Origin of the sequence: Bradyrhizobium sp. TM102 (genome assembly GCF_009176685.1) — a bacterium.
Lineage (GTDB): Bacteria > Pseudomonadota > Alphaproteobacteria > Rhizobiales > Xanthobacteraceae > Bradyrhizobium > Bradyrhizobium ottawaense.
On sequence record NZ_AP021855.1, the window covers coordinates 170,142 to 621,993 of the forward strand.

Below are 451,852 nucleotides of genomic sequence, written 5' to 3' on the forward strand. Positions count from 1 at the left end.
GCTGGTGACGCTGCGGCAATCGCTGCCGAGCCTCAGTTACAGCATGTGCGCCTCATCCAAGGTGATCGCGGAAGCCAAGGAGCAAGTCTCGATCCCGCTGATTGCGGGCGCGAACCTCGTCCCGTTCGGCATCGGACGCGTGGTCGACCTGCAACTCAAAGGCTGGGCCTATATTCATGCGTGAGAAGCCTCGCGCGTTGTCGCGGCGATCGCTCCTGATCGCCGCGCCGGCCTATCTCACTGTCCTGCGCACCGCCGGCGCGCAGGACAGCTGGCCGCCGGTGTTCGAAGCCGGCCGCAGCCAGTTCACAGTGGTGCGGCCGCACGCGTTGATGCCACAACTGCGGCTTCAGGACCCGCACGGCAAGGACGTTGTCGTGGCTGCCAAGCCGGGCAGTATCACCCTGGTGAACTTCTGGGCCACCTGGTGCGCGGCCTGCAAGCTCGACCTGCCCATGCTGGCAAGCCTTGCGGCCTCGCGACCCGAGCGGCTTGACGTGGTCGCGATCTGCACTGACACCAAAGACCTGCGCAAGGCCCGCACATTTCTCGGCGGCCTCTCGTTGCAGAGCCTCGCCTGCTATGTCGATGCTCATGGCGCGGCGGCCCAGGCCTCGACCGAGATGTTCTCGATCGTCGGCATGCCCATCACCTATCTCGTCGGAACGGGCGGGCGCGTCGAAGGCTACATCACCGGTGCGCCGGACTGGCTGTCGCCGGCGGGCACGCGCCTGCTGCAATACTATCGCGAGCAGAGCTAGCGCCGACTCAATTCGGATGCCACCAGCGGCCGCCGATGACGACGCCTTCGGACACGATCTTGCGGTTGCCGATCAGGTGCTCGCCGACGACGTCCTCGTAGTCGAACTGGCCCTGTTTGACCGAGATCAGCGTGGCGTCGCCGACGCAGCCCGGCTTGAGGCTGCCGAGCTCGGGGCGACGCAGCGCCATTGCCGCATTCACCGTCGAGGCCGCGATCACGTCGGACAGCTCCATGCCCATGCACAGGAACTTCGACATGGTCGTGACCTGGTCGAAGGCGGGGCCGTCGATGCAGAGCTGGTGGATGTCGGAGGAGATGGTGTCCGGATAAAAGCCGTTGGCGAGCATCGCGCGCGCGGTCTTGAACGCGAATGAGCCCTTGCCGTGGCCGATATCGAACAGCACGCCGCGCTCGCGCGCGTCCAGCACCGCCTTCTTCACCGTGCCTTGCGCGGTCGCCGGCGTGTTGGGAAAGGGGCGGAACGCATGGGTCAGCACGTCGCCGGGACGCAGACGTGCCAGCACCTCCTCATAGCTCGGCGGCGGATGGTCGATATGCGCCATCAGGGGCATGCCGACCTCGTTGGCAACCTCGAGCGCAATGTCGAGCGGCACCACCCCCGACGTGCCCGAGGAATGCAGGCCGACGCGCACCTTGATGCCGACGATGACATCGCGGTTGGCATCGGCCACCTTGGCCGCCTCGATCGGATTCATCAGCCGCAATTCCTCGCTCTCGCCGACCATGATCCGGTGCGAGAAGCCGAAGATGCCGGCATGCGACACGTGCAGATAAGCAAGGATGCGGACCTCGCTCGGCTCGATCACATGCTTGCGGAAGCCGGCGAAATTGCCGGGTCCGGCGCTGCCAGTGTCGACCGCCGTGGTGACGCCGGAGAGGCGGCAGAACTCCTCGGCATCGATGCCGAGCGAGGTGCCGCCCCAATAGACATGGGTGTGCAGATCAATCAGCCCCGGCGTCACGATGAGCTGCGAGACGTCGCGCACCTCGGTGCCCGGGTCGGCCTTGAGGGCGCCGCCGACCGCCGCCACCTTGCCGCCGGCAAAGGCGACATCGGTCACGGCATCGAGCTTCTGGGAGGGGTCGATCACCCGCCCCCCGCGCAGGATCAAGTCGAAAGGCATCGTCGTCTCCGGATGAGGCAGTGAGGTGCGGCGGCATCGCAGCCGGGCCAGCGAGGAAGGAAGCCGTTCGCTTCTAGCAATATTCACGCCGAATGGCGCGGCAAACCGTAACGGTGGCCCATGAAAAATGGGGATCCCGGGAAGATTCGAACTTCCGACCTACGGTTTAGGAAGCCGTAGGCGGGGGATCACCCCGCCGTCGAGCTTCAGTCGTGGCCTTGTCGGAGGATCCCCCAAAGGATCCTCCGAGGCAGTTTGTCGAGTACCAGCTTGTGCTGGCTGACCCGTCTCCTACGCGAAGTGGAAGTCGTGGCTGTTCAGCTTGTCGAGCTGCGTGTTCTTCAGCGTGAGGGTGTCACTCCCCGTCGCGATCACGACGTCGTGGCCTGACTGGGCCGCGTGGGAGAGAACGCTCGCAAAGCTGTCGAACACGCTCTTGCTGAACTCGATCGTGTCGTGCGTGGGTCCACGGGCAGCGAAGTCCTTGATGACGTCCTGGCCGAAGTTCGACGCAAACGCGAACGTATCCGCACCCGCCTTGCCCACCATGACATCGTTGCCGGTGGTGCCGGTCAGCGTGTTGCTGCGGCCCGAGCCGATGATCGCCTCGCCCGAACTGGTGCCGACCACGTGGCCCGTGGTGTCGACCTGTTCCGCGGTGAAGGCATGGGACTTGCCCGACAGGTCGGAGGTCTGGAAGCTCCACTTGCCGTCGGCTCCCGTGGTCACCGAACCGACCGAGGTCGTGCCGTCATACAGCTTGATCTCGCTGTTGGGATCGGCCGTGCCCTTGATCGTCGCGGTGTGATCCCAGTGCTGGCGCACATTGGTAACCTCGACGGTCGCAGCGTCCTTGGTGCCGCCATGACCAATCGGCGGATCGATCGGCTGCGACAAGGCGCTGGTGTTGCCGGCGGCATCGGTCGCGGTCGCGGTGAAGGTGTGGGACCCGTGCTTGAGATTCGGGGTCGTCACGCTCCAGTCGCCATCACTCGCGACGGTCGCGGTGCCAAGCAGGGTCGTGCCCTCATAGAGCTTGATCGAGCTCCCCGCTTCCGCCGTACCGGATACCGTTGCGCGGTTATGCGTGGTGGGATCGCTCAACAGGATCGGAGCATCGGGGGCAGCGCTATCCACCGTGACATCCAGCGCAGCCGATGCCTTGCTGGTGGCGCCGGAGACCGTGTCGGTCGCGGTGAAGCTGTGCTTGCCGTCAGGCAGTGCGACGGTGGTGTAGTGCCATGCTCCGTTCGCATCCGCCGTGACGGTGCCGAGCTGGGTCGTGCCGTCGAGCACCTTGACCGTGCTGTTGGCAACCGCAGTCCCCGCCAGGGTCACCGTTTTGTCGCTCGTGATGTGATCACCGGCGGTGCCGGTATCGTTGGAGAACGAGGCGATCTTCGGCGCGGCCGGCGCAGTGGTGCCGGTGCCTGATGTGCCCGTGCCGGTGGTACCCGTACCCGAGGTACCCGAACCGGACGTGCCCGAACCGGTGGAGCCCGTCGTCGTTCCAGAACCGACGACCGCATCCACAGCAGCCGACGCAGCACTGACGTTGCCAGCAACGTCGGTCGCCTTTGCCGTCAGGGCGTGCGAACCGGCCGACAGTGCGGACGTCGTGACGCTCCACGCACCGCTCGCGTTGGTCGTCGCGGTGCCGACCTGGGTCGTTCCGTCGAACACCTTGATCGCGCTGTTCACTTCAGCGGTCCCCGACATCACGACCTGATTGGCAGTGTTGACGGTGTCACTCGCGATCGCCGGTGCAGCTGGCGCCTTGGTATCGACGGTGACCGCCACCGCAGTCGATGCCACGCTGGTTTGCCCCGACGAGTTGGTCGCGGTCGCCGTCAGCGTATGCTTCGCATCGGTCAAGACCTTGGTGATGTAGTCCCAGCTTCCGGTCGAAGTCGCGGTCGCCGTGCCGATCTGCGTCGAACCGTCATAGACTTTCACGGTGCTGCCAGCCGCGGCAGTACCGTGCAGGGTGATCTGACTGGCGTCAGTGATGCCATCGCCAGTCTTGCCCGTATCGGGTGACCAGGATGCGATGCTCGGCGCTGCCGGGACATCGGGCGTTGCGGGGGGCGTCGGAGACGACGTCTGCCATCCCGTGCCGAGTTCGTCGTTGTTCGTCAGGACGGGCGTGTTGTTCCTGAAGTAATAGTAACCCCACTTGCCCTCACCAAGTTCGTTGTTGGTGAACGAGACGCCGGAAATCTTGTCGGTGCTGCTGAAGCTGCCATCGGAGTAAAGGGTATAGCCGCCCCCTGCAAGATAGTTGCCGTCCACCTGAATGTTGGAAACCGGACCGAAGTCATTATTGATCATCACGGCCGAGACGTAGCTGTTCTCGTTGATGACGGTGTTGTGCCGAATGATGACGTCTGAAACGCCGCCGTCGATCTCGATGCCATCATAGTGCGGACCACCCAATGACGTGCCGAGACGCACATCGGGCGCATTCATGGCATGGATATAATTGTCCTGGACGAGGCTCGACCCGGTGACAATAATACCATTCTCCACGTCATGGATATCGTTACGCAGGAATGTGCCTGAACCGACGATGCCGTTCGCACCATCCGGGCTGCTTCCAACATTTAAAATCTCGCTGTCCTTGACGACAGTTCCTGTAATGCCATCCTTGATCCAGATCCCTGTCCAATCGCTGGACGTGATGCGACTATTCTGAATCGTGACGTTATCGGCGAGGACCGAAATCGTGCCTTTGACATCGAGAGCGTCGATGACGGTACCTGGTTGAGTGACAGTTATATCGCCCGATGGAGTCAGGATAACGCCATCAGGAAGACCGGTGGTATTCGCGTCTGGAAATCCAGCAATTGCCATGTTTGTTCATCCCCTCTGCAGTGCACGCGCAGACTGAGTCTCTTGCGCATACGGTTCGATATGTCGCGGCTCAGTCCAACTCGACTGCTTCTTTGCCGCCCCATCGGGAGCGTGTTCGAATTCGCACGCGCCTTTTTTGAGACGATTCATTGACCCGAGGATGGAGTTTTTAAATCGCGCAGCCGCAGTTCCCGCCGCCGGCCAAAATTAATATTATCACTGGACTGAGAATTAATGTTCGCAATTTAATTTCGATCGAGCGCGCTATTTAAATCGGCGACGAACCTGTGCGGTCTTCGTCAACACCAATATGTATTGCGCCCTCACGTCGCGTGCCTTCGCTTCGCCAATCATCGACGGCGGGCTGCACACATCAATCGGCGCCGCCGACTCCAGCGACGTCGCGGACGCCTGCCCGAACCTCGTCTCTCGAAACGAGAGTGACTTCCGCGGATTTCCGATCTCTGCCGAGGGGCGTCCGGCCACACGGCCATGGCGTCCTGCGTGCCGCCTCGCGTACACCCGCGACCACACGCCTGCAGTTGGCAGGGAGGCCCCAGGGCTGTAATGACCGGCAAGAGACTATGAAGATTGGCGATCCCGGGAAGACTCGAACTTCCGACCTACGGTTTAGGAAACCGTCGCTCTATCCGGCTGAGCTACGGGACCGCGGAACCCGCAAGTCAGGCGGGTTGCCTGGAGGTGTACATATCAAAGCGGAGACGGGATCGGAAGCCCTCCACGTTGCCCAATACGAAGGCCTGCCGCTCGGCCTCACGCCTTGATATTGTTGTCCTTCACCACCTTGCCCCAATAGGCGACCTGCTTGTCGAAGAAGGTCTTGAAGGCCGCGCCGTCCTGGAGCAGCAGCGTCATGTGCTGGGTGTCCTTGAGCTGGGCGGCGGTCGCGGGCTCGCTGAGGATTTCCTTGGACGCCGTCGCCATGGCTGCGACGATATCGGGCGGCGTGCCTGCGGGCGCGAAGATGCCCCACCAGGCCAGCGTCTCGAAATCGGGAAAGCCCGCCTCGATCGCGGTCAGCGTATCCGGCAGGGCCGGCAGCCGCTCACGGCCGAGCTGCAGGATCGGATGCAGCATGTTGGTGCCGAGCTGGGCGGCGACCAGCGCCGCCGATCCCGCGATGAGATCGACATGGCCGCCGAGCACGTCGTTCATGGCCGGACCGCCGCCGCGATAAGGCACGTGCATGATCTCGACCCCGGCCTTGCTGCCGAGCACGGTCATGGCGAGATGGCCGAGCGTGCCGATGCCGACGGAGGCATATTTCACCGCGCCCGGGGTCGCCTTGCAGGCGGCCACCACGTCGGCAAAGCTCTTGTAGGGGCGGCCGGCGCCGGCCGCGATCACATAGGGTGCGGTGCCGATCAGCAGCACCGGCATCAGCTCACGCTCGACATCGACCGGCGGCTTGTCGAGGATCGACGGAATCACCGCGTGGGAATCGAAGGTGACCAGGAACGAGGTGCCGTCGGCCGGGCTCTTGGCGACTTGCGCCGCGCCGAGCGCGCCGGCGGCGCCGGACTTGTTCTCGACCACGACGATGCGACCGAGCTTGGTTTGCAGGCTGGCCTGCAACAGCCGTGCCATCGCATCGGTCGAGCCGCCCGGCGGAAACGGCACGACCAGCGTGATCTTGCCAGCCTGCGCCGCCGCCGGTGCCATTGCGAGAATGGCCGGTGCAGCCAGCAGCGTACGTCGTGTGATCGTCATGGTCCCCTCCCTTTTTGCTTTCAGCGCCCGGCTTTTGCTCTTTGGCGCTACAGCATGATCCGGAAAAGTGTGCAGCGGTTTTCCGATAAGATCATGCTCAAGAAGATACCCTAAGCGCGAAGCGCTTAGGTCGTCCCGAAGCCCGACCCCGCTTTTCTGTATTCTGGCCGAGGCGGACTGAAGATGTCCAGCACCCGGGCCCCATTGGGGCCGGCGCGCATGGTGTGCGGCACATTGCCCGGCGTGCGCCAGAAATCGCCCTTCTTCACGGCAATCTCCTCATCGCCCTGGACGCGGATGGCCGAGCCGTCGAGCAGCACGCCCCATTGCTCCTCGGGATGATGGTGCAGCGTGCCCTGCGCATGCGGCGCCAGCGTCACCACCGACAGCATCGCCTGCTCGCCGGAGAAGATGCGCGTAGTCACCCCCGCCGCGAGCTCGCGAAACAGCCCGTCGCTGGTGTCGTCGATATTGTGGAATTCTTCCCTCTGACTCACGCCATCCTCCCCTTCGTTCTCGCCTGATCAGGACTTGCCATACGAGCCCTGGTAGCGGCCCTCGCGGATCGCCTTCATGGTCTCCTCCTCGCGCGCGACCTGGGCGCGGACGGCTTCGAGCAGCGCCGCGGCGCTCGCGGCGGGAAACGACACCACACCATCCTCGTCGCCGACCACGATGTCGCCGGGCGAGATCACGCTGCCGCCGATCGTGACAGGCACGTTGATCTCGCCGGGGCCGTTCTTGTAGGGACCGCGATGGATCACGGCACGGGCGTAGCAGGGAAAGTCGTCGGCCGCGAACGCCGCGACATCGCGGATCGCGCCGTCGATCACATAGCCCTCGGCTTTGCGCCACTGCGCGATGTTCTTCATGATCTCGCCGACCAGCGCGCGGGTCTCGTCGCCACCGCCATCGACCACGATGACGTCGCCGGGGCCGACCAGCTCGAGCGCGCGGTGGATGGCGAGATTGTCGCCGGGGCGGGTGCGCACCGTGAAGGCCGTGCCCACCAGCTTAGCCCCGCGGTGATAGGGTTTTAGCCCGACCGCGCCGGGCAGCCGCGCGAGATTGTCCGAGATGACCGAGGTCGGCGCACCGCGAAAGCCCGCGATGATCTCGGCCGGCGGCTTCGGCACGCTGTTCGCAGCGATGTTAATGGTCATGTCCTGGAGTCCTTCCGTCAATCAATCGGCATGCGCCCGCGCCTTTGCCGGCCAAATCCGGAAGGCGCGCCCTTCCTTCATCCACGTTGCGCGCTCGTCGCGCAACAGCGTGCGGCGGACTTTTCCGGAATCATCGCGCGGCGGGGCGCCGACGATCTCGAAGCTTTCCGGATGCTTGTAGCGGCTAAGCCTGTCCTTCAAGAACTCCGCCATGGCGTCGGCGATCGCCTGGCCGTCGGCGTCGCCCTCCGGCTCGATGATGGCATGCACGCGCTGGCCCAATTCCGGATCGGGCAACCCGACCACCACGCAGGAGCGCACGCCGGGAGCCTCGGACACGGCAGCCTCGACCTCGGCCGGATAGATGTTGGCGCCGCCGCGCAGCACCATGTCGGCGAGGCGGTCGCCGAGATAGAGATAGCCTTCCGCATCCAGCCTGCCGATATCGCCGAGCGATTCCCAACCATCGCTGCGGCGCTTCGGCTCGGCGCCGAGATAGTGATAGGTCGCGTCCCTGCCGTCGTTGTTGAGGAAATAAATCTCGCCGGTCTCGCCGGGCGCGACGTCGTTGCCGTCCTCGCCGATGATGCGCAGCTTCGCCATCTCGCCGATCTTGCCGACCGAGCCCTTGTGCGTCAGCCATTCCGTGCCGGAGATGATGCATGAGCCTTGCCGCTCGGTACCGCCGTAGAGCTCCCAGACCCGCTCCGGCCCGAGCCAGGCGATCCAGTTCTCCTTCAGCCAGGGCGGCATCGGAGCTGCCATGTGGAAGACGGTCTGTAGGCTCGACAGATCGTAGGCGTTGCGCACCTGCTCCGGCAGCGCCCAGATCCGGTGCATCATGGTCGGCACGAAATTGACCCATTGCACGCGCTCGCGTTCGATCTGCCGCAGCGTCTCCTCGGCGTCGAATTTGACGAGACCGGTGAGCTGGCCGCCGGTGAACAGCGCGTAGTGCGACACGATGAACGGCGCATTGTGGTAGAGCGGACCCGGATTGAGCAGCGAGACCCCGAAGGGGATATTGAGCGGCGGCGCGGCGACCGTGTCGGTCACGGCCGGCTGATGATCGAGGATCACCTTTGGCCGGCCGGTCGAGCCGCCCGAGGTCATGGCCTTCCAGTAGCGCGCCACCGGCGGATTGAGCGGCTCGTCCGAAAATCCTGCCGGTACGAAATCCGCCGGGAGGCGGTTCGGGGCGTTCCAGTCGGCCTCGCCGCCGACCACCAGCGACGGCCTGAGAATGTCGAGCACGGCCGCGGCCTCGCCGCGCGGCAGCCGCCATGACAGCGAGGTCGGCGTCGCACCACACTTCCACACCGCAAAGGAGGTCTCGAAGAACGTATTGCCGTTGGGCAGTCCGATTGCGACGAAATCGCCGGGCTTGACGCCTTTGGCCATAAATGCCCGCGCGCGCCGGTTGGCGCCGCGCTCGAGCTCGTCCCAGGTCAGCGTGTCCTGCCCGTGACGGACGGCGATCGTGCCATGTGGTTTGCGTTCAGCGTACCAGCGCGGCACGTCGGACAGGGGCAGCAGCATCGGGCGTTTCCATTTCGTTTTCTTGGCGTCTTTTTTGGCGTCGCCTCAGATGAGGCGCTCGCAAGGCGAAGTGTAGCAGCCCGCCGAGGCGGCGCTGTGACTCATGCGCCACGTCAAGCACAAAATGTCAGCATCCCAGCCATGAAATTCCCGAGTTCCATGGGTGACAAGCCGGCGATAAAGAGGCAAAAATCTGGCTCGACTCAGTTCGGGTTGAGTTTTGCAAGGAATGCTCTCGTAGAATGTCGTCCGTGATAGCATTGCGTCGTGCGGCGCTGGTTCTCGTTGCCGCGGCAGGATTTTTCCTGCTGACGCACGCGCATGCCCAGGCGCAATGGTGGAAACGCGCGCCGGTCGATTTCGAGGAATGCGCCGACGCCGCCGAGAAGGCCGCCACCAAGTCCGAGAAGACATCCGCACTTGCCGATTGCAACGCCAAGTTCGCCGGCCGCCGCAAGGCAGGCGGCGGATACTCCTATTACGACTTCCTGCAGGATCGCACCTTCGACATCGCCGGACCCAATCCGACGCCGGAGGAGCAGAAGAAGATCGACGCAGCCTATACCGCCTATCTCGCCAAAGAGCGCCGCAGCAACGAAGCGGCCGAGGCCGCCGCCCGTCAACAGCGCGAGCAGCAGGAACTGCAAGCGCGGCAACTCCAGCAGGTCGCGCTGCGAACCGACGTCGCGCGCGTGCCCGTCCCGGTCGAGCGGCCAAAGGTGCAGCAGACGGTCGGTCAGCGCTCGAAGGGCGCGTGCACCAAAGGCTCATTCTCCTGCGAATGGCCGCGGCTGTCGGAAAGCTTGAACGATCTGAAGAAGCTGTTCAATCCGACCCCGAGCAAGCCGGCGAAGAAGGGCTGAGCTACAGCCGTCATTGCGCGATGATCGTAGGGTGGGCAAAGGCGCAAAGCGCCGTGCCCACCATTCGTTTGTGATTAAGAGAGTTGGTGGGCACGCTCCGCTTTGCCCACCCTGCGACAGCGGGGTGTGGAACGTCAGTTCGGTTGCTTCTTCTTGCCGCGCTTCGATTTGACCGTTGGCACATCCACCGGCGCAGTCGTCGGCGAACTGCCCAACTGCGACCTGCTCTCCTGCAACCGCCTATCATAGCCGGGCGAGTTCACGACCGTCGGCGGTCTCGCAAGAGCGAGCGTCGATGCGCCGCAAAGCGCGGCAAGCGCGAGCCCGATCATCAAGCTACGTTTCATCGATCCCTCCTTGCACTCAAACCACCGCGCGAATCTGCTGCGGCGTCAGACGCGGCGGACCGTTGCCGGCTGCCTCGGCCTGATTGATCAGCGCAACAATGCGGCGCATCAGCGGCACCTCGACATGGTTTTGCTCGGCGAGCGCGATGACGGCGCCCTGGAGATAGTCGATCTCGGTCTTGCGTCCCTGCTTCAAATCCTGCCACATCGAGGAGCGCGCCTCGGGATCGATCTTCATGGTCCGCCCCAGGATCGCGCTGAAGATCGTGTCGGGCAGCCGCAGCAAGGCCGGCGTCCAGTTCATGGGGATCGGCGTTGCCGAGACCGGCGCGATGCCGGCGGCCTTCAGCGCGGCGAGCCCCTCGGCCATCTGGTCGGCGAACAGCCTGCGCCAGTCGCGGTTTGACAGTTGCGCGGCGAGCGGCAAGTCGGACAATGCGCTGAGCGCATTGTTGAGATTGATGATCAGCTTGCCCCATTGCACGCCGGTGATGTCACCGCTCGCGCGCACCGTGAGGCCGAGCACCGAGAGCGCCGCGGCCGTGTTCCCAGCGTCCTCTCCGACATGGATGTCGCCGGAGGTCGAGCGGTGGAAACGGCCCTCGCCCATCGCGATCACATTGAACGGCACCATGCCCGCGAGCACGTGGCGGCCACCGAGGCGGTCGCGCAGCACCGCGATATTGCCGATGCCGTTCTGCAGCGAAACGATGACGGCATCCTCAGGCGCATGCTGCGCGATCTGATCCGCGACATCGGCGGTGTCGGCGCTCTTGACCGTGACCAGCACGATGCCGGCGCTGTGGAAGATCGCGGGGTCCTCCGACAGCGCGAGCTGCCCTGCGCCAAGCTTCGTCTCGGAGCCGTCGAAATCCGTCAATCGCAGGCCGAACCGCTCGATCTCGGTCTTCACCCGCGGCCGCACCAGCAGCGCGACACGGCGGCCCGAGGCCGCCAGCATGCCGCCGACGAAACAGCCGATGGCGCCCGCGCCGGCCACCACGATCGGTCGATCCGTCATCACCTCGCCTTGCTCCCTGAACGACCCGCCCTCGATAGCAGAGGCGAGGCCGGCAACCAATCGCGGCGCATCCGCCTTGTAACCGTCATGAGAGCCCCATATGTTTTCGGCCCGGGGGCAGCCAGCGGCGAGCGCTCGCCGAACGAGACGCCAAAGGAGAGCACCATGGGTCTACTCGACGTCCTCAACGGCATGCAGAACGGCCCCCGCGGCCCCTCCACACCCAGCTCCGAGAAATCCTCCGGCGGCATGTCGCCGATGACCATGGCGATCATTGCCCTGCTTGGGTGGAAGGCCTTCAAGCATTTCACGGCAGGCCAGCCCGGCGCGGCGCCTGCCCCGCAGCAGCGCTCTCCGCTGCCGCCTCCGACGCCCGTGAATACCGGCAGCAGCGGCGGCCTCAGCGATTTGCTCAAGGGCGGGCTCGGCGGCTTGCTCGCCGGCGGCGCGGCCGGAACCGTGCTGAGCGGCGGCCTCGGCGATCTCCTCAACCAGCTCCAGCAGGGCGGCCACGGCGAGGCTGCGAATTCCTGGGTCGGCAAGGGCGAGAACAAGCCGATCGCGCCCGGCGACCTTGCCAGCGCACTCGGCGCCGACCAGATCGAGAGTCTGTCCGCCCAGAGCGGCCTGCCGCGCGACGAATTGCTCAACGGCCTCAGCCAGTATCTGCCGCAGGTGATCGACCATCTGACGCCGGACGGACGGCTGCCGACCGAGACCGAGCTCTCCGGCAAACTTTAATCGGACGTTGATCGACGCGCTTTCGGGAAGGGGAGCACAGTCATGAGCATGGGCGGCCTGTTGTGGATCATCGTCGTCGGCTTCATCGCCGGCCTCATCGCGCGCTGGCTGGCGCCGGGACCGAACAACCCGAGCGGCTTCATCCTCACGACCATCCTCGGCATCGCCGGCGCGTTTCTCGCGACCTTCATCGGTCAGGCCATCGGCCATTACAGCCCCGACCAGGGCGCCGGCTTCATCATGGCCACGCTCGGCGCGGTGGTGGTGCTGTTCATCTGGCACCGGCTGGTGGCGAGCGGCGTGATCAAGGGGTAGGCACTGTCACGAAGCGCTGATCTCGCCCCTCAAACTCCCTGTCGTCCCGGACAAGCGAAGCGCAGATCCGGGACCCATAACCCCAGGGAGTGGTTTGGCGAAGACTCGGAGTGACCAGAGTCGCGCGGCAACTTCTCCCTGTGGTTATGGATCCCCGCGTTCGCGGGGATGACAGCGGAGATTGGAGCGCGATCTCACGTAATCAAATGCATCCCCGCATCCATGCGCACGACCTCGCCGGTCATGTTGCTGGAGGCCGGCATCGCCAGGAAGCAGACGAGCTGCGCGATGTCCTCGGCGGTCGACGCGACCCTGAGCGGCACCTTCGCCACCACGCTGTCGCGCACCTGCTTGGCGCCGGCTTCGCCGCGGCCCTTGGTGAACCAGGGCGTGTCGATATAGCCGGGGCAGACCGTGTTGACGCGGATCAGCGGCGCCAGCGCGCGCGACAGCGAGAGCGTCATGGTGTTGAGCGCGCCCTTGCTCGCGGCGTAGGCGATCGACGAGCCGACGCCGCTGATGCCGGCGACCGAGGACACGTTGACCACGGCGGAGGGCCGCTCCGAGGCCTTGGCGCCGGCTTCGAGCAGGCTGCGCGCGGCACGCACCATCTGGAACGGGCCGATGGTGTTGACACCATACACGCGCTGGAAATCTTCAGCCGACAATCCGTCGAGATCGGCATGGGCGACATGCTTGGTGGTGCCGGCATTGTTGACGAGGATGTCGAGCCGGCCCCAGGCGCCGGCCGCCGCGACGATCTTGCGGCAATCGTCGTCCTTTGAAACGTCGCCCTGCGCGACCAGGACTTCCGGAGAGCCCGCCTTGCGGCAGACGTCCGCGGTGGCCTCGGCTTCTTTCTGGCTAGAGGAATAGTTGATGACGAGCCGCGCCCCGCTTCGCGCGAGGATTTCCGCGGTTGCTGCGCCAAGTCCGGATGCGGACCCCGTCACGATTGCGCACAGACTATCTTTGGCCATCCGGATTTCCCTTCCCCTGTATCTGATGCGAGCCTTAAGTCGCTGGCCTTGTTTAGCGAGTTTGCCGCGCCCTGCAAATCAAGCAAACTCCGCTAAGCGGAATTAGCTTATCCCCCATGCCCGCGCCGCAGGTTGACCTGCGATCAACGCTTGTCAGGGCCATGGCTTTTTCGGATCATCGGGCGCAAGAAGACCTGCGCGGTTCGCTCCACCAGGCGGGACGCGCCAACGGCAAAACACGGGGAACGCTGTGGCGGAGAGTGATAACATCGTCGTCGAGACCGCGGAGAAGATCTTCGCCGATCTTGCCGATCCGCAAACCATCAACAACGACAAGAAGGATTCCTGGCAGGCGCCGCTGTGGCGGGCGCTGAGCGAAGCCGGCCTGCCATTGTCCTGGGTGCCCGATGATCTCGGCGGCTCCGGCGCGAGCCTTGCCGACGGCTTTGCGCTGCTGAACGCCGCCGGCCGTTTCGCCGTCGCGGTGCCGCTGGCCGAGACCATGCTGGCCGGCTGGCTGCTGGCGCAAGCGAAGATCGCATCGCCCGAGGGCGAGATGACGGTGCTGCCGGCCTCGCCGAAGGACCGCATCACCCTCGATGCCGATGGCTCGCTTTCCGGCCGCGCCCGCGGCGTGCCCTTTGCGAAAGCGGCAAAGCATTTTGCGGTGCTGGCGCACGGCAAGGATGGCGTCTCGATCGCGCTGGTCGATGCCGGCAAGGTTCGGATCGAGTCCGGCCTCAATGTCGGCTACGACCACAGCGACACCGTGACGCTCGACAAGGTCCAGCCCGTCGCGCGCAAGGCCGCGCCCAGGGAGTTTGACCAGACCACGATGATGCTGATGGGCGGCGTTGCGCGCAGCCTGCAGATCGCCGGTGCGCTGGAATCGATGCTCGACATCTCCGTGCGCTATTCCAACGAGCGCGTCGCCTTCGAGAAGAAGATCTCGAAATTCCAGGCCGTGCAGCACAATCTGGCGCGTCTCGCCGGCGAATCCGCCGCGGCTCTTGCGGCTGCGACCTCGGCCGCCGACGCCATCGCGAATGCGACGCGCTTCGACGACGAGGTCTATCTCGAAGCTGCCTCGGCAAAGATCCGCTGCGCGGAAGCCGCGGAAAAGGGCGGCGCCATCGCGCATCAAGTGCACGGCGCCATCGGCTTCACCCTCGAGCACATCCTGCACCGCTATTCGCTGCGGGCGCTGGCCTGGCGCGACGACTTCGGCTCGGAGAGCCACTGGGCCGTCGAACTCGGCAAGCTGGTCGCGACCAGAGGCGCCGACGAATTGTGGCCGCTCGTGGCGTCGCGCTGATCAGGGAGAGAAACACATGACCGCTGCACTCCGTTTCGATCCGATCCGCCTGCCCGAGAAGTGCGAGCAGCTGCGCAAGGAAGTGCGCGCCTTCCTCGCCGAAGAGATCGCCGCCGGCACCTTCGATCCGCACAAGCCCAATCGCGAGGACACCGACGCGCCCGAATTTTCCCGACGGGTCGGCGCCAAGGGCTGGCTGGGGATGACCTGGCCGAAGAAATATGGCGGCCAGGAGCGTTCCTTCCTCGAACGCTACGTGGTGACCGAGGAGATGCGCGTCGCCAACGCGCCGACGCGGCGCTTCTTCGTGGCCGACCGCCAGAGCGGACCGGTGCTGCTGAAATACGCGCCCGAGCACATCAAGATGGACATCCTGCCGCGGATCTGTCGCGGCGAGATCTGCTTTGCGATCGGCATGAGCGAGCCGAATTCCGGCTCCGACCTGTTCGCGGCAAAGACGCGCGCGACCAAGACCGATGGCGGCTATCTGATCAACGGCACCAAGATCTGGACCTCGTCGGCGCACATCGCCGACTACATGATCGCGATCTTCCGGACGTCGCAGCCGACCAAGGAAAACCGCCGTCACGGCCTGACGCAATTCCTGGTGAAGATGAAGCAGCCGGGCATCAAGGTGAACCCGATCGGCCAGATCACCGGCCAGTACGAGTTCAACGAGGTCGTCTTCACCGACTTCTTCGTGCCCGATGACCACGTGCTCGGCGAAGTCGACGGCGCCTGGAAGCAGGCGACGAGCGAGCTCGCCTATGAGCGTTCGGGCCCCGAGCGTTTCCTCGAGACCTATTACGTGCTGACCGAGCTCGTTCGCGCGGTCGGCCCGAACCCGGATACGCGCAGCGCCGAAGGCATCGGGCGCCTGGTCGCGCAGCTCCACACCATGCGGCGCATGTCGGTCTCGGTCGCCGGCATGCTGCAGGCCGGCAAGGAGCCGGTGGTCGAGGCCTCCATCGTCAAGGACATCGGCACGGTCTGGGAACAGCAGCTTCCCCACCGCGTGCGCGACCTTGCTGCTTTCGTCGAGGAGACCGCGACCAACCGCGAGACCTTGGAGCGGCAGCTCGACTTCGCCATCAAGACCGCGCCGAAGCTCACCATCCAGGGCGGCACCACCGAGGTGCTGCGCGGCATCATCGCCCGCGGACTTGGTTTGCGCTAATCATCAAAGGATCATCATGACCACATACAAGGACATCGGCGTCGAGAAGGTCGGGCACGTCGGCACCATCGAGATCCGCCGCCCGCCGCTGAACTTCTTCGACATCTCGCTGATCAACCAGATCGCGGATGCGCTCGACGAATTCGACCGCGACATCGAGATCCGCGCCTCGGTGCTCTCGGCCCAGGGCAAGGCGTTCTGCGCCGGCGCCAATTTCGGCGATCCGGCACGGCAGGCGCAGGAGGCGCGCGAGGCAGAGAAGAAGGGCGACCCCGCCGACAATCTCGGGCCGATCAACCATCTCTACATCCAGGCCGTGCGCATCTTCCGCGCCAAGAAGCCGATTGTTGCCGCCGTGCAGGGTGCCGCCATCGGCGGCGGATTGGGCCTCGCGGTCTCCGCCGATTTCCGCGTCACCTGCCCCGAAGCGCGTTTCTCCGCGAATTTTACGAAACTCGGCTTCCATCCCGGCTTCGGCCTGACGACGACGCTGCCGGAGCTGATCGGCAAGAACAATGCCGAGCTGATGTTCTACACCAGCCGCCGCGTCACCGGCGAGGAAGCCGTGAAATGGGGCCTCGCCAACGAGCTGGTGCCGCAGGACCAGGTCAAGGCGGCCGCGATGAAGCTCGCCGGCGAAATCGCCGAATGCTCGCCGCTCGGCCTGCTCTCCACCCGCGCGACGATGCGCGCCGGATTGGCCGATCGCGTCATGGCCGCGACCAATCACGAGCTCGCCGAGCAGACCCGGCTGCGCGCGACGGAGGATTTCAAGGAAGGCGTGAAGGCCACGGAAGAACGTCGCGCGGCGAATTTCAAGGGGCGATGATCACGGCGGCGCTAGCCGTATCACTCCACAGCGACCACAACCTCCCCTGTCATCCCCGCGAACGCGGGGATCCATAACCACAGGGAGAAGTTGTGGCGCAAGCTGGTCACTCCGCGTCTTGGCCAAACCGCTCCCTGTGGCTATGGGTCCCGGATCTGCGCGCGCTTAGGGCGCGCTTGTCCGGGACGACAGCGGCGGCTTTAGCGGCTTACTTCCTTCCCACCACCAGCGCATCGACGATCGTCACGCCCTGCCCCTCGGCGTGCACCAGCACCGGGTTGAGCTCGATCTCCGCGATCTCCTTTCCCTCCCGCGCGGCGAGCGCGGAGATATCGGCGATCAACTGTGCCAGAGCCGCAACGTCCGCCTTCGCCGCCCCGCGAAATCCATTCAGCAGCGGCGCCGCCTTCAGGCTCGCCAGCATCGCGCCCGCCGCCTCCGCGTCGACCGGCACGGGGCGGTAGACGACGTCGCGGAACAGCTCGGTGGTGATGCCGCCGAGACCCACCATCACCATGGGACCGAACGTCTCATCCAGCATCGTGCCGACGATGATCTCGACACCGCGCTTCGCCATCGGGCCCACCAGCACGCCTTGAATGGTCGCCTCAGGCCGGTGCCGGCGCGCATTGTCCAGCAGCGCCTCGAATGCCAGAAACACCTCGCCCTTGGTGGTGATGTTGACGCGCACGCCGCCAACTTCGCTCTTATGGGCGATATCAGGCGACTGGATCTTCATCGCCAGGGGAAAGCCGACGCGGGCGACCGCCTCGTCGAGCTCGCTCTTGTCTCTCACCAGCACCTCATCCGGCAGTGCAATGCCGGCGGTGCGGAGCAACGACTTGCTGTCGGCCTCGGACAGGACCGCCGATTTCAGATGTACAGAAAGGTCGCGTGCCGGCAGCCGCGTTTCGTCCACGGGCTTCGGCAGACTGAACTTGGCGAAGTCGACGAGCCGACGCATCGCGACGCCGACATGGGTGAGGCCCGAGAGTACCACGACGCCGGATTTGGCGAGCTCACGGCGCGCGAAGTCGGACGGCACCGTGTAGGAATAGAACACCACCGGCTTGTGCTGTGCCGATAGCACCGGCGTCAGTTTCTCTTCCTTGAAGGGCCTGCGCACCTCGCTCGACAGCGACAGCACCACCAGGATCGCATCGACCTCGTCCGAGGCGGCGAGGACGTCGACGCTCTTCTGCAAGCCGCCGGAGGTGACGCCTTGCGCGGTGACGTCGATCGGGTTGCGCGCCGTGCCATAGGACGGCATCAACTGCTTGATCCCAACCTGGACCTTTTCGGACAGCTCCGGCACCTGCAAGCCTTGCAGCGCCACCGTATCGGCACCCCAGATGCCGGCACCGCCGGAAACGGTGACGACGGCAACGCGATCGCCCTTCGGCAGCGGATTGCTGGCAAGCACCGCGGCGATCGTCAGCGCTTCGTCCAGGTCGTTGGAGACGATGAAGCCGTATTTCGCGAACACCGCGTCATAGGCGGCCGACCAGCCGGCCATGCTCGCGGTATGCGAGGCCGCCGCGCGCTGGCCTGCGCCGGAGCGTCCAACCTTTGTCACGATCACCGGCTTCTTCATCTCCGCAGCGCGCCGGGCGGCGACCAGAAATTTGTCGACGTCGCGGATGCCTTCGATGAACAGCAGGATCACCTCGGTCGAGGAATCCTGCACCATGTAATCCAGGAACTCGCCGGCGCCGAGATCGGATTCATTGCCGGCGCTGACGACATAGCTGACAGCGATTCCGAGGGCCCGCGCCCGGTGATAATAGGCAAAGCCGATGCCGCCGCTCTGCGCGACGATGCCGATCCGCTTTTTGGTGGCGACAAGCGGCACTACACTTGGCTTGACATCGACCGCCGGACTGAACGTCGCCGCCACGCGCTGCACCTGGCTGAAGAAGCCCTCGGCATTCGGCCCGGATATCCGCATGCCGGTGCGCCTCGCCAGCGCCGCGATCGCATCCTGCATCGCCGCGCTGTCGCCGCCCTCCTCGGCGAAGCCGGAGGAGATGATCACGGCATTCTTGACGCCGGCGGCGGCGCATTGCTCGAGCGCGGACAGGACGGCACGGGCCGGGATGATGATGACGGCGAGGTCGATGGGCGCGCCGATGTCGCCGATCGATCCGTAGCAGGCCAGCCCGTCGATATCCGCGTAGTTCGGGTTCACCGGATAGATCTTTCCGGGATATTCGTTCTTGCGCAGCATGGACAAGAGCCGCCCCGGGATCTTCTCGTGATCGCGCGAGGCGCCGATCAGCGCGATGCTGGCGGGCGCGAAGAAGCTGTCGAGCGGATGTGGCATGGCGGATGTGTCCTTCTTCGCAGAGACGTGCTCTCTCTCGCCGTCATGCTTGAGGTGCGAGGCATGGGATGCAACGCGTCCCATGAGAAGCCTCGAAGGATGAACGGCCCCGCCGGTGGCCGTCGCCCTTCGGGGCTCGCCGAAGAGGCGAGCACCTCAGGGTGGCGGACAACGAGAAGACCATCAACCGACGCGGAACGTCACCCCACCCAACAGGAACTCGCTCCCGGCAACCGCAAGCCCCCTCGCCTTCGCGGCATGCAGCACGCTCGCCCGATCCGCCACCCGAAACTCGAGCGCGCTCATGATCTCGCTGGCGCCTTTCACGAAGCGGAAGGTCGCATTGGGCAGCTTCAGCTCGGCACCTTCAGGCGCAACGCCGATGATCTTGCCCCAGTGCTCGGCCAGGCCTTGCGGATCAGGGCTCTGCATCTCCACGTCCGTCAGCGCCTGCGTCACGTCCTTGCGGATGAACTTTTGCCAGTCCGGTCCTGCCGGCGGATAGGCGCCAAGAATGTCGTCGCTGCCTTCGGTGTGGTTGAACTCGATGAAGGCGGCACGGCAGTCGCGGGGGTGGAGCTGGACGCCATGATAGGGCGCATGATCGATGACGTTGGCGGTGCGCACGCCAAGCGCATTGGCGTTGCGGCCACGCTCGTCGGGATCATTGCAGCAGAAGATCGCCATGTAGCCACCGCGGCCGCCGGTCTTCTCGATGAAGCGGCCGGCCGTAGTACCGCCCTTGAAGGGTGCCACCACCTCCAGCATGATCGTGTCGACCGGGAGCAGCGCATTCTCCAGGCCGTATTTGGCGACATTGCCGTCGCGGTAGCACACGGCGAGGCCCATGATTTCCGCGATATCGGAGATGACGGGCGCGAGCTGCGGCGCAACCAGGCAGATCTGCCGCAACCGCATATAGGGCGCCATGGTCAGGCGCCCCTGAAGGTCGGCTTGCGCTTCTCGACGAAGGCCTTGGCGGCCTCCTTGTGGTCCTCGGTGTCGCCGCAGCGGGTGTGGTGGATCGCCTCGCCGTCGAAGCAATCCTCCAGCGCCAGATGCTCGGCATTGTTGATGTTGCGCTTGATGAAGCCGAGCGCGATCGACGGCCCTTGCGCCAGCGACAGTGCCAGCTCGTGGGCCGCGGCGTCGATCTCGACGTCGGGCATGACCTTCGTCACCATGCCGATCGCATGCGCTTCCTTCGCGGTGAGCACCGGCGACATCAGATAGAGCTCGCGCGCCCGCGCGCTGCCGAGCAGCTGGGTGAGAAAATAGGTGCCGCCGTAATCGCCGGAGAAGCCGACCTTGGCAAAGGCAGTGGTGATCTTGCAGGATTCCGAGGCGATACGGAGATCGCAGGACAGCGCCATCGACAGACCCGCTCCGGCTGCGGCGCCGTCGAGCTGCGCCACCACAGGCTTCGGCATCTGGTGCAGGATGCGCGAGACCTCCATGCCGCGGCGCAGATTCGCAAGCTTCTGCTCGAACGGCAGCGGCGCGCGGCCCGCGGCCATCGACTTGACGTCGCCGCCGACGCAGAACGAGCCACCAGCGCCCTTGAGCAGCACCGCACGCACCTCCGCATCGTCAGCCGCACGGCGTGCCGCTTCGACCAGCCCGGCCACCATCTCGGGGTTGAGCGCGTTCTTCCGCTCCGGGCGGTTCATCGTGATGGTGAGCAGCCCGCCTTCGAGTTTTTGCAGGACCATGTCGTTCATGGGACGTCTCCCTTGTTGTTTCCTTCGTCATTCCGGGGCGCGCGAAGCGCGAGCCCGGAATCCATTTGTCGACGATCACTGCGGCCCGATGGATCCCGGGTTCGCGCTCATGCGCGCCCCGGGATGACGCTTCGCGTCATTTCTTCACCAGCGGGCAGCGCGACTGCTCCAGCGACTGGAACGCCTCGCTGCCGGGCACGGTGGCGAGCAGCTTGTAGTCGTCCCAGCGGGCCTTCGATTCCGACGGCTTCTTCACCTCGAACAGGTACATGTCGTGGATCATGCGGCCGTCCTCGCGGATCTTGCCACCCTTGGCGAAGAAGTCGTTGATCGGCGTCTCCTTCATCACCTTCATGACAGTCGCTGCATCGGTCGTGCCGGCCGCCTTCACCGCCTTCAGGTAATGCGTGACGGAGGAGTAGACGCCGGCCTGTGCCGAGGTCGGCGGCCGCTTCACGCGCTCCTGAAAGCGCTTCGAGAATGCGCGCGTGTCGTCGTTGAGGTCCCAGTAGAAGGCTTCCGCCAGCAGCAGGCCCTGCGCGGTCTCCAGACCGATCGAGTCGATGTCGGTGACGAAGGCGAGCAGCGGCGAGACCTTCTGGCCGCCCTTGGTGATGCCGAACTCGGCCGCCTGCTTGATCGCATTGACGGTGTCGCCGCCGGCATTCGCAAGCCCGATCACCTTGGCCTTGGAGGCCTGGGCCTGGAGCAGGAACGAGGAGAAATCCGACGTGTTGAGCGGGTGGCGCACGCTGCCCAGCACCTTGCCGCCCGTCTTGATGACGACGGCACTGGTGTCCTTCTCCAGGTCCTGGCCGAAGGCGTAATCGGCGGTGAGGAAGAACCAGCTGTCGAGGCCAGACTTCACGGCCGCAAGGCCGGTCACATTGGCCTGGCCGTAGGTGTCGAACACGTAGTGGATGGTATAGGGACCGCAGGCCTCGTTGGTGAGACGGATCGAGCCCGGGCCGTTGAAGATGATGATCTTGTTGCGCGCTTTGGCGATCTCGCCGGCCGCAAGCGCAGTGGCGGAAGCCGCGACGTCGTAGATCATCTCGACGCCCTGGTTGTCGAGCATATCGCGGGCGATGTTGGCGGAAAGATCGGCCTTGTTTTGATGGTCGGCCGCCAGCACCTGGATCTTGCGCCCCAGCACCTCGCCGCCGAAATCCTCCACCGCCATCTTGGCCGCGGTCTCGCTGCCGGGTCCGGTGATGTCGGCATAGAGGCTCGACATGTCGAGGATGCCGCCGATCTTGAGAGGTGGCTTGTCCTGGGCCTGCGCGGTGGCGCTCGCACTGAGGGCAAACGCGGCGGCAAAAATGCCCGACAAAACAGTCTTCATGGAAAACGATCTCCCTTATCGCGCCGTACTCTGATGGCGGCTTGGTTGTTGCTCTTGGCAATCGTTATTGGCAATCGCTGTTGCCGCAATCATGCCGCATGCGCAAGAGCGCAGCAAGCGCGGGTGCGAAGAGGCCGCATGTCGCAGCGCGCGATTTCCGCAAAGCGGAATGGTTAGAAGGCGCAAGATGTTTCCACGCGACGGCGGAAACATAACAATGACGATGTGATGCAATAGCGACGCATCACGCGAACTGCCGTAGGGTGGGCAAAGGCGCGCTCTTCGCGCCGTGCCCACGGCCCGCGCGATCGGCAAAGACGTGGGCACGCTTCGCTTTGCCCACCCTACGAAGGCCCCTTCGTCGTTGGCATCGTTTGAGTTATGATCCAGGCATAACGCAACCTCTCCGGGCAACGTGGCGCAACGGCTTCATCTCACCGTCGCAATTCTTCTCCTCGCGGGTCGCACCGCGTCCGCCGCACCGTGCCAATTCGAATCCCAAGGCGAAGGCCGTGTCGCTGCGGTCGTCGATGCCCGCAGCGTGCGTCTCGATGACGGCCGCGAAATCCGCCTCGCCGGCATCGAGCCCACGGCGACGACGAAGCAGGCGCTGGCTGCGCTGCTCGCCGGCCGCGACGTCACACTCCGCGGTAGCAACGACACGCCCGACCGCTACGGCCGGCAAGGCGCACTGGTGTTCATCGGCGAAAGCGACACCCCGGTGCAGGCCGTGCTGCTCGCCCAGGGCGACGCCATGGTCTCCGCCGAAATCACGGACAAGGACTGCGCGGCGGCACTGATGACGTCGGAGGCCGAGGCGCGGCGCCAAAAAAAGGGCAGCTGGGCTGACCCGTCGGCCATAAAAAACGCGGAAAGTCCGGACGATATTTTGGCGGGGATCGGGCGCTTTGTGGTGGTCGAGGGTAAAGTCCTGTCGGTCCGGCAAGCTGGGGCAATGACCTACCTCAACTTCGGACGGAACTGGACACGTGGCTTTGCCGTGACTATTTCAAAGCGCACGCTGCCGGCGTTCGAAAGCGCTGGAATCACCCTTAAGTCATTGGAAAGTAAGCGTATTCGAGTCCGGGGCTGGATCGAGGGAAGTACGGGGCCGCGGATCGATGTGCGGCTCGTGGGGCAGGTCGAGTTGCTGGGCGCAAACGAGCCGACAGGGGTAAGGCCTTAAATCAGGCCAGGCACGGGTTAAGCGACGTGAATGGGGTGCTAGAACGGCACGTACGGAATGAAGGCCGCCGCCTGCGGGCTGCGCCGGCCGCGCTTTGCCTCGTGCTGGGTACGGCCCTCGCCGGCTGTGGCGACATGGGCCGGTTCCAGGCCGCCGCGACCCCGCCGACCGTTGCGATGCCCAAGCCCAAGCCGGCCGTCGCGCAGACACCCGCCACCGAGAAGGAGCACGAGCGCATCCTGGCGAGCTATGGCGGCACCTATGACGATCCCAGGCTCGAATCACTCGTCAGCAAGACCGTCGACCGGCTGGTCGCTGCGTCCGACCGTCCCGATCAGGGCTACAAGGTCACCATCCTCAATTCCGGCGCCGTGAACGCCTTCGCGCTGCCGAACGGCCAGCTCTATGTCACGCGCGGACTTCTCGCGCTCGCCAGCGACACCTCGGAATTGTCCTCCGTGCTCAGCCACGAGATGGCCCATGTGCTGTCCAAGCACGCCGCGATGCGCGAGGACCAGGCGCGCCAGGCCGCGATCGTCACCCGCGTCGTCACCGACATGAGCAACGACCCCGACCTCACCGCGCTGGCGCTGGCCAAGACCAAGCTCACCATGGCGAGCTTTTCGCGCAAGCAGGAGTTCGAGGCCGACGGCATCGGCGTCGGCATTTCGGCCAAGGCGCATTTCGACCCCTACGGCGCGGCGCGTTTCCTCTCGGCGATGGAACGCAATGCCGAGCTGAAGGCCGGCAAGAGCTCGCTCGATCCGCGCGCGCAGGATTTCACCTCGTCGCATCCGGCGACCCCGGAGCGCGTGCAGAACGCGCAGACCATTGCGCGGCAATATACTGCGCCTGAAGGCGCCGAGCGCGACCGCGAGACCTATCTCGCTGCGATCGACAATCTCGTCTACGGCGAAGACCCCAGCGAAGGTTTCGTCCGCGGCCGCCGCTTCCTGCATCCGAAGCTGGGCTTCACCTTCCAGGCGCCGGACAATTTCACGCTCGACAACACCGCCCAGGCCGTGATCGGCGTGCGCGAGGGCGGCGCACAGGCGATGCGTTTCGACGTGGTGCGGGTGCCGGCCGAGCAGTCGCTCGGCGACTACCTCAATTCCGGCTGGATGGAGGGCGTCGAGAAGGCGTCCACCGAAGACATCACCATCAACGGCTTCCCGGCCGCGTCCGCCGCCGCCAAGGGCGACCAGTGGCAGTTCAAGGTCTATGCGCTGCGCTTCGGCAGCGACGTCTATCGCTTCATCTTCGCGGCCCGGCAGAAGTCGACCGAGAGCGAGCGCAATGCGCGCGAGACCGTCAATTCGTTCCGCCGCCTGACGCTGGACGAGATCCAGGCCGCGCGACCGCTGCGCATCAAGGTCATCACCGTGCAACCCGGCGACACCGTGGAATCGCTCTCCCACCGCATGGCCGGCGTCGATCATCCCGCCGAGCGTTTTCGCGTGCTGAACGGCCTCGATCGCACCGCGCAGGTGAAGGTGCGCGATCGCGTGAAGATCGTGGCGGATTGACGCTGCCGTAGGGTGGGCAAAGCGCAAGCGTGCCCACGCATCTTTTGCGATCGAGAGAGATGGTGGGCACGGCGCTTATGCGCCTTTGCCCACCCTACGACAGCTGTGACGTGGCTGCAGCGTAAGCCTCAGCGCCCCGCGTCCATGTCGCCCGCCTCGCGCTGGCCGCTGAGCCAGAGCGCCAGCAGGGTCCAGAACGCGCCGGACAGCAGATACGCACCCGAGGCGATGACACCGAGATTGGTGGCGAGCAGCAATGCGACCAGCGGCGCGAAGCCGGCGCCGAACAGCCAGGCCATGTCCGAGGTCAGCGCGGACGCCGTGTAGCGGTACGCCTGCTTGAAGTTCGAGGCGATCGCGCCGGAGGACTGGCCGAAGGACAGGCCGAGCAGGATGAAGCCGATCACCATGTAGATGGTCTCGCCGAACGCGCCGGCATCGAGCAGCTGTGGGGCAAAGCCGCTGTAGATCGCGATCGCGATCGCCGATCCCATCAGCAGCGACTTGCGGCCGACGCGGTCGGCGATGACGCCGGACAGCACGATCGCACCGACACCGAACACGGCGGCGACGATCTCGATGATCAGGAAGCGCACCGGGCTTTCGCGGGTGAACAGGAACACCCAGGACAGCGGAAACACCGTGACCATGTGGAACAGCGCGAAGCTCGCCAGCGGCGCGAACGCACCCAACATGATGTTCTGGCCTTCGCTCGCGACGGTGTCGGAGATGCGCGCGGGCTGCAATTCGCGGGTCTCGAACAGCGAGGCATATTCCTCCGTCGTCACCATGCGCAGGCGCGCGAACAGCGCCACGACGTTGATGGCAAACGCGACGAAGAACGGATAGCGCCAGCCCCAGTCGAAGAAATCGTCGGCCGAGAGATTGCCGGCGAAATAGGCGAACAGCGCGCTCGCCACGATCAGCCCGAGCGGGGCGCCGAGCTGCGGCACCATCGCGTACCAGCCGCGCTTGGAGGGCGGCGCGTTCAGCGCGAGCAGCGAAGCCATGCCGTCCCAGGCGCCGCCCCAGGCCAGACCCTGCGCGATGCGCGCCAGCGCCAGCAACCAGATCGCGGCAACGCCGATGTCGTGATAGCCCGGCAGGAACGCCAGCGCGACCGTGGCGGTGCCGAGCAGGAACAGCGCCGAGATCAGCTTTGCGGTCTTGCCGTAGGCACGGTCAACCGTCATGAAAATGACGGTGCCGATCGGCCGGGCCATGAAGGCCAGCGCGAAGATCATGAAAGAATAGAGCGTGCCGGTCAGTTCGCTCGCGAACGGGAACACCAGGCGCGGGAACACGATCACCGAGGCGATCGCGAAGACGAAGAAGTCGAAGAATTCCGAGGTGCGGCCGATGATGACGCCGATGGCGATCTCGCCGGGACTGGCCTGGTCGTGGCCGTGCTCGCCCGTGTGGAGGTCTGCCATTGCGGGGGTCTGTGCCGTCGCCATTCGTGCGCCCTTAACGTCCTGAAACCAAAGCCGACCGCCCGGCGGGCGCCGGGCAATCTGGCCTTCTCTGGCCCAACATTCCGCACTGCAACATTGGACAAATTGTCCAATGTCCGGATTGTTGCGCCGCAGCTACCCGTTGGCCCCGCAAAAGAAACTCATTCTCAAAGGCTCGGCCCGTGTCTCGTCTCAAGATCCTGGCGCTACTACCTCTGGCTGCTGCGCTCAGCGGCTGCGACTACGTCGTGCTGGCGCCAGCCGGCGATATCGCTGCCCAGCAGCGCGACCTCGTCATCATCTCCACCGTCCTGATGCTCCTGATCGTCGTCCCCGTGATGGCGCTGACGGTGCTGTTCGCCTGGCGCTATCGCCAGTCCAACACGGCCGCTCGCTACGAGCCGGAATGGGACCACTCGACCAAGCTCGAGCTGGTGATCTGGTCCGCACCGCTGCTGATCATCGTCTGCCTGGGCGCGCTGACCTGGATGGGCACCCATCTGCTCGACCCCTATCGCACGCTCGGCCGCATCCATGCCGACCGCGCCGTGGACCAGTCCAGGGCTCCGCTCGAGGTCGACGTCGTCGCGCTCGATTGGAAGTGGCTCTTTATCTACCCCGACTACGGCATCGCCACCGTCAACGAGCTCGCAGCTCCGGTCGACCGTCCGATCAAATTCCGCATCACCGCGTCCTCGGTGATGAACTCGTTCTACATCCCCGCGCTCGCCGGCCAGATCTACGCGATGCCGGGCATGGAGACGAAGCTCCACGCCGTCGTCAACCACGCCGGCACGTATAAGGGCTTCTCGGCGAACTACAGCGGCGCCGGCTTCTCCGGCATGCACTTCAACTTTAGGGGACTCGACGACAAGGGTTTTGACGCCTGGATCGCCAGCGCCAAATCCGCCGGCGGCTCGCTCGGCCGCGCCGAATATCTCCAGCTCGAAAAGCCCAGCCAGAACGAGCCGGTGCGCCGCTACGGCACGATCGACTCCGATCTCTACCGTCTGATCCTCAACATGTGCGTCGAGACCGGCAAGATGTGCCAGAGCGAGATGATGGCGATCGACGCCAAGGGCGGCAACGGTCATCAGGGCCTGAACAACACCCTGCCGCTCACTTACGACAAGTACGCCCGCCGCGGCACCCCGCTCGGGCCGGAGCCGACTTTCGTGGCCGGCACCTGCACGCCCGATGCGCCGCAGGGCAAGACCACGGCGTCCATCACGGCTCCCGTCGACACCGCGCCGTTGCTCGGCGCCGGCCTGAAGCGGCCGAGCTTCGCGCCGCTCAAGTCCTCGTCCTTCTTCCTCGGACTGCGTCCGAAGTCAGATTCCTAAAGAGATCCCCGCATGTCTCCTGATCTTCTCAAGCTCATCTTCGGCCGGCTCGGCTTCGAATCGCTGCCGCTGCACGAGCCGATCGTCGTCGGCACCTTCGCGGTGGTCGCGCTCGGCGGCGCCGCACTGCTCGGCGGTCTCACCTATTTCCGCCTCTGGGGTTATCTCTGGCGCGAATGGTTCACCACCGTCGACCACAAGCGCATCGGCATCATGTACATGATCCTCGGCATCGTGATGCTGCTGCGGGGCTTCGCCGATGCGCTGATGATGCGCGGCCAGCAGATGCTCGCCTTTGGCGGCTCCGAAGGCTATCTCAACGCCCATCACTACGATCAGGTCTTCACCGCCCACGGGGTGATCATGATCTTCTTCGTGGCGATGCCGCTGGTGACCGGCCTGATGAACTACGTCGTGCCGCTCCAGATCGGCGCGCGCGACGTGTCGTTCCCGTTCCTGAACAATTTCAGCTTCTGGATGACGGTCGGCGGCGCAGTGCTGGTGATGGCTTCGCTGTTCATCGGCGAGTTCGCCCGCACCGGCTGGCTGGCTTATCCGCCGCTGTCGAACATCGGCTACAGTCCCGATGTCGGCGTCGACTATTACATCTGGGCGCTGCAGGTCGCCGGCGTCGGCACGACGCTGTCAGGCATCAACCTGATCTGCACCATCGTCAAGCTGCGCTGCCCCGGCATGACCATGATGAAGATGCCGGTGTTCACCTGGACCTCGCTCTGCACCAACGTCCTGATCGTCGCCTCCTTCCCGGTCCTGACCGTCGTGCTCGCGCTGCTCTCGCTCGACCGCTACGTCGGCACCAACTTCTTCACGAACGATTTCGGCGGCAGCCCGATGATGTACGTGAACCTGATCTGGATCTGGGGCCATCCCGAGGTCTACATCCTGGTTCTCCCGGCGTTCGGCATCTTCTCGGAGGTGACCTCGACCTTCTCTGGCAAGCGGCTGTTCGGCTACACCTCGATGGTCTACGCCACGGTCGTCATCACCATCCTGTCGTACCTGGTCTGGCTGCACCACTTCTTCACGATGGGCTCGGGCGCCAGCGTCAACTCTTTCTTCGGCATCACCACGATGATCATCTCGATCCCGACGGGCGCGAAGATGTTCAACTGGCTGTTCACGATGTATCGCGGCCGTATCCGCTACGAGCTGCCCATGATGTGGACGATCGCCTTCATGCTGACCTTCGTGATCGGCGGCATGACCGGCGTGCTGCTGGCGGTGCCGCCGGCCGACTTCGTCCTGCACAACAGCCTATTCCTGATCGCACACTTCCACAACGTGATCATCGGCGGCGTGGTGTTCGGCGCCTTCGCCGGCATCTCCTACTGGTTCCCGAAAGCGTTCGGCTTCAAGCTCGATCCGTTCTGGGGCAAGATGTCGTTCTGGTTCTGGGTCACCGGCTTCTACCTCGCCTTCATGCCGCTCTACGTGCTCGGCCTGATGGGCGTGACCCGTCGCCTGCGCGTGTTCGACGATCCGTCCTTGCAGATCTGGTTCGTCATCGCCGCGATCGGGGCCTTCCTCGTCCTCCTCGGTATCCTCAGCATGCTGATGCAGTTCGCGGTCAGCTTCCTCAGGCGCGAGCAGCTCAAGGACGTCACCGGCGATCCCTGGGACGCGCGCACGCTGGAATGGGCGACCTCCTCGCCCCCGCCGGACTACAACTTCGCCTTCACCCCCGTCGTTCACGACAATGACGCGTGGTGGGACATGAAGAAGCGCGGCTACCAGCGGCCGCTCACCGGGTTCAGGCCGATCCACATGCCCAGCAGCACCGGCACCGGCATCATCCTCGCCGGCCTCGCCACCGCGATGGGATTCGGCTTGATCTGGTACATCTGGTGGTTGGCCGCCGTGAGCTTCGCCGCGCTGCTCGTCGTCGGCATCGGCCACACCTTCAACTATCACCGCGACTTCGACATTCCGGCTGAAGACGTCATCCGGACCGAGGACGCGCGCACCAAACTGCTCGCCGGAGCCAAGTAAATGACTGTCGCTGTCAATCCCTCCCAAACCGGCGAGCCGGTCTTCTATCTCGCCGACGAGCATCCGCATCCGGAAGGCTGGAGCACCTCGCTCGGCTTCTGGATCTATCTGATGAGCGACTGTCTCATCTTCGCGATCCTGTTCGCCACCTTCGGCGTGCTCGGCGGCAACTACGCCGCAGGTCCCGCGCCGAAGGACCTGTTCGACCTGAACCTGGTCGCGGTGAACACCTCGATGCTGCTGCTGTCATCGATCACGTATGGTTTTGCCATGCTGACGATGCAGCAGAACCGGGTCGCACAGACGCAGGTCTGGCTGGCGATCACCGGCCTGTTCGGCCTCGCCTTCATCGGCATCGAACTCACCGAGTTCGCCCACATGATCCATGAAGGCGCCACGCCCCAGCGCAGCGCTTTCCTTTCGGCGTTCTTCACCCTGGTCGGCACCCACGGCCTGCACGTTTCCTGCGGCCTGATCTGGCTGGTGACGCTGATGGTGCAGGTCCAGAAGTTCGGCCTGATCGAAGCCAACCGCCGCCGTCTGATGTGCCTCTCGATGTTCTGGCACTTCCTCGACGTGGTCTGGATCGGCGTCTTCACCTTCGTCTATCTCCTGGGAGTTCTGCGATGAACACCGATACTCATGCCGCCAATGCGGGCGATCATCACCACGAAGGCGGCCACGCCCACGGCTCGTTCTCGACCTATATGCTCGGTTTCGTGCTCTCGGTCGTGCTGACCGCGATCCCGTTCTGGCTGGTGATGAGCGGCGCACTGCCGAGCAAGCAGATCACCGCGCTCGTGATCATGGCCTTCGCGGTCGTGCAGATCGTCGTGCACATGATCTACTTCCTGCACATGAACACGACGTCCGAGAACGGCTGGAGCATGATGGCGTTGATCTTCACCATCGTGATGGTGGTGATCGCGCTGTCGGGTTCGCTGTGGGTGATGAGCCACCTCAACAGCAACATGATGCCGATGCACCAGATGAGCGGAATGAAGTGAGCGAGTCAGGGACCGAGACAAGCAGGGCGAACGGAGCGCGCAGCGAGGCTGCGCGGTCCCCGTCCTTGTGGCTCACGGTCCTCTCGCTGACGGCCTTTGTTCTTCTGATCGCACTCGGCGTCTGGCAGATCGAGCGCCGCGCCTGGAAGCTGGCGCTGATCGACCGCGTCGAGCAGCGCGTCCATGCCCCGGCCCAGCCGGTCCCCTCGCCCGATTCATGGCCTGCGGTTTCCACGGCAAATGACGAATACAGGCATGTCAGCGTCGCCGGCCGCTTCCTGCATGACCGCGAGACGCTGGTCCAGGCGGTCACCGAGGAAGGCCCGGGCTATTGGGTGCTGACACCGCTCCAGCGCAGCGACGGCACACAGGTCCTGGTCAATCGCGGCTTCGTGCCGTCCGAGCGGCGCGACGCATCGACGCGCCGGGACGGCAATCCGGACGGCCAGGTCGAGATCACCGGCCTGCTCCGCATCACAGAGCCGAAAGGCGGATTCCTCCGGAACAACGTGCCCCAGCACAACCGCTGGTATTCGCGCGATGTCGCCGCGATTGCGACGGCCCGCGGTCTGCACGATGTCGCGCCGTTCTTCGTCGATGCCGATGCCGGATCACAATCCGGCAGCGGGCCGATCGGCGGATTGACCGTGGTCAGCTTTCCCAATAACCACCTGATCTACGCGCTGACGTGGTTCGCCCTGGCTTTCATGCTGGCGGGTAAACTCTTCGTCACATTCGGCGGCGGGCTGTTCCGCCGCAAACGCTTCGTCCACGAACCGGCCGGCGGCTCCGATGCCGTCGCCCGCAGGACGGGATCAGATGCTGGAACGATCGTCGAACAGGCCTGACGACGGGAAGACGCTTTCCCAACCATTTGCGCATGACGGGCTGGCCGTCACGCTGCAATCGCAGGCCGACGCGCGCAGCGAGCTGATCGGCACGACTCCGACCGACGACGAGACCAACCGCAAGAACATGGCGCTGTTGATCCAGCTGCGCTGGACCGCGGTGGTCGGCCAGATCGTGACCATCGGCGGCGTGCATTTTGGGCTCGGCATTCCCCTGCCGCTGGAGCGGATGGGCGCGGTGATCGGCGCGCTGGTGCTGCTCAACGTCTCCAGCCTCGTCTGGGTGCGCCATCGCGCCGCGATCACCAACAACGAGCTGCTGGTCGCCTTGATGCTGGACGTCGCCGCGCTGACCGCGCAGCTCTACCTCTCCGGCGGCGCCACCAATCCCTTCACCTCGCTGTTCCTGCTCCAGGTGACGCTCGGCGCGGTGCTGCTCGATGCCCGCTCAACCTGGTCGCTGGTCGCGCTGACCTGCGCGAGTTTTGTCTGGCTGACGCTGGCATACCGCCCGCTGGACCTGCCGCCCAACCCATTGAGCGAGACCTACACGCTCACGGTCGCCGGCATGCTGCTGGGCTTCGTGCTCAACGCCGTGCTGCTGGTCGTGTTCGTCACGCGCATCAATCGAAACCTGAGGGAGCGCGACGCGCATCTGGCGGCCTTGCGCCAGCATGCCGCCGAGCAGGATCACATCGTCCGCATGGGCCTGCTCGCCTCCGGCGCGGCCCATGAGCTCGGCACGCCGCTCGCCTCGCTGTCGGTGATCCTCAGCGATTGGCGCCGCATGCCCGATCTTGCCGCCGATCAGGAGCTCGCCGAGGACCTCGCGGAGATGGAGACCTCGCTGCAACGCTGCAAGTCGATCGTGACGGGGATCCTGGTCTCGGCGGGCGAAGCACGCGGCGAAGGCTCATCGCCGACGACGGTGACGGCCTTCGTCACCGCCCTGGTCGACGAATGGCGCGACGCGCGCTCGGCGCGGACGCTCTACTTCGTCAATACGTTCGGCGCAGACGTCGCCATCGTCTCCGACATCGCGTTGAAGCAGGTCATCTTCAACGTGCTCGACAACGCCTACGAGGTCTCGCGGGAATGGGTCGAGCTCGTCGCCGAGCGCGAGGGCGACAATCTCGTGCTGTCGATCAGCGATCGCGGCCCCGGCTTTGCGCCGGAGATGCTGGCGCAGCTCGGAAAGCCCTATCACTCGAGCAAGGGCCGCGCTGGCGGCGGGCTCGGGCTGTTCCTGGTGGTGAACGTCGTGCGCAAGCTCGGAGGCAGCGTGACCGCCGAGAACCACAGGAAGCGCGGCGCCACGGTCCGCCTCACGCTGCCGCTCGCAACGTTGGCGATCGGAGGGAATTTTGACGCCTGACCGTTCGCTCATCGTCGTCGAGGACGATGCCGGCTTTGCGCGCACGCTGAAGCGCTCGTTCGAGCGCCGCGGCTATGATGTCGTGCTCGCCGCCTCGATCGAGGACGTGCGGAACGTGCTGGAGGAACGCTCCTTCGGCCACGCCGTCGTCGACCTCAAGCTCGGCGGCGCCTCCGGCCTTGCCTGCGTCGAGCTCCTGCACACGCATGATCCTGACATGCTGATCGTGGTGCTCACAGGCTTTGCCAGCATTTCGACCGCCGTCGAGGCGATCAAGCTGGGCGCCTGCCACTATCTCGCAAAGCCCTCGAACACCGACGACATCGAAGCCGCCTTCAACAAGGCCGAAGGCAACGCCGAGGTCGCGCTCGATGCACGGCCGACCTCGATCAAGACGCTGGAATGGGAGCGCATCCACCAGACCCTGATCGAGACGGATTTCAACATCTCGGAAGCGGCGCGAAGGCTCGGCATGCACCGGCGCACGCTGGCGCGCAAGCTCGAGAAGCGGCCGGTGAAGTAGGCCTTCACCAAGGTCTCACCGCCGTCATTCCGGGGCGTGCGGAGCACGAGCCCGGAATCCATCAGGCGGCAAAGACGGTGGTTGAATGGATTCCGGGCTCTCGCTTCGCGAGCCCCGGAATGACGGCTACGACCCCAAACAAAAAGCCCGGCGCGAGGCCGGGCTTTTGATTGCTTGCGCAGAACGAAGTTGCTTACGCGGCCTCGTCGGCGACCGTGGTGTCGTCGCCATCGGTATCGTCGGCATCGCCCTCGGCATCCGCCTCGCCCTCGGCGGCTTCCGCCTTGGCGTTGCGGCGCGGGCTCTTGGCAAGCTGGGCCTCGATCTCCTTGACCGCTTCGGTCTCGGTCGAGTGCTGCACCACCGCGATCTCGCGGGACAGACGATCGAGCGCCGCTTCATAGAGCTGGCGTTCGCTGTAGGACTGCTCCGGCTGCGACTCCGAGCGATAGAGGTCGCGCACGACTTCCGCGATCGCGACGATGTCGCCCGAATTGATCTTCGCTTCGTATTCCTGGGCACGGCGCGACCACATGGTGCGCTTGACGCGGGCGCGGCCCTTGAGCGTCTCCAGCGCCTTCTTCACCAGCGCCGGCTCGGACAGCTTGCGCATGCCGACATTGGCGACCTTGGCGGTCGGCACGCGCAGCGTCATCTTGTCCTTGATGAAGTTGATGACGAACAGCTCGAGCTTCGCGCCGGCGATCTCCTGCTCCTCGATGGCCAGGATCTGGCCGACGCCGTGAGCGGGATAGACGACGAATTCATTGGCCTTGAAGCCCTGACGCTGGGTCACGACCTTCTTTTCCTCGACCTTCGGCGCAGCGGCCGCCGGCTTCACGGCGGGCTTGGCGGCAGCAACGGGAGCCTTGGCAGGAGCAGCAACGGGAGCCTTCGACGCGGCGGGCTTGGCAGCGGGAGCCTTGGCGGCAACGGGCTTGACAGCAGGCTTGGCAGCGGTCGCTTTCGCGGCCGGTTTGGCAGTCTTGTTAGGCATTGCGCTTCTTTTGTTCTTCGAGGACTTTGCAGCCGGCGCCTTCGTCGCGGTCCGACCCTTGGATGCGCTACGGCTGGCCGCGGCGACTTTTTTGGCCTCCTTATGGGAAGCCCTCGCTGAAGTACTCTTTTTACGCGTTTTCTGTGACACAGCCTGCGCGCGGAAACTGCCACGCCCCTGTTCGACATTTGGTTTCACGGGAACCCAGCGGGGCCAACGGGGCTGACGGGTTCGGCTTAATGTGCCCAATATAGCACATTTCCCGCAAAAATCAATGATTTAGGGGTCTTGAGGGCTGGTTTTCGGCGGCAGCGCCGCTATTAGGGTTAAGTTTGAGCCCGATTCAGTCGCCGGAGCCGGGGTTCGGAGAAAAATATTTCTCGAACTTGCCTTCCATGCCGTCGAATTCCTTGGCGTCGGCAGGTGATTCTTTCTTCTGGGTGATGTTCGGCCAGCTCTTGGCGTAGTCGGCGTTGACCGAAAGCCACTTTTCCAGGCCCGGTTCCGTGTCCGGCTTGATGGCGTCGGCGGGGCATTCCGGCTCGCACACGCCGCAATCGATGCACTCGTCCGGGTGGATGACGAGCATGTTGTCACCCTCGTAGAAGCAATCGACCGGGCAGACCTCGACGCAGTCGGTGTACTTGCACTTGATGCAGTTTTCAGTGACGACGTAAGTCATCCAACGCTCCGAAAAGCTCTTTTAGAAGTCGCGGCTTGCGTAGCGCGGATGGCCGGGCGCCGCAAGGTCGGGAAGGCCCGATCATGACCGCTTTGTGTGTTTGATCGACCAAGAAGTGAATTCGAAACGCAATTAATTGCGTTTCGCTTCGCTTAGCTCCTCGAAGAGCACCCGCGCCGCGGCAGCATCGCCACGGCGCTCGCTGAAGCCGGTGACCTTCAACACCCGCACGGTGCGATCGAGCGCGACGGTGATGACGTCGCCGATCTTGATCGCATGCCCAGGCGACTTTTCGCGCTCACCATTGACGCGAACGTGGCCCGACCCGACGAGCTCGGCCGCGGAAGTGCGCGCCTTCACCACCCGCGCGTGCCACAACCATTTGTCGAGGCGCTGCCGCTCGGTCGTGGGATTACTCCTTCCGACCAGACAGCTGCTCTTTCAGCGCGGCGAGCTTGGCGAAGGGCGAGTTCGGATCGGCCGGACGATCGCGCTCGCGCGGGTTTGCGCTCGAGGCGTAGGGACGCAGCGACGGTCCGCCCTGGCGGTCGCGGCCCTTGTCGCGATCACGGCCGCGGTTGTCACGGCCCTTGTCGCGATCTCCGCCGAACTTGCCCTTGTCGCGATCGCGTCCCTTGTTGTCGCGATCCTTGCCCTCGAAGCGGCGATTCCTGTCGTCGCGCCCCTCGGGACGCGGCGCGCCTTCGCCACCTTCGCGCGGCTTGCGGAAGTCTCTGCCACCGTCCCTGCGATGGCCGCCATGACGCTGGCCCGGCTTCGCGCCGTCGGCTGCTTCGCCGGGCGCGGCGCTCGCTGCACCGGGGGCAGCGCCAGCTTCAGCACCGGCCGGCGGACGTTGATGGTGGTGACGCTGGTGGCGATGGCGCTCGTGGCGCGGCTTGCGGTCCTCGTGACGGCCGCCGGGACGCCAGACCTCGATCAGCTCGGGCTCGGCGGGCGTCGCCGCAGCTTCAGGCGCGGCGGCGTCGGGTGACGCGGCGGCTTCGGTTGCGGCGGTCTCGGCCGGAGCGGCTTCGAGGCCGGCAGCCTCGACGGGCGCAGCGGGCTCTTCCGCCGGCGGCGCAATGCCGGGGGCGTCTTCGGGCGTGACGGGGGCCTCCGGAGAGGCTTCCAGCACGGGCTCGGCCTCCTGAGCCGGCTCGTCCTGCAGCTCCATCCCGGGCGCATCTTCAACGGTGACCGGCTCGGCGACCGCTTCGGTGGAGGCCTCCGCCGGCAGGCCGGCAACGGCCTCCGCCGCGGTCTCGGTCGAGGAGTCGGCGCTTGCTTCAGCCGGCGGCGTCTCGGCCGCGACCGTTTCCACCAGGGCCGGCTTTTGCGGCAGCGGCGGACGCTTCTCCATGCGATAGCCGAGCGCACGCAGCACCGAGGCGAAATCCTCGCCTGCGGAGCCGGTGAGCGAGGTCATCGCCTGCGTCACCACGAAACCGCGGCCGTCGAAGGCGCCGGCCGGCTTTTCGCCGGACGCGTTCTCGCGCCAGGCCAGCGCCGGGCGGATCAGATCGGCAAGACGCTCCAGGATGTCGACGCGCACGGCGCGTTCGCCGGCCTGCTTGTAGCCGAGCACGCGATAGGCATCGCGCGGCAGCGCCTTGTCGACCGGGAACGAGGTACGGCCCGAGCTCGCCAGATGCTGCGCGCCCGACAGCGAGGACAGATCGACATTGTCCTGCTTCAGCGCCCACAACAGCGCTGCCAGCGCGCGCGCGGCAGGCTTCAAAAGGCCCGGGAAATAGATGTGATAGGCGCCGAAACGGACGCCGTATTTGCGCAGCACCGCGCGCGAGGGCTGGTCGAGATCCTTCAGCTCGTTCGCGATCTTGGGCCGCTCCAGCACGCCGAGCGCCTCGACGAGCTGATAGGCGATGCCGCGGGCGATGCCGGTGACGTCCTCGGCCTTGGAGAGCTCGAACATCGGCCCGAGCAGCTTCTCGACATGCGTCTTGAGCCAGAGCTCGAGCCGGGCCTGCACTTTTTCGCGCGGCGCCCCGGTGAGACGCTCGTCCGAGATGATGCGGATGCGCGGATGCAGCGCCTCCTCTGCGGCAGACAGCCGCGCCACGGCGTCGCCGGTCCAGCGGATGGTGCCTTCCGAGGTCAGCACGAACTGATCGTCCGGCGCGTTGCCGAGCTTTTCGGCGCGCGTGTTGATCTCGCCGGCGAGCACTGCTTGCGCTGCAGCCTGCAAGGCTTTCGCATCCGAACCAGCTTCCGCCGCATCCGGTGCAAAGGTGAAGCCGTCGAGGCGGCCGATGACATGGCCTTCGACGATGACTTCGCCGGTCTTGCCGATTTCAGTATTCAAGCTCGTGTTCTCCCGCAGGCGGCGCATCAATACACTGGTCCGGCGATCAACGAAACGCTCAGTCAAGCGTTCATGGAGCGCATCCGATAATTTATTTTCGACCTCGCGGGCGATCCCCTGCCAGCGTTCGGGATCTTTCAGCCAGTCCGGGCGGTTGGCGACGAAGGTCCAGGTGCGGATCTGCGCGATCCGGGCCGACAGCGTGTCGATGTCGCCGTCGACGCGGTCGGCCTGGGTGATCTGGGCCTCGAACCAGGCGTCGGGGATGCAGCCCTTCCGCATCAGGAAGCCGTACAGCGTGGTCACCAGCTCGGCATGGGCGGCCGGCGACAGTTTCCGGTAATCGGGGACCTGGCAGGCCTCCCACAGCCGCTCCACCGCCGCCTTGCCATGCGCGATATCGCGCACCTCGACGTCGCGGGCGGCATGGTCGAGCACGCGCATGTCCTCGGCGACAGGGGCGCGCGTCAGCGCCTCGTGGCCGGGGGCGAGGTTCAGGGACACCTGGAGCGCGCCGAGCGAGGAGAAATCCAGCCTGGCGTTGCGCCATTGCAGCATCTTCACGGGATCGAAGGTGTGGTTCTGCAGCGCGTTGACGAGCTCGGGCTCGAACGGCGCGCAGCGGCCGGTGGTGCCGAAAGTGCCGTTGCGCGTGGCGCGGCCGGCGCGCCCCGCGATCTGCGCGAATTCGGACGGCGTCAGCCGGCGGAACTGGTAGCCGTCGAACTTGCGGTCGGAGGCGAAGGCGACGTGGTCGACGTCGAGATTGAGGCCCATGCCGACGGCGTCGGTGGCGACGAGATAGTCGACATCGCCGTTCTGGAACATCGCCACCTGCGCATTGCGCGTGCGCGGTGAGAGCGAGCCCAGCACCACGGCGGCGCCGCCATGCTGGCGGCGGATCAGCTCGGCGATGGCGTAGACCTCATCGGCCGAGAACGCGACGATGGCGGTGCGGCGCGGCTGGCGCGTGATCTTGCGATCGCCGGCGAATTCCAGCTGCGACAGGCGCGGCCGCGTGATCATGGAGACGCCCGGCAACAGCCGCTCGATGATCGGGCGCATCGTGGCAGCGCCCAAGAGCAGCGTCTCGTCGCGGCCGCGGCGGTTGAGGATGCGATCGGTGAAGACGTGGCCGCGTTCGAGATCGCTGGCGATCTGGACCTCGTCGACGGCGAGGAAGGAGACGTCGAGGTCGCGCGGCATCGCCTCGACGGTCGACACCCAATAGCGCGGGCTCTTCGGCTTGATCTTCTCCTCGCCGGTGACGAGCGCGACCGCCTCGGCTCCGACCCGCGCGGCGATCTTGTTGTAGACCTCGCGCGCCAAGAGGCGCAGCGGCAGCCCGATCATCCCGGAAGGGTGCGCCAGCATCCGCTCGATGGCGAGATGGGTCTTGCCGGTGTTGGTCGGCCCGAGCACCGCAGTGACGCCGGCGCCAGGCACGCGATCGGACGGCGCGCGCTCGGAAGCGAAGGGGGAGGAGGAAAAGGGCATCTGGGGGATTAGGTAGTGGCGATTTGGGCGAATGTCAGTGCTGTCTGAGGCGGGGGACCTGGCCCCTCATCCTGAGGAGCGCGTCAGCGCGTCTCGAAGGATGAAGGCCCGGCTGGTGCCGTTGAGCAAGCCAAGCCCCTCGCCCTTCGAGACGGCCGCTTGCGCGGCCTCCTCAGGGTGAGGGGCACACTGAGCGTGCTGACACACGCTTCCCAAACCTCGCGCAACTGTCTCACTTTGCGACGCTTTTCCCGTTGGTCTTAAGCTTCGGAACGACTCTAGAACGAATCGCGGCCGAATCGCTGACTCCCCCCGGAGTCATGTTCCGTTCACGCAACATGTCGCGGGAGTCTTGTTGGCTGCAACTAGATGGAGTTTTGGGCTGCCGTACAAGTGACGTTTCGATGGCGCAAAGCCTTAAGTTGGGGACGGCGCGGAGTCGAATCAGAATCGGGGAGGAGTCAAATGGATTCCGGGACCGGAGCCGCCGGGACCAATTTTTGCGAAAACAACCCCATGCACAGTAGGCAAGTGATTGATTTTGCAAAACCTTCACGCAGCCAAAAACTCTGCTCGTCATTCCGGGGCGCGCCTCTTGGCGCGAGCCCGGAATCCATCGTGCAGCGGAGACTGTCTCACGATGGATTCCGGGTTCGCGACTGCGTCGCGCCCCGGAATGACGGCCGAGAGAGAGGGTAGAGAGAGAACGCGCTACGGCAGCCGCCGCTTACTGCGTCTTCGCCACCCTTGGCGGCTGGGCCGTGGTGATGAAGCTGGTCGCTTCCAGCATGGCCGGCCCCAAGGGCGTCGGCACTTTCAGCCAGAACGGGACCAGGACGCGGGTGCCGGCGACCGGGGCAAACGCGATCTCGATGTTGCGCTGGGCGGCGAGGTATTTGATCACGGGGCGGTCGGGGATGTAGCCGGCGACGGGCACGAAATAGAGCGAACAGACCACCACCGGGCCGTGATACCCCTTCTCCGCCTTCACGTTCTCCATGCGCTTGAAATCAAGCTTCAGATCGTAGCGCATGCGGCCGTCGAACACGGGGGCCGAGTTGTGGCAGGCGTCTGGCGAGACTGGGTCGCCATTGCCGGGCACGCGCAGCAGCGAGGCCGTCATGGGATCCCAGACGCCGCGGCGATGCGCGTCGGTGACGACGATACGGTCCGGATCGACCGGCGGCTCCGGCAGAATGGCAAAATCCTTCACATTGCCCTTGTCGAGCGTGATGCGGATCTCTTCGGTCTTCTTTGAGGTGGTGGTGGAGGCCTGATAGCCGGTCGCCACCAGCGCGCCGCCAACGATGCGCCCTTGGCTGGCGCCGGTGCCGGACCCGCCGGTGAACGACTTCAGCAGCCCCGAGGTGCCGCCGGCGGCCGCCGCCGAGAACACGTCGTCCTGGATGTCGATGTTCCATGCGCCCTTGCCGACGGGAATGCCGGCCAGCGAGGCCTCATATTGCGCCTCGAGCTTGCCCTGCGCCGCCGCGGGCACCGCGCCCCACGCCACGGCCAGGCCGCAAAGCGCCGCCAGCCAGCCGGCAAAGCGCGGACGGACTGAGCGCTCTTCTGGCGCAAGAGGGGACATTGCGAGCACGAAACAATCCAATCGGGGCGCGACGGTTGTTACTTAAGCCAAAAACCGCGGCAAACAATGTGTCCGGGCGCATGAGGCCGGGAACTCCACCGGAGTCTTCGGTCGCGAATACGCCCTTTATGTGATGGTAAGGCGCGACAAACATTGCCGTTTTGGTGATCGGCTTCGCCTCTCCCGCTGCCTTTTCCCCCTCGCCCCGCTTGCGGGGAGAGGGTCGGGGTGAGGGGGCTCTCCGCGAGGGCGGTGATAGTTGAGGTCATAGGCGGCCCCTCCCCCGCGGAGACGCCCCCTCACCCGGAATCCGCGCTATTCGCGCGCATTCCGGCCTCTCCCCGCAGGCGGGGAGAGGCGAAAAGACCGTCCAAAACCTTGACTGCCCGCCCCTTCCCCCCTATACGTCCGCCCGCTCCCTGCAAGGACGAAAGAATTAGCCCCCGTGGCGCCCAGAATGGCGGCCGCACTCGTTAGGGGTTCGAAACTTAAGGATTTCTACCATGTCTCGCCGCTGCGAACTGACGGCCAAGGGCCCCCTCGTCGGCCACAAGGTCAGCCACTCCAACATCAAGACCAAGCGCCGCTTCCTGCCGAACCTGGTCAACGTGACCTTCATCAGCGAAGCCCTGGAGCGCAACGTGCGCCTGCGCGTCTCGACCAACGCGGTCAAGAGCGTCGACCACAATGGCGGTCTCGACGCCTTCCTGCTCAAGGCCAAGGCCGACTTGCTGTCGCCGCGCGCCCTCGAGCTGAAGCGCGCCATCCAGAAAAAGGTCGGCCCGACGGCTGCACCGGCCAAGAAGGCCAGCTAGTTTTTCCAGAATTGGGCGGGGGCTAAGTTGCGTCGCGTGGCGTAGGCTTGGCCAGTAGAGTTTGCGTTGCGGCCGGATCGGAAGATCCGGCCGTTTTTGTTTTGTGGGGGGCAACAACCTAAGGTGTCGATCGTTGCCCGCGAATCGCGCAAAGTACTAAGATTGCTTGTAGTCGAAAGGACGTCAGATGGTGGCGCTCCGTGACTCTGTATTTATTAGTCACGCTACTCCCGAAGATAACGCTTTCACTCTTTGGCTCGGAGGACGTCTGACCGCGCTGGGTTATCACGTATTTGCCGACATACTTCGGCTCAAAGGCGGTGACGATTGGGAGCGCATTCTTGAGGACGCTATCCGACAACGCGCAAAGCGCTTTCTGCTCGTTGGGACGCCGGGCGGCATACAAAAGCAAGGAGTTAGGAACGAAATCAATCTCGCGGTCGAAACCGCTAAAAAGATAGGAGATGGCGGCTTCATTGTACCGCTCCGGCTTGCTGCTTATCCGCCACCGCTACAGATTGCGCATACACAGTACATAAACTTCGAAAAGGGTTGGGCTCAAGGTCTCGCTGAACTGTTGCCGCTGCTCGAAGAAGCAAACGTTCCTAAGCACGTTGCTCCAGAGGAGACGAAGGCTTGGCAGAGCCTCCAGCTCAAAGATGCAAGATCCGTAGGTAACGGCCCTGAGCAACTCGTCTCCAATTGGTTAGACGTGACATCCCTGCCGACATCAATTGCATTCTTCGATTTCAAGAGCGGCATTTCTATAGGAGCAGCACAAAAGGCCCGAGCAGATTGCCCAATTCCAATCGCGGTTCATAATCGTGGCTTTCTCAGCTTTGCACCGCTGCACCAGTTGCAAGAGTACTTTGGCCCCAACCTTCCCATCGAAGTTATAGATAGCTGGGTTTGTCAATGTTCCGCCACCCCGCAAGGGCGCCAAAGCCATCGAACCTCAGCACATTCCGTTTCCCGGGTTCTCAGCAGCATTCAATTCGAACTGGCCTCTAAAGCCGAAAACAGTAATCGACACCATCGACTCTGCCACACTTCACGAAGCGCTCAGAATTTCGAACCGGAACGAAGCAATTAAGGCCGCAGTGGATCTGTACGTGAATGCCTTGGTGGCACGATGCGACCGAATTGAAGATGCGCCCAGCTTTTGGTTCGTAATTATTCCCGAAGAAGTCTACGACCTCGGTCGCCCACTTTCTCGCATCCCAACAAACGAAAAGATTCAAGGCAAAACCCGCATGTCGAAAGCGGAGGCATTAAAGCTCGACAAACAGCCGACCTTATTTGGATTGGAGGAGGCCGAAGCCGATGTTTACAGGTACGCGACTCACTTTCGGCGGCAACTGAAAGCTCGACTCCTGTCTCCCAAGATCGTGACCCAAATTGTTCGAGAGACAACTCTTACACCCGACGATTTCTTAAGGAGCGACGGTCAACGGAAGAGACGCATTGAGGACGACGCGACCGTCGCATGGAAATTGACGACGGGATCTTATTACAAGGCCGGCGGTAGACCTTGGCAATTAGCCGGCGTCCGAGAGGGCGTATGCTACGTAGGCTTGGCTTACAAGAGGCGAGAAGCGACAGCAGATGACGGCTTCGCCTGCTGCGCAGCTCAGATGTTCCTCTCGAGCGGCGAGGGCGTTGTCTTCAGAGGCGCGTTGGGCCCGTGGTACAACTCGGACACAAAGCAATTCCACATTGACGAGCCCGCCGCAAAGCGCTTGATCGAAATGGTGGTTCAGGAATATCGCGATCAGCACGACAATAAACCGCCAAAAGAATTATTCCTGCACGCCAAATCCAACTTCTCCGATGAAGAATGGACCGGCTTCGTTAGTGGCGCGCCTCCCGAAACCAATGTCGTCGGCGTACAAATCTCAGACGCACAAGATGCACTAAAGCTATTTAGGCCAGGTAAGTATCCAGTCCTGCGGGGAACGGCGTTACTCCTTTCTGAAAGCGACGCCTACCTTCTAACTTCGCCGGGACGCATATCATGCGAAGAGTATGTGAATGGAATTGAGAGCGCGCTACCGCAGACGATGAGAGCCGTTGAAATTTTCTCGAAGCGGGGCGTACGAAACAAGGATGTAGCAGATCGACTAAACCAAATGTTTCGTCGAAGGGATATTAGAGTGAGGATTTACAAGACCGACGACATCCATGATCGCGTTTGGATCAAGGACTCTCTCGAAGCGTTTTCGATCGGAACGTCTTTCAACGGTCTTGGAAACAAATTCGCCTTCATTCTGCCCTTACCATCAAGCGACGTCAGGTCCTTTTTATCAGAACTACAAATTCGTAGATCGGAACTGTCATTTTCGAAATCGGTGTGAGCTGGCAGGAACCCGACCCCAAAAACCTCGTCATCTGCTGTGACGGCACCGGCAACGAGATCTCGGAGAACATCTCCAACGTCCTGAAGCTCTATCGCTGCCTGCGCAAGACGGACAAGACGCATCCGCGGCAGATGGTGCTCTGCGATCTCGGGGGTCCCCCCGGTGACTGCATCCGTAAACACCCCCCGCGCCCGTTAACCGTTCATTAACCAACGCACCCTAGCCTGCTGTAATCGTCCAGCCATCATTAGCTCGAAATGCCTTCCCGGTTCGCTCCAGGAGAAGCGCCGATGTGCGTTGCGTTGTTGACGTATGCCGATCTCAGTGCCCGCCTCAATATCTCGCGCGAGGCCGCGCGGTCGCTGGCGAGACGACGCCGGCTGCCGCGCTCGCGTTCGGATGACGGCAAGGCCCTGGTGAGCGTTGATCTCGCCGAGCTCCGGTACACGCCCCGCCCGCGAAAGGGCCGCCGGGCAGACCCCATCGCCGCCTCCATCGCAAGGATCGAGGCAATCAAGATCGAGTCCTTCAAGGCGGAGATCGCGCGGCTCGAAGACGTCGCAACCGCCTACAGGGCCGTGTTCGAACGCGAGCGGGAGCGCGCCGATCGCCTCGCCGTCGAGCTGCAGCAGGCGACCGCCGAGACCCTAGCAGCCAATGCGTGGGCGTCGCGACTGGAAGACGAAGTGACGGCGCTGCGGAGCGATCGCCGGGGCGGCTCGATCGCGGGACACGCCGCGCGTCGATTGGGACATCTGGCCGCCGCCATCGTCAAAGCAGATCGCGCGGCTGGAGCGCGATGAGATTGGGATGAACCGTCATCGCGCTCCAGGTTTTTGTTCGAGCATGATCTCCGCGCAAACGCGTTGCGCGTTTGTCGCGAGGGAAAGCCGCTTCGCACTTTGCGCTCACGCGGCCCTTCGGGTCCGGATCATGCTTTTGCAGTTAGCACTCGAAGACTTCACCATCCCCGGCTTGCCGGACCAATCGCGAGGGAAAAATGGCTGGCAATATCGATATTCATGAAATGAAGGCCCGCATCGTCGTGTTCGGTGTCGGCGGCGCAGGCGGCAATGCCGTCAACAACATGATCACCGCCGGGCTGCAAGGGGTCGAGTTCGTGGTCGCCAACACCGACGCGCAGGCGCTGGCCATGTCGAAGGCGAAGCACCTCATCCAGCTCGGCACACATGTCACCGCGGGCCTCGGCGCCGGCTCGCAGCCGGAACTGGGCCGCGCCGCAGCCGAGGAGGCCATCGATGCGATCCGCAATCAGTTGACCGGCGCGCACATGGTGTTCGTGACTTCAGGCATGGGCGGCGGCACCGGCACCGGAGCTGCACCCGTCGTCGCCAGGACCGCGCGCGAGCTCGGCATTCTCACGATCGGCGTGGTCACCAAGCCGTTCTACTTCGAGGGCCAGCGCCGCATGCGCTTTGCCGAGGCCGGCATCGAGGAGCTGCTGAAGACGGTCGACACCCTCCTGATCATCCCGAACCAGAACCTGTTCCGGGTGGCCAGCGACAAGACCACATTCGCCGATGCCTTCGCCCTTGCCGACCAGGTGCTTTATTCGGGCGTGGCCTGCATCAGCGACCTCATCGTCAAGGAAGGCCTGATCAATCTCGATTTTGCCGACGTCCTCTCCGTCATGAAGGAGAAGGGCAAGGCCATGATGGGACGAGGCGAGGCCTCCGGCGAGAAGCGCGTGCTCGCCGCCGCCGTCGCCGCGATCTCCAATCCGTTGATCGAGAACCCCTCGATCAAGCGCGCCAGCGGCCTCATCATCTCCATCACCGGCGGCAAGGATCTCATGCTGTACGAGGTCGACGAAGCGGCCAGCCGCATTCGCGACGAGGCCGACCCGGACGCCAACATCATCGTCGGCGCGTCCTTTGACGAAAGCCTCGAAGGCATCGTCCGCGTCTCGGTGGTGGCGACCGGTATCGACAATCTCGACCCGGCGCAGGCGCTGCCGGTGGAAACCGCCCTCACGCAGCTCGCCGGCAGGCTGCGCAACGACAGCCGCCGCATCGCCGATCGCATCGAGCGCAGCGCACCCATTCCGCAAGCGGGCAGCCCGCCGCTCCGCCCGCAGCCGCACCACCCCGTGGGGCCACCGGCACGGCCGGGCCTGGACCATGCGCGGCAGGCGGCCGACCGGCCGCTCGATCCTTACGGCCGCGCCTCTCTGCGCAATGCGCCCGACGAGGCCGTTCTCGATATCCCGGCCTTCCTGCGCCGCGCCGCCAACTGAGGGGTCGAGAGAGCCGCGGTTGCTTGCATGTCGGCTACGGAGTCCAACAACAGGTCGTCATCCCCGGGGCGCGACGAAGTCGCGAGCCCGGGATCCATAACCACCATCGTGAGTATGGATTCCGGGCTCGCGCCAAGAGGCGCGCCCCGGAATGACGGAGTAAAACAACAACTCTCCCGCTTTGGCGGGCGCCTCACCATGAATGTTTGATATCTCGCCGCGGAAACGAGTCCTCATCCTGAGGAGCCCGCCTCGATCGGCCGTCTCGAAGGATGCGCCGCAACGAAACCAGCCGCCGATGCTTCACGCTGCCGTGCTGCGCGGGCTCTCCGCGGTTTCCTTCTTGTCCGACTCCTTGTCGCGCGACAGCCAGGCCGGAAAACGAAGCAGGCGTTCGTTGGTGTCTTTCGGCAGCTCGATGGGCGGCGCTTCAACGGCCGAACTCGGCAAGTCCAGCGCTGCCTGTCCGGATCGCACCGCATCCGCACGCTGATCCAGTTCGCGCAAGAGGGGATCGAGCACGCTGTCGATCTCGGTCGCCACCGACACGAGGAAACTATTGAGCTCGCGCGCCTCGGGCACGACGGCCGCAGCCTGCTCGATCGCGCTGGAGAGACCGTCGACGACGGGCGCAAACGCGCCGGCGGCCTGCTTGACTCGCGTCTTGATCAATTCGATCTCGCTCAGGACGCGCTCACGCTCCCGCCTTTTCTTCTCTTCAGAAAGGCGGGCTTCGATTTCAGCGATCTGGGCCGTCAGGGTCGTGGCTTCGGATGCGAGCGCATCGCGTCGTCCGCGCGCGCGATCGAGATCGCGGCTGAGATTGTCCACTAAGTCGTCCTTTCCGAACATGGCTTTGCTCCGTAGGACAGGGGCTTTGCCCTGCAGGACGGCCCTGGCGCGAACCGCCAGCCTCGCCACCGACCGGATGGCCGGATCGGCCGAAACAGGCATCAACCTCGGTCGCGTCACATGGGCCGACATGGTGATCCCCCCATCGCCACATTAGGCAACCGCATGGTTAACAAGTGGTTAATATCAACAGATGATGGGGCAATGGGGCCGTCCGTGTCCCCTACCCCCGAAAATCAATGCTCCGCAGCACGATCCCCGGCGGTGTTCCCTCGAACTCCGTCGCCTGATACTTCCGCCCCGCGCAGGCTTCGATGCGCTCGCGCAGGCGGGTGAACTGGGCTTCGCGCTCATTGGGTCTGGCGCGCGGGCCGCGCTCGAGGTCGTCCATGGCGGAGGTCGAGATCGCGCAGGCGAATTCCTTCGCGCCGTCCTGCATCGAGAACTGGACGATGCCGCGGTCCTGGTCGTGGCCGATGAAACGGCCGCTGGTGAGCGTCATGGGGTTACTCCTGTACTGCGCGCGTCCCGGCCTGGTGCGCCATTGCGCGGGGCCGGGACCTGTGACCCGGTCGGCTTGATTCAAGCACGCCGTGGCACGAGCATCTGCAACAACTCAATTCCGTGGCTATGGGTCCTGGATCTGCGCTTCGCTTGTCCGGGACGACACCCGTGGGGCGGCCGCCTTCAGCCGTCGCCGTTGAGCCTTGCGAAATCGTCGAACAGGGCGGCCACCAGCGCGCGGTGGCGGGTGTCCTCGGCGGGCAGGCCGGCGGCATAGAGGTTGAGCAGATAGCGGGCCTTCACCGCGGCTTCCGGCCACGACATCGCCGGCACCGTCAGCATGCGGCTTTCGAGATCGGCCTCGCGCTCGCGCAGCTCGCGGACATTGTTCTCGACCTCGGACAGCGCGCGGCGCAGATCGGTGGCCTTTTGCGCGGCCATGCCGCGGTGCTTGTCGAGCTCGACCGGAACATCAGTCATGGGCGGTCGCATCGATGCGTTGAGCGTCCGCGAGGTCGACCGAGCCGATCGCATGCACTTCCGTGATGTCGCCGCGCGCGCCCTCCTTGGGCACCGTGATCATGGTGGCGACGCGGCGCCAGGCGGCGAACGACAGGCCCTCGATCATCTCCTCGTCGGTGACGACCTCATAGCGGCCCGCCGGCAGTTCGCGCGCGATGCCGCGGATGTGAAACGGATGCTTGAACGTCACGGATTCGTGCCGCGAGCGGATGGTCATGCGCGCCTGCCTTTCAAAAAGAGGGGCCCCACCGGACGCTGGCGAGCGCGAGCATGCGCGCGTTGCGCGGCAATAGCCAGCGTTATTGTCGGCGGCGCGCGCGGCGTTTTAGCCCTCGCTATCGGCGCGGTGCAGGCGTAGAGTCATCGCATCACCGCACATCTCGCAACGGCTTCGACCGGTGACTGAGGGTCACGTGCGCTCCCGCCGCAAGTTCGAGCAGGAGCAAGCATGTCGCAGTTTCGCCTTTCCGAATGGATCGTGCCGCCGGTGGTGGTTCCGCTGTTCCTTCTGCTGCTGGTGTGCGCGGCGGCCATCTTCAATGGCTAGGGCCATTCGCGTGCCCTATCTCGTCAGCGCCACCAACGAATATGGCTGCGCCAATCTCGGCCGCGGCAGCGCCAGCCTTGCGCTGCGGCTGGCGCGAAAATTCCTGCGCGACGGCGCCATCGACGTGAAGGTCTGCACGCCGCGCGGACGCGTGCTGCAATCGGACGAACTGGACGAACTCGCACCCCCAGATAAATCTCAGAAGGAGACCGACATGGCCAAGGGACAGCAACGCGGCAATCGCGAGACCAAGAAGCCGAAGAAGGACAAGGCCAAGGTGATCGCGGCAGCGCCGAGCCGCAAGGATGTGGCCTGGCAGCCGGATTTCGGACCGGGGAAGAAGAAGTAGCGGCTTCCTTCGCCCGCCCCGCCTGCGGGGCGAGGGAGCGTAGCGCCGTCGCGGCTGAGTTCGCCGGCTCCTCGCCGTCGCGCTTTTTTGCTATACTCGTCCCGGTAGCATTACCGGGAGGGGATGACCCGTGGAGCACGACCGCACGACCGCGCCGAAAAACCTCGTCATCTGCTGTGACGGCACCGGCAACGAGATCTCGGAGAACATCTCCAACGTCCTGAAGCTCTATCGCTGCCTGCGCAAGACCGACAGGACGCAGCCGCGGCAGATGGTGTTTTACGATCCGGGCGTCGGCACGGTGACGGAGCCGACGACGTGGCACCGGCTCAAGGCCAATATCAACCTGGTGCTGGGGCTCGCCACCGGCTACGGGCTCGACGACAACGTGCTGTCGGCCTATTGCTTCCTGGTCGAGCATTACGCGCCGGGCGACCGCATCTACCTGTTCGGCTTTTCGCGCGGGGCCTACACGGTTCGCGTGCTGGCGGGGCTGATCCACAAGGTCGGGCTGATCAGGCCGGAGCAGGCGAACCTCGCAGGCTCGGGCCTCGTCGCCTACAAGCAATATTCCGGCACCGGGCGCGGCAACGACCTCGAGGATCTCTCGGGCGTCGCCTTCGACGACCAGGGGCCGCTGCCGAAGGACGAGTTCGATCTCGCCGCCCAGTTCGCGCGCATCACCTCGACGCGCTGGCCGACCATCCATTTCATCGGCGTGTGGGACACCGTGGCGAGCGTGATCGTGCCGCGCGCCGACCGGCTGTTCTGGCCGAGCCTGGAGGAGCTCGCCTTCACGTTGCGCAACCCCAGCGTCAAGATCTTCCGGCAGGCGATCGCGATCGACGAGCGGCGCTGCATGTTCCGCCTCAAGAAGTACTGCGAGCCGCAGGAGTTCTGGAGCAACCGCTATGTCCCCGACGAGAAGAAGGTGCCGCAGGACATTCTGCAGGTGTGGTTCGCCGGCGTGCACAGTGACGTCGGCGGCGGCTATCCGGAGGCGCAAAGCGGGGACTCGAAATATCCGCTGATCTGGATGATCGCGGAGGCGGAGAAGGCGGGGCTGAACTTCAACCCCGCGACCATCAAGCAGCTCGCCTGGGGCATCCAGCGCAAGAACTCACCGTTTCAATACGTCGAGCCGGCCTACACTGGGAAGACGGGCGTGCTGCACGATTCGATGACGCCGGGCTGGCGGGTTCTGGAATATCTGCCGAAGAGCGCGAAGTACCGGGAGTGGCCGGAGCGGAAAGTGTTTCTCGGCTTCTACATCCCCGATTGCGAGCCGCGCCCCATCCCCGAAGGCGCGCATGTGCATGAGAGCGTGTTGAAGCGGATGGCCGTGGAGCCGGACTATCGGCCGGTGAATTTGCCGAAGGAGTACGTGACGGTGCCGATGCCGGTGGGGCCGCAGCATGCGGAGATGGAGACGGCGGAGATGTGAGGAGGGCGGCGCTCTCATTAACGGGTGTGGAGGCAGGTGCGCCAACATCACCGCGGTCGTCCCTGCGAAAGCAGGGACCCATAACCACAGGAAGTGGTTTGGCGAAGACTCGTTGTTCGGGACTGCTTTCGGGCGCAACCGAGACATCACGCGGTATGGGTCCCTGCTTTCGCAGGGACGACGACGGAGTTTGAGGCGGCCCCACCCCGCTACCGCCGCTTTCTTCCTTCGCCGCTACTTTTCATTAAAATTCTCCCGCCCGCCTTAGCCGGATCGCATCAACTCATCCGCATCATCCTGCACAGGATCCGCCGCTAGACCTGCGGAATTGGAGGAGAGTGCCAATGTATCCGCGTAAATATGCCCGCGTGAAGCCTGCGGGGCTGGTGTCGCGCCAGGCCAAGATCATCACCGACCCGCGCGCACCTGTGATCAACTGCACGCTGATCGACTATTCGCCCGGCGGGGCCTGCGTCGATCTCGGCGGCCAAGTGAACATCCCCGACAGATTCGAGCTGCTGCACGTCAACACCAAGAAGCGCTGCCGCATCGCCTGGAAGCGCGGCACGCGGGTGGGCGTGGTGTTCTGAGGGACATCTTGCTTGCCCTCCCCTTGCGGGGGAGGGTCAAGAAGAAGCTACTTCCGCATCCTCGCTTTCGCACCGCCGACGATCTGCATGGCGACGCCGGCGATCCAGCCGAGCAGAGCGAGCCAGGTCCAGGCCATGTGCGGGTCGAGACGGAGCACGATGACGGCGACGGAGGCGAGCGCGGTGAGCGTGGCGCAGAGCGTGCCGGCGGCGCTGAGGAATTCGGCGGCGTCGATCGCGCTATGCGCCTCGTCGAACGGCAATTGCGGCGTGTCGATGCCGAGATAGAAGCCGACGAAGCCCAGCAGCATCATCACCATCAGAAACCCCTGCGTGGTGAGCGCTGATATCGCCGATCCCACATAGGCGCCGACGAACAGCCCGCACGCCGCGCCGGCCATCGCAAGCCCCACGCGCTCGAACACATGGGCGGTTTGGCGAACACGAAAACGCATGGCGGGCCTCCGCGAGGAGTGGGGTCGCGCAAGGTTAGGCCAGTTTTGCGGGGGGTGGAAGCTGGGGGAATTTACGGAGGGGGGTGGGCGAAAGGCCGCGCGACATTCTCCGCTGTCGTCCCTGCGCACGCAGGAACCCATAACCACAGGAAGTGGTGAGGCGAAGACTCTTAGTTAAGTTGTCAACCGGCACCGCGCGCCATCGATGGATCACGCGGTATGGGTCCCTGCATGCGCAGGGACGACAGCAGAGTTTGTGGTGCGGATATCGCGCCACACGTGCAGCACGCACACGCGGCCCCTACCGCGCCCCGAACGTGGTTTTGCCGAACAGCGCCTTCTGCGTCGAGGGCTGCGAGCGCCAGTATTGCGGCGGGGCTTCGACCTCGCCGCCGACATCGGCTGCGGCGTGCCAGGCCCAGCGCGGGTCGTAGAGCATGCCGCGGGCGAGCGCGACCATGTCGGCCTTGCCGGATGCGACGATCTCTTCGGCCTGCCTGCCGTCGGTGATCAGGCCGACGGCGATCGTCGGCAGTCCGGTCTCGCGCTTGATCGCCTCCGCGAACTGCACCTGATAGCCGGGGCCGAGCGGGATCTTCTGCAGCGGCGAGACGCCGCCGGAGGAGGCATCGATCCAGTCGACGCCGCGCGCCTTCAGCGCGTTGGCGAACTCGATCGTCTGCGCCAGATCCCAGCCGCTCTCGACCCAGTCGGTCGACGACACCCGCATGCCGACCGGCTTGTCGTGCGGGAAGACGGCGCGCACCGCATCAAAGATCTCGAGCGGAAAGCGCATGCGGTTCTGCAAAGACCCGCCATATTCGTCGGTGCGCCTGTTGGAGATCGGCGACAGGAACTGATGCAAGAGATAGCCGTGCGCGCCGTGCAGCTCGATGGCGTCGATGCCGATGCGCTCGGCGCGGCGAGCTGCATCGACGAAGGCCTCGCGGATGCGCTTGAGGCCCGCTGCGTCCAGCGCGAGCGGCGCGGCTTCGCCTTCCTTGTGCGGCAGCGCCGATGGCGCCACCGTCTGCCAGCCGCCCTGCTCCACCGGGATCAGCTGGCCGCCGTCCCAGGGCCGCGCGCTCGACGCTTTCCGGCCCGCATGGGCGAGCTGCATCGCGATCGCGGTGGAGGAATGCTTGCGCACCGAGGCGAGCACCTGCTTCAGCGCGGCCTCGGCGGCATCGCTGTAGAGCCCGAGGCAGCCCGGCGTGATGCGGCCGATCGCCTCGACATGGGTCGCCTCGATGCAGAACATCGCCGCGCCCGACAGGCTGAGATTGTTGATGTGGGTGAAGTGCCAATCATTGGCAACGCCGTCGTCGGCCGAATATTGGCACATCGGCGACACCACGATGCGGTTCTTCAACGTCAGGCCGCGCAGCTTGATCGGGGAAAACAGGACGCTCATGCGGGGGAGTTCCGGGGGATGAGAGGGGCAGTGGAAAGAGTGTAGTATGCGGACAGACGATTGCTAGGCGCGCTGGGGAATGGCGGCTCGCCTCGGCGTGCATTCCCGCAATGTGGTCGCGAGATGACGCGGCAAATTCCCCTGTCATCCCGGACAAGCGTCAGCGCAGATCCGGGATCCATAGCCACAGGACAAAGTCGTCGAGCGAACTGCCACTCCGGGTCATCGTCAAATCACGCCCTGTGGGTATGGGTCCCGGGCTCGCGACTTCGTCGCGCCCCGGGACGACAGCAGTGGCCTACTCCGCCAGCGTGAATTGCAGCAGCAAGGTCCGCTGCAGCATCGAGAAATTGTCGTCGGAGATCAGCGTCAGCACGGTCTCGCCGTCGGCCGTGACGTGGGCGTCGATGCCTTCCATGTTGTCGACCTCGTGGCCGAGATCGGCGGCGAACAGCGCGGGGCCGTCGACCAGCGCGCCAGGGGCGATCGACTTCAGCGGGATCGAGCGGATGCGGATGTTGACGCCGGTGAACCAGGAGAATTTGCGCTCGAGGATCAGAAGCTCGCCGGAGGGCAGCAGCACGGCGTCGCTGATGTCGTATTTTTCGGTGCGGCGCACGCTGAACTGGCCGGGCGAGGGACCGCCGATCAGGAAGGCTGTGAGGTTGCCGTCGGCATCCAGCCCGCGCTCGGAGAAGGCGATCAGAGTGCCCGCCAGCGGCATGTTCTGGTCTTTGCCCTTGTCCTTTTCTTTGGGCACGACGACCAGCGCCTCCAGCCCCTTGTTGGAGGGCAGCTTGCGGATCCCCGCCGGCACCGGCACCACCTCGCCGCGCGCGCGCGTGCCGCCCTTGGAGAAGTCGTAGCGCAGGATCTGGTTGACGCGTTCGAGCCCGACATAGACGAAATTGCCGTCGCGCGCGATCGATTCCGAATCCCACCACAGGCGCTTTTCCGTGATCGGCCGCCCCTCGGCGCCGAGCAGCGGCGCGGCCTCGACGTCGTCGAGCCCGGTCATCTTGCCATTGGCGTAGCGGATGCGACCGGTGAACCAGCCGCCCTGGTCGGAGACCGCGAGGAAGCCTTCGCCCTTGGCGTCGAGCCGGATGCCGGACAATCCGCCAAAGCCGCGATAGCGCGAGGTCAGCACCAGGCCGCTGCGATAGTCCAGCGAGCCGAAGCGCGTGCGCGTGCGGTCGCGCGGCTCGAAATTGGGAATGGCGCGCGCGTTGACCTCGACGCTGACAGGCTCGACGACGGCGTTCTCGACCTGAAGCGCGCGCGGCGGCGGCTCGGCCGCGGCTTGCGCCAGCGCGAAGCGAGAGACTGCGAGTGTGGAAAATCCCGCCGCTGCAAAGCCGATAAAGCTGCGGCGGGATCGATGCGTGCTCACGAATGCAATTTGCGTCGCGGGCGACCGGCCGGCTGGGTGGGTGCGGTGTTGGTCTCGCTGAAGAGCTCAGCGAGCTTCTCGGTGATGGCGCCGCCGAGCTCCTCGGCATCCACGATCGTCACCGCGCGGCGGTAGTAGCGCGTCACGTCGTGGCCGATGCCGATCGCGATCAGCTCGACCGGCGAGCGGGTCTCGATCTCCTCGATGATGTGGCGCAGATGCCGCTCGAGATAATTGCCGGGATTGACCGACAGCGTGGAATCGTCGACCGGCGCACCGTCCGAGATCATCATCAGGATCTTGCGCTGCTCGGGCCGGCCCAGGAGGCGCTTGTGCGCCCAGTCCAGCGCCTCGCCGTCGATGTTCTCCTTGAGGAGACCCTCGCGCATCATCAGGCCGAGATTTTTTCGCGCACGACGCCACGGAGCATCCGCCGACTTGTAGATGATGTGGCGGAGATCGTTGAGGCGGCCGGGATTGGCCGGCTTGCCGGCGGCAAGCCACGCTTCGCGGGACTGGCCACCTTTCCAGGCGCGCGTGGTAAATCCCAAAATCTCGACCTTGACGCCGCAACGCTCCAGCGTGCGCGCGAGGATGTCGGCGCAGGTCGCCGCGACCGTAATGGGCCGTCCGCGCATGGAGCCCGAATTGTCGAGCAGCAGCGTCACCACGGTGTCGCGGAACGTCGCCTCCTTCTCGTGCATGAAGGACAGCGGATGATAGGGATCGGTGACGACGCGCGACAGGCGCGCGGGGTCCAGAATGCCCTCTTCGAGATCGAACTCCCAGGCGCGGTTCTGCTGCGCCATCAGGCGGCGCTGCAGGCGGTTCGCGAGGCGGGCGACGATGCCCTGAAGATGCGCGAGCTGCTTGTCGAGATAGGCGCGCAGGCGCTCCAGCTCGTCATGGTCGCAGAGGTCTTCGGCGGCGATGATCTCGTCGAATTTCGGCGCGAAGGCGTGATATTCCGGCCCGCGCGGCTCGTTCTTGCCGTGCGAATTCGGACGCGTCGCCTCGCCCGGCGTCTCGTCGTCACCGAGCTCGCCGTCGTCGAACGTGTCCGAGGTCGAGGCCTGCGCGCTTTCCATCGCGCTCTCGCTCATCTCTTCCGAGCTCGCCTGCGCCTGGTCGGCGCTCATCTCCTGCGCGGCGTCGGAATCGGGCGAGCCTTCGGCGCCGGACTGGTCGTTGTCGCCGTCCTGGTTCTCGTCGTTCTCGTCATTGTCTTCGCTGTCGGCGTTGCGCTCGTCGCCGATATCGAGCGCGGTCAGGAGATCGTGCACGGCGTCGCCGAACCGGGTCTGGTCCTCGACCAGGGTGTCGAGCCGGTCGAGCCGCTTGCCGATCTTGTCTTCGAGAATGGGACGCCAGAGATCGACCATCTTCTTCGCGGCCGTCGGCGGCGCCATGCCGGTCAGGCGCTCGCGCACCAGCATCGCCAGCGCGTCGGCCAGCGGCGCGTCGGCACGGTCGGTGATCTCGTCGAACTTGCCGCGGTGGAAATGGTCGTCGAGCATCGCGGTGAGGTTTTTCGCAACGCCCGCCATGCGCCGCGCGCCGATCGCCTCCACCCTCGCCTGCTCCACCGCCTCGAACACGCCGCGCGCCTGCGGATTGCCGGGCATCAGCTTGCGATGCAGTTTGGCATCGTGACAGGCGATCTTGAGCGCGATGGAATCGGCGTGACCGCGCACGATGGCGGCATCACGCTTGGTCATTTTGCGCGCGGGCTCGGGCAGCCGCGCCTTGCCGGGTGCGAGGCCCGGCCGCTCGGCCGCGAAACTGACGTCCAGCTCCGGCGTCTTGGCGATCGCCTTGAGGCAGGAGGCCACCGAGCGCTTGAACGGCTCGGTCGGCGCTTCCTTGGTGCTGCGGAATTTGGAGTTGGAGGTGGTCATCTGACCCTATCTGTCGTCCCGGCGAACGCCGGGACCCATAACCACCGGCCGCTCTCGTGTCAGGAAACTATCAGCGTCGTTTCAATCGAAACATCACGCGGTATGGGTCCCGGCGTTCGCCGGGACCCACACCGTGAGAGATCAGCTCAGCGCCACATTCACCGCCGATTCCGGCAGCTCTGCGTTGAAGCAGCGCTGGTAGAACTCGGCGACCAGGGGACGTTCGAGCTCGTCGCACTTGTTGAGGAAGGTGACGCGGAACGCGAAGCCGATATCGCCGAAGATGTCGGCGTTCTCCGCCCAGGTGATCACCGTGCGCGGGCTCATCACCGTCGACAGATCGCCATTGGCGAAGGCGTTACGGGTGAGATCGGCGAGGCGCACCATCTTGTTGACGATGTCGCGGCCTTCCTGCGTGCGATAATGCTTGGCCTTGGCCAGCACGATCTCCACTTCCTCGTCATGGCTGAGATAGTTCAGCGTGGTGACGATCGACCAGCGGTCCATCTGGCCCTGGTTGATCTGCTGGGTGCCGTGATAGAGGCCCGAGGTGTCGCCGAGGCCAACCGTATTCGCCGTGGCGAAAAGCCGGAACGCCGGATGCGGCTTGATCACCTTGTTCTGGTCGAGCAGCGTCAGGCGGCCCGAGACTTCCAGCACGCGCTGGATCACGAACATCACGTCGGGGCGGCCGGCGTCGTATTCGTCGAACACCAGCGCGACGTTGTTCTGCAGCGCCCAGGGCAAAATGCCATCGCGGAATTCGGTGACCTGCTTGCCGTCACGGACAACGATCGAGTCCTTGCCGACGAGGTCGATACGGCTGATGTGGCTGTCGAGGTTGACGCGGACGCAGGGCCAGTTCAGCCGTGCCGCGACCTGCTCGATATGGGTGGATTTGCCGGTGCCGTGATAGCCGGTCACCATCACGCGGCGGTTGCGGGCGAAGCCGGCGAGAATGGCGAGCGTGGTGGCGCGGTCGAAGCGATAGTCGGAATCGACTTCGGGCACGTGAGGATCGACTTCGGAATAGGCAGGGACTTCGAGATCGCTGTCGATCCCGAACACCTGCCGCACCGACACCTTCATGTCGGGCAGACCGGAAACTTCCTCAACTTTGGACAGGGCGGCGGTCGTCATCAATCCTCCGAGGTCCCGGGCGGTCCCGAAACCGGTTATTTGCACGTTGGCTGCGGCTGGGTGCTGAAAATCAACCTATCAGAGACCAGTGGCCGGCAGAAGCCCGTGCCACAATCAAAGTTCCATTGTCTTTTCATTTAGATAGGCAAGGAACGCAGTTTTTGGAGGGCTGCCTTGCGAATCACGCTCGAATTTCGCGCCGGGGCGGGCGGTCCTGTCGACGCGAATGGCACTTTCGCCGCACGCCCTTACTTATGTAGGGTCGAACGGCCGTCATTCCGGGGCGCGCACAGCGCGAACCCGGAATCTCGAGATTCCGGGTTCGATGCTTCGCATCGCCCCGGAATGACAGCGCCCTGGAGACGACGTGACATCCTTCCTCGATCCCCTCATCTCGTTCGTCTCGGCCCATCCGTGGCTGGCCTATCTGACCCTGTTCCTGGCCGCCCTGCTCGAAGCGGTCCCGGTGGTGGGGTCGGTGATCCCCGGCTCGACCATCATTCTGGCGCTGAGCGCCCTGGTTCCTGGCGGTGAGCTGAAACTGCAATGGGTGCTGCTCGCGGCGGCGGTCGGCGCCGTGCTCGGTGACGGCTCGGCCTACTGGATCGGGCACCGGCAGCAGCGCGAGATCCTCAACACCTGGCCGCTGACCAATTATCCCCGCGTGGTCGCCGAGAGCGAAAGCTTCTTCCACCGCTTCGGCACCTGGGCCGTGTTCTTCGCCCGTTTCGTGCCGCCGATCCGGGCCTTCGTGCCGGTCACGGCGGGCGCGCTGGGCATGGCGCCGGCAAAATTCTACGCGGTGAACATCCCGGCGATCCTGGTCTGGGCCCCCGCGCACGTGCTGCCGGGCGTGCTGGCGGTGTCGGCCCTGCACGAATATGCCGGGCTGCATCACCACGGGCATGTCGGCAAGCACATCTGGATGCTGACCGTGGTGGCGGTGGCGATCGTGGGCGGTCTTGGCGTGTGGGTCTATCGGAGGCGGAACGGCGGCGGTGTCGTGGAAGCGAAGCCGCGGGTGTAGGAAGTCGCCACACCAAAAGTGTCGTCCCTGCGCACGCAGGGACCCATACCGCGTGATCTATCTATAAGACGGCGGTGCTTGTACCCCGGGAGGACTCTTCCACAACCAGTCTTCGCCAAACTGCTTCCTGGGGTTATGGGTCCCTGCGTTCGCAGGGACGACAGCGGAATATGATGCGCTCGCAGTGCCGCTAACCCGCAGCCCCCACTCTCCGCCCCGGCGCAGGTCCCACATACCTTGCCCTCGGCCTGATCAGCTTGCCGAACTGCAATTGCTCGCTGGCGTGTGCGATCCAGCCGACGCTGCGGGCCATCGCGAACAGAGCGAGCTCGCCGCCGGCGGGCAGGCGCAGCGCGTGCACGAGCACCGCGAGCGCATAGTCGATATTGACGAATTCGCCGGTCGCCTCCGCGATCCGCTCCGGTACCTCGCGCGTGAATTTTCGCGGCGCGCCGGCGCGGGAGAGCGCATTCAGCAGCGATTGCGCGCGGGGATCGCCGCGCTTGTAGACGCCATGGCCGAAGCCGGCAAACCGCTCGCCGAGCGCGACGCGCTCGCGCACCATCGGCGCGACGTCGCGATCGATCAGCGTCTTGACGAGCTGCGAGGCCAGCACGCTCGCGCCGCCGTGCTTCGGCCCCTTCAACGAGGCGAGACCGGCGATCACGGCATCATAGAGGTTGAGGCCGGTCGAGGCCGCGCAGCGCGCCGTGAAGGTCGAAGCATTCAGCTCATGATCGGCGAGCAGAACGAGGGCGCGGCGGATCAGATCGGGCGCGTGCTTGTTGTCCGCCGCCCAGGCTTTTGCGATCTGCTGATGCAGCGGCTCGGCTGAGGGTTCGGCATTGAGCATGGTCGCGACCAGCAGCCGGACGATCCGTCCGCCGACCATGGCACGGCCGTCGGGCGCACGGGTGAACGCACGAGGATCGACGCTCGCGGCCAGCGCGAGCACGGCGATGGCGCGGTCGATCGGCGCGGCCCGGCGTGCAGCTTCTGCGATCGTGCGCATCTCTTCGGAGAGCGCGGGCTGATTGTCCGGAGCGAACGGATCGACCTCGGAGACATCCCACAGCAGCGTCGCGGTGTGCTCCAGCGTGTCGTTCTCGGCGAGATCGACGCAATTGACGCCCCGATAGATCGCGCCCTCTTCGGTGATGGTCGAGATTTCCGTGTCCATGACAGGCAGGTCGGCGTCGAAGCTGCGCAGGCCGCGCGGCTCCGGGGACGGCACCCGGCGCTCCTTCAGTGCGCGAACGTCCTCGGCGCGGTAGCGGTTTTTGCGCGAGTCCGGCGTCGGCTCGGAGCGGATCAGGCCGCGGCTGACATAGGCGTAGAGCGTGGCCGGCGAGATCGCGAGTTCGGCCGCGGCTTCCCGGGCGGAGAGATAGAGCCCCTCGGAATTTTTCATATTGATTTATGTAATCAAGATTGATCAATCTGTCGAGAGGCCCGAATTTCCCTTGGTGCAACGCAAAGGGAGATTTGGGCCATGAACATCCACCTCACCAAAAGCCAGATCGGGCTGGACGGCGTTCCCGCGGCCGAGACCGTGCTGAGCCATGTCGACGGCGAGCGCGGCGAACTGATCATCGCCGGCGAGCATGTCGGTCGACTGGCGAGCCAGTCGAGCTTCGAGGGCGTCACCGCCCGGCTCTGGAACGGCGCCAGCAAGACCACCCTCACCGAAGCCAATGTGCGGGCGAGCCTCGGCCTTGCGCGCGAGCGCGCCTTCGCGCGGCTGCCGGACCTGCTGCCGGCAACGCGCGGCATGGGCGTCATCGACGGGTTTCGCGCGGCGGTCGCAGGACTTCGCGCCGAGCACGGGCTCGAGCACGAAGCGACGATCGTCGGCGCGTTTCCGGTGATCGCAGGCGCGCTGGTCCGGCGCGCAAAAGGACTCGACCCGGTCGCACCCGATCCCAATGTCAGCCATGCCGCCGATACGCTGCGCATGCTGCACGGGCGCGCGCCTGAAACCGGCGAAGTCACCGCGCTCGATGCCTACCTCGTCACCGCCAGCGACCACGGCATGAACGCCTCGACCTTCACCGCGCGCGTGGTGGCCTCGACGCAAGCCGATCTGTTTGCCGCGGTGACTGCGGGCTATTGCGCGCTCACGGGCCCGCTGCATGGCGGCGCGCCGGAGCCGGTGCTGGAGATGCTGGACGCGATCGGCTCGCGCGAACGCATCCAGCCCTGGGTGGATGCGGCGCTGGCCCGCGGCGAGCGGATGATGGGCTTCGGTCACCGCGTCTACCGCGTGCGCGATCCGCGCGCCGACGTGCTCAAGACCGCAGTCGAGGCGCTGGCGTCCAACGGCACCGATTTGCCCTTCGCCGGCGAGGTCGAGGCCTATATCCGCAGCGCGCTGCGCAAGAAAAATCCGGAGCGGCCGCTGGAGACCAATGTCGAGTTCTTCACCGCGATCCTGCTCGATGCGCTGGCGATCCCGAGGCAGGCGTTCACGCCGATCTTCGCGGTCGCGCGCGCCGCAGGCTGGACCGCGCATGCGCTCGAGCAGCGGCGGACCGGGCGGCTGATCAGGCCGAGTTCGTCGTATGTGGGGGCGATGCCGGAGGCGTAGGCGACCAGCGCGCGGAAAGAGGCGCAACAGCGGAGTCAATCACTCCGCTGTCGTCCCTGCGAAAGCAATGCGAAAGCAGGGACCCATACCGCGTGATTTATCGGTGAGAGACAGGTGTGAGGACCACGGGAAGACCATTTCACTATGAGTCTTCGCCAAACGTCTCCCTGGGGTTATGGGTCCCGGATCTGCGCTCCGCTTGTCCGGGACGACACCGAGGGTTTGGCGCCGAGGTGCCTCGCACCTACACAGCGCCCGCGAGGCCCTACGCCTCCCGCACCACGGTCTTCAGATAATTATACGCCTTGATGATCTCGATCAGGCGATCTTCCGTCGAGCGGTCGCCGCCGTTGGCGTCGGGGTGGTGCTGCTTCACCAGGGCCTTGTACTTGGTCTTGACGTCGGCGAGCGTGGAATCGGGGCCGAGCCCCATGACCTGGAGCGCCTTGCGCTCGGCGTTCATCACCTTGCGCGTCTCGGCCTTGGGCGCGGCTTCGGGGCCCTTCCGCCAGCCCGCGCGGCCGTTGATCTCGCTGAACATGCTGAACGGATCGGCCGCCATGTCGATCTCGGCTTCCGCACCCTTCTTGCCGCCATTGGCGCCCATCTTCCAGGTCGGACGGTGGCCGGTCAGCGCATCCTTCTGGTAGCGCGCGACGGCATCGGCATTCATGCCGGAGAAGAAATTGTAGTTCTGGTTGTACTCGCGCACATGGTTCAGGCAGAAGTGCCAGTACTCGCGCTGGTTCTCGCGGCCCTTCGGCGCGCGATGCGCGCCCTTGTTCTGGCACCCGGCCCATTCGCAACCGACCGCGGTGTCGCGCGGCTTCACTTCCGGCTGCTTGCCCCGCGGCTTCACGCGGATGGAGTCGAAGAACTTTGATGAATCGATCGGCATGGCTGACTTTGACTACGCAATGCAAAAACCTTCAAGTCTTGACATTGCAATTAGCTGCGAACCCCGGCAATTGACGGGTGTGATCTCTGCACCCGGATGGCACAACATGGCTATGCGCGACACTATCAGCAACAAGTTGCAGGAAGCTTTCACGCCGGAAAGCCTCGATGTCGTCGACGAGTCACATCTGCATGAAGGCCACGCCGGCCATCGGCCAGGCGGTGAGACGCACTTCCGTGTGTATATCGTGTCTGATGCCTTCAAAGGGAAGAGCCGGGTCGAGCGCCACCGCATGATAAATTCGGCGCTGGCCGCGGAACTCTCCGGCAGCGTGCACGCGCTGGCGATCCAGGCGAAGGCGCCGGGGGAAAACTAGCTTCGTCATTCCGGGGCGGCTCGAAGAGCCGAACCCGGAATCTCGAGATTCTCGGGTGCGCAAGGGCGCACCCTAGTTCGATGCTCCGCATCGCCCCGGAATGACTGGGGGCTTAGAACGACGTCCCCGCCCGTCTCGGCTTCGCCTCTTCCAGCTCCGCCTCGCGCGGCACCGGTGAAATACGGAGCGCGGTGATGCGGTTGCGCTCGCGGCGCAGCACGCGGAAGCGGAAGCCGTGGAACGTAAAACTCTGGCCGCGGTCGGGGATCGAGCGCGCCTCGTGGATGACGAGGCCGGCGACGGTGGTTGCCTCTTCATCGGGCAGGTGCCAGTCCATGGCGCGGTTGAGATCGCGGATCGGCACCGAGCCGTCGACCACGACCGAGCCGTCCGGCTGGGCGCGCACGCCGGCGACCACGACGTCGTGCTCGTCGGAGATGTCGCCGACGATCTCCTCCAAAATGTCTTCCAGCGTCACCAGACCTTCGACTTCGCCATACTCGTCGACGACGAGCGCGAAATGGGTCTTGCGGCGGCGGAAGGCCTTGAGCTGCTCGGCGAGCGGCCGCATCTCCGGCACGAACCAGGGCGGCAGCGCGATGGTGGAGACGTCGATGCGCGAGGTGTCGCCGTCCGCAGCACGGATCGCGCGCAGGAGGTCCTTGGCATGGAGCACGCCGATGATGTTCTCCGGCTTCTCGCGCCAGAGCGGGATGCGGGTGTATTCGGTCGCCAGCACCTCGCGCACCAGCTCCTCCGGCGGCAAATCGGCGTTGATCATCATCATTTCGGTGCGATGGATCATGACGTCGGAGACCTGGAGCTCGCGCAGGTCCAAGAGGCCGCCGAGCATGTCGCGGTCCTGCTTCTCGAACTTGCCCTCGTGGTGCAACAGGTCGACCGCGCCGCGCAGGCGCTCGGTCGGCGACAGGATCGCCTGGTGCTCGCCGGCGAGGCCGAACAGGCGCATGAGCAGGCGCACGATGACCTCGACGATGCGCAGCAGCGGCCCCAGCACGTACATCGTCAGCCGCATCGGGCGCGCGACCGCAAGCGCGACGCGGTCGGGCGCATTGATCGCGATGGTCTTGGGCAGCACCTCCGCGAAGATCACGACCAGCGCGGTCATCACGCCGGTCGCATAGAGCACGCCGACATCGCCGAACCAGGCCGTGAAGATGGCGGTGGCGATCGCCGAGGAGCCGATATTGGCGATGTTGTTGCCGAGCAGCAGCGCCCCGATCAGGCGCTCGCGCATGTCGAGCAGATCGGAGACGACATCGGCGTCGTGATTACCCTGCTTGGAGAGGCGGAGCATGCTGGCGCGCGAGGCGCCGGTCAGCGCGGTCTCGCTCGCGGCGAAGAACGCCGAGACCAGGAGGCAGAGGACGACGATGGTGAATCCGAGCCAGTCCATGCATCACTCGACAGCAAGTATCACGCCCTGAGGGCGAGCTTGTCCTTCAGGAAGTCCCGCACCGGGGCCGGCTCGACATCCTTCGCGATCACCGCGCGCCCGACGGCCTCCAGCAGGATGAAGGTGAGCTTGCCGCGCGTGACCTTCTTGTCCTGCGCCATCAAGGCCATCAGCGCGTCGGCATCGGCAAGCCCTTCCTGCGCAAAGCCCGCGATGTCCTGCAGGCGCGTCGGCAGGCCGGCTTCGATCAGATGCCGCTCGACGCGCGACGCATCGGCTTCGCCGATCATGCCGAGCTTTGCCGAGAACTGCGCCGCCAGCGTCATGCCGATGGCAACGCCTTCGCCGTGGAACAGGCGGTCGGAGAAGCCGGTCGCAGCTTCCAGCGCGTGACCGAAGGTATGGCCGAGATTGAGCAGCGCGCGCTCGCCGGTCTCGCGCTCGTCGCGGGAGACGATTCCGGCCTTGGCGCGGCAGGAGGTCGCGATCGCATGCTCGCGCGCCGAGCCGCCCTTGAAGATGTCGGAATGGTTCTTCTCCAGCCAGGTGAAGAAGGCTTCGTCGCCGAGCACGCCGTATTTGGCGACCTCGGCATAGCCGGCGCGGAACTGCCGCGGCGACAGCGTGTCGAGCACGGCGGTGTCGGCGACCACCAGCACCGGCTGGTGGAACGCGCCGAGCAAATTCTTGCCCTGCGGCGAGTTGATGCCGGTCTTGCCGCCGACGGATGAATCGACCTGCGCCAGCAGCGAGGTCGGCACCTGCACGAAATCGACGCCGCGGCGCAGGATCGCCGCGGCAAAGCCGGCGAGATCGCCGACCACGCCGCCGCCGAGCGCGATGACGAGATCGTTGCGCTCGATCTTGGCGGCGATCAGGGCCTCGCTGACCTTTTCGAGGCCGGCATAGGTCTTGGAGATCTCGCCTTCCTCGACGACGACGCGCGAGGTCGGGATGCCGCTGGCGGCAAGCGAAGCCTCGGTGGGCTCGAGCCAGTGTTTTGCAACGGTTCGATCCGTCACGATCGCCGTGCGCACGCCGGGACGCAAGGCCGCGACCCGTTCGCCGAGCGAGGCCAGCACCCCGCGGCCGATGACGATGTCATAGGCACGGTTCCCGAGCGCGACCTCGACGTTGACGGGATCGGAATGTTTCAACGGCGCAGTCATCGTATGGCACTCGCAACGTCGGCAGGTGGTTGGGTGGCTTGCTCACCACAGAGATGCGCGCGTAGCGCCTCGATGGTCTCCTCGACGATTCTGTCGTGCGGCACGTCGCGCGAGGCGATGGTGAGATCGGCATGGCCGTAGACCGGCTCGCGCTCGGTGAGCAGGCGCGTCACGGTTCCCTCGGGGTCGGCGGTCTGGAGCAGCGGGCGGTCGGCACGGCGCCGCACGCGGCGCATGATGACGTCGTGGTCCGCCTTGAGCCAGATCGACACCGCCTTCGCCGCGATGCGCGCGCGCGTCTCCTCGCGCATGAATGCGCCGCCGCCGGTCGCCAGCACCACCGGCCCGCTGTCGAGCAGCCGCGCGATCACCCTGGCCTCGCCGTCGCGGAAATATTGCTCGCCGTGGCGCTCGAAGATCTCCGGGATGGTCATCTGGGCCGAGGTCTCGATCTCGGTGTCGGCGTCGACGAAGGGAAGCTTCAGCCGGGTCGCCATGCGGCGGCCGATGGTGGATTTGCCCACCCCCATCATGCCGACGAGCACGATCGAGCGCGCCCCGAGCGCCGACAGGATGTCGGCTTCGGGCGAAGCTGGTATCGGCAACGCGGCGTCGGACATGGATATTGCTCTGGATCTCGCTCTGGATCTCGCTCGATCTGCCGCCAAAGGCGGCATGCTTTGGCCACCTATACGACCCCGCAGGGGGCCTCGCCAGTGGACTCTTGCCACGAAACGGCGAACATGTTGGATGATTTCATTGGTTAATTTGCCCGCCAGTCCCCCTGCAGAGACCCCAGAACGATGCCCAGCCTGTTCCGCTTCCTGACGGTCGTCGCCGTGATCGCCGGCATCGTCTATGGCGTGGTCTTCGCACTGGCCAATTTCGTCAGTCCCAAGTCGCGGGAAATGACGGTGACGATCCCGCCGGACAAGTTTCTCAAGAAATAGACGCTGGTTGCACGCGTCAGGCGCCCTGCGAACTTCGCGTCAAAGCGAGGCGCAGCAGGCGCAAGAATAGCTGCGTATCTTCGAGAAGATTCTGGCCCGCGGCCTGCGCCTCCTTGATCCCTTCCATCGCCGCCACGATGATGCCGGCGAGGTCTGTCGGCGAGGCCTTCAAAGCGTCCAGGGTGATCGCATTCCGCGCTTGCGCATCGGCCAGTGCGCGAGCAAGCAAAGCCACCAACCGGGCGCGTGCGGCCAGCGTGATGTCCTTGGCCAGCGTCATATTGGCGTCGAACAGCTCTGCCGCGTCCGCGCTGCCGGCGAACGGCACGATCAAATCGCGCTGGAACGCTGCAATCGCCAGCTCGATCCGGCCGAACACGTCGCCGTCGCCGGCGAGCGCGGCTTCGACGCTGCGCATCGTCTTGGCATGCGCCCGCTCCGACCCGGCCCGAAACAATTCCTCCTTGCTGCCAAAGCTCAAATAGAGCGCCGCGCGCGAGATGCCCGCCGCCCGCGCGATGTCGGCCATCGACGTCTTGCGGAAGCCGTGGCGGACGAACACCGGCAATGCCGCCTCGAGAATTGCTCCGGCCTTGTGATCGCTGTCTTTCATCGAGACATATTGACAGTTCGAGTCCAATTCGTCAAAAGACGATTAGACAACTACAGTCTAATTGTCTAATTCGACTTGACCGGAGCAAGAGCTTGAAAAATCAAATGGATTCTCAACTTCCTCAACCGACCGCCACGGTCCTGGTGACCGGCGTCGGCGGATTTCTCGGCGGCCATGTCGCCAGCCAGCTGCTGGCGAGCGGCTATCGCGTGCGCGGGACCGTCCGCAGTCTGCACGCCTGCAACCGGATCCGGAGCCAGATTTGCGCGACCGCGCCTGCCGCCGGTGCGCTCAGTTTTGCCCGGGCGGATCTTTGCTCCGACGACGGATGGGACGACGCTCTGAAGGGCTGTCGCTATGTCATTCACACGGCCTCGCCATTTCCGGCGGGATTGCCTGACAACGCAGACGAGCTGATCCAGACCGCGCGCGACGGTGCACTCCGCGTGTTGCGCGCGGCCCATGACGCCGGCGTGGCACGCGTGGTGCTGACATCCTCGATCGCCGCCACCAATCACGGTAGCGGCCAGCCTCCCTACACCGAGAACGATTGGACCGATCCGACCAGCGCGCGGGCGACGCCCTATTACAAATCGAAAACGCTGGCCGAGCAGGCCGCGTGGAGCTTTGCGCGGAACAGCGGGCTCGATCTGTGCGTGATCAATCCCGGCATGATCTTCGGACCGCTGCTCGGCCCGCAATACGGCACGTCCGTTGGACTGATCCAGCAAATGATGAGCGGCAAGTTGAAGCGTGTGCCGCGCTTTGGCTTTGCGGTCGCGGACGTGCGCGATGTGGCCGACGCCCATATCCGCGCGATGACCTGTCCTGATGCCACCGGAGAGCGCTTCATCGTCGGCGGAGGTTTTTTCTGGTTGAGGGACTTGGCCGCGGTGCTGGCGACATCGTTTCCGGCTTATGCGGCCCGCTTGCCGCGCGGCGACGTGCCGAACTGGATGGTGAGGGCGCTGGCCCCGTTCAGCGGGCGCTCGCGCATGATCGTGCATGAGCTCGACCGCGACCTCAGCATCAGCGCCGCCAAGGCGCATCGCGTGCTGAACTGGCAACCACGGCCTGATGAGGATTGCATCCGGGCCAGCGCCCAAAGCCTGATCGACCATCGCTTGATCGCCACGCCGTAGACGGCTGGACCCCCTCGCCCACCCTTGCAGAACTGGAGAACCACCAATGACGACGCACGCGACCGACACGGACTCACCGCAAGCCGAGCACATCCGCAACACCGAACGGGCCCGGCTGCGCGCGCTGGTCGAGGGAGACATTGCGCAGGCGGAGCCGCTTCATGCACCGGAGTTTCAGTTGATAACGCCCATCGGCATGCCGCTCTCCAAGGGCGAATATCTGGGTGCGATCCAGAGCGGGCAGATCCAGTACCTGATGTGGGAACCCGGCGCGATCGCAGTCCGCCAGCAGAACGATCACGCCGTGATCCGATATCGCGCCAGGCTGGAGATCGTTTTTGCTGGCCACCGCGTTGCTCCTGCGGACTATTGGCACACCGACACTTACGAGCACCGCGAGGGGCGTTGGATGGTGGTCTGGTCGCAGGCGACGGCGATCAGCGAAATGGCCTAGAATTTCGAAGAGAGCGTTCGGGCCCGCTCGCCATTGCTGGTGAGTTTCTCAAGAAATAGGAGCTAGCCTCCCGGGCATGCGCACCAAGCCCTCAGATGCCAAGCTCACCGGCCTGTTCCTCGACATGCTCGCGGCGGAACAGGGCGCCGGGCCCAACACGCTCGACGCCTATCGCCGCGACCTCACCGATTTCTCGGAATTTTTGGGCCGCGTCGGGCACAGCTTTGCCGACGCCGAGACGCAAAATTTGCGCGACTATCTCGCCGATCTCGATGCCCGCGGCTTCAAATCCACCAGCGTCGCGCGGCGGCTGTCGGCGATGCGGCATCTCTATCGCTTCCTGCTGAACGAACGCATCCGAGCTGAGGATCCCGCCGCGATCCTGTCCGGCCCCAAGCGCGGCCGCGGCCTGCCGAAGGTGCTGTCGATCGCCGATGTCGATCGCATGCTCCGCCGCGCCAAGGAATTGAGCGAGGCGCAAGATGCCTCGCCGTCGAAGCGGCTGCGCGCCTTGCGGCTGTATTGCCTGCTCGAGGTGCTCTACGCCACCGGCCTGCGCGTCTCCGAGCTGGTGGCGCTGCCGCGCTCGGCGGCCAAGCGCGACGCCCGCATGATCGTGGTGCGCGGCAAGGGCAACAAGGAGCGCCTGGTGCCGCTCAACGAGGCCTCGCGCCAGGCGATGGCGGATTATCTCGCGGCGACGGAAGCTGCGAAGACGGAGAAGAAGAAGGACAGCCTCGCCGCCTCCAAGTGGCTGTTCCCCTCGTTCGGCGAGAGCGGACATCTGACGCGCCAGCATTTTGCCCGCGACCTCAAGGAGCTCGCGGTCGCCTCGGGGCTGCAGGCGCGGCTGGTCTCCCCGCACGTGCTGCGCCATGCCTTTGCCAGCCACCTCCTGCACAATGGTGCCGATTTGCGCATCGTGCAGACCCTGCTCGGCCACACCGACATCTCGACGACGCAGATCTACACCCATGTGGTGGAGGAGCGGCTGAAGAGCCTCGTGCGCGACCTGCACCCGCTGGCGGAGAAGTGACTGTCGTCCCTGCGAACGCAGGGACCCATACCGCGTGATCTATCTGTGACAGCCGCTGTGAGTCCCACGGAAGGGCCTCTTCACTGCCAATCTTCGCCAAACTTCTCCCTGTGGTTATGGGTCCCCGCGTGCGCGGGGGACGACGGCGGAGGCCGAAACCGCCTTGACTTCGGCCACATCTCCGCAGAAAGAGCCGAGGCCTTCGCATGATTTGACGGGCCCGCCCGCAGCACACAGGTCAACTCATTGAAGAAGCTACACTTCTTTCCGTAGGTTCGAATCCGCTTCGCCGCCTCGCCCCGTTCTCCCTATATTGAGTTGATGCAAGACCAGATGCGCAGCTATCTCGACTTCGAAAAGCCCGTCGCCGAGCTCGACTCCAAGGTCGACGAGCTCAGGACGCTGGCGGCCTCCGGCACCGACATTTCCGATGAGATCGGGCGGATCGAGGACAAGGCGGCGCAGGCGCTGGCCGACCTCTATCAGAACCTGACGCCGTGGCAGAAGACGCTGGTCGCGCGGCATCCGCAGCGGCCGCATTTCAACGATTTCATCAAGGGCCTGATCACCGAATTCACCCCGCTCGCGGGCGACCGCAAGTTCGGCGAGGACGAGGCGCTGGTCGCCGGCTTCGGCCGTTTCCGCGGCGAAGCGATCTGCGTGATGGGCCAGGAAAAAGGCGATTCCACCGAAAGCCGGATCAAGCACAATTTCGGCATGGCGCGCCCCGAGGGCTACCGCAAATGCGTGCGGCTGATGGAGATGGCCGAGCGGTTCGGCCTGCCGGTGCTGTCGCTCGCCGATTCCGCCGGCGCCTATCCCGGCATCGGCGCCGAGGAGCGCGGCCAGGCCGAAGCGATCGCGCGCTCGACCGATGCCTGCATGGCGCTGACCGTGCCCAACGTCGCCATCATCACCGGCGAGGGCATGTCGGGCGGCGCCATCGCGATCACCACCGCCAACAAGGTGCTGATGCTGGAGCACGCCATCTACAGCGTGATCTCGCCGGAAGCGGCGTCCTCGATCCTCTGGCGCGACGGCACCAAGGCCCAGGAAGCCGCCAACAACATGAAGATCACCGCCCAGGACATGCTCCGCTTCGGGGTGATCGACAGCATTTTGAAGGAACCGGTCGGCGGCGCCCACCGCGACCCCGCCGCCATGATCGCCACCACCGGCGACGCCATCGCCAAGGCCTTCGACGAGCTCCGGGGCCTCGACGGCGACGCCATCCGCAAGCAGCGCCGGCAGAAATTCCTCGATATCGGCCGGAAACTGGGCTGATTCGTCCCGATTCCGGTGCCGCAGGGTGGGCAAAGGCGCGAAGCGCCGTGCCCACGTCTTCGCATCAATGGGGCAGAACGTGGGCACGCTGCGCTTTGCCCACCCTACGAAACCTGTCGGGCCGCCCCGGTAACCCCGCATTAACCCTTTTTTTGCCCAAATCAGCGATCTGAGTCCGGGTCGGGCCGAAAAGCCCAAGTTCGGTCCCAAAGTAAGGCCCAAAGTCGCGTCCATTCAGTCTTCGTTGACCATGCCGATGGGCCAACGGGCTCGTGATCCCCGCTCGGGTTGCGACCACATGCCCCAGAGGTTAGAATTTTAATCAATGGCTTCAGGGCACATGCGCTGGGGCGTGAGCTGAAAAAGCCCGTCACGACGGGTCCGGTTCTCCGGTCGGATCATGCTCCATCAGAATTGGGGTTCGCGCTTTCTGCCCGGCACGGTGTGGGGTCCATCTTGATTTCTCGTTCGCTTGCTCGCGCGCTTTTGGCTTCGGTCGCGCTGATGACGGCCAGCGTCCTGCTGGCCGGCTGCGATACCGACCAGGTCTCGCTCGCGACCAACGCCAAGGCCAACCAGCCGGTGCCGCCAAAGCTTCTCGCCGCGATGGTCGAGAAGGACATGGATCTGCAGTCGCCGATCCTGGTGCGCCTGTTCAAGCAGGAGGCCGAGCTCGAGGTCTGGAAGCAGGCCCGCAACGGCCAGTTCGCGCTGCTCAAGACCTATCCGATCTGCCGCTGGTCCGGCGACCTCGGACCGAAGGTGCGCGAAGGCGACCGCCAGGCGCCGGAGGGATTCTACTCGATCAATCCGAGCCAGATGAATCCGCAATCGGCTTATTACCTCTCGTTCAACACCGGCTATCCGAACGCGTTCGACAAGGCGCTGGGCCGCACCGGCTCGCAGCTGATGGTGCACGGCGACTGTTCTTCGCGCGGCTGTTACGCGATGACGGACGAGCAGATCGCGGAGATCTATTCGCTCGGCCGCGAATCCTTCTTCGGCGGCCAGAAGGCGTTCCAGCTGCAGGCCTATCCGTTCAAGATGACGCCGGTGAACATGGCCAAGCACCGGAACAATCCGAACATGCCGTTCTGGAAGATGATCAAGGAAGGCTATGATCATTTCGAGGTGACGCGGCAGGAGCCGAAGGTCGATTTCTGCGAGAAGAAGTACGTCTTCGACGCGGCGAAGCCCGCGGACGCAAAGCGCGATCCGGTGTTCGACGCCTCGGCAAAGTGCCCGGCCTATGTGATTCCCGAGGACGTCGTCGCCGCCGTGCGGGGCAAACAAGCCAAGGACGAGGCGGAATACGCGAGGCTGGTCGCCAAGGGCACGCCGGTGGCGCGCATGAACACCGGCATCGACGGCGGCATGAACAAGATCTTTGCGGCGAAGATTCCGGAAGGCTCGACCGGCCTGTCCGAGGGCGCCGAAGGCACCACGCTGCAGATGCTGGCGATGGCGAAGGCGCCGGGCACGATCCCCGGCCACGTCAATCCGCCCAAGCCGAACCTCGACAGCGTGGCGTCCGCGCCTGCGCCGCAGGAAGAGCCGGTGGTCGCCGTCAGCGCCCCCGCGACCAGCGCGCGCGTCGCCACCGCCGCGCCGGCTGAAAAGTCCGGCGGCTTCTTCTCCAACCTCGGCCGCAAGATGGGCATGGGCTCATCCGACACCACGGCCACCACCCCGCCGCCGCAAGCCACGGCATCCGTGGCCCCGGCCACCACGACCACGACGCCGCCGACCGCAGCGTCGCGGCTCAAGGCCGCAGTGACCCGGTTCGTGCCGGGGCATGACAAGTCCAAGGACGCGACAAAGGATGCGCCGAAGCCGGCTGCGACCGTGGCCGCCAAGCCCGCCGAACCGGCAAAGCAGCCCGACACCCGCCTCGCCGCAACGCGCCCGGCGCTGAAGCCGTCGGTGAGCGATGGTGCCGGTGAAGCGACGCAGATCATGGGCGCCGCGCCGGTGATCTCGTCGAACTCGTTCGACAGCCGCTTTGGGGCGGTGAAGTAGGCGGGCACACCGCGCACCTGTTCTCGCGATCGACCATGCCTCCCCGTCACCCTGAGGTGGCCGCTTCTTCAGCGGCCCTCGAAGGGCGACGGCCCGGCTGGCAGCTCGCCCGTACATCCTTCGAGGCTCCCGGCGCGATGCTGCGCATCGCGCCACTCGCACCTCAGGATGACGGTGTTGGCAGGATGCGCAGTCCAAATGACGATCCATTCAATCGCCTCTTCGGATTAAATTAATTCTCTTTACCCGAACCGCGACACACCCTATACTCCCTCGCCATCTCATCCCGCCGGAAGGGGCGGGTCGCGATCGTCACGGTTCGTGGGGTGAGTTGCGGTGGACGCGGGCGGTGTTGGCGCCAGGTGCGGTCGCAGGGCGGGGTCTCCCCGTGAGCGATCAGCGGGCGCGGTACGACAGCGCGGCCATGCCCTGCGAAGCCCGAAGGGCGAAGCGGGGCCGCGTACGGCAAAATCGTGTGGTCCTGGCGCCCGCAGGCTGGCGTCAAGTCTCCGCGGTGGTGTGCGTGCCCGACCGGGTAGCGCACATCAGCGATCTCGCGAGGCGACGGGGGCAAGAGTGCATCGCTCCCCGGGGAGAGCGCGACATAAGCCGTCAAACCACTGCGCAGGGAAGGCCGGTTATCGGGCTGCACCTGTGTCTCCCCTGTGAGCGTTGACTTACGCATCATTGCACAGGGGCTCGCGGGTGCCAGCCGGTACCCGGCCTTCCCTGCGCCCTTCCGATTCCGAAGGGCGCCAGAAGCGAAGCAAAACCCGGGCGAAAAGCGCTGCGGGATCGCGATGTCATGTCGGCTGTTTGACACTGGAAGAACCGGAGCGGGTGAGCGCAGCCCGGATGAGCGAGGTGTCAGCCGTAGCTCGGAGAGCGAAGGCGGGAAGCGCTATCCGGCAATTTCGCGAGCGGCCCCCCGCATCGTTCGCCAGCGCCTCTCGCTCGGCCGAAAGTTGCGCGTGCAAACCGCGTTGCCAGGACGTAATCAGATATCTTTCGACTGCCTCCGATAGAGCCCAAGGCATGCTGCAACGCACTTTCCTTCGTACGGTGATTTTTCTTTTCGTTCTGTCGGCGGTCGCAGTCGCGGACCAGCACGCGCTGGCGGGACCACGCGACGATTTCAGGGGCACCGCCGTCGTCGAGCTGATGCAGAAATACGGCCACCCCGATCAGATCGTCCCTTTCGGCCGCAAGGACCAGGACCGCGCCTATCACTGGCGAATGAAGACGACGGCCTCCTTCGAGGCAGCCGACCAAGGCGAGCGGCGCGAGGATTTCCTCTGCGACGTGACCGCCATCGTTGGTCAGAACGGGCGGGTCAAGACCTTCGAGGCCAGGCCCGCGGATGTCGGCGCCGGCGCCCTCGCATCCATCGAAGCCTTCGGGCCGCTGTGCCGCAAGGCATTCGGCTCACGACCGAGCCGGACTCGCGGCGAAAAACTCGCCAGGATGCGGCTTTGAGCGGCCGAGGTTGAACAGAGCGGTCCATGGCATCCTTCTACGCAGAGAACCACCTTCGACACATCGCCGGGCTGGAAAAGCGGCACGGTCCGATCAGCGACGAGGTCGTCACAGCCCTGCGCACGCTGATCAAGCTGATCTGCCGCAGCGAGGACCCGGTCGAGGCCATCCCCTTTCTCGACCGCTGCATCTCGATCCAGGAGAGCCTGCATGGGCCGCAGTCCATCCTGGGCGACCTCGATGAATGGATCCGCCAGGCAGGCCGCGTCGACTTCAAATTGGTCGAGCCGTTTCAGCTGCGGCGGCTGGCTATCAGGACCAGGCTTTCCGGCGAGCACAGTTGGCAGGCCGCCGAGGAATGCGAAGCGATCGCCCGGAAATGGGCCTCCGCCGGGGATTATTCCCGCGCCAGGGCTTTTCTGGAGCGAAGCATCTCGATCCTGGAGAAGGTCCACGGCGCCGTCAGCGTCGAAGTGGCAGCCGCGGTCGACACGCTCGCCGAGATCGGCGCGCGCCTGACGAAATGGGAGGACGCCGAGACGAATCTGCAGCGCAGCCTGCATCTGAAGGAGAAGATATTCGGGAAGAGAAGCGAGGAAGCGGCCCGGACGCTGCTCACCTCCGCCATCGTCCATGCCAATTCCTGCAAACTGCAGCGACACGGGGCCAAATTCGAGAGTCTGCGCAAGGCCGTGACCGCCTTCGCGTCCGGTCTCGACATCATCGAGGAACGATTTGGACCGGACAGCCTGGAGGTTCAGAAGGCTCTCGAAGCCATGATATCGGCCTATCTCGACTGTGGAGAGTTCTGGAAGGCCGAGCCTTTGCTGAAGCGGCTGCTGGAGATCTGCGAGCGGACTTATGGAGACGACGCTGCGGCCCTGCTCTGGATCCTGGCGGAGCTCGCCACGGGCTATGCGCGCGAACGGGTGGAAGATGCGGAGCCGGTCCTGGAGCGGGGCTTCGCGGTGCTGCGGACTTTCCTCGATGCCGGCAAGCCGATCTTTCGTCGCAGCATCCTGGACATGGCCGGCAACCGGAAGGTGCTCTACGGCGGCAGTCAGAAAGGCGTGCTCGAGACGCTGGTCCAGGCGTCGGAGACGTTTCGCGACAATCTGCGAAAGCGATGGGGAGCGTAGGTGGACCTCGGATGACAGATTACGACACCTGGAAGCTGCAATGCCATTGCTGCGGCAAGACCTCCGAGCATTCCGTGCTGATGAGCTCGAACTCGTTCGGCTCTCGCGACCTCGACCAGAGGCCGCCGAAAATGTACCGCTGGACCATCGCAAGCTGGCTTCAGGAATGCCCCTATTGCGGCTACGTCGCCCCGAGCATCGACAAGGGCGACGCGAAGGCGCGGAGCTTCCTCGATACCGCCGAATTCCGCGCCGCCTCGCTCGACCCTGCGCCCGACCCGGTATCGCGCCGCTTCCTGGTGCGCGCCGCGCAGCACGCCTTTGACGGAGAACGCAGATCGGCATTCCTGAGCACCCTGTCGGCGGCATGGGTGGCCGACGACAGCAACCGGCCGTCCGACGCGGCTGCACTCCGCCTCAGAGCCGCCCGTCATCTCGAGGGGCCCCGGATCACCTCGATCGATACCCGCCTGCTGCTCCTCGACGTGCTGCGACGGGCATCGAGCTGGGAAGCCGCCGAGGCGCTGATCGCCGAATTGACGGCCGAGGAGCTGGACTATCCCTTTGCCGAGATCGTTGCCTTCCATCGCGACAAGATCGCGGCCAGGGATGACCAGCGACATACGATCGGCCAGGCGCTCGAGGGCAAGCCGCCGCCGCCGGTCGCGGTCGAGGACCCGGAGCTGCTCGAAGCCATCGCACGGCACATCAAGATCGTTCCGAACCCGCGAAGGACGTGACCATGAAGGCCGCCCTTGCCTTTGCCGTTGCACCTGCCTTGGCTCTCCTTGCTGCTCCTTCTTTCGCTGCGGGAAGCTGGAAGCTGGAATTCGACAATCGCGATCTTCCCTCGCTGAGCTACAGGGATCAGGGCAAGGTGACGTTCATGCTGGGCTGCGGACGCGCTCTGGGCCTGCATGCAAGATATCCCGGAGAGGCCGGCCGCGCCGGAAAGGCAACGATCACGATCGGAAACGGCCGCAAGTCAATCAAGCTCGCTGGCGAATTCGAGGAGATTTCGGCAGACGACGACGCGACCAATTTTGTCCAATGGGATCTGGGCTACTCGAGGCAGGACCCCGAGCTGTTCGGCAAGCGCTGGAAGCGGGCCCAGGCGCGCCTGCTCGGCCTGATGGAGAGAGCGTCGCCGCTGACGATTTCGAGCAGGACGACGAGCTACCAACTTCCCAGGATCGATGCGGCCGGCTGGCGGGCCGCCATCGAAAGGTGCGGCGGCCTTGGGGCGGTGAAGTAACCGCTCGACTTTCGTGCCGGTCCCCCTCGATCGACAATCTCTGATCGTCACCCTGAGGTGGCCGCTTCTTCAGCGGCCCTCGAATGGCGACGGCCCGACTGACAGCTCGGCCGTTCATCCTTCGAGGCTCGCTACGCGATGCTACGCATCGCGCTGCTCGCACCTCGGGATGACGGGACTGAAGGGCGCGTTGCGAGGGGTTTGGAGCTGGTGGCAAGTGACACTCTACGGCGCCAGATATCGCATCAGCTCCGGATTGCCCCGCACCTCGCCCGCCTCGCCTTGCAGCGCGACGCGGCCGCGGTCGAGCACATAGGCGTAGTCGGCGACGCGCAGCGCGAGGTCGAGGTGCTGCTCGACGATGATGACGGCGATGCTCTTGGCGAGCTCGATCAGGCGTTCGGTGATCTCCTCGATCACGCCGATCCAGACGCCTTCGGTCGGCTCGTCCAGCAGCAGCAGTTTTGGATCGCCGAGCATGGCGCGGCCGATCGCGAGCATCTTGCGCTCGCCGCCGGACAGCGTGCCGGCGGGCTGGTCGAGGCGCTGGCCGAGCTTCGGGAAGATGGTCAGCACCTGGTCGACCGCGTCTGCCTTCTTGCTCGCGAGCGAGCCGACGGCGAGATTGTCGCGCACCGACAGGCGCGCGAACACCGAATGCTCCTGCGGCACGTAGCCGATGCCGGCGCGCACCCGCTCCTGGGTGGCGCGGCGACTGATGTCGCGGCCGTCGAAGGCGACCTCGCCCTTCCAGGCCGGCAATTCGCCGACGATGGTCTTCATCAGCGTAGTCTTGCCGGCGCCGTTGCGCCCGAGCACGGCGACGCCGCCGCGCCAGGGAATGCCGAGGGTGACGTCGAACAGCACCTGGCTGCGGCCATAGCCGGCATCGAGATGTTTGATGTCCAAAAATTCAGGCACGGCGCAGATAAATCTCCTGGACGGCTTTGTTGGCCTGGATCTCGGACACGGTACCAGACGCCAGCACCTTGCCCTGGTCGAGCACGGTGAGGCGATCGCAGATGTCGCGGATGAAATCGAGGTCGTGTTCGACGATGACGAGCGAGCAATGCTGCTTGATCGGCTGAAGCAGTTCGCCGGTGACGCGGCGCTCCTCCAGGCTCATGCCGCCGGTCGGCTCGTCGAGCAGCAGCAATTTCGGCTTGCCGGCAAGCGCCATCGCGATCTCCAGCCATTGCTGCTGGCCGTGCGACAGCGCCGCTGCGGCCTCGAAGGCGCGATTCGCGAGGCGGAACTGCGTCAGCATGGTCATGACCTGGTCGTGCAGCGCGGCTCTCGTGCGCGAGAACACGAGGTCGACCAGCGAGGACTGCGCCTGCAGCGCGAGCAGGATGTTGTCGTACAGCGTCAGCGACGGCAGCACGCTGGTGATCTGGAATTTCAGGCTCATGCCGGCGCGGGCGCGCTCGGTCGGCGTGAAGGCGGTGATGTCGGTATTGACGAACGACACCTTGCCCTGCGTCGGCACCTCGGCGCCGGCGATGCACTTCATCAGCGTGCTCTTGCCGGAGCCGTTCGGACCGATCAGGCCGTGGAATTCGTTGGCGCCGACGCTGAGCGCGGCACCGTCGAGCGCGGTGAGCTTGCCGAAGATTTTCGTGATGCCGGCGGCCTCAAGGAGCATCGCGATGCTCCCCGACGTTTTCCTTGGCCTTGGCACCGAAGCTGCCGACTCGCTCGCGCTCCCCGAGCACGAAGCTGATCAGGCCCAGCGGCCGGAACAGGATGACGAGCAGCAGCAGCAAGCCCAGAATGATCGGCCAGATGTCGCGATAATTGTCCGAGAGCCAGAAGCTGACGCCCTCGACGATGACGGCCCCGATGACGGCGCCGATCAGCGTGCCGGAGCCGCCGAAAAGCACGTAGAGCACGACCTGGGTCGAGACGACGACGCCGACCATGTTGGGCCAGACGAAACCCTCGTGGAAGGCGTAGAGGCTGCCGGCAAGCCCGGCAACGCCGCCGCCGATGGTGAAGATGATCGCCTTGAGGTGCTGCGCCTTGTAGCCGAAGAAAGCGATGCGCTGCTCGTTCTCGCGCAGGCCGGCGAGCGCGAGGCCGAATTGCGAACGCACCAGGAAACGGCAGAGCAGGTAGACCACGACCAGGATGCCGAGCACGAGATAATAGAACGCCGGTCCTTCCGTGAACTCGTAAGTCCCGAGCGACATCGGCGCGATCGAGGGGATGCCGTTCTGGCCGCCGAGATAATACCAGCCGCGCGCCAGGCGATCGGCGGCGTAGGAGCCGGTCAGCGTGCCGAGCGAGACGAAGATCACGCTGGAGGGATGCCGCCCGAGCAGCAGGAAGCCGCCAAGCAGCAGCGCGAAGGTGAGGCCGATGATGGTGCCCGCCGGCAGCACCAGGAAGATGTTGGTGATGTCGAGGTCGCGCGCGAGCAGCGCCACGCCATAGCCTGCCGAGCCGAAGAACAGGGCCTGGCCGAAGCTCATGATGCCGGCATAGCCCCAGACCAGATCGAACGACAGCGCGAACAGCGCCAGAATGATCACGCGCGTCGCGAACACCGTGAGATAGTCCTGCAGCAGCAGCGGCGCGAGCAGCGCCGCGACCAGCACGACGCCCTCGACGATCGGCAGCACTTTCCGCGCCGACGCGCGCTTCGCCGTCCGGCCGCTATCCATGGCGACGTCCGCCTCCCCGCCGATCTCGGCGGGGATCGCCTGTTTCACTGCGCCCATCGACTTCAGCATTCCACTTCAGCATTCCTTGGGATCGACGAGGCCGTTGCTGCGCCCGACGATCTCGTAGTTTCCGCCCTTGGCGACCGCGGTGTACATCTTCATCTTGCAGTGCCGCTTGCCCGGCACCATCTCGGCAGGCCCGCCCGGACCTTCGGCGATCTTGGCATGGTCGAGCGCCGCGGCGACAGACTCACGATCGATCTTGCCGGCTTCCTTCACCGCGGCCTCCCACAGCTTCAGGCCGCGATAGGTGCCGGTCGCCGCACTGCCGGCGGCGAACAGGAAGTTGCCGGGAAAATCCTTCTCGTAGGCCGCCTGGATTTTGGCGTCGAACGGGTTCTCCTTGGTCAACACCTTGAAATAGTCGAGGCAGCTGGCGAGTCCCTCGATCTCCGCGGCCTGATTGATGTTGAGCGTGTTCTCGTCATAGTAGACGCAGGCGAGCCGTCCGCCGTTCTTGAGGAAGCCCGCTTCATAGAGCTGCTTGAAGAACGGGCCGACGCCCGGCGGGATGACGGTGTTGAAGACGACGTCGACCTTGTTGGAGATGATGCGGTTGACGGTCGCGGAGAAATCCACCTGGTCGAGCGGGTAGTATTCCTCGAACACGACCTCGCCGCCATTCGCCTCGATCACCTTGCGGGCATAAACGTTGAGCGTGTGCGGCCAGACGTAGTTGGCGCTCGGCAGCGCGAACTTCTTGCCGCCGTTCTTGATCAGCCAGGGGATGAACTCGTCGCATTGCTGCGCCGGCGTCGGCCCGGTGCAGAACAGATAGGGCGTGCACTCCTTGCCCTCGTAGAGCTGCGGATAGATGTAGAGCGTCTTGCCGCGCGCCACGATGGGATCCTTGATCGCGTTGCGCATCGAGGAGGTGATGCCGCCCAAGACCATGTCGACCTTATCGCGCTGGATCAGCTTGCGCACATTGCCGACGGCGACGGATTCGTTGGAGGCGGTGTCCTCGATGTAGAGCTCGACCGGACGGCCGAGCAGACCGCCGGCGGCATTGATCTCCTTGATCACCATTTTGGCGACGTTGGCGTCGGCATTGCCGGCATAGGCGATCGGGCCGGTGAGGTCGGTCGCGATGCCGACCTTGATCGGAGCCTCTGCGGCATTGGCCCAGGGCGCCGGAATCACCCAGCTGCCGACCCCGGTTGCGACCGCGCCGGAGGCAAAGGCAAAATTGGAGAGGAAGCGGCGACGTGAGAGCTGCGTGCGATCGAACATGACTAAACCCCTTTTCCAGCGATGAGGCCCTGCGGGCGGAATTTGATGAAGACAATGGCAAGGACGAAGACGAGCACGTCGGCGACGACGGGCGCCATTACCCAGGGCAGCGCGGCGCTGAGCGTGCCGATGACACCGGCGCCCGCGACCGGCCCGATGAAGGAGCCGACGCCGCCGACCATGACCGCGACGAACCCCTGGATCAGGAAGCGCAGGCCGAGATCGGCGTAGAGGCTGAACACCGGGACGATCAGCGCACCGGCAAGGCCGGCGAGCGCGGAGCCGAACGCGAAGGTGGCGCCGTACATCAGGGGCGTGGAAATGCCCGAGGCCCGCGCCAGCGATGGATTCTCGAGCGTGGCGCGCATGCGCAGACCAAAGTTGGTGCGCGACAGCAGCAGATAGCAGCCGGCCATCACCAGAAGCGTGATGATGATGATGGTGAAGCGCCAGGCCGAGATGTGCATGGCGCCGATGTCGATCGAGCCGCCGATCGGCTCGGGCACGGTGAGATAGAAGCCGCCGATCAGGCCGCGCACGGATTCGCGGATGATCAGGCCGAGCGCATAGGTGCCGAGCATCGCCACGATCGGCGCGGCGTAGAATCTCCGGATGATCAACGCCTCCAGCACGAAGCCGAGCGCGCCGACGACGAAGGGCGCCGCGACCATGCCGGCCCAGATCGGCAGGCCCTTGGCGTAGGCGAGATAGGTGATGTAGGCCCCGAGCAGGACGAACTCGCCCTGCGCGAAGTTGAAGATGCCCATCATGCTGGCGATGATCCCGAGCCCCAGCACGATCAGGACGATGATCGCACCGAAGCTCAGGATCTCGAACGCCGCGACGAACGCGTTAGCCATGCTTTGCTGTTCCGCTCGTCTTCACTGAGGCCCCGCTCACATCTTCTTCCAGTCGCCGATCTGCTCGAAGGCGTGCGCGGCGCGGTAGATGGTGGATTCCTCGAACATCCGGCCGACCAGCATCAGCCCGACCGGCAGGCCATCGACCATGCCGCAGGGCAGCGACATCGCGGGATGATGGGTGATGTCGAACGGCGCGGTGTTGGAGATCATCTCGAGTGCGCGGGCGACGTATTCCTCGCGGCTGGCATTGGGCTCCGGCAGCTTGGTCGCCTTCATCGGCGTGGTCGGCATCAGCAGCAGATCGTAGTCCCCGAACGCCTTGTCGTAGGCCGCGGTCAGCCGCCGCGAGATGTTGAGCGCCTTGCCGTAGAAGCGGGGACCGAAATTGTTGTTGATGTAGGTGCCGAGCATCATGAACAATTTCGTGGTCTCGGACAGCGAGTCGGCCTGGCGGCGCCAGCCGCGATGGAAATCCATCAGCGACGTCGAATAGAGATCGCCGCGGCTGAGGCCGTAGCCGTCGCCGAACATCATGGTCTGGGTCAGGCCTTCGGTGCCGATCGGAGTCCAGATCGCGCCGCCCAGGAGATGCATCGGGATCGACACCGTCTCGACGGTGGCGCCGATATCCTTGAAGCGCTTTGCGGCCTCGCGCACGCTTTCATTCACGGCGGCTTCTGCAACCGGCTGTTCAAAACCTTCCTTGACGATGCCGATCTTCATGCCCTTGACGCCCTGGCCGAGCGCCTTGGTGTACTCCTCGACCTTTGGCGACTTGATGCGCGGATCATAGCCGTCGTCGCCGGCGAGCACTTCGAGCAGCAGCGCGTTGTCGGCGACCGTCGCCGTCATCGGCCCGGTATGGTCGACATAGATCTCGATCGGCATGATGCCGGTATAGGGCACGAGACCCCAGGTCGGCTTCATGCCGTAGATGCCGCAGAACGAGGCCGGCATGCGGATCGAGCCGCCCTGATCGCCGCCGATCGCCATGTCGACCTCGCCGAGCGCGACCACGACGCCCGAGCCCGACGACGATCCGCCGGCCGAGTAGCCCATCTTGTGTGGATTGTGCACTGGCCCGTAGGACCCGGTGTGGCTGCCGCCGGACAGGCAGAAGTGCTCGCAATGCACCTTGCCGGCGATCTCGGCGCCGGCATCCAGCATGCGCGTGACGATGGTGGCGTCGAAATCGGGGACATAGCCTTCCAGCGTCGACGAGCCATTCGTCATGGGAACGCCGGCCAGCATGATGTTGTCTTTCAGCGCGACGGTCTTGCCCTTGAGCTTGCCGCTCGCGGCGCCCTTCACGGTCGACTTGCGATACCAGGCGTTGCGGGGGTTCTCCTCAGCCGAGGGGCGATAGCCCGGGGTGCGCGGATATTTCACCTCGGGCACCTCGTCCGGCATCGCGGCAACGAGATTGTAGGCCTCGATCGAGCCCTGCATCAGGCCGCGGAACGAGGCGACGTCGTCATCGGTGAGCGAAAGGCCGCATTGCTCGGCGACACTGCGCAATTGGGCGGGGGTGGGAAGGACAACTATCACGGCGCTCTCCTCTGAGGCTTCTTGATCCCTGGCGTTGGACGGAGTCTCGCGGTCGCGCTTGCACAAGCGCGGCCCGTTCGGCTTCGCGTCGATATTACAGACGGAAATATTTTCCTTTTCAAGTATTATTTCGCGAAGCCGCTGCGACGTATCAACAGCCGCCCCTCAAAGCGTCTTGATGATCTTGAAGTCGAGACCGTCGGCTTCAGCGAGGTACATCGGCATCTCGGCGCGCCCGTCGCGAAGAACCACGGGACCGCGGCCCGCCGAGTAAACGGTGTTGCGTGCGGCCTTCAGCAGCGGACGAAAGGCCAGCGACCCGGCACGATTGGCCACCGACTCCAGGAACCGCAACCCCTCATAATTCGACTGGCCGACCGAGCCGACCGGCGGCGCGTGCGGGCCGAACATGGCCTGGTAGCCACCGAGGAACTCGTCATTGGCACGCGAGGCCATACAGTTGAAATAGCCGGAGGCGCAGAACAAATTCTCGGTGTTGTCGGCGCCGATGCCGAGCAGCACGGTCTCGTCCATCGCGCCGGCAAGCCGCAGCGTCGAGGTCGCAAGGCCGGCTTCCGCGAAGGCGCGATTGAAGGTGATGCTGTCGGTGCCGATCAGCGAGATCAGCACGACATCCGGCTTGGCGGCGCGGATGCGCGCCAGATGCGGCTCGTGATTGTCCTCGCCGACGGGGACAAATTCCTCGCCGACGACCTGGCCGCCGGCCTCCTTGATGTAGCGCTTCACCGCGCGATGCGACTGCCACGGCCAGACATAGTCGCTGCCGATCAGGTACCAGCGCGCCGCCCTCTTGACGTCCGCCAGCCAGTGGATCGACGGCCGGCTCTGCCAGCGCGGCGTCTCGCCGATCGCCATCACGCCCGGCGTGCGCTCGCCGCCTTCATAGACGGGAGTGTAGATGTAGGGGATGCGGTTGCCGGTGACCTTGCGCAGGGCAACACGGACGGCGCTGATATGCGAGCCCATGATCAGGTCGACCTCGTCGAAGGCGATCGCCTGCTCGGCGCGTTGCACGACGTCTTCGATCGGGCCGCCGGAATCGTAGATCGAGAGCTCGAGCTCGCGCCCCAGGATGCCGCCGCGCTTGTTGATCTCGGCGACCGCGAGCATGGCGCTGTTGGTGGAGGTCGGGCCCCAGATTCCGGGCGAGCCGGTGAAGGTGAGGAAATTGCCGATGCGCAGCTTGTTGCGCGCGCCGCGGCGTTTCATGACATGCGTGTCAAACGGCGACAGGTCGAAATCCGCTGCCGCGGACGACAGATTCCTGAACAGCAAAGACGGTGGCAACGCCGGACCGCCATGAGCCGGGAAGTTTACCGTCGCGCGCACGCCAACTCCTGTCTGGCACCAGACCTGAAAGCACATTGAGCAGGCGGCCGCGGCTTCCGCCCTTTTGTTGTGCAATGATCCTATTTTGAAAATATTGAATATTCAAGAATTGAAGTGCATATAGATGCAGCATCGATTGCAAGACATTCACTCAATTAGGTCAAGACAAAGTCTTAGCCGTGGCAAAACCGTCGAAAGAAAACACCCCGATCACCGAACACCTCGCTTATTTGCTCGCGCAAGCCAACCGGGAGATCAACCGGCAGCTCGAGCTGCGGTTGAGCAAGGAAGGCGTGCCGGTCGAGCAGTGGCGCATCCTGAAGGTGCTGTCCGATGGCAACGGCCATTCGATGGGCGAGCTTGCGGGCGCCGTGCTGCTCAACCATCCGACGCTGACCAAGATGATCGACCGCATGGTCTCCGACACGCTGGTCTATCGCGTGCAGGACCCGGGCGACCGCCGCAAGGTGCTGATGTTCATCTCCGACCGCGGCAAAGTGTTGTGCAAGAAGCTCAACTCGCTCGCGGTCGACCAGGAGGAGCACATCCTGGAGAGCTACGGTGACAAGTCGACGAGCGAGCTCAAGCGGCTGCTGGAGAGCTTGATCGACAGCTCGAATTAGACCTCGTGAATTGGAGCGTGGGGGCCCTGCGAAGCCGACACACTCATCTGCCATTCAATGCATGGAGAGAGGACCTCCATGAAAGCACGCGCGTTGGTCACGCTGGCATTGGTGGCGTTCACAGAGCTCACCAGGCCTTATTCAGTTCTCAAGGCTCGCCCTCGCGTCCAGGCGGAGAATGAGCAGGCGCCGCATAATTGCATCATCGCCAGCACGAGAGGGGATAGCGTTGGCCGTTCCATGTCGTCCAGCCCGCGGACTTGTTGCTGACCGGTTTGGCTAAATACCATTTATTGCCGTCGGCATGGTTGAAGTACACGCCGCCCTGCGTTCCGCTGCGTGGATTTGTTAACTTCACCCATCGCGAGCCATTATCCGAGAAGCTGCCTGCCCAGCGTGCTCCGGAGCTGGTGGTGCAAGTGTCGCCGTTACAGCTTGTCTGACTGTCATCAACGGCGGCCCATTTCATCCGGGCCGACCGGCCGTCTATGTTGCACGACCATGTTCCGCCCCACCATCCGCCCACTTGGCTCGCAGGGGCGGGACCGCAAGCGTAGAAACTCAGGGCAAGAACACACAAGGTGGTTGGCAGCACGCGTTTGGACATTTGTCTGGCTCCCAATTTTTGGCCCCCGTGCGATTCAATCAAAACACGGATTGAGCTCATTAGAGGTGATCCAGATCACAATGAGCAGTGGCAAAATATTGGATGGTCTACCCGAAGGCGATCTCCGAGACACGATGCCGCGCTTTGACCGTCGGCTTTCCAGGCTTCAGCTGCGCAGCCGGACGAGCGAGTGGCCGCCGACAATCTGCTGCAGCGGCACCCGGGAGTGACCAAAGGAACAGGCGCTGCAGGCCACGCGCATGGAACAGGGCGATGCTTCTCACGAGGGTGATGAACGGGCCAAGTACCTGTTCGCTCAACGTCGGGGCTGGTTGCCAGGTGGGCAAAGCGTGCTCAGCCGCGCGTGACGGAAGCCAGCCCCCCTGACAAATGTGAGCCAGCCATCCTCAATGGCGTGTGCCTACCATTCGTGATGCACCTGAAGATCAGCAGGCACCAGATGGATCGGAAGCATTTCAATCCCTCGCGAACTCGAAGGCCAATACAGCACCGCGAGTTCGCTGGGTATTGAGATCATCGATCAGGCATACCGCCCGTGGCAGTGCTTGTACTTCTTGCCTGAGCCGCACGGGCAATCCTCGTTGCGGCCGACCTTGCCCCAGCTTGCCGGGTTCTTCGGATCGCGCAACGCTGCATCGCTGGCCTGAGCGCCGAGCGTGACGCTGGCGAGCGCCATTTCGTCCTCGCCGGTGTTCGGGTCGAACTTGTGCGCCTCCATCGGCGGCAGCACGGGCGCTTCCTGCTCCGGCGGGACGATCTCGACCCGCATCAGCTGCGCCGTGACCGCCTCGCGCAAGTGAGCGCTCATCTCCTGGAAGAGATTGAAGGCTTCGGTCTTGTACTCCTGCAAGGGATCGCGCTGGCCGTAACCGCGCAGCCCGATGACCTGGCGCAGATGGTCGAGCATGATCAGATGCTCGCGCCAGAGATGGTCGAGCGTCTGAAGCAAAATGGTCTTCTCGACGTAACGCATCACGTCGGGACCCCATTGCGCCACCTTGGCCGCCATGTGCTCGTCGGCCTTGGTCTCGATGCGCGTGAGCAGCTCCTCGTCGGCGATGCCTTCTTCCTTGGCCCATTCGTCGACCGGCAGGTCGAGATCGAGCACGCGCTTCAATTCGTCCTTCAGGCCGGCGACGTCCCACTGCTCGGCATAGGCATGCTCCGGCACGTGCTTGGCGACGAGGTCGTCGATGAAGGCGTGACGCATGTCGGTGACGGTCTCGGCGACGCTCTCGTCCTTCATCAGGTCGACGCGCTGGTCGAAGATCACCTTGCGCTGGTCGTTCTGGACGTTGTCGAACTTCAGGAGGTTCTTGCGGATGTCGAAGTTGCGCGCCTCGACCTTCTGCTGCGCCTTCTCCAGCGCCTTGTTGATCCAGGGATGGATGATGGCCTCGCCCTCTTGCAGGCCGAGACGCTGGAGCATGCTGTCGAGGCGATCCGAGCCGAAGATGCGCATCAGATCGTCTTCCAGCGACAGGAAGAATTTCGAGCGGCCGGGATCGCCCTGACGGCCGGAACGGCCGCGCAGCTGATTGTCGATACGGCGGGATTCGTGGCGCTCGGAGCCCATGATGTAGAGGCCGCCGGGCTTGGTCACGGTCTTGGCGGGCTTGTTGCCCTTCGCCGGCTCGATCTCGACGATCTCTTCAGCCTTCAGCACGATGTCGCGGAAGCGCTCGACGTCGGCCTTGATCTGCTCGATCTTCCTGGCTTTCTCGGCCTCGTCCTCGATGCCCGCGGTCTCCTTCGGGATGCGCATCTCGAGCGAGCCGCCGAGCTTGATGTCGGTACCGCGACCGGCCATGTTGGTCGCGATCGTGATCGCGCCGGGCACGCCGGCTTCCGCGACGATATAGGCTTCCTGCTCGTGGAAGCGCGCATTCAGCACCGCGAACAGTTTCGCCGGCTTGCCGGCGCGCGCGGCAGCGTAGAGCTTGTCGAGCGCGTTCTCCTTGCCGAAATCGATCTGCTTGTAGCCGTTCTGCTTGAGAAACTCGGCCAGCACTTCCGACTTCTCGATCGACGCCGTGCCGACCAGCACCGGCTGGAGTCGCGAATTGGCCCGCTCGATCTCGGCGAGGATGGCCGCGTATTTTTCCTTGTGGGTGCGATAAACCTCGTCGTCCTCGTCGAGGCGGCCGATCGGCACGTTGGTCGGGATCTCAACGACTTCGAGCTTGTAGATGTCGAAGAGCTCGTCGGCTTCGGTCAACGCCGTGCCGGTCATGCCGGCGAGCTTCTCGTACATCCGGAAATAGTTCTGGAAAGTGATCGAGGCCAGGGTCTGGTTTTCCGGCTGAACCTGCACGTGCTCCTTGGCTTCCAGCGCCTGGTGCAGACCCTCGGAATAGCGGCGGCCCTGCATCATGCGTCCGGTGAACTCGTCGATGATGACGACCTCGTCGTCGCGGACGATGTAGTCCTTGTCGCGCGTGAACAGCGTGTGCGCGCGCAGCGCCTGGTTGATGTGGTGCACGACGGAGACGTTCTCGACGTCGTAGAGCGACTCGCCCTTGAGCTGGCCGGCATCGCGCAGCAGGGTCTCGATCTTCTCCATGCCGGCTTCGGTCAGCGTCACCGTGCGCTGCTTCTCGTCGACCTCGTAGTCGGTCTTGTCGAGCTTGGGCAGGAAGCCGTCGATGGTGTTGTAGAAATCGGAGCGGTCGTCGAGCGGACCGGAGATGATCAGCGGCGTGCGCGCTTCGTCGATCAGGATGGAATCGACCTCGTCGACGATGGCGAAGAAGTGCGGGCGCTGGACCATGTCCTCGAGCCGGTACTTCATGTTGTCGCGCAGATAGTCGAAGCCGTATTCGTTGTTGGTGCCGTAGGTGATGTCGCAGGCATAGGCCGCCTTGCGCTCGGCATCGTCGAGGCCGTGCACGATCACGCCGGTGGTCATGCCGAGGAAGCCGTAGATCTGGCCCATCCAGCCGGAGTCGCGGCGGGCGAGGTAGTCGTTGACGGTGACGACGTGGACGCCCTTGCCGGCGAGCGCGTTGAGGTAGACCGCGAGGGTTGCGACCAGCGTCTTGCCTTCGCCGGTCTTCATCTCGGCGATATCGCCCTCGTGCAGCACCATGCCGCCGATCAGCTGGACGTCGAAATGGCGCTGGCCGAGCGTGCGCTTGGCGGCCTCGCGCACGGTGGCGAAGGCGGGGACCAGCAGCTCGTCCAGCGTCTTGCCCTCGGCGAGCTGCTTCTTGAAGTCGGCGGTGCGGGCCTTGAGCGCCTCGTCGGAGAGTTGCGAGACCTCTCCTTCCAGCGCGTTGATCGCGTTGACGCGGGACTGATATCCCTTCACCCGCCGGTCGTTGGCGGAGCCGAAAAACTTGCGGGCGAGCGCGCCGATCATGCCTAGTTCCTGTGTTCGCGATTCAAACGCGTTGCAGCCAAGAAGTTGTCACCCGCCTGCCTATCAACTCACCGTGACGCCTGATGGCGTCAGAGCCCGGACTGCGGGGGGGTCATCCGCCATATGGGTGGGAATTGGGCAAGTCTGGGTTCAACGGCCAAAAACGCAGCAAAATAAACGCCATCGCCATGGTCGCGACCGGGCAGAGATATGGCCCGGTCAGGGCCTTGTCAACGGCGGGCGCATTGCGGCTAATTCATCATTTTGACAGACTTTTCGCGTTGCCAAGCCCCCCTGTATTGGGCGAGTGTCCGCCCCGCTCGAGCAGCCCCCTGCTTCAACATAAGGATTTTCCATGACCACCTCGTTCCCGGTAACCAAAACCGGCCTGCGCTTCGGCCTCGCCACCGCCCTCGTGGGCTGCCTTGCGCTGGCGCTGATCGCGGGTCCCGGCCGGGCCGCCGACGATCCGGTGCTGGCGAAGGTCAATGGCGCTGAAATCAAGAAGAGCGACGTCGCCATGGCCGAGGAGGAGCTCGGGCCGAGCCTCGCCCAGATGGACCCGGCGACCAAGGACGAGAACGTCCTGTCCTTCCTGATCGACATGAAAATCGTCAGCAAGGCTGCCGAGGACAAGAAGGTTGCCGATAGCGAGGAATTCAAGAAGCGCCTGGCATTCGCCCGCAACCGGCTTCTGATGGACAGCCTGCTCGCGGGTGAGGGCAAGGCCGCCACCACCCCCGACGCCATGAAGAAGGTCTATGAAGAGGCCTCCAAGCAGATCACCGGCGAGCAGGAAGTGCGCGCCCGCCACATCCTGGTCGAGACCGAGGACGAGGCCAAGGCGGTGAAGGCCGAGCTCGACAAGGGCGCCGATTTCGCCGAGCTCGCCAAGAAGAAGTCCAAGGATCCGGGTTCGGCCGACGGCGGCGATCTCGGCTTCTTCACCAAGGAGCAGATGGTGCCGGAATTCTCGACGATCGCCTTCGCGCTCGAGCCCGGCAAGATCTCCGACCCCGTCAAGTCGCAGTTCGGCTGGCACGTCATCAAGGTCGAGGAAAAGCGCAACCGCAAGGCGCCGGACTTCGAGCAGGTCAAGGCCCAGATCGAGCAGTACGTCACCCGCAAGGCCCAGGCCGACTACGTCGCCAAGCTGCGCGCCGAAGCCAAGGTCGAGCGGCTGGACCAGCCGGCGGCGGACGCCAAGCCGGCGGATGCGGCGAAGCCCTCCGACAGCAAGATGGCGCCGCCTGCAAAGAAGTAAGAATTCGCTGTCACTTCGGTGACGTGAAGAGTATCTAAGCCTTCGTGATGCCCGGCCCCCGCGCCGGGCATCTGCATATTCAGATCCCACCAAGGCGCCCCGCGATGTCCTCCTCCGTCTCCCCGCTCGCCCCGAAAACAGTTCCCGACATGCCCACCATTGCGGGCATCCGTCTCGCGACGGCCGAAGCCGGCATCCGCTACAAGAACCGAACCGACGTGTTGCTGGCGGTGATGGACAAGGGCACCGCGGTCGCCGGCGTCTTCACCAAGTCGAAATGCCCCTCCGCACCGGTGGAATGGTGCCGCGCCAAGCTGAAAGGCGGCAAGGCGCGCGCGCTGGTGGTCAATTCCGGCAACGCCAATGCCTTCACCGGCAAGACCGGCCGCGCCTCCACCGCGCTGACCGCGAAGATCGCGGCCAAGGCGGTCGGATGCAGCGAGGGCGAAATCTTCCTGGCCTCGACCGGCGTGATCGGTGAGCCGCTGGACGCGACCAAGTTCGACGGCGTGCTGGGCCGACTGGCTGAAGCCGCCGAGCCCGGCGACTACCTCGCTGCGGCCAAGGCGATCATGACCACCGACACCTTCCCGAAGGTCGCGACCGCGACCGTCAAGCTCGGCAAGGCCAAGGTCACCATCAACGGCATGGCCAAGGGCGCCGGCATGATCGCCCCCGACATGGCGACGATGCTGTCCTTCATCTTCACCGACGCACCGATCGCGCCCGCGGCCTTGCAGGCGCTGCTCAAGAGCGGCGTCGAGGACACCTTCAACGCGGTGACGATCGACGGCGACACGTCCACGTCGGACACGCTGCTGGCCTTCGCCACCGGCGCTGCCGCCGAGCACGGCGCACCGAAGATCAGCCGCGCCAGCGATCCGCGCCTGAAGGCCTTCGTCAAAGCCTTCAACCAGGTGCTCGCCAATCTTTCTGAACAAGTGGCCCGGGACGGCGAAGGCGCGCGCAAGCTGGTCGAGATCACTGTCGAGGGCGCCAAGACCAAGGCCTCCGCGCGCAAGATCGCGATGTCGATCGCCAACTCGCCGCTGGTCAAGACCGCGATCGCCGGCGAGGACGCCAATTGGGGCCGCGTCGTGATGGCAGTCGGCAAGGCCGGCGAGCCGGCCGATCGCGACAAGCTTTCGATTTCCTTCAACGGCATCCGCGTCGCCAAGAGCGGCGCGCGCGATCCGGATTATGACGAGGCGCAGGTCTCGGAAGCGATGAAGGCCCCGGAGATCGCGATCAAGGTCTCGCTCGGCCTCGGCAAGGGCCGCGACCGCGTGCTGACCTGCGACCTCACCAAGGAATATGTCGCGATCAACGGCGATTACAGGTCGTAGTTTCGCTACTCTCAGACCGTCATCCCCGCGCAATGGCGAAGCCATTGTCGCTGGAGGTGCGAGTGATGGGGCGCGAAGCGCCCCATCGGGAGCCTCGAAGGATGCACGGCCACCGCTACAGCCGCGTGGAGAGAGCCGGGCCGTCGCCCTTCGAGGGCCGCTGAAGGAACGGCCACCTCAGGGTGACGGTAAGAGAGCGCGAGAGCCGTGCTTCAAATCACCCTGAAATCCGCGCGTCCGCGACCGCTTTCTTGAACAGCGCGTTCATGGCGTCCGAGATGCCTTGCGTCGGGCTCACCTCGAAATAGAGCCCGGACGATGCGCAGCTCTGCATGTTCTGCGCGATCTCGCTATTGGGCGACGGCCCGTAGGGGCCGGTATTGAACGGAGCGACCCATTTCATGTACCAGCTGTTGGTGGGCAGCGCGAGGTACGTTGTGTACAGCACGGCAATCTTGACGCCCCGGTCCTTCATCGTCTTGCAGAGCGCAGCATTGAGCGGCGATTGGCACCGCGTGGTGCCGGAGAGCGGTTTCAGGCATCCGGTGTTGCTCTCGTCAGCGACCCCGTCAGAGACGAAGAACAGATATTTGAGCGGGCTGGACGACGTGCCGGTTCCGGGGGAGCTGATCTCGCCGTTGATCGCAGGGAATATCGCGGTGAATGCCGTGTCCTGGTCGTTATTCTCGTTCTGACCGTTCACCGACATCAGGTCGATATTACCCGCCGCCGATTTGGCGCTGGAGAGAGAGCCCGACAACGAAAACAGATTGCGCAGGCCGAGCGTGCTTGCGGAGCCGCCGAAATCGTAGATCGCCATTCTGAACTGGTTTGAATAGGTTTCAGTCGCACTCGCAGTATCCATCAACGACTGCGTTGCGGTCCGCAGCACGTCGATCCGGGTGGTCACGCCAAGCTTTTTGGCAAGGTCGTAGTAATTGTTCTTGTCCTTGAGGTCGTGGCAGGCGAAAGCGCACTTGTCCGATGTGTTGTTGACCATCGTCTGCACGTCGGTCGGCGTGGCGCCGACACCCATCGACGGCGAATTGTCCAGCAGCAGGTAGAAATCGATATAGAGCGGCATGCTGGCCGTCGCTTTCGACGTACCGGTCAGCGTCAGCGCGGTCTTGCCGATCAGGCCGAGAAACATGGTGTTCACGGTGGCGTTGAACGCGACGGTCGAGGTGACGGTCGATCCGGTTTTGACCACGGTCGGCGTGACGCTGTTGAGAGTGTAGCCGGTCTGATTGGCGCGATTGGCGTCGAAGATGTTCTGGGCGTCGGTGACGCCCACGGAGATCGAGCCATCCGACGTCATGGAGCCGGCGGCCTTGAAGGCCGGCGATGCCTTGGCGATCGAGCCGACGCTGGCAGCATCGGCCGCGGCCTGAAGCTTGGCCCGGGTCTGCGTCGCGCGCGAGTAGTCGACCGCGCAGCCGACCGCCGTGATCAACGGGACGCAGGCGAGGGCGAAGATCACCGCGATATTGCCGCGCCGGTCTTGGACGAACCGGCGGATGATGGTGGAAAGCGCAGCGCGCATGGCTTGGGCCCGAGTGGTTTATGCGTTTCCACTCTAGGAACCGTCGATTAAATATGACTTATGGGAACCTCGAAAACATGGGCCGCAATAGGGTTAATAAACCGTTGCGGATGATCTTCAGCGAGCGACATCACGTATGGCCGATCTGAAACTGACACTGGTTGTGGCTTGCGCGCTGATCGACCCCGACAAGCGCGTCCTGATCGCGCAGCGCCCCGCGGGCAAGACGCTGGCCGGCCTCTGGGAGTTTCCCGGCGGCAAGCTCGAGCCAGGCGAGCGGCCGGAGCAGAGCCTGATCCGCGAGCTGCACGAGGAGCTCGGCATCACCGTCGCCGAGCCGTGCCTGGCCCCACTGACCTTCGCGAGCTACGGCTACGAGACCTTCCACCTCCTGATGCCGCTCTATGTCTGCCGGCGCTGGGAGGGACAGGTGACGCCGCGCGAAGGCCAGACCCTGGCCTGGGTCCGTGCCAACAAGCTGCGCGACTACCCGATGCCGCCCGCAGACATTCCGCTGATCCCGCATTTGATTGATCTATTGATGTGAGATGCACTGTGCCCCGGACGCAGCGCGGCGCTCCTTCAGCGATGCGCTGCAGAGCCGGGGCCCACGCTTGCCGCGGAGCTGGGTCCCGGCTCTGCGCAGCAGCGTTTCACGCTGCAGCGCGTCCGGGACACGCATCACTCTTTCCCCGCCTTCTTCACCGCCTCCGCCAGGCTCGCTTTCGCCGATCCCGGCTTCAGCGGCTGCTGCTGGCTCGCATGCGGGGCCCAACCGGCGAGCCAGATGATGTCGAAGGTCGCACGGATGCGGCCGTCGGCATCGGCAAAGCGCTCGGTGTAGATCTCGGCCATCCGCAGCAGCGTCGCGCGCCGGCTCGGTGTTCGCCGCCGCTCGATCAGCACATTGGCAGCGCCCATGCGCCGGAGATCCTGCATCAGCGCGAATGCGTTGGAATAGCGCACCACGACGCGGTCGACGTCGGTCACCGGCAGCGCAAAGCCCGCGCGCTGCAACAGCGCGCCGATGTCGCGCAGGTCAGCAAATGGCGCGACGCGCGGCGAAACGCCGCCCTCGCATTCGGCTTCCGCGGCGGCAAAGGCCTGGCGCAGCTCGGTCAGGCTGTCGCCGCCGATCATCGCCGCGAGCAGCAGGCCGTCGGGCTTGAGCGCGCGGCGGATTTGCGCGAGCACGCCCGGCAGATCGTTGACGAATTGCAGCGCCAGCGCGGAGACGACGAGATCGAGGCTTTCGGGCGCGAAGGGCAGCGTCTCTGAACCCGCAGCATCGAGCGCGATCCGCTGGAGGGAAGGCAGGCGCGTGCGCAACGCCGCCAGCCCCTCACCAGGCGTCCAGAGATCGACCGCCGCGTGAAACTCCCGCATCACCGCAGCCAACCGGTCGGACATGTCCTCGGCGACGCGATCAAGCAGGAAGGTCACCTCGCCCTGTGTCTGCGCACGCCGCTGCCGCGATTGCAGCAAAGCGCGATCGAACAGAGCGGGCGGGGTTTGCGGGGACTGAACCATGCCGCTGGTTACGCCGATCATGCTGGTTCTGGCAATCGCTCCCGTGTCCCGGACGCGCCGCAGCGCTCTTGCGCTGCTGCGCAGAGCCGGGACCCAGACACCAACACCGGACGATGCCGTGAGATGGGCCCCGGCTCTGCAGCGCACCGCACCGGACGATGCTTCGCATCGCCGGGGGCGCTGCACTGCGTCCGGGGCACGAGAGCGTGGCTTGAGCCCGGAGCCTCAGAACGCTAGCCTTCCCGCATGGACGCCGACGCCGCCCCCACCCGTTCCATCGCCGCCCCCTTCCGGGCGGCGTGGACGGCCGGCCGCCACGCGCTGTCGCGCGCGGCACGGCTCGCGCTCGACATCGCGCTGCCGACGCAGTGCGTGTCCTGCCGCGAACCGGTCGATGGCGAGGGCGTTTGCGCTTCGTGCTGGGCGCGGCTGTCATTCATCGAACGTCCCTACTGCCCGCGGCTCGGCATTCCCTTCGTCTATGATCCCGGCCCCGACATGCTGTCGATGGAGGCGATCGCGAGCCCGCCGGCCTACCAGCGCGCCCGCGCGGCCGTGCGCTATGACGACGTCGCGCGCACGCTGGTGCATGCGTTGAAATACCAGGACCGCACCGATTTGGCGCCCGCCATGGGCCGCTGGATGGCGCGCGCGGGCGGCGAGCTGCTGGCCGGGGCCGACATGCTGGTGCCGGTGCCCCTGCATTGGCGGCGGGCCTGGCGCCGCCGCTACAACCAGTCCGGGGCCCTGGCGCAGATCATCGGGCGGCAGAGCGGTGTCAGGGCGAGGGCTGCGGTGCTGCGCCGGGTGCGCGCCACCGAGCAGCAGATCGGCCTGTCGCGGGCCCAGCGCGCCACCAATGTGCAGGGCGCGTTCCAGGTATCTCCCGACCGTCAGGCCGAAATCCAGGGCCGCCGCATTGTCCTGATCGACGACGTCCTGACGTCGGGGGCGACGCTGGATGCCTGCGCGCGGGTCCTGCTCCGGGCCAAGGCCGCCCAGGTCGACGTGCTGGTCTTCGCCCGGGTTGTCGAGAGCGGCCCCCGTCCCATATAATTCAATGACTTCATGAGATGAGAGCGCCGGACGCCATGACTGCTGCTGTCGAGATCTACACCAGGCCGGGCTGCGGCTATTGTTCCGCGGCGAGGTCCCTGCTGACCCGCAAGAAGGCGACCTTTACTGAATTCGACGTCGCCAAGAACCCCTCCTGGCGGGACGAGATGTACGACCGCGCCGGCGAAGGCTCGACCTTCCCGCAGATCTGGATCGGCGGAACCCATGTCGGCGGCTGCGACGATCTCTACGCCCTCGATCGCGAAGGCAAGCTCGACGGCATGCTGGACAGCGTGAAGGCGGTGTCATGAGCGAGAACCGCACCTTCACGGCCGCCATGGTGCAGATGCGCACCGGCCTGATGCCCGGGCCCAGCCTCGAACAGGCCACGAAGCTGATCCGGCAGGCTGCGGCGGGCGGCGCCGACTACGTGCAGACGCCCGAAGTCAGCAACATGATGCAACTGAACCGCAAGGCGCTGTTCGAGCATCTGCAGAGCGAGGAGGACGACACTTCGCTGAAGGCCTACCGGGCGCTCGCGGCGGAACTGAAGATCCATCTCCATGTCGGCTCGCTGGCGCTGCGCTTCTCAGCCGAAAAGGCGGTCAACCGCTCCTTCCTGATCGGGCCCGAGGGCAATGTGCTCGCGAGCTACGACAAGATCCACATGTTCGATATCGAGCTGCCGGACGGCGAGAGCTATCGCGAATCCGCCAATTACCAGCCGGGCGAGACCGCGGTGATCTCCGACCTGCCGTGGGGCCGGGTGGGCTTGACGATCTGCTACGATTTGCGCTTTCCCGCGCTTTACCGCGCCCTCGCCGAGAGCGGTGCATACTTCATCACCGTGCCCTCGGCCTTCACCCGCAAGACTGGCGAAGCGCACTGGCACGTGCTGCTGCGCGCGCGCGCGATCGAGACCGGCTGCTTCATCTTCGCAGCTGCCCAGGCAGGCACCCACGAGAACAAGCGCGAGACCTATGGCCATTCGCTGATCGTCGATCCCTGGGGCGAGATTCTCGCCGAGGGCGATGTCGAGCCCGGCATCATCATGGCCAGGATCGACCCGGCCAAGGTCGAGACTGCCCGCCGCGCGATTCCCTCGCTCCAGCACGGCCGCCGCTTCGGCGTGTCCGATCCCAAGGCTGGGCCGGATCATTTGCACCTCGTGCGGGGATCGGCATGATCCGCTACGCGCTTCGCTGCGACCGCGACCACGGCTTCGAGAGCTGGTTCCAGAGCTCGTCGGCCTATGATTCGCAGGTCAAGCGCAAGCTCGTGACCTGCCCGATCTGCGGCTCCGCCAAGGTCGACAAGGCGATCATGGCCCCGCGCATCGTCGGCAAGAAGGGCCGTGGGCGCGCGGCGCCACCGCCGGAACCGGCGGCTGCCCCCACGCCCGAGGCAACACCATCAGGACCGACCTCGCTGATGCTGGCGCAGGAGAAAGAGCTGCGCACCAAGCTGAAGGAGCTGCGCGATCACATCGTGAAGAACGCCGACAATGTCGGCGAGCGCTTCGCCAATGAAGCCCGCGCGATGCACTACGGCGACAAGGAGCACCGTCCGATCTACGGCGAGGCCTCGCCGGAGGAGGCGAAGTCGCTGATCGATGAGGGCATCGAGGTGTCGCCGCTGCCGACATTGCCGGAAGACCGGAATTAGGCCCCCACCAGCACCGCCACACCGATGATGATCAGCGCGATACCTGCAAGCTCGCGCGGCGCGATCGGCTGCTTGAACGAATAATACGCCACCGCTTGCGCGAACAGCACCTCGATCAGAGCGAGCGTGCGGACATTGGCGGCGGCCGTCAGCGCGAACGCCAGGAACCAGAATTGTGACGCGAAGGCGCCCATGAAGCCGGCCAGCATCGACGGCTTCCACAGGCCGAGGATCGCCTGCAGCACCTTTGGCGCGCGCCAGAGCAGATAGATCGTCAGCACCAGCGTCTGCACGAACAGGCCGAGCACCAGCGTGAACGAGGCCGAGGTCACGAATGAGACGCCGGGAACGTTGATGATCGCACCGCGAAAGCCAACCGCAGACAGCGCGAACGCGGCAGCCGCAACGAGGCCGGTGATGGTCGGCTTCAATTCGGCAAAACTCTTCTCGCCGCCGGGCCTGAGCGCGGTGATGACGACGCCGACGGTCGCGATCACGATCGCCAGCACCTTCAGCCAGGTCAGGTGATCGCCGAGGAAGACGAAACCGAAGATCGCGGTCTGGATCGCCTCGGTCTTCAGGTACGCCGTCGTCACCACGAAGGAGCGATCGTTCATGGCGAGCAGCATCAGGCCGGTGGCGACGATCTGGCTGAGCGCGCCGAGCAAGAGCCACGGCCAGAACACGGTCGGCGGCATGCCCAGACGATCGCCGGTGGCGACCAGCACCACGCCGAGGAACAGCACCGAAAACGGGAAGCCGAACAGGAAGCGGATATTGGTCGCGCCCCAGGTCCCCAGCGGCTTCGTCAACGACCGCTGCATCGCATTGCGCGCGACTTGGCCGAGCGCAGCAACGAGGGTGAAGGGAATCCAGAGGCTGGCGATGGTGAGCATGGGGTGGGCGGGCATTAGCGGGAAATAACTGCGGCCAACCTGCAAGTTGAGGCCAGCGCGGTCAACCACACGGACGTCATGGGAGCGATGCTCTCGCCACAAACTCGGTGTCGTCCCTGCGCACGCAGGGACCCATAACCCCAGGGAGCAGTTTTGCGACGACTGCCAGCCCGCGCATCCAACACCGCGCCCCACCGACAGATCACGCGGTATGGGTCCCTGCGTTCGCAGGGACGACAGCATTTTCTGGGCCGCGTCACACCGTCAAACCAACAGATCACTTGGATCCCGCCACTCGGGATTATCGCGCTCGATCAGCTCGATCTTCCAGTCGCGCTTCCAGCGCTTGAGCTGTTTTTCGCGGGCAATTCCGCTCGCTCGAAGGATTCGGTGTAGACGAGGCGGTGCACGCCATAGCGCTTGACGAACTCCGAGCCCTTGCCGGCGCGGTGCTGCTCCAGGCGTTTCTGGAGAGAGTTGGTTACGCCGATGTAGAGCGTCCCATGATGGCGGCTGGCGAGGATGTAGACGTAGTACATGCTCGGGGCGCCTGATTGGGCTAACTAGACGGGCCTGTGGTTATGGGTCCCTGCGTTCGCAGGGACGACATCGGCAGAGGAGTCGCAACTCGCATCACACTCACACCATCCCTTCCGCCACCACCATGTAGTTCACGTCCATGTCCGACGAGAGCGTCCATTTGTCAGCGAAGGGGCTGTAGACCACGCCGGTCTGCTCGGTGATGACGAGGCGATTGTCGAGCAGGTATTTTGTCAGCTCGTCGGGGGTGACGAACTTGTTCCATTCGTGGGTGCCGCGCGGCAGCCAGCGCAGGACGTATTCGGCGCCGACGATGGCGAGCGCGAAGCTCTTCCAGTTGCGGTTCAGCGTCGAGACCACCATGAGGCCGTTCGGCTTCAGCATCGCGGCGCAGCGCTTCAGGAAGACGCCGACATCGACGACGTGCTCGACCACTTCCATCGCCAGCACGATATCGAAGCGCTCGCGCGGGTCGATCTCCTCCACCGTGGTACAGCGGTAGTCGATCGCAAGATGGCCCTTGTCGGCGTGCAGCTTGGCCGCGGCGATGTTGCTCTGGGAAGGGTCGACGCCGATGACCTGCGCTCCCAGCCGCGACAGCGGCTCGCACAACAGGCCGGCGCCGCAGCCGATGTCGAGCACGCGCAGGCCGCCGAGGCAGTTGAGGCTGCGCACGTTGCGCTCGAACTTGCGGCAGGCGGCGTCGCGGATGTAGCCGAGCCGCAGCGGGTTGATCCGGTGCAGCGGCGCCATCTTGCCGTTGGGGTCCCACCACTCCGCCGAGAGCTTCGAGAATTTTGCGATCTCGGCGGCGTCGACGGTCGAGCCCGGCTGCGGGCTGGCGGAGAGAGAAGTATTTTGCTGCATGCTCATGGTTACGCGCGGTCCTACCGCGTGGTGATCGAACTACGGAAGGCGAGCGGCGAGGCGATGGTCTTGATCGTCTCGATCCCCTCGCCGACGCCGCGAATCGTCACGTCGCCGTAGTTGAGAATACGTCCAAGGATGGTCTGATCGACATCGACGCTCTCGACCTTGTCGAGCGCCATCTCGAAGGTGCGGCGCTTGATGAAGCCGGTCTTGTGCACGACCCTGAGATTGGTGACGTCGGTCTCGGTGGTGAAGCGGTGGAACCAGCCCTTGAGGGTCCAATACACGGCCGCCAGCGCCGCGACACTTGCGGCTCCCAGGCAAAGCAAAACGAGCCAGTCGACGGCCGCCTGCCGCGACAGGATCAGCAGGCCCAAAGCCGCGATCCAGGCCAAAATCGCCGGAAAATAGAAGATCCAATGCGCATTGGTCGAATACAGCACCCGCTCCCCGGGCTGCAGGATTTCGTCAATATAGCGCGCCATAACCTCTGATAACCCATTGCCCGGATTGGCCGCAGCAGGAACCCGCTTGCCCCCGGCCCCGCCCCTCTGTATACGCGCGGTCGGGCCTGCGGCATCGCCTCGCGCGGGTCACCATACTTATCCTTATGAGGGAATGCACGCGTCGTCATGAGCCGCCTCGTGATGAAATTCGGCGGCACATCCGTCGCCAACATCGAACGTATCCGCAACGTCGCACGCCATGTGAAGCGTGAGGTCGACGCCGGCCACGAAGTGGCCGTGGTCGTCTCGGCGATGTCCGGCAAAACCAACGAGCTGGTGGCCTGGTGCACCGAGGCCTCGCCGATGCACGACGCGCGCGAATACGACGCCGTCGTCGCCTCCGGCGAACAGGTGACATCCGGCCTGCTTGCCATCGTGCTTCAGGGCATGGGCATCCAGGCCCGCTCCTGGCAGGGCTGGCAGATCCCGATCAAGACCAGCGACGCCCACGCCTCGGCCCGGATCGAGGACATCGACGGCAGCGAGATCATCAGCCGTTTCAAGGATCGCAAGGAAGTCGCGGTCATCGCCGGCTTCCAGGGCATCGACCCGAAGACCAACCGCATCACCACGCTCGGCCGCGGCGGCTCCGACACCTCGGCCGTGGCGATCGCCGCCGCCGTCAAGGCCGACCGCTGCGACATCTACACCGACGTCGACGGCGTCTACACAACCGACCCGCGAATCGTGCCGAAGGCCAAGAGGCTCGACAAGATCGCATTCGAAGACATGCTGGAACTGGCCTCCCAGGGCGCGAAAGTGCTCCAGGTCCGCTCGGTGGAACTCGGCATGGTCCACAACATGCCGATCTTCGTCCGCTCGAGCTTCGACAAGCCCGAGGATATCGACCCGCATGCCAACCAGCCGCCCGGCACGCTGATCTGCAGCGAGGAGGAGATCATGGAAAGCCACGTCGTCACTGGTATCGCCTTCTCCAAGGACGAGGCCCAGATCTCGGTGCGCCAGATCGAGGACAAGCCGGGCGTTGCGGCCTCGATCTTCGGCCCGCTGGCAGAAGCCAACATCAACGTCGACATGATCGTGCAGAACGTCTCCGAGGACGGCAAGACGACCGACCTCACCTTCACGGTGCCGGCGGCCGACTATACCCGCGCCAAGGACACGATTACCGCCGCCAAGGGCAAGATCGGCTACGCGCGGCTCGATACCGCCACCGACGTCGCCAAGATCTCGGTGATCGGCAGCGGCATGCGCAGCCATGCCGGCGTCGCCGCCCAGGCGTTCTCGGCCCTCGCCGGACGGAATATCAACATCCGGGCCATTACAACCTCCGAGATCAAATTCTCGGTTTTGATCGATACCGCCTATACCGAGCTCGCGGTGCGCACCCTGCACACGCTCTACGGTCTCGATCAGGCCTGAAACGCGACCATCGTCGCGCTTCAGGTTGTTGTTTGAGCATGGTCTTTCCGGAAAACCGTTTCGCACTTTCCGGACCATGCCTGGACTAATTTTCTCTTAGCGGTCGCAGCAAACGCGAAGGTGTACACACCTTCGCGTTTGGCAGGCGTTTTGCTTGGCAAAACAAGCCTCAATTCGCTATACGGCGAACAGGGTGGGCTGCCGCAGACTGTGTCCCAGTTAGGCGGCGCTGATTCGGTGCAAGCGCTAAATCTCCAGTGGATTTTGGGCTTGTGCCGGCGCCGGACAAACAAATTGGTTGTTTTTCTGGAATTTTAGGCCAGCCGCCGGCCGATACGGCCGGGCCGGGCACACGGAGGAGATTGACGGGACATGCGGAGCGCGTCGGGAGGTCCCCGCGTCTTGTTGAGACGGCTCCGCGAAACCATGGCGGAACAGGTCTCGGCCCAGGAGCGGCTGGACAAGATCGTGGTGCTGATCGCCGCCAACATGGTGGCCGAGGTGTGCTCGGTCTATGTGCTGCGCATCGACAACACGCTGGAGCTCTACGCCACCGAAGGCCTCAACCGCGAGGCCGTGCATCACACCGTGCTGAGCGCCCATGAGGGCCTGGTCGGCCTCGTCGCCAGCGAGGCGACGCCGCTCAACCTGAGCGATGCGCAAACCCACCCGGCCTTCTCGTTCCGCCCGGAGACCGGCGAAGAAATCTACCACTCCTTCCTCGGCGTGCCGATCCTGCGGGCCGGCAACACGCTTGGCGTGCTGGTGGTGCAGAACCGCGCCAAGCGCAACTATGTCGAGGAGGAGCTCGAGGCGCTGCAGACCACCGCGATGGTGCTGGCCGAGCTGATCGCCTCCGGCGAGCTGTCCGCGCTGGCCCAGCCGGGGCTGGAGCCTGCCGCGCGCCATTCCGCGCAGAAGGTCGGCGCGATCCTGTCGGAGGGCATCGCGCTCGGCCATGTCGTGCTGCACGAGCCGCGCGTCGTCATCAAGGACTACATCGCCGAGGACCTGCCCAAGGAAATCAAGCGGCTCGACACCGCGCTGGCCAAGCTCCGCGCCGATCTCGACCGCATGCTGGAGCGCGGCGACGTCGCCGAGGGCGGCGAGCATCGCGAGGTGCTGGAAGCCTATCGCATGTTCGCCAACGACCAGGGCTGGTCGCACAAGCTGCACGAGGCGGTCGCCACCGGCCTCACAGCGGAAGCCGCCGTCGAGCGCGTGCAGTCCGACACCCGCGCGCGCATGCTGCGCTCGACCGACCCCTATCTGCGCGACCGGCTGCACGATCTCGAGGATCTCGGCTACCGCCTGATGCGGCAGCTGGTCGGCCAGGACCACGCACCCTCGCGCGAGCAGCTGCCCGACAACGCCATCGTCATCGCCCGCGCGATGGGCCCGGCGGCGCTGCTCGACTACGACCGCAAGCGCCTGCGCGGCATCGTGCTGGAGGAAGGCACCGCCAACTCCCACGTCTCGATCGTGGCGCGCGCGCTCGGCATCCCCGCGGTCGGTGAGGTGCCGAACGCGCCCGGCATTGCCGATCCCGGCGATGCCATCATCGTCGACGGCACCTCCGGTTCGATCTATGTGCGCCCCTCGCAGGAAGTCGAGGCGGCCTTCGCCGAGCGCGTGCGCTTCCGCGCCCGCCGCCAGGCGCAATATCTGGCGCTGCGCGACCTGCCCTGCGTCACCAGGGACGGCCAGAAGGTCGAGCTGATGATCAACGCGGGCCTTGCCATCGACCTGCCGCATATCGAGGACACCGGCAGCGCCGGCATTGGCCTGTTTCGCACCGAGCTGCAATTCATGGTCGGCCAGAGCCTGCCGCGCACCAGCGACCAGCTGGCGCTGTATCGCACCGTGCTGGATGCGGCCGGCACCAAGCCCGTCACCTTCCGCACCCTCGACATCGGCGGCGACAAGGCGCTGCCCTATATGGAAGCCGTGATCGAGGAAAATCCCGCGCTCGGCTGGCGCGCGATCCGGCTCGGGCTCGATCGTCCCGGCCTGCTGCGCGGCCAGATCCGCGCGCTGCTGCGCGCCGGTGGCGGCCGCGCGCTGCGCATCATGTTCCCGATGATCTCGGAGGTCGCCGAATTCGATTCGGCGAAGGCGCTGGTCGAACGCGAGCTCACTTATCTGCGCCAGCACGGCCACACGCTGCCGGAGCGTATCGACATCGGCACCATGGTCGAGGTCCCCGCTTTGCTCTATCAGCTCGACGAGCTCTTGAAGAAGGTCGACTTCATCTCGGTCGGTTCCAACGATCTGTTCCAGTTCCTGTTCGCGGTCGACCGCGGCAATGCCAAGGTCTCCGAGCGCTTCGACACCATGTCGGCGCCGATCCTGCGCGCGCTGCGCGAGATCGCACGCAAGTCACAGGCGGCGAAGAAGTCGCTCTCGCTTTGCGGCGAGATGGCGTCCAAGCCACTTGGCGCGCTGGCGCTGATTGCGCTGGGCTACCGCTCGTTGTCGCTTTCGGCAACCGCGCTCGGTCCGGTCAAGGCCATGGTCATCGATCTCGATGCAAAGAAGGCCGAAGCCGTGCTCGGTCCGCTCCTCGACGCGCCGGCGGGCAGCGTCTCGATCCGGCAGAAACTGACGGAATTCGCCGAGGCCGAAGGCCTGGCGTTGTAGCGGGCCTGTCGCCGCTCCCTGCCGCCTCGCCTCCTTCCGCCATTTGAGACTGAACCGATGTCGTCACTCCCCGAAGCCAAACTGGACGTGCTCCTTGCACATCATGCCTCTCTCGAGGCCGAATCGTTGGGACAGCTCGCCTCCGAGCGCTACGTGCAGATCACGCGCGAGCTCGCCGAGATCACCCCGCTGATCGAAGCGGTGAAGGCATATCGGTCTGCCGTCAAAGAACTCGCCGACACCGAGGCGCTGATCGCCGATCCCGCGACCGATGCCGAGATGCGCGGCATGGCGGAAGCCGAGCGCGACGAGCTCGCGCCGAAAATCGAGGAGCTGGTCCAGAAGATCCGCGTCGCGCTGCTGCCCAAGGACGCCATGGACGACCGCAACGTGGTGCTGGAAATCCGCGCCGGAACCGGCGGCGACGAGGCTTCGCTGTTTGCCGGCGACCTGTTCCGGATGTACGAGCGCTTCGCTGCCTTGCAGGGCTGGAAGGTCGAGGTGATCTCGGCCAGCGAAGGCACCGTCGGCGGCTACAAGGAAATCATCGCGGAGGTGCAGGGCCGCGGCGCGTTCTCCAAGCTGAAGTTCGAGTCCGGCGTGCATCGCGTGCAGCGCGTGCCGGACACCGAGACGCAGGGGCGCATCCACACTTCGGCCGCGACGGTGGCCGTGCTGCCGGAGGTCGAGGACGTCGACGTCGACATCAAGAACGACGATTTGCGCATCGAGACCATGCGCGCGCAAGGCGCCGGCGGCCAGCACGTCAACAAGACCGAATCGGCGATCCGCATCACCCACATCCCGACCGGCATCGTGGTGATGATGCAGGACAGCCGCTCGCAGCACAAGAATCGCGCCTCCGCCATGAACATCCTGCGCTCGCGCATCTACGACGCCGAACGCCAGCGCGTCGATGCGGCACGGTCGGCCGAGCGCAAGGAGAAGGTCGGCTCAGGCGACCGCTCCGAGCGCATCCGCACCTACAATTTTCCGCAAGGCCGCGTCACCGACCACCGCATCAACCTGACGCTCTACAAGCTGCCGCAGGTGATCGCGGGCGAAGCGCTCGGCGAGTTGACCGACGCGCTGACCACCGAACACCAGGCCGCGCAGCTCGCCGCACAAGGCGCGGCAGCCTGATCCCTGCTCAGCGCACCTTTGCCAGGAACGATCGCAGGATCTTGCCCAATGCGGGTGCAGCGGCGCTCAGCTCGTCCAGGTGAATGCGCGAAAGCGAGCGAAGCTTCTGCTCGCCCTTGGCCGTCAGCTTGACCAGGACGCGCCTTGCATCCTCGGGATCGGCCTCCCGGCCGATCAGCTTCAACTTCGCCATGCGGTCCACCAGCTCCACCGCCGTATGGTGCCGGATCAGGAGGAAGCCGGCGATGTCGCCGACGCTGGCGCCGTTGGGGTCGGCCAGTCCCTTGATCGCCAGCAGCGCCTGGTGCTGCTGCGGCGTCAATCCGGCGTTCTGGGCCGCCGCTTCGCTGAAGGCGAGGAAGGTGCGCAGCTGGTAGCGGAATTGGGCGAGCGCGGCGTAGTCGGCCTCGCGCATCGCGCCGCCCCTCGAGGGCGCAGCACGCGCCGTGCGTCCAGTCTTCCGCTTCGAGTCAGCCATTCCGTGCCTTTCGACCTCCGCCCGCCAGCGGAGCGGGCGCTGCCGAGACTAGCAAGGAAGGCGGGGCGGAACCACCGATGGGCCTCGCAGATGCACAAATATAGCGGGCTTTGCAGCCCTCCTATTCGAAGTTGGAGAGCAGGATCTTCACCAGGATGACCTGAAACGCGATCGGAATACGAACGCTCTTCCGCCTGATCGAGCGCTGGAGCGCACTGGCGATCTCGGCGCTGGTCAAGGCGCCTTCGGATGCATTCGTGATCAACTCGCCCCACATCTGCGACAGCGAGCCGCCGGGCGGGATCACCGGCTTGATGGTCACGCCGCAGCCCTGCGCCCAGTCCACGATCTCCCGCATGGTGTGAGGACCGCAATTGCGCGTCGTCGCAAGCCGCTCCGCCGTCAGTGCGAGCAGCAGCTCGCGCGAGGGCGACCAGGTCCCCTTCGGCGGCTGCTCGCCGGTGAGCTCGACCGCGAGCTCCTTCAGGACATTCTGGGCCCGCACGCTCAGTCTCTGCATCGGCACCGGCGTGCGCTTGGCCTGAACGGAGCCGATGGCCGGCCCCCGCTGCCCGGCGGACCGGCCGCGCGACTCCGGCATGCGCGAGGCATCGCCGGACTGCGGCGATGCGCGCTGGTCGCTTCCCTCCCCGGCAGGCCACGCCGCCTCCTGCCGCTCCGCCTCTTGCGGCCAGGACCGTCGCTTCCGGGTACCCGCTACTGTCGTCTGCCGCGGCATCTCTCTCGCCGAACCCGCCAATCTCGTACTCACAAAGACTAATATATATCGTGATCCGATATGTTTTCACGCGATAATTCTCGTCGTTCGACCAAAGGCGAAATTGACAGATGGTGCTCACGAGCAATGTTTAGGTCCAGGAGCTACACGCGGATGTGACGTGCCCGGTGCAGGCAGGCCTTTCGAGGCCGGTTGCCGCCGGACAGGTCGTGTTTTGCCTGCAAACAAGAACGATATCCGGAGGAAACGATCATGACCGACCATCTCATTCGCCGTGGCCTCTCGCGCCGCGGCCTGCTCCAGACCACGGCAGGCCTCATCGGCGGCTCGGTGCTGCCTGCGATGCCGGCCTTCGCCGAGGACAAGCCGGGCGTCGGCTCCTATCCCGCGGGCGTTTCGGGCTCCACCGCCTTCATCGGCATCTCGGTGCCGCGCACCGGCACCTATGCCGTGCAGGGCGAGGACGAGCTCAAGGGCTATCAGCTCGCGATCGAGCACATCAACAGCGGTCACGACCTGATCAAGAAGATCTCGCCGAAGACCAGCAAGGGCGTGCTCGGCAAGGAGCTTAAATTCGGCGTCGCGGATTCCGCGGCCAAGCCGAACGAGGCGGTGCAGGCGCAGCAGCGCTTCATCAGCGAGAACAAGGCGATCATGATCACCGGCGGCACCTCGAGCGCCGTTGCGGTCGCGCTGAACAAGCTCGCCCAGCGCGAGAAGGTGATCTTCGTCTGCGGCATCTCCGGCTCGAACGACACCACCGGCAAGGACTGCGTCCGCTACGGCTTCCGCCAGAACTTCTTCGGCCAGACCGCCGCGGCGGCGATCGGCCCCGTCATGGTCAAGGAGTTCGGCAAGGGCAAGAAGGCTGCGTATCTCACGCCTGATTACACCTACGGTCACACCGTCACCAAGTCGATGCAGGACTTCCTTGCGACCGCCGGCTGGACCACCGTCACCAACCAGGTCGCGCCGCTCGGCGCGCCCGACTATTCCTCGTATCTGCTGAACGTCGCGAATTCCGGCGCCGACGTGCTGATCAACGTCAACTGGGGCCACGACGCGGTGCTGTCGACCCAGCAGGCCAAGCAGTTCGGCGTGCTCGACAAGATGAAGCTGGTCGTCCCCTACCAGGTGCCCTTCATCGCGCGCGAGACCGGCGGGCTGATGCAGGGCGTCTACGCCGCGACCGACTATTGGTGGACGCTCGAGGACAAGTTTCCGCTCGCCAAGATGTTCAACGAGGCCTTCGAGAAGAAGTACGGCTACAAGCCGGAATGGGGCGCGGAGAACGCCTATGTCAGCTTCGCGCACTGGGCCCGCATGTGCGAGCAGGCCGGCAGCTTCAACCCGCCCGACGTGATCAAGGCCTATGAGAAGGGCGAGACGCTGCCGTCCATGGTCGGCGACGTGCATTACCGCCCCGAGGACCATCAGTGCGTCCGCCCCGTGATCATCGTCAAGGGCAAGCAGCAGAAGGACATGAAGACCAAGGAAGACTGGTACGATGTGGTCGAGATCGTGCCCGGCGAAGGCTTGATGCAGAAGCCGGACGCCTTTGGCTGCCATCCCGGCGACTACAGCTGAGCTCGCGCTAACCCCCTGTGACGCCGGAGGTCGCTTCCGGCTCCTGCGGCGTCACCCTTTTTTTGCGCACCGCCGGAACGCGCCACAACCGTGACCATTGCATGATTAGTTGGCCCAACCTCGTCTCGCAGCTCTTCAACGGGCTCGCGCTCGGCGCGCTGCTCGCGCTGATCAGCTCCGGCCTGACCATTATCTACGGCACGCTCGGCGTGCTCAACCTCGCGCATGGCGCGATGTTCATGATCGGCGGCTATGCCGGCTTCGTCGCCTACCAGTACACCGAATCGTTCATCCTCGCGGTGATCGCCGGCTCGCTGTTCGTGATGCTGCTCGGCGTTGCGATGGAACGCGTCATCATTCGCCATTTCTATCATCGGCCGCACGAGGACCAGTTGCTCGTGACCTTCGGGCTCGGCATCTGCTTCGTCGAGATCATCCGGCTGATCTTCTCCAGCCAGTCGCAGCTGGTGCCGCCGCCGGCGATATTCCAGGGCATCACCAATCTCGGCTTCATGTTCTATCCGACCTATCGCCTCGCGGTGGTCGGCATCGTCGCGATCGCACTCGGCGCGCTGTTCATCATCCTCTACCGGACCCGTCTCGGCATGATCGTGCGGGCCGGCATCGAGGATTCCGTGATGGTGGATTCGCTCGGCATCAATGTCTACCGGGTCTTCATGGTGGTGTTCGGCATCGGCGCGATGGCCGCCGGCTTTGCCGGCATCGTCAACGCGCCGGTGGTGTCGCTGACGCCGGGCATCGGTGACGACATCCTGGTCCAGACCTTCGTGGTGGTGGTGATCGGCGGCGTCGGCTCGTTTCCAGGCGCGATCCTGGGCGGCCTGATCGCCGGCGAGATCATCAGCGTCACCTCCATGTTCAACCCCGGCTACGCCTATGTGATGCTGTTTGCGGCGATGACGCTCGTGCTCGTGGTGCGACCGCATGGCCTGCTCGGCGTCCAGGGCCGCGAGTAAGTGATCTCCTGATGCTCAAGCAACGCCCCTTCCTGATCGAGACGCTGACGGCCATCGGCCTGATCGTGGCTCCCTTCGTGCTGCCCCATCTCGGCTTCGCGCCCAACACCGTGAACCGGATCCTGGTCTGGGGCCTGTTCGGCCTCGGCTTCGACATCCTGTTCGGCTTCACGGGCCTGTTGTCGTTCGGCCAGTCCGCCTTCTACGGCACCGGCGGCTTCGTCGCCGCCTACCTCCTGACCCGCGCCGGCTTCGGCAACGTGCTGGGCGCGCTGATCATCGGCATGATCGCGGCGGCTGCGACCGGCTATCTGATCGGCCTGATCGCGCTCCGCCGCACCGGCATCTACTTCGCCATGATCACCGTGGCGATCGCAGAGGTGTTCTTCTTTGTCGAGTTCAATCCGCTCTCCGACTTCACCGGCGGCGAGAACGGCCTGCCGGGCGTGCCAACGCCGAGCTTCAATCTCGGCTTCACCACCGTCCACTTCACCAATGGCTGGTCGCTCTACCAGTTCATCGCGCTGTGCTATTTCATCGGCGTCATCATCGCGCTGAGGATCGTGCGCTCGCCGGTCGGCGCCGTCCTCAGCGCAATCCGCGACAATCCGCTGCGCGCCACCGCGGTCGGCCACAACATCCACGGCTACAAATTGACTGCTTTCGTGATCGCAGCCGCCTACGCCGGTTTCGCCGGCGGCCTGCTCGGCGTGCTCCAGGCCTTCATGCCGCCGGACGCCTTCACTTTCGACACGTCCGGCCAGCTGGTGATGCAGACCGCCATTGGCGGTCGAGGCACGCTGTTCGGGCCGCTGGTCGGCGCGACCGTCTGGCTCTTCCTCCAGGATTTCCTCCAGTCCGCGCTGGGCCTGGGTGCCGCCTGGAAGCTGGTGCTCGGCGTCGTGTTCGTGCTGCTGGTCTGCTTCCTGCGCGGCGGTATCATCGGCGGTCTTGCGGACCTTTATCGCCTTCTCTCCGGCAGGCGTAAGCGGAGCGATATGGAGGCCGAGCCGGACACTGAGACGACACTGCACCTTGCGCCCGCGCCGATGCAGGCCAAGGAGGTCGCGCACCCCGCCTATTCCGGGCCGATCCTGAAAGCCACCGGTCTCACCAAGCGCTATGGCGGCCTCGTCGCCAACAGCGACATCGATTTCAGCGTCAATCAAGGCGAGCTGCGCGGCATCATCGGCCCCAACGGCGCCGGCAAGTCGACCTTCTTCAAGATGCTGACCTGCGAGATCGCGCCGACATCGGGCCAGATCGTGTTCGAGGGACGCGACATCACGGGATTGAAGGTCACCGAGGTGTGCCAGCTCGGGCTCACCAAGAGCTACCAGGTCAACCAGCTCTTCACCGGGCTGACGGTACGGCAGAACCTGACGATTGCCGCGCTCGCCGAGCTGCGCGGCAAGTTCCGCCTCGATCTCTTCCGCAAGCTCTCCAGCGTCAAGGGCCTGGCGGAGCAGGTGGAGCATACGCTCGCTTTGGTCAATCTGACCCGCCGCGCCGACACGCCGGTCGCCGAACTCGCTTATGGCGAGAAGCGCCGGCTCGAGATCGGGCTCGCGCTGGCGACCTCGCCACGCCTGCTGCTGCTCGACGAGCCGCTCGCGGGCATGAGCCCGCGCGAGCGGGTCGAGACCGTCAAGCTGCTCAAATCGATCGCGCGCGGCCGCACCACGATCATCATCGACCACGACATGGATTCGCTGTTCGAGCTGGTCGAGCGCGTGACGGTGCTTCAGGAGGGCAAGGTGCTGCTCGACGGCACGCCGGAGGAAATCAGGACCAACGCCGCGGTGCAGGAGGCCTATCTCGGCGGCGTGCACGGGGAGATCGCCGCATGAGCCTGATCGAGGTCAACGGCCTGAACAGCTATTACGGGGATTCCCACATCCTGTTCGACGTCGCCATGCACGTCGAACGTCACGAGGTGGTGGCGCTGCTCGGCCGCAACGGCGCCGGCAAGAGCACGACGCTGAAGAGCCTGATGGGCGTCGTGACGCCGCGCAGCGGCAGCGTGAAGTTCGACGGCATCAATATCGCCGGACGCAGGAGCCACAGGATCGCGCAGGCGGGCATGCAGCTCGTGCACGAGGAGCGCCGTATCTTCGGCAGCCTGTCGGTGGAGGAGAACATCACCCTTGCCGGGATCACCGCGCCGAAACGCTGGCCGCTCGACCGCGTCTACGAGATGTTTCCGCGGCTGAAGGAGCGACGGAGCAACCGCGGCACCGAGCTCTCCGGCGGCGAGCAGCAGATGCTCGCGATCGCGCGGGCGCTGGTGCGCGATCCCAAGATCGTGCTGCTGGACGAGCCGTTCGAGGGGCTCGCGCCCGTCATCGTCCACGATCTCGTCAAGGCCTGCCGCGAGCTGGCGGCGGCCGGCCAGACCATCGTGCTGGTCGAGCAGAATTTGGCGGCGACGCTGGCGCTGGCAAGCCGGATCTACATCGTCAACAACGGCCACATCGTGCACGAGGGTCCGGCGCAGGAGCTCAAGGCCCAGCCGGAGCTGCTGCAGCGCTATCTCGGCGTCTAGCCACCCGCCGATCTCGGCTGTCAGGCTCAGCCGCCAAGCGCCGCGATCATCCGCTTGGCGTGATCGGCGAGCACGGCCATATCTTCCTTGCGCGTCTGCGCCGGCAAGAGATCGACGCCGGCCCTGACAGGCATGACGTGCATGTGCAGGTGAAGCACCACCTGCCCGCTGGCCGGCTCGCTGAACTGCTGGAGGATGATACCCTCCGCGTCAAACGCCTTCATCGCCGCAATCGCGATTCGCTTGGCCGTCCGGGCGACGGCGGCCAGATCGTCCTCCGCGATATCCAGGATGCCGCGCGCCGGCGCCCGCGGAATCACCAGCGTGTGTCCGGGCGCGCGCGGCATGATGTCGAGGAAGGCCAGACTGCGGTCGTCCCTGAAAACCTCGAAGCAGGGAATCTCGCCGCGCAGGATCTTTGCGAAGACGTTCTGATCGTCATAGGCCGTCATGGACCCCTCCACGCTTGCGAGGCGCGATCAAACGCGCTCCTTTCCGTTGACGCAAGCGAGCCGGCCGATCTATCCACGATGGCAGGCAGGATGGCTCCATTGGCGACAAATATCGATCCCGGACATAATGTCGAGAGTGCGCGGCGCGCGCTCGGGGCACGGCTGCAAGCGGCCGGCATCGAGCAGGCGGCCCTCGATGCGCGCCTGCTCGTCGGGGCCGCGTTGGAGCTCGATCTGACCGGTATGGTGACGCAGGCATCGCGACAACTCACGCCTGAGGAGACCACGCGGCTCGAACGATACGCGCAACGCCGGCTCGCGCATGAGCCGGTCGCCCGCATTCTCGGCGTGCGAGACTTCTGGGGCATGCCGTTGCGGTTGTCGGAGGCGACGCTGGTACCGCGGCCGGACACCGAGACCGTCGTCGAACTGGCGCTCGAGATCTTCTGGGGCCTGTCGATATCGGGGCGGCGCCCGCGAATCGCTGATATCGGCGTCGGATCGGGCGCCATCCTGCTCGCATTGCTGCGGGAGATTCCCGACGCGTTTGGCGTCGGCACCGATGTCAGCCCGACGGCGCTCGATACGGCGCGCGACAATGCGGCCGCCCTCGGCCTCGTCGATCGCGCCGGCTTCGTCGCCTGCTCCTATCTGACGGCGCTGCGCGGCCCGTTTGACCTCATCGTCTCGAACCCGCCCTATATTCCCTCCGCCGAAATTCCGAAACTGAGCATCGAGGTGCGCGAGCACGATCCGCATCTAGCGCTCGACGGCGGCAATGACGGATATGACGCCTATCGCGCCCTGATCCCGCAGGCCGCCGAGCGTCTCGCCCCCGGCGGAGCGCTGATCGTCGAGGCCGGACAGGGGCAGGCCAGAAATATTGAAACCTTGATGATAGCAGGCGCGTTAACGGTGGACAGGCCACCCAAGGCCGACCTGGCGGGCATTCTGCGGGCCGTTTCGGCCCGAAAAATGCCCCCATAAAAGCCGGATTGGCTTGCAAAAAGCTCTTGGAATATCCCTTGGGAACGACTACGTTCCGATCAACACATCGGTGCCGGCCCCGTAGACCTACGGGCGAAAGCCGGGCTCTCGGGCGAGAGCTTTACTGATAAAGGTTCCAAGCCGCAGGTCCTGTGAAGCGCGATAGCCATTGGAGCTGCGCTGCTCTCCGACCGCAAAGTGAACGAAAGCCTGATATTGCGCTTGAAGACTTACGCAACACAGCTGGGCTTGTTTCGGCAGGCAAAATGAATGGGTTCGCTGGCGATCAGTGCTGGCGGGTGGGGAACGCGTCCTTGTTTGAACGCGACGGTCGACGAACATCGGCAGGGTTCGATCCGCTCTTGGGCGCGGTGCGCGCGAGCGATGTGAACCGCTGTCCAGGTCACTCCTAGCAATCAAGTAATGCGTGCAACGTTTAGGGCTGGAATTAAAGGCAGGACATGAGAAACGGTCAGAACAAGCAGCGGATGCGCAACCGCAACAATAACAATAACAACAACAACCGGCGCAGCCAGAACCCGATGACCCGGGTCTACGAGTCCAACGGACCCGACATCAAGATCCGCGGCACCGCCTCGCACATCGCTGAAAAGTATCTCCAGCTCGCGCGCGACGCGCGCTCTTCCGGCGACCCCGTTGCAGCCGAGAACTACTACCAGCACGCCGAGCATTATTTCCGTCTGATCGCCGCGGCCCAGGAACAGTTCCGCCAGAATCAGCAGCCGCGCGGCGACGAGCCGATCAGCAGCAACAGCGACGACGGCGACGACGACGGCGAGAATTTCTCGAATTTCGGCCAGGAGCCGGGCTTCGTCCCGCAGCCGCAACAGCAGCAGCCCTTCGCGCGCGACCGCGACGGCCAGCGCGATCATCACCAGCGTGACCATCAGCAGCGCGAAAACCAGCCCTATCAGCGCGATCAGCAGCAACCGCGCGAGCACCGCGAGCGCGACCATCGCCCGCAGCCGCAATATCAGCCCCAGCCGCAACCGCAGAATCAGCCGCAGCCCGTCGTCACCGACACCGGCAGCGTCGATCGCCTGCCCTCCTTCATCACCGGTGCGCAGCCGCAGGTGAACGGCGGCGCGAATGGCGGCCAGGCCGGTTTCGAGGGCGGTGCCGGCGGTGGCGAACGCTTCCCGCGCCGGCGGCGCCGGCCGCATGGCCCGCGCCCCGAGCGCGAAGCAGCTCCGGCCGCGTCCGGCGATGATCTCGCGCCCAGCGAGTAAGTGAGCTTCTTCTAATCGACTGATCTGGAATCGTCCCGGCCTCGCCGGGACGATTTTGTTTTTGACGACCATCGGTCGCGGCAACGCTTGTGACCTAGCCGCGCGTCACCGTCGTCGAGGATGGCACCAGCACGGGCTTCGCGAGCGAGGGAATGAGCCGCGCCCGCTCGCGCTTGGCGGGGATCGCGCGGTAGACCTGCTTGGTCGCCTCCACGATATGGACGCCGGCAAAGGGCAGCGACAGTGCCGCACCGGCGCGCTCCCACATCTGCGCCGATTTCAGCACCCAGCCGCCGGCATAGGGCGGCATGAACAGCGCCTCTCCCCAGGCGGTCGGCGTGAACCAGGTCTGGCGCAGCAGGTCGGTGATCTGCGAGCGCGAATAGGGCCGGCCGTGACCGAACGGCGTGCTGTCGGTGCGGGTCCACACCCCGCGCCGGTTCGGGATCACCGCGATCACGCGCCCGGACGGCGACAGTACCCGCCAGACCTCGCGCAGCAGCGCGGCCGGATCGTCCGACATCTCCAGCGCGTGAACCAGCAGGATGCGGTCGACCGCGGCGTCGGGAAGCGGCAGCGAGAATTCGTCGACCAGAGAGGCCAGCGCCGGCCGTCCCGTCGGCCATTTCAGGACGCCCTGGGCCGCCGGCATGAAGGCGAGGCAGCGCTCGGCGTCTTCGCGGAACAATCCCAGATAGGGGGTGGGATAGCCGAGGCCGAGCACGCGGTGGCCCTCCGCCCTCGGCCAGCGTTCCCTGATGCCGCGATTGATCATTTGCCGCGCCACGATCCCGAGGCGGCGGGAATAGAACTCGCGGAGGTCGACGACGTCGATGGTCATGACGGCAATGTAACATGCGCAAGACCGCCGCCGCGCGCGGAATATTGCATTGCCTGCGCAACGTTAACGCCATATTTGTCTGGCGGGGCTGAGCCCGATGGAGATGACATGGCCGCCGAAATTCGTACTTTCAGCTGTTTAAACGACAATTTCGGCTATCTGATCCACGATGTGGAAACCAAGGCGACGGCATCGATCGACGCGCCCGAGGCCGGCCCCATCCTGGCAGCGCTGGAGCGCGAGGGCTGGCAGCTCACCGACATCCTGATCACCCATCATCACGGCGATCATGTCGGCGGGGTCGCCGAACTCAAGCAGAAATACAACTGCCGCGTCGTCGCGCCGCACGACAAGACCACGAAAATTGCGGACGTCGATCTGCGTGTTGCCAATGCCGACGTGATCAAGATCGGCAATTTGCTGGCGCGCGTCCTGGAGACACCCGGCCACACGCTCGACCACATCTCCTACGTGTTCGACACCGAGAAGACGGTGTTCGCCGCCGACACGCTGTTCTCGATCGGCTGCGGCCGGGTGTTCGAGGGCACCTATCCGATGATGTGGGATTCGCTTCTGAAGCTGCGTGCCCTGCCCGACGACTTCAAGCTCTATTGCGGCCACGAATACACGGCCTCCAACGTCAAGTTCGCGCTCACCGTCGATCCCGACAATGCGGCGCTCCAGGCGCGCGCGGCGGAGGTGACGAGGCTCCGGGCCGAGAACAAGCCGACCATTCCCACGCTGCTTGGCGACGAGAAGCGGGCCAACGTGTTCCTGCGCGCCGATGAGCCACAGGTCGCGGCAAGGCTGCACATGAAGGGCGCGGATGCCGCCGCAATCTTCGGCGAGCTGCGCGAGCGCAAAAACAAGTCCTGAAGTACAAGTCCTGCAGAAGAAAGTCCTGACTGGATCGATGCCGACTGCAGCCGAGATCATCGCGCGCCTCGAACTCCGTCCGCATCCCGAGGGCGGCCACTATCGCGAGACGTTTCGCGACCAGACCACGGACGCCAACGGGCGTTCGCGCTCGACCCTGATCTACTTCCTGCTGGCACGCGGCGAGCGTTCGCACTGGCATCGCGTCGATGCGGTCGAGACATGGCACTATTACGCCGGTAGTCCCTTGATGCTGCGCATCGCCCACGACGGCTGCTCGCAGCACCAGGTGCGGCTCGGCACTGACCTTGCGAATGGAGACCGGCCGCAGGCGATCGTGCCGGCACAGGCCTGGCAATCGGCGGAGACGACGGGCGAGTGGACGCTGGTCGGCTGCACCGTGGCCCCGGCATTCGAATTCGCAGGCTTCGAGCTCGCACCACAGGGCTGGGAGCCGTAGTCCCGCACCGTCATTCCGGATTCGCCCGGAATGACGATCACCGCTTCCGTAGCACCATATCCTTCGCGGCAATCAAACCGCCGCCGGCAATCAGGATCGCCGCAATCGCGATGTTGGCGCTGGCCTTGGCGAAACCGGCGGCGATGAGGAAGCCGGTCGAGAGCAGCGGCGTCGCGTAGGAGGCAGCGCCGAGCACGCGGATGTCACCGCGCTTCATGCCGATGTCCCAGGCGTAGAACGCGGCACCGACGGGACCGATGCCGAGCGCGATCACCGAGAGCCATTGCAGCGTGGTCTCCGGCCAGACGGTGGTCTCGAGCAGGCCATGCATCAGCGCGGCAAGCACGGCGGTGGCCAGACAGAATCCGGCGACCGCATCGGTCGGAACGGCCTTGAGCCGGCGCGACAGCACCGAATAGGCCGCCCAGACGAACGCGGCGATGAAGGCCGCAGCCAATCCCGGCACCTGCCCCGCCACGAAGCCGGAGGTGTTGCCGGCGAACAGCAGCACGGTGCCGACAAGGCCGAGCATCGCGCCGACGATGTGATGGAGGGCGAGCCGCTCGCCCGGCAGGAAGGACGAGAACAGCACGATCAGCAGCGGCCACAGATAATTCAGCAGGCCGGCTTCGGCCGGCGGCGCAAAGCGCAGCGCGAGAAAATACAGCGCGTGATAGCCGAACAGGCCGCCGACGCCGACAGCCCAGACGACCAGCGGCTGACGCAGGCTCTTCGCCGCCTCGCCGCGGCCGATCCAGGTGAGCAGGCCGACCAGGCCGCCGATCGCGAAGGTCATCGCGGCGAGCTGGAACGCCGGGATCGTTCCGGTCGCCACCGTCATCACCGACAGCAGCGACCACATCAGGATCGCGGTCAATCCGATCAGCGTGGCTGTGCGCGGGGTCATTGACGAAGGCTCTGAGGACAACGATGCCCGGCACGAGGCCGGGCATTGTCGTCTTCACTAACGCCTTGTCGCGCCTGAAGCTACAGGCTTTTGACCTGAAGGCTTGGCGCCATATCAGGCCTGATACTGGCCGCCATTGATGGTCATCGTCGAGCCCGTGATGAAACCGGCTTCGTCGGCCGCCAGGAACACGACCGCCCGCGCGATCTCCTCGGGCTCGCCGAGCCGGCTGACCGGGATCTGCGGGATCACGTTCTTCTCCAGGACGTCCTTCGGCACCGCCTGCACCATTTCGGTGTTGATGTAGCCGGGGCAGATCGCATTGACGGTGATGCCGCCCTTGGCATTCTCCAGCGCGAGTGCCTTGGTGAAGCCGATGTCGCCGGCCTTCGCCGCGGAATAATTGACCTGACCGAACTGCCCCTTCTGGCCGTTGATCGACGAGATCGAGATGATGCGGCCGAACTTGCGCGAACGCATGCCCTCGATGACCTGGCGCGTCATGTTGAAGAGCGAGCCGAGATTGGTGTTGATGACCGCGTTCCACTGCTCCAGCGTCATCTTGTGGAAGGCGGTGTCGCGGGTGATGCCGGCATTGTTGACGAGCACCTCGATCGGTCCGAGTTCGGCCTCGACCTTCTTCACGCCCTCGGCGCAGGCATCGAAACTGCTGACGTCCCATTTGTAGACGGCAATGCCGGTCTCGGCCTTGAACTTCTCCGCCGCCGTATCGTTGCCGGCATAGCTCGCCGCAACCTTGTATCCCGCCGCCTTCAGTGCCTTGCTGATCGCAGCACCGATGCCCCGCGTACCACCCGTGACCAATGCAACACGTGCCATGTCGTATTCCTTCCCTTGGACTCTTCGGACGTTTCTGAAGCGATTGTTTTTTAACGTTGGATTATGCGGTTGGTTTGACGGACATCAAGAACAAAACGCCCGGCGTTGAGCCGGGCGTTTGTATTTAGTCGAGGCCTGCAAGATTGCGAAGAATATTTGATTTGCAACCGCTGCCTTTTTAGTCGCGTGCAACGCACGCATTGACGTGTGCAGCGCACGCGCAAACTGCGCGCAAGCTACGTGTCAGCCATCTTCAGTCGCGCGCGATGCACATCGCGATGCCCATGCCGCCGCCGATGCACAGCGTGGCGAGGCCCTTCTTCGAATCGCGCTTCTGCATCTCGTGCAGCAGCGTCACCAGGACGCGTGCGCCGGACGCGCCGACCGGATGACCGATCGCGATCGCGCCGCCGTTGACATTGACCTTGGAGGTATCCCAGCCGAGATCCTTGTTGACGGCGCAGGCTTGCGCCGCGAAGGCCTCGTTGGCCTCGATCAGGTCGAGATCGCCGACATTCCAGCCGGCCTTCTTCAGCGCGGCGCGCGAGGCCGGGATGGGGCCGGAGCCCATGATCTTCGGATCGACGCCGGCCTGCGCCCAGGACACGATCCGGGCGAGCGGCTTCTTGCCTTCCTTGGCGGCCTGCTTGGCGGTCATCAGCACCACGGCGGCGGCGCCGTCATTGATGCCGGATGCCGAGCCCGCGGTGACCGTGCCGTCCTTCTCGAAGGCGGGCTTGAGCTTGGCCATGCCGTCGAGCGTGGCGCCATGACGCGGATATTCGTCGGCGCTGACGACGATGTCGCCCTTGCGGGTCTTGATGGTGACGGGAACGATCTCGTCGGTGAACTTGCCGGCCTTCTGCGCCGCTTCGGCCTTCTGCTGCGAGGCGACCGCGAACTCGTCCTGCTGGGCGCGGGTGATCTGCCACTGCCGTGCGACGTTCTCGGCGGTGTTGCCCATGTGGTAGCCGTTGAAGGCATCCCACAGGCCGTCCTTGATCATGGTGTCGACGAACTCGACAGGACCCATCTTGACGCCGCCACGCAGATACTGGGCGTGCGGGGCCATGCTCATGGATTCCTGGCCGCCGGCGACCACGATCTCGGAATCGCCGTTGAGCAGCGCCTGGTAACCGAGTGCGACCGTGCGCAGGCCCGAACCGCAAAGCTGGTTGACGCCCCAGGCCGGGCTCTCCACCGGAATACCGGCGGCGATCGAGGCCTGACGGGCCGGGTTCTGGCCCTGGGCGGCGGTCAGGATCTGACCCATGATGACTTCCGAGACCCGACCGGGCTCGATGCCACCGCGCTCCAGCGCGGCCTTAATGGCAATGGCGCCGAGATCGTGGGCGGGAAGTGTCGCGAACGCTCCGTTGAAGCTTCCGACCGGGGTGCGGGCGGCGCTGACGATGACGACATCGTCTGACATGGGCATCTCCTGAGGCTTGAGGTTTCTTGAAAGGGGCAGGCGGGGCTTTGAGAAAACGGCTCGCCAGTCTCGTCAGCCATCCTGTTAACGTCGTTGAGGCATGTCAATCGGCCGGCGACCGAATTCATACCGCAGCGCATTCAAAATAGCGTTCTTGGCGCTTTCGCAAGCAAGATTTTGCTCTGCGATTAACCGTGCCGCACAAAACGGTAGCGTGAGCCCTTTGAAAATGCTTATTTTGTTGCGTTGCGTACTCTTCCCGCCCTGCGGCATAGCCCGCTCGGTTCCCGTTCTCCGCGCTTGCAAGTGAGAGCCCATGGCGAAATCAGACCAACCCACGACAATCAAGAAATACGCGAACCGCCGGCTCTATAACACCGGAACGAGTACCTATGTGACGCTGGAAGACCTCGCCGCGATGGTCAAGGATGGCGAAGATTTCCTGGTCTATGACGCCAAGACCGGCGACGACATCACCCGCTCCGTGCTCGCCCAGATCATCTTCGAGCAGGAGAACAAGGCCGGCCAGAACCTGCTCCCGACCACCTTCCTGCGCCAGCTCATCCGCTTCTACGGCGACAGCATGCAGATGGTGGTGCCGAAATATCTGGAGCAGTCGATTGCGACCCTGACCCAGGAGCAAGAGAAGTTCCGCAAGCAGATCGCCAACACCCTGTCCGGCACTCCTTTTGCTCCTCTGGAAGAACAAGTCCGCCGGAACATGGAGCTGTTCCAGCAGACCTTCTCGATGTTCAAGCCGTTTGCTCCCAATGCGGGCCGTCCGGCGGCCGCCGCCGAGCCGGAGTCCGACGCGAACGCCGAGACGCCGAAGGACAGCAACATCGACGATTTGCGCCAGCAGATGAAGGACATGCAGGAGCGCCTCGAGCGCATGTCGAAGAAGGACGAGTAGGACCTTTCGCGTCGACCAGCGCGTCCGCCCGCGGCGGGCGCGCGATTGGCAATTTCGCGCGCGCCTACCATTTCTTCCTCACCGGCTTTAACCCAGTCATCCTCGCGCAACGGCGAAGCCGTTGTCGCTGGAGGCCTCCGCTCCGGCGCCTCAGGATGACGGGTTGACACGCACGGAGCGCGCGATGCCCGACCGCACCATGCATTGGGACAACGTCTACGCCACCAAGGGCGAGGCCGAGGTCAGCTGGTTTCAGGATAGCCCGACGATCTCGCGCGACATGATCCGCGCTGCCAATCCGGATCGCGACGCGGCGATCATCGATATCGGCGGGGGCGCTTCGCGGCTGGTCGATGCTCTTCTTCAAGACGGATATCGCGATCTCACCGTGCTGGACCTCTCCGCCAACGCGCTCGACGCGGCGAAGACGCGAATCGGTCGGGCCTCTTCCGCGGTCGACTGGATCGTCGCCGACGCCACGGCTTGGCGGCCGGCCAGGACTTACGATGTGTGGCACGACCGCGCGGCGTTTCACTTCCTGACCGACCCGCACGACAGGGACGCCTATGTCCAGCGCCTGCGATCCGCGATTGCGCCTGGCGGCCAGATCATCATCGCGACCTTTGCGCCCGACGGTCCGGAGAAATGCAGCGGCTTGCCGGTGCAACGCCATGACAGCGCCAGCCTTGCTGCGGAGCTCGGGCCGGATTTCGAGCTGGTCGAGACGCGCCGCGAGACGCATCATACGCCTTGGGGCTCGACGCAGGCGTTTCAGTTCAGCCGGTTTCGAAAGCGCAACTAAGATCAGCTGTCATGCCCCGCGAAGGCGAGGCATCCAGTACGCCGAGGCCCATCGGTTCAATCACTGCCGTCTCTGGAATACTGGATGACAGCGGAGTAAATGGCAGCTACGCCGCCAGCTTCACCGCATGCGCGAAGTCCCAATAGAGCTTGCGCGCACGGGTGTAGAACGGGCCCGGCTTCAGCTCACGCTCGTCGATGCGGATCACCGGGGCGACCTTGGCGAAATTGCCGGTGGAGAAGATCTCGTCGGCAGCCAGGAAGTCGGCATAGCGCAGCGTCTTCTCGACCACGGTGACGCCGTCGCCGCGAAGCAGGGTGATGACGCGCTGGCGCGTGATGCCGTTGAGGAAGGTGCCGTTCGGCACCGGCGTATAGACCACGCCGTCCTTGGCCATGAACACGTTGGAATTGCCGAACTCGGCGACGTTGCCGAGCATGTCGAGCATCAACGCGTTCTGGAAGCCGCGCGAGGCGGCTTCCGCGAGCGCACGCGAATTGTTCGGGTAGAGGCAGGCCGCCTTGGCCTCGACCGGGGCGCATTCGGCGGTCGGCCTGCGGAATGGCGACAGGGTGATGGCGTTGCCGACGGGTTTGGGCATCGGCGCCTCGTAGATGCACAGGCACCAATTGGTGGTCTCGGGGTCGAACAGCACGCCGCCGCCCGAGCCGTTCTGCGCCCAATACATCGGACGGACGTAGAGCTCTGCATTGGCCGCAAAGCGGGCAATGCCTTCGGTTGCGAGCGTGAGCCAGGTGCCGGTATCGACTACCGGCTTCAGGCCAAAATTGATCGCGGATTGATTGGCGCGGGCGACGTGACGATCGAGATCGGGCGCAACACCCTCGAACGCGCGTGCACCGTCGAACACGATCGAGCCGAGCCAGGCCGCATGCGTGCGCGGGCCCATGATCGGCACATTGCCGTCGTGCCATTTACCCTCGAAGAAGGTCCAGCTCGGCGAATATTCGATCGGCTTCCTGATCTCGGCCATATCAGGTCTCCCTTGGCATGCTGCCGCAATATAGCGCCACTATTGGACGCAACATCTAAATGATTCCCTGCGCGGAATTGGTGGTTTACCCTCTCCCGCACGGGAAAAAGGAAGCAGCATGTCGCTCGATCCGCTCGCAAAGCGCCTGTTGACCATGATGGCTGCGGCTGGGCCGCGGGCGAGGGGCCGGCCGAGCGTGGAGGCGCGGCGGCAATCGCTGGCGAAGCTGATGCAGTTCGCGCGCACCGATGCGCCGGACGTGACGGTGCGCGACGGTATGATGCCCGGCCGCGCCAGCGAACTGCCCTATCGGCTCTACACGCCTGCAAATGCCGATCAGCGTGCGCCGGGCTTCGTGTTCTTCCATGGCGGCGGCATGGTCGCGGGCGGCATTGCCACGCATGATCGCATCGCGGCGGCGCTGGCGCATGCCACCGGCTGCCGCCTCGTCTCGGTCGACTACCGGCTCGCACCGGAGCACAAATTCCCTGCCGCCGTCGATGACGCGATTGCCGCCACCGAATGGGTCGCGCGCGAGGCCGAATCGCTCGGCATCGATGCGGACCGTCTGGTGGTCGGCGGCGATTCCGCGGGTGCAACGCTCGCTGCGATCGTGTGCCAGGAGGCAGCGCAGACCGCCGGCCTCGCCATCGCCGCTCAATGCCTGATTTGCCCGGTGCTGGATTTCGAGGAAACCTCGCCCTCACGAGAGGCCTTTGCCGAGGGCCATCTGATCGACCGCGTCACGATCGAGGCCGATCTCTCCGACTATCTGCCTGACGGTATCGACACCGCCGATCCCCGCGTTTCTCCCTTGCGGGCAACACGGCTCACGGGTCTGCCGACCGCGATCATCCACACGGCCGAGTACGATCCGATGCGCGATGAAGGCAATGCCTATGCCCGCAAGCTGCTCGCCGCGGGCGTCGCCGTCGAGCATGTCTGCCACGACGGCATGGTTCACAATTTCCACGCCATGGGCGCGATCCTGCCGCAGGCGCAGCTGGTGCTGTCGCAGATCGGCGAGCAGGTGCGACGAGCGGTTGCGAGGTAAGAGCGCGTATCAGGCGCGCGCATCGATAACGGCCCTCGCTGCCACAACATAGTCAGGCCAATGCGCGTCCGCATAACGTTCGGCCTGCCGGGCGCAGGTGACGTCGGGCGCATGCGCAGCGGCGATCAGGCGCGCAAAGCGTTCTTCGGCAACCGTCGCGTCATCGCGCACTGGCGCGGGTGCGGCCGCGACAGCGGTCGGAGCGACGGCGAGCCCCGCCATTCCGGCGAGCAGGATGCGGCGTGACGTGGTCATGGCTGTCGTCCTCCATTGCCCGGCCTGCACTCTGGCCGGCGAAAAGCGTATCGGTGCAATCACGACAGGGTAGCCGCGCCCGTCGATGCCGTCCATCGTTTGCGGATAGCGCTTGACCACGGGAGCGATCACGTTCCATCTAGCACACGATTTCGCCACACAGTCCCCGCGCGTCGGATTGTCACGTGCCCAGTCACTGCCTATCGCATCGTCCGGCTCTGCGCACTGTCGCAATGGGACTGGCCTGTCTGGCGATTTCGACCAGCGCCGCCTGCTCCGCCGAAGCCGAGGAGGACGCACCGGCAAAGCCGGCGGTCCCGAACATCTATCTCGATCTGCGCACGACCTACGCGACGATTCCGGCGGGCACGCTCGGGCTCGGCTTCGGCAACACGTCACTGTCGGCCGCGCTCGAGGCTTTGGCGGTGCGCAGAGGCGCAGCGCCGTCGAACGGCTTGCCGGCCGCGAAATCGATTGCCGTCGACCTGCCGCTGACCGTCGACGTCAACGACCGCGTCTCGCTCTATGGCGGCGTGTCGGGCTCGACGACCGACATCGGCGGCGGCTGGTCGACGTTCGACGTCACAAGCTGGAACATTGGCGTGCAGGCCGACCTCTATCGGCAGAATGGCGGCTCGATCCCGACCATCACTTTGCAATCGACCCTGACGCAATCGGTGCCGAACGATCAGGGCATGACCAATTCGTTCAACAACATCCTGGAATTCGACTACGCCCTCGACGAGGACGAGACGCGCGGCGGGCTGGCCGGCGTGCAGTACACCACCACCACCATCGCCAGTCCGTTCGCCAGCATCCGGCCCAACACGATCCTCTATGCCGGCGGCTATTACCAATGGCCGAGCAACTGGAAGTTCACCGGGCGCCTCGGCATGCAGTCGTTCGGCGGGGCGCAGCTCGCGGGCCGGACGCTGGCGGAGTCCTTCACGCAGCCGATCCTGCGGCTCGACCTCGATCGCATGGACGACAACGACAACCGCCTGTTCGGCATCACCGCGCAGATCGCGTGGATGCCGAAGCCGTCCTACCAGGTGACCTTGCGAACGCCGCTCTATGCGATCCGCAACTGACTGGGGATCATGGTGGATAGGTGGTAAACCGGATCTCCCGAGACCAGCCTGTCTCGTGCAAGGACCGTGGCCGATCGCATCCGCAAACGTGTGATGAGCGCGCAAATCGTCGCCTGCGAAATTCAGTTCGGCCTCACCGTGAGCGTCGGGATCGCCGAGGCCGCAGTCAGCATGTCCGGCATCGACGCGCTGATGGGCGCGGCCGATCATGCGCTCTACCAGGCCAAGGCCGAGGGCCGCAACCGCTGCATCGCCTTCGCGCCCCCGCCGCCTGCAAGCAAGGCGGCGGAGTGATCGAAGGACGCGGCTTTTAGTCCGGCACCGGCACGTCGAACGTGTTGAGCGTGACCGACACCATGCAATAGACGCCGACGAGATAGGACAGTTCGGCCGCGCCGTGCTCGCCGAACTCCTTCACGGCGGCGCGCCAGGTCAATTCCGGCAGCACGCCGCCACTGACCAGCGCGGACGCCACGTCATACGCGATGGCCTCCTGCCTGGTGAGATCCACCGGCCGCTGACCGGCGACGATGGTCGCGAGCTTTTCGTCAGACAGGCCGCGCTGCTCGGCGACCAGCACATGGGCATAGAGCTCGTAACCGGAGCGGAAGTGCGAGCCGGTGACGAGGATGGCGACCTCGCGCACCGGGGCCGGCAGCAGCGGGTTCGACGCGATCGCCTTGACCAGCTCCCACACCGGCTTGCCGAAGCGCGGCTCGCGGACCCAGGGATTCCAGGGCCCGAGCAGCGCCCCGTCGTCGCGCATGTTCACGAAGCCCTTGAAGTGGTCCTTGATGCCGGCTCGCATGTCGTCATAGAGCGGCTTCTGTTCGTCGGTCAGATCCTTCGGATCGAGAATGGGAAGGCGCACGGTGGAGATCTCCTCGTTGAGAATACGAGGCTTGCCCGCAGGTGCGCGCAACGCAAGTGAAGTTGCCGTGACATCGCACGCCAGGCGGGCGTTCCGACAAATTCGATTATGTCGCCTCGGGGCCTCGTGCGCTCTGGGGATTTGCGAAATCGTCGACGGCGAGCGTCAGCGGCTCACCTGTCGCGAGAAACGACGACAAATTGGCCTCGAACGGCGTCGGATCGAGCCCGCGCGCCTTCAGCCAAGCGGGCTCGTAATAGGTCTGCCGATAGCGCTCGCCGGAATCGCAGATCAGCGTCACCAGCGATCCCGTCGCGTTCGACTGGCGCATCTCCGAGGCAAGCCGGCACAGCGCCAGGAAATTTGTGCCGGTGGAGCCGCCCACCGGGCGGCGCAGCCGGCGCGACAACACGTTCATCGCCGCGATCGTGGCCGCATCCGGGATCTTCATCATGCGGTCGACCACACCAGGCACGAAGGACGGCTCGCAGCGCGGACGGCCGACGCCCTCGATCAGCGACGGGCGGTCGCACACACGAGACCGGTCCTGCGAGCGGAAGCAATCGAAGAAGGCGGAATGCTCGACATCGGCAACGCAGAGCCGCGTCGGATATTGGCGATAGCGCAGATAGCGTCCGATGGTGGCCGAGGTGCCGCCGGTGCCCGCGCCCATCACGATCCAGTCCGGCAACGGCCGCGGCTCGCCCTGCAATTGCGTGAAGATCGATTCAGCGATGTTGTTGTTGCCGCGCCAGTCCGTCGCGCGCTCGGCGAAGGTGAACTGGTCCATGTAATGGCCGTTCAGGCGCGCGGCGAGCGCGGCGGCCTCCGCATACAGCGCGCGGCCGTCGTCGATCAGATGGCAATTGCCGCCATAATGCTCGATCGCGGCGATCTTCTCCGCCGAGGTCGTGCGCGGCATCACGGCGTAGAAGGGCACGCCGATCATCTGCGCGAAATAGGCCTCCGACACCGCGGTCGACCCGGACGAGGCCTCGACGACGGGCGTGCCTTCACGGATGTGGCCGTTGCAGAGCGCGTAGAGGAACAGCGAGCGCGCGAGGCGATGCTTCAGGCTGCCGGTCGGATGGGTCGACTCATCCTTCAGATAGATGTCGATGCCTGATAGCGCCGGCACGATCAGCCGGATCAGATGCGTGTCCGCTGTGCGGCACTGGTCGGCCTCGATCGCGGCCACGGCCTCGTCGACCCAGCCGCGCCGATAGGCCGGTCCGGCCGGATTGTGCGGGCGGAAGGGAAATGTCTGCATCGAGCGAATCTCTCACGACACGCATTGCGCATCAAGGGCGCGCTCAAAATTCCAGCGGCGCGTTGTCGACGACTTCCTTCATCACGAAGAAGGTGCGGGTCTGGCGCACGCCGGGCAGTGCGATGAGCTGCTCGCCATGGATGCGGTTGAAATCCTCCATGTCGCCGACGCGGATCTTGAGGAAATAGTCGAAGTCGCCGGCGACGAGGTGGCAGTCGAGCACGAATTTCAGCTTGGCGATCGCCTGCTCGAAGATCGCAAAGCTCTCCGGCGTCGAGCGGTCGAGCACGACACCGACCATCACCAACGTGCCCTTCGCCACCTTCTTCGGCGCGACCATGGCGCGCACAGTGGCGATGAACCCGTCCTCGAACAGGCGCTGGGTGCGGCGATGGCAGGTGGCGGGGCTGATTGCGACGGTTTCGGCCAGCTCGGCATTGCTCAGCCGACCGTTGTTTTGGAGCAATCTCAATATCTTAAGGTCGGTCCGATCGAGCCGCGCAGCCATGAAAGAAGCTCTCATAAACAGGTGATCTTCTGGAAGGATTATTAGCGTTTGCCACTATTTCCGCAAGAAATGGCGCAACATTGGCGCAATATTCGAGAGCACATTTTTCCGACGCGATGCTAGGCAGCTGCCAACACCAACGCCAATCGGGATGACCCATGAAGCTGGACAAATTTCCGCGCTACCCGCTGACCTTCGGCCCCACGCCCATCGAGAAGCTGGAGCGGCTGTCAAAACATCTCGGCGGCAATGTCGAGGTCTACGCCAAGCGCGAGGACTGCAATTCCGGCCTCGCCTATGGCGGCAACAAGCTGCGCAAGCTCGAATACATCATCCCCGACGCGATCGCGTCCAACGCCGACACGCTGGTCTCGATCGGCGGCGTGCAGTCGAACCACACCCGCATGATCGCCGCCGTCGCCGCCAAGATCGGAATGAAGTGCCGCCTGGTGCAGGAAGCCTGGGTGCCGCACGAGGACGCGGTCTATGACCGTGTCGGCAACATCATGCTCTCGCGCATCATGGGCGCCGACGTGCGCCTCGTCGACGACGGCTTCGACATCGGCATCCGCAAGAGCTGGGAGCAGGCGATCGACGAGGTGAAGGCGGCGGGCGGCAAGCCCTACGCGATTCCCGCCGGCGCCTCCGTGCACAAGTTCGGCGGCCTCGGCTATGTCGGCTTCGCCGAAGAGGTGCGCAAGCAGGAAGCCGAGCTTGGCTTCAAGTTCGACTACATCGTCGTCTGCACCGTCACCGGCTCGACCCATGCCGGCATGCTGGTCGGCTTCGCCGCCGACGGCCGCGCCCGCAAGGTGATCGGCATCGATGCGTCCTTCACGCCGGCGCAGACGAAATCGCAGGTGCTGGAGATCGCGCAGAACACCGCAAAGCTGGTCGAGCTCGGCAAGGACCTCGTCACTGAGGACGTCGTGCTGATCGAGGACTACGCCTATCCCGCCTACGGCGTGCCGTCGGAAGAGACCAAGGAAGCGATCCGCCTCACCGCGCGTCTCGAAGGCATGATCACCGACCCCGTCTACGAGGGCAAGTCGATGCAGGGCCTGATCGACCTCGCGCAGAAGGGCTATTTCGAGAAGGGCGCGAAGATTCTGTACGCGCATCTCGGCGGCGCGCCCGCGCTGAACGGGTATGCCTACGCGTTTAGGAATGGGTGAGGCTGCGCCGTACCTCGCGCCTCCACTCGCTGTCGTCCCGGGCAAGCGGAAGCGCAGACCCGGGACCCATAACCCCAGGGAGACGTTTGGCGAAGAACGTCTCCCCGCGTGCCCCAAGATAAATCACGCGGTATGGATCCCGGATCTGCGCTTCCGCTTGTCCGGGATGACGAGAAGCCCTACCGCGTCCTGACGATCTGCAGCAGCTCGTCGCCATAATGCTCGAGCTTCTTGTCGCCGATGCCGGGCACGTTGCGCAGCTCGTCGAGTGTCGTCGGCCAGGCCCGGACGATGCCGTCGATGGTGGCATCGTGCAGCACCACATAGGCCGGCACACCGCGCTCGCGCGCAATGTCCGAACGCCACGAGCGCAGCCGCGCGCGCAGTTCGGGATCGACATCGCCTTGCGGGGCGTTGGCGTCGGGCGCAAGGTCGCCGCGGCGGGATTTGCCGCGGCTTGCGCGAAGGCGCGTGCCGGGCGCTTCCTCGCGCAGCCACACCTCGGTCTCACCGCGCAACACGCCGCGCGCGGTCTCGGTCAACTTCAGCGCGCCATAGGCTTCGCTGTCGCTCTGCAAATGCCCCATCGCCACGAGTTGCCGCAGCACGGTGCGCCACTGCTTTTCGTTGAGCTCGCGTCCGATGCCGAACACGGACAATTTGTCGTGGCCGAACTGCGTCACCTTCTCGGTCAGGCGCCCGACCAGCACGTCGATCAGATGCATCGCGCCGAAACGTTGCCCGGTGCGATAGACGCACGACAGCAGCTTCTGCGCCAGCACCTTGCCGTCGCGCATTTTCGGCGGCGTCAGGCAGTTGTCGCAATTGCCGCAGCTCTCGCCCATCACGATCTCGCCGAAATAGGCGAGCAGCCGCCGACGCCGGCAGTGCGGCGTCTCGGCAAGGCCGACCAGCGCATCGAGCTTGCCGATCGAGACTCGCTTGAATTCGTCGGAGGCGCTGGATTCGTCGATCATGCGACGCTGCTGCACGATGTCGGAGAGGCCGTAGGCCATCCAGGCCGCCGACGGCTTGCCGTCGCGACCGGCGCGCCCGGTCTCCTGGTAATAGGCCTCGATGCTCTTGGGCAGGTCGAGATGGGCGACGAAGCGCACGTCGGGCTTGTCGATGCCCATGCCGAACGCGACGGTCGCGACGATGACGATGCCGTCCTCGTTGAGGAAGCGGTCCTGGTTGCGCGAACGCACCTGGCTGTCGAGCCCGGCGTGATATGGCAGCGCGGCTATGCCGGCCTCGTCGAGCGCGGCGGCGACCTCCTCGACACGGTTGCGGGACAGGCAATAGACCACGCCGGCGTCCCCGGCATGGCGCTCCCGGATGAACTCCTTCAGCTGCGACACCGCACTGCGCTTGTCGACGATCTCGTAGCGGATGTTGGGCCGGTCGAAGCTGGAGACGAACTGCGGCGAGTCCGTGAGCTGAAGCCGCGCAACGATCTCCTTGCGCGTCAACTCGTCGGCGGTCGCGGTCAGCGCGATGCGCGGCACGTCGGGGAACCGTTCGGCGATGATGGAGAGGCCGACATATTCGGGGCGGAAGTCGTGGCCCCATTGCGAGACGCAATGCGCCTCGTCGATCGCGAACAGCGCCACCTTGGCCTGCGCCAGCAGCGACAGGCACCGCGGCGTCACCAGGCGTTCCGGCGCGACATAGAGCAGATCGAGATCGCCCGCGAGCAGGCGCCGCTCGATGTCGGAGGCCTCCTGCAGCGTCAGCGACGAATTCAGCGCGGCGGCGTTGACGCCGGCCTCGAGCAGGCCGGCAACCTGGTCGCGCATCAGGGCGATCAACGGCGACACCACGATGCCGCAGCCTTCGCGCAGCAGGGACGGCAGCTGATAGCACAACGACTTGCCGCCGCCGGTGGGCATCAGCACCAGGCAATTGCCGCCGTCCGTGACGTGCCGGATGATCTCGCCCTGCGAACCGCGAAAGCCCGGCAGGCCGAACACCGAATGCAGCACCGACAGCGCATCGCGGCCGTTGGCCGGCGCAGGTCGCGGGGCGGTGGAAGGGGCATTCATGGGCGTTCGGGGAACAAGGCCAAGAGATTCGTCACAAGGCCAGTCGCATGCTGGCGTCGGCGTGGCAAGAGCGTTTGAGGGTCGAGGCGCGGCTGCTTCCTCCCTCTCCCCATTCCTACGGGGAGAGGTGAATAAGCCCTACGCCCCGATCCTGCGCAGCGCTTCTGCGACCGTCACGATCGGCATGTTGCGCTGTCCGGCGGCTTCCAGCGCATGACGCATCAGGTCCGGCGTGCAGCCATAGGGGCTCGGCGCGTCCGCGACGTCATGGCCGTAGAAGATCAGCCATCCACCGCTCGCCACCGCCTCGTCGAAATAGCGATCGACGCCTGCCTTGTCGATCTCACAATTGACCAAGGGCGACGCACGCAGGAACTGGAGATCGATGACGTCGCTGTTGACGCCGGGAAGGATGCCGCGCGCAGAACGGAAGGCCTTGGCGAGCTGCGGCTTGCGCCAGACCGAGGCAATCCCATAGGGATAGGCGAAGTTCTCCAGATTGATCGAGGAATCGATGCTGCGAAAATAGGTGCGGTTCCGCTCGATCTCCCGAGCCATCGCGGCCTCGTCGAGATTGGCCGAGCTCTGGTGCGAGAAGGTGTGGCAGGCAATCTCGTGACCGGCGCGGTGAAGCCGCACGATCGCATCGTCCGACAGGCCATGCCAATGGTCCGACGGCTGCCCGATCAGGCTGCCGGCGAGATAAAACGTACCGCGGCCGCCATGCTCTTCCAGTAGCGCGGCGCCCTCGCCTGCGGCGCTATCCGGGGCATCGTCGAAGGTGAAGCTCACGATCGGCGCATGCGCGGGCAGCCGGTGCGGCGCGGCGCGGAAATGCCGGGCCAGCCGATTGCTCACGCGTCCCTGGAGTGCCGACCACACGACTGCGTTTCCCGTGATTCCGTATATCTGTACTGAAACATTCGCGCGCTGGTCGAGGCAAGCCTAACGCCTGGGTAATCCTAACGCGGAACCAATATCCTTCGCTAACGCGCAAGGGCCGGCGCTTCGGTTTCCACACTGAGATATTGCAACCAATTGCGGAAAAGCACCGCGGCCGCACTGCCGGCGCCGATATCGGCGCGCAAATTCAGACCGGGCAGTTCGTTGGTGAGCGCCGGATGGCGTTGGTGCGCCGCCTTCTTCTCGAAGCGGACCAATTTCTCTTCCGTCGCTGCGTCAAAATAGCTCACGGGCAGGCGCGGATAGTTCTCGCGCTCCCGCGCAAGGTAGCGGCCGATGTCGCGCAGATATTCGCGCTGGAGCGACAGCGCGTCATATTCCGGATGCCCCTGGAAGAACACGAACCGGCTGGCATATTGGCGAACGAAAACGTCGACGCCGGCCTCCGCCGAGCGTGTCAGCACCTGATAACCGGCCTGCACCAGGTCGCTCTCCGCGAGCTCGTTGAGGCGCGAATGCGACACCTTCAGCGGCGCCGGCGCGGCACGCGTCAGGGCATCGCTCGTCACGGCGTCGCAATCGAAGATGCCGTGACATTTGGCAGGCAGCCGCCGCCGTTCGATGCCGTCGAGATGCAGCACCGCCGCATGCGCGGCAAGGCACGACCAGATCGTCGAGCGCGTGTTGGCCTTGGCCCAGTCAATGAGGTCGGCGAGGTCACGCCAATAAGGCTCCCGGTCGAGCTCGGGCGCAACCGGTTCGGCGCCTGTCACGATCAGCCCGTCGAATTTCTGGCGCTTCAGATCGGAGAGGTCGGAATATTCGCTCTCGACATGCCACTTCGCCTCCGGCGAGCGCTTCACGCTGGGCAGCGAGAAGCAATGGAAGCGGATGCGGCGCGGACCGGCCGCCGCCTGAAGCAGCTTCAAGAACTGACGCTCGGTCGCCTTCAGCGCCGGATCCGGCATGTTGTTGACGAGCCCGATCGTGAGCTCAGCGCCGTGATCGCGCGCGAGATCGCGCTCGGCCGGCACCAGCGCCGGGCTCGATATGACTTGATCCCTGTCGATCAAGATCGTCATTGACGCCGCCGCCTACTCCGCGGCCTCGAGGCGCGCCGAGAGGCAGGCCTTGTCCAGCGCCTGGTCGATGTCCTCGATGATGTCAGAGACATGCTCGATGCCGATCGAGAGCCGGATCGTTTCCGGCAGCACGCCGGCGACGCGCTGCTGCTCTGCCGACATCTGCCGATGGGTGGTCGAGGCCGGATGGCAGGCCAGCGACTTGGCATCGCCGATATTGACGAGGCGCGTGATCAGCTTCAGCGCGTCATAGAAGGACTTGCCGGCCTCCATCCCGCCCTTGATGCCGAAGGTGAACAGTGACGAGGCGTTGCCATCGAGATATTTCTGCACCAGCGGATAATAGGGGCTGTCGGGAAAGCCGGTGTAGTTGACCCAGGCGACGCGTGGATCCTTGCGGAGGAATTCGGCGACCTTGCGCGCGTTCTCGACATGGCGCTCCATGCGCAGCGCCACGGTTTCGATGCCCTGCAGCAGCAGGAAGGCGTTGAACGGCGACAGCACCGAGCCCATGGTGCGCTGATAGACACTGCGCGCGCGCTCGATATAGGCGGTCTTGCCGAAGCGCTCGGCATAGACGAGGCCGTGATAGGAGGCGTCGGGCTTGTTGTAGGCCGGGAAGCGATCGGCGTATTTCGCCCACGGGAAGTTCCCGGAATCGACGATGGCACCGCCGAGCGTGGTGCCGTGGCCTCCCAGAAACTTTGTCAGTGAGTGCACGGCGATGTCGGCGCCGTAGTCGAACGGCTTGAGCAGAATCGGGGTTGCGACGGTGTTGTCGACGATCAGCGGCACGCCATGTGCATGCGCGATGTTGGCCAGCGCCTCGATATCACAGACATTGCCGGCGGGATTGCCGATGGTCTCGGCGAACACCGCGCGGGTGTTCTCGTCGATCAGCTTCGCGACCGCCTCCGGCTTGTCGCTCTCGGCGAAGCGGCCAGTGATGCCCTGCCGCGGCAGGATGTGTGAGAGCAGCGTGTGCGTGGTGCCGTAAAGCTGCGGCACGGAAACGATGTTGCCGCCGTGATCGGCGACGTTGACGAAGGCGAAATGCAGCGCCGCCTGGCCGGTCGCGACCGCGAGTGCACCGACGCCGCCTTCGAGCTGCGCGATGCGCTTCTCCAGCACCGCGCTGGTGGGATTGGCTATGCGGCTGTAGCGAAAACCCTCGGCCTCGAGATTGAAGAGCGCCGCGCCGTGATCGGCGCTGTCGAAAGCGTAGGCCGCGGTCTGGTAGATCGGCACGGCGACCGCGTGCGTGGTCGCTTCGGGCTCGTAGCCGGCGTGAATAGCGATCGTCTCGTTGCGCATCGTGCCACCTCCGCGTGGGGCGGGCCGCACTTATTGGCCTGTATGAGGCATGTGCGTTGTCCGCCGCCCCCGTGTTAGAGGCGGGTGGTAAAGCGGACAATAATTCGCTTAGAGATCGAGGAAGTAACCCTAATGCTTGTCGGCGAATTGGCCGGAATCCGGGTTAAAGCGGATTAACGAAGTGCGACCTGCACGGCAGTGGCGGCGCCATGCCTTCTCCCTGCGGAGAAAGATGGCGCCGCCAATGCGGCGACAATCATGGACTAAACCATGCTCTCCCACAGCCGATGCGCGAGCACGCCGGCGCGCTTCTCGATCGCGGCCGCCGCGTCGAGCGCGAGGTCCTCGCGATAACGCCCGGCAATGAGCTGCACGCCGATCGGCTTGCCGTCGTGCACGGCCACCGGCACCACGGCGCCGGGCAGGCCCAGCACGTTGATCGCCGAGATGAAGCGGATCTCGCCCCAGAAGATCTCGCGTACGCGCTCGGGGCTGACGGTATCCTCGCGCGGGCCCGGCGTCGGCTTCACCGTGGTCGGCGCCAGCACGACCGGGTACTCCTCGAAGAACAATTGCCAGGCGCGGATGTGGCCGTTGCGCGCGGCGGTCGCCTGCATCCAGGCCTTGAGATCGAGCACATTGGCCTTGGCCTTCATGCCGCCCCAGGCCTTGTGGAAGTCCTCGGACGTGACCTTCAGCATGCCGGCCTCCTGCATCACCACGGTCTCGTTGGTGATGATGTCGCACCAGGTCTGCCAGACGCCGTTGATGTCGGGCACCTCGACCTCGCTGACGCGATAGCCGGAACGTTCGAGATGATCGGCGGCCTGGCGCAGTGCGGCGCTTACGGAGGGGTCGACCTCCATGTCCTCGGGGATCTTGGCCAGCGCCACCTTGATCGGCCCCTTCGGCCTCTCGCCGACCAGCGGCGCCGGCACCCACCAGGGATCGCGCGGATCGCGCCGGCTCATCACCTCGAGTGCAAGGCGAACGTCCGCGACATGGCGCGCGAGCGGCCCCTGCGCCGACATCAGATGCGCCAGCATCGGCCGCTCGGCCGTTGCGCTCGCGTTGAACGCGGGGATGCGCCCCTGCGTCGGCTTGATGGTGGCGACACCGTTGCAATGCGCGGGCCAGCGCAGCGAGCCGCCGATGTCATTGCCATGGGCGATGGTGCCGATGCCGGCGGCGACCGCCGAACCCGCACCGCCCGAGGAGCCGCCGCAGGTGATATTGGGATCCCAGGGATTGAGCGTCAGCCCGTGCAGGGGGTTGTCGGTAAAGCCGCGAAAGGAGAATTCCGGCGTGTTGGTGAGCCCGATGACGATCGCACCTGATTTCTTCAGGTTGCGAACAACAGGCGCATCCGACGGCGCGACCAGGTCCTTGTTGGCGGGCACGCCGTTGAAATTCGGCCGCCCCTCGTAATCGACGTTTTCCTTGATGGTGATGGGCACGCCGTGCAGGAGGCCGAGCTCGCCGCCCTTGGCGCGCTGCTTGTCCGCGGCATGCGCCGCCTTCAACGCCTCTTCCGAGAGATCGACGACGACGGCGTTCAGCTTCGGATTGACGGCGCGCATCCGTTCGAGATGGGCTTCGACGGTTTCGACTGCGGAGATTGCGCCGGAGCGGATTGCAGCCGCGGTCTCCACCGCCGACCATTGCCAGGCCGGTCCCTTGGGACGGCGCGATGAAGCCGGCTTGAGCTGCGCGGCCTTCTTCGCCTTCTTTGCAACGACGGCCTTGCGGCTTGCGCTGGTCCTGCTGGAGGTATTCGCCGGTTTCTTCGAAGCTGTCTTCTTCTCGGCAGTCTTCTTGGCCGTCTTCTTCGCCACGTCGCACCTCCTGAAATTGCGCCGAGGAAGTTACGGATGGCGAAAGGATGTGTACAGGTGCGTTTTCTGCATGGGCCAACGGCGCGACGCGGCGAATTGTCCGCGATCGCGCCGCTTGCGCTATTCCGCGGGGCAGGCCGCGACGGCCGCCGGCGCGCGGTCGAGCCGCAGGCTCCACAGCGCCAGCACCAGACCGACAGCGGTGATGCCGGCTGCGACCAGAGGCAGCGCCGAGAGGCCGAGCCCGCGGTCGATGGTGACGCCACCGGCCCAGGCGCCGAGAGCGTTACCGAGATTGAACGCGGCGATGTTGAGGCTTGAGGCGAGCGTCCGGCCGCTGGGGCCGGCCGCTTCCAGCACGCGAAGCTGGAGCGGGGCGACGGTCGCAAAGGCCGCGATACCCAGCAGCAGGATCAGCACGATCGCCGCGATCTTGACCGACAGCACGGCGGCAAGCCCAAGCAGCACGATGGCGAGCGCGGCAAGCGTTCCGATCAGCGCGCCGGCGAGGCCCCGGTCGGCGAGCTTGCCGCCGGCAACGTTGCCGATCGCGAGGCCGACGCCGAACACCAGCAGGATCGGCGACACCGCGCCTTCCGAAAAGCCGGTGAAGCGCGTCAGGATCGGCTGGATGTAGGTGAAGACGACGAACAGGCCGGCAAAGCCGAACACGGTCATGGCAAGGCCGAGCAACACTTGCGGGCGGCCGAGCACCGATACTTCCTCGGCAAGCGAGACCGGCTTGTCGCCGTTGCCGACATGGCCGGGCACGAGGGCCGCAACCACGGCAAAGGCGATCACGCCGATGACCGTCACGGCCCAGAACGCCGCGCGCCAGCCGAGCATCAGACCGAACCAGGCGCCGAAGGGCACGCCCAGCAACGTCGCGACGGTGAGACCGATGAACATGGTGGAAATCGCGGAGGCCCGCTTGTCCTCGGCGACGAGGCTCGTCGCCACCACCGACCCGACACCGAAGAAAGTACCGTGGGCAAGCGAGGTCAGCACCCGCGCGGCCATCAGCAATTCGTAGTTCGGCGCCAGCGCACAGGCCGCATTGCCGAGCGTGAAGATCGCCATCAGCGCGAGCAGCACGGTTTTGCGCGGCATCCGCCGCGTCGCCAGCGTCAGGACGGGCGCACCGACGAACACGCCGAGCGCATAACCGGAGATGAGCAGGCCCGCGACCGGTACCGAGACATGCATGTCGGCGGCGACCTGGAGCAAGAGGCCCATGATGATGAATTCAGTGGTGCCGATGCCGAAGGCACCGGCGGTGAGCGCGAGGACGGCGGGAGGCATGCGTGGGCTCCGATGGATGAGACGAGCCACAGATAGCCGTGCCCGTGCAAAACCATTAGAATGTCCTCAATCCAATCATTTGTGACGTGAATTCAACATGGCCCGCTTCGACACCAACCGCTCCGCCGAGATGGAGGTCTTCGTCCGCGTCGTCGATCTCGGCGGGTTCACCCAGGCCGCGCGAAAGCTGCGGCTGACGCCGTCGGGCGTGAGCAAGCTGATGTCGCGACTGGAGGCCCGCCTCGGCTCGCGCCTCGTCAACCGCACCACGCGCAAGCTGACCCTGACCGAGGAAGGCCAGGCGTTCTATCAGCGGGCCGTGCGGATCCTCGCGGAGATGGAGGAAGCCGAGCGCGAGGCGGCGTCAGGCGCGGCGCCGCGCGGCCGCCTCACGGTCAACTGCAACATCCCGTTCGGCATGCTGCATATGATGCCGTTGATCCCCCGTTTCCTGGAACAGCATCCCGAGGTCACGCTCGATCTCGTGCTGACCGACACGCTGGTCGACCTGATGCAGGAGCGTGCCGACGTTGCGATCCGCGTAGGGCCTCTGAAAGCGTCCCGCCTGATCGCGCGCAAGCTCGGCAGCAGCCGCATGGTGGTCGTCGGCACCCCCAACTATCTGGCGCGCTTTGGCACGCCCAGGACGCCGGCGGATCTCACTGAGCACCGCGGCATCGGCTGGACCTTTCCGCGCATCCGCGGCGGGTGGCCATTCCGGCGCGGCGATCGCACCGAGGAAGCCGTGCCGCCGCCGGTCGCACGCGCCAGCGACGGCGAAGTCGCCCGCCGGCTGGCGCTGGGCGGCGTCGGCCTCGCCCGCCTCGCGCTCTTCCATATCGGCCCCGACATCGAATCCGGCCGCCTCGTGCCGGTGCTGCAGAACTACAATCCCGGCGACCGCGAAGACATCCACGCCGTCTATGTCGGCCACACCGCCCCCCTGCCCGCACGCGTCCGCGCGTTCATCGATTTCCTTGCCGAGCATGTGCGAGTGAGCGATCCCGCGCTGAAGCGGGCGGGGGATGGGAGGTGGAAACTGGCGGGATGAGGCTGATGGCGGAGAGAGCGTCAGTCAATCCAGACTGATGCGATCGTGTTCCGCGTGGCTGGACCGTTGAGGACGCACCGCCGACGCTTGCGCGAGGGTGCCGAAACCGCGAAAGTCCTAACTGTTTCAGAGCTTGTCAGGGGAATTCCACACAAATGCAGTTCGATGACGTCATCCTCGGTCGCCGGAGTATCCGCGGCTACAAACCCGATCCGGTACCCAAGGAGCTGATTGCGGAAATCATTGGTTTGGCGATGCGCGCTCCCTCGTCGATGAACACCCAGCCCTGGAATTTCTATGTCATCACCGGCGAACCGCTGGATCGGATCCGCGCCGGCAACACCGAACGGATGGTGGCGGGCATCCCGCAGTCGCGCGAGTTCCGCACGGGCCAGGCCTTTGCAGGCAAGCACCGTGACAGGCAGGTCGGCGTCGCCAAACAATTATTCTCCGCGATGGGAATCGAGCGCGACAACACGGAAAAGCGCCAGGACTGGGTGCTGCGCGGCTTCCGCCAGTTCGACGCGCCCGTCTGCGTGATCATCACCTATGATCGCGTGCTTGACGGTAGCGACGATACGCCCTTCGACTGCGGCGCCGTGGCGACCGCCCTGGTCAATGCCGCGTGGTCGCGCGGGCTCGGCGCCGTGATCAACAGCCAGGGCATCATGCAGTCCCCCGTGGTGCGCGAGCACGCGGGCATAGCCGACGATCAAGTCATCATGAAAAGCATCGCGCTGGGCTGGCCGGATGAAACTTTTCCGGCGAATGCGGTGGTGTCGGAGCGGAAGTCCGTCGAGGAAGCGACGGTGTTCGTCGGTTTCGAGACGTAGCGGCGTGCGGTCGGAAGGGCTGGAGGCACAGCATTGATCCGCGCCATGGTCCGACGTGTACTTGTGCTGGCGGCGGCTTTTGCCACTGCCTTGACGCCGGTCATTTGTCTTGGCGAAAGCAGCAAGCCGTTGCCAGCCAAGGCAACGAGGGAGCTACCCGCTGAGCTGCTCTCGCTGCTCGAACAGAAGAAGATGCCGAAATATTCACCTATCGTCGTGCGCCTGTTCAAGGAGGAGGCCGAGCTCGAGGTCTGGAAGCAGGACGCGACCGGCCATTTCCAGATCCTCAAGACCTATCCGATCTGTCGGTGGTCGGGCGATCTCGGGCCGAAATTGTACGAGGGCGACCGCCAGGCTCCGGAAGGGTTCTATACGATTACACCCGAGCTGATGAATCCCAACTCCAACTTCCATCTTTCGATCAACCTCGGCTTTCCCAACACGTTCGACAAGGCGAACAAGCGCAACGGCAGCTTCCTCATGATCCACGGCGACTGCTGGTCGAGCGGTTGCTATGCCATGACCGACGAACAGATCAGCGAAATCTATTCGCTGGCACGCGACTCATCCCTCGGCGGCCGGCCGTCGTTCCAGGTCCAGGCCTATCCGTTCCGCCTGACGCCGGCAAACCTGGCGCGGCATCGAAATAGCCCCAACCTGGCCTTCTGGAAGATGCTCAAGATCGGCAACGATCATTTCGAGACGACGCGACTCGAACCAAGGGTGGATGTGTGCGACCGCCGCTATGTGTTCGATGCGCAACCTCCCCCGAATTCGCCGTCGCTTCCAGTGTTCAACCCTACCGAAAAATGTCCCCCCTTCGTCGTCAACCCGGAAATCGCGCGGCGGGCGCTGGAGAAGAGGCGCTCCGACGAGCTCGAATACGCGCGATTGCTTGAAGACAACGTTCCGGCTGCCCCGATATACAGCGGACTGGACGGCGGAATGAACAAGGCATTCCTCACACAATTTCCGGGCAGAGTGACGCTTGCGAAAGTCATGCCGTATGCATCCTACCTGCCGCAATTGCCACCGATCCCCTGGATCGACAATGATGGCTCGTTGACGAGTAGATGGTTCGGCAGCTCGTTGGACAAGCCGCCGGAGTGTAATCCGACGCGCGTCGGCTTCCCGTCAGGTCGGTGCTGAACGCTCGTGCGGCGTCCGCGGTGGATCATCAGAAGAGGATGGCATCGGCATTCCGTCCGGGGAATGCTGGCGGCGTCGGAGCGGAGACCTTGAAAAAAAATTCGTCCCGGCTTGCTGAACCAAAGCAAACGGCAACGAGTCCGCCTCCGCCCCGCGGGCTTCGGCGCGACAGCCTTGCGCAAACTTTGTTTGCGAAGGCTGGCGGAGAGAGTGGGATTCGAACCCACGGTACGGTTTCCCGCACACACGCTTTCCAAGCGTGCGCCTTAAGCCACTCGGCCATCTCTCCGGAGCGCCCTCTCTTGAAGGGGCGCCGATGATTTTGCAAGGGATCGCGGGGAAATCGGGTGAATTTTCCGTAAGATATTGTATTTACGGGATAATATCTGGCGTGGCAGATGCCTTGACCGGCTTGCCGGCTGAACCGGTGACGGGTTTGGCGCGACGATTCACCTGAGAACAGCAGACACGACCGGGGACGCCATGACCATCCGCAGCACCATCGTCGCCCTTGGCCTGATTTCGGCCCTTGGCTCCGCCTTCGCCGTGCCCGCCGCCGCCCAGGTCTGCACCCGGCAGGGGGTCGATGTCAGCTGCAACGACGGCCGGCGCGGGGTGCTGTCGGGCGACGCCATCATCTGGCCGGACGGCACGCGCTCGAACTCGACGCCGCATCCGAGCGTGATCATCGGCAACAAGAGCTCGGTGCATGTCGGGCCCGGCGTGTTCGTCGGCCAGGGCAAGGGCATGGCGCCGATGGACGATCCCAACGCGCCGAACAAGCGGCAATGCGCCATTCTGGATGGGGTGTCGTATTGCTATTGAGGCCGCAGTCGTACGCCGTCATGCCCGGGCTTGTCCCGGGCATCCACGTTCTTAAGGACTTGGGGTGAGACGTGGATGGCCGGGACAAGCCCGGCCATGACGCGGAATCCTATATCAACCTTACGCCTGAGATCGCCGACCTCAACCAGCGCAGTGCCTGCGGCGGCTGCGTGGCGAGCGGGGTGACAGCGGCCTTCTCGGTCCGGCACTTCTCGAGCTCGGCGACGAAATCGGCCGACCATTGCTGGATGGTGTGGCCGCGCAGCTTCTTCATCATCGCGTCCCAGCGCATCTTGCGCTCGGTGAGCGGCATCGCGGCGGCGATCGCGATCGCGCGGGCCATGCCGTCGATGTCGTGCGGATTGACGACCAGCGCGGCATCGAGCTCGTTGGCCGCGCCTGCGAATTTCGACAGCACCAGCACGCCGGGATCGGCCGGGTTTTGCGCGGCGACATATTCCTTGGCGACGAGGTTCATGCCGTCATGCAGCGGCGTCACCACGCCGATCTGCGCGGTCCGGTAGAGCCCTGCGAGCACCGCCTGGCTGAAGCCCTTGTTCAAATAGCGGATCGGCGTCCAGTCGACCTCGCCGTGGCGGCCGTTGACGTCGGTGACGAGGCGCGCGACATCGTTCTGCAGATTGCCATAGGCTTCGATGCCGCCGCGCGAGGGGTTGGCGATCTGCAGCAGCGAGATGCTGCGCAAGAATTGCGGCTGTTCGGTCCAGAGCCGGTCGAACGCGCTGATGCGGTTGACGAGGCCCTTCGAATAGTCGAGCCGGTCGACACCGATCGCGAGGCGCTCGCCATTGAGGCTGCGCCGCAGCCGCGACACGTCGGGATGCGAGGCCGATTTCGCCGCGTATTGCGCAAACTTCTCCGCATCGATTCCGATCGGGAAGACCTCGCAGCGGGTGCGGCCATGCTGCGAAATCGCAACGCCGTCCTCGACGGCGAGGCCAAGCTCGCTCGCGACGTAGCCGAGAAAATTCTGGCAATCCTCCTCGGTCTGGAAGCCGAGCAGATCGTAGGCCAGCATTGCCGTGATCAGCTCGCGATGATTGGGCACGCCCTGCATCACCGCGGCGACCGGCCACGGCGTATGCAGGAAGAAGCCGATCGGATCGTCGACGCCGAGATCACGCAGTTCGGCGCCGAGCGCGAGGAAATGATAATCCTGAACCCAGAACGCGGTCTTGGCTTTTCGGAAGCGCATCAAGGCGCGCGCCATGAAGGCGTTGACCTCGCGATAGCTGACGTAATCGTCGCGCGAGACGCGGATCAAATCGCTGCGCGAATGCAGCGCGGGCCACAGCGCCGAATTGGCAAAGCCTTCGTAATAGCCGCCGTAATGCGCCGCCGGCAGGTCCAACGTCGCAATCGCGCCCGATCCGAGCGCTTCGATCTCCGCGAACGGCTCCTTCTGATGGCCGTCACGCACACGGCCCGAAGAACCCACCCAGATCGCGCCCGAATGTTCCACCACCGGCAACAAGGCCGCCGCGAGGCCGCCCGTCATGGGCTCGTTAGGCTTGCCGCGCGCGACGCGATTCGAAACGACGACTAAATTCACAGGTCGTCCCCTCCTGTTTCATTCCACCCCGTTTAACTGCCGTTCATCAATATGGTTCCTGTCATCGTTTCAACCAATTGAAACCAAAATCGGGCACGCGCGTTGGAACTGGTTTCGCTTCGGGAACTCGAGATTTCGTTGCAAAGTCAGCGCATGCGGCCATGTTGCGCAGCACGCATAGCGGCGCGCGACGGCGCCGTTCCCAAAGCATCATGTCTGCGACGCGGCCTTGCCTTTATTTCACCTCGGGTCGAGCAGGCGGGCAAGGAACGCACGCACATCGTTCGGCGCGTCGAAATGGCCATTCACGCCCATGGCACGGCGACCGACGGAGAAGGCAAGCCCGTCCATGTCGGGCATGATCGCGAACACGGTTTCATCGGTGACGTCATCACCGATGAAGATCGGACGCCGTCCCTTGAACGGCTCCCGCTTCATCAGCTCGCGCACGCCGGTCGCCTTGGTGAATCCGGAATGCTTGATCTCGCAGACGAACTTGCCGGGCAGCACTTCGATCGGCGCATTGGGCAGGTCGGCGCGGATCACCGAGACCGATTCGTAGATCGCTTTCTCCGCGTGCGGGGCGAGGCGGTAATGCAGCGCGAGTGAATACCCCTTGTCCTCGAGCAAAATGCCGGGCGAAAGCTTGGCGATGGCGGCCAGGCGCCGCTTCAGTTCCTTGTCCAGCGGCGGGGCGCGCACGTCATCGGCCTCATTGTCGATCGACCGCCGCATCTCCGCGCCGTGGCCGGCGACGGCGCGGAACACATCGGGTGCGAAGATCAGGTCGATGTCGTTGAGCGAGCGGCCGCTGACCAGCGCCAGCGCGCCGGAGGTGCGCTCGGTCAGCCGATTCAGCGTGTCCGACAGGCCCGGCGGCACCCACACTTCGCGCGGCGTCGGCATCAGGTCGAGCAGCGTGCCGTCGATGTCGAGCAGAATCGCGATCTCGTCGAGATGCGGCACCAGCGCATGCGGCACCGGCACCGCATCGGGTGCTTCGTCGTCCGGCATGGTGCGCTTCTGGTCCAACGCCATTTCTGCAAATTCCGATTTCATCAGTCTACTCCATAAAGGCGAGCGGCCGCGCGATTTGTTCGAGCGATTTGCGCTCCGCAGGGACGGCATAGCGCCACGCCACGATCGCGGCCGCGATCATCAGGGCTGACCCCAGCAGATAGCCGGCGAACACGCTGGTGCGCGATCCCGTGTCGATCAGCACGCCGAACAGCGCCGGCCCGATCACGCCGCCGATGCCGGTGCCGACCGCGTAGAACACCGCGATCGCCAGCGCACGAACTTCGAGCGGAAAGGTCTCGCTGACGGTGAGATAGGCCGCGCTCGCGGCCGGCGAGGCGAAGAAGAAGATCACCATCCAGGCGATGGTCTGCCCCTGCGCCGAGAGGACGCCGATGGAGAACAGATAGCCCGAGATCGCCAGCAACAGGCCCGACACGCCATAGGTGAACATGATCATGATGCGGCGCCCGAGCGTATCGAACAGCCGGCCGAGCAGCAGGGGCCCAAGGAAATTGCCGGCGGCGAAGGGGAGCAGGTACCAGCCGACATGATCGGCGCTGATGCCGTAGAAATCGGTCAGCACCAGCGCGAAAGTGAAGAAGATGGCATTGTAGAAGAAGGCCTGCGCACTCATCAGCACGAGGCCGACCAGCGCGCGCTGGCGATATGCCGAGAATAGCGTGTGCACGACCTCGCGGATCGGCGTGTGATCGCGCATCTTCAGCCGGATCTTTGTGAAGCGTCCGTCGCTCGTATCCTGGTCGTGTCCGATCACCGAGCGTTCGATCTCGTCGACGATTGCGTGGGCCTGATCGGGGCGGCCATGGATCATCAGCCAGCGCGGACTCTCCGGAATCCACATCCGCATCAAGAGCACGACGAGGCCGACGGTCGCGCCGATGAGATAAGCCAGGCGCCAGCCGAGATCGGGGTTGATCACGGCAGGATCCAGCAGCACGATCGACGCCACCGCGCCCATTGCGGCCCCGATCCAGAAACTGCCGTTGATGACGAGATCGGTCCAGCCGCGATAGCGCGCCGGCACCAGCTCCTGGATGGTCGAGTTGATCGCGGTGTATTCGCCGCCGATGCCGGCACCGGTGAGGAAACGAAACAGCGCGTAGCTCGCGACATTCCATGACAGAGCGGTCGCGGCCGTCGCCGAGAGATAGAGTGCCAGCGTGATGAAGAACAGCTTCTTGCGGCCGATGCGGTCGGTCAGCCAGCCGAAGCCGAGCGCACCGAGCACGGCGCCGGCGAGATAGGCGGAATTGGCAATGCCGAGATCGAGATTGGTGAATTGCAGCGACGGGCTCTGCTTCAGCGCACCGGAGAGCGCACCGGCCAGCGTCACCTCGAGTCCGTCGAGGATCCAGGTGATGCCGAGCGCCAGCACGACGCGAGTGTGAAAGCCGCTCCAGGGCAGCGCGTCGAGCCGCGCGGGGATACTGGTCTCGACGATGCGATCGGCCGCGGCTGCCGCGACCACAGGAGCATAGTTCGGCGCTGGGCTTTGCTGCAATTCCATCGGGTTGTTGTGTCTGATCAATGGAAGCGCCCCCGGCTCACATGACGTGGACGGGGTTGATCCGATCATCGGGGTGCGGCATTCCGCCTGCCACCTGCGACAACGTCTGCGGCGAGGCCGGGTTCCCACGGGAACGCCCTTCGTACCGCTCGTTTCCGATGGAGCCGCAAGGAGTTGACGCATGGCTCATGTCAGAAAGACGACACAATCCCGCAAAACAGCCTTGCGCAGGACGACGAGCGCCAAGCGCGGCGCCGTGCGGACGAGTGCGAAGCGCGCTGTCGATGCTGACCTTCTACATCAACCGCGCAAACTCCGCTGTCGTCCCGGACAAGCGGAGCTCTTGGCAACGCGTAGCGTTGCCGGGAGCGGAGCGCTGATCCGGGACCCATAGCCACAGGATCGGGTTTGGTGATAGCTCGAAGTTGTCAGCGTCCGTCCCAACTCCTCGCTGGGAGTATGGGTCCCGGATCGGCGCGCGCTTGAGGCGCGCTTGTCCGGGACGACAGCGGAGTATGAGGCGGCGGCGCGAACTTCAGAGGCCGCGAATTTACGCCGCCCTGATATTCCCCATGAAGCGATCGAGCTCGGCGCGCAGGCGGGTGCTTTCGGATGACAGTGTCTTGGCCGAGTGCAGCACTTCCTCGGAGGCCGAGCCGGTCTCGGCGGCGCCGCGGTTGACCTCGCCGATGTCGGTGGCTGCGGTCTGGGTACCCTGCGCGACGGTCTGGACGCTGCGCGCGATCTCCTGCGTCGCGGCACCCTGCTGCTCGACCGCGCTGGCGATCGAGGTCGAGATCGACGAGATCTGGCCGATGGTCGCACCGATCTCCTTGATCGCGGCTACCGATTCGGCCGTGGCGCCCTGCATGCCCGTGATGTGCGAGGAGATCTCGTCGGTGGCCTTCGCGGTCTGGCTCGCCAGCGACTTCACTTCGCTGGCAACCACGGCGAACCCGCGCCCGGCTTCACCGGCGCGTGCCGCCTCGATGGTGGCGTTGAGCGCGAGAAGGTTGGTCTGCTCGGCAATCGCCGTGATCAGCTTGACCACCTCGCCGATCTGCTGGGCGGCATGCGAGAGCTTGCCGATGCGCCCGTCGGTTTCCTTGGCCTGGACCACGGCAGCTTCCGCAATCCGGCTGGAGTCGCGGACCTGACGGCCGATCTCCTCGACCGAGGCCGAGAGCTCCTCCGTCGCGGTGGCGACCGACTGCATGTTGGAGGACGCCTGCTCGGAGACGCCGGCGACCTGGCTCGACAGGCTCTGGGTGGTCTCGGCGGTGCGGGTCAGCGTGGAGGCCGCCGATTCCAGCTGCACGGCCGAGGCCGAGACGTTGGAGACGATGGCGCCGACCGCGCTCTCGAAATCGTCGGCGAAGCGGATCAGCTCGGAGCGGCGGGCAGCGCTCGCCTCCCTGTTCTGGGCTTCGCTGGCGGCGGCATCGCGCTCGGCTTTTGCCACGGCTTGAACCTTGAACTCCTCGACCGCACCGGCCATCTCGCCGATCTCGTCCTTGCGGCCGAGACCCGGCAGCACCACGTCGAAATTGCCCGAGGCCAGTTCACGCATCGCCTTGCACATCGCGATCATCGGACGCGAGATGCCGTTGCCGAGCCACAGGGCCAGCACGGCACCGATGGCAAGGCCGCCGAGCGCCATCATCAGCATCAATTGCTCGGTCTCTCCGATCGTCGCGTTGGCGCTCGCCTCGATGCGCTGCTGGTCGGCAGTCAAATCCGAACGCAGCTCGGCCGAGAGCTTGAGGATGGTCGCCGCCGTCTTGGTCATCTCACCGTTCGACTTGACGATGATCTTCACGTTCTCGGTCAGCTTTGAGAAGGAGGTGCGGTACTGCTTCAGCAGATTGCCGATCTCGGTGACGCGGTCGGTGATCTTCTGGTCGCTGGCATAGATCGAGACCAGCAGGGTCTCCAGGAATTTGATGCGGGCGATCACGCCGTCGGCGGTCTTCGGCTCCGGCTTGGCGACGAAGGCGCTGACCGAGGTGGAGACAGCCAGATATTGCGAGGTGATGTCCTTGGCCGTGGTCTGGACCGATGCCAGCCCCGCCAGCGCGGCGGTATCGGCGAGGTCGTCGAACTTGAAGCGGATCTTGTTGCCGACGCTGTTGAGCTCATCGGCCGCGATCTTGTTGTTCTCGCGCGTCAGGACGATGATCTCCCCGAACACCTTCGTGAAGCGCTGAAACTCGGCCTCCAGCTTGCCGACCTGCTCGCGGCGGGCGGCGCCTGTCGTGGCGGACATCGACTTGGCGATCGCGCTCTTCAGATTGTCTTCGGCGGCCTTGGCTGCGGTCTCGTCATCCACCGCCCCCGTCAGGGTATAGGCCCGAGCCAGTCCCTGATAGGCGATCAGCTCGCGATCGACCGTCCGGGCGAGGTCGGCTTCCGACACGCTGGTGCGGTAGGAAGCCACGGCGGCCTGGATCCGCTCGAAGCCGAAATAGGCGAAAGCCATGCTGACGGCGAGGATGGCTAGCACCGCCACGAAGCCGAGGATGATTTTTGCGCGAAAACGCAAGCTTGGCAGCTTCGATTGGTTCGACTTCGACTTGACCGACATTCCCCCACCCCATTCCATTCGCGGAAAACCAGGCGCAGCCCGGAAGCAGCCCGCTTCCTGACTCGCCCGCACGGTAATCGGCAAAGGATAAGCTGTGGTAAATTTGTGGCGCCGCAACTCGCGGTTAGGTGACGCGGGGATTTGTTAAAGCGCGCTTTCCCGCGCCGTTACAAATGCCGTCATAAATTAAGTGCGGGCGCCAAATCTCCGTTGTCGTCCCGGACAAGCGGAGCTCTTGGCAACGCGTAGCGTTGCCGGGGAGCGGAGCGCTGATCCGGGACCCATAGCCACAGGGAGTGGTTTGGCGAAGACTCGGAGTTGCCCGCTCGCTCCATATCCGCTCCCTGTGGTTATGGTTCCCCGCTTTCGCGGGGACGAGCGGAGAGTGGGGTGACAGCCGATCGCCTAACTCAGCACGAACCCAAGCAACTTACGCCGCCCTGATATTCCCCATGAAGCGATCGAGCTCGGCGCGCAGGCGGGTGCTTTCGGATGACAGTGTCTTGGCCGAGTGCAGCACTTCCTCGGAGGCCGAGCCGGTCTCGGCGGCGCCGCGGTTGACCTCGCCGATGTCGGTGGCTGCGGTCTGGGTGCCCTGCGCGACGGTCTGGACGCTACGCGCGATCTCCTGCGTCGCGGCACCCTGCTGCTCGACCGCGCTGGCGATCGAGGTCGAGATCGACGAGATCTGTCCGATGGTCGCACCGATCTCCTTGATCGCGGCTACCGATTCGGCCGTGGCGCCCTGCATGCCCGTGATGTGCGAGGAGATCTCATCCGTCGCCTTCGCGGTCTGGCTCGCCAGCGACTTCACTTCGCTGGCAACCACGGCGAACCCGCGGCCGGCTTCACCGGCGCGTGCCGCCTCGATGGTGGCGTTGAGCGCGAGAAGGTTGGTCTGCTCGGCAATCGCGGTGATCAGCTTGACCACCTCGCCGATCTGCTGGGCGGCATGCGAGAGCTTGCCGATGCGCCCGTCGGTTTCCTTGGCCTGGACCACGGCAGCTTCCGCAATCCGGCTGGAGTCGCGGACCTGACGGCCGATCTCCTCGACCGAGGCCGAGAGCTCTTCCGTCGCGGTGGCGACCGACTGCATGTTGGAGGACGCCTGCTCGGAGACGCCGGCGACCTGGCTCGACAGGCTCTGGGTGGTCTCGGCGGTGCGGGTCAGCGTGGAGGCCGCCGATTCCAGCTGCACGGCCGAGGCCGAGACGTTGGAGACGATGGCGCCGACCGCGCTCTCGAAATCGTCGGCAAAGCGGATCAGCTCGGAGCGGCGGGCAGCGCTCGCCTCCCTGTTCTGGGCTTCGCTGGCAGCGGCATCGCGCTCGGCTTTTGCCACGGCTTGAACCTTGAACTCCTCGACCGCACCGGCCATCTCGCCGATCTCGTCCTTGCGGCCGAGACCCGGCAGCACCACGTCGAAATTGCCCGAGGCCAGCTCACGCATCGCCTTGCACATCGCGATCATCGGACGCGAGATGCCGGTGCCGAGCAGGAAGGCGAGGACCGCACCAAGCAGCGTACCGCCGATGGCGAGCATCAGAACCAGTTGCTCGGTCTTCCCGATCGTCGCTTCCGATTCCGAATCCAGCCGCTGCTGCTCGGCGACGAGGTCCGCCTTCATGGCCGTGGCGCCTTGCAGGATCGCACCGGCCGAACCGCTCATCTCGGTGACGAGCCCGTCGACCAACTTGGCGTTGGCGATCAGCTTCTCCAGCGCTTCGCGATAGGCGCCGAGGATGGTCTTGGCCTCCTTCAGTCCGGCGACGATCTTGTCGTCCATCGAATAGACCGCGCCGAGCGAGTTCTCCACGAATTTCAGCCGCGCCAGCGCGCTGGTCGCGATCGCCTGATCGGACGTGAGCACGAAATTGGTGGCTGCAGCACTCGCGGTTTGGAACTGGGCGTTGACCTGCTTGGTACCGAACTCGATCGACTGGGCCTCGGAATCGGAAGCGTTGTTACCGATATCGTCCAGCTTGTACTTCAGGAGATTGGCTTGGCGCTGCAGCTGGTTCTGCACCAGCAACGTGCTGTCACGCTTGGCCTGCAGAACCTTGGCGAAGGTTGCGGAGAAATTCGCAAACTCCTTGGCGAGCTTGTCGAGACTCTCCCCCCGCGCCGGGGTCTTGGCGCTCTTCACGGCCTGGTCGATGGCGTTCTTCAGGCTGGCCTCGGCCTCGAGCGCCGCCTTGGCGTCATCTTCCTTGCCGGTGACGACGAAATATTTGACGGCCGCACGGTAGCCGAGCAGCTCGCGGTCGATGTTGCGGGCGAGGTCGGCCTCCGACACGCTGCTACGGTAGGACCCGACCCCGGCCGAAACCCGCTCGAAGCCGAAATAGCAGAAGGCCATGCTGCCGGCGGAGATCGCCAGCACGACCGCGAAACCCAGGATGATCTTGGCGCGGAACCTCAGGGTGGGAAATATTGTGCGCTTTGACGGCGACGCGATACGCCCGGACATTCCCACCCCCATTACTTATTCCAAACAGCCGCGATCCGAAGGCGCCCCGCCTCCCCGACCGCATGCGCAAAACTAAGGCAGAATCGTCAAGGGGCGGTAAATTCCTCCGGCTCGCAATCCCGGGCTGCGCAAGCACCAGACCGGCGACTTCCGGGCCGGACACCGCGCGACTTGTTGCGGGTAGAATGAAAAAGCCCTACTGTTTTCGGCACTTGGCGGCAGATCTTGGCGACAGACCAAGCCGGTCCTTGAGGAGAGAAACGAAGTGGGGCAGGCCGATCTTCGGTTTGGCGGTTCGTCCAGCGTTGCGGTCGCGAAATCGAAAGCTCCGACCGTCGACGAGGCCGTTGCCGAGCTGGTCGCCCAGCTTCCGTCGGACGAGCTGGCCCTGGTCCTGGTCTTCCTCTCCCCCCGCTACGATCCTCATCGATTCATCGCCGAGATCACGAGACACTTTGCGGACACGCCGGTCTGCGGCTGCACGACGGCAGGCGAGCTGGCGCCGGACGGCTGGGACGAGAACAGCGTTGTCGCGATGACGTTCAGCCAGGCTGACTTCAACGCCGTGGTCCGGCCGATCCTGAATCTCGCCAATTTCCACGTCGAGGACGGCCGCCGGATCGGCAGCGAGCTTCGCCACGAGCTGCTGCGGGCAACCTCGGAGGTCAGCGGCCGCAACCCGTTCGGCCTGGTGCTGATCGACGGCATGTGCCGCCGCGAAGAAGCTGTGATGTCCGCCCTCTATGCCTCGCTCGACAATATCCCGATCGTCGGCGGGTCGGCGGGCGACGGCCTGCGCTTCGAAAGGACCTGGGTGTTCTTCGACGGCAAGGCCCACACCGACGCGGCTCTCCTCATTCTCCTCAACACGTCGCTGCCGTTCCGCGTGTTCAAATGCGACAATTTCGAGCCCACCACACAGAAGATGGTGGTCACCGAGGCCGATATCGAGCAGCGCGTCGTCAAGGAATTGAACGCCGAGCCTGCCGCCGCGGAATATTCCCGTGCCGTCGGAATCATCGACGCCAAGCTCGACCCGTTCTCCTTCGCATCCCATCCGGTGCTGGTCCGGGTTGGCGGGTCCTATTATGCGCGGTCGATCCAGCGCGTCGATCCCGACGGCTCGCTGCGCTTCTTCTGCGCGATCGACGAGGGCATGGTGCTGACGACGGCAACCTCGTGCAGCCTGGTCGGAGCAACCCGCGACGCCTTCGCGGAAACCCGTGACCAGATCGGCGACGTCTCTCTCTATATTGGCTTCGAATGCCTGCTACGCCGGCTGGATGCCGAGCAGCATCAGCTTTCACGCGAAATGTCCGAGCTGTACCGGCAGAACCGCGTCGTCGGGTTCCATACCTACGGCGAACAGTTCGGCTCGATGCACGTGAACCAGACCTTCACCGGCGTCGCCATCGGCAGGCGGCCGACGTAACGGAGCCGACGTGGCAGAGACCTGGCAGGATGCCGAAACGATCGAGCAGCTCCGGCGGGAGTCGGTCAAGCTGAAGAAGATCAATGCGGCGCTGATGTCGCGCGTCGAGCGGTCGATGGACCAGCAGCTCAATGCGTTCTCACTGTTCGAAACCGCAATCGCGCTCGACCATCAAGTTCGCGACCGGACGCATCAGTTGCGGGATGCCCTGCGTTCGGTCGAGCGGGCCAACGAAGGCTTGTACCGCGCCAAGCAGCAGGCGGAAGCTGCAAGCTCGCTGAAATCGTCCGTGCTGATCTCGGTCACCCACGATCTCCTGCAGCCGCTGAACGCGGCACGCCTGACCCTGTCGGCCCTCACCGAGATGATGGAGTCGCAGGAAGCAGGCCTGCTCATCGACCAGGTCGACCGGTCCCTGGTCACGCTGGAAGACCTGCTGCGCTCGCTTCTGGAGATCGCGAAGCTCGATGCGGGCGCGCTCCGGCCCGACGTGCGGCCGATCGCGCTTGGGCCGCTGCTCGACCAGCTCCGCGACGAGTTCGAGCCGATCGCCTGGAGGCAGGGACTGTCCCTGCGCGTCCGCAGCTCGCCGCTCGCGGTCCTGTCCGACCCGATGATGCTCCGGAGGATCCTGCAAAATCTGCTCGCGAATGCGATCCGCTATACCCGCAGCGGCGGCGTCATCCTGGGATGCAGACGGCGTGGCGATCGCATCGCGATCCAGATCTCCGATACCGGGCCCGGAATTGCGCAGGCGCAGCAGGAGGCGATCTTCCGGGAGTTCCAGCGCGGCGACGCGAGCGCGACCGACCAGGCCGGCTTCGGCCTCGGTCTTTCGATCGTGCGCCGCTTCGCGACGGCGCTCGGCCACGAGGTGCGGCTGTCGTCGCATGTCGGCCGCGGATCGACCTTTGTGCTCGAGCTGGAGCAGGCCGATCGCGCCGATGTCAGCGACGACCTGCAGGAGATGAAGCCCGCAGACCTGCACTATGGCGGTCTGGGAGGGGCCAAAATCCTGCTCATCGAGAACGACGCCTCGGGCGCGGAGGCGCTGGCCGCCTTGCTGGAAGGATGGGGCTGCGACGTCGCGACCACGAGATCCGCCGCGGATGCCGCCCAGCGCTTGAGTGAGCTCGGCGGCACGCCGGACGCCATCATCGCCGATCTCCATCTCGATCACGGCGAAAGCGGATTGTCGGCCGTCGAGGGAATCCGGCAGCGGTTGAAGTCGGACGTGCCGGCGATGATCATCACCGCGGATTATTCCGAAAAGGCTGCGGCGGAAGCCAGCCGCTACGGGCTGGAAGTGCTGAAGAAGCCGATCAGGCCGGCGGAAATGCGCGCGCTGCTGTCGTTCCTGCTGAGCTAAAGCATGATGCGGAAAAGTGCGCAGCGTTTTTCCGGAAAGATCATGCTTAAATAACAACCTAAAGCGCGATGACGATTCATCCTGATCGCATATCGCGCTTTAGTTCATCACCTCGCGCCGCATCGGCTGCGAACGAGGTGGCAATCATGCCTGCGGATCGGTCCGGGCGCGGTCGCGCTTCGCGGCCGCTCCCGAGCCCGCCAGCGTCGCAAAATCGATCTTCGACATTTCGACGATCGCCTTGGTGCGGCTCATCACGTTCAGCTTGCGCAGGATATCCGAGACGTGAACCTTCACGGTGGTCTCGGAGATCTTCAGCTCAAAGGCGATCTGCTTGTTCTGCAAGCCGCGCTTGAGCATTTCGAGGACGCGCAATTGCTGGGGCGTCAGATCGTGAAGGCGCTTCAGCAGCTCCTGGGCCGCGATCGGCGAACGCTGCGGGCGGGCCAGCGCGCGAAAAGCGGCCGGCAGACACACCGCGCCGCGCACGACTTCGCCGATCGAATGCGCCAGCTCCTGCTTGGACGAGGATTTGAGGATGTAGCCGGATACGCCGAGCGACAATGCGCCCGAGATGATCTGCGCGTCCTGGTGCCCCGACACGATGACGACGGGAATGCGCGGAAACGCCTTGCGGATGCGGATGATGCCGGACAGTCCGGTCGTCCCGGGTATCGACAGGTCGAGAAGAATGAGGTCGACATCGGGCCTCGACGCCAACAATTCGAGCGCACCGTCGATCGAGGTGGCCTGAAGCATCTCGGCATCCGGCGTCGCCATTTGCAGCGCTCCCTCGAGCGCCTCGCGAAACAGCGGATGATCCTCGACAATCAGAAACCGCATCAGATTTGGGCCGTTCCCAGCTCGTCACCGAAGTCAGCGATCAGACCGGCGAGCATGCCGTCGCCGGAGCAACCCGGCTTGATCCAGATCAAATCGGACCAGCAGCTCATTGCGGCCTCCCGCGATCGATCCTCGGATGGGGCCGCTGCCGCGGATCCGGCAGATCGACCTTGCCGATCTCGACGATCGCCTTGTTGCGGCTGAACAGTCCGAGCTTGCGCAGGATCTCGGTGATGTGCGCCTTCACAGTCGATTCGGCGAGTTGAAGCTCCTGCGCGATCTGCCGGTTCGGATAGCCGCGGCGAAGGAAATCGAGCACGCGAAGCTGCTGCGGCGTCAGTTCGCGAAGCTTGACCCTGAGTGCCTTGCTGCTGTCGGCCCGCTTCCGCTGCGGCTCCGCCACGAAATCCTTCGGCACCGACACCGATCCGCCGAGCACGCCTTCGATCGACTGCGCGAGCTCGCGCTTGGACGTGGATTTCGGCAGATAGCCGGCAGCACCCAGCGCCAGCGCCTCGCGGACCACATGCTGATCCTCCTCGCTCGAGACGATGGCGACCGGCAGGCGCGGATAGGTCTCGCGCAGCCTGAGAAAGCCGGAGAAACCGGTTGCGTCGGGAAGCGAGAGATCGAGCAGCGCAAGGTCGATCCCCCGTTCGACCGAAAGCACCCGCAAGGCGTCCTCGATCGACATCGCTTCGAGAATGCGGGCCTCCGGCAGCGCCAGCCGCACGGCATTGCCGAGCGCCTCGCGAAACAGCGGATGATCGTCGATGATCAGGAAGCTGGTCATGGCACCTTCCCCGGGGTCCATCGCGCGGGCGCATCCATCGGACGTTCGTGCCGATGGATGCGAAACGGACCCTAGAACATCTCCCCGATGCCGTCCGGTCAAGACCATTCAGTCGTTCGATTCGGCCTGAACCGTCAGCAGAAAGGCGTAGATGTTGTCGAACTGGCTGTCGGTGAAGACCTCTTTCCAGGACGGCATGCCCTTGGCCGGACGCCCCTCATGCACCGTGGTCAGGAATTTCTCTCGCATCTCGTCGCCGTAGCGGTGACGTAGCAGCCTCAGATCGATCTTCCGCTCGCTCTGGATCGCGTCGGGACCATGGCAATGCGCACAGGTGCCGTTGAAGATCTCCTTGCCCTGACCGACAGCTTCGGCATTTGACGCCAGCGCGTCGCCCTTGGTCTCGGTCGCGACGACGCTGGCCACATGCGCCGCGCCGGTCCCGGCTCCGGTCGTGGTTCCCGCCGGCGTCTGCACGGCATTGAAGTGGAGAGCCTGACCGGTCGGCAGGCCATACTTCACCTTGAGGTCGGCGATGGTCCGCTCGAGGTCCGGCAAGACCGCATCGATCTGGTCGCGCAGTTCTGTCGAGGCCTTCGCGAAGCCGATCGCCGCGTCCCACGACAAACCTTCGCCTTCGGTGAGCTGAACGCGATACCGATCCTGGTAGACGGTCTTGTTCAGCCAGCCGGCCACGGGTCCCCAGATAAAGGCGACGTCGGCCTTGCCCCGATCGAGCGCCTGCATGCCTTCCTCGGGCGACAGCACCGTCACCTTCTGGATGTCGTCACGCGTCGCCAGGAGGTTCTGTGGCGTGCTGGCGAACTGCACGGCGACCCGCTTGCCCCGGAGCTCGTCGATCCCGGAGACCGTCCGGTCCTTTGCCGTCACGAGGGCGTAACCCTCACGCGCAACCGTGCTCGAGAAGATGACGGCTGGCCCCATGAAATCCTCGGAGCGCGGCAGGCCGATCATGGCGTCGCACTGCTTGCCGAGCAGCGTCACGCGAACGGTGCGCTTGCCGAAATACGATTTGTACCAGTCGTAGGCGATCGGCCGCCCGAGCGCCCGCGCCAGCGCCTGCCCGATCTCGACATAGAGGCCGGGTTGCGAGGGGCTGTTGCTCGAGAACGGAAGATTGGTCGGATCGGCACAGAGCCGGAACGGCTTCACTTCGTCGGCGCGGCTTGTGGCGGCTGGCACGATGAGCGCGGAACCGGCAACACATGCAAGTAAAGCTGCGATGGCGCGACGTCTGCTATTGCCAAGGCCAGAACGATTTGGACGCATCCTCACCTCCCGTGGTTGGGCATCGTTGGCGTCACGTTGCGACAAGGCCCTGCCTCGGCCGCAACGACGCGATCACACTTTGGGAAAAGAGCGCGTGTATCCCGTCACCTCGGGATACACGCGCCAGTGGTCACTGGACGGAGAAGACGAAGAGCGAGCCGCCCTCGGGAGCTGCAGCCGTCATCTTCTTGCCAACCTCGCCCAGGAACGCGGGCAGCGCTGCCGTGCGGCCGACGACGATGGCGACGTATTGCTTGCCGTCGACCATGTAGGTCACAGGACCCGCACCGATGCCGGAGCCGAGATTCTTGCTCCAGAGCATTTTGCCGGATTTCGCATCGATGGCGCGGAAATCGCCATGGATGTTGCCGGCGAACACCAGGCCCCCGCCAGTGGTCAGCGTGCCGCCATTGAAAGGCAGGTCTTCCTTGATGGACCAGACTTTCTTCTGGTTGACGGGATCCCAGGCCACGAGCTCGCCGAGGAAGCCGCCGGGGCCTTCCTTGGTCGGGAATTCGGCGCCGAGATAGAACACGCCGCGCTTGTAGGCGACGTCACTGACCGACCAATCCATGCAGACATTGTTGGAGGGAATGTAGACGAGGCCGGTCTGCGGGTTGAACGACATCGGCTGCCAGTTCTTGCCGCCGATCAGATTGGGGCAGATGTCCTTGGCGGGATGGCCGGGGCCCGGACGCTTGTCGGGATCCTCGACCGCGCGCATGGTGGCGAGATCGAATTTCTGCGCCCAGTTCGAGAAGACGTACTTCTCCGCCGAAAGAACCTTGCCGGTCTCGCGGTTGGCGACGAAGAAGAACCCGTTGCGATCCGCCTTCATCAGCGCCGGAACGTTGCTGCCGCCGATGTTGAGATCGGCGAGCACGGCCTCGTTCACGCCGTCATAGTCCCAGGCGTCGGCGGGCGTGGTCTGGATATGCCACTTGATCTTGCCGGTGTTCGGGTCGAGCGCCAGCGTCGAGGCCGTGTAGAGGTTGGTCAGCTTGCCGAAATCGCCATTGCCGGTCGAGCGCACGGCAGTGTTCCACGGCCCGGGATTGCTGGTGCCCCAATACACAGTATCGGTCTTGGGATCATAGGAGCCGACCAGCCAGGCCGCGCCGCCGCCATGCTGCGCGGAATCGCCCTTCCAGGTATCGCCGCCGGGCTCCTCCGGCGTGGGAACGGTAAAGGTCTGCCAAGCGAGCTTGCCGGTGTTGATGTCGAAGGCCTGAAGCGCGCCGCGCACGCCGTACTCGCCACCGCCGAAGCCGGTGATGACCTTGTCGCGCACGACCAGCGGCGGCGAGGTGATGACCGAGCCCTGCTTGTAATCGACCACCTTCGCCGTCCACAGCGCCTTGCCCGTCGCAGCGTCGAGCGCCGTCAGCTTGCCGTCGAGCCGGCCGACGAAGATCTTGCCGTCAGCGTAGGAGACGCCGCGATTGTTCACGTCGCAGCAGGCGTATTGCAGCACGTCGTCCGGAATCTCCGGCTCGTAGGTCCACTTGCGCGCACCGGTCGCGGCGTCGAGCGCGTAGACGTATTTCGGCCCCCATGACGTCGAGACGTACAACGTGTTGCCGATGACGATCGGCGAGGATTCGTTCGAGCGCAGCGATGCAAGCGAGAACGAATAGGCAAGCGACAGCTTGCCGGCGTTCTCGGCGTTGATCTGGTTGAGCGGGCTGAACCGCGTGTTGGCGTAGTCGTGGCCCGCCACCGCCCATTGATTGGAATCGGATTGCGCTTTGAGCAGTGAATCGTTGGCGCGAACGCCAATCGTGCCGGCGCCCAGCATCGCGATCATCGAAATGCCGGCCAAGAAGCCCCTCGTTCCAAAGGTCATTATTCCCTCCGTGATGTTGCTTTGCGCGCCACGTTGGGCGCCGATGCGCTTTTGCGCTTTCGATACGCAGTTCGCCTGCGAACCATCACGGAAATTACAGCATCGACTTTTCGCGCTTAGTATAGGCGGAAGGTAGTAGTGCAAATCACTGTCAGGCTTGGCCACTCATCTCGTTGTCGGCACTCGCTTCTTGTCGCTCGTTGGCAGCTCGAAACCAGTGATTGGATTGCGGCAACATCGTGCAGCCATCCGCGCGTTCCGTCGAAAGTCGGCATCAGCGACGTCCACAAATCACGACGACGGTTCAACCGCGACGGATGGCCGCTGGGCGTTACGAAATCCGTCAATGTCACGGTGTCGTTGTCGCTCGCTTTGACCGGCCCGCCTTCAGAACGACGGTGGGCGCTCGATTGGCGAAGCCATCTCGAGAGATCGGTTGTCTTCTTCGCGTCCATTGATCGCCAGGGGGTACAGGCGGACTTGGTCAGTCCGCTTCCCGGCAGCCCCCCCGAGCCGGCCCGGCTCGTCGTGGGCGATCAACGCTTCAATGAAATCAATGGCTTACCGCGCCAAATCCTACTACCAAGATCGCGATTACAAAGTTGCCCGGCCGTGCTCCTATTTGCGGAACGACGACAAGAATCCCAAGGGAGAGACAATCGGCGGCGCCAAGGACCGACATCCGCGGGCGAGCAACCCTCGCGCGATGGCAGAGGTGGACGCCGCGGAAGACGAGAGACCATCTCCTTGCAGGTTTCGGACAGGTCGCGCCATGCGCTGGCGGCGGCACGGATCGCTGTTGTCTGATCGCGGCGCCTCGACGACCGTTTCGTGACGCCGGCGACCCAAAATCCCAGTTGCAAAGTTTCATCGCGCTGTTTCTAATTGGAATAACTACAAACATTCTGGGAGGACGACATCGTGTCTACAGTCAAACTGACGGTGAACGGCAAGGCCGTTGCTGTCGACGTCGAGGACCGCACGCTGCTGGTCCAACTGCTGCGCGATCACCTCAATCTCACGGGTACCCATGTCGGCTGCGACACCAGCCAGTGCGGCGCCTGTGTCGTGCACATGGACGGCCGCGCGGTGAAATCCTGCACCATGCTGGCGGGCCAGGCCGACGGGGCCAGCATCACCACCATCGAAGGCATCGCCAAGGGCGACGAGCTGCACCCGATGCAGGCCGCCTTCCGCGACAATCACGGCCTGCAATGCGGCTATTGCACGCCGGGCATGATCATGTCGGCGATCGACATCGTGCATCGTCACGGCGGCCAGCTTGACGAGGCGACCGTCCGAACCGAGCTGGAAGGCAATATCTGCCGCTGCACCGGCTACCACAACATCGTCAAAGCCGTGCTGGATGCAGCCGGGCGCATGAAGGTCTCGCAGGCGGCCGAGTAAAGCGGCACGCCTCGAAAAGAACCACGGCTGCAGCTTTCGAGGGAAAGCGCGGTCAAAGAACTTTCCGGTCGGGAGGACCAGACATGGGTGTAGAAGGCATCGGCGCGCGAGTCGTGCGCAAGGAAGACAAGCGTTTCATTACCGGCAAGGGCCGGTACGTGGACGACATCAAGCTGCTGGGCATGACCCATGCCCATTTCATCCGCAGCCCGCACGCACACGCCAAGGTGAAGGGGATCGATTCCTCCGCCGCGCTGAAGATGCCGGGCGTGGTCGCGGTGCTCACGGGCCAGCAGATTGTCGACGACAAGGTCGGCAACCTCATTTGCGGCTGGGCCATCACCTCCAAGGACGGCAGCCCGATGAAGATGGGCGCATGGCCGGCGATGGCGCCGGAGACCGTGCGCTTCGTCGGTCAGGCCGTCGCGGTCGTGATCGCCGACAGCAAGAATCTGGCGCGCGACGCGGCCGAGGCCGTCGTCGTGAATTATGAAGAGCTCCCGGCGGTCGCCGACGTCCAAGCCGCGATCAAGTCTGGCGCGCCGCAGCTTCACCCCGAAGCTCCCGGCAACCAGGTCTATGACTGGGTGATCGGCGACGAGGGTGCCACCGATGCCGCCTTCGCCAAGGCCGCCAATGTGGTCAAGCTCGACGTCACCAACAACCGCCTCGCCCCGAACGCGATGGAGCCGCGCGCGGCGATCGCCGATTACGACGCGGCGGAAGAGCATTTCACGCTCTACACGACCTCGCAGAACCCGCACGTCGCCCGCCTCGTGCTGTCGGCGTTCTACAACATCGCCCCCGAGCACAAGCTGCGCGTGATCGCCCCCGACGTCGGCGGCGGCTTCGGCTCCAAGATCTTCATCTATCCCGAAGAGATGGTGGCGCTGTGGGCCTCCAAGAAGATCGGCCGTCCCGTGAAATGGACCGGCGACCGCACCGAGGCCTTCCTCACCGACGCGCATGGCCGTGACCACGTCACCCATGCCGAGCTGGCGTTCGACGCCAGCAACAAGATCACCGGCCTCAAGGTAAAGACCTACGCCAATTTCGGCGCCTACATGTCGCTGTTCTCGTCCTCGGTGCCGACCTATCTCTACGCGACGCTGCTGTCGGGCCAGTACAACATCCCGGCGATCCACGCCGAGGTGATCGGGGTCTACACCAACACCACGCCGGTCGACGCCTATCGCGGCGCGGGCCGCCCCGAGGCGAGCTATCTGATCGAGCGGCTGATGGAAACGGCGGCGCGGCAGTTGAAGGTCGATCCGGCCGAGCTGCGCCGGACCAACTTCATCACCCAGTTCCCGCATCAGACGCCTGTCATCATGGCCTATGACACCGGGGACTTTAACGCCTCGCTCGACGCTGCCATGAAGGCGATCGACTATGCCGGCTTCCCCGCCCGCAAGGCCAAGGCGAAAGCCGACGGCAAGCTGCGCGGCATCGGCGTCTCCTGCTACATCGAGGCCTGCGGCATCGCGCCGTCGAAGGCGGTCGGTAGCCTGGGCGCCGGCGTCGGCCTGTGGGAATCGGCCGAGGTGCGCGTCAACCCGGTCGGCACCATCGAGATCCTCACGGGCTCGCACAGCCACGGCCAGGGTCACGAGACCACGTTCTGCCAGCTCGTCGCGGAGCGCCTCGGCGTTCCCATCAGCCAGGTCTCGATCGTCCATGGCGACACCGACAAGGTGCAGTTCGGCATGGGCACCTACGGCTCGCGCTCGGCGGCCGTCGGCCTCACCGCGATCCTGAAGGCGATGGAGAAGATGGAATCGAAGGCCAAGAAGATTGCGGCGCATGCGCTGGAAGCTTCCGAGGCCGACATCGTCATCGAGAACGGCGAGTTCAAGGTCACCGGCACCGACAAGGCGATTGCCCTGCCGATGGTCGCCCTTGCAGCCTATACCGCGCACAATCTGCCTGACGGGATGGAGCCGGGTCTGAAGGAAAGCGCCTTCTACGACCCCACCAACTTCACCTTCCCGGCCGGCACCTATATCTGCGAGCTCGAGGTCGATCCCGGCACCGGCAAGACCTCCTTCGTCAACTTCGTCGCGGCAGATGATTTCGGCCGGCTGATCAATCCGATGATCGTCGAGGGCCAGGTCCATGGCGGCCTTGTTCAAGGCATCGGACAGGCGCTGCTCGAGCATGCGATCTACGATGCCAACGGCCAGCCGGTCACGGCCTCGTTCATGGACTACGCCATGCCGCGCGCCGACGACGTGCCCTCCTTCAACCTCTCCCACACCACGACGCTGTGCCCGGGCAATCCCCTGGGCATCAAGGGCTGCGGTGAGGCCGGCGCGATCGGCGCCTCTGCAGCCGTGATCAACGCGATCACGGATGCGATCGGCAAGAACAACCTGGAAATGCCCGCAACCCCTGACCGGGTGTGGCGCACGATCCACGCGGCTTAAGAGGGAGGAACGAAGATGTACCAGACCACCTATCATCGCGCTTCCTCGGTCGACGAGGCCGCCAGCCTGTTCGCCAAGGGCAGCGAGTCGAAGTTCCTTGCCGGCGGCCAGACGCTGCTGCCGGTGATGAAGCAGCGCCTCGCAAGCCCCTCCGACGTGATCGACCTCGGCAAGATCAAGGAGCTGCAGGGCGTCGAATTGTCGGGCGACACGCTGACCATCAAGGCCGCCACGATCTATTACGACATCATGACCAATGCCGATGTGAAGAAGGCGATTCCCGCGATTGCCTATCTCACCTCGGTGCTCGGCGACCCCGCCGTGCGTTACCGCGGCACGATCGGCGGCTCGATCGCCAACAACGATCCGGCCGCGGATTTCCCGGCCGCTTTGTTGGCCCTTGGCGCCACCGTGAAGACCAACAAGCGGTCGATCTCGGCCGAGGACTTCTTCCAGGGCCTCTTCACCACGGCACTCGAAGACGGCGAGATCATCACCGCCGTGTCGTTCCCGGTGCCGGCAAAAGCCGGCTACGAGAAGATGCGGCATCCGGCCTCGCGCTTTGCGCTGACCGGCGTGTTCGTCGCGCAGACCAAATCGGGCGAGGTTCGGGTCGCCGCGACCGGCGCCTCGCAGAGCGGCGTGATGCGGGTGCCCGCGATTGAGGCGGCGCTGAAGGCGAACTGGTCGCCGTCGGCGATCGACGGCGTGACGATTTCGGCGAATGGATTGCTGGCCGACATCCACGGCACTGCCGAGTACCGCGCCAACCTCATCAAGGTAATGGCACAGCGCGCGGTGGCCGCGGCGCGCTGATAGCGCCTCGACACAAATTTTCCGCGGCGCGCACTTCGGTGCGCGCCGTTTTATTTTGGCCATGCGGCATCAAAAGCGCTTGCCTCGCTGGCATGAAGGCGAGAAAAGTTAATCAGCCGATTAACTCGCTCCAAAGAAGAATGTCAGCGGCGATTGCCGAACCATCGGCATCCGCCCGCGACCCGAGGAAACAACAACGTGCTCGACAAATCAGCGCCCACCTCGACCGTCCGCTCCTCCGGCCCGCTCTCGGGCTTCCGCATCGTCGAATTCGCCGGCATCGGCCCCGGCCCGTTCGCCTGCATGATGCTGGCCGACATGGGTGCCGACGTCGTCACGCTCGACCGGGTCGGCGCGAAGAAGAGCATGAAGTCGGTGGCGGGGCGCGGCCGCAAGGTGATCGAGCTCGACCTCAAGGACAAGGCCGCGATCGCAGAGGTGCTCGACCTGCTTGCCAGCGCCGATGCGCTGGTCGAGGGCTTTCGTCCCGGCGTGATGGAGCGGCTCGGGCTCGGCCCGGACGTCGTGCTCGCGCGCAACCCCAAGCTGGTCTATGGCCGCATGACCGGCTGGGGCCAGGAAGGCCCGCTCGCCAATGCGGCCGGCCACGACATCAATTACATCTCCATCACCGGTGCGCTCGCCGCCATCGGCACGAAGGAAGCACCGGTGCCGCCGCTCAATCTGGTCGGCGATTTCGGCGGCGGCGCGCTCTATCTCGTCGTCGGCGTGCTCGCAGCCCTGCTGGAGGCGCAGCGATCCGGCAAGGGCCAGGTCGTCGATGCCGCGATGTGCGACGGGGCGGCATCGCTGATGTCGTTCTTCTTCGACATGACCACGCTCGGCCGCTGGACCGAGGGCCGCGACCAGAACTTCCTCGACGGCGGCGCGCATTTCTACGGCGTCTATGAATGTGCCTGCGGGCACTTCGTCTCGATCGGCTCGATCGAGCCGCAGTTCTACGCGCTGCTGCGCGAGCATGCGGGCCTGACCGATGCCGATTTCGACGCGCAGATGAACCCCAAGGCCTGGCCGGCGCTCAAGGAGAAGCTGAAGGCCGTGTTCAAGAGCAAGACGCGCGAGGACTGGTGCAAGATCATGGAAGGCACCGACATCTGCTTCGCGCCGGTGTTGACCATGTCGGAAGCAACCCAGCATCCGCACATGGTCGCCCGCAACGTGTTCGTCGAGCGTCATGGCGTCAAGCAGCCCGCGCCGGCGCCGCGGTTCTCGCGGACACCGTCGACGGTGCGTGAGCCGGAGGCAGCGGAGATCGCCGCGGTGACGAAGGCGTGGAAGAGATAGACTCTCCGCTGCCGCCTCAAACTCCGCCGTCGTCCCGAACAAGCGAGCGTAGCGAGTGCAGATCCGGGACCCATAACCACAGGAAGCGGTTTGGCGAAGACTCGGAGTTATCTGCTCGCGCCGCAACTACTCCCTGTAGCAACTAATCCCTGTGGGTATGGGTCCCCGCCTTCGCGGGGACGACACCGACATTGAGGGTGCACCCCGCGTCTAACGCAGGTGCCTACGCCGCATCCACCTTCAGCACTCCGCGCCGAATCTGATCCTCCTCGATCGATTCGAACAGGGCCTTGAAGTTGCCCTCGCCGAATCCGTCGTCGCCCTTGCGCTGGATGAACTCGAAGAAGATCGGGCCGATCGCGTTGGCCGAGAAGATCTGGAGCAGCACCTTGGTCTGGCCGCCCTCGACCACGCCTTCGCCGTCGATCAGGATGCCGTTCTTCCGGAGACGCGCGAGGTCCTCGCCATGCTTGGGCAGGCGCGCGTCGATCCGCTCGAAATAGGTCTCCGGCGGCGACGGCATGAAGGGCAGGCCGGCGACGCGCAGGCCTTCGATGGTGCGGTAGATGTCGCGGCAGCCGCAGGCGATGTGCTGGATGCCCTCGCCGCGATAGGTCTTCAGATATTCCTCGATCTGGCCGGAATCGCCGGCGTCCTCGTTGATCGGAATCCGGATCTTGCCATCTGGGCTGGTCAGTGCGCGCGAGAACAGGCCGGAGGCGCGGCCCTCGATGTCGAAGAAGCGGATCTGGCGGAAGTTGAACAGCTTTTCGTAGAAGCCGGCCCAGACGTCCATGCGGCCGCGATGGACGTTGTGGGTGAGATGGTCGAGATAGAACAGGCCGGCGCCGGCAGGCCGCGGATCGCGCTCGCCAAGCCATTCGAACTCGGCCTCATAGGCCGAGCCCTTGGCACCGTAGCGATCGACGAGATACAGCAGGCTGCCACCGATGCCCTTGATCGCGGGCACATCGAGCGTCTTCTGGGCCGGCGACACATCGGCAGGCTCCGCGCCGAGCGAAATCGCGCGGTCATAGGCCGCCTTCGCGTCGACCACGCGGAACGCCATCGAGGGGGCGCAGGGCCCATGCGTGGCAACGAACTCGTAACCGTGGGTGCCGGGCTCCTCGTTGACGAGATAGTTGATGTCGCCCTGGCGATAGACCGTGATCTTCTTGGTCTTGTGGCGCGCGACCGGCGCATAACCCATCAGCTTGAACAGCGCATGCAGCTCTTGCGGATTGGGATGCGCATATTCGACGAATTCGAACCCGTCGGTGCCCATCGGATTGTCGGCGCTGACAGTGGCCGGCGGTGCATCGTGCGGAAACGGTCCCATAGGCGGCTCTCCCAAATTGCTACTGGGAGGAACTATCCTTCATGGGGCCTGCAATGAGCGTGCAATCGGGACGGTCTTTGGCTATCATATGCACGATCCGTGCATGATATGGGCAAACGACGCATGATTTCGGTTGACGCCTTCGACCTCAGGATCCTGGGCGCGCTCCAGGACGATGGCCGCCTCACCAACCAGGAACTCGCGGACCTCGCGGGACTTTCGGCCTCGCAATGCTCGCGGCGGCGGATGCGGCTGGAGGAGGAGAAGGTGATCGCGGGCTATCACGCCGATCTCTCCAGCGAGGCGCTCGGCTTCGGCGTGATCGCCTTCATCCAGGTGGGCCTTGCGACCCATTCGCCGGACAATTCCAAGCGGTTTCGCGCGCTGGTGAACCGGATCGACGAGATCCAGGAGGCCTATTCGCTCACCGGTGACGCCGACTACGTGCTCAAGGCAGTGCTGCGCGATCTCAAGGGCCTCTCCAACCTCGTCAACGACGTCTTGATGCCGCATCAGAGCGTGGCGCATGTGCGCTCCTCGATCGTGCTCGACAGGCTGAAGGAGAGCTCGCGATTGCCGCTGAGGGAGATCAAGGCCGGCTGAAATCGAGGGAACTACGTCATTCGCGCTCCCCGCGCGATCTGCGATGATCCCAGCCAATCCGGAGATTCAGCCATGGCCCTCCAGCTTCGACCGAACTGCGAATATTGCGACCGCGACCTGCCGCCGGATGCGACGAACGCGCGGATCTGCTCGTACGAATGCACGTTCTGTGCGGACTGCGTCGAGACGAAACTGTCCAACGTCTGCCCGAACTGCGGCGGCGGTTTTGCGCCGCGCCCGATCAGGCCGACGCAGGAATGGCGGCCGGGCGTCTGCACGAGCAAACAGGCGCCGTCGGACAAGCGGGTGCATCTGAAATACAGCGTCGAGGACGTCGCGGCGCATTGCGCGCGGATACGGGACGTGCCGCCGGAGAGCCGGTAGGTCTCTCCACGCCGTCGATGCGTAGGGTGGGTTAGCGCAGCGTAACCCACCACGTCTGCGACCGCGGACACTGAAGAGGTGGGTTACGCTGACGCTAACCCACCCTACAAGACAGGAGCGCGCGGCTACTCCGCCGCCAAAATCGTCCCTTCCACCTCACCGAACCCCACGCGATAGCCGCAGCCCTGGCACCAGCCGCGCATCACGAGGCTATCGCCATCCTCCAGGAATGAGCGCTTGGCGCCACCGGGGAGCTCGATCGGCTCGGTGCCGTTCCAGCTGATCTCGAGCAAGCTGCCGCGCTGGTTCTTCTCCGGACCGGAGATCGTGCCGCTGCCGAGGAGATCGCCGACATTCATGGCGCAGCCGGAGGAGGCATGGTGCATCAGCTGCTGCACCGACGACCAGTACATGTATTTGAAATTGGTGCGGCTGATGCCGGCCGGCGCGTTGGCGCCGGCGGCGCGCAAGGAGACGTCGAGCGCGACATCGTAGTTCTGCGGTTTGCCCTGCTTGAGATAATCCAGCGGCACCGGCTCCTGCTCCGGCCCCTTCTGGCGGAACGGCTCCAGCGCCTCGCGCGTCACCACCCACGGGCTGATCGAGGTCGCGAACGCTTTGGCGAGGAACGGGCCGAGCGGCACATATTCCCATTGCTGAATGTCGCGCGCGCTCCAATCGTTGAGCAGCACGAAGCCGAAGATCATCTCCTCGGCCTGGCTCTCCGTCAGCATGCCGCCCATCGGCGAGGGCTGGCCGATCACGACGCCCATCTCCAGCTCGAAATCGAGCCGCTTGCAGGGCCCGAAGCTCGGCAGCTCGACATTCGGCGGCTTCAGCTGCCCGCGCGGCCGTTTCACCTGGGTGCCGGAGACCACGACCGTGGAGGCGCGACCGTTATAGGCGATCGGCATGTGCAGCCAGTTCGGCTGCAGCGCATTGTCCTTGCCGCGGAACATCACGCCGACATTGGTGGCGTGCTCCTTGGACGAGTAAAAATCGGTGTAGCCGGAGACGGTGAAGGGCAGATGCAGCCTTGCATCGCGCACCGGCACAAGCGCGCGGCTGCGCAGCTCCCCATTGTCGCGCAGCTCCGGATGATCGGCCCGCAGGAGCTCGCTGATCCGCGCCCGCGTCCTGGTCCAGACCTTTGGTCCCAGCGCCATGAAAGGATTGAGCGAGGCGCCGGAGAACACGCCGAGCGGACCGACATCGAGCCGGGAATCCTGCTCGAGCTCCCAGAGATCGAGCACGTAATCGCCGATCGCGACGCCGACGCGCGGCGTCGGATTGGCCGCGGTCGAGAACACGCCGTAGGGCAGGTTCTGGATCGGGAAGTCGGAGGCGGGATCGACGTCGATGAAGGAGCGGAGGCTGGGGTCGTTGGGGTGGGGCATAGGTTTCTCGTGGCACAGCGGTGACGGTGTCACCCTCCCCTGGAGGGGGAGGGTCGGCTCATATTGAGCGCAGCGAAATATGGGACGGGGTGGGGTGATCTCTCAACACGGGCAGCGTTACTCGCGGAGAGACCGTCACCCCACCCCGCTACGCATTCCGCTTCGCTGCATGCGTAACGACCCTCCCCCTCCAGGGGAGGGTAAGAGAGACTACGGCTTGCTCGGATCGAACCGCTTCTCCAGCCCCTTCCAGCAATCCGCGTAATCGTCCTGCAGCGTGGACGCGTTCGCGGCGTGCGCGGTGACGCGCTGCGGGTAGCGGGTCTCGAACATGAAGGCCATGGTCCCCGTCAGCTTCACCGGCTTCAATTCGCCGTTGCTGGCATGCTCGAAAGCGTCGCGATCCGGGCCGTGCGGCAGCATGCAATTGTGCAGGCTCATGCCGCCGGGGACGAAGCCTTGCGGCTTGGCATCGTAGACGCCGTAGATCAGGCCCATGAACTCGCTCATGATGTTCATGTGATACCAGGGCGGACGGAAGGTGTTGTCGGCGACCATCCAGCGCTCGGGGAAGATCACGAAGTCGATATTCGCGGTGCCCGCGGTCTCCGACGGCGAGGTCAGAACCGTGAAGATCGAGGGATCGGGATGATCGAAGCCGATCGCACCAACCGGCGAGAAGGTACGCAAATCGTATTTGTAGGGCGCGTAATTGCCGTGCCAGGCGACGACGTCGATCGGCGAATGCGGCAGAGTGGTCTTGAACAGCGAGCCGCCCCATTTCACGAACAGCTCGGTCGACGTGTCCTTGTCCTCGTAATGCGCGACGGGGGTGAGGAAGTCGCGTGCATTGGCCAGGCAGTTGGCGCCGATCGGCCCGCGCTCCGGCAGCGTGAACGCGCCGCCGTAATTCTCGCAGAGATAGCCGCGCGCCGGCCCGTTCGGAATCTCGACGCGGAACTTGACGCCGCGCGGGATCACCACGATCTCGCCGGGCTCGGCGTCGATGCGGCCGAACTCGGTGACGAGTCGAAGATTGCCCTGCTGCAGCACGAACATCAGCTCGCCATCGGCATTGTAGAAATGCTGATCCACCATCGATTTGGTGATGAGGTAGACATGCGCGGCCATGCCGGCCTGCGTATTGACGTCACCCGCCGTCGTCATGGTCTGCACGCCCTGAACGAAGGTCACATCGTCCTCCGGGAGCGGCGTCGGGTCCCAGCGCATCTGCGCGATCGGCAGATCGTATTCGTGGCATGGCGCCGAACGCCACAGGCCGGCCTCGACTTTCTCGAAGCGGCCGGAATGCTTCACCGACGGACGGATGCGATAGAGCCACGAGCGCTCATTGGTGCCGCGCGGCGCGGTGAAGGGCGAGCCGGACAATTGCTCGGCATAGAGTCCGTAGGCGCAGCGCTGCGGCGAGTTGCGCCCGATCGGCAACGCGCCCGGCAGCGCCTCGGTCTCAAAGCTGTTGCCGAAGCCGGACATGTAGCCCGGGGTGACCTGTGCCGAGCTTCGGACGATCTGATCGGGCGAGATGTTGATGTTCATCGCTATCCTCCTCCTTGCAGGGCTGCCCACATGTCCTGGTCGCGCTTGTCGGTCCAGATCACGGGATCGTCGATCCCCGACGCCTCGTCATAGGCGCGCGACACGTTGAACGGCAGGCAGTGCTCGTAGATGGCGAAGCTGTGGAATTTCGGATCCATCACCTCGCGGGTCGCGGCCATCGATTCCTTCAGCGTGCGCCCCTTCGCCACCGAGATTTCGGCCGCACCATAAAGCGAAGTGACGAAATCGCGGGTCATTGCGATGGCTTCGCGCACCGTGGCCGTGCCGTTGAGCGCATCGCCGCGGCCCGGCGCGATCGCCTTGGGATTGAAGTTGCGGATCTCGTTCAGCGTCATCGGCCATTCGCGCAAATGCGCATCGCCGCAATAACAGGCCGAGTGATATTCGATGAGGTCGCCGGAGAACATCACTTCGGCATCAGGCACCCAGGCGACGATGTCGCCGGAGGTATGGCCGGCGCCAAGCTGCATCAGGCGCACCTCACGCTTGCCGAGATAAATGGACATCTCGCCTTCGAAGGTCAGCGTCGGCCAGGTCAGGCCGGGGATGCTTTGCGCATCCTGGAACAGCCGCGGGAAGCGGCCGTATTCGGAATCCCAATCCTGCTTGCCGCGCTCCTCGATCAGACGATAGGTCTCCTGCGAGGCGACGATGCCTTGCGCCTTGTAGGCGGAGGCGCCGAGCACGCGCACGGCGTGATAGTGCGACAGCACGACATAATTGATCGGCTTGTCGGTCACAGTGCGGACGCGCTCGATCACCTTGTTCGCCATCGCCGGCGTCGCCTGCGCGTCGAACACCAGGCAACCGTCGTCGCCGACGATCACGGCCGTATTCGGATCGCCCTCGGCGGTAAAGGCATAGAGATCGGTGCCGATCTCGGAGAAGGTGATCTTCTTTTCCGAGAGATCGCCGGTGGATGCGAAGTTCTTCGCCATCAATTCGTCCTTTGAGTCTTCTGGGTTATTGTTGTTGCTGTTGTTGCTGCTGACCGTCGATCATGCGGCGCTTGGCAAGCTCGATCGCCTCACGCAGCACATCGATCTCGCCGATATGGTTGGCGAGGATCAGCACCAGCGCCGCATCGAAATCGGCGCTCTGCTCCTCGGTGAGCCCGCGATGCGCCTCGACGATGGCGCGAAAGGCATCGTCCGGCCGCGCAAAGTTGGAGCTGGTGGACAACGGCATGCGAAACCTCAATTGAGACCTTGAGCCTGCGACAACGCAGCCGCGATCGCGGCGCGCGTCGGATGGCGGAAGCGCGCGGCGACATAGCCATCGGGCCTGAGCAGATAGGCAGCACCCGGCGCGGCGTCATAGCGCTTTGCGACGAGGCCCGAGGGATCGGCAAGTCCGCCCTCGCCGCCGATGCGAACATCCTTGACCCCGTCGGGCACATCAATCGCCGCACCATTGCTGAACGAGAGCAGGGTGAAGTCCGTTCCCCCCTTGCGGAAGGCGTCCGTCAGATAGGCCTGCTCGGCAACCGGCGCATCGAGCATGGAGCAGCCGGGAGACGGTCCGCCGCCCCAGACATCTGCATCCGGCGATGACAGCGGCGAGTCATAGCTGCACGGCACCGACAGCCGGCCGCCGTTGACCATGCGCTTGCCGAACTCTGTCTCCTTGGCGAGCGACAGCACCGCCTTGCGCAGCCGCGCTTCCTGATGCGAATTCGGCGCCATGAAATCGGTCGAGCGTGTCGACTCGCGGATGTTCTCGTCGGCCGCCATGCTGCGCTCGGCATGATAGCTCTCGAGCAGGCTTGCGGGCGAAGTGCCGCGCAGCACGCGATCGAGCTTCCAGGAGAGATTTTCGGCGTCCTCGAGCCCGGAATTGGCGCCGCGGGCGCCGAACGGCGAAACCTGATGCGCGGAATCGCCGGCGAAAATCACGCGGCCATGGATGAAGCGGTCCATCCGCCGGCACTGGAATTTGTAGAGCGAGATCCACTCGAACTCGAACTTGTCGTGGCCGAGCATGCGCGCGATCCGCGGCCGCACATTCTCGGGCTTCTTCTCGACCACGGGATCGGCGTAGCGATTGAGCTGGAGGTCGATGCGCCAGACATCGTCGGGCTGCCGGTGCAGCAGCGCGGAACGTCCCGCATGGAACGGCGGATCGAACCAGAACCAGCGCTCGGTCGGGAATTCCGCGGTCATCTTGACGTCGGCGATCAGAAACTGGTCCTCGAACACCTGTCCCGCGAACTCGGCGCCGACCATCTGCCGCAGCGAAGACCGCGCGCCGTCGCAGGCGATCACATATTGCGCGTGCAGGCGGTAGGCGCCCTCCGGCGTCTCGATCGTCAGCGCCACGCCGTCGTTGCGCTGCTCCAGCGCCGTCACCTTGTTGCGCCAGCGCAGGTCGATCTCGGGCAGATCGCTGATGCGATCGACCAGATAGGCCTCGGCGTAGTATTGCTGGAGATTGATGAAGGCGGGCCGCTTGTGGCCGTCCTCAGGCAGGAGGTTGAACTGGTAGAGCAGGGACTCCCCGTGGAAGATCCGGCCGACGCTCCACACCACGCCCTTGGCGACCATGCGGTCGCCGACGCCGAGCCGGTCCCAATATTCCAGCGACCGCTTCGAGAAGCAGATCGCGCGCGAACCTTCGCCAATGCGGTCGGCGTCATCCAGCAGGACGACGCGCTGACCGCGCTGGGCAAGATCGATCGCGAGCGACAGCCCGACCGGGCCGGCGCCGACAACCACGACCGGATGCTCGGCCGGGCCTTGGCCGGCGCGGTCCTGATCGGCATGGCGGCGATAGCCGAACTGGGCTTTGGCCTGATGTGTCTTGCCCTGAAGTGGCTTGGCCTGCGCCATACTCGAACCTCGGCTATGGTCAGGAGAGCACTGATCTGCTAGATAGTCTCACGTGCAACTATTTTGGACCGGAGCCGGCCGGCCGTCAACTGGAATTCGGAGCGCGCCCCTTGGCGAGGACATCTGGCGATATCGCACTGAAGGCACGCCAAGCCGACGAGGCCTCGGCGCGGCCAAAAGCCCGACTCGACCTGTTCAAGTTCGTGCCGTTCCGCCTCAACCGGCTCGCGGCCGAGGTCAGTTCCGCGCTCTCGGTCGAATATCAGGAACGGCATGGCCTCGACATTCCGGCGTGGCGCGTGATCGCCACGCTCGGGTTCCGCAACGATGCCTGTAGCGCGCAGTACATCGCGCAATGCACCCGCACGCACAAATCCACCATCAGCCGCGCGGTGACCACGCTGCTCAGCGAGGACATGATCGAGCGGGTCGAGAACGAAGCCGACCGCCGCGAATTCCGCCTGCAACTGACGAAGAAGGGCCGCGCGCTCTACGAGGAGCTGTTCCCGCAATTGCTGCGGCGGGAGGACGAAATCCTCGCCTGCCTCTCCGCGCAGGAGCGCAAGCAGCTCTCGGCGCTGCTCGGCAAGATCGAGGAGAGCCTCGATCTGATCCAGACCAGCAAGGAAGCGGACGCCAAGCAGGCGTATTAGGGACTCATAGAGGCGCAGACGTCGGCTTTTGGGAGTCCGGTTGGAAAGCTTGGTAGGCCCGTGACGGCAGTGGCGTATATAGCGATGCTACTTGTGGCCTTTGCTGCAGCTCGCGCATACGCGGTTGACATGGGTTATCTGGCTCCCCCCGGAGTCGCTGCAAACGAGTTTCCCTCACCGCAGCGCCCTGTCGCACGAATCGTCAGCCCGCGCCGCTCCGCCGAAGAGCGCCGCGACGCCCTCAATGAGGCCGGTCAAATCGCACGCGTTCTTGAACTGAAACCAGGTATGACAGTCGGCGACATTGGAGCAGGCAGTGGCTACCACACGGTCAGGCTCTCGCACCTCGTCGGACCCGCCGGCTCTGTCGTTGCCCAGGACGTCACGCGGGATTACCTCGTCGAACTCGCCAGGCGAACAAAACTTCTGAAGTTAACGAACGTGCAATTCGCGCTCGGCGAACCCCACGACCCGCGTCTGCCCGCTTCCTCGCTGGACGCCGCAATCCTTGCGCATATGTATCACGAGATAGCCCAACCCTATGCCTTCCTCTACAATCTCGCGCCCGCCTTGAAGCAGGGTGCACGGGTGGGAATTGTCGATCTTGAGCTTCCGACGTCGAAGCACGGCACGCCAATTGAGCTCTTGCGCTGCGAATTAACTGCCGTCGGCTATCGCGAGGTCGCCACATCTAAGCTCGCAGGGGACGGAGGATACTTGGCGATATTCTCTCCGCCGGAGCTAGCGGCTCGAAAATCTCCCCGCGATATCGTTGCTTGTGTGGATCCTGCCGGCACTCGTTGAAACCATATCTGCCGCCCGTCTCGGAGACTGAACGGGTCCGAAGAAGGGGTCAGACCAGAAGTCGCCGGCTGAGACTCAAGCCGGAGATTTTGACCCGTTGCGGACTTAGGGCTCTCCTGTCAATGTTCCTCATATGGCATCCGGCTTGGAAAAGGCTCGACGAATGGATTTGCGGCGCGCGACCGCCACGCGTGCCGATCCGCGTCCTCGGCCCCCTCGTCCAGAGCTATCGTTGCAAGGACGCAACTATCTCATAGCCCATGCCTGTTTCGCGTGCCGAAAATCGTGGAAGGTTCGGGCAAATGCGAGCACTGTTTGCCCGCATTGCGGTTCTTGCCTTCATGAAATGGGCCGCGCGTTCAGGGCTCCGAAGCGGACCGATGCCGAGCAATGGCTGAAGGTGGAGGCCCTCTGGTCAGCGGGCTTCCGCTTCTGGCACTACGCCGGTGCGCAGCCATTGCCAGAACGATTGCGGGATGTTGAGGACTTCATTCGCCGCAATCCGGAGCATCCGGCGCGCATCGCGCGCGTGTGAGCGCATGCCTACGGACCGTAAATATCTTGACCGGATTGCTGATCTAGCGCCTCAATTGAGAGAGTCGCTCGCTACGCTGAAGGCGGAGTGGTCACCTGAGGTGGTGCCAATAACTGTAGCTGGCGGCGGATTGGCACAGGCTCTCATCGAGCATTTTGAGCAGCTGCCAAAAGACACGGTAAGGTCCGTTTTTGAACTCTGCGAGCAGGTGCTAGACAATGGCTCGGCCGAAGAACAGGCCGCCTTGTCGACGGGCTTTCTTGAAACATTGCAGCATGCGGACGGCGAGAGATTATTCGATTTTAAGGCACTGATTAGCTATCTCGGACCAAAGTCCAAAGAGCATTGCTTAGCGATGGACGAGTTCTGGAAAGTTACAACGCGCGGATTGTGGGGGGGTCCGCTTGTGGCCCGGCTCGGACCTCCGACGATGTTCTTTTCGAGCGGCATTCTGAAGCATAGCGGACACGAGGCCTGCCTGAACTGAGCCGCAAGAGCGCTCTCGGCGCTGCTCGGCAAGATCGAGGAGAGTCTCGATCTGATCCAGACCAGCAAGGAAGCGGACGCGAAGCAGGCGTATTGATTGAGTCCGCGCGGGTAGAACCCCCGTCATCCCTGCGGAACCGCGAAGCGGTTGTCGCTGGAGGTGCGAGGCGCGCGATGCGAAGCATCACGCGAGGAGCCTCGAAGGATGAGCGGCCGAGATGCGGCCGCGCGGATCGAGCCGGGCCGTCGCCCTTCGAGGGCCGCTGAAGAAGCGGCCACCTCAGGGTGACGGCGATAGGGTTGCGTCGGTAACGCCGTCACTTCGCAAACGACCGCGTCGGCGGCAGATGCAGCGCCCAGGCATCGACCTTGTCGCTGGCGCGCGGATAGATCTCCGTCACGATCGGATCGTGGCCGGGGATGAACCGATCAGGATGGCCGGCGAGGCGCTCGATCGTTTCCCAGCCGACCGCCATGTCGCCGACATTGTAGACGATCGGGAACGGGCTCTTGCGCTGCAGATTGGCGTAGTAATGCGCGGCATCGGACGCCAGCACCACCGGCCCGCGCGCGGTTTCGACCCTGACCACCTGCAAGCCGTCGGAATGGCCGCCGACACGGTGCACGGTGACGCCGGGCGCGACCTCGCCGTCGCCCGAATAGAAAGTGACGCGCTCGCCGTACACATGTCGCACCATTTGGGTGACGTGCTCGACCGAGAACGGATGTCGCAGCAGGCCGTTGCACATGCAGCGCCCCGTCGCATAAGCCATCTCGCGCTCCTGGAGATGGAAGCGCGCATTCTGGAAGCGATCGAGATTGCCGGCATGGTCGTAATGCAGATGCGTCACGATGACGTCGCGAATGCTCGACGCCGCGACGCCAAAGCGCTCCAGCGCATCGACCGGATTGAGCGTCAGCTTGCGCGCCCGTGCGCTCGCCTCCTCGGCATTGAAGCCGGTGTCGACCAGGATGTCGCGGCCTCCCCCGCGGATCAGCCAGACGAAATAGTCGAGGTCCTGCGCCGCGCTGTCATGCGGATCGGGTTGAAGGAAGTTCATGCTGGGGGTGCGCGGCGACATCGTCGCATAGCGCAGGGCGTAGATTTCGTAGGCGTTTCCCATGATTCCTGCTTTTTGCTTTGCTTTTCTGAGTGGACCTTCCGGGACGATCCTGCGCACCAAGCCATTGTCCGCTGCAAAGGTCAAACGCCCCGCGGCGCGACGGAGGCATGCCCTCAATGTGAGACCAATCACATTTTCGTCGCCATGGCGGCCCTAACGTGCCGCCGGTAAGATCGAGCCGGATCACGTCGAGCACAAACATGACAGCCTGTTTATTCCCCCTGCGGCGCACCCGGGCGTTGCGGTCAATCGTCGCGATAACGCCGAATCTCCAAGTGGTTGACGCCTCCCGTCCCCGGTTTGATAATGCAGGAAGCGTAAGTTAAGGTCGCCGCGGCGCAAGCTGGTAACGGCGCCTTTTTGGCTGGACCGCGCTGATTATGAAAATTCGCTTCTTTCTTCTTCTGCCCTTGCTCATCTCGCTCGTCCCGACTGCCCCATCGCTTGCGGCCGGTGACCGCTTTGCGCTGGTCATCGGCAACGCGAAGTACCCGGATGCGGATGCCCCGCTGAAGGAACCGATCAACGATGCCCGCGACGTCGCCGACGAGCTCAAGCGCGACGGCTTTTCGGTCGAGATCGCCGAGAATCTGACCGGCGACGGCATGCGCCGCGCCTTCGACAAGCTCTACGGCAAGATCAAGCCGGGATCGGTGGCGCTGGTATTCTTCAGCGGCTTCGGCATCCAGTCGGCGCGCCAGAGCTACATGCTGCCGATCGATGCGCAGATCTGGACCGAATCCGACGTGCGCCGTGACGGTTTCAGCCTCGAGACCGTCCTCGGCGAGCTCAACACCCGCGGCGCCGGCGTCAAGATCGCGCTGATCGACGCCTCCCGGCGCAATCCGTTCGAGCGCCGGTTCCGCAGCTTCTCGGCTGGCCTGACCCCGGTCATCGCGCCGAACGGAACGCTGGTGATGTATTCGGCGGCGCTGGCCTCGGTGGTCTCCGACGCCGGCGGCGAGCACAGCCTGTTCGTCCAGGAGCTCCTGAAGGAAATCCGGGTCCCCGACCTGATGGCCGAGGAGACGTTGAATCGCACCAAGATGGGCGTGACCCGCGCGTCGCGCGGCGAGCAGGTGCCTTGGATATCCTCTTCATTGGCCGAAGATTTCTCGTTCAGCCCGGGAGCTGGCGGGTCGCGTCCGGCACCGGCGACGCCGCCCGCGCCTCCCGCGCCGCCGCCGGTCGTCGCCAACAACCCGCCGCCGTCACCGCCCGCGCCGCCGACACCGCCTCCGCCGCCGAAGCCGGCCGACACCGCTGCGGCGCCCGCGCCTGCTTCTCCACCTCCTGCGCCTGCGCCGGCCCCCACGCCGAAGCCGCAGGTCGAGGCCGCCCTGCCCCCGCCGCCACCGCCGGTCAAACCGATTGATCCCGCTCCGGCACCGAGCACCGACAGCGGGCCGAGCGCTGCCGCGCTGGCCGACGATCCAACGATCAAGAGCCTGACCTCCAAGATCGCCGCCAATCCTGATGACGTGAACGCGCTGTACCGGCGTGGCCAGGTCTATGCCAGCAAGGGCGCCTACAACCTTGCCATCAAGGATTTCGACGACACGCTCCGGATCAACACCAAGGATGTCGAGGCGCTGAACAACCGCTGCTGGACCCGCACCGTGGTCGGCGACCTCCAGGGCGCGCTGAAGGATTGCAACGAGGCGTTGCGGCTGCGGCCCAACTTCGTCGATGCGCTGGACAGCCGCGGGCTCGTCAACCTCAAATCGGGCGCGGTCAAGAATGCCATCGCCGATTTCGATGCGGCCCTCAGGATCAACCCGCGCCTGACCTCCTCGCTCTATGGACGCGGCCTCGCCAAGCAGCGCAATGGCTCAACCCAGGAAGGCGCGCTCGATATTGCCAATGCCAAGGCGATGGATCCGAACATCGTTCAGGAATTCGCAAGCTACGGAGTGCGCTAGTATTTTTTTGAATTGAGGCAGGCGGCGCCTCGAACCCCTGGTGGCCCAGGGAAGACTAACGAACGGATGCCGCAGGCAGCCTTCCCCGGGGGGCTCATTGCAGGAATTTTGGCAGGAATTTTGGAACCGCGCGAGCTGGCTGCGCAGGAGGGACTGGTTATGAAATCGGCTGCAAAGGGACTTACCGCGATCCTGTCCATCATCACTCTTGGCATCACTCTTGGCGCCACGCTGTCGCTGCCGGCCTCGCCGGCCTTCGCTGGCGATGACGGCAACAGCAAGAACGTCACCGAGGACGATATCGTCCGCGCGCTGGCGCCGCCGGCCAAGAAGCCCCTGACCCGCGGCCTCTCGATCGCCCCGCAGGCCGATCCCGCGCCGAACGCGGCCGAGACCAAGCTGATCCAGTCGGTGCGCGGCCGCTCGACGCGTTCGCTGTCCTCGACCGAGCGCGAGGAAATCGCGTCGGTCGCCAAGGACAAGCCGAACATCGATCTCGAAATCACGTTCGACTACAACTCCGCCAATATCAGCGCCAAGTCGATGCCGTCCGTGCAGGCGCTCGGTCGCGCGCTGACCAGTCCCGACCTGAAGGGCTCCACCTTCGTGGTCGCCGGTCATACCGATGCCGCCGGCGGCGAAACCTACAACCAGGACCTGTCGGAACGCCGCGCGGATGCGATCAAGCGCTATCTCGTCGACAAGTACAGCATCTCCGCCACCGACCTCGTCACCGTCGGCTACGGCAAGAGCAAGCTGAAGAATCCGAGCCAGCCGATGGCGGAGGCCAACCGCCGCGTCCAGGTCGTCAACATGGAAAACAAGACCACCGCATCGAAGTGAGCACGACGCAATCCTCTGAAGTGACAAGTCGTGATGTGGTGTAAAGTCTCGCCCCCAAAGCGCGTCCCGCGGCCTTGCGGGACGCCGCTTTGTTTCAGGGAAACGTTCTCGATGGGCCTCGCGCGGATGGCCGTGAGCCAGGCCAGGATGATCCGGCGATGAACCTCTCCGAATATCTCAAGCCTGCCGGAACGGTGGTGTTCTTCGTCGCGCTCGGCGTCGGCTATTACCTGTTCGAGCATCGGAAGCGCGCCGAGCCGAAGGAAACGCAGAGCGAGGCGCTCGTCATCGTGACGAAGTCGACCAATGCCTGCTTCTCCGACCTCGTGCGGGTGACCGGCTTCTTCGTGCCGCGCCGCGAGGCCGTGGTCATCGCCGACCAGGAAGGATCCAAGGTCACCGATCTCTTCGTCACCGAAGGCACCGTCGTTGCCGACAACCAGGAGCTGGCGCGCCTGACCGCGCCGCCGCAGATCCCGGGCCAGCCGCAGAGACCCGGTCCGCAAGGCCCGATCTCGCTGAAGGCACCTGCGCCGGGCCTCATCACCGAAGTCCGCACCATTGTCGGCGCGCCCGCTTCACCGCAGGCCGGCCCGATGTTCCGCATCGCCGTCAACAACGAGATCGAGCTCGATGCTCAGGTTCCGGCGGTGCACATGCCCAAGCTCAGTTCGGGCGCCACCGTGCGCATCAGCCGCGACGACGCGCCCGATTTGATCGGCCGGGTCCGGCTGGTTGCGCCCGAAATCGACCGCGCCACGCAGCTCGGCCGCGTCCGCATCAGCGTCACCAACAATCCGTCGCTGAAGGTCGGCGTATTCGCCCGCGCCTCGATCGACGCCAAGCGAAGCTGCGGCGTCTCGATCCCCAAGACCGCGATCGACCATCTCACCATTCAGGTCGTCAAGGGCAACACGATCGAGACGCGCAAGGTGCGGGTCGGGCTCTCGTCCGACAACGCGACGGAAATCCTGGAAGGCCTCGACGTCGGCGAAATCGTCGTGGCCGACGCCGGCTCTTCGCTCCATGACGGCGACCAGATCAAGACCATGTTCGCCGATGAACTCGATCGCACGCGGGTACGCTGATGGCTCTCAATATCTCGGCTTGGTCGATCCGGAATCCGCTGCCGTCGGTCGTCTTCTCGATCATCCTCTTGATTCTCGGCTGGGTGTCTTTCACCAAGCTCGCGGTGACGCGGCTGCCTTCGGCCGACATTCCCGTGATCTCGGTCGTGGTATCGCAGTTCGGCGCGGCGCCCGCCGAGCTCGAATCGCAGGTGACCAAGACGGTCGAAGACGCCGTCTCCGGCGTCGAGGGCGTGCGGCACATTACCTCACAGATCACCGACGGTGTGTCGGTCACCACCATCCAGTTCGCGCTTGAAACCAACACCGACCGCGCGCTCAACGACGTCAAGGACGCGGTGACGCGTGTCCGCTCGAACCTGCCGCAGAACGTCACCGAGCCGCTGATCCAGCGCGTCGACGTCATCGGCCTGCCGATCGTCACCTACGCCGCGATTTCGCCCGGCAAGACGCCCGAGCAGCTCTCCTATTTCGTCGACGACGTGGTTAAGCGCGCGCTGCAAGGCGTGCGCGGCGTCGCCCAGGTCGAGCGCATCGGCGGTGTCGAGCGCGAGATTCTTGTTTCGCTCGATCCCGACCGCCTGCAGGCGATGGGGCTGACCGCGGTCAATGTCAGCCAGAGCCTGCGCGGTACCAATGTCGACGTCGCCGGCGGCCGGGCCGAGATCGGCAAGAACGACCAGGCGATCCGCACGCTCGCCGGCGCAAAGACGCTGAGCGATCTTGCCGGCACCATGATCCCGCTGTTCGGCGGCGGCGAGGTCCGGCTCGACGATCTCGGCACCGTCACCGACACCATCGCAGACCGCCGCACCTTCGCCCGCTTCAACGGCGAGCCGATCGTCGCGCTCGGCATCAAGCGCTCCAAGGGCGCCAGCGACGTCAAGGTGGCCGAGGCCGTGCAGAAGCGCATCGACGTACTCAAGGCCGCCTATCCCGACGTCGACCTGAAGGTGATCGACACCTCGGTCGAATATACCAACGGCAATTACCACGCGGCGATCTCGACCCTGTTCGAAGGCGCCATCCTCGCCGTCGTCATCGTGCTCTTGTTCCTGCGCGACCTGCGCGCCACCATCATCGCCGCGATCTCGCTGCCGTTGTCGATCTTCCCGGCGTTCTGGGCGATGGACCTGCTCGGCTTCTCGCTGAACCTCGTCAGCTTCCTCGCCATTACGCTGTCGACGGGTATTCTGGTCGACGACGCCATCGTCGAGATCGAGAACATCGTCAGGCACATGAACATGGGCAAGTCGCCCTATCGTGCCGCCCTCGAAGCCGCCGACGAGATCGGCCTCGCGGTGATCGCGATCTCGCTCACCATCATCGCGATCTTTGCACCGGCGAGCTTCATGTCGGGTATCGCCGGACAGTTCTTCAAGCAGTTCGGCATCACCGTCTCGGTGCAGGTGTTCTTCTCCCTGCTCGCGGCGCGCTTCGTCACGCCGGTGCTCGCCGCCTACTTCCTCAAGCCTGGCACTCACGAAGAACCGCCGCCCGGCCGCGTGCTGCGGTCCTATCACAGGATCGTGGCCTGGTCGGTAAAACACTATTTCATCACGGTGCTGGTCGGCTTCGGCGTCTTCGCCGCCTCGATCTGGAGCATTACGCTGTTGCCGCAGGGTTTTCTGCCGGCGCAGGACAGTTCGCGCTCGCTGCTTGCCCTCGAGCTGCCGCCGGGCACCCAGCTCGCCTATACCGAAAAGGTCACCGAGGACATCGTCGCGCGCCTGCGCAAGCGGCCCGAGGTGAAGAGCATCTTCGTCGACGGCGGGCGCGTTCCGCCGGGCACCCAGGAAGTCCGGCGCGCCGCGCTGATCATCAATTACACGCCCAAGGATGCCCGCGACATCACCCAGCGCGAGCTCGAATTCTCGATCAGCCAGGAATTGGAGAACATTCCCGACATCCGCTTCTGGTTCCTCGACGAGAACGGCCTGCGCGCTATCTCGCTGGTCGTGACCGGTGTCGACGCCAACATCGTCAACAATTTCGCGAGCGAGCTCGCGACGCAGATGAAGCGGATTCCCACCATCTCCAACGTGATCTCGGAAACCACGCTGGAGCGGCCGGAGCTGCGCGTCGAACCGCGCGCCGATCTCGCCGCGCGGCTCGGGGTCTCGACCGAAAGCCTGTCGCAGACCATCCGCGTCGCCACCATCGGCGATGTCGGACCCGCGCTCGCCAAGTTCGACGTCGGCGACCGCCTGGTGCCGATCCGCGTGCAGCTCGAGGATGCCGCGCGCGGCAATCTGAAGACGCTGGAGCAGTTGCGCGTCCCGCTCGGCGAGCACGGCGAGAAGGGCGGCGTGCCACTCTCGGTCATCGCCGACGTCAAGCTCGACCAGGGTCCGACCAGCATCAACCGCTACGATCGCGAGCGGCAGGCGACCGTCGCCGCCGACCTCGTCGGTTCGGCCGCGCTCGGCGACGCCACCAAGAAGATCTACGACCTGCCGGTGATGAAGAGCCGGCCGAAGGGCGTGAAGGTCTCTCCCTCCGGCGACGCCGAAAGCCTGAACGAACTGTCCGACGGCTTCGCCACCGCGATCACGGCGGGCCTGATGATGGTCTACGCCGTGCTGGTGCTGCTGTTCGGCACCTTCCTGCAGCCGATCACCATCCTGTTCTCGCTGCCGCTCTCGATCGGCGGCGCCATCGCGGCCCTGCTCATCACCGGCAAGCAGCTCACCACGCCGGTGTGGATCGGCATTCTGATGCTGATGGGCATCGTCACCAAGAACGCGATCATGCTGGTGGAGTTCGCGATCGAAGCCATTCACGCCGGCAAGCCGCGCGAAGAGGCGATGATCGACGCCGGCATGAAGCGCGCCCGGCCGATCGTGATGACCACGATCGCGATGGCCGCGGGCATGATGCCGAGCGCGCTCGCGGTCGGCGCCGGCGGCGAGTTCCGCTCGCCGATGGCGCTCGCGGTGATCGGCGGCCTGATCTTCTCGACCATCCTGTCGCTGGTGTTCGTGCCCGCGATGTTCATGGTGATGGACGATCTCGGCGCCCTGATCTGGCGCTTCGCCAAGCGGCTGATCGTCCACAGCGAGGATGCCGAGACGGACGGTCATCACGGAGCGGCACCAGCACCGAAAGACGTCGCCCACCGTGCTGCGGAGTAAAATTTAGGCGAGCGGCCGGAGGGGCGCGTCAACGCAGGGCGCCTTCAAGGCGCTATGTTACCCAATAACTTTCGCGCGGACACGCTCGATCCTGCTGTCTGCACCGGCAAGCCCTGCATTCGTGGGCTGCGTTCGGCTGATCCCTACTCGTTCCGCGCGATCGCGGTCAGCTTGGTCATGTTCCGCAGCAGGATGCGGCCGCGCTGGAGATCGAGGATCGCTTCCTTGCGCCAGGCCTGCAGCTGGCGGTTGACGCTTTCGCGGGCGGCGCCGACGAAGACGCCGAGCTGCTCCTGCGAGATGTGCACCTCGGAACCGAAATCGGCGGCGAGTGCGCAGAGCCGCCGCGCGAGGCGCACCGGCAGCGGCTGCAGCATGGATTCCTCCATGCGCTCGCTCTGCCAGCGGATGCGCTGGCACAGCAGCGCGATGATCTTGATCGCGACCTTCGGCTCGCGTTCGAGGAAGCTGAGAAAATCTTCGCGCCGCAGCACGAACAATTCGCTGGCCTCGCCCGCGGTCGCATCCGCGGTCCGATTCTGGCCGTCCAGCACCGCGACCTCGCCGAACAGGTCGCCCGGGCCCATGAAATTGAGCGTCAGCCGGCTGCCGTCGGAGGCACCTGTCTCGATGCGGACCTGGCCGCGGCGCACGCCGAACAGCGCGTTGCCAGCATCGCCCTTCTGGAACAGCACCTCGCCATTCCCCAGATGCTGGGTGTGACAGAGATTGGACAGCCGCTGGAGCTCGTCTGCACCGAGATCCGCGAACATCGCGTTCATCTTCAAAATGACCGCAAATTCGGCCTGCTTGCTCATTTCAATGTCCTTGTGAAGTCCTGGTCAGTCATCTTGTCAGACGCTTGGCAAATCGCTTGAAACCATCACCATCAGGATCGCGTAAAACCGCGCCGGGGAAGTGTGTCATAAGTCACATAACTTTGCAGCACCCCCTGACTATTTTTACGCGCTTGGAGCCGCTTCCCGTCCGGGGATAAACTCGGCCGTGAAGGATGGATAGCCGGCGGGATTCGACGCCGATCGTCCGTCAGTGGAAAGTCGAGATGAGAGCAGTAAAATTCGCCGGCGCGGCATTGGCCGCCGTCATCGTCGTGATCGCACTCCTGCTGGTGGTCGGAATCCCCTCGGGCTTCCTGACGTCGACGATCGCCTCGCGCGTCGAGAGCGCGACCGGCTATCGTCTCTCGATCGACGGCACCACGAAGATCAGCCTGTGGCCGACGTTGAACGTCACCCTGAACGACCTCTCGCTTGCCGACCCCCGGGATCGCAGCGGCATCACGCGCGTGACGGTCGACAGCGTGCAGGTCGACATGTCGCTCTCCAGCGTGTGGTCGGGCCGCCCTGAGATCCGCGAGCTGATCGTCACCCATCCGGTGTTCTACCAGCCGCTGCTGCGTGAACGCCTGCCGAATCCGAGGGGGTCGTCGAAGCCGCTCGCGCTCGATGTCGGCGGGGCATCCATCGACCGCATCAAGGTCACCGACGGTGAGGTCGCATTCGCGCGCGTGCGCGACCGTGTCGAGGGCCGCATCAGTGCCATCAACGCGGAGGCGACCATCGGCCGCGACCGCAAGGTCAATGTCACCGGCACCGCGCGCGTCGGCGACCACCCGACCAAGTTCGACATCAAGGCGACCACGCCGGCGCCACCGGCCGACCGGCCGACGATCCCGGTGGATTTCGCCATCGACATGCCCGACGTGTTGAAGTCTCAGCTCACCGGCCATGCCGAGATGCGAATGAACGGCGACGTCGTGATGATCAACGGCGTGAATGGCCGGCTCGGCGATGGCACATTCAACGGCTGGGCTTCGGTCGACATTGCGAGCAAGCCGCTGGTCAAGCTCGACCTCGACTTCCAGCGACTGGCGATCCCGCTGGCGAAATCGCCGGAGGGCGCAGCCGGGCAGCCCTGGAGCAATGCGCCGATCGACGTCTCCGGGCTCAATTATGTCGATGCGCAGGTGCGTATCTCGGCGAACGAAGCCGTGATCGGCGATGCCCGCATCGCGCCGCTGGCGCTCGATGCGAAGCTCGCCGGCGGCGTGCTGAAGGCCGGCACCGCCAATCTCGGCGCCTATGGCGGCCAAGTCTCCGGCGAGGTGATCCTCGATGCAACCACCGGTGCGCCGAGCTTTGCGATGCATTCCGATCTCGTCGGCGTGCGTGCGCTGCCGCTGCTTCAGGGCCTTGCCGAATTCGACCGCATCGACGGCAAGCTGCAGGCCAAGCTCGCTCTTCGCAGCGCGGGCACCAGCCAGCGCGCGCTGATGGCCAACATGCAGGGCACGGCCTTCGTCAATTTCCAGGACGGCGCCATCCGCGGCATCAATGTCGCGCAGATGATCCGCTCGCTGACATCGGGCACGCTGTCCGGCTGGCAGGACAACCAGAATGCCGGCCAGGAGCAGAGCACGGATTTGTCGCAGCTCTCGGCCTCCTTCCGCATCGACAAGGGCCAGGCGGTGACGACAGATCTCAACCTGATCGGGCCGCTGGTGCGCGTGACCGGTGCCGGCACCATCGCGCTCGACACCAAGATGATGGGCTTTCGCGTCGAGCCGAAGCTGGTGATGACGACCGAAGGCCAGGGCCGCGCCAATGAGCCGGTCGGCTTCGGCATTCCCGTGATGATCCAGGGCAGCTGGTCGCAGCCCAAGATCTACCCTGATATGGCCGGCATGCTGGACAATCCGGATGCCGCCTATGCCAAGCTGCGCGAGATGGGCAAGGGCCTGTTCGGCCCTGATGGCGCCGGGCTCGGCAACATTCTGGGGAGTTTGGGTCTCGGTGGCACGACTGCACCCGGCGGCAACGCGGCCGGCAACGCCAATCCGCAAGCCCAGCAGCCGGGGCAGAACAATCTGCTCGGCGGCCCCTTGGGCGAGGCCATCGGCAATTTGATTCAGCAGGGACTTTCCAGCGGCGCGGGAAGCAGCACGGGTGCCGCACCAAGCGGCGGCCGCAGCCGCAGCCTGCCGGCAACGCCGTCCACGCCGTCCACGCAGGCCTCGCCCGCGGCTCCAGCCCTTGAGGACCCGCCGGTCGCGCAGCAGGACAGTCAGCCAATGAACGACGTGCTGCGGCAACTCTTTAACCGGTGATTGGCGGGCTGGGCTCCACGGCAATCCCCTTACATCAGCTTCCCCGCCACCGGCTTCCTCCGAACGGATGAGGCTGCGGCAATTCACCGGCCTTCCGCCGGCCCCGGCGTCCACAGGGAGTAACCACGCCGGCCGGTCCCCGGCCCGCGCGGCGGTCCTTTGGCCCAAATTGTGATAGAACGGCCGGGAAGGGCCTGCACGGCCCGTGAGCGCGCAGCGTCGATGGCGGCGCGAGAGGATCGGGATGGCAGGAGCGAACGACAAGACACGGTTTCTGCGCGAGGGCCTGTTCGCCAAATACGTCGTCTCCCTCGTCGGCCTCGTCGTGTTCGTCCTCGCCGTCAACGGCGCGATGGAGACCTGGATCTCCTACCGCGCCACCAAGACCCAGCTGACCGACGGGCTGGAGGACAAGGCGCAAGCCGCCGCCCGGCGGATCGAGCAGTCGATCTCGGAGCTCGATCGCCAGATCAGCTGGGTGACGCGGGCGAGCCAGGACACCCTCGAAAAGCGCCGCGCCGACTACGCGTCGCTGCTGCACCAAGTCTCGGTCGTCAACCAGCTGTTCCAGCTCAACGGCGAAGGCCGCGAGGTGCTGCGCGTCTCCCGCCAATCGACCACGACCGGCAGCAATGCCGACCTCTCCCGCGACATGCGCTTCACCGACACCGTCGCCCGCGGCGTCAGCTATGCGCCGGCCTGGTTCGCCGACCGGACGCCGTTCATGTCGATCTCGGTGGCGCATTCCGGCTTCAATGCCGGCGTCACCGTGGCCGAGATCGATCTCAGCTTTCTCTCCGATTTCCTGTCCGACGCGCAAGTCGGCAAGGCCGCCTTTGCCTATGTCGTCGATCCCCGCGGCCGCGTGCTGGCGACGTCGTCGAAAGGGCCCGATGTCGGCAAGGATTTGTCGAAGCTGCCGCAGGTGGCGGCCGCGATCGCGCCTGGCCATGAGGCCGACAGTTCGGGCACCGACTTCAACGGCCATGCGATGATGAGCGCGGCGAGCACGGTGCCGAAACTCGGCTGGAGCGTGCTGTTCGAGCAGCCGACCACGCAGGCCCTGACGCCGATCCGCGACCAGCTGGTGCGCATCGCGCTCCTGATCGGCATGGGTCTCATGGTCGCGATCCTCGCCGGCACGCTGCTCGCCCGCCGCATGATCATTCCGATCACCGCGCTGCGCGACGGCGCCTACAGGCTCGGCGAGGGCGATTTCAGTCACCGCATCGAAGTGCGCACCGCGGACGAGCTGGAGGACCTCGCCGGTCAGTTCAACCGCATGGCCGGCCAGATCCAGGAGACCTATTCGGACCTGGAGACCAAGGTCGAGGAGCGCACGCGCGATCTGGCGCAGTCGATCAACGAGCTGAAGGTGCTGGAGGAGGTCGGCCGCGCCGTCGCCGCCTCGCTCGATCTCAACGCCGTGCTGCCGACGATCGCCGCGCGCGCGATCGAGATCACCCATGCCGATGCGGTGCTGATCTACGGCTTCGATGCCGAGAGGCGCCGCTTCAACCTGGTCGAGGCCAACGGCATCGACAAATCCCCCGACGGCGCGCATGTCACCATCGACGAAGGCGAGAACATCCTGAGCGATGCCGCCGAAAGCGGCGAGCCGATCGCGATTGCCGAACTTGGCGCGGCCGCCGAGCAGCCGCTGCGCGAGGTCGCCATCGCGGCCGGCTTCCACTCGGTGCTGGTGGTGCCGCTGGTCGACCAGCAGGGCACGCTCGGCTCGCTGGTGGTGCTGCGCCGCGCGAGCGGCGAGTTCGCCGCCAGCATCATCGGCCTGATGCGCACCTTCGCCAACCAGGCCGTGCTGGCGATGCGCAATGCGCGGCTGTTCACCGAGGTCGACCAAAAGAGCCACGCCCTGGAGACGGCGAACGAGACCGTGCGCGCCCAGGCGGACAAGCTGCGCGAGCAGACCGAGCAATTGAAGAACTGGAACAAGTCGCTCGAGGAGCGCGTCAAGACCCAGCTCGGCGAGATCGAGCGCATCCGCAAGCTGGAGCGTTTCCTGGCGCCGCAGGTGGCGCAGCTGATCGCCTCCTCCGACAGCCCGGAAGGGCTGCTCACCAGCCAGCGCCGCGAGGTGACCGTGGTGTTCTGCGATTTGCGCGGCTTCACCGCGTTCACGGAGGCGACCGAGCCGGAAGAGGCGATGAACGTGCTGCGCGAATATCACGCCGCGCTCGGCAAGCTGATCTTCAAGTACGAGGGCACGCTCGACAAATATGCCGGCGATGGCGTGATGATCCTGTTCAACGCGCCGATCCAGTTCGAGGACCACACCAAGCGCGCCGTGAAGATGGCGGTGGAGATGCGCGACACCATCGGCCCGCTGACCGAGCGCTGGCGCAACCGCGGGCACAGCCTCGGCTTCGGCATCGGCATCGCGGTCGGCTATGCCACGCTCGGCCAGGTCGGCTTCGAGCAGCGGCTGGAATATGCCGCGATCGGCAGCGTGACCAACCTCGCCTCGCGCCTGTGCGGCGAGGCCAAGCCCAACCAGATCGTGGTGAGCCGCCGCGTCTACGGCATCGTAGAGCCCTGGGTGGAAGCGCGCGCCCTCGATGATCTCCAGCTCAAGGGTTTCAATCATCCCGTGCTCGCGATGGAGATCTTGAACTGGCGCGAGGAAGTCGAGAACGTGGTGGACGCCTCAGTGGCGCGGCGCCGCGGTTAGCTCTCTCGCTCGCCTCGCATGGTCTGGCATTGCCTGCTATCGCTTACAAACAGCATGTCGCGATCCCGCGGCACATGGCGCCCGGGTTTTTGCTTGGTCTCGGCACCCTTCGAAGTGGAAGGGCGCAGGGAAGACCGGGCACCGGCTGGCACCCGCAAGACCCCTGTGCGTGAGTGCGTGATAGTCGCTCACAGGGGAGAAACAGGTGCGGCCGAATGCCCGGCCTTCCCTGCGCAGTGGTTGAAACGGCTTATGTCGCGCTCTCGCCGGTGAGTCGATCCCTTTGCCACCGTCGCCTTGCAGCTTTCATGGGATGCACAGGTCCGGTCGGACCAGCGCACCGCTGCAAGACTTGACGCCGGATATTCGGGCGTCACGACCACACGATTTTGCCGTACGCGAGCAGCCCCGTCGTACACGCGCCCGCTGATCGCTCACGGGGACACCCCGCCCTGCGACCGCATCTGGCACCAACGCCGCCCGCGTCCACCGCCCCTCACCCCACGAACCCTGACGATCGCGATCCGTCCCTTACCGGGGGATGAGTTGGGAGGGATCATAGGGTGTTTCGTTTTTCGAGTAAAGCGAATTTTGGATTATTCGAATGAGAGATGTGCTTCAGGCCTTCTTAAAACATCGAAAACAACCCCATGCACAGTAGACGGCGACTGACAGATCAATGGGTTGCGAGAGTCGGTCGGAGGCCACAATTCAACGCGGCGGTTTTCGCGCAGACCGCCACGCTGGACCTCGGTCTCGGCAGTGGTCGTGCTTCCACCGGTGGCGGCGATTTCGATTTCGTCGCCCTCCTTGAGAGCGAGCTGGTCGATCAGCTCCTGGGGGAAGAACCACAGCAAGATCGTCATCCCATTTGAAAACCTTCATCGCTGTCTCCGCGGGAGCAGACTATGGCCGGGGCGAGTGCTGCTTCTCTGCGTCGAGGCGCTCAATGTCTTCTCTGAGAAGGGTGTTCACGAGGTCGTTCAGCGAGGTGCCTTGGGTCTCGGCGAGGTCCGAGAGGTAGGCCAGAACCTCGGGTTCCAGGTGCACCGGCGGCACGAGGCGAGCGCCTTTGCGGAAGAACTTGCCGCGCGCGGCGGTCGAGAAATCGTATTCGTCCTTCATCGGATTACCGTTCAACCTTCATAAGACCTGATCTCGCGGCGACTCGGGTAGCGCGCCGAGATGATGCGGATCGCGGCCCGGTCCGCTGTCAGCTCGACATAGGTATGAACGACCAGAAGCAAATTACCAGCCGGGCTCCGGCCCATGGTAACCCATCGCTCCTCCCCTTTGCCAGACTCATTGTCGAGTAGCGACAGGGCCAGCGGATCGCTGAAAACGCCCATCGCCGCCTCGAAGGCGACCCCATGCTTGCGCCGATTGCTCTCCGCCTTGATCGGGTCCCAATCGAACTCGAACTGCATAGTCAGAGTGCCCCGAGAAGACACGGTGCTGGAGGGCGGCGAAGAGGACATCAATCGTTGCCTCCTCACAGAGCGTAGGAATAAGCCTTTCCGTAAGAACTTCCAAGCAGCCAGATCAGATAGGAGGGGTTAAAACCGCCTCAGCGTGCCCTCACCGCTCGTCCCGCCCATACCGCGTGATCTATCGGCGGAGATAGAAGTACCGAACAACTCATCTTCGCCAAACTTCTCCCTGTGGTTATGGGTCCCGGCGTTCGCCGGGACGACAGGGGAGAATGAGGCGACGGCGTTGCCAAAATTCCTCCCCCCCGAACCACATCCCTGCTCCCCGCGACTAACCCTCGCCTCAACGGCGAGGCGCTTCCAATGGAGACTACCAGTGGCGTTTGCCTTGCCTTCGCGTGCTTATGATCTGAAGATGCTGGACCGTCCCGCCGATCGCGCGCGCGACCAGGGTTGGGTCTATGGCCTGCCGCCGGGCATCGGCAGCGAGCAATGGCCGCTTGATCCCGTCACCGGCTATCCGCTGATGCACGGCTTCACGCTGCTGCTGCCGGAAGATTATCGCGTGCATGGCGAGGACATCGTCGCGGTGTCGTTCTTCGCCACTCCGGCTGATCACACTGACGGCGGCGCGACCGATGTCCCCGAGATCCGCGCGGCGGTGATGGCGCAGCCATCGCATCCGCGCCTGTCGCGCATGACCGACATCCTCGACTACGAATATGCCGCGCTGCTGCTGACCAGAAGCGAATACGAAGGCCCGTTCGCGACACCGCCCGCGCCGCTTGCGCTGGCGACGGCCGACCGGCCGCGCTGGCTCGATGTCGGCGGCGCCAGTGCCTTCTTTGAGACGGCCCCGCCCTTTGCGCAGAAGATGTTCGCCGGCCCTCCGCGTGCCGAACTGGCCGAGAACCTCGCGATCGCGTTGACGCCGCGCGCTGATGATCCCAACGCCGGCAAGGCCCCGCAGGACCCGCACATCCCGCGCAACCCGCCGACCGGCTATCAGTCCTATTATTACTTTGAGGGCGGCGTCCCGACCGCCGACAATTACCGCCTGCACGACTGGGCCAAGGACCACGCCCACAACCATCTCGGCGGCACCATGCGGCCGTGCCAGGCGGTGCCGGAGATGAGTCCGTTCTATATCGAGTTCGAGGAATATCTCGGCGGCTACAATTTCGGCACCGGCAACGCGCAGCTCGACTTCAGGGACATGAAATTCGACTGGGCGTGCGGCTGATCGAAGCGGCTTCGGCGGCGTAGGCGGGACAGGCCCCACCGATGGAGATTCCCGAGCTTCCAACGCCAGCCCAAGCTTGCCTGCCAGAAAAATCGATTTTCGATTTTCTATTGACCCCGGGATGCCGCCTTGCAATCATCGCCCGATGGGTCCGCTTCAATTCGATATGTCCGGAAACTCCGGGGATGGTCCGCGCAGCCTGACGTCGGCGCTGCATGAGCGGTTGCGCGCCGATATCCTGGCGGCGCGACTGCTGCCGGCCCAGAAGCTGCACATCGCCGGCCTCGCCAAGCAGTTTTCGGTGAGCCTTGCCGCCGTCCGCGAGGCACTGTCGCGCCTCGTCGCCGACGGCCTGGTGCAGGCCTCGGACCAGCGCGGCTTCCGCGTCAGCCCGGTGTCGCTCGCCGATCTCGCCGACGTGACGCAGACCCGGATCGACATCGAGGGGCTTGCGCTGCGCCGGTCGATCGAGCGGGGCGACGATGCCTGGCTCGAATCGGTGAAGTCGACCTGGTCGGCTCTGAAAGCCGTCCCCTATCACTACCCCGATGATCCCACGGTGCATTACGAGGAATGGGTGATCCGTCACCGCATTTTCCACCGTGCGCTGGTCAACGCCTGCGGCTCGCCATGGCTGCTCGGCTTCCGCGACGTGTTGCACGAGCAAAGCGAGCGATATCGGCGTCTGTCGATCCGTCGCGAGCCCGGCGTCAAGCCGCGCGACGTCGAGGCTGAGCACGAGGCGATCGTCGCGGCCGTGATGAAGCGCGACGCCGATGCGGCGGTTCGCGCTCTGTCAAAGCATTTCGGTATCACCAAGGAATTCGTCGAGCTCGCCGCCTCGCGCATTGCGGAGGTGAGCCGCACGACCTGACGATCCGGACGAATCCGGCACACAAACAAGAAAAGACAGACCGGGAGGAAACAATGAAGATCAATCGCCGTCATGCGCTCCTATCGCTCGTTGCCGCCGCCATCCTGGCCGGCCCCGCGAACGCCGCCGACACCATCCGCGTCGGCCTGCCCACCAAGACATATTGGCCAACGACGATCGCCGAGACGGCGGTGCGGCAAAAGCTGTTCGAGAAGGAAGGCATCCAGGCCGAGCTGACCATCTACCGCAGCGGTGCCGAGACCTTCGAGGGCATGGCCGCAGGCGCGGCCGACATCATCCTCGATCCGCCGTCGCTGGTCTCCGCCGGGCGCAAGAAGGGCGTGATGTCGCGCATCGTCGCCAACGCCGCGATGGGCAATTTCGGCTGGCAGCTGATGGTGCCGACCAAATCCACGCTCGACGTCAAGGACCTCAACGGCAAGAAGGTGGCGATCACCGCGGCCGGCTCGGGCTCGGACCTGCTCGCGCTGTGGACCATTCAGGACAAGAAGATCGACTTCACGCGCGTGCCCGTCGGCGGTGGCGGCCTGGTGCCGAACCTGCTCGCCGGCAATGTCGAGGCCGCCGTGGTCTATTCGCCGCTGAGCTTCCAGATCTCGAAATCCGGCGAAGCCAAGACCATTCTCGACTATTCGACCGCTGTGCCGCCGAACCTCACCGCGGGCTGGATCGTGCTCGACAAGTTTGCCGATGCAAAACCCCAGATGGTGCAGAAGGCGGTGAACGCCCTCTACGGCGCGGTCGCATTCATGCGGGCCAATCGCGACGTCACCGTCAAGCTGATCGCCGAGCTCTACGAAATGCCGCCGGAGATCGCCGGCCTCGAATACGACAACACCATCATGAAGCTGGAGACCAGCGGCGACATGGGCGCGGCCAACGTCAGCGCCGCCGTGCAGCTGTCGCTCGATCTCGCCAAGCTCGGCGGGCTCAAGGACATCGTGCCCGCCGAGGACGTGATCTCGACCAAGTTCAAGCCCGTCCCGACCAAGCCGTAACGATGCAGGGCACGCTCGCCATCAACCTCGCGCGGATCGCGATCATCGTCGCGGTCCTGGCGCTGTGGGAAATGCTGTCGCGCACCGGCATCGTCAATCCGCGGCTGCTGCCGTCGGCCTCCGACACATTCGTGACGCTCGGCGAACTGCTGCAGCGCGCCGCGGTGCAGAAGGATTTGATGGTCACCGCGACCGAGGTGCTGACGGCGTTCGCGCTGGCCGTGCCGTTCGGCGCGCTGATCGGCTTCCTGGTCGCGGAGAACCGCTACTTCGCCGATGTCGCCAAGCCGCTGCTGTTCTTCGCCTTCAGCATCCCGAAGTCGATCTTCCTGCCGATGTTCATCCTGGTGTTCGGCGTCGGCTTTGCCCAGAAGGTCGGCTTCGGCTTCTTCTCCACGATCTTCATCGTGATCATGTCGACCACCACCGCGGTGGAGTCGGTCAAGGTCGAGCATCTGACGGTGGCACGCTCCTATGGCGCCACGCGGATGCAGACCGCGTTCCGGGTCTATCTGCCGAGCATGCTGCCGGTGCTGCTGGAGGCCTTGCGGATCTCCATGATCTTCAACCTCACCGGCGTCATCCTCGCCGAGATGTACGCCTCGCGCGACGGCATCGGCCACCAGATCGCGACCTGGGGCGAGAATTTCCAGATGAAGCAGCTCCTCGCCGGCGTCGTGATGGTCGCCGCGATCGCCATGACCTTCAACGAACTTGTCAGATGGGTGGAAACGCGATGCAGCCATTGGCGAACGTGACCCAATTGAAGCCCGCCCCGCGCGCCGGCGCGATCGAGGTGAAGAATGTCGGCCAGGTGTTCAAGACCCGGTCGCAGGACGTCGTCGCGCTGGAGGACGTCTCCCTCGAGGTCAAGCCCGGCCGCTTCGTGGTGCTGGTCGGACCCAGTGGCTGCGGCAAGTCCACCCTCCTGATGATGATGGCGGGCCTGCGCCAGCAGACCGCGGGCACGATCACCATCAGCGGCGCGCCGATCCTGCAGCCCGACCCCGACAGGGTCGGCGTGGTGTTCCAGGAAGCGAGCCTGTTTCCCTGGCTGACGGCCGAGGACAATGTCGAGTTTCCGCTGGCGCTGCGCGGCGTGCCCAAGGCCGAGCGCCGCGCCAAGGCGCAGGATGCGCTCAAGCTGGTCGGGCTCGAAGGTTTCGGCAGGCGCCATCCGCACGAGCTCTCGGGCGGCATGAAGCAGCGCGTCTCGATCGCGCGCGGGCTGGTGCAGGATCCGCCCGTGCTGCTGATGGACGAGCCGTTCGCAGCGCTCGACGAGCAGACGCGCATGACCATGGGCGACGAGCTGCTGCGCATCTGGGCGGCGACCGGCAAGACGGTCGTCTTCGTCACCCACAGCCTCACCGAAGCCGTCTATCTCGCCGATGAGGTGATCGTGATGTCGGCGCGGCCCGGCCACATCGTCGACCATCTTCAGGTCCAGCTGCCGCGGCCTCGCACCTACGAGATGCTGAGCGGCGATGCGTTCGGGAGCCTGCGCGACCGCATCTGGCGGCATATCCGCAAATCGGCGTGAGGCGACGATGAGCGCCAGGATCAGTGCCAGAATAAGCGCGAGGACGTTGCGATATCTGATCGTGATCGGCCTGATCGCCTTGTGGGAGCTGCTGCCGCGCACCGGGCTCATTGCCGAGCTGTTCCTGCCCTCGCTATCGTCCACCTTGATGGCCGGATGGACCGACGCCGGCGAATATGGTCATGCGCTGGCAGTCACGCTCTACGAGGTCGTGGTCTCCATGGCGTTCGCCTGCGGCGGCGGCATCCTGCTCGGCGCCGTCGTCGGCAGCCTGCCGCGCCCGCGCGTGTTGATCATGCCGATGGTGTCGAGCCTCTACGCGGTGCCGCTGGTGATCCTCTATCCCGTTTTCACCGTGTGGCTCGGCATCGGCTCGGAATCCAAGATCGCGTTCGCCTCGATCTACGGCTTTCTGCCGACGATGCTCGCGACCGCTGCCGGCATCCAGACCATCGATCCGCAGCTCCTGCTCGCGGCCCGCAGCATGGGCGCGACGCTGAGCCAGCGGCTGGTCCGCGTCATCATCCCCGCGGCGATCCCGACCGTCCTGTCCGGCCTTCGTGTCGGCGGCGCGCTGGTGATCGTCGGCGTCGTCGTCTCGGAGATGCTGATCTCCTCGGCCGGCATCGGCTATTTGATCTCGCGCTACCGCACCATCCTCGACAGCCCGCACGTGTTCGCGGGCGTGCTGCTGGTGCTGTTCCTCGCGATCGGCTTCAACGCCGTAATCCGGTGGATCGAGCGCAAGGCGGCGATCTGGCAGACCGGCACCCGCGCCGGCCAGGCCAACGACGACATCGCGACAGGCGCGATGCAGCCGGCGACCTGAGGTAGCTGCGTGTACGATCTGACCCTGACATTCGACAACGGCCCCGATCCCGAGGTGACGCCGCGCGTGCTCGACATTCTCGGGACGCGCGGGATCAAGACCACCTTCTTCGTCATCGGCGAGAAGCTCGCCAACCCCGAGCGGCGCGGCCTTGCGGAGCGCGCGCACCGCGAGGGGCACTGGATCGGCAACCACACCTTCACGCACAGCATCCCGCTTGGCGAGCAATCCGGGCGCGACACCGCGGAGAACGAGATCGGCCGCACGCAGGACGCGATTGGCGATCTCGCCCATCCGCAGCGCTGGTTCCGGCCGTTCGGTGGCGGCGGCAATCTCGACAAGCGGCTGCTCAAGCCGTCCGTGGTCGACTATCTCACACGCAAAAAGCACAGCTGCGTGCTCTGGAATTCGATTCCGCGCGACTGGGACGACCCCGACGGCTGGACCGAGCGCGCGCTCGACCAATGCAGCCGGCAGCCCTGGACACTGATGGTGCTGCACGATCTTCCGACCGGCGCGATGGCGCATCTGGAACGCTTTCTCGACCGCGCCGGTGCGGCCGGCGCCCGCTTCCGCCAGGACTTCCCGCCGGCCTGCGTTCCGATCCGGGGCGGCGAGATCGCGCTTCCGATCAACGACTATGTTTCCTCCATCGAAGAGAGTGTTTGACCCATGAAAGTCGCAAGCTTCACCATCGCCGGCAGTGCGAGCTATGGCATCGTCACCGACAAGGGTGTCATCGATGCCGGCAAGCGCCTGAAGGCCTATCCGACGCTGAAGGCGCTGCTTGCAAAGGGCTCGCTCGACGAGCTGAAGAAGCTCATCGCCGAGAAGCCCGACTACGCATTGCAGGACGTCGCGCTGCTGCCGACGGTCCCCGATCCCGACAAGATCTTCTGCATCGGCGTCAACTACGCCACGCATCTCGCCGAGAGCGGCCACCCGACGCCGGCGCATCCGATGATCTTCACCCGCTTCGCCAACAGCCAGGTCGGCCACGGCCAGCCGATGATCCGGCCGCTGGAATCCGAGCGTTTCGACTATGAGGGCGAAATGGCCGTCATCATCGGCAAGGCCGGCCGCCGCATCGCGCGTGAAGCTGCGCTCAGCCATGTCGCAGGTTATGCCTGCTACAATGACGGCAGCATCCGCGACTGGCAGCGCCACACCTCGCAATTCGCGCCGGGCAAGAATTTTGCCGGGACCGGCGGCTTCGGGCCGTGGATGGTCACGACCGACGAGCTGACCGATGTCACCGCGCAGACGCTGATCACCCGGCTCAACGGCGTCGAGGTGCAGAAGGCGCCGATCTCCGATCTCGTCTTCGACGTGCCGGCCCTGATCGCCTATTGCTCGACCTTCACTGAGCTCGTGCCCGGCGACGTGATCGTGACAGGCACGACCGGCGGCGTCGGCGCCTATCGCACGCCGCCGCTGTGGATGAAGGGCGGTGACGTCGTCGAGATCGAGATCTCCGGCATCGGCATCCTCAGTAATCCCGTCAAGGACGAGGGTTCAGTCGCGGCAACGCGCGCGGCCTGACCAGACGCGCTCACAACAGCGCTCAACAACAATAAGAAGGAGAACCCCATGCCCATGCCAACGCACATCCTGCCGACCACCGTGGTCGGCAGCTATCCGCAGCCGGAATGGCTGGTGAACCGCGCCATGCTGTCGAAGGTGGTGCCGCGCACCCGCCTGCACGACATGTGGCGGCTGCCGGCGGAGCATCTGGAGGAAGCCCAGGACGATGCCACCATCGTCGCGATCCGCGACATGGAACGCGCCGGCATCGACATCGTGACCGACGGCGAGATTCGCCGCGAGAGCTATTCCAACCGTTTCGCCACCGCGCTCGATGGCATCGACGGCGACAATCCCGCGATGATCGTGGCGCGCACCGGCAACACGAAGACGCCGGTGCCGCGCGTCGTCGGTCCCATCAGGCGCAAAGGCCCGGTCGAGCTGCATGACATGCAGTTCCTGCGTGAGAACACCGAGCGTGCGGCGAAGATCACCCTTCCCGGCCCGTTCACGATGAGCCAGCAGGCCAAGAACGAGTTCTACAAGGACGAGGAAGAGCTGGCGATGGCACTGGCCGAGGCCGTCAATGCCGAGGCGCTCGATCTGCAAAAGGCCGGCGCCGACGTGATCCAGCTCGACGAGCCCTGGGTGCGCAACAATCCGGAGCTCGCCAAGCGCTATGCAGTCAAGGCGATCAACCGCGCGCTGCAGGGCATCACAGTGCCGACCGTGGTGCATCTCTGCTTTGGCTATGCGGCCGTCGTGCCGGGTTCGAACAAGCCGGCCGGCTATTCCTACCTGGCCGAGCTCGACGACACCATCGCCGACCAGATCTCGATCGAGGCGGCGCAGCCGAAGCTCGACCTCGGCGTGCTCAAGGATTTGTCGTCGAAGAAGATCATGCTCGGCGTGCTCGACCTCGCGGACCCCGCGATCGAGAGCGTCGATACTGTCGCCGATCGCATCCGCAACGGGCTCAAATACGTGTCGCCCGACCGTCTGATCCCCGCGCCCGATTGCGGCATGAAATACATGCCGCGCGCGACCGCATTCGGGAAGCTGAAGGCCATGTGCGATGCGGCCGCGAAGGTCAGGCGGGAGATTAGCTAACCGATTTCACGGGGAGGCGTCTCGCCGTCGGCCTCACGCCCCCCGCTTCGGCCCGATCGCCTCGAAGCCGGCCTTCTGCTCGTCGGTCAGATCCGCCTCGAAATCGTCGAGCGCATCGGTGACGCCGTTCACCGCTTGCAACATCGTTTGCAGCCGCGCTTTCACGGCGGTGAGGCGGGCCTGCGGTGTCTCGGGCGTCTGTGACGGGCAGGCACTGAGCGTTTCCATGGTGCGCAGCGTGGTGTCCTGGAGCACCTCGAAGCGGGCGCGGGCGGTGTCGTCGAGACGGAGCGTCGAGGCGACATCATCTGCCGGCCATTGCTGCTGCACGAGCTGCTCATACTGACGCTGCAGCTTTTCGTCATAGCGGGGATCGCTGTTCGGGTCGCAGGCGCTCGAGGCCTGCGCATCCTTGCTCGTATCCTTGCTCGTATCCTTGCGCTGCATGGACGCGAGCGCGGCACGACGGTCCTTGGAGAGAGCCTCGAGCTTGGCCTTCTGGCCGTCATCGAGCAGACCTGTGAACTTCGCCAGCGGCGCCTCGATGGCGTCGGCTGCCTTGATCATGGCCTCGATGCGCGCCTGCATCAGCCCCAGCCGTTCCAACGCGCTGGCGGGCGCCTGCGCCGGGCAGGCGGCGCGGATGGTGTCGCGCGCATTGGTCCAGGCGGATGCGAGCTCGTCGAGCGCCACGCGCTGCAATTCGTTCGGCTGCAGGGCGCTGGCGATGCGGTCGACCGGCAGACCGCCGGTGTCGCTGGCCTCGCACAGGGTCTCCGCAGTCGGGACCCGTCGCCCGCGCCGGCCTTGCGGTGCGGTGTAGGCCGCGAGTTCGGTCGCCGCATAGGGCGCGAAGAGCGCGGCATAGATGTCGCCATAGCCGTAAAGCGACAGGCTGGTCGCATCGCCGAAGACCACGGCATTGGTGAGGTCGTCATGCGCGAACGGCCAGAACACCGGGCCGACCCAGCCGTAGCTGCCGTCGGGATGGCGCCACCAACCCTGCGGTCGGCGACCGCCCTGCCAGCCCGACAAGGCTGCTTGCGCCGTGAGTGCCGCACGCAGGACGTAAGGATTGGAATTCTGGCTGCGCTCGGCGCCGCGCGGATCTTGACGTGGATCTTGCGACCTCAACGCGGCGGAGCGGTATCGGCCGCCCCGCACCGCCATGCGGGAATGGCGCAAGCGCGACATGCCGATCACATGGCCAACGGCGAAGCGTGCGACGCCAAGCGGACCGCCGCGCAATCCGAACTGCGCTTCAGCCTTACCGGGCAGCAGCACTGCCGCCATCATGATGGTCGCGCCTGCCAGCGCCAGTCCCATGCGTCCTGACACGACCGCTGACCTGACCAATTCGGCCTCCTCCCAGCTGCCCGCGCGCGCACTGCGGCGCATCGAGATGACGCGCCGGGGAACCAATTGTTCCCCGGGGGACACAGGGCAAAGCGTCGCGGGCGGCGGCTGACTTCATTCCGCCCGCGGGAGAAGGAGGAGAAAGACCGCGCCCTCACTCCGCCTTTTGCGGCATCACAAACGTCTGGCCGGGATAGATCAGATTGGGATTGTGGATCTTGTCGCGGTTGGCCTTGAAGATCACGGCGTAGCGGGCGCCGTCGCCATAAGCCAGCCGACTGAGCGCCCACAGGCTGTCGCCGCGGGAAATCACCCGGCTGCCGGTCTCCGCCGGCGCGGCGCTGAGGCCATCCGCCGGCGAGGCCGATGCAACGGTCGTCGCCGCCGGCGCCCGCGCCATGACGCGAGGTTTCGGCGCGCCGACCAGCTTCGGCCGGGCCGCGAGCCCGTCGGATGCCGCGGCCAGATGCGGCGAGCCCGACTGCAGGGCGGCGACGACATCCGATTTGTCGTCCGGCTTCTCGGCCTGCTTCACGTCTTGCCTGGCGACCGGTGCCGGACGCGCGGGCGGCGGCGCCGCCTCGGCGATGGTCACCGGCATGGTCCGGCTGGACTGCGTGACCGTGCCATCCGGCGCCCTGGCGCGGAGCGTCAATTCATAGGAGCCGGCGGGAAGCTGCGGCGGGGTCATGACGAACTGACCCGAAGCGTCCGCGACCACCGTATCCAGCGGCTTGCCGTCGCGTAGCAGCTCGACCTTGGCACCCGGCGTGGCCTGGCCCGCAATCACCGCCGCCTCGCCGTGATCGTCGACGCGGGCGACGTCGAAACGGGGGCCGGTGTCGGCGACCGCCAGCGGCGGCTTGACCGGTGCAAGATCGGGCAGCGCCGTGACCTGCTTCTGAATCTCGCCCAGCGCGGCCACCTTCGGCTCGGGGGCCGGCGACGGCAACGCCGCGGGCGCAGGCGGCGCGATGGCGGCAAGCTTTGGCTGGTCCGGTTTGGGCTGTTCCAGTTTCGGCTCGGGCTTGAGGTCGACCTTGGCCTCGACCTTTGGTTCGACCTTGGACTCGGGCTTGGCGGCGACGGCGGTCTTGGTCCCGTCCGGCAGCAGGCGGCGCAGCTCGGTCGGGCCGATCACCAGCACCGTGCCGACCAGTGCGAGCAGGCAAAGAGCAATGAAGGCCTTGGATGCGGTCATCATCGGAAAAGAACCTTGGGTGGCAAATCAGCCGAGGGCGGCAGGGTGCGCCGAATTGGCTGCGGCAGCAAGACGGTCGATGGGATGAGACCTCCGTCCCGGCACTCAGGGATGAACCGGCGCCACCCCGCCGGCGTCAAATCACGCGAGGCCGCATCGCGGCATTTTTTGAGGAATTTTCCCGTGACCGCATTTCGCCGTTCCGCCCCAAATCTCACCCTTGGGGTGGCGCTTGCCCTGACGCTTGCCGCTTCCCCCGCGCTTTCAGCCTCCGGCCCGCCGCCGGGGTTTGTCCTCACCGACAATGCCGAGCTGGCCTTCACCTCGCCCGACGGCGCCACCAAGATCGAGCAGTACATGAAGGACAGTGAAGACCTTTTCGGCGTCAAATGGCAGGTCTGGGCGCGGCGCGGGGATCAGATGACGGAGCTGAAGCCCGAGCAGGGCTATGGCGCCGGCTTCCGCTTCACCAGCGACTCGCAATGGCTGGTGCGCATGCAGAAGACTGGCTCGGGCTCGCAGGACCTCTTTCTCTACCATGTCGAGAATGGGAAGTTCGTAAGCGCAACGAAGCAATCACTCAGCGATCTCGCCTGGGCCTATTTCCACAGCCGTCCCGACACCAAGAAGATGAAGCTCGACTACCACATCTCGGCCAATCTCATGAAAGGCACGGAGGATGGGTATCGCTGGCTCGGCGTCGACTGGCCCAACAACCGCTACCTGCTGATCTCGCTGTCGGGCGAAATGGACAAGCATCCGAAGAACGTCGCCGTGAAGGGGCTCGCCGACTGGAAATGCCGCTATGACCTCAAGACCGGCAAGTTCGATGTCCCCGCGATGTTCGCCAAGGGCAATGCGGAAGCGCTTGAGTGGGAGATCAGGCGGTGAGTACACCGCAATCGCCGCGATCGCTGGAACCAACCCTCTGATTTCGTTCCGATTCATAGTTTCCTAACCCTCGCTGGTAACGGGGTCTTGTCGGTTTTGCTGCACCTTGCATCCCACGGGAGGGCTGGATGGGCACATCGATCCGATGGACCGCGCGCATGCGCGCGCTGCTCCGTCGCTGGCGGGGAGCGCCACTGACATGGCTGATCGTCGGCGGCTTCGTGCTGATGGCCGCGACCGCAATCGGCACCGCGCTCACCGTCGACCGCTTCCGGCAGAATGCAATCGAGAGCGGCCGCGACAGCCTTGAAAATTCCGTGCGCCTGCTGGCCCGGCATTTCGACCGCGAGTTCGAGGATTTCGCGGTGCTGCAGAAGAGCATCATCACCGAGCTCGAGAGCCGCGGCATCGAATCCGCCGACATCTTCCGCAGCGAGATGGGCACGCTGGCCATGCACGAGGTGCTGCGTGCGAAAGCCAGCGGCTGGACCGACGTCGCCGGCGCCAATCTGTTCGATTCCAGGGGCATGCTGATCAACTCGTCGCGGCGCTGGCCGGTCCCCGACGTCTCGGTCGCGGACCGCGGCTACTTCAACCGCCTCAAGAACGATCCGACTGCGCAGGAAGACGTGGAGGTGGTGAACGGCCGGCTCGGCAGCGGACCGGCGATCGTGTTCGCGCGGCGCGTGTCCGGCCCGCATGGCGAATTCCTCGGGCTGGTCTCGCGCGCGATCGCGCCCGAGCAGTTCGAATCCTTCTTCGCCTCGACCGGGCTCGGCGAGGAATCCTCGATCGCGATGCACCACCAGAACGGCCAATTGCTGGCGCGCGTTCCGCGTGTCGATGCGATGATCGGGCAGAACTTTCGCAAGGGCACGCCGGAGCAGGTGGCGGTGTTCGACCGCACCTTTGTCACCACGCAGCTCGCCAGCCCGATCGACGGCAAGGACCGCATCGTCGCCTCGCGCCTGCTCGCCGGCGAGCCGCTGGTCGTGGTCGCGACCAAGTCGCTGGATGCGACGCTTGCGACCTGGCGCACGCAGACGAAATTCTTCGTCACCGTCGCCGTGCTGTCGATCGGCCTGCTGGTGCTGACGCTGTTCCTGATCTTCCGCCAGGTGACGAACCGGCTCTCGCTCGAAAAGCAGCGGCTCGACACCGCGATGAACACGATGACGCAAGGGCTCCTGATGTTCGACCAGGACGAGCGGCTGATCGTCTGCAACCGGCGCTACATCGAGATGTACGGCCTGTCCGCCGACGTGGTGAAGCCCGGCACCACTTTCCGCGACGTGATCCGGCACCGCCATGACACCGGCTCGTTCCATGGCGACGTCGGGGCCTATTGCGACGACATTCTGAGCCATGTCGGGCGCACCCAGAGCGCCATCGTGGAGACCGCGGACGGCCGCCTGATCGAGATCAAGAACCAGCCCGGCGCTGCCGGCGGCTGGCTCGCGACCCACGACGATGTCACCGCGCGCATCCGCGCCGACGAGCGCATCGCCCATATGGCGCATTACGACGCGCTGACCGACCTGCCCAACCGCGTGCTGCTGCGCGGCCATCTGGAGCGGCGCGTGGCGGAGCTTACCCAAGGCAAGCCGTTCGCCATCCTCTATATCGACGTCGACGAGTTCAAGGGCGTCAACGATTCGCTGGGACACGAGGTCGGCGACGAATTGCTGCGGCAGGTGGCGATGCGCCTGCGCGCCTGCGTCAGCGGCAACGACCTCGTCGCGCGGCTCGGCGGCGACGAGTTTGCCATCGTCAAGGCCGGCACGAGCGATCCGGCCGAGCTGACGGCGCTCGCCGAGCAGATCCTGACGACGCTGCGCACGCCGGTGGACTGCAAGGGCCAGGAGGTCCCGACCGATGCCAGCATCGGCATCGCGATCGCGCCCGACCATGGCGACAATCTCGACGATTTGCTCAAGCGCGCCGATCTCGCCATGTATGCGGCGAAGTCAGAGGGACGCCGCACCTTCCGCATCTTCGCGCCCGAATACGACGCCAAGGCGCGGCTGCGCCGTCAGCTCGAGCTCGATCTGCGCCAGGCCCTCGCCCGCGGCGAGTTCGAGGTGCACTACCAGCCGCTGGTCGATCTCGCGGCCAATGTCGTGACCGGCTGCGAAGCGCTGCTGCGCTGGCGCCATCCCGAGCGCGGCATGGTCTCGCCGGCGGATTTCATTCCCGTGGCGGAAGATACCGGACTGATCGGCGAGATCGGCGAATGGGTACTGAAGCAGGCCTGCCGTGAGGCCGCCTCCTGGCCCGGCCAGATTCACATCGCCGTCAACGTCTCACCGGTGCAGTTCCGCTCGCGGACGCTGGCGTTGAAGGTCGCTGCCGCGCTCGCGGAGTCCGGACTTGCACCGGGCCGGCTCGAGCTCGAGATCACCGAGACCGTGCTGATCCGCGACGACGAGGAGGCGCTGACGATCCTGCAGCAGCTGCGCGAGCTCGGCGTGCGCATCGCGCTGGACGATTTCGGTACAGGCTATTCCTCGCTGAGCTATCTGCACCGCTTCCCGTTCGACAAGATCAAGATCGACCGCAGCTTCATCAACGACATCGGTCAGTCCGAAGATTCCTCCCCGATCGTGCAGGCCGTGGTGCACATGGCCGCGGCCCGCCACATGGCGACGACCGCCGAAGGCGTCGAGACCGAAGCCCAGCGCGAGGTGCTGCGCCGGCTGGGATGCAGCCAGATGCAGGGCTGGCTGTTCAGCCCGGCCGTGCCGGCTGCGAAGCTGAAGCAGCTGCTGGCGTCGCAGGCGGTTGCGGCTTAGCGGCGCGACGCTGAAAGGAAAACGCTGCGGAGTTTATGCATCTCACAAGTGCGGCCTAACCCGCCGGACAAACTTGGACTGAGAAAGACTTCTACCACATCAATCCCGTCGACTCTGCAATGGGTCACACTCGGCTGTCAGCCACAGCCGGCGATGAGGTCCGCCGTCCATCGGCCAGCCGACGTTGATCCGCCCTACTCGCGCGAGCCATGACGCGCGTACTGCTTCGGGACGGCTCCCTTATCCACGGATCGCGGCATTGGCCTTTTCAGCCGCGGCGATCATTGCATCCTTTGCCGATCTGACTCCGGACACGACTTCATTAACGCCAATCATGAAGACATCCTGGATGGGTCTCGATTGCGGGTGGAAAAGGATTGCCTTGGCGCGATCGACATCGGCCTTTTGCAAGTTGCTCAGTGCTGCCTCGGCTGCTTGCCGGCCGAATGCGTTATTGAAAGCCTCGCTCGACCAGGCCGACAGCCGTGTCGTTGCCAGTCCCGCAGCTGCGGTCCGCAACGAGGTCGGCTTGCTCGTTGCCCATAGCAGGAACAGGAAAGCGGCCTGCTTGTTCTTTGATTTGGAATTGATGCACGCCTGCCAGTGCGACATGAAGGGGACGGGTTCGCGGCCGGGGAGATGCGGAAAGGCTGCAAACCCCGCCTGCTTGGCGACATGGCTCTTCGCTGGATTGGAGATGTCGGTCGCAAAGTTGCTGCTATCGATCGCCATTGCTGTCCTGCCCTGCAGGAAATCGTCCAGCACCTGGTACCATTCATAGCTGCCGACCCCGATAGGCCCGGCCTCGCGGAGCAGCCGTCCGTACATGTCGACGGCCGCGATCGCCTCAGGGCTCGCGAAAGCGGCCCTGTTGTCCTTGATCATGGCGCCACCGTAAGAGAACACGAAAGCCATGGCCGCTGGGGTGGAATTGCCGCCCGCCTGGGCTCGCATCGCGATTCCCGATATCGCATCGGTCTTGACTGCCCTGGCGGTCGCGAGCAGTTCGTCGAAAGTCTGGGGAGCCGGCAAGTCCTTGGCTGCCAACATTTCGCTGTTGAGGAACAGGGTCATCGCCTCGGACGTGATCGTGAAGCCGTATCTCTCGCCGTCCGGCCACAGCGAGAAAGTCCGGGCGGTCTTGAGAAGATCGCGCTCGTCATACCAAACAAGATCGGTCAGCGACTTCTTGGAATAATAAGCGTTCAGCGGCTCGAGCCACCCTCCGGAGATGCCCTGGCCGTACGTGGCGAACATGCAAACGTCAGGTGTACTGCTGCCGCGTGCGAGCCTGATCGGTATCGCGCTCAGGTATGTGGTTTCCGGTGCAAAGTCGGTCACGACGTTGATGCCGGTGAGCTTGGTGAAATCCGGCAACAGCGGCGTGATCGCACTGGACCAGGGATGGATCGCACCTGCGAGCGTGATCGCCTGCCCCGCAAACTGCTTCCAGTCGATTGCGGCGCTGGCATAGGCCTGGTCATCCACGGCCAAGCTCGTGCGCGGTAACATGGTGAAGGCCGGCAAGACTGCTCCCGCAGCGCCCAATCCCTTGACGAAGCTGCGCCGGCTGACGGGCGCGCGACCGCTTGATGAGTTTCCATCCATGATGGTGCTCCCCCAGCTATGGCATTCACAGGATGCGAAGCTGAGCCATATCCGTCAGTTCGCGCCATTGCGAAGCCGGGATGCGCGGCCGGGAATGTTGGGTTCCCGAGTCCCGCGCCAACGCGCATGTGCTATCGTTGCGTGCATGCGCTGCCCGCCATTCTATCACGCGACCGCCGGGCGGTCACCGAAGACACGAAGCCGATGCCAGCTTTTGCTCGGAGCCACTTTTCGCGATGGTTTGCACGACCGCTGATCCCTGTGATTGCAGCGCTTCTGACGTTGTCCGCGGTGACCGGATTGCTCGGTCTCCAAAGCTGGCGTGACGGCGAGGCGATCAATCTCTCGCTCGAGCACAGCGGCCAGGTCATTGACACCCTTGATCGGCTTCGGACGATCATCGTCGACCTGGAGACTGAAAGGAGCGGGTATCTGCTCACCCTCGACCCGGCTTATCTCAAGGCTTACGGCGTCTCGGACGAAAGCGTACGACGGGAGACTGAGGCGCTCCAGACTCTGGTCGCAAACGATCCGTTACAGAGTTTTCGCGCCGGACATCTGGCTCTGATCATTTCAGAAAAGCTGCGTGAGATCGACGACCTCGTCAAAACGGCGGCCCGCGTATCCGGGCAGGCGGCCCAGGCAATGATCCGCGGCATGGACGATATCCGATTGCAAATCGACCTGTTGCAGGACGTTGAGCGTTTTCAGCTCGTAGGTTGGGAGAAGCGCGCCGGGGACCTCGAACGACGCAGGACGCGGCTTGGCCTCGCAGCCGGCGTCATCGGCGCCGTCCTGGTGGGGACCGCGATGGCGCTCGCGCGGATCGAGGCGAAGCGGCGGAGAAAGGCGACCGAGGAGAACGTGCAACTCCACAGCGATCTCCTGGAGCGCGACAGGAAGATTCGACGCCTCGTCGACTCCAACATCATAGGGGTCATGATCTGGAACCTCGAAGGTTGCATACTTGAGGCCAATGACGCGTTTCTGCGTATCGTGGGTTACGACCGCGAGGATCTCGCCGCGAGACGCCTGCACCGTACGATGCTGACGCCGCCGGAATGGCGCGACCTCGACGCACGTAACATTGCGGAGCTGGAGCTGATCGGGACCCTCGCGCCATTCGAGAAGGAGTATTTGCGTAAAGACGGAAGCCGTGTGTCCGTTCTAATCGGCGGGGCGATGTTCGAAGAGGGTACAAATCAAGGCGTTGGCTTCATCCTTGATTTGACCGAGCGCAAGCGGGCGGAAGAGGCGTTGCGCCAGAGTGAGGAGCGCTTTCGCACCCTCGTGCAATTCTCCTTCGACGTGTACTGGGAGACCGACGCGCAGCATCGCTTTACCCGCCAGGAGTTCGCGGAGAGCCTTGTCGACGCGCCGGCGGCGGACTCGGAGATCGGTAAGACGCGCTGGGAAGTGCCTTACCTGGAGCCTGACGCAGAGGCCTGGCGCAAGCACCGGGAAACGCTCGATGCCCATCTGTCGTTCCGTGATTTTGAGCTCGCTAGGCCGGCCCGCGACGGCAGCAAGCGCTATGTGTCCGTCTCGGGGCTGCCGGTGTTCGATAAGACGGGCCGCTTCGTCGGCTACCGCGGCGTCGGGCGGCACATCACCGAACGCAAGCGGGCCGAAGAGGCCTTGCGCTCTGCGCAGGCGGAGCTCGCGCACGCCAATCGCGTCACCATGATGGGGCAGCTCGCGGCCTCGATCGCCCATGAAGTCAGCCAGCCGATCACCGCGATGGTCACCAACGCCGAGGCCGGATTGTCCTGGCTGGCTGCCCAGCCGCCGAATCTGGAGCAGGTCCGGCAGATGTTCGATTGTATCGTCAACGACGGTCTGCGAGCCGGCGATGTAATCGGGCGGATCCGGGCCCTGGTGAAGAAGGCGCCTCAACAGAGGGTAGCGTTGGAGATCAACGCGGTGGTACTTGAGGTCATCGCCCTGACCCGTCTCGAAGCGGCCAAGAATGGCGTCCTGGTGCGGACGCGACTTGCGGAGGACTTTCCACCGATTCAAGCGGATCGGGTCCAGGTTCAACAGGTGATCCTCAACCTGATCATCAATGCAGTCGAGGCGATGGGCGGAACGGGCGATGGGGTGCGGGAGCTGCTGATCAGCACCGGCAGAACTGCCTCGAACGGCGTATTCGTCAGCGTGCGGGATACTGGTCCGGGACTGGACCCGAGGACGATGGACCGCCTCTTCGACCCCTTCTTCACCACAAAATCCAAGGGGATGGGCATGGGTCTGGCCATCTGCCATTCGATCATCGAGGCGCACGGCGGACGGATGTGGGCCGGCGCAAATGAACCTAGGGGCGCCATCTTTCAGTTCACGCTGCCTGTAGAACCAGACGAAACCATTCCCTCCGGACGCGTCGACCCGATGTCGGCGGTATGAGATTGCAGGACCGCGGAGCGAACGACTGTTCTCGGCGGCAGAAGCCCGGCTGTGATCGCCAGCAGCTCAGAACGTCTGCTTCGGGGTCACCTACCGACATCCTGGGAGCAGGGGGCCTCGCCGCGCAGGCTCGCGACGACGGCCGATACGCGAACTCGCCGCTCAAGGGCTGGTTCGCATCATCCGCTGCTTCATGCCGGGCAGCATGATTTGAGCCGCGACGAACTCCACAAGGACAGGATGTTCACACCGACCGTCTGGCGGCCTGCACTTCGACAAACTCGGAATCGGGGTGGCTGACGATGGTGGCAACCATGATGCCGCTGATGATCAGCGACCAGGCGGTGTTCCAATAAATCCAAAACACGAGCCAGCCTCCGTTTTCAATCTCTCAGCCTGCGGGAACGGGTAACGGCAGAGCGATGCCGCGGTTCCCAACACGAGGCGCGGCAGGACCGCGCGGCAAGACACTATTTTGATTTGGTCGGCGGCGATGCCTGATCGGTTTGGCCGGTGTGGCGCTTTGCCACGACGTCCTCATCATGTTCGCCTTGGTGCGGGCGCGGCGGCGACTTGGGCTGACCGGCCTGACCGCCATGCTTGCCGCCCATGTCGGGCTTACCTTCGAGATCGTTTTCACGGGGCATGCCGGTTCAATGCGCTCGCGCGGCATTGGTTCGCCTTGCGCCGGCCGTTTTCGCCTGTGAACGAGTTCATAGGATTGCCGCGGTTTGCAGTGCACGATTCCGGTGCCCGCGGCTTCATGACAGCGACGGATTCGACCAGATGCGGAAACGACTCATCGCCTGGACCATCCTGACGTCCGCTCTGGTGGCGGTCGCCGTCTGGACTGTGCTCGGACCACCCGCTCATCCGTCCAGCCCGCATCTGCCCTCCCGGACCGCGGCGATGCGGTAGCCGCTCTCCGGCGACCGATACAATTTCGGCATCGATCGATCCCAACTGGAATTTGGTGCGGCGGCGCGCCGCCCGCTATCCTCGCCGGCAAAACGACAAGGCCGCGACCGGCCCTCAGGAGGAGCCCATGTTGAGATCGACCCGACGCATCGCATCCAAAGCGCCACGCGCTGCGATCGCCACCACCCTGTTCGCAGCCCTCACTCTCATTTCTGGAGTCCACGCCGGCATGGCCGAGACCTTCGCCTATGTCGGCAACGCCGACAGCAACGACATCAGCGTGTTCAAGATGACCGAGAGCGGCGAGATGACGCCCGTGCAGACGGCCGCCTTCAAGGGCGTCGACAAGCCCGGCTCCTCGACGCCGCTCGCGATCACGCCCGACCACCGCGTGCTGATTGTCGGTGTCCGCTCGCAGCCATTCCAGGCGGTCAGCTTTGCGATCGATCCCAAGACGGGCCAGCTCAGTCCTATCGGCAACGGACCGCTCGCGGACAGCATGGCGAACATCGCCGTCGACCGCAGCGGAAAATTCCTGTTCAGCGCCTCCTATGGCGGCAACAAGGTCGCGCTGAATCCGCTTTCCGCCAACGGCGTCGCCGGCGAGCCGAAGCAGGTGATCCCGACCGGGCTGAACGCGCACGCCTTCCTGCCCTCGCCCGACAACCGCTTCGTGTTCGCAACCAATCTCGGCTCCGATCAGGTGCTGGGCTTCGCGTTCGATGCCACGACCGGCACGCTGACGCCGAACGATCCGCCCGCCCACAAAGTGCCGGAGAAATCCGGGCCGCGGCACTTCGTATTCCACCCCAATGGCAAGTTCGTCTATCTCATCCACGAGCTGAACGGCGACGTCGCCGCATTCACCTACGAGGCCAGGAGCGGCGCCTGGGACGAGATCCAGCGCACCACGGCGCTGCCGGAAGGCTTTTCGGGAAAACCCTGGGCCGCCGACATCCACATCACTCCGGACGGCCGCTTCCTCTACGCCTCCGAGCGCACCACCAACACGCTCACCGCCTACAAGGTCGACGCCGCCAGCGGCAAGCTGACCACGATCGGCAGCGTGCCGACCGAGAAGCAGCCGCGCGGCTTCCACATCGATCCCACGGGGCGCTACCTCGCCGCGGTCGGCGAGCTCTCCGACAGCATGACGGTCTATGCGATCGACCAGGGCAGCGGCGCGCTGGCCAGGCTGAAATCCTACCCCACCGGCAAGAAGCCGAACTGGGTGGAGTTCCTGAACCTGCCGTGAGGGGCGCCGCCGCCGACCTACGTAATCATCCGTAATTTCGGAAGGCGCGCCTTGTCGTCATATCATCGGTCATGGACCGTCAGATCGTCTTCAAATGCCCGCAGACCGGCATGAACGTGCAGCATCGGCTCGGCGACGAGCCCGCCGACCGCACGCATGTGTCGGTGTCCTGTCCGGCCTGCACGCGCCTGCATTTGATCGACCGGGCCAACGGCAAGCTGCTGGGTGAGCGCCGCGGCTGACGGGCCGTTTAGGCCCGCGCCGCGACCTGTGCCGTGACCTGCGCCGTGACGTCCTCGACATGGTGCAGCAGATAGACCAGATGGCCCGTCGTGTCGTGGATCGGCGAGTTGATCGGCTGCCAATGACGCTCGACGAAGGTGCCGCCGGGATCGCGGATGTCGTAACGCTGGATCGCCATGGCATGGGCCCGTCCGGTTTCGCTGACGATCCTCAAGCTGCTGTAGAGATTGCTGACGCCATCGGCGAGCGGATCGTCGGGATTATCGGGGAACATCTCGAACAGCGAGCGGCCGACGATTTCGGCCCGGCTAGTCAAAGTCGCGGCTGCATAGGCATCGTTGACGTCGACGATCACGAGGCCCGGCCCCGGGTCCAGCAGCATATAGGGATGCGGGGAGGCATCGAATTCGGGCTGGAATTGCTGCCGGATCGTGTCGGTGTCGCCGTGCTGCCGCCGGCGCTGTTCGAAGGGCGTCGTATCGGCCCCTGATGCCGCCGAGTTCAGCAGCGCCAACTGGCGCTTGGCCGATGCGAGCAGCGCGCGCACGGTGTTCTGGACCGTCGGGTCGGCCGTTTCATTGAGCAGCCGCTCGAAATGAACGATATTCTGCTCGCAAACGAACCGTTGCATACCGCCTCGACCATGAGCTGTGCGGCCGCCCTGCCGCGTCATCCTGATTCTAGTTCCTTACAGGCGCCCCCGGCAGATGAGAAGACCGTGATCGGCGGCACTTTGGGAGTAGTGCCGACCGCGGCGCGCCCGCCCGGGAAAAGCGAACCTGTTGCCCAATCCAGCGACTAATCAAAGACTTGCTGCGACGGCCCGCGGCGGCGTGGCCACCCTTTTTGGGACAACGCTGCCGTAGTCCGCAGCCCTGCCATCTGCTATCGATTGGAGGCATAGCCCCCGTGGAATTTCCGATGCGTCATTTGCCCCGTGCCGTCGTTCGAAGCCTGTGCCCCGCAGCCGTCGCCGGCATGCTCATCCTCGGTCCCGATCCGGCCGCAGCCGCCGATGACGACGCGCCCAGGGGGCCGGCGGTCACGGTGCTGAAGGTCGCAAAATCCTGCTTCTCCGACATCGTCGAGGCCACCGGCACGATCATCGCGCGGGAGGAAACCTCGGTGCGGCCCGAACGTCCGGGCCTCAAGGTCACGGACGTGCTGGCCGAAGCCGGCGACACCACCACCGCCGGCCAGGTGCTGGCGCGGCTGGCGCTCCCCGAGGGCGGCACGCTGCAGGTCACCGCACCGGTGGCGGGCGTGATCGCGACGTCGACCGCGCAGATCGGCAACTTCGCCTCGGCCAAGGGCGAGGCCTTGTTCACGATCGTGGCGCGCAGCGAATACGATCTCGTCGGTCTGGTGGCAACCACCGACATGCGCAAGCTCGCGGTCAATCAGCCGGCGACCGTGCGGATCGCGGGCGCCGGCGACATCGACGGCAAGGTGCGCCGCATCGGTCCGACCGTGGAGCCGAACATCCAGCAGGGCATGGTCTATATCGGCATCTCCTCGCAGAAGCGGCTGCTGCTGAAGGCGAGCGGACGCGCGCTGATCAAGACCGGGCAGAGCTGCAACGTCGCGGTGCCGCTGACCGCCGTGCAATATTCATCCGCCGGCACCGTGGTGCAGGTGATCCGCCGCAACCGCGTCGAGACCAAGCGTGTCGAGGTCGGATTGATGTCGGGCGGCAATATCGAGGTCCGTGACGGCCTCAACGACGGCGATGTCGTCGTCGCCCGCGCCGGCGCGCTCCTGCGCGAAGGCGATCCGGTGCGCCCGGTGATGGCCGCGGAAGCGGCGAAGTAGGCTTCCTCGTGTCCCGGACGCGCTGCAGGGTGTAACGCTGCTGCGCAGAGCCGGGACCCATCTCGTCACACAGCGACGGTCAAAAAAACTGGGCCCCGGCTCAGCGTCGCATCATTGCATGATGCGCCGCGTCCGGGGCACGAGAGATCGTAAATTTGATAGAAACTAGCCGCCGGCTTCGCCGAAATGGACGTCTTCGAGCAGCGATGAGGAGACGGTCGGGACCTGGTCGCCTTCGCTGGCGCGGGAGATGGCGACGCGGGTCTTGTTGAAGACGCTTTCGGCGCTGCCCTTCGCACTGAGGTTGTTCAGGAACTCGCTGACCAGCACGCTGTGCTCGCCCTTGCCGTCGTCGACGACCTTGCCGGGCGAAGCGGAGGAGAGGATCAGCGCGTTGTCGGACGCGCTGATCGGCGCGAGACCGTGGCTATAGGAGCGGAAGCGGCGCTCGTAAGGGTTACGGCGGGAGGCATCGACGACGACGAGCTTGGCCTTGGCGCCCTGCTCCTTCATCATGTCGATCACGCCGTCGATCGAGACGCCCTGGCGGCGGACGTCGCTTTCCTTCCAGATCACGGCATCGACCGGCAGCATGTAGCTCTCGCGTCCCGCCTGCACGCCGTAGCCGCCGAAGAACAGCATGACGACGGTGTCGCGCTTGATCCGGGACTTCAGGCGGCCCACGGCGCGGACCATGTCGTCCTTGGTCGCGTCTTCGACCATGTCGACGTCAAAACCGTTCTTGCGCAGCGACGAGGACAGCGCGCGGGCGTCGTTGATCGACTGCGTCAGCGGCGCGCTGGCGTCGGGATAATGTCCATTGCCGATGACCAGCGCCAGGCGCGAGGTCTGGCCGATCGAGCCGGTGATCTGGTCGGTGGAGACGGCCTTGGCAGCATCGATCGCGCGCATGTTGAGAGCAGCATGGGCGCCGATCACCAGCGAGACCGTGCCGATCAGGGCGGCGGCCAACGCGATGGTGCGTCGGGAAAGGTCGAGCTGCTTTACATTCATCTCGTTCGTTTCCTGTGCCAAAGACCAGCCACACGCGCGCACACTGTTTGAGTAGCGCGATAGCGTCTTTAGGTTTGAGGGATTGGCCGGGGATGTGCCCCCGAATTGCGCGCAATTTGCGGCGCCGCACCAAACAAACCTTTAACCGCATATAGGGTGCCCGGCAATAGATTGCCCAAAATTTGAGCTAAGCCACTGACGATATTCGTTAATTCTCCTGCGCAGATTTGTTGGTTTTCCCTCCCCGACAGCCTTTTCGAGCCTCGATCATGCAGCCTTCGTGCCGGCTTTTTTCGTGACTTCCATCACATTTGTATTTCCTGCGAATCCGGATAGCCTTTTCAACGACTTGCAGGGGGTGGCGCGTGGCAGGAAGCGCGCTGGCCGGCCCCCGGCCAAAACCCCGCCAAAGGCCCCGCGACCAGGTATTTCATGAACTTTCATTATTTTGCCGGCGCCGCCTGCCGGGCGCTGACCGCGCGGAAGGACGGCCCCTCGCTTTACGACGTCTGCGATCCCGTCTTGTCTGCTGCGGCCAGCGGCGATCCGCATCTGGCCAAATTCTACAAGACCGCGCTCGGCAACCCCGCGCTGCGGGTGCTGCTGCGGCGGGCCGGACTGCCCGAGCTGCGCGACGAGGCCAGGCTGACGGCGCTGCGCGCGGCGCTGGCGCGCGCCCGCGACGAGGCCGAGCCGGACTGGGCGGCGGTCGGCCAGCCGGTCGCCGATCTCGTCGACAGCATCGCGCTCGACCATCCCAGGCCGCCGCCGGCGATGTTCACCGGCTCCGCGCCGCCAGAGGCGCAGATCGACGGCGTGATCCGCGACTGCGCGCAGCATCTGCTCGGCTCGTACCGCCGAAACGGCTTTCTGCCGACCTACGCCGCCTTCAATCTGATCGGCGACCCTGACTTTCGTGGGCGCGAGCTGATCATGGCGCTCACGGGCCTCAACGCACGCGGCTACAAGAATTCCTCGCTGCTGTTCAACCTCGCCCGTGTCTTCATCGCGCGCACGCCGGCGCGCGCCGTCGTCAATCCGCCCTGGACCGGCATCGCGGAGCCGATGTGGGAACCGGTGCAGATCCGCCACCGCTCGGCCTATTACGATGCGTTCTTCATCGAAGCGCTGCTGAGCTATGGCGAGACCGGACTTGCCTCGCCGGCCGACAAGATTGCAGCCGAGCGCGCCATCGCCGACATGGTGGATTTCTGCGTCAACATCAGCCGCGAGGAGGTCGAAGGCATCGACGGTGAGCGCTTCAACGTCGTCACCGCGCTGGCGCCCGCGCCGCATCCGCGCTTTTCCCGTTACTTCGCGCAGATCAAGCAGGATCTCGGCTTCGGCGTTTACGTGCCGGATTGCGACACCACGGCCTGCTCGATCTCCGCTGCGACGCAGGCCGGCTGCCTTGATGAGGTCCTCGATCAGCCGCTGCTGGATTTCTACGCCGGCTATCAGGTGCGCGCCGGCGTCAACGAGCCGCGCGTGACCGTGCCGCTCAACGACAATATCGACTATGAGGGCGGCGTCGCGACCTGGATCGACAACCTCAAGGGCGAGCGTCCCTACGGCAACGATCTCGATCCGACGCTCAATCTCGACATTCTCGAGGTGAGCTTTCGCAACCTGGCGCGCTGGAAAATTCTGGAGACGCCGGCGCGGCTCGCCACGGTGCACCGCATCATCGGCTTCCAGAAGCGGCTGGCGGCGAGCGGCGCCTTCGCCAATCCGCGCTCGCACATCTATTATCTGCCCGAGCTCTACAGTGCCTATTTCGGCCGCTGCTATGCGGCGTTCCTGGCGCTGCCGCTGGCGGCGCAGGCCGCGATCGATCCCGCAGGCGATTTCGACTTCATCCGCCATCGCGTGCTGTCCTACGTCAAGGGCGAGCTGATGGCCGCGGAGATGAACGTGTTCGACGCGGCGCTGGCGCTGATCGCGCTCGGCCATCTCGGCGCCGACCCGCGCGCCTTCGCGCCGGCACTGAACGTGATCGTCGCCGGTCTCGGCGAAGGCGGCCGCCGCGGCCCGTTCCGCGCCTATGAGTGGAACAAGATGAAGACGCCGACGCGGATTTTGGTGGGCGGGCCGGAGGTGACGTCGGCGTTCGTGCTGATGGGGCTCGCGGTAGCGAAGCGGGCGATGACGCGGGGGTGAGGGCGCACTGTACCTGTGCCCCGGACGCAGCGCAGCGCCCCCGGCGATGCGAAGCATCGTCCGGTGCGGTGCGCTGCAGAGCCGGGGCCCATGCCTCCGCGAGATGTGTCTGTGGATTTCTGGGTCCCGGCTCTGCGGAGCGGCGTTACACGCCGCACCGCGTCCGGGACACGAGCCGAGAGACCTCCCGCAATGACGGGAAGTTGAAAGCCTATCTGTTGAGCATAAGCTGGCCCGATGGCCAAAAGCCGACCACAATCGCGCGCTCTATCGACATTTCATCACACGCGGGCCGGCATGTTGCGAAAAGTCCTGATTGCGCTGTCTCTCCTCGCTCTCCCGTCACTGGCACTGGCCACGGACATCACCGGCACGGCAAAGGTGCGCGCCGGCGATGCCGTGGTGATCGGCAACACGCGGATCCGGCTCGGCGGCATCGATGCGCCCGCGGTCGACCAGCTCTGCCTCAACACCAAGAGCGAACGCTGGACCTGCGGCGTCGCGGCGCGGGACGAGCTCGCCAAATACGCCGAGGGCAAGAGCTGGGTCTGCCATACCCGTTCGATCGACCGGCGCGGCCGCACCGTGGCGCGCTGCGAGGTCGGCGGCGAGGACATCCAGAAATGGCTGGTGCGCAGCGGCTGGGCGCTGGCCTACACCCGCATCTCCAAGGACTACGAGCCCGACGAGGCCGCCGCGCGTGAGGCAAAAGCCGGAATGTGGCAGGGCGCCTTCATCGCGCCCTGGGACTGGCGTGAGCGCAACAAGAAGACCGTCATCCTCGGCGCCACCAAGCCGCCCGACGGGGCGCATGCGGTGCTGCTCGCCTCGGCCTCGGGATCGGTGGCGCCCTCCCCGGATTGCACCATCAAGGGCAACGTCAACAGCGCCGGAGAATGCATCTTTCACCAGCCGACCAGCCGCTGGTACACCCAGATCAAGATGAAGATCAGCAAGGGCACCCGCTGGTTCTGCTCGGTCGAAGAGGCGGAAGCCGCCGGCTGCCGCGAGACCAAGAGATGAGAGCCCCAGACCTGCGTTTTGCGTGCTTTTCTTGGCGGTTCACGGCGCGTAAAACCTGATTCAACAAACTCACCAGTCCGTTCTCAAGCAACAAGGATCAAGAGCAATGACCGTTCGCGCGGGCCGGGAATTTCTGGCCATCCCCGGGCCCACCACCATGCCCGACGAGGTGCTGCGGGCGATGCATCGTCCGGCGATCGACATCTACTCCAAGGAGATGCTCGACCTGACCGAGAGCCTGCTCGGCGACATCTCGAAACTGTTCTCGACCAAGGGCAAGTCCTACATCTACATCGCCAACGGCCACGGCGCCTGGGAAGCGGCGCTGAGCAACGTGCTGTCGCGCGGCGACAAGGTGCTGGTGCTGGAGAGTGGCCGTTTCGCGATCGGCTGGGGCAATGCGGCGGCGCTGATGGGTGCCGAGGTCGAGGTGCTCAAGGGCGACTGGCGCCGCGCGGTGCGGCCGCACGAGGTCGAGGAGCGCCTGCGCCGCGACAAGGAGCACACCATCAAGGCCGTCGTCGTCGTCCAGGTCGACACGGCCTCGGGCGTGCAGAACGACATCGAGGCGATCGGCAAGGCGATCAAGGCGAGCGGCCATCCGGCGCTGTACATGGTCGACACCGTCGCTTCGCTCGGCTGCATGCCGTTCGAGATGGACAAATGGGGCATCGATGTTGCGATGTCCGGCTCGCAGAAGGGCCTGATGACGCCCCCCGGCCTCGGCTTCGTCGCCGCCAATGCGCGCGCGCTCGAGGTGCACAAGAAGGCCAACATGTCGACGCCCTATTGGAGCTGGAGCGAGCGCGAGGGCACCGAGAATTATCGCAAATACGCCGGCACCGCGCCGGTGCATCTCTTGTTCGCTTTGCGCAAGGCGATCGACATGCTGCACGAGGAAGGCCTGGAGAACGCCTTCCGCCGCCACAGCCTGCTCGGCGAAGCCGCGCGCCGCGCGGTTGGCGCATGGTCGGAAGGCCAGGTGCTCGGCTTCAACGTGGCGGAGGCCAGCGAGCGCTCCAACACCGTGACCACGGTGACCATGAGCAACGGCCATGATCCGGCGGTGCTGCAACGCTATTGCAAGGACAAGTGCGGCGTGGTGCTCGGCACCGGCATCGGCGACCTCTCGGGCCAGGCCTTCCGCATCGCCCATATGGGCCATGTCAACGCGCCGATGCTGCTCGGCACGCTCGGGGTGATCGAGATCGGCCTGAACGCCCTGAAGATCCCGCACGGCAAGGGCGGACTGGAGGCGGCGGTGGCGTATCTCGGCGACGAGGTGGCGGTGTAGAGGCGCCACATACTCCGCTGTCGTCCCTGCGAACGCAGGGACCCATACCGCGGGATTTATCGATGGGGCGCGGTCGCAATACCGCGCCCAGACTTTTCGCTGCTTGTCTTCGCCAAACTCCTCCTGGGGTTATGGGTCCCTGCGTTCGCAGGGACGACGACTGAGTCTGCCGCGATTACTTCGGCACACGATACGCCTCGACCTGTGACTTCAGCTCATCCAGCGACGCTGTCGGCTGCTTCGGATCGACCCGATATTCCCCATTCGCCAGCCATTGCAGCACCTTCGCATCGATCACCGGCGAATGGTGGATGACGTCGCCGTAATTATCGAGATCGTGCGTCACCGCCTTGATCGCGCGGAAATCGTGCAGACGCACATTGGGAAGCTGCGTGAGGCGCTGCGCGACGACTGCCGTCAGGTCAGTGACGATCTTCAGCGTCTCGGGCGAGGCTTCGCGCATTGCAACGAATTGCAGGACCGAATAGGGCGGGAAGTAGATATCGAAGGTCACGTCGGGGTGGCGCGTGATCAGGCCGACGGCATCGCGCTCGAAATGCCCGGCCATGGCGTCATAACCGTAGCCTTCGCCGAGAAAGCGGCTGCGCACGGGGCTCGTGATGTAGGCGAAGGCGGCGAGCGTCCTCTTCGCATTGTACTCGCGCGCGACGTCGAAATCCCGCGGCAGCGCGTAGATGTCGTCGACATCAGCCAGCGCGAACTTGACGGGAAGAAACGGCGCCGCGCGGGTCAGCGGCCCTTGCAACGGCGGGACCGACCGCAGCAGCGCGAACAGCGCCTCTTTCGCCATCGCGGCGCTGAACAGATAGGACGCGATGCCCTTGGTCGTGCCGCGATAGAGATCGACGGACAGATAGGGATCGGCCTCGATGTCGGCCGCATCGACGAAGATGAAATCGTCCATCGCCCAGATCACGCGCCTCGCGCCGCGGTCGATCGCCTGCTCCAGCACGAAGGCCTGCTGGCGTGAGTTGGAGCCGGTCATCGCCAGCTTGAGCGAGCGAACGCCGAGCGCACGGTCGATGTCGCTCTGGCGGAAATGGATCGCGAGCGAGGTGCCCATGAAGGCGGTGTCGAACGACTGGCTGCGGATCAGCCCGGCATTCTGCACGCGCGTGTCGTCGGAATAGAAGGCGGTGCGCGAGGGGCGGAACAGCTGCAGGGGATCGACGACGTAGGTGAGCACGGCCGCACCGAGCACGAATGCGATGCTCGCGAGCAGAAGACGCTTGAGACTGGTGAACGGCCCGCGCATCAGAACCGGAAATAGATGAATTCGCTGTGGCTCTGGATGCCCAAGATGCCGAACGCAAGCACCAGCGATGCGCCATAGAGAAACAGCGGCCGCATGCGCCCTGCCCGCAAGTTCTCGCCGACCCGGCGGTTAGCGTGATCGTATCCCAAGATGCCTTGCGTGTTCGGCGCCAGCCACACCAGCGCAGCGTAGATGGAGATCAGCACCAGCGCCGCGATCTCCTCACGGCCAAAGACGATGTTCGAGGGATCGGCCATGGCGTGAAGGACGCGCAGCGCCCATGCGACGCTCTCGGCGCGGAAGAACACCCAGGCGACGACGACGGCGAGGAACGTCAGCGCTGCTCCGGCGATGCGAACCGGACGCGCAAGGACCGACGGAATGGTTGGCATCAGGGCGTTGAAAGCGTGATTGACGCAGAGATAGGCCCCGTGCAGCGCGCCCCAAATGACAAAAGTCCAGGCCGCACCGTGCCAGAGCCCGCCCAGCAGCATCGTGATCATCAAATTGAGGTAGCGCAGCACGCGGCCGTGGCGGTTGCCGCCGAGCGGGATATAGAGATAGTCGCGCAAAAATTGCGACAGCGTCATGTGCCAGCGGCGCCAGAACTCGACGATGCTGGACGCCTTGTAGGGCGAGTTGAAATTCACGGGCAGGAAGATGCCGAACATCAGCGAGATCCCGATCGCCATGTCGGAATAGCCGGAGAAATCGAAATAGAGCTGGAACGTGTAGGCAAGTGCGCCGAGCCAGGCCTGGTCGAAGCTCGGCGAGCGCGCCTCGAAGGCGAGTGCGACCAGCGGCTGGATGCCGTCGGCGAGACAGGTCTTCTTGAACAGGCCGATGGCAAAGATGATGACACCGCACAACATGAGATGTCCGTCCGGACGCTTGGTCTCCTTCCGCTCGAATTGCGGGATCATATCCTTGTGGTGGAGGATCGGCCCGGCGATCAAATGCGGGAAATAAGTCACGAACAGCGCGTAGTGCGGCAGCGCATAGGCTGCGACCTGCCCGCGATAGGCGTCCACCAGGAACGCAATCTGCGTGAACGTGTAGAAGGAGATGCCGACCGGCAGCAGGATGTGAACCGCGGCATGCGTGCCGAACAAGGCGTTGAGGTTCTCGGTGAGGAAGCCGGCATATTTGAAGATGCCGAGCACGAGAAGATCGCCGACGACACCGAGCGCGAGCGCCGCCTTGCGGTGCGACGGGCCGAGCTTCGCCACGATGAGGAGATGGCCGACGCCGTAATTGAAGGCGATCAACAGCAGCAACAGCGCCACGAACTGCCAGTTGCCGATGGCGTAAAAGGCGAGCGAGGCCAGCGCCAGCCAGATCACCGGGGTGAGATTGCTGCGCCGCCCGAGCCAGAAATAGCCGGCCAGAACGACGGGCAGGAACAACAGGATGAACGGGTAGGAATTGAACAGCATCAGGCTGGACCGGCGGCGGGGATATTGGTCCGTAAAGCATACAAGGGGCCGGTCAACAACCCGGCAGGCCTGGCGGAGTCGTGCTGGCAATTCGTGGAATCGGGACGATATAAGATGGAACACGTATTGAGATGAGGACCGAGTGACCCAGGCCAAAACCCCTTCCCAGCCCCCCGTCGCCCCGCGCCGGCCGCATTCCTTCACGCGGCACGGGATCACCGTTACCGACGACTATGCCTGGCTGAAGGACGCGAAATGGCAGGAGGTGCTGCGCGATCCCAAGGTGCTGGATCCCGACATCCGCAAATATCTGGATGAGGAGAACGTCTACACCGACAGCCTGCTCGGCCACACCGCCGGCCTGCAGAAGACACTGGTGCGGGAGATGCGCGGGCGGATCAAGGAGGACGATTCCAGCGTGCCGTCGCCGGACGGCCCGTTTGCCTATTTCCGCAGGTTTCGCGGGGGTGGACAGCACGAGCTGTTCGGCCGCATGCCGCGCGACGGCGGCGACGGCGAGATCGTGCTCGACGGCGATGCGCTTGCCAAAGACCACAAATATTTCAGGTTCGGCGGCAGCCGGCACTCGTATGATCACAAGCTGCAGGCCTGGAGCGCCGACACCAAGGGCTCGGAATATTTTTCGATCCGCGTGCGCGACTGGGCTACGGCCAAGGATCTCGACGACGTGGTCGAGGAGACCGATGGCGGCGTGGTCTGGGCCGCGGATTGCAAGAGCTTCTTCTATGTGAAGCTCGACGACAACCATCGGCCGATGCAGGTGTGGCGGCATAGGCTCGGCACCAAACAGGCCGACGACACGCTGATCTATGAAGAGCAGGATGCCGGCTGGTTCACCCATCTGCACGAGAGCACCAGCGGCCGCTTCTGCGTAATCGCCGGCGGCGACCACGAGACCTCGGAGCAGCGGCTGATCGATCTCGCCAACCCCGAGGCGCCGCCGCGCCTCGTCGCGGCGCGCGAGGAAGGCGTGCAATATTCGCTGGCCGATCGCGGCGATCAGCTCTTCATCCTCACCAATGCCGACGATGCCATCGACTTCAAGATCGTCACCGCGCCGCTTTCTTCGCCCGAGCGCAAGAACTGGCGCGATCTGATCCCGTATCGTCCCGGCATCTACCTCATCGACCTCGATCTCTATGCCGGCCATCTGGTGCGGCTGGAGCGCGCCAATGCGCTGCCGGCGATCGTGATCCGCGATCTCGTCTCGAACGAGGAGCATGCCATCGCCTTCGATGAGGCCGCCTATTCGCTGGATACGATGGGCTCCTACGAATTCGAGACGACGAATTTGCGCTTTGCCTATTCGTCGATGACGACGCCGTCGGAAGTCTATGACTACGACATGGTCAAGCGCACGCGCACCTTGCGCAAGCGCCAGGAGATTCCGTCGGGCCATAACGCGGCCGATTACGTCACCACGCGCATCACGGCAAAGGCGCATGACGGCGCCGAGGTGCCGGTGTCGATCCTCTACCGCCGCGGGCTCAAGCTCGATGGCACGGCGCCGCTGCTGCTTTATGGCTACGGCTCCTACGGCATGGCGATGCCGGCCTCGTTCAACGCCAACCGCCTGTCGCTGGTCGACCGCGGCTTCGTCTACGCCATCGCCCATATCCGCGGCGGCGCCGACAAGGGCTGGGGCTGGTATCTCGACGGCAAGCGCGAGAAGAAGACGAATTCGTTCGACGATTTCGCCGCCAGCGCGCAGGCGTTGATCGACGCGAAGTACACGAGCGCAAAGCGCATCGTCGGCCATGGTGGCTCGGCCGGCGGCATGCTGATGGGCGCGGTCGCCAACCGCGCCGGCGAATTGTTCGCAGGGATCGTCGCCGAGGTGCCGTTCGTCGACGTGCTCAACACCATGCTCGACGACACCCTGCCGCTGACGCCGCCGGAATGGCCGGAATGGGGCAACCCGATCGAGAGCGAGCAGGATTTTCGAACGATCCTGTCCTACTCGCCCTACGACAATGTCGCGGCGAAGGCGTACCCGGCGATCCTGGCGATGGGCGGGCTCACGGATCCGCGCGTGACTTATTGGGAGCCGGCGAAATGGATCGCGCGCCTGCGCGCTACCATGAGCGGCGGCGGCCCCGTCCTGCTCCGCACCAACATGGGCGCCGGCCATGGCGGCGCCTCGGGGCGGTTCGACCGGCTCGATGAGGTCGCGATCGTCTATGCGTTCGCGCTGTGGGCGGCGGGGATGGCGGAGGCCGGGGTGTAGCGTTAGCCGCAGCCGTCGCAACACCTTCCGCTGTCGTCCCCGCGAAGGCGGGGACCCATACCGCGTGATGTATCGATGGAGTGCGGGTAGCCGTACCGGAAGACTTTCTAACTGGCGATCTTCGCCAAACTTCTCCCTGTTTCTATGGGTCCCGGATCGGCGCTTCGCTTCGCTGCGCTTGTCCGGGACGACATCGAGTGTGAGCCGCGAGATATCTCACACCGCTCCATGCGCCTCGACATACAGCGCATAGACCGAATGGCTGCTCGCCATGTAGAGCCGGTTGTTCTTCGGGCCGCCGAAGCAGAGATTGGCGCAGCGCTCGGGCAACCTGATGAAGGCGAGCGGCTTGCCGTCCGCGTTGAACACCATGACGCCGTCGAGATCTTCGGGCCTGGCCTTGAGCTGAAACACCTTGCGGCCGCCGACATCGGTCGGCTCGGATTGCAGCGCGCCGTTGGAGCCCCAGCCGCACCAGAGATTGCCGTCGCGGTCGACGCGGAAACCGTCGAGCGAGCCCTGGTCGGCGGCGTCGATCAGCTTGGTCTTGCCGCTGAGCGCGCCGTCGTCGCCGACATTGTAGCTCCAGATGCTGCGGTTGGGCGTGCCCTTCCACTCGACGATGTAGAGCTTCTTCTCGTCCGGCGAGAAGGCAAGGCCGTTGGGATTGACGAGGTCGGTGAGGACGGCACTGATCTTGCCGTCCTTGGCGATGCGGTAGACGTTGGTGGTGGCCTGCTCGGCCTTTTCCTTCTTGCCCTCCCACTCGCCATTGATGCCGAACAGCGGATCGGTGAACCAGATGCTGTCGTCCGATTTCACCACGATGTCGTTCGGCGCGTTCAGCCGCTTGCCCTCGAACTTGTCGGCGAGCACGGTGATCGTGCCGTCCGTCTCGGTGCGGGTGATGCGGCGGGTCACGGAGTGCTCGCAGGTGACGAGACGGCCCTGGCGGTCGCGCGCATTGCCATTGGCGTAATTGGCATTGGCGCGGAACACGCTGGTCTGGCCGGTCTTCTCGTCGAACTTCATGATCCGGTTGTTGGGAATATCCGAGAACAGGAGATAGCCGCCCTCGGGGAAATAGGCCGGGCCTTCGGCCCAGCGCATGCCTGATGCGACCTGCTCGACCGTCGAGGAATAGAGCCGGTATTTTGCGAAGCTGGGATCGAGGATCTGGACGGCGGGGTCGGGGTAGCGCTGGTTCGGCGTGAACGGGAACGACTGGGCGCCGGCGGCGCGGGCGAGAAGCGTCGATGCTGCCGCTGCGCCGGCGGCGGCCATGAGGTTACGTCGCGTGAAATTCATTGAAATCCTCCCTGCTTGCTAAAAGGCCGGCGCTTGATGCGCCGGCTCGTTTCTTGACGTGAGTTCGTTTTGGTTTAGCGGCCGTTCTTCTTCCGCCACTCCGCGAAGTCGGTGAGCGTCTGCGGATCGGTGGCGGGATAGAGACCGAAGATGCCGCGTCCCTTGCCGACTTCCTCGGTGACGAAATCCTCGAACGCCGTCATCTCGATGGTTTCGTTGGCGATCTCGTCGGCGAGATGGGCGGGGATCACGATCACGCCGTCGGCGTCGCCGAGAATGACGTCGCCGGGGAACACCGGCGCATCGCCGCAGCCGATGGGCACGTTGATCTCGATCGCCTGGTGCAGCGTGAGATTGGTCGGCGCCGACGGGCGGTGGTGATAGGCGGGGATGCCGAGCTTGGCGATCTCGGCGGAATCGCGAAAGCCGCCGTCGGTGACGACACCGGCGACACCGCGCTTCATCAAGCGCGTCACCAGGATCGCGCCTGCCGAGGCCGCGCGCGCGTCCTTGCGACTGTCCATCACCAGAACGCTGCCTGCCGGACAATCCTCGACCGCCTTGCGCTGCGGATGGGAGCGATCCTTGAAGACGTCGATGGTGTTGAGATCCTCGCGCGCCGGCATGTAGCGCAGCGTGAAGGCTTCGCCGACCATGGTCGGCTGGTCGGCACCGAGCGGATGCACGTCCTGGATCATCTGGATCCGCAGGCCGCGCTTGAACAAGGCGGTGGCCACCGTGGCCGTGGAGACGGATTTGAGCTTGTTGCGGGTGGCTTCGCTGAGTTTTGTCATTTGGTCGAACTCTCTCTTTCGTCATTCCGGGATGGCCCGCAGGGCCAGGCCCGGAATCCATAACCACGATCGGGAGTATGGATTCCGGGCTCGCGCCAAGGGGCGCGCCCCGGAATGACAGTGGGCTAGTAAATCGACGGCTCGCTGATTGGCGCGCCGAAATCGGTCTCGAGGAAGTCGAAGTCGCAGCCGTCATTGGCCTGCTTGATGTGTTTCGTGAACATCCAGCCATAGCCGCGCTCGAAGCGGCGCTCCGGCTGCTTCCAGGCGGCGCGGCGTTTTGCGAGCTCGGCTTCGGGGACGTCGAGATTGATGGTGCGGGCGGCAACGTCGAGCGTGATGCGGTCGCCGTTCTGCACCAAAGCCAGCGGGCCGCCGATGTAGGATTCCGGCGAGACGTGCAGGATGCAGGCGCCGTAGCTGGTGCCGCTCATGCGCGCATCCGAGAGGCGCACCATGTCGCGCACGCCCTGCTTCACGAGCTTGGTCGGGATCGGCAGCATGCCCCATTCCGGCATGCCCGGCCCGCCCTGCGGCCCCGCATTGCGCAGGATGAGAATGTGGTCTTCGGTGACATCGAGATCGGGATCGTCGACCGCCTTCTTCATCGAGGGATAATCGTCGAACACCAGCGCCGGCCCCGTGTGCTTGAGGAAGCGCGGCGCACAGGCGGAAGGCTTGATGACGCAGCCGTCGGGCGCGAGATTGCCCTTGAGCACGGCGAGCGCGCCTTCCTTGTAGATGGGATTGTCGACCGAGCGGATCACATCGGCATTGTGCACCTCGGCGCCCGCGATGTTCTCAGCCAGTGTCTTGCCGGTGACGGTGATGCAGTCAAGATGCAGATGCGGCTTGATCTGCCCCATCAGCGCCGGCAGGCCGCCGGCATAGAAGAAGTCTTCCATCAGATACGCATCGCCGCTCGGCCGCACGTTGGCGATCACGGGCACCTTGCGGCTCGCGATCTCGAAATCGTCGAGGCCGATGTCCTTGCCGGCGCGGCGAGCCTGCGCGATCAGATGGATGATCGCGTTGGTCGAGCAGCCCATCGCCATCGCCACCGCAATGGCGTTTTCGAATGCCTTGCGCGTCTGGATCACCTTCGGCGTCAGATCCTCCCAAACCATCTCGACGATGCGTCGGCCGCATTCAGAGGCCATGCGGATGTGGTTGGCATCGGCCGCGGGAATCGAGGAGGCGCCGGGCAGCGTCATGCCGATCGCTTCGGCAATCGCCGTCATGGTCGAGGCCGTGCCCATGGTCATGCAGGTGCCGTAGCTGCGGGCGATGCCGGCCTCGATGTCGAGCCAGTCCTTGTCGGAGATTTTTCCGGCGCGGCGCTCGTCCCAGTATTTCCAGCCGTCCGAGCCGGAGCCGAGCGTCTTGCCCTTCCAATTGCCGCGCAGCATCGGGCCGGCCGGCAGATAGATCGCCGGAATGTTCATCGACGTCGCGCCCAGCAGCAGCGCCGGCGTGGTCTTGTCGCAGCCGCCCATCAGCACGACGCCGTCGACGGGATGGCTGCGCAAGAGCTCCTCCGCGTCCATCGCCAACAGATTGCGATAGAGCATGGTGGTCGGCTTCAGCAGCGATTCCGACAGCGACAGCGCCGGCAGCTCCAGCGGCAGCCCGCCGGCCATCAGGATGCCGCGCTTGACGTCGTCGACGCGCGACTTGAAATGCATGTGGCAGGGCTGCGCGTCCGACCAGGTGTTGAGGATCGCGATGATCGGCCGGTCCTTCCACTCCTCGGGCGCGTAGCCCATCTGCATGGTGCGGGAGCGGTGGCCGAACGAGCGGAGATCGTCGGGCGCGAACCAGCGCGCGCTGCGGAGCTGGTCGGGCGTTATTTTCTTCTTGGTCATGATTGGGTGCCCCATTTCTGCACGGTGTTCCGCTCGATGGCGCGGAAGATCAGGTTCTCGACAAAGAGCCCGATGATGATCACCGTCAAGAGGCCCGCGAACACAGCGGGTATGTCGAGCAAATTGCGGTTCTCGAAGATGAACCAGCCGAGCCCGCCCTGCCCGGAGGACACGCCGAACACCAGCTCGGCCGCGATCAGCGTGCGCCAGGCAAAGGCCCAGCCGATCTTGAGGCCGGTAAGGATCGAGCCGAAGGCGGCCGGGATGAGAATTTTGGCGACGTAGGGCAAGCCGCTCAGGCCGTAATTGCGGCCGACCATGCGCAGCGTGTTGGACACGCTCTTGAAGCCGGAATGGGTGTTGAGCGCGACCGGCCACAGCACCGAATGGATCAGCACGAAGACGAGGCTGCCATTGCCGAGGCCGAACCAGATCAGGGCCAGCGGCAGCAGCGCGATCGCCGGCAACGGATTGAACATCGCCGTGACAGTCTCGAGGAAATCGGTGCCGATGCGGGTCGAGATCGCGAGCACGGTGAAGATCGCGGCGAGCGCGATGCCGGCCGAATAGCCCATGAACAGGACTTTCAGCGACGTCCAGGCCCGCATCGGAATGGTGCCGTCCTTGACGCGGTCGAACAACGTGATCGCGGTGTCGTGCAGTGTCGGGAACAGCAGCGGATTGTCGAGGGTGAGGCCGTAGGCTTCCCAGACCGCCGCCAGGAACAGGATGATCACCGACTTGCGGACGAAGCCGTCGTTCCACAACAGCTCAAGCACGCTCAGCTTGCGCTCGACCTCGCCTGCGCCGATGGCAGCAACCGGTTCGGCCCGCAGCAATATCCTGGCTTCGCCCATCAGAGGCTCCTCAATGCGCGGTGGCTTCGCCGGCGAACAGGAGATCGTGGATCTCCTTCTCCAGCCGGCCGGCGCTGCCGTCTTCGTTCGAGACCTTGTCGACGTCGATCACCTCGGCCTTGACCCGGCCGGGATGCGGCGACAGCAGCAGGATGCGGTTGCCGATGCGAATCGCCTCCGCAATCGAATGGGTCACGAACAGCACGGTGAACTTGGTCTCGCTCCAGAGCTGGAGCAGCTCGTCCTGGCAGGTGCGGCGCGTCAACGCATCGAGCGCCGCGAACGGCTCGTCCATCAAGAGGATATCAGGCTCCATCGCCATGCCGCGCGCGATCGCGACGCGCTGCTTCATGCCGCCGGACAGCGTGTGCGGATAGGCATCGACCACGCGGGTGAGGCCGACCTTCTCGATATAGGCCCGTGCCTTGGCCTCGGCGTCCCTGCGCGACAGTTTTCGCGCAGTCAGCAGCGGAAACATGACGTTGGCGAGCACGCTCTTCCACGGCAGGAGCTGGTCGAACTCCTGGAAGATCATCATCCGGTCGGCGCCGGGACCGTGGATCTCGCGATCGCCTATGGTCATGCGGCCCTCGCTCGGGGTCATGTAGCCGCCGACGGCCTTGAGCAGGGTCGACTTGCCGCAGCCGGACGGACCCAGCAGCACGAAGCGGTCGGACTTGTCGACCGTGAAACTCACCCTCTCCGTGGCGGTGACGACTGCGCTGGAGGTCTTGTAGCGCAGCGTCACGGAGCTGACGTCGAGCAGCGCCATCAGTTGCCCTTCAGATCGTGCGCGACGGGGAGATAATAATCCGTCCAGGCCTTGGGCTGGCTCTTCAGCGTGCCGGTCTTGAACAGATGCGCAGCGAATTTCATCGTGCCCTGCGGCTCGAGATTCCACTCCATCATGCCGGGCTCCTTGAGCAGATCGAGCAGCTCCTCGACCGAGGTCTTGTCGCCAGTGATCTCCTTGTAGATCTCGACCGCCTGCTTCGTGTCGCTGCGGATCAGGGCCTGCGCTTCCTTGGTCGCGTCGCGCACGGCCTGGATGATCTTTGGATTGGCCTCGGCGAATTTGGTGGTGGTGAAGAACTGGGCCTGGCTGAGCGGCCCGCCCATCACGTCCGGCGACGACAGCACGATATGCGCGCCCGGCACGTTCTTCAGCTCCAGGAAGGTGAAGGGCGGAATCGAGAAGTGGTTGTGCACCTCGTGCTTGGGATTGGACAGCGCCGCATAGGCGTCGGGATGGCCGAGCTGCACGGTGTTGGCATCCAGCTTCGACCATTGGTCGGCGCCGAAGGCCTCGGCAGCCGCGATCTGCAGCACGATCGCCTGGGTCGACACCTTGACGGTCGGCACCGCGATCTTGTCGGAGGGGCCGAAATCCCTGATCGACTTGATGTTGGCGTCGCGGCTGATCAGCGTCATCGGCTGCGCCGAGGTCGCGACGATGCCCTTCACGCCGCCGCGGGTGCGATCCCACAGCAAGAGAAGATTGCCGGTGCCGGTGTTGAGGATGTCGACGCCGCCCGCGAGCAGCGCATCGGTCTGCGCGCCGCCGCCGGAGAAGGTGATCCATTTGGTGGTGACGCCCGCGAGGCCGAGTGAAGCTGCGTGCTTCTCGATCAGCTTCAGCTTCTCCATGATGTGGCTCGGCATGTAGAAAATGCCGGGCTGGCGCGACAGCGCGATCTCGGATTTCTGCTGCGCACGCGCCGGCGAAGCCGCCAGCACGGTTGCGACGATCAGGGCGATGGCGGCAGCGCCACGCTGGAATGGCTTGATCATAATTGTTCGTTTCCTCCGGCGGCCATTGACGAGCGATCCTGCTGATGCACTAATGCATTAGTGCATCAAAGGCAAGTCCGCCGGAGCCCTCGCCATGGAAACAGCCCATCCCGCGCCCCGCGCGGCCCGCCCCGGCGCGCGGCTCGACCGGGCCCGGCAGGCCGCGCCGCAGGTGTTCGAGCGGCTGCGCAACGCCATTCTCGCGCTCGAACTGCCCCCGGGCTCGCCGCTGTCGCGCACGGATCTCGCCGCGCAATTCGGGGTCAGCTCGACGCCGATCCGCGACGCCCTGATGCGGCTCGAGGAAGAAGGGCTCGTGGACGTGTTTCCGCAGCACGCGACCGTGGTCAGCCGGGTCGATGTCGGCCGCGCCGAGCAGGCGCATTTCCTGCGCCAGGCGCTGGAGCTCGAAATCGTCCGGCTGCTCGCGGAGCAGCATGACCAGGCCCTGGTCCTCCGCCTCGACCATGTGATCGCGCTTCAGCAGCAATTCGCGAAAGCCGGGGACTTCGAGAGCTTCATCGCCGCCGACAATGATTTTCACGCCCAGCTTTATGCCGCGGCCGGCAAGCAGGAGCTCTGGACGCTGGTGCGCAGCCGCAGCGGACATATCGACCGGCTGCGCCGGCTGCATTTGCCCTCACCCGGCAAGGCCCAGAACATCGTCCGTCACCACAAGCTGATCACCCGCGCGATCGAAGCCGGAGATTCCGATGGCGCGCAACAGCATCTGCGCAAGCATTTGTCGGGCACGCTCAGCGAACTCGACAAGATCCGGAGCCATTATCCGGAATATCTGACCGATTAGACAGACCACTAGCCTGACGAACCCTTATGCACGCAACCGTGCATAAGCATGCGTCCCCATTTTCGGCTTAGGCGAGCATTCACCGGACGTTCGCGAAGTGCTTGCAGGCCGGGCTGAATCCGCGCAACAATTTCGTCTTTGATGGTTTGATTTGCGGCCGGTGGGGACGTCCTGTCCGGCCCGGAGGAATTCAGACGTGGCCAACATCCTGATCGTGGATGACGACCCGGCCGTCCAACTCACGATCCGGCTGCTCCTGGAGAGGGCCGGTCATCACGTCACCGTCGCGGGCGATGGCCGCAAGGGACTTGCCCTGTTCGAGGCCAGCCGGTTCGACCTCCTGTTTCTCGACATCTTCATGCCCGGCATGGACGGGCTGGAGACGATGCGTCACATCCGGCTGCTGGCTCCGGCCATTCCGATCATCGTCATTTCCGGCCGTTCGATCACGCCGGATGCCTATGCGGAGCCGGACTTCCTGAAGATGGCGACCAAGCTCGGCGCGGTGGCAAGTTTGCAAAAACCGTTCCGGCCCGACGCCCTGCTCGCCGCGGTCGATGGCTGCCTGAAAGCAGGCGAGCCGGAGGGGTCCGATGTCAGCTCCGGCCACCGGTGACGGGGACGCCGCTGCTCCAGGCCAGACCAGGCGCGGTCATCCGGGAAGCCCTGCGAACATCCGCTTGACCCTCGCAACGCGGCTGGCGATCGCGATGATCCTGCTGGTGGCGGTCACCGTGGCCGCAGTCGGATGGCTCGGCATTCGCAACACCACGCAAGCGGTCATTCCGCGCGTCCTGGAGCGGGTCGAGGCCCAGTCACGCCTGCTCGCGGCCAACCTGGAATCCTATGTTGCCGGAGTCCGCGGCGATTTGATCGGCTATCGCTCTGCCGCGGCCATCAACGGCCTGATCCGCGCCCGTCTCGGCGGAGGAGTTGACCCCCTTGACGGCGTTACAGAGCAGACCTGGCGCGAGCGCATCGCGACGCGGCTCGCAGCCGAGATCGAGGCCAAGCCCAGCTACGGGCAGTTTCGCATCATCGGACTCGACGACGACCAGCGCGAGCTGGTCCGCGTCGACCGCTCCGGCCCGAATGGAGCGGCGCGGATCGTCCCCAACAGCGAGCTGGAGCGCAAGGGCGACCGAGCCTACTTTCAGGACACGATGAGGCTGACGCCGGGCGAGATTTACGTGTCCCCGATCGATCTCGCGACCCGCCAGGGGGGCACCACGGTCTTGCACACTCCGACGCTGCGGGTCGCTACGCCGCTGTTCACGCCGGATGGCAAGCCGTTCGGCATCATCATCGCCAATATCGACATGCGTCCGGCCCTCGACCGCATCCGCTCGACGGCGAGCTCGGGTGGCGAGATCTACGTCGTGAATTCGCACGGCGATTATCTCGTTCATCCCGATCGCGCGCGAGAGTTCGCCTCATTGCACGGCCGCCCCACCAACTGGCGCGACGATTTTCCATTCTTCTCGGCCATGGCCGGCACGTCGGACCTATCCACGCGGCTCATGACCGACGCGTCGGGCCGGCCGACCGGCGCGGCGATCGCACCGGCGCTGCTGGCGGGCAAGGAATGGACCGCAATCATCGTGACCATTCCCCCGTCCGTCTTCGGCCGGGTGCCGGCCGCCATTCAAAAGACGTCCGTGCTGGTCGGCGTGCTCGCCGTCCTCGCCGCAGGGGCGCTCGCGGTGCTGCTGGCGCGCTCATTGACCCGCCCGATCGGCCGCCTGACCGCGGCCGTGGAGGCGATCGGTCGCGGACGGCAGGCGGACATCCCCGTCGATGCCAGCGGCGAGACGGGCGTGCTGGCGCGGGCTTTCGCCCAGATGGTCGAAGAGACGCGGGCGAAGACAGCCGCTCTCGAGCGCGAGATCCGGGAGCATCGCCGCACCGAGGCCGCGCGAAGCCATCATGCGGCACGCGAGCAATTGTTCAGCGCCGCCGTCGAGTCGTCCGACGATGCGATCGTGATGCAGACGCTCGACGCCATCATCACGGGCTGGAATCCGGCCGCCGAGCGGCTCTATGGCTATTCGGCGAGTGAAGCGATCGGGAAATCCACTGCGATCATCGTGCCGCCCGACCGGCGCGAGCATGGCAAGGACTATCTGGCGCGGATCGCGCGGGGCGAGTCGATCGAGCGGTTCGAGACGGTGCGCCTGCGCAAGGACGGCACGCCGGTCGAGATCTCACTCAGCCTCTCGCCGATCAGGGGGCCGTCCGGCGAGATCATCGGCGTCTCCGGGACCGCGCATAGTCTCACCGAGGCGCGGCGGGCCGAGCGGCAGCTGCAGCAGCAGCTCGAAGAGCGCCGGCAGATCTTCGATACCTCGCAGGATCTGATCATGGTCATGGACCCGCGGGGCCATGTCGCGCAGATCAGCCCGAGCAGCGAGACCATTCTCGGCTACCGGCCGGACGAGATGATCGGCCGCAGCGGCGCGGACTTCATTCATCCCGACCATCTGGCGCAATCGCGCGAGGACATGCGCGCGCTGCGGCGCGGCGAGCGCCCCAAGCTCGGCGACACCCGCTGTTTCCACAAGAACGGACACGAGGTCTGGCTGTCCTGGCTCGGCAATTGGTCCGAGCAGGCGCAGCGCTTCTTCTTCGTCGGACGCGACATGACGGAAGCGCGGCTCGCGCAGGAATCGCTGCGCGAGAGCGAGCGACTCGCCCGAAACATCGTCGAGACCTCGCTCGACGCCTTCATCCAGACCGACGAGACCAGCAGCATCCTGAACTGGAATTCGCAGGCCGAGCAGCTGTTCGGCTGGCGCCGCGACGAGGTGCTCGGCAAGAGCACGATCGACCTGATCGTCGCCGAGAGCGAACGCGAGAGGGTCAGGGCCGGCCTGAAGCAATTCCTGAAGAACGAGGACGGCAGGACGCTGAACCGCCGCCGCGAGCTGATGTGCTGCCGCCGCGACGGCAAGGAATTCAAGGCCGAGCTGAGCGTCACCGCGCTGAAGCGCCGCGAAGGCCTGCTGTTCAACGTCTTTTACCGCGACCTCACCGACAAGATCGCCGCCGAGGAGCGCATCCGCCATGCCGAGAAGATGGAGGCGGTCGGCCAGCTCACCGGCGGCGTGGCGCACGATTTCAACAACATCCTCACCGTCATCACCGGGACGATCGAGATTCTCGCGGAGGCCGTCGAAAAGGAGCCGCAGCTTGCGGCCATCACGAAGATGATCGACGAGGCCGCCGCGCGCGGCGCCGATCTGACCCAGCACCTGCTCGCCTTCGCGCGCAAGCAGCCGCTCCAGCCGCGCGAGATCGACATCAACTCGCTGGTGGTCGACACCGCGAAGCTGTTGAGGCCGACGCTGGGCGAGCAGATCCAGATCGAATCGGTGTTCGAGGACGAGAATTGCGTCGCGATCGTCGATCCCAACCAGCTCACCACCGCGATCCTCAATCTCGCGCTCAATGCCCGCGACGCCATGCCCGCCGGCGGCAAGCTGATCGTGGAGACCGGCGCCGCCTATCTCGACGAGGTCTATGCCAGCGGCAACGACGTCCGTCCCGGCCATTACGTGCTGATCGCCGTGAGCGACACCGGCACCGGGATCCCTGCGAACATGCTGCCCAGGGTGTTCGATCCCTTCTTCACCTCGAAGGGACCGGGCAAGGGCACCGGACTCGGGCTGTCGATGGTCTATGGCTTCATCAAGCAGTCTGCGGGTCACATCAAGATCTACAGCGAAGAAGGCCACGGCACCACGATCAAGATGTACCTGCCGCCCGGCAAGACGCCGACAGCCATCGGCGAGGGCGTGACGCCTGCGACGATCGAGGGCGGACACGAGACGATCCTGGTGGTCGAGGACGACCGGCTGGTGCGCGACTACGTGCTGGCGCAGCTGCATGCGCTGGGTTACGTCACCTTGCAGGCCGCGAACGCGGCGGAGGCGCTCGCGATCGTTGCCGCCGGCAGGCCGTTCGACCTGCTGTTCACCGACGTCATCATGCCCGGCAAGATGAACGGACGGCAGCTCGCCGACGAACTGATGAAGACACGCCCCGATCTCAGGGTGGTCTACACGTCAGGCTATACCGAGAATGCGATCATCCATCACGGCCGGCTGGATTCCGGCGTCCTGCTGCTGGCCAAGCCCTATCGCAAATCGGATCTCGCGCGGATCATCCGCAAGGCACTGGGCGGCTGATTGCTCGTGTGTCCCGGACAAGGCGCAGCGTGCAACGCTGCGACGCAGAGCCGGGACCAGAACTGTCAGCGGTGAAATTCGAGAGATGGGCCCCGCTCAGCAGCGCATCATTGCATGATGCGCTGCGTCCGGGGCACGAGTTACGACGCGCGCTGGGCCGCGGTCATCACGATGCGGATCAGATCGGCGGCGTTGCGCGCGCCGAGCTTCTTCATGATGTTGGCGCGGTGATCCTCGATGGTGCGCGGGCTGATGCCGAGGGTGCGGCCGGCTTCCTTGTTGGACGCACCGGAGGCGAACTGCTCGAGCACCTCGCGCTCCCTGCGCGTCAGCGGCTCACGTCCGGGGAAGTGCAGCGAGCCGAATTTCGGCGAGGCGTTCTCCGCCTGCCTGCGCGCATAGGCGCCGATCGCCTCGTCGAGCCGGCCGACGATTTCGCTGCCGCGGAACGGCTTCTCGATGAAGTCCAGCGCGCCGCTCTTGATCGCGCCCACCGCCATCGCGATGTCGCCCTGTCCGGAGATCATGAAGATCGGCGCCGGATAATCCTCGCCGTGCAGTTCCTTCAGAATGTCGAGGCCCGACTTTCCGGGAATGTTCACGTCGAGCAGGATCGCAGCCGGTGTGCGGTTTCGCGCGACGGAGAGCAGCGCTGCGCCGTCCGCAAAACAGATCACCTCATAGCCCGCCGCCTTCAACACCATCGACAGGGTGTCGCGAACGGCAGGGTCGTCGTCGACCACGAAGATTTCACCGCGAGAGCTTTGTTCGGCCATGTGCCACATCCAGTTGGCATGAAGGACTCGCGTCCGCGCCAACTGTTATGGCGTTCGGCGCGGATTCGGCCCACCCGTATTTGTACGGGACATGGACTTAACGCACAAGTAGCGGCAGGGTGCCTAATTGCGGGGTACGGAGAATATCCATGCTAAATTTCGCTGGCACACCCCCGCTCATCGCGATGCTTGAGACTGACAGCCGTCGGTTGATCGCTGCCGATCTTCGCTCCCTGATCACACGGATCGAGAGCAGCATGCGCCTGATCGACGCAGCCATGATGGAAGCTGGCCTGTTGGAAATGGGCCTGGCGCACGACGATCATGGCGATCCGGCCGGTTCCGCCGACATTTTCGTGCTCGACGACGTCACGCCGCGCTATGCGACGGCGAGCGCCGCCCTCAACGCCTGCCGGGCGGGCCTTGGCCACGCCCTGCAATGCCTCTCTGAATCCGGCACCCCGGCATAGATCGCTATCAGCGCGGCGCAGGGCCGCATGCCATCGCATGGCAGCTCCGCAAACCTTACGCGCGGTGGCGTTCCACGATCGCGTCGGTGGCAACACCACCCCAGGTGTGGATCGCCGGAAGGCCCATCGCGGTCTTGCCGAGATTGGCGAGGCTGATGCGCAAGGCCGCTAGGTCGAGCGGCTTCGGCAGGCTCTGGAGCTCGATCCCGACGGACCGGGCGAAGCTGCGGGCGGCGCTGCGGCGCTTGCCGTCCATGCCGCTGATGACGATCACCGCGCCACCGAACTTCGCCGCCGCCATCTCGCGCAGCACGTCGATGCCGTCGCCATCCTCCAGCACGAGATCGAGCGTCACGCAGTCGAAGCGCGCGGCGCGGAGCTTCTCGATCGCATCCGCCACTGACGGCGCCACGGTGACTTCGTGGCCGGCCTGCTTGGCGGCGACCGTGATCAGGCTGCGCTGCGTGGCGTCGTCATCGACCACAAGGAGCTGAAGCGCACGCCGCTCGGCGCCGTCGGGCAGGTTTGAGGGGATGGGGGAAAGAGAACTTCTGGGCATTTCAGTATCCTGAGATTGGGACCAACAATGGATACACGCTTCGCGCTTAGGCCACGTAAAGTTCCTGGCGCCAATTCATTCGGATGTTTTCAGAAAATGTGAAGCAACGGGCCGGAAAAGACGGCGACGGATGCGGGCGGATCACGCCGCTTCGTCGCGGCCGCCGGCTGCGCCGCGCTTCTTCCTGTTCTTGCCGCGCAGGAACTGAATGTCCATCTCGGCGCCGTTGACGCGGACCAGCTCGCAGCGGCGGTAGGCGAGGCCCGTGGACGACAACAGCAGGAAGAACTCCTTCAGGTTCAACCCCTGGATCGAGCCTTCCACCGTGAGGATGGCGTCGGTATCGGAGATCGCGTTGAGCTTGCAGTCGCGGCGCCAGGTGCCGTCGATGGCCATGATGCAGACATCGTAGCCGCGACTGAAAGTCACGCGTTCCGTACCCTTGCCATCCTCGGCCATGTCTATCGTCCTGCCATGGCCGCCAGGCGCGGCGCTGCGCCGGCGAGAGCCGGCTTGGCGGCTGCGGCACGCGGATCGTTCGGCTTGTAGAGGCCGCGCCGCTCCGGAATCGGCCGGAACGTATCGGTCAGGCCGACGACGGTTTCGGCCGCACCCAACACCAGGAAGCCGTCGGGCTCGATCTGGCGCGCCAGCCGGTTGAAGATGTTGATCTTGGTGTCCTGATCGAAATAGATCAGCACGTTGCGGCAGAAGATGACGTCGAAGGTGCCGAGCTGCGCGAAATCGTGCAGCAGGTTGAGCTGCCGGTGCTGGATCATCGCCCGCAGTTCGGGATTGACCTGCCAGGTCTCGCCGGTCTGCTTGAAATATTTCATCAGCATCTGGATCGGCAGGCCGCGCTGCACCTCGAACTGGCTGTAGATTCCGGCCTTGGCCTTCTCCAGCACCTCCTGCGACAGATCGGTCGCGATGATCTCGATGCGCCAGCCGGTAAGGGCCGCGCCCATCTCCTTCAGGCACATCGCCAGCGAATAGGGCTCCTGCCCGGTCGAGCCGGCGGCGCACCAGATCCGTATGCTGCGGCGGGCGGCCCGCGCCTTGATGATCTCGGGCATGATGGTGTCGCGGAAATGATCGAACGGGACCTTGTCGCGGAAGAAGAAGGTCTCGTTGGTGGTCATGGCTTCGACCACGTCGGTGATCACCGTGCGCGAGCCGCCCTGCAGCTTCTGCACGAGTTCGCCGATGCCGGAGAGTCCGGCCTTGCGGGCCAGCGGCAGCAGGCGGCTTTCGATCAGATATTGCTTGTCTGCGGAAAGATCGAGACCGGAATTGTCCTTTAGGAATTTACGCAGATACTCATACTCGGTCGGGGTCACGGATGGCCTCTTCGAAGCTGTACTGGAACACTCTGGCCTAAATACGCGGGCCAGACACACTCAGACCATGGCTTGTCCGACCGGGATCAAACCAACTTCAGCGAACTTGTCGGCGATGATGTCTTTGTCGAAAGGCTTCATGATGTACTCGTTGGCGCCGCCGCTGAGCGCCTGGGCAATATGAGCCACATTGTTCTCGGTGGTGCAGAACACCACCTTGGGCTGGTCGCCGCCGGGCAGGCGGCGCATGTGGCCCATGAACTCGAAGCCGTCCATGACCGGCATATTCCAGTCGAGCAGCACCGCGTCGGGCAGCTGCCGCTGACAGATCTCGAGCGCCTTCGAGCCGTCCTCGGCTTCGGTGACTTGGAATTCCAGGCCTTCCAGGATCCGGCGCGCGATCTTACGAACGACGCTGGAATCATCGACCACCAAACATGTCTTCATTTTGGTTCTCCGGCTTCGATGTTTCGTTGGCTCACGCAGCCATCTGCACTTTGGTTTCGAGCTCGAGGACGCGATCGACGTCGAGGACGACCATGAGCTGGCCGTCGAGGCGATGGACGCCGCCGGCGAGCTTGGCCATGCGGGGGTCGAGGTTGACGGGATTTTCTTCCATGCCGGCTTCGGGCAGGCGCAGCACCTCGCCGATCTGGTCGATCAGGAGGCCATAGGATTCGCCGCGGAGGTCGACGCCGACCGCCATCGGCACCTTGCCGTCCTCGGGCTGCGGCAGGCCGAGGCGGGCGCGCATGTCGACCACGGTGACGATGCGGCCGCGCAGATTGAGCACGCCCGCGATCTCGCGCGAGGACAAGGGCACGCGGGTGACGCGCTCGGGCATGAACACGTCCTGGACCCGGGAGATCGGCAGGCCGAACAGCTGGCCGCCGATCATCGCGGTGACGTATTCGACCATGGCGCCTTCGCCCACTTGCGTCTTCTTGTTCATCTGCTTCTCCTGATCCCTGTCCTGCTCTTACGCCGCTGCCCGGTTCAGCTCGGAGGCGCCGGCGGCACCCGCGGTCTGTTCCTTCAGCGCCGCGATCAGACCGGGACGGTCGAACTTGGCGACATAGTCGTGGAAGCCGGCCTGACGGCCGCGCTCGATCGCCGCCGGCGACACCAGCGCGGACAGGCCGATGATCGGCATCGAGCCCAGATTGTTGTCGGAGCGGATAACTTCCGCGAACTCGAACCCGTTCATGTCGGGCATCTCGATGTCGGTCAGGACCACGTCGAAGCTCTGGGCACGGAGCGCAGCTAAGCCCTCCTGCGCGGTCGGCGCGGTGCGGACGCGGTAGCCGGCGGCCTTGAGCACAGGCGCCAGCATGTTGCGGAAGAAGGCGCTGTCGTCGACCAGCAGCACCGACTGCGAGTGCATCGACGGCTTCATCTCCTTGCGGGTGAACCAGTCGGCGAACGCCATCGGGAGGAAGTGGCCGACGTCGATCACCTCGGTGGCCTGGCCCTTGATCACGGCCGAGCCGAGGATGCCGGAGGCGGAGCCGCCGACCTCGATGTTGAGCCGTTCCTCGACGATGTCGATGATCTCGTCGACGACGAGGCCCATGGAGCGGCCGTCATCGGCGAACACCAGGATCGGCTGGGCGCCCTGGCTGGCAATGGTGACGCCTTCCATGGCAACGAGCGGCATCAGCTGCTCGCGGTACTGCACCATGTAGCGGCCGTTCGAGAACTCGATCTTGTCGGCGGGCAGCTCTTCCAGGCGGGTGACGAGGCCAAGCGGGACCGCCTTGGGCTGCGACGAGCCGGCGCGGAACACCAGCAGCGAAGTGGTCTGCTCGCCCGATCCGATGTGATGCGCGCCGTTCTCGTCGCCCATGTCATGGGCCGAGGAGCCGGCGGCGCCGAGCGCCTTGGCAATGCCGTTGGGGTCGATGATCATGATCACCGCGCCATCGCCCAGGATGGTGTTGCCGGAGAACATGTCGATGTGACGCAGCTTGGTCGACATCGGCTTCACCACGATTTCTTCGGTGTGGAACACGCCGTCGACGACGATGCCGAAGGTCTGGCTGCCGACTTGCGTGACCACGATGAAGCCGTTCTCGGGATCCGAGGCGGCGCCGTCGTCGATCTTGAGCAGCTTCTTCAGATGGATCAGCGGCAGCAGCTTGTTGCGCAAGCGGAGGACCGCGGTGTCCTTGATGCGCTCGATGCGGTGCTCTGAGTTGGCGCGGGCCCGCACCAGCTCGACCACCGAGAGCTGCGGGATCGCAAAGCGGTCGCCGGCGGCTTCGACGATCAGGGCGGAGACGATCGCCAGCGTCAGCGGGATCTTGATGGTGACGGAGCTTCCCTCGCCGGCCACCGACTTGATGTCGATGGTGCCGCCGATCTGGTCGATATTGGTGCGCACCACGTCCATGCCGACGCCGCGGCCGGAGACCGAGGTGATGGCGGCTGCGGTGGAGAAGCCGGGCGCGAAGATGAACTTGTGGATCTGGGCTTCGCTCATCTTCTCGAGCTCGGCCTCGGTGACCAACCCTGAGGAGATCGCCTTGGCCTTGATCTTCTCGGTGTTAAGGCCACGGCCGTTGTCGGCGATGCAGATGATGATGTGGCCGCCCTCGTGATAGGCGGACAGGCGGATGGTGCCCTGCTCGCCCTTGCCGGATGCGAGACGCTCGGCGGGGGTCTCCAGGCCATGATCGGCGGAGTTGCGCACCATGTGGGTGAGCGGGTCCTTGATCAAATCGAGCACCTGGCGGTCGAGCTCGGTGTCGGCGCCGTGCATCTCCAATTCGATCTGCTTGCCGAGTTCGCTCGACAGGTCGCGGACGATGCGGGGCAGCTTCTGCCAGGCATTGCCGATCGGCTGCATGCGCGTCTTCATGACGCCTTCCTGCAGCTCGGCGGTGACGTTGGACAGGCGCTGCAACGGCACCTTGAACTCGGTGTCCTCGTTGCGGCGGGAGATCTCCAGCAGCTGGTTGCGGGTCAGCACCAGCTCGGAAACCATGGTCATCAGATGCTCCAGCGTATCCACGTTGACGCGGATCGACTGGTTGGCGATGCGGTCGCCTTCGCTGGCGCCCTCGTCGGCCATCGACTTCTTCGGCGCGGCCTTCTCCTTGGCGGGTTTTGCGGCTTCCTTGGCAACGGGTGCGGGCGCTTCAGCGGCCGGCGCGGGCTCGGCCTTGGCTTCAGCCTTGGCGACGGGCGCGGGCGTCGGCGCCTCGATCGCGGTCTCGCGGAAGGCGCGCTCGAGCTCGTCGAGCGAGACTTCGCCCGGACGCAGCGGGCGCTCCAGGGTCTGGTCGATCAGCGTGCCCGAGGTCAGGTTTGCCGGCGCAGCAGCGGCAACCGGAGCTTCCGGCACCAGCGGCGGAGCCTCGGCAACGGGAGCGGCGGCAGCGCCCGCGGCCATTGCCGCCATGCCCTGCTCGACCATCGCTTCCAGCTTGTCGATGAGATCGCGGTCGGTCCCCTCGGGCTCGGCTTCGGTCGCCTCGAGGCCGGCGAGGATTTCCTTGATGCGGTCGATCGAGGACAGGATCACCGTCACCGCCTGCCCGGTCACCGGCATGCCGTCACGGAATTTGCCCATCAACGTCTCGCCGGCATGCGCCAGCGCTTCCAGCCGCGGCAATCCGAGGAAGCCGCAGGTGCCCTTGATGGTGTGGACCAGGCGGAAGATGTTATCCAGGATCTTGGCGTTGTTCGGCTCCTGCTCGAACTTCACCAACTGGTTGTCGACGGTGTCCAGGCTCTCGCTGGTCTCCGTCAAAAACTCCCGCAACAGATCATCCATGAGCTACGCCTTACTGACCTGACCCCTGGACTTCGGCGCCTGCGCCACCTTTGGCACGGACGGAAGCCCTATTCTCGATCGTTAGACATCCCTTTTCACAGTCCCGTTAATTTCATCCTCCGTCCTAATACGGATATTGAAGAGAAGTTTGCGGTTCGCCCGCATGCGGCTGCGCCTTTCGGCAAAACCGGCTCCGCGCCGCGACGGTGGGGACGCGTGAGGTAAACGGGCCGATAACAGCGGGCGAAGCGCGCCGGAAAATCCTGCTCATGAAGGACGATAGGGGCGGCCTGCGGGACATCGAACCGCGCCGTCCGCAACCAGAGGCGCAGTCGCGCCCCTCAGTTCGCATTGGCGGCGCGATCTGCGTGGTCCGCGGACGCGGTAAACGAACCGTTACCCCGTGGCCATAGCCGCCCGCGCCGCGCTAACCCAATCGCGCGGCCGAGGCGATGTCGCCGTCGGGACGGTGCTCCGCCAGGCAATCGTTGATGGCGGCGAGCAGCGCGTGCGGCGTGAACGGCTTGCGCAGACAGCGTGCGGCACCGAGCTCGAGCGCCATCCGGAGGAAATCGGGTGCAGGCGAATTCAGATTTGCAAAGGCGTAGCCGGACATCGCGATCAGCGGAATGACCGGCGCCCGCTCGTGAAAGAGCCGGATCGATTCGAAGCCGCGCATGTGCGGCATAAAGATATCGATGATCATCAGATCGAATTGCTGGTGTTCGAGCGCGCGCAGTCCGGCTTCACCTCCTTCGGCAATCGTTACCCGAAAATTGTTGCGCTGGAGATAGACCTCGATGGCCATGCAGACCATCGGGTCGTCGTCGACAACGAGAATATGGCGCAGACCTTCTGTCCCCATTTGAGTTTCCCGTTTTGGCGATTCAATAATTGAACCGTGGGGCACGCCGTTCTCCTTTGCTTTCAATCGAAAAAATGGACGGTCGCGAATGTCATTGGCGACACGGGGAAGATGGACGCGAAATCTGCGGCCACGCGACGCCAGGCTTCATGGCAATATTGGTTGGCTGTAAATGCTGGTCCAGCGGACGACACTGCGCGGGTCGACCGGCCTCTGATCGCAGCGCGGATGCAATGCTTCCGGCTCATGAAAGCCCCCTCGCAGCTTTTTCCTGCGCAACCCCCGCAGGACCGGCGCACAGGCTCATGAGCGAATCAGCGCGCTATTCTTATTTCCGCCGCAAATGCCGCAGCCTGTCTGCCCTCTAACGGGTATATGGACAGCCCCACAACCTTTACAATATGTTTTTGTCACCGTGCAACTGGATGACGAGCGGGCTTTACACCGATCGTACATCGAACACGCCGGATTGACCTTCAATGATTGCGAGCGGCTGCCCGTCCAACCAATTACTGCAAATGCTCGACGCGGCAGATCTCGATCTGCTGCGTCCGCATCTCGCCACAGTCGAAATGGTCAGGAAATCTGTCTTGTGCGAGGCGGGTGCTGCGCTGAGATATGTCTACTTCCCGCATGGCGGATCCGTTTCGATCACGGTGGGCCTGTCCGAAGGACAGATGATCGAGGTGGCGATGCTGGGCCGCGACAGTGTCGTCGGTGGCGGCGCGGCGCTTGCCGGCGGCATCGCGCCGACAGACGCGGTCGTGCTGTTCCCAGGGACCGCTTCCGTGCTGGAAATCGCAGCTTTCCGTACGGTCGCTGCCGCAAGCGCGCCGTTTCGCCAGCTCATGGTCCGCCATGAGCAGGCCTTGCTCGCGCATGCGCAGCAGTCGCTGCTCTGCAATACGCTGCACCCGGTCGAGGCGCGCCTCGCGCGCTGGCTCCTGCGTGCCCGCGATCTCTCGGACAGTGAAATCCTGCCGCTGACCCAGGAGGCGCTGGCGCAGATGTTGGGCGTACGGCGCAATGCCGTCTCGCTGGTCGCGCATGCGCTGCAGCGGGCCGGCATCATTCACTACAGCCGCGGCCAGATTGAAATCCTCGATCTGCGGGCGCTGGAGACGACGTCCTGCGACTGCCATTCGGCCGTGAAAGCCCACCACCTCCGCCTGGTAGGAACCGTGCCGTGACGACAGCTCGGCACAATCGACTGTATGCCGGCATGCACGCAGCGTGGCAGGACCGCTGCCGTGGTCGACAACTTGTCCCAATTGCCAATATATCCCGGCGTGAACATGATGGAACTTACCCGCCGCCGGGCGTGATTTCGTCTATCGCGATTCGATGGCGCGGGAACGGGAGGCAGCTTTTGGAAACGATGGTGCGCTCAGCCAACGGTTTCCTGTCCGCACTGTCGGCAGACGACTATGAATCGATCCGCCCGCACCTGCGAACAGTCGACCTGCCCCATGACGCAGTGCTGGTCGAGACCGGCGAGGCGCTGAAGCGCGCGTATTTTCCCCACCGCGGCGTCATTTCGCTGGTGGTGAAACTCGCCAAGGGCGAGCATGTGCAAGTCGCCATGATCGGCCGAGACAGCCTGCTCGGGACGCTCTCGACCATGGGCGATGCGTCCGCGCTGAACACCGCCATCGTGCTGGTTCCGGGCGTCGCGTCGGTGATGGATCTCGACCGGCTGCGGATCGCCGCCGATCAGAGCAGCACCCTGCGCACGTTGCTGACGCGCCACGGGCTCGCGGTCTACGCCCAGGTCCAGCAGACGGCAGGCTGCAATGCCGCCCATCCGGTGGAGTCGCGGCTGTCGCGCTGCCTGTTGCACACGCATGACCTCTCGGGCGACTACCGGCTGCTGCTGACCCAGGAGGCCATGGCGCAGATGATCGGCGCACGGCGCAACAGCGTGTCGCTGGTCGCCAACACCCTGCAACAAGCCAATTTCATCCATTACAGCCGCGGGCACATCCAGATCACCAACCTCGACGGCCTGCGCCAGACGGCGTGCGAATGCTACGCCACCGTGAAGGCCCAGTACGACCGGCTGCTCGGCGCGCGCTGACCGCCGCACGCGCATGGTAAACTGCCTGCTAATGCCGGCCTGCAAACACCTAGTGTCCTGCTACCGGAACTGAAATTCGAATGCCGTAGACACGGGGCATTCCTCGCGCCGGGACGTGCCGCGCGACAAATGACCCGTGATCAAGGCAGCAGGCCCATGTTTGAAGCCACCGTCGCGCCCGCGCAGAAGGCGCTCGATGCCGAGCCTGCGCGCGAGCCGCGCGCTTACGAAGCGCTGGTGCGCGAGATCGGCGAGGACGGTGCCTGCGAAGTGCGCGATGTATTCTGGAGCGAGACTTCCGCGCGCCTGCAATTGTTTCGCACGCTCCCGCCGGCGCAGCATCACGCCAGGATCGCGCGCGAAGCGCATTCGCTGAAGAGCGCGGCCGGAACGTTCGGCTATGTCAGGCTCGCGGCGCTGGCGCTGCGACTGGAGAAGTCCGCAGAGAGGCTCGGCGATGGCGAATTCCGCGATCTCCTGGACCTGATGGACGCCGCCTACGCCGCCGCGCGCGCGCAGGAGCCGCAGGGCTAACCACACGCGCGTGCATTCCCGCCGTACTTCTACGGCTTGGGATTTTTAGAGATGGCTAATCATAGGTGGCGATAGTCGCCGGAAACCAGGAGGGTTTCCATGTTCACCTACGAGACCGCGGACCAGAAAGAGGTTCGCCGCTTCCGTATTGCTCAGTTCAACGGCCGCATGGCGACGGTGAGGGCTGGCGAGTCCACGGTGACCGGCTTCGTGCGTTCGGTGCTGGAGCATGAATCGAGCATGCCGCCCCGCTGGACCATTACGATCATCCCGAACGGACCGAAGGAAGAGATCAAGCCGCTGCGTCCCGTCTCGCGCGCGCGTCCCTTCGCCGAAGATTATTTCTGAGCGCGATCGGGTTTTTCAGACGTCCCGGAAGATCTCCCGGGGCTTTTCCGCATCGCCCGCCGGCGCTGCAACACACCAGCCTCAGTCGATCGAGTGCAGCAGCGCCGCGCGGACGAGATCCGCGGTGTTGCGCGCACCGAGCTTGCGCATCGCCTCGGCGCGATGGCTCTCGAACGTGCGCGGGCTGATCTGCATTCGAAGCGCACCCTGCTTGTTCGAATAACCTTCGCTGATCAGCCTCAGCACCTCGCGCTCGCGCTTGGTCAGCCGCTTCTGACCCGACAGGCTGAGGAGTTCGGCGCTCGGCACGCGCTGGGCCTGCTGGGCGCGGACGGCCTTCGATTCCGCGTCCTCGGCGCTGGAGGGGATCGACAAGCCACCCTTGTGAGGACCGGCAAGCTGCTTGACCAGGCCGCAAACGCGCTCGGTTTGTGCCAGCGCGTTCTCGACCACGCGCTGCAAATAGGCGCGGTCGCCGGTCACAGGCGCGAGTTGATCGCTGTGATGCTTGATCTCGCCCATGTAGAGCAGCAGGGCAGTCAGGGGGCCGTTGAGCTCGCGGGCGATGGCAGCAGCCATTTCGTCGGCGGCCTTGGCCCGGGCGGCGCTCAGGCGGACGAAATCGAGCTCTTCAGTTGGAGCAGCGCTGCTTTCGTACCATTCCGACGGCCGCGAATCGGTGGCCGTATCATTCTGTGACCCCATGTCACTCGTTTAGCGGAACCGGGGGCGGTCTGTGGTTAACTTTTTGCTCCGTAAGACTACGGTGATTTTGTCGGTTTTGCGTTAAAGTGGTGTCGCCGGCACAATTTGTGCTTGCGTTTGGCGGCGCCGGCCCACGCCAGGGTTGAGTTTTTCGCCCAAAACTTGGGCAGACGGACGAAATCATCCTTAACCGCTGCTTTGGCCCGACGCCGCCCCCCGGGTTTTACGGATTAATTAACGGCGACTTGCTTCTCTGAGGGGAAGTAGAGAGCGCGCAAATGCCTCCACGCATTGGGCCCGCACGCCCGCGGGAAACGCTGCGAAAGATTGCGTGCCATGAACGACATCGATCGGCTGTCGGACTTCCTGCAGAGGCTGACGCCGCTGTCGCGCAGCTGTCTGCTCAGCGAACTCGAACGGCTCGAGCTGTGCGGCATCGACATGCCCGGCTCGTCCGACATCCAGTCGCGCTTGCGCGCCGAGTTTCGCAAGGACGGATCGACCCAGGCGCGCGCCACCAGCCCGTCGCGCTATTTCTTCGCGCCGCTCGAGTTGCTCCTGATCGACGCCGCGCCCGAGCACGCCAATATGGGACGGATCTCGCGCAACACCCTCACCCCGATCTGGGAGTGGATCTGCCGCGACCTGCTGCCGACCATGGCACGCGATTACATCAAGGCGATCAACGACCAGGTCGCCGCCAACAACCCGAAGGAAGTCCTGAAGGTCGCCTCGACCTTCCAGACCAAGGTCGTGAAGGTCCTCGAGAGCACCTTCGCATCAGTGGAGAGCACCGAATTCGCGCGCGGCAAACTCGCGCAATACACGGCCTCACGCACCGCCTTCGACGACGTCAGGAAGATGCAGCACGTGCTGCGTGCGGGCGATGCGCTGCCGAAGTTCAACGAAAAGCTGCCTGAGAAGATCGTGAAATTCGACGACGGCCGGGTTGCCCAGATCACCGCGCAGCTCGACGCCTTCAAGAAGTCTCATCCCGATGCGCTGCCCTTCGCGCTGGCGCTGGTGGCGAGGCGCCTGACGATGCCCTGGCAATTGGCGCGTCTCGCCACCAAGGCCGCTGCGAGCAAGAGCGTCACCGATGTCGCCGCGACGCCCTATGCCTGCGTCATTCCCATGGTACTCGACCGGCTCGACGACAAGCGCCTCGCGCTTCGGATCGCACTCCGGCACAACCGGGTGCTGGTCGCCCGCGACCTGCTCGCCGAGATCTACGACACCGAATATGCACTCAAGGTGCGCATCGACGGCATCGAGGGTTGCGAATGGGGAATCCGGCTCCAGCAATTGATGGACGCGATCGCGGCACTGGTGTCGGCCGAGGTGAGCCGCTTCCCGTCCAATGTCGGCCACATTCTCGGCTCGCGCCGGCTGCGCAGCCACGACACGCTCGGCGGCAAGCTGACCTATCTGGCCTGGAAGGGCCGCGACGTGGTGCAGGACGGCGCGGCGGCGTTTCGCAAATTGATCGGGCAGACCTGATATCGCGCGAGGTGCCTAAAGCATGATCCGGAAAAGTGCGCAGCGGTTTTCCGAAAAGATCACGCTTGAACAATAACCCAAAGCGCGATGATCGCATCGCGCTTTAATGCGCACGCGGCAGGCACAGGAAGCGATCGAGAAATCGCCCTGACATCACGATCCTGAACCACCAATACATCATTCGCCGCATCGTCATTGTCGTAAATCCTCGACAGCCCACCACCGGCTGTGCGGAGCAATAGCGCAGGTGCAGCAATGCGCGTGTGATGCACTTCACATTTGCAGCCGTGGGCCCGGACGCGGTGTCGCAGAACCGTCACGAGCGAAAGCGAAACTTGCGCGCATCGCGCGAATGCAATCCTCCGAACGTCGCCGCCGCACGCTCCCAATCCACCCAAAGCCATCGGGGAGAGCGACCGCCGCAACGCAGCCCGCCCACCGCGGACGACGCGGTCCTGTTCACCGTCTTCGTCGCAACGAGCGGTCGCACACCCCGAAGAAACGCCGGAAATTAATCTCCGCTGGTCGCGTCGTTGCTTCGAAAGGGCACACATCTGCGTCGCTCGCTTCCATCCGTCGGCGAACAGGACGCAGCTCAGATCGCGCGAGAGACATTTCGCGTGCGCTGGCAGGCGTTGCGCGCGTGGTGCTCGGGTATGCGAGTTCTTTGCGAAGAGTCTGTCGACAAATTAGCTCGAATTGCAGGGCTTAACGTTACTCAGATAATTCAAGAACGATGTGAAGCTCTCCTTATTTGAACCCACGCTCGGCGTTTAAGAAACCGTCACGGAACGGGAGTGGTGTTGATGAACGATGGGATGGTTGAACTCGTCGGACGAAGGCCTGTGACCTTCGGACGACGAAAGGTAACGCCGCGCGCCTGCGTGGCCGATAGCAAGCGGCATCTGCGCGCCTTCCTCAGCGAGGTGCTGGAGGATCTCGGCTTCGTCACCAGCGAATGCGCCAGCTCGGACGAGCTGCAAACCGTGCTCGCCACCGAATTGCCGGACCTGATCCTGCTCGGCGTAGCCGCCGACGGCATCGAGCCGGGGAGATTCCTCGAAATACTGGTGCGCGAGGCATTCGCCGGCAAGGTTCTCGCCGTCGGCGCCCGCGAGTCGATCATCGTCAAGGCCGTGCGGCAGGTCGGCGAGGAATATGGCCTTGCCATGCTGCCGCCATTGACCACGCCCTTTGCGGCGGAAACGCTGCGCGAGCGCATCGCCATGCTGCTGCCGGAAGAGCCCGCGCCGAGTCCCGCCGTGCATGTCGGCGAGGCCCTTCATGCCGGCTGGCTCGAGCTCTGGTACCAGCCCAAGATCGACGCGCGCACGCTGATCCGCAGCGGCGCCGAGGCGCTGGTACGGATGCGGCATCCGACCTGGGGCGTGGTGCCGCCGGCTTACTTCATTCCCGAAGAGCGCGATCCGCATCTGCGCGACCTCTCCGAATTCGTGATCGAGCGCGCGATACGGGACTGGCATTATCTGCTGGAGCAGCAGACCCCGGTCGATCTCTCGATCAACCTGCCCGCGTCCTATCTTAAGGAGCCGCAGGCGGTGCGCGATCTCTGCCGCCGCGTGCCGACGCATCCGGCCTTCGGCGGGCTGACGGTCGAGATCGACAGCGAGGAGGCGATCCGCGATCTCGATCTCCTGACCGAGGTCGCGCGCGAGGTCGGGCTACACAATATCGGCCTGTCGATCGACAATCTCGGCGCCAACTGGCCGGCGCTGATGGAGCGGGACAAAGTCCCCTTCGTCAAGCTGAAGGCCGACCGGCAATTCGTCACCGGCAGCGGCAGTGACCGGTTGAAGCGCACGGTGTGCCGACACATCGTCGAGCTCGCGCAGGGCTTTGGCGCGCGCAGCGTGGCCCAGGGGGTCGAAAGCCGCGCCGACCTCGTCGCCGCCAACGAGCTCGGCTTCGATCTCGTGCAGGGCTTCCTGTTCGGCAAGCCGATGCCGCTGAAGAAGTTTGCAAAGGGCGCGCTGACGAAGACGGTGATGGGGCAGGCGTGAGGCACAAGCCTCACGCAAACCGCCGCGCGAAGAACACGCAGGCGACCACGAGGACGGTCGCGACGATCATGCTCCAGGCGACGGGTTCGTGCAGCAGCAGGCCGGCGAGCGCGAGACCGAAGAACGGCTGGAGCTGCTGCAACTGGCCGACACGCGCAATGCCGCCGATCGCAAGGCCGCGGTACCAGAAGATGAAGCCGACGAACATGCTGAAAATCGAGACGTAAGCGAGCCCGATCCAGGCGGGCACGCTGACGCCGCTCCAGCTCGCCGGCCAGGTCAGAACCGCGACCGGCACCATCAGCGGCAGCGCGAGCAAGAGCGCCCAGGAGATCACTTGCCAGCCGCCGAGCCGGCGCGACAATGCGGCGCCTTCGGCATAGCCGAGGCCGCACAGCACGATCGCGACCACCATCAGGAGATCGCCGGTGAGTGAGGCCGAATCGCCGTTCGACAAGGCAAAGCCGGCCACCGTGGCACTTCCGAGGATCGCGAACAGCCAGAACAAGGGCTGCGGCCGCTCGCCGCCGCGCAGCACGGCGAAGACCGCGGTGGAGAGCGGCAACAAGCCGATGAAGACGATCGAACGGGCCGAGGTGATGTGCTGGAGCGCGAGCGCCGTCAGCAGCGGGAAGCCGACCACGACGCCGATGGCGACGATGGTGAGAGAGGCGAAATCCCCCCGCTGCGGCCGGGCCTGCCGCAGCACGCCGAGCACGGCCACACCGATCAGCGCCGCGATGACCGCGCGGGCCGATGTCAGGAACAGCGCGGAGAAGCCGCCGACCGCGACGCGCGTCGCCGGCAGCGAGCCGCTGAAGATGATGACGCCGAGCAGGCCGTTGCCCCAGCCGCTTCCCGCAGATTGCATGTCCGTTCCGCCTTTCCCGAGCCGCGATACTCGGCTGCCGGCGGTGGCACGACCAGTCACAATCCAGTACAATCCGGCAAATCTGTATGGGTATGGAAGGTGATACACCTTGGACATCGGAGCGTCATCGAAGGGACGCGGGGGCACGCGGACCATTGACGTGATGAGCGCGATCCGCGCCAAGGTCGCCGGCCGCGCGCTCAGTGCCGGCGACCGCCTGCCATCGGTCCGCAGCCTGGCCGCCACGATGGGCGTGTCGCCGTCAACCGTCGTCGAAGCCTATGATCGCCTCGCAGCCGAAGGCCTGATCCGCGCCCGTCGCGGCTCCGGCTTTTATGTCTCGCCGACCATCATGCCGCCGCTTGCGCTGACCGAGGCCGGGCCGCGGCGCGACCGGGAGGTCGATCCGTTCTGGGTCTCCAGGCAATCGCTCGATGCCGACGCCGCCGTGTCGAAGCCCGGCTGCGGCTGGCTGCCGGCGGAGTGGATGCCGGAAGCGGCCTTGCGCCGCGCCGTCCGTGCCCTTGCGCGGACCGATGCGGATCTCTTGACGGACTATGGCAGCACGCGCGGCGGCCTTTCGCTGCGCCGGCTGCTGCTCGCGCGCCTTGCCGAGGATTCGATTCCCGCGTCGGTCGATCAGCTCATGCTGACGGGCTCGGGCACGCAAGGCGCCGACCTCGTCTGCCGCTTCCTGCTCCGTCCCGGCGACACGGTGCTGGTCGACGATCCCTGCTACTTCAATTTCCGTGCGCTGCTGCGGGCGCATCAGGCCAGGATCGTCGGCGTGCCCTATACGCCGTCGGGCCCTGATGTCACCCGCTTCGAGCAGATCCTCGGTGCCGAACGTCCCAGGCTCTACGTCACCAATTCAGCGCTGCACAATCCGACCGGCGCGACGATGTCGCTTGCAACCGCGCACCGGCTTCTGACTGTGGCCGCCGCGCACGACCTCACCATCATCGAGGATGACATCTTTGGCGATTTCGAGCCGGAGCGCTCGCCGCGCCTAGCGGCGCTCGACGGGCTCACCCGCGTGATCCGCATCGGCAGCTTCTCCAAGACGCTGTCGGCCTCGGTACGCTCAGGCTACATCGCCGCGCGCGCCGACTGGATCGAGCATCTCGTCGACCTCCAAGTCGCAACCAGCTTTGGCGGCCCGAGCCCGGCCGCGACCGAGATCATCGCAAAGGTGCTGGCCGGCGGCAGCTATCGCAAGCACATGGACGAGCTCCGGCAAAAGCTGACGCGGACGCGCCGCGACGTCGCGCGAAAACTTCAGGCGTTGGGGCTGGAGCCATGGCTGATGCCACGCGGCGGATTCTTCCTCTGGTGCCGGCTCACAGGCGGACAGGACGCCGCGCAGGTCGCGCGCGCCGCGCTTGAGGACGATGTCGTGCTCGCGCCGGGCAACGTGTTCAGCGTGTCGCAGACGTCACATCACTTCATGCGCTTCAACGTGGCGCAAATGAACGATCCCCGCATGTGGGACGTGCTGCGGCGAGCATTGAAAAAACACGCCCGAAACCATGGCGCCTGATACCCGTCGCAACAACGGAATTAGCCAAACTGTGCAAGGCCGATGCTAATTGGACGGAAAGAAGTTGCAGCATAGTTCTGCTGGTTTAAGCTGCGAGTGAAAATTGTTTTGCCGGCCGTCGATCCGGTCACATCATTAGCTGAATGACATTCATGCGCTACTTCATTCTCGCGGCAATTGCAGCTGTTGGAGCCTGCAATTTTCCGGCCCAGGCCGAGACCTTGCAGAAGAAGCACGGTCCCGGGTGGAACTGCAGCTACATCTCCGTCGAATTGCAGGGTCTGTATAAAAAATGCATGGAGTGCGACAGTCTCAAGCAGGACGTCGCTCGAACTGCCTATGATGCCGGACAATGCATTGACAGGGCTTCGTTGAGAGAAAACCTCACGACCCGGCCGGACTACGAGAGTCCCCAGGAGGAGCGGATGCGGCTGAACGGCGCAGCCGCTGTCGCTCGCGAGTTGCAGGAGCTTCAGCGTTGGCGAAATCAGCGCACGCCGCTGGACTCGGACGTTTCAGGTGACGGCGGCGGACGAGTGGCCCCCAGCGCCCGGAGACCAAATTCCTCGCCAAGCGGAAATTCCTTTCCAACCAGAGAGTCGGGCGTCAGCGGCGCCGGCGAGCGAGCTGGATCAGGTTCGAATTCACCCGAAATCGGCTCAAAGCCATCCGGGTCAAACGTCAGCAGTCCAACTCACTCGCCATCCGCGGCACCTGTCGGCGGCGTGCACATCGGAGCGGCTCCGACGGGGAAGGAAAGCGACCTGGGCGAGCTCAGGCGCAAGGTTCTCAATTTGAAGAAGCCGGATACTTAACTTCGAAATTTCTCGAAGCGGGGAAATAGACCTTCATGATGCACAGAGTGCTTGTCAATCGGCGCGGCTTCCTGGCGTCGGGCGTCAGCGCGCTCGTCGCGCAACAGCCCCTGGCTGCGGTGGCGGCTGACAGCGCCTGCAAGGCTCCCCCCGCGACGGCGATCACGGACATGCGGGCGGACGTCGCGGTTTCGCTGCGCGAAGCCTTGAAGCGGGCGAAGTCGGGCGGACCAAAGCGGCTTACCGGATTGACCCGCATCGACGCTGTCTGCCGGGACGACGACAACGATATCCTGCTTTGCGGAGTTGCCGAGAGGGGCCAACCGGATCTCTATCTCGACGATCTCATCGTCGCAATCAGATCGGCCGACAGAAAATACGGGAAGATCGAGCCGGGAATCTCTCTGGACCCGGACAGAAGCCAAACGCCCGGTCTCGACCAGATTGCCGGGCGCGACGCGGCGGCGAAGCAACAATACCTGCGCATGTGCTCGCAACAGCCGCAAATGGTTCGCGTGGACGCCCTGCCCAGGCATTCCCGCGTGACGAAGGTGCTCGTCGAAGCCGATTATCGCATGCAGCAGGTTTCGCAGGGCACGCTTCAATTGCCGGTTGATCCGCCCTTGCCCGGGACGTTCACGCGCCGGCTCAACCAGTCGCGGCAGATGCTTCGGGCTGGCACGTCCACGGGCGATTGGAGCAGCCGGCGCCGGTTCTGGTTTGAACCCGGCAAGTTCGAATATGCGCACGATTATGAAACAGCGTTCCTGCAGTCGGCCCAGGTGATCCTCAGCGACGCGGATGCCGACGCAGATGCAGGGGCCAAGAGCGGGAACGAAGATCCCATCGCAAGGGAGTTCGCCTGTGATTGGACCGCTCGCATGGAGGAGACAATTCGTGCCGAGCCGATCTGGCGCGACATGTACAATATCTACCGGCATTTCGCGATTGCACATATCCTGAAGGAACGGAACCTCTACGCGTATGATCTCACGCGACTGATCGACGCTCATGAGATCGATCACGTTGCATTGCCGGATTCGCTTCCAGGCCTGGGGCGCTGGGAAACCCTCGAAGAAGCGAAGGGCAATCGTCGTCTGACGCTGGTCTCATCGGTCTGTGGTGGGGTTTCGCTCGGGCTCGCATCGCGTTTGACGGCGAACAGAGTCAGTTCTGAAAGCAAGTCGCCGTCGCAAATGGCACTGCTGTCGCGGGCGATCGTTCTTTCAAGACCGGAAAAATCATCGGTGAGCTGGACGGTTCCGCCGACGGCGCTTCAAGCCGCTGCAAAGTGGTATGTGGAACGGGAAGAGCAACGCTTACAAGCGGCGAGGGAGTCCGAGGAGAAGGAGCGCAAGGAGGCTAACGACATCAAGATGGGAATGGCGCTGCTGGGCGGGTTCGTGGTGACCGGAATATTGGCCGGGTGGCTGCTGAATCGTCGAAACGCACCGACCCCGGAATTGGCGGCCGCCGGTCCGGGCGCATCATCAACGTCACTCCTGAAGAGTCCCGGTGAACCAGGGACGTCGGGGGAGCTTGCAGGCTTGCGACGCAACGACCTTTGCCCATGCAATTCAGGAAAGCGCTTCAAGCATTGTCATGGCGCACACGAAGCAACTTAATACAGCGGCTCCTCATAGACCGGCTCGCCGTCGAGCAGCAGCCGCTTGATGGCGGCGCGGCCTGAGGGGAGCACGGCGGCAACGATCCGCAGCTTCTGCTGGTTGCGGGCCTGCTCTAGCTTGCCGCCCTCGCCTTCGGGCACGAAATAGCTTTCGAGACCGTATTTGATCGTCAGCCTGTCGCAGAAGGTGCGGACGTTGGATCCGCAGGAATGGCTGACGCGGCCGCGGATCAGCACCTCGGGCGCCGTGACCGGCACGGACTCGGCATGCACCGAGACGGCGGCGTAGACGCCATCGGCATTGGGCGCGAGCTTGACGAACACGACGGGGTTGCGCGCGTCGGCCGTCTTGCCGGCGAGCGCACCGGCCGGCAGCTGCGAGATGTCGTAGCGCAGCACGACATAGTCGCCGCGCAGGAGATCGCGCGGATCGACCGGCTGCGTCTGCAGAGTGACCTCGGTGCCCTCGCGCAAAATCTGCATGCGGTCGGCGACCATCAGCACCAGCAGAACGCATTGCAGCAGGACGGCGGCTGCGAACAGCACGGCTTTCGGGATGCGCTGCCAGAACTCGGAAACGGGCGTGACCAACCTGTTCATCGCGCAGCCCTCGGCAGCGCGCGATTGAGCGCCGTTGCAAAGACGACAGTGACGATGCCGGCCGCCGCAAGGAACGCCGAGCGACGCAGCAACGAGCCCTTCACCGCCCAGGTGATGCCGGCGATGACGCCGGCGATCCCGAGCCAGCCGGCGACGATGCGCGGACGCACGTCATCGAGCACGCCTGACACGACGAGGCACAGCATGGCGCACAACAGCGCGGCATAAGCGAACCAGGGCTCGCCGGCCGTGGAGACCGGCCAGATCGGCGCGGCGAGCAACACCAGCCCGGTCGCGCAGGCGCCGAGGATCTCACCCGCACGCTTCGTGAACGTGGCGGAGACGAGGGCGAGGATCACCCCTGCGGCCCCGCACAGGATCGCCCACAGCGGCTGGCCGGACGCCGTGCCGGTCCGGAAGCGAATGAAGTCGTCGACCGTCGTCACCTCCAGGACAGCGACAGCGGCGAGCGAGAACGCCCCGTAGATCGACAGGACGGTCCCGAGCCGGAGCGCCCTCGGCGAGGGCCAGGCTGCGAGCGCGAGCCCGGCGCCGAACAGCAGGGCGGCGCCGTTGGCGAGCACGAAGGACGGCTGGGCGCCGTCGAACTCGAAGCGGAGCGACGTCGCGATCCACCACGGCAGCACCGCGAGCGCGACGAGATGGGCGGCGGCGCGCGAATTCCAGGCGAAGGCGAGGCTTGCTGCGATCAGCCAGACCGCCACGAACGGAAGATGCAGGACGTCGGGCGCGTCGTAGATCCGCATGCAGGTCCAGATGCCGGCGGCGACGAGGCCGACCGCGAGCGCACCGCGCGAGCCGGTCAGCAGCGCCGCGGCGAACGCGCCGATCGACCACAGCAGCATGCCGCCGGCAAAGTCGTCGCCGAGATGATACATCTGGCCGACCAGCGCGATGCCCGCGCCAAAGATGATCGCGCCGACGCTGGCGCAGAGATCGGCGAGAACATTGCGGCCGCTCGCCGCGAACCAGGCCCCGAGGCCAGAGGTAGCGATCATGCCGGCGAGCAGGATCGCGAACCGCAACAGCCGCGCGATCTCGGTCCAGTGCGCCGCCACGAAGGCGAGGAATGCAGCCGCGATCAACAGACCGCCGACGATGCCGACGACCACGGCAATGTTGATGCCCGCAGGCAGCGGCGGCAGCGCATTACGGATCGAGGCAGCCGCCGCCGGCGCAATCACGCCATCGGCCTCCCATTGCGCAAGATCAGCCTCGAGGCGGTCGCGGTAGGACTTTTCGAACATTGGGGTGAGGTTACCTTGGGCCCGCATGATGGCGGGGCATTGCTAGGTCGGGTCGTGCGGGTGGTGGGTTCAAGCTGGCACCGCTTTGGTGGGGACATCGGGGTGTCGGTTGCTGCGTAGCAGGTCAACCGGTGAGGCTGCGTTCGCGGATCGCATGCGCGACCGCCAGAATACCGCTCTGGAGCCTGCGCGAGAAATATTCAGCCGGGATCCAACTCGCCTGTCCAGCGATCTCGTCCCCTCCAGAAGGAACACCTTGGGCAAGGCTCGCCCATCGGATAATCAACGCCTTCTTCGTGCGGACATCCAATGATTCCGTCCACCATCGCCACCGAGTGCACGGAGCTTTGACGCAGATGCGCAGCGATCTCCGAGAGAATTATCGGATCGGTTCGCACGTCGCCGGTTTCCGAAAACCAGCGACGCAGATCGGGCTCAGCTCCTTCATACCGGATCACCGACACCGCAACCTTCGAGGCCCGTTGATTGTCGGGACCATAGAAGGCAAGCGTACCGACCGGATAGCCACGCATCCCTTGCTTGGCTTTTTTGTGCAGCCATTTCGCGGGCTGCGGTCCGATCTTCATCGCCATCACTGGATACTTTACTGCTCGCGCTCACAGATTGATGGAGGTCGGGCGCTAATTGGCGGAGAGGGAGGGATTCGAACCCCCGATAGGCTTGCACCTATGCCGCATTTCGAGTGCGGTGCATTCAACCACTCTGCCACCTCTCCTGAAGGCGCCATGGTAGGAGCAGGGCCCCTGTGGTTGGGGGCGTTAATAGGCGAGGATGGCGGGCCAGACAAGGCGCGCGGGGCGAAAATCAGACCGGTTTTCCGGCCGGACCCCACGATGTCGCGGCGGTGGCGGGGCTGACTTGCGGATTTCGGCGGCACTTTGCGGAAATACGGCCGCCGGTCAGCCGACGCGCCGGCTGAAACCGCGCGCGGGTCCCGAATCACGGGTCTGGTAAAAAACGGGGTGGGACCGCCAGACGCGGTAAACACTGGCGGTCCCGTGCCGCTCATTGAAATACTGGCTGGGAAGGGCGGCTTCGCCGGCCAGGGTGAGGCGACCGTTCGACCCTAGCGTGCGGCCCCGGCGCCGCAACGCAATCCGGTCCTTAACCTAACCAGTCAAGGTTACTCCTTGTCGCTTTTGGCGCTGTCCTTGTTGTTTTCCTTGGCCTTTTTCTTGCCGTTCTCCGTAGTGTCCCGGTCCTTTCCGCTGTCCTTGCGGCGGTTGGTGAAGCGCGCATTGCCAAGGCCCGTGCCGATGGTGAGCACGCCCCAGCGCTCGACGTCCTGCATGAACGGCACCTCGGAGAGGCCCTGAACCACGCCGTCATTGTGCATCAGGATCGCGGTGTCGTGCTCGCCGATCTCGGGGATGCCCTCGATCAGGCTCGCCGGCAGGTTGAACTTGCTGCTCTCCCAATTGCCCGGCAGGTTCTGCGCACCCTTCTCGATCGAGCCGTCGTCCTTGATCACGCCGGGACAGGCGATGCCGATGAAAGGCGCGAGCTTGAAGCCTTCGTTCTCGGCTTCCGTGATCAGCCCCTTCAGCATCTTGGTGAGCCGCTTGACCGCGCCTTCGCGCGTCGGCTCATCGTCGGCGTGACGCCACAGCTCGGATTTCACGACCTTGGCCTTCGACAGGTCTTTTGCCTTTTTCCAAGCGGTTTCGACCAGGCCACAGCGGATATTGGTGCCGCCGATGTCGACGGCCAAAATGCTGTCATGGGCCTCGAAGATCCAGGACGGCGCCAGATGCAGCGCGCCGATCAGGCCGGCTTCATCCGGGTGATGGCGGATCGGCATCATGTCGATCTTGAAGTCCTCGGATTTCAGGATGATCTCGGTGCGCGCGATCGCGAGTTCGCCGAGCCGGGAATCGCGGAAGCCGCCGCCGACCACGATGCGCTCGGTCTTGGCCCAGGCCTTGGTCTTGAGGAAACGCCGGGTGACGTAAGCGAGCTCCTGGGCGAAATCCTCGATCGCGCTGTGCACGACCGCGGAAGCCTCGGTGTCGTCGCCGACCAGGATGGCATCCAGCGTCTTCTTGCTGATCTCCTCCGACGGTTCCTTGCCGAACGGGTCCTCCCCGGTCTTGCGCAGCGGCTTGCGCCAGCGGTCGAGGATGTCGCGGAAGGCGCCCTTGCTGGCGCGATCGCCGAGAAAGCCGTCCTCGTCCTTCATCTCGATGTTGAAGCTGTCGATCTCCACCGACGGCAGCCGCTCCGCGCCGTGATGGGCGATGCCCGTCGCCTTGACCAGTTCGTCCGTTGCCATGGGAGCCCTTGCCCGCTTACCTGTTCCGGCGGACTAACTGCGAGGGAACCGGTTTGTTGCAAAGCCGGTCGAGATTCGGCTGAAGACCGCAAGCCGGGCCAAATCCTTCAAATCCGGGCGCTTTTCGCCCGCTTTTCCTTGACTCTTCTCGGCCGGCGGCTATAAGTCCCACAACCGGCGCGGGGCGTTTCTCGCGCCGCTTGTTTTTGCGCGGGTTTTCAAAGGGATAACTCCCGCCCGCACAAAACTCGCATAAACCCATAGCGACTGACAAAAAGCCGACCCCGACGATATCCGTCGCGAGGCCGGGATTGAACACGGAGAAAAAAACGATGTTCGCAGTCATCAAAACCGGCGGCAAGCAATACCGCGTCGTGCCGGATGATGTTCTCGAAGTAGGCAAGATCGAAGGCGAAGTCGGCTCGATCATTCAGCTGAATGAAGTTCTGGTGGTCGGCGGCGACACGCCGGTGCTGGGTATTCCGACGGTCGCAGGCGCGTCCGTTGCGGTCGAGGTGCTCGACCACAAGCGCGGCCCCAAGGTCATCGCGTTCAAGAAGCGCCGCCGCAAGAATTCGCGCCGCAAGCGCGGCTATCGCGACGAGATCACGGTGCTCCGCATCTCCGAGATCCTGACCGATGGCGCCAAGCCCACCAAGGGCCCGCGTCCGAAGCGGGAGAAGGTGGCGAAGGAGCCGGCAGCGGAAGCCGCCGAGTAACGCGAAATCGATCACGCCAATTCACGAATTGATGCGTGAGAAATTTTGAAATGATTCCGTCAAGGAATTGATCTAGAAATACGCAGGATTTCGGAGACGAGCCATGGCTCACAAAAAAGCAGGCGGTTCATCGCGCAACGGTCGCGATTCCAAGGGTAAGCGCCTCGGCATCAAGGCGTTCGGCGGGGAAGTTGTGATTCCCGGCAACATCATTGCGCGTCAGCGCGGCACCACCTGGCACCCGGGCCTTAATGTCGGCATGGGCACGGACCACACTCTGTTCGCCAAGATCGAGGGTCGCGTCACGTTCCAGGCCAAAGCCAACGGCCGCACCTTCGTATCGGTGCTCCCGCTCGCAGAGGCGGCTGAATAGACGGTGGATCAAATTGGAGTCCGCCGGTCCTACCAAACCGGCGGAGTCCAGAGATCGCAAGAGATCGAAGGCTCCAAGGGGGAGGCGGGAAACCGGCCTCCCCTTTTCTTTTGACTTGCTCACTTTGACTTAGTGACTTTCACGGAGCCGGACATGTTGCAGGATTTCTCGAGCGCGACCTTGGCTGAGGCGAGACCTGGTGTCGTCGCCACCGAACGGCTGACCTTGCGGCGGCCGACCCTCGCCGATGTCAGGACCATCGCCCGGCTCGCCAACGACCGCCGTGTCGCCGAAAACACCCGCCGCCTCCCGCATCCCTATTCGCAGGACGACGCCGTCGCCTTCGTTCGCGCCACCGCCGCGCTCGGCAGCGAGACCGTGTTCCTGATCGAGCACGACACCGGGCCGGTCGGCATGGTCGGCATCGACTGCTCCACGCCCGGCAATGCCGAGCTCGGCTATTGGCTCGGCGTCGAGCACTGGGGCCAGGGCTTTGCCACCGAGGCCGCCCGCGGCGCGATCGACTTCTTCTTCGAGGAGTTCGAGGACGAGCACCTCTATGCCGGCGCGCGCGTCACCAATCCGGCCTCGCGCAACGTGCTGGAGAAGTGTGGCTTCCAGTGGAGCGGCGTGCAGCTGCACCGTTTCCTCGCGCTGGGCTCCTCGACGCCGGTCGACTGCTTCCGCCTCTCGCGCGGCGTGTGGGCGTCGCTGAAGAGCTGGAGCAGTGCAAGACGGGTGAGGTAGGGCGCGGGCGCGTCCTCAATCACCGCTGTCGTCCCCGCGAAGGCGGGGACCCATAACCACAGGGAGGAGTGTGGGGCAACGCTCCCACTCCGAGTCTTCGCAAAACGACTTCCTGTGGGTATGGGTCCCTGATCTACGCGCGCTTGAGGCGCGCTTGTCCGGGACGACAGCGTGGGTGGGGCTACGCCGGCGGATTGATCTCTTCACTTGCGCGCCCCAAATCGCGCTCGCGCAGATAAATATAGAACCCCGCCCCGATGATGATCGCGGCGCCGATGAGCGTGGCCATTGACGGGACGTCGCCGAACACAACGAAGCCGAAGATCACGGCCCAGACGATCATGGAATATTGATAGGGCACCACGACGCTGGCCGGCGCCAGCTTGAGCGAGCGGTTGACGCAGAACAGCGCGGTGACCGAGACGCATCCGGCCAGCGCGAAGATCACGAGGCTGCTCGGCGTCGGCGGCACCCAGTGAAACGCCGACAGCACCGCGCCCAGCGAAAACGTGCCGACGAATTGCGAGGATGCCATCACGATGTCGGGCGTCTTGCGCAGGCTGCGCGTGATCAGCATCAAGGTCGCAAACGACAGGCTGCCGCCGAGCGCGATCAGCGCCGGCAGGCTGACGGTCTGCGCCGACGGCCGCAGCGCGATCAGGACGCCGCAAAAGCCGATCAGGATCGCGGTCCAACGCCGCCAGCCGACCTTCTCTCCTAAGAAGATCGCCGACATCGCGGTGACGAAGATGGGACCGGCGAGATAATAGGTGATGACGTCGGCGAGCGGCAGATAGACGGTGGCGAGGAAGAAGGCGGCGACCTCGAGCGTCGACAGCACGACGCGAAACAGCTGGAGCCACGGCCGCTCGAGGCGGACGAAATCGTGGCGCTGCCGCCAGATCAGCGGTGCGAGCAGCAGCAGCGCCGCGCAGGCGCGCAGGAACAAGAGCTGCCCCACCGAATAAGTCCCGACCAGGAACTTGCCCATGGCGTCGCCGAACGAGAACATGAAGATCGACAGCACCATCAGCCCAATGCCGGCGAGGCGCGCGGAGCGATCGTCATAGGCTGAGAGGTTCTTGAACAGGGGCATCGAGCGCCGTTGTAATGGCATGAGCCACAGGGACAAGCCCGCATCCGGCGAATTGAACGGATTGTCGCACTCTTCGCGTCGCGGTAGCGATACGCGCGTCCCGAATGAGAGAGCATGGCATGACCGACTTCGATCCGACCCAGCATCGCATGATCCCCACGCAACGCTGGTTTGAGGATTTCGTCATCGGCGAACGCTTCGTGCTGCCGAGCCGGACCCAGACGCCGGCGATATTCGCCGCGTTCCAGACCGCGAGCGGCGACACCCATCCCGTGCACTATGACGTGGAATATTGCCGCAGCCGCGGCATGCCGCATCTGCTCGCCCACGGTTTCCAGACGCTGATCCACACCGCGCCGGGCGCCGGCCTGTTTCCGTTCATGGTCGAGGACTCCCTGGTCGGCTTCCTCGAGCAATCGAGCCGGTTCCTCAAACCCGTGTTTGCCGATGACACCATCTACCCCGCGCTCGAGGTCACCGAGCTGATGCCGGGCCGCACCACCGGCGCGGTGACGCTTCGCAGCACCGTGTTCAACCAGCGCAAGGAGCTGGTGCTGGAGGGGATGCAGAAATTCCTGATCCGGCGCCGGCCGACTGGTTAAGCAAGGGGCGAAATCGCGAGAAATTCGGCCGATTTGCGGGTCTATCCGGGTTGCCGCGGGAGACCTGCTGGCCTACCTATGGCCCATGAAATTCCTCGACGAAGCAAAGGTCTATATCCGCTCGGGTGACGGCGGGAACGGCTGCGTGGCGTTCCGCCGCGAGAAGTTCATCGAATTCGGCGGTCCCTCCGGTGGCAATGGCGGCCGTGGCGGCAACGTCATCATCGAGGTCGCCGATGGCCTCAACACGCTGATCGACTACCGCTACCAGCAGCACTTCAAGGCGCAGAAGGGCGAGAACGGCTCAGGGTCGGACCGCCACGGCGCCAACGGCAAGAATATCGTGCTGAAGGTGCCGATGGGCACGCAGATCTTCGACGAGGACCGAGAGACGCTGATCCACGACTTCACCAAGGTCGGCGAAAAGTTCGTGCTGGCCGAGGGCGGCAATGGCGGCTTCGGCAACGCGCATTTCAAGACCTCGACCAACCGCGCGCCGCGCAACGCCAATCCCGGCCAGGTGGGCGAAGAGCGCTGGATCTGGCTGCGGCTGAAGCTGATCGCGGATGCCGGCCTCGTCGGCATGCCCAATGCCGGCAAGTCGACCTTCCTCTCCAAGGTCAGCGCGGCGCGGCCGAAGATCGCCGACTATCCCTTCACCACGCTGCATCCGCAGCTCGGCGTCGTGAATGCCGACGGCCGCGAATTCGTGCTCGCGGACATTCCCGGCCTGATCGAAGGCGCGCATGAAGGCACCGGCCTCGGCGACCGCTTCCTCGGCCATGTCGAGCGCTGCCGCGTGCTGCTGCATCTGATCGATGCGACCTGCGAGCACGCCGGCAAGGCCTACAAGACGGTGCGCAAGGAGCTCGACGCCTATGGCGGGCTCTTGACCGACAAGATCGAGATCGTCGCGCTGAACAAGATCGACGCGGTTGAGCCGGACGAATTGAAGAAGCAGAAGGACCGGCTGAAGCGGGCTGCGAAAAAGACGCCGCTGCTGCTCTCCGGCGTCACCGGCGATGGCGTGAAGGAAGCACTGCGCGCGCTGGTCGAGGTGATCGGCGAGGCCCCGGTGTCGGCCAAGGCCAAGAGCGCGGCCGAAGCGGAGCCGTGGTCGGCGTGATTGTCGTCCCTGCGAACGCAGGGACCCACACCGCGTGATCTCTCGACTGCGGATGGTTGCAGTACCGAACATCGAGTCTTCGCCAAACCACGCCCTGTGGTTATGGGTCCCCTGCTTTCGCAGGGACGACGGCGGAGATTGCGGCTGCGGTCACGGCGCATCTCTGGCTTGTCTTCCCTGGCCCAATAGCGCAGCATCGAACAATCAAGAAAATGCAGGGATGACGCATGGCGCGCGCGAAGAACGTTCTCTGGATCATGTGCGACCAGCTTCGCTATGATTATCTCGGCTGCACCGGCCATCCCACGCTGAAGACGCCGAACATCGACGCGATGGCCAAGCGCGGCGTGCTGTTCAGCAAGGCCTATGTGCAATCGCCGATCTGCGGCCCGTCGCGGATGTCGTTCTACACTGGCCGCTACATGCGCTCGCACGGCTCGCACTGGAACGGCTGGCCGCTGCGCGTCGGCGAGCCCACGCTCGGCGATCACCTCAAGAAGATCGGCGTGCGCAACGTGCTGGTCGGCAAGACCCACATGGCGCCCGATCTCGAAGGCATGAAGGCGCTCGGCATTCCCCCGGAATCGATGATCGGCGTGCACGTCGCCGAATGCGGCTTTGAACCGTATGAGCGCGACGACGGTCTGCATCCGACCGGCCGCCCGCGCCCGAAGTACGACGAATATCTGCGCCAACAGGGTTTTGAAGCCAGCAATCCCTGGGAGCATTGGGCGAACTCAGGCGCGGCAGAGGACGGTAGCTTGCAGAACGGCTGGCTGCTGGTGCATGCCGACAAGGCGGCGCGCGTGCCGGATGAGCATTCCGAAACGCCCTACATGACGCGGCGCGCGATGGATTTCATCGGCGAGGCCGAGACCGATGGTCGGCCGTGGTGCCTGCATCTGTCCTACATCAAGCCGCACTGGCCCTATATCGCGCCGGAGCCCTACGCCAGCATGTACTCGACCTCGGACATGATCCCGGTGATCCGCTCCGAGCGCGAGCGGCAGAATCCGCATCCGGTGTTCGGCGCCTATATGGACATGCGTTACTCCCGCAACATGGCGCGCGACGATGCCCGCGAGAAGGTGATCCCGACCTATATGGGCCTGATCACCCAGATCGACGACCAGATGGGCGTGCTGATGAAGTTTCTGGAAGAACGCGATCTGCTGGACACCACCATGATCGTGTTCACCAGTGATCACGGCGATTATCTCGGCGATCACTGGATGGGCGAGAAGGATTTGTTCCACGAGCAGTCGGCGAAGATTCCGTTGATCATCATCGACCCGTCGAAAGAGGCCGACGCCACACGCGGCACGCGCAGCGACGCGCTGGTGGAAGGCATCGACCTCGCGCCGACCTTCGTCGACTATTTCGGCGGCAAGGTGCCGGGTCACATCCTCGAAGGGCGCTCGCTGCTTCCGCTGCTGCGCGGATCGACGCCGCCTGATTGGCGCAAGGTCGCCTTCTCCGAATACGACTATGCCATGCAGGATGTGCGGCTGAAGCTGAACCAGCCGATCGAGCGCTGCCGCCTGTTCATGGTGTTCGACGGCCGCTGGAAATACATTCACGCCTCCGGCTTCCGCCCGATGCTGTATGACCTCGAAACCGATCCGCAAGAATATGTCGATCGCGGCGACGACCCCGAATGCGGCGGCATCATCGCGCGGTTGCGAGCCGAGCTGTTCGACTGGGCGCTGCATCCGAACGACCACATCACCACGCCGCGCGAGAAGATCGCAGCCTATGCCGAGAACCAGCTCCAAGTGAAAGGCGGCTTCCTGATCGGCATCTGGGATGAGAAAGAGCTCGACGCGATCAAGGACGGCATCGCGCAACGCGCGAAGATGTAAGCCAAATCATCGCTCGGTACGTCTTAAGGGCGGTCCACGAGTCGTCCTTCGAACTCCGGTTTGCCCGGAACCAGAAAGAGGCGATACCACTCGACATCTTTTCGCTGGGCGAATTCGACATCAGCGAGGTTCGTGCTCTCGCCGAGGCTCAATTGATCGATTCCGAGATTTTGCGCGGCCGCATAGATCGAATAATCGCCCGGCTCCACGCCTGCGGAATATGCAGGCTCATTGTCGATCACCGACATGACGTGAACGCGTCCGCTCTCGGATCGGAAGTGGACGCAGGTGATCCGCTGCCATTCATCGAAGGAGGGCGGCCGGCTAGCGGCGACCAGCTCGACCCAATGGTCATTAAGATCAGCTTCGGTATTGATCATGCGGAACGTGGGCGCGCCTGCAAAGCCCCGTTTGGCCTTCTCGTCATTCCAATTTTCATCAGCACCAAGCGGTCTGCGCGGATCGTCGCAGACGACGATTTGATAGTGACTCGCAAACAACCGCGCGGCGCCAAGCAGCTGCTGTTCCATTAGCGGAAACCCACTTCACGATTACGGTTCAATTCTCGATCTTGTATCCCGTCGCCTTGACGATCGGCTGCCAGAACGCCGTGTTGGCGGCGAGCTCCTTCGAAAGCCCGTCCGCATTGCTCCCGACCGGAATCAACCCGATCGCGGTGAGCTTCTCCTTCACCTCCGGCTTGGCCAGCATCGCGACCGCGGCTGCGCTGAGCTTTTCGGCAAAATCCGGCGGGCTGCCGGCGGGGAGCCACATGCCGTACCAGCCGTCGGCAACGAGATCGATGCCGCTTTCCTTCAGCGTCGGCACGTCGGGGACGAACGTCGAGCGCTCTGCGCTTGCAATCGCGAGGATCCTCACGCCGTTGGCACGATGCTGCGCGATCGCATCGGATACCGTGGTGATGCCGAACGGCAGATGGCCGGCGATGAGATCATTCATGACCAGCGCACTCCCGCGATAGGGCGCCCGGGTCATTGAAAGATCAAGCATCTGTTCAAGTCGCCATCCGAGGAAGTGCGGGATGTTGCCGCTGCCTGGTGTCCCATAGGCGGCCTTTGCGACATTTGCCCTCAACCAGGTGACGAGTTCACTGAAACTACCCACCCCGATCGCGGGACTTGCAACGACGGCAAACTCGAAGCGAACCAGTTGCGACACGGGGACGAAATCCCTGGCCGCGTCGAAGCTCGGTTGATTCTCCACCATCGGCAGCAGGTACATGGTCGGACCCGTCGTCACCAAGATTGTATTGCCGTCGGAGCTTGCGCCCTTCACGGCCCTGATTCCGATCAACCCGTCACCACCGGTACGATTCTCGACGATCATGGTTCGCCCAAGCGGGGCGCCGAATTGCTCGGCTATGAGACGACACAAGGCATCACCGCTGCCGCCTGCCGCGAACGGGAAGATGATGCGCGTCAGCGGTCCGGATTGAGCATGTGCGCCACTGGCCTGCCCCAGCAAGGGCAGCGAGAGGCCTCCGCCGATGAAGCTGCGTCGGTCCACGTCATCCTCCCTCGTTATTGATTATTCGAGGCATAGACTGCCCGGGCCTCGGCCGACAAGGGCGCCGTTAGGCCTATTTACCGGCTCCGCTGCCTTGCGCCGGCCACCGTCCTGCTGCAAAAGCTAGCCGCATCGGCGCCGCCCCTTTTTGCTCCGCCGGACCAACGACAGAGCAATTTGACGACCGCCATGGCCAGCCCCGAACTCAGTCAATTCCGCCGCATCGTCGTCAAGGTCGGCTCCGCGCTGCTGGTCGATTCCGACAAGGGCGAGGTGCGGGCATCCTGGCTCGCCGCGCTTGCCGACGACATGGCCAAGCTGCACAGGGAGGGGCGCGACGTCCTCGTCGTCTCCTCCGGCTCGATCGCGCTCGGCCGCAGCCGCCTCAAGCTGCCGCGCGGCCCGCTCAAGCTGGAAGAGAGCCAGGCCGCCGCCGCCGTCGGCCAGATCGCGCTGGCGCGGATCTGGTCCGAGGTGCTCGGGGCACACGACATCGGCGCCGGCCAGATCCTGGTGACGCTCCAGGACACCGAGGAACGCCGTCGCTATCTCAATGCACGCTCCACCATCGGCAAGCTGCTGGAGTGGCGCGCGATCCCCGTGATCAATGAGAACGACACGGTCGCCACCAACGAGATCCGCTACGGCGACAATGATCGCCTCGCCGCGCGCGTCGCCACCATGGCGAGCGCCGACTTGCTCGTGCTGCTGTCCGACATCGACGGGCTCTACGACGCTCCACCGAAGAACAATCCGAACGCAAAGCTCATTCCGGTGGTCGAGAGCATCTCCTCGGAGATCGAAGCCGTGGCGGGAGACGCCGAGTCCGAGCTGTCGCGCGGCGGCATGCGCACCAAGGTCGAGGCGGCCAAGATCGCGACCACCGGCGGCACGCATATGCTGATCGCCTCCGGCAAGATCGAGCATCCCTTGCAGGCGATCGCCGACGGCGGCCGCTGCACCTGGTTCCTGACGCCGGCCAATCCCATCACCTCGCGAAAGCGCTGGATCGCGGGCACGCTGGAGCCGAAGGGCACGCTGACCATCGACGCCGGCGCAGTGACGGCGCTGCGTGCCGGCGCCAGCCTGCTGCCGGCCGGCGTGATCAAGGTCGAGGGCCAGTTCGCCCGCGGCGATGCCGTGATCGTGCGCGGCCCCGACACCAGCGAGGTCGGCCGCGGCCTGATCGCCTACGACGCAGAGGTCGCCGAGCGGATCAAGGGCCGCTCGTCCCCTGATGTAATGACCATCCTCGGCATCAGCGGAAGATCGGAGATGATCCACCGCGACGATCTGGTGGTGGGCGGGTAAGGGCCGAAGAGCACCCAAGCCGTCATGCCCGGGCTCGTCCCGGCCATCCACGTCCTTTCGAAGGCCGGGCAAGACGTGGATGGCCGGGTCAAGCCCGGCCATGACGTTGGGGCTAGGCCGGTGGCCGAGCCCAGCAACCGCCCGCCGGGCCCCTGCCATACCCTCCCCGCCCTTCGCAAAAGCGGGATTTCCGTGCTAGGACACCGCCTTAGCAGAAGGTTTTGACCCCCATGGCCGCCCCCCTCAAAGCCGTTGACGGCAATGCCGATCGGACTACCGATCTCTTGGCGCTGATGTCCGATCTCGGAACCCGCGCCCGCGCTGCCGCGCGCGTGCTGGCGCTGGCGCCGCCGGAGCAGAAAAACCGGGCGCTGGAAGCCATGGAGCGGGCGATCCGCGCGAGCTCTGCGGCGATCCTCGCCGCCAATGCCGAGGACGTCGCCGAAGCCCGCGCCTCCGGCAATGCCACCTCCTCCTTCATCGACCGCCTGACGCTGACGCCGGCCCGCATCGAGGGCATGGCCGAGGGCATCGGCATCGTACGCGGCATCGCCGATCCCGTCGGCATCGTCACCGAGAGCTGGCAGCGGCCAAACGGCATGAGGATCGAGCGCGTGCGCGTGCCGCTCGGCGTCGTCGGCGTGATCTTCGAGAGCCGTCCGAACGTTGCGGCCGACGCCGGCGTGCTGTGCCTGAAGTCCGGCAATGCCGTGATCCTGCGCGGCGGCTCGGACAGTTTTCGGTCCTGCCGCGCGATCCATGAATGCCTGGTGCAGGGCCTGCGTGAAGCCGGCCTGCCTGAAGCTGCGATCACGCTGGTCCCAACGCGCGACCGCGCGGCCGTCGGCATGATGCTCTCGGGCCTGAACGGCGCCGTCGACGTGATCGTGCCCCGCGGGGGAAAAAGCCTCGTCGCGCGCGTCGAGCAGGAAGCGCGCGTGCCTGTGTTCGCGCATCTGGAAGGCGTCAACCACGTCTATGTCGATGCCAGCGCCGACCTCGCGATGGCGAAGTCGCTCGTGCTCAACGCAAAAATGCGCCGCACCGGGGTCTGCGGCGCGGCCGAGACGCTGCTGATCGATCGCGCCGCGGCCGGCAAAAATCTGAAGCCGCTGGTCGAGATGCTGATCGAGGCGGGCTGCGAAGTACGCGGCGACGAAACGGTGCAAGGAACGGATGCGCGCGTAAAACCTGCGAGCGAAGACGATTGGGACACCGAATATCTCGACGCGATCATCGCGGCGAAGGTCGTCGACGGCGTCGATGGCGCAATCGCGCACATTCAGAACCATGGCTCGCATCACACCGATGCGATCGTGAGCGCGGATGAGGCGGCTGCGAGGAAATTCCTGAGCGAGGTCGATTCCGCGATCGTGCTGCACAACGCCTCCACGCAGTTCGCCGATGGCGGCGAGTTCGGCTTCGGCGCCGAGATCGGGATTGCGACCGGCCGCTTCCACGCCCGCGGCCCGGTCGGGGCCGAGCAGCTGACGAGCTTCAAATATCGCGTTCACGGCACCGGTCAGACACGGCCGTAAGTAACGTCGCGGGGCGCGGACATTGAGTAACAATTTCGTCGCCCCCCGCTTCTTCGCGCAGGCGATACCGCCCTACACCGAAGGCATGCGCATCGGCCTGCTCGGCGGCTCGTTCAATCCGCCGCACCAGGCGCATCGCGCGATCAGCCAGTTCGCGCTGAAGCGCCTTCAGCTCGACCGCGTGTGGTGGCTGGTGACTCCGGGCAATCCGCTGAAGGAGAACGGCAATCTGCATGAGCTCGGGGAGCGCATGCAGGCCGCGCGCGACGTCGCCGATGATCCCAGGATCGAGGTCAGCTGTCTCGAATCCGTCATCCGCACGCGCTACACTATCGACACGATCAACACCTTGCGCCGCCGCCTCAGCGGCCTGCGCTTTGTCTGGATCATGGGCGCCGACAATCTCGCTCAATTCCATCGTTGGCAGCACTGGCGGCGCATCGCCGGCCAGGTGCCGATGGCAGTCATCGACCGCCCGCCGCAGAGTTTTCGCGCCCTCGCCTCCCCCGCCGCCCAGGCGCTGGCGCGCTATCGCCTCCCCGAGAACAAGGCAGCGCTGCTTGCGGATCAGCCGGCGCCGGCCTGGGTTTTCCTGACCGGAATGAAGCTGAATCTGTCCTCGACCGGCTTACGGAACCCGGACGGGAGCTGGAAAGGTACAATGTGAGGACAAGTGCGCGGATCTCGTGTGGGCTTCAGCCTCTCTGGCATATTGAAACCCTTAACCCCACATGATGTAGTGTAACCGGTGAGCGCCGGATTCGGCGTTCGCGATACAGTGAAAGGAATGGTCCCTGACCACATCTGTATTGTCCAAGTCAGCTTCGACGAAGTCTGTTTTACCCAAGGTTGCCAAGCCGGCGCGTAAAACATCAGCCAAAGCTGCGGCCTTGAAGGCGCAACCCGACGCCGACAAGACGCTGAGCCTGATCCTCTCCCGCCTCGACGACATGAAGGCGGAAGAGACGGTCACCATCGACCTTCGCGGCAAATCGGCGTACTCCGACTACATGATCGTCACCACCGGCCGGGTGAACCGGCACGTTGGCGCGATCGCGGAAAACGTCGCCAAGGGCCTCAAGGAAAACGGCATCAAGAACATCCATGTCGAGGGCTTGCCCAATTGCGACTGGGTGCTGATCGATTCCGGCGACGTGATCGTGCACGTGTTCAGACCCGAGGTCCGCGAGTTCTACAATCTCGAGCGATTGTACACGCAGGGCCCAGGGGCTGCGAAAGCGATCGCGGCGAAGGCGATCTAGGCTGATCGAGCCGATTTCGAATCGGCTGACGCGCATGCTAGCGTCGTGCGCGCGCCATTTGCGCGCGGTCTTGAAAACACGACCCTGAAGATATCAGACCCCTGAAGATATCATGCGCGTTGCTGTCATTGCGGTGGGACGGCTGAAGCAGGGCCCCGAACGGGAGCTTGCCGACCGCTATTTCGAGCGGTTCGACGAGGCCGGCCGCAAGCTCGGATTCCGCGAGCTCCTGGTCCACGAAATCCCCGAGAGCCGCGCGCGCGACACCGCGACGCGGATGACCGAAGAGGCCGCCGCGATCTCCGCGCATATTCCGGACAAATCGATCCTGGTGGCACTGGACGAGCGCGGGCAAAATCTCGACTCCACCGTATTCGCACGGCATCTCGGACGCTGGCGAGACGAGGGAGCCGGACATACTATCTTCGTGATCGGAGGGGCGGACGGACTTTCGCCCGAATTGCGCCGTAAGGCGAAGCTCGCGATCGCGTTCGGCTCTGCGACCTGGCCGCACCAAATGGTCCGCGTCATGCTTCTGGAACAGCTTTATCGGGCCGCCACCATTCTGGCCGGCCACCCCTATCACCGCGCGTGATGCGCGCCACAACGAGCACCTTTGCCGACACGATGCGAGCGCCGCTCCTCAACCTGTTGCTGATCACAAGCGTTGCCGGCGCAAGCCTCGCGCAAGCCCAGACCGCGGCGCCGGCGCCCCAGACCGCCGCCGTCTCGCCCGACGCCATCAAGCAGCGCGAGCAGGAGCTCGAAGCCGCGCGTGCCAGGCAGAAGAGCGCGGAAGAGGCGCAGGCCAAGCTCAAGGCCGAGATCACCTCACTCGGCCAGGACCGTACCCAGCTCAATCAGCAGCTGATCGACACCGCCGCCAATGTGCGCAACGTGGAGACCAAGATCGACGAGACCGAAGCCCGGTTGCGCGCGCTCAACGGACGTGAGCAGGCGATGCGCTCCTCGCTCGATTCGCGCCGTGCCGACATCGTCGAGGTGCTGGCAGCACTGCAGCGGGCCGGACGGCGCACGCCGCCTGCGCTGCTGGTGCGGCCCGAAGATGCGCTGCAATCACTGCGCACGGCGATGCTGCTCGGCGCCGTGGTGCCGGAGCTGCGCGGCCGCGCCGAAAGGATCGCAGGCGAGCTCGGCGAGCTCGTGGCCTTGCGCAAGAATATCGCCACCGAGCGCGACCAGCTCGCCTCCGATCGGGACAAGGTCAGGAGCGACCAGACCCGGCTCACCGCCCTCGTCGACGAGCGGCAGCGCCAGCAGGCGGCACGCGAAAAGGACCTCGATGCCGAGAATTCGCGCGCCATCGCGCTTTCGAGACAGGTCGGCGATCTCCAGGGCCTGATCACCAAGATGGAGCAGGATCTGCAGAGCGCAGCCAAGGCCGCCGAGAAGGCAGCCGAGGCCGCAAGGCAGGCCGAGGCCAAGGCGGCCGCAAGCGCGAGCGTCAAGTCCGGCCCGGGCGTGTTCAAGGACCGGTCCCGGACCACCCCCGCGATCGTCTTTGCCTCCGCCAAGGGTCTCCTGCCTCTTCCGGTTAACGGTAACAAGATCAGGGATTTCGGCGGTTCCGACGGGGCCGGCGGGGTCCAGAAGGGCATTTCCCTGGCGACCAAGCCCGGCTCCCAGGTCACAACGCCGTGTGACGGCTGGGTGGTCTATTCAGGCCCGTTCCGCAGCTATGGACAACTCTTGATCCTCAATGCCGGGGGCGGGTATCATGTCCTGATCGCCGGGATGGAGCGCATTTCGGTCAACATCGGACAGTTTGTGCTCACGGGGGAGCCGGTCGCGACGATGGGATCGACCTCTCAGGTCGCCTCCATTCTCGCGACGAACGCGAGTCAACCTGTGCTGTATGTCGAGTTCCGTAAGGACGGCACTCCAATCGATCCAGGCCCATGGTGGGCCGCAAATGAAGGCGAGAAGGTTCGCGGATGATGCGCAAGACTTCAGTAATCCTCCTCAGCGCGGCCACCGGTGCGGCGCTGATGCTGTTCGTGACCCAGCCGCGTGCGGTGTTCATGGGCTCCAGCGCGCGAGCCGCCACCGCAGACACCTATCGTCAGCTCAATCTGTTCGGCGACGTCTTCGAGCGCGTGCGCTCCGACTATGTCGAGAAGCCCGACGACACCAAGCTGATCGAATCCGCCATCAGCGGCATGCTCACCGGCCTCGATCCGCATTCGAGCTACATGGACGCCAAGAGCTTCCGCGACATGCAGGTGCAGACCCGCGGTGAGTTCGGCGGCCTCGGCATCGAGGTCACGATGGAAGACGGCCTGATCAAGGTGGTCTCGCCGATCGACGACACCCCGGCTTCGCGCGCCGGTGTCATGGCCAACGACATCATCACCAATCTCGACGACGAGGCGGTGCAGGGCCTGACGCTGAACCAGGCGGTCGAGAAGATGCGCGGCCCCGTCAATACCAAGATCAAGCTCAAGATCATCCGCAAGGGTCAGGACAATCCGATCGACGTCACCCTGGTGCGCGACAACATCCGCGTCCGCTCGGTGCGCGCACGCGTCGAGGCCGACGACATCGCCTATATCCGCATCACCACCTTCAACGAGCAGACCACCGAAGGCCTGAAGCGCGAGGTCGCCAACCTCTCGAACCAGATCGGCGACAAGCTGAAGGGCTACATCATCGACCTCCGCAACAATCCGGGCGGCCTGCTCGAGGAAGCAGTCACTGTCTCCGACTCGTTCCTGGAGAAGGGCGAGATCGTGTCGACCCGCGGCCGCAATGCCGAGGAGACCCAGCGTCGCACCGCGCATTCGGGCGATCTGACCAAGGGCAAGCCTGTTATTGTGCTGGTCAATGGCGGCTCGGCCTCGGCCTCGGAGATCGTCGCCGGCGCGCTGCAGGACCACAAGCGCGCGACCATCGTCGGCACGCGCTCGTTCGGCAAGGGCTCGGTGCAGACCATCATTCCGCTCGGAAGCGGCAATGGCGCGCTGCGGCTGACCACGGCGCGCTATTACACGCCGTCGGGCAAGTCGATCCAGGCCAAGGGCATCGTGCCCGACATCGAAGTGCTGCAGGACGTGCCGGACGAGCTGAAGTCGCGCACCGACACCAAGGGCGAGGCTTCGCTGCGCGGCCATCTGAAGAACGACGGCGACGAGAAGACCGGCTCGCAGTCCTACGTCCCGCCGGACGCCAAGGACGACAAGGCGCTCAAGCTCGCCGACGACCTGCTCCACGGCATCAAGAACAGCGCCTCCGCCGCGCCCACCCCCGGCGGCGACAACAAGGCCACGACCGACAAGCCCAAAGCGGCGAACTAAGTCGGCGTATCCGCGCGATCCCACGAAAGGGCGGCTCCTGGGAGCCGCCCTTTTTGCTTGGAACTCCTGGTTGCTGATAACTCCTGGCATCCCCGGCCTATCCCGGCCTGCCGCCGCTTGACCCCGGCGTGGTATCGTCATTGGCAGTGATTCGGGATCGCGCATGACTGAAACGGCCGATGATCTGAGCGCCCCGCTCGGACAGGACAAGCCGCGCCGGAAACGCCGGCTGCGGCTGCCGTTCACGGCCATGCAGGCGCTCGCCGTGCTGCTCGGCCTGTTCCTCCTCACCTTTGCCGGCTTCGCCATCTTCAACAAGGATCCGCTCGGCGGCGAGCCGATGACGCGGATCGCCATCAGCGAGAAGGGCGCCGACAAGGCTGCCGACGAGAAGCCGGCCGCCGGCCAGGACAGCAAGCAAGCTAGCAAGCAGGACGGCAAGCACGACAGCCAGGAGGCGCCGAAGCAGGCCGCTCCCGGCGAGCAGAAGACCGTCACCATGATCGACGGCTCCACCGGCGCCCGCCACGACGTGGTGATCGGCGAGGACGCAGGCGACAAGGCCGGGGCCCCTTCGGCCCCGCCGCCGGTCATGGCCGGGATCAATCCAAAACTGCTCGAGAAGTCACGCTACGGCATGATTCCGGTGGTCGCCGACGGGCTGAAGCCGTTCAACGTCTATGCGGCGGACGCCGATCGCGCCAAGGCCGCCAAGATGCCCGTGGTCGCCATCGTGATCGGCGGCCTCGGCGTCGGCGCCGCCAAGACCGCCGATGCCATCATGAGGCTGCCGGCAGCGGTGACGCTGGCCTTCACGCCCTACGGCACCGATCCCGGCAAGCTCGCCGAACGGGCCCGCGCGCAGCGCCACGAGATCTTCCTCCAGATCCCGATGGAGCCCTACGACTTCCCCGACAATGATCCGGGACCGCAGACGCTGCTGACCTCGCTCAGCGCCGACCAGAACATGGACCGCCTGTACTGGCATTTCAGCCGGATGCAGGGCTATGCCGGCATCACCAATTTCATGGGCGCCCGCTTCGTCGCGACGGAGCCGGCGATGCAGCCGATCATCCGCGAGGCGGCCAAGCGCGGCCTCGGTTTCTTCGACGACGGCTCCTCGCCCCGCAGCATTGCAGCCCAGGCCGCGGCGAACCAGGCCATGCCATTCGGCAAGGGCGACATCGCGATCGACGTGGTGCCGACCCCGACCGAGATCGACCGCGCCCTGAACAAGCTCGAATCGGCGGCACGCGAGCGCGGCGCGGCTGTCGGCACCGCCTCCGCCCTTCCCGTCTCGATCGAGCGCATCGGCGCCTGGACCAAGACATTGGGCGACCGGGGTATCCTTTTGGTGCCATTGACAACCGCGATGCTGAAATCAAAATCCAGCTAAATCAACGGATTGGTACGGCACGGGTCCCGCGGGACCGGTCAAGCCGCAACCAGCAGCATGCGAGAGGTCTGGCGGAATGGCGCGTTACGAGGATCTGCCCTACCGGACCTGCGTCGGTGTGATGCTGATCAACACAGAGGGACGGGTGTTCATCGGCCGCCGCGCCGGCGGCATCGAGCATGTCGACGACACCCATGTCTGGCAGATGCCGCAAGGCGGCGTCGATCCCGGCGAGGACACCTGGGAAGCCGCCAAGCGCGAGCTCTATGAGGAGACCAGCGTGCGCTCGGTCGAGCGGCTCGGCGAGGTCCCGGACTGGCTCACCTACGACATTCCGCGCACGGTCGCCGGGCGCGCCTGGAAGGGCCGCTACCGCGGCCAGCGCCAGAAATGGTTCGCCGTGCGCTTCACCGGCAAGGACAGCGAGATCAATGTCGCCAATCCTGGCGGCGGCGGCCACAAGGCCGAATTCGTGAGCTGGCGCTGGGAACCGATGAAGAATCTGACCGGGCTGATCATTCCCTTCAAGCGCCCGGTCTATGAGCGCGTGGTGCAGGAATTTTCTGCGCTGGCGGACCAATAAATCGAATTGTCGTCCCAGCTTCGGTGCTAATGCATCGCCGGAACGACGACGAGAGATTTGCGCGTGACGAATGAAAAGCCCTACCGCCCCAACGTGGGGATCGCTCTCTTCAACACCGAAGGCCGCGTGCTGATCGGCCATCGCTTCAAGGGCGACGGTCCCGAGATCATCCTGCCCGGCCTCGATTGGCAGATGCCGCAGGGCGGCGTCGACGACGGCGAGAATTTGCGCGATGCCGCGATGCGCGAGCTCTGGGAGGAGACCAGCGTCAAGAGCGCGGACTATCTCGGCGAGACCGATTGGCTCAGCTACGAATTCCCGCCCTATGACGGACCGCAGACGCATCGCCTCGCGAAGTTTCGCGGCCAGCGGCAAAAATGGTTCGCGCTGCGCTTCACCGGCAAGGATGACGAGATCGACCCGCTGACGCCGCGCAACGGCCAGCCCGCGGAGTTCGATGCCTGGCGCTGGGAGCGCCTCGACCGTGTTGCCGATGTCGTGGTGCCGTTCCGGCGTGAGGTTTATCAAGCCGTCGCGCAGCAGTTCGCGGCCTTCGCAAACTGAAACCGCGAAATCAACCCCATGCACAGTAGAAGGCCGCCGCCGGCGCGGTGGGCTGTGGTTGTTGTGAAGCGATTGACACCGCGGAAGAAGTTCACAGCGCTGCGCAATCCGTCACGGGTGTCCAACCTCTCCCGCTTGCGGGGGAGGTCGGCGCGAAGCGCCGGGTGGGGGCTCTCTCCACCCAGGGAGTGTCCCGTTGCGGAGACACCCCCACCCCAGCCCTCCCCCGCAAGCGGGAGAGGGAGCGCATCTCGCGCCCGGCAGCGATCGGGCTCAATCAAAGCACGCGCTAATTAATCGGCCCCACCGTGAACGGGCCGAGCGCGATGACGTGGCAGTCGCTGTCGCGCTTGGCGCAGTCGGCGAGTGCGGAGGTGACGGCGGCCTGCTCGTCGGCTGCCTTGAGGCCGAGGCCTGGCCGGCCCGCGGTGCCGACCGCGACCGCGTTCCAGCCCATGCCGTCACCGAGCTTGCGCACGACCTCGCCGCGCGCATCCGCCATGATCGAGGCGTTGGAGGCGGCATTGAAGAAGCCGGTGATCCTGAACAGCGTCGCGATCGGAACGACGAAATTGTCGTCGATTGCGACCACGAGGCACGCCACGCCGGCAATCGCGCCGCACGATTCCAGCGAACGGCGCGCTGCATCTTCGGCGGACGAGGCGCCGAGCACCATGAAATATTGTCCGCCAGGGCCGAGCGCAACCGAGCGGGATTTCGCCGCCGGCACGAACATATTCTCGAGCCGGACCTTTTGCGGTTCGCGCACCATCGGAAACTCCTTCGATGCGAAGCTCCGCTCGGTCATGGCGTCGCGCCGGAAATAGGGAGACGGCGGCATCGGCGGCTTGCCGTGCGTGTAGACGACGTTGTTGCCGACCGCATAGAGCTCGCAGCGCCGCGGCGATTGCGCGGCATCGGCGCGCTTCTGGCACTGATCGAGCGCGGTGTTGCGCGCGGCCTCCTCGTTCGGCTGATTCAGGGCCGAGCCGGTGAAGCCGCCGACATTGAGCGCGAAGGCCTTGTAGTCGCCGGCGGTGGAATAGTCTCCGGCAAGAAAGGTGCGGACGCGCTCGTTGATGAAGGGCACGCTGTCGGCCGCAAACTTGCCCGCTATCGGCGCGGCCGAGGGTGACGGCGCAGGCATCGGCGCCATCGCAGCGCCAGCATTCTGCGGCGCCATCGGCGACATCGGCGCCTTGGCGAGCTGCGTCGGCGCGGAGCTCGGCTCCGCGCTTGGTGCTGCGGCCGGCGTCGCCGCGACATTCGCCGTCTGCTTGAGCTTGGTGTTGTAGAGGAAGCCGGTGACGCCGATGGCGGCGATCGAGACGACTGCGACCACCAGCGGCCACATCCATACCGGCGCCGTGGCGAGCTTTGAGCCCGCCTTCTTCAGCTGCGGCTTGGTATAGCTGCCGTCCTCGCGCCGCATCGCCACCATGTAGGCATGCACCGGCGTCGGGATGTTCTTGACCTCCTGCGCGCCGATATCGGCGAACTGCACCGAGAGCTTGTTGGCGACCTGCTCATGCACTGCGCGCGAGACGCAGATGCCGCCGACCTCGGCGAGACCCTCCAGCCGCGCCGCGATGTTGACGCCGTCGCCGAGCAGATCGCCGTTGCGCTCGACCACGTCGCCGATGGTGATGCCGATGCGGAACGACATCTGCCGGCTCGGCGGATAGGCCATGTTGCGGGTCCGCAGGGATTCCTGAATGTCGATCGCGCAACGCACCGCATCGACCGCGCTCGGGAATTCCGCGAGCACGGCATCGCCCGCCGTATTGAAGATGCGCCCGCCGGCCCTCGCGATGAAATCGTCGACAACTTCGCGATAGGAGGCCAGACGCCGCAGCGTCTCCTCCTCGTCTTCCGCGACCAGTCTCGAGTAGCCGGCAATATCGGCCGCGAAAATCGCTGCGATCTTGCGTTTCATCCGCCACCGGCCCCCGGACCAAATTCGCACCGGCAGAATGCCGTTATCGGCGGCGGGGTGCAACAAAGTTTCAGCGCCCGCCACGGGTGTGACGAGCGCTGCACTTTGGTCAGGGAATGTCTTGCAGGAATTCTCGTTCGAGCCCCGGAGCGGTGCCCCGGGGCTTAGTGCATAGCCGTCGAGTTGAGCTGCTGCTGGATGCTCTTGAAGTGGTCGAGCCGCTCGATCGCCTGATCGAGCTCGCTGCCTTCGTGCTCCTTCAGCCCCTCTTCCATCTCCGAGACGGTCGCGGCGAACTGGGCGCGGTCGAGCTCGGCCAGCGATGTCGCGACGTCGGCGAGCACGGTCAGGCCCTTTTCGGAGACTTCGGCGAGACCGCCGAGCACGATGACCTTCTCATGGCGGCCAGCGGTGGTGATGGTGAGGATGCCCGGACGGATCGCGGCCACGACCGGCGCATGCCCTGCCAGCACGCCGAAATCACCCTCGACGCCGGGGATGTCGACCTGATCGACCTCGCCCGAGAAGGCGAGCTTTTCCGGAGAGACGAGATCGAAGTGGAAGGTGGCCATAACAAACCTGCGAATGGTGAGTAGCGAATGGCGATTGCTTGAAACAGGGAGCAGCTATTCGCCACTCCCTATTCGCTATTCGCCAGCTTAGGCGGCTTCCGCCGCCAGCTTCTTGCCCTTCTCGACGGCTTCTTCGATCGTGCCGACCATGTAGAAGGCGGCTTCGGGCAGGTGGTCGTACTTGCCTTCCACCAGGCCCTTGAAGCCCTTGATGGTGTCGGCGAGCTCGACGAACTTGCCCGGCGATCCCGTGAAGATTTCGGCGACGTGGAACGGCTGCGACATGAAGCGCTCGACCTTGCGGGCGCGCGCCACCGTCAGCTTGTCTTCTTCCGAAAGCTCGTCCATGCCGAGAATGGCGATGATGTCCTGGAGCGCCTTGTAGCGCTGCAGCACCTGCTGGACCTGACGGGCAACCGCGTAGTGCTCCTCGCCGACGACCAGCGGGGAGAGCATGCGCGAGGTCGAGTCCAGCGGGTCCACCGCCGGATAGATGCCCTTTTCGGCGATCGAGCGCGACAGCGTGGTGGTCGCGTCAAGATGCGCGAACGAGGTCGCGGGCGCCGGGTCGGTCAAGTCGTCGGCCGGAACGTAGATGGCCTGCACCGAGGTGATCGAACCCTTCTGCGTGGTGGTGATGCGCTCCTGCAGCGCGCCCATGTCGGTGGCGAGCGTCGGCTGATAACCCACCGCCGAAGGAATGCGGCCGAGCAGCGCCGACACTTCCGAGCCGGCCTGGGTGAAGCGGAAGATGTTGTCGACGAAGAACAGCACGTCCTGGCCCTTGTCGCGGAAGTCTTCCGCGATGGTGAGACCCGTGAGCGCGACGCGGGCGCGGGCGCCGGGCGGCTCGTTCATCTGGCCGAACACCAGCGCGCACTTCGACTTCACGCTCGGATCCGGATTCTTCGGATCGGCGTTGACCTTGGATTCGATGAACTCGTGGTAGAGGTCGTTGCCCTCGCGGGTACGCTCGCCGACGCCGGCGAACACGGAGTAACCGCCGTGCGCCTTCGCGACGTTGTTGATCAGCTCCTGGATCAGCACGGTCTTGCCGACGCCGGCGCCGCCGAACAGGCCGATCTTGCCGCCCTTCGCATAGGGAGCCAGGAGATCGACGACCTTGATGCCGGTGACCAGAATTTCAGCTTCGGTCGACTGGTCGGTGTAGCTCGGCGCGTCCTGATGGATGGGGCGCAGGCCTTCGGCGTTGACCGGGCCGGCTTCGTCGATCGGCTCGCCGATGACGTTGATGATGCGGCCGAGGGTGCCTTCGCCGACGGGAACGCGGATCGGCTGGCCGGTGTCGGTCACTTCCTGGCCGCGCACCAGACCTTCGGTCACGTCCATCGCGATCGTGCGGACGGTGGACTCACCGAGATGCTGCGCAACTTCCAGCACGAGGCGGATGTTGCCGTTCTTGGTTTCCAGCGAATTGAGAATGGCCGGGAGGTGGCCCTCGAACTGAACGTCGACGACGGCGCCCATGACCTGGGTGACGCGACCGACCGGGTTAGCTGCTGTAGCCATGAAGCTCTCCTTCGAAATTCTGTACTTGAACGACCGTCGTTGAATTCGTGCGTCAGACCGCCTCGGCGCCGGAGATGATCTCGATCAGCTCCTTGGTGATCTGGGCTTGACGGGTTCGGTTGTAGATCTGGGTTTGCTTGCGGATCATTTCGCCGGCGTTGCGGGTGGCGTTGTCCATCGAGCTCATCTGCGCGCCGTAGAACGAAGCGGTGTTCTCCAGCAGCGCGCGGAAGATCTGCACCGCGATGTTGCGTGGCAACAGGCCCGAAAGGAGTTCGTCCTCCTCCGGCTCATATTCGTAGGACGTCGTCGGCGCATTCGCCGCCTTTTCTTCCACGACCAGCGGGATGATCTGCTGCGCGGTCGGGATCTGGGCGATCACCGACTTGAACTGCGCGTAGAACAGCGTGCAGACGTCGAACTCGCCGTTCTCGAAACGGGCCAGCACCTTCCTGGCGATGTCCTCGGCGTTGACGAAACCGAGCTGACGAACGCTGCGCAGGTCGAGATGTTCGACGATCTGCTTGTCGAACTGGCGGCGGAGCTGCTCATAGCCCTTGCGGCCGACACAGAAGAATTTGACTTCCTTGCCCTGCGCCATCAGCGCCTGGGCACGATCGCGCGCGAGACGCACGATCGAGGAGTTGAAGGCGCCGGACAGGCCGCGCTCGCCGGTGCAGACCAGCAGCAGGTGAACCTGGTCCTTGCCGGTGCCGGCAAGCAGCGCCGGCGCGCCGGGCGAACCGGCGGCAGCGCTGGCTATGTTGGAGATCACCGCGCTCATCTTGTCGGCATAGGGGCGCGCAGCTTCGGCCGCCTGTTGGGCGCGGCGCAACCTGGACGCAGCGACCATCTGCATGGCCTTGGTGATCTTTTGCGTCGCCTTGGTGGAGGCGATGCGCACGCGCATGTCTTTAAGTGACGCCATTCTTCGTTCACCCCGGCGGTTCGATCTCTTGGATCAAGCCGCTAGCCTATCCCAGTCGTCATGCCCGGGCTCGTCCCGGGCATCCACGTGCCGTCTCACACGTCGCTAGACGTGGATGGCCGGGACTTCAATTGCGAAGACGCGCTTCGCGCTTTAGCCCGGCCGCGACGGTTCTTTCTTACGCGAAGCTCTTCGCAAAACCTTCGACAACCGACTTCAGCTTGGCAGCCACGTCGTCGGAGAGGTCGCGGGTGTCGCGGATCGAATTGAGGATCTCGACGTTCTTACCGCGCAGCAGCGACAGCAGGCCGTCCTCGAACGCGCGCACCTTGTTGACCGGGAGCGGATCGAGATAGCCGTTGGTGCCGGCCCAGATCACGCAGACCTGCTCTTCCATCTTCAGCGGCGCGAACTGCGGCTGCTTCAGGAGCTCGGTCAGGCGCGAGCCGCGGTTCAGCAGGCGCTGGGTCGAGGCGTCCAAGTCGGAGCCGAACTGCGCGAAAGCCGCCATTTCGCGGTACTGCGCCAGCTCGCCCTTGATCTTGCCGGCGACCTTCTTGGTGGCCTTGGTCTGCGCCGAGGAGCCGACGCGCGACACCGACAGACCGACGTTCACCGCGGGACGGATGCCCTGGAAGAACAGGTCGGTTTCCAGGAAGATCTGGCCGTCGGTGATCGAGATGACGTTGGTCGGAATGTAGGCCGACACGTCGTTGGCCTGGGTTTCGATGACCGGCAGTGCGGTCAGCGAGCCCGAGCCGTGATCCTTGCTGAGCTTGGCCGCGCGCTCGAGCAGACGGGAATGCAGATAGAACACGTCGCCCGGATAGGCTTCGCGGCCCGGCGGGCGGCGCAGCAGCAGCGACATCTGGCGGTAGGCGACGGCCTGCTTGGACAGATCGTCATAGATGATGACCGCGTGCATGCCGTTGTCGCGGAAGAACTCGCCCATGGTGCAGGCGGTGAACGGCGCGATGTACTGCATCGGCGCCGGATCCGACGCGGTGGCGGCGACGACGATCGAATATTCGAGCGCGCCCTGCTCTTCCAGCACCTTCACGAACTGGGCAACCGTCGAGCGCTTCTGGCCGACCGCGACGTAGACGCAGTACAGCTTGATGTTCTCGTCGGGCTGCGCGTTGAGCGGCTTCTGGTTCAGGATGGTGTCGAGCGCGATCGCGGTCTTGCCGGTCTGACGGTCGCCGATGATCAGTTCGCGCTGGCCGCGGCCGATCGGGATCAGGGCGTCGATCGCCTTGAGGCCGGTCGCCATCGGCTCGCTCACCGACTTGCGCGGAATGATGCCGGGCGCCTTGACGTCGACGCGCATGCGCTTGTCGGCCTGGATCGGGCCCTTGCCGTCGATCGGATTGCCGAGTGCGTCAACGACGCGGCCGAGCAGGCCCTTGCCGACCGGCGCGTCCACGATGGCGCGGGTGCGCTTGACGGTCTGGCCTTCCTTGATCTCACGGTCGCCGCCGAAGATCACGACGCCGACGTTGTCGGTTTCGAGGTTCAGCGCCATGCCGCGGGTGCCGTTCTCGAACTCGACCATTTCGCCGGCCTGGACGTTGTCCAGACCGTAGACGCGAGCGATACCGTCGCCGACGGACAGCACCTGTCCGACTTCGGAGACTTCAGCTTCCTGGCCGAAATTCTTGATCTGGTCCTTGAGGATCGCGGAAATTTCCGCGGCGCGGATGTCCATCAGCCTGCCTCTTTCATCGCGTGCTTGATCGAATTGAGTTTGGTGCGAAGCGAACTATCGATCATGCGGCTGCCGAGCTTGACGACGAGGCCACCGATGATCGAGGGATCGACATTCACGTTGAGCGCGACGTCCTTGCCGGTCACCGACTTCAGGGCAACCTTGAGGGCGTCGAGATTCTTGTCCGAAAGCGTTTCCGCCACGGTGACGTCGGCCGTCACCTCGCCCTTGAACCTGGCGACCAGGGCCCGGTAGGCGCGAATGACGTCAGTCACCACGAACAGGCGGCGATTGGCGGTCAGGACTTTCAGGAAATTGGCGGAGATGCCGGCGATGCCGGCCTTGGCCAGCACGGCCGACAGGGCCTTGGACTGGGCATCGGCTGCGAAAACCGGGCTGCGGACGAGGCGCCTCAGATCGGCGCTCTCGTTCAGCATGGCCTCGAATTTCTCGAGATCGGCTTTGACCTCGTCGACCACTTTCTGGTCGCGGGCCAGTTCAAACAAGGCCGTTGCATAACGGCCGGACACACCTGAAACGGACGTATCTTCTGCAGCCACAGACGCGCTCTTTTTGCTGTCAAACTCGCAAGGGAAAAACCGTCGCCACAAAGCGGCGCCAAGCGATCCAAGCCCTTGGAATTCAAGCGGGACTTCGATTTCCGGCCGACACGGGACGTGCCGGATCCGTTAAAATCGCGGCTTTGCTAACATAGCAGGCGCGCAGGTGCAACATGACGCCAAATTAAAGGCACGAGGTTCTGTCGCCAGTTCGTCGCACGCTGGATGCATCGATCACTACCCGATCCGACGACCGCTATCAGGGACTTGAGCAGGGACATGGTGACGAGGTGCCCGTCACGGAATTGTCGCGGGGGTTCTGCCGTGTCTCGCCTTGTTGGTTCCTGCTCTCAGCGCATAGCGGCCATGAACACGGATCGCTGAGGCGTGATTCCCGCCTCGCCGGCTCCACTCGCCGAATACTTACCCAATTCTAAATGCTCAAGGTGATGACTTCGTTTTTACAGTATTTCGAAGTATTAAGTGAATTAACAAATCGTTAAAGGCGAAGATTACGGAACATCCGCTGAATATCTCGTCGCGGTAACAAGATGTTTCATGACGACACAGAATGGATTTACTGCCCAATTCACGCCTCATTAGGAATCGAAACGCCAACCCGCTCACAAACTGATGGGGGCTCCACTAGCCACATATGTGGCAATACTAGCTTAGGGACCACTAAATGCTGTCTTTGAAGACGCTGGGCGTTGTGACCCGGCCGCGTACGGCGATCGCTTTCATTGCCGCAACTCTCCTCATCGGTGGAACTGCCACCGAGGCTTCCGCCAAATCCCGGCATCACCGGCATCATCATCACCGCCACCACGCTCAGACCGATACCAACGCGACCTCCGATTGGCGCAACGCCAATGCGTCGATGACGCCGACCTCGGGCACGGGCCACAGCTTCTCCGGCATGGCCTCCTTTTACGGCAACGAGTCCGGCAGCCGCACCGCCTCGGGCCAGCGCTTCAACCAGAACGCCCTGACCGCGGCGCACCGCTCGCTGCCGTTCGGCACCAAGCTGCGCGTCACCCACCGCGGCCAGAGCGTTGTCGTCACCATCAATGACCGCGGCCCGTTCATTCGCGGCCGGGTTCTCGACCTCTCCACGGGCGCTGCCCGCGCCATCGGCCTCACCGGCGCCGGCGTCGGCCGCGTCACCGCGGAAGTCGTCTCCTAAGGCGCAACAAAGCGTCTCATCGAGCGCGCGCAGTTTTCATCAGTTTGATGCGCGCATGAAACAAGCCCGCGGTCTTGGGGGACCGCGGGCTTTTTGTTGCCTGCGTCATTCCGGGGCGCGACGAAGTCGCGAGCCCGGAATCCATCGGGCGACAGAATTGGCGGATAAATGGATTCCGGGCTCGCGCTTCGCGCGCCCCGGAATGACGACTGAGGATGTGGCCGCGACGGACTCTTACAAAAAGCTCTGCGGGTCGACGTCCACCTCTAGCTTCTGATTGCCCGTCGGCTTCGGGCAGACGGCGAGCCAATTGCGCAAATAGTCCGACAGATCGAAACCGCGCGCCGATTTCACCAGGATGCGGAAGCGGTAGCGGCCCTTGATCACGGCGAGCGGCGCTTCCGCAGGTCCCAGCACCACCACGCGCTCGTCGCGCGGGGCGAGCGCGACGAGGCGGCGGCCGAGACCCTCGGCGCTCGGGCGGTCGCCGGCGGAGATGATCAGGCTGGCGAGCCGGCCGAACGGCGGATACAGCGTGCGTTCGCGCAGATCGATCTCGCTGTCGTAAAAGGCCTCGCGGTCGCAGGCGATCAGCGCCTTCATCACGGGATGATCGGGCTGGTGGGTCTGGAGATAGCCGACGCCGCGGCCCTGCTCGCGCCCGGCGCGGCCGATCACCTGGTTGAGCAATTGCCAGGTGCGTTCCGCCGCACGCGGATCGCCGTTGGAAAGACCAAGATCCGCATCGACCACGCCGACCAGATTGAGCCGCGGGAAATTGTGGCCCTTGGCCACGAGCTGCGTGCCGATGATGATGTCGACGCGGCCCTCCGCGATCTCGGCAAGCTCCGAGCGCATCGTCTCGATCGAGGTGATGAGATCGCTCGACAGCACCATGGTGCGCGCCTGCGGAAACAGCGCCGCCGCCTCCTCCTGCAGGCGCTCGACGCCCGGGCCGACCGCGACCAGCGATTCCTCGGCCGAGCAATTCGGGCAGAGATGCGGACGCGGCATCGAGAAGCCGCAATGATGGCAGACCAGGCGCTGACGGAAACGGTGATCGACCAGCCAGGCATCGCAGATGGTGCAGGCGAAGCGATGGCCGCAGCCGCGGCACAGGGTCAGCGGCGCATAGCCGCGGCGATTGAGGAACAGCAGCGCCTGCTCGCGTTTCTCGATCGCTTTTCTGATCTCCCCGGCGAGCCGCGGCGAGATGAAGCGGCCGCGCGCCGGCGGCTCGCGGCGCATGTCGATGGCCTCGATATGCGGCATGTGCTGGCCACCGAAGCGCGAGGGCAGCGCGATGCGCTGATAGCGGTTCTTGCGCGCATTGACCTCGGACTCGACCGACGGCGTCGCCGAGGCCAGCACGACCGGGATCTTGGCGATATGCGCGCGCACCACCGCCATGTCGCGGGCGTGATAATGCACGCCCTCGTCCTGCTTGTAGGCCTGGTCGTGCTCCTCATCGACGACGATCAGCCCGAGATTGGCGTAGGGGAGAAACAGCGCCGAGCGTGCGCCGACCACGACCGGCGCGCTCCCTCCCGAGATCGCCGCCCAGTTCCGCGCGCGCGTGCGCGGCGTCAGCTCGGAATGCCATTCGATCGGCCGTACGCCGAAACGTTGCGCGAAGCGATCGAGGAACTGGCCGGTGAGCGCGATCTCCGGCATCAGGATCAGCGATTGCCTGCCGCGGCGGATGGCTTCCGCGATCGCCTCGAAATAGACCTCGGTCTTGCCGGAGCCGGTGACGCCGTCGAGCAATGCGACATGGAAGGTGCCGTTGGCGGCGAGCGCGTGCATCGTGTCGACCGCGGCGCGCTGCAGCGGGGTAAAGTCCGGCCGGCCGAAATCCGGATCGGGCACCGGCGGCGGCGGAGGCGGCGGCATCGGCTCGACCGTGAGCGTGCCCTCGTCGACGAGCCCGTCGATCACGCCTGAGGAGACGCCGGCTTCCTTGGCGGCTTCGGACTTGCCGTGGAGCAGCCGGTCCGACAGCACCTCGATCACGCGCTGGCGCGCCGGCGTCAGTCTTTTCGGCGGGTCGCCGACCAGGCGCACGCCGGGGCGCACCCGCTCGGGGCCGAGATTCTCGCCCATCCGCAGGCACATGCGCAGCACCATGCCGCGCGGGCTCAGCGTGTAATTGGCGACCCAGTCGACCACGGACCGCAGCTCGGGCTTGAGCGGCGGGATATCGAGCTTCTCGTTGACCTCCTTGAGACGGTTGTGCAGGCGCGGATCGGGATTGGCGTTCTCTCCCCAGACCACGGCCAGCACCTCGCGCGGCCCGAGCGGCACGGCGACGAGATCGCCCGCCTTCAGCTCCATCCCGCGCGGCACCTTGTAGGAATAGGTCTGGTCGAGCGCGACCGGCACCAGCACGTCGACCATGCCGGTCGCGTTGGTGGGGGCGGTGGTGCTGCGCGAGGTGTGATCCATGAACGAAGAATCGGAACCGGGGGCCTCAAGGCTAGCGCCCTGAGGCGGCCTTAGCGAACGATAAACGGGTGTGATGCGATATACTGGGTGGAATCACCACGTCCAGTGCGCATGAGCAAAGCCGTCGCCCCACAAATCGAGCTCGCCAGCGCCGATCCCTCGATCGCGCAGGAGATGACGCGCTGGCTGTCGCATCTCGGCGCCGAGCGGCGGTTGTCGCCGAAGACGCTGGAAGCCTATGGCCGCGACTTGCGGCAGTGCCTGGATTTCCTCTGCAGCCACTGGGGGGAACGCGTGACGCTTGAGCGCTTCGCCGCGCTGGAAGCCACCGACGTCCGCGCCTTCATGGCAATGCGCCGCGCCGACGACATTGCCGGCCGCAGCTTGATGCGCGCGCTGGCGGGCCTGCGCTCCTTCGGCCGCTTCCTCGAGCGCGAGGGCAAGGGCAAGGTCGGCGCACTCTCGGCGATCCGCGCGCCGAAGGTGGCCAAGACCTTGCCGAAGCCGCTGCCGATGGCATCGGCCAAGCGCCTTGCCGATGCCGACGAGCGGGCCGGCGAGGATCGCGAGACCTGGATTTTGGCGCGCGACGCTGCCGTGATGGCGTTGCTCTACGGCTCCGGCCTGCGCATCTCCGAAGCGCTCGGGCTGAAGCGCCGCGAGGTGCCGCGTCCCGGCGAGGGCGACGTGCTGATCGTGACCGGCAAAGGCAACAAGACCCGCATGGTGCCGGTGCTGCAGAACGTGCTCGAGCTCGTGCAGGAATACGTCGCGATGTGCCCGTATCCGTTGCCCGCCGAGGGCCCCATCTTCGTCGGCGCGCGCGGCGGGCCCTTGAGCCCACGCATCATCCAGCTCGCGATGGAGCGGCTGCGCGGCGCACTCGGCCTGCCCGACAGCGCGACGCCGCACGCGCTCCGGCATTCCTTCGCCACGCATCTGTTGTCACGCGGCGGGGACTTACGCGCCATCCAGGAATTGCTCGGCCATTCCTCGCTCTCGACCACGCAGATCTATACCGGAATCGATTCCGAGCGCCTGCTGGAAGTCTATGCCAGCGCGCATCCAAGGCGCTGAACGCCACTGATTCCTGACATGAAGCTGTCACAGCGAGCGTGCCTCTTGCGCTCGCCGCGCGGTTCGGTCAATCGTTGCGGAACCGAGGCAGGAGAGACTGATGAGCGCACATGAAAGCATGGAGCATGCCGAGCACGCCGAACACGCGTCCGGCTCGAACAAGAAGATCGCGCTCCTGATCGCCGTGCTGGCGCTGTTCCTGGCGATCTCGGAGACGCTCGGCAAGGGCGCCCAGACCGAATCCATCAGCAAGAACGTCGAGGGCGCCAATCTCTGGGCGTTCTTCCAGGCCAAGAGCATCCGCCGTACCGTGGTGGTGACCGCGGCCGAGCAGGGCAAGCTGACGCTGGCCGGCACCACCGACGACGCCATGAAGGCGACGGTGCAGAAGCAGATCGACGACTGGACCAAGACCGCGCAGCGCTACCGCTCCGAGCCCGAGACCGGCGAAGGCACCGAGCAGCTCGCCGAGAAGGCCAAGCATGCCGAGCACGAGCGCGACGAGGCGACCGCGAAATACCATCACTTCGAGCTGGCCTCGGCCGCCTTCCAGATCGGCATCGTGCTGGCCTCGGCCACCATCATCACCGGCATGTTCGCGCTGGCCTATGTCGCCGGCATCCTGACGCTCGGCGGCCTGCTCATGACCGCGCTCGGCCTGTGGTGGCCGCATCTGGTGCATTTGCATTAGTTGGCGCAGGCGGCCGCGCTACGAACTCCGTCATCCTGAGGTGCGAGGCGCGCGAGGCACAGCATCGCGCGGGGAGCCTCGAAGGATGAACGGCCACCGCTATGGCTGCATGGAAACATTCGGGCCGTCGCCCTTCGAGGGCCGCTGAAGAAGCGGCCGCCTCAGGGTGACGGTCAGAGATCACCGCGCCTGGTGCACGCTCTTCCTGAAACGCTGGATCACACGCAGCGTGCGTGACGACCAGCCCTCGCCGTTGCCGGCGATCAGCTCGCGGATACGGCGCTTGATCGGGTCGACCAGCTCGGCGGCCTTGGCGCGGACCTTCATCACCAGATCGTAGATCCGCTCGAACCAGTGCATCTCCAAAAGCTTGTCGCGCGTCACGTCGAACACGAAGGCGGTGACGCCGACGCCGAGCAGCTTCGCGAAAACGATCGTGAAGACCGCACTGGTCCAGTATTCATGCGTGAGCAGCCACAGGCCGACCAGCTTGAGCGGAAACAGCGGGACGATGGGGACCGCGAACACGATCAGCGTCATGGCCGGCGACAGCGCATCGACGCGCTCCGTCAGCCATTGCTTGAAACGTGCGAGCGGGACGGCTGCGACAACCCGCGCAACGATCGGCTCGAGATGGTCCCACAGCCAGGCTTCGATCAGGAAGACGATCGCAAGCAGGACCCAGACCGGTTGAAGAAGGCGGCGCAGCATGTGTTTCCCGCCCGATTCGGCGCTGGGCGCTTGGCTACATATGGATGGCCCGCTTGCCGACTGCAAGCGCGGCTTCCTTGATGGCCTCCGAGCGGGTTGGATGCGCGTGGCAGGTGCGCGCGAGATCCTCCGCACTGCCGCCAAACTCCATGAGAACACAGGCCTCATGGATCATTTCGCCGGCTTCGCGGCCGATAATGTGCACGCCGAGCACGCGATCGGTCTTCGCATCTGCGAGAATCTTCACAAAGCCGTCAGTGGTCTGGTTGACCTTGGAGCGGCCGTTGGCGGTAAAGGGAAATTTCCCGACGGTATAAGCCACGCCCGCCTGCTTCAGTTCCTCCTCGGTCTTGCCGACGGAGGACACTTCCGGCGTGGTATACACGACGCCTGGGATCACATCGTAATTCACGTGGCCGGCCTGGCCGGCGATGATCTCGGCCACCGCCACGCCTTCATCCTCGGCCTTGTGCGCGAGCATCGGGCCTGCGACGACGTCGCCGATGGCATAGACGCCCTTCAGGCTGGTGGCGAAGTGCGGATCGATCTGCACGCGGCCACGATTGTCCAGCGCGACGCCGGCCTCCTTCAGGCCGAGCGCGTCGGTGTAGGGCACGCGGCCGATACAGACCAGAACGACGTCGGCTTCCAGCGTCTCGGCGGCGCCGCCGGCGGCGGGCTCGATGGTCGCCTTCAGCGTCTTGCCTGAGCTGTCGACCGCGGTGACCTTGGCGCCGAGCTTGAACGCAAAGCCCTGCTTTTCCAGGATGCGCTGGAATTGCTTGGCGATCTCGCCGTCCATGCCGGGCAGGATGCGATCCAGGAATTCGACGACGACGACTTCGGCGCCGAGACGGTGCCAGACCGAGCCGAGCTCGAGGCCGATCACGCCGGCGCCGACGATCAAGAGCTTGCCGGGCACCTTGTCGAGCGACAGCGCGCCGGTCGAGGACACGATGCGCTTCTCGTCGATCTCGATGCCCTTGAGGCGCGCGATGTCCGAACCGGTCGCGATCACGATGCTCTTCGTTTCGATCGTCTGCGACTTGCCGTCGGCGGAGACCGCGACCTTGCCGGTCCCCAAGATCTTGCCGGTGCCCTTGAGCACGTCGATCTTGTTCTTCTTCATCAGGAACTCGACGCCCTTGACGTTGCCGTCGATGCCCTGCTGCTTGAAGTTCATCATCGCGGGAAGATCGAGCTTCGGCGAGGAGACCGACACGCCCATCTTGGCGAAGGAGTGCCCGGCTTCCTCGAACATCTCGGACGCGTGCAGCAGCGCCTTCGACGGCATGCAGCCGACATTGAGGCAGGTGCCGCCGAGGGTTGCGTTCTTTTCGACCACGGCGACTTTCATGCCGAGCTGGGCTGCGCGCACCGCGCAGACATAACCGCCCGGTCCGGTGCCGATGACGACGAGATCGTAGGTAGCCATGAGAGAAAGTCCCGTAAGGTTAGGCGTGATGAGGATGTGTCAGCGTCCGCCGGTGCGTCAGCGTCCGCCGGACACATCGAGAATGGCTGAGGTGACATAGGAGGCCTCGTCCGACATCAGCCAGACGATGGCATTGGCGATTTCATCCGATGTGCCGACGCGCTTCATCGGCACCAGATGGGCCAGACGATGGGCGCGATCGGGCTCGCCGCCGGCGGCGTGGATTTCGGTGTCGATCAGGCCGGGGCGGATCGCGGCGACGCGGATGCCTTCGGCTGCGACTTCATGGCCAAGACCGATGGTGAAGGAATCCACCGCGCCCTTGGACGCGGCGTAATCGACATAGGTGTTGGGCGAGCCGAGCTTGGCGGCGACCGACGACAGATTGACGATGACGCCGCCGTTGCCGCCGTGCTTGGTCGACATCCGCTTCACCGCTTCGCGCGCGCAGAGGATCGACCCGGTGACGTTGACCGCCATGACGCGCTGGATGCGCTCGGCCGACATCTCGTCGACCCGCACGCCGCTCTGGCCGACGATGCCGCCATTGTTGACGAGCGCCCCTAACGTGCCGAACTTGTCGGCCGCCTTGAACAGCGCGAGGATGTCGCTTTCCTCGGCCACATCGCATTTCACCGCGATCGCCTTGCCATTGCTGGCCTCGATCAGCGCGACCACCTCGTCGGCGGCCTTCTTGTTGCTGGCGTAACCGACCACGACACGAAAGCCGCGCGCGGCCGCCGCAATCGCAGTCGCCCGCCCGATGCCGCGGCTGCCGCCGGTGATGACAACGACTTTATCCGTCACGCGCGCCTCCATGGTTCGACACGCGCCGTCGCGAATGGCGACGGCGCTCGCAGAGCATCAGGGATCAGAGATCGAGCACCAGGCGCGCCGGATCTTCCAGGCTCTCCTTGACGCGAACCAGGAAGGTGACGGCTTCCTTGCCGTCGATCACGCGGTGATCATAGGACAGTGCCAGATACATCATCGGGCGGACCTCGATCTTGCCGCCGACGACCATCGGCCGCTCCTGGATCTTGTGCATGCCGAGGATGCCGGACTGCGGCGCGTTCAGGATCGGGGTCGACATCAGCGAGCCGTAGATGCCGCCATTGGTGATGGTGAAGGTGCCGCCCTGCATCTCGTCGATCTTGAGCTGACCGTCACGGGCGCGGCGGCCGAAATCGGCGATGCCCTTCTCGATGTCAGCGATCGACTTGTGGTCGCAGTCGCGCACCACGGGCACGACGAGGCCCTTGTCGGTGCCGACGGCGACGCCGATGTGGTAGTAGTTCTTGTAGATCAAATCGGTGCCGTCGATCTCGGCGTTGACGGCCGGGATGTCCTTCAGCGCCTGCACGACGGCCTTGGTGAAGAAGCCCATGAAGCCGAGCTTGGAGCCGTGCTTCTTCTCGAACGCATCCTTGTAGTGGGCGCGCAGCGCCATCACGTTGGTCATGTCGACCTCGTTGAAGGTCGTCAGCATGGCCGCGGTGTTCTGCACGTCCTTGAGGCGGCGCGCGATGGTCTGGCGCAGCCGGGTCATCTTGACGCGCTCTTCGCGGGCGGCATCGTCGGCCGGTGACGGGCTGCGCATCTGCACGGCGGCGGCGGGCTGGTTGACCGGGGTCGGCGCGGAGGCCGCACGCTCGATCGCGGCGAGCATGTCGCCCTTGGTGACGCGGCCGTCCTTGCCGGAGCCCGGAACGGTGGAGGCATCGACGCCGGTCTCAGCCGAGAGCTTGCGCACGGACGGGGCGAGCGGTGCGTCGGCCGGCGGCGCCTTCGCGGCCGGGGCCGGGGCGGAAGCAGCAGCGGCGGCAGGAGCGGCAGCGGCGGGCTTGGCGGGAGCAGCGGCGGGCTTGGCAGCGCCTGCGGCGCCTTCCGTGATCTGGCCGAGCAGCGCGCCGACCGCGACGGTGGCGCCATCGGCGGCGATGATCTCGCTCAGCGTGCCGGCGGAGGGCGCCGGGACCTCGATGGTGACCTTGTCGGTCTCGAGCTCCACCAAGGGCTCGTCGACGGCGACGGGGTCGCCGGCCTTCTTGAACCAGCGGCCGATGGTGGCCTCGGTGACGGATTCGCCGAGCGTCGGCACACGAATTTCAGTCATGGTCTTTTCCTTAAGGGATCGCCGGTGCGGTCATAAGTCGGTCGTCAATGGCCCGCGAAAAGCAAGCCATCCAGCGAGCCGGGACGTTCGCAGTCGCGACCTACTGGATGCCCCGCTCTTCCGAGCGGGGCATGACGCAGTTAAAAAAGTTCAGCTCAGTGCTTCGTCCAGGAACGCCTTCAACTGCGCCTGATGCTTGGACATCAGACCAGTGGCGGTCGCGGCGGAAGCGGCGCGGCCGACATAACGCGGACGCCGGCTCACGCCGTTCACCTGGTTCAGCACCCATTCCAGATAGGGCTCGATGAAGTGCCAGGCACCCATGTTGCGGGGCTCTTCCTGGCACCACACCACTTCGGCCTTCTTGAAGCGCGACAGCTCGGCCACCAGCGCCTTCAGCGGCACCGGATAGAGCTGCTCGACGCGCATCAGATAGATGTCGTCGATGCCGCGCTTCTCGCGCTCCTCGTAGAGGTCGTAATAGACCTTGCCGGAGCACAGCACGATGCGGCGGACCTTCTCGTCCGGAACGAGCTTGACGGCTTCGTTCGGCAGCATCTGGGCGTCATCATAGAGGATGCGGTGGAAGGTCGTGTCCTTCGCAAGTTCCTCGATGCGCGACACTGCCCGCTTGTGACGCAGCAGCGACTTGGGCGTCATCACGATCAGCGGCTTGCGGATTTCGCGATGAAGCTGGCGCCGCAGCACGTGGAAGTAGTTCGCCGGCGTGGTCGGGTAGACCACCTGCATGTTGTCTTCGGCACACATCTGCAGGTAGCGCTCGAGGCGCGCCGAGGAGTGCTCCGGTCCCTGCCCCTCATAGCCGTGCGGCAGGAGGCAGACGAGGCCGGACATGCGCAGCCATTTGCGCTCGCCCGAGGAGATGAACTGGTCGAACACGACCTGCGCGCCGTTGGCGAAGTCGCCGAACTGGGCTTCCCAGAGCGTCAGCGTGTTCGGCTCGGCGAGCGAGTAGCCGTATTCGAAGCCGAGCACGGCTTCCTCCGACAGCAGCGAGTTGATGACCTCGTAATGGCCCTGCTCGTTGCCGAGATGGTTGAACGGCGTGTAGCGGCTCTCGTCCTCCTGGTCGATCAGGACCGAGTGGCGCTGCGAGAAGGTGCCGCGCTCGGAATCCTGTCCGGACAGGCGGACGTGATGGTTTTCCTGCAGCAGCGTGCAGAACGCCAGCGCCTCGCCGGTCGCCCAGTCGATGCCCGCGTTGCCGTCGATCGCCTTGGCGCGGTTTTCCAGGAAGCGCTGGATGGTGCGGTGGACGCGGAAGCCGTCAGGCACCTTGGTGATCTTGCGGCCAATGTCCTTCAGAACAGGCAAATCGACGCCGGTGACGCCGCGGCGGGCGTCCTCTTCCTGGTCGGCGATCTTGAAGCCCGCCCACTTGCCGTCGAGCCAGTCGGCCTTGTTCGGCTTGTAGGAGGTGCCGGCCTCGAACTCGGCATCAAGCCGGGCGCGCCAGTCGGCCTTGGCCTTGTCGACCTCGCCCTGGGTCATCACGCCTTCGCCGATCAGGCGGCGAGCGTAGAGCTCGAGCGTCGAGGGATGCGCGGCGATGCGCTTGTACATCACCGGCTGGGTGAAGGCCGGCTCGTCGCCCTCGTTGTGGCCATGCCTGCGGTAGCAGAACATGTCGATGACGACGGGCTTGTGGAATTTCTGCCGGAACTCGGTCGCGACCTTGGCCGCGAACACGACGGCTTCCGGATCGTCGCCGTTCACGTGGAAGATCGGCGCGTCGATCATCTTCGCCACATCCGACGGATAGGGCGAGGAGCGCGAGTAACGCGGATAGGTGGTGAAGCCGATCTGGTTGTTGACGATGAAGTGCACGGAGCCGCCGGTGCGGTAGCCCTTCAGGTCGGACAGACCGAAGCATTCGGCGACCACGCCCTGGCCGGCGAACGCGGCGTCGCCGTGCATCAGCAGCGGCATGACGGAGATGCGCATGTCCGGCGGATCGCCGTGCTGGTCCTGCTTCGCACGCACCTTGCCGAGCACGACGGGATCGACGATCTCGAGATGCGAGGGATTGGCGGTCAGCGACAGATGGATGCGGTTGCCGTCGAACTCGCGGTCCGAGGATGCGCCGAGGTGATATTTGACGTCGCCCGAGCCTTCGACCGCGTCGGGGTTGGCCGAGCCGCCCTTGAACTCGTGGAACAGGGCGCGGTGCGCCTTGCCCATCACCTGCGTCAGCACGTTGAGGCGGCCGCGATGCGGCATGCCCAGCACGATCTCCTTCACGCCGAGATTGCCACCGCGCTTGATGATCTGCTCGAGCGCCGGGATCAGCGATTCAGCGCCGTCGAGACCGAAGCGCTTGGTGCCGGTGAACTTGGTGTCGCAGAACTTTTCAAAACCTTCGGCTTCGACCAGCTTGGTCAGGATGGCTCTGCGGCCTTCGCGGGTGAACGAGATCTCCTTGTCCGGACCCTCGATGCGCTCCTGGATCCAGGCCTTCTGCGCGGCGTTGCTGATGTGCATGAATTCGACGCCGAGCGTCTGGCAATAGGTGCGCTCGCAGATCGCGGTGATCTCGCGCAGCGTGCCGTATTCGAGACCGAGCACGTGATCGAGGAAGATCTTGCGGTCGAAATCGGCTTCGCTGAAGCCGTAGGTGCGCGGATCGAGCTCTTCGCGGTTGCGCGGAGCTTCGATGCCGAGCGGATCGAGCTTGGCGTGGAAGTGACCGCGCATGCGGTAGGAGCGGATCAGCATCAGGGCGCGGACGGAATCGCGCGTCGCCTGGAGCAGGTCGGCGGAGGAGAGGCCGGCGCCTTTGTCGCCTCCCTTTGCCTGCGCCTTGGCGGCGATCTTGGCACCGACCGCCTTCTCGACTTCGGCCCAGTTGCCGTCGAGGGCGGAGGTGAGATCGTCCTGCGGGGTCAGCGGCCAGTTGGCGCGCTCCCAGGATGGGCCCGCGGCGTTCTTCCGGACGTCGGCGGGCTGGTCGTTCAGGCTCTTGAAGAACTCCTGCCACTCGGCGTCGACCGAGGACGGGTCCTTCTCGTAGCGGGCGTAGATTTCGTCGATGTAGGTGGCGTTGGTGCCCTGCAAAAAGGAGGACAAGGCAAAGGCTGCGTTCGCGTCCTGGCGAGACATACTTGAGTTCCTGGCGATTTCGGTTCGCGCATAACAAACGGCGCTGGCACCGAGCTCCCCGGCAGAGGCTCGGCGCGACAGGCACCCTTTACCCTATTTGCTGCGAAACTTCGCCCGGAAAAGTACGAAGAAGTGAATTAGCCTTTCAACTTTTCGGCAAGCGTATGGCCGAGGCGGGCGGGCGACGGAGACACTGTAATCCCAGCCGATTTCATCGCTTCGGTCTTGGAACCGGCGTCGCCCTTGCCGCCCGAGATGATCGCACCGGCATGGCCCATGCGGCGGCCGGGAGGGGCGGTGACACCGGCGATGAAGCCGACCATCGGCTTCTTGCGGCCGCGCTTGGCCTCGTCCTTGAGGAACTGGGCGGCGTCCTCCTCGGCGGAACCGCCGATCTCGCCGATCATGATGATCGACTCGGTCTTGGGGTCGGCGAGCAGCATTTCCAGGACGTCGATGAACTCGGTTCCCTTGACCGGGTCGCCGCCGATGCCGACCGCAGTGGTCTGGCCGAGACCCTCCTGGGAGGTCTGGAACACGGCTTCATAGGTCAGCGTGCCCGAGCGGGAGACGATGCCGACCGAGCCGGTCTTAAAGATGTTGGCGGGCATGATGCCGATCTTGCACTCGCCGGCGGTCATGACGCCCGGGCAGTTCGGCCCGATCAGGCGCGACTTGGAAGCCGCGAGCGAGCGCTTCACGCGCACCATGTCGATGACAGGAATGCCCTCGGTGATGCAGACGATCAGCGGGATCTCGGCGTCGATGGCTTCGCAGATCGCGTCGGCCGCACCCGGCGGCGGCACGTAGATCACCGATGCATCGGCGCCGGTCTTCTCACGCGCATCGCGCACGGTGTCGAACACCGGCAGGCCCAGATGCGTCGCGCCGCCTTTGCCCGGCGAGGTGCCGCCGACCATCTTGGTGCCATAGGCAATCGCGGCTTCCGAGTGGAAGGTGCCGTTCTTGCCGGTGAAGCCCTGGCAGATGACCTTGGTGTTCTTGTCGATCAGGATGGACATGAGGTCTGCTTTCGCGAAACTAACAGAGTGAGAGGGTCAGTGGATGCGGCGGTAGACGCCGGTGAGCACGTCGGCCCAGCCTTCCGCGTCCGGCGAGAACTGGATCTTCAACGAGTAGGAATCCTCATTGATGATTTCGTAGACGTGGCGCGCATTGCCGCGGAGCGAGCCGCGCACCAGCGTCAGGGTCTTGCCGACCCACCCGCCGGAAGCGGGCGAAGGCGGCGTATAGCCGAGCGAGTCGTACCAGAACAATTTGTAGGTCCGGTCGTCGCGGTCATAGGTGAAAATGCCGTGGGTGGCGAAGATCTGCTGGCCGTCCCGCTTCTGGACACTGTCCTGGATCAGATAAAATCCATTCAGGTCCATGCGCGCGACGACGTGCGAAGTTGCCAGCCCGCCCGCCGTCCAGCGCGACGGGAAGACCACCTCTTCGCCATCCCATTCGCCGGCGAACGCGGCGAGGCGCGCGTGCTCGGGAAGCGGAGATGATGCGGCGAGATGGTCCTGGGCCATGGCCTTAGCCTCCCTTGACGGCCTTCACGATCTTCTGCGCGGCGTCGTCGAGATTGTCGGCCGGCACCACGTTCAGGCCGGATTCCCGGATGATCTTCTTGCCGAGCTCGACATTGGTGCCTTCGAGGCGGACCACCAGCGGCACGCTGAGGCCGACTTCACGAACCGCAGCCGTAACGCCCTCGGCGATCACGTCGCACTTCATGATGCCGCCGAAGATGTTGACCAGGATGCCCTTCACGTTGGGATCGGCGGTGATGATCTTGAACGCGGCCGCGACCTTCTCCTTGCTGGCGCTGCCGCCGACGTCGAGGAAGTTGGCCGGCGCCATGCCGTAGAGCTTGATGATGTCCATCGTCGCCATGGCGAGACCGGCGCCGTTCACCATGCAGCCGATGTTGCCGTCGAGGGTGACGTAGTTGAGGTCGTACTTGGACGCCTCGATTTCCTTGGCGTCTTCCTCGGTCTCGTCGCGCAGCGCGAGCACTTCGGGGTGACGGAACAGCGCGTTGTCGTCGAACGACACCTTGGCGTCGAGCACGCGGAGCTGGCCCTGCTTGGTCACCACCAGCGGGTTGATCTCCAGCATCGACATGTCCTTGGCGACGAAGGCCGCGTAGAGCTGCGCGGTGAGCTTCTCGGCCTGCTTGGCGAGATCACCGGAGAGCTTCAGCGCGTTCGCAACCGTGCGGCCGTGATGGCCCATGATGCCGGTGGCGGGATCGACCGAGAAGGTCACGATCTTCTCGGGGCTGTTGTGCGCGACGTCCTCGATGTTGACGCCGCCTTCGGTCGAGACGACGAAGGAGACGCGCGAGGTCTCGCGGTCGACCAGGATCGAGAGGTAGAATTCCTTGTCGATGTCGGAGCCGTCCTCGATGTAGAGGCGGTTGACCTGCTTGCCGGCGGCGCCGGTCTGGATCGTCACCAGCGTGGCGCCGAGCATCTGCTTGGCGAACTCGGTGACCTCTGCGGCCGACTTGGCGATGCGGACGCCGCCCTTGTCGCCGGCGGAGGCTTCCTTGAACTTGCCCTTGCCGCGGCCGCCGGCGTGGATCTGGCTCTTCACCACATAGACCGGACCTGGCAGCGCCTTCGCGGCAGCTTCGGCGTCGGCGGCTTTAAGGACCGGCACGCCCTTGGAGATCGGCACGCCGAACTCACCCAGCAGCGCTTTGGCCTGATATTCATGGATATTCATATGGTCGCTCCCTGAACCCGCGGGCGGTGACCTCTAGGGCCCACCTCAGTCTTGTGGCTGGCATACCATATACCACAGGAACTGCAACCGGGATTCTTTGACATCGATCTTTGGACTGCCGACCCGGGGCCTGTCCCGACAACCGGGCCCCGGAAATGAAACCGCCGAAGACCGGTTTTCGGGCTTCGGCGGGAAGTGCTTGACCCTTAGCGGCCGAGAAGATCGGGGGCGATCTTCTTGCAGGCGTCGACCAGACCCTGCACCGCGCCGACCGACTTGTCGAAGGCCTCGCGGTCCTTGCCGGCGAGTTCGATCTCGACGACGCGCTCGACGCCCTTGGAGCCGATCACGACGGGCACGCCGACATACATGTCCTTCACGCCGTATTCGCCGTTCAGGTACGCGGCCGAGGGCAGCACGCGCTTCTTGTCCCGCAGATAGCTCTCGGCCATCGCGATCGCCGAGGCGGCCGGCGCATAGAAGGCCGAGCCGGTCTTGAGCAGATTGACGATCTCGGCGCCGCCGTTGCGGGTGCGGTCGACGATCTCGTCGAGGCGCGCCTGCGAGGTCCAGCCCATCTTGACGAGGTCCGGCAGCGGAATGCCGGCGACGGTGGAATACTTCACCAGCGGCACCATGGTGTCGCCATGGCCGCCGAGCACGAAGGCGGTGACGTCCTCGACCGAGACGTTGAACTCGTCGGCCAGGAAGTAGCGGAAGCGCGCCGAATCCAGCACGCCGGCCATGCCGACGACCTTCTTGTGCGGCAGGCCCGAAGCCTTCTGCAGCGCCCAGACCATCGCGTCGAGCGGATTGGTGATGCAGATGACGAAGGCGTCGGGGGCGTACTTCTTGATGCCGGCGCCGACCTGCTCCATGACCTTGAGGTTGATGGAGAGAAGATCGTCGCGGCTCATGCCGGGCTTGCGCGGCACGCCGGCGGTGACGATGCAGACCTTGGCGTTGTCGAGCGCTTCATAGGAGTTCGCGCCGGTGTAGTGGGCATCGAAGCCGTCGACGGGCGAGGACTGCGCGATGTCGAGCGCCTTGCCCTGCGGCACGCCTTCGGCGATGTCGAACATCACCACGTCGCCCAGCTCTTTCAGGCCGATGAGATGAGCCAGCGTTCCGCCGATCTGACCGGAGCCAATCAAAGCAATCTTGTCGCGCGCCATGTGAGCCTGTCCTTTAGACACGTAAGGTGGGGAAAACTGAGAGGGTGGTTATCCCTTTCGCCTCCCCCGTTCAAGTCGCCGGATGCCCAATTGTCGGGCTTGGCGCGATAGCAGCCATAACCGGTCCGTCATTCCGGGATGCGCCGACAGGCGCAGGCCCGGAATCCATCGGGCGGCAGAGCTTTGTGGCGCGATGGATTCCGGGCTCGCGACCTTCGTCGCGCCCCGGAATGACAGCGGTACCTTCGACAGGAATAGGACTTAAGTCTCCACCAGCCCCTTGGTGGAGCCGCTTGCGGTGGAATCCTTGCGGCCGTGAGCCAGCGCCAGATAGGATTCCGAGCTCATCTCGATCAGGCGCGACGCCGTCCGCTTGAACTCCATGGCCTCAACGCCCTCGTGGGCAAGGTAGAGCGAGATCGGGTTGGCGTCGCCCGAGGCCATCAGCTTCACGGCATTGTCATAGAGCGCGTCGATCAGCGTGATGAAGCGCTTGGCGGCGTTGCGCTGGGACTGGTCCATCACTGGAATATGGTCGACCAGGATGGTGTGATAGTCGTGCGCCAGCCTGAGGTAGTCCGATGCCCCCAGCGGCTTCTCGCAGAGATCGGCAAACGAGAACCGCGCCACGCCGTGGGCCGAGCATGGCACGTGCAGGATGCGGCCCTTGATCGAAATGTCGCGCGAGCGGCATTTGGCGCCGCCCGACATCCGCGACCAGGCGCGGTCGAGCGCCGCGTCCGCATCAGCGTCCGCCGGCGTCAGCCACATCGGCACGCCCTGAAGTTTTTCCAACCGGAAATCGGTGCGCGCATCGAGCCGCGCGACGTCCATGTGGTCGGTGATCTGCTTGATGAAGGGCAGGAACAGCGAGCGGTTCAGACCGCCCTTGTAGAGATCGTCAGGTGCGACGTTGGAGGTCGCGACCACGACGGTGCCGAGCTCGAACAACTTCGCGAACAGGCGTCCGAGGATCATCGCATCCGCGATGTCGGTGACGTGGAATTCGTCGAAGCAGAGCAGCCAGCTCTCCTCGAAGATCGCGTTCGCGGTCAGCGCGATGACGTCGCCGTCGGCGATCTCGCCGCGCGCGATGCTCTGGCGATAGTCGTAGATGCGCTCATGCACGTCCGCCATGAATTCGTGGAAATGCGCCCGTCGCTTGTGCTCGACCGAGGCATGCTGGAAGAACAGATCCATCAGCATGGTCTTGCCGCGGCCAACCTCGCCATGGATGTAGAGCCCGCGCGGCGCCTCATCCTTGTCACTGCTGAACAGGCGAGCGAGCAGGCCCTGCTTGCGCGCGGGCTTGTAAGCCGCGAGCCGCTGGTCGAGCGCCGCATAGGCCTCGGCGACCTCGGCCTGCGCGGCATCGGGCTCGATCGCGCCGGACGCGATCTGGGCCTGATACGCTTCGCTGAAGGGGGAACTGGGGGTCGAGAGCATGGCCCTTTACCGCCAGAGACGGACGGAAATTGCAACGGTATATTGGCGCAAGGGGCGTATGCGCTTACCCTCATCTACGCGGGTGCGGGCGGATGATTGAAATATCAGAGAGTTAAGCGGCTATTTTGAGGTTCCTGACATGACTCTTAGTATCGAGGACCCCGAGACTGAGCATCTCGCGTGGAAGCTGACGCAACTCACCGGCGAGACAGTTGTGACCGCAACGAAGCGAGCTATCGAGGAGCGGCTTAGCCGGATCGACAATCAGCGCCGCAAGACTGCTCTCTTGGACGATATGGCCGCGATCCGCCGACGCTGGAGCGAGCTGCCGGTGATAGCCGACCAGACGGCAGACGAAATTGTTGCCTATGACAAACACGGATTGCCATTCTGACGGCGATAGACGCTACGCGTCTACGCGCCATACGGCCCCATCTTCTTGTGCGCCGCTTCTCACTCACACAGCTCGTAGGCGTCCTCGACCACGTACGGACCGCCGCCGGTCGATGCCCGCGACGAGAACAGCACGAAGCGCTCGGCCATGAACGCCTTGCTCGGGAAGTAGCCCCGCAGCGAGAGATAATCGGCGACGTCGCGATCGCTGGCATCGTGCAGACGGGCCAGCGTCACATGCGGGATGTATTTGCGTCCCTCGGGGTTGAGACCGATCCGCTGCATCATCCGTTCGAGCTCGGCCTGCAATTCCATCAGCGGCTTGCTCGGCGCGATCGTCGCAACGACTGCGCGCGGCTTGCGGCCGCCGAAACTCATGAGCCCCTGCACCTTCACCTCGAACGGCTTGCGGTCGACGCGAAACAGCATCGATGCGATCTCGTTGGCGGACATGCCGTCGATATCGCCGATGAAGCGCAGGGTGACGTGATAATTTTCGGGATCGATCCAGCGGGCGCCGGGAAGGCCACCCCGCAAATTGGAAAGCGTCTGGCTGACTTCGGCCGGGATTTCCAGACCAGTGAACAAACGCGGCATCGTTTCGCACTCCCGATGCTTGGGCATGATCCCTGGGAAGGATCATATCCAAATTTTAGAGCCGGTGACGAATCACCGGTACCCTGATTCCTATCGCGTTTGTGTGACTCTGCGAAGCATCGCGCGGCTCACCCCGGTAAAACCCTGGGTATGAGGCTTGGCGCTGCCTGCTTTTCAACGGCGTTGCTCAGTGATCGCGCCAAGGAATGCCTCCGCGGTGGGCATGATGTTGCCGACGATGATGTCGACGCCTTCAGCAGTCGGATGAATGCCGTCGGCCTGGTTGAGCTTGGCGTCGGCCGCAACGCCGTCGAGAAAGAACGGATAGAGCGGCACGTCGAATTTCTTTGCCAGGTCCGGATAAATCGAATTGAAGCGCGCGGCATAATCGGCGCCGTAATTCGGCGGCGCCAGCATGCCGCACAGCATCACCGCGATCTTGCGCGCCTTCAGCCGCTGGACGATGTCGGTCAATGCGGCGCGCGTCAAATCGGGATCGATGCCGCGCAGGGCGTCGTTGGCGCCGAGCTCGACGATGACGCCGTCGGTTCCGTCGGGGACCGACCAGTCGAGCCGGTCGCGGCCACCCGAGGAGGTGTCGCCGGACACGCCGGCATTGGTCATGTCGACGGCTATACCTTTGTCCTGTAAAGACTTTTTGAGCTTGGCCGGGAACGCATCCTGGGCCGAAAGGCCAAGGCCCGCACTCAAGGAATCGCCGAGGACCACGAGCCTGACCGGCTTGGCCGCCGGCTGGGCCTGCAACGACGGCACTGTCGCGATCGTCATCAAACCGAGCATCAACACGGCTATGTGCATGAACAATCCGTAACGCCCCTCGACCGCGCTAGCGGAGTTGCCATATGACCGGACCATGGACACTCGCATCGAACCCTCTTCGCTCACCGCTGCCGCGGACACCATCGCCATCTCCAACGTCAATCTCTCATTGGGCACGGGCGCGGCACGCGTTCACATCCTCAAGGATATCAGCCTGCGGGTCGCCTCGGGCGAGACGATCGGCCTGATCGGCCCGTCAGGCTCGGGCAAATCCACGCTGCTGATGGTGATGGCGGGGCTGGAGCGTCCTGATAGCGGAGAGGTGGTGGTATCGGGCACGCCTTTCAATGCCCTCGACGAGGACGCGCTGGCCCGCTTCCGCGGCCGCCAGGTCGGCATCGTCTTCCAGTCCTTTCATCTGATCCCGACCATGACGGCGCTGGAGAACGTCGCGGTGCCGCTGGAGCTCGCCGGCAATCCCGATGCCGCAAAGCGCGCGGCAGAGGAGCTGCAATCGGTCGGGCTCGGCGACCGCCTGCATCACTATCCGACGCAATTGTCCGGCGGCGAGCAGCAGCGCGTCGCGCTCGCCCGCGCGCTGGCGCCCGATCCCGCCATCCTGGTCGCGGACGAGCCGACCGGCAATCTGGATGAGGCCACGGGAAAGCAGATCGTCGACCTCTTGTTCAGCAAGCACGCCGAGCGCGGCATGACGCTGGTGCTGGTCACGCACGATTCCTCGCTCGCGCATCGCTGCGACCGCGTGATCCGCCTGCGTTCGGGCCGCATCGACACGCAGTCTGCGCCGGCATGAGCGCCTCGGCCGAACCGTTCGCGAAGCCAAACGGCGTCACACTGTCGCTGCGTTACGCGCTGCGCGAATTGCGCGGCGGCCTGCGCGGTTTCTATGTCTTCATCGCCTGCATCGCGCTCGGCGTGATGGCGATCGCCGGCGTCGGCTCGGTGTCGGCGAGCCTCTCCGACGGCTTGGCCCGCGAGGGCCGCACGCTGCTCGGCGGCGACGTCTCCTTCGTGCTGTTCCAGCGCGAGGCGAAACCTGAAGAGGTCGCCTTCTTGCGCTCGCGCGGCACGGTCTCGACCGCCGCGACCTTGCGCGGCATGGCGCGCGCGGCCGATGGCCAGCTCGCACTGGTCGAGATGAAGGCGATCGACGACACCTATCCGATGCTGGGCCAGCTGACGCTGGCGCCACAGCTGGCGATGTCCGACCTGCTCGCAGAGCGCGACGGCGCGTTCGGCGCCGCCGCCGATCCGACGCTGCTGGCGCGGCTCTCGCTCAAGACCGGCGACCGCGTCACCATTGGCTCCGCGAGCTTCCAGATCCGCTCGACCGTCGAAGCCGAGCCCGACAAGCTCGCCGGCGGCATCGGCTTCGGACCGCGCTTCCTGATCAGCGAGGCGGGCCTGCGCGCCACCGGCCTGATCCAGCCCGGCAGCCTGGTGCGCTGGGTCTACCGGGTGAAGTTGCCTGATACGGCGAACAACGAGCGCGCCACCGAAGCCTTCATCGCGGACGCGCGGAGCGCCGCGCCGCAGGCGGGCTGGGAGATCCGCAGCCGCTCCAACGCCTCGCCGCAGCTCGAACGCAACATCAACCGCTTCACGCAGTTCCTGACGCTGGTCGGCCTTGCCGCGCTGCTGGTCGGCGGTGTCGGCGTCGCCAATGCCGTGAAGAGCCATATCGACCGCCGGCTCGAAGTGATCGCGGCCCTCAAGGCCGTGGGCGCCACCGGGCGCGACGTGTTCGGCATCTATCTCGCGCAGGTTCTCCTGCTCGCGGGCATCGGCTCGATCATCGGCCTTGCGCTCGGCGCCGCGATGCCGTTCGCGATCGTCGGCCTGTTCGGCAAGCTGCTGCCGCTGCCGGTGGTGCCGGCCGTGCATGCCGACGAACTCGCGCTGTCCTTCGTTTATGGCCTCCTGACCGCGCTCGCCTTCGGCCTGTGGCCGCTCGGGCGCGTCCACGACGTGCCGGTGGCCGCGCTGTTCCGCGACACCATCAGCTCGGAATGGCATCGGCCGCGCGCGGGCTATCTCGTGTTCATGGCCGTCGTGATCGCGCTGCTGATCGCGGTCGTGATCGGATTGTCGTTCGACAAGCGCATCGCGGCGGTGTTCGTGGCCTCCTCGGTCGTCGTGTTCGCCCTGCTGCGCGGCATCGCCGCCCTGCTGATGGCCATCGCGAGGCGGCTGCCGCGGACGCGGCTGCCGATGCTGCGGCTGGCGATCGCCAACATCCACCGGCCGGGCGCGCTGACGCCCTCGGTGGTGCTGTCGCTGGGGCTCGGGCTCGCCGTGCTCGTCACCATCACCCAGATCGACGGCAATCTGCGCCGGCAGTTCCTGGCAGCACTGCCGGACCGCGCGCCGTCCTTCTTCTTCATCGACATCCCGAGCACGCAGGCCGAGCAGTTCGACGGTTATCTGCGCCGGATCGCGCCGGGCGCAACGGTCGAGGACGTACCGATGCTGCGCGGGCGCATCGTCGCCGCGCGCGGCGTGCGCGCCGAGGAGCTCAAGCCGACCACCGATTCGGAGTGGGTGCTGCAGAGCGACCGCGGCCTGACCTATACCGGCGAGCTGCCGAAAGGCTCCAAGGTGGTCGAGGGCGAATGGTGGAGCGCCGATTATTCCGGCCCGCCGCTGGTCTCGATGGAAAAGAAGATCGCCGACGGGCTCGGCCTCAAGCTCGGCGACGAGGTCGTGGTCAATGTGCTTGGCCGCGACATCCCGGCCAAGATCGGCAATCTGCGCACCATCGACTGGCAGGGGATGGGCATCAACTTCGTTCTGGTGTTCTCGCCGAACGCCTTCAAGGGCGCCCCCCACACCCACATCGCGACGCTGACGGAAACGGGCGGAACTGCGGCAGGCGACGGCAAGATCATCAAGCAGGTCGCCGACGCTTATCCGATGGTGACGAGCGTACGCGTGCGCGAGGTGATGGAGACGGTCGGCTCTGTCGTGACCAATCTGGCGCTGGCGATCCGCGGTGCCAGCGCCGTGACCCTGATCTCGGCGATCCTGGTGCTCGGCGGCGCGCTCGCCGCCGGCCATCGCCACCGGGTCTACGATGCGGTGATCCTGAAGACGCTGGGCGCGACGCGGCTGCGGCTGCTCGGCGCCTATGCGCTCGAATACCTCCTGATCGGGCTCGCGACCGCGGTGTTCGGCGTGATCTCCGGCAGCATCGCGGCCTGGATGATCGTGACGCGGCTGATGACACTGAGTTTCGTCTGGCAGGCCGGCAGCGCGGCCGGCGTGGTCGCGGCCGCGCTCGTCGTTACCGTCGGGCTCGGGCTCGCGGGCACGCTGCTGGCGTTGAACAAAAAGCCCGCCACGGTGCTGCGGAATTTGTGACAAAATGTAGCGGATGGCCGCACGAGAGCGAAATCGCACGATTTCTGCGATTAACCACGACTGCTCGTCAGGTTCGCGTCAGGATTGCCGCCAAGGGCGACATTCAGCCGCGCGTGGAAGGTTGCAGCGAATGTGTTAGTTTCCCACATATCGAATGGGTTCGGAGCCCCGATTGTTAGCCAAAATTTAGTCGGTTGGCGTCGGTATCCGAGATAGAGTTTGACGAACCGGCGGCATGGCGACCCTCGTGCCGGACCGGACCAACCAACGGGAATTCGACCATGTCGGACCTAGACCGTAACTACGCTTCTCCTTTCGGCAGGGCCGCCGGGCGTGTTGACGCCGCGACGGTCGATGCCGGCCTGCGCGCCTATATGCTGCGCATCTACAACTACATGAGCATCGGCCTGGCCATCACTGGCCTTGCCGCGCTCGGCGTCTACATGGCTGCCGTGACTGATGTCCCGACCGCGGACGCCGTCCGCGTCGGCAAGCTGTTCCTGACGCCGTTCGGCTACGCGATGTTCGTCAGCCCGCTGAAATGGCTGTTCATGCTGGCGCCGCTCGCCATGGTGTTCGTGATCTCGGCGGGCATCAACCGTCTCGCTCCCTCGACCGCCCAGATCCTGTTCTGGGTGTTCGCGGCGCTGATGGGTATCTCGCTGTCGTCGATCTTCCTGGTGTTCACGCACACCTCGATCGTGCGGGTGTTCTTCATCACCGCGGCCACATTCGGCGCGCTGAGCCTCTATGGCTACACCACCAAGCGTGACCTGACCGGCATGGGCTCGTTCCTGTTCATGGGCCTGATCGGCATCATCATCGCGAGCCTGGTGAACCTGTTCCTGGCGAGCTCGATGCTGCAGTTCATCGTGTCGGTGGTCGGCGTGCTGGTGTTCGCAGGCCTCACCGCCTGGGACACCCAGCGGCTGAAGAACGACTACATCTACGGCTACGCCTCGGCCGGCGGGGACATCGCAGAGCGTGCGGCCATCACCGGCGCACTGTCGCTGTACCTGAACTTCATCAACCTGTTCACGCTGCTGCTGCAGCTCCTCGGCCAGCGCGACTAAGCGATAGACCAGGACGAACGGACACGAACCCCGGCCGAAAGGCCGGGGTTTTTGTTTGAGCCTTGGCCTCTCCTCGTCATTGCGAGCCCTTGCGACGAAGCAATCCAGAGTCCCTCCGCGGATGCATTTCTGGATTGCTTCGCTGCGCTCGCAATGACGGGTGTGGCAACACAGTTGCCCCTTTCAGCAGAAGCGGGAAGGCTCTAATCTTGCCCCATGTCCGAACCTGAAATCAGGCCTGCAACCGAGGCCGACCTTCCCGCCATCACCGCCATCTACCAGCAGGCCGTCCGCGAGGGCACCGCGACGTTCGAGCTGGAGCCGCCTGACCTCGTGGAGATGACTCGCCGCTATCGCGCACTGGTCGACGGCGGCTATCCCTATTTCGTCGCCATCCTCGACGGCCGCGTGGCCGGCTATGCCTATGCCGGCGCCTACCGCCCGCGCCCGGCCTACCGCTTCACGGTCGAGAACTCGATCTATCTCGATCCCTCTTTCCACCGCCGCGGTGTCGGATCAAAGCTGCTGGAGCGGCTGGTCGCCGAATGCGAGGCGCGCGGCTTCCGCCAGATGATCGCGGTGATCGGCGATTCCGCCAATGCCGGCTCGATCGGCGTGCACACCAGGGGCGGCTTCAAGATGATCGGCACGCATCCCAATGTCGGGCTGAAATTCGGACGCTGGCTCGATACGGTGATGATGCAGCGCGACCTCGGCGAGGGCGCGAAGACGGTGCCGGGGAAGTAGGCCTCGTAGGATGGGCAAAGCGTAAGCGTGCCCACCATCTCCCAGCGATAGAGAAAGATGTGGGCACGGCGCTGCGCGCCTTTGCCCACCCTACGGCACCGTTTGTGCGGCTATACCACCGCGAGCTTCCGATCGATCACCAGCAGCACGCGCTCCAGCTCGTGGCCGCGGCGCAGGATCAGGCCGGTCGCCGAGATCACGCTGTACATGCCCTGCTTGCGCGCCAGCCGCGGATCCTTCTCGATGCGGTAGATCGGCACTTCCGAGGCACGGCGATAGACCGAGAACACGGCGCGATCCCTCAGGAAGTCGATGGCATAATCGCGCCACTCGCCGTCGGCGACCATGCGGCCGTAGAGATTGAGAATACGGTGCAGCTCGAGCCGGTTGAACGTCACCCGGCTCAGTTGCGTCGTCGCCGCGGCGGGGCGCGCCGCCGCGCGCAGCTCGCTCGGATCGGTATCCTCCGACAGACTCATGGAGCGCTTCCTCATCGCACGGCATGACCCGAATCCGCGAAGACCGTCCCCGGAACCTGGATCATGACAGCTGCATGATTGCGCCAACCGGCCAGCGCCGCAAGGGGCTCCTGATTCAACCGGTCGAATCGGTTACGAATCGGAGCACACGCTATGGTGGAACTCCCTCGCGGCAAACCGTCACGGGATCGTTAGCAGGAATCATACTCTCGCCGCTTTTCCGCCTAGCGACTGCCGCCCTGCATTGCGAAAAGACTCACGTGCGTTGACCCGGTCCTTTCGGTTCCGGATTCCTCAGCCCCCAGCCCCCCGGGGTCGAACAGGATCGGGTCTGTACGCGCGACAAGGAGGGCCAACGCAAGTTGGTCCTTTTTTGTTTGTGTCGGGATGTTTCTGACACGACGAAATTCTTCTCTCATCAGCGCCAACAATCTCATCCCTCATCCCGAGAGCCGCGCGTCCTTCGCGCGGCGTCTCGAAGGATCGAGGCCGAGCTGCGTGAGCGGAGCCTGCATTGTTCTCACGGCGATGCGAAGCATCGTCCGGTAGACGCGCGCAAGGGCGCGCGCCTCACCATGAGAGTGGCAGTGAGTACGACGCTGGAGAATTGAAATCAGTGCAGCGACGTGTAGGCCGCGCCCAGCATCGTGCCGGGCTTGTCGCGGCTGCCGTCCTGGACATAGACCACCGCGCCGTCGACGCCGTCGCGTGTGAGGTTCTCGATCGGCACCGTCCAGCTTTCTGAACGCCCGGTCCAGTCGCCAACCTTGAGCAGGTTGCGCACCACGTTGTGATAGGTGACCTGCTGTCCGCGATTCTCGCCGCGAGTGATCGCGATCGGGACCGACTTGGCGATCGAGCAGATCCAGACCTCGCCATGCGAGACGGCCGGCTCGTTGCTCGCCGCCACCGACACGTTGATCTGCTTGCCCGCGAGCGACATCGTCACCGGCACGCTCATCACGCCCGTGCCCTTGTCAGTCTTGCCGATCGCGCTCTCGATGCCGGCACGATCGCTGCCGATGACATGGGTGGAGCCGTTGACTACGACCTGCGGCGTGTAGACCTCGCGGTCGCCGCGCATGCGCGAATAGGCACGCTGCCGTGCAGAGAAGCGCGAATCCGCCAGCGTGTCCTTCCAGCCCAGATAGTCCCAATAGTCGATCGGCATGCTCAGCGCGATGATCGACGGGTCTTTGGAGAGATCGCCGATGATCTGGTCGGCGGGCGGGCAGGAGGAGCAGCCCTGCGAGGTAAACAATTCGACGACGGCGCGGGGATCGGCCTCCGCCGGACGGATGACGGCGACGATCGCACAGATGCCGAGAGCTCCCGACCAGAGGGCACCGGACCAACGTGAAACCAGATGAGAAGCCGTCATTGTTGTCATGTCGAACGCCGCACACCATTGCTCGTGGAAAGGGAGATCTTATCGCCGGATGGTCACCGTAGTCTTACGGGGCGCGACACACTCGACCGTCCAGGCCAACCGTCCGAAAGGAGGTTTTCCGCCGGGCGGGCCCATCTGGAGCATGCCGCAAACGCACGAAGGCGGCCTTGTGATAGGCCGCCTTCGTTTAACCTTCTACTCACGTCGCGGTGAGCCACCGTTCACAAATTCGCGCTTAGGCCGCGAGCTTGCGCAGCACGTAGTGCAGAATACCGCCGTTCCGGTAGTAGTCGAGCTCGTCCAGCGTATCGATGCGGCAGAGCAGCGAAACGCGCTGCAGCGAACCGTCGCCGGAGACGATCTCCGCGGTCAGCTTCTGGCGCGGCTTGAGGTCGCCGACCAGGCCACGCAACGTGACCTTCTCGTCGCCCTTGAGGCCGAGCGACGACCAGGAGGTGCCCTCCTCGAAGGTGAGCGGCAGCACGCCCATGCCGACCAGGTTGGAGCGATGGATGCGCTCGAAGCTCTGGCAGATCACGGCGCGCACGCCGAGCAGGCGGGTGCCCTTGGCCGCCCAGTCGCGCGAGGAGCCATTGCCGTATTCGGCACCGGCGAACACCACCAGCGGCACCTGCTCCTGCTGGTACTTCATCGCGGCGTCGTAGATCGACATCTGCTCGCCGTCGGGCCAGTGCTTGGTGAGACCGCCCTCGGGGATGTTGCCGTCCGCGCCTTTGAGCATGAAGTTCTTGATGCGGATGTTGGCGAAGGTGCCGCGCATCATCACTTCATGGTTGCCGCGACGCGTGCCGTACTGGTTGAAGTCGGCGGGACGCACCTGGTGCTCGCTGAGATATTTTCCAGCCGGAGAGGTGAGCTTGATCGAACCGGCCGGCGAGATGTGGTCGGTGGTGATCTTGTCGCCGAACATGGCGAGGATGCGCGCCTCGACGATGTCGGTGACCGGCTCCGGCTCCTTCTTCATGCCGTCGAAATAAGGCGGGTTCTGCACATAGGTCGAAGACATGTTCCAGCGATAGGTCTCGCTCTCGACGGTCTTGATCTTGCGCCAGTTGGTGTCGCCCTTGAACACGTCGGCGTACTTCTTCTTGAAGATCGACGCGGTCACGAACTTCTTCATGAAGGCGTTGATCTCCTTGGTCGTCGGCCAGATGTCCTTGAGGTACACCGGCTTGCCGTCCTTGCCCTCGCCGAGCGGCTCGACCGCGAGGTTCTTGGTGACGCTGCCCGCGAGCGCGTGGGCGACGACCAGCGGCGGCGAGGCCAGGTAGTTCGCCTGCACGTCCGGCGAGACACGGCCTTCGAAGTTGCGGTTGCCGGAGAGCACGGCCGCGGCGACGATGCCGTTGTCGTTGATCGACTTCGAGATCTCCTCAGGCAGCGGACCTGAATTGCCGATGCAGGTGGTGCAGCCGAAGCCGACCAGGTTGAAGCCGACCTTGTCGAGATCCTTCTGCAGACCGGAATCGGCCAGATAGCCGGCCACGACCTGGCTGCCCGGGGCGAGCGAGGTCTTCACCCACGGCTTGGCCTTGAGGCCCTTCGCAGCGGCGTTGCGCGCCAGGAGGCCCGCGCCGATCAGCACGCTCGGGTTCGAGGTGTTGGTGCAGGAGGTGATGGCGGCGATCACGACGTCGCCGTGGCCGATCTCGAAGTCCTTGCCTTCGACGGCGAAGCGCTTGCTGGGTTCCTCGGCCTTCTTGTACTCGGTGCCGAGCGCAAGCGAGAAGCCTTCGGCGACCGACGGCAGCGCGATGCGGCCTTCGGGACGCTTCGGACCGGCCATCGACGGCACGACGTCGGCGAGATCGAGCGTCAGCGTTTCCGTGAACACCGGATCGGCCGACTTGGCGGTGCGGAACAGCCCTTGCGCCTTGGCGTAGGCCTGCACCAGCGCGACGCGCGGCGCCGCACGGCCGGAGGTCTTGAGATAGTCGATCGCGGCGGCGTCGACCGGGAAGAAGCCGCAGGTCGCGCCGTATTCGGGCGCCATGTTGGCGATGGTCGCCTTGTCGGCGACCGAGAGATTGTCGAGGCCGGGGCCGAAGAACTCGACGAACTTGCCGACCACGCCGAGCTTGCGCAGCATCTGCGTCACGGTGAGCACGAGGTCGGTCGCGGTGACGCCCTCCTTCATCGCGCCCTTCAGCTTGAAGCCGACGACGTTGGGCAGCAGCATCGACAGCGGCTGGCCGAGCATGCAGGCTTCCGCCTCGATGCCGCCGACGCCCCAGCCGAGCACGGCGAGACCATTGACCATGGTGGTGTGGGAGTCGGTGCCGACCAGCGAATCGGGATAGGCGACCTCGAAGGTGCCGGTCTTCTTGCCGACCGTCATCTTCTCCTTCTTGGTCCAGACCGTCTGGGAGAGATATTCGAGATTGACCTGGTGGCAGATGCCGGTGCCGGGCGGCACGACGGAGAAGTTCGAGAACGCCTTCTGGCCCCACTTCAGGAACTCGTAGCGCTCCTGGTTCTGCTTGTATTCCTCGGCGACGTTCTTGCCGAAAGCCTTGTTGTCACCGAAGAAGTTCACGATCACGGAATGGTCGATGACGAGATCGACCGGAACCAGCGGATTGATCTTCTCGGCATCGCCGCCGAGCTTCTGCATCGCGTTGCGCATCGCGGCGAGGTCGACCACCGCGGGCACGCCGGTGAAGTCCTGCATCAGCACGCGCGCCGGGCGGAAGGCGATCTCATGCTCCAGCGACTTCTTGCGCAGCCATTTCGAGACCGCGACGATGTCCTCTTTCTTGACCGAGCGGCCGTCCTCGTTGCGCAGGAGGTTCTCGAGCAGGACCTTCATCGAATAGGGAAGTTTGGAAATTCCCTTCAGACCATTCTTCTCGGCCGTGGGCAGGCTGTAATAGACATAGGTCTTGGCGCCGACCTTGAGGGTCTTTTTGCATTTGAAGCTGTCGAGCGAGGTCATGTAGGAATCCCAATTGTTAGTTATACCCGGCAGGGTATTTTAACACCGTCAGCGTATCAGGCTGGGCCGCTTGCAGGGGCAGGTTGAGTTGCTGCATCAAGTAGTTCCGGGCTTATAGAAGCTTTCTAACCGCGCCGCCACAGCCACAATCGTACCGCAGCATTCGCGAGCCAAAAATTCCCATGCGCTACCCCAAGTTTTCCTGAGGCCCGGCTTTGAGCGGGGTGGTACGAAGCAAGATGCAGCTGTCTGGACGCGGGATCGTTTGCGTGCGCGGCGGCCGCGAGGTGTTTGCCGGGCTCGATTTCGAGGCCGACGCCGGCGAAGCGGTGGCGGTCGTCGGCCGCAACGGGTCAGGCAAGACCTCGCTGCTGCGGCTGATCGCGGGCCTGCTGGTTCCGGCGGGCGGCACGATCGTACTGGACGGCGGCGACGCTGAAATGACGCTGCCGGAGCAGTGCCACTATCTCGGCCATCGCGATGCCCTGAAGCCTGCGCTCAGCGTGGCCGAAAACCTGACATTCTGGGCCGATTTCCTTGGGGGAGAGCGTTTTGACTTCGCCCAGAGCCTCGCCACGGTGGGGCTCGAACATGCCACCCACCTCCCCGCCGGCTTCCTGTCGGCCGGCCAGCGCCGCCGGTTGTCGCTGGCGCGCCTTTTAACCGTGCGCCGCCCGGTCTGGCTGCTGGATGAGCCGACCAATGCGCTGGACGTGACCGGACAGGACATGTTCGGCGGCCTGATGCGCGAGCACCTGTCGCGCGGCGGCCTGATCGTCGCGGCGACCCATGCGCCGCTGGGGATCGATTCGCGGGAGCTGCGGATCGGGGGTGTGGCGTGAGACGACACGACCCTCAGCTTTCCGAGCGGCAAAGTGACCCGCTCGCACGCAAGACGAAGCCGTCGCTGCGGGCTCCCTTGCCTCTCCCGCTTGCGGGAGAGGTCGGCATAGGCGGCCCTTGGCCGCCGTTCCTTGATGCTTTGCATCGGCTATGGCGCCGGGTGAAGGTTCTCTCCTCTGGGGAAGTCTTCGTTGCCGAGGCACCCTCTCCCCAACCCTCCCCCGCAGGCAGGGGAGGGAGCACACCGCCCCTGCGGAACGGTGGGAGCATCCCATGACCGCCCTCTCCGCCCTCGTCCGCCGGGACGTCAGGATCGCGCTCCGCGTCGGCGGCGGGGCGCTGATTGGCGTGCTGTTCTTCCTGACCGTGGTGGTGCTGATGCCGTTCGCGGTGGGGCCGGACCTGGCGCTGCTGTCGCGGCTGGGGCCGGCCATCCTCTGGATCGGCGCGCTGCTGGCGAGCCTGCTCACCCTCGACCGGCTGTTCATGGCCGATCACGAGGACGGCTCGCTCGACCTGATCACGATGAGCCGGACGCCGCTGGAACTCGCCTGCGCCGCCAAGGCGCTGGCGCATTGGCTGGCCGCCGGCCTGCCGCTGATTGTCGCAACCCCCGCGCTCGGCCTGTTGCTCAACCTCGACATGGTCGCGACCGGCGCGGTGGCGTTGACACTGCTGGCGGGCACCCCGGCCCTGACCTTCACCGGCATGATCGGCGCGGCGCTGGCGGTGACCCTGCACCGCGGCGGGCTGCTGATGGCGGTGCTGGTGCTGCCGCTGTCGATTCCCGTGCTGATTTTCGGGGTTGCGGCCTCGCAGGCCGTGATCGTCGGTCCGATGTCGTTCGGCGCACCGTTCTCGATCCTGTGCGCGCTGTCCTTGGTCAGCCTCGTGATTGGCCCCTTCGCAGCCGCAGCGAGCCTGCGGCACGGGCTCGACTGAGATGCGCGGGACTGACCTTGACCCCGATCAACTTTCGTCCCTCGCTTTCGTGCTGATTGCCTGAGCAGCCACCGATGATTATCAGGGTACCATGACGCTGATCGACCTCGCCAACCCCACGCGGTTCCTCGCGCTGACAGCGCGGGTCCTGCCGTGGCTCGCGGCCGCGACCGTGCTCCTTCTTGCAATCGGTCTCTATCAAATCGCGCTTGCGCCCGACGACTATCAGCAAGGCGCGACCGTGAAGATCATGTTCATCCACGTGCCCAATGCCTGGCTGTCGATGTTCGTCTGGGGCGTGATGAGCATCGCTTCGCTCGGCACGCTGGTGTGGCGGCATCCGCTCGCCGACGTCGCCGCCAAGGCCGCAGCGCCGATCGGCGCCGCCTTCACCTTCCTCGCACTGCTGACGGGCTCGCTGTGGGGCCGGCCGATGTGGGGCACCTATTGGGAGTGGGATGCGCGGCTCACTTCGGTGCTGATCCTGTTCCTGATGTATCTCGGCCTGATGGCGCTGTGGCGCGCCGTCGACGATCCCTCGCGCGCCGCACGCGCCGCCGCGGTGCTGACCCTGGTCGGCGCGCTCAACCTGCCGATCATCAAGTTCTCGGTCGACTGGTGGAATACGCTGCACCAGCCGGCCTCGGTGATGCGCATGGGCGGCTCGGCCCTCGACAAATCGTTCCTGATTCCGCTGCTGGTGATGGCGATCGCCTTCACGCTGCTGTTCGTCACGCTGCATCTGGCGGCGATGCGCAATGAAATCCTGCGCCGCCGGGTCCGCTCTCTGCAAATGATGCAGGCGAGCCGGGTCGCATTCTCGAGCGAAATGGGCGCCGGTTCGCGCGGACAAAACGCGTCGAAAGAAATTGGGGCCGCAGGATGATGTCGCTCGGTCCTTATGCATCCTTCATCGTGACGTCCTATGCCGCAGCGGCCCTCGTGGTCGTGATCCTGATCGGCTGGATCGTGCTCGACTATCGCAACCAGACGCAGCGCCTGCGCGAGCTCGACCGCAGCGGCATCACCCGCCGCTCCGGCCGTAGCGCCATGGACGCATCATGAGCGAACGATCGACCTCCGCAGCGCCGCAGCGCCGCACTTTCCTGATGGTGCTGCCGCTGATTGCGTTCATCGCACTGGCGCTGCTGTTCTGGTTCCGGCTCGGCAGCGGCGATCCCTCGCGGATTCCCTCCGCGCTGATCGGTCGTCCCGCGCCGCAGACGGCGCTGCCGCCGCTCGAGGGATTGCAGATCGACAATGCGCAGGTGCCGGGCCTCGATCCCGCCGCGTTCAAGGGCAAGGTCAGCCTGGTCAATGTCTGGGCATCCTGGTGCGTGCCCTGTCATGACGAGGCGCCGCTTTTGACCGAGTTCGCCAAGGACAAGCGCTTCCAGCTCGTCGGCATCAACTACAAGGACGCGTCCGACAATGCGCGGCGCTTCCTCGGGCGCTACGGCAACCCGTTCGGTCGCGTCGGCGTGGATGCCAACGGCCGCGCCTCGATCGAATGGGGCGTCTACGGCGTGCCCGAAACCTTCGTCGTCGGCCGCGAAGGCACCATCGTCTACAAGCTGGTCGGCCCGATCACGCCGGACAATCTGCGCAACGTGTTGTTGCCGCAGATGGAGAAGGCGCTGGGGGCGGGCTCGTAAGGCAGCTCGTGCCCCGGACGCAGCGCAGCGATCCTTCATCGATGCGCTGCAGAGCCGGGGCCCATCTCACCACGGCCGCATTGCCGGAAAGAGCCTGGGTCCCGGCTCGCGCTTCGCGCGTCCGGGACACGAGAGCTTACCCCTTCCTGACATCCCCCGCGTCCGCCTCGCTCGCTTCCAGCGACGCCGGCTCGAGGTGGTAGCGCTTGGTCAGCGGCATCTGGGCGATGGCGAAGACCATGGTCAACGGGGTCACGCCGAACACCTTGAAGTTCACCCAGAAGTCGGTGCTCTGGGTGCGCCAGACGATCTCGTTCAGCACCGCCATGCCGGCAAAGAACAGCGCCCAGCGCAGGGTGAGGATGCGCCAGCCCTGCGGCGTCAGATTGAACATCTGGTCGAACATGACGGCGATGAAGGAGCGGCCGAACAACAGGCCGCCGCCGAGGATCGCAGCGAACAGGCCGTAGATGATGGTCGGCTTGAGCTTGATGAAGGTCTCGTCGTGCAGCACCAGCGTCAGCGTGCCGAACACCAGCACGATCACGCCCGTGACGATCGCCATGATCGGAATGTGGCGCGTCACCACATAGGAGGCGACCATCGCCGCCACGATCGCGACCATGAAGGCGCCGGTCGCCGCGAACAGATTGAACTTCGCGTTCACGAAGAAGAACACGAGCAGCGGCCCGAGCTCGGTCGCCAGCTTGAACAGCGGATGCGGCTGGGTCTTGTCCATTCTTCAGCTTTCGATTCCGGCAATGGCGCGGGCGAAGTCGCGCGCGGTGAACGGCGCGAGATCGTCGACGCCTTCGCCGACGCCGATGAAATGCACCGGCAGTTTGAACTTCTCCGCGAGCGCCACCAGAATGCCGCCGCGCGCGGTGCCGTCGAGCTTCGTCATCACGAGGCCGGTGACCCCGGCGGTGCGATGGAAGGCCTCGACCTGCGACAGCGCGTTCTGACCGACGGTCGCATCGAGCACAAGCAGCACGGCATGCGGCGCAGTGTCATCCACCTTGCGGATCACACGCACGACCTTTTCGAGCTCGTTCATCAGCTCGGCCTTGTTCTGCAGCCGGCCGGCGGTGTCGATCAGGAGCACGTCGATAATCTGCTCCTTCGCCGCCGTCAGCGCGTTGAAGGCAAGGCTCGCCGAATCCGAGCCCTGCGCGCCCGCGATCACGGGCGTCTTCGTCCGCTCGCCCCACACCTTGAGCTGCTCGATCGCCGCAGCGCGAAACGTGTCGCCGGCGGCCAGCATCACCTTGCGGCCTTCGGAGGCGAATTTCTGCGAGAGTTTTCCGATGGTGGTGGTCTTGCCCGAGCCGTTGACCCCGACCACGAGGATCACGAACGGCTTCCTGGCCGTATCGATCTCGAGCGGCTTTGCCACCGGCGCCAGCACCTTCTCGACCTCGGTGGCGACGACGTCCTTGACCTCGTCCGCCGAGATCGCCTTGTCGTAACGTCCGGTGCCGACGGCGTCCGCGATCCTCACCGCGACTGACGTGCCGAGATCAGCGCGCAGCAGCACGTCCTCGATGTCGTCGAGCATGGCGCGGTCGAGCTTGCGCTTGGTGACGAGGTCGGCGACCGCGGTCCCGAGCGAGGACGAGGTGCGCTTCAGCCCGTTGGACAGGCGGCGCCACCAACTCAGCTTGGGGGGATCTGACGTGGTATCGTTCATGGCGGGGGTGTGTTAGCCGTTCCGGCTGCCAAACGAAAGTCTTGACCGAAAGTCTTGCAATTGCTCGATGTTCCCCAATTGACGGCCGATGAAATTCTGGCCCGCGTGCTCCATCGCGACGGGCTGATGCTGATCATCGACAAGCCGGCCGGCCTGCCGGTGCATCGCGGTCCCAAGGGCGGCGCCAATCTGGAGGCCTCGTTCGACGCGCTCTGCTTCGGCCTGCCGCGGCCGCCGGTGCTCGCCCACCGGCTGGACAAGGACACCTCCGGCTGCCTCGTGCTCGGCCGCCACCGCAAGGCAACGGCCTCGCTCGGCCTCCTCTTCAAGCATGGCAAGATCGGCAAGACCTACTGGACCGTGGTCGAGGGCGGCCCCGCCGAGGACGAGGGCACCATCGACATGCCGCTCGGCCGGCTCAACGCCGAACGGGGCTGGTGGCAGAAGCCTGATCCTGAGGGACAGAAGGCGATCACGAACTGGAAAGTAATGGGCCGGGGTGACGGTTTCACCTGGCTGGCCATGGAACCGGTGACCGGGCGGACCCATCAATTGCGGGTGCATTCGGCCGCGACCGGCTGGCCGATCTTCGGCGATAACATTTACGGCAACGGCCCGCGTTTCGGCGAGCCAAAGCTGCACCTGCATTCCCGCGAGATCGTGGTGCCGATCTCCCGGAACAAGGAGCCCGTCCGCGTCGTGGCGCCGGCCCCGCCCCACATGCACGAAAAGCTCCGCGCCTGCGGCTGGAACGGGGAATAATCTTTTAGACCCTCAGGGTGAGCAGGCCGCCAAGAAAGGCCCGCATCTCGCCCGCGGCCATCCTTCGAGACGCCCGCTTTGCGGGCTCCTCAGGATGAGGGTCGGCACTCGCCTTCCGCCCATGGTTTACGAAACGTTCAGCGCTCGGCGCTAATGATGACGGTTGCTTAGAACAAGCTTCTGTAACCGCTCAGGATGAGCAGGCGTGATGTCCAAGGCCGAGCTATCGATCATCGAAGAGGTCGAATCCGCGATTCGCGCAGGCTCGGCGGAAAAGGGCCTGGAAACGGCCCGGCGCGTCACCGACCTGTTCCTCTCCTCTGCCGGCAGTTTCGACGACGAGCAGATCGCGCTGTTCGACGAGGTGCTCGAGCGCCTGATCGGCACCATCGAGCTTCGCGCCCTTGCCGACATGGGCGCACGCATCGCGCTCGCCGAGATCAGCGCGCAGCTGGCGCCGATCGCGCAGGCACCGCCTTCGGTAATCCGCCGCCTCGCCAGCAATAACGAGATCCGCATCGCCGGTCCCGTGCTGCAGGAATCCGCCCGCCTCGACGACGGCGAGCTGGTGAAGATCGCATCATCCAAGGGCGAGCCGCATCTGCTGGCGATCGCCGGCCGCTGGTGGTTAAAGGAAATCGTCACCGACGCACTTCTGGCGCGCCGCTATCCCAGCGTCAACCGGCGGCTCGCTGCCAATCCCGGCGCGCGCGTCTCCGGAAACGGATTCGCCGTCATAATCGGGCAAGCCGAGGCCGATCCCGAACTTGCCGTCAGCGTCGGCGTCCGCGTCGACCTGCCGTCGGAGCTGCGTCGCCGGTTGCTGCGCTCGGCCAGCGATGCCGTGCGCGCCCGCCTACTGTCGCGCGCGCCGCCGCATCTGTTCGAGGAAATCCAGAGCGCGATCGCCGCCGTCACCGTCGGTGTCGATCGCGAGATGTCGGGCGTCCGCGATTTCGAAGGTGCCAAGCGGGCGATTGCAATGCTCAAGGCGACCGGCCAGCTCAGCGAAGCGACGCTGCTCGGTTTCGCCACGCAGCGGCGCTATGAAGAGACCGCCGCAGCGCTGGCCGCATTGTCCGGATCAACCGTCGAGGTGATCCGCCCGCTGATGCAGAGCCTGCGCGACGACGGCTTGCTGGTGCCGTGCAAGGCGGCGCAGCTCAGCTGGGAGACCACGACCGCCGTGCTCGAAAGCCGCTTTGCCACAGGCGCCATGAAGCCGGCCGATCTTGCAAGAGCGCAAGGGCACTTTGCGCGGATGACGCCGGAGAATGCAAAGCGGACGCTGCGCTTCTGGCAGGTCAGGGCGTCGTAGGGCGCGCTCTTTGGGCAGGCATATCCACACCCTCGGTGTCGTCCCTGCGAACGCAGGGACCCATAACCACAGGGAGACGTTTGGCGAAGATTCGGAATTCGGTACTGCGACCATCCGCAACCGATAAATCACGCGGTATGGGTCCCTGCGTTCGCAGGGACGACGCTGGGGATTTAGCGCGTCCAACTCGCCGTAGCCCGACTAAGTAGTCAGTCGCTCACCATCGCCGCCAACGATCCGCAGCGACACCACGCTTCCCACCCGCTCGCCAGCGATCGCCACCGGCAGGTAATGCTCCGTGCGGCCCTGCGCCTCACTCTCGATCAGCACATCGCGCGTGGCACCGATTTCGGCTTGCAGCCGCTTGCGTAGCGCCATCTCGCCAGCTGCCCGCAGCCGCTTCGCGCGTTCCTTGATCGCCGGCCCCGCCACCTGCGGCATCCGTGCGGCCGGCGTGCCGGGGCGAGGCGAATAGGGGAAGACGTGCAGGAATGTCAGGCCGCATTCCTCGACCAGATCGAGCGAGCGCGAAAACATCTCCTCCGTCTCGGTCGGGAAACCCGCGATGATGTCGGCACCGAACAGGACATCGGGGCGCAGGCGGCGCACCTGCTCGCAGAACACGATCGCGTCCTGCCGTGAATGCCGCCGCTTCATCCGCTTCAGGATCATGTCGTCGCCGGATTGCAGCGACAGATGCAGATGCGGCATCAGCCGCGCATCGCCGGCGATGGCGTCAAGCAGATCAGCATCCACCTCGATCGAATCGATCGAGGAGATGCGCAGGCGCCTGAGTTCCGGCACATGCCGCAAGATCTGCTTCGTCAGCATGCCGAGCTTCGGCGCGCCCGGAAGGTCAGTGCCGTAGCTGGTGAGATCGACACCGGTCAGCACGATCTCGGCATGGCCGCGCTCGGCCAGCGTCCGCACCTGCTCGACCACCGCGCCCATCGGTACCGAGCGCGAATTGCCGCGGCCATAGGGGATGATGCAGAAGGTGCAGCGATGGTCGCAGCCGTTCTGCACCTGCACGAACACGCGCGGCAGGCCGCTCGTATAGCCGTCGATGAGATGCGGCGCCATCTCCCTCACGGCCATGATGTCGCTGACGGCGATCTTCTCGCCGGCGCCGAGATCGAAGGCATCGCGGGCCTCGCGCCAGGCTTGGCGGCGCATCTTGTCGTCGTTGCCGACGACGCGATCGACCTCGGTCATGTCGGCGAACATCGCAGCTTGCGTCTGCGCCGCGCAACCGGTGACGACGATGCGCGCCTCGGGCCGTTCGCGCTTCAGTTTGCGGATCGATTGCCGCGCCTGCGCCACCGCCTCGTTGGTGACGGCGCAACTGTTGATGACGATGGTGTCTGAAAGGCCAGCACCCTCGGCCTCGCGGCGGATCACTTCGGCCTCGAAAGCATTGAGGCGGCAGCCGAAGGTGACGACGTCGACGGCCATCAGGCGGCCGGCGCAAACAGCGCCGGATCGAATCTGCCCTCATATTCGAAGGTCGCCGTGCCCGTCATCAGCACGTGATCGTCGCGTTCGCGCCATTCGATGCCGAGCTTGCCGCCGGGCAGCGTGATCTCGACCTTGCGCTCGGCCCGCTTCAGGCGGGCCGCACCGACGGCCGTGGCGCAGGCCGCCGAGCCGCAGGCCCTGGTCAGGCCGGCACCGCGCTCCCAGGTGCGGATCGTGATGTGCTTGTCATCGACGATATGGGCGAGCGTGATGTTGGCGCGCTCCGGGAAGATCGGGTGGTTTTCGAGCAGCGGACCGAAACGCTCGAGATCGTAGGCGTTGACGTCGTCGACCCAGAAAATCGCATGCGGATTGCCCATGCTCAACACGGAGGGCGAATGCAGGATGGGATTGTCGATCGGCCCGATCTGCAATTCGATGTAGCGGGTATCGCGGAACTCTTCCGCCAGCGGAATGTCCTGCCAGCCGAACTTCGGCGCGCCCATATCGACGGTGTAGAGATCGGGCGCCGGGCCCTGCCAGGCATTGAGCAAGCCGGCCGCCGTCTCGAACGTCGCGGCGGTCTGCCCGTTCTTCTCGAAGATGCGCCGCACCACACAGCGCATGCCGTTGCCGCAGGCACCGGCCTCGGAGCCATCGCTGTTGTAGATGCGGATGAAGGCTTCGGTGCCGTCGAGCCGCGGCTTCTGCAGCACCATGAGCTGGTCGTAGGCCACGCCACCGTTCGCGGACGCCACCGCGCGGGCGTCGTCCGGCGTCACCTTTGCTGCGGAATCGCGCATGTCGACAACGACGATCTCGTTGCCGATGCCGTTCATCTTGGCAAATGCGTGGTTGGCCAGCGCGCTCATGAAAATTCCCGAATTTCGCCTGTCTTATATGGCGATCCTTGGCGGCTTGGCCAGTGATTTGCCGCCGGGCGCCAGGAGGACTGCCATGACGCATCTGTCATGGGACGAATTTGGCACCCACGTGTTAGAACGGCGAAAGTTCGTCGCGAACCGGGATGCGCGGCCGGGCTCAAGCCGGATTAGGCCTTGGTGGGCAAGGTCTTGCTGATGAAGGGCCTTGGTTAAGGCCTTGGGGAGAATAAAAATGATGAGGTTTCGTCGTCTTGCTCTGGCCGCGCTGATCCCGGCAGCGGCCTTGTCGCTTGGCCTGCCCGAGGTTCTGGCGCAAACTCCGAGCCCGGCACCGGCGGCCTCGGCAAGTCCCTCGCCGGCCCCATCGGCTTCTCCCGCCCCGGCCGCGAGCGCCTCGCCTGCCCCATCGGCGACGGCCTCACCCGCGCCGTCGCCTGCCGCCAGCGCGTCGCCGGCCCCGACAACGTCGCCCTCGCCCGCAGCCAGTGCCTCACCCAGCCCCACGGCCCCGCCGCCGGCGGCGGCCGCAACACCTGCCCCGGTGCAGACCGCCGATCCGTTCGGCCTGGAAACCACGCTCGAGGGGAAGAAGGTCGTGATGGTCAAGGGCACTGCCAATTGGGACTCGGCCTTCGACACGCTGATCGACGCTTTCAAGGCGCTGAATACGCTCCTGGACAAGCAGGGCATCAAGCATGCCGGCAATGCGATGATCGTCTACACCTCGACCGACGATACCGGCTTCACCTTCCTTGCCGAGATCCCGGTCGAGCAGGATCCCAAGAACCTTGCCAAGGACATGAGCATCGGCAAGTCGCCGGAGGGCAAGGTGCTGAAATTCGTCCATCGCGGTTCCTACGACAACATGGACAACACCTACGAGGCGATCACCAATCACCTCGACGACAAGAGACTGGAAGCCAAGGACACCTTCATCGAGGAATACCTCACCGATCCACTCAAGACGGCAGAGGACAAGCTCGTGATCAACGTTTTCGTGCCACTGAAGTGAGACCGATGAAAAAGACTGCCGTACTTGCTACGTCCCTTGCCGCCGTTTTCGCCGCCACGCTGCTGACAACGCCCGCGCTTGCCGATGATTTTCCATCCGCCATTACGGTGAGCGGCGAAGCCAACATTTCTGCGGCGCCCGATCTCGCGCAGATCGACGCCGGCGTCGCCAACGACGCCAAGACAGCGAAGGAAGCATCCGATGCCAACAACGCCGCGATGGGCAAGGTGCTGCTGGCTTTGAAGGGCGCCGGCATCGCCGAGAAGGATTACCAGACCTCGCGGCTGTCGCTGCAGCCGCAATACGGCCAGAACAAATCCACCGGCGCATCCCCGGTGGTCGGCTTCCGCGCCAGCAACCGTGTCACCGTAAAAATTCGCGACGTGACCAAGGTCGCCACCATCATCGACACGCTGGTCGGCGCCGGCGCCAACGACATCGGCAACATCTCCTTCGAGGTGACGCAGGCCTCGAAGCTGCTCGACGACGCGCGCGAGCAGGCGGTCGTGGACGCGCGCCGCAAGGCCGAGATCTACGCCAAGGCCACCGGCGTCACGCTGGGCGCTCCGCTCAGCGTGTCCGAGGGCGGCGCCCCGGTGCCGCTGTTCAAGTCGCGGATGGCAACAGCGCCGATGGCAGCACCGCAAGCCGCAGTTGCGCCCGGCGAGGAAACGCTGTCGGTGACGGTGAATGTGAGCTGGGCGATCAAAGCGGGGCAGTAGGCCGCAAGAGGCACGCTGCCCGCCCAAACAACGGTGGTCGTCCCCGCGAAGGCGGGGACCCATAACCACAGGGAGGAGTGTGAGGCAACTCTCCCACTCCGAGTCTTCGCCAAACCACTCTTGTGGGTATGGGTCCCGGATCTACGCTCCGCTTCGCTTGTCCGGGACGACAGCGAGACCTAAATCTCCACCACCTGCCCCGGCTGCATCGCCACGAACAGCTCCTGCGGAAGCTTCGCAGCATCCAGGGCTTCGAGCAGCGCCTTGGCCGGCGCGTCGATCGCCTCATCCGTGAGCTGGAACGTGCCGTGATGATGCCCGAGCGCGGCCTCGGCGCCGCAATCGCGTAGCGCCTTCACCGCGTCCTCCGGATTCATGTGCTGGTCGCGCATGAACCAGCGCGGCTCGTAGGCGCCGATGGGGAGAATCGCCAGTCGCAGCTTCCCATGCTTCTCGGCGACACGGCGGAAATGCCGGCCATCGCCATAGCCGGAATCGCAGACGACGTAGATTTTTCCGGCCGGCGTCTCCAGCACGAAACTCGCCCACAGCGCCTTGTTGCGATCGAACATGCCGCGCGCCGTCCAGTGCCGGGTCGGCACCAAGTGCACGGCGATGCCGCCGCCGAGCTCGACGCGGTCATGCCAGTCGAAGGCTTCAACCTTGATCGTGGAATCCCAGCTGCGCATCGTCACGTCGTTGCCGAGCGGGGTCACCACGCGCGGGGCAAAATTCTTGGTGAGCCGCGACAGCGTCGCGATGTCGAGATGATCGTAATGGCCGTGCGAGACCAGCACGACGTCGATCTTCGGCAGCTTCTCGAAGGCGATGCCGGGATCGTTGTGCCGCTTCGGCCCGGCCCAGGCGACCGGCGAGACCCGCGCCGACCAGACGGGGTCGACCAGAATGTTGAGGCCGCCGGTCTGGATCAGCCAGCTGGCATGCCCGACGAAGGAGAGCCGCACCTTGTCGCCGTCGACCCGCGCCGGCGGCGTGTCGGCATGGGGGCTGGGCGCCCAGTCGGGCCAGGTGGCGCGCTGCCGCTTGCCGCCGAGCTGCCAACGCAGCACCTCCCGAAGCGATTTCGGCGGCGCGCCGTCCGGATCGAAGAAGTTCAGACCGTCGAAATGGTCGGAGGCGGGACCGTCGTAGGTTTTCATGCGGGACATCCAAAGGGACGGGACACCGACCAGGGCGCCTGCCCCGGCAAGCAGTCCGAACAGGCGGCGGCAGGTGATCGGCACGGCGGGCTTCAGGACTGGTGGCGGAGGTAAGTCATCACCTTCTATATGGGCAGGCAAAAGGAAAAGGAACCTGCAGTCGAAAGCGACGTATTTTCAAGACGTTACCTTGGCAGAGACATTCCGGCGCCCTAACTTTCCTTGACTTTTGGGCGTGAGCGGCGTTTAACCCCGCCACTTTCTCGGAAAGGCTTTCTTTTCGACCCGCCGACTGGTCCTCGAGGCCGGAGGTCAACGCCCGACAGCGCTGTGCGCCCTCGGGCGTAAAGGTGTTTGGACTTTCTTCTCCCTCGCCCCGCTCTTGCGGGGAGAGGGTCGGGGTGAGGGGCTCTCTCCGCGCATGGTGCGCGTAGACGGTCCCGTACCCCCTCACCCGGATCGCAAGGGCGATCCGACCTCTCCCCGCGAGCGGGGAGAGGTAAAAGAGGACAACGGCATTGTTCGACAATCTGTCGGAACGGCTTGGCGGAATTCTCGATCGTCTGACGGGGCGCGGTGCGCTGACCGAAAAGGACGTCGATGCCGCGATGCGCGAGGTGCGCCGCGCGCTGCTGGAGGCCGACGTCGCGCTCGAGGTGGTTCGCAGCTTCACCGAGCGCGTGCGCGAGCAGGCGATCGGCGCGACCGTCGTCAAGTCGGTCACCCCCGGCCAGATGGTTGTCAAGATCGTCCATGACGAGCTGATCAACACGCTCGGGGCCGAAAGCCAGACCATCGACGTCAACTCCGTGCCGCCGGTGCCGATCATGATGGTCGGTCTGCAAGGCTCCGGTAAAACCACCACCACTGCAAAGCTCGCCCGCCGTCTGGTCCAGCGTGACAAGCGCAAGGTGCTGATGGCCTCGCTCGACGTCTATCGCCCGGCGGCGATGGAGCAGCTGGCCGTGCTCGGCCGCGACCTCGACATTCCGACCCTGCCGATCGTGGCGGGACAGCAGCCGCCGCAGATCGCCAAGCGCGCGCTGGAAGCCGGTAAGCTCGGCGGCTACGACATCGTGCTGCTCGACACCGCCGGCCGCACCACGCTCGACGAAGATATGATGGCGGAAGCCGCCGCGATCAAAGCTGCGGCCAATCCGCATGAAGTGCTGCTGGTCGCCGACAGCCTCACCGGTCAGGACGCCGTGAACCTCGCGCGCGCGTTCGATCAGCGCGTCGGCCTCACCGGCATCGTGCTGACCCGCGTCGACGGCGACGGCCGCGGCGGTGCTGCGCTGTCGATGCGCGCGGTCACCGGCAAGCCGATCAAGCTGATCGGCACCGGTGAAAAGACCGACGCGCTGGAAGATTTCCACCCCGATCGTATTGCCGGCCGCATCCTTGGCATGGGCGACGTGGTGTCGCTGGTCGAGCGCGCTGCCGCCAACATCGACGCCGAAAAGGCCGCGCGCACCGCCGAACGCATGCGCAAGGGTCAGTTCGACCTCAACGACATGCGCGAGCAGCTGCTGCAGATGGCCAATATGGGCGGCATCAGCGGGCTGATGGGCATGATGCCCGGCATCGCCAAGATGAAGAACCAGATTGCGGCCGCCGGCATCGACGACAAGATCCTGAAGCGCCAGGTCGCGGTGATCGATTCCATGACGCGCGACGAGCGCCGTCATCCCGATTTGCTCAAGGCCAGCCGCAAGAAGCGTATCGCTGCAGGGTCCGGCCAGAGCGTCGAGCAGGTCAACAAGCTGCTCAAGATGCACCGGAACATGGCTGACGTGATGAAGGCGATGGGCTCGGGCAAGCGCGGCCCGCTCGCCGGCATCGCGCAGGCCATGGGCTTTGGCGGCGGCATGAAGCCGCCCTCGCCGGAAGAGATGAAGGCGCTGCAGGAGAAGATGCAGAGCGGCGGCGGACAGGGTCTGCCCAATTTGCCGAAGGATCTGCCTGCCGGCTTGCGTCAGGGCCTGCCGAATGTGCCAGGGCTCACGGGCCTCAGCGGCAAGCCGATGCTGCCGGGCCTCGGCGGTTTTCCCGGCAAGAAGAAATGAGGAATTCGTCACGAGGGATCGCACGGTCTCGCGCGGCGCGAAAATACCAATCAACCGAACAAACTGTACTTTGAAGGAGAACTGAATGTCCGTCGTTATCCGCCTCGCCCGCGCAGGCACCAAGAAGCGTCCCGTCTATCACGTCGTCGTCGCCGACTCGCGCTTCCCCCGCGATGGCCGCTTCATCGAGCGTCTCGGCTATTTCAACCCGCTGCTGCCGAAGGACAACGAGACTCGTCTGAAGCTCGACATGGACAAGGTGAAGGCCTGGCTCGCCAAGGGCGCGCAGCCGTCCGACCGCGTGGCGCGTTTCCTCGACGCTGCCGGCGTCAAGAAGCGCGAAGCGCGCAACAACCCCGAGAAGGCCGTGCCGCGCAAGGAGCGCAAGGCGCAGGCCGAAGCCGCCGCGAAGGGCTAAGGCTAGGTCATGTCGGCGCTGGTCTGCGTCGCGCGGATCGGCGCCGCGCATGGTGTGCGCGGTGCGGTCAAATTGTGGACCTTCACCGAGGATCCCTTTGCCGTCAGGCGCTATGGCCCGCTGCTGTCCAAGGACGGCAAGCGCCAGTTCGAGGTCGCAACGGCGCGCGAGGCAAAAGATCATCTGGTCGCGACGTTCAAGGGCGTCACGACCCGCGATGAGGCCGAGCGCCTCAACGGCATCGAGCTCTACGTCGCGCGCGAAAAACTGCCCGCGACGGATGAGGACGAATATTACCACACCGACCTGATCGGGCTCGCCGCCGTCACCACCGACGGCGACGCGCTCGGCCGCGTGCTCGCGATCCACAATTTCGGCGCCGGCGACATCATCGAAATCGCTCCACCCAAGGGCACGACGATGCTGTTGCCGTTCACGAACGCAGTGGTGCCGGAGGTCGATCTCAAAGGCGGCCGCGTCGTGATCGCGCTGCCGCAGGAGATCGAGGGCGATGACAATGATCCCTCCACGAGTCGTCCCCGCGAACGCGGGGACCCATAACCACAGGCCGTGGTTTTTGGCTAAGCTGATGGCTCCAGCCATCGCAAAACTGGCTGCGGTGGTTATGGGTCCCGGATCTGCGCTGCGCTTGTCCGGAACGACGAGAATTGAGATCCGATGACAACCCCCTCACCCTGGCGCGCGACGGTGCTGACGCTGTTTCCGGAGATGTTTCCGGGGCCGCTCGGCGTGAGCCTGGCCGGCCGGGCGCTGGCCTCCGGGCTGTGGGAGATCGAGGCGCGGGACATCCGGGCGTCCGCCACCGACCGCCACCGCAGCGTTGACGACACCCCGGCCGGCGGCGGGCCGGGCATGGTGCTGCGGGCGGATGTTCTGGCGGCGGCCATCGATGCCGCCGAGATCGCCCCCGAGCGGCCGCGGCTGCTGATGAGCCCGAGGGGTCGGCCATTGACCCAGGCCCGCGTCACAGAGCTCGCCCAGGGCCCCGGCCCCCTGATCGTCTGCGGGCGCTTCGAGGGGATCGACCAGCGGGTGATCGACGGGCGGGGCCTGGAAGAGGTCTCGATCGGGGATTACGTGCTGTCCGGGGGCGAAATCGCCGCTTTGGCCCTGATCGACGCCTGCGTGCGGCTGCTGCCGGGCGTGATGGGCAAGGAGGCCTCAGGAACCGAGGAGAGCTTCTCCGACGGCCTGCTCGAATACCCCCAATACACCCGGCCGCAGCTGTTCGAGGGCGCTCCGATCCCTGATATCCTGACCTCGGGCGACCACGCCAAGGTTGCCAGCTGGCGACGGGCGCAATCGGAGGCCCTCACGGCGGCCCGGCGGCCGGATTTATGGGCCCAGATCCCCCCCAAGGCCCCGAATCGGGCGGGACGCCAAAAAACGCCAAAAAACAAGACAGACGGGTGACAAACGCTCCGGCTTGCCTTATAGGAGCGGCCACATCCGCAATAGCTGGATAGACGAATTTCGCGCAGCCCCCGATCTGCGGCTGGGCGCGCCGATGGAGATTTACCCATGAACCTGATCAAGCAGCTCGAGCAAGAGCAATTCGACAAGCTGTCCGCTGGCAAGGACATCCCGGAATTCGGTCCCGGCGACACCGTGATCGTCAACGTGAAGGTCGTCGAAGGCGACCGCACCCGCGTGCAGGCCTATGAAGGCGTCTGCATCGGCCGTTCCGGCGGTGGGCTCAACGAGAGCTTCACCGTCCGCAAGATCTCCTACGGCGAGGGCGTGGAGCGCGTGTTCCCGGTGATGTCGCCGATGATCGACTCGATCAAGGTGGTGCGCCGCGGCAAGGTGCGTCGCGCCAAGCTCTATTACCTCCGCAGCCTTCGCGGCAAGTCGGCCCGCATCGTCGAGAAGCAGGACCGCCAGACCGCGGTCGGCGAGTAAGCTCCGCCCCATCAGGCAAGTTTTCGAAAGCGCGGGGCTCGGCTCCGCGCTTTTTTGTTGCGTCAGCCGTGCGCGTCAAACCACTCGCGCTTCCAATTCGGCCTGCTATATATTCTTGGAATGTTTCCAGATCCGGCCAGCCTCGCCCCCGTCAAGCGCATCGTCATCGACGATCGCTCGCGGTTGCCTGGCCGGTTCTTCGGACGCTTCGCGACCTCGGCAACGTCAGAGCTTACGCGCGCAGCCTAAAAGCTGCGCTGACGATTTTGTTGCCCGCGCGCCGCGCGCGCCTTTCCGCTGACACAACATTCTTTCGGAGCTGACGCTCATGTCCAAGCCGACCACATTGTACGACAAGATCTGGAACGACCATCTGGTGCACGAAGCCGAGGACGGCACCTGCCTGCTTTATATCGATCGCCATCTGGTGCACGAGGTGACCTCGCCGCAGGCGTTCGAAGGCCTGCGCGCGACGGGGCGCAAGGTTCATGCGCCCGAGAAGACGCTCGCCGTCGTCGACCACAACGTGCCGACCACCGATCGCACCAAGCCGAATCCCGATCCTGAAAGCATCGAGCAGATCAAGGCGCTGGCCGAGAACGCCAAGGAATTCGGCATCGAATATTACAACGAGTTCGACAAGCGCCAGGGTGTCGTCCACGTCATCGGTCCCGAGCAGGGCTTTACCCTGCCCGGCACCACCATCGTCTGCGGTGACAGCCACACCTCGACGCATGGCGCGTTCGGCGCGCTCGCGCACGGCATCGGCACGAGCGAGGTCGAGCACGTGCTGGCGACGCAGACGCTGATCCAGAAAAAGGCCAAGAACATGCGCGTCACCGTCGATGGCAAACTGCCCGATGGCGTGACGGGCAAGGACATCATCCTCGCCATCATCGGCGAGATCGGCACCGCGGGCGGCACCGGCTACGTACTGGAATACGCCGGCGACGCCATCAGCGCGCTCAGCATGGAAGGCCGCATGACGGTCTGCAACATGTCGATCGAAGGCGGCGCGCGCGCCGGCCTGGTCGCGCCCGACCAGAAGGCGTTCGACTTCCTGCGTGGCCGCCCGAAGGCGCCGAAGGGCGCGGACTGGGATGCCGCGATGCGCTACTGGGAGAAGTTGCGCTCCGACGAGGGCGCGCATTTCGACAACGAGCTGCGCCTCGATGCCGCCAAGCTGCCGCCGATCGTGACCTGGGGCACCAGCCCTGAGGACGTCATCTCCGTGACCGGCATCGTGCCCGACCCTGACAAGATCGCGGACGAGGCCAAGCGCCTCTCCAAGCACCGCGCGCTGAAGTACATGGGCCTCACCGCGGGCACCAAGATCACCGACATCAAGGTCGACCGCATCTTCATCGGCTCCTGCACCAATGGCCGCATCGAGGACTTGCGCGCGGCGGCGAAGATTGCCGAAGGCAAGACCGTCTCAGCGCATGTCAACGCCATGGTCGTGCCGGGCTCCGGCCTCGTGAAGGAGCAGGCCGAAGCCGAAGGTCTGGATAAGATCTTCATCAAGGCCGGCTTCGAATGGCGCGAGCCCGGTTGCTCGATGTGCCTCGCGATGAACCCGGACAAGCTGGCCCCGGAAGAGCGCTGCGCCTCGACCTCGAACCGCAATTTCGAGGGCCGCCAGGGCTTCAAGGGCCGCACCCATCTGGTGTCGCCGGCGATGGCGGCAGCGGCGGCGATCGCGGGTCATTTCGTCGACGTCAGGGACTGGCGCTAAGCCGGTCCCTGCAATTGTAGCGATCGCGGCAAACCGCCGTTAAACGATCGCCTGACACTCTCGTCCTCGCGAGGTTTTCGCGAGGACGCGCGCCATGGCCAACAAGCCTGAATATGTCGACCTGATCGGCGAGGCCACGCGCCAGCACCGCCGGCGCGCGCCGCGCCTGCACATCGTCGCCAAGCCCGAGATCGAGGAGATCTCGAAGCTCAGCCGCTGGCCGCCCGCGATGTTCAAGCAGTGGAAGGTCGAGACCCTGATGCGGTGGAAAGCTTCGTCGTGGAAGCTGAAGGATTGGCTTTAGCCGCCGGACGAGCAAAGGGCGCCGCTGAGGCGCCCTTTTCACGTCGATCGTGCCTACCAATAGTACCGATACGGATGGTGCCAGCGATGCCAGCGGCAGATGCGGCGCGGGCCGTAATAGGTCCAGATGACCCGGCAGCGGCGCGGATAATGGTAGTAGGGATAATAGCCGCCGACATAATAGCGCCGGTGGAAGTGGCGATGGCCGTAGTGAGGCCGATAGATCCCGTAGCGATGAAATCCGCCGTAGCGGTGAACACCGCCATAGCGATAGCCGCCGCCATGGAAGGCCGGCGCGGCGCGGAAGCGGCCGATATGGCCGCCATGGAATCCACCGCCGCGGAAACCGCCGATATGTCCTCCGCCACCGCGGAAGCCTCCACCACCGTGAAAATGCCCGCCACCGCCATGTCCACCGCCGCCGTGGCGAACCTTCGTGACGAGGTCGTCGGCCGCGGCCTTCGTCGCGGGTGACGTCGCCGGATTGATCAAGGTCAGCGCTTCAGCACGACGCGCGGTTCCGGCCGACAGCATCAGCGTCGCCGCAGCTGCAATCCCGAGCAGGCGCATCGGGCCTGCCCGGAGACCCAAACTCCTCAGCATGGACTTCTCCTTGAATCTGGACAGCGGAGTGGCGATGCTCGTTCCCGGCCCGCGTCATCCCTGTTCAATTGCAGTCGCTCCCGGGGTTAAATTGCGGACAGCGATGTGAACGCGCCATGAATGAACGAGGCGGGCGCCGCGCTGCGGCGCTCTGCCGCTAAGGGAAGGAAGTCTTGAGATGACCGTCTACGCGATTGCGCAATTGAAGATGACCGACCGCGCGGCCTACGATCGCTATCAGGCGCGGTTCTTCGATGTGTTCAAGAAGTACAATGGGCGGCTGCTCGCTGCCGATGAGAGACCGCGCGTGCTCGAAGGGGCGTGGCCGCACGACAAGCTGGTCATGATGTCGTTTCCGGACGAGGCCGCCTTCCTCGCCTTCTCGAACTCACCCGACTACGAGGAGATTTCGCGCGACCGCAAGGCCGGCGCGCAGGCGACCGTATTACTGGTCAAGGGATTTGCGCCCGCCGGCTAGGACGTCACCAGAACGGCCCGTAGCCGAACACGAACGGCGCGGGCACGCGGTAGGGATAAGGACGGTAGTGGACCGGCCGCGCGTAATAGCGGGGATCATGGCGCACGATGGGCCGCGCAATGCCATGGGTTCGTGCGTGTCGTCGCACGTCGAAGACGGCGATCCCGGCCGAGGCCTCCGCCACCCTCGGCGCCGCGGACGCGCGAGGCAGGCCCGCGGCAAGCGCGACGACAACGGCCAATGCAAACCATCTCGCCATGACGACCCCTTGAGGCTCCCGCGCTGCGCGCGAGCGTCGAACCGGCATCAGCCGCGGCGCCAGTAGCAGCTCATCCGCGGCACGATCACCGTGCCGCTCGGCCGGTATTCCTGCACATAGGTCGCGTTGCATTCGCGGACCGCGTCGGGACCGGGATTGTAGCGCGGATAGACGCCGTCAGGACTGTAATAGGGCGTGACGCGCAAGCGCGGCGGCCGCTTGCGCGGCGGCGGGGCATCAGGCGGGGCTGCCTGGGCGAGGCGAATCTCGGAGCCGGCGGTCTGCGCCTCGGCGCCAACGCAAAACGGCGAAAACAACCCCATGCACAGTAGCGTCAGCGCTGTTTTCGCTCGCATTTTTCCGCCCACCTGAAACGTCCCATTCGAGGCCCACGCTCCCCGTTTTGGCGGCGCCCGTCAACCTCGCCGCGCTTTATAAAGCGGGATGCATCAGCGGGAAACCCGCGCTAAGAGAGCCTCATGTGGACGGAATTGAAAGCGCCTTCGCTGGCCGAGATGGAAGCGACGGCACACGACATCTTCGAGCGCCTGCCGGCGGAATTTCGTAGGCTGTGCGAGGGCGTGATCCTCCGCGTCGACGACTTCCCGACCGAGGAGGTCCTGGACGAAATGGAATGCGAGAGCGAGTTCGACCTGCTCGGCCTGTTCCAGGGCGTCGGCCTGCCGCAGCAGAGCCTTGGCGACGTGGCGCGGCTGCCCAACATGGTCTGGCTCTACCGCCGGCCGATCCTTGATTACTGGGCCGAGCACGACGAGAGCCTCGGCCATATCGTCCGCCACGTCCTGATCCACGAGATCGGCCACCATTTTGGCCTGTCGGACGACGATATGGCGGCGATTGAGGCTCAGGCAGAGTAGACCTGCCGAATTCGGCCTAGGATTCCGGCCCCGATCGCGATAAATACCTGTTCCCCTAGGCCCATCCGGGAAAGCGCAACCATGGACAAGTTCACCACGCTGGAAGGCGTCGCGGCGCCGCTGAAGATCATCAATGTCGACACCGACATGATCATTCCGAAGCAGTACCTCAAGACCATCAAGCGCACCGGCCTTGGCAAGGGGCTCTTCTCCGAGCAGCGCTACAAGGACGACGGCAGCGAGAATCCGGATTTCGTCCTCAATCAGCCCGCCTATCGAAATGCGAAGGTGCTGGTCGCCGGCGACAATTTCGGCTGCGGCTCGAGCCGCGAGCACGCGCCCTGGGCGCTGCTCGACTTCGGCATCCGCTGCGTGATCTCGACCTCGTTCGGCGACATCTTCTACAACAACTGCTTCAAGAACGGCATTCTGCCGATCCGCGTCAGCCAGGAAGACCTCGACAAGCTGTTCGACGATGCCGAGCGCGGCGCCAATGCGACGCTGACGATCGACCTGCCGAACCAGGAGATCCGCGGCCCCGACGGCGGCAAGGTCAAGTTCGAGATCGACCCGTTCCGCAAGCACTGCCTGATCAACGGCCTCGACGACATCGGCCTCACGATGGAGAAGAAGGCCTCGATCGACACCTATGAGGACAAGCTCAAGCGCGAACGCGCCTGGGCCTGAGCTTGCGTCTTCATTCAGCCCCGGTGCCGACTGCGCCGGGGCTTTTTCTTTGCCTCGCTTATCCCGTATAGCTCGCCGCATGCTGCCCGACATCGTCACCTTCTGGCATGGCCCGATGGATGCGCTGCGCCAGACCTGTCTGCGCTCGCAGCTGGCGGCCGGCCACAAGGTCACGGTCTATAGTTTCGACACCATTCCCGGCCTGCCCGCCGGCGTCGCAAACGCAGACGCCGAAGCGATCCTGCCGCACGCGTTCTCGGAACGCTTGCGGCCACCGCAACCGGATGGAAGCTGGCGCGACTGGACCACGCTGCAGTTCAGCGATTTCTTCCGCATGAAGCTGATGGCGAAGGATCTCGGCCTCTGGCTCGATGCCGATGTGCTGCTCTTGAAGCCCGTCGAGATCGATCCGGCAAAGCCTTACTTCGCCTGGGAGCGGCCGCGCCAGCTCGGCAATTCCGTGATCTACCTGCCGCCCCGGCACGGCATCGTCGCCGCCTTCGAGGAGCTGATGGAGCAGGAGGAGCTGACGCCGAACTGGCTGTCGGTCCGCCATCGCATCACCTTCATGATGCGCCGCCTGCGCGGCAGCTCGAACCGCCTCTCCGATATCCGCGTCGCGATCTTCGGCCCCGCGGCACTCACCGCGCTCGCGCGCCGCACCGGTGAGCTCGCTTGCGCGCTCCCGAAGCAGTCGTTCTACGCCGTGCATGCGGAACCAAAACTGTTCTTCGATCCCTCGAGCTATCTCGGCCTCGTCACCAGCCCCGAGATTATCGGCCTGCACATCTCGCCCAAGGGCCGCGGCGGCGAAAAGCCGATTCCCGGCAGCCTGTATGCCTGGGCGGCGGAGCGGTTTGCTTAGCTCTCGTGCCCCGGACACTGCGCAGCACCTCTTGGTGATGCGCTGCTGAGCCGGGGCCCAGTAACGTGGCGAGATGGGTCCCGGCTCTGCGGAGCGGCACTTCGCGCCGCACCGCGTCCGGGACACGCGATCAATCTCGCTCGATCGAGTTTGATCCAGCGCAACGCGCCCCTGCATCATTGTGCTTAATTCGCTCCAATTCCGCTGTCCGAAGGGAGCTTTCCATGAGCACCGCAAGCAGGCCATATCCCATCGTCCAGGACCTCATCGACTCCTTTGCGAGCTGGCTGAAGCACCGCCGCGAGCTGAACGAGATGCGGCAGCTCGATCGCGCCGATTTCGACCGGATCGCGAGCGACTTGAGGATCGCGCCTGACGATCTCGAGGAACTGGTCCGCCACGGCAAGCATTCTGCCGACGAGCTGCCAATGATGCTGCAGCAGCTCGGCATCAGCGCCGAAGGCCTCGGCCGCGCGCAGCCGCTGCTGCTCCGCGACATGGAGCGGGTCTGCTCGCTCTGTAACAACAAGGGACAATGCGACCGCGATCTCGCAGAGGGCACCGCCGCGGAGAATTATCACGGCTACTGCGGCAATGCCGCGACGCTGGAATCGCTCGACCGCGCCGATGTCGCGCCGCGGTGAGGCGGCGCAACGCCGGCTCATTCCGCGTCAGAAGTCAACCGACATCGATAGCCACAGCGTCCGCGGCATGCCGCTGATCACATAGCCGGTCGGATTGCCGATCCAGTAGCGATTGTCGAACAGATTGGTGACGGACCCGCGGAACGTGGTCGGCCGCCCAGCCAGGCTGGTAGCATAGCGTGCCCCGAGGTCGAAGGTCATCCACGCGGGGACGCTCTGGATGTTGTCGGTGCTGACATAGGCCCGGCTGGTGTAGATCGTGCGAGCCGTCGCCGTCAGTCCAGGCAGGAAGGGCGCATCCCACTCGATGCCAAGATTGCTCTGCCAGCCCGGAGCACCGACCGCATGATTTCCGTCATGGAGGTGCCCTTCGGTCTTCGTGAGCCGTGCATCGAGATAAGTCACGCCGCCCAGAACCCGGATCCCCGGCGCCACTTCGCCGAAGGTGTTGAGCTCGACGCCGCGGTTTCTCTGTTCGCCGTCGAGGCTGTAGATCTTGGTGGCGGGATCGACGACGCCGCTCGGCAGGCTGATCTGGAACGCCGCCAGGCTCGCGCCGAAGCGACCGAGATCGAGCTTGGTGCCGACCTCGTATTGCCTGGTCTTGAAGGGAGCGAACACCGCGTTGGTGTTGGCTGCGCCGGCCGGCGGCGTGGGACCGGGCGAAAGACCTTCGATGTAGCTGGCGTAAAAGGACACTTCCTTGATCGGTCGCACCAGCAGGGCCACGGAGGGCGACGTCGCGCTCTGGTCATAGTGGGCGGTCTCCAGACCGCTCGCGGGATCAAAGCCGTTCGCAATGACCTGCTGCTGTCTGGCGCCGACGGTCACCTGAAGCATCCCGTTCATCATCGAGAGCGTATCGGCAACGCCGACGCTTCGCAGGCCGAGAAAGTCGGACTTGCCCTCGGCGAGGGACGACACCGGTGTGCCGGGGCCCGCCAGCAGCGTGGGTGTGTAGATGTTGGTGAGATAGTTCCCGTAATTGGTCTGACCGAGCCAGTCGGTTCGGTTCAGGACACTGCCGCTGACCACGACTTCATGCCCGACCGGGCCTGTATCGAACCGCGCCCGAACACCGGCTTCGCCAGACACGGCCTCGGACTTGCCGGTCTGGAAGCGCGACGTTGAAAGTGCGTCGCCCGAGGTCGTGAGGATCGTCGCTCCCGGCGCCTCCCGCTTGTCATAACCGAATTGGTTGGCGCCGATGGCGCCGAACATGGTGACGTTGTTGGACAGGTCGTATTCAGCGCGCGTCAGGCCCGTGAGGCTCTTTGTGCGGGCATAGTCGAAGGGCTGGGCGAGATTGATGCGAGGATCCGGCGCATTGGGCACCGCGATGCCCTTGACCGGCGTATAGCCGCGCGCCGCAGCTTTCATCCAGTCGTCCTGATAGATGACATCGGCCGACCACCGAAAGCGCTCGCCGCGGTAGTCGACACCGAGCGAACCGACACCGTGACGCACCGATTGGCGGTCGATCGTGGTGTCTCCACCATTGAACCCGCCATTGAACCGGACGCCCCATTCCTTCTGATCACCGTAGCGGCGCGCCACGTCGACCTCCGTGCCAAAGCGGGCATTCGACATGTAGCCGACGGTCAGGCGCGTCAGATCTTCGTAAGCACGTTTGGTCACGACATTGACGCTACCGCCGATGCTTCCCTGCGGGGCCATGCCGTTGAGGAACGCGCCCGGGCCCTTGAGCAATTCGATACGCTCGATCGGCGCCGGGTTGACACGATAGGCCGGCACCAGACCGTACAGCCCGTTCAACGCGATCTCGCTGTTCTCGACCCGGAAGCCGCGAATGGTCAGTGCGTCATAGCGGTTGCTGCTGCCGATTGCCGCGCGGACCGACGGATCGGAATTGGTCAGAACCTCGGCGACGCTGGTCGCCTGCTGGTCACGGATGGTCTTCTCCGTATAGCTGGCGAGACTGTATGGCGTATCCATGTAGTCTTTGTTGCCGAGCAGGCCGAGCTGGCCACCTCGCGCGACTTGTCCGCCGACATACGGCACCGGCAATGCGGCACGCTGCGCGCCGACCGTCGCAGGTGCGCTTGCTGCCGGCGCGCTCTGACGCCCAGCGGCCTGGCGCCTTGCGCGCATTGCATTGGACGAATGCTGTCTCCGGACGGGAACAGCGCGGCGCTCCGGCGCAGATACGGCAACCGGAGGAAGCGACTGTCCGGATCCGGTCGACGGTTGAACGTTGGATTGCTGTGCGAATGACGATGTCGTGGTCAGCAGCATCGATACGGACACGAGCCAAAATACGCGCGTGCCGTTCCAATCGTGAATCATAGTACCCCGGAGTCTTTTCTTATTGATGCCCCGTCTCATCACGCCGACGAGACAAAGAGTGCAATAAACAGCCAGGCGAGCATCGCCAAATAGAAGGTATCTGAAATAGAAGGCATCTAATGTATTGAGCGAGATCTCGGCGCGAGACGCAGACGAGAGCGTTGTCGACTGATGCTTTGATTTCACGCGGCGTCCAACGCTGGCAGGCGCGAAACATCAAATTCACGCGTGCATTCGCACGAGGTGCTTCCGCGCAACATCACCTCAAAGCGCGCACCGAGAGGTCGCGGCGCGACGGATGCGGGTGATTGCCACAGTCCGTCGGACGAAGGAGTCGAGACGCGAGATGACGTTGTTGGACGCAAGAAGGACTCGTCGCACGACGGGGTGTCAGCGCGCACAGCCGCAATTGCTGCCCGACAGGGCAGCGGGTCTGCCCGTCGTGCAATCACAAGGGACAGTGCGATCGCGATCTCGCCGACGGCACCGCGCGGAGAACTATCGACGGCTATTGCGCCAACGCCTCGACACTGGAATCGCTCGACCGGGCCGATGTCGCGCCGCGGTGAGCGGCGCAGAAGATTTCACTCGCCGCACACTCATCAATCCCTACCTTGGGATCGGCGCAAGGATTTCCGCTGCACCGCTGATAGCGGGGTATAGCAGATCTCCCCAGAGGTCCGCGCCGGGTCAAGGTTAAACTCGCGCGCTGCTGCAACCATCACTGGTCGATCAGCACGTGGTGCACCTCGCCGAGCGGCAAAAGATCGCGAATAGTATGATGTATGCAAGATCCCGTTTGCGCGAGGAGGATGCCGACAAGGTCTCCGCAATTATCCGTGCTTGATCTCGACGAATGGCTCTGTTTGGATAGTTTCCCTTCGGGCAATTCGTATTTCGGATAATCATGGCAAATGAAGTAGATCGATCCCGTCGTTCATTGGGTGCCCGTTCACAAGAAAGCATCGTGACCGTCCACCGCGCGGGCATCGGGAATCGGCTACTGGCGGCGTTGCCGCCGGCGGATCTCGGCTTGCTCACGCCCTACTTCCAGAAAGTCTCGTTCGAACCCGATGCCATCCTGGTGCGGTCGGGCGATGAGCTCGACCCGGTTTATTTTCCCCATAGCGGCGCAATCGCCTTCATGCTCGATATGCCGGACGGGCAAACGGTCGCAACCACCTTGATGGGACGGGAAGGCGCTTTGGCCTCGTTCTCCGTGCTCGGCCCGTCGCTTTCATCCGTGACCGCGGTTACTCGCATAGCCGGCACAGCATCGCTGATTTCCGCCGCCAAATTTCGCGCCGCCTTTGCGCAAAGCACAGCCATCAGGAACGTCGTGCAAGTCCACGCCCGCGCGGTGTTATTGCAGCTCCAGCACGTAGCCGCTTGCAACGCGCTCCACCGGGTGGATGGCCGCATGGCGCGGTGGCTCCTGCAGCTTCACGACCGCGTGCCCGATGACCGGCTTCCGGTGACGCAGGAGGCGCTTGCGCAGCTGCTTGGGGTGCGACGGACGACAGTAACTCTGACGATGAGCAAGCTACGCGAGGCCGGCGCGGTCCCGTCCGACGGGCGCGGGTTTGTAGAGATCGATCGGGCGCGGCTCGAGAAGGTCGCATGCGATTGTTATGCGCTCATGCAGCGCAACATCGATCGGATGTATTGCGAGGAATTGGCCGCACCATCCTCTGCTCTTGGCGAACAGAAAATGGCCGTTTGTCGCGGAAAAGCGGATATCGCTTTTTCGAGTTGACGCTTCAGCCCTTGCTCATCGCCGCAATGGCATCCGCGATTTCGATCGTGCGCCGGGCCATGTCGGCGTGCAGCCGCTCCACCATCGCGCCGTCCAAGCGGATCGCGCCGCGCGAGACGTTCTCCGGCAGCTCGAACGCCGCGATGATTTTTCGTGCGCGCGCGACTTCCTCTTCGGGCGGCGTGAAGATCGCGTTGCAGGCGTCGATCTGCGAGGGGTGGATCAGCGTCTTGCCGTCGAAGCCGAGATCGCGGCCCTGCGCGCATTCGGTGGCAAAGCCGTCGGAATTGGCGATGTCGCTGTAGGGGCCGTCGAGGATTTCGAGGCCGTGGGCGCGCGTCGCCAGGATGCAGTGCGTGATCATCGGGATCATCGCGGCGCGGCCGGGCAGCATCTTGATGCGCGTTTCGCGTGAGATGTCGTTCGGGCCGAACACGAAGCCGGAGAGGCGCCGCGATTGATCGCGCCCGGCCTCGGCCAGCTCCTCCGCGTGCAGCACGGCGCGCGCGGTCTCGATCATGGCCCAGACCTTCACCGTCGGCGCCGCGCCAAGCTCGGTAAGACGGAGGCCGATCGTATCGAGATCTTCGACACTTGAAACTTTTGGAACCAGGATGCCGTCGGGCGAGGCCTTGGCGGCCATGGCGAGATCGTCGGCCCACCAGGACGTGTCGAGACCGTTGGTCCGGATCAGGATCTCGCGCTTGCCGAACCCCTTGGCCGCGATGGCCGCCGCGATTCCATCGCGCGCCACCGCCTTGGCGTCGGGAGCGACGGAATCTTCCAGATCGAGGATCAGGCCGTCGGCGGCGAGATTGCGCGCCTTTTCCAGCGCGCGGGGGTTGGAGCCGGGCATGAACAGATGGCTGCGGCGCGGGCGGGTCATGCAAGTGTTCCTTCCGGTTTCCTCAGGCGGTTGTAGAGCACGATCCGGAAAACTGTGCGGCGATTTTCCGGCAAGGATCATGCTCAAGCAAACAGCCACAGGCGATAACATCTGGCCTGCCTATTCGAAAGGCTTGTTCGCCTCGGCGGTATATGTTTAGGCATAGGCCATGACCGCATTCCCAGAGCATTTGCTGGAAGGCTACAGGGCCTTCGCCACCCAGCGGCTGCCGACCGAGCAGACCCGCTACCGCGACCTGTCGGTGAAGGGGCAGTCGCCGGAAGTAATGGTGATCGGCTGCTGCGACAGCCGCGTCTCGCCCGAGGTGATCTTCGACGTCGGCCCGGGCGAATTGTTCGTGGTCCGCAACATCGCCAATCTGGTGCCGGTGTATCAGCCCGACGGCAACGCGCATGGCGTCTCGGCCGCGCTGGAATATGCGGTGACGGTGCTGAAGGTGAAGCACATCGTGGTGCTCGGCCACGCGCAATGCGGCGGCATCCGCGCCTTCGTCGACAAGATCGAGCCGCTGACGCCCGGCGACTTCATCGGCAAATGGATGCAGATGTTCATCAAGCCGGGTGAAGTGGTCGAGCAACGTGACCATGAGAGCATGGCGCAATTCGTCGAGCGCATCGAGAAGGCCGCGGTGTTCCGCAGCCTGGAAAACCTGATGACGTTCCCGTTCGTGCAGAAGGCGGTCGACAGCGGCCAGATGCAGACCCACGGCGCCTATTTCGGCGTCGCGGAGGGATCGCTGTTCGTGCTGGACAAGGCGAGCAAGGAATTCAAGAACGCGCGTAGCGTGGCGTAGGGCGAGATTTCGTCAGCTGCCGCGTCAAACGAGATCGTCGTCCCGGACAAGCGCAAGCGCAGATCCGGGACCCATACGCCGCAGCAATAATTTTGCGAAGACCCGGAGTTACCAGCTTCGCGCCAAACCACTTCCTGCGGTTATGGGTCCCGGATCTGCGCGCGCTTGTTGCGCGCTTGTCCGGGACGACAGGAGAGAGTTCGTCAGGCCGCCTTCTTCTTCGCGCTGATCAGCTTGCGGTTGATCAGCACTTCCGCGATCTGGATCGCGTTGAGGGCTGCGCCCTTGCGGAGGTTGTCGGACACGCACCACAGCACGAGGCCGTTCTCCACCGTCGCGTCCTCGCGGATGCGGCTGATGTAAGTCGCGTCCTCGCCGGCCGCTTCGTAAGGCGTGGCGTAGCCGCCGGGCTCCTGCTTGTCGATGACGAGGCAGCCGGGCGCCGTGCGCAGGATGTTGCGCGCTTCGTCCGCGCTGATCGGATTCTCGAACTCGATGTTGACGGCCTCGGAGTGGCCGACGAACACGGGCACGCGCACACAAGTAGCGGAGAGCTTGATCTTGGGATCAAGAATCTTCTTGGTCTCCGCCATCATCTTCCACTCTTCCTTGGTGTAGCCGTCCTCCATGAAGACGTCGATGTGGGGGATGACGTTGAAGGCGATCCGCTTGGGGAATTTCTTCGCGACCAGCTCGTCATTGGTGTAGACGGCCTTGGTCTGCGAGAACAGCTCGTCCATCCCGTCCTTGCCGGCGCCCGACACCGATTGATAGGTCGAGACCACGACGCGCTTGATGGTCGCCTTGTCGTGCAGCGGCTTGAGCGCGACCACGAGCTGCGCGGTCGAGCAGTTCGGGTTGGCGATGATGTTCTTCTTCTTGAAGCCTTCGGTCGCAGCCGCATTCACCTCCGGCACGATCAGCGGCACGTCCGGATCCATGCGCCAGGCCGAGGAATTGTCGATCACGACGGCGCCGGCGGCGCCGATCTTCGGCGACCATTCCTTCGACACCTCGCCGCCCGCCGACATCAGGCAGATGTCGACATCGGAGAAATCAAAGTGCTCGAGCGCCTTGCACTTCAGGGTGCGGTCGCCATAGGAGACCTCGACGCCGATGCTGCGGCGCGACGCCAGCGCCACGACCTCGTCCGCGGGGAATTTGCGCTCATCGAGGATGTTGAGCATTTCCCGTCCGACATTGCCGGTCGCGCCGACGACTGCGACTTTGTAACCCATCGTTCACTCTCCGATGAAAAAGCCCGTTCCTGAAGCTGACGCTTAAACAGGAAGAGCAGCGCTTCTATGCGAGAACCGGCCTCAAGACAACGTTGGACCATGCCTTAGGGACGTGGATGCAGTCGCCTGAGGCCAGCACGGCCGCAATCTCCACCCGGACCCATCTCTATCTGACGCTGGCAGCCTTCGCCGACGAGGTGGTCGGCACGCTGGCGCGCCTGATCGCCTATGTGGGGGCGCTCGCTCTGTTTGCCATCCTCGCCCTCGCGGCGCTGGGTCAGTTGCCCGAGCTGCGCGGCGATGATCCCGCAGACAAGCCGGGCTGGAGCACGGCCGACCGATCGCACCCGGCTTTCGCCCTTAGCCGGATCGATTCATCAGAAAAAACAGCCTCTTACACCATCCTTCGGCATCCCGAAGGCGGCCGCAAAGACGTGATGCGCTGGGCGAGCGCGGCGGACCAGCCGCTGGCCGAGCTCGAAATCTATCGGGAAGGCGGCGAGTTCGATGTGGCCCGTCCTGTAGCGACGGACCTCGCCGTCCAGATGGGTCTCGGGGTGGCCACCCCGCTCGAGCAAGCCGGCCTGATCGAGACGAAATTCGGCCCCGTCGCGCTGTTCCGGCCGATCGGCACGGACAAGGGGACGCTGGCCTGCCTCGGCTACCTCAAGCGCAACGAGGAGCCAGGCTTGCAGATCTCCGGCTTCTCCTGCCAGGGCGACACAATGCCCGCCCGGCGTGCGGCGATCGCCTGCACGCTGAACCGGCTGACGCTGCTGACCTCCGGCAACGAGCCGAAGCTGGCGGAATTGTTCGCCCGTGCCGAGCTGAAGCGCCGTGCTTGCGACCTCGCGGGCTCGCCGGACTGGCTGCTGGGCGCCGCCAACGCGCAATTGCGCGGGGCGCTTTGACCGGCATCAAGCTCAAGTGGCTGGTATTGATGCAACTTTTGCCAGCGCGCACGATTATTCCGAGCTGGTGTGACCCAATAGACCTAGTTGCGCTCACCCCGGCCGGGCTAGTATGGGGTGAAATCGACTGGCGGTGCGCCGCCTGAAGGGGACGTGATGAGCTGGAAATTCTCTGCCAAACTGGCGACCTTGTTTGCGGCGGGCGCTGTGATTGCCCTGTCCCTTGCGACGCCGGCCTCGGCTGACAACAAGACCAAGCGCTATGACGAGCGCGGTCGGCACTATTACGGCCCGAGCGGCCCCAACGCCGTCTACCAGCAGGGCCGCACCCGCATCTATGTCAGCAAGCGCTCCTGGCTTGACGGCGGCACCGAGGTCAATCCGGGCGACCGCAAGTTCTCCGACTACGCCTTCCCGCCGGCGGTTGGCTATCCGTCCTTCGCCCGCGAGAATCTCAACCGCCCGATCGACCGCCAGCCGCTCTCGCCGCCGCAGGACGTCGGCGGCTATCCGCAGAATTTCCCGCTGTACTGAGCGGACAGCGATCCGAATCAAAAGGCCGGGCTTACGCCCGGCCTTTTTGTTTTTGCGAGATGCCGTAGGGTGGATTAGCCGAAGGCGTAATCCACCACTGCTTGTCTCCGCGGAGACAGAAGAGGTGGGTTACGCCAAGCGGTCTGCGCTTCGCGCAGTCCACATGGCTGACCCACCCTACGAGAGCTGTGCCCGCCTTAGGCGTGCAGCTTCTGCAATTCCTTCAGGATCGCTTCGCCCATCTGCGTCGTCGAGGCGGCCGTGGTGCCCTCCGACTTGATGTCGGCGGTGCGCAGGCCACTGGCGAGCACCGCGGCGATCGCGGCGTCGACCTTGTCGGCGAGCGCGCCCATGTCGAAGGAGTAGCGCAGCGCCATGCCGAACGACGAGATCATCGCAATCGGATTGGCGAGGCCCTGGCCTGCGATATCGGGCGCCGAGCCGTGCACGGGCTCGTACAGCGCCTTGCGCTTCTTGCTCTTCACATCGACCTCACCGAGCGAAGCCGAAGGCAGCATGCCGAGCGAGCCCGTCAGCATCGCCGCGATGTCGGACAGCATGTCGCCGAACAGATTGTCGGTGACGATGACGTCGAACTGCTTCGGCCATTTCACCAGCATCATGCCGCCGGAATCGGCGAGCTGGTGCTCGAGCGTGACATCAGGGTATTCGCGCTTGTGGACCTGGGTCATGACCTCGTTCCAGAGCACGCCCGACTTCATGACGTTGCGCTTCTCCATCGACGTCACCTTGTTCTTGCGCTTCCTGGCAAGCTCGAAGGCGACGCGGCCGATGCGCTCGATCTCATAGGTGTCGTAGACCTGGGTATCGACGGCGCGCTTCTGGCCGTTGCCGAGGTCGGTGATGGTCTTGGGCTCGCCGAAATAGACGCCGCCGGTGAGCTCGCGCACGATCATGATGTCGAGGCCTTCGACGGCCTCGCGCTTCAGGCTGGAGGCTTCCGCCAGCGCCGGGTAGCACACGGCGGGACGCAGGTTGGCGAACAAGGCCAGATCCTTGCGCAGGCGCAGCAGGCCGGCTTCCGGGCGCACCTCGTAGGGCACCGCGTCCCACTTCGGACCGCCGACCGCGCCGAAGATGATGGCATCGGCGGCAAGCGCCTTGGCCATGTCGCCCTCGGAGATCGACACCTTGTGCGCGTCATAGGCGGAGCCGCCGACAAGGCCGGTATCCGTCTCGAACTTGGCGATCCCGGCCGAATTGAGCCAGTCGATCAGCCGCTTCACCTCGCCCATCACCTCGGGGCCGATACCGTCGCCGGGAAGCAGCAGCAGTTTGTGGGTCGCCATGGTCGTTTCCTTCTCGATCCTCTCTCGTCATTCCGGGACGCGCCTCTTGGCGCGGGCCCGCTTCGCGTGCGCCCCGGAATGACGGCCGGCCGGAGTGCTAGAGCGGCGTTGCGCGCTTGGCAAGACACCATTGCCGGGGTGCGGCTGTGCAAGGCGGACGGAGCCTGCCACACTGGGTAGGCCGGAGAACCCCTTGCACGCCCCTGACCGCGTCCTGCCCTACGCGCATCCCGCGCGGCTGATCCTGACCCTGTCGCTGGCGGCCACCGTCGGGCTCGGCATCGGCCGCTTTGCCTATGCGCTGGTGCTGCCCGACATGCGGGAGACCCTCGGCTGGTCCTATTCGGCCGCCGGATTCATGAACACCATCAACGCCGTCGGCTATCTCGTGGGCGCGCTGGTGGCGTCGCGCCTCATCCAGCGCGTCGGCTGGGCGGCCGCGATCCGCGGCGGAACCCTGGCCTGCGTCGCCGCGCTCGCCATTTGCGCGCTGACGGGGAATTTCGTCGCGCTGAGCCTGGCGCGCCTCGTGCTGGGTCTCGGCGCCGCGGCCGGCTTCGTCGCCGGCGGCGCGCTCGCTGCGACCATCGCCCAGTCGCGCCCGGAGCGGGCCAATTTCCTGCTCAGCCTGTTCTATGCCGGACCCGGCATCGGCATTCTGTCCTCGGGGCTGATCGCTCCGTTCACGCTGCAATATTTCGGGCCGGGCTCGTGGTGGATGGTGTGGTGGGCGCTGACACTGCTCTCGGCCGCGATGACCGCGCCGCTGTTCCTGATCCGCATCGAAAGCGGGGCGCGTTTCTCGGAAGGCAGCCACGCCGCCTTCGCGATTCGTCCTGTGCTGATCTACCTCGCGGGCTACTTCCTGTTCGGCGCCGGCTACATCGCCTACATGACCTTCATGATCGCCTATGTGCGCGACGGCGGCGGCGGGGCCGCAGCGCAGGCGGCGTTCTGGGGCCTGATCGGCCTGTCCGCCTTCGTCACACCCTGGGCCTGGCGCGGCGTGCTGGCGCTCGACCGCGGCGGATTGGCCACCGCCATCATCCTCGGCACCAACGCGCTGGGTGCGGCCCTGCCGATGCTCGGGCATTCGCCGGCGTGGCTCGCGGTCTCCGCGGTGGTGTTCGGCGTCGCTTTCTTCGCCGTGGTCGGCTCGACCACCGCCTTCGTGCGCTTCAACTATCCGCCGGCGATGTGGCCGACCGCGATCGCGGCGATGACGATCTCGTTCGGCGTCGGGCAAACGCTGGGGCCGATCGTGGTCGGCGCCATCACGGACGCGCTGGGGAGTTTGAGCTACGCGCTGAATGTATCGGCGGCGCTGCTGGCGTTGGGGGCGGCCGCGGCGCTGTGTCAGCGGAAAGTGGGCCAGCCAGGTAGACGGTGCCGTAGGGTGAGCAAAGGCGCAAGAGCGCTGTGCCCACGGTTTTATTCATGATGGATGGAATGGTGGGCACGCTTGCGCTTTGCCCACACTACGGCAGCGCGCCTAGCTCCCACTAAACGAATTATACCCCTGGTCTTCCCAATAGCCGCCCTTGTAGTCGTTGGTGACTTCCATCGAGACCACGTATTTCGGGTTCTTGAAGCCGAGTTTTGTCGGCACGCGGATCTTCATGGGGAAGCCGTAGGCGCGCGGCAGGATTTCATTCGCGTATTTGAACGTCATCTGGGTCTGCGGATGCAGCGCGCTGCGCATGTCCAAGGGCGAATTGTAGCCGTCCTTGTCGGCGCACTGGAACCAGACGTATTTCGCGCTTGTGTCGGCGCCGATCAGCTTGAGGAAATCGCGCAAGGGCGTGCCGGTCCAGCTGCCGATCGCGCTCCAGCCCTCGACGCAGATATGGCGGGTGATTTGCGTGACTTGCGGCAACTTGTAGAGCTCGTCCAGCGTCCACGACTTCTTGTTGTCGACGAGGCCGCGAACCTCGAGCTTCCAGTCGGCGCCAGCGACGTCAGGCGCGTCGTCGAGATCGTAATAGGCGTTGAACGGGAACGGTTTCGTGATCGCGCTCTCGGGGAAGGTCGGCGCCAGTGCGTCGGGGTTGAAGATGAAGGCCTGCACGGCATCGTTGAATTTCGAGACCTGCTTCAGCATCTCCTCGGCCGAGGACGAGTCGATCACATCGCAGCCGGTGAGCAGCGTCAGCGCGCCGAGGCTGGCGCCGGCCGCAATGAAGCGGCGGCGCGTGACGTCGGGCATGGTCTTGATGGAGTCCTTGATCAAGAGCCGCTTGTCGACGCCGGGGATCAGGAATGAACGCTTGGCCATGCTCTCCTCCTCAGCGGCCGATGATCATGGCGCGCAGGCTCTTAGGCACGAGCAGCGCGAGCAGGACGTGAACGACGAGGAACGCGCAGATCGCGGCCATGCAGAAGAAATGGATGTAGCGCGCGGTCGGGTAGTCGCCGAACAGCGCGACGAGATAATAGAGCTGCACGGGCTTCCACATCCCTAAGCCCGTGAGCACGATCAGCACGCCGACCACGATGATGCCGGCATAGAGCAGGCGCTGCACGTAATTGTAGACGGTGAGGTCATCGTGGCCGAGCTTGAAGGTCAGCGCTGCCCTGACGTCATGGAGCACGCCTGACGGGGTGATCGGAAACAGTTTCTTGCGGAAACGGCCGGTGGCAAAGCCCGTGACGAGATAGGCGAGGCCGTTGATCATCAACAGCCACATCGCAGCAAAGTGCCAGAGCAGGCCGCCGCCGAGCCATCCGCCGAGCGTGTACTCGCGCGGAAAGCTGAAGCCGAACAGCGGCGAGGCGTTGTAGATCTGCCAGCCCGACAGGATCATCAGGATCATGGCGAGGGCATTGACCCAGTGCATGATGCGGACCCAGGCCGGCTGGATCACTTTGGCCGGGGCGGCGCTGACCTGCTCGTCGGTGACTGTGAGGCTCGACATGGTGGTTCCGTCCTGAACGTCGTGTGACACCGATTATACGCCGATGCGCCCGCTTTCGTTACGCCCTGTCCGCCATCGAATCGATAGCGTCGGGCTATGGCGGTCACAATAAAGCGAGCCGGGTGCCCCCGGCTCGCCGTTTCGTCGCATCCTGCTTGCGGGATGAAACAGGAGCCCGCGGTGTTACGTCGCCGGCATCAGCACGGTGTCGACCACATGGATGACGCCGTTGGACTGGTTGACGTTGGAGATCGTGACCATCGAGGTGCCGCCCTTGGCATCGACGATCCAGGTCTTGCCGTCCATCTTCTTGACCGTCAGCTCCTCGCCTTCGGCGGTCTTCAGCTTCTTGCCCTCGGTGAGGTCGGAGGCCTCGAGCTTGCCGGGCACGACATGGTAGGTGAGGATCTTGGTCAGCGTCGCCTTGTTCTCGGGCTTGACCAGATTGTCGACGGTGCCGGCCGGCAGCTTGCCGAAGGCGGCGTTGGTCGGGGCAAACACCGTGAACGGACCCTTGCCTTCCAGCGTCGGCACCAGGCCGGCCGCCTTCACCGCCGCGACCAGCGTGGTGTGGTCCTTCGAGTTGACCGCGTTCTGGACGATGTTCTTGGACGGGAACATCGCGGCACCGCCGACCATGACGGTCTTCTCCTCGGCGCGGACAGGCGCGACGACGGTCGCGGTGATGGCCAGGGCGCTGAAGGCGGCGGCGGCGAGATAGGCAATGCGCTTCGACATGGAAAGTCTCCCGATTGAATTGTAACCGGCGATGGCCGGTCTTGCGTTGGGGCAACAACGGCGGCTGCGACCTGTTGGCGTGAAGCAGCAGCGCCGTCGTTGGACCGAACTACGGGAGGGTTGGCGAAGTGGTTTCGGGGAAAAATTCTTTGTGATGCGTGAAACTATGTGGGGGGACGTTCGTGTGATGCACGAACGATCCGCCCACTCCGCTGTCGTCCCGGACAAGCGAAGCGCCGATCCGGGACCCATAGCCACAGGGAGTGGTTTGGCGAAGACTCGGAGTTACCGTCTCGCGCGACGTCTTCTCCCTGTGGTTATGGGTCCCGGGTTCGCGACGTTGTCGCGCCCCGGGACGACAGCGGAGATTGACGCGCGCGCTGCGCCTCAATCCCTGTTGTTCGGCGTCTGGATGAATCCGCGATTATGCGTCGGGCTGATCAGCACCTCGTTGATGCAGACCCTGGCCGGCATGCTCGCGATGAAGGCGATGGTGCGGCCGAGATCTTCGGATTGCAGCATCCTGGCCTGCTCGTCCTCGCTCGGCACCACCGGGCGCAGCTTGAGGATCGGCGTCGCCACCTCGCCCGGCATCAGGCAGCAGGCGCGCAGGCCGTTGACGCATTCGTCCATGTTGAAGGAATGGGTCAGTGCCAGCACCGCATGCTTGGTCGTGGTGTAGGCCGGGCCCGGCATCTTCGAGACGTGGCGGCCGGCCCAGGACGAGACGTTGATGATCGCGCCATCCTGCTGCTTGCGCATCGTCGGCAGCACCGCGCGCATGCAATAGAGCACGCCGTTGAGATTGACCTGGACCAACTTGTCCCAGCCCTCCAGTTCCATGTCCTTCCAGCTGCGCTTGGGAACATTGATGCCGGCGTTATTGACCAGGAGGTCGATGCGGCCGTGCCTGGCGACGATCTGATCGGCGGCTTTCTGGGCTTCCGCAGCGTTGGCCACGTCCAGCGCGATGGCCTCGGCCGCCCCGCCCGCCTTGGCGATTTTGGCAACCACGGTATCCAGGGCGTCCTTGCGCCGGCCCGAGACCACCACGGTCCAACCGTCGGCCGCCAGCGCCTCGGCGCCGGCCTCGCCGATCCCACTGCCGCCGCCCGTGACCCAGGCCACGCGTTTCCCAGCTTTTGTCATGCAAACTGTCTCCGTTGCTTCATTGGGGCGGTTTTTGCTAATCCAGCCCTCGGTTTGACCGGCCTTCGCCGGCGAGGAATGTTGCATGAACCCAGCTGCCAACGCCAACCTGTTCTCCCGCCTGTTCGACGGCCTGGACGATCCGAAGCGCCTCGCGATCGAGACGCATGACGGCGGCCATATCAGCTATGGCGAGCTGATCGCGCGGGCGGGGCAGATGGCGAATGTGCTGGTCGCGCGCGGCGTGAAGCCGGGCGACCGCGTCGCGGTGCAGGTCGAGAAATCCGTCGCCAATATCGTGCTGTATCTCGGCACGGTACGGGCCGGCGCGGTCTATCTTCCGCTCAACACCGCCTATACGCTGAACGAGCTCGACTACTTCATCGGCGATGCCGAGCCGTCGCTGGTGGTCTGCGATCCCTCCAAGGCCGAAGGCCTCGCCCCGATCGCCGCCAAGGTGGAGGCCGGGGTCGAGACGCTCGGAGCTGACGGCAAGGGCTCGCTGACCGAGGCCGCCGACAAGGCGAGCAGCGAATTCACGACTGTCGCGCGGGCGAACGACGATCTCGCCGCCATCCTCTACACCTCGGGCACCACGGGCCGCTCCAAGGGCGCGATGCTGACGCATGATAATCTGGCGTCGAACTCGCTCTCGCTCGTCGGCTACTGGCGCTTCACCGACAAGGACGTGCTGATCCACGCGCTGCCGATCTATCATACGCACGGCCTGTTCGTGGCGACCAACGTGACACTGTTCGCCCGGGCGTCGATGATCTTCCTGCCGAAGCTCGATCCGGATTTGATGATCAAGCTGATGGCGCGCGCCACAGTATTGATGGGCGTGCCGACTTTCTACACGCGCCTCCTGCAGAATTCTGCGCTGTCGCGCGACACCACGAAGCACATGCGGCTGTTCATCTCGGGCTCGGCGCCGCTGCTGGCGGAGACCCATCGCGAATGGTCGGCGCGCACGGGGCACGCCGTGCTCGAGCGCTACGGCATGACCGAGACCAACATGAACACGTCGAACCCCTATGACGGCGAGCGCGTGCCCGGCGCGGTCGGCTTCCCTCTCCCCGGCGTCTCCGTGCGCGTCACCGAACCCGAGACGGGCAAGGAGCTGCCGCGCGAGGAGATCGGCATGATCGAGGTCAAGGGACCGAACGTCTTCAAGGGCTATTGGCGCATGCCGGAGAAGACCAAGTCCGAATTCCGCGACGACGGCTTCTTCATCACCGGCGACCTCGGCAAGATCGACGGCAAGGGCTACGTCCACATCCTCGGCCGCGGCAAGGATCTCGTGATCTCCGGCGGCTTCAACGTCTATCCGAAAGAGATCGAGAGCGAGATCGACGCCATGCCCGGCGTGATCGAATCCGCCGTGATCGGCGTGCCGCATGCCGATTTCGGCGAGGGCGTCACGGCGGTGCTGGTCTGCAACAAGGGCGCCGACGTCACTGAAGCCGCCGTGCTGAACGCGCTGGACGGACGGATCGCAAAGTTCAAGATGCCCAAGCGCGTCTTCGTGGTCGACGAGCTGCCGCGCAACACCATGGGCAAGGTGCAGAAGAACGTCTTGCGGGATACGTACAAGGATATCTACGCGAAGAAATAGGGCTGGCGTTCGCCGTCCTTGCGGATGAAGCCGTAGGGTGGGTTAGCCGAAGGCGTAACCCACCTCTTTGCGTTCCGCGGCGGCAGAAGCGGTGGGTTGCGCTTCGCTAACCCACCCTACGACGCTGCGCTCGAATGACGGTGGACGCGGCGACTACAGCCCGCCCACCAGGCTCAGCACAAACCGGCTGCCGACGATCAACAGATAACACCCGAACGCCACTTCCAGCGTCCGCTTCGACATCGCATGTGCAGCTCTCACGCCGAGCGGCGCGGTGACGAGGCTCATCGGCATCACGAGCACGGCTCCGATCAGCGAGACGTAACCGAGCGCGAACGGGATCTGCAGCGCTGCGACGGCCGGATAGTTCGCCGCCGCCGGCCAGCCCGCATAAATGTAGCCGAGCGCGCCGGGGATCGAGATCAGCACCGCGAGTGCGGATGACGTCGCGACCGCCTGATGGATGGGACGGCCGTAGAACGTCATCAGCAGGTTCGAGAACAGGCCGCCGCCGATGCCCATCAGGGTCGAGAGAATGCCGACGCAGAAGCCGTAGGCGCGCATCAGCGGGCCCTTCGGCAGATCGTCGCCCAACTTCCAGCCTTCGCGCGCGAAGATGAGGCGCGCCGCCGCGGAATAGGCGACGCAGACGAACACGATCTTGAACAGCCGCTCCGGCGCATAGCGCGCGATGACGCTGCCGGCGACGACGCCGACCACGATCGGCAGCCACCAGACCCTGAGGATAGCCATGTCGACGGCGCCGCGCTTGTAATGCGCCTGGAACGAACGGATCGAGGTCGGGATGATCACCGCGAGCGAGGTGCCGATGCAGAGCGGCATGCGCACCTCCAGCGGCACGCCGGCGATACGGAAGCATTCGTAGAACACTGGCACGAGAATCGCGCCGCCGCCGATACCGAACACGCCGGCCAAAAATCCCGAAAGCGCCCCGGTTGCGATCAGCAACAGTGCGAGCTCGACGATGTCCTTGATATCAAGACCTGCAATCACCCCTGACCTGCCCCGGCGACTGGTCGCAACCTCTTCGGACGTCGGTCGGAGACGGCTGCGGTCCCAGCTTTAGGCGATCCGGGTTGCCCGGTCGACGCACCGGACGTCCCGGCTGGGGTGGAATGCGGGCTGCGCATATCCGCGGTTTTCAGCGAAGCTGGGCCAGCGTGCGGCGAGCCGAGTCGCCCTGGGCCCTTGGGAGGCGGCTACGGCCGACACCGACCGATTGGTGCGAGCGGAGAGCAGCGGACGTTGGGCTAGAGGCGTTCCAATAGCGATTTCAATGCGCCTCGCGCAGGCTACGAAGTAATGAATTTGAGTTCTCAGTTTGGTTGGCGGACCGATGCTCTGGTATACCAAGCCCCTGATTGGCCTTGCTTCATCAAGGCTCTAGAGCTGAACCATCGTTCGATTTATGGCAATTTGGAGATTGCACAGGCCAAATCGACTCCGTAAATAGAGCCGACCTTTCCGATCCCCGCGCGCCCCCTGCTGGGCCGCCATAAAACATCAAAGCCCATGACCGCACGGATCGAACGACCCCTCTCGCCGCACATGCAAGTGTACCGCTGGACGCTGACGATGGCTCTGTCCATCATCCATCGCGCCACCGGGATTGCCCTCTATTTCGGAACCCTGCTGCTGGTCTGGTGGCTGGTTGCCGCGGCTTCCGGCCCGGCCGCTTACGCGCACGTCCAGGCCTTCGCCGGCAGCATCATCGGGCGGCTGATCGTGTTCGGATACACTTGGGCGCTGATGCACCATATGCTCAGCGGCATCCGGCATTTCGTGTGGGACCTCGGCTACGGCTTCAAGGCCAATGAGCGGGAAGCGCTGACCTGGGGTGCCCTGATCGGCGGCATCGCGCTGACGGTGCTGATCTGGATCATCGCCTATGCGAACGGAGGTGGACGATGAGCGCATCCGATACGCCGAAGCGCAGCCTGCGGACCCCGCTCGGCCGCGTCCGCAATCTCGGTGCCGCGCATTCCGGCACATCCGATTTCTGGCGACAGCGCGTCACCGGCGTCGCCATGACGCTGCTGATGATCCCGGCGCTGGTGATCATCGTGATGCTGCTCGGCCGCAACCAAGTCTACGCTGCGCAGACCCTGAGCTCCATTCCCGTCGCGGTGATCCTGCTCCTCTTCATCTTCGCCAGCGCCTGGCACATGAAGATCGGCATGCAGGTGGTGATCGAGGACTACGTCCATAACGAGAAGCTGAAGCTCGTCTCGATCATGCTCAACAATTTCTTCTCGGTCGCCGTGGCGCTCGCCTCGACCTACGCGATCCTGAAACTGTCCTCCGGAGTGTAACCCATGGCTACGGGAACATCGGCCACCACAACGAATGGCACGGGCAACGGCGCTCCCGCCACCAACGGCAAAGCCTATCCGATCGAAGACCACACCTATGACGTCGTCGTGGTCGGCGCCGGCGGCGCGGGCCTGCGCGCCGTGGTCGGCTGCAGCGAAGCCGGCCTGCGCACGGCCTGCATCACCAAGGTGTTTCCGACCCGTTCGCACACGGTGGCGGCGCAGGGCGGCATCTCCGCCTCGCTCGGCAACATGCACAAGGACGACTGGCGCTGGCACATGTACGACACCGTGAAGGGGTCGGACTGGCTCGGCGACCAGGACGCGATCGAATACATGGTGCGCAACGCGCCCGAGGCGGTCTACGAACTCGAGCATTGGGGCGTGCCGTTCTCGCGCACCGAGGACGGCAAGATCTACCAGCGTCCGTTCGGCGGCATGACCATGGACTACGGCAAGGGCCAGGCGCAGCGCACCTGCGCCGCCGCCGACCGCACCGGCCACGCCATGCTGCACACGATGTACGGCCAGTCGCTGCGCCACGCGGCCGAGTTCTTCATTGAGTTCTTCGCCATCGACCTGATCATGGACGATCAGGGCACCTGCCGCGGCGTCATCGCGCTCAAGCTCGACGACGGCACGCTGCACCGCTTCCGCGCCCAGACCGTGATCCTCGCGACCGGCGGCTACGGCCGCGCCTATGCCTCCTGCACCTCGGCCCACACCTGCACCGGTGACGGCGGCGGCATGGTGCTGCGCGCCGGCTTGCCGATGCAGGACATGGAGTTCGTGCAGTTCCACCCGACCGGCATCTACGGCTCGGGCTGTCTCGTCACCGAGGGCGCGCGCGGCGAAGGCGGCTATCTCGTCAACTCCGAGGGCGAGCGCTTCATGGAGCGCTACGCGCCGTCGGCCAAGGATCTCGCTTCGCGCGACGTCGTCTCGCGCGCGATGACCATCGAGATCCGCGAGGGCCGCGGCGTCGGCAAGAAGAAGGACCACATCTTCCTGCATCTGGACCATCTCGATCCCGCGGTGCTGGCCGAGCGGCTGCCGGGCATCTCCGAATCCGCAAAGATCTTCGCCAATGTCGACGTGACGCGCGAGCCGATCCCGATCGTGCCGACGGTGCACTACAACATGGGCGGCATCCCCACCAACTATCACGGCGAAGTCCTGACCAAGAAGGACGGCGACGACAACGCCATCATCCCCGGCCTGATGGCGATCGGTGAGGCCGCCTGCGTCTCCGTGCACGGCGCCAACCGCCTCGGCTCCAACTCGCTGATCGACCTCGTCGTGTTCGGCCGCGCCGCAGCGCTCCGCCTCGCCGAGAAGCTGACGCCCAATGCCAAGCAGCCGGAGCTGCCGGCGAACTCGTCCGAGCTCGCGCTCGGCCGCCTCGACCATTACCGCTACGCCTCCGGCGGCACGCCGACCGCAAAGCTGCGCGAAGGCATGCAGCACGTGATGCAGAGCAATTGCGCGGTGTTCCGCACCGGCGAAGTCCTGAGCGAGGGCCAGAACTTGATCGAGAAAGTCCATAGCGGCATCACCGACATCGCCGTGTCCGACCGCTCGCTGGTGTGGAATTCGGACCTCGTCGAGACGCTCGAATTCGACAATCTGATCTCGCAGGCGGTGGTGACGATGAACTCGGCCGCCAATCGCACCGAGAGCCGCGGCGCGCATGCGCGCGAGGACTTCTCCGAGCGCGACGACAAGAACTGGATGAAGCACACGCTGGCCTGGCTGGACGATGCCGGCAAGGTCAAGATCGAGTACCGCCCGGTTCACGACTACACCATGACCAACGACGTGCAGTACATCCCGCCGAAAGCGCGTGTGTACTGAGCGAACATTAGCCGTCATTCCGGGATGGTCCGAAGGACCAGACCCGGAATCTCGAGATTCCGGGTTCGATGCTGCGCATCGCCCCGGAATGACGAAAGGTTAGAGCAATGGTTGAATTCGCACTTCCGAAGAACTCCAAGATTTCCGGCGGCAAGACCTGGCCGAAGCCCGCGGGCGCGACCGAGACCCGCGAGTTTCGCGTGTACCGCTGGAATCCGGACGACGGCAAGAATCCGAGCGTCGACACCTATTACGTCGACACCAATGATTGCGGTCCGATGGTGCTGGACGGCCTGATCTGGATCAAGAATCACATCGACCCGTCGCTGACCTTCCGCCGCTCCTGCCGCGAAGGCGTCTGCGGCTCCTGCGCCATGAACATCGACGGCCAGAACACGCTGGCCTGCACCCGCTCGATGCACGACGTGAAGGACGGCGCGGTGAAGATAAATCCGCTGCCGCACCAGCCGGTGGTGAAGGACCTCGTCCCCGACCTCACCAACTTCTACGCCCAGTACGCATCGGTCGAGCCGTGGCTGAAGACCACCTCGCCGACGCCGCAGAAGGAATGGCGCCAGACCCACGAGGATCGCGAGAAGCTCGACGGCCTCTACGAGTGCATCCTGTGCGCCTGCTGCTCGACCTCGTGCCCGAGCTATTGGTGGAACAGCGAACGTTATCTCGGTCCCGCCGCGCTGCTCCAGGCCAATCGCTGGGTGTCCGATTCGCGCGACGAGGCGACCGGCGAGCGGCTCGACAATCTCGAGGATCCGTTCCGCCTCTACCGCTGCCACACCATCATGAATTGCGCCAAGGCCTGCCCGAAGGGACTGAACCCGGCCGAAGCCATCGCCGAGCTGAAGCTCAAGATGGTCGAGCGCCAGATCTAAAGGCGCGGTTCATGCTTCGTGTCCCGGCCAGTCCGGCCGGGACATTCCGAGATCGCGGTCAATTCGAGTAGAATTTTCTCCGACCCGTTGTGCGCGTAAGTTCCACGCGCACAACCAGCGGTTCCGGCACAAGTTGCTTCCTTCCCCGCGCGAGATTCAGTTAAGCTCCCGTCAGGGACGGAGCGACTGTGCAGAGGGCGCAACGCAATTCGCTGAGGCTGTTGCAGTGGATGATGGCGGCATCCCTGGCGCTGCCGGTTGCGCTGTTCGTCATCACCTCCGCGATCTCCTACACCTCGACCAGGGACATTGCCGACCGGGAGATCGAGCGCACGCTCGACGTCGTACATGAGCACGCGCTCAAGGTGTTCGAGACCATCGATCGCAGCCTGGCCGAGCTCAACGAGGTCGTGCGCGGCCTTCCCGACGACGTCATCCGCGCGCGCGAGCCGGCGCTGCACCGCCGCCTGAGGCGGCTGACCGATTCACTGCCGCAGCTCAAATCGGCCTGGATCTTCGACGCGGACGGCAAAGCGCTGGTCAACAGCCTCGCCTCGCCGCCGCCGGAGCTCCGCTTTGCAGACCGCGACTATTTCTACGCTCACGTCGACCAGACCATCGGCAGCTTCATCGGCACGGCCCTGACGCCCCGTCCGCCCTATCAGGGCGCGCGCTTCTTCGGGGTGAGCCGCCGCCGCGACTCCGACGACGGCAGCTTCATCGGCGTGATCCAGGCCTCCGTCCTGCCCGAATATTTCGAGAATTTTTATGCGCGGATCGGTTCCGATGCCGGCAGCTTCTTCACGATGGGACGCACGGACGGCGTGCTGTTGGCGCATTTCCCGCGGCTCGACCGCGACCTTCGGCTGGATCCGACCGGACCGGTCGGCCGGGAAATCGCGGCCCACCCTGAGCACGGCCTCATCACGGTCGCCTGGCCGTCGGACGGGATCGAGCGCCGCATTGGCTACCGGCGCGTCGCCGAATATCCGATCTATGTCAGCGCCGGGCTCGAGACCTCGGCGATCCGCGCGCGCTGGCTCGCCACAATGGGCCAGCATCTGGTGTTCGGCATTCCCGCCACCGCACTTCTGTTTCTGCTGTTGGCGCTGGCATTGCGGCGCACGCAGCACCTTCAGGCCGAAGCCGCCAAGCGGCGTGAGGCCGAGGAGGCACTCAAGCACAGCCAGCGCCTGGAGGCGCTCGGACAGCTCACCGGCGGCGTCGCGCATGATTTCAACAATCTGCTGACGGTGATCCGCGCCTCGGTCGACCTGTTGAACCGGCCGCAACTGACGGAGGAGCGGCGGCAGCGCTACATCACGGCCATTGCGGACGCAGTGGCGCGCGCGGCCAAGCTGACCTCGCAGCTGCTCGCCTTTGCGCGGCGTCAGACCCTGAAGCCGGAAGTGTTCGACGTCGGCGAGCGGATGCAGGCGCTGCACGACATGCTGGCGCCGCTGCTGGGGCCGGCCATCGAGATCACCATGCGCCTGCCCACCGAGCCCTGCCTCGTCCACGCCGATGCCGGCCAGTTCGAGACGGCGCTGATCAACATGGCGACCAACGCGCGCGATGCCATGCAGGGCAAGGGCAGGATCGTTTTCACGGTCGAGGCCGCGGCGGCCGTTCCGGACACGCTGGCCCATGCCCCGGGCAGCCAGACCTTGGTAAACCAGAACTTGGGAAGCCAGAGCTTGGGAAGCCAGAGCTTGGCAAACCAGAACTTGGCAAACCAGAACTTGGCAAACCGTGGCTTCATCAGCGTGACCGTCAGCGACACCGGAGTCGGCATTCCTGCCGCCCGGCTGGAACGCATCTTCGAGCCGTTCTTCACCACCAAGCAGGTCGGCCACGGCACCGGCCTCGGCCTGTCCCAGGTGTTCGGCTTTGCCCGGCAATCCGGGGGCGAGGTGACGGTTAGGAGCGAGGTCGGTCACGGCAGCACCTTCTCGCTCTACCTGCCGCGCGTGCCGGCGGACCTGCTGCCGCAGCGGCAGGCGCCGAACACGGCGCCGGCGGTGGCCGGCAGCGGCATGTCGGTGCTGCTGGTCGAGGACAATATCGAGCTTGCCAATTTCGCCGCCGACGGCCTCACCGAGCTCGGCTACAGCATCACGCTGGTCGACAACGCCACCGATGCACTCGCCGAGCTCGACATGGACGCGGATCGTTTCGATGTCGTGTTCTCGGACGTCGTCATGCCGGGAATGACCGGGCTCGATCTGGCGCAGGCCATCTGCCAACGGGGCATCGGCGTGCCGGTCGTGCTGACCACGGGCTACAGCCAGGCGCTGGCGCAGGATGGCGCTGCCGGCTTCGATCTGGTGCAAAAGCCGTACTCGATCGAGGAATTGTCGCGAATTCTACATCGGGCGGCCCGGATCCGGCGCGTCCGCGACGGCGCCGCCGAGTAAAGGCGCCTCGGGAACCTCGGGGAACCGGTTGATTTGGCTTGCGTTATCCGATCATGCAAAAGCCGGCTGGAAAACGCGAGCAGGACAGGAAGCCCCCCATCGTCGACATCGCCGGCGAGAACGGCGACAAGGTCGCACCGCCTCCGCCGGAATTGCTCGAGCCTGACCCGGAGCTGTCACCTGAAGAGGTCGAGCAGGCCCGCAAGGATTATCTGCTGACACGGTTCTGGATCAGCGCGCGCGGCTTCTGGGGACAGGGCGGCGATCGCCTCGCTTGGCCGTTCTCGATCGGCCTCGGCCTGCTGATCGTCCTGGCCGTCGCTTTCCAGTACGGCATCAACGTCTGGAATCGCGCGATCTTCGACGCCATCGAGAAGCGCGACGCGGCGAGCGTCTTCCATCTCACCGCAATGTTCTTTCCGCTTGCGATCGGCAGCATCGTGCTCGGCGTCATCCAGGTGTTCGCGCGCATGGGCATCCAGCGGCGTTGGCGGGCCTGGCTCACGGCGAGCGTGCTGACGCGGTGGCTCGCGAACGGGCGCTACTACCAGCTCAACCTCGTCAAGGGTGACCACGAGAATCCGGAATACCGGATTGCCGAGGATCTGCGCATCGCGACCGATTCGCCGGTCGATTTCCTCGCCGGCGTCACCTCGGCGCTGCTGTCGGCCGCGACCTTCATCATCGTGCTCTGGACCATCGGCGGCGCGCTCACCGTCACGTTCGGCGGCTCGACGCTCACCATTCCCGGCTTCCTCGTGATCGCCGCGATGCTCTATGCCGCGATCGCCTCGGGCTCCATCCTGGTGATCGGCCGGCGCTTCGTGCAGGTCTCCGAGGACAAGAACCAGGCCGAAGCCGATTTCCGCTACACGCTGACGCGCGTGCGCGAGAACGGCGAGAGCATCGCACTGCTGGGCGGCGAGGAGGAAGAGCGCGACGGCATCGACCGCAACTTCGCCGGCGTGCTCCGGCAATGGGCGCGGCTCGCCGGTCAGCACATGCGCACCACGTTGGTGTCGCAGGGCTCGAGCCTGGTTGCGCCGGTCGTGCCGCTTTTGCTCTGCGCGCCAAAATTCCTCGACGGCAGCATGACGCTGGGACAGGTGATGCAGGCGGCCTCCGCCTTCACCATCGTGCAGAGCGCGTTCGGCTGGCTGGTCGACAATTATCCGCGGCTTGCCGACTGGAACGCCTGCGCGCGCCGCATCGCCTCGCTGATGATGTCGCTCGACGGACTCGAACGCGCCGAGCAGGGCGACGGTTTTGGCCGCATCAAGCGCGGCGAGACCAGCAACGACGCCATCCTGGAGATGAAGGATCTGTCGGTCTCGCTCGACGACGGCACGGCCGTGGTCGGCGAGACCGAGGTGGTGATCGAGTCGGGCGAACGGCTGCTGGTCGCCGGCGAATCCGGGACCGGCAAGAGTACGCTGGTGCGCGCCATCGCAGGCCTGTGGCCCTGGGGCGGCGGCAGCGTCAATTTTCACAGGGATCGCCGACTGTTCATGCTGCCGCAGCGGCCCTATGTGCCCTCCGGATCACTGCGCCGCGCGGTCGCCTATCCCGGTGCGGCCGAGGACTGGACCCTGGAGGAGATCGGTGACGTCCTGCATAAGGTCGGCCTCGACCATCTCAAGGAAAAGATCGAGGAGGAAAGCCCCTGGGACCAGACGCTATCCGGCGGCGAGAAGCAGCGCCTCGCCTTTGCGCGGCTGTTGCTGCACAAGCCCGACATCATCGTGCTCGACGAGGCGACCTCGGCGCTCGACGAGAAGAGCCAGGACAGGATGATGAAGATGGTCACCGACGCGCTGCCGAAGGCGACCATCGTCAGCGTCGCGCATCGCGCCGAGCTGGAAGCCTTCCACAGCCGCAAGATCGTGCTGGAGCGCCGCAAGGGCGGCGCCAAGCTCGTCAGCGACATCGACCTCATCCCACGCAAGGGCAAGCGCAGGCTGCTCGGGCGATTTCTGCGGCAGCGCAAGGCACCGAAGAAAGCTGCGTGATCTCGTAGCCCGAATGGAGCGCAGCGCAATCCGGGAAGGCCCATCAGCGCGGTGAGAATCCCGGATTTCGCAGCGCTCCATCCGGGCTACGGACCTCTCGTGAAGATTGGAGTCCCACGCAAAACCGGCTATGCATGCGCCGCTTGCAACGAGGACCGCCTGCTTGACGACTGACAACGCCCCTTCGTCCGCGCCGTTCGGCGCGTTTGCGCCCAATGCGGCGCAGGCTGCGATCATTCGCCTCGCACAGCAGTCGGGGCTGAAGCGCGGCGCGTTCCGGCCCTGGATGTCGCGGCTGGTCAACCTGCTGCGCGGTGGCCCGGTCGACGTGCAATATCAGGGCGCATCGTTCCGCTTCTATCACCAGGGCAGCGCGACAGAGCGCGGCGCGCTGTTCAATCCCGATTATAATCTCGACGAGCTCGACTTCCTGCGCCAGCATACCCCGGCGGGCGGCACCTTCCTCGACGTCGGCGCCAATGTCGGCACGTTTGCGCTGGTGATGGCGCGGCAGGTCGGCACCACAGGCAAGGTGGTCGCGATCGAGCCGCATCCCATGACGTTCGCGCGGCTCTCGTTCAACCACGGCGCGTCGAAGACGGCGCAAGTGCGCCTGGTGCAGGCTGCCGCCGGCGACAGCGACGGCGAGCTGATGATCGAGAGCGGCGGCGGTAATCTTGGCGCCACTCACGTCGTCACCGGCACGGCGAGCGCCGAGGCGATCAAGGTGCCGTCGCTGCGGCTGACACGCATTCTCGACGAGGCCGGCGTCACGCAAATTGATTCGCTGAAGATCGACGTCGAGGGTTTTGAGGACCGCGTGCTGATCGGCTTCTTCCGCGATGCGCCGCCCTCGCTATGGCCGCGCGCGGTCGTCATCGAGCATCTGTCACAAAACGAATGGCAGCAGGATTGTATTGCCGACATGGTCGCGCGCGGATTTGCGATCATGCGCAAGACGCGAAGCAATACGTTCCTCTCACGCTGACAAGGACGAAGGAGGTTACGATGATCGACCATCTGGGTTTCTCCGTTTCCGACTATGAGCGCGCCAAGGCGTTCTACGCCAAGGCGCTGGCTCCGCTCGGCTACGGCCTGATCATGGAGGTCACGGCGGAGCAGACCGGCCACGCTGCCGCCGCCGGCTTCGGCGCCAACGGCAAGCCGGATTTCTGGATCGGCGGCGAAGGCGCCATGAACAAGCCAGTGCATGTCGCGATCGCGGCCAGGGACCGCGCCACCGTCGACGCGTTCTACAAGGCGGCCATCGCGGCCGGCGGACGCGACAACGGCCCGCCCGGCATCCGCCCGCATTACCATGCGAATTACTACGGCGCCTTCGTGCTCGACCCTGATGGCCACAACATCGAGGCCGTCTGCCACGCGCCGGAATAAGGCAGATCCAGCGCGGCGCGATGAGGGAACATCGGCGCGGCATCATCGTTGTCCTTCCCCGGACAACTGATCCCGATGATGCCGATGCCGATCGAACCGCCCGAGATTCCGCCGGCAACACCGGGGACTCCAGCCGAACCGCCACCCGGAATTCCGCCGGGCAATCCGCAGCCTGAAATCACGCCGCCGGTGCGCGAGCCCGGCTCGCCACCGCGGCCCGACGAATTGCCGGGCCGCATGCCTGAAGAGATTCCATCGCGCGGGCCGAACGGGCCGCTGACGCCGAATCCTGCGACGGATGCAATTCCGCCGCGGGATCGCGCATGAAGTGGCCGATCACATGTGGGGCAATTGCAACCAGCGTCTGAATGCGCAATGAACGTTGCCGGAGTGACGCGATTTCCGTGCAGAAATAAATCGGGCCGCGACCGCATCGCCCGCCACAATCCGGCCTAACGCGTAGCTGTTCATCCCAACACTTCGTCAAAGAACCTTCCGGGGAAGTTCACCACCATGACCAATCTTCGTTTCGTGCTGCTCGCGACGACGGCTCTGACCGCGATGCAATTCGCAAGCTCCGCATCGCAAGCACAAAGTGCGCCGCCGCTCGTGGTCGCGCAGGCGCAGCCTCAAGATGCGGGCCCTGACGGAAAACCGAAGCAACCGCCGAAGGGACCCGCGGCTGCGCCGCCTGCTGGGCCCGCGCGCCCGGCCGCTCCGCCGCCCGCCGCTGCACCGCCCCACCCGCCCGCTGCGCCGCCGCCGGCCGCCGCACCGCCGCGTCCCGCCGCGCCGCCACCGCCTCCGCCGCCACCTGCGGCCCGTCCGGCCCCCCCGCCGCCACCACCGCCGCCTGCCGCACCGAAGCAGCCCTCGCCGCCGCCTGCCGCGGCGCCGCAGCAGCACGCCCCGACACCGCCGCCTGCGGCACGCCCGGCTCCCACGCCGCCGGCACCGCCGCCTGCTGCAGCTCCGCAGCACGCACCGACGCCGCAGCCTCCCGCAGCACGTCCGGCTCCGACGCCGCCAGCCGCAACTCCTCCGGGCCGCCCCGCCCCGGCACCCGCGGCGACGCCTTCTCCCGCGCCCGCAGCGCCGACGGCGCGACCGGGAGCGCCTGCTCCGACCGCCACACCTGCCCCGACTGCGACACCCGCACCGACGACAACGCCTGCGCCGACCGCAACGCCGGCTCCGGGCAGCACGCCCGGCGCACCGCCGGCCGGCCGCCCCGGCACACCGCCGCCCGGACGTCCCGGCGCACCTCCCTCGGCAGGGTCACCGGCTCCCGGTGCCACGCCCGCTCCGACGGCGACGCCTGCTCCTGGTGGTACGCCGACGCCCCCGCCCGGACGTCCAGGTGCAGCACCGACACCTGCTCCCGGCGCGACCCCAGCTCCGCCTGCGAGACCGACCCCCGGCCAACAGGGCGCAACGCCTCCTGCGAGCGGCCCCGCCGCCGGAGCTCCGCCTGCGTCACCGCAAGCTGGCGCTCCGCCACGGCCGCCGGCGCCTCCCGCCGGCGTCGCGGCACCGAGCACCGTACCGGGCTCGGCGGCCGCCACGCCGCCACCCGACAGGGTGCGGAATGCTCCGCCGACGGTCGCGCCCGCCTTCCGGGCCGCGCCGACGATCGCCGCGCCCTTGCCGCCTCCGCCGCGCCCGCAGCAGCGCGACCTGACCCCGCTCGCGATCGGTGCAGGCGTGGTGGCCGGCGCCGTGGTCGGCGCCACCATTGCCGACATGCACAGCCAGCGACGCGAGGTCGTCGAAGGCGGCCGCACCATCTACACCGAGCCGGACCGCATCATCATCCGCGATCCGGGCGGGCAGGCTTACGTCCGCGGCAACGACCTCTATCGCTTCCGCTATGGCGCCCGTGACATCCGCACCGACACTGTCGGCGGTGAAACCCGCACCGTCGTGGTCCGTCCCGACGGCAGCGAGATCATCACCGTGGTCGGTGCGGACGGTTCGCTGCGGCGGCGAATCCGCAGGGACCCCCGCGGGGGCGAACTCGTCATCATCGACAACACCTACCGCGATCCGCGGGCAGTCGGCGGCTTCTATGTCGACGCGCCGCCGCCGGTCGTGAACATTCCCTATGATCGCTACATCGTCGACGCCCAGGAAGCGTCGCCGGACGTGATCTACCAGACGATGGTTGCACCGCCGGTGCAGCGGATCGATCGGCGTTACTCGCTCGACGAGATCCGCTACAGCCCCAATGTTCGCATGCAGATGCCGAGCATCGACGTCAACACGATCATCTTCGAGACGGGATCGTGGACCATCCCGCCGGACCAGGCGGCCCGGCTGCAGGTGATCGCCGACGGCCTCAACCAGGCGATCCAGCGCAATCCGCGCGAGGTGTTCCTGATCGAGGGACACACCGACGCGGTCGGCAACGAGGTCGACAATCTCTCATTGTCGGACCGCCGTGCGCAGTCCGCGGCCGAATTGCTGACGCAGCAGTTTGGTGTGCCCGCCGAGAACCTGACGTCGCAGGGCTACGGCGAGCAGTACCTGAAGGAGCAGACGCAGGGGCCGAGCGCGATCAACCGTCGGGTAACCATCCGCAACATCACGCCGCTGCTCAACGGCGGCCAAGCCTCGCTGCCGCCGCCTCCGGCCGGCACCGCGCCGCCGCGGTAACGGCAAGCACAAACGCAAATGGCCGGGAGCAATTCCGGCCATTTTTGTTTGGACAGCATCGCCGCTACCGCCGAGCGGCCAGCCCCAACGCGTCGACCATGAGGCGAAAGACTTCGGTATTGTCCATCGAGCCGCGCACACCATCGCTGCCCGGCCCGGTCGCGGTGAGGATGACGTCCTCACCCGAATGCACGCTGGCGCCGATCATTGCCGACAGATTGCCCGGGCGCAGCACCGCGCCTGGGACGTCCTTGTATTTGTCGTTGGCCTTGAAGGTCCCGTCGTCGCCCGCCTTGACGGTGGGCTCGTTGGGATTATCGAGCTTCGGGCGGAACGTCTCGTAGTGGTCCGGCAGGCTGGCCGAGAAGATCGCGAGCCGGCGGCTGACATCGACGCGTGACGGATAGCCATCCGCATCGGGCGCCGGATAATTGGGAAATCCGGCCTGCTCGTAGACGCCGACGCGCTCGCGCAGGGAAACGTTAGGCGTGGCGCTCATGTCGTCGTTGATCGTGCCGACAAGGCCGTTGGGATGATTGTGGTCCGCGAGCACCAGGATGAGGGTATCATCGCCCCGCGCACGCGCCCATTCGCGGGTCTGGCGCACCGCATTGTCGAGCATGATCGTGTCGTAGACGGCCCGTTCCATGTCGAGGACATGCGCATATTTGTCGATCAGTCCGGATTCGACCATCAGGAAGAAGCCGGCCTCGCTCTTCGCAAGGATGTCCAGCGCTGCCTGCACCTGCTCGGTCAAGTCAGGCTGCTCGGGAAACTTCTTCACGCCGCCACCTCTCGGGAATTTGCGGTCAAGCGCACCGTCCATGTTGCCCGTGGCGAACAGGCCGAGCAGCTTGCCCGTCTCCGGCTTTGCGGCAGAAGCGCTGAGCTCGCTCGCGGTGGTCGCCACCTGGTAGCCTGCGTCACGAAACTTCGCGATGTAGTCGGTCTCGTCCTTGCGCTTGGAGCCGGCGGCAGATTTCGGCAGGAAATTCGCGCTGCCGCCGCCCATCACCACATCCGGCCTGGCCGCGAACAACTGCTCGACGATCTCGTCATAGGCCGCGCGCCGGCGCGTATGCGCGACCATCGCCGCCGGCGTTGCGTCTTCGATCTCGGTGTTGGTGACGATGCCGATCGCCATGCCGAGCCGCCTCCTGGCGAGGCTCGTGATGGTTTCGACCCGGGGATCGTCGAACGGGCTTGCAGTGCGGTCCGCATAGACGCCGAGAGCGTTGACGGCACTCTTGTGCCCGGTCGCATAGGCGCTGGCCGAGTTCGCGGAGTCCGTGATGATCGAGTCCGAGCCCGCGGTCGCCACCAGGGCCATATGAGGCATGTCGTCGATGGCGAGCTTCCCGCGGCTCTTGCCCTCCGCAATGCCCTTGGACAGGATTCGGGCCGCGACCCGATGCGCCGGCGACATGCCATCACCGATGAACAGGATGACGTTCTTCGCCTTGCGCGGACCCGTGTCGTAGACCATCCACGTGACGCTGCGCTGGCGCGTGCCGTCGCTCACATCCACGGCAATGCTGCCCGGCGTGGTCAGCGTGACGTCGCGCAGAATCAGCGCCGACTGCTCCTTGCCGTCCTCGCGCTCGATGAAGGTCGCCGAACGGCCGAACGCGGTCGCATAATCCGCGCCGTTCACCGTCACCTTCAACTTGGCCGGATCGATCGGCCCGGGAAACTCGACCTTGAAGTCGAACTGCGCGCCGGTCAGGATCTCGGCACGATCGATCGGATAGATCGTCTGAGCCGACAATGACGATGTCCCAACGAGGACGATGAGAGAGGCGAGTGCCGATCTCTTGACCATACGCGATGCTCCGCGATTCCGTTTCCAACAGGAGCGGAATCGTAACGGTCGAGCATGACATCGTCATTAAGCGCGTAGCTCCATCCGGGCTACGCGCAATCGTCCGGTGGGCAAAGGCGCGTGAGCGCCGTGCCCACCACTATCTCGGTCGCGGAAAGATGGTGGGCACGCTTTCGCTTTGCCCACCCTGCGGCAGCGAGGGCATTAGCCCTTGTCGTTCTCGAGCTTGAATATCTGCGAGCCTTCGCTGCCCGACAGCAAACCGGTCTTCGAATAGAGACCGAGCTTGGTCCGGGTATCGGCGATGTCGAGATTGCGCATGGTCAGCTGGCCGATCCGGTCGGCGGGCGAGAACGCGGCATCCTCGACCTTCTCCATGCTGAGCCTTTCAGGCGCATAAGTGAGGTTCGGGCTCTCGGTGTTGAGGATCGAATAATCGTTGCCGCGGCGCAGCTCCAGCGTCACCTCGCCGGTGACGGCGCGCGCGACCCAGCGCTGCGCGGTCTCACGCAGCATCAACGCTTGCGAGTCGAACCAGCGGCCCTGATAGAGCAGACGACCGAGACGCATGCCGCTGATGCGGTACTGCTCGATGGTGTCCTCGTTGTGGATGCCGGTGACGAGGCGCTCATAGGCGATGTGCAAGAGCGCCATGCCCGGCGCTTCATAGATGCCGCGGCTCTTGGCCTCGATGATGCGGTTCTCGATCTGGTCGCTCATGCCGAGGCCGTGGCGGCCGCCGATGACGTTGGCCTCCAGGAACAGCGCGACGGGATCAGCGAAGGTCTGGCCGTTGAGCGCGGTCGGCTGCCCTTCCTCGAAACGCACCACGACCTTCTCGGCCTTGACGTTGCAGTCGTCGCGCCAGAACGGCACGCCCATGATCGGGTTGACGATCTTGATGCCGCTGTCGAGGCTCTCGAGGTCCTTGGCTTCGTGCGTGGCGCCGAGCAGATTGCTGTCGGTCGAATACGCTTTCTCGGCGCTCATCTTGTAGGCAAAGCCCTGGGCGGTCATGAACGCCGACATCTCGGCGCGACCGCCGAGCTCGTCGATGAACTGCTGGTCGAGCCAGGGCTTGTAGATCTTCAGGCCGGGATTGGTGAGCAGGCCGTAGCGATAGAAGCGCTCGATGTCGTTGCCCTTGAAGGTCGAGCCGTCGCCCCAGATGTTGACGCCGTCTTCCTTCATCGCCGCGACCAGCATCGTGCCGGTGACGGCGCGGCCGAGCGGGGTGGTATTGAAATAGGTGATGCCGCCGGTCGAGATATGGAAGGCGCCCGACTGGATCGCGGCGATACCTTCATGGACCAACTGCGTGCGGCAATCGACGAGCCGGGCCTTCTCGGCACCGAACTCCATCGCCTTGCGCGGGATCTCGTTGTAGTCGGCCTCGTCGGGCTGGCCGAGATTGGCGGTGTAGGCGTAGCAGCGCGCGCCCTTCTGCTTCATCCAGAGCAGCGCCGCAGAGGTATCGAGGCCGCCCGAAAAAGCGATGCCGACTTTCTCACCCTTGGGCAGGCTTTTCAGGATCGTGGTCATGGCGCTTCCAATCGGGTCTCAAGGGGCTGATGTCATGGACGGGTTGACCGCGCGAATATCAAATTTCGCGGGGCTCGGCACCCATTTAATGGCTTAAACCGAGGGTTCGGGACCGGTCTTGCCGCTGAACAGGCGCCGGCGGAGCCGGTAGGCGGGCATGTTCAGCCGGGTCAGGGCGGCGTCGACCGCCTCGTCCGAAAACCGGGTCCGTGGCCAGCGGTAAATCAGCGCGTAGGCAAACCAGATCACGACGAAACTGACGAGACCGGCGATCGCCACATCCGTGAAGAAATGGCCACCAAACGCCATCCGCAACCCGCTGGTGACGGCGCCGAACACCACCGCGCCGGCATAGGCGAGCGGCCGCCATGCCGGCGGCGCCAGCGCGGCCGGCGCCAGCGTCCAGAACGCGGTCGCGCCCTCGCCCGAGAAGAACGAGCAGTTGCGCACGCAATCGCCCCGCGGATCCCACCACGCCACGAACTGCTGGTCGCCGGCAAACTCCGTCACCACCACCGGGCGGGGGCGGCCCCAATAGGTCTTGAAGGTGAGGTTGGTGAGGATGCCGGCCGACATGATGATGGTGACCAGCAGAAATACGATCGCGCGTCCCGACACCATCAAGGGACGGTCGGGCCGGATCATCTTGACAACGAGCGCCACAAGCGACGGCAGCACGAAGGCCCAGGCGACCCACATCGCGGCGTCCCGCGCAAAGCCCGCCCAGTCGTTCAGCTTGAGCGGAAAGGTTTTGGTTTGGGGGTCGAAGAACAGCGACGCGAGCTTGAGATCGAGCTCGGGATAGAGGCCGAAAACAACGCCGATCACGAGCCACAGCGCCAGGGCGATGAAGAGTCCAGTCCGGTTCATGGCGCGCGGTTTAGCGGAGTGGGACGGGGATGGAAACCCCGGAAGCGGCACGACTCATCGCGCGTCCGGCCTTGAATTCGACGGCAGCGGCGGAGGTGGCTGGCGCGGGGGCGGCGGGATGCGCCAGGCGCCGGCGTTGCGGCCGGCGATCAGCCAGTAGACCACGCCGGCGACGATGCCGGCGCCGGTCATGATCTCCAGATGGCGCCGCACGATGCCTTCGAACTGAAATGTGTCGGAGTGAAAGGGAACGAGGCCGAGATAGCAGCCAAGCCCGACGAGGCCGCCGCCAACGGCATAAGCGAGCACGCTGCGGATGTAGAGCGCCTCAGTGATCGCAACGATCACCGCCGCCGGCACCAGCGCAAAGCCGGAGACGAAGATGAAGCCGAAGCCCAGCAAAATGTCGATCGTGCCCTGATCGACGGGGCCGGCACCGAGATCGGCGAACTCCGGAAACAGCAGCGCGACGACGACGATCATGCCGCCGACGAAGCAGGCGGCAAGGAAGCCGATGAAGATGACGATGAGGCGGCCGATCAGGGACATCTGATGGACCTGTTGCGTGTCATCGTCATTCCGGAGCGGTGCGCAGCACCGAATCCGGAATCTCGAGATTCCGGGTTCGCGCTATGCGCGCCCCGGAATGACAGCTCATAAACGCAGATGGCCGGGTCAAGCCCGGCCATGACGAACGTCGAGTACGGTGTCATCCTCAATCCGTCATCGCCATGGCGCGCAGCGCCTGGCGTTCGCGTGCGCTGAGCTTCTCGGTCTCCGACTTCAGCTGGCCGCAGGCGGCGAGGATGTCGCGGCCGCGCGGCGTGCGCACCGGCGAGGAATAGCCGGCGTTGAAGATGTATTCGGAGAATTTTTCGATCTGGTCCCAGTCCGAACACTCGTACGCGGTGCCGGGCCAGGGATTGAACGGGATCAGGTTGATCTTGGCGTGAATGCCCTTGAGCAGCTTCACCAGCAATTTTGCATCGTCGAGCGAGTCGTTGACGCCCTTGAGCATCACATATTCGAAGGTGATGCGGCGCGCATTCGAGGCGCCGGGATAATCGCGACAGGCCTGCAGCAGCTCCTTGATCGGATATTTGCGGTTGAGCGGCACCAGCTCGTTGCGCAGCTCGTCGCGCACCGCGTGCAGCGAGATCGCGAGCATGACACCGATCTCCTCGCCGGCGCGCACGATGTTCGGCACCACGCCCGAGGTCGACAGCGTGATGCGCCGGCGGGAGATGCCGATGCCTTCATTGTCGCCGACGATCAGCAGCGCATCGCGCACCGCGTCGAAATTGTAGAGCGGCTCGCCCATCCCCATCATCACGATGTTGGTGACGCGGCGCGTGCCGTCCTCGCGATCGGCCCAATCATTCAATCGATCCCGCGCCACCATGATCTGTCCGACAATCTCACCCGCGGTGAGATTGCGCACCAGCCGCTGGGTGCCGGTGTGGCAGAACGAGCAGTTCAGCGTGCAGCCGACCTGCGAGGAGACGCAGAGCGTGCCGCGATCGGTCTCGGGAATGTAGACGCACTCGACTTCATGGGCGCGCTCGACATTGTCGCCGCTCGGCAGACGCAGCAGCCATTTCCGGGTGCCGTCGTTGGAGATCTGCTCGGCCACGACTTCGGGCCGGTCGACTGTAAAATGCTGCGCGAGTTCGGCGCGAATGCCCTTCGAGATCGAGGTCATGTCGTCGAAGCTCTGAGCGCCGCGGAAATAGAGCCAGTGCCAGAGCTGCTGCACGCGCATCTTGCGCTGCGCCGGCGTGACGCCGATCTCGCCGAGGCGATCGGCAAGCTCCGTGCGCGACAGACCGATCAGCGAGGGCCTCGCCGGCGGCACATAGGTCTCGAGTGGCGTCTTCTCCACCAGGATTGCGTTATGCGGCTCGGTCGTCGTCGGTTGCATTGAATGGACCTAAAGGTTTTACGTCGTTTCGGAATGGTCCGAAGGGATCGCAAAGCGAACCCTGAGGACCAGACCTCAGGTGCGCACCTGCGCACCGGGGAACCTCGAGATTCCGAGTTCGATGCTGCGCATCGCCCCGGAATGACGGAAGAAATCTGGAACCGGCCCAATATAGCAACCGGAACAGCCGATTGCGACCGTGGCTGTCGCTTAGCCTTAAAGGACTAAGCCGAGAGGCTTACCGCCGGCAATCCTGGGCGATCTTGTCCAGGGCCTGGGCGAGGCCTTTCAGCGAGAACGTGTCGGTCGTCTCGGTGCCCTTGGCCGACACCCCCTTGACGACCAGCTCGGCGGATTTGCGCATGGCTTCGACCATCCGCTCCTCCTCGGCCGCGTTCTTGATCCAGAGGCCGTCGCCCTGCGTGTACATGGCGAAGGCGGCGCCGCCGACCTCGACCGACGATTCCGAGCCCGGCTTCAGCGCATAGCCGATCATGACCGAGACTTCGTTGTTCACCTTCTCGGCCGGACGGGTCGAGACGAAGGCATAAGCGGGATCGCGCGGCCGATTCGGCGGATTGGTCTTCGACGACGAGGGTTTTGCCAGCGCGAAGCAGACCTTCTTGCCGTTGGGCGTCGCCGAATAAGCGCCCCAGGTGCCGAACTGGCCGATCAGGGTCGGCTCCGCGCCACCCGCAACCGCCGGGGGCGGCGCCGCAGGCTTGCTCTCGGGCTTTGCCGCGCTCTTTGCAGTCGTACTGGCCGGCGGAGCCGCCGACTTCGGTGCGGCCTTCGGCGCCGGTTGCGCCGTCTGCGCCCGCGCAAGATCGGCGATCCCGCACGTCATCATGCCGATCATCAAAGCTAAAGATAGCACCCGCCACATGCTGGAGTGGTTCCCTCAATATTGTGACTGGAAGATGGCCCGGCCGCGCTTTGTCCCCCGGCAGGGATAGCCGGGAAAGTCCAATTTGGGAAGGCAGTTAGCGGTATCAGCGGCGCCTTAAGCCTTGGACCGCGCGGCGCGCTGGTCGGCCCATTGCGTCTCGGTCCAACACAACAAATCCTCGGCGCCGGAACTGCGCAGATGCGCGCCACCGTCGATCACCACCATCTCGCCATTGATGTAGCCGGCGCGGTCCGAGACCAGGAAGCTGGCGAGATCGGCAAGCTCGCTGTGCTCCCCGGTCCGGCCGAGCGGATTGCGCGCGGTCCAGCCTTCGTCACGGCCTTCGGGGCGTAGCTGCCCCGACGCGCCCGCGGTCGGGAACGGACCCGGGGCGATGGCGACGGTGCGGATGCCTTTCGGCCCCCATTCCACCGCGAGGCTTCTGGTCATCGCCAGCAGCGCCGACTTTGCCATCGCCGACGGCACGGTGAAGGCGCGGCCGGTGATGGTCGAGGTCGAGAGGATCGAGAGCACGACGCCGCCATGCCTGTCCTCGATCCAGCGCCTTCCGGCAGCGAGCGTGCAATACATCGCGCCATGCAGCGTCGGCGCGAGGATCGCATCGGCTGCTCGGAACGATAGATGCTCGCTCTGTGCGATGAACGTCGCAGCGGCGTTGTTGACGAGGATATCGAGCGGCGCCTCGCGCCAGATCTGCTCCATCATGCAGTCGACGGCGGCGCCGTCGCGGATGTCGCAGGCAATCGTCGTGACCTTGCCACCTGTCTCGTCGCGCATCTCGCTCGCGGTTGCGTCCAGCCGGTCGAGCTTGCGGCCGCAGATCACGAGCTCGGCGCCGAGTGCAAGGAAACGGCGCCCCATCGCGGCGCCGAGGCCCGAGCCGCCGCCGGTGACGAGGATGCGCTTGTCCCTCAGCAGGCCTGTTTCAAACATCGTTTGAATCCTCCCTTTTCTTCTTGCTCCGTCGTTGCGAGCGCAGCGAAGCAATCCGGAATCCGTCCCGCGGAAATAGTCTGGATTGCTTCGCTCCGCTCGCAATGACGAGGATAGGCCGAACATGGCATCCAGCAAAGAAACCGGATTGTCGCCCGTGCCTAAATCCGGCAGAAACGGCCAAACTATAATTCCACTCGAAACGCCCAAGGTGCCGCCATGAAAGCCATCCTCTGCTCGCAATATTGCCAGCCTGACGATCTCGTGCTGGCTGAAGTGCCGGATCCGGTGGCCGGTCCCGGCGAAGCGGTGATCGCGATCAAGGCGGCGGCGCTGAACTTCTTCGACATCCTGATGATTCAGGGCAAGTACCAGATCAAGCCGCCATTCCCGTTCTCGCCGGCCGCGGAAGTCGCGGGCGTGATCGAGAGCATCGGCGCCGGCGTGACCGATCTGAAGGTCGGCGATCGCGTCGTCGCTTCCTGCGGCAACAACGGCGCGCGCGAGAAGATCGCGCTGCCGGCGGCGTCGATCGTGAAGATCCCCGACAATCTCGACTACGACCGCGCGGCCGGCATCATCATCATCTACGGGACGGCGCTGCATGCGCTGGAAGATCGCGCCAGCCCGAAGCCGGGCGAGACGCTTGCCGTGTTAGGCGCCGCCGGCGGCACCGGCCTTGCCGCCTGCGAGCTCGGCAAGCTGATGGGATTGAAGGTGATCGCCTGCGCTTCGTCGGACGAGAAGCTCGAATTCGCGAAGGCGCATGGCGCCGAGCTGACCTTGAACTACGCCAAGGAGGATCTGAAGGAGGGCTTGCGAAAACTCACGGGCGGCAAGGGCGTCGACATCATCTTCGATCCGGTTGGTGGTGCCTATGCCGAGCAGGCGCTGCGCTCGATCGCGTGGGAAGGCCGCTTCCTCGTGATCGGTTTCGCCGCGGGCGACATTCCGAAGATGCCGCTGAACCTCGCGCTCTTGAAGGGCTGCGACATCCGCGGCGTGTTCTGGGGCGCATGGACGCGGCAGAATCCGGAGAAGAACCGCGCCAATCTCGAGAAGCTCGTGAAGTGGACCGCGGAAGGAAAGATCTCGTCGCATGTCGACCGCACTTTCCCGCTGGCGCAGACGGCGGATGCACTAAAGGTGCTCGCGGGACGTCAGGCCATGGGCAAGGTGATTTTGCATCCGTGAGGATGTAGGCATCGCCATCGCCACATACACAACCGTCACCGCTCGAATCGCTGGCGTCGCTGAAGCTGCGCCAGCTTTTTCGTGCGCCGTCGCCTGGTAAAGCTCCCTCAACCATGCCCGCCAAAATTGCGGTGCATTCCCCGGCCTCGCCGCAATCAAACCCAAATCTCTCCCGATTCGCGCAAATCGTCGTCGTTTTTTGGGCTGATTCAGACGGCGATTTACCGGCTCCAGTTTGCGGGGTACTTCTGGACAACAATAAAAAGACTGAAGCCGGGAATGCCCCTGCGTTGCGTTAGTAATGGGGAGCATCACCATGGAGACGACGGCGTACCGCCCGTCGAAGGAGTCGAGTGCGCTCGACTTCCATCGAGCCGCATCACATCCACCGACCGCGTCCTTTGTCCGTGCGCGCGCCGCACGGGCCGATCTTTCGCAGGACGATCCGATTCCGCTGTTCCTGTCCGATCCGCTCGGCGCGCCGGACCCAAGCGAATATACGCCGGTGGAGTTGCGTTCCAGAATTGTGCCGCGTGTTCTCGCCGCTGTTCTGGCAGCGTCCACCCTGGCAGTTCTGGCCGTACTGTATCAATCCGACTTTCGCGGCTTCTTGACCGCCAATGCCGGTAGCTGGGTGGGGGCCGCGCCGGACATGGCCATGGCGCCGGCCATTGCGCCGGCGACACCGCAGACCCCGCTCAAGGATCCGGCCCGCGTGTCCAACACGACGCTGGCGAGCGCCGACTCACGGGACCTCCCAGCACCGCTGGTGCCAAGCCGCGAAGCGATAGCGACCGCCTATCAGGTTGCGCTGCAAGCGCAAGGACCGGTGCAAGCATCAGTGCAGGCACCGGAGCCCGTCGCGGCACAGCCTGCACCGCCTGAGCCGGTCAGGACGCTCGACGCCGACACGCTGGCAGGGTTGATGACGCGCGCGAAGAGTCTGTTGAGGATCGGTGACATCGCCGCAGCGCGGCTGCTGCTCGAACGCGCGGCCAATGCGCAAGATGCAACGGCCGCGCTTCTGCTGGCGCAGACCTATGATCCCACGGTGCTCGGCACCAGCGATGCGCGAAGTGTCATTGCCGACGCATCCGCCGCACGTGACTGGTACCAGCGGGCTGCATCACTCGGATCGGCGGAGGCGCGCCAGCGCCTCGTCCGGTTTCAGAATTAGAACTCTTCAGGGGACATCATGCGTAACGCTTTTGGAATGGCACTTGCCGCCATCATGACGATCTATGCCTCCACCGCCGGCGCCGAGCAGACCGAATACGATCCGGCCAAGGTCTCGGACGGCCTGAAGGCCATCTTCCAGTTCGGCTCGACCTCGACCAAGCAGGCGCTGAATGCCAACACCGTCACGCTGATCACCGGCACGATCGGCGGCACCTACGTGCAGTTCGGCGCCGACCTCGCCTCGGTGCTCGACGACGGCAACAAGATCCGCGTGCTGCCGATCGTCGGCCGCGGCTCGGTGCAGAGCGTTGCCGACATCCTGTTCCTGCAAGGCGTCGATCTCGGCATCGTGCGGGCCGACACGCTCGACTATCTCGAGCGCAAGGGTTTTGCCAAGGACATCAAGAAGCAGTTCACCTATGTGACAAAGCTCTACAACGAAGAGATGCAGGTGATCGCGCCGAAATCGATCGCGACATTGAAAGACCTCGAAGGCAAGAAGGTCAGCGTCGACCTGCCCAATGGCGGCACCTTCGTCACCGCGCTCACGGTGTTCGAGCGGCTCGGGATCAAGGCGAACTTCGTCTATGTCGAGCAGCGCATCGCGATGGAGAAATTGAAGGCTGGCGAGATCGACGCCGTCATCGTGGTCGGCGGCAAGCCGTACAAATCGGTCTCGACCTTCAACAATGACGGCCGCTTCCATCTTGCCAAGGTTGACTATGCAAAGCCGCTCCAGAGCGACTATCTGCCGGCGACGCTGACGACCAAGGACTATCCGAACCTGATCAAGGAGGGCGAGAGCGTGGACACCATCGCGGTGCCGGCGGTGCTCGCGGCCTATAGCTGGGCGCCAAACACCGAGCGCTATCGCAAGCTCGCGCTGTTCGTGGACGCGTTCTTCACGAAATTCCCGGCGCTCCAGAACGCGCCTTTCCATCCCAAATGGAAGGAGGTCTCGCTCGCGGCACCCCTGTCGGGGTGGAACAGATTGCCGGTGGCGCAGCAATGGCTCGACAAGCACGGCGTCGAGCCGTTGACACGGCAACGATTCGAGGCGTTCCTGAAGCAGAGCCCCACGGCCGCAAACGTGTCTGACGCGGACAGGGAAACGCTGTTCAAGCAATTCCAGGCATGGGACGCGGAGAAGGCGCGGGTGGAGGCGGGGAAGAAGTAGCGAGTTTCATCCTCACACTCACTGTCATCGCCCGCCTTGTACGCACTTGCGCGCTGGGGCGGGCGATCCAGTCTTCCAGAGGCAGTCACGATTGAACCGAGGAGCCGCGGCGTACTGGATTCCCCGCCTGCCGCCTTCGCTAAAGCTTCGGCGCCCCTGGACCTCAACCCCGGCGAAGCCTTGGCGTAGCCGGGTCGCGGGGAATGACAGCGTTGGCAGACCGCGCCTACTGCGCAGCGCCTTCTTCCATCTCACCCACCCCGCGCTTCAGCACAGCGCGCGCGGCTTCGCGATGCTCATTCGTGATGTGGCCGGAAACCATGCGGATGGCGGTGGCGAGCACGGCGGCGTCGTCGGCGAAGCCGAGGACCGGCATCACGTCGGCGACGAAATCGAACGGCAGGATGAAATAGGCGATCGCACCTAACAGCGCGGCCTGGACGTGGCGCGGGGTCTGCCGGTCGAACGCGCAGTAATAAGCAGCAAGCAGGTCTTCCGCGAACGGCAGCTGCGCGGCGACACGCTTCAGCTTGCGCCAGAAGCGGCGGCGCACGCTCTCGCGATCTTCCGCGAGCCGATCGGCCGGCTCGAAACCGACGCTGTGTTCGGCAGCCATGTTCGACAAACTCCCGTTCAGCCCGGGCGGCGGACCGCCGCATCCCGACTGATCACAAGATGGGGATGTGGCCGATCACTGCAAGACGTCGGCCGGTCTCAGCCTGCGATCGCGTTCATCGTCTTGGCCAGCGCGATGTCGAGCGCCGTGACGCCGCCGGCGTCGTGGGTCGACAGCACCACCTCCACCGTCTTGTAGACGTTGCGCCATTCGGGGTGGTGATCCATCTTCTCGGCGGCCAGCGCGGCGCGGGTCATGAAGCCGAACGCCTCGTTGAAATCCTTGAAGATAAAGCTTTTACCGATGGCATCCCGGCCCTGAACCTCGCCCCAACCGGGTAGTCCGCCCAGCGCCTGCCTGCGCGCCTCCGCCGAGAGCCGTTCTGCCATGGTCATATCTCCGTCCTTCAGGGGAACTTTACCCTAACACCCCGCTGACGCCCGGGTTCATACGGGATTTCCGCCATCCGCTAACCATGACGGAGATGTAACCCCGCCGGACAAGAAATTTGCTACATTTACGGGCGTAAATCGCCGGCCAAGATGAAACTGAGCCTGAAGCGCCTGTTTGGGAGATCGATGACCGGGGGATTGGACCTGGCCGAAACGCCCTCTCCGCCTTCGCCGCGATCCGCGGCGCGGAAGACCGCGCTCGTGTCTCTTGCGCTCGTGCTTGCCATCATCGGCGCACTCGTCGGCGGCTACTACTTCGCCATGCGGCCCGTCACGTTGAAGATCGCGGTCGGTCCCGCCAACAGCGACGACGTCAAGGTCGTGCAGGCGCTGACGCAGGCCTTCACGCAGAGCAAGGGCCAGGTGCGGCTGCGACCGATCCAGACCGACGGCGCCACCGCCAGCGCCAATGCGCTTGCGGAAGGCAAGGTCGATCTCGCCATCGTGCGCGGCGACCTCGACGTGCCCAAGAACGCGCAAGCGGTCGCGACCCTGCGCAAGAACGTCGTGGTGCTGTGGTCCGTACCGGGCAAAGGCAAGAAGCGGGGTGCGAAGATTACCAAGATCTCGCAGCTCGCCGGCCATCGCGTCGGCGTGGTCGGCCGCACCCAGGCTAACGTCAATCTGCTCAAGGTGATCCTCCAGCAATACAACGTCGATCCCGCCAAGGTCGAGATCGTGCAATTCCCGGCCAACGAGGTCGCCGAAGCGATCAAGGCCCAGAAGGCCGACGTCTATCTCGCGGCCGGCCCGGTCAACAGCAAAATCACGGCAGATGCGATCGCCGCCTCCACCAAGGATTTCGGCGCGCCCAGCTTCCTCGCGATCGAGTCCGCGGATGCGATCGCGCAGAACCACCCGGTCTACGAAGCGTCCGAGATTCCCGCCGGCACCTATGGCGGCTCGCCCGCCCGCCCGGATGACGAGGTCAAGACCATCAGCTTCTCGCACCACGTCGTGGCGCGCAAAGGCGTGTCCGAAACCACCATCGCAGCGTTCACGCGCCAGCTCTTCGCCGTGCGCCAGCAACTGGTGACGGAATTCCCGCTGGCGGCGAAGATCGAAACGCCCGACACCGACAAGGATGCGGTGATCCCGGTGCATCCGGGCGCTGCCGCCTTCGTCGATGGCGAGGAAAAGACCTTCCTCGACAAATACAGCGATTACATCTGGTGGAGCCTGATGGCGTTGTCCGCCATGGGCTCGATCGGCGCCTGGTTCGCCGGCTATCTGAAGAAGGACGAGCGCGACAACAACAACCATCAGCGCGAACGGCTGCTCGACATGATCGCCGCCGCACGCAGATGCGAGACGACCGAAGAGCTCGACCAGATGCAGACCGAGGCCGACGAGATCCTGCGCGACACGCTGCGCTGCTTCGATCACGGCGCGATCGAGGAAGCCGCGCTCACCGCCTTCAACATCGCGCTGGATCAGTTCCACGCCGCCGTCGCCGACCGCAAGGCGGTGCTGTTCAGCCTGCCGCAGAACCTGCAGCGCGCCGGCGCCCAGTTCAGGGCCGCCGGCAACGCGTAACGCTTGCGCGCGTTATCGCTGCGTCACATTGTCTCAATATAGCTCCCACGGTCATTCCGGGATGGTCCGAAGGACCAGGCACGCAATTGCGTACCGGGGATTCTCGAGATTCCGGATTCGCGCTTCGCGCGCTCCGGAATGACAGCGCAAGACAGTAGCCAGCGGACCCGTCCCATGAACATCAAATTCTCCCGCCGCCGCTTCCTTGCCACCGGCGCCGGTGCGCTGGGCACGATGGCGATGCCCTATCTCTCGCGCGCGGCCGATCGGCCGATGGTCACTCATGGCGTGCAGTCGGGCGACGTCACTGTCGACGGCGGCGTGGTGTGGGCGCGCGCCGATCGGCCCGCGCAGATGCTGGTCGAGGTGGCGACGATGGAGTCATTCAGGGATGCCCGCGCGCTACCGCCGATCGCAGCGCTCCCCGAGAGCGACTTCACCGCGAAGATGCTGATCGAGAACCTGCCTGCTAGCCAGGACATCTTTTACCGCGTCCGCTTCCGCGACCTCTCCCACAGCGCCATCGAGGGCGAGCCGGTGGTCGGCCGCTTCCGCACCGCGCCGGCCGACCGCCGCGACGTCAGCTTCGTCTGGGGCGGAGACGTCGCCGGCCAGGGCTGGGGCATCAATCCCGACGACGGCGGCATGTTCACCTTCTTGGCGATGCGCAAGCACCGTCCGGATTTCTTCCTGCACTCGGGCGACACCATCTACGCCGACGGCCCGATTCAATCCGAGGTGAAGCTCGCCGACGGCAAGATCTGGAAGAACGTCACCATCCCCGAGAAGGCCAAGGTCGCCGAGACGCTGGACGAGTACCGCGCCGCGCACAAATACAATTTCACCGACGACAACCTCCGCGCCTTCAATGCCGAGGTGCCGATCTTCGTGCAATGGGACGACCACGAGGTGACCAACAACTGGTCGCTGTCGAAGGAATTGCCGACCGCCTACAAGGAGCGCGACATCGCCTTGCTCGCCGCCCGCGCGGGCCGCGCCTTCCACGAGATGTATCCGATGCGCGAGAGCATCGTTGAGCCGGGCCGGGTCTATCGCCAGATCTCCTACGGCCCGCATCTCGACGTGTTCGTGCTCGACGAGCGCAGCTATCGCGGTCCGAACGGCGCCAATCTGGACACCGCTTACGGCCCCGCCAGCTACTTCCTCGGCCCGGACCAGATCGCTTGGCTCAAGCGCGGCCTGCTCAATTCGCGCGCGACCTGGAAGGTGATCGCCTCCGACATGCCGCTCAGCCTCGTCGTGTCGGACACGCCGAAGGGCGGCTCGGAAGCAATCGCGCAGGGTGACGGCCCGGTCCGCGGCCGCGAGCTCGAGATTGCCGACATCCTGCGTTTCATCAAAATGGCGCCGATCAGCAACACGGTGTGGCTGACTGCGGACGTGCACTACGCTGCCGCGCATTATTACGATCCGAACAAGGCGCAATTCCAGGAGTTCGAGCCGTTCTGGGAATTCGTGTCGGGCCCGCTGCATGCCGGCACGTTCGGTCCGAACACGCTCGACAACACCTTTGGACCCGAGGTGCGCTTCGTCAAGGCGCCGGGCAAGGACAGCCAGAACCTGCCGCCCTCCGCCGGCATGCAGTTCTTCGGTCACGTCAAGATCGACGGCGCCTCGGGCCAAATGACGGTGACCTTGCGCGACCGCGCCGACGTCGCGCTATGGTCGACCACGCTCGATCCGAAGCAGGCCTGATCACTAATCGAGGGTGCGCACCTTCAGCGCCGCCTCCAGCGCGTCGCTCGAGCACGGCTTCTGCAACCGCGGCTGGCCGGAGAATTCAGGCGGAATGCGCGCCTCGGCGCCATAGCCGGTGACGAAGACGAACGGGATCTTTAGCGCGGCCAGCCGCGCGGCGACCGCAAAGCTCGTCTCGCGGATCAACTCGACGTCGAGCAGCGCGAAGTCGGGCGCACGCTTGGCGATGGCGCCGAGCGCCTGCGTCACCGAGCCGACGGTCCGCACGCCCGTCACCCCAAACCCGAGCAGACGGTCCTCGAAATCGATCGCGATGATCGGGTCGTCTTCGACGATCAGAACATCGGCCGGCCAGCTTGAGCCATTGGAAAGTGCGGGTGTCATGATCGCATCTTGTGTGTGGGGGTCGGATCAGGACTGCCGCGACACGATGCCTGCGCACAGCGCATCGGAGAGGTTCCCGGAACGAAACCCACCACATTGTCGTTCTCCAGTCTGTCCACTTGTGCACACAGGGAATGCACGGAACTCGTTAAGGTGGGAGGAGGATGGGAGTTCACGATGGATGCGCGTATCAGCAAGATGACCGAGGTCGAGAGCCGTCCGGCCAACAATTTGTTGCGGCGTTTGAACCAGGCAGACTACGCCCTGCTCGCACCGCACGTGACCGTCGAAAACTCCGCCGCCAGCCAGCTGCTCTACAGCCCCGGTGACGATGTCCAGGTCGTCCACTTCCCCTGCGGACCCGCGCTCGCGACCTTTCTCGTGCCCAACGAGGATGGCCGAGACGTCGAGACCATCCTGGTCGGTCGCGAAGGCGCGGTGGGCGGCATCGTCAGCGAAGGATTCCTGCCGGCCTATACCCGGATCTGCGTGAAATTCGGCGGCCCGTTTGCGCGCATTCATGTCGCCAAGCTGGAAGCGGCCAAGCTGCGCTCGGCGTCGCTGCGCAACATCTTTGCCCGCTACGCCGATTGCATGCTGGCGCAGATCTTCCAGTCGACCGCCTGCAATGCGATCCATTCGATCGAACAGCGGACCGCCAAATGGATCTTGGCGGCGATGGAGCGCACCGGCGACGAGGATAGCGTGCCGCTGACCCACGAACAGCTTGCGACGCTGTTGGGCGTTGGTCGCAGCTATGCCAGCCGCGTGCTTCAATCGTTCAAGGCGGAACGGATTCTCGACACGAGGCGCGGATCGATCCTGGTTCGCAACCGCGACGGCCTGAGGCTTCGCGCCTGCCTGTGCAACGACGCGGTGAAAATGCACTTCGAGGAGGTGCTGCGCGGCGTCTATCCGACCGAGGAGCGGGAGGCCAGCTAGCGATCCGCCTCGCTTCCCCGGCGTGGAGAACGAGCAGGCGCACTATCCCGCACGGCCGGAACCTGGGCTAATATCCCCCGCATGAGCGGGGCTTTCCTACACACCATCTTCGACGTCTTGGCGTGGCTGGCGGCGGCGGCGGCCGTCTACTGGCTGTCGCGGCAGCGCCTGCAGTTTCCGGCGCAATCCTTTGAGCTGCCCTATATCGCCGCGCTGGTGTTCGGCGCGGGCCTCGGGGCCTACCTGTTCGGCTCCGCCAATCTGTGGCTGTCGGGCGAGAGCGGCATTGCGCGCTCGGTGGAGGGCGCGATTGCCGGCGGCATCGTGGCGATCGAGCTCTACAAATGGTCCGCGGGGATCGCCGCGCGGACCGGTGCCCGTTTTGCGCTGCCGCTGGCGCTCGGCATCGCGATCGGCCGGCTCGGCTGCTATTTCGCAGGCCTCGACGACTTCACTTATGGCACGCCGACGGCGCTGCCATGGGCCCATGATTTCGGCGACGGCATGCTGCGCCATCCCGTGCAGCTCTATGAGAGCGCGGCCATGGCCGTATTCGCGCTGCTCTATGTGCTCGCCGTCGTGAACCGGAACGCCTTTGTGATCACCAATGGTTTCTACCTGGTTCTTGCCTATTATGGAGCGCAACGCTTCGCGTGGGAATTCCTCAAGCCCTACGGCACGCTGATCGGCCCCTTCACCCTGTTTCACCTGCTGTCGCTGTCCATTTTGCTCTACGCCGGCGTCATGCTGGCGACGGCGCCCAAAGCGAGACCCATGCATGAACGCGCCGTTGCGTAAGTCGCGTCCCTATATTTTCTGGGGCCAGACCCAATCTCTTTGCGAGACCTGCCTGAAGCTGGTGCCGACCAAGATCCAGATCCTGGACAACGAGGTCTGGTACGAAAAGCGCTGCAGGGAGCACGGCGTCCAGTCGACGCTGGTGTCGACGGATGCCGCCTATTGGCGCCTGTGCAAGGATTTCATCAAGCCAGGTGACCGACCGCTGCAATTCCAGCAGCGCACCGAATTCGGATGTCCCTATGATTGCGGTCTCTGTTCCGACCACGAGCAGCATTCCTGCCTGGCGCTGATCGAGATCACCGAGCACTGCAACCTAACCTGCCCGGTCTGCTTTGCGGAATCCTCGCCGGCACGAACGAAATTCACCCCGCTCGCGACAGTCGAGAAGATGCTGGACGCGCTAGTCGCAAGCGAGGGCGAGCCCGATCTCGTGCAGATCTCCGGCGGCGAACCGACGCTGCATCCTGATTTCTTCGAGATCCTGGACGCGGTGCGCGCGCGCCCGATCCGGCACGTCATGATCAACACCAACGGCCTGCGCATCGCCCGCGAAAAGGATTTCGTGGCGCGGCTCGCCGAGAACAGGCGCGGGCTGGAGGTCTATCTCCAGTTCGATTCGCTGCAGCGCGACGCGCTGATCGACTTGCGCGGCGCGGATTTGCGAAAAATCCGCCAGCAGGCGCTGGAAAATCTCGAGCACTACGGCGTGTCGACCACGCTGGTCGCGACCATCAAGCGCGGCGTCAACGATGCCGAGATCGGCGACATCGTCCGCCACGCGCTGACCTGGACATGCGTGCGCGGCGTCACGCTGCAGCCGGTGCAGGACGCCGGCCGCAACGAGAATTTCGACAAAAATACCGACCGCATCATGCTGTCGGAGATCCGCAAGCGCGTGATCGAGACCGGCGTGTTCGGTGACAAGGACATGATCCCGCTGCCCTGCAATCCCGAAAGCATCTCGATCGGCTATGGCCTGCGCAATGGCGAGAGGGTGCTGCCCCTGACCTCGCTGATTCCGCAGGAGCAGCTTGTCGCCGTGATGCCCAACACCATCAGCCCGGAGAAATATCCGGTGCTGCGGGAGAAATTCGTCGATCTGTTCTCACTGTCATCGGGGCCGCTGAACACGAGCGAGCGTGTCTGCGAATTGCTTTGCTGCCTGCCGAGCTTTCAGGTGCCGGAAGGGCTCTCTTACGAGAACGTGTTCCGCGTCACCATCGTGCAGTTTCTCGATCGCTTCAATTTCTGCGTCGGCAACGTCAAGCGAAGCTGCATCCATTTCGTGACAGAGCAAGGCGCGATCATTCCGTTCGACACCTACAATCTGTTCTACCGGAACGGAAAGATCGACGGCATTCGCGCGGCGCTGCGCGGCGACACTTATCGGGAAGCTACGCAGCGCGAGGAGATGCCTCGTTGAGCGAGACGCCTCCACTTCCACCGTCGCGAAGCGGATGCGTCACCGCGCTCATGGTGATGTTTGGGGTTATCCTGCTGCTGCCCGGCATCTGCGCTTTGATCTTTGCCTTCGACCAGACCCAGTCGTCCCACTTCGACACCCGCTTTACCCCCATCCTCGCCCTCGCACTGCTGGTGGCATTTGCCGGCGTGATGCTGATCAGGGCAGCGAGAAAGAGACCATGAGCGATTCCAGCCCCAGCCCACCGGCAGTGCCTCCGCAGAACCAGCAACAGCGCAGCGGCTGCCTGACCGCGCTGATGGCGATCGCCGGCATCTTCATGCTGCTGCCGGGGCTCTGCGCGCTCTTGTTCGGCGGAATGTCGGTGGTCGAGGGTGGCCAGATCCCCTCCGACATCGCGTCGCTGGTGTTTTTGGGACTAGTCATCGGCATCGGAGGCGTCGTCTTGATCTGGGCGGCCATCATGGGGCGAAAGGCCCCGCCGGCCCGGAACGGCAGCTAAGCCCCGGGAATTCCCGGGCAAAATTCAGTCAACCAAGGCCCAAAGAACGCATTGTTTTTTGGCGGTTTTTGCATATATTGCGCCGCAACGCGTAGGCTGCCCGGTCGATATGGCCGGGCTTCCTTTTTGGGCGGAAAGCGCCCCGTTTCCAGTCTTCCAGCGTTGTTTCGAGAAGAGGTCCCGGTCCGACCGGCGAGATCGCGCTTAACCCATTGTTCGAACCAAAGAAGCTCACTCATGAACCTCCGTAACGTCGCCATCATCGCTCACGTCGACCACGGCAAGACGACCCTGGTCGACAAACTCCTCCAGCAGTCCGGCACGTTCCGCGAGAACCAGAAGGTGACCGATCGCGCCATGGACTCCAACGACCTGGAGCGCGAGCGCGGCATCACCATCCTGGCCAAGGCGGCCTCGGTGCAGTGGAAGGACACCCGCATCAACATCGTCGACACCCCCGGCCACGCCGATTTCGGCGGCGAGGTCGAGCGCATCCTGAACATGGTGGACGGCGCCCTGGTTCTGGTGGACGCCGCTGAAGGCCCGCTGCCGCAGACCAAGTTCGTGGTCTCCAAGGCGCTCAAGGTCGGCCTCAAGCCAATCGTCGTCATCAACAAGGTCGACCGCCCCGACGCGCGCCCGACCGAAGTCATCAACGAGGTGTTCGACCTGTTCGCCGCGCTCGACGCCAGCGAGGAACAGCTCGACTTCCCGATCCTCTACGGGTCGGCCAAGCAGGGCTGGATGGCTGACAGCCCGGAGGGTCCGAAGGACAAGGGCATGGAGCCGCTGTTCGACCTGATCCTGCGTCACGTCGCGCCGCCGAAGGTCGAGGAAGGTCCGTTCCGGATGATCGGCACCATCCTGGAGGCCAACCCCTATCTCGGCCGCATCATCACCGGCCGCATCTCGTCCGGCATCCTCAAGCCGAACCAGCAGGTCAAGGTGCTCAACGCCGAGGGCAAGCTGGTCGAATCCGGGCGCATCACCAAGATCCTGGCGTTCCGCGGTCTCGAGCGCACGCCGCTCGAGGAAGCCGAAGCCGGCGACATCGTCGCCATTGCCGGCCTGACCAAGGGCACCGTCGCCGACACCTTCTGCGATCCGACCGTCGAAGTGCCGCTGCCGGCGCAGCCGATCGATCCGCCGACCGTGTCGATGTCGTTCATCGTCAACAACTCCCCGCTCGCCGGCACTGAAGGCGACAAGGTGACGAGCCGCATGATCCGCGACCGTCTGCTCCGCGAGGCCGAAGGCAACGTCGCGCTGCGCGTCGTCGAAGCCTCCGACAAGGACGCGATGGAAGTCTCGGGCCGCGGCGAATTGCAGCTCGCGATCCTGATCGAGACCATGCGCCGCGAGGGTTTTGAGCTCTCGGTGTCGCGCCCGCGCGTCGTGTTCCAGAAGGACGAAGCCACCGGCGCCACCCTGGAGCCGATCGAGGAAGTCGTGATCGACGTCGACGAGGAGCATTCCGGCGTCGTCGTGCAGAAGATGAGCGAGCGCAAGTCCGAGCTGATCGAGATGAAGCCCTCGGGCGGCAATCGTCAGCGCCTGGTGTTCTACGCGCCGACCCGTGGGTTGATCGGCTACCAGGGCGAGCTGCTCACCGACACCCGCGGCACCGCGATCATGAACCGCCTGTTCCACGGCTACGCCCCGTACAAGGGCGAGATCCAGGGCCGCCGCAACGGCGTCCTGATCTCAAACGACCAGGGCGACGCGGTGGCCTACGCCATGTTCAAGCTGGAAGACCGCGGCCCGATGATGATCGAGCCCGGCTGGAAGGTCTACAAGGGCATGATCGTCGGAGAGCACACCCGCGACAACGATCTCGAGATCAACGTGCTCAAGGGCAAGCAGCTCACCAACATCCGCACGACCTCGAAGGACGAAGCCGTGCGCCTGACCCCGCCGATCCGCATGACGCTGGAAAAGGCGCTCGCCTATATAGAGGACGACGAGCTCGTCGAGGTCACGCCAAAGTCGATCCGCCTGCGCAAGAAGCACCTCGACCCGAACGAGCGCAAGCGCGCGGAGAAGGCCAAGGAAGCGGTGGCGTAAGGCCACCGTTCTCCGTAGTGCCGTAGGGTGGGCAAAGCGCAAGCGTGCCCACCAATGGACGATGGTGGGCACGGCGCAAGAGCGCCTTTGCCCACCCTGCAAAAGCGTTTACCCGTCCGGCTTCAGCACACCCAGCGAACGTGCTAGAGCCCGCCCATGACCTCCCTCCCCTCCTCCGTGGACGTCGCGATCGTTGGCGCCGGTGCCGCCGGCCTCGGCGCTGCACACGCGCTGGCGGGCTCCGGCCTCTCCGCGATCGTACTGGAGGCACGGAACAGGCTCGGCGGCCGCGCCTGGACCGTACAGGCCTCACCTGACGTGACCTTCGACGTCGGCTGCGGCTGGCTGCACTCGGCGGACAAGAACTCCTTCGTTTCGATCGCGCAGCAGCTCGGTTTCGAGCTCAACAAGGACCTGCCGCCCTGGCGCGAGCGCGCCTATGGCAACGCGTTTCCGCAAGGCGAGCGCGACGATTTCATGGGCGCGATGGACGCGTTCTATGAGCGCCTCTGGGAAGCAGCGCAGAAGGGCAAGGATGAGCCTGCGAGCCGGAGCCTCGAGGCGGGCAATCGCTGGAATCCCATGATCGATGCGATCTCGACCTATATCAACGGCTGCGAACTCAAGGACATGTCGACGCTGGACTGGGACGCCTATGAGGATTCTGGTCTCAACTGGCGCGTCCGCCGCGGCTATGGCGCGCTTGTGACGGCCTATGGCGCGCCCTGCCCGGTGGCGTTGAACTGCAACGTCGCGCTGATCGATCATTCCGGCCCGCGGGTCCGCCTCGAGACCTCGCAGGGCACGCTGACTGCGGACAAGGTGATCATCACGGTGCCGACCAACCTGATCGCCGATGAGACGATGCGCTTTTCGCCGCCGTTACCGTCCAAGGTCGACGCAGCGGCCGGCCTCCCGCTCGGCGTCGACGACAAGGTGACGCTCGCGCTCGAGGACGCCGAAGCCTTTCCCAAGGAAGCAAACTTGCGCGGCGCCACCATGCGCACCGCGATGGGCACCTACCACATCCGCCCATTCGGCCAGCCCTGCATCGAAGGCTTCTTCGGCGGCAGCTTCGCCCGCGCGCTGGAGGATTCCGGCGACGGCGCCATCGCCGCGCATAGCATCGACGAGATCGCCGGCTTTCTCGGCAACGACATCCGCCGCAAGCTGAAGCCGCTGTACGAGTCGCGCTGGGCACATGATCCGTTCGCGCGCGGCTCCTATTCGCATGCGCTGCCCGGCCACGCCGGGGATCGCGCCGTGCTGGCCGCGCCGGTCGATGGCCGGCTATTTTTTGCGGGCGAGGCGACGTCGCCAACCTTCTTCACGACTGCGCATGGGGCGCGGGACAGCGGGGAACGGGCGGCGACGGAAGTGCTGGCGGCAATCGGGAAGCGCTAACCTCCCCACCAATGTCGTCCCGGCGAACGCCGGGACCCATACCGCGTGATCTTTCAGTCACGCGTGGTGCGCGTACCGCGGATTGACCCTAACTTCCAGTCTTCGCCAAACTCCGTCCTGTGGTTATGGGTCCCGGCGTTCGCCGGGACGACACCAATCTTGTGGCGCCGCTGTCGCGTCACTCGATCACTCGCGCCCGCAAATCTGCATCAGGCACGAAACACGCGTCATACTTGCCGAAGATGCGATAGCGGTTGCGCGCGATGAGGTTGTACACTGGGTCCCGCAGCGGCTTCGGTACGGCGAACAACATGCGCACCCAACCCCAGCGGGGAAGCAGAGACAATACCGTCAGTGCAGCGTCGGACTTCAGAAACGCCTCGCCGCCATGAACCACGGCATTGGTGTCGGGATCGTCGGGATCGATGCCGAACGCCCGCGCGAGCCGGGCTCCATACTCCGACTGGATCGGCGTGAAGCGAAACCGCTTCGCCATGTCGCGCTGCGCGACGAAGCGGACCCAGCGCGAGCAGAAGACGCAGACGCCGTCGAACAGGATCACGTCGTCATCGGGCCATTTGCTCATCAGCGATTATCCAGCGTCAAGAGCGCCACTAACATCAGCACGATCGCCGGCCCCGTCTTCACCAGCGCGCCGAGGGGCTCGATCCAGAGATCGGGCGTCAGCACCGCCGCACCGAACATATAGCCGAGCGAGGCGACGATGCCAGCAACGAGCCCGGTCGCCGCGGTGCGGCGAAAGGCAATCATCGCGCCAATGCTCATGTCCATCAGGCTGGTGCCGATGGTGATGGGATCGACCAGCGCGGCCGGGAAGTCGTGCGCCGTCAGGATGCCGGCGGCGGCACGGTAGGACACGAACAGCGCGATGAAGCCGGAGACGAGCCAGAACATGACGAGGCTGGCGAAGATCAGCGCCTTGACCAGGAATAGCCGCGCGAACCATTTGTCCTGGACGGTCGCGGGATGACGACCAATCATATCGACCAGCGTCTTCGGTGCGATGCCCGTGGCGGCGATCCATGCCGAGGGATCACCGCTCACGCCGCGGCGCAGCTCGGAGATGGCCGTGGAGCGCATCGGCGGCATCCAGCCGAGATAATTGGCGAGATCGCCGATCTTGGCGCCGAGATCGAGCATGAACGACGGCATCGCGACATGCGGCCACCCGGCCGTGCCGAACGCAAGGCGGAACTGTTTGATGACGCCGGCCATGGTGACCGGCTCGGCCTGCATCAGATCCCAGCTAGCGGCTTTTACAGAGGCATCGTCGATGTCGCGCGCGGTGAGCCAGGCGATGGTGGCCGAAATATCCTCGATGGAAACGGGCTGGAACGACGTCGCCATCTCCTTGTCGGGCAGGTTGAGCGGGAAGGCAGCGAGCGCGCGGAGCATGGCGCTGCCGCCATAGGCGGATGGTGCGATCACGAAGCCGGGCCGCAGGATGGCGTACACAATGCCCGAGGCCGCGATCAGGCGCTCAGCCTCGCGCTTGGTCGTTGCGAAGGCGGTGCGATCGGCTTCGGCCGCTCCGGGGATCGAGATGTGCACCAGCCGGATCGCGCGGCCGCTGTCGGTGATCGCCGCAAGCAGGCGCGCAACGAAATCGCGATGCACGGCATCGGTGTCGCTGCCGGGGCCGTCCTGGAGCACGCCGAGACAGTTTACGACGACATCCACTGCATGCTCGCGCAACAACCGCGTCAGCACCGTCACGTCGAGCGAGAGGATCGGCAGCTCGATGTCGAGCGCGCTCGTCTTCTGCGCCGCCGACAGGCTGCGCGCCACGCCAAGCGCGCGAAAGCCCCGCGCGCGAAGATCGTCAGTAACGAAGCGGCCGATCAGGCCGGAGGCGCCGAGCACCAAGATGGTTCGCTGGTTCATCACGGCTCTCAAAACGGCTTTGCAACCATCAGCCAGAGGATCAGCATCGTCGCGCCGAAGCCGGGGAAGCCGAACGCGAACCAGCGGCGAAACAGGACGAAGTATCGTTGTGGCAGCGCCTTGTGCTGCTCCGCGGCCTTTCGCGCGAGATCGCGCATCTCGATCTGCATCAAGACGACAGGGATCCAGAACAGGCCGGCGACGGCATACAACACGAGCGAGGCGAGCAGCCAGCGCTCGGTGATCGACGTCGCCGAGAGCATCATCAGCAAGCCGCCCGTGATCGGCTGGAGGAGCACGGCCGACAGTGTGAAGATTGCGTCCGCGATGACGACGACCGAAGCGGTGCGCGCGATGAACTCCGCATCGTCGGTGCGATGCGCCATCAGCATGAAGAAGGCGATGCCGGTTCCGGTGCCGAGGATGACGATGGCGCCGAGCACATGGAGAAATTTGACCAGGAAATACAGCGTCATGGCTTCTTGGTCGCGGTTGGCCTGCCCTTATTCAGCGCACCCACGAGCTCCCCGCTCGCGGCTTTGACGCCGGCCTCACTTTCGATCATCCAGTGCCCCTCGCTGCCGGCGGCCGGCAAGGTGTGGAAGTCGACTTTGCCGCCGCTGCCGCGAAATGCGTCGGCCAGGCCCTTTGAAAACGCCGGCGAAAAATAGCTGTCATTGGTTGCAACGAGCCATGTGACAGGAATGCGCGCGCCCTTGCCGAACTCTGCAGCGGCGGCAAGAAGCGTGTGTGGCGCGCAGATCCGGTTCGGCTCATCATTGGCATGGCCGCCGCGCCCTGGCGCAAATACTGTGATCGCGGCGTTCGCCTTCGGATCGGCATTGGCGAGCGCCAGCGCCCCCCAGCCGCCGGCGGAATGGCCGATCACGATGGCGGCGTCCTTGCGGATAAAATCCTGCTTTCGCAAGAACTCCATCGCGAGCCGGATTTCCTCGGCCGTTGCACGGCCCGAACGCGCATAGTCCGCCTCGTCACATCCGCCCTGGTCCTCGACATAGCGGCCGCCGGTCGCGCCATGGCCCAGCCGCTCCGGCACCAGCACGGCAAAACCGTGCCCGACGAGATAGGCGGCGAGCGCACGATATTCCGGCTGCGGCATTTGCGCTCGACGCAAGCCATTCTGCGTCGAGGCGTGTGCGACGACCGCCAGCCGGAACGGACCTGCCCCGGCAGGGCGAAACAGCAGGGCACGCGCAGCAATGTCGGTATCCGGCGACGGCACCCGCCACTCTTGTCGGCGAAACGGTTCGCCCTCCTCGCCCGATGGGCCAAACGTGACCTGAGCGCACAGAGGCGGCGCAGTCAGCAAGGCCAGCAGAGTCATAAGCGCGAAGATGTTGAGAAGCCGCATGAATGGCCGAGGGCGAGCACGAACAGCGACAGCCACACTAGTAGGAACGAATCACTATGGGCGGACTTTCTGCGTGGCCCTCGCCCTTCATTCGTTGCCGCAGAGGGAGTTTTGCACCGACACACGGCACGCCGGTGCCATTCGAGTCGGCGTCCTGTCTTTTTTCGGTACAACATGGTTCAGATACTGATGCACAAAGTCCACACGTTAACCGATAATTAACGATAGGTCTTGCCGCCGGCGCGGCGACTTGGTTTGATTGCGCCCATGAGCACAACCCTGATCGAGGTCCGGCCGGCCAAAGCTGCAGATGCAACTGCGGTGGCGTCTACTCATGACGAAGCCTGGCGCTCCGCCTATCAGGGCATCATTCCCGGCGCCGAGCTGGAAAAGCTCATCAACCGCCGCGGCCCGCAATGGTGGGACAGCGCGATCCGCAAGGGCAGCCGCGTCAGCGTGCTGGTGTTCGGCGACAAGATCGCGGGCTACGCAAATTACGGCCGCAACCGCGCCCGCAGCCTGCATTTCGACGGCGAGATCTACGAGCTGTACCTGCGCCCCGAATTCCAGGGCCTCGGCTTCGGCCGCCGCCTGTTCGCCTCCGCCCGCCGCGACCTGATGCAGAGCGGGCTGAAGAGCATGGTGGTCTGGGCGCTCTCGGACAACGACCCGGCGACCGAGTTCTACCGGGCGCTGGGGGGCCGTATGGTGGCCCGCTCCTCGGAGCGGTTCGGGCCGAAGTCGCTCGACAAGGTTGCCTTCGCTTGGACCAATTGAGCTGCTGAAAGCTCAGCGGCAGCGTTTCCCTTCCGTCGATACCGTTGCCTTTGAGCCGGTGATTTCCGGATTCATTATTTCACAAAAACGCGATGGATCAGCGGGCCAAGCCCGCGTATGACAGCGCCAAATCGCTGCCGGGCGCGATTTATCCTCGGCAATAACGGAGCCTTGAATGCGTATCGATGCGATCTCGATCGGGAAGAACGTACCTCACGAAGTCAACGTCCTCATCGAAGTCCCCGTGGGCGGCGAACCGATCAAATACGAGATGGACAAGGAGGCCGGCACGCTGGTGGTCGACCGCTTCCTCTACACGCCGATGCGTTACCCCGGTAACTACGGCTTCATCCCGCACACCTTGTCGGATGACGGCGACCCCTGCGACGTCCTGATCATCAACACCCGCGCTATCATTCCCGGCGCGGTCATGAGCGTGCGCCCGGTCGGCGTGCTGTTCATGGAAGACGAAGCCGGCGGCGACGAGAAGATTCTGGCGGTGCCGTCGTCGAAGCTGACGCAGCGCTACGACAAGGTGAAGTCGTACTCCGACCTGCCCGACATCACGCTGCAGCAGATCCAGCACTTCTTCGAGCACTACAAGGATCTCGAGAAGGGCAAATGGGTCAAGATCCTGCGCTGGGGCGGTCCGGAGGACGCGCACAAGCTGATCCTCGAAGGCATGGATCGCGAGAAGAAGAAGAAGAAGGGCTGAGCTTTGGTGTCCCGGACGCGATGCGGCATGTCCCGGCGATGCGTAGCATCGTCCGGTGTGACGCGTCGCAGGGCCGGGACCCATGCTGCCGCTAGGCCCCGGCTCTGCAGCGCATCGTTTCACGCTGCGCTGCGTCCGGGGCACGAGAGTTTGGCTACACCGCCGGCTTCGGTAGCTCGGCGATCGCACAGGCCGCGCGCAGCGTGTTGACCAGCAGGCACGCCACCGTCATCTGACCGACGCCGCCCGGCACCGGCGTAATCGCGCCAGCAACACCAAGCGCTTCCTGATAGGCGACGTCGCCGACGAGGCGCGTCTTGCCGTTTTCTTTGGGTATGCGGTTGATGCCAACGTCGATCACGGTCGCACCCGGCTTGAGCCAGTCGCCGCGCACCATCTCAGGTCTTCCGACCGCGGCATAGACGAGATCGGCCTGCTTCACGAGGCCGGGCAGGTCGCGCGAGCGCGAATGCGCGATCGTCACCGTGGCGTTCTCGTTCAGCAGCAATTGCACCAGCGGGCGGCCGACCAGATTGGAGCGGCCGATGACGATGGCGTTCATGCCTTCCAGCGAGGCGTGCACGCTCTTGGTCAGGATGATGCAGCCGAGCGGCGTGCAGGGCGACAGCGCTTCGAAACCACCGGCGAGCCGGCCGGCATTGTTCGGATGCAGCCCGTCGACGTCCTTGGCAGGGTCGATGGCGTTGACGACCGCTTCGGTGTTCAGCCCCTTCGGCAGCGGCAGTTGCACCAGAATGCCGTGCACGGCCGGATCGCGGTTGAGCTTTGCGACCAGCGCCAGAAGCTCCGCCTGCGAGACGTCGGCCGGCAGCTTGTGCTCGAACGAGGCCATGCCAGCGGCCTGGGTCTGGGTGTGCTTGGAGCGGACATAAACCTCGCTGGCGGGGTCGCTGCCGACCAGCACGACCGCCAGTCCCGGCACCAGATTGTGCTCGCGCCTGACGCGGGCGACCTCGTCGGCGACGCGGGCCCGAAGTTCCGCGGCGATGACTTTTCCATCGATAATCTTGGCGGTCATGTCAGTTCCCTCAGTCTTTCGATTGGGCCGAGACGAGCTGGCGCAGGGCTTCGCCGAGCCGTGCCGGATCGCCGTCGACCGCGATCTGCTTCAGCCGCGAGGTAGCTCCGGACAGGAGCTTTACGCCGGCCTTGGGGACGCCCAGCGATTTCGCCAGCAGGACCAAAACGGCCTTGTTGGCCTCGCCGCCATCGGCGATGGCGCGCACCCGCACCTTGAGCACGCTGCGGCCGTCGGCCAGCCGCTCGATTCCGTCGATGCCGTCGCGACCGCCGCGCGGCGTCACCCGCAGCGCGATGCTGATTCCTGCGGCCGAGTAACGCCAGGGTTCCTTACAAGCTTCGTTCGCAACCAAGGGCTACAGCCCGCTCAGATCACGTTCGGGTAGATGTAGTACAGGATCACCCGCTCGATGAACATGATGAGCAGGATCAGGATGATCGGCGAGATGTCGAGACCGCCGAGACTGGGCAGGAAGTTGCGAATCGGCGCCAGCACCGGCTCGGTGATCCGGTACAGGAACTCCGCGACCGCCGACACGAACTGGTTGCGCGTGTTCACGACGTTGAAGGCGATCAGCCAGGACAGGATCGCGGAGGCGATCAGCAGCCAGACGTAGAGGTCGAGCACGATGATGACGATGTCGAGAACGGCACGCATGGCTTTTGAAGCCTCTGGCTTTTGAAAACGTTGGCTGCGGTCGGGATTGACGCCTTTTGCTAGATATCGGTTCCCCCCCGCCCAAACAAGGGAAGTCCGCGCCCCGAATGGCTAAAACCGGGTGACACCCGTCCTTGACTTGACCTTGGCGGGGACTTAAATGGCGCCCGGTTGTCGGTCGCGTTTACCAGAGCGGCCAACAAAGGGGCCATAGCTCAGCTGGGAGAGCGCGTCGTTCGCAATGACGAGGTCGGCGGTTCGATCCCGCCTGGCTCCACCAGCCTTCGCTCGCTTCGCGAGCTACGGCTAGGCAAGCCTTGGGAAGTCTCTCGCAGCGAAGTGAGCGAAGGCTGCCTCGCCGAAGCCCGCAGGGCGAAGGCGCCCTCCGAAATCCCCCTACCTCCCCGTAAACCTCGGCGGCCGCTTCTCCATGAAGCTCGCCACGCCTTCCCGGAAATCGCTGCCGGCGAGCGCCACCATCATCTCCCGGTTGGCTTCGATCGTTGCCTCCGCCAGCGTCTGGAACGGCACCTCGTAGAGCTGGCGCTTGATCACGGCCATCGCGCTCGGCGAGACGAAATCGGCGAGATCGCGCGCATAGGCATAGGTCTCCTCGCGGAGCTTGTCAGGCGGGCAGAGCCGGTTCACCAGGCCGATCCGCAACGCCTCGTCGCTCGGCACGCGCCTCGCCGAGAGCAGCAGATCCATCGCGTTGGCGTGGCCGACGATGCGCGGCAGCATCCAGCTGATGCCGTGCTCGGCAATCAGGCCGCGCCGCGCGAAGGCCGTCGTGAACACCGTGTTGTCGGCGGCAAAGCGCAGGTCGCAATAGAGCGCGTGCACCAGCCCAATGCCGGCCGTGGCGCCGTTGAGCATGGCGATCACAGGCTTCTTGATCGACGGATAGAACCCGTAGCGCGTCTGCCAGTCCGGACGCCGGTTCATGTCGAACGGCGGCAGGTTCGACGCGCGCCGGACGTCATCGGGGTCGAGCCCCTTCAGCGCATCCATGTCGGCGCCGGCGCAGAAGGCGCGGCCCGCGCCGGTCAGCACGATGACGCGGACATCGTCATCGGCGTTTGACGCTTCCATCGCATGGCGCACGTCGCGCTCCATGGTCGGCGTCCACGCATTCATGCGATCGGGACGGTTGAGCGTGATGGTCGCGATCTTGTCGCTCACCTCATAGAGAATGTGCTCGTAGGCCATGACGCTCTCCCTTTGCTTTCCGGCGCGTTCGCGCGCTCGTTGGCGGTGAGCCTAGCATATCCAGGAAAGAGGCAGAGACTTGCGCCAAGGACCTGCGCCAAGAACCTGCGAGAACCTGCGCGAGCACGCGATTACTCGGCGGCTTGCGCCAGCACCGGCCGGCGCGTCAGCCAGCCGTCGATGAAATGGTCGAGCCAGGCACGCTCTGCGACATCGTATACGGCACGATCGGCGAAATGATGATGTCGCTGCCGCGCACCGGGCGCACTGAAGCCGTCATAGCCGCGCGTGGTCCAGCGATGCATCATCGCGTAGGTCACGTCAGGATGAAACTGCACGCCGAAGGCATTGCCGGCGCGGAACGCCTGCACCGGAAAATCGTCGCCTTCTGCGAGCAGCTCGGCGCCGACAGGCAGCTCGAATCCCTCGCGATGCCAGTGATAGACCTGGGCCGGCCAGGCCGGGCAGAGCGCGTGGCCCGCGGCTGTGGGCCGGATCGGGTAGTAGCCGATCTGGGTCAGCGCATCGGCATGCGGCGCAACGCGGGCGCCGAGCTGCATCGCCAGCATCTGGGCACCAAGGCAGATGCCGAGGAACGGCCGCTGCTCGCGGAGCGGAATTTCGATCCAGTCGATCTCGCGGCGAATATAGTCGTCGGAATCATTGGCGCTCATCGGACCGCCAAAGACCACGGCGCCGGCATGCTGATCGAGCGTCTCGGGCAGGGGATCGCCGAAGCGGGGACGGCGGATGTCGAGACGATGGCCAAGCGCACGCAGCGCATTGCCGACACGGCCCGGCGTCGAGGATTCCTGGTGCAGGATGATCAGAACCGGCAATTGGGTTTCGGAGGCGACGGCGCCTGGCGTCCTCCTCGGGAAGGGCACCACCTCTGCGCTACCAAACCTGTCCGTCCGGAACGACATGGCCTTTGCGAATGCTATCGGTTCAGACCGCCAGCATAACTAAGCGATCGTTAATTTCGTGTGAGTTCGCGCACACAACGAAACCGAAGCAAGCTCCGGGCCAATACGGGAGCTCGAGATCTAATGCCTCTGCCTCTGGAATCGGCTGGTGGCGGCCAGGATGAAGCCCCGCGGGAAGAAGCGCAGGGCAAATGGCACAATCTTGATGCCCAGACCAGGCAGCACTGCCCGTTTGTTGGCCATCAGGCCACGATAGGCCTCCTGCGCGACATCGGCGGCTGAAACATTGAGAAGGGCCGTATCATGTCCGGAGCCGACGCCGGCGCGCGCCTGGAATTCGGTGGGCACGGGACCCGGGCAAAGCACGGTGACCCGAACGCCGCGCGGCGCGAGCTCGGCCCGCAGCGCTTCGGTGAAGGAAATCACGTAGGCCTTGGACGCGTAATAGACGGCCATGCCGGGGCCGGGCAGGAAGCCCGCGACCGAGCCGACATTGAGAAGACCGCCCTTGTTCCTGATGAGTTGATCGGCGAAGCGCAGCGACAAATCGGTCAGAGCCCGCACGTTGACATCGACAATCCCGATCTGCTCGTCGCGATCGCGCTCGATGGCGTCGCCGAACACGCCGAAACCAGCATTGTTGACGAGGTGGTCGAGCTCTACGCCTTCAGCGGCCAGCGCCGCCGCGATCGTCTCGCCGGCGTCCAGGTCCTGGAGATCGCAGGCGATCACGATCGGCTTCTTGCCGCCTTTGGCGGCGAGCTCGTTCGCGAGCGCCTCCAATCGATCCGCGCGCCGCGCCGTCAATGCGAGGCGATGTCCATTGGCGGCAAACACGCGCGCCAGCTCCGCACCTATGCCCGCCGAAGCACCGGTGATCAACGTTACCCGCTCAGCCACGATCGAAGTCTCTTGAATTGAAGTTTTTGGCCCCGCAATGACGGAACGAGAGCATAAGCCGTGCGCGACAGGCAAGCGGCGTCGGCCGCATGGCCGCCTGAGCGGGCGTCAAGAGGAGCAGGAAAGCCGGGTTTTTACGGACGAATCCGGCGTCGGACGGCCGGCAGCTACATTAAAGTTTCGTCATGTGATCCGCACAACCGGCCATCCGCCGGTTTGCGCGGATCAGCCGCCGACGGCGCTGTCCGTCACCTGACCACCGGCGCGCTCGGCCACCGTATGCTTCAGGTCGATCCGGTCGCGCTGGGAAATCCCGAGCAGGTCGGAGGCGCGCCAGACGACGTTGTCTTCGAATTCGGAGACCTGGCCGTCGGCATAGACCAGCTCCCACATCATCCGGACGATGCGCTTGCGGCCCTCCTCGTCGAGCGAGCGCATGATGACGCTGGTGAAGTGATAGAGGTCCACCGCCTCGCCCTCGACCTGGGTGGCGTCCGCAATCAGACGATCCGCAGTGCCGCGATCGAGCTTAAAATGGCTTTCGATCAGGCTGTGCAGCTTGCGCTGCTCGGCCGCGCTCGGCTGGCCGTCGAGCGAGATTACGTGGACCAGCAGCGCGGTGGCCGCCAACCGATAATCGCTGTCGCCGAACGTGCGGTTCTGGTCGTTGGGGGCGACAATGTCGGCGATGAATTGGCGCAGGCCGTCGAGCATAAGATCCTACCGAAATCGATACAGCCGCGAGGCGCGGCCGTTACCAGCATTATATGAGCAGGAAACTCAACCGGCGCAACGTGCGTCAGTTCCGCGCGCTGCATTACGTTTCGGCAATCTGTTCACGGTCATTCCGTGTGCGCGCAGAGCACGAACTCTCGAGATTCCGGGTTCGATGCTGCGCATCGCCCCGGAATGACCGCCTGAGGCTCACGGGATCTCGTACACCACCATCTTGTCGGCGATGCCGCGCAGCGCCGCCTGTTTCTGGATCGGCTTGATCGCGCGCTGCTCCAGCACCTCCGCAACTGCGGGCGCATCGAGCACCGGACCGGTGATGTGGATCTCCTGCGCGGTCGACAGGCTCTGCACGCGGGCGGCGATGTTGACCGTTTGGCCAAAATAATCCTGCCGCTCGTTGAGCATCACCGCGAGGCAGGGACCTTCATGGATGCCGATCTTGACGATGAGATCATCAGTGCCGCGCCGCTTGTTGAGCTGGTCCATCGCCGCACGCATCCGCAGGCCCGCGACGATGGCATGCTCGGGGCGGACGAAGGTCGCCATCACGGCATCGCCGATCGTCTTCACCACCGCGCCCTTCTCGGAGGAGATGATCTCGAGCAGCGCATGGAAATGCGCCCGCACCAGATCGAAGGCGGCGAGATCGCCGACGCGCTCGTAGAGCGCGGTCGAGCCCTTCAGATCGGTGAACAGGAAGGTCAGCGACGTGATCTGGAGCCGCTGGTCCAGACTGAGATTGTCCGCCTTGAAGACATCGCGAAAGGTCTGGTTCGACAGCATCCGCTTGGCGGTGAGGAACGGCTTGCGCTTGCCGATCAGATGATGGAGCGCCTCGGCCGCGATGAACACCGACGGCAGCACGCGGACGCCGGCCTGGTTCTCCAGCGACAGCCGCAACGGACCCGGCCGCATGGTCGTGGTCCCCGTCGGGGCCTGCACCTTGTTGTACATGATGGCGAGCTGCTGGCGATCCCTGGTCGGCTCGCCCTGGACGTCGATGAAATGGGCGGCGTGCGTGACCGGCTCGAAGATGATGACGAAGTCACCAGGCAGCTGCAGCGACATGGTCGCCTTCTCGCCGGCCGGCAACTCCATCGTATCCAGCGTCACCTCGTTCGCCAGCGTCGCGAATGAGTCCTTGTTGAAGTCGACTCCGGAGCTCCAGAACACCTGCTTGAAATACTCCCACACCGGCAGCGTGTCGGGGTCGTGCGCCGCGATGCGCCGCACGCGCGGATTCACGGTGAAGGAGACCTCGACCTGATCGTCGACGGAGGCCTTGTAGCCGCAAGCGCAGAGCGCGCAGTGATAGTCGTCGGGCTTGAGCGCCTTCAACGTCGTGTGCGCGCCGAGCACGCCGCCGCAGCCCGGACACAGCACGTTCCAGCCGAGATCGAACAACCCGAGCCGCGCCGCGTGCAGGAAGGCCGAGATCGCGTGCTCTTCGTCGACGGCATGTTGCGAGGCGAAATCGAGGACATTGACGCGGTTGAGCTCGTGATCTTCGCCGTCCTCGATCAGACGCGCAATCGCATCGACCACCTTCGTGTCAGCGGTCTGCTTCAGAACGGAGAACTGGGCCTGGATGTCGCTCATGGCGGGACTCTGCTGGTTGAATCACGCCATCGGCCAGGCAATCGCCTGTCACCGACGGGTGATACGGAACATAGGTGAGTGGTCCGGCTGGGTCGTGACGACGCCGAGCGGGATCACGGGATTCGCCTGATCGGCGAGCTCGACACGGAACGCGCCGATCAGCCGAGCCAGCGCCAGCACGGATTCGGCTTGCGCAAACGGCGCGCCAATGCAGACGCGCGGACCTGCGCCGAACGGCAGATAGGCGAAGCGATCGGGCGCCTCCGTCGACATGAAGCGCTTTGGAATGAACGCGTTCGGCTGATCCCACAGCTTCTCGTGACGGTGCAGAAGCCAGGGCGCGATCATGATGATGTCGCCCTTGCTGATCTCGACGCCTGCCGCATTGTCCTTTTCGCGTGCGGCGCGCGCGACCAGGAAGGCGGGAGGATAGAGCCGCATGGTCTCGTCGATCACCGCGCGGGTGAATTTCTGGCGATCGATGTCGGCCATGCTGTCGAGATGCTCGCCGCTTGTCTCGGACGCCACCTCCTCCTGCGTCTCCGGATCGAGCGCGAGCAGATAGAGCGCCCAGAACAACGCCGTTGCGGTGGTCTCGTGACCCGCCAGGATCATGGTCGCGACCTCGTCGACGAGCTGCTCGTCGGAAAAGCCCTTGCCGGTTTCCGGATCGCGCGCCGCGTCCATGAGATCGAACAGATCGCGCGGCGGCGCGCCGTCCTTCTTGCCGGCAGCGCGCCGCTCGGCGATCAGCATCGCGACGAACTCGGTCCAGCGCTTGCGGAAACGGGCGCGGGCAAAATCCATCGGGCTCGGCCACGACACCGGCAGCAGCATGTCGAGGAAGTAGGGCCGTCCCAGCCGGGACGCATACTCCATGATGAAATTGCGCAGGGTCGCGCCATGCCGGTCCATGCCGAACGAGAACATCGTGCGCCCCGCGATCTCCAGCGTCATGCGCTGCATGATTTCGCGCAGATCGACCGGCGCGCCCGTCTGCGTATCGAGCTTCGCGATGGTCTCGTCGAGCACCGCCGTCATGTGCGGCACGAGGTTGGCGGTGGCGCGCGGCGTGAAGGCCGGCGCGAGCGTCCGGCGCTGGAACGTCCAGGAGTGTCCTTCCGCGATCAGAAGCCCGTCGCCGAGCACCGGCCGCAGCATGCGGATGCCCGCCGGCGTGCGCGTATAGTTCTCGTAATTGTTGAGCAGGACGTGCCGGATCGCATCCGGCTGATTCAGGATGAAGCTGTTGCGAAGGAAGAAGCGGCCCTTGATGACCTCTTCCTCATAAGCGGGCTGCCCCCATGTCGCGATCATGTTGCGCCGGATCACGGCAAGCCGGCCGAAGAACGACATGTCGTCGGGCGCACGCGGGGGAGCCGGGGGGATGATGGGCCTACGCACGCTGGCGATATTCATGGCTCCTCTCCCGAGAGATGTGACGCAGGCAAAATAGCTAATAAGTCAGCTCGGCGACCGCAATCCTGTTCTCCTGGGCCGGCCAGGCGCGCGCCACAATTCGTTCTTCGCCGAACTCGGCCACGATGTTACGCCCAACCTCGCTGGCGGGAAGCCGCAGGGTTGCTGCCGCATCCGTGGGCACGCCCGGCTTGACGTCGGCCGGCTCCTTGCCGTCGAACAGCACCACGTCCCGCGGCAGGCCGAAATAGCCCCTCGGCCGCGACATGATCACGACAGCTCCTGCGTCCTTGTCGGCCGGCCCGAGCGGGCGCGCGGCGCGCAAATGCACGACGTCGGATGAGCGTGGGAACGGCGAGCGGTAGATATGCGTCGTCGGCATCTCGGGCGATGCCAGGACGAATTCGAGCGACCAAGCGGGATCGACCTGCGCCGGCCCCCAGCGGCCGTCGGCGCCGGTCTTCGCGCTGTGCAGCGCACCGCCCTTGCGCTCTCCGGTTTCAGGGTCGACGCGGAAGACATCGACGGTTGCGCCCGCCACCGGGCGATTGGTCGGCACGCCGCCGGGCGTCCCGGTGATGAGGCCGCTGAGCCGAACGCTTGGCTCCGGGACGATCGCAATTCGCGCGGGCTCGCGTCCCGCGATGAATTTGTAGATCTCGCGGAAGGCGCGCGGATGGAACGCCACTTCGCGATGATCGAGTGCGCCGAGCACGAGATTGGTGGCGCCCTTCAGCTCCGGCCCTTCATTGGTGACGCCGGTCGGCGTGCCGGGCTTGCCGATAAAGCGACCGTCGGCCTGGGCGTATTTGTCCATGCCGTCGCTGCGCAAGGTGAGGAAGGCGACACCCGGCGTCACCTCGCTCTCGCCCTCGTTCAGGCCGCGCAGGAATACGCCACGGCCGTTGAACTCGTTGTTGGGCTGGTCGTCGGTCGCGAACACGCCGTGATTGGGTGTGCCGCACAGGACGGCATGGCTGACATCGCTGGCGCCGCCGTTCTTGATGACATTGCGGATCGCATAGCCGCCGCGCGAGCTGCCGACCAGCGCCACGCGCGAGGCGCCCGTGCGGCGCTTCAACTCGGCAATGGCAGCGGCGAGCTCGCGGCGCTGGTCCTCGGTCGAGGAACGGTTCGCCTGCTCAACCGTGTCGTCGCTGCGCGCATTGGGATCGGTGAAGTTGATCGCCATCATGCGATCGCGCGCGATGCCGTTGGATTCCATCCGCCACAAGGTCGTCATCCAGAGCGCGTCGTAGTCGCCATTGCCGTGGACGAACACGATCGGCGGCACCTCGGTGCCAGGCGCCGCGGCGGGCGCGGTCTGGGCCCATGCGCCCGTCCGCAAGCTCGCAACTGCGAAAGGCAAGCTGCCTGCCCCCTGCAGGATCGTCCGTCGCGACAGCTTCATATGTTCCTCCCGGCAACCCAACTCTTTGCACCGCTTATAGCGGCCTAACCACTGGACAGCGAAGGACTTTCGCAGGCATCACTGAATTTGCCGGAATCGCCCAAGATCACTCCAAGACCATTCTGCCAGCACGTTTGGAAGGGGATATGACCGAGCAGACGAACCGCCAGAGAATCGCCGCCGACGGCATCACCGCGCCTCTGCGGTACACCGTGTTCCGGCGCATCTGGCTCGCCAGCCTGCTCTCCAATCTCGGCCTCCTGATCCAGGGCGTGGGTGCAGCCTGGGCGATGACGCAGATGGCGGCCTCGGCGGACAAGGTGGCGCTGGTGCAGACCGCCTTGATGCTGCCGATCATGCTGATCTCGATGCCGGCCGGCGCCATCGCCGACATGTATGACCGCCGCATCGTCACCCTGGTCTCGTTGATGATTGCACTCACCGGCGCAACCGCGCTGACGGTGCTGGCCGGGTTCAATCTCATCAGCCCGGAGACGCTGCTCGCCTTCTGCTTCGTGGTGGGCAGCGGCAACGCGCTGTTCGGCCCGGCGTGGCAGTCTTCGGTCAACGAACAGGTGCCGCCCGATGCGCTGCCTTCGGCCGTCGCGCTGAACGGCATCAGCTACAACATCGCCCGCAGTTTTGGGCCCGCAGTCGGCGGCGTCATCGTCGCGGCGCTCGGCGCGGTAGCGGCGTTTGCCTGCAACGCGATCCTCTATCTGCCGCTGCTGGTGGTGCTGCTGCTGTGGCGGCGCAACACCGAGCCCTCGCGCCTGCCGCGGGAAAAGCTCAACCGCGCCATGGTCTCCGGCTTCCGCTACATCACCAATTCGCCGCCGATCAAGATCGTGCTGTTGCGCACGCTGGTGATGGGCCTGATCGGCGGCGCCATCATGGCGCTGATGCCGCTGGTCGCGCGCGACCTGCTGCATGGCGGTGCGCAGACCTACGGCATCATGCTGGGGGCCTTCGGCATGGGCGCCGTGGTCGGCGCGCTCAACATCCACGAATTGCGCAAGCGCATGAGCGGCGAGGCCGCGATCCGCGCCTGCACCATCTCGATGGCGTTCGCGATGGCTGCCCTTGCCCTGAGCACGGAGCCGGTGCTGACGGCAACTGCGCTGGTGCTGGCCGGCGCGGTCTGGATGGCCGCGATCGCGCTGTTCAATATCGGCGTGCAGCTCTCGGCGCCGCGCTGGGTCGCCGGTCGCTCGCTCGCGGCATTCCAGGCCTCGATCTCCGGCGGCATCGCCATCGGCGCCTGGGGCTGGGGCCATCTCACCGACTATGCCGGCGTCGAGGTCGCATTGTTGACCGCCGCCGGCCTGATGCTGATCTCGCCCCTGCTCGGGATCTGGCTGACGATGCCGCGCGTCGGTGCCCGCAACGAGGATGCCGACGTGCTGGCCGATCCCGAGGTGAAACTGTCCCTGACAGGGCGCAGCGGACCTCTGGTGGTCGAGATCGAATACCGCGTGTCACAGGAGAACGCGCGCGCGTTCCACAACGTGATGCAGGACGTGCAGCTCTCACGGCAACGTAACGGCGCCTATGGCTGGTCGATCGCCCGCGACATCGCCGACCCCGAATTGTGGACCGAGCGCTATCATTGCCCGACCTGGTTCGACTATCTGCGCCAGCGCAACCGCTCGACGCAGTCCGAACGCGCGCTGCATCAGCAGGCGATCGATTTCCATATCGGTCCCGAGCCGGTGCGGATCCGCCGCATGCTGGAGCGTCCGTTCGGCTCGGTGCGCTGGAAGGATGAGACGCCAGATCGTGCGAGCGCCGAGGTGCTGCCGGTGGTCGCGACCGCGGCGGGGAGCAGCACGTAGGTTTCTTCGCTCCATCCGGGCCACGGGAATCACTACTGCCCGTGCTCGGTCAGCACCTTGTCGCAGCCTTTGCTCAGCTTGGTGCGGTTCTGCTTGAGGCAGGCGAGCACAGCGCCATCGCCATTGTTCATCACGGCGCGGCAGAAGCGGGTGACATCGCGCGCGCAGGCATCGTGGCCCGGCTGCTGCTGCGCGGATGCGACCGACGCGCCGAGCAGCAAGAGAAGAATGAAAAGAAATCTGGTCATCGCGTAATGCCTCTTACCCGGAAGAATGTGCGGGCGAAGCTAGTGCGACGATCCCTCAGCCGCAACGGCTTTATTGGCGGCCGCATGACGCCGCCGCGTCGCCCCGGCTAGACGCCGGGGCGTATTCGCGAGGGGAGCTAACCGACGCAACGATGACGGTGTTGCGTGCTCTTACTGCTTGTCCTGGGCGTCAGCGACCTTGCGCGACGCGCCCTTGGCGAGATCCTTGTCCATCACCGCGCGGCAGCCGACGCTCAGGTCCGAGCGATGCTTCATCATACAGGCCGTGATCTTCGGGATGTTGGGGATTTCCGACGAGCACAGGCGGAAGGCGTCGCCGGTGCACTGCTGCTGCGCCTCGGCCGAGAAGGCGAAGCTCGAGGTCGTCGAGACGAGCGAGACAATGGCGGCAAGGCCGAGCGCCAGGCTGATGTCGCGGAGACTGGCAGAGAAGGACTTGGTGTTAAGAGACTTGGTGTTAGGAGATTTGGTCATTTGAAGCTCCCATTGGCGCCGTCGCAACGGTGCCCGTTGTTGATGGGAGCTACGATGCTCCAGCAAAACAGTTTCCACTGTGATGATGGTCACGGGCCGCACCCCGACTGTGACGTCGGTCACTTTGGCGCACCGCCCTGAAATTCCTCCACAACCGCCGTCGTGTTGGTGTCACGTTAACTGTTACTTCGCATTAATGGCTCGTCGCGCGGGAAATTCCGCCGGTTTGGTTGCGTAATTGGAAAGAATAGCGATGCGTAATGCGTTGGGCCTGATGTTGGCCAGTGTAGTTGCGGCGGTCGTGATCGCCGCCGGCGGTTGGTTTTATTATTCCTCGCGCGCCGATCAGGCCGCTCCCAAGACAATTGCCGCCCGTGCCGCCGATCAATTGCCGGCACCGGCGAAGCTCGCCGCCAGGGATGACGTCGAGACCACCGCAACGATCGCCGCCAAGCCGACGACAGTTGCTCAGGCACCCGCGCCCGCCCCGGCCATGCCGGTTCAGCAGAAATCGACCTGCACCAATCCGAACGCGCTGGGCGTCGCCCGCGTGGTCGAGATCGACACCACCGGCGGCCCCGGCTTCGGCTTCGATCATTTCAAGCAATTCGACTTCCTCACCGACAAGGAAGTCGTGCTGACCTTCGACGACGGTCCCTGGCCGGTGAACACGCCGAATGTGCTGAAGGCGCTGGCGGATGAATGCACCAAGGGCCTGTTCTTCTCGGTCGGCAAGCATGCGACCTATCATCCGGAGATCCTGCGCCAGGTGCTGGCCCAGGGCCATACGGTCGGCACGCATACCTGGTCGCACGTCAATCTGAACGGCAAGAAGATGACGGAGCAGATGGCCAAGGACGAGGTCGAAAAGGGCATCAGCGCGGTGAGGTTCGCGCTGGGTGCCAACCCCGCGCCGTTCTTCCGCTTTCCGCAGCTCCAGCATAATCCGGCGATCGTGGGCTATTTCGGCACCCGCAACGTCGCGATGTTCTCGACCGACGTCGACTCCTTCGACTTCCGCAAGGGCGCCACGCCGGAAAAGATCATCGAGACGGTGATGACCCGGCTCGACAAGCTCGGCAAGGGCATCATCCTGATGCACGATTTCCAGAAGAATACCGGACTGGCCCTGCCGACGCTGCTCGCGCGGTTGAAGGCCGGCGGCTACAAGGTCGTGCAGATGAAGGCCAAGACGACGCTGCAGACGCTGCCGGAATATGACGAAGCGATCATGAAGGACATGAAGGTGCCGACCGCGAGCACGAACACGCGTCCGATCGGAAGCGTGGTGCAGACGGTGTCGCAGTAAACGCCAGCGATCCGATCCAAAGTCTAGCGTCATGGCCGGGCTTTTTGCCCGGCCATTTGCTTTTGGCGAACGGCTTACCAATAGATGCCGTGGCGGTGCAGCTCGCTGATGATGCGGCGCTCGGTCCAGCGCCTGGACTTCGGCTGGTCCGCCCTTGCCGTTTTCTTGGTGGCGGGCTTGGTTGTCGCGACCGGCGCCGGGGTGGTCGTGGGCGTGGTCACCGCGGGAGCCGCCGGCGTGACCGTGGCGGCCGGCGCAGAGAGCGACACTGCCGGCGGACGATCGGAATATTTCGGCGCCTCCGCGGCTGGCGCGACTTCGCTCACCTGCGCCGTGGCGGCGGTCGGCGTCGTTTGTGGAGCAGGGGCCTGAGCGCCCGCCGCGGACAGTGACAGGCTGCGGGAGCCGTCTGCCTGGGCAGAGGCAGAAGCCAGGACCATGGCGGCAACCAGAATGATCTTGCGCATGTGAAATCTCCCCGTGTTGGCGTACCCGGGACATTACGGGGAAGGTGTCCTGGGTTAAGTGATTGGCCTCACACAATCGCGGAGCAATTTCGAACCGGCCGGCTGCGATCAACACGCCCGCCGATAGACCCGCAGCGTCACATCCGGAAAGCTCATGCTGTCGAGCAGGCAGACGCCCTTTTCCGCGTCCATGCGGGCGATGAGATCATCGCTGACCCGCGGTCCGACCAGCGTGTGCTGGATCGAGCTCGAGACGACGAGGATGTTCGACTGCAGAAGCGCGTCTGCGGTGGCCGCTGCCGTTCGATGCAGCATCTCGCCACGGACGACGAGATTCATCCGCGCCTGCGCCGCATACCACTGAATGGTCGCGGGCGTGACCGGGTAGGGACTCGAAAAGCCGACGTAAAGCGGCCCCGAGGGCGGCGGTTTGACGTCGCGCAGAAGCGACCAGAGACGATCGGTCGATGCGCGGATGCTGTCCTGCTGCTGTGCGCTCAGCGGCGTTGCCACGCTGAGCTGACCGATCACGACGTGCTTGACGAACAGCGCGAAGGCGATTGCGAGCGCAAGCACCCGGCCCGCCGTCAGCAGATGGCGACGGATGGCTGTCGCAAGGGCCGTGCGCGCAAGCCGCGATTCCATGGACGCCATGATGGCGCAGCCATTGAGGACCATCGCGACGATGAACACGCCGTAGAACATTGCGCCGAAAAAGTAGGTCTTGATCTCGGCAACGGACGGAATGGCGTAGGCAATCAGCACGGTCGCGAGCAGAACGACGGCATCCAGCACCGCAGCCCGGCCCCGGATCGCAGCGAGCACGAAGCGCAGCAGCATCAAGGCCAACCCGATGGCGAGCCAATAGTGCAGGCCGAACTGTCCCTCTCCACCGATGGAGAAACGTAGCAGCCCGGGCCAGAAACCTTCGTCCGTCGTCCAGAGGTCGCGCTGGCCGACGAACACCATAAGAATGTAGGTGACGGTCTCGACCAATGCGGGCCCGATCAGCGCGGCCGTGGTCGCGATCAACGGCAGCACGAACCACACGAGCGCGCCGAGCGCAGTCCTGATCGACAAGCGCAATCCGCCGGCCTGGATGCAATCGACGACCAGCCGGATCGCGAACGCACTGCCGAGCAGAGCGAGCGCAGCCGGGAACGACGTCGGCTTGATGCAGGCGGCGAGTGCACAGGCGACCCCGAGGCCAGCCAGCGACCGGGCGCTGCGCCGGAGCACGCCGCGGTAGACGATGGCACCGGCGGCAAGACCGATGGCAAGTCCCGAGGGCAGATCGGGACGCGCTTCCGTGATCGTGTGCCACAGCACTGGCACGCACACCGCTGCGATCAGACACGATGCGATCTCGAGGACCGGCCGTCGCCGAACCAGCCAGATGATCCCGAGCAGGAAGCCGAAGACGATCACGGCATGAACGAGATAAGGACCGAGATAGCTTCCGGGAAACGACCAAAAACCGGTGGCCGCCACCAGCGTCGAAAACGGCGCATGGTGATGCAGCAAATCCCAGACGCTGCCGGCGACGCCGCGGCTTCCGAAGGCATTCACCCATCTGACCGCGTCGCCGAAATAGGCGACGTCGTCATAGAGCGGCGGAACGGACAACCGGCTGTGCAGCCGCGACGCGTCGAGCGATTTGGAGGCGACGATGGCGGTGATCAACGCCGCAAGGATGACGAGGCCGGGCAGCCGGACCCAGTCGCTCCGATCCGCGGACCCCGTTCCGTTCGCCATGCCCCTGCCTGCCCCATTGCCCACACCCGGCCGGCACGAGGTTGTCACCCATCTCTTAGGTACGATGCGTTACCCATCTCTTCGGGCTGGACAACCTGAGGTGCTGGTGCCGCAAGAGGGATTCGAACCCCCGACCCCGTCATTACGAATGACGTGCTCTACCAACTGAGCTATTGCGGCGAACCCTGCCGGGGCCAAGGCGATGCCGGCCCCGATACGCGCGCTCCTGATATCGGGCATGGCCCGAATTGGCAAGGACAAGCCGGGTTCGAAATGCGGCTCACGCGCCCCAGCGGGACCAGAATCCGCGCCAGCCGCCGGCCTGGGCCTTGGGTGTACCGATTTGTTCCGTAAATTCATCGCTCGGACCCTCGTCATCGATCCCGGGATCGTCGGGGGCCCGGACGATCGGGATGACCGCAGGAATCGGCGCTGGCGCGGGTTTGCCGAGGTCGGCGCGGCTCCGGAACACGGGGGTCGCCGCGGGCGGCGGTGATTCGGCGGGCTCGGGGGCCGGCTGGACCGGTTCGGCGGTCGCAACGGCCGGCTCGTCCTTGCCCATCGGGGGCAAATTGTCCTGCGCGGCCGGCACTGACGCCGGTGCCGATGCTGGTGCCGCCACGGGCGGTTCCGCCGGGCCTTCGCTGGGAGCCACCGTCACCCGCTTCGGCGGCGGGGCCGCCAGCATGGCCTCCTCGAAGGCCGAGGATTCGATCGTGGTCCCCTTGTCCGAAGGCAGGCTCGCGACCGGGGTCTGCCACTGGAACGCATCGAGCCGGCCGGTGACCGGGGAGACCGGGCGCCAACGGTCGCTGACGTAGCCGTCCGCAGTCCAGGCCGGATCGTGACGGGCGCGCACCGCGCGCAGGGTCCAGGCGCGGGCGCGACCGCCATCGCCGTGCTCGGTGCGCTCGATCTCGGCCATCAGCAGCGCGACGCGCTGGGTCGGATCCTTGACATAAGGCGCGAGCACCTCGCGCGCGCGAGCGAACTCGGAGGCATCGATCGCGGCGCGCGCGATCGCGAGCTGGCCCTCGACATGACCGGGCTTGTCGGCCGACGTCTTGGCCGCAAGCGTCTCGACCCGCTGCAAGCGGTGCCACGCGGTATCGCCTAGCTTCACGTGGGCATAGGCATCGGCGAGATCGGGATGCGGATTCGCGATCCAGGCGGCCTCGACCAGCTTCATGGCGCGGCGCACCTGATGCGCCTCGCTCTCGAATTTTGCGGCGAGCACCGCCGCCGGCACCAGCGTCGGCGCCAGCTTGATCGCCTCCATCACGCTCTCGCGCGCGACGTCGCGGTCCATGGTTGCCAATTCCAGCGCGCGTGCAGTGAGCAGGACGCCGCGCTGCCGGCGATAGGTCTGCTTGTCGATCTGCCCCGCAGACAGATTCGAATCGAGGATCGCAAGTGCACCGCTCCAGTCGCCACGCGCGCAGCGGAAGCCGAGCACCGCATGCGAGGCCCAGGTCGAGGACGGCGACAGCTTGATCGCTTCCTCCGCGATCATCACGGCGCCGACCGCATCGTCGGCGCGCTGCGCTTCGATGAACAGGCCGCGCAGGCCAAGCAGGCGCGTGTCCTCGCGCTCGGCCATGGCGCGGAAGACGCGCTGCGCCTCGTCGCGATTGCCTTCGAGCTGCGCTGACTGCGCATGCAGGAGCAGCGCGAGCGGATCATTCGGGGCATGTCGCCGCGCCGTTTCCGCGTGCCGGCGGGCGAGCGCGGTGTCACCATGACCGATCGCAAGCAGGCCGTGGGTGATGGCGTGGCGGCCCCGCGCGTGGCGCTTGTCATGGCGGCGGCGGCGCAGACGCCCCGGCGTGCGCCAGATCGTCGTCACGATGCTCCAGACCAGCACGACGGCCGCGGCAAACAGGCCAAGCAGGAACACGAATTTGGGAAGCGTGGTCGAGGCGCGGAAACTGCCCGCGGTCAGGACGAGATCGCCGGGCTGGTCGGCAACCCAGGCCGCGCCGGCCGCCGCCAGCGCGATCAGGACAAGGAAGAGGACGATGCGAAGCATGGCGATCCCTATACGCGCTGATTGTTGCGCGAAGCTTTATTGAGCAGGCTTGACGAGATCCGCCATGGCATCGTCGGCGAACTTGCGGGAAGCGGCGAGCGCAGCGTCGCGGGCATCGGCCTTGTCGAGCCAGGCCTGCGCCGGCGCACGATCGGCCTCGGCCAGCGTCTTGAGCTCGCGCCGCGCTTCCACGAAATCATTGCGCAGCGCCGCTGCCGTCACCCGTGCGACGATGGCGCCGCGATCGTTGCCGACCCCGTCGGTGCGCTCGATGCGGACGAGCTTTGACGCTCCTGCCTGGAGACGCTCGACGATGCCCGTGCCGCTGGTCTGGGCTTCCGCCGGCGGCGACAGCTTCGGCACGATATTGAGCAGCTCGCGGCTCAGCGCCACCGGCGTCGGGATGCCGGACGCGGCAAAGGTGTCGAGCGGCTTCAGCGCATCGGGCTTTGCCGCCATCGCCCGCGCTGCGGCCAATTGCGACTCGTAAGCATCGCCGTGACGAACGGCGACGTCGAGCAGGGCCGCCGCCACCACATGACGCAGCGGCTTGTCGTCCATCCTCTTCGCATCGGCGATCTTCTCGCCCTGCTGCGCAAGCTCGGCACGTTCGGTCTTGCTGGCGCGCTCGAGCTGGGCGATGCGGTCGCTCAGAGCGGCAAGGTCGGGCGCGGCAGTTTGCGGCGCCGATTTCGCATCGTTCAATGTGCTCGCGGTCCTGTCGGACTGCGCACGCAGATTGGCGACGTCGCTGCGCAAGCCGGTTGCGGATTTCTCCAGCGCGTCGATCCGCGCCGCCATGGCGGGATCGGCGGCGGGCTTGCCGGCCTTGGCTTCGACTGCCGCAACGCGACCGCTCAGCGCATCGACCGTCGCGCTCGTGACTTGCGGGGCGGCCGGCGGCGCCTGTACGGCGGGCCAGCCCAGCAACCAGCCGACCGCGATCACGACCGCCGCTGCGACAGCGCCGGAGAACGGCGCGATGACCCAGGGCGACATCGGCGCGGACGCGACGGAAGGCTGTTCCTCAGCGCGTTCAGACTGCGGCTGGGACTTGGTCTCTTCGGACTCGATCTCTTCGGACTTGGCTTCCTCGACCCTGGTCTGCTCGTGCGCGGCTCGCTCGGGCTCCAGGTGAGCCTCCGGCTCGACCGCCGCCTCCTGCGGCTGGGTCGAGACTTCGGTGGCTTCGAGGTCGATGGTGGGCGGAGTGCGCTTGGCACGGCCGGACTCAGGAGCCAATCCTGCGTCTTCAGGCTTGTGGTCGGCCATCGTGACGGTTCCTCACACTTCCATACGCGGGACGGACCCGATTACGTCGGATTCGGCTCGACCTCTTACGCCAAACGGGTGCGCAACGCACGCTCCAAGGTGGTAAATAAGGCATTTTCGTCCGGTGTCGCAGCCACCAGAACCTGCGACGCGCCGGCATCGCGCAGCACGCTGGCAACAGTCTCGGACAGGCAGCATTGCGGTATAGCCAGCGCCGAGATTTCGACGCCTTCGTCCCTGGCCGCATCCAGGAACGCCCGGGCGCTGCGCCGGGAGTAGTGCAGCACCGCCTCGACGCCGTGAGCGGCAAAGCCCTCGCAGACCTCGCGCGGCAAATGCTTGACCGGCGCCATGCGATAGGTCGTCTGTGTGACCACGCTGAACCCCTCCGCACCGAGCTCGCCGCCGAGGTCGCGCGACAGATCCGCGCCTGCGAGATACAGCAGCGTGCTCTTTTTCTTCAGCACCTTGTCGCGTGCGCTCTGCATCACCTTGTCGCGCAAGGACGCGGCATCGCCGCCGGCGACGATCACCTCGGCAAAGCCGGCGTCGCGCGCCGCAGCAGCCGTGTGCTCGCCGACCGCAAACAACGGCAGCTCCAACAGACCAAGATCCTGCAATTGTGGCGCGACGGCACGGATTGCGTTGGCCGATGTGACGAGGATGGCGCCGTAGGGAGCTTCACTCTCGTCATGGAAGGCGACCGGCTCGAACTTGAGCACCGGCGCAAGCAGCACCGCAAGCCCCCGCGCGCGCAGATTTTCCGCCGTCGCCTCATTGTCGGGATGCGGCCGTGTGACAAGAATGGACATCGCTGGTGTTCCCGAACCACGTGGCGGTGGCGCATGACGGGGACGGCTGCGCGTGACGATTGCGCAATCCGGCCCCGGAATGCTACCGGACGTACCAGAACTCTGCTTTGCGGATGAGCGCAAGGGCGCAAATTGGATAACAATTCGCCAATGCTGGTACTGGGCATCGAAACAACCTGCGACGAGACAGCCGCGGCGCTGGTCGAGCGCGCGCCTGACGGCAGCGGCAGGATCCTCTCCAACATCGTGCGGTCGCAGATCGAGGAGCACGCCCGCTTCGGCGGCGTGGTGCCGGAGATCGCCGCCCGTGCCCATGTCGATCTGCTCGACGGCATCATCGAGCGCGCGATGCAGGAGGCCGGCGTCGGCTTCGCCCAGCTTGGCGGCGTCGCGGCCGCGGCGGGGCCGGGCTTGATCGGCGGCGTCATCGTCGGGCTCACCACCGCAAAGGCGATCGCGATGGTGCACGACACGCCGCTGGTTGCGGTGAACCATCTGGAGGCGCATGCGCTGACGCCGCGCCTCACCGACGGAATCGAATTTCCCTACTGCCTGTTCCTCGCCTCGGGCGGCCATACCCAGATCGTCGCGGTCACCGGCGTCGGCCAGTATGTACGGCTTGGCACCACCGTCGACGACGCGATCGGCGAGGCCTTCGACAAGGTCGCGAAGATGTTGGGCCTGCCCTATCCCGGCGGCCCGCAGGTCGAGCGCGCGGCGGCAGGCGGCGATGCCACGCGATTTGCGTTTCCGCGGCCGATGCAGGGACGCCCCGACGCCAATTTCTCGCTGTCGGGATTGAAGACGGCAGTCCGCACTGAAGCGAGCCGGCTAGCCGAGATCACGCCGCAGGACGTCAGCGATCTCTGCGCGAGCTTTCAGGCCGCCGTGCTGGATTCGACCGCCGACCGGCTGAGCGTCGGCCTCAGACTGTTCCGCGAAAAATTCGGCGCACCGCGTGCCCTGGTCGCGGCCGGCGGCGTCGCGGCCAATCAGGCGATCCGCGGCGCCCTCGATGAGGTCGCACAGCAAGCCGGGACGCAACTGATCATGCCGCCGCCCGCGCTCTGCACCGACAACGGCGCGATGATCGCCTGGGCCGGCGCCGAACGCCTCGCGCTCGGCCTGACCGACACGATGGAAGCGCAGCCCCGCGCGCGCTGGCTGCTCGACGCCAACGCGACGGCGCCGACCGGCTACGGCAAGACCCGGGCGGGATTCTAGCCATGACCACGTTCCAATCTGTCGCGGTGATCGGGGCGGGCGCCTGGGGCACGGCGCTGGCGACCGTGGCGGCGCGGGCGGGACGGAGCGTCACGCTCTGGGCACGCAATGCCGAGCATGCCGCGCGGATCGCCTCGACACGCGATAATCCGCGACTGCCCGGCGTGCAGATCGCGCCGGAGATCGTCGTGACCAGCGATCTGGCGCTCACCGCACGCGCCGACATGTTGCTGATCGCAACACCGGCGCAGCATTTGCGCGGCGCCGTCAACATGCTGGCCTCGCATCTGACAGGGCCGGTGCCGATCGTCGCCTGCGCCAAGGGCATCGAGCACGGCACCCATAAATTCATGACCGACGTGATCGCTGAGGCCGCGCCGCACGCCCAGCCCGCGATCCTGTCGGGTCCGAGCTTTGCCGACGATGTCGCGCGCGGCTTGCCGACGGCGGTGACGCTGGCGGCAAGCGATGAGACGTTGGCGAGCGCGCTGGTGCAGGCCCTGGGCTCACCGACGTTCCGTCCCTATCACTCCACGGACATCCGCGGCGTCGAGATCGGCGGCGCAGCCAAGAACGTGCTGGCGATCGCAGTCGGCATCGCGGTCGGGCGCAAGCTGGGGGCCTCCGCCCAGGCCGCGCTGACGACCCGCGGCTTTGCCGAGCTGACGCGCCTCGGCCGCGCGCTCGGCGCACGCAGCGAAACGATCACCGGCCTGTCCGGCCTCGGCGATTTGATCCTGACCTGCTCGAGCCCGCAATCGCGCAATTTCATCCTTGGCCTTGCTTTGGGCCGCGGCGAGCAGCCGCCTGCGGGCAGGCTTGCCGAGGGCGAGTTCACCGCGCCGGTGCTGATCGAACTCGCAGCTTCGCAAAACGTCGAGATGCCGGTGTCAGAAGCCGTCGCGTCGATCCTGAGCGGCCGGAGCACGATCGACGCCGCGATCTCGGGACTGATGACGCGCCCCTTCAAGGCAGAGGAATGACGTCTTCTCGTCATGCCCGCGCTTGTCGCGGGCATCCACGTCTTGATATTGAATTGATGGCAGAGACGTGGATGGCCGGGACAAGCCCGGCCATGACGAATGGATAGGGCACGCGCGATGAACTACTGGCTGGTGAAATCCGAACCATCGGTGTGGTCCTGGGACCAGCAGGTGGAAAAGGGCGCCAAGGGCGAGGCCTGGACCGGCGTGCGCAATTATACCGCGCGCCAGAACCTCGTCGCCATGAAGAAGGGCGACAAGGCATTCTTCTATCATTCCAACGAGGGCAAGGAGATCGTCGGCATCGCGGAGATCATCAAGGAGGCCTATCCCGATCCGACCGACAAGACCGAGAAATTCGTCTGCGTCGATATCAAGGCCGACAAGCCGTTGAAGACGCCGGTGACGATGGCGACGATCAAGGCCGAGAAGAAACTCGCCGACATGGCGCTGGTGAAATATTCGCGCCTGTCGGTGCAGCCGGTGACGGCCGAGGAGTGGAAGCTCGTCTGCAAGATGGGCGGGGTTTAGCCGCAGGTGCGGCCTTAATTCTCCGCCGTCGTCCCGGACAAGCGCGCTCTTAGGCGCGCGTAGATCCGGGACCCATACTCCGCAGCAATCGTTTTGCGAGGACTCGGGGTTACCAGCGCGTGCTACAATATAATTTGGTGGTTATGGGTCCCGGCCTTCGCCGGGACGACACCGAGAGTTTGGCACGGCCATCGCGCAACGACCTGCAATATCCGCGCTCACATCTCCGGCAGCGCAAACACCTCGCATGGCGCAGCAATGCCGCGCAGCGAATGCGATCCGAGCGCGATCAGCAGCATGTCCGTCTCGGCGGCGAGCGCGCCCGACACCAACACGGTCCGCCCCAGCGACTTGCACAATCCCTCGAGCCGACTGGCGAGATTGACGGCGGGACCGATCGCCGTGAAGTCGAGCCGGTTGGCGGCGCCGATATTGCCCCACAGCATCTCGCCCAGATGAAGTGCGGCACCGAATGCCAGCGGCGACAACCCTTGAGCGCCGCGCTCCTTGTTGAGATAGACCATGCCGGCCTCGGCCGCGCCTGCGGCACGCAGGGCGGCATCGCACGCGCGGCGGGGCGATGCCTCGACCACCGGAAAGATCGCGAGCACGCCGTCGCCGATGAATTTCAGCACCTCGCCGCCAAAGGCGTGGACAGCGCCGGCGATGCGATCGAACCAGGCATCCAGCGCGGCGATGACCTGTGCAGGCGGAGAGGTTTCCGACAACGTCGTGAAGTTGCGGAGGTCGGCATAGAGCAGCGCGGCCTGAATGGTCTCGCCGAGATCGCGGCGCAGAGGTGCCGCCAGCACCCGCTCCGCGCTCCGCTTGCCGAGATAGGCATCTAACGTCGCGCGCAACGTGGCGCGCGCGGCCAGCACGGCGAGGGGCGTCGCGGCAAAACGCGCGGCCTGGCGCAATTGCCCGATGTCGTCCGCGGTGAACGGACGCGGCCCGATCCAGCAAAGCTGCGGCCCATCTGGACGTCCGGCGATGTCTTCGTGGACGTCGCCGCGCGCGATGTCGCGCAGCCAGCGGCGACCGGCATCGTTGGGCGGATCGGGCGCCAATCCGCCCGGCGCGAAGCCGAGTGCTTCGATTACCTGGCCGCTGTCTGCACGCCACAACCAGGTCCGCTTCGCGATCAGCGGATGCGGCACCTCCAGCGTCAGGGCGCCCCCCGCAAGCGGCACGCCGTCGGCGACCAGATGGGCGGCGAGTTCCGCAAGCAGGCGATCAGCTCCGGCGCTATCCGAAGCGGCATCGACAAGCCAGGCGAGGGTCGGGGAGAGCTGCATGGCTCGATCATGGCCAAGGCGGGCCGCCTTTGTCACGGGCAATCCTTGACGCGCCGCTTTGGCGCCGCCATGTGCCAATGGCAGCGAAGGGATGATCGCCGATGACCGAACCGTTCATAGTGCGACGCGAGACCCAGATCGCGGCACCACGTTCCACCGTTTTCGCCTATCTGACCGACCCCGAGAAAATCCTGAGCTGGATGGGCTCCGATGCCACCACGGAGCCGCATCCCGGCGGGCTTTATCTGCTCAAGGGCATCGGCCCCCGCAGCGGCGTCGCCCGCGGCGCCTTCCGCGAGGTCGTGCCGGTGCATCGTCTGGCCTACACGTTCGGATGGGAAGGCGGCCAGGAGGTACCGCCCGGCTCGAGCCTGATCGAGATCGACCTGATCGAGCGCGACGGCGGCACGCTGCTGCGCATGACCCATAGCGGCCTGCCAAGCGAAGCGCAGGCCGCCGCGCACGCGACGGGGTGGGCGCATTATATGGAACGGCTCACGACCGCAGCCGCAGGCGGCGATCCCGGTCCCGACAACGGCGTCTCGCCCAAGTCGTAGCTCTCGTAGGGTGGGCAAAGGCGCACTTGCGCCGTGCCCACCATCTACCCCAACACCGCAACAGAAATGGTGGGCACGCTTCGCTTTGCCCACCATACGGCAGTGTCGTTACACCGCGGCTGTCGCCACCACCTGCGCCAGAAGCTGCTCGCGCCTCGCCTGCGAGCGCTGGCCCTTCATGGTCGCGGCGAAGCGCTCGAGGATGCCGTCCTCGAACGCGGTGACGATGGTGTCGTGGACGTAGCTCTTGCGGCAGATCGCCGGCGTGTTGGAGAGCTTGTCGGCTGCGGCGCGAATCGCGTCCAGCACCTGCTTCTTGCGGCCGCGCTGGCTGGTCGCCGGCGTGATTCGCGACAGCGATTCCACGACGACGGCAGACGCCATCAGCGTACGGAAATCCTTCAGCGAAATCTTGATGCCGGCGATCTCGCGCAAGAACGCGTTCACCTGCGTGGTGTTGACCGCGCGCACGATGCCGTAGGCATCGCGATACTGGAACATGCGCTTGCCGGGGACGCCCTGCAAAATGCCGATGGCGCGCACCAGCTTGGCCGCATCGCACTCCTTGCGCACCGCCTTGCCGCCCTTCGCCTTGAAGGTCAGCACGAAGCTGTCGTCCTCAAGCGTGACGTTCGACTTCAGCAGCGTGGTGGCGCCGCGGGTGCCGTTGAGGCGGGCATAGGATTCATTGCCGGGACGGATCGCAGTGCGCGCGATCAGCTCGATCACGGCCGAGAGCGCGAATTCACGCGTCGGCTCGTCGCCCGACAGGAACGCCGAGACCTTGCGCCGGATCTTTGGCAGCGCGCCGACGAGCTTTTCCAGACGATGCGCCTTGCGGTGCTCGCGGACCTTCTCCCAATCGGCGTGATAGCGATATTGCAGCCGGCCTGCGGCATCGCGGCCCACGGCCTGGAGATGCAAGCTCGGATCGGCGGAGTAGCGCACCTCGCGATAGGCCGGCGGCACCGCCATGGCGTGCAGCCGGCGGATAGTGCGGGCGTCGCGGATATGTGCGCCATTGGGACGCACGAAGGAATAGCCCTTGCCGCGCCGGATGCGGCGGATGGTCAGCTCGTTCTGGTCGCCGAGCCGCAGGCCGAGCTCCTTGGCGAGCGCTTCGACCGTCGCCGCGGGCGCCGTGTCGAAGGCCTTCTTCGGGCTAGGACGCCTGAAAGCGGCGGGTTTCGGCCATTGTCCGAGGGCTTTGGCCAATGCAATGGCCGCAGGATCGGCTGAAGCGGGCCGTATCGTCCCGAGATTCTGCTGATCCATCATAGTCTTATGCCTTAGCACTGTCTGTTACCGGTCAATGCCGCTGTTCTGATTTTTGTTCCGAAGGGTCTCTTCGGGCCCGGGTTGGCCATTTAGGGTGTTCCGAACACTATTGCGAGTCCCGAATCGGTGAGGGTGGTTTCTAAATACCTCCATTAATGCATGGGGCCCCTGCGCCGGCCTGTTCCGCGGAGCTGGGCAAGGCCCCGAAAAGCCGCCCGCCGGCTTGTTTCAGATCTGCGACAGTCACAGCAGGTGGCCTTGATCCTCCGCATGGCCGGCCGCCCGCCGAAGGTCCAGCTTGTGCTCCTTGTCGGGCCCGGTTAGCCCGACGCATAATCAGTCAATGATCAAGTCGGCTCGCCGGTCGCTAGCGTTCGGCCTGCCGTATGTGGAGGGAAGCATGTCCGAGAAGATCTACGACGTCCCGGCGGAGTGGGCGAAGCGCGCCTGGGTCGACCAGGCCAAGTACAAGGAGATGTACGCTCGCTCGATCTCGGACCCGAATGGTTTCTGGGCGGAGCAGGCCAAGCGCATCGACTGGATGCACGCGCCGACGAAAATCGAGAACGTCTCGTTCGCGCCCGGCAACATCTCGATCAAATGGTTCGAGGACGGCATCCTCAACGTCGCCTACAACTGCATCGACCGGCATCTCGCCAAGCGCGGCAACCAGACCGCGATCATCTGGGAAGGCGACGATCCCTCGCAGTCCAAGCATATCACCTACCAGGAGCTGCACGACGAGGTCTGCCGGATGGCCAACATCCTGCGCACCCGCAACGTCAAGAAGGGCGACCGCGTCACCATCTACCTGCCGATGATTCCGGAAGCGGCCTATGCGATGCTCGCCTGCGCGCGCATCGGCGCGATCCACTCCGTGGTGTTCGCGGGGTTCTCGCCGGACAGCCTCGCCCAGCGCATCAATGACTGCAAATCCAAGATCATCATCACCGCGGACGAAGGCCTGCGCGGCGGCAAGAAGGTGCCGCTGAAGGCCAACGTCGACGCCGCGCTCGCCAAGGCCGACGACGTCGACTGGGTCGTGGTGGTCAAGCGCACCGGCGGCAAGATCGACATGAACCCGACGCGCGACCTCTGGTATCACGAGGCGGCGGCGATGGTGACGACGGAATGCCCGGTCGAGCACATGCACGCCGAGGACCCGCTGTTCATCCTCTACACCTCAGGGTCGACCGGCCAGCCCAAGGGCGTGCTGCACACCTCCGCCGGCTATCTCGTGTTCGCCTCGATGACGCATCAATACGTCTTCGATTATCACGACGGCGACATCTACTGGTGCACCGCTGACGTCGGCTGGGTCACCGGCCACAGCTACATTCTCTATGGGCCGCTCGCCAATGGCGCGACGACGCTGATGTTCGAAGGCGTGCCGAATTACCCGGATAATTCCAGGTTCTGGAACGTCATCGACAAGCACAAGGTCAACATCTTCTACACCGCACCGACCGCGATCCGCGCGCTGATGCAGTCGGGCGACGAGCCCGTGAAGAAGACATCGCGCGCCTCGCTCCGCCTGCTCGGCTCGGTCGGCGAGCCCATCAATCCGGAAGCGTGGGAGTGGTATCACCGCGTCGTCGGCGACGACCGCTGCCCGATCGTCGACACCTGGTGGCAGACCGAGACCGGCGGCATCCTGATCACGCCGCTGCCGGGCGCGACCAAGCTCAAGCCGGGCTCGGCGACGCAGCCGTTCTTCGGCGTGCTGCCTGAGATCGTCGACGCCGACGGCAAGGTTCTGGACGGCGAGACCTCGGGCAATCTCTGCCTGACGCGGTCCTGGCCCGGCCAGATGCGCACGGTCTACGGCGACCATGCCCGCTTCGAGCAGACCTATTTCTCGACCTACAAGGGCAAGTACTTCACCGGCGACGGCTGCCGCCGCGATGCCGACGGCTATTACTGGATCACCGGCCGCGTCGACGACGTTATCAACGTCTCCGGCCATCGCATGGGCACTGCGGAAGTCGAGAGCGCGCTGGTGGCGCATGAGAAAGTCTCCGAGGCTGCCGTGGTCGGCTTCCCGCACGACATCAAGGGCCAGGGCATCTACGCCTATGTCACCCTGATGGCCGGCATCGAGCCGACCGAGGACCTGCGCAAGGAGCTCGTCACCTGGGTGCGCAAGGAGATCGGCCCGATCGCATCCCCGGACCAGATCCAGTTTGCGCCGGGCCTGCCCAAGACCCGCTCCGGCAAGATCATGCGCCGCATCCTGCGCAAGATCGCCGAGGATGAGCCGGGCAGCCTGGGGGATACCTCGACGCTGGCCGATCCCGCCGTGGTCGATGATCTCGTCAGGAACCGGCAGAACAAGAAGTCGGCGTAAGCTTGCTCTCCTGCCCCGGACGCAGCGCAGCGCGCACGTCGCGGTGCGCTGCTGAGCCGGGGCCCATCCATCCCAGCGCAAAGAACTGGGTCCCGGCTCTGCGTCGCGGCGCGACGCGCTGCGCCTTGTCCGGGACGCGAGACCGCGTTTGTCGTCGACCCTCCGGTAAGCAACAGCCGTTCACATCCTCACGCACTCGTCAGCGCGCGTGCCGGTGCGGCCGCATCTTTCCCGCCGAGTGTTGTTTTCAGGTCATTTACTTTATTTCGAACATTTCCTTTGTTCCCCCTGCTGGCTGGCCCTTGGCAGCCGTGCTTGGAAACCAACCGGTTAACGGGCGCGGTTAAGAATGTCCCCTGACAAGGACGTGGCAAGCTGGCGATTGCCGGTTCCGCGTAATTTTGGACGATCCGTTCGGGCTTAGGGGAAAATCGATGTCGATTAGGATTGCGGCGGCGCTGGCCGCCACCATCGGGGCAGGGGTCTTGATGTCGACGGCGGCGCAGGCGCGGCCGGAAATGGTGGGGGCGCATCTGGCCGACTATTCGCCGGGCACCATCGTGGTCAAAACCAGCGAGCGGCGGCTCTATCTCATCCTCGATAACGGCCACGCCGTGCGCTATCCGGTCGGTGTCGGCAAGTCCGGCAAGCAATGGGCCGGCACTACCCGCATCGACGGGAAATATCGCAACCCGGCCTGGGCACCGCCGGCCGAGGTCAAGCGTGACAAGCCGAGCATTCCCGACATGATTCCGGGCGGCTCGCCGCGCAACCCGATGGGCGTTGCGGCGATGACGCTGGCCGGCGGTGAATACGCCATCCACGGCACCAACGTGCCGGGCTCGATCGGCGGCTTCGTCTCCTATGGCTGCATCCGCATGCTCAACGACGACATCACCGATCTCTATGGCCGCGTCTCGGTCGGCACCACGGTGGTCGTGACGCGCTGATCGCCAGGATCAAGGCAAGACAGGAAAAGGCCGCGTCCCCGAACGCGGCTTTTTTGTTACCAGAAGCGCCAGCCGCGCGTGCACCAGCCGTCGCGATGGCCGCCAGTGTAGCTTCGCGCAAAACCGCCGGCGAGCAATGCCGCCGCAACGTTCGCAGTCCGCCGGGTCGCGACGTCGGCGAGAACGCGGCCGTATTTGTCGGGGCCGAGATTGGTGATCGTCACGTCGCCCTGACCGAGCAGATCGCGCAACGCGCGGGCCGCGGCTTCGGCCTTGTCCTGCTCCTCCCGGCAAGACGCTTTCATCTCGGGCGCGTCGATGCCGCGCAACCGAACCCGCACGACGAGATCGCGGCCGCCGCGCTGACGAACACGCGCGAGAAAGGTGTCGCCGTCGATGGTGCGAATGACGTCCACCGGCTCGCGAACATCGGGATGGCCCGCCTGCTCGAGAACGATCTCGGCATTCCGCGTGCGGTCGCCATCGGCATCAGGAACAAGCCAGCCCATTCCATGGCGAAAGGTGAGTACGACGGCCAGCGCGATGCCCACCACGAACATCCACGGCAATAATCCGGAGAAGCGCCGACCGAACGGCGAGCCGCCGAACTGCGGCCGATAGGAATTAGGTCGATCCCGGAAAGGCATCAATCACGCTAGGACAGAGACGGGGGAACTCAAAGCACGACCGCGCACATAGCGGAACCGTGCAGGAAAATTCCTTCGTCGAATATGTCGGCCGTAGTTCTACCGGAGATCCGCGAAGATTACCCAAATCTCAATCATTGGTTGCGAATACCTGCTATACAGCAACGCGAGGAGAGAGCGGTGGGATCATTCAGGTTTCGCATTGGAACAAAGCTCGGCATCGTCACCGGCGTGAGCGTTGTGCTGGTCTGCGGCATGCTGACCAACCAGATGCTCGGCAACCGGTCGATTGCCGAATCCAATCGCCTGGTCACGATCAACTACCTCAACAAAGGCAATGCGCAAGCGGCGCAGACGGCGATGGCGCGGGCGCAGCTCGCAGCTCTCGAGATCAGCTCCGCCTCGTCAGCCGGAGAGGTTGACAAGCTCCTCGAGAATCTCCGCGCGCGAGCAGGCGAAGCCGGCGCGGAAATCGATACGGCCACCGACCGGGCGACCCGCAAGGTCACCCAGGACGCCTATCGTGAGACCAAGAAATTCGTCGATGCGTATCTGACCAGCGGCATTGAACTGGCGGGGGCGCAAAAGACCGTCATTGGCGCCCCCTCGGGCGGCGCCAGGACTGCCGCAGAGTCGACGAAGGCCACCATTCTCGCAGAGCGTATGCGTCCGGCCGCCCTGGAAGTCAGCAAACGGATCGACGATCTGGTCGGCGTTGCCAACGAATTCGCCGCGCGCCGCAAGGGCGAGATGCTGGCCGAACTGGACCGCGTCGCCACCTTCGCATTGATCGTCGGCGTCTTCGTCGTTCTGACGTTGATCGGGTCCGCCGTCTTTTCCGTGTCGAACATCGCCCGGCCGATCCGGCGCATCGGCGACGTGCTTCTCCAGCTCGCCGCCGGCAACAAGGCGATCGAGATTCCCTACACGCGCCGCGGCGATGAAGTCGGCGACAACGCTCGCGCGGCTCAGACCTTCAAGGAAAACCTGATCCGTATCGAGCAGATGGAGGTTGAGCAGAAGAATCAGGAAGCCGCTGCGGCCGCTCAGCGCAAGGAAGAGATGACCCAGCTCGCCGGCGTGTTCGAAGCCGCGGTCGGCGGCATCATCGACTCTGTGTCAGCGGCCAGCCAGCAGCTCGAGGCAGCCGCCGGTACGCTGTCGGGAACCGCGGAAGAGACCCAGGAACTCTCCGGAATGGTCGCGGCGGCCTCGGAGGAGGCGTCCACCAATGTCGGAGCGGTCGCGTCCGCCGCCGAGGAAATGAGCACCTCGGTCGTCGAGATCGGACGCCAGGTCCACGATTCCAGCCGCATCGCCAGCGAAGCGGTCAGGCAGGCCGAGCGCACCGATGTCCGGATCAATGAACTGCTCAAGGCGGCGGGCCGAATTGGCGACGTCGTCAAATTGATCACCGCGATTGCCGAACAGACCAACCTCCTGGCGCTGAACGCAACGATCGAGGCGGCGCGCGCCGGCGAATCCGGCCGCGGCTTTGCGGTCGTGGCGAGCGAGGTGAAGGCGCTCGCGGCGCAAACCGCGCGAGCGACCGAGGAAATCAGCGCGCAGATCGCCGGCATGCAATCGGCAACCGAGGACTCCGTCGGAGCGATCAAGGAAATCGGCGCGACCATCGCCCGCATTTCAGACATTTCGTCCACCATTGCAGCGACGATCGAAGAACAGGGTGCAGCGACGGCCGAGATTGCGCGCAACGTCAGCGAAGCCGCCAAGGGAACCGTCGAAGTCGCAGACAAGATCGCCCAGGTCAGTCATGGCGCGAGCGCGACCGGCGCGGCGTCGGGGCAGGTGTTGGCATCGGCGCGCTCGCTGTCGAGTGAAAGCAGCCTCTTGAAGACGGAAGTCGAGAAGTTCCTCAACACCGTGCGCGCGGCATGAAACTGCATAGCGGCGACGAGCACATCTTCAATGCTCGTCGCGTATGGATAGCGCCTCCGGGATTCCCCGGAATTGTCCGGCACCCCTGACAACTGTAGGTTGGAAAAGATCCAACGAGCAATCGCTCGTGGAACTCCCTACAGCGGGTCCTCCGACATGAACATCGACGCAATTTCAGCCGATTCGCTCGAACGAATGGCCGACCTCGTTCGGCAGCAGCACAGTTCCCTCGACACCATGCTGCTGTCCCCAGTGGGCGAATTCCAGAGCAGAGCCGTCACGCTCGCGACGTTGATGCGTGAAGTGACGGACTGCCTCGCCGAGGATTTCCTGCATCGTCCGGCGCAGGACTTTCCGATGCTCTATTTTGCATGCGGCAAGGCCAGAGTCGGCTCGACCGCCCTCAGCAATCTGTTCGGCATGACCGGCATGCCTTCATATTATCAACCGCTGAAGGCGATCCTGCGCGACGCGCTCGTCGGCCGTCCGCTGACGCCCTGGGTCATCCCCTCGGCGAGCGACGAGCCGCACATCTTCAGCAAGGAAACGATCGGGCCCTACGTGCTCGCCGAGAGCTTGTTCAATCCGCTGCAGCTCCTGGTCGAAGCAGGCTATCCGCGGCACCGTCTGCATCTCATCATGCTCGATCGCGAGCCGGCGAGTTCGCTGGCGTCATGGCTCGAGAAGCTGATTTCGCGCGCGCCCGAAGATACATTGCTGCGGCACTATGTCGTCGCCGCACTCAGCGCGGCCCGCGTCGCAGGTTACGCCCAGCAACAAGGCGTTCCCGTCACGCACTACGTCTACGAGGTGAGCAAGGAGGCCCTGTCGTCGGTGCGCGTCTTGTTCGACCGCCTCGGCCTTTCGAGCAGCTTTACCGAGAATGCCGTGACGTCATGGCGGGAACCGGGAAGCGTGCAGGCAAACAACGCGCGCGTCATCTTCCCGAGCGAAGCGACGATCTACAAGGTGCCCAATCTGCACACCTCCGATAGCGCCTATCGCTACCAGCGCCGCGCGACGGCCTCGGTGAGCGAAGCTCAGCTGGCGATCCTGGAGCGCTGCGGGGTCAATGACGCCTATCGAGCTTCGGTCGCGGCGTGCGTCCGCGATCTCGGCCTGAATGCGGCAACTTCGGCGCATCTGTTCGGCGACTGGTTCGCCGAGGCCGCGTGATCCGCATGCTGGACAATCCCACGAGCGCCGAGCCCCTCCTTGAAAGAACCGGCGGCGAGCAGCTTCACGCCGCCGGCCATCTTCGGCGCCTGGAGGCGGAAAGCATTCACATCCTGCGGGAGACGGCGGCCGAATTCCGCAGGCCGGTGATGCTGTATTCCATTGGCAAAGACTCCTCGGTGCTGCTGCACCTGGCGATGAAGGCCTTTCATCCCGGCAAGCCGCCATTTCCGCTGCTGCACGTCGACACGACATGGAAGTTCCGCGAGATGATCGCGTTTCGCGACCGTCGCGCGCGCGAACTCGGCATCGACCTGATCGTCCATACCAACAATGACGGCTTGAGCCAGGGCATTGACCCCTTCACCCACGGCTCGGCCCGTTACACCGACGTCATGAAGACCCAGGCGTTGCGGCAGGCGCTGGACCTCCACGGCTTCGACGCCGCGATCGGAGGCGCGCGGCGCGACGAGGAGAAATCGCGCGCCAAGGAGCGCGTGTTCTCGCACCGGAGCGCGGCGCATCGCTGGGATCCGAAGAACCAGCGGCCCGAGCTGTGGAGCCTGTACAACACGATGCTCGCACCCGGCGAGAGCATGCGGGTGTTTCCGCTGTCGAACTGGACCGAGCTCGACGTCTGGGACTACATCCTGCTCGAGGACATCCCGATCGTTCCGCTCTATCTGGCGGCTTCGCGCCCGGTGGTTGAGCGCGACGGCGCGCTGATCATGGTGGACGATGAACGGATGCCGCTGCATGCAGGCGAAGAGCCGCGATGGCGCTCCGTCAGGTTTCGCACCCTGGGCTGCTATCCGCTCAGCGGCGCCACGGTCTCGACCGCGGCAACGCTCCCCGAGATCGTGCGCGAGATGATGGCCTCGCGCACCTCCGAGCGGCAGGGACGCATGATCGACCGGGACAGTCCAGCATCGATGGAGCGCAAGAAAGCGGAAGGCTACTTCTGATGTCCTATCACGAGGCACCCACGATCGCTGCCTCCGATGCGCCGCGGCTCGAACAGGACGATCGTCCGACGCTGCGTTTCGTCACTTGCGGCAGCGTCGACGACGGCAAGAGCACGCTGGTTGGCCGGCTGCTCTACGATTCCAAGACGCTGCTCGACGACCAGCTCGACGCGCTGGCGTCCGAGAGCCGGACGGTCGGCACCACCGGCGGCGATTTCGATTTCGCGCTGCTGGTCGACGGCTTGCAGGCCGAGCGCGAGCAGGGCATCACGATCGACGTCGCCTACCGCTTCTTCGCCACCAAGCTGCGCCGCTTCATCGTCGCCGACACGCCGGGGCACGCGCAGTATACCCGCAACATGGCGACCGGCGCCTCCAACGCCGATCTCGCCGTGGTGCTGGTCGATGCCCGCAAGGGCGTAATCACGCAGACGCGGCGCCACAGCCACATCCTGTCGCTGCTTGGTATCCGTCACGTCGTGCTCGCCGTGAACAAGATGGATCTGATCGGATTCGACGGGGATCGCTTTGCGGCCATCACTGCCGAATATCTGACCATGGCCGGACAGCTCGGAATCTCGCAGGTCCAGTGCATCCCTGTCGTCGCGCCCGACGGCGACAACATCGTCGCCGCCAGCGCGCGGATGCCCTGGTACGCCGGGCCGACCGTCACCGCCTATCTGGAATCGGTCGACGTTTCCGGCGATGTCTCGCAGCGGCCGTTCCGGTTGCCGGTGCAATGGGTCAACCGGCCGCATGCGGAGTTTCGCGGCTTCTGCGGGCGTATCGCCAGCGGAACGGTCGCGATCGGCGAGACCATCGCCGTGCAGCCCTCGGGCCGCCAGACGCGCATCGCGCGCATTCTCATCCCCGGCGGCGAGCGCGACCGCGCTGCGGCGGGCGAATCGGTGACGCTCACGTTGACCGACGAGATCGACGTCAGTCGCGGCGACGTGCTGACGGCGGGGCCCGCGCCACAGGTCTCGGATCAGCTGGCCGCCCATCTCGTCTGGTTCGACGACGAGGCCATGGTCGCGGGCCGTCGCTATTTGCTCAAATGCGGCGCGGCCTCGACCGGCGCGGTGATCACGACGCTCAAGCACCGCATCGCCATCGACACCATGGCGCATGAAAGCGCTGCCACACTCGACGCCAACCAGATCGGCTACGCCCATCTCAGCCTCGACCGTCCATTGGTGTTCGAGGCCTATCGCGACGACCGCGACATGGGCAGCTTCATTCTCGTCGATCCCATCAGCCATCGCACCGCCGCCGCGGGAATGATCGATCTCTCGCTCCGCCGCGCCACCAACATTCATTGGCAGCGGCTTGCCGTCGACAAACCCGTGCGGGCGCAGCTGAAGCAGCAGCGGCCCTGCGTGCTCTGGTTCACGGGGCTGAGCGGTGCCGGCAAATCGACCATCGCCGATCTCGTCGATCGCAGGCTTGCCGAACTCGGGCGCCACGCCGCGCTGCTCGACGGCGACAATCTCCGCCACGGCATCAACCGCGACCTCGGCTTCTCCAACGCGGACAGGGCGGAGAACGTCCGGCGCACTGCCGAGATCGCGGCGCTGTTCGTCGATGCCGGCATGATCGCGCTGGTCGCGCTGATCTCACCGTTCCGCAACGAGCGCGAGCTGGCGCGCCAGCGGGTCGAGGCAGGCGAGTTCATCGAGATCCATGTCGCGACCCCGCTGGCCGAATGCGAGCATCGCGATCCCAAGGGGCTCTATCGCAAAGCACGGGCGGGAGAGCTGCCATCGTTCACCGGCATCGATCAGCCCTACGAGATGCCGCGGGCGCCGGAGATCACCATCGACACGTCAGAAATGTCGACCGACGCGGCCTGCGAGCGCATCATCGGTTATCTCAGGGACAATCACTATCTGTAGTGGCGGGAGTGGACGCCTTCCAGGACCGGCGATCGCTCAGAAGTCGGAGGCGATGCCCTTACGCTCCCAGTCGCCGTAGCGGGTCGGCTCGGGTCCCTTCGGCCCCTGCAACTCCTTCGGCGCCGCCTTGCCGGCCTCCTGGGCCTGCGCGGCTGCGGACTGTCGGCGCGCCTCGGCTTCGGCCAGCGCGCGCTGGGCTGCCGGCGTAAGCTGCTTGCGGGCGGGAACGGGAGGCTGATCACTCATCGCCAGGCTTTCTAGCGCAGGACGAGCCGCAACGCGATGTCCAATAACGCATTCCTGAAATCGGCCCGGAAGGGCTGAAAAAGCCCGAAGCGATTCTTACATTTGGCATATTCGCGTGCCAGAGATTGGGTTCTCAAGGCATGCGCCCATTGCGGCGGAACTGCCGCTTGCTCAGAACCTTGCTTCCGCATGCCATCTCAACGTTTCGCCCCTCCGTCCGAAGTGCCCGGTCTCGCGGCGCGACGGATTGCCGCCGACATCGTCGACGGCGTGCTGCACAAGCACCGTACGCTCGATGACCAACTCGACGGCAGCGGCGCCCATCCCGGACTGAAGACGCTTGCCGACCGCGACCGCGCGCTGATGCGGCGACTGGTCGCCACGGTGCTGCGCCGGCTCGGCACGCTCGGCCATGTGCTGTCCCGCCTGCTCGACAAGGGCATCCCCTCCGATGCGCCGCGCGCGCAGAGCGCACTCCTGATCGGCGCGGCGCAGATCCTCTGGATGGACGTGCCGGATCACGCGGCCGTCGACCTCTCCGTTCGCCTGGTGCAATCCGACCGGCGCGCCGCGCGCTATGCCGGCCTCGTCAATGCCGTGCTGCGCCGCTGCGCGCGCGAGGGCGCGGCGCTGGTCGAGGAGGTCGCCGCGCAATCGCTGGATCTGCCCCCATGGCTGCTCGCGCGCTGGAGCGCGCATTATGGCGAAGCAACCGCAAGGGAGATGGCACTGGCACTCGGCCACGAGCCTTCGCTCGATCTCACGGTGAAGTCCGATGCCGCGCAATGGGCGAACCGCCTGCACGGCGAGACGCTTCCGACCGGAACGGTGCGGATGCTGCTGCACGGCTCGGTGACCATGCTGCCCGGCTTCGCCGAGGGACAATGGTGGGTGCAGGACGCCGCAGCCGCGCTGCCGGCCCGGCTGTTCGGCGACGTCAAGGGCAAGTCCATTGCCGATCTCTGCGCCGCCCCCGGCGGCAAGACCGCACAACTGGCGCATGCCGGCGCGCAGGTCACGGCGATCGACCGCTCGCCGGCCCGGGTGATGCGGCTGCGTGAAAACCTGGCGCGGCTGTCGCTCCAGGCCGAGACCGTCGTCGCTGACGCCGTGGAATGGGCCGGCCCAGCCGAAGGCTTCGACGGTATTTTGATCGATGCGCCCTGCACCTCGACCGGCACGATCCGCCGTCATCCCGATGTGGCGTGGCTGCGGCAGGAAGCCGACGTCACCGCCATGACTGTGCTCCAGCAGCGGCTGCTGCGAAAATCGGTATCGTTGCTCAAGCCGGGCGGCACGCTGGTCTACTGCACCTGCTCGCTGGAACCCGAAGAGGGCGATCAGGCCGTGGCAACGCTGCTGGCGAGCGAGCCTGCGCTTCGCCGCGTCCCGATCGAGGCCGCGGAGGTCGCGGGCCTCGACGAAATCATCACAGGGGACGGCGATCTGCGCACCCTGCCCAGCCATCTGCCGAACGCCGATCCCAAGCTCGGCGGGCTCGATGGGTTTTTCGCGACCCGGCTCGTTAAATCCTGATTTTGCACCGGATTTTGCGACCGCGACGCTGATTCGCACACGTTCAAGGTGGTGTCAGACGTCCGATTTTGGGATTAATAGGGATTCGTCGGAATCCTCTCCCCCTTCAAGGCAAAGCGTGTCGGTCGCTCAACGCAGACGTATCTCGACGCTGGTCATGAACCGCTTCGCGCGGAACATGCTCGCGCGCGCGAGCGGCGGTTCCGTTGCGCTGTCGCGGGTCTGGCCCGGCCGCACCGATCGGCTGATCATCGCGCCGCACGATCTGCGCACCGCGGATGCGACTCGCGCCGCCGAAATCTATGCCGGCCGCTTCGTCTTCGCCGGCAAGATCGTCAATTGCCACGGCCGTTCGATCTTCGATCTCGAGCCGCCGTCGGAGGATTGGGAAGTCGCGCTGCTCGGCTTCGGCTGGCTGCGCCATTTGCGCGCCGCCGACACCGCGCTGACGCGGGCGAATGCGCGCGCGCTGATCGAGGACTGGATCGCCAACCCCGCCAACAAGCGCCGCCCGGTCGCGCGCCGCGCCGACGTGCTGGCCCGGCGCGTGATCTCGCTGCTGTCGCAGGCGCCGCTGGTGCTGGGCGAGACCGACAACAAGTTCTACCGCCGTTACCTGCGCGCCCTCGCGCGCGAGATCCGCTTCCTGCGCTACACCATGGTCAACATTCCCGACGGGGTGCCGAAGCTCCAGGTGCTGATCGCGCTGTGCTATGCGGCCTTGTGCCTCGCCAACCAGGCGGGCCAAATCCGCAGCGCATCGAAGAAGCTGTCGGACGAATTGCAGCGGCAGATCCTGCCTGACGGCGGACACATCTCGCGTAATCCGGGCGCGCTGATCGAACTCCTGATCGACCTGCTGCCGCTGCGGCAGACGTTTGCTGCGCGTAATATCGCGCCACCGCCGGCGCTGCTCAACGCGATCGACCGCATGATGCCGATGCTGCGCTTCTTCCGCCACGGCGACGGTAACTTCGCGCTGTTCAACGGCATGAGCGCGACATCGTCCGACCTGCTCGCAACGCTGCTCGCCTATGACGACACCCACGGCGCGCCGATGGCGAACATGCCGCATACCGGCTTTCAGCGCCTCGATGCCGGCCAGACCACTGTGATCATCGACACCGGCCCGCCGCCGCCAGCCGGCGTCAGCCACGATGCCCATGCCGGCTGCCTGTCGTTCGAACTGTCTTCCGGCATCAGCCGCATCGTCACCAATTGCGGCATGCCGACCACGGGCCGCGACAATTGGCGGCCGTTCGCCCGCGGCACCGCGGCGCATTCGACGCTGACCTATCACGATACTTCGTCGTGCCAGTTCGTCGAGATGTCGGCGATGAAGCGGCTCTTGCACGGCTCGCCGGTTACCAGCGGGCCCGTCGAGGTCGAGAGCTATCGCGAGATCGTGCAGAACGGCACGCTGCTCACGACCTCGCATGACGGCTATCTTTCCAAATTCGGCGCGATCCACCGCCGCGTGCTGATGATCGCCAATGACGGCGCGCGCATCGACGGCGAGGACACGCTGTCGCCGCCGCAGGGCGGACGCTTCAAGGGTGCCGACGCTGACTTTGCGCTGCGCTTCCATCTGCATCCGGCAGTGAAGGCGAGCCGGCTGTCTGATGCGCGCGGCGTCATGCTGGTGCTGCCGAACCGCGACGTCTGGACCTTCGAGGCGCTCGACGACAAGGTCGACCTCGAGGACAGCGTGTTCCTGGCCGGCAATGACGGGCCGCGCCGCACCGCCCAGATCGTGATCCGGCAGGACGCGCGGCAGGCGCCCTCGATCCGCTGGAGCTTTGTCCGCTCGACGGCATCGCCGACCGTCACCAATGCCCGCCGCAACGCTCGGCGCGAACCGGAACTTCCGCTGTAAACGCGCGGATTCAGCCCTATCTGATCGTTGTGAAGCACGCCAAAAACTGCTATCGAGCCCTCGCTCGCGCGACTGGCGACCTTGGATGGAGCACCATCGGGAAGCGCGACACATATCTGCCGCGCGCCTGGGCATAGACACTCCTTAAGACAGAGGATCTTGCTCATGACTGACCATCCCCGCCGCGTCACCCGCGCCCTGCTTTCCGTTTCCGACAAAACCGGCCTGATCGAATTCGCAAAGGCGCTCGCCGCGCATGATGTCGAGCTGGTCTCGACCGGCGGCACTGCGAAAGCAATCGCCGCGGCCGGCCTCAAGGTGAAGGATGTTTCCGACCTCACCGGCTTCCCCGAGATGATGGACGGCCGCGTCAAGACGCTGCATCCGAAGGTACATGGCGGCCTGCTCGCGATCCGCGACAACAAGGAACATGTGGACGCGATGAAGGCGCACGGCATCGCGCCGATCGATCTTTTGGTCGTCAATCTCTATCCGTTCGAGGCGACCGTCGACAAAGGCGCCGGCTTCGAGGATTGCATCGAGAACATCGACATCGGCGGCCCCGCGATGATCCGCGCCGCCGCGAAGAACCATGACGACGTCGCCGTTGTCGTGGAGGCAGATGACTACAAGGCCGTGCTCGACGAGCTCGCCGCCAACAAGGGCGCGACCACGCTGAAACTGCGCCGGCGGCTTGCCGCGAAGGCCTATGCGCGCACCGGCGCTTACGATGCCGCGATCTCGAACTGGTTCAATCGCCAGCTCGAGATCGACGCGCCCGACTTCCGCGCCTTCGGCGGCAAGTTGATCCAGTCGCTGCGCTACGGCGAGAACCCGCACCAGACCGCGGCGTTCTACGTGACGCCCGACAAGCGCCCGGGCGTCTCCACGGCCCGGCAGCTCCAGGGCAAGGAGCTCTCCTACAACAACATCAACGACACCGATGCGGCCTATGAATGCATCGGCGAGTTTGACGCCAAGCGCACCGCGGCTTGCGTCATCGTCAAGCACGCCAACCCCTGCGGCGTCGCGGAGGGATCAAACCTCGTCGACGCCTATCGCAAGGCGCTGGCCTGCGATTCCACCTCGGCCTTCGGCGGCATCATCGCGATGAATCGTCCGCTGGACGCGGATACGGCCCGCGAGATCACAAAAATCTTCACCGAGGTGATCATCGCGCCCGACGCCACCGAGGAAGCGATCGCCATCATCGGCGGCAAGAAGAACCTGCGGCTGCTGCTCGCCGGCAGCCTGCCCGATCCGCGCGCGCCTGGCCTCACCGCCAAGACGGTCGCCGGCGGCCTGCTGGTGCAGAGCCGCGACAACGCCGTGGTCGACGACATGACCTTCAAGATCGTGACCAAGCGCGCGCCGACCGACGCTGAAATGCGCGACCTCAAGTTTGCGTTCCGGGTCGCAAAACACGTCAAGTCGAACACGATCATCTACGCCAAGGATCTCGCCACCGTCGGCATCGGCGCGGGTCAGATGAGCCGGGTCGATTCGGCCCGCATCGCCGCGCGCAAGGCCCAGGATGCGGCGAACGAGCTGAAGCTCGCCGAGCCGCTCACCAAGGGCTCGGTGGTGGCGTCGGATGCGTTCTTCCCCTTCGCCGACGGCATGCTCGCCTGCATCGAGGCCGGCGCCACCGCGGTGGTGCAGCCCGGCGGCTCGATGCGCGACGACGAGGTGATCAAGGCCGCCGACGAGCACGGCATCGCCATGGTGTTCACGGGCACGCGGCATTTCCGGCACTGAGACTTCACCACAAGCGTAGCCCGGATGGAGCGAAGCGAAATCCGGGTTGCTTCGACCACTCCCTCCACACGTCGTCCCGGACAAGCGCGCCCTAAGCGCGCGCCGATCCGGGACCTCCGCGCGAGCGCTTGCGCTCGTCGCGATTACCACAGGGAGAAGTTTAGTCCGCGGTATTGGCCGCGTCGCGCCAACGAGAGATCACGCGGTATGGGTCCCTGCGTTCGCAGGGACGACGGCGAGAGTTAGCTAGTCTTTTTTCACCCGCATCAACAGCCCCAGCCCCGCGACGAAGAACACCACCAGCACCGCCATGCCGGCCTTCTGGCTTGCGGTCACCGCGGTGATCGTGCCGATCAGCAGCGGTCCGATGAAGGACGTCACCTTCCCGGTCAGCGCGAACAGGCCGAAATACTGCGCGATGCGGTCCTTCGGTGCGAGGTGGATCAGCAGCGTGCGTGAGGCCGCCTGGAGTGGACCGCCGGCCGCGCCAATGAGGCAGCCCAGCACGAGATAGGCGCGCTCGGCCGCGCTCGAGAACAAGGGAGCGTCTGCTTGCGGCGGCGCGACCTTGATGAACAACACGCTGTCCTTGTCGACCAGGAGAATTGCCGCCACGGACAACAGCAGCACGAGCAAGCTGCCGGCGATGACGCGCTTCGGCCCGAGACGATCATCCAGCTTGCCGCCGAACCATGCGCCAAATGCGCCGGCAATCGCGAGCATGATGCCGAAGGTGCCGATCTGGATGGTGTGCCAGCCGAAGGTGCCCGCGGCATAGATGCCGCCAAAGGCGAACAGCGACACCAGACCATCCGTATAGATCATATTGGCGAGCAGAAATGCCGCCAGCGATCTCTGCTGCGGCAGGCTTCTGATCGATTGCCTCAGCTCCAACAGCCCCTCACGCAAAGCCTCGCGCACCGGGCGCTTCGCCGGATAATCCGGCGTGAACAGGAACAGCGGTGTCACGAAGACGATGAACCACAGCCCGGTCAGCGGCCCCACGATGCGATCGCCCTGATGGCTGACCGGATCGAGCCCGAACAGCGGCGTGAAGCCGAGTAATGTGCGGCCGGTCTGCGGGTTGGCCGCGAGGAAACCGAGCACGATGATCAGGCTGACGATTCCACCGACATAGCCGGTGGCCCAGCCGGTGCCGGAGAGCCGTCCGATGCGCTCCGGCGGCACCAGCGTCGGCATCATCGCATTGTTGAAGAGGGTAGCGAATTCCGCGCCGACGCTGGCGAGCGCGACTGCGATGAGCAGTGGCGGAATGATGGAGGGATCGCCGGGCTTGCCGATCCATAGCGTGCAGGATGCAACCACCAGCAGCGCACCGAACCCGGCGATCCACGGCTTACGGCGGCCCGAGGCGTCCGCGATGGCGCCCAGCACCGGCGACATCAACGCGATCGCAAGGCCCGCGGCCGCCATCGCAAATCCCCACATCGATTGGCCGGTGGCGGGGTTCAGCGCAATGCTGGTGGCGAAATAGGGCGCGAACACGAAGGTCGTGATCAGCGTGAAATAAGGCTGCGCGGCCCAGTCGAAGAAAATCCAGCTGACGACGGCGGCGCGCGGCGGATAGGTCCGCGCCACGCCGGCCATGCGCACATCCGGGGCGATCGTCGTCATCACGCAGTCCTCATCACGAACAGTTTTGCCTCTCTTGGGGCAAACCGTATAGCATTGCAGCGAGGCATGTGAACTGGTTCGAAGCCACGGCGGAAGCTTGATGATGTCGTCAAATTCGACAAGGCGGACATTTTTCGCCTTCATAGCGGCCCTGGCGTTTGGACTGTCACCGGCGGCCGCCCAGGATGCGCGACGGGCCTATGTCCCAGCCGCGCCTGACACGGTGCGCGCCGTCGCCGCCGAGCACGGCATGGTCGTCGCGCAGGAGAGGATATCTGCGCAGATCGGTGCCGATATCCTGCGGAGCGGCGGCAATGCGGTCGATGCCGCGGTCGCGACCGGCTTTGCGATGGCCGTGACCTATCCGCGTGCCGGCAATATCGGCGGCGGCGGCTTTATGGTGATCCATTCCGCGGACCGCAACGAAGACATCACGATCGATTACCGCGAGACGGCGCCGGCGGCCACCACGCCGCAAATCTTCCTCGGCGCCGACGGCAAGCCCGATACGGCGAAGTCACGGGATTCCGCGCTCGGTGTCGGCGTGCCCGGCACGGTCGCGGGCCTCGCTTTGGCATTGCAGAAATACGGCTCGGGGCAATTCACCCTGGCGCAATTGCTTGCGCCCGCGATCGCGCTGGCCCGCGACGGCTTCGCCGTCGGCGACGATATGGCCGACACGCTGCCTACCTGGCACCGGCGGCTGGCACGCTGGCCCTCCTCGGCGAAAATCTTCTCGCGGCCCGATGGCACGCCGCTGGGCGAAGGCGACAGGTTGGTGCAGGGCGATCTCGCTGAAACGCTCTCGTCCGTCGCCGCACAGGGGCCACGCGGCTTCTATGAAGGACCGGTCGCGGAAAAGCTCGCCAAAGCCGTGACGGACGCCGGCGGCATCATGACGCCCGCCGATTTGAAGGCCTATCAAGCCGTGGTCCGCGCGCCGGTGCGCGGCACCTATCGCGGCTATGACATCGTGTCGATGCCGCTGCCTTCGTCGGGCGGTGTCGTGCTGGTGGAGACGCTCAACATCCTCGAGGGCTTTCAGCTCGCCGATCTGAAGCAGGGATCGCCGGCATCGCTGCATCTTCTGATCGAGGCGATGAAGCGCGCCTACGCAGATCGCGCGCGCTATCTCGGCGATCCCGCCTTCGTCAACGCGCCGATCGAGACGCTCGTCGCGAAGGACTACGCCGCCAAGCTGCGCGCCGGCATCTCCGCCGAACGCGCCACGCCGTCGAAGGAGCTCGTTTCCGCGGCTCCCTCGCCGCGCGAGGGCAGCAACACCACGCATTTTTCCGTCGTCGATTCCAGCGGCAACGCCGTCAGCAACACCTATACACTGAACTTCAGCTACGGCGTCGGCCTCGTTGCCGACGGCACCGGCGTGCTGCTCAACAACGAGCTCGACGATTTCACCGCCGCAATCGGCGCCTCCAATGCCTACGGTCTCGTCGGCTTCGAGGCCAATCTGCCGGGCCCCGGCAAGCGGCCGCTGTCCTCGATGTCGCCGACCATCGTGCTGAAGGACAGCAAGCCGGTGCTGGTGACGGGCTCGCCCGGCGGCAGCCGCATCATTTCGAGCGTGCTGCAGGTCATCGTCAACGTCCTCGATTACAGGATGGATGTTGCGGCCGCCGTCGCAGCGCCACGGCTGCATCACCAATGGTTGCCGGACGAAGTCCGTGTCGAGGGCGGCTTTCCGAGCGATGTTCTGGGTAAGCTGAAGGCGATGGGCCATGTCATCGTCGAGCCGATGGGGCAGACGTCGGCCAATTCGATTGTCGTGACACCCAACGGGCCGCTCGGCGCACCCGATCCGCGCACGCGCGGCGCAGAAGCTGCGGGGCAGTAATCGGCGCGTTCCTGACCGAGCTCTATCCAACGCGGCTGCGCGGCTCCGGCCAAGGCTTTTGATACAATTTCGGCCGCGGGATCGGCGCGCTGTTTCCGTTCCTCGTCGGCGCGCTGTCGGCGTCGACCTCGCTTGCGAATGCGACCGCGATCTTCGCGGTGGTCGCTTACGCGCTGTTCTTCATCGCCGCCTTCGCGCTGCCGGAGACGCGCGGACGCGTGTTGCACGCGCACTAGCAGTCACTGTCATCCCGGGGCGGCTCGCAGAGCCGAACCCGGGATCTCGTCATTCCGGGTTCGCGCTTCGGGCGCCCCCGGGATGACGATAAAAAAGAACTACCGTCCCACCTGATACGGCCCGCCCTTTTCCAATGCGCGCGCATAGGCAGGCCGCGCGTGGATGCGCTCGAGGAACGCCATCGCCTTGGGATGGCCCTGCTCGAGCCCGCCGCGCGCTTGCGCCGCTTCCAGCGGAAAGCTCATCTGGATGTCGGCTGCGGTGAACTCGTTGCCGGCGAACCACTCGCTCTTTGCAAGCTCGCCTTCCCAGTAATCCATGTGCTGCTTGAGCTGCGGATTGACCAGGGTGGTCAGCGCCTGGTTCGAGACCTTGCGCACCAGCGGACGCAGCAGCGCGGGTGCGCGCTTCGGCATCAGCGTGAACAGCAGCTTCAACAGCAGCGGCTGCATCGCGGACCCTTCGGCGTAATGCAGCCAATAGGTGAAGCGCAGCCGCTCCGGCGTGTTCGGCGGCGGGATCAGCCGGCCGTTGCCGTAGGTCGCGATGAGATATTCGATGATCGCGCCCGACTCGGCGATAGTGTTGCCGTTGTCGGTGATGACGGGCGACTTGCCAAGCGGATGAATGGCGCGCAGCTCCTTCGGCGCGCGCATGTCCGGCTGGCGCTGATAGCGCACGATCTCGTAGGGCACGCCCAACTCTTCGAGCAGCCACAGCACGCGCTGCGAACGGGAATTGTTGAGGTGGTGAACGGTCAGCATCGGCGAGGTCCCCGGGGCAAGGCGTAGTGGCTAGGCGTGCGCAGTCGCGGCGCCGTTCGTGCCAGCCTGGGATCACAATGTCGAGCCATCAGGACGGATATTTTCACCCGGGTATATTGACGCCGACAATTTACCCGGGTATTAAATGACCCAACGTCGTCAAAATGACAATGATTCCAATGCAGAAGATTTTCACCGCCTTCCAGGGGCAGCGTCGCCTGGTGTCCGGGCCGGCAGGCGAGATCGCGCTGGTCGTCAAGCGGGTAGCGCAACGGCCGGACGAGCCCATCCTCATCTTCGAGGACGGCACCGGCCGATCGATCGACTTCGATCTGCGCGGCGGGGATCGCGAGGTCCTGGCGCGGTTGGCGAAGCTTGTGCCGCCGCCGGTCGAGGAGAGCACTCCACCGAGCGAGCCGCGCGGGCGCGGGCGGCCGAAGCTCGGCGTGGTCGCGCGCGAGGTGACGCTGTTGCCGCGACACTGGGAGTGGCTCAACGCGCAAGCGGGCGGCGCCTCGGTCGCGCTGCGCAAGCTCGTCGATGAGGCCAGGCGCGCGAGCGGCGACAAGGACCGCGAGCGGCAGGCGCGCGACGCGGCCTACCACTTCATGTCGACCATGGCGGGCAACCTGCCGCAGTTCGAGGAAGCCTCGCGCGCGCTGTTTGCCGACGACCGGCGACGCTTCACCGGACTGATCGCGGACTGGCCGACCGATATCCGCGACCACATCGTCAAGCTCGCCTACAGCGACCGCGCTTAAGGCGCGCGCGCTCTCACCTTCCCATCGACGGCCGAGCCGCGCATTGCGCGGCAACGGCTTCGCACGCCCTGATGAAAGGCCAATCCATGTCTGTCCCCAAGCCGCTCTGGACAACATTCCTCCGCTTCCTCGCACCCTTGATGCTGAGCAACGCGCTGCAATCGCTGTTCGGCACCGTCAGCAACGTCTATCTCGGCCAGATGATCGGCGTCGATGCGCTCGCCGCGGTCTCAGTCTTCTTCCCGGTGATGTTCTTCCTGTTCGCCTTCGTGATGGGGCTGAGCACCGGCGCGACCGTGCTGATCGGCCAGGCCTTTGGCGCGGGCGAGCACGGCCGGATCAAGAGCGTCGTAGGCACGACGCTCGCGATCGGCCTTCTGCTTTCAATCTCTGTGGCGCTGATCGGCGGGCTCTTCAGCCGTCAGCTGATGATGGCTCTCGCCACGCCCGCGGACATTCTCGACCAGGCCAGCGCCTATGCGCGCATCATGCTGCTGACGATGCCGCTCGGCTTCATCTTCCTGTTGATGACGGCGATGATCCGCGGCGTCGGCGATGCGCTGACGCCGCTGTTGGCGCTGGCGTTGTCGACCGCGATCGGGCTGATCCTGACGCCGATGTTGATCCGTGGGTCATTCGGACTGCCGGCGGCCGGCATCACCAGCCCGGCGTGGGCGGCCGCGATCTCGAACGCACTCACGTTGATCGCGCTGGCACTCTATCTGCTACGAAAGAAGCACGCGCTCGCGCCGGATGCGGCGCTGCTGGGTCACCTGCGGCTCAACGGCGCCATGCTAGGAAAAATCCTCGGCATCGGATTGCCGAGCGCTATCGGCATGGTGGTGATGGCGATCGCAGAGCTGGTTCTGCTCGGCCTCGTCAACCGCTTTGGATCGGAGGCCACTGCGGCCTATGGCGCCGTCAACCAGGTGATGGGCTACACGCAGTTCACGGCGATGTCGATTTCGATCGCGGTCTCGATCCTGGGCGCGCAGGCCGTCGGCAGCGGCGACAGGGCCCGGCTCGACGGCATCGTGCGGACCGGGCTCGCTTTCAACCTCGTTTTGACCGGTGGGCTCGTGGCGCTGATCTATCTCGCGCCGCGCGCAATCCTCGGCATCTTCATCACCGATGCCGCCGTGCTCGATCTGGCAAAAGGCCTGCTCGATATCGCCCTGTGGAGCTCGGTGCCGTTTGGCCTCGCCACAGTGTTCTCAGGTGCCATGCGGGCGGCCGGCGTCGCGTTGATGCCAATGCTGCTCTCGATCTTCGCGATCCTCGCGATCGAGCTGCCTGCCGCGGTGATCCTGAGCCACACGATGGGCCTTGCGGGCGTGTGGGCCGCCTATCCCATCGTGTTCTGCGCCATGTTCGTCTTGCAGATGGGCTATTACCTCATGGTCTGGCGCAAGCGGGCGATCCGACGGCTGGTCTGATTTCCAGAGTATTATGCTCATCATTAAACGGTGGACCCGCAGGGCACGCTGCGTCACAATGTGGGTAAGCCAGATCAAAAAAGTTAGGTCACGGAGACGATTTTGACCCGCACAACCCCGCAATTCCTGTTCGATTTCGGCAGCCCGAATGCCTATCTCAGCCACCTCGCGATCCCCGCGATCGAGCAGCGCATCGGCGTCAAGTTCGAATATGTGCCGATCCTGCTCGGTGGCATCTTCAAGTCGACCAACAACAAGTCGCCGGCCGAGACGCTCGCGGGCATCAAGAACAAGCGTGAATTCCATCAGGTCGAGACCGAGCGCTTCATCAAGCGCTTCCATGTCCAGCCCTATGTCTGGAATCCGCATTTCCCCATCAACACGCTGAACCTGATGCGCACGGCGATTGCCGCACAGCTCGAGGGTGTATTCGAAAAATACGTCGAGGCGGCCTTTCACCACATGTGGCGTGAGCCGAAGAAGATGGACGATCCCGAGATCGCGGTGAAGGCGCTGGCCTCATCCGGACTCGACGCCCAGAAGCTGTTCGCCCGCAGCCAGGAACCCGAGGTGAAGGGCAGGCTGATCAAGAACACCGAGGACGCCGTTGCCCGCGGCGCGTTCGGCTCGCCGACCTTCTTCGTCGGCAACGAGATGTTCTTCGGCAAGGAGCAGCTGCGCGAGGTCGAGGAGATGGTGCTCGGGACTTAGCCGCTCATTCTCCGGCGACAGAATGTGATCGCGGCAACATTCTGGATTGCTTCGCTTCGCTCGAAATGGCGATTATAAGTAGCCGCCAAGAGTAATAATCAAGAGCAACAATGGAGCATCCCATGCGTATCCTCGTGGTCGGCGCCGGCGCCATCGGCGGCTATTTTGGTGGCAGGCTGTTGCAAGCCGGCCGCGACGTCACCTTCCTGGTCCGGCCGCGCCGCGCCGGCGAGCTCGCAAGCGCCGGCCTCGTCATCAAGAGCCCGAATGGCGATGTGACCTTGAAGAATCCGCCGACCGTGCAAGCCGACGTGCTCAAGGACAAGTTCGACGTCGTGCTCTTGAGCTGCAAGGCGTTCGATCTCGACGACGCCATCAAATCGTTTGCGCCGGCGGTCGGACCTGATACGGCAATCATCCCGATGCTGAACGGCATGAAGCATCTCGATATCCTCGATGCCAAATTCGGCAAGGAGCGCGTGCTCGGCGGCCTCTGCGCCATCGCGGCGACCCTGAACGAGAAACGCGAGGTGGTGCAGCTCCAACCGATGCAGTCGCTGAACTACGGCGAGCGCGACGGAAAGCTGTCAGATCGCGTCAAGGCGATCGACGAGGCCTTCAAGAGCGGTATCACCGGTGCCGCCGCCAGCCAGAACATCATGCAGGACATGTGGGAGAAGTGGGTGTTCCTGTCCTCGCTTGCGGCCTCCACCAGCCTGATGCGCACCTCCGTCGGCAACATCCTCGCCGCGCCCGGCGGCCGCGACTTCCTGCTCGGCATGCTCGATGAGACCAGCGCGATCGCCACCGCGTCGGGCTATACGCCGGGCGGGCCGTTCTTCGAGCGAGTGAAGGGCAACCTCACCGCCGAAGGCTCGCCGATGACGGCCTCGATGTTCCGCGACATCAAGGCGGGCCTGCCGGTCGAAGCCGATCACGTCATCGGCGATCTCATCGCACGCGCCGATGCCGCCAAGGTGCCGGTGCCCAAGCTGCGCATCGCCTACACGCATTTGAAGGCGTATGAGAGGCAGCGGGCGGGGTAACACCCAGCCACACACTCGGTGTCGTCCCGGACAAGCGTAAGCGCAGATCCGGAACCCATAGCCACAAGACTACATTGTGCGCGACGTCGTCACTCCGAGCCCTCGTAACCACATCTTCCTGTGGTTATGGGTCCCGGATCTGCGCGCGCTTGAGGCGCGCTTGTCCGGGACGACAGCGGAGATTGCCGCAACTAGCCCCGCACTATTTCAAATGCGTGAGATAGTGCGAGACCGCCGTGATTTCCTCGTCGCTCATGTGATAGGCGACATCGGCCATCGCGGCGACGCCGCCGCCGACGCGCTGGCCCGCTTTGTAGTCGCGCAACGCCTTGACCAGATATTCCTCGCGCTGGCCAGCCAGTCGCGCCACTCCCTTGGTGCCGGCGAAGCTGTCCGTATGGCATGAGGCGCAGCGGCGGCCTGCGGCAACTTGCGCGCCTTTCTTCGACAGGTCTGGGTCGCTGTCCTCCGGTCCCTTCGGCGGCGTCAGTTGCGAGAAATAAGCGCCGAGATTGCGGATTTCCTCATTGGTGATCTCCTCGACGATCGGCTGCATCTGGTCGTTCTTGCGCGAGCCCGCGCGGAAGAACACGAGCTGCCACTGGATGAACTGATCAGGCTGGCCGGCCAGCGAGGGGATATTCTCCGTCTGCGAAACGCCGTTCTCGCCGTGACAGCCGGAGCAGACGGCAGCCTTCTCCTTGATCGCAGCATTGTCCGCAGCCTGAGCCGGGACGGATGCGAGCGCCGCAAGCGAGAGCGCGCCGATGGCGTAGGAAGAAAACTGGCGGCGCATCGTTGGAATTCCGATCTAATTAGCTCATTCCAGGGCGTGCGAAGCACGAGCTAAGATGCGCAATTGCGCATCCGAGAATCCATAACCCCGATTTATGGTTATGGGTTCCGGGCTTGCGCTGGCGCGCAATCCGGAACGACAACATCCACGTTTTCAGCAAAGAGGCTGCGGCACCCTCCGGCCACCGCAGCCTCTTTCTCTTGTCGTGCTACTTCTTGCTGTAGCTGATGCGGTAGATCGCGCCGGCCCAGTCGTCGGCGACGAGGATCGATCCGTCCTTGGCGAGGATGATGTCGTCAGGACGCCCGAGATAACCCTGGTCGCCCTCGATCCAGCCGGAGGCGAACACCTCCTGCTTGGGGTTCTTGCCGTCAGGCCCGACGATCACGCGCATGATGCGGCCGCCCTGGTACTTGTGGCGATTCCAGGAGCCGTGCTCGGCGATCAGGATGTTGTTCTTGTACTCAGCGGGGAACTGGTCGCCGGTATAGAACTTCATGCCGAGCGGAGCGACGTGCGCACCGAGGTTCAACACCGGCGGCGTGAACTCGGAGCATTTGTGGCCCATGGCGAACTTGTCGTCCGGCAGGTTGCCCTGGTGGCAATAGGGATAGCCGAAATGCTCGCCGATCCGGTTGATCATGTTCAGCTTGTCCGAGGGCAGATCATCGCTGATCCAGTCGCGGGCATTCTCGGTGAACCAGTACTTGCCGGTGCGCGGATCGACGTCGCCGCCGACCGAGTTGCGGACACCGAGCGCGTAGATCTCGGCATTGCCGGTCTTGGGATCGACGCGGCGGATCTGCGAGACGCTGGTCGGCGGGACACCAATGTTGAAGGGCGGTCCGAACGGAATGTAGAACCAGCCCTCCTTGTCGACTGCGATGTACTTCCAGCCATGCGCGGCATAGGACGGCATGTCGTCATAGACGACCTTGCCGTCGCCGAGCTTGTCGAGATTGGCCTCCGCATTGTCGTAGCGGATCAGCTTGTCGACAGCGATGACGTAGAGCGCGCCGTCCCTGAAGGCGAGACCGGTGGGCATGTTGAGGCCCTTGAGGACGGTCTTGACCTCCTTCTTTCCGTTGTTGTCCTTGATGGCATAGACGTTGCCGAGGCCGAACGAGCCGACGAACAGCGTGCCCTTGTCACCCCAGGCCATCTGCCGCGCGGCCAGCACGCCGGAGGCATAGACCTCCATCTTGAATCCTGGCGGCAGCTTGACCTTCTTGATGATGTTGGCGAGCTCGGCATCGGAGGCGCCGGTCGGCGGACCCGACGGCGGCGCGAGACCCTTCTGCGCCTCGGTCTCGTCGCCGAGGAACCAGTCATCTGGCGGATGGGTCCAGAACTCCTTGGTGCCGGATTCGTATTTCTTCAGCGGTTTGCTCTTGTCCTGCTGTTGCGCGCTGCCGGCGCTGGTCCCCGCAAGAAGGGCCACGGCCGCAAGTGCCAACACGGATCGATGGAACATCGATGTCATCGCGTCACTCCCCTAAGGCAGCCGCCAGGGCTGCGATTTATTTTGTTTTGCTAGTCGAGAGGCGAAGTTTGGGGTCTGCCGAGAGGCAGACATAAAAAGGCTAGCACATCTGCGAGTGCTGAGAAGGGCATCGCATGGGTTGCGGTTGCGCTCATTAAATATTGAGACGGAGTGTCAATGAGCGCGAACACCGCGACGACAGCGTTCTCGCTGCAACGCGGAATCAGACCGGCAGGCGGCTCGCCTTCAGACAGCACGAGAGACGGGCCAAAACAAAAACTGCGAAAACAACCCCATGCACAGTAGAACGGCTCGGGCCGGGTTGCGCGCGGTGACGCCGGACAGGCACAAAATGACGAACGCGGCGCTCAGGGGGCGACGGGGTAAGGCCCGTCGTCGAACACCGCGTCATGATAGCCTTTCGCGCCGACCTCGCGCGCCAGCGCACTGCGAAAATCGCGACCCTCGCGAAGGCAGCTCAGCACATGCGCGAAGTCGAATTCCGGCCGCCAGCCGAGCTCACGCCGCGCGCGCTCGTTGACATAGACGCGGTCGATCTCGGGGAGGAGGTTCCAGCCTCGCGCCGCATACAGCTGCGCGCAATCCGGATAGAGCTCGCGCACGACACCGGCCGCATCGCGCGCAAGCGCGGCGAGATGGCGCGGCTCGAACGGGCTGGTGGCGGAGACGATGTAGCGGGCGAAACCGATCTTCGGGGCGCGTTCGGCGGCGAGCAGATGCGCGCTCACGGCGTCCGCGATGTCCAGCCGGCGATAGAGCAGCTCGTTGGCCTGTGCGTTCTCCAGCGTGTAGGCCGAGCGCATCGCCGGATCGTCATCATCTTCCGGAAAGAAGCGCGAGGTCCGCAAGACGACGACCGGCAGAGCGCGCTCGCGATAGAACAGCTCGCACAGGGTCTCCGCCATCAGTTTTGTGGTGCCGTAGATGTTCTTCGGCACCGGCGGCAGATCCTCGGTGACCCAGACCGCCGCCTGTCCCGCCCCGGAGCGGAGCTGCGAGCCGAACGCGCTGGTGGTGCTGGTGAAGACGAAGCTGCGCACGCCGGCGCTCGCCGCCGCCTCTAGCAGGTTGAGCGTGCCGGTGACGTTGGTGTCGACAAAGTCTCGTTTGCTGTGGGTCCCCACATGCGGCTTGTGCAGCGTCGCGGTGTGGATGACGGCGGTGACGCCGTCCATCTGGCTGCGCACGAAGCCGGGATCGACAATCGAGCCGACCGCGTCGGTGAAGGATGGCTTCAGATCGATCCCGCGCACCGGGGAACCGCGAGCCCGGAGGGTCCGGAGGATGGCTTCCCCGAGGTGGCCTGCGCTGCCGGTGACCAGAATTGTCATTGCGAACCCGGGACAGCCGCCAGCGGCGCGGCGAACCACGTTTCCGTCCGGATCGGCTGGATGCTTTGGGAAAAACTGGAGCGGGCGAAGGGGCTCGAACCCTCGACCCCGACCTTGGCAAGGTCGTGCTCTACCACTGAGCTACACCCGCATCCTGTGTCGGTCGCGTGACGCGCCGGCAACGGCTGTCCTATGCCAAAAGCGGGAGGGGAATGCAACAGCTACCGGCAGCATAGATTCGGTTCTTGAGGCCCCATATGGAGCCTGAATGCGGCGAAATGGCCCGAAAGTGCCCCGGAACCGGCGAATCGGCCGCAATGGATTGAAATTCGGCCGTCGCGGCCCAATTTAGGAGCCGACAGCGAGCATAAGGAGCGGCGGCATGCTAAAGACCCGCCATTCCGGACATAGACGAGGGGATCCCCGTGACGATCATCGACCAGGGTAACGGAGCGGCGGGCCCGGCTGCGGCCGATCTGATCAAGGACACCACCACCCAGACCTTCGTGAAGGACGTCATCGAGGAATCGAAGCGCCAGCCGGTGCTGATCGATTTCTGGGCGGAGTGGTGCGGCCCCTGCAAGCAACTCACCCCTCTGCTCGAAAAGGCGGTCAAGGCGGCCAAGGGCAAGGTCAAGCTGGTCAAGATGAACATCGACCAGCACCCGGCGATCCCGGGCCAGATGGGCATCCAGTCGATCCCGGCCGTGATCGCGTTCGTCAACGGCCAGCCCGCCGACGGCTTCATGGGCGCGGTGCCCGAGAGCCAGCTCAACGCCTTCATCGAAAAGCTGACCAAGGGCATGACCGCGCCGGGCGAGCCCAATATCGCCGAGATCCTGCAGGAGGCTGAAGCCGTGCTCGCCGAGGGCGATGCGGCGGCGGCGGCGCAGATATACGCCGAGGTGCTTCAGCATGATGCCACCAACATCGCGGCGCTCGCGGGCCTCGCAAAATGCTATGCCGTCTCCGGCGCAATGGAGCAGGCCAAGCAGACGCTCGCCATGGTGCCGGAGTCCAAGCGCAACGACCCCGCGGTGAAGGCCGTACAGACCGCGATCGATCTCGCCGAGCAGGCGCAATCGCTCGGACCGGTCGCCGAGCTGGAACAGAAAGTCGCCGCAAACCCGCTCGATCATCAGGCCCGATTCGACCTCGCGACCGCACTGAACGCGCAAGGCAATCGTGCGGCCGCTACCGAACAGCTGCTCGCGATCGTCAAGCGCGACCGCAAATGGAACGACGACGGCGCCCGCAAGCAGCTGGTGCAGTTCTTCGAAGCCTGGGGCGGCACGGATGATGCAACCGTCGAGGGACGCAAGCGCTTGTCGACGATCCTGTTTTCGTAGGCGCGGTTGACCAAGTCAGCGGGGACCGGGACCAGATGCCGATCAACATCGAATATCGCGGACCCGCCGACCTCCCGGAGATCATTCCGGTGTTTCCGCTGCCGGGCGCGCTGCTGCTGCCCCGCGGCCAGATGCCGCTCAACATCTTCGAGCCGCGCTACCTGTCGATGGTCGACGATTCCTTCCGCGACGGACATCGCCTGATCGGCATGATCCAGCCTGATGTCGCGCACTCGCCGAAGAATTCCGACAAGCCGACGCTGTTCCGCGTCGGCTGCGTCGGCCGCATCACCCAGCTCGCCGAATCCGGCGATGGCCGCTACATCCTCGAGCTCACCGGCGTCTCGCGCTTCAAGGTGGTCGAGGAGCTCGAGGTGCTTACCGCCTACCGGCAGTGCAAGGTGGATTTCTTCGCCTTCGTCGACGACTTCACCGCGCGCATGGGCGAGGACGAGGTCGACCGCGAGGCGCTGCTGGCCGTGCTGGCAGACTTTTTGAAGGCCAACAATCTCAAGGTCGACTGGGAAGGCGTCGAAAGCGCGCCCAACGAAGCGCTCGTCAACGCGCTGGCGATGATGTCGCCCTATGGCCCCGCGGAGAAGCAGGCCATGCTGGAGGCGCCCGACCTGAAGACCCGCGCCGAGATTCTGATCGCGGTGACGGAGATGGACCTCGCCAAGAAGCGCACCAGCGGCGATCCTCCGCTGCAATGAGGATGCGGGTGCTCACGCAGCGCAGACGGCTGCCTTGTCACCTCGCTTGGCACCTCGCCGCAACATTTTCGCAATGGCGGATGCGGGCATCGGCCGACCGAAGTAGTAGCCTTGCGTTTCGACGCACCCCTCTTCACGGAGGACGTCCAGTTGCTCCTTCGTTTCGACGCCTTCGGCGGTCGTCGTCTTGCCGAGGCTGACTGCGAAGCGAACGACTGCTCGCGCGAGATGGTGCGCGTCTGCCCTTGCGCTGGACAGTTCGCTGACGAAGCTGCGGTCGACCTTGATTTTGTCGAACGGGAATCTCTGCAGAAAGCTCAGCGATGAATAGCCGGTGCCGAAGTCGTCCAGGGCGATTCGCACGCCGAGCTCGCGCAATTGACCAAGTGCTGCGAATACGGCTTCGCTGTCATGCATGATCACCGTCTCGGTGACCTCGAGCTCGAGCCGGTGTGGCGCAATTTCCGAGCTCGCCAGTGCATCGACAATGACCGGAACAAGCTCCTTGCTCCTGAATTGAGCGGGAGACAGGTTGATCGCGATCTTGAGATGGGCAGGCCATTTGGCGGCTTCCGCACAGGCCGTCCTCAAGATCCATTCTCCCAGCGGCACGATCAAGCCGGCCTCCTCCGCGAGCGGTATGAATTCGCCGGGCAAGACCAGACCACGCCGCGGGTGGTGCCAGCGCAGCAAGGCTTCGAAGCCGCGGATCTCGCCGGTCGCGGTATTGACGAATGGCTGGTAGTGCAGCTCGAATTCGCGGCCAGCAAGCGCATCCCGCATGTCGCGCTCCAGGTTGCGTCGTGCATGCATGAGCTGGTCGAGTTCCGGCTCGAAGAAGCGGAATGCGCCACGTCCACCACTCTTGGCCGAGTAGAGGGCGAGATCCGCGCTCTTCATGAGCCCGTCGGAATCACTGCCATCGCGCGGCGCGATGGCAATGCCGATGCTGGTGCCCACCGTGACCCGGTGATCGCCGAGATCAAAGGGTTCGCAGAGCGCCTTTCTGATGTTCTCGGCGAGGGTGGCGGCCTCGACGGCCGGGTTGGTCACGTAGTCGATCACGGCGAACTCGTCGCCGCCTAGTCGAGCGATCAGCGCGGTTTCCGTGGTGCACTCGCGCAGACGCGCAGAAACGGCGCGCAGCAGGGAATCGCCTGCCGGATGTCCGAGCGTGTCGTTGACTTCCTTGAAGCGATCGAGATCGAGCATGAGCACGGCCAGATCGACGCCGCCGCTACGCGTAACCGCAATGGCGTGCTCCATCCGCTCCCTGAGCAGCACGCGATTTGGCAGATCGGTCAACGCATCGTGTTGCGCCATATGAGCGATCCTGGCCTCGGACCGGCGTTGTTCGGTGACATCAAGATGCGTGGCCACCCACCCGCCGCCGGCCATCGGCTGTCGCGTCACGCAGATCAACCGACCATCCGTGAACTCGTCGATTCTGCTCGAGACTGCATCGAACGGCAACGCGGCCAATTTCGACAGGAACTGCTCGGCTGCGCCCTCGCTGGTGTCGCTCTTGAGAATGCCGGTCACGACGCGATGCCTGATGATGTCGGCGTGCGGGGTCCCCGTTCGCAGCAGCTCTGGTGGCAGCCGATAGAGCAGGGCATATCGCTCGTTGCAGACCACAAGTCGCCTCTCCGCATCGAACATGCAGAGAGCCTCGACCATGTTGTTGATGGCCGTATCAAGCCTGAGCTTCTGGTCCTGCAGTTCGTTCTGCGAGCCTTCGAGCTGCTGCCGGGCAACCGAGAGCTGGTTGATGATCTCCTCGAACCTGGCGGTCCGGGTCGCCAGGCGACGATCGGCCAGCACGCCGACCAGGCTCATTCCCAGCACGGATAGCGCCACACCGGCGATAGCAAGCGCGAGGAGGGCCGGAGAAAGCGAAAGGCTATCCGTCGTCGCTCGCGTTGGATCTGGCGTGATCTGCACCGCCCCCATGGCCGTGAAATGATGCGATACGATCGCGAGTGTCAGCAGGATTGCCGCCGCAAGGGTGCCCCGGTAGCCCTGGTACATGAGCGCGACAGCCAGCGCGGCGCAGCCGAGACACATGCCTAAAATGATCGAGACGAACACGAGGTCCACCGACCAGACGACTCGACCCGGCACCTCAAGTGCCCACATCCCGAGATAGTGCATGCTGGCAATGCCGCCGCCGATGATGACGCCCCCTGCCATCGCGCGCCACCGGCCGGAGGTGCCGACTGCAACGCCGAAGCCGACCGAGGTCAGAAGCATTGCCGCAGCGAGAGAAAACGCGGTCGGCACGATGCCGTAGCCCGTTGGAACGCCCGGCTCGTAGGCGAGCATCGCGACGAAATGCGTTGCCCAGATGCCGTATCCGATGGCCGCGCCGGCAATCGTGATCCAGATCCACCGCGTTCTTGCGCGCGTCGCGATCGCACGATGAAAGATGCTGACCGC

General features: G+C 64.9%; 414 protein-coding genes, 6 tRNA genes, 4 pseudogenes and 1 riboswitch (2 of these 425 only partly in view). Of the genes and pseudogenes, 220 read left to right on the forward strand and 204 right to left on the reverse strand.

The window, feature by feature from the left end:
- A protein-coding gene (locus tag GDN70_RS00800; protein WP_028143846.1) for a DsrE family protein crosses the window boundary here: on the forward strand, positions 1 to 184 show its 3' portion. 278 nt of this gene lie to the left of the window's left edge; only the last 184 of its 462 coding nucleotides appear in the window; its start codon lies off the left edge, out of view; its stop codon occupies positions 182 to 184.
- The gene (locus tag GDN70_RS00805; protein WP_152102044.1) at positions 177 to 761 is read left to right on the forward strand and encodes a TlpA disulfide reductase family protein; all 585 of its coding nucleotides are present in this window, start codon (positions 177 to 179) and stop codon (positions 759 to 761) included. The genes GDN70_RS00800 and GDN70_RS00805 overlap by 8 nt, the downstream gene beginning before the upstream one ends.
- A 7-nt stretch (positions 762 to 768) precedes the next feature.
- Here the strand turns inward: GDN70_RS00805 and GDN70_RS00810 are convergent, their stop codons facing one another.
- The 7 genes from GDN70_RS00810 to GDN70_RS00840 all read right to left on the reverse strand — a co-directional run bounded on the left by GDN70_RS00810 (position 769) and on the right by GDN70_RS00840 (position 9,194).
- Positions 769 to 1,908, reverse strand: coding sequence for an amidohydrolase/deacetylase family metallohydrolase (locus GDN70_RS00810; RefSeq protein ID WP_028143848.1), 1,140 nt, complete (start codon positions 1,906 to 1,908; stop codon positions 769 to 771).
- 291 nt (positions 1,909 to 2,199) lie between these two features.
- Positions 2,200 to 4,437, reverse strand: a complete 2,238-nt coding sequence (locus GDN70_RS00815) for an Ig-like domain-containing protein (protein ID WP_173015732.1) — start codon at positions 4,435 to 4,437, stop codon at positions 2,200 to 2,202.
- A gap of 916 nt (positions 4,438 to 5,353) precedes the next feature.
- A tRNA-Arg gene (locus GDN70_RS00820) sits at positions 5,354 to 5,430 on the reverse strand.
- Positions 5,431 to 5,535: 105 nt separating this feature from the next.
- The gene (locus GDN70_RS00825) at positions 5,536 to 6,492 is read right to left on the reverse strand and encodes a tripartite tricarboxylate transporter substrate-binding protein (protein ID WP_152102046.1); all 957 of its coding nucleotides are present in this window, start codon (positions 6,490 to 6,492) and stop codon (positions 5,536 to 5,538) included.
- A 125-nt stretch (positions 6,493 to 6,617) separates the two neighbouring features.
- The gene (locus GDN70_RS00830; RefSeq protein WP_038947388.1) at positions 6,618 to 6,989 is read right to left on the reverse strand and encodes a dimethylsulfonioproprionate lyase family protein; all 372 of its coding nucleotides are present in this window, start codon (positions 6,987 to 6,989) and stop codon (positions 6,618 to 6,620) included.
- Between the two features lie 27 nt (positions 6,990 to 7,016).
- The gene (locus GDN70_RS00835) at positions 7,017 to 7,655 is read right to left on the reverse strand and encodes an RraA family protein (protein WP_152102047.1); all 639 of its coding nucleotides are present in this window, start codon (positions 7,653 to 7,655) and stop codon (positions 7,017 to 7,019) included.
- A 21-nt stretch (positions 7,656 to 7,676) separates the two neighbouring features.
- Positions 7,677 to 9,194, reverse strand: coding sequence for an AMP-binding protein (locus tag GDN70_RS00840; RefSeq protein WP_028141818.1), 1,518 nt, complete (start codon positions 9,192 to 9,194; stop codon positions 7,677 to 7,679).
- Between the two features lie 242 nt (positions 9,195 to 9,436).
- Between GDN70_RS00840 and GDN70_RS34830 the strand changes: the two genes are divergently transcribed.
- Positions 9,437 to 10,057: a hypothetical protein gene (locus GDN70_RS34830; RefSeq protein WP_038973549.1), complete on the forward strand. Its 621-nt coding sequence runs from the start codon at positions 9,437 to 9,439 to the stop codon at positions 10,055 to 10,057.
- 134 nt (positions 10,058 to 10,191) lie between these two features.
- Here GDN70_RS34830 and GDN70_RS00850 read toward each other — a convergent pair whose 3' ends face one another.
- Together GDN70_RS00850 and GDN70_RS00855 are read right to left on the reverse strand one after the other, a co-directional pair.
- On the reverse strand, positions 10,192 to 10,404 hold the full coding sequence (locus GDN70_RS00850; RefSeq protein WP_038947385.1) for a hypothetical protein: 213 nt from the start codon (positions 10,402 to 10,404) through the stop codon (positions 10,192 to 10,194).
- 16 nt (positions 10,405 to 10,420) lie between these two features.
- Positions 10,421 to 11,428, reverse strand: coding sequence for a 2-dehydropantoate 2-reductase (locus GDN70_RS00855; RefSeq protein WP_038973562.1), 1,008 nt, complete (start codon positions 11,426 to 11,428; stop codon positions 10,421 to 10,423).
- A 162-nt stretch (positions 11,429 to 11,590) separates the two neighbouring features.
- Here GDN70_RS00855 and GDN70_RS00860 point away from each other — a divergent pair, with 162 nt between their 5' ends.
- Together GDN70_RS00860 and GDN70_RS00865 are read left to right on the forward strand one after the other, a co-directional pair.
- Positions 11,591 to 12,166 carry a YidB family protein gene (locus tag GDN70_RS00860; RefSeq protein WP_038973550.1) on the forward strand — a complete coding sequence of 192 codons (576 nt, stop codon included), beginning with the start codon at positions 11,591 to 11,593 and terminating at the stop codon, positions 12,164 to 12,166.
- 42 nt (positions 12,167 to 12,208) lie between these two features.
- A complete protein-coding gene (locus tag GDN70_RS00865; protein ID WP_080670147.1) occupies positions 12,209 to 12,481 on the forward strand; it encodes a GlsB/YeaQ/YmgE family stress response membrane protein in 273 nt (90 codons plus the stop codon).
- Positions 12,482 to 12,675: 194 nt separating this feature from the next.
- Here GDN70_RS00865 and GDN70_RS00870 read toward each other — a convergent pair whose 3' ends face one another.
- Positions 12,676 to 13,461, reverse strand: a complete 786-nt coding sequence (locus GDN70_RS00870) for an SDR family NAD(P)-dependent oxidoreductase (protein ID WP_038973551.1) — start codon at positions 13,459 to 13,461, stop codon at positions 12,676 to 12,678.
- 250 nt (positions 13,462 to 13,711) lie between these two features.
- Here GDN70_RS00870 and GDN70_RS00875 point away from each other — a divergent pair, with 250 nt between their 5' ends.
- Genes GDN70_RS00875 through GDN70_RS00885 form a run of 3 tightly spaced genes read left to right on the forward strand, consistent with a single transcriptional unit; the run spans position 13,712 to position 16,782 of the window.
- Positions 13,712 to 14,776, forward strand: a complete 1,065-nt coding sequence (locus GDN70_RS00875; RefSeq protein ID WP_152102048.1) for an acyl-CoA dehydrogenase family protein — start codon at positions 13,712 to 13,714, stop codon at positions 14,774 to 14,776.
- Between the two features lie 16 nt (positions 14,777 to 14,792).
- Positions 14,793 to 15,953, forward strand: coding sequence for an acyl-CoA dehydrogenase family protein (locus GDN70_RS00880; protein ID WP_018316466.1), 1,161 nt, complete (start codon positions 14,793 to 14,795; stop codon positions 15,951 to 15,953).
- Positions 15,954 to 15,969: 16 nt separating this feature from the next.
- Positions 15,970 to 16,782, forward strand: a complete 813-nt coding sequence (locus GDN70_RS00885; RefSeq protein WP_028141827.1) for an enoyl-CoA hydratase/isomerase family protein — start codon at positions 15,970 to 15,972, stop codon at positions 16,780 to 16,782.
- Between the two features lie 208 nt (positions 16,783 to 16,990).
- Here the strand turns inward: GDN70_RS00885 and GDN70_RS00890 are convergent, their stop codons facing one another.
- The 4 genes from GDN70_RS00890 to GDN70_RS00905 form a co-directional block, all read right to left on the reverse strand.
- A complete protein-coding gene (locus tag GDN70_RS00890) occupies positions 16,991 to 19,105 on the reverse strand; it encodes an acetate--CoA ligase family protein (RefSeq protein ID WP_152103652.1) in 2,115 nt (704 codons plus the stop codon).
- A 183-nt stretch (positions 19,106 to 19,288) separates the two neighbouring features.
- Complete coding sequence (locus GDN70_RS00895; RefSeq protein ID WP_173015733.1) at positions 19,289 to 20,035, reverse strand: hypothetical protein; 747 nt, start codon at positions 20,033 to 20,035, stop codon at positions 19,289 to 19,291.
- A gap of 2 nt (positions 20,036 to 20,037) precedes the next feature.
- Complete coding sequence (locus GDN70_RS00900) at positions 20,038 to 20,826, reverse strand: enoyl-CoA hydratase (RefSeq protein ID WP_038973555.1); 789 nt, start codon at positions 20,824 to 20,826, stop codon at positions 20,038 to 20,040.
- A 136-nt stretch (positions 20,827 to 20,962) separates the two neighbouring features.
- Positions 20,963 to 22,171, reverse strand: a complete 1,209-nt coding sequence (locus GDN70_RS00905) for an ABC transporter substrate-binding protein (RefSeq protein WP_028141831.1) — start codon at positions 22,169 to 22,171, stop codon at positions 20,963 to 20,965.
- 415 nt (positions 22,172 to 22,586) lie between these two features.
- Between GDN70_RS00905 and GDN70_RS00910 the strand changes: the two genes are divergently transcribed.
- On the forward strand, positions 22,587 to 23,357 hold the full coding sequence (locus tag GDN70_RS00910) for a thermonuclease family protein (RefSeq protein WP_085968606.1): 771 nt from the start codon (positions 22,587 to 22,589) through the stop codon (positions 23,355 to 23,357).
- A 134-nt stretch (positions 23,358 to 23,491) separates the two neighbouring features.
- Positions 23,492 to 24,883, forward strand: coding sequence for a M48 family metalloprotease (locus GDN70_RS00915; protein WP_240536542.1), 1,392 nt, complete (start codon positions 23,492 to 23,494; stop codon positions 24,881 to 24,883).
- A gap of 128 nt (positions 24,884 to 25,011) precedes the next feature.
- Here the strand turns inward: GDN70_RS00915 and GDN70_RS00920 are convergent, their stop codons facing one another.
- Entirely contained in the window at positions 25,012 to 26,340 is a 1,329-nt protein-coding gene (locus tag GDN70_RS00920; RefSeq protein ID WP_028141833.1) for an MFS transporter, read from the reverse strand.
- Between the two features lie 179 nt (positions 26,341 to 26,519).
- On the opposite strand from GDN70_RS00920, the gene cyoA reads away from it, so the two are divergent.
- The 7 genes from cyoA to GDN70_RS00955 are packed head-to-tail and all read left to right on the forward strand — an operon-like array spanning position 26,520 to position 33,443.
- Positions 26,520 to 27,680: a ubiquinol oxidase subunit II gene (gene cyoA, locus GDN70_RS00925; protein WP_038951154.1), complete on the forward strand. Its 1,161-nt coding sequence runs from the start codon at positions 26,520 to 26,522 to the stop codon at positions 27,678 to 27,680.
- 12 nt (positions 27,681 to 27,692) lie between these two features.
- The gene (cyoB, locus tag GDN70_RS00930; RefSeq protein WP_028141835.1) at positions 27,693 to 29,690 is read left to right on the forward strand and encodes a cytochrome o ubiquinol oxidase subunit I; all 1,998 of its coding nucleotides are present in this window, start codon (positions 27,693 to 27,695) and stop codon (positions 29,688 to 29,690) included.
- Positions 29,691 to 30,320 (forward strand): cytochrome o ubiquinol oxidase subunit III, encoded by a 630-nt coding sequence (cyoC, locus tag GDN70_RS00935; RefSeq protein WP_028141836.1) that lies wholly within the window; start codon positions 29,691 to 29,693, stop codon positions 30,318 to 30,320.
- Positions 30,317 to 30,697, forward strand: a complete 381-nt coding sequence (gene cyoD / locus GDN70_RS00940; RefSeq protein ID WP_038973557.1) for a cytochrome o ubiquinol oxidase subunit IV — start codon at positions 30,317 to 30,319, stop codon at positions 30,695 to 30,697. Before cyoC ends, cyoD begins: the two co-directional genes overlap by 4 nt.
- A complete protein-coding gene (locus GDN70_RS00945; protein ID WP_038973558.1) occupies positions 30,694 to 31,545 on the forward strand; it encodes an SURF1 family protein in 852 nt (283 codons plus the stop codon). Before cyoD ends, GDN70_RS00945 begins: the two co-directional genes overlap by 4 nt.
- Positions 31,517 to 32,920, forward strand: a complete 1,404-nt coding sequence (locus GDN70_RS00950; protein ID WP_028141839.1) for an ATP-binding protein — start codon at positions 31,517 to 31,519, stop codon at positions 32,918 to 32,920. The genes GDN70_RS00945 and GDN70_RS00950 overlap by 29 nt, the downstream gene beginning before the upstream one ends.
- Entirely contained in the window at positions 32,910 to 33,443 is a 534-nt protein-coding gene (locus tag GDN70_RS00955) for a response regulator transcription factor (RefSeq protein WP_018316482.1), read from the forward strand. Before GDN70_RS00950 ends, GDN70_RS00955 begins: the two co-directional genes overlap by 11 nt.
- Positions 33,444 to 33,636: 193 nt before the next feature.
- Here GDN70_RS00955 and GDN70_RS00960 read toward each other — a convergent pair whose 3' ends face one another.
- The 5 genes from GDN70_RS00960 to GDN70_RS00985 form a co-directional block, all read right to left on the reverse strand.
- Positions 33,637 to 34,440: a CarD family transcriptional regulator gene (locus GDN70_RS00960; protein WP_080670149.1), complete on the reverse strand. Its 804-nt coding sequence runs from the start codon at positions 34,438 to 34,440 to the stop codon at positions 33,637 to 33,639.
- A 343-nt stretch (positions 34,441 to 34,783) separates the two neighbouring features.
- Positions 34,784 to 35,122 (reverse strand): ferredoxin FdxA, encoded by a 339-nt coding sequence (gene fdxA, locus GDN70_RS00965; RefSeq protein ID WP_011082989.1) that lies wholly within the window; start codon positions 35,120 to 35,122, stop codon positions 34,784 to 34,786.
- Between the two features lie 132 nt (positions 35,123 to 35,254).
- Positions 35,255 to 35,485, reverse strand: a complete 231-nt coding sequence (locus tag GDN70_RS00970) for a S4 domain-containing protein (protein WP_018316485.1) — start codon at positions 35,483 to 35,485, stop codon at positions 35,255 to 35,257.
- 49 nt (positions 35,486 to 35,534) lie between these two features.
- A complete protein-coding gene (locus GDN70_RS00975) occupies positions 35,535 to 38,945 on the reverse strand; it encodes a helicase-related protein (protein WP_152102049.1) in 3,411 nt (1,136 codons plus the stop codon).
- A gap of 727 nt (positions 38,946 to 39,672) precedes the next feature.
- On the reverse strand, positions 39,673 to 40,536 hold the full coding sequence (locus GDN70_RS00985) for a DUF3108 domain-containing protein (RefSeq protein ID WP_244625908.1): 864 nt from the start codon (positions 40,534 to 40,536) through the stop codon (positions 39,673 to 39,675).
- A gap of 503 nt (positions 40,537 to 41,039) precedes the next feature.
- On the opposite strand from GDN70_RS00985, the gene rpmB reads away from it, so the two are divergent.
- From rpmB to ftsZ, 6 genes and pseudogenes are all read left to right on the forward strand, one after another.
- Complete coding sequence (gene rpmB, locus GDN70_RS00990; protein WP_028141842.1) at positions 41,040 to 41,351, forward strand: 50S ribosomal protein L28; 312 nt, start codon at positions 41,040 to 41,042, stop codon at positions 41,349 to 41,351.
- A gap of 187 nt (positions 41,352 to 41,538) precedes the next feature.
- A complete protein-coding gene (locus GDN70_RS35355; RefSeq protein WP_152102050.1) occupies positions 41,539 to 42,444 on the forward strand; it encodes a toll/interleukin-1 receptor domain-containing protein in 906 nt (301 codons plus the stop codon).
- Positions 42,445 to 42,463: 19 nt separating this feature from the next.
- Complete coding sequence (locus GDN70_RS01000) at positions 42,464 to 43,705, forward strand: hypothetical protein (RefSeq protein ID WP_197742268.1); 1,242 nt, start codon at positions 42,464 to 42,466, stop codon at positions 43,703 to 43,705.
- Positions 43,687 to 43,860: pseudogene (locus GDN70_RS01005) on the forward strand (phospholipase effector Tle1 domain-containing protein); the annotation flags it as partial. The gene GDN70_RS01000 and the pseudogene GDN70_RS01005, both read left to right, overlap by 19 nt.
- Before the next feature lie 138 nt (positions 43,861 to 43,998).
- Entirely contained in the window at positions 43,999 to 44,511 is a 513-nt protein-coding gene (locus GDN70_RS01010; RefSeq protein WP_173015734.1) for a hypothetical protein, read from the forward strand.
- A gap of 197 nt (positions 44,512 to 44,708) precedes the next feature.
- Positions 44,709 to 45,965 carry a cell division protein FtsZ gene (gene ftsZ, locus GDN70_RS01015; protein WP_152102052.1) on the forward strand — a complete coding sequence of 419 codons (1,257 nt, stop codon included), beginning with the start codon at positions 44,709 to 44,711 and terminating at the stop codon, positions 45,963 to 45,965.
- A 303-nt stretch (positions 45,966 to 46,268) separates the two neighbouring features.
- On the opposite strand, the gene GDN70_RS01020 is transcribed toward ftsZ, so the two are convergent.
- The 4 genes from GDN70_RS01020 to GDN70_RS01035 all read right to left on the reverse strand — a co-directional run bounded on the left by GDN70_RS01020 (position 46,269) and on the right by GDN70_RS01035 (position 48,060).
- Positions 46,269 to 46,949, reverse strand: coding sequence for a hypothetical protein (locus tag GDN70_RS01020; RefSeq protein ID WP_152102053.1), 681 nt, complete (start codon positions 46,947 to 46,949; stop codon positions 46,269 to 46,271).
- A gap of 91 nt (positions 46,950 to 47,040) precedes the next feature.
- Positions 47,041 to 47,319, reverse strand: coding sequence for a DUF1488 family protein (locus tag GDN70_RS01025; protein ID WP_028141851.1), 279 nt, complete (start codon positions 47,317 to 47,319; stop codon positions 47,041 to 47,043).
- 185 nt (positions 47,320 to 47,504) lie between these two features.
- Positions 47,505 to 47,801 carry a hypothetical protein gene (locus tag GDN70_RS01030; protein ID WP_038951164.1) on the reverse strand — a complete coding sequence of 99 codons (297 nt, stop codon included), beginning with the start codon at positions 47,799 to 47,801 and terminating at the stop codon, positions 47,505 to 47,507.
- Positions 47,794 to 48,060, reverse strand: coding sequence for a hypothetical protein (locus tag GDN70_RS01035; protein WP_028141853.1), 267 nt, complete (start codon positions 48,058 to 48,060; stop codon positions 47,794 to 47,796). Before GDN70_RS01035 ends, GDN70_RS01030 begins: the two co-directional genes overlap by 8 nt.
- 322 nt (positions 48,061 to 48,382) lie before the next feature.
- On the opposite strand from GDN70_RS01035, the gene GDN70_RS01040 reads away from it, so the two are divergent.
- From GDN70_RS01040 to GDN70_RS01050, 3 genes are all read left to right on the forward strand, one after another.
- Entirely contained in the window at positions 48,383 to 48,739 is a 357-nt protein-coding gene (locus GDN70_RS01040; protein ID WP_131233096.1) for a hypothetical protein, read from the forward strand.
- Between the two features lie 130 nt (positions 48,740 to 48,869).
- Positions 48,870 to 50,183: a DUF2235 domain-containing protein gene (locus GDN70_RS01045; protein ID WP_152102054.1), complete on the forward strand. Its 1,314-nt coding sequence runs from the start codon at positions 48,870 to 48,872 to the stop codon at positions 50,181 to 50,183.
- Between the two features lie 344 nt (positions 50,184 to 50,527).
- Positions 50,528 to 50,773: a PilZ domain-containing protein gene (locus GDN70_RS01050; protein ID WP_026201681.1), complete on the forward strand. Its 246-nt coding sequence runs from the start codon at positions 50,528 to 50,530 to the stop codon at positions 50,771 to 50,773.
- 47 nt (positions 50,774 to 50,820) lie between these two features.
- On the opposite strand, the gene GDN70_RS01055 is transcribed toward GDN70_RS01050, so the two are convergent.
- The 5 genes from GDN70_RS01055 to cobS all read right to left on the reverse strand — a co-directional run bounded on the left by GDN70_RS01055 (position 50,821) and on the right by cobS (position 57,073).
- The gene (locus GDN70_RS01055; RefSeq protein WP_028141855.1) at positions 50,821 to 51,228 is read right to left on the reverse strand and encodes a hypothetical protein; all 408 of its coding nucleotides are present in this window, start codon (positions 51,226 to 51,228) and stop codon (positions 50,821 to 50,823) included.
- A gap of 301 nt (positions 51,229 to 51,529) precedes the next feature.
- Positions 51,530 to 52,642 (reverse strand): NADH:flavin oxidoreductase/NADH oxidase, encoded by a 1,113-nt coding sequence (locus GDN70_RS01060; protein WP_152102055.1) that lies wholly within the window; start codon positions 52,640 to 52,642, stop codon positions 51,530 to 51,532.
- Between the two features lie 298 nt (positions 52,643 to 52,940).
- Positions 52,941 to 54,035 carry an esterase-like activity of phytase family protein gene (locus GDN70_RS01065; RefSeq protein WP_152102056.1) on the reverse strand — a complete coding sequence of 365 codons (1,095 nt, stop codon included), beginning with the start codon at positions 54,033 to 54,035 and terminating at the stop codon, positions 52,941 to 52,943.
- The gene (cobT, locus tag GDN70_RS01070) at positions 54,032 to 55,933 is read right to left on the reverse strand and encodes a cobaltochelatase subunit CobT (protein ID WP_028141858.1); all 1,902 of its coding nucleotides are present in this window, start codon (positions 55,931 to 55,933) and stop codon (positions 54,032 to 54,034) included. The genes GDN70_RS01065 and cobT overlap by 4 nt, the downstream gene beginning before the upstream one ends.
- A 141-nt stretch (positions 55,934 to 56,074) precedes the next feature.
- Complete coding sequence (cobS, locus tag GDN70_RS01075; protein WP_028141859.1) at positions 56,075 to 57,073, reverse strand: cobaltochelatase subunit CobS; 999 nt, start codon at positions 57,071 to 57,073, stop codon at positions 56,075 to 56,077.
- A gap of 367 nt (positions 57,074 to 57,440) precedes the next feature.
- Here cobS and GDN70_RS01080 point away from each other — a divergent pair, with 367 nt between their 5' ends.
- On the forward strand, positions 57,441 to 58,100 hold the full coding sequence (locus GDN70_RS01080; RefSeq protein ID WP_095424760.1) for a DedA family protein: 660 nt from the start codon (positions 57,441 to 57,443) through the stop codon (positions 58,098 to 58,100).
- Between the two features lie 190 nt (positions 58,101 to 58,290).
- Here the strand turns inward: GDN70_RS01080 and GDN70_RS01085 are convergent, their stop codons facing one another.
- Positions 58,291 to 59,511: a citrate synthase family protein gene (locus GDN70_RS01085; RefSeq protein WP_038972785.1), complete on the reverse strand. Its 1,221-nt coding sequence runs from the start codon at positions 59,509 to 59,511 to the stop codon at positions 58,291 to 58,293.
- A gap of 81 nt (positions 59,512 to 59,592) precedes the next feature.
- Here GDN70_RS01085 and GDN70_RS01090 point away from each other — a divergent pair, with 81 nt between their 5' ends.
- Positions 59,593 to 60,687, forward strand: a complete 1,095-nt coding sequence (locus GDN70_RS01090) for a citrate synthase/methylcitrate synthase (protein ID WP_028141862.1) — start codon at positions 59,593 to 59,595, stop codon at positions 60,685 to 60,687.
- 265 nt (positions 60,688 to 60,952) lie between these two features.
- Here GDN70_RS01090 and GDN70_RS01095 read toward each other — a convergent pair whose 3' ends face one another.
- Positions 60,953 to 61,585, reverse strand: coding sequence for a J domain-containing protein (locus tag GDN70_RS01095; protein ID WP_028141863.1), 633 nt, complete (start codon positions 61,583 to 61,585; stop codon positions 60,953 to 60,955).
- Between the two features lie 106 nt (positions 61,586 to 61,691).
- On the opposite strand from GDN70_RS01095, the gene GDN70_RS01100 reads away from it, so the two are divergent.
- Positions 61,692 to 61,961: a BolA family transcriptional regulator gene (locus GDN70_RS01100; protein ID WP_028141864.1), complete on the forward strand. Its 270-nt coding sequence runs from the start codon at positions 61,692 to 61,694 to the stop codon at positions 61,959 to 61,961.
- A 112-nt stretch (positions 61,962 to 62,073) separates the two neighbouring features.
- Here the strand turns inward: GDN70_RS01100 and GDN70_RS01105 are convergent, their stop codons facing one another.
- Genes GDN70_RS01105 through GDN70_RS01115 form a run of 3 tightly spaced genes read right to left on the reverse strand, consistent with a single transcriptional unit; the run spans position 62,074 to position 65,167 of the window.
- Positions 62,074 to 63,378, reverse strand: a complete 1,305-nt coding sequence (locus tag GDN70_RS01105; RefSeq protein WP_028141865.1) for an HlyC/CorC family transporter — start codon at positions 63,376 to 63,378, stop codon at positions 62,074 to 62,076.
- Between the two features lie 20 nt (positions 63,379 to 63,398).
- Positions 63,399 to 64,547 carry a 3-dehydroquinate synthase gene (gene aroB, locus GDN70_RS01110; RefSeq protein ID WP_028141866.1) on the reverse strand — a complete coding sequence of 383 codons (1,149 nt, stop codon included), beginning with the start codon at positions 64,545 to 64,547 and terminating at the stop codon, positions 63,399 to 63,401.
- Positions 64,544 to 65,167, reverse strand: coding sequence for a shikimate kinase (locus GDN70_RS01115; RefSeq protein WP_028141867.1), 624 nt, complete (start codon positions 65,165 to 65,167; stop codon positions 64,544 to 64,546). The genes aroB and GDN70_RS01115 overlap by 4 nt, the downstream gene beginning before the upstream one ends.
- A 183-nt stretch (positions 65,168 to 65,350) precedes the next feature.
- Between GDN70_RS01115 and GDN70_RS01120 the strand changes: the two genes are divergently transcribed.
- Complete coding sequence (locus GDN70_RS01120) at positions 65,351 to 65,497, forward strand: hypothetical protein (protein ID WP_014439243.1); 147 nt, start codon at positions 65,351 to 65,353, stop codon at positions 65,495 to 65,497.
- A 16-nt stretch (positions 65,498 to 65,513) separates the two neighbouring features.
- Here the strand turns inward: GDN70_RS01120 and GDN70_RS01125 are convergent, their stop codons facing one another.
- Positions 65,514 to 66,110 carry a TetR/AcrR family transcriptional regulator gene (locus tag GDN70_RS01125; protein ID WP_244625849.1) on the reverse strand — a complete coding sequence of 199 codons (597 nt, stop codon included), beginning with the start codon at positions 66,108 to 66,110 and terminating at the stop codon, positions 65,514 to 65,516.
- Positions 66,111 to 66,214: 104 nt separating this feature from the next.
- Between GDN70_RS01125 and GDN70_RS01130 the strand changes: the two genes are divergently transcribed.
- The 9 genes from GDN70_RS01130 (at position 66,215) to GDN70_RS01170 (ending at position 75,915) form a co-directional block, all read left to right on the forward strand.
- Entirely contained in the window at positions 66,215 to 67,252 is a 1,038-nt protein-coding gene (locus GDN70_RS01130; protein WP_152102058.1) for an aldehyde reductase, read from the forward strand.
- Between the two features lie 46 nt (positions 67,253 to 67,298).
- Positions 67,299 to 67,706, forward strand: coding sequence for a nuclear transport factor 2 family protein (locus GDN70_RS01135; RefSeq protein ID WP_028141870.1), 408 nt, complete (start codon positions 67,299 to 67,301; stop codon positions 67,704 to 67,706).
- A 76-nt stretch (positions 67,707 to 67,782) separates the two neighbouring features.
- A complete protein-coding gene (xerD, locus tag GDN70_RS01140; protein WP_028141871.1) occupies positions 67,783 to 68,742 on the forward strand; it encodes a site-specific tyrosine recombinase XerD in 960 nt (319 codons plus the stop codon).
- A 321-nt stretch (positions 68,743 to 69,063) separates the two neighbouring features.
- Complete coding sequence (locus GDN70_RS01145) at positions 69,064 to 70,026, forward strand: acetyl-CoA carboxylase carboxyltransferase subunit alpha (RefSeq protein WP_018320570.1); 963 nt, start codon at positions 69,064 to 69,066, stop codon at positions 70,024 to 70,026.
- Between the two features lie 504 nt (positions 70,027 to 70,530).
- Positions 70,531 to 72,045 carry a murein L,D-transpeptidase family protein gene (locus GDN70_RS01150; protein WP_173015735.1) on the forward strand — a complete coding sequence of 505 codons (1,515 nt, stop codon included), beginning with the start codon at positions 70,531 to 70,533 and terminating at the stop codon, positions 72,043 to 72,045.
- Positions 72,046 to 73,080: 1,035 nt separating this feature from the next.
- The gene (locus GDN70_RS01155) at positions 73,081 to 73,521 is read left to right on the forward strand and encodes a hypothetical protein (RefSeq protein WP_152102060.1); all 441 of its coding nucleotides are present in this window, start codon (positions 73,081 to 73,083) and stop codon (positions 73,519 to 73,521) included.
- 26 nt (positions 73,522 to 73,547) lie between these two features.
- Positions 73,548 to 74,660 carry a tetratricopeptide repeat protein gene (locus GDN70_RS01160; RefSeq protein ID WP_152102061.1) on the forward strand — a complete coding sequence of 371 codons (1,113 nt, stop codon included), beginning with the start codon at positions 73,548 to 73,550 and terminating at the stop codon, positions 74,658 to 74,660.
- A gap of 11 nt (positions 74,661 to 74,671) precedes the next feature.
- Entirely contained in the window at positions 74,672 to 75,400 is a 729-nt protein-coding gene (locus tag GDN70_RS01165; RefSeq protein ID WP_152102062.1) for a hypothetical protein, read from the forward strand.
- Positions 75,401 to 75,402: 2 nt separating this feature from the next.
- A complete protein-coding gene (locus tag GDN70_RS01170) occupies positions 75,403 to 75,915 on the forward strand; it encodes a hypothetical protein (protein WP_152102063.1) in 513 nt (170 codons plus the stop codon).
- A gap of 225 nt (positions 75,916 to 76,140) precedes the next feature.
- Here the strand turns inward: GDN70_RS01170 and GDN70_RS01175 are convergent, their stop codons facing one another.
- The 8 genes from GDN70_RS01175 to GDN70_RS34835 form a co-directional block, all read right to left on the reverse strand.
- Positions 76,141 to 76,836, reverse strand: coding sequence for an ABC transporter ATP-binding protein (locus GDN70_RS01175; protein ID WP_152102064.1), 696 nt, complete (start codon positions 76,834 to 76,836; stop codon positions 76,141 to 76,143).
- A complete protein-coding gene (locus GDN70_RS01180) occupies positions 76,829 to 77,560 on the reverse strand; it encodes an ABC transporter ATP-binding protein (RefSeq protein WP_028141880.1) in 732 nt (243 codons plus the stop codon). The genes GDN70_RS01175 and GDN70_RS01180 overlap by 8 nt, the downstream gene beginning before the upstream one ends.
- Entirely contained in the window at positions 77,550 to 78,650 is a 1,101-nt protein-coding gene (locus tag GDN70_RS01185) for a branched-chain amino acid ABC transporter permease (protein WP_038972795.1), read from the reverse strand. The genes GDN70_RS01180 and GDN70_RS01185 overlap by 11 nt, the downstream gene beginning before the upstream one ends.
- A gap of 6 nt (positions 78,651 to 78,656) precedes the next feature.
- A complete protein-coding gene (locus GDN70_RS01190) occupies positions 78,657 to 79,874 on the reverse strand; it encodes a substrate-binding protein (protein WP_028141882.1) in 1,218 nt (405 codons plus the stop codon).
- A 2-nt stretch (positions 79,875 to 79,876) separates the two neighbouring features.
- Positions 79,877 to 80,734, reverse strand: a complete 858-nt coding sequence (locus GDN70_RS01195) for a branched-chain amino acid ABC transporter permease (protein WP_038972796.1) — start codon at positions 80,732 to 80,734, stop codon at positions 79,877 to 79,879.
- A gap of 36 nt (positions 80,735 to 80,770) precedes the next feature.
- Positions 80,771 to 82,285: an amidase gene (locus tag GDN70_RS01200; RefSeq protein ID WP_152102065.1), complete on the reverse strand. Its 1,515-nt coding sequence runs from the start codon at positions 82,283 to 82,285 to the stop codon at positions 80,771 to 80,773.
- A gap of 165 nt (positions 82,286 to 82,450) precedes the next feature.
- Positions 82,451 to 83,635, reverse strand: coding sequence for a substrate-binding domain-containing protein (locus tag GDN70_RS01205; protein WP_038950277.1), 1,185 nt, complete (start codon positions 83,633 to 83,635; stop codon positions 82,451 to 82,453).
- Positions 83,526 to 83,777, reverse strand: coding sequence for a hypothetical protein (locus GDN70_RS34835; protein WP_162130963.1), 252 nt, complete (start codon positions 83,775 to 83,777; stop codon positions 83,526 to 83,528). The genes GDN70_RS01205 and GDN70_RS34835 overlap by 110 nt, the downstream gene beginning before the upstream one ends.
- Before the next feature lie 37 nt (positions 83,778 to 83,814).
- Between GDN70_RS34835 and GDN70_RS01210 the strand changes: the two genes are divergently transcribed.
- Complete coding sequence (locus tag GDN70_RS01210) at positions 83,815 to 84,258, forward strand: MarR family winged helix-turn-helix transcriptional regulator (RefSeq protein ID WP_018320557.1); 444 nt, start codon at positions 83,815 to 83,817, stop codon at positions 84,256 to 84,258.
- A 202-nt stretch (positions 84,259 to 84,460) separates the two neighbouring features.
- Here GDN70_RS01210 and GDN70_RS35740 read toward each other — a convergent pair whose 3' ends face one another.
- Together GDN70_RS35740 and secA are read right to left on the reverse strand one after the other, a co-directional pair.
- A complete protein-coding gene (locus GDN70_RS35740) occupies positions 84,461 to 84,925 on the reverse strand; it encodes a DUF6006 family protein (RefSeq protein WP_371731486.1) in 465 nt (154 codons plus the stop codon).
- Positions 84,926 to 85,406: 481 nt separating this feature from the next.
- The gene (secA, locus tag GDN70_RS01215; protein WP_028141886.1) at positions 85,407 to 88,247 is read right to left on the reverse strand and encodes a preprotein translocase subunit SecA; all 2,841 of its coding nucleotides are present in this window, start codon (positions 88,245 to 88,247) and stop codon (positions 85,407 to 85,409) included.
- 355 nt (positions 88,248 to 88,602) lie between these two features.
- Here secA and GDN70_RS01220 point away from each other — a divergent pair, with 355 nt between their 5' ends.
- Together GDN70_RS01220 and argJ are read left to right on the forward strand one after the other, a co-directional pair.
- Positions 88,603 to 89,511: a peptidylprolyl isomerase gene (locus GDN70_RS01220; RefSeq protein ID WP_028141887.1), complete on the forward strand. Its 909-nt coding sequence runs from the start codon at positions 88,603 to 88,605 to the stop codon at positions 89,509 to 89,511.
- A gap of 104 nt (positions 89,512 to 89,615) precedes the next feature.
- Positions 89,616 to 90,857 (forward strand): bifunctional glutamate N-acetyltransferase/amino-acid acetyltransferase ArgJ, encoded by a 1,242-nt coding sequence (gene argJ, locus GDN70_RS01225; protein WP_038972797.1) that lies wholly within the window; start codon positions 89,616 to 89,618, stop codon positions 90,855 to 90,857.
- 217 nt (positions 90,858 to 91,074) lie between these two features.
- Here the strand turns inward: argJ and GDN70_RS01230 are convergent, their stop codons facing one another.
- Positions 91,075 to 92,400, reverse strand: a complete 1,326-nt coding sequence (locus GDN70_RS01230; RefSeq protein WP_038972798.1) for a TadE/TadG family type IV pilus assembly protein — start codon at positions 92,398 to 92,400, stop codon at positions 91,075 to 91,077.
- Between the two features lie 136 nt (positions 92,401 to 92,536).
- On the opposite strand from GDN70_RS01230, the gene mutT reads away from it, so the two are divergent.
- Positions 92,537 to 92,947, forward strand: a complete 411-nt coding sequence (gene mutT, locus GDN70_RS01235) for an 8-oxo-dGTP diphosphatase MutT (RefSeq protein ID WP_038972799.1) — start codon at positions 92,537 to 92,539, stop codon at positions 92,945 to 92,947.
- 134 nt (positions 92,948 to 93,081) lie between these two features.
- Here mutT and GDN70_RS01240 read toward each other — a convergent pair whose 3' ends face one another.
- The gene (locus GDN70_RS01240; RefSeq protein ID WP_152102066.1) at positions 93,082 to 93,951 is read right to left on the reverse strand and encodes a methyltransferase domain-containing protein; all 870 of its coding nucleotides are present in this window, start codon (positions 93,949 to 93,951) and stop codon (positions 93,082 to 93,084) included.
- Between the two features lie 225 nt (positions 93,952 to 94,176).
- Here GDN70_RS01240 and GDN70_RS01245 point away from each other — a divergent pair, with 225 nt between their 5' ends.
- The 4 genes from GDN70_RS01245 to GDN70_RS01260 are packed head-to-tail and all read left to right on the forward strand — an operon-like array spanning position 94,177 to position 96,651.
- On the forward strand, positions 94,177 to 94,986 hold the full coding sequence (locus tag GDN70_RS01245) for a ComF family protein (RefSeq protein WP_038972801.1): 810 nt from the start codon (positions 94,177 to 94,179) through the stop codon (positions 94,984 to 94,986).
- A gap of 35 nt (positions 94,987 to 95,021) precedes the next feature.
- Positions 95,022 to 95,297 carry a glutaredoxin 3 gene (gene grxC, locus GDN70_RS01250; protein ID WP_028141893.1) on the forward strand — a complete coding sequence of 92 codons (276 nt, stop codon included), beginning with the start codon at positions 95,022 to 95,024 and terminating at the stop codon, positions 95,295 to 95,297.
- Positions 95,294 to 96,172, forward strand: coding sequence for a carbon-nitrogen hydrolase family protein (locus GDN70_RS01255; protein WP_038972802.1), 879 nt, complete (start codon positions 95,294 to 95,296; stop codon positions 96,170 to 96,172). Before grxC ends, GDN70_RS01255 begins: the two co-directional genes overlap by 4 nt.
- Positions 96,169 to 96,651 carry a DUF1178 family protein gene (locus GDN70_RS01260; RefSeq protein WP_038972803.1) on the forward strand — a complete coding sequence of 161 codons (483 nt, stop codon included), beginning with the start codon at positions 96,169 to 96,171 and terminating at the stop codon, positions 96,649 to 96,651. Before GDN70_RS01255 ends, GDN70_RS01260 begins: the two co-directional genes overlap by 4 nt.
- On the opposite strand, the gene GDN70_RS01265 is transcribed toward GDN70_RS01260, so the two are convergent.
- The 4 genes and pseudogenes from GDN70_RS01265 to GDN70_RS01280 form a co-directional block, all read right to left on the reverse strand.
- Positions 96,648 to 97,547, reverse strand: coding sequence for an EamA family transporter (locus GDN70_RS01265; RefSeq protein ID WP_028141896.1), 900 nt, complete (start codon positions 97,545 to 97,547; stop codon positions 96,648 to 96,650). The two genes, GDN70_RS01260 and GDN70_RS01265, sit on opposite strands and share 4 nt — an antisense overlap.
- A 264-nt stretch (positions 97,548 to 97,811) precedes the next feature.
- Positions 97,812 to 98,086, reverse strand: a pseudogene (locus tag GDN70_RS01270) (GIY-YIG nuclease family protein).
- 100 nt (positions 98,087 to 98,186) lie between these two features.
- On the reverse strand, positions 98,187 to 98,960 hold the full coding sequence (ubiG, locus tag GDN70_RS01275; RefSeq protein WP_161966326.1) for a bifunctional 2-polyprenyl-6-hydroxyphenol methylase/3-demethylubiquinol 3-O-methyltransferase UbiG: 774 nt from the start codon (positions 98,958 to 98,960) through the stop codon (positions 98,187 to 98,189).
- Between the two features lie 14 nt (positions 98,961 to 98,974).
- Positions 98,975 to 99,442 (reverse strand): PH domain-containing protein, encoded by a 468-nt coding sequence (locus GDN70_RS01280; protein ID WP_028141898.1) that lies wholly within the window; start codon positions 99,440 to 99,442, stop codon positions 98,975 to 98,977.
- A gap of 147 nt (positions 99,443 to 99,589) precedes the next feature.
- Between GDN70_RS01280 and GDN70_RS01285 the strand changes: the two genes are divergently transcribed.
- From GDN70_RS01285 to prfA, 3 genes are all read left to right on the forward strand, one after another.
- Positions 99,590 to 100,846, forward strand: coding sequence for an aspartate kinase (locus tag GDN70_RS01285; RefSeq protein WP_038950271.1), 1,257 nt, complete (start codon positions 99,590 to 99,592; stop codon positions 100,844 to 100,846).
- A gap of 372 nt (positions 100,847 to 101,218) precedes the next feature.
- Positions 101,219 to 103,486 (forward strand): phosphoenolpyruvate--protein phosphotransferase, encoded by a 2,268-nt coding sequence (gene ptsP / locus GDN70_RS01290; protein ID WP_038950269.1) that lies wholly within the window; start codon positions 101,219 to 101,221, stop codon positions 103,484 to 103,486.
- 57 nt (positions 103,487 to 103,543) lie between these two features.
- Entirely contained in the window at positions 103,544 to 104,629 is a 1,086-nt protein-coding gene (gene prfA / locus GDN70_RS01295) for a peptide chain release factor 1 (protein ID WP_028141901.1), read from the forward strand.
- 7 nt (positions 104,630 to 104,636) lie between these two features.
- Here prfA and GDN70_RS01300 read toward each other — a convergent pair whose 3' ends face one another.
- Positions 104,637 to 105,107 (reverse strand): MarR family winged helix-turn-helix transcriptional regulator, encoded by a 471-nt coding sequence (locus GDN70_RS01300; RefSeq protein WP_028141902.1) that lies wholly within the window; start codon positions 105,105 to 105,107, stop codon positions 104,637 to 104,639.
- Between the two features lie 121 nt (positions 105,108 to 105,228).
- Positions 105,229 to 105,708, reverse strand: coding sequence for a hypothetical protein (locus GDN70_RS01305; protein WP_049801891.1), 480 nt, complete (start codon positions 105,706 to 105,708; stop codon positions 105,229 to 105,231).
- A gap of 390 nt (positions 105,709 to 106,098) precedes the next feature.
- On the opposite strand from GDN70_RS01305, the gene GDN70_RS01310 reads away from it, so the two are divergent.
- From GDN70_RS01310 to GDN70_RS01325, 4 genes are all read left to right on the forward strand, one after another.
- Positions 106,099 to 107,433, forward strand: a complete 1,335-nt coding sequence (locus GDN70_RS01310) for a substrate-binding protein (protein ID WP_038972807.1) — start codon at positions 106,099 to 106,101, stop codon at positions 107,431 to 107,433.
- Positions 107,434 to 107,534: 101 nt separating this feature from the next.
- Positions 107,535 to 108,410, forward strand: coding sequence for a branched-chain amino acid ABC transporter permease (locus GDN70_RS01315; RefSeq protein WP_026202378.1), 876 nt, complete (start codon positions 107,535 to 107,537; stop codon positions 108,408 to 108,410).
- Between the two features lie 11 nt (positions 108,411 to 108,421).
- The gene (locus tag GDN70_RS01320; RefSeq protein WP_152102067.1) at positions 108,422 to 110,260 is read left to right on the forward strand and encodes an ATP-binding cassette domain-containing protein; all 1,839 of its coding nucleotides are present in this window, start codon (positions 108,422 to 108,424) and stop codon (positions 110,258 to 110,260) included.
- Positions 110,257 to 110,955, forward strand: a complete 699-nt coding sequence (locus tag GDN70_RS01325; protein WP_038972809.1) for an ABC transporter ATP-binding protein — start codon at positions 110,257 to 110,259, stop codon at positions 110,953 to 110,955. The genes GDN70_RS01320 and GDN70_RS01325 overlap by 4 nt, the downstream gene beginning before the upstream one ends.
- 26 nt (positions 110,956 to 110,981) lie before the next feature.
- Here GDN70_RS01325 and GDN70_RS01330 read toward each other — a convergent pair whose 3' ends face one another.
- Positions 110,982 to 111,407, reverse strand: a complete 426-nt coding sequence (locus tag GDN70_RS01330; protein WP_038950266.1) for an HIT family protein — start codon at positions 111,405 to 111,407, stop codon at positions 110,982 to 110,984.
- A 90-nt stretch (positions 111,408 to 111,497) separates the two neighbouring features.
- Here GDN70_RS01330 and prmC point away from each other — a divergent pair, with 90 nt between their 5' ends.
- Positions 111,498 to 112,394: a peptide chain release factor N(5)-glutamine methyltransferase gene (gene prmC / locus GDN70_RS01335; RefSeq protein WP_028141908.1), complete on the forward strand. Its 897-nt coding sequence runs from the start codon at positions 111,498 to 111,500 to the stop codon at positions 112,392 to 112,394.
- Between the two features lie 461 nt (positions 112,395 to 112,855).
- Positions 112,856 to 113,644: a DUF4167 domain-containing protein gene (locus GDN70_RS01340; protein ID WP_038972811.1), complete on the forward strand. Its 789-nt coding sequence runs from the start codon at positions 112,856 to 112,858 to the stop codon at positions 113,642 to 113,644.
- A 94-nt stretch (positions 113,645 to 113,738) separates the two neighbouring features.
- On the opposite strand, the gene GDN70_RS01345 is transcribed toward GDN70_RS01340, so the two are convergent.
- Complete coding sequence (locus tag GDN70_RS01345) at positions 113,739 to 114,485, reverse strand: methyltransferase domain-containing protein (protein ID WP_028141910.1); 747 nt, start codon at positions 114,483 to 114,485, stop codon at positions 113,739 to 113,741.
- Between the two features lie 108 nt (positions 114,486 to 114,593).
- Here GDN70_RS01345 and gloB point away from each other — a divergent pair, with 108 nt between their 5' ends.
- Positions 114,594 to 115,361 (forward strand): hydroxyacylglutathione hydrolase, encoded by a 768-nt coding sequence (gene gloB, locus GDN70_RS01350; protein WP_152102068.1) that lies wholly within the window; start codon positions 114,594 to 114,596, stop codon positions 115,359 to 115,361.
- 37 nt (positions 115,362 to 115,398) lie between these two features.
- The gene (locus tag GDN70_RS01355) at positions 115,399 to 115,821 is read left to right on the forward strand and encodes a cupin domain-containing protein (protein ID WP_018320528.1); all 423 of its coding nucleotides are present in this window, start codon (positions 115,399 to 115,401) and stop codon (positions 115,819 to 115,821) included.
- Positions 115,822 to 115,858: 37 nt separating this feature from the next.
- Here the strand turns inward: GDN70_RS01355 and GDN70_RS01360 are convergent, their stop codons facing one another.
- The 3 genes from GDN70_RS01360 to GDN70_RS01370 all read right to left on the reverse strand — a co-directional run bounded on the left by GDN70_RS01360 (position 115,859) and on the right by GDN70_RS01370 (position 119,000).
- A complete protein-coding gene (locus tag GDN70_RS01360) occupies positions 115,859 to 116,728 on the reverse strand; it encodes a DMT family transporter (RefSeq protein WP_028141912.1) in 870 nt (289 codons plus the stop codon).
- Positions 116,729 to 116,842: 114 nt separating this feature from the next.
- Positions 116,843 to 117,568, reverse strand: a complete 726-nt coding sequence (gene phbB / locus GDN70_RS01365) for an acetoacetyl-CoA reductase (protein WP_028141913.1) — start codon at positions 117,566 to 117,568, stop codon at positions 116,843 to 116,845.
- Positions 117,569 to 117,821: 253 nt separating this feature from the next.
- Positions 117,822 to 119,000 (reverse strand): acetyl-CoA C-acetyltransferase, encoded by a 1,179-nt coding sequence (locus GDN70_RS01370; protein WP_028141914.1) that lies wholly within the window; start codon positions 118,998 to 119,000, stop codon positions 117,822 to 117,824.
- Positions 119,001 to 119,316: 316 nt separating this feature from the next.
- On the opposite strand from GDN70_RS01370, the gene phaR reads away from it, so the two are divergent.
- Positions 119,317 to 119,913, forward strand: coding sequence for a polyhydroxyalkanoate synthesis repressor PhaR (gene phaR, locus GDN70_RS01375; RefSeq protein ID WP_038950262.1), 597 nt, complete (start codon positions 119,317 to 119,319; stop codon positions 119,911 to 119,913).
- Positions 119,914 to 120,097: 184 nt separating this feature from the next.
- Positions 120,098 to 120,715: a trans-aconitate 2-methyltransferase gene (locus GDN70_RS01380; RefSeq protein ID WP_028141916.1), complete on the forward strand. Its 618-nt coding sequence runs from the start codon at positions 120,098 to 120,100 to the stop codon at positions 120,713 to 120,715.
- A 106-nt stretch (positions 120,716 to 120,821) separates the two neighbouring features.
- Here the strand turns inward: GDN70_RS01380 and GDN70_RS01385 are convergent, their stop codons facing one another.
- Positions 120,822 to 121,709 (reverse strand): branched-chain amino acid aminotransferase, encoded by an 888-nt coding sequence (locus tag GDN70_RS01385; protein ID WP_028141917.1) that lies wholly within the window; start codon positions 121,707 to 121,709, stop codon positions 120,822 to 120,824.
- A gap of 118 nt (positions 121,710 to 121,827) precedes the next feature.
- Here GDN70_RS01385 and GDN70_RS01390 point away from each other — a divergent pair, with 118 nt between their 5' ends.
- On the forward strand, positions 121,828 to 122,763 hold the full coding sequence (locus GDN70_RS01390; protein ID WP_152102069.1) for an alpha/beta hydrolase: 936 nt from the start codon (positions 121,828 to 121,830) through the stop codon (positions 122,761 to 122,763).
- 9 nt (positions 122,764 to 122,772) lie between these two features.
- Here the strand turns inward: GDN70_RS01390 and GDN70_RS01395 are convergent, their stop codons facing one another.
- On the reverse strand, positions 122,773 to 123,018 hold the full coding sequence (locus tag GDN70_RS01395; protein WP_038974719.1) for a hypothetical protein: 246 nt from the start codon (positions 123,016 to 123,018) through the stop codon (positions 122,773 to 122,775).
- Between the two features lie 218 nt (positions 123,019 to 123,236).
- On the opposite strand from GDN70_RS01395, the gene GDN70_RS01400 reads away from it, so the two are divergent.
- Both GDN70_RS01400 and GDN70_RS01405 read left to right on the forward strand, forming a co-directional pair.
- Positions 123,237 to 124,109 (forward strand): hypothetical protein, encoded by an 873-nt coding sequence (locus tag GDN70_RS01400; protein WP_152103655.1) that lies wholly within the window; start codon positions 123,237 to 123,239, stop codon positions 124,107 to 124,109.
- A 93-nt stretch (positions 124,110 to 124,202) separates the two neighbouring features.
- Positions 124,203 to 124,403, forward strand: a complete 201-nt coding sequence (locus GDN70_RS01405; RefSeq protein WP_244625851.1) for a diguanylate cyclase domain-containing protein — start codon at positions 124,203 to 124,205, stop codon at positions 124,401 to 124,403.
- A gap of 16 nt (positions 124,404 to 124,419) precedes the next feature.
- Here the strand turns inward: GDN70_RS01405 and GDN70_RS01410 are convergent, their stop codons facing one another.
- From GDN70_RS01410 to GDN70_RS01420, 3 genes are all read right to left on the reverse strand, one after another.
- The gene (locus tag GDN70_RS01410; RefSeq protein ID WP_038950256.1) at positions 124,420 to 124,980 is read right to left on the reverse strand and encodes a carboxymuconolactone decarboxylase family protein; all 561 of its coding nucleotides are present in this window, start codon (positions 124,978 to 124,980) and stop codon (positions 124,420 to 124,422) included.
- A gap of 106 nt (positions 124,981 to 125,086) precedes the next feature.
- On the reverse strand, positions 125,087 to 126,250 hold the full coding sequence (locus GDN70_RS01415; protein WP_038972816.1) for a PLP-dependent cysteine synthase family protein: 1,164 nt from the start codon (positions 126,248 to 126,250) through the stop codon (positions 125,087 to 125,089).
- A 43-nt stretch (positions 126,251 to 126,293) separates the two neighbouring features.
- Entirely contained in the window at positions 126,294 to 126,758 is a 465-nt protein-coding gene (locus GDN70_RS01420) for an Lrp/AsnC family transcriptional regulator (RefSeq protein WP_152102070.1), read from the reverse strand.
- 158 nt (positions 126,759 to 126,916) lie between these two features.
- Here GDN70_RS01420 and GDN70_RS01425 point away from each other — a divergent pair, with 158 nt between their 5' ends.
- Positions 126,917 to 127,933, forward strand: a complete 1,017-nt coding sequence (locus GDN70_RS01425; protein WP_038950252.1) for a 1-aminocyclopropane-1-carboxylate deaminase — start codon at positions 126,917 to 126,919, stop codon at positions 127,931 to 127,933.
- 179 nt (positions 127,934 to 128,112) lie between these two features.
- On the opposite strand, the gene recQ is transcribed toward GDN70_RS01425, so the two are convergent.
- From recQ to GDN70_RS01455, 6 genes are all read right to left on the reverse strand, one after another.
- Positions 128,113 to 129,978, reverse strand: a complete 1,866-nt coding sequence (recQ, locus tag GDN70_RS01430; protein WP_152102071.1) for a DNA helicase RecQ — start codon at positions 129,976 to 129,978, stop codon at positions 128,113 to 128,115.
- Positions 129,979 to 130,116: 138 nt separating this feature from the next.
- The gene (locus GDN70_RS01435; RefSeq protein ID WP_038950250.1) at positions 130,117 to 130,860 is read right to left on the reverse strand and encodes a polysaccharide deacetylase family protein; all 744 of its coding nucleotides are present in this window, start codon (positions 130,858 to 130,860) and stop codon (positions 130,117 to 130,119) included.
- A gap of 104 nt (positions 130,861 to 130,964) precedes the next feature.
- Positions 130,965 to 131,963: a homoserine O-succinyltransferase gene (locus GDN70_RS01440; RefSeq protein ID WP_152102072.1), complete on the reverse strand. Its 999-nt coding sequence runs from the start codon at positions 131,961 to 131,963 to the stop codon at positions 130,965 to 130,967.
- 12 nt (positions 131,964 to 131,975) lie between these two features.
- Positions 131,976 to 133,277 carry an O-acetylhomoserine aminocarboxypropyltransferase/cysteine synthase family protein gene (locus tag GDN70_RS01445; RefSeq protein WP_028141929.1) on the reverse strand — a complete coding sequence of 434 codons (1,302 nt, stop codon included), beginning with the start codon at positions 133,275 to 133,277 and terminating at the stop codon, positions 131,976 to 131,978.
- Between the two features lie 263 nt (positions 133,278 to 133,540).
- Positions 133,541 to 135,112: an amidase family protein gene (locus GDN70_RS01450; protein WP_038972820.1), complete on the reverse strand. Its 1,572-nt coding sequence runs from the start codon at positions 135,110 to 135,112 to the stop codon at positions 133,541 to 133,543.
- A 120-nt stretch (positions 135,113 to 135,232) separates the two neighbouring features.
- Entirely contained in the window at positions 135,233 to 136,414 is a 1,182-nt protein-coding gene (locus GDN70_RS01455) for an MFS transporter (RefSeq protein ID WP_028141931.1), read from the reverse strand.
- 97 nt (positions 136,415 to 136,511) lie between these two features.
- On the opposite strand from GDN70_RS01455, the gene GDN70_RS01460 reads away from it, so the two are divergent.
- From GDN70_RS01460 to GDN70_RS01470, 3 genes are all read left to right on the forward strand, one after another.
- Positions 136,512 to 137,465 (forward strand): LysR family transcriptional regulator, encoded by a 954-nt coding sequence (locus GDN70_RS01460; RefSeq protein WP_152102073.1) that lies wholly within the window; start codon positions 136,512 to 136,514, stop codon positions 137,463 to 137,465.
- 155 nt (positions 137,466 to 137,620) lie between these two features.
- Positions 137,621 to 138,298, forward strand: coding sequence for a nitroreductase (locus GDN70_RS01465; protein ID WP_038950243.1), 678 nt, complete (start codon positions 137,621 to 137,623; stop codon positions 138,296 to 138,298).
- A 33-nt stretch (positions 138,299 to 138,331) separates the two neighbouring features.
- Positions 138,332 to 139,447: a murein L,D-transpeptidase family protein gene (locus tag GDN70_RS01470; RefSeq protein WP_244625852.1), complete on the forward strand. Its 1,116-nt coding sequence runs from the start codon at positions 138,332 to 138,334 to the stop codon at positions 139,445 to 139,447.
- A 199-nt stretch (positions 139,448 to 139,646) separates the two neighbouring features.
- On the opposite strand, the gene GDN70_RS01475 is transcribed toward GDN70_RS01470, so the two are convergent.
- Positions 139,647 to 139,736, reverse strand: a tRNA-Ser gene (locus tag GDN70_RS01475).
- 194 nt (positions 139,737 to 139,930) lie between these two features.
- Between GDN70_RS01475 and GDN70_RS01480 the strand changes: the two genes are divergently transcribed.
- Entirely contained in the window at positions 139,931 to 140,272 is a 342-nt protein-coding gene (locus GDN70_RS01480) for a hypothetical protein (protein WP_152102074.1), read from the forward strand.
- 109 nt (positions 140,273 to 140,381) lie between these two features.
- Here the strand turns inward: GDN70_RS01480 and GDN70_RS01485 are convergent, their stop codons facing one another.
- The 5 genes from GDN70_RS01485 to GDN70_RS01510 all read right to left on the reverse strand — a co-directional run bounded on the left by GDN70_RS01485 (position 140,382) and on the right by GDN70_RS01510 (position 149,447).
- On the reverse strand, positions 140,382 to 141,845 hold the full coding sequence (locus tag GDN70_RS01485; RefSeq protein ID WP_152102075.1) for a trehalose-6-phosphate synthase: 1,464 nt from the start codon (positions 141,843 to 141,845) through the stop codon (positions 140,382 to 140,384).
- A gap of 240 nt (positions 141,846 to 142,085) precedes the next feature.
- Positions 142,086 to 142,904 (reverse strand): trehalose-phosphatase, encoded by an 819-nt coding sequence (gene otsB / locus GDN70_RS01490; RefSeq protein WP_152102076.1) that lies wholly within the window; start codon positions 142,902 to 142,904, stop codon positions 142,086 to 142,088.
- 4 nt (positions 142,905 to 142,908) lie between these two features.
- Complete coding sequence (locus tag GDN70_RS01495) at positions 142,909 to 144,393, reverse strand: MFS transporter (RefSeq protein ID WP_028142004.1); 1,485 nt, start codon at positions 144,391 to 144,393, stop codon at positions 142,909 to 142,911.
- A 550-nt stretch (positions 144,394 to 144,943) separates the two neighbouring features.
- A complete protein-coding gene (locus tag GDN70_RS01505) occupies positions 144,944 to 146,977 on the reverse strand; it encodes a methyl-accepting chemotaxis protein (protein ID WP_173015736.1) in 2,034 nt (677 codons plus the stop codon).
- A gap of 430 nt (positions 146,978 to 147,407) precedes the next feature.
- The gene (locus GDN70_RS01510; RefSeq protein WP_152102078.1) at positions 147,408 to 149,447 is read right to left on the reverse strand and encodes a methyl-accepting chemotaxis protein; all 2,040 of its coding nucleotides are present in this window, start codon (positions 149,445 to 149,447) and stop codon (positions 147,408 to 147,410) included.
- A gap of 265 nt (positions 149,448 to 149,712) precedes the next feature.
- On the opposite strand from GDN70_RS01510, the gene GDN70_RS01515 reads away from it, so the two are divergent.
- Positions 149,713 to 150,879: an FIST N-terminal domain-containing protein gene (locus tag GDN70_RS01515; RefSeq protein WP_152102079.1), complete on the forward strand. Its 1,167-nt coding sequence runs from the start codon at positions 149,713 to 149,715 to the stop codon at positions 150,877 to 150,879.
- Positions 150,880 to 150,889: 10 nt separating this feature from the next.
- Positions 150,890 to 152,248 carry a hybrid sensor histidine kinase/response regulator gene (locus GDN70_RS01520; RefSeq protein ID WP_152102080.1) on the forward strand — a complete coding sequence of 453 codons (1,359 nt, stop codon included), beginning with the start codon at positions 150,890 to 150,892 and terminating at the stop codon, positions 152,246 to 152,248.
- Between the two features lie 144 nt (positions 152,249 to 152,392).
- On the opposite strand, the gene GDN70_RS01525 is transcribed toward GDN70_RS01520, so the two are convergent.
- From GDN70_RS01525 to GDN70_RS01540, 4 genes are all read right to left on the reverse strand, one after another.
- Complete coding sequence (locus tag GDN70_RS01525) at positions 152,393 to 153,091, reverse strand: response regulator transcription factor (protein WP_038950738.1); 699 nt, start codon at positions 153,089 to 153,091, stop codon at positions 152,393 to 152,395.
- Positions 153,092 to 153,197: 106 nt separating this feature from the next.
- Entirely contained in the window at positions 153,198 to 153,884 is a 687-nt protein-coding gene (locus GDN70_RS01530; protein ID WP_152102081.1) for a response regulator transcription factor, read from the reverse strand.
- A 108-nt stretch (positions 153,885 to 153,992) separates the two neighbouring features.
- Positions 153,993 to 155,174, reverse strand: a complete 1,182-nt coding sequence (locus tag GDN70_RS01535; protein WP_028143913.1) for a c-type cytochrome — start codon at positions 155,172 to 155,174, stop codon at positions 153,993 to 153,995.
- A gap of 130 nt (positions 155,175 to 155,304) precedes the next feature.
- Positions 155,305 to 157,020 (reverse strand): PQQ-dependent methanol/ethanol family dehydrogenase, encoded by a 1,716-nt coding sequence (locus tag GDN70_RS01540; protein WP_152102082.1) that lies wholly within the window; start codon positions 157,018 to 157,020, stop codon positions 155,305 to 155,307.
- 921 nt (positions 157,021 to 157,941) lie between these two features.
- Here GDN70_RS01540 and GDN70_RS01545 point away from each other — a divergent pair.
- The 4 genes from GDN70_RS01545 to GDN70_RS01560 all read left to right on the forward strand — a co-directional run bounded on the left by GDN70_RS01545 (position 157,942) and on the right by GDN70_RS01560 (position 162,974).
- Positions 157,942 to 158,427 carry a (2Fe-2S)-binding protein gene (locus tag GDN70_RS01545; protein ID WP_018321562.1) on the forward strand — a complete coding sequence of 162 codons (486 nt, stop codon included), beginning with the start codon at positions 157,942 to 157,944 and terminating at the stop codon, positions 158,425 to 158,427.
- A gap of 83 nt (positions 158,428 to 158,510) precedes the next feature.
- Complete coding sequence (locus tag GDN70_RS01550; protein WP_028143910.1) at positions 158,511 to 160,853, forward strand: xanthine dehydrogenase family protein molybdopterin-binding subunit; 2,343 nt, start codon at positions 158,511 to 158,513, stop codon at positions 160,851 to 160,853.
- Between the two features lie 15 nt (positions 160,854 to 160,868).
- A complete protein-coding gene (locus GDN70_RS01555; RefSeq protein WP_028143909.1) occupies positions 160,869 to 161,669 on the forward strand; it encodes a xanthine dehydrogenase family protein subunit M in 801 nt (266 codons plus the stop codon).
- Positions 161,670 to 161,867: 198 nt separating this feature from the next.
- A complete protein-coding gene (locus GDN70_RS01560) occupies positions 161,868 to 162,974 on the forward strand; it encodes a CaiB/BaiF CoA-transferase family protein (protein ID WP_028143908.1) in 1,107 nt (368 codons plus the stop codon).
- A 223-nt stretch (positions 162,975 to 163,197) separates the two neighbouring features.
- Here GDN70_RS01560 and hppD read toward each other — a convergent pair whose 3' ends face one another.
- Positions 163,198 to 164,313: a 4-hydroxyphenylpyruvate dioxygenase gene (hppD, locus tag GDN70_RS01565; RefSeq protein WP_097669197.1), complete on the reverse strand. Its 1,116-nt coding sequence runs from the start codon at positions 164,311 to 164,313 to the stop codon at positions 163,198 to 163,200.
- A 123-nt stretch (positions 164,314 to 164,436) separates the two neighbouring features.
- On the opposite strand from hppD, the gene GDN70_RS01570 reads away from it, so the two are divergent.
- On the forward strand, positions 164,437 to 164,916 hold the full coding sequence (locus GDN70_RS01570) for an Lrp/AsnC family transcriptional regulator (protein WP_028143906.1): 480 nt from the start codon (positions 164,437 to 164,439) through the stop codon (positions 164,914 to 164,916).
- A gap of 72 nt (positions 164,917 to 164,988) precedes the next feature.
- Entirely contained in the window at positions 164,989 to 165,300 is a 312-nt protein-coding gene (locus GDN70_RS01575) for a DUF1272 domain-containing protein (RefSeq protein WP_028143905.1), read from the forward strand.
- Between the two features lie 125 nt (positions 165,301 to 165,425).
- Here the strand turns inward: GDN70_RS01575 and fahA are convergent, their stop codons facing one another.
- The 5 genes from fahA to GDN70_RS01600 all read right to left on the reverse strand — a co-directional run bounded on the left by fahA (position 165,426) and on the right by GDN70_RS01600 (position 171,103).
- Positions 165,426 to 166,697: a fumarylacetoacetase gene (gene fahA / locus GDN70_RS01580; protein WP_028143904.1), complete on the reverse strand. Its 1,272-nt coding sequence runs from the start codon at positions 166,695 to 166,697 to the stop codon at positions 165,426 to 165,428.
- Positions 166,698 to 166,907: 210 nt separating this feature from the next.
- Entirely contained in the window at positions 166,908 to 168,254 is a 1,347-nt protein-coding gene (hmgA, locus tag GDN70_RS01585; protein WP_038973096.1) for a homogentisate 1,2-dioxygenase, read from the reverse strand.
- A gap of 2 nt (positions 168,255 to 168,256) precedes the next feature.
- Positions 168,257 to 169,213: an MBL fold metallo-hydrolase gene (locus tag GDN70_RS01590; protein ID WP_097669202.1), complete on the reverse strand. Its 957-nt coding sequence runs from the start codon at positions 169,211 to 169,213 to the stop codon at positions 168,257 to 168,259.
- 25 nt (positions 169,214 to 169,238) lie between these two features.
- A complete protein-coding gene (locus tag GDN70_RS01595) occupies positions 169,239 to 169,463 on the reverse strand; it encodes a DUF2783 domain-containing protein (RefSeq protein ID WP_028143901.1) in 225 nt (74 codons plus the stop codon).
- An 8-nt stretch (positions 169,464 to 169,471) separates the two neighbouring features.
- Entirely contained in the window at positions 169,472 to 171,103 is a 1,632-nt protein-coding gene (locus tag GDN70_RS01600) for an FAD-dependent oxidoreductase (protein ID WP_038973094.1), read from the reverse strand.
- A 110-nt stretch (positions 171,104 to 171,213) separates the two neighbouring features.
- Here GDN70_RS01600 and GDN70_RS01605 point away from each other — a divergent pair, with 110 nt between their 5' ends.
- The 5 genes and pseudogenes from GDN70_RS01605 to GDN70_RS35745 form a co-directional block, all read left to right on the forward strand.
- The gene (locus GDN70_RS01605; RefSeq protein ID WP_038973093.1) at positions 171,214 to 171,756 is read left to right on the forward strand and encodes a MarR family winged helix-turn-helix transcriptional regulator; all 543 of its coding nucleotides are present in this window, start codon (positions 171,214 to 171,216) and stop codon (positions 171,754 to 171,756) included.
- An 84-nt stretch (positions 171,757 to 171,840) separates the two neighbouring features.
- The gene (locus GDN70_RS01610; protein ID WP_038973104.1) at positions 171,841 to 172,560 is read left to right on the forward strand and encodes a class I SAM-dependent methyltransferase; all 720 of its coding nucleotides are present in this window, start codon (positions 171,841 to 171,843) and stop codon (positions 172,558 to 172,560) included.
- 232 nt (positions 172,561 to 172,792) lie between these two features.
- Positions 172,793 to 173,095 carry a hypothetical protein gene (locus GDN70_RS01615; protein WP_152102084.1) on the forward strand — a complete coding sequence of 101 codons (303 nt, stop codon included), beginning with the start codon at positions 172,793 to 172,795 and terminating at the stop codon, positions 173,093 to 173,095.
- Positions 173,096 to 173,099: 4 nt separating this feature from the next.
- The gene (locus tag GDN70_RS35360) at positions 173,100 to 173,582 is read left to right on the forward strand and encodes a hypothetical protein (protein WP_050995726.1); all 483 of its coding nucleotides are present in this window, start codon (positions 173,100 to 173,102) and stop codon (positions 173,580 to 173,582) included.
- 6 nt (positions 173,583 to 173,588) lie between these two features.
- Positions 173,589 to 173,678 (forward strand): annotated as a pseudogene (locus tag GDN70_RS35745) (MarR family transcriptional regulator); the annotation flags it as partial.
- A gap of 220 nt (positions 173,679 to 173,898) precedes the next feature.
- Here GDN70_RS35745 and GDN70_RS01625 read toward each other — a convergent pair.
- The gene (locus GDN70_RS01625) at positions 173,899 to 174,705 is read right to left on the reverse strand and encodes an N-acyl homoserine lactonase family protein (protein WP_038973092.1); all 807 of its coding nucleotides are present in this window, start codon (positions 174,703 to 174,705) and stop codon (positions 173,899 to 173,901) included.
- Positions 174,706 to 175,085: 380 nt separating this feature from the next.
- Here GDN70_RS01625 and GDN70_RS01630 point away from each other — a divergent pair, with 380 nt between their 5' ends.
- From GDN70_RS01630 to GDN70_RS01645, 4 genes are all read left to right on the forward strand, one after another.
- The gene (locus tag GDN70_RS01630; protein ID WP_038973091.1) at positions 175,086 to 176,627 is read left to right on the forward strand and encodes a caspase family protein; all 1,542 of its coding nucleotides are present in this window, start codon (positions 175,086 to 175,088) and stop codon (positions 176,625 to 176,627) included.
- Positions 176,628 to 176,786: 159 nt separating this feature from the next.
- Positions 176,787 to 177,470 (forward strand): OmpA family protein, encoded by a 684-nt coding sequence (locus GDN70_RS01635; RefSeq protein ID WP_038950746.1) that lies wholly within the window; start codon positions 176,787 to 176,789, stop codon positions 177,468 to 177,470.
- A gap of 158 nt (positions 177,471 to 177,628) precedes the next feature.
- Positions 177,629 to 178,558, forward strand: coding sequence for an efflux RND transporter periplasmic adaptor subunit (locus GDN70_RS01640; protein WP_152102085.1), 930 nt, complete (start codon positions 177,629 to 177,631; stop codon positions 178,556 to 178,558).
- The gene (locus GDN70_RS01645) at positions 178,558 to 181,692 is read left to right on the forward strand and encodes an efflux RND transporter permease subunit (RefSeq protein WP_028143893.1); all 3,135 of its coding nucleotides are present in this window, start codon (positions 178,558 to 178,560) and stop codon (positions 181,690 to 181,692) included. The genes GDN70_RS01640 and GDN70_RS01645 overlap by 1 nt, the downstream gene beginning before the upstream one ends.
- A 143-nt stretch (positions 181,693 to 181,835) precedes the next feature.
- Here GDN70_RS01645 and GDN70_RS01650 read toward each other — a convergent pair whose 3' ends face one another.
- The gene (locus GDN70_RS01650; protein WP_028143892.1) at positions 181,836 to 182,510 is read right to left on the reverse strand and encodes a Crp/Fnr family transcriptional regulator; all 675 of its coding nucleotides are present in this window, start codon (positions 182,508 to 182,510) and stop codon (positions 181,836 to 181,838) included.
- Positions 182,511 to 182,755: 245 nt separating this feature from the next.
- Between GDN70_RS01650 and GDN70_RS01655 the strand changes: the two genes are divergently transcribed.
- Positions 182,756 to 184,819, forward strand: a complete 2,064-nt coding sequence (locus tag GDN70_RS01655) for an AsmA family protein (RefSeq protein ID WP_152102086.1) — start codon at positions 182,756 to 182,758, stop codon at positions 184,817 to 184,819.
- Between the two features lie 244 nt (positions 184,820 to 185,063).
- Entirely contained in the window at positions 185,064 to 187,511 is a 2,448-nt protein-coding gene (locus GDN70_RS01660) for an adenylate/guanylate cyclase domain-containing protein (RefSeq protein WP_152102087.1), read from the forward strand.
- Between the two features lie 596 nt (positions 187,512 to 188,107).
- Here the strand turns inward: GDN70_RS01660 and GDN70_RS01665 are convergent.
- From GDN70_RS01665 to GDN70_RS01675, 3 genes are read right to left on the reverse strand one after another with little or no spacing between them, the layout of a single operon-like run.
- The gene (locus GDN70_RS01665; RefSeq protein ID WP_038950749.1) at positions 188,108 to 188,377 is read right to left on the reverse strand and encodes a hypothetical protein; all 270 of its coding nucleotides are present in this window, start codon (positions 188,375 to 188,377) and stop codon (positions 188,108 to 188,110) included.
- Between the two features lie 40 nt (positions 188,378 to 188,417).
- Positions 188,418 to 188,636: a hypothetical protein gene (locus GDN70_RS01670; RefSeq protein WP_028143888.1), complete on the reverse strand. Its 219-nt coding sequence runs from the start codon at positions 188,634 to 188,636 to the stop codon at positions 188,418 to 188,420.
- A gap of 11 nt (positions 188,637 to 188,647) precedes the next feature.
- Positions 188,648 to 188,938, reverse strand: a complete 291-nt coding sequence (locus GDN70_RS01675) for a BrnT family toxin (RefSeq protein ID WP_028143887.1) — start codon at positions 188,936 to 188,938, stop codon at positions 188,648 to 188,650.
- 379 nt (positions 188,939 to 189,317) lie between these two features.
- Here GDN70_RS01675 and GDN70_RS01680 point away from each other — a divergent pair, with 379 nt between their 5' ends.
- The 9 genes from GDN70_RS01680 (at position 189,318) to GDN70_RS01720 (ending at position 197,083) form a co-directional block, all read left to right on the forward strand.
- Entirely contained in the window at positions 189,318 to 190,184 is an 867-nt protein-coding gene (locus GDN70_RS01680; protein ID WP_038973083.1) for a hypothetical protein, read from the forward strand.
- A 166-nt stretch (positions 190,185 to 190,350) separates the two neighbouring features.
- Entirely contained in the window at positions 190,351 to 191,058 is a 708-nt protein-coding gene (locus GDN70_RS01685; protein WP_038973090.1) for a GntR family transcriptional regulator, read from the forward strand.
- A gap of 53 nt (positions 191,059 to 191,111) precedes the next feature.
- The gene (locus GDN70_RS01690) at positions 191,112 to 192,077 is read left to right on the forward strand and encodes an ABC transporter substrate-binding protein (protein WP_038973082.1); all 966 of its coding nucleotides are present in this window, start codon (positions 191,112 to 191,114) and stop codon (positions 192,075 to 192,077) included.
- 2 nt (positions 192,078 to 192,079) lie between these two features.
- Positions 192,080 to 192,835, forward strand: coding sequence for an ABC transporter permease (locus GDN70_RS01695; protein ID WP_028143883.1), 756 nt, complete (start codon positions 192,080 to 192,082; stop codon positions 192,833 to 192,835).
- Positions 192,814 to 193,620 carry an ABC transporter ATP-binding protein gene (locus GDN70_RS01700; protein WP_050995725.1) on the forward strand — a complete coding sequence of 269 codons (807 nt, stop codon included), beginning with the start codon at positions 192,814 to 192,816 and terminating at the stop codon, positions 193,618 to 193,620. The genes GDN70_RS01695 and GDN70_RS01700 overlap by 22 nt, the downstream gene beginning before the upstream one ends.
- Before the next feature lie 7 nt (positions 193,621 to 193,627).
- On the forward strand, positions 193,628 to 194,449 hold the full coding sequence (locus GDN70_RS01705) for an ABC transporter permease (protein ID WP_028143881.1): 822 nt from the start codon (positions 193,628 to 193,630) through the stop codon (positions 194,447 to 194,449).
- Positions 194,450 to 194,458: 9 nt separating this feature from the next.
- On the forward strand, positions 194,459 to 195,118 hold the full coding sequence (locus GDN70_RS01710; RefSeq protein ID WP_028143880.1) for a polysaccharide deacetylase family protein: 660 nt from the start codon (positions 194,459 to 194,461) through the stop codon (positions 195,116 to 195,118).
- Positions 195,119 to 195,121: 3 nt separating this feature from the next.
- A complete protein-coding gene (locus GDN70_RS01715; RefSeq protein ID WP_095425518.1) occupies positions 195,122 to 195,991 on the forward strand; it encodes a fumarylacetoacetate hydrolase family protein in 870 nt (289 codons plus the stop codon).
- Positions 195,992 to 196,039: 48 nt separating this feature from the next.
- Positions 196,040 to 197,083: a uroporphyrinogen decarboxylase family protein gene (locus tag GDN70_RS01720; RefSeq protein ID WP_197742269.1), complete on the forward strand. Its 1,044-nt coding sequence runs from the start codon at positions 196,040 to 196,042 to the stop codon at positions 197,081 to 197,083.
- 33 nt (positions 197,084 to 197,116) lie between these two features.
- Here the strand turns inward: GDN70_RS01720 and GDN70_RS01725 are convergent, their stop codons facing one another.
- Together GDN70_RS01725 and GDN70_RS01730 are read right to left on the reverse strand one after the other, a co-directional pair.
- Positions 197,117 to 198,409, reverse strand: coding sequence for a Spy/CpxP family protein refolding chaperone (locus GDN70_RS01725; RefSeq protein ID WP_049801917.1), 1,293 nt, complete (start codon positions 198,407 to 198,409; stop codon positions 197,117 to 197,119).
- 184 nt (positions 198,410 to 198,593) lie between these two features.
- Entirely contained in the window at positions 198,594 to 199,643 is a 1,050-nt protein-coding gene (locus GDN70_RS01730) for a LysM peptidoglycan-binding domain-containing protein (RefSeq protein ID WP_038973079.1), read from the reverse strand.
- A 180-nt stretch (positions 199,644 to 199,823) separates the two neighbouring features.
- Here GDN70_RS01730 and GDN70_RS01735 point away from each other — a divergent pair, with 180 nt between their 5' ends.
- The gene (locus tag GDN70_RS01735) at positions 199,824 to 200,531 is read left to right on the forward strand and encodes a hypothetical protein (RefSeq protein ID WP_038973087.1); all 708 of its coding nucleotides are present in this window, start codon (positions 199,824 to 199,826) and stop codon (positions 200,529 to 200,531) included.
- Positions 200,532 to 200,659: 128 nt separating this feature from the next.
- On the forward strand, positions 200,660 to 203,323 hold the full coding sequence (locus GDN70_RS01740) for an EAL domain-containing protein (protein WP_038950760.1): 2,664 nt from the start codon (positions 200,660 to 200,662) through the stop codon (positions 203,321 to 203,323).
- A gap of 240 nt (positions 203,324 to 203,563) precedes the next feature.
- Here the strand turns inward: GDN70_RS01740 and GDN70_RS01745 are convergent, their stop codons facing one another.
- The gene (locus GDN70_RS01745) at positions 203,564 to 204,931 is read right to left on the reverse strand and encodes an ABC transporter substrate-binding protein (RefSeq protein ID WP_028143873.1); all 1,368 of its coding nucleotides are present in this window, start codon (positions 204,929 to 204,931) and stop codon (positions 203,564 to 203,566) included.
- A 204-nt stretch (positions 204,932 to 205,135) separates the two neighbouring features.
- On the opposite strand from GDN70_RS01745, the gene GDN70_RS01750 reads away from it, so the two are divergent.
- Positions 205,136 to 207,334, forward strand: coding sequence for a PAS domain S-box protein (locus GDN70_RS01750; protein WP_081494380.1), 2,199 nt, complete (start codon positions 205,136 to 205,138; stop codon positions 207,332 to 207,334).
- Between the two features lie 244 nt (positions 207,335 to 207,578).
- Here GDN70_RS01750 and GDN70_RS35655 read toward each other — a convergent pair whose 3' ends face one another.
- Positions 207,579 to 207,701 carry a hypothetical protein gene (locus tag GDN70_RS35655; RefSeq protein WP_256379453.1) on the reverse strand — a complete coding sequence of 41 codons (123 nt, stop codon included), beginning with the start codon at positions 207,699 to 207,701 and terminating at the stop codon, positions 207,579 to 207,581.
- A 175-nt stretch (positions 207,702 to 207,876) separates the two neighbouring features.
- Between GDN70_RS35655 and GDN70_RS34845 the strand changes: the two genes are divergently transcribed.
- The 4 genes from GDN70_RS34845 (at position 207,877) to GDN70_RS34850 (ending at position 209,749) form a co-directional block, all read left to right on the forward strand.
- On the forward strand, positions 207,877 to 208,041 hold the full coding sequence (locus GDN70_RS34845; protein ID WP_162131006.1) for a hypothetical protein: 165 nt from the start codon (positions 207,877 to 207,879) through the stop codon (positions 208,039 to 208,041).
- Between the two features lie 79 nt (positions 208,042 to 208,120).
- Positions 208,121 to 208,252 (forward strand): hypothetical protein, encoded by a 132-nt coding sequence (locus GDN70_RS35660; protein WP_256379454.1) that lies wholly within the window; start codon positions 208,121 to 208,123, stop codon positions 208,250 to 208,252.
- A 127-nt stretch (positions 208,253 to 208,379) separates the two neighbouring features.
- The gene (locus GDN70_RS01765) at positions 208,380 to 209,507 is read left to right on the forward strand and encodes a lactonase family protein (RefSeq protein ID WP_038973085.1); all 1,128 of its coding nucleotides are present in this window, start codon (positions 208,380 to 208,382) and stop codon (positions 209,505 to 209,507) included.
- A gap of 71 nt (positions 209,508 to 209,578) precedes the next feature.
- Entirely contained in the window at positions 209,579 to 209,749 is a 171-nt protein-coding gene (locus tag GDN70_RS34850) for a hypothetical protein (RefSeq protein ID WP_018321596.1), read from the forward strand.
- 8 nt (positions 209,750 to 209,757) lie between these two features.
- Here GDN70_RS34850 and GDN70_RS01770 read toward each other — a convergent pair whose 3' ends face one another.
- On the reverse strand, positions 209,758 to 210,381 hold the full coding sequence (locus GDN70_RS01770) for a PAS domain-containing protein (RefSeq protein ID WP_038973078.1): 624 nt from the start codon (positions 210,379 to 210,381) through the stop codon (positions 209,758 to 209,760).
- 290 nt (positions 210,382 to 210,671) lie between these two features.
- On the opposite strand from GDN70_RS01770, the gene GDN70_RS01775 reads away from it, so the two are divergent.
- Positions 210,672 to 211,562, forward strand: a complete 891-nt coding sequence (locus tag GDN70_RS01775) for an efflux RND transporter periplasmic adaptor subunit (RefSeq protein ID WP_028143870.1) — start codon at positions 210,672 to 210,674, stop codon at positions 211,560 to 211,562.
- A 165-nt stretch (positions 211,563 to 211,727) separates the two neighbouring features.
- Here GDN70_RS01775 and GDN70_RS01780 read toward each other — a convergent pair whose 3' ends face one another.
- On the reverse strand, positions 211,728 to 212,576 hold the full coding sequence (locus GDN70_RS01780) for a caspase family protein (protein ID WP_028143869.1): 849 nt from the start codon (positions 212,574 to 212,576) through the stop codon (positions 211,728 to 211,730).
- Positions 212,577 to 213,008: 432 nt separating this feature from the next.
- On the opposite strand from GDN70_RS01780, the gene GDN70_RS01785 reads away from it, so the two are divergent.
- The 3 genes from GDN70_RS01785 to GDN70_RS01795 all read left to right on the forward strand — a co-directional run bounded on the left by GDN70_RS01785 (position 213,009) and on the right by GDN70_RS01795 (position 217,053).
- Entirely contained in the window at positions 213,009 to 214,736 is a 1,728-nt protein-coding gene (locus GDN70_RS01785) for a hypothetical protein (RefSeq protein WP_152102089.1), read from the forward strand.
- A 297-nt stretch (positions 214,737 to 215,033) separates the two neighbouring features.
- Positions 215,034 to 215,759, forward strand: coding sequence for a thermonuclease family protein (locus tag GDN70_RS01790; RefSeq protein WP_152102090.1), 726 nt, complete (start codon positions 215,034 to 215,036; stop codon positions 215,757 to 215,759).
- Between the two features lie 106 nt (positions 215,760 to 215,865).
- Complete coding sequence (locus tag GDN70_RS01795) at positions 215,866 to 217,053, forward strand: alanine--glyoxylate aminotransferase family protein (protein ID WP_038950765.1); 1,188 nt, start codon at positions 215,866 to 215,868, stop codon at positions 217,051 to 217,053.
- A 175-nt stretch (positions 217,054 to 217,228) separates the two neighbouring features.
- On the opposite strand, the gene GDN70_RS01800 is transcribed toward GDN70_RS01795, so the two are convergent.
- Both GDN70_RS01800 and GDN70_RS01805 read right to left on the reverse strand, forming a co-directional pair.
- Positions 217,229 to 218,329, reverse strand: coding sequence for a hypothetical protein (locus tag GDN70_RS01800; RefSeq protein WP_038973075.1), 1,101 nt, complete (start codon positions 218,327 to 218,329; stop codon positions 217,229 to 217,231).
- Entirely contained in the window at positions 218,329 to 219,765 is a 1,437-nt protein-coding gene (locus tag GDN70_RS01805) for an MBOAT family protein (RefSeq protein ID WP_152102091.1), read from the reverse strand. Before GDN70_RS01805 ends, GDN70_RS01800 begins: the two co-directional genes overlap by 1 nt.
- 142 nt (positions 219,766 to 219,907) lie before the next feature.
- Between GDN70_RS01805 and GDN70_RS01810 the strand changes: the two genes are divergently transcribed.
- The gene (locus GDN70_RS01810; protein WP_095425508.1) at positions 219,908 to 222,013 is read left to right on the forward strand and encodes a S9 family peptidase; all 2,106 of its coding nucleotides are present in this window, start codon (positions 219,908 to 219,910) and stop codon (positions 222,011 to 222,013) included.
- Positions 222,014 to 222,229: 216 nt separating this feature from the next.
- Here GDN70_RS01810 and GDN70_RS01815 read toward each other — a convergent pair whose 3' ends face one another.
- From GDN70_RS01815 to GDN70_RS01840, 6 genes are all read right to left on the reverse strand, one after another.
- Positions 222,230 to 223,321, reverse strand: a complete 1,092-nt coding sequence (locus tag GDN70_RS01815; RefSeq protein WP_028143862.1) for an SMP-30/gluconolactonase/LRE family protein — start codon at positions 223,319 to 223,321, stop codon at positions 222,230 to 222,232.
- Between the two features lie 74 nt (positions 223,322 to 223,395).
- Positions 223,396 to 224,115 (reverse strand): ribonuclease activity regulator RraA, encoded by a 720-nt coding sequence (locus tag GDN70_RS01820; RefSeq protein ID WP_038973071.1) that lies wholly within the window; start codon positions 224,113 to 224,115, stop codon positions 223,396 to 223,398.
- Positions 224,116 to 224,240: 125 nt separating this feature from the next.
- Positions 224,241 to 225,980, reverse strand: a complete 1,740-nt coding sequence (gene araD, locus GDN70_RS01825) for an L-arabinonate dehydratase (protein ID WP_028143860.1) — start codon at positions 225,978 to 225,980, stop codon at positions 224,241 to 224,243.
- Positions 225,977 to 226,837, reverse strand: coding sequence for an ABC transporter permease (locus tag GDN70_RS01830; protein ID WP_028143859.1), 861 nt, complete (start codon positions 226,835 to 226,837; stop codon positions 225,977 to 225,979). The genes araD and GDN70_RS01830 overlap by 4 nt, the downstream gene beginning before the upstream one ends.
- A 10-nt stretch (positions 226,838 to 226,847) precedes the next feature.
- Positions 226,848 to 227,609 carry an ABC transporter ATP-binding protein gene (locus GDN70_RS01835; RefSeq protein WP_018321609.1) on the reverse strand — a complete coding sequence of 254 codons (762 nt, stop codon included), beginning with the start codon at positions 227,607 to 227,609 and terminating at the stop codon, positions 226,848 to 226,850.
- Positions 227,609 to 228,628 carry an ABC transporter substrate-binding protein gene (locus GDN70_RS01840; RefSeq protein WP_038951261.1) on the reverse strand — a complete coding sequence of 340 codons (1,020 nt, stop codon included), beginning with the start codon at positions 228,626 to 228,628 and terminating at the stop codon, positions 227,609 to 227,611. Before GDN70_RS01840 ends, GDN70_RS01835 begins: the two co-directional genes overlap by 1 nt.
- Positions 228,629 to 228,722: 94 nt before the next feature.
- Between GDN70_RS01840 and GDN70_RS01845 the strand changes: the two genes are divergently transcribed.
- The 3 genes from GDN70_RS01845 (at position 228,723) to GDN70_RS01855 (ending at position 233,623) form a co-directional block, all read left to right on the forward strand.
- The gene (locus GDN70_RS01845) at positions 228,723 to 229,436 is read left to right on the forward strand and encodes a GntR family transcriptional regulator (RefSeq protein ID WP_028143857.1); all 714 of its coding nucleotides are present in this window, start codon (positions 228,723 to 228,725) and stop codon (positions 229,434 to 229,436) included.
- Between the two features lie 196 nt (positions 229,437 to 229,632).
- Complete coding sequence (locus tag GDN70_RS01850) at positions 229,633 to 230,052, forward strand: response regulator (RefSeq protein WP_028143856.1); 420 nt, start codon at positions 229,633 to 229,635, stop codon at positions 230,050 to 230,052.
- Complete coding sequence (locus tag GDN70_RS01855; RefSeq protein ID WP_028143855.1) at positions 230,030 to 233,623, forward strand: PAS domain S-box protein; 3,594 nt, start codon at positions 230,030 to 230,032, stop codon at positions 233,621 to 233,623. The genes GDN70_RS01850 and GDN70_RS01855 overlap by 23 nt, the downstream gene beginning before the upstream one ends.
- A 140-nt stretch (positions 233,624 to 233,763) precedes the next feature.
- On the opposite strand, the gene GDN70_RS01860 is transcribed toward GDN70_RS01855, so the two are convergent.
- Positions 233,764 to 234,399, reverse strand: a complete 636-nt coding sequence (locus tag GDN70_RS01860) for a response regulator transcription factor (protein WP_026202588.1) — start codon at positions 234,397 to 234,399, stop codon at positions 233,764 to 233,766.
- Between the two features lie 149 nt (positions 234,400 to 234,548).
- Between GDN70_RS01860 and GDN70_RS01865 the strand changes: the two genes are divergently transcribed.
- Positions 234,549 to 234,869, forward strand: coding sequence for a hypothetical protein (locus GDN70_RS01865; RefSeq protein WP_028143854.1), 321 nt, complete (start codon positions 234,549 to 234,551; stop codon positions 234,867 to 234,869).
- Positions 234,870 to 234,924: 55 nt separating this feature from the next.
- Here GDN70_RS01865 and GDN70_RS01870 read toward each other — a convergent pair whose 3' ends face one another.
- From GDN70_RS01870 to GDN70_RS01900, 7 genes are all read right to left on the reverse strand, one after another.
- Positions 234,925 to 235,428, reverse strand: coding sequence for a response regulator (locus tag GDN70_RS01870; RefSeq protein ID WP_028143853.1), 504 nt, complete (start codon positions 235,426 to 235,428; stop codon positions 234,925 to 234,927).
- Positions 235,429 to 235,569: 141 nt separating this feature from the next.
- Positions 235,570 to 235,887, reverse strand: a complete 318-nt coding sequence (locus tag GDN70_RS01875; RefSeq protein WP_018321617.1) for a hypothetical protein — start codon at positions 235,885 to 235,887, stop codon at positions 235,570 to 235,572.
- Positions 235,888 to 235,889: 2 nt separating this feature from the next.
- On the reverse strand, positions 235,890 to 236,768 hold the full coding sequence (locus GDN70_RS01880) for a protein-glutamate O-methyltransferase CheR (protein ID WP_028143852.1): 879 nt from the start codon (positions 236,766 to 236,768) through the stop codon (positions 235,890 to 235,892).
- A 60-nt stretch (positions 236,769 to 236,828) separates the two neighbouring features.
- Positions 236,829 to 237,215, reverse strand: a complete 387-nt coding sequence (locus GDN70_RS01885) for a response regulator (protein ID WP_028143851.1) — start codon at positions 237,213 to 237,215, stop codon at positions 236,829 to 236,831.
- A gap of 31 nt (positions 237,216 to 237,246) precedes the next feature.
- The gene (locus GDN70_RS01890) at positions 237,247 to 237,720 is read right to left on the reverse strand and encodes a chemotaxis protein CheW (RefSeq protein ID WP_095425505.1); all 474 of its coding nucleotides are present in this window, start codon (positions 237,718 to 237,720) and stop codon (positions 237,247 to 237,249) included.
- Positions 237,721 to 237,747: 27 nt separating this feature from the next.
- On the reverse strand, positions 237,748 to 240,546 hold the full coding sequence (locus GDN70_RS01895; protein ID WP_152102092.1) for a hybrid sensor histidine kinase/response regulator: 2,799 nt from the start codon (positions 240,544 to 240,546) through the stop codon (positions 237,748 to 237,750).
- Between the two features lie 427 nt (positions 240,547 to 240,973).
- Entirely contained in the window at positions 240,974 to 241,456 is a 483-nt protein-coding gene (locus GDN70_RS01900; protein WP_038949377.1) for a response regulator, read from the reverse strand.
- Between the two features lie 434 nt (positions 241,457 to 241,890).
- Here GDN70_RS01900 and GDN70_RS01905 point away from each other — a divergent pair, with 434 nt between their 5' ends.
- From GDN70_RS01905 to GDN70_RS01920, 4 genes are all read left to right on the forward strand, one after another.
- A complete protein-coding gene (locus GDN70_RS01905; RefSeq protein ID WP_038974749.1) occupies positions 241,891 to 242,601 on the forward strand; it encodes a Crp/Fnr family transcriptional regulator in 711 nt (236 codons plus the stop codon).
- A gap of 188 nt (positions 242,602 to 242,789) precedes the next feature.
- Positions 242,790 to 243,488 (forward strand): Crp/Fnr family transcriptional regulator, encoded by a 699-nt coding sequence (locus GDN70_RS01910; protein ID WP_038949375.1) that lies wholly within the window; start codon positions 242,790 to 242,792, stop codon positions 243,486 to 243,488.
- Positions 243,489 to 243,644: 156 nt separating this feature from the next.
- Complete coding sequence (locus GDN70_RS01915; protein WP_038972601.1) at positions 243,645 to 244,022, forward strand: Hpt domain-containing protein; 378 nt, start codon at positions 243,645 to 243,647, stop codon at positions 244,020 to 244,022.
- Positions 244,023 to 244,121: 99 nt separating this feature from the next.
- Positions 244,122 to 244,370: a hypothetical protein gene (locus tag GDN70_RS01920; protein WP_038949373.1), complete on the forward strand. Its 249-nt coding sequence runs from the start codon at positions 244,122 to 244,124 to the stop codon at positions 244,368 to 244,370.
- Positions 244,371 to 244,451: 81 nt separating this feature from the next.
- Here GDN70_RS01920 and GDN70_RS01925 read toward each other — a convergent pair whose 3' ends face one another.
- Positions 244,452 to 245,075, reverse strand: a complete 624-nt coding sequence (locus GDN70_RS01925) for a helix-turn-helix transcriptional regulator (RefSeq protein ID WP_028139177.1) — start codon at positions 245,073 to 245,075, stop codon at positions 244,452 to 244,454.
- 336 nt (positions 245,076 to 245,411) lie between these two features.
- Here GDN70_RS01925 and GDN70_RS01930 point away from each other — a divergent pair, with 336 nt between their 5' ends.
- A complete protein-coding gene (locus GDN70_RS01930) occupies positions 245,412 to 246,575 on the forward strand; it encodes a hypothetical protein (RefSeq protein ID WP_152102093.1) in 1,164 nt (387 codons plus the stop codon).
- Positions 246,576 to 247,381: 806 nt separating this feature from the next.
- The gene (locus tag GDN70_RS01935; RefSeq protein WP_028139179.1) at positions 247,382 to 248,596 is read left to right on the forward strand and encodes an EAL domain-containing protein; all 1,215 of its coding nucleotides are present in this window, start codon (positions 247,382 to 247,384) and stop codon (positions 248,594 to 248,596) included.
- A 10-nt stretch (positions 248,597 to 248,606) separates the two neighbouring features.
- Here the strand turns inward: GDN70_RS01935 and GDN70_RS01940 are convergent, their stop codons facing one another.
- Positions 248,607 to 249,467: a DMT family transporter gene (locus GDN70_RS01940; protein WP_152102094.1), complete on the reverse strand. Its 861-nt coding sequence runs from the start codon at positions 249,465 to 249,467 to the stop codon at positions 248,607 to 248,609.
- A gap of 163 nt (positions 249,468 to 249,630) precedes the next feature.
- Between GDN70_RS01940 and GDN70_RS01945 the strand changes: the two genes are divergently transcribed.
- From GDN70_RS01945 to GDN70_RS01955, 3 genes are all read left to right on the forward strand, one after another.
- Positions 249,631 to 251,007 carry a PLP-dependent aminotransferase family protein gene (locus GDN70_RS01945; RefSeq protein WP_371731487.1) on the forward strand — a complete coding sequence of 459 codons (1,377 nt, stop codon included), beginning with the start codon at positions 249,631 to 249,633 and terminating at the stop codon, positions 251,005 to 251,007.
- Between the two features lie 152 nt (positions 251,008 to 251,159).
- On the forward strand, positions 251,160 to 251,822 hold the full coding sequence (locus GDN70_RS01950; RefSeq protein WP_131233037.1) for a hypothetical protein: 663 nt from the start codon (positions 251,160 to 251,162) through the stop codon (positions 251,820 to 251,822).
- A 35-nt stretch (positions 251,823 to 251,857) separates the two neighbouring features.
- Entirely contained in the window at positions 251,858 to 253,447 is a 1,590-nt protein-coding gene (locus GDN70_RS01955; RefSeq protein ID WP_244625853.1) for an SEC-C metal-binding domain-containing protein, read from the forward strand.
- On the opposite strand, the gene GDN70_RS01960 is transcribed toward GDN70_RS01955, so the two are convergent.
- The 5 genes from GDN70_RS01960 to GDN70_RS01980 form a co-directional block, all read right to left on the reverse strand.
- A complete protein-coding gene (locus GDN70_RS01960) occupies positions 253,444 to 254,049 on the reverse strand; it encodes a GDYXXLXY domain-containing protein (protein ID WP_152102096.1) in 606 nt (201 codons plus the stop codon). The genes GDN70_RS01955 and GDN70_RS01960 overlap by 4 nt on opposite strands.
- Positions 254,046 to 255,317 (reverse strand): DUF2157 domain-containing protein, encoded by a 1,272-nt coding sequence (locus tag GDN70_RS01965; RefSeq protein WP_028139184.1) that lies wholly within the window; start codon positions 255,315 to 255,317, stop codon positions 254,046 to 254,048. The genes GDN70_RS01960 and GDN70_RS01965 overlap by 4 nt, the downstream gene beginning before the upstream one ends.
- Positions 255,318 to 255,517: 200 nt before the next feature.
- Positions 255,518 to 255,910 carry a hypothetical protein gene (locus GDN70_RS01970; RefSeq protein ID WP_240536464.1) on the reverse strand — a complete coding sequence of 131 codons (393 nt, stop codon included), beginning with the start codon at positions 255,908 to 255,910 and terminating at the stop codon, positions 255,518 to 255,520.
- A gap of 53 nt (positions 255,911 to 255,963) precedes the next feature.
- Positions 255,964 to 256,053, reverse strand: a tRNA-Ser gene (locus GDN70_RS01975).
- Between the two features lie 408 nt (positions 256,054 to 256,461).
- Positions 256,462 to 257,610: an ROK family protein gene (locus GDN70_RS01980; RefSeq protein ID WP_028139186.1), complete on the reverse strand. Its 1,149-nt coding sequence runs from the start codon at positions 257,608 to 257,610 to the stop codon at positions 256,462 to 256,464.
- A 332-nt stretch (positions 257,611 to 257,942) separates the two neighbouring features.
- Here GDN70_RS01980 and rplU point away from each other — a divergent pair, with 332 nt between their 5' ends.
- From rplU to GDN70_RS01995, 3 genes are all read left to right on the forward strand, one after another.
- Positions 257,943 to 258,329, forward strand: coding sequence for a 50S ribosomal protein L21 (gene rplU / locus GDN70_RS01985; protein WP_028139187.1), 387 nt, complete (start codon positions 257,943 to 257,945; stop codon positions 258,327 to 258,329).
- Positions 258,330 to 258,432: 103 nt separating this feature from the next.
- Positions 258,433 to 258,702: a 50S ribosomal protein L27 gene (gene rpmA, locus GDN70_RS01990; RefSeq protein WP_008137923.1), complete on the forward strand. Its 270-nt coding sequence runs from the start codon at positions 258,433 to 258,435 to the stop codon at positions 258,700 to 258,702.
- A 153-nt stretch (positions 258,703 to 258,855) separates the two neighbouring features.
- A complete protein-coding gene (locus GDN70_RS01995) occupies positions 258,856 to 259,449 on the forward strand; it encodes a GNAT family N-acetyltransferase (protein WP_038949256.1) in 594 nt (197 codons plus the stop codon).
- A gap of 181 nt (positions 259,450 to 259,630) precedes the next feature.
- Here GDN70_RS01995 and GDN70_RS02000 read toward each other — a convergent pair whose 3' ends face one another.
- Positions 259,631 to 260,545, reverse strand: coding sequence for a DMT family transporter (locus GDN70_RS02000; protein WP_028139189.1), 915 nt, complete (start codon positions 260,543 to 260,545; stop codon positions 259,631 to 259,633).
- A 119-nt stretch (positions 260,546 to 260,664) separates the two neighbouring features.
- On the opposite strand from GDN70_RS02000, the gene GDN70_RS02005 reads away from it, so the two are divergent.
- The 3 genes from GDN70_RS02005 (at position 260,665) to GDN70_RS02015 (ending at position 264,135) form a co-directional block, all read left to right on the forward strand.
- Positions 260,665 to 261,147 (forward strand): MaoC family dehydratase, encoded by a 483-nt coding sequence (locus GDN70_RS02005; RefSeq protein ID WP_028139190.1) that lies wholly within the window; start codon positions 260,665 to 260,667, stop codon positions 261,145 to 261,147.
- Positions 261,148 to 261,232: 85 nt separating this feature from the next.
- On the forward strand, positions 261,233 to 262,273 hold the full coding sequence (gene obgE / locus GDN70_RS02010; protein WP_028139191.1) for a GTPase ObgE: 1,041 nt from the start codon (positions 261,233 to 261,235) through the stop codon (positions 262,271 to 262,273).
- A gap of 227 nt (positions 262,274 to 262,500) precedes the next feature.
- Complete coding sequence (locus GDN70_RS02015) at positions 262,501 to 264,135, forward strand: alkaline phosphatase family protein (RefSeq protein ID WP_095425470.1); 1,635 nt, start codon at positions 262,501 to 262,503, stop codon at positions 264,133 to 264,135.
- Between the two features lie 23 nt (positions 264,136 to 264,158).
- Here GDN70_RS02015 and GDN70_RS02020 read toward each other — a convergent pair whose 3' ends face one another.
- Both GDN70_RS02020 and GDN70_RS02025 read right to left on the reverse strand, forming a co-directional pair.
- Entirely contained in the window at positions 264,159 to 264,665 is a 507-nt protein-coding gene (locus GDN70_RS02020) for a hypothetical protein (RefSeq protein WP_038949252.1), read from the reverse strand.
- Between the two features lie 28 nt (positions 264,666 to 264,693).
- Entirely contained in the window at positions 264,694 to 265,662 is a 969-nt protein-coding gene (locus GDN70_RS02025; RefSeq protein ID WP_028139194.1) for a Bug family tripartite tricarboxylate transporter substrate binding protein, read from the reverse strand.
- Positions 265,663 to 265,851: 189 nt separating this feature from the next.
- Between GDN70_RS02025 and proB the strand changes: the two genes are divergently transcribed.
- The 10 genes from proB to GDN70_RS02075 all read left to right on the forward strand — a co-directional run bounded on the left by proB (position 265,852) and on the right by GDN70_RS02075 (position 275,630).
- Positions 265,852 to 266,973 carry a glutamate 5-kinase gene (gene proB, locus GDN70_RS02030; RefSeq protein WP_028139195.1) on the forward strand — a complete coding sequence of 374 codons (1,122 nt, stop codon included), beginning with the start codon at positions 265,852 to 265,854 and terminating at the stop codon, positions 266,971 to 266,973.
- Between the two features lie 230 nt (positions 266,974 to 267,203).
- A complete protein-coding gene (locus GDN70_RS02035) occupies positions 267,204 to 268,511 on the forward strand; it encodes a glutamate-5-semialdehyde dehydrogenase (protein WP_152102097.1) in 1,308 nt (435 codons plus the stop codon).
- Between the two features lie 22 nt (positions 268,512 to 268,533).
- A complete protein-coding gene (locus GDN70_RS02040; protein ID WP_028139197.1) occupies positions 268,534 to 269,178 on the forward strand; it encodes a nicotinate-nucleotide adenylyltransferase in 645 nt (214 codons plus the stop codon).
- Between the two features lie 223 nt (positions 269,179 to 269,401).
- Positions 269,402 to 269,773 carry a ribosome silencing factor gene (gene rsfS, locus GDN70_RS02045; RefSeq protein WP_028139198.1) on the forward strand — a complete coding sequence of 124 codons (372 nt, stop codon included), beginning with the start codon at positions 269,402 to 269,404 and terminating at the stop codon, positions 269,771 to 269,773.
- A gap of 112 nt (positions 269,774 to 269,885) precedes the next feature.
- On the forward strand, positions 269,886 to 270,368 hold the full coding sequence (rlmH, locus tag GDN70_RS02050; RefSeq protein ID WP_028139199.1) for a 23S rRNA (pseudouridine(1915)-N(3))-methyltransferase RlmH: 483 nt from the start codon (positions 269,886 to 269,888) through the stop codon (positions 270,366 to 270,368).
- A 32-nt stretch (positions 270,369 to 270,400) separates the two neighbouring features.
- A complete protein-coding gene (locus GDN70_RS02055) occupies positions 270,401 to 271,732 on the forward strand; it encodes a murein hydrolase activator EnvC (RefSeq protein WP_028139200.1) in 1,332 nt (443 codons plus the stop codon).
- Positions 271,729 to 273,087, forward strand: a complete 1,359-nt coding sequence (locus GDN70_RS02060) for a S41 family peptidase (protein WP_018318850.1) — start codon at positions 271,729 to 271,731, stop codon at positions 273,085 to 273,087. Before GDN70_RS02055 ends, GDN70_RS02060 begins: the two co-directional genes overlap by 4 nt.
- 163 nt (positions 273,088 to 273,250) lie before the next feature.
- Positions 273,251 to 274,483 (forward strand): divergent polysaccharide deacetylase family protein, encoded by a 1,233-nt coding sequence (locus tag GDN70_RS02065; RefSeq protein ID WP_028139201.1) that lies wholly within the window; start codon positions 273,251 to 273,253, stop codon positions 274,481 to 274,483.
- A 76-nt stretch (positions 274,484 to 274,559) separates the two neighbouring features.
- Complete coding sequence (locus GDN70_RS02070; RefSeq protein WP_028139202.1) at positions 274,560 to 275,066, forward strand: RNA pyrophosphohydrolase; 507 nt, start codon at positions 274,560 to 274,562, stop codon at positions 275,064 to 275,066.
- A gap of 63 nt (positions 275,067 to 275,129) precedes the next feature.
- Positions 275,130 to 275,630 carry an RNA pyrophosphohydrolase gene (locus GDN70_RS02075; protein ID WP_028139203.1) on the forward strand — a complete coding sequence of 167 codons (501 nt, stop codon included), beginning with the start codon at positions 275,130 to 275,132 and terminating at the stop codon, positions 275,628 to 275,630.
- A 289-nt stretch (positions 275,631 to 275,919) separates the two neighbouring features.
- On the opposite strand, the gene GDN70_RS02085 is transcribed toward GDN70_RS02075, so the two are convergent.
- The 6 genes from GDN70_RS02085 to GDN70_RS02115 form a co-directional block, all read right to left on the reverse strand.
- Complete coding sequence (locus GDN70_RS02085) at positions 275,920 to 277,566, reverse strand: adenylate/guanylate cyclase domain-containing protein (protein ID WP_152102098.1); 1,647 nt, start codon at positions 277,564 to 277,566, stop codon at positions 275,920 to 275,922.
- 164 nt (positions 277,567 to 277,730) lie between these two features.
- A complete protein-coding gene (locus tag GDN70_RS02090) occupies positions 277,731 to 278,138 on the reverse strand; it encodes a F0F1 ATP synthase subunit epsilon (RefSeq protein ID WP_028139205.1) in 408 nt (135 codons plus the stop codon).
- A gap of 87 nt (positions 278,139 to 278,225) precedes the next feature.
- Positions 278,226 to 279,668 carry a F0F1 ATP synthase subunit beta gene (atpD, locus tag GDN70_RS02095; protein ID WP_018318856.1) on the reverse strand — a complete coding sequence of 481 codons (1,443 nt, stop codon included), beginning with the start codon at positions 279,666 to 279,668 and terminating at the stop codon, positions 278,226 to 278,228.
- 52 nt (positions 279,669 to 279,720) lie between these two features.
- Complete coding sequence (locus GDN70_RS02100; RefSeq protein ID WP_095425477.1) at positions 279,721 to 280,596, reverse strand: F0F1 ATP synthase subunit gamma; 876 nt, start codon at positions 280,594 to 280,596, stop codon at positions 279,721 to 279,723.
- Positions 280,597 to 280,774: 178 nt separating this feature from the next.
- Positions 280,775 to 282,304 (reverse strand): F0F1 ATP synthase subunit alpha, encoded by a 1,530-nt coding sequence (gene atpA, locus GDN70_RS02110; RefSeq protein WP_028139207.1) that lies wholly within the window; start codon positions 282,302 to 282,304, stop codon positions 280,775 to 280,777.
- Positions 282,304 to 282,864: a F0F1 ATP synthase subunit delta gene (locus tag GDN70_RS02115; protein ID WP_152102100.1), complete on the reverse strand. Its 561-nt coding sequence runs from the start codon at positions 282,862 to 282,864 to the stop codon at positions 282,304 to 282,306. Before GDN70_RS02115 ends, atpA begins: the two co-directional genes overlap by 1 nt.
- 685 nt (positions 282,865 to 283,549) lie before the next feature.
- Here GDN70_RS02115 and GDN70_RS02120 point away from each other — a divergent pair.
- Positions 283,550 to 284,050 (forward strand): septal ring lytic transglycosylase RlpA family protein, encoded by a 501-nt coding sequence (locus tag GDN70_RS02120; protein ID WP_152102101.1) that lies wholly within the window; start codon positions 283,550 to 283,552, stop codon positions 284,048 to 284,050.
- Between the two features lie 234 nt (positions 284,051 to 284,284).
- On the opposite strand, the gene GDN70_RS02125 is transcribed toward GDN70_RS02120, so the two are convergent.
- Positions 284,285 to 286,495 carry a primosomal protein N' gene (locus tag GDN70_RS02125; protein ID WP_152102102.1) on the reverse strand — a complete coding sequence of 737 codons (2,211 nt, stop codon included), beginning with the start codon at positions 286,493 to 286,495 and terminating at the stop codon, positions 284,285 to 284,287.
- 111 nt (positions 286,496 to 286,606) lie between these two features.
- Between GDN70_RS02125 and GDN70_RS02130 the strand changes: the two genes are divergently transcribed.
- Both GDN70_RS02130 and GDN70_RS02135 read left to right on the forward strand, forming a co-directional pair.
- Positions 286,607 to 287,572 (forward strand): tyrosine recombinase XerC, encoded by a 966-nt coding sequence (locus tag GDN70_RS02130; RefSeq protein ID WP_028139211.1) that lies wholly within the window; start codon positions 286,607 to 286,609, stop codon positions 287,570 to 287,572.
- A gap of 100 nt (positions 287,573 to 287,672) precedes the next feature.
- Complete coding sequence (locus tag GDN70_RS02135) at positions 287,673 to 288,263, forward strand: DUF4337 domain-containing protein (protein ID WP_028139212.1); 591 nt, start codon at positions 287,673 to 287,675, stop codon at positions 288,261 to 288,263.
- Between the two features lie 180 nt (positions 288,264 to 288,443).
- Here the strand turns inward: GDN70_RS02135 and GDN70_RS02140 are convergent, their stop codons facing one another.
- The 10 genes from GDN70_RS02140 to zapE all read right to left on the reverse strand — a co-directional run bounded on the left by GDN70_RS02140 (position 288,444) and on the right by zapE (position 301,005).
- Positions 288,444 to 288,974 (reverse strand): hypothetical protein, encoded by a 531-nt coding sequence (locus GDN70_RS02140; protein WP_028139213.1) that lies wholly within the window; start codon positions 288,972 to 288,974, stop codon positions 288,444 to 288,446.
- A 34-nt stretch (positions 288,975 to 289,008) separates the two neighbouring features.
- Positions 289,009 to 290,409, reverse strand: coding sequence for a dihydrolipoyl dehydrogenase (gene lpdA, locus GDN70_RS02145; protein ID WP_028139214.1), 1,401 nt, complete (start codon positions 290,407 to 290,409; stop codon positions 289,009 to 289,011).
- Positions 290,410 to 290,466: 57 nt separating this feature from the next.
- On the reverse strand, positions 290,467 to 291,216 hold the full coding sequence (locus tag GDN70_RS02150; RefSeq protein ID WP_028139215.1) for an SDR family oxidoreductase: 750 nt from the start codon (positions 291,214 to 291,216) through the stop codon (positions 290,467 to 290,469).
- 64 nt (positions 291,217 to 291,280) lie between these two features.
- Positions 291,281 to 292,525: a 2-oxoglutarate dehydrogenase complex dihydrolipoyllysine-residue succinyltransferase gene (odhB, locus tag GDN70_RS02155; RefSeq protein WP_028139216.1), complete on the reverse strand. Its 1,245-nt coding sequence runs from the start codon at positions 292,523 to 292,525 to the stop codon at positions 291,281 to 291,283.
- Between the two features lie 150 nt (positions 292,526 to 292,675).
- The gene (locus GDN70_RS02160) at positions 292,676 to 295,645 is read right to left on the reverse strand and encodes a 2-oxoglutarate dehydrogenase E1 component (protein ID WP_028139217.1); all 2,970 of its coding nucleotides are present in this window, start codon (positions 295,643 to 295,645) and stop codon (positions 292,676 to 292,678) included.
- Positions 295,646 to 295,782: 137 nt separating this feature from the next.
- On the reverse strand, positions 295,783 to 296,667 hold the full coding sequence (gene sucD / locus GDN70_RS02165; RefSeq protein ID WP_028139218.1) for a succinate--CoA ligase subunit alpha: 885 nt from the start codon (positions 296,665 to 296,667) through the stop codon (positions 295,783 to 295,785).
- Between the two features lie 36 nt (positions 296,668 to 296,703).
- The gene (locus tag GDN70_RS02170; protein WP_028139219.1) at positions 296,704 to 297,183 is read right to left on the reverse strand and encodes a DUF1579 family protein; all 480 of its coding nucleotides are present in this window, start codon (positions 297,181 to 297,183) and stop codon (positions 296,704 to 296,706) included.
- A 4-nt stretch (positions 297,184 to 297,187) separates the two neighbouring features.
- Positions 297,188 to 298,384 carry an ADP-forming succinate--CoA ligase subunit beta gene (gene sucC / locus GDN70_RS02175; protein ID WP_038972611.1) on the reverse strand — a complete coding sequence of 399 codons (1,197 nt, stop codon included), beginning with the start codon at positions 298,382 to 298,384 and terminating at the stop codon, positions 297,188 to 297,190.
- A gap of 206 nt (positions 298,385 to 298,590) precedes the next feature.
- Positions 298,591 to 299,559 carry a malate dehydrogenase gene (gene mdh / locus GDN70_RS02180; protein WP_008145224.1) on the reverse strand — a complete coding sequence of 323 codons (969 nt, stop codon included), beginning with the start codon at positions 299,557 to 299,559 and terminating at the stop codon, positions 298,591 to 298,593.
- A 261-nt stretch (positions 299,560 to 299,820) separates the two neighbouring features.
- Positions 299,821 to 301,005 carry a cell division protein ZapE gene (gene zapE, locus GDN70_RS02185; protein WP_152102103.1) on the reverse strand — a complete coding sequence of 395 codons (1,185 nt, stop codon included), beginning with the start codon at positions 301,003 to 301,005 and terminating at the stop codon, positions 299,821 to 299,823.
- Positions 301,006 to 301,144: 139 nt separating this feature from the next.
- On the opposite strand from zapE, the gene GDN70_RS02190 reads away from it, so the two are divergent.
- A complete protein-coding gene (locus GDN70_RS02190) occupies positions 301,145 to 301,399 on the forward strand; it encodes a type II toxin-antitoxin system VapB family antitoxin (RefSeq protein ID WP_038972613.1) in 255 nt (84 codons plus the stop codon).
- A 59-nt stretch (positions 301,400 to 301,458) separates the two neighbouring features.
- Here GDN70_RS02190 and thpR read toward each other — a convergent pair whose 3' ends face one another.
- Both thpR and GDN70_RS02200 read right to left on the reverse strand, forming a co-directional pair.
- Complete coding sequence (gene thpR / locus GDN70_RS02195; protein ID WP_038972614.1) at positions 301,459 to 301,995, reverse strand: RNA 2',3'-cyclic phosphodiesterase; 537 nt, start codon at positions 301,993 to 301,995, stop codon at positions 301,459 to 301,461.
- A gap of 174 nt (positions 301,996 to 302,169) precedes the next feature.
- Positions 302,170 to 302,814 (reverse strand): arylesterase, encoded by a 645-nt coding sequence (locus GDN70_RS02200; protein WP_173015930.1) that lies wholly within the window; start codon positions 302,812 to 302,814, stop codon positions 302,170 to 302,172.
- Positions 302,815 to 302,869: 55 nt separating this feature from the next.
- On the opposite strand from GDN70_RS02200, the gene GDN70_RS02205 reads away from it, so the two are divergent.
- The 4 genes from GDN70_RS02205 (at position 302,870) to GDN70_RS02220 (ending at position 307,976) form a co-directional block, all read left to right on the forward strand.
- A complete protein-coding gene (locus GDN70_RS02205) occupies positions 302,870 to 303,589 on the forward strand; it encodes an ABC transporter ATP-binding protein (protein WP_152102105.1) in 720 nt (239 codons plus the stop codon).
- On the forward strand, positions 303,586 to 306,156 hold the full coding sequence (locus GDN70_RS02210) for an ABC transporter permease (protein ID WP_152102106.1): 2,571 nt from the start codon (positions 303,586 to 303,588) through the stop codon (positions 306,154 to 306,156). Before GDN70_RS02205 ends, GDN70_RS02210 begins: the two co-directional genes overlap by 4 nt.
- A gap of 281 nt (positions 306,157 to 306,437) precedes the next feature.
- Positions 306,438 to 307,229 carry a Bax inhibitor-1/YccA family protein gene (locus tag GDN70_RS02215; protein WP_028139228.1) on the forward strand — a complete coding sequence of 264 codons (792 nt, stop codon included), beginning with the start codon at positions 306,438 to 306,440 and terminating at the stop codon, positions 307,227 to 307,229.
- Between the two features lie 216 nt (positions 307,230 to 307,445).
- Complete coding sequence (locus GDN70_RS02220) at positions 307,446 to 307,976, forward strand: GNAT family N-acetyltransferase (RefSeq protein ID WP_028139229.1); 531 nt, start codon at positions 307,446 to 307,448, stop codon at positions 307,974 to 307,976.
- A 110-nt stretch (positions 307,977 to 308,086) separates the two neighbouring features.
- Here the strand turns inward: GDN70_RS02220 and GDN70_RS02225 are convergent, their stop codons facing one another.
- The 3 genes from GDN70_RS02225 to acnA all read right to left on the reverse strand — a co-directional run bounded on the left by GDN70_RS02225 (position 308,087) and on the right by acnA (position 312,801).
- Positions 308,087 to 308,455, reverse strand: a complete 369-nt coding sequence (locus GDN70_RS02225; RefSeq protein ID WP_028139230.1) for a DUF2794 domain-containing protein — start codon at positions 308,453 to 308,455, stop codon at positions 308,087 to 308,089.
- A 613-nt stretch (positions 308,456 to 309,068) separates the two neighbouring features.
- Positions 309,069 to 309,845, reverse strand: a complete 777-nt coding sequence (locus tag GDN70_RS02230; protein ID WP_028139231.1) for a thioredoxin family protein — start codon at positions 309,843 to 309,845, stop codon at positions 309,069 to 309,071.
- 235 nt (positions 309,846 to 310,080) lie between these two features.
- A complete protein-coding gene (acnA, locus tag GDN70_RS02235; protein WP_028139232.1) occupies positions 310,081 to 312,801 on the reverse strand; it encodes an aconitate hydratase AcnA in 2,721 nt (906 codons plus the stop codon).
- A gap of 239 nt (positions 312,802 to 313,040) precedes the next feature.
- Here acnA and ccmA point away from each other — a divergent pair, with 239 nt between their 5' ends.
- The 5 genes from ccmA to GDN70_RS02260 all read left to right on the forward strand — a co-directional run bounded on the left by ccmA (position 313,041) and on the right by GDN70_RS02260 (position 316,241).
- The gene (gene ccmA / locus GDN70_RS02240) at positions 313,041 to 313,643 is read left to right on the forward strand and encodes a heme ABC exporter ATP-binding protein CcmA (RefSeq protein ID WP_038972619.1); all 603 of its coding nucleotides are present in this window, start codon (positions 313,041 to 313,043) and stop codon (positions 313,641 to 313,643) included.
- 274 nt (positions 313,644 to 313,917) lie between these two features.
- A complete protein-coding gene (gene ccmB / locus GDN70_RS02245) occupies positions 313,918 to 314,586 on the forward strand; it encodes a heme exporter protein CcmB (RefSeq protein WP_097669018.1) in 669 nt (222 codons plus the stop codon).
- Positions 314,587 to 314,677: 91 nt separating this feature from the next.
- A complete protein-coding gene (locus tag GDN70_RS02250) occupies positions 314,678 to 315,472 on the forward strand; it encodes a heme ABC transporter permease (RefSeq protein WP_028139235.1) in 795 nt (264 codons plus the stop codon).
- Positions 315,472 to 315,651, forward strand: coding sequence for a heme exporter protein CcmD (gene ccmD / locus GDN70_RS02255; protein WP_038949857.1), 180 nt, complete (start codon positions 315,472 to 315,474; stop codon positions 315,649 to 315,651). Before GDN70_RS02250 ends, ccmD begins: the two co-directional genes overlap by 1 nt.
- Positions 315,648 to 316,241 (forward strand): DsbE family thiol:disulfide interchange protein, encoded by a 594-nt coding sequence (locus tag GDN70_RS02260; protein ID WP_038949856.1) that lies wholly within the window; start codon positions 315,648 to 315,650, stop codon positions 316,239 to 316,241. Before ccmD ends, GDN70_RS02260 begins: the two co-directional genes overlap by 4 nt.
- A gap of 136 nt (positions 316,242 to 316,377) precedes the next feature.
- Here GDN70_RS02260 and GDN70_RS02265 read toward each other — a convergent pair whose 3' ends face one another.
- Positions 316,378 to 316,980: a septation protein A gene (locus GDN70_RS02265; RefSeq protein ID WP_028139237.1), complete on the reverse strand. Its 603-nt coding sequence runs from the start codon at positions 316,978 to 316,980 to the stop codon at positions 316,378 to 316,380.
- A gap of 3 nt (positions 316,981 to 316,983) precedes the next feature.
- Positions 316,984 to 317,931 carry a signal recognition particle-docking protein FtsY gene (gene ftsY, locus GDN70_RS02270; protein ID WP_038949854.1) on the reverse strand — a complete coding sequence of 316 codons (948 nt, stop codon included), beginning with the start codon at positions 317,929 to 317,931 and terminating at the stop codon, positions 316,984 to 316,986.
- A 60-nt stretch (positions 317,932 to 317,991) separates the two neighbouring features.
- Between ftsY and GDN70_RS02275 the strand changes: the two genes are divergently transcribed.
- On the forward strand, positions 317,992 to 318,693 hold the full coding sequence (locus GDN70_RS02275; RefSeq protein ID WP_028139239.1) for an RluA family pseudouridine synthase: 702 nt from the start codon (positions 317,992 to 317,994) through the stop codon (positions 318,691 to 318,693).
- Between the two features lie 208 nt (positions 318,694 to 318,901).
- Positions 318,902 to 320,011, forward strand: coding sequence for a DUF2336 domain-containing protein (locus GDN70_RS02280; protein ID WP_038972625.1), 1,110 nt, complete (start codon positions 318,902 to 318,904; stop codon positions 320,009 to 320,011).
- A 201-nt stretch (positions 320,012 to 320,212) separates the two neighbouring features.
- Here GDN70_RS02280 and mtaB read toward each other — a convergent pair whose 3' ends face one another.
- Entirely contained in the window at positions 320,213 to 321,466 is a 1,254-nt protein-coding gene (mtaB, locus tag GDN70_RS02285) for a tRNA (N(6)-L-threonylcarbamoyladenosine(37)-C(2))-methylthiotransferase MtaB (protein WP_038949849.1), read from the reverse strand.
- The gene (dapF, locus tag GDN70_RS02290; RefSeq protein ID WP_038949848.1) at positions 321,466 to 322,341 is read right to left on the reverse strand and encodes a diaminopimelate epimerase; all 876 of its coding nucleotides are present in this window, start codon (positions 322,339 to 322,341) and stop codon (positions 321,466 to 321,468) included. The genes mtaB and dapF overlap by 1 nt, the downstream gene beginning before the upstream one ends.
- Positions 322,342 to 322,585: 244 nt before the next feature.
- On the opposite strand from dapF, the gene GDN70_RS02295 reads away from it, so the two are divergent.
- Positions 322,586 to 323,365, forward strand: coding sequence for a GyrI-like domain-containing protein (locus GDN70_RS02295; protein WP_038949847.1), 780 nt, complete (start codon positions 322,586 to 322,588; stop codon positions 323,363 to 323,365).
- Positions 323,366 to 323,370: 5 nt separating this feature from the next.
- Complete coding sequence (locus GDN70_RS02300; RefSeq protein ID WP_038949846.1) at positions 323,371 to 324,087, forward strand: SIMPL domain-containing protein; 717 nt, start codon at positions 323,371 to 323,373, stop codon at positions 324,085 to 324,087.
- A gap of 179 nt (positions 324,088 to 324,266) precedes the next feature.
- On the opposite strand, the gene GDN70_RS02305 is transcribed toward GDN70_RS02300, so the two are convergent.
- Positions 324,267 to 325,331, reverse strand: coding sequence for an MBL fold metallo-hydrolase (locus GDN70_RS02305; RefSeq protein WP_173015737.1), 1,065 nt, complete (start codon positions 325,329 to 325,331; stop codon positions 324,267 to 324,269).
- Positions 325,332 to 325,765: 434 nt separating this feature from the next.
- On the opposite strand from GDN70_RS02305, the gene ffh reads away from it, so the two are divergent.
- The 7 genes from ffh to GDN70_RS02340 all read left to right on the forward strand — a co-directional run bounded on the left by ffh (position 325,766) and on the right by GDN70_RS02340 (position 331,693).
- Positions 325,766 to 327,313, forward strand: a complete 1,548-nt coding sequence (gene ffh / locus GDN70_RS02310; RefSeq protein ID WP_152102107.1) for a signal recognition particle protein — start codon at positions 325,766 to 325,768, stop codon at positions 327,311 to 327,313.
- 85 nt (positions 327,314 to 327,398) lie between these two features.
- Positions 327,399 to 327,731: a 30S ribosomal protein S16 gene (rpsP, locus tag GDN70_RS02315; RefSeq protein WP_008133080.1), complete on the forward strand. Its 333-nt coding sequence runs from the start codon at positions 327,399 to 327,401 to the stop codon at positions 327,729 to 327,731.
- Between the two features lie 9 nt (positions 327,732 to 327,740).
- A complete protein-coding gene (gene rimM, locus GDN70_RS02320) occupies positions 327,741 to 328,292 on the forward strand; it encodes a ribosome maturation factor RimM (protein WP_038972633.1) in 552 nt (183 codons plus the stop codon).
- Between the two features lie 117 nt (positions 328,293 to 328,409).
- Positions 328,410 to 329,165 carry a tRNA (guanosine(37)-N1)-methyltransferase TrmD gene (gene trmD / locus GDN70_RS02325; protein ID WP_038972634.1) on the forward strand — a complete coding sequence of 252 codons (756 nt, stop codon included), beginning with the start codon at positions 328,410 to 328,412 and terminating at the stop codon, positions 329,163 to 329,165.
- 108 nt (positions 329,166 to 329,273) lie between these two features.
- Positions 329,274 to 329,654, forward strand: coding sequence for a 50S ribosomal protein L19 (rplS, locus tag GDN70_RS02330; RefSeq protein WP_028139249.1), 381 nt, complete (start codon positions 329,274 to 329,276; stop codon positions 329,652 to 329,654).
- A 328-nt stretch (positions 329,655 to 329,982) separates the two neighbouring features.
- Complete coding sequence (gene leuC / locus GDN70_RS02335) at positions 329,983 to 331,389, forward strand: 3-isopropylmalate dehydratase large subunit (RefSeq protein ID WP_028139250.1); 1,407 nt, start codon at positions 329,983 to 329,985, stop codon at positions 331,387 to 331,389.
- A gap of 94 nt (positions 331,390 to 331,483) precedes the next feature.
- Entirely contained in the window at positions 331,484 to 331,693 is a 210-nt protein-coding gene (locus GDN70_RS02340; RefSeq protein ID WP_028139251.1) for a hypothetical protein, read from the forward strand.
- 53 nt (positions 331,694 to 331,746) lie between these two features.
- Here the strand turns inward: GDN70_RS02340 and GDN70_RS02345 are convergent, their stop codons facing one another.
- A complete protein-coding gene (locus tag GDN70_RS02345; protein ID WP_028139252.1) occupies positions 331,747 to 332,295 on the reverse strand; it encodes a hypothetical protein in 549 nt (182 codons plus the stop codon).
- Positions 332,296 to 332,473: 178 nt separating this feature from the next.
- Here GDN70_RS02345 and GDN70_RS02350 point away from each other — a divergent pair, with 178 nt between their 5' ends.
- Positions 332,474 to 332,773 (forward strand): DUF1330 domain-containing protein, encoded by a 300-nt coding sequence (locus GDN70_RS02350; protein WP_018318908.1) that lies wholly within the window; start codon positions 332,474 to 332,476, stop codon positions 332,771 to 332,773.
- Positions 332,774 to 332,777: 4 nt separating this feature from the next.
- Here GDN70_RS02350 and GDN70_RS02355 read toward each other — a convergent pair whose 3' ends face one another.
- Positions 332,778 to 333,032, reverse strand: coding sequence for a hypothetical protein (locus GDN70_RS02355; RefSeq protein WP_038972637.1), 255 nt, complete (start codon positions 333,030 to 333,032; stop codon positions 332,778 to 332,780).
- Between the two features lie 47 nt (positions 333,033 to 333,079).
- The gene (locus GDN70_RS02360; RefSeq protein WP_028139255.1) at positions 333,080 to 333,355 is read right to left on the reverse strand and encodes a hypothetical protein; all 276 of its coding nucleotides are present in this window, start codon (positions 333,353 to 333,355) and stop codon (positions 333,080 to 333,082) included.
- Positions 333,356 to 333,511: 156 nt separating this feature from the next.
- On the opposite strand from GDN70_RS02360, the gene GDN70_RS02365 reads away from it, so the two are divergent.
- The 4 genes from GDN70_RS02365 (at position 333,512) to GDN70_RS02380 (ending at position 336,106) form a co-directional block, all read left to right on the forward strand.
- Positions 333,512 to 333,910, forward strand: a complete 399-nt coding sequence (locus tag GDN70_RS02365) for a metallopeptidase family protein (protein WP_028139256.1) — start codon at positions 333,512 to 333,514, stop codon at positions 333,908 to 333,910.
- Positions 333,911 to 333,991: 81 nt separating this feature from the next.
- Complete coding sequence (leuD, locus tag GDN70_RS02370) at positions 333,992 to 334,597, forward strand: 3-isopropylmalate dehydratase small subunit (RefSeq protein ID WP_008539074.1); 606 nt, start codon at positions 333,992 to 333,994, stop codon at positions 334,595 to 334,597.
- A gap of 79 nt (positions 334,598 to 334,676) precedes the next feature.
- Positions 334,677 to 335,462, forward strand: a complete 786-nt coding sequence (locus GDN70_RS02375; protein WP_028139257.1) for a hypothetical protein — start codon at positions 334,677 to 334,679, stop codon at positions 335,460 to 335,462.
- A gap of 224 nt (positions 335,463 to 335,686) precedes the next feature.
- Positions 335,687 to 336,106, forward strand: coding sequence for a hypothetical protein (locus GDN70_RS02380; protein WP_028139258.1), 420 nt, complete (start codon positions 335,687 to 335,689; stop codon positions 336,104 to 336,106).
- A 27-nt stretch (positions 336,107 to 336,133) separates the two neighbouring features.
- On the opposite strand, the gene GDN70_RS02385 is transcribed toward GDN70_RS02380, so the two are convergent.
- A complete protein-coding gene (locus GDN70_RS02385) occupies positions 336,134 to 338,218 on the reverse strand; it encodes a TonB-dependent siderophore receptor (RefSeq protein WP_197742270.1) in 2,085 nt (694 codons plus the stop codon).
- 1,102 nt (positions 338,219 to 339,320) lie between these two features.
- On the opposite strand from GDN70_RS02385, the gene GDN70_RS02390 reads away from it, so the two are divergent.
- Positions 339,321 to 340,169: a Crp/Fnr family transcriptional regulator gene (locus tag GDN70_RS02390; protein ID WP_240536465.1), complete on the forward strand. Its 849-nt coding sequence runs from the start codon at positions 339,321 to 339,323 to the stop codon at positions 340,167 to 340,169.
- A gap of 4 nt (positions 340,170 to 340,173) precedes the next feature.
- On the opposite strand, the gene GDN70_RS02395 is transcribed toward GDN70_RS02390, so the two are convergent.
- Positions 340,174 to 341,055 (reverse strand): CoA ester lyase, encoded by an 882-nt coding sequence (locus GDN70_RS02395; RefSeq protein WP_038972642.1) that lies wholly within the window; start codon positions 341,053 to 341,055, stop codon positions 340,174 to 340,176.
- Between the two features lie 169 nt (positions 341,056 to 341,224).
- On the opposite strand from GDN70_RS02395, the gene GDN70_RS02400 reads away from it, so the two are divergent.
- Complete coding sequence (locus tag GDN70_RS02400; protein ID WP_028139260.1) at positions 341,225 to 341,869, forward strand: carbonic anhydrase; 645 nt, start codon at positions 341,225 to 341,227, stop codon at positions 341,867 to 341,869.
- 203 nt (positions 341,870 to 342,072) lie between these two features.
- On the opposite strand, the gene GDN70_RS02405 is transcribed toward GDN70_RS02400, so the two are convergent.
- Entirely contained in the window at positions 342,073 to 343,107 is a 1,035-nt protein-coding gene (locus GDN70_RS02405; RefSeq protein WP_028139261.1) for an aspartate-semialdehyde dehydrogenase, read from the reverse strand.
- A gap of 116 nt (positions 343,108 to 343,223) precedes the next feature.
- On the opposite strand from GDN70_RS02405, the gene GDN70_RS02410 reads away from it, so the two are divergent.
- The gene (locus tag GDN70_RS02410) at positions 343,224 to 344,018 is read left to right on the forward strand and encodes a hypothetical protein (protein ID WP_028139262.1); all 795 of its coding nucleotides are present in this window, start codon (positions 343,224 to 343,226) and stop codon (positions 344,016 to 344,018) included.
- A 156-nt stretch (positions 344,019 to 344,174) separates the two neighbouring features.
- The gene (locus GDN70_RS02415) at positions 344,175 to 344,552 is read left to right on the forward strand and encodes a hypothetical protein (RefSeq protein WP_028139263.1); all 378 of its coding nucleotides are present in this window, start codon (positions 344,175 to 344,177) and stop codon (positions 344,550 to 344,552) included.
- A gap of 197 nt (positions 344,553 to 344,749) precedes the next feature.
- On the opposite strand, the gene leuB is transcribed toward GDN70_RS02415, so the two are convergent.
- The gene (leuB, locus tag GDN70_RS02420; RefSeq protein WP_038949833.1) at positions 344,750 to 345,862 is read right to left on the reverse strand and encodes a 3-isopropylmalate dehydrogenase; all 1,113 of its coding nucleotides are present in this window, start codon (positions 345,860 to 345,862) and stop codon (positions 344,750 to 344,752) included.
- A 193-nt stretch (positions 345,863 to 346,055) separates the two neighbouring features.
- Here leuB and GDN70_RS02425 point away from each other — a divergent pair, with 193 nt between their 5' ends.
- Positions 346,056 to 347,303, forward strand: coding sequence for a YbfB/YjiJ family MFS transporter (locus tag GDN70_RS02425; RefSeq protein WP_152102109.1), 1,248 nt, complete (start codon positions 346,056 to 346,058; stop codon positions 347,301 to 347,303).
- Positions 347,304 to 347,354: 51 nt separating this feature from the next.
- On the opposite strand, the gene GDN70_RS02430 is transcribed toward GDN70_RS02425, so the two are convergent.
- From GDN70_RS02430 to GDN70_RS02445, 4 genes are all read right to left on the reverse strand, one after another.
- A complete protein-coding gene (locus GDN70_RS02430; RefSeq protein WP_152102110.1) occupies positions 347,355 to 348,137 on the reverse strand; it encodes a molybdopterin-binding protein in 783 nt (260 codons plus the stop codon).
- Positions 348,138 to 348,147: 10 nt separating this feature from the next.
- A complete protein-coding gene (locus GDN70_RS02435; RefSeq protein ID WP_028139267.1) occupies positions 348,148 to 348,777 on the reverse strand; it encodes a cytochrome b/b6 domain-containing protein in 630 nt (209 codons plus the stop codon).
- 183 nt (positions 348,778 to 348,960) lie between these two features.
- A complete protein-coding gene (locus tag GDN70_RS02440; protein WP_028139268.1) occupies positions 348,961 to 349,515 on the reverse strand; it encodes a fasciclin domain-containing protein in 555 nt (184 codons plus the stop codon).
- A gap of 387 nt (positions 349,516 to 349,902) precedes the next feature.
- Positions 349,903 to 350,664 (reverse strand): SDR family oxidoreductase, encoded by a 762-nt coding sequence (locus GDN70_RS02445; protein ID WP_028139269.1) that lies wholly within the window; start codon positions 350,662 to 350,664, stop codon positions 349,903 to 349,905.
- An 85-nt stretch (positions 350,665 to 350,749) separates the two neighbouring features.
- Between GDN70_RS02445 and GDN70_RS02450 the strand changes: the two genes are divergently transcribed.
- Entirely contained in the window at positions 350,750 to 352,279 is a 1,530-nt protein-coding gene (locus GDN70_RS02450; protein WP_028139270.1) for a malonyl-CoA synthase, read from the forward strand.
- Positions 352,280 to 352,432: 153 nt separating this feature from the next.
- Here the strand turns inward: GDN70_RS02450 and GDN70_RS02455 are convergent, their stop codons facing one another.
- Entirely contained in the window at positions 352,433 to 353,293 is an 861-nt protein-coding gene (locus GDN70_RS02455; protein WP_028139271.1) for a sulfite exporter TauE/SafE family protein, read from the reverse strand.
- A 519-nt stretch (positions 353,294 to 353,812) separates the two neighbouring features.
- Between GDN70_RS02455 and sdhC the strand changes: the two genes are divergently transcribed.
- From sdhC to GDN70_RS02505, 10 genes are all read left to right on the forward strand, one after another.
- The gene (gene sdhC, locus GDN70_RS02460; protein ID WP_018318928.1) at positions 353,813 to 354,211 is read left to right on the forward strand and encodes a succinate dehydrogenase, cytochrome b556 subunit; all 399 of its coding nucleotides are present in this window, start codon (positions 353,813 to 353,815) and stop codon (positions 354,209 to 354,211) included.
- Complete coding sequence (gene sdhD / locus GDN70_RS02465) at positions 354,208 to 354,612, forward strand: succinate dehydrogenase, hydrophobic membrane anchor protein (protein WP_028139272.1); 405 nt, start codon at positions 354,208 to 354,210, stop codon at positions 354,610 to 354,612. The genes sdhC and sdhD overlap by 4 nt, the downstream gene beginning before the upstream one ends.
- 3 nt (positions 354,613 to 354,615) lie before the next feature.
- Entirely contained in the window at positions 354,616 to 356,466 is a 1,851-nt protein-coding gene (gene sdhA / locus GDN70_RS02470) for a succinate dehydrogenase flavoprotein subunit (RefSeq protein ID WP_028139273.1), read from the forward strand.
- A 107-nt stretch (positions 356,467 to 356,573) separates the two neighbouring features.
- The gene (locus tag GDN70_RS02475) at positions 356,574 to 357,356 is read left to right on the forward strand and encodes a succinate dehydrogenase iron-sulfur subunit (protein ID WP_028139274.1); all 783 of its coding nucleotides are present in this window, start codon (positions 356,574 to 356,576) and stop codon (positions 357,354 to 357,356) included.
- Between the two features lie 188 nt (positions 357,357 to 357,544).
- Complete coding sequence (locus GDN70_RS02480; RefSeq protein ID WP_152102111.1) at positions 357,545 to 359,773, forward strand: hybrid sensor histidine kinase/response regulator; 2,229 nt, start codon at positions 357,545 to 357,547, stop codon at positions 359,771 to 359,773.
- A 53-nt stretch (positions 359,774 to 359,826) separates the two neighbouring features.
- Positions 359,827 to 361,782, forward strand: a complete 1,956-nt coding sequence (locus tag GDN70_RS02485; protein ID WP_028139276.1) for an ABC transporter ATP-binding protein/permease — start codon at positions 359,827 to 359,829, stop codon at positions 361,780 to 361,782.
- A gap of 163 nt (positions 361,783 to 361,945) precedes the next feature.
- Positions 361,946 to 362,770, forward strand: coding sequence for an FkbM family methyltransferase (locus tag GDN70_RS02490; RefSeq protein WP_028139277.1), 825 nt, complete (start codon positions 361,946 to 361,948; stop codon positions 362,768 to 362,770).
- 20 nt (positions 362,771 to 362,790) lie between these two features.
- Positions 362,791 to 363,177 carry a VOC family protein gene (locus GDN70_RS02495; RefSeq protein WP_018318935.1) on the forward strand — a complete coding sequence of 129 codons (387 nt, stop codon included), beginning with the start codon at positions 362,791 to 362,793 and terminating at the stop codon, positions 363,175 to 363,177.
- A gap of 84 nt (positions 363,178 to 363,261) precedes the next feature.
- A complete protein-coding gene (locus GDN70_RS35415; RefSeq protein ID WP_026202099.1) occupies positions 363,262 to 363,504 on the forward strand; it encodes a hypothetical protein in 243 nt (80 codons plus the stop codon).
- 186 nt (positions 363,505 to 363,690) lie between these two features.
- Positions 363,691 to 365,832: an OmpA family protein gene (locus GDN70_RS02505; RefSeq protein ID WP_152102112.1), complete on the forward strand. Its 2,142-nt coding sequence runs from the start codon at positions 363,691 to 363,693 to the stop codon at positions 365,830 to 365,832.
- A 64-nt stretch (positions 365,833 to 365,896) separates the two neighbouring features.
- Here GDN70_RS02505 and GDN70_RS02510 read toward each other — a convergent pair whose 3' ends face one another.
- From GDN70_RS02510 to GDN70_RS02545, 7 genes are all read right to left on the reverse strand, one after another.
- On the reverse strand, positions 365,897 to 367,654 hold the full coding sequence (locus tag GDN70_RS02510) for an alkaline phosphatase (protein WP_152102113.1): 1,758 nt from the start codon (positions 367,652 to 367,654) through the stop codon (positions 365,897 to 365,899).
- Between the two features lie 204 nt (positions 367,655 to 367,858).
- The gene (gene argG, locus GDN70_RS02515) at positions 367,859 to 369,196 is read right to left on the reverse strand and encodes an argininosuccinate synthase (RefSeq protein WP_028139280.1); all 1,338 of its coding nucleotides are present in this window, start codon (positions 369,194 to 369,196) and stop codon (positions 367,859 to 367,861) included.
- A gap of 93 nt (positions 369,197 to 369,289) precedes the next feature.
- Positions 369,290 to 370,066: a phosphatase PAP2 family protein gene (locus tag GDN70_RS02520; RefSeq protein ID WP_161966309.1), complete on the reverse strand. Its 777-nt coding sequence runs from the start codon at positions 370,064 to 370,066 to the stop codon at positions 369,290 to 369,292.
- Positions 370,067 to 370,120: 54 nt separating this feature from the next.
- Positions 370,121 to 370,615: a hypothetical protein gene (locus GDN70_RS02525; RefSeq protein WP_028139282.1), complete on the reverse strand. Its 495-nt coding sequence runs from the start codon at positions 370,613 to 370,615 to the stop codon at positions 370,121 to 370,123.
- A 166-nt stretch (positions 370,616 to 370,781) separates the two neighbouring features.
- Positions 370,782 to 371,987, reverse strand: coding sequence for a 23S rRNA (adenine(2503)-C(2))-methyltransferase RlmN (gene rlmN, locus GDN70_RS02530; protein WP_028139283.1), 1,206 nt, complete (start codon positions 371,985 to 371,987; stop codon positions 370,782 to 370,784).
- 238 nt (positions 371,988 to 372,225) lie between these two features.
- Positions 372,226 to 372,873, reverse strand: coding sequence for an invasion associated locus B family protein (locus GDN70_RS02540; protein ID WP_095424333.1), 648 nt, complete (start codon positions 372,871 to 372,873; stop codon positions 372,226 to 372,228).
- 117 nt (positions 372,874 to 372,990) lie between these two features.
- Positions 372,991 to 373,830: an SDR family oxidoreductase gene (locus tag GDN70_RS02545; RefSeq protein WP_152102114.1), complete on the reverse strand. Its 840-nt coding sequence runs from the start codon at positions 373,828 to 373,830 to the stop codon at positions 372,991 to 372,993.
- 219 nt (positions 373,831 to 374,049) lie between these two features.
- Here GDN70_RS02545 and GDN70_RS02550 point away from each other — a divergent pair, with 219 nt between their 5' ends.
- The 3 genes from GDN70_RS02550 to GDN70_RS02560 all read left to right on the forward strand — a co-directional run bounded on the left by GDN70_RS02550 (position 374,050) and on the right by GDN70_RS02560 (position 377,380).
- On the forward strand, positions 374,050 to 375,024 hold the full coding sequence (locus GDN70_RS02550) for an NADPH:quinone oxidoreductase family protein (protein WP_152102115.1): 975 nt from the start codon (positions 374,050 to 374,052) through the stop codon (positions 375,022 to 375,024).
- 316 nt (positions 375,025 to 375,340) lie between these two features.
- Positions 375,341 to 376,201 (forward strand): hypothetical protein, encoded by an 861-nt coding sequence (locus GDN70_RS02555; protein WP_152102116.1) that lies wholly within the window; start codon positions 375,341 to 375,343, stop codon positions 376,199 to 376,201.
- 18 nt (positions 376,202 to 376,219) lie between these two features.
- Positions 376,220 to 377,380: a TAXI family TRAP transporter solute-binding subunit gene (locus GDN70_RS02560; protein ID WP_152102117.1), complete on the forward strand. Its 1,161-nt coding sequence runs from the start codon at positions 376,220 to 376,222 to the stop codon at positions 377,378 to 377,380.
- 226 nt (positions 377,381 to 377,606) lie between these two features.
- Here GDN70_RS02560 and GDN70_RS02565 read toward each other — a convergent pair whose 3' ends face one another.
- Together GDN70_RS02565 and GDN70_RS02570 are read right to left on the reverse strand one after the other, a co-directional pair.
- Positions 377,607 to 377,996: a YkvA family protein gene (locus tag GDN70_RS02565; protein ID WP_028139289.1), complete on the reverse strand. Its 390-nt coding sequence runs from the start codon at positions 377,994 to 377,996 to the stop codon at positions 377,607 to 377,609.
- Between the two features lie 98 nt (positions 377,997 to 378,094).
- Positions 378,095 to 378,385 (reverse strand): 4a-hydroxytetrahydrobiopterin dehydratase, encoded by a 291-nt coding sequence (locus GDN70_RS02570; RefSeq protein WP_028139290.1) that lies wholly within the window; start codon positions 378,383 to 378,385, stop codon positions 378,095 to 378,097.
- A gap of 153 nt (positions 378,386 to 378,538) precedes the next feature.
- Here GDN70_RS02570 and GDN70_RS02575 point away from each other — a divergent pair, with 153 nt between their 5' ends.
- Positions 378,539 to 379,984: a TAXI family TRAP transporter solute-binding subunit gene (locus GDN70_RS02575; protein ID WP_028139291.1), complete on the forward strand. Its 1,446-nt coding sequence runs from the start codon at positions 378,539 to 378,541 to the stop codon at positions 379,982 to 379,984.
- A gap of 174 nt (positions 379,985 to 380,158) precedes the next feature.
- Positions 380,159 to 381,700: an alkaline phosphatase gene (locus GDN70_RS02580; protein WP_173015738.1), complete on the forward strand. Its 1,542-nt coding sequence runs from the start codon at positions 380,159 to 380,161 to the stop codon at positions 381,698 to 381,700.
- A gap of 3 nt (positions 381,701 to 381,703) precedes the next feature.
- Here the strand turns inward: GDN70_RS02580 and GDN70_RS02585 are convergent, their stop codons facing one another.
- Positions 381,704 to 382,087 carry a response regulator gene (locus GDN70_RS02585; protein ID WP_152102119.1) on the reverse strand — a complete coding sequence of 128 codons (384 nt, stop codon included), beginning with the start codon at positions 382,085 to 382,087 and terminating at the stop codon, positions 381,704 to 381,706.
- A 177-nt stretch (positions 382,088 to 382,264) separates the two neighbouring features.
- Between GDN70_RS02585 and GDN70_RS02590 the strand changes: the two genes are divergently transcribed.
- From GDN70_RS02590 to GDN70_RS02620, 7 genes are all read left to right on the forward strand, one after another.
- On the forward strand, positions 382,265 to 383,029 hold the full coding sequence (locus GDN70_RS02590) for a Crp/Fnr family transcriptional regulator (protein WP_095424603.1): 765 nt from the start codon (positions 382,265 to 382,267) through the stop codon (positions 383,027 to 383,029).
- Between the two features lie 81 nt (positions 383,030 to 383,110).
- Positions 383,111 to 383,827 (forward strand): prolipoprotein diacylglyceryl transferase family protein, encoded by a 717-nt coding sequence (locus GDN70_RS02595; protein WP_038950940.1) that lies wholly within the window; start codon positions 383,111 to 383,113, stop codon positions 383,825 to 383,827.
- Positions 383,808 to 385,253, forward strand: coding sequence for a radical SAM protein (locus GDN70_RS02600; RefSeq protein ID WP_152102120.1), 1,446 nt, complete (start codon positions 383,808 to 383,810; stop codon positions 385,251 to 385,253). Before GDN70_RS02595 ends, GDN70_RS02600 begins: the two co-directional genes overlap by 20 nt.
- Complete coding sequence (locus GDN70_RS02605; protein WP_038950938.1) at positions 385,250 to 385,477, forward strand: DUF308 domain-containing protein; 228 nt, start codon at positions 385,250 to 385,252, stop codon at positions 385,475 to 385,477. Before GDN70_RS02600 ends, GDN70_RS02605 begins: the two co-directional genes overlap by 4 nt.
- Positions 385,474 to 385,755, forward strand: coding sequence for a hypothetical protein (locus GDN70_RS02610; protein WP_095424601.1), 282 nt, complete (start codon positions 385,474 to 385,476; stop codon positions 385,753 to 385,755). The genes GDN70_RS02605 and GDN70_RS02610 overlap by 4 nt, the downstream gene beginning before the upstream one ends.
- Positions 385,756 to 385,992: 237 nt before the next feature.
- The gene (gene typA, locus GDN70_RS02615; RefSeq protein WP_038950936.1) at positions 385,993 to 387,819 is read left to right on the forward strand and encodes a translational GTPase TypA; all 1,827 of its coding nucleotides are present in this window, start codon (positions 385,993 to 385,995) and stop codon (positions 387,817 to 387,819) included.
- A 156-nt stretch (positions 387,820 to 387,975) separates the two neighbouring features.
- Complete coding sequence (locus GDN70_RS02620; RefSeq protein ID WP_152102121.1) at positions 387,976 to 389,223, forward strand: NAD(P)/FAD-dependent oxidoreductase; 1,248 nt, start codon at positions 387,976 to 387,978, stop codon at positions 389,221 to 389,223.
- Positions 389,224 to 389,401: 178 nt separating this feature from the next.
- Here the strand turns inward: GDN70_RS02620 and GDN70_RS02625 are convergent, their stop codons facing one another.
- Genes GDN70_RS02625 through GDN70_RS02640 form a run of 4 tightly spaced genes read right to left on the reverse strand, consistent with a single transcriptional unit; the run spans position 389,402 to position 392,500 of the window.
- Positions 389,402 to 389,809 (reverse strand): thiol-disulfide oxidoreductase DCC family protein, encoded by a 408-nt coding sequence (locus GDN70_RS02625; RefSeq protein WP_152102122.1) that lies wholly within the window; start codon positions 389,807 to 389,809, stop codon positions 389,402 to 389,404.
- Entirely contained in the window at positions 389,809 to 391,128 is a 1,320-nt protein-coding gene (locus GDN70_RS02630) for an SDR family oxidoreductase (protein ID WP_173015739.1), read from the reverse strand. The genes GDN70_RS02625 and GDN70_RS02630 overlap by 1 nt, the downstream gene beginning before the upstream one ends.
- Positions 391,129 to 391,136: 8 nt before the next feature.
- Complete coding sequence (locus tag GDN70_RS02635) at positions 391,137 to 391,604, reverse strand: DUF2269 domain-containing protein (protein WP_152102124.1); 468 nt, start codon at positions 391,602 to 391,604, stop codon at positions 391,137 to 391,139.
- The gene (locus GDN70_RS02640; protein ID WP_152102125.1) at positions 391,601 to 392,500 is read right to left on the reverse strand and encodes a dienelactone hydrolase family protein; all 900 of its coding nucleotides are present in this window, start codon (positions 392,498 to 392,500) and stop codon (positions 391,601 to 391,603) included. Before GDN70_RS02640 ends, GDN70_RS02635 begins: the two co-directional genes overlap by 4 nt.
- Positions 392,501 to 392,767: 267 nt before the next feature.
- On the opposite strand from GDN70_RS02640, the gene GDN70_RS02645 reads away from it, so the two are divergent.
- Positions 392,768 to 393,277, forward strand: a complete 510-nt coding sequence (locus GDN70_RS02645; RefSeq protein ID WP_018318962.1) for a GNAT family N-acetyltransferase — start codon at positions 392,768 to 392,770, stop codon at positions 393,275 to 393,277.
- 175 nt (positions 393,278 to 393,452) lie between these two features.
- Complete coding sequence (gene ppa / locus GDN70_RS02650; protein ID WP_038972974.1) at positions 393,453 to 393,992, forward strand: inorganic diphosphatase; 540 nt, start codon at positions 393,453 to 393,455, stop codon at positions 393,990 to 393,992.
- Positions 393,993 to 394,146: 154 nt separating this feature from the next.
- Here the strand turns inward: ppa and folD are convergent, their stop codons facing one another.
- Genes folD through GDN70_RS02665 form a run of 3 tightly spaced genes read right to left on the reverse strand, consistent with a single transcriptional unit; the run spans position 394,147 to position 395,691 of the window.
- Entirely contained in the window at positions 394,147 to 395,031 is an 885-nt protein-coding gene (gene folD, locus GDN70_RS02655) for a bifunctional methylenetetrahydrofolate dehydrogenase/methenyltetrahydrofolate cyclohydrolase FolD (RefSeq protein WP_028139304.1), read from the reverse strand.
- 10 nt (positions 395,032 to 395,041) lie between these two features.
- Positions 395,042 to 395,386, reverse strand: coding sequence for a DUF167 domain-containing protein (locus GDN70_RS02660; protein ID WP_038950928.1), 345 nt, complete (start codon positions 395,384 to 395,386; stop codon positions 395,042 to 395,044).
- Between the two features lie 14 nt (positions 395,387 to 395,400).
- Complete coding sequence (locus tag GDN70_RS02665) at positions 395,401 to 395,691, reverse strand: YggT family protein (RefSeq protein ID WP_007598721.1); 291 nt, start codon at positions 395,689 to 395,691, stop codon at positions 395,401 to 395,403.
- Positions 395,692 to 395,895: 204 nt separating this feature from the next.
- On the opposite strand from GDN70_RS02665, the gene GDN70_RS02670 reads away from it, so the two are divergent.
- Positions 395,896 to 395,971, forward strand: a tRNA-Ala gene (locus GDN70_RS02670).
- Positions 395,972 to 396,087: 116 nt separating this feature from the next.
- Here the strand turns inward: GDN70_RS02670 and GDN70_RS02675 are convergent.
- The 7 genes from GDN70_RS02675 to GDN70_RS02705 form a co-directional block, all read right to left on the reverse strand.
- Positions 396,088 to 396,900 carry an enoyl-CoA hydratase gene (locus tag GDN70_RS02675; protein ID WP_028139306.1) on the reverse strand — a complete coding sequence of 271 codons (813 nt, stop codon included), beginning with the start codon at positions 396,898 to 396,900 and terminating at the stop codon, positions 396,088 to 396,090.
- A 131-nt stretch (positions 396,901 to 397,031) separates the two neighbouring features.
- Positions 397,032 to 397,826 carry a glutamine amidotransferase gene (locus GDN70_RS02680; protein WP_038950927.1) on the reverse strand — a complete coding sequence of 265 codons (795 nt, stop codon included), beginning with the start codon at positions 397,824 to 397,826 and terminating at the stop codon, positions 397,032 to 397,034.
- Between the two features lie 120 nt (positions 397,827 to 397,946).
- Positions 397,947 to 398,726, reverse strand: coding sequence for an SDR family oxidoreductase (locus tag GDN70_RS02685; RefSeq protein WP_038950926.1), 780 nt, complete (start codon positions 398,724 to 398,726; stop codon positions 397,947 to 397,949).
- A 225-nt stretch (positions 398,727 to 398,951) separates the two neighbouring features.
- Entirely contained in the window at positions 398,952 to 399,440 is a 489-nt protein-coding gene (locus GDN70_RS02690; RefSeq protein WP_018318970.1) for a TerB family tellurite resistance protein, read from the reverse strand.
- Between the two features lie 210 nt (positions 399,441 to 399,650).
- Positions 399,651 to 401,060 carry an adenylate/guanylate cyclase domain-containing protein gene (locus GDN70_RS02695; RefSeq protein ID WP_028139309.1) on the reverse strand — a complete coding sequence of 470 codons (1,410 nt, stop codon included), beginning with the start codon at positions 401,058 to 401,060 and terminating at the stop codon, positions 399,651 to 399,653.
- Between the two features lie 48 nt (positions 401,061 to 401,108).
- Positions 401,109 to 402,479 carry a cytochrome P450 gene (locus GDN70_RS02700; protein ID WP_028139310.1) on the reverse strand — a complete coding sequence of 457 codons (1,371 nt, stop codon included), beginning with the start codon at positions 402,477 to 402,479 and terminating at the stop codon, positions 401,109 to 401,111.
- A gap of 37 nt (positions 402,480 to 402,516) precedes the next feature.
- Positions 402,517 to 403,890 (reverse strand): hydrolase, encoded by a 1,374-nt coding sequence (locus tag GDN70_RS02705; RefSeq protein WP_095424594.1) that lies wholly within the window; start codon positions 403,888 to 403,890, stop codon positions 402,517 to 402,519.
- Positions 403,891 to 404,036: 146 nt separating this feature from the next.
- Here GDN70_RS02705 and GDN70_RS02710 point away from each other — a divergent pair, with 146 nt between their 5' ends.
- A complete protein-coding gene (locus GDN70_RS02710; RefSeq protein WP_028139312.1) occupies positions 404,037 to 405,725 on the forward strand; it encodes an MFS transporter in 1,689 nt (562 codons plus the stop codon).
- Positions 405,726 to 405,757: 32 nt separating this feature from the next.
- On the opposite strand, the gene GDN70_RS02715 is transcribed toward GDN70_RS02710, so the two are convergent.
- Together GDN70_RS02715 and GDN70_RS02720 are read right to left on the reverse strand one after the other, a co-directional pair.
- Positions 405,758 to 405,973, reverse strand: coding sequence for a hypothetical protein (locus GDN70_RS02715; RefSeq protein ID WP_028139313.1), 216 nt, complete (start codon positions 405,971 to 405,973; stop codon positions 405,758 to 405,760).
- 171 nt (positions 405,974 to 406,144) lie between these two features.
- Entirely contained in the window at positions 406,145 to 406,468 is a 324-nt protein-coding gene (locus GDN70_RS02720; RefSeq protein WP_038972981.1) for a hypothetical protein, read from the reverse strand.
- Positions 406,469 to 406,721: 253 nt separating this feature from the next.
- Between GDN70_RS02720 and GDN70_RS02725 the strand changes: the two genes are divergently transcribed.
- On the forward strand, positions 406,722 to 407,777 hold the full coding sequence (locus GDN70_RS02725) for a polysaccharide deacetylase family protein (RefSeq protein WP_028139315.1): 1,056 nt from the start codon (positions 406,722 to 406,724) through the stop codon (positions 407,775 to 407,777).
- Positions 407,778 to 407,851: 74 nt separating this feature from the next.
- Here the strand turns inward: GDN70_RS02725 and GDN70_RS02730 are convergent, their stop codons facing one another.
- From GDN70_RS02730 to GDN70_RS02755, 6 genes are all read right to left on the reverse strand, one after another.
- Positions 407,852 to 408,244, reverse strand: coding sequence for a hypothetical protein (locus GDN70_RS02730; RefSeq protein ID WP_038972982.1), 393 nt, complete (start codon positions 408,242 to 408,244; stop codon positions 407,852 to 407,854).
- A gap of 108 nt (positions 408,245 to 408,352) precedes the next feature.
- Complete coding sequence (locus tag GDN70_RS02735) at positions 408,353 to 409,999, reverse strand: hypothetical protein (protein WP_152102126.1); 1,647 nt, start codon at positions 409,997 to 409,999, stop codon at positions 408,353 to 408,355.
- 104 nt (positions 410,000 to 410,103) lie between these two features.
- Positions 410,104 to 410,179 (reverse strand) — tRNA-Thr (locus GDN70_RS02740).
- Between the two features lie 100 nt (positions 410,180 to 410,279).
- Positions 410,280 to 412,028: a heme biosynthesis protein HemY gene (locus GDN70_RS02745; protein WP_152102127.1), complete on the reverse strand. Its 1,749-nt coding sequence runs from the start codon at positions 412,026 to 412,028 to the stop codon at positions 410,280 to 410,282.
- 36 nt (positions 412,029 to 412,064) lie between these two features.
- Positions 412,065 to 413,300: a COG4223 family protein gene (locus GDN70_RS02750; RefSeq protein WP_038972984.1), complete on the reverse strand. Its 1,236-nt coding sequence runs from the start codon at positions 413,298 to 413,300 to the stop codon at positions 412,065 to 412,067.
- 65 nt (positions 413,301 to 413,365) lie between these two features.
- The gene (locus tag GDN70_RS02755; RefSeq protein WP_038972985.1) at positions 413,366 to 414,112 is read right to left on the reverse strand and encodes a uroporphyrinogen-III synthase; all 747 of its coding nucleotides are present in this window, start codon (positions 414,110 to 414,112) and stop codon (positions 413,366 to 413,368) included.
- A gap of 150 nt (positions 414,113 to 414,262) precedes the next feature.
- Between GDN70_RS02755 and tsaD the strand changes: the two genes are divergently transcribed.
- The 3 genes from tsaD (at position 414,263) to GDN70_RS02770 (ending at position 416,850) form a co-directional block, all read left to right on the forward strand.
- Positions 414,263 to 415,336: a tRNA (adenosine(37)-N6)-threonylcarbamoyltransferase complex transferase subunit TsaD gene (gene tsaD / locus GDN70_RS02760; protein ID WP_028139321.1), complete on the forward strand. Its 1,074-nt coding sequence runs from the start codon at positions 414,263 to 414,265 to the stop codon at positions 415,334 to 415,336.
- 2 nt (positions 415,337 to 415,338) lie between these two features.
- Positions 415,339 to 416,319 (forward strand): NAD(P)H-dependent glycerol-3-phosphate dehydrogenase, encoded by a 981-nt coding sequence (locus GDN70_RS02765; protein WP_038972986.1) that lies wholly within the window; start codon positions 415,339 to 415,341, stop codon positions 416,317 to 416,319.
- 117 nt (positions 416,320 to 416,436) lie between these two features.
- Positions 416,437 to 416,850, forward strand: a complete 414-nt coding sequence (locus GDN70_RS02770) for an EVE domain-containing protein (protein ID WP_028139323.1) — start codon at positions 416,437 to 416,439, stop codon at positions 416,848 to 416,850.
- Positions 416,851 to 417,068: 218 nt separating this feature from the next.
- Here the strand turns inward: GDN70_RS02770 and GDN70_RS02775 are convergent, their stop codons facing one another.
- On the reverse strand, positions 417,069 to 418,148 hold the full coding sequence (locus GDN70_RS02775) for an adenylate/guanylate cyclase domain-containing protein (protein WP_038972987.1): 1,080 nt from the start codon (positions 418,146 to 418,148) through the stop codon (positions 417,069 to 417,071).
- A 101-nt stretch (positions 418,149 to 418,249) separates the two neighbouring features.
- Between GDN70_RS02775 and GDN70_RS02780 the strand changes: the two genes are divergently transcribed.
- A complete protein-coding gene (locus GDN70_RS02780) occupies positions 418,250 to 418,705 on the forward strand; it encodes an SRPBCC domain-containing protein (RefSeq protein ID WP_038972988.1) in 456 nt (151 codons plus the stop codon).
- A 108-nt stretch (positions 418,706 to 418,813) separates the two neighbouring features.
- Here GDN70_RS02780 and GDN70_RS02785 read toward each other — a convergent pair whose 3' ends face one another.
- Entirely contained in the window at positions 418,814 to 419,983 is a 1,170-nt protein-coding gene (locus GDN70_RS02785; protein WP_028139326.1) for a DNA topoisomerase IB, read from the reverse strand.
- Between the two features lie 400 nt (positions 419,984 to 420,383).
- Here GDN70_RS02785 and acs point away from each other — a divergent pair, with 400 nt between their 5' ends.
- The gene (gene acs / locus GDN70_RS02790; RefSeq protein ID WP_038972992.1) at positions 420,384 to 422,330 is read left to right on the forward strand and encodes an acetate--CoA ligase; all 1,947 of its coding nucleotides are present in this window, start codon (positions 420,384 to 420,386) and stop codon (positions 422,328 to 422,330) included.
- A 434-nt stretch (positions 422,331 to 422,764) separates the two neighbouring features.
- On the forward strand, positions 422,765 to 423,280 hold the full coding sequence (locus tag GDN70_RS02795) for a L,D-transpeptidase (RefSeq protein WP_028139328.1): 516 nt from the start codon (positions 422,765 to 422,767) through the stop codon (positions 423,278 to 423,280).
- Between the two features lie 56 nt (positions 423,281 to 423,336).
- Here the strand turns inward: GDN70_RS02795 and GDN70_RS02800 are convergent, their stop codons facing one another.
- The gene (locus GDN70_RS02800) at positions 423,337 to 423,927 is read right to left on the reverse strand and encodes a thermonuclease family protein (protein ID WP_028139329.1); all 591 of its coding nucleotides are present in this window, start codon (positions 423,925 to 423,927) and stop codon (positions 423,337 to 423,339) included.
- Between the two features lie 180 nt (positions 423,928 to 424,107).
- Here GDN70_RS02800 and GDN70_RS02805 point away from each other — a divergent pair, with 180 nt between their 5' ends.
- The 4 genes from GDN70_RS02805 to cysC all read left to right on the forward strand — a co-directional run bounded on the left by GDN70_RS02805 (position 424,108) and on the right by cysC (position 429,862).
- On the forward strand, positions 424,108 to 425,826 hold the full coding sequence (locus GDN70_RS02805; protein ID WP_038972990.1) for a methyl-accepting chemotaxis protein: 1,719 nt from the start codon (positions 424,108 to 424,110) through the stop codon (positions 425,824 to 425,826).
- A 156-nt stretch (positions 425,827 to 425,982) separates the two neighbouring features.
- Positions 425,983 to 427,002: a sulfotransferase family protein gene (locus tag GDN70_RS02810; RefSeq protein WP_038972991.1), complete on the forward strand. Its 1,020-nt coding sequence runs from the start codon at positions 425,983 to 425,985 to the stop codon at positions 427,000 to 427,002.
- Between the two features lie 5 nt (positions 427,003 to 427,007).
- Entirely contained in the window at positions 427,008 to 427,967 is a 960-nt protein-coding gene (gene cysD, locus GDN70_RS02815; RefSeq protein ID WP_038972993.1) for a sulfate adenylyltransferase subunit CysD, read from the forward strand.
- Positions 427,967 to 429,862, forward strand: coding sequence for an adenylyl-sulfate kinase (gene cysC, locus GDN70_RS02820; protein WP_028139333.1), 1,896 nt, complete (start codon positions 427,967 to 427,969; stop codon positions 429,860 to 429,862). The genes cysD and cysC overlap by 1 nt, the downstream gene beginning before the upstream one ends.
- A 36-nt stretch (positions 429,863 to 429,898) precedes the next feature.
- On the opposite strand, the gene GDN70_RS02825 is transcribed toward cysC, so the two are convergent.
- Positions 429,899 to 430,108, reverse strand: a complete 210-nt coding sequence (locus GDN70_RS02825; protein ID WP_028139334.1) for a DUF1674 domain-containing protein — start codon at positions 430,106 to 430,108, stop codon at positions 429,899 to 429,901.
- Positions 430,109 to 430,297: 189 nt separating this feature from the next.
- Here GDN70_RS02825 and GDN70_RS02830 point away from each other — a divergent pair, with 189 nt between their 5' ends.
- From GDN70_RS02830 to purH, 3 genes are all read left to right on the forward strand, one after another.
- Positions 430,298 to 431,644, forward strand: coding sequence for an RsmB/NOP family class I SAM-dependent RNA methyltransferase (locus GDN70_RS02830; RefSeq protein WP_152102128.1), 1,347 nt, complete (start codon positions 430,298 to 430,300; stop codon positions 431,642 to 431,644).
- A gap of 157 nt (positions 431,645 to 431,801) precedes the next feature.
- Positions 431,802 to 433,520 carry a heparinase II/III family protein gene (locus GDN70_RS02835; protein WP_028139336.1) on the forward strand — a complete coding sequence of 573 codons (1,719 nt, stop codon included), beginning with the start codon at positions 431,802 to 431,804 and terminating at the stop codon, positions 433,518 to 433,520.
- A 58-nt stretch (positions 433,521 to 433,578) separates the two neighbouring features.
- Positions 433,579 to 433,660, forward strand: a riboswitch (ZMP/ZTP riboswitch).
- 25 nt (positions 433,661 to 433,685) lie between these two features.
- Complete coding sequence (gene purH, locus GDN70_RS02840) at positions 433,686 to 435,278, forward strand: bifunctional phosphoribosylaminoimidazolecarboxamide formyltransferase/IMP cyclohydrolase (protein ID WP_028139337.1); 1,593 nt, start codon at positions 433,686 to 433,688, stop codon at positions 435,276 to 435,278.
- 246 nt (positions 435,279 to 435,524) lie between these two features.
- On the opposite strand, the gene GDN70_RS02845 is transcribed toward purH, so the two are convergent.
- Positions 435,525 to 436,913, reverse strand: a complete 1,389-nt coding sequence (locus GDN70_RS02845) for an MFS transporter (protein ID WP_038972996.1) — start codon at positions 436,911 to 436,913, stop codon at positions 435,525 to 435,527.
- A 100-nt stretch (positions 436,914 to 437,013) separates the two neighbouring features.
- On the opposite strand from GDN70_RS02845, the gene ggt reads away from it, so the two are divergent.
- Positions 437,014 to 438,765, forward strand: coding sequence for a gamma-glutamyltransferase (gene ggt / locus GDN70_RS02850; RefSeq protein WP_038972997.1), 1,752 nt, complete (start codon positions 437,014 to 437,016; stop codon positions 438,763 to 438,765).
- A pseudogene (locus GDN70_RS02855) lies at positions 438,765 to 439,001 on the forward strand (MFS transporter); the annotation flags it as partial. The gene ggt and the pseudogene GDN70_RS02855, both read left to right, overlap by 1 nt.
- Before the next feature lie 99 nt (positions 439,002 to 439,100).
- Here GDN70_RS02855 and GDN70_RS02860 read toward each other — a convergent pair.
- Entirely contained in the window at positions 439,101 to 439,766 is a 666-nt protein-coding gene (locus tag GDN70_RS02860) for a glutathione S-transferase family protein (RefSeq protein ID WP_028139340.1), read from the reverse strand.
- A 164-nt stretch (positions 439,767 to 439,930) separates the two neighbouring features.
- Between GDN70_RS02860 and GDN70_RS02865 the strand changes: the two genes are divergently transcribed.
- The 4 genes from GDN70_RS02865 (at position 439,931) to panE (ending at position 443,720) form a co-directional block, all read left to right on the forward strand.
- Complete coding sequence (locus GDN70_RS02865; RefSeq protein ID WP_085968531.1) at positions 439,931 to 440,527, forward strand: DUF2239 family protein; 597 nt, start codon at positions 439,931 to 439,933, stop codon at positions 440,525 to 440,527.
- A gap of 86 nt (positions 440,528 to 440,613) precedes the next feature.
- The gene (locus GDN70_RS02870; protein ID WP_173015740.1) at positions 440,614 to 441,963 is read left to right on the forward strand and encodes an MATE family efflux transporter; all 1,350 of its coding nucleotides are present in this window, start codon (positions 440,614 to 440,616) and stop codon (positions 441,961 to 441,963) included.
- Positions 441,964 to 442,065: 102 nt separating this feature from the next.
- Complete coding sequence (locus GDN70_RS02875) at positions 442,066 to 442,674, forward strand: 2-hydroxychromene-2-carboxylate isomerase (protein WP_152102129.1); 609 nt, start codon at positions 442,066 to 442,068, stop codon at positions 442,672 to 442,674.
- Between the two features lie 122 nt (positions 442,675 to 442,796).
- A complete protein-coding gene (gene panE, locus GDN70_RS02880) occupies positions 442,797 to 443,720 on the forward strand; it encodes a 2-dehydropantoate 2-reductase (protein ID WP_038973012.1) in 924 nt (307 codons plus the stop codon).
- A gap of 202 nt (positions 443,721 to 443,922) precedes the next feature.
- Here panE and GDN70_RS02885 read toward each other — a convergent pair whose 3' ends face one another.
- The 4 genes from GDN70_RS02885 to GDN70_RS02905 all read right to left on the reverse strand — a co-directional run bounded on the left by GDN70_RS02885 (position 443,923) and on the right by GDN70_RS02905 (position 447,502).
- Complete coding sequence (locus GDN70_RS02885; RefSeq protein ID WP_152102130.1) at positions 443,923 to 444,516, reverse strand: cytochrome c; 594 nt, start codon at positions 444,514 to 444,516, stop codon at positions 443,923 to 443,925.
- 208 nt (positions 444,517 to 444,724) lie between these two features.
- Entirely contained in the window at positions 444,725 to 445,999 is a 1,275-nt protein-coding gene (locus GDN70_RS02890; protein WP_028139346.1) for a sorbosone dehydrogenase family protein, read from the reverse strand.
- A 368-nt stretch (positions 446,000 to 446,367) separates the two neighbouring features.
- Positions 446,368 to 447,351 carry an NAD(P)-dependent oxidoreductase gene (locus GDN70_RS02900; protein WP_173015741.1) on the reverse strand — a complete coding sequence of 328 codons (984 nt, stop codon included), beginning with the start codon at positions 447,349 to 447,351 and terminating at the stop codon, positions 446,368 to 446,370.
- A 76-nt stretch (positions 447,352 to 447,427) separates the two neighbouring features.
- Positions 447,428 to 447,502, reverse strand: a tRNA-Gly gene (locus tag GDN70_RS02905).
- A gap of 274 nt (positions 447,503 to 447,776) precedes the next feature.
- Here GDN70_RS02905 and trxA point away from each other — a divergent pair.
- Together trxA and GDN70_RS02915 are read left to right on the forward strand one after the other, a co-directional pair.
- The gene (gene trxA / locus GDN70_RS02910; protein ID WP_028139348.1) at positions 447,777 to 448,700 is read left to right on the forward strand and encodes a thioredoxin; all 924 of its coding nucleotides are present in this window, start codon (positions 447,777 to 447,779) and stop codon (positions 448,698 to 448,700) included.
- A 35-nt stretch (positions 448,701 to 448,735) separates the two neighbouring features.
- Positions 448,736 to 449,413 carry an LON peptidase substrate-binding domain-containing protein gene (locus tag GDN70_RS02915; protein ID WP_018323574.1) on the forward strand — a complete coding sequence of 226 codons (678 nt, stop codon included), beginning with the start codon at positions 448,736 to 448,738 and terminating at the stop codon, positions 449,411 to 449,413.
- Between the two features lie 12 nt (positions 449,414 to 449,425).
- Here GDN70_RS02915 and GDN70_RS02920 read toward each other — a convergent pair whose 3' ends face one another.
- Positions 449,426 to 451,852: the 3' portion of an EAL domain-containing protein gene (locus tag GDN70_RS02920; protein WP_152102132.1), read on the reverse strand. The gene runs 90 nt beyond the window's last position; only the last 2,427 of its 2,517 coding nucleotides appear in the window; the start codon falls outside the window, past its right edge; the stop codon is at positions 449,426 to 449,428.

Bases quoted from the DNA above. Each gene is read 5' to 3' on its own strand.
- GDN70_RS00805 (WP_152102044.1), top strand. From the start codon at position 177: ATGCGTGAGAAGCCTCGCGCGTTGTCGCGGCGATCGCTCCTGATCGCC.
- GDN70_RS00810 (WP_028143848.1), bottom strand. From the start codon at position 1,908: ATGCCTTTCGACTTGATCCTGCGCGGGGGGCGGGTGATCGACCCCTCC.
- GDN70_RS00825 (WP_152102046.1), bottom strand. From the start codon at position 6,492: ATGACGATCACACGACGTACGCTGCTGGCTGCACCGGCCATTCTCGCA.
- GDN70_RS00835 (WP_152102047.1), bottom strand. From the start codon at position 7,655: ATGACCATTAACATCGCTGCGAACAGCGTGCCGAAGCCGCCGGCCGAG.
- GDN70_RS00840 (WP_028141818.1), bottom strand. From the start codon at position 9,194: ATGCTGCTGCCCCTGTCCGACGTGCCGCGCTGGTACGCTGAACGCAAA.
- GDN70_RS34830 (WP_038973549.1), top strand. From the start codon at position 9,437: ATGTCGTCCGTGATAGCATTGCGTCGTGCGGCGCTGGTTCTCGTTGCC.
- GDN70_RS00850 (WP_038947385.1), bottom strand. From the start codon at position 10,404: ATGAAACGTAGCTTGATGATCGGGCTCGCGCTTGCCGCGCTTTGCGGC.
- GDN70_RS00860 (WP_038973550.1), top strand. From the start codon at position 11,591: ATGGGTCTACTCGACGTCCTCAACGGCATGCAGAACGGCCCCCGCGGC.
- GDN70_RS00865 (WP_080670147.1), top strand. From the start codon at position 12,209: ATGAGCATGGGCGGCCTGTTGTGGATCATCGTCGTCGGCTTCATCGCC.
- GDN70_RS00870 (WP_038973551.1), bottom strand. From the start codon at position 13,461: ATGGCCAAAGATAGTCTGTGCGCAATCGTGACGGGGTCCGCATCCGGA.
- GDN70_RS00880 (WP_018316466.1), top strand. From the start codon at position 14,793: ATGACCGCTGCACTCCGTTTCGATCCGATCCGCCTGCCCGAGAAGTGC.
- GDN70_RS00885 (WP_028141827.1), top strand. From the start codon at position 15,970: ATGACCACATACAAGGACATCGGCGTCGAGAAGGTCGGGCACGTCGGC.
- GDN70_RS00890 (WP_152103652.1), bottom strand. From the start codon at position 19,105: ATGCCACATCCGCTCGACAGCTTCTTCGCGCCCGCCAGCATCGCGCTG.
- GDN70_RS00895 (WP_173015733.1), bottom strand. From the start codon at position 20,035: ATGGCGCCCTATATGCGGTTGCGGCAGATCTGCCTGGTTGCGCCGCAG.
- GDN70_RS00900 (WP_038973555.1), bottom strand. From the start codon at position 20,826: ATGAACGACATGGTCCTGCAAAAACTCGAAGGCGGGCTGCTCACCATC.
- GDN70_RS00905 (WP_028141831.1), bottom strand. From the start codon at position 22,171: ATGAAGACTGTTTTGTCGGGCATTTTTGCCGCCGCGTTTGCCCTCAGT.
- GDN70_RS00915 (WP_240536542.1), top strand. From the start codon at position 23,492: ATGGGCCGGTTCCAGGCCGCCGCGACCCCGCCGACCGTTGCGATGCCC.
- GDN70_RS00920 (WP_028141833.1), bottom strand. From the start codon at position 26,340: ATGGCGACGGCACAGACCCCCGCAATGGCAGACCTCCACACGGGCGAG.
- cyoB (WP_028141835.1), top strand. From the start codon at position 27,693: ATGTCTCCTGATCTTCTCAAGCTCATCTTCGGCCGGCTCGGCTTCGAA.
- cyoC (WP_028141836.1), top strand. From the start codon at position 29,691: ATGACTGTCGCTGTCAATCCCTCCCAAACCGGCGAGCCGGTCTTCTAT.
- cyoD (WP_038973557.1), top strand. From the start codon at position 30,317: ATGAACACCGATACTCATGCCGCCAATGCGGGCGATCATCACCACGAA.
- GDN70_RS00950 (WP_028141839.1), top strand. From the start codon at position 31,517: ATGCTGGAACGATCGTCGAACAGGCCTGACGACGGGAAGACGCTTTCC.
- GDN70_RS00960 (WP_080670149.1), bottom strand. From the start codon at position 34,440: ATGCCTAACAAGACTGCCAAACCGGCCGCGAAAGCGACCGCTGCCAAG.
- fdxA (WP_011082989.1), bottom strand. From the start codon at position 35,122: ATGACTTACGTCGTCACTGAAAACTGCATCAAGTGCAAGTACACCGAC.
- GDN70_RS00975 (WP_152102049.1), bottom strand. From the start codon at position 38,945: ATGCCCTTTTCCTCCTCCCCCTTCGCTTCCGAGCGCGCGCCGTCCGAT.
- GDN70_RS00985 (WP_244625908.1), bottom strand. From the start codon at position 40,536: ATGTCCCCTCTTGCGCCAGAAGAGCGCTCAGTCCGTCCGCGCTTTGCC.
- rpmB (WP_028141842.1), top strand. From the start codon at position 41,040: ATGTCTCGCCGCTGCGAACTGACGGCCAAGGGCCCCCTCGTCGGCCAC.
- GDN70_RS35355 (WP_152102050.1), top strand. From the start codon at position 41,539: ATGGTGGCGCTCCGTGACTCTGTATTTATTAGTCACGCTACTCCCGAA.
- GDN70_RS01010 (WP_173015734.1), top strand. From the start codon at position 43,999: ATGTGCGTTGCGTTGTTGACGTATGCCGATCTCAGTGCCCGCCTCAAT.
- ftsZ (WP_152102052.1), top strand. From the start codon at position 44,709: ATGGCTGGCAATATCGATATTCATGAAATGAAGGCCCGCATCGTCGTG.
- GDN70_RS01020 (WP_152102053.1), bottom strand. From the start codon at position 46,949: ATGTCGGCCCATGTGACGCGACCGAGGTTGATGCCTGTTTCGGCCGAT.
- GDN70_RS01025 (WP_028141851.1), bottom strand. From the start codon at position 47,319: ATGACGCTCACCAGCGGCCGTTTCATCGGCCACGACCAGGACCGCGGC.
- GDN70_RS01030 (WP_038951164.1), bottom strand. From the start codon at position 47,801: ATGACTGATGTTCCGGTCGAGCTCGACAAGCACCGCGGCATGGCCGCG.
- GDN70_RS01035 (WP_028141853.1), bottom strand. From the start codon at position 48,060: ATGACCATCCGCTCGCGGCACGAATCCGTGACGTTCAAGCATCCGTTT.
- GDN70_RS01040 (WP_131233096.1), top strand. From the start codon at position 48,383: ATGGCTAGGGCCATTCGCGTGCCCTATCTCGTCAGCGCCACCAACGAA.
- GDN70_RS01050 (WP_026201681.1), top strand. From the start codon at position 50,528: ATGTATCCGCGTAAATATGCCCGCGTGAAGCCTGCGGGGCTGGTGTCG.
- GDN70_RS01055 (WP_028141855.1), bottom strand. From the start codon at position 51,228: ATGCGTTTTCGTGTTCGCCAAACCGCCCATGTGTTCGAGCGCGTGGGG.
- GDN70_RS01060 (WP_152102055.1), bottom strand. From the start codon at position 52,642: ATGAGCGTCCTGTTTTCCCCGATCAAGCTGCGCGGCCTGACGTTGAAG.
- cobT (WP_028141858.1), bottom strand. From the start codon at position 55,933: ATGACCACCTCCAACTCCAAATTCCGCAGCACCAAGGAAGCGCCGACC.
- cobS (WP_028141859.1), bottom strand. From the start codon at position 57,073: ATGACGACCGCCGCCCTGTCCAAAGTTGAGGAAGTTTCCGGTCTGCCC.
- GDN70_RS01085 (WP_038972785.1), bottom strand. From the start codon at position 59,511: ATGAAAAATTCCGAGGGGCTCTATCTCTCCGCCCGGGAAGCCGCGGCC.
- GDN70_RS01090 (WP_028141862.1), top strand. From the start codon at position 59,593: ATGAACATCCACCTCACCAAAAGCCAGATCGGGCTGGACGGCGTTCCC.
- GDN70_RS01095 (WP_028141863.1), bottom strand. From the start codon at position 61,585: ATGCCGATCGATTCATCAAAGTTCTTCGACTCCATCCGCGTGAAGCCG.
- GDN70_RS01100 (WP_028141864.1), top strand. From the start codon at position 61,692: ATGGCTATGCGCGACACTATCAGCAACAAGTTGCAGGAAGCTTTCACG.
- GDN70_RS01105 (WP_028141865.1), bottom strand. From the start codon at position 63,378: ATGGACTGGCTCGGATTCACCATCGTCGTCCTCTGCCTCCTGGTCTCG.
- aroB (WP_028141866.1), bottom strand. From the start codon at position 64,547: ATGACTGCGCCGTTGAAACATTCCGATCCCGTCAACGTCGAGGTCGCG.
- GDN70_RS01115 (WP_028141867.1), bottom strand. From the start codon at position 65,167: ATGTCCGACGCCGCGTTGCCGATACCAGCTTCGCCCGAAGCCGACATC.
- GDN70_RS01120 (WP_014439243.1), top strand. From the start codon at position 65,351: ATGCCCAGCCTGTTCCGCTTCCTGACGGTCGTCGCCGTGATCGCCGGC.
- GDN70_RS01125 (WP_244625849.1), bottom strand. From the start codon at position 66,110: ATGAAAGACAGCGATCACAAGGCCGGAGCAATTCTCGAGGCGGCATTG.
- GDN70_RS01130 (WP_152102058.1), top strand. From the start codon at position 66,215: ATGGATTCTCAACTTCCTCAACCGACCGCCACGGTCCTGGTGACCGGC.
- GDN70_RS01135 (WP_028141870.1), top strand. From the start codon at position 67,299: ATGACGACGCACGCGACCGACACGGACTCACCGCAAGCCGAGCACATC.
- xerD (WP_028141871.1), top strand. From the start codon at position 67,783: ATGCGCACCAAGCCCTCAGATGCCAAGCTCACCGGCCTGTTCCTCGAC.
- GDN70_RS01145 (WP_018320570.1), top strand. From the start codon at position 69,064: ATGCAAGACCAGATGCGCAGCTATCTCGACTTCGAAAAGCCCGTCGCC.
- GDN70_RS01150 (WP_173015735.1), top strand. From the start codon at position 70,531: ATGACGGCCAGCGTCCTGCTGGCCGGCTGCGATACCGACCAGGTCTCG.
- GDN70_RS01155 (WP_152102060.1), top strand. From the start codon at position 73,081: ATGCTGCAACGCACTTTCCTTCGTACGGTGATTTTTCTTTTCGTTCTG.
- GDN70_RS01160 (WP_152102061.1), top strand. From the start codon at position 73,548: ATGGCATCCTTCTACGCAGAGAACCACCTTCGACACATCGCCGGGCTG.
- GDN70_RS01165 (WP_152102062.1), top strand. From the start codon at position 74,672: ATGACAGATTACGACACCTGGAAGCTGCAATGCCATTGCTGCGGCAAG.
- GDN70_RS01170 (WP_152102063.1), top strand. From the start codon at position 75,403: ATGAAGGCCGCCCTTGCCTTTGCCGTTGCACCTGCCTTGGCTCTCCTT.
- GDN70_RS01180 (WP_028141880.1), bottom strand. From the start codon at position 77,560: ATGCTCCTTGAGGCCGCCGGCATCACGAAAATCTTCGGCAAGCTCACC.
- GDN70_RS01185 (WP_038972795.1), bottom strand. From the start codon at position 78,650: ATGCTGAAGTCGATGGGCGCAGTGAAACAGGCGATCCCCGCCGAGATC.
- GDN70_RS01190 (WP_028141882.1), bottom strand. From the start codon at position 79,874: ATGTTCGATCGCACGCAGCTCTCACGTCGCCGCTTCCTCTCCAATTTT.
- GDN70_RS01195 (WP_038972796.1), bottom strand. From the start codon at position 80,734: ATGGCTAACGCGTTCGTCGCGGCGTTCGAGATCCTGAGCTTCGGTGCG.
- GDN70_RS35740 (WP_371731486.1), bottom strand. From the start codon at position 84,925: ATGAGCTCAATCCGTGTTTTGATTGAATCGCACGGGGGCCAAAAATTG.
- secA (WP_028141886.1), bottom strand. From the start codon at position 88,247: ATGATCGGCGCGCTCGCCCGCAAGTTTTTCGGCTCCGCCAACGACCGG.
- GDN70_RS01220 (WP_028141887.1), top strand. From the start codon at position 88,603: ATGACCACCTCGTTCCCGGTAACCAAAACCGGCCTGCGCTTCGGCCTC.
- argJ (WP_038972797.1), top strand. From the start codon at position 89,616: ATGTCCTCCTCCGTCTCCCCGCTCGCCCCGAAAACAGTTCCCGACATG.
- GDN70_RS01230 (WP_038972798.1), bottom strand. From the start codon at position 92,400: ATGCGCGCTGCGCTTTCCACCATCATCCGCCGGTTCGTCCAAGACCGG.
- mutT (WP_038972799.1), top strand. From the start codon at position 92,537: ATGGCCGATCTGAAACTGACACTGGTTGTGGCTTGCGCGCTGATCGAC.
- GDN70_RS01240 (WP_152102066.1), bottom strand. From the start codon at position 93,951: ATGATCGGCGTAACCAGCGGCATGGTTCAGTCCCCGCAAACCCCGCCC.
- GDN70_RS01245 (WP_038972801.1), top strand. From the start codon at position 94,177: ATGGACGCCGACGCCGCCCCCACCCGTTCCATCGCCGCCCCCTTCCGG.
- grxC (WP_028141893.1), top strand. From the start codon at position 95,022: ATGACTGCTGCTGTCGAGATCTACACCAGGCCGGGCTGCGGCTATTGT.
- GDN70_RS01255 (WP_038972802.1), top strand. From the start codon at position 95,294: ATGAGCGAGAACCGCACCTTCACGGCCGCCATGGTGCAGATGCGCACC.
- GDN70_RS01260 (WP_038972803.1), top strand. From the start codon at position 96,169: ATGATCCGCTACGCGCTTCGCTGCGACCGCGACCACGGCTTCGAGAGC.
- GDN70_RS01265 (WP_028141896.1), bottom strand. From the start codon at position 97,547: ATGCTCACCATCGCCAGCCTCTGGATTCCCTTCACCCTCGTTGCTGCG.
- ubiG (WP_161966326.1), bottom strand. From the start codon at position 98,960: ATGAGCATGCAGCAAAATACTTCTCTCTCCGCCAGCCCGCAGCCGGGC.
- GDN70_RS01280 (WP_028141898.1), bottom strand. From the start codon at position 99,442: ATGGCGCGCTATATTGACGAAATCCTGCAGCCCGGGGAGCGGGTGCTG.
- GDN70_RS01285 (WP_038950271.1), top strand. From the start codon at position 99,590: ATGAGCCGCCTCGTGATGAAATTCGGCGGCACATCCGTCGCCAACATC.
- ptsP (WP_038950269.1), top strand. From the start codon at position 101,219: ATGCGGAGCGCGTCGGGAGGTCCCCGCGTCTTGTTGAGACGGCTCCGC.
- prfA (WP_028141901.1), top strand. From the start codon at position 103,544: ATGTCGTCACTCCCCGAAGCCAAACTGGACGTGCTCCTTGCACATCAT.
- GDN70_RS01300 (WP_028141902.1), bottom strand. From the start codon at position 105,107: ATGGCTGACTCGAAGCGGAAGACTGGACGCACGGCGCGTGCTGCGCCC.
- GDN70_RS01305 (WP_049801891.1), bottom strand. From the start codon at position 105,708: ATGCCGGAGTCGCGCGGCCGGTCCGCCGGGCAGCGGGGGCCGGCCATC.
- GDN70_RS01310 (WP_038972807.1), top strand. From the start codon at position 106,099: ATGACCGACCATCTCATTCGCCGTGGCCTCTCGCGCCGCGGCCTGCTC.
- GDN70_RS01315 (WP_026202378.1), top strand. From the start codon at position 107,535: ATGATTAGTTGGCCCAACCTCGTCTCGCAGCTCTTCAACGGGCTCGCG.
- GDN70_RS01320 (WP_152102067.1), top strand. From the start codon at position 108,422: ATGCTCAAGCAACGCCCCTTCCTGATCGAGACGCTGACGGCCATCGGC.
- GDN70_RS01325 (WP_038972809.1), top strand. From the start codon at position 110,257: ATGAGCCTGATCGAGGTCAACGGCCTGAACAGCTATTACGGGGATTCC.
- GDN70_RS01330 (WP_038950266.1), bottom strand. From the start codon at position 111,407: ATGACGGCCTATGACGATCAGAACGTCTTCGCAAAGATCCTGCGCGGC.
- prmC (WP_028141908.1), top strand. From the start codon at position 111,498: ATGGCTCCATTGGCGACAAATATCGATCCCGGACATAATGTCGAGAGT.
- GDN70_RS01340 (WP_038972811.1), top strand. From the start codon at position 112,856: ATGAGAAACGGTCAGAACAAGCAGCGGATGCGCAACCGCAACAATAAC.
- GDN70_RS01345 (WP_028141910.1), bottom strand. From the start codon at position 114,485: ATGACCATCGACGTCGTCGACCTCCGCGAGTTCTATTCCCGCCGCCTC.
- gloB (WP_152102068.1), top strand. From the start codon at position 114,594: ATGGCCGCCGAAATTCGTACTTTCAGCTGTTTAAACGACAATTTCGGC.
- GDN70_RS01355 (WP_018320528.1), top strand. From the start codon at position 115,399: ATGCCGACTGCAGCCGAGATCATCGCGCGCCTCGAACTCCGTCCGCAT.
- GDN70_RS01360 (WP_028141912.1), bottom strand. From the start codon at position 116,728: ATGACCCCGCGCACAGCCACGCTGATCGGATTGACCGCGATCCTGATG.
- phbB (WP_028141913.1), bottom strand. From the start codon at position 117,568: ATGGCACGTGTTGCATTGGTCACGGGTGGTACGCGGGGCATCGGTGCT.
- GDN70_RS01370 (WP_028141914.1), bottom strand. From the start codon at position 119,000: ATGTCAGACGATGTCGTCATCGTCAGCGCCGCCCGCACCCCGGTCGGA.
- phaR (WP_038950262.1), top strand. From the start codon at position 119,317: ATGGCGAAATCAGACCAACCCACGACAATCAAGAAATACGCGAACCGC.
- GDN70_RS01380 (WP_028141916.1), top strand. From the start codon at position 120,098: ATGCCCGACCGCACCATGCATTGGGACAACGTCTACGCCACCAAGGGC.
- GDN70_RS01385 (WP_028141917.1), bottom strand. From the start codon at position 121,709: ATGGCCGAGATCAGGAAGCCGATCGAATATTCGCCGAGCTGGACCTTC.
- GDN70_RS01390 (WP_152102069.1), top strand. From the start codon at position 121,828: ATGTCGCTCGATCCGCTCGCAAAGCGCCTGTTGACCATGATGGCTGCG.
- GDN70_RS01395 (WP_038974719.1), bottom strand. From the start codon at position 123,018: ATGACCACGTCACGCCGCATCCTGCTCGCCGGAATGGCGGGGCTCGCC.
- GDN70_RS01405 (WP_244625851.1), top strand. From the start codon at position 124,203: ATGAGCGCGCAAATCGTCGCCTGCGAAATTCAGTTCGGCCTCACCGTG.
- GDN70_RS01415 (WP_038972816.1), bottom strand. From the start codon at position 126,250: ATGCAGACATTTCCCTTCCGCCCGCACAATCCGGCCGGACCGGCCTAT.
- GDN70_RS01420 (WP_152102070.1), bottom strand. From the start codon at position 126,758: ATGGCTGCGCGGCTCGATCGGACCGACCTTAAGATATTGAGATTGCTC.
- GDN70_RS01425 (WP_038950252.1), top strand. From the start codon at position 126,917: ATGAAGCTGGACAAATTTCCGCGCTACCCGCTGACCTTCGGCCCCACG.
- recQ (WP_152102071.1), bottom strand. From the start codon at position 129,978: ATGAATGCCCCTTCCACCGCCCCGCGACCTGCGCCGGCCAACGGCCGC.
- GDN70_RS01440 (WP_152102072.1), bottom strand. From the start codon at position 131,963: ATGACGATCTTGATCGACAGGGATCAAGTCATATCGAGCCCGGCGCTG.
- GDN70_RS01445 (WP_028141929.1), bottom strand. From the start codon at position 133,277: ATGCGCAACGAGACGATCGCTATTCACGCCGGCTACGAGCCCGAAGCG.
- GDN70_RS01455 (WP_028141931.1), bottom strand. From the start codon at position 136,414: ATGCCTCCCGCCGTCCTCGCGCTCACCGCCGGTGCCTTCGGCATCGGC.
- GDN70_RS01460 (WP_152102073.1), top strand. From the start codon at position 136,512: ATGGCCCGCTTCGACACCAACCGCTCCGCCGAGATGGAGGTCTTCGTC.
- GDN70_RS01465 (WP_038950243.1), top strand. From the start codon at position 137,621: ATGCAGTTCGATGACGTCATCCTCGGTCGCCGGAGTATCCGCGGCTAC.
- GDN70_RS01480 (WP_152102074.1), top strand. From the start codon at position 139,931: ATGACCATCCGCAGCACCATCGTCGCCCTTGGCCTGATTTCGGCCCTT.
- otsB (WP_152102076.1), bottom strand. From the start codon at position 142,904: ATGAAATCGGAATTTGCAGAAATGGCGTTGGACCAGAAGCGCACCATG.
- GDN70_RS01495 (WP_028142004.1), bottom strand. From the start codon at position 144,393: ATGGAATTGCAGCAAAGCCCAGCGCCGAACTATGCTCCTGTGGTCGCG.
- GDN70_RS01505 (WP_173015736.1), bottom strand. From the start codon at position 146,977: ATGTCGGTCAAGTCGAAGTCGAACCAATCGAAGCTGCCAAGCTTGCGT.
- GDN70_RS01510 (WP_152102078.1), bottom strand. From the start codon at position 149,447: ATGTCCGGGCGTATCGCGTCGCCGTCAAAGCGCACAATATTTCCCACC.
- GDN70_RS01525 (WP_038950738.1), bottom strand. From the start codon at position 153,091: ATGCGGTTTCTGATTGTCGAGGATCATCCGCTGTTTCGCGAGGCGCTC.
- GDN70_RS01530 (WP_152102081.1), bottom strand. From the start codon at position 153,884: ATGACCAGCTTCCTGATCATCGACGATCATCCGCTGTTTCGCGAGGCG.
- GDN70_RS01535 (WP_028143913.1), bottom strand. From the start codon at position 155,174: ATGCGTCCAAATCGTTCTGGCCTTGGCAATAGCAGACGTCGCGCCATC.
- GDN70_RS01540 (WP_152102082.1), bottom strand. From the start codon at position 157,020: ATGACCTTTGGAACGAGGGGCTTCTTGGCCGGCATTTCGATGATCGCG.
- GDN70_RS01550 (WP_028143910.1), top strand. From the start codon at position 158,511: ATGGGTGTAGAAGGCATCGGCGCGCGAGTCGTGCGCAAGGAAGACAAG.
- GDN70_RS01555 (WP_028143909.1), top strand. From the start codon at position 160,869: ATGTACCAGACCACCTATCATCGCGCTTCCTCGGTCGACGAGGCCGCC.
- hppD (WP_097669197.1), bottom strand. From the start codon at position 164,313: ATGGGACCGTTTCCGCACGATGCACCGCCGGCCACTGTCAGCGCCGAC.
- GDN70_RS01570 (WP_028143906.1), top strand. From the start codon at position 164,437: ATGATTTCGGTTGACGCCTTCGACCTCAGGATCCTGGGCGCGCTCCAG.
- GDN70_RS01575 (WP_028143905.1), top strand. From the start codon at position 164,989: ATGGCCCTCCAGCTTCGACCGAACTGCGAATATTGCGACCGCGACCTG.
- fahA (WP_028143904.1), bottom strand. From the start codon at position 166,697: ATGCCCCACCCCAACGACCCCAGCCTCCGCTCCTTCATCGACGTCGAT.
- hmgA (WP_038973096.1), bottom strand. From the start codon at position 168,254: ATGAACATCAACATCTCGCCCGATCAGATCGTCCGAAGCTCGGCACAG.
- GDN70_RS01590 (WP_097669202.1), bottom strand. From the start codon at position 169,213: ATGGCGAAGAACTTCGCATCCACCGGCGATCTCTCGGAAAAGAAGATC.
- GDN70_RS01595 (WP_028143901.1), bottom strand. From the start codon at position 169,463: ATGCCGTTGTCCACCAGCTCCAACTTTGCGCGGCCGGACGATGCCTTT.
- GDN70_RS01600 (WP_038973094.1), bottom strand. From the start codon at position 171,103: ATGGCGCAGGCCAAGCCACTTCAGGGCAAGACACATCAGGCCAAAGCC.
- GDN70_RS01610 (WP_038973104.1), top strand. From the start codon at position 171,841: ATGCTACTTGTGGCCTTTGCTGCAGCTCGCGCATACGCGGTTGACATG.
- GDN70_RS35360 (WP_050995726.1), top strand. From the start codon at position 173,100: ATGCCTACGGACCGTAAATATCTTGACCGGATTGCTGATCTAGCGCCT.
- GDN70_RS01625 (WP_038973092.1), bottom strand. From the start codon at position 174,705: ATGGGAAACGCCTACGAAATCTACGCCCTGCGCTATGCGACGATGTCG.
- GDN70_RS01630 (WP_038973091.1), top strand. From the start codon at position 175,086: ATGAAAATTCGCTTCTTTCTTCTTCTGCCCTTGCTCATCTCGCTCGTC.
- GDN70_RS01635 (WP_038950746.1), top strand. From the start codon at position 176,787: ATGAAATCGGCTGCAAAGGGACTTACCGCGATCCTGTCCATCATCACT.
- GDN70_RS01640 (WP_152102085.1), top strand. From the start codon at position 177,629: ATGAACCTCTCCGAATATCTCAAGCCTGCCGGAACGGTGGTGTTCTTC.
- GDN70_RS01645 (WP_028143893.1), top strand. From the start codon at position 178,558: ATGGCTCTCAATATCTCGGCTTGGTCGATCCGGAATCCGCTGCCGTCG.
- GDN70_RS01650 (WP_028143892.1), bottom strand. From the start codon at position 182,510: ATGAGCAAGCAGGCCGAATTTGCGGTCATTTTGAAGATGAACGCGATG.
- GDN70_RS01655 (WP_152102086.1), top strand. From the start codon at position 182,756: ATGAGAGCAGTAAAATTCGCCGGCGCGGCATTGGCCGCCGTCATCGTC.
- GDN70_RS01660 (WP_152102087.1), top strand. From the start codon at position 185,064: ATGGCAGGAGCGAACGACAAGACACGGTTTCTGCGCGAGGGCCTGTTC.
- GDN70_RS01665 (WP_038950749.1), bottom strand. From the start codon at position 188,377: ATGACGATCTTGCTGTGGTTCTTCCCCCAGGAGCTGATCGACCAGCTC.
- GDN70_RS01670 (WP_028143888.1), bottom strand. From the start codon at position 188,636: ATGAAGGACGAATACGATTTCTCGACCGCCGCGCGCGGCAAGTTCTTC.
- GDN70_RS01675 (WP_028143887.1), bottom strand. From the start codon at position 188,938: ATGCAGTTCGAGTTCGATTGGGACCCGATCAAGGCGGAGAGCAATCGG.
- GDN70_RS01685 (WP_038973090.1), top strand. From the start codon at position 190,351: ATGTCCGGAAACTCCGGGGATGGTCCGCGCAGCCTGACGTCGGCGCTG.
- GDN70_RS01690 (WP_038973082.1), top strand. From the start codon at position 191,112: ATGAAGATCAATCGCCGTCATGCGCTCCTATCGCTCGTTGCCGCCGCC.
- GDN70_RS01695 (WP_028143883.1), top strand. From the start codon at position 192,080: ATGCAGGGCACGCTCGCCATCAACCTCGCGCGGATCGCGATCATCGTC.
- GDN70_RS01700 (WP_050995725.1), top strand. From the start codon at position 192,814: ATGCAGCCATTGGCGAACGTGACCCAATTGAAGCCCGCCCCGCGCGCC.
- GDN70_RS01705 (WP_028143881.1), top strand. From the start codon at position 193,628: ATGAGCGCCAGGATCAGTGCCAGAATAAGCGCGAGGACGTTGCGATAT.
- GDN70_RS01715 (WP_095425518.1), top strand. From the start codon at position 195,122: ATGAAAGTCGCAAGCTTCACCATCGCCGGCAGTGCGAGCTATGGCATC.
- GDN70_RS01720 (WP_197742269.1), top strand. From the start codon at position 196,040: ATGCCCATGCCAACGCACATCCTGCCGACCACCGTGGTCGGCAGCTAT.
- GDN70_RS01725 (WP_049801917.1), bottom strand. From the start codon at position 198,409: ATGGGACTGGCGCTGGCAGGCGCGACCATCATGATGGCGGCAGTGCTG.
- GDN70_RS01730 (WP_038973079.1), bottom strand. From the start codon at position 199,643: ATGATGACCGCATCCAAGGCCTTCATTGCTCTTTGCCTGCTCGCACTG.
- GDN70_RS01740 (WP_038950760.1), top strand. From the start codon at position 200,660: ATGGGCACATCGATCCGATGGACCGCGCGCATGCGCGCGCTGCTCCGT.
- GDN70_RS01745 (WP_028143873.1), bottom strand. From the start codon at position 204,931: ATGGATGGAAACTCATCAAGCGGTCGCGCGCCCGTCAGCCGGCGCAGC.
- GDN70_RS01750 (WP_081494380.1), top strand. From the start codon at position 205,136: ATGCCAGCTTTTGCTCGGAGCCACTTTTCGCGATGGTTTGCACGACCG.
- GDN70_RS34845 (WP_162131006.1), top strand. From the start codon at position 207,877: ATGTTCGCCTTGGTGCGGGCGCGGCGGCGACTTGGGCTGACCGGCCTG.
- GDN70_RS35660 (WP_256379454.1), top strand. From the start codon at position 208,121: ATGCGGAAACGACTCATCGCCTGGACCATCCTGACGTCCGCTCTGGTG.
- GDN70_RS01765 (WP_038973085.1), top strand. From the start codon at position 208,380: ATGTTGAGATCGACCCGACGCATCGCATCCAAAGCGCCACGCGCTGCG.
- GDN70_RS34850 (WP_018321596.1), top strand. From the start codon at position 209,579: ATGGACCGTCAGATCGTCTTCAAATGCCCGCAGACCGGCATGAACGTG.
- GDN70_RS01770 (WP_038973078.1), bottom strand. From the start codon at position 210,381: ATGCAACGGTTCGTTTGCGAGCAGAATATCGTTCATTTCGAGCGGCTG.
- GDN70_RS01775 (WP_028143870.1), top strand. From the start codon at position 210,672: ATGCGTCATTTGCCCCGTGCCGTCGTTCGAAGCCTGTGCCCCGCAGCC.
- GDN70_RS01780 (WP_028143869.1), bottom strand. From the start codon at position 212,576: ATGAATGTAAAGCAGCTCGACCTTTCCCGACGCACCATCGCGTTGGCC.
- GDN70_RS01785 (WP_152102089.1), top strand. From the start codon at position 213,009: ATGAACTTTCATTATTTTGCCGGCGCCGCCTGCCGGGCGCTGACCGCG.
- GDN70_RS01790 (WP_152102090.1), top strand. From the start codon at position 215,034: ATGTTGCGAAAAGTCCTGATTGCGCTGTCTCTCCTCGCTCTCCCGTCA.
- GDN70_RS01795 (WP_038950765.1), top strand. From the start codon at position 215,866: ATGACCGTTCGCGCGGGCCGGGAATTTCTGGCCATCCCCGGGCCCACC.
- GDN70_RS01800 (WP_038973075.1), bottom strand. From the start codon at position 218,329: ATGCGCGGGCCGTTCACCAGTCTCAAGCGTCTTCTGCTCGCGAGCATC.
- GDN70_RS01805 (WP_152102091.1), bottom strand. From the start codon at position 219,765: ATGCTGTTCAATTCCTACCCGTTCATCCTGTTGTTCCTGCCCGTCGTT.
- GDN70_RS01815 (WP_028143862.1), bottom strand. From the start codon at position 223,321: ATGAATTTCACGCGACGTAACCTCATGGCCGCCGCCGGCGCAGCGGCA.
- GDN70_RS01820 (WP_038973071.1), bottom strand. From the start codon at position 224,115: ATGACAAAACTCAGCGAAGCCACCCGCAACAAGCTCAAATCCGTCTCC.
- araD (WP_028143860.1), bottom strand. From the start codon at position 225,980: ATGACCAAGAAGAAAATAACGCCCGACCAGCTCCGCAGCGCGCGCTGG.
- GDN70_RS01830 (WP_028143859.1), bottom strand. From the start codon at position 226,837: ATGGGCGAAGCCAGGATATTGCTGCGGGCCGAACCGGTTGCTGCCATC.
- GDN70_RS01835 (WP_018321609.1), bottom strand. From the start codon at position 227,609: ATGGCGCTGCTCGACGTCAGCTCCGTGACGCTGCGCTACAAGACCTCC.
- GDN70_RS01840 (WP_038951261.1), bottom strand. From the start codon at position 228,628: ATGATCAAGCCATTCCAGCGTGGCGCTGCCGCCATCGCCCTGATCGTC.
- GDN70_RS01845 (WP_028143857.1), top strand. From the start codon at position 228,723: ATGGAAACAGCCCATCCCGCGCCCCGCGCGGCCCGCCCCGGCGCGCGG.
- GDN70_RS01855 (WP_028143855.1), top strand. From the start codon at position 230,030: ATGTCAGCTCCGGCCACCGGTGACGGGGACGCCGCTGCTCCAGGCCAG.
- GDN70_RS01860 (WP_026202588.1), bottom strand. From the start codon at position 234,399: ATGGCCGAACAAAGCTCTCGCGGTGAAATCTTCGTGGTCGACGACGAC.
- GDN70_RS01865 (WP_028143854.1), top strand. From the start codon at position 234,549: ATGCTAAATTTCGCTGGCACACCCCCGCTCATCGCGATGCTTGAGACT.
- GDN70_RS01870 (WP_028143853.1), bottom strand. From the start codon at position 235,428: ATGCCCAGAAGTTCTCTTTCCCCCATCCCCTCAAACCTGCCCGACGGC.
- GDN70_RS01875 (WP_018321617.1), bottom strand. From the start codon at position 235,887: ATGGCCGAGGATGGCAAGGGTACGGAACGCGTGACTTTCAGTCGCGGC.
- GDN70_RS01885 (WP_028143851.1), bottom strand. From the start codon at position 237,215: ATGAAGACATGTTTGGTGGTCGATGATTCCAGCGTCGTTCGTAAGATC.
- GDN70_RS01890 (WP_095425505.1), bottom strand. From the start codon at position 237,720: ATGAACAAGAAGACGCAAGTGGGCGAAGGCGCCATGGTCGAATACGTC.
- GDN70_RS01895 (WP_152102092.1), bottom strand. From the start codon at position 240,546: ATGGATGATCTGTTGCGGGAGTTTTTGACGGAGACCAGCGAGAGCCTG.
- GDN70_RS01905 (WP_038974749.1), top strand. From the start codon at position 241,891: ATGATTGCGAGCGGCTGCCCGTCCAACCAATTACTGCAAATGCTCGAC.
- GDN70_RS01910 (WP_038949375.1), top strand. From the start codon at position 242,790: ATGGTGCGCTCAGCCAACGGTTTCCTGTCCGCACTGTCGGCAGACGAC.
- GDN70_RS01915 (WP_038972601.1), top strand. From the start codon at position 243,645: ATGTTTGAAGCCACCGTCGCGCCCGCGCAGAAGGCGCTCGATGCCGAG.
- GDN70_RS01920 (WP_038949373.1), top strand. From the start codon at position 244,122: ATGTTCACCTACGAGACCGCGGACCAGAAAGAGGTTCGCCGCTTCCGT.
- GDN70_RS01925 (WP_028139177.1), bottom strand. From the start codon at position 245,075: ATGGGGTCACAGAATGATACGGCCACCGATTCGCGGCCGTCGGAATGG.
- GDN70_RS01930 (WP_152102093.1), top strand. From the start codon at position 245,412: ATGAACGACATCGATCGGCTGTCGGACTTCCTGCAGAGGCTGACGCCG.
- GDN70_RS01935 (WP_028139179.1), top strand. From the start codon at position 247,382: ATGAACGATGGGATGGTTGAACTCGTCGGACGAAGGCCTGTGACCTTC.
- GDN70_RS01940 (WP_152102094.1), bottom strand. From the start codon at position 249,467: ATGCAATCTGCGGGAAGCGGCTGGGGCAACGGCCTGCTCGGCGTCATC.
- GDN70_RS01945 (WP_371731487.1), top strand. From the start codon at position 249,631: ATGAGCGCGATCCGCGCCAAGGTCGCCGGCCGCGCGCTCAGTGCCGGC.
- GDN70_RS01950 (WP_131233037.1), top strand. From the start codon at position 251,160: ATGCGCTACTTCATTCTCGCGGCAATTGCAGCTGTTGGAGCCTGCAAT.
- GDN70_RS01955 (WP_244625853.1), top strand. From the start codon at position 251,858: ATGATGCACAGAGTGCTTGTCAATCGGCGCGGCTTCCTGGCGTCGGGC.
- GDN70_RS01960 (WP_152102096.1), bottom strand. From the start codon at position 254,049: ATGAACAGGTTGGTCACGCCCGTTTCCGAGTTCTGGCAGCGCATCCCG.
- GDN70_RS01965 (WP_028139184.1), bottom strand. From the start codon at position 255,317: ATGTTCGAAAAGTCCTACCGCGACCGCCTCGAGGCTGATCTTGCGCAA.
- GDN70_RS01970 (WP_240536464.1), bottom strand. From the start codon at position 255,910: ATGGCGATGAAGATCGGACCGCAGCCCGCGAAATGGCTGCACAAAAAA.
- GDN70_RS01980 (WP_028139186.1), bottom strand. From the start codon at position 257,610: ATGGCAACGGACGAACTGGTCAAGGCGACGGGCATCGCCCATCACGGC.
- rplU (WP_028139187.1), top strand. From the start codon at position 257,943: ATGTTCGCAGTCATCAAAACCGGCGGCAAGCAATACCGCGTCGTGCCG.
- rpmA (WP_008137923.1), top strand. From the start codon at position 258,433: ATGGCTCACAAAAAAGCAGGCGGTTCATCGCGCAACGGTCGCGATTCC.
- GDN70_RS01995 (WP_038949256.1), top strand. From the start codon at position 258,856: ATGTTGCAGGATTTCTCGAGCGCGACCTTGGCTGAGGCGAGACCTGGT.
- GDN70_RS02000 (WP_028139189.1), bottom strand. From the start codon at position 260,545: ATGCCCCTGTTCAAGAACCTCTCAGCCTATGACGATCGCTCCGCGCGC.
- GDN70_RS02005 (WP_028139190.1), top strand. From the start codon at position 260,665: ATGACCGACTTCGATCCGACCCAGCATCGCATGATCCCCACGCAACGC.
- obgE (WP_028139191.1), top strand. From the start codon at position 261,233: ATGAAATTCCTCGACGAAGCAAAGGTCTATATCCGCTCGGGTGACGGC.
- GDN70_RS02015 (WP_095425470.1), top strand. From the start codon at position 262,501: ATGGCGCGCGCGAAGAACGTTCTCTGGATCATGTGCGACCAGCTTCGC.
- GDN70_RS02020 (WP_038949252.1), bottom strand. From the start codon at position 264,665: ATGGAACAGCAGCTGCTTGGCGCCGCGCGGTTGTTTGCGAGTCACTAT.
- proB (WP_028139195.1), top strand. From the start codon at position 265,852: ATGGCCAGCCCCGAACTCAGTCAATTCCGCCGCATCGTCGTCAAGGTC.
- GDN70_RS02035 (WP_152102097.1), top strand. From the start codon at position 267,204: ATGGCCGCCCCCCTCAAAGCCGTTGACGGCAATGCCGATCGGACTACC.
- rlmH (WP_028139199.1), top strand. From the start codon at position 269,886: ATGCGCGTTGCTGTCATTGCGGTGGGACGGCTGAAGCAGGGCCCCGAA.
- GDN70_RS02055 (WP_028139200.1), top strand. From the start codon at position 270,401: ATGCGAGCGCCGCTCCTCAACCTGTTGCTGATCACAAGCGTTGCCGGC.
- GDN70_RS02060 (WP_018318850.1), top strand. From the start codon at position 271,729: ATGATGCGCAAGACTTCAGTAATCCTCCTCAGCGCGGCCACCGGTGCG.
- GDN70_RS02065 (WP_028139201.1), top strand. From the start codon at position 273,251: ATGACTGAAACGGCCGATGATCTGAGCGCCCCGCTCGGACAGGACAAG.
- GDN70_RS02070 (WP_028139202.1), top strand. From the start codon at position 274,560: ATGGCGCGTTACGAGGATCTGCCCTACCGGACCTGCGTCGGTGTGATG.
- GDN70_RS02085 (WP_152102098.1), bottom strand. From the start codon at position 277,566: ATGAAACGCAAGATCGCAGCGATTTTCGCGGCCGATATTGCCGGCTAC.
- GDN70_RS02090 (WP_028139205.1), bottom strand. From the start codon at position 278,138: ATGGCCACCTTCCACTTCGATCTCGTCTCTCCGGAAAAGCTCGCCTTC.
- atpD (WP_018318856.1), bottom strand. From the start codon at position 279,668: ATGGCTACAGCAGCTAACCCGGTCGGTCGCGTCACCCAGGTCATGGGC.
- GDN70_RS02100 (WP_095425477.1), bottom strand. From the start codon at position 280,596: ATGGCGTCACTTAAAGACATGCGCGTGCGCATCGCCTCCACCAAGGCG.
- atpA (WP_028139207.1), bottom strand. From the start codon at position 282,304: ATGGACATCCGCGCCGCGGAAATTTCCGCGATCCTCAAGGACCAGATC.
- GDN70_RS02120 (WP_152102101.1), top strand. From the start codon at position 283,550: ATGCTGTCTTTGAAGACGCTGGGCGTTGTGACCCGGCCGCGTACGGCG.
- GDN70_RS02125 (WP_152102102.1), bottom strand. From the start codon at position 286,495: ATGGATCACACCTCGCGCAGCACCACCGCCCCCACCAACGCGACCGGC.
- GDN70_RS02130 (WP_028139211.1), top strand. From the start codon at position 286,607: ATGAGCAAAGCCGTCGCCCCACAAATCGAGCTCGCCAGCGCCGATCCC.
- GDN70_RS02135 (WP_028139212.1), top strand. From the start codon at position 287,673: ATGAGCGCACATGAAAGCATGGAGCATGCCGAGCACGCCGAACACGCG.
- GDN70_RS02140 (WP_028139213.1), bottom strand. From the start codon at position 288,974: ATGCTGCGCCGCCTTCTTCAACCGGTCTGGGTCCTGCTTGCGATCGTC.
- lpdA (WP_028139214.1), bottom strand. From the start codon at position 290,409: ATGGCTACCTACGATCTCGTCGTCATCGGCACCGGACCGGGCGGTTAT.
- odhB (WP_028139216.1), bottom strand. From the start codon at position 292,525: ATGACTGAAATTCGTGTGCCGACGCTCGGCGAATCCGTCACCGAGGCC.
- GDN70_RS02160 (WP_028139217.1), bottom strand. From the start codon at position 295,645: ATGTCTCGCCAGGACGCGAACGCAGCCTTTGCCTTGTCCTCCTTTTTG.
- sucD (WP_028139218.1), bottom strand. From the start codon at position 296,667: ATGTCCATCCTGATCGACAAGAACACCAAGGTCATCTGCCAGGGCTTC.
- GDN70_RS02170 (WP_028139219.1), bottom strand. From the start codon at position 297,183: ATGGCCCAGGACCATCTCGCCGCATCATCTCCGCTTCCCGAGCACGCG.
- sucC (WP_038972611.1), bottom strand. From the start codon at position 298,384: ATGAATATCCATGAATATCAGGCCAAAGCGCTGCTGGGTGAGTTCGGC.
- mdh (WP_008145224.1), bottom strand. From the start codon at position 299,559: ATGGCGCGCGACAAGATTGCTTTGATTGGCTCCGGTCAGATCGGCGGA.
- zapE (WP_152102103.1), bottom strand. From the start codon at position 301,005: ATGCTCTCGACCCCCAGTTCCCCCTTCAGCGAAGCGTATCAGGCCCAG.
- GDN70_RS02190 (WP_038972613.1), top strand. From the start codon at position 301,145: ATGACTCTTAGTATCGAGGACCCCGAGACTGAGCATCTCGCGTGGAAG.
- thpR (WP_038972614.1), bottom strand. From the start codon at position 301,995: ATGCCGCGTTTGTTCACTGGTCTGGAAATCCCGGCCGAAGTCAGCCAG.
- GDN70_RS02200 (WP_173015930.1), bottom strand. From the start codon at position 302,814: ATGCACATAGCCGTGTTGATGCTCGGTTTGATGACGATCGCGACAGTG.
- GDN70_RS02205 (WP_152102105.1), top strand. From the start codon at position 302,870: ATGGACACTCGCATCGAACCCTCTTCGCTCACCGCTGCCGCGGACACC.
- GDN70_RS02210 (WP_152102106.1), top strand. From the start codon at position 303,586: ATGAGCGCCTCGGCCGAACCGTTCGCGAAGCCAAACGGCGTCACACTG.
- GDN70_RS02215 (WP_028139228.1), top strand. From the start codon at position 306,438: ATGTCGGACCTAGACCGTAACTACGCTTCTCCTTTCGGCAGGGCCGCC.
- GDN70_RS02220 (WP_028139229.1), top strand. From the start codon at position 307,446: ATGTCCGAACCTGAAATCAGGCCTGCAACCGAGGCCGACCTTCCCGCC.
- GDN70_RS02225 (WP_028139230.1), bottom strand. From the start codon at position 308,455: ATGAGTCTGTCGGAGGATACCGATCCGAGCGAGCTGCGCGCGGCGGCG.
- GDN70_RS02230 (WP_028139231.1), bottom strand. From the start codon at position 309,845: ATGACAACAATGACGGCTTCTCATCTGGTTTCACGTTGGTCCGGTGCC.
- acnA (WP_028139232.1), bottom strand. From the start codon at position 312,801: ATGACCTCGCTCGACAGCTTCAAATGCAAAAAGACCCTCAAGGTCGGC.
- ccmA (WP_038972619.1), top strand. From the start codon at position 313,041: ATGCAGCTGTCTGGACGCGGGATCGTTTGCGTGCGCGGCGGCCGCGAG.
- ccmB (WP_097669018.1), top strand. From the start codon at position 313,918: ATGACCGCCCTCTCCGCCCTCGTCCGCCGGGACGTCAGGATCGCGCTC.
- GDN70_RS02250 (WP_028139235.1), top strand. From the start codon at position 314,678: ATGACGCTGATCGACCTCGCCAACCCCACGCGGTTCCTCGCGCTGACA.
- ccmD (WP_038949857.1), top strand. From the start codon at position 315,472: ATGTCGCTCGGTCCTTATGCATCCTTCATCGTGACGTCCTATGCCGCA.
- GDN70_RS02260 (WP_038949856.1), top strand. From the start codon at position 315,648: ATGAGCGAACGATCGACCTCCGCAGCGCCGCAGCGCCGCACTTTCCTG.
- GDN70_RS02265 (WP_028139237.1), bottom strand. From the start codon at position 316,980: ATGGACAAGACCCAGCCGCATCCGCTGTTCAAGCTGGCGACCGAGCTC.
- ftsY (WP_038949854.1), bottom strand. From the start codon at position 317,931: ATGAACGATACCACGTCAGATCCCCCCAAGCTGAGTTGGTGGCGCCGC.
- GDN70_RS02280 (WP_038972625.1), top strand. From the start codon at position 318,902: ATGTCCAAGGCCGAGCTATCGATCATCGAAGAGGTCGAATCCGCGATT.
- mtaB (WP_038949849.1), bottom strand. From the start codon at position 321,466: ATGGCCGTCGACGTCGTCACCTTCGGCTGCCGCCTCAATGCTTTCGAG.
- dapF (WP_038949848.1), bottom strand. From the start codon at position 322,341: ATGAGCGCGCTGGCCAACCACGCATTTGCCAAGATGAACGGCATCGGC.
- GDN70_RS02295 (WP_038949847.1), top strand. From the start codon at position 322,586: ATGATGAGGTTTCGTCGTCTTGCTCTGGCCGCGCTGATCCCGGCAGCG.
- GDN70_RS02300 (WP_038949846.1), top strand. From the start codon at position 323,371: ATGAAAAAGACTGCCGTACTTGCTACGTCCCTTGCCGCCGTTTTCGCC.
- rpsP (WP_008133080.1), top strand. From the start codon at position 327,399: ATGTCCGTCGTTATCCGCCTCGCCCGCGCAGGCACCAAGAAGCGTCCC.
- rimM (WP_038972633.1), top strand. From the start codon at position 327,741: ATGTCGGCGCTGGTCTGCGTCGCGCGGATCGGCGCCGCGCATGGTGTG.
- trmD (WP_038972634.1), top strand. From the start codon at position 328,410: ATGACAACCCCCTCACCCTGGCGCGCGACGGTGCTGACGCTGTTTCCG.
- rplS (WP_028139249.1), top strand. From the start codon at position 329,274: ATGAACCTGATCAAGCAGCTCGAGCAAGAGCAATTCGACAAGCTGTCC.
- leuC (WP_028139250.1), top strand. From the start codon at position 329,983: ATGTCCAAGCCGACCACATTGTACGACAAGATCTGGAACGACCATCTG.
- GDN70_RS02340 (WP_028139251.1), top strand. From the start codon at position 331,484: ATGGCCAACAAGCCTGAATATGTCGACCTGATCGGCGAGGCCACGCGC.
- GDN70_RS02345 (WP_028139252.1), bottom strand. From the start codon at position 332,295: ATGCTGAGGAGTTTGGGTCTCCGGGCAGGCCCGATGCGCCTGCTCGGG.
- GDN70_RS02350 (WP_018318908.1), top strand. From the start codon at position 332,474: ATGACCGTCTACGCGATTGCGCAATTGAAGATGACCGACCGCGCGGCC.
- GDN70_RS02355 (WP_038972637.1), bottom strand. From the start codon at position 333,032: ATGGCGAGATGGTTTGCATTGGCCGTTGTCGTCGCGCTTGCCGCGGGC.
- GDN70_RS02360 (WP_028139255.1), bottom strand. From the start codon at position 333,355: ATGGGGTTGTTTTCGCCGTTTTGCGTTGGCGCCGAGGCGCAGACCGCC.
- GDN70_RS02365 (WP_028139256.1), top strand. From the start codon at position 333,512: ATGTGGACGGAATTGAAAGCGCCTTCGCTGGCCGAGATGGAAGCGACG.
- leuD (WP_008539074.1), top strand. From the start codon at position 333,992: ATGGACAAGTTCACCACGCTGGAAGGCGTCGCGGCGCCGCTGAAGATC.
- GDN70_RS02375 (WP_028139257.1), top strand. From the start codon at position 334,677: ATGCTGCCCGACATCGTCACCTTCTGGCATGGCCCGATGGATGCGCTG.
- GDN70_RS02380 (WP_028139258.1), top strand. From the start codon at position 335,687: ATGAGCACCGCAAGCAGGCCATATCCCATCGTCCAGGACCTCATCGAC.
- GDN70_RS02385 (WP_197742270.1), bottom strand. From the start codon at position 338,218: ATGCGCGCAAGGCGCCAGGCCGCTGGGCGTCAGAGCGCGCCGGCAGCA.
- GDN70_RS02390 (WP_240536465.1), top strand. From the start codon at position 339,321: ATGGCAAATGAAGTAGATCGATCCCGTCGTTCATTGGGTGCCCGTTCA.
- GDN70_RS02395 (WP_038972642.1), bottom strand. From the start codon at position 341,055: ATGACCCGCCCGCGCCGCAGCCATCTGTTCATGCCCGGCTCCAACCCC.
- GDN70_RS02400 (WP_028139260.1), top strand. From the start codon at position 341,225: ATGACCGCATTCCCAGAGCATTTGCTGGAAGGCTACAGGGCCTTCGCC.
- GDN70_RS02405 (WP_028139261.1), bottom strand. From the start codon at position 343,107: ATGGGTTACAAAGTCGCAGTCGTCGGCGCGACCGGCAATGTCGGACGG.
- GDN70_RS02410 (WP_028139262.1), top strand. From the start codon at position 343,224: ATGCAGTCGCCTGAGGCCAGCACGGCCGCAATCTCCACCCGGACCCAT.
- GDN70_RS02415 (WP_028139263.1), top strand. From the start codon at position 344,175: ATGAGCTGGAAATTCTCTGCCAAACTGGCGACCTTGTTTGCGGCGGGC.
- leuB (WP_038949833.1), bottom strand. From the start codon at position 345,862: ATGGCGACCCACAAACTGCTGCTGCTTCCCGGCGACGGTATCGGCCCC.
- GDN70_RS02430 (WP_152102110.1), bottom strand. From the start codon at position 348,137: ATGGCCAAGCGTTCATTCCTGATCCCCGGCGTCGACAAGCGGCTCTTG.
- GDN70_RS02435 (WP_028139267.1), bottom strand. From the start codon at position 348,777: ATGTCGAGCCTCACAGTCACCGACGAGCAGGTCAGCGCCGCCCCGGCC.
- GDN70_RS02440 (WP_028139268.1), bottom strand. From the start codon at position 349,515: ATGTCGAAGCGCATTGCCTATCTCGCCGCCGCCGCCTTCAGCGCCCTG.
- GDN70_RS02445 (WP_028139269.1), bottom strand. From the start codon at position 350,664: ATGACAAAAGCTGGGAAACGCGTGGCCTGGGTCACGGGCGGCGGCAGT.
- GDN70_RS02450 (WP_028139270.1), top strand. From the start codon at position 350,750: ATGAACCCAGCTGCCAACGCCAACCTGTTCTCCCGCCTGTTCGACGGC.
- sdhC (WP_018318928.1), top strand. From the start codon at position 353,813: ATGACCGCACGGATCGAACGACCCCTCTCGCCGCACATGCAAGTGTAC.
- sdhD (WP_028139272.1), top strand. From the start codon at position 354,208: ATGAGCGCATCCGATACGCCGAAGCGCAGCCTGCGGACCCCGCTCGGC.
- sdhA (WP_028139273.1), top strand. From the start codon at position 354,616: ATGGCTACGGGAACATCGGCCACCACAACGAATGGCACGGGCAACGGC.
- GDN70_RS02475 (WP_028139274.1), top strand. From the start codon at position 356,574: ATGGTTGAATTCGCACTTCCGAAGAACTCCAAGATTTCCGGCGGCAAG.
- GDN70_RS02485 (WP_028139276.1), top strand. From the start codon at position 359,827: ATGCAAAAGCCGGCTGGAAAACGCGAGCAGGACAGGAAGCCCCCCATC.
- GDN70_RS02495 (WP_018318935.1), top strand. From the start codon at position 362,791: ATGATCGACCATCTGGGTTTCTCCGTTTCCGACTATGAGCGCGCCAAG.
- GDN70_RS35415 (WP_026202099.1), top strand. From the start codon at position 363,262: ATGCCGATCGAACCGCCCGAGATTCCGCCGGCAACACCGGGGACTCCA.
- GDN70_RS02505 (WP_152102112.1), top strand. From the start codon at position 363,691: ATGACCAATCTTCGTTTCGTGCTGCTCGCGACGACGGCTCTGACCGCG.
- GDN70_RS02510 (WP_152102113.1), bottom strand. From the start codon at position 367,654: ATGGTCAAGAGATCGGCACTCGCCTCTCTCATCGTCCTCGTTGGGACA.
- argG (WP_028139280.1), bottom strand. From the start codon at position 369,196: ATGACCACGATCCTGAAAAGCCTGCCCAAGGGTGAGAAAGTCGGCATC.
- GDN70_RS02520 (WP_161966309.1), bottom strand. From the start codon at position 370,066: ATGAACCGGACTGGACTCTTCATCGCCCTGGCGCTGTGGCTCGTGATC.
- GDN70_RS02525 (WP_028139282.1), bottom strand. From the start codon at position 370,615: ATGTCCCTGATCGGCCGCCTCATCGTCATCTTCATCGGCTTCCTTGCC.
- rlmN (WP_028139283.1), bottom strand. From the start codon at position 371,987: ATGCAACCGACGACGACCGAGCCGCATAACGCAATCCTGGTGGAGAAG.
- GDN70_RS02540 (WP_095424333.1), bottom strand. From the start codon at position 372,873: ATGTGGCGGGTGCTATCTTTAGCTTTGATGATCGGCATGATGACGTGC.
- GDN70_RS02545 (WP_152102114.1), bottom strand. From the start codon at position 373,830: ATGTTTGAAACAGGCCTGCTGAGGGACAAGCGCATCCTCGTCACCGGC.
- GDN70_RS02550 (WP_152102115.1), top strand. From the start codon at position 374,050: ATGAAAGCCATCCTCTGCTCGCAATATTGCCAGCCTGACGATCTCGTG.
- GDN70_RS02555 (WP_152102116.1), top strand. From the start codon at position 375,341: ATGGAGACGACGGCGTACCGCCCGTCGAAGGAGTCGAGTGCGCTCGAC.
- GDN70_RS02560 (WP_152102117.1), top strand. From the start codon at position 376,220: ATGCGTAACGCTTTTGGAATGGCACTTGCCGCCATCATGACGATCTAT.
- GDN70_RS02565 (WP_028139289.1), bottom strand. From the start codon at position 377,996: ATGGCTGCCGAACACAGCGTCGGTTTCGAGCCGGCCGATCGGCTCGCG.
- GDN70_RS02570 (WP_028139290.1), bottom strand. From the start codon at position 378,385: ATGGCAGAACGGCTCTCGGCGGAGGCGCGCAGGCAGGCGCTGGGCGGA.
- GDN70_RS02575 (WP_028139291.1), top strand. From the start codon at position 378,539: ATGAAACTGAGCCTGAAGCGCCTGTTTGGGAGATCGATGACCGGGGGA.
- GDN70_RS02580 (WP_173015738.1), top strand. From the start codon at position 380,159: ATGAACATCAAATTCTCCCGCCGCCGCTTCCTTGCCACCGGCGCCGGT.
- GDN70_RS02585 (WP_152102119.1), bottom strand. From the start codon at position 382,087: ATGACACCCGCACTTTCCAATGGCTCAAGCTGGCCGGCCGATGTTCTG.
- GDN70_RS02590 (WP_095424603.1), top strand. From the start codon at position 382,265: ATGGATGCGCGTATCAGCAAGATGACCGAGGTCGAGAGCCGTCCGGCC.
- GDN70_RS02595 (WP_038950940.1), top strand. From the start codon at position 383,111: ATGAGCGGGGCTTTCCTACACACCATCTTCGACGTCTTGGCGTGGCTG.
- GDN70_RS02600 (WP_152102120.1), top strand. From the start codon at position 383,808: ATGAACGCGCCGTTGCGTAAGTCGCGTCCCTATATTTTCTGGGGCCAG.
- GDN70_RS02610 (WP_095424601.1), top strand. From the start codon at position 385,474: ATGAGCGATTCCAGCCCCAGCCCACCGGCAGTGCCTCCGCAGAACCAG.
- typA (WP_038950936.1), top strand. From the start codon at position 385,993: ATGAACCTCCGTAACGTCGCCATCATCGCTCACGTCGACCACGGCAAG.
- GDN70_RS02620 (WP_152102121.1), top strand. From the start codon at position 387,976: ATGACCTCCCTCCCCTCCTCCGTGGACGTCGCGATCGTTGGCGCCGGT.
- GDN70_RS02625 (WP_152102122.1), bottom strand. From the start codon at position 389,809: ATGAGCAAATGGCCCGATGACGACGTGATCCTGTTCGACGGCGTCTGC.
- GDN70_RS02630 (WP_173015739.1), bottom strand. From the start codon at position 391,128: ATGAACCAGCGAACCATCTTGGTGCTCGGCGCCTCCGGCCTGATCGGC.
- GDN70_RS02635 (WP_152102124.1), bottom strand. From the start codon at position 391,604: ATGACGCTGTATTTCCTGGTCAAATTTCTCCATGTGCTCGGCGCCATC.
- GDN70_RS02640 (WP_152102125.1), bottom strand. From the start codon at position 392,500: ATGCGGCTTCTCAACATCTTCGCGCTTATGACTCTGCTGGCCTTGCTG.
- GDN70_RS02645 (WP_018318962.1), top strand. From the start codon at position 392,768: ATGAGCACAACCCTGATCGAGGTCCGGCCGGCCAAAGCTGCAGATGCA.
- ppa (WP_038972974.1), top strand. From the start codon at position 393,453: ATGCGTATCGATGCGATCTCGATCGGGAAGAACGTACCTCACGAAGTC.
- folD (WP_028139304.1), bottom strand. From the start codon at position 395,031: ATGACCGCCAAGATTATCGATGGAAAAGTCATCGCCGCGGAACTTCGG.
- GDN70_RS02665 (WP_007598721.1), bottom strand. From the start codon at position 395,691: ATGCGTGCCGTTCTCGACATCGTCATCATCGTGCTCGACCTCTACGTC.
- GDN70_RS02675 (WP_028139306.1), bottom strand. From the start codon at position 396,900: ATGGCCTACGAGCACATTCTCTATGAGGTGAGCGACAAGATCGCGACC.
- GDN70_RS02680 (WP_038950927.1), bottom strand. From the start codon at position 397,826: ATGTCGTTCCGGACGGACAGGTTTGGTAGCGCAGAGGTGGTGCCCTTC.
- GDN70_RS02690 (WP_018318970.1), bottom strand. From the start codon at position 399,440: ATGCTCGACGGCCTGCGCCAATTCATCGCCGACATTGTCGCCCCCAAC.
- GDN70_RS02695 (WP_028139309.1), bottom strand. From the start codon at position 401,060: ATGAGCGACATCCAGGCCCAGTTCTCCGTTCTGAAGCAGACCGCTGAC.
- GDN70_RS02700 (WP_028139310.1), bottom strand. From the start codon at position 402,479: ATGAATATCGCCAGCGTGCGTAGGCCCATCATCCCCCCGGCTCCCCCG.
- GDN70_RS02705 (WP_095424594.1), bottom strand. From the start codon at position 403,890: ATGAAGCTGTCGCGACGGACGATCCTGCAGGGGGCAGGCAGCTTGCCT.
- GDN70_RS02710 (WP_028139312.1), top strand. From the start codon at position 404,037: ATGACCGAGCAGACGAACCGCCAGAGAATCGCCGCCGACGGCATCACC.
- GDN70_RS02715 (WP_028139313.1), bottom strand. From the start codon at position 405,973: ATGACCAGATTTCTTTTCATTCTTCTCTTGCTGCTCGGCGCGTCGGTC.
- GDN70_RS02720 (WP_038972981.1), bottom strand. From the start codon at position 406,468: ATGACCAAATCTCCTAACACCAAGTCTCTTAACACCAAGTCCTTCTCT.
- GDN70_RS02725 (WP_028139315.1), top strand. From the start codon at position 406,722: ATGCGTAATGCGTTGGGCCTGATGTTGGCCAGTGTAGTTGCGGCGGTC.
- GDN70_RS02730 (WP_038972982.1), bottom strand. From the start codon at position 408,244: ATGCGCAAGATCATTCTGGTTGCCGCCATGGTCCTGGCTTCTGCCTCT.
- GDN70_RS02735 (WP_152102126.1), bottom strand. From the start codon at position 409,999: ATGGCGAACGGAACGGGGTCCGCGGATCGGAGCGACTGGGTCCGGCTG.
- GDN70_RS02745 (WP_152102127.1), bottom strand. From the start codon at position 412,028: ATGCTTCGCATCGTCCTCTTCCTTGTCCTGATCGCGCTGGCGGCGGCC.
- GDN70_RS02750 (WP_038972984.1), bottom strand. From the start codon at position 413,300: ATGGCCGACCACAAGCCTGAAGACGCAGGATTGGCTCCTGAGTCCGGC.
- GDN70_RS02755 (WP_038972985.1), bottom strand. From the start codon at position 414,112: ATGTCCATTCTTGTCACACGGCCGCATCCCGACAATGAGGCGACGGCG.
- tsaD (WP_028139321.1), top strand. From the start codon at position 414,263: ATGCTGGTACTGGGCATCGAAACAACCTGCGACGAGACAGCCGCGGCG.
- GDN70_RS02765 (WP_038972986.1), top strand. From the start codon at position 415,339: ATGACCACGTTCCAATCTGTCGCGGTGATCGGGGCGGGCGCCTGGGGC.
- GDN70_RS02770 (WP_028139323.1), top strand. From the start codon at position 416,437: ATGAACTACTGGCTGGTGAAATCCGAACCATCGGTGTGGTCCTGGGAC.
- GDN70_RS02775 (WP_038972987.1), bottom strand. From the start codon at position 418,148: ATGCAGCTCTCCCCGACCCTCGCCTGGCTTGTCGATGCCGCTTCGGAT.
- GDN70_RS02780 (WP_038972988.1), top strand. From the start codon at position 418,250: ATGACCGAACCGTTCATAGTGCGACGCGAGACCCAGATCGCGGCACCA.
- GDN70_RS02785 (WP_028139326.1), bottom strand. From the start codon at position 419,983: ATGATGGATCAGCAGAATCTCGGGACGATACGGCCCGCTTCAGCCGAT.
- acs (WP_038972992.1), top strand. From the start codon at position 420,384: ATGTCCGAGAAGATCTACGACGTCCCGGCGGAGTGGGCGAAGCGCGCC.
- GDN70_RS02795 (WP_028139328.1), top strand. From the start codon at position 422,765: ATGTCGATTAGGATTGCGGCGGCGCTGGCCGCCACCATCGGGGCAGGG.
- GDN70_RS02800 (WP_028139329.1), bottom strand. From the start codon at position 423,927: ATGCCTTTCCGGGATCGACCTAATTCCTATCGGCCGCAGTTCGGCGGC.
- GDN70_RS02810 (WP_038972991.1), top strand. From the start codon at position 425,983: ATGAACATCGACGCAATTTCAGCCGATTCGCTCGAACGAATGGCCGAC.
- cysD (WP_038972993.1), top strand. From the start codon at position 427,008: ATGCTGGACAATCCCACGAGCGCCGAGCCCCTCCTTGAAAGAACCGGC.
- cysC (WP_028139333.1), top strand. From the start codon at position 427,967: ATGTCCTATCACGAGGCACCCACGATCGCTGCCTCCGATGCGCCGCGG.
- GDN70_RS02825 (WP_028139334.1), bottom strand. From the start codon at position 430,108: ATGAGTGATCAGCCTCCCGTTCCCGCCCGCAAGCAGCTTACGCCGGCA.
- GDN70_RS02830 (WP_152102128.1), top strand. From the start codon at position 430,298: ATGCCATCTCAACGTTTCGCCCCTCCGTCCGAAGTGCCCGGTCTCGCG.
- GDN70_RS02835 (WP_028139336.1), top strand. From the start codon at position 431,802: ATGAACCGCTTCGCGCGGAACATGCTCGCGCGCGCGAGCGGCGGTTCC.
- purH (WP_028139337.1), top strand. From the start codon at position 433,686: ATGACTGACCATCCCCGCCGCGTCACCCGCGCCCTGCTTTCCGTTTCC.
- GDN70_RS02845 (WP_038972996.1), bottom strand. From the start codon at position 436,913: ATGACGACGATCGCCCCGGATGTGCGCATGGCCGGCGTGGCGCGGACC.
- ggt (WP_038972997.1), top strand. From the start codon at position 437,014: ATGATGTCGTCAAATTCGACAAGGCGGACATTTTTCGCCTTCATAGCG.
- GDN70_RS02860 (WP_028139340.1), bottom strand. From the start codon at position 439,766: ATGCTGACCGTTCACCACCTCAACAATTCCCGTTCGCAGCGCGTGCTG.
- GDN70_RS02865 (WP_085968531.1), top strand. From the start codon at position 439,931: ATGACAATGATTCCAATGCAGAAGATTTTCACCGCCTTCCAGGGGCAG.
- GDN70_RS02870 (WP_173015740.1), top strand. From the start codon at position 440,614: ATGTCTGTCCCCAAGCCGCTCTGGACAACATTCCTCCGCTTCCTCGCA.
- panE (WP_038973012.1), top strand. From the start codon at position 442,797: ATGCGTATCCTCGTGGTCGGCGCCGGCGCCATCGGCGGCTATTTTGGT.
- GDN70_RS02885 (WP_152102130.1), bottom strand. From the start codon at position 444,516: ATGCGCCGCCAGTTTTCTTCCTACGCCATCGGCGCGCTCTCGCTTGCG.
- GDN70_RS02890 (WP_028139346.1), bottom strand. From the start codon at position 445,999: ATGACATCGATGTTCCATCGATCCGTGTTGGCACTTGCGGCCGTGGCC.
- GDN70_RS02900 (WP_173015741.1), bottom strand. From the start codon at position 447,351: ATGACAATTCTGGTCACCGGCAGCGCAGGCCACCTCGGGGAAGCCATC.
- GDN70_RS02915 (WP_018323574.1), top strand. From the start codon at position 448,736: ATGCCGATCAACATCGAATATCGCGGACCCGCCGACCTCCCGGAGATC.